Here is a 461,373-nt window from a genome sequence, read left to right on the forward strand (position 1 = left end):
CCTGAAGGCCGCAGGTTCAAATCCTGCCCCCGCAACCACACCAATACAGTTCCAAAACCCCCGCTCTCTCACCGAGACAGCGGGGGTTTTCGTGTTGCGCCCTACCGGATCACACCACAAATCACGCGAGACCCCGAGCCCCCAATCGGCTGACTCTCGTAATCATCAGAAAACTCATGAACGACTAGCATTCGTCTGTTAATGAACATAATATTTTGTTGACATCTGTAATAAAACCTATCAGAGAATTGTTATTCGAATAATAAAAATCCCTTCTCTTTTGAAGATTGTTGAGACTTCGAAGGATGTAATGTGTGTTGAAGACTATTTCCTTGATCGTTCCTTTTTATAACGAAGAAGGTGTGATCACAATTTTTGCAAACAAGATCATTCCTGTTTTAGAAAAAATTCCCGCAATAGAGTGGAAGATTGTCTGTATTGATGACGGAAGCAGTGATGCGACACTCGCTCAATTATTAGATCTCTCACAAAAAGATCCTAGGTTTCGAATTCTCGAACTATCTCGAAATTTTGGTAAAGAAGCAGCATTAACAGCCGGGTTGGATGCTGCAGATAGTGATGCTGTTGTTATCATTGATGCCGACCTGCAGGATCCTCCTGAGGTGATCTCTCAGATGGTAGAAGCTTGGCGCGAAGGGGCTGAGGTTGTATTGGGGCGACGTGTTGATCGTTCCACAGACAGCACTCTGAAGCGGAAGACAGCGGCTTGGTTCTACGAGCTTCACAGTAAAATCTCACACATTCAGATCCCTGAAAATGTTGGAGATTTTCGTTTGATGGACAGATGTGTCGTGGATGCGCTCAAGCGGCTTCCGGAGCGCCAGAGATTCATGAAAGGTCTATTTGCTTGGGTAGGCTTTCGCACCGTTACTGTTGATTATGCGCGGTTGCCTCGCTCAGCTGGAACGACAAAGTTCTCGGGTTTTTCACTTTGGAACTTTGCTTTAGAGGGCTTCACGAGCTTTTCAACTATTCCCATACGTCTTTGGACTTATCTTGGAACAATGGGAGCTTTGTGTGCTCTCGTGTATGGTTTCTTTATTATAGTTCGTACAATTTTCTGGGGTAATCCAGTCCCAGGATATGCGTCTCTTTTCGCCGCTATTACTCTTTTTAGTAGCGTTCAAATTATCAGCATTGGGATGTTGGGAGAATATATAGGGCGCATCTATATGGAGACAAAGCAGCGCCCTATTTATGTTTTAAGGAAAACTTATAACTGATATTATTTCTTCAGTTTGGAGTTACTATTTTTACGCTTGAAATCCCAATTCCTAAAAAACGTGGATCTGTCGGCAAATGCACTGGGTGATCAACATCCAGTTTCAGGTGAATATTTTCGGTAGAAAGTGTGGGAATTGTTACAGAATATTCTGATTTTTCTGGGGATACAGACCACTCAGCTAAAACCTGGTCATGTAAGGACACTTTTACTTTTTTCGTTTCTCCTGGTGCCGCCTGCAAATTCAGAATTACTGTAACTGTTTTGGTGTCTTTAGGTACGGGAAGAAACAGAAAGGCTTGGCGTCCTTCATTCCACGTTCCCCAGTCCTCCGACCCGGACCAACCGCTTTCCAGAAGCTCTGTGTGGAGCGGGTAATTTGATGACGTGAAAATTGTCTGATTGAGAGGTAGTGGTGTTGAGTACGGTACAGAGGGTAAATTTAGATTTTTTTTGGCGCAGAGGATGAGAGTGTTCACTGCTCCGCAACTGGCCTGTGTACGGTCAATCCAAGACGATGCATTTGCCAGGCGGTGCGGGCCATTAAGAACGATAAGGGTTTTATCGTCGAGATAATGGGGATTTTCTTGGGCGAGATGGCATGCGCCTTCCGGGAGTGAACGAGCCGTATACATCGTGTTGACGGATGCATTCTGATAAGCGGCTGCATAGATAAGCGGCATATCCTCTTCAAGGCTCGTGGCGTCACATTCAAGGCGAGGATAAATTTCAACATGCTCAAAGGCATGCATTATTTCAAACAAATGACTATCAGCCGCTAATGGAGGGCTTAGCAACTGAGCCTCAGCCATGCGGTCAGACTGACGTAAATCGCGTGTGTCGACCCATTGCAAAATAGCAGCCAGACTGAGGAGGACAGGCGCCCCCCGAGGCCATACCTTGCAGACGCCCCAGACTGCTCCAAGGAGAATGACATAAGCGACTGGCCAAAACATACGTCCTGATGAGCGCATTTGTTCAGCGCCAGGAACCATGATGTGCGTCTGGAAGAGCAAAGTATGAAAGAAGTATATTCTATTGGAGAGAGCAATGACTGTCAGAGCCAGACAGGCAAGCAAAAGACCAATATTTCGGGTCATGCTCTGACGGAAAAGGGTCCATCCTTTTTTGCGACAAAAAAGCATGGCCAGGAGAAAGAGAAGGCCGGCTCCGAGATACTGATATCCCTCGTATTGGCCCCCGGTGGCATCAGCTTCTGCTTGTGTAGCCTGCAAGAACAGGCTGGACCGGGCCGGCCAGAACGGTGATGCGAGGTTCATGGAGTAGATTCCATAGCCCCCTCCGCTGGCGCCACCCCAGTAGCCCAAAACTTTTCCTGCCAGCAGAATGCTTGCTCCAGCCGTCAAGGTTGCTGCTGCGCTGGACCTACATGCTTTCCAGCGTTTTTCTCTGAAGAAAATGGATAATGGAATTGCACCCAGAAGCGCTCCTACCATCACCATCAGATAAGGATGCACCAGAAGGGTCAAACTTGTTAGCGCTGCCAGAACCCACGTAGGCTTGGAGGAGCCCTGCGGCTGAACAGCTCTGAAATACAGCCCTATGGCGAGAAGAAGAATCCAGTGGGCGCAAAGGGCGGTGTGGCTAGTTCTGGCCAAGAACGTTGGGAAGCAAGCGCTGAGTAAACTGACGGCTATGGCAGGAAGCAGACGTTTCTCTCCCATCGACCGTAGTGCGAACACAGCGCAAATGGGCTGAAGGCACCAGCATAAGGCGAGAAATAACGTTATGCCCTGCTGCATTCCGGGAAAGAAAATATGCAGTGCTTTAAGAAACAGAGCCTCGAGCGGGATGCTGTCTGTCATGGCGATATTGGTGCCAGCAGGAGCCACCAGACGGTCTGCAACAAGGAGAGGCAAATGCCAGTCCTGCCTCAGGAAGTAGGCTTGTCCGATCATGTGCTGGATGACATCCCCTCGGGCTGCCTGAGCCACAGGAGGAAGCTTCCCGGATATTAAGGGAAGAGGAAACGTCCATAAAGCCAGAGTAATGCCAAGAAGAAGGGGAAATATATAAGCTTTTAACCGACTAAAGACTGAGCTCGGTAGAAAATTGAATTTGAACAAGAACTTTTACTCTGAGCTGGGGACGGTCAGAGTTTTGTACGGGTATTTTGTAGGGAATACAAAGTTCCGGTTTGTCTAAGGATTTGGAAAACACCTACCTGCACATGGAGCAATGTCTCTGAAACCCAAGGAAGGTGCCCTCAGTGACACCCTCCTGATTTTCCACTGCAAGCTTTGCAACTGCTGCACCCTTTTGATGGGGCCGGGACAGGTGTGTGTGCCTGAAAGCCGCATGCAGTTTTCAGGCGCCCCCAGCTCACTGGAAAGAGACGTGCATACCAGTAGAGTGCTGCAATACTGACTATTAGCATGGCAACGATTGTTTCAATCATCATGCGTCTCCTGCGACAGCCTTGGTGACATGATAGACGATAAAGGCTGCGACATATGCCAAACCAAAAAGATACGCCGTTGCTCCCAGAACGACTTTCATGGACCGGGTTTCCCGTCGCATGACGGCCAGAGTCGAGATGCATTGCGGGGCATAAACATACCACGCCAGCAGCGAGAGAGCGGTAGCAATGCTCCATTGGCTTGAAAGAAGTGGCAGAAGCTTTGCGGATGCAGCGTCTTCACTCACCCCGAGTGCATAGACTGTTGCAAGCGCGCTGACGGCGACTTCACGTGCAGCGAGGCCGGGAATCAGGGAAACGCAGATCTGCCAGTTGAAACCGATGGGAGCAAAAATCGGGAGCATCAGGTGGCCAATCCGGCCCGCAAGGCTGTAGTCAATAGCAGCACCGGTTGCGCCGGCGGGGGGAAGTGGGAAACTGGATAGCCCCCAGAGCAGGACATTCAGCGATACAATGATGGTACCAACCCGTGACAGGAACATCACGGCACGCTGCCACAGACCGAGCGCTAGGCTCTTGAGATTAGGGCGCCGGTACGGGGGGAGCTCCAGAAGGAGTGGATGTTCTTCTGATTTGACGCCACGCGTCATGATGCGGGCGGCGATGATGCCGCTGACGATCGCCAGAGCATAGAGCCCAAACAGAACCAGGCCCTGAATTCCAAAAATCCCGAGAACTGTTTTGTGCGGGATGAATGCGCCAATCAGCAGTGTGTAAACTGGCAGACGGGCGGAGCACGTCATGAGAGGAGCAATCAGGATCGTGACCAGTCGATCCCGGGGATTCTGAATGGTGCGTGCGGCCATAATGCCGGGAATGGCGCACGCAAAGCTGGAAAGAAGCGGGATGAAAGACCGGCCACTCAGACCGGCCAAAGCCATGACACGGTCCAGAAGGAATGCCGCACGGGGCAGATATCCAGATTCTTCCAGGGCCAAAATCCACAGGAAGAGAATCAGAATTTGTGGGAGGAAAACAATGACTGTTCCTGCGCCTGCGATAACGCCATCAGCCAGTAAGCTCCGCAAGACACCGTCAGGCAGCGGCCGGAGAATGAACTCCCCAAGCATGGTAATGCCACTTTCCAGAGCATCCATGAGGGGTTGGGCCCAGGCAAAGACTGTCTGGAACATTACAAACAGCACGACTAGCAGAATGACTGGGCCCCAGACAGGATGCAGGAACCAGCGATCCAGTCGATCAACTAATCGGGCATGGCCAGCAGAGCGATCCGTAACATATGCCTGAAGCAGACGTCGGACTTCGGCATGAAGGTCCGCGTCCGGGGAAAGCGCTTTTGGCGGGGGTGGAAGAGGGCGGTCCAAAGCTTCCAATAAAGGCTGAATACCCTGCCTGTTCAGGCTGATGACAGGCACAATCGGCATGCCAAGTTGTTGCTCAAGCCCGGCAATATCAATGGTCATGCCATTGCGCTTGGCTTCATCCATCATGTTGAGCGCAACGATTACGGGAACTTCAAGCTGACGAAGTTCGAGCAGAAAGCGCAGATGCAGCCGAAGATTGGTCGCAGAAATAACGCTGATCAGAAGTTCGGGGCGTTTTTCAGTACGGTGCTGTCCCAGGCAGACATCTCGCGTGACGTCCTCATCCGGGCTCGTAGAGGCCAGACTGTAAGCACCAGGAAGATCCAGAACGCGGATCGGGCGACCTTGCGGCGTGGAGAAAAAGCCTTCTTTTCGCTCGACAGTGACGCCAGCGTAGTTCGCAACTTTCTGGCGGCTTCCGGTCAGCTGGTTGAAAAGCGAAGTCTTGCCGCAGTTCGGGTTTCCAACGAGGGCAGTCTGTAACACATGAGTCGCAGGAGACGGCGAGGCGGGAGACGTCATTATGATGGTCAGACTGGGCGGCGCAGAACAATACGCGCTGCTTCTCCTTTGCGGAGCGCAAAACGGGACGTGCCAAGACTAACAGCAATAGGGTCTGCGCCGATTGGACCGGTCGCCACAATCTCCACTCTTTCGCCCGGAACAAAGCCAAGTTCACCGAGGCGGGCAGAAATGGGGTCTGCCAGTGTTAGCTCTTCGACCCGATCAATAATGGCATGATCTCCTTTGGAGAGTGTATTCAGATACCACATCAGTTTCTTATCCCAGTGCCTCCCAGCTCTCCCTTGGGCGTGCTGGCCGTTTCCCTAGATAGGCTCATCCGGCGGGAGCGAAAAGAGAGAGATGAGAATTATTTGCATCCACAGTTTACTTATTGACTGTGTGCCTCAGGATTTTTCTTGCGTGATATCATGTGGGCCGCCTCAAGAACGCCAGAAAGAGCCCGTCTGATAGGGCTGAATGGTCGGAATGAGCGTGGAGATGCTATGAACGCCTTCGCATGACCGCAGAGGAGCCGTGACCCATGAAGAGTATGACGAGTGAAGACGAGATTCCGGCAGACGGCTGTGTGCATTGTGCCACCAGTGAGACACCCGGTGAGAAGCGCGTTGAACAACCTCAGAAAAAGGCGCTGCTGAACCGCATTCGTCGGATCGAAGGTCAGGTTGGTGGTATCCTGAACATGGTTCAGGATGACCGTTACTGCGTTGATATTCTCACACAGATCTCTGCTATTAAATCCGCGCTGGATGGTGTTTCCATCCAGATCCTGTCCACGCACGCCAATGGTTGTGTCAGGAAAGCCGTGCAGACGGATGGCGGCGAAGAGGCGATTGACGAGCTTTTGCAGGTCGTGCGCCGGATGATGCGCTGACGCCTCTTCTTTTCACCGCCGGATTTAGCGGTCCTGTGTTGCGTCCGGGGCTGAATCAGAAGGAGCGTCCATGCTCATCGCCTGACAGGCCTTGAGTTGCTGCTGCATCTTCGGGGTTAAGGGTTTGCTCTGCGTCTTGAGAGTTTCAAGGCGCTCGCAGAGTTCCATCTGCTGATCCATGGTCAGGCCTGCCAGAGGATCTGCCTTTACGGCCACAGGCGCCTTTGGTTCGGGTGTCTGGCTGGGGGCAGCAGATGCCACTGTGGCGAACAGAAGGGCGGAAGCAGTGAGAAGAGCTTTTTTCATTATGAGAACTCCTGAAAAATGAAGATCAGAACCAGCTTCTGATGCCGAGGCTGAAGCGTACTGAGCCGGGCTTCTCGCCCTGATCCCGTACGATCCTACGGGCCTGTGTCAGGTGGCCGGAATATGTAACGCCCACATAAGGCGCGAATTTTCGCCATAGCTCGTAACGAAGCCTGAGCCCGGCATCGACGTCTGACAGGCCTGCGCCTGCCTGTCGGGCTGGATCAGACTTCGTATAGAGATTGAACTCCGCCTGAGGCTGGAGAATAAGGCGGTTGGTCAGCAGGAAATCGTATGATCCTTCGACGCGGGCACCGAAGCGCCCACGGTCACTGACATACCCTGTGGCCTGGAACTCGAACTGGTATAAGGCCAGCCCTTGAATGCCGAAGCCCCCCCACGTCCGGGTCGGGCCATCATCCAAGTCAACACGCACGCCGCCCTGAAGGTTCCAGTATGTGGAAATGGCCCGGCTGTAGAGAATATCCTGCTGGCCATCGCTCAGGCGCCCTTTCTCAAGGGTGCCTTCAGACTTGATCCAGAGTCGGTCATAATCCGTGCCGTACCAGACTTCACCGTCCCAGCGGAAATCAGTGCCGGCGGGGGCATAGCGCCCTTCTGCCTGCTCCAGAATGCCATGGAACCAGCTGCTCTGGTCCATCATCACGGGCATGATGTTGCCAAGATGCGTGACCGCGCCCGGAATCGGAGCATCCGCGGCGTGATACTGCGTGGTGTCTTCGGCATGAGCCATACCGGTTCCAGCCAGAAGCATGGTTGCTGCCCAGGCGGCTTTCATGGCACCACCACGGTGCGAAACATGCCCAGATCCATGTGATAGAGCAGATGACAGTGATAGGCCCACATGCCGGGAATATCAGCCGTCACGAGATAGCTCATGCGAGATCCCGGTTGTGAAATGATGGTGTGCTTGTAAGGGCGATAATCGCCTTGGCCGTTCTCCAGTTCACTCCACAGGCCATGCAGATGGATCGGGTGTTCCATCATGGTGTCATTGATCAGTGTGAAGCGGACACGCTCTCCTTTTTTCAGGCGGATTGGTCCGGACTCTGAGAATTTTCGGCCATTAAAGCCCCAGATATAACGGTCCATATTTCCCGTCAGATGCAGGATGATCTCCCGTGATGGAGGCCTGCGGTCTGCGCCCGGTCGTGTCGCGCGAAGCTGCCCATAATTCAGGACGCGTCGGCCGTTGTTTTCCAGTCCATCCCCTGGGCTGTTTGTCCGATCAATCGGCATCATCGCGACGTTCTGGTTTTCGACATTAATCGGCGGCGGCCCAGGATCGTCGATTTCCATTTTTGGCATGGACATATGCTCCATATGGCTCATGTCCATGTGAGACATATCCATTCCAGGCATGTTTTTCATGTCCGAGCCGTGGTCCATTCCGGGCATCGCCATGTGGTCCATGCTCTCTCCCGGCTTCATGTTGCCCATACCCATGTCGACCATGGTGCGGACGGGGCGTGGATCCATGGGCGGAATCAGTGCACTCATGCCCGAGCGAGGCGCCAGTGTGCCGCGGGCAAAGCCTGTTCGGTCTTCGCTTTGAGCAAAGATCGTATAGGCCCGGTCTTCCTTGGGCTGAACGATGACGTCATATGTCTCCGCCACGCCGATGCGGAATTCATCAACCGGAACTGGTTCCACATCGTTGCCGTCCGCCTGAACGACGAGCATTTCGAGCCCGGGAATCCGCACGTCAAACAGCGTCATGGTGGCGCCATTGATGAAGCGCAGACGCACACGCTCGCCTGGGCGGAACAGGCCGTTCCAGTTCATGTCTGGCGCGTTGCCGTTCAATGTATAGGTGTAGATAGCGCCTGAAACATCCGCGATATCGGTTGCGGCCATGTTCATCCGGGACCAGGCAAGCCGGTCCTTCAGAGCGGCCATGACGCTCCCTGCATCACGGGCTTCTTGGGGAAAGGACGCGGCCGTTCGTTGACGGAAGACGTAATAGTCATCCTGCATTTTGAGATTGCTGACGATGTCATGCGGCATGACATCCGTCCATTCTCCCAGAAAGATGACATAATCGCGGTCACAGGCATTCGGATCAGGACGAATGGGGTCAATGACGATAGCGCCATACAGTCCCATCGCTTCCTGCATGTTGGAATGGCTGTGATACCAGTATGTGCCGCTCTGATGCAGGCGAAAGCGATAGCTGAAAGTCTCGCCCGGTGGGATGCCCGCAAAGCTCAGGCCCGGCACGCCATCCATATTGGACGGGACGCGGATGCCGTGCCAATGGATCGACGTTGTTTCATCCAACGCGTTTGACACGTTCAGTGTAACGGTTTCGCCCTGTTTCCAGCGCAGGATGGGGCCAGGCACTGTTCCGCCAATATTGGGGGCGTGCATGGATTTTCCATCGAGAGAAATATGCGTTCGGCTGACCTTCAGATCCCAGACACTGGAAGGGGTGAGAGGCAGAAGGCCTGTAGACGTGCGAGTGCTCGCTTGTGCTTTGTGAGGCAGGGCGCTTAGGCAGGCTCCCGCACCGAGGCTCGTAACAAAACGCCGCCGCGTCAGGGGGCGTATGGGGTCGAATGAATTGGACATCAGCTGAAAACCGGGAAACGGTGAAGGAAAACCGGAGCGCACGGATGCACGCTCCAGCCGCAGCAAAGCTGCGGATCGGGTCGTTTCAGGAAATCAGCTGTTTGGGGGGAGGGGGCGTCGGAATCCAGTCTGTTCCAGACAGCGATGTGTGGCCTGTTTTGGCAAAGCGTCTGGCAATTGCAGGATGCGCCGACAATGAAGGTGTGTTCGCAAGCGTCAAGAGAGGCTCAGCCGACACGGAATGGATGTGGCAGCAGCCTTGTCCATGCCCCGCGCGGTGATGATCATGGAGAATGGGAGTTTCGAGGCCCGGCATACTGTGCTTGTCGCAGGCATCAGACGTCTTGTGAGGCATGGATGCGCAGTGCGGCATTGCCATGGTGTGTGCCCGTGATGCTGCATGCGCCGGAAAGGCACCAGCCATCAGTCCCACCTGCATCAGCAGGCAGGCAATGATGCCAAGCCATGTCCGGGTATGCGTTTTGAGCATCACAGATCCCTGTCTTCCACAGGCGTCTGGATATCCTTCCGCCTGCCTCCTGCAATGACCCTATACCCAGGCAGGGAATGAATGGAAGAGAGATTTCACTCACAGAGCATACACAAAAAGGAGGGAGACAGGATTTCTCGTGGATACCCCCCATCCGTACACATTATTTAATACGTTATATTAACGATTTTAATTTCAAAACTCCCCGGAAACCGCATAGGAGAAAAACATATACCCAACAGGGGTATAAAAGAATCGCAGTATTCCAAGGATACTGAGTAAGCCGGAAGGAAAATGACCATGACGCAGACCGCACATCTCAAAGTGGAAGGAATGTCCTGCGAAGGATGTGCCAAGCGTTTGCGCGAGGCGCTGGAACACGTGAGCGGCGTCTCAGCGGTTACAGTCGTACTGGCTGGGGGGCAGGTTACGGTGGCGTACGATCCCGACGTGGCAACTCCTGCGGGGCTGGCTGAAACTGTTGAAGAGACAGGGTTCGACCTGGTTTCCTAGCGCGCGTCGCCTTCTCTTTCAGAGAGGCGCACGGTACACAACACCCGGTTCAATCTGTGAAACCAGTCCGGGTGTCATGCTGCAGCGTTATATTGTCAAATCGAAACAAATTGTGCGGCAGAGTTATTTTTTCTGGGCAGGTTTTATGACACATCACGGCATTGACGCATCCAGACGTTTCCTGAAGTTCTCGGTATCCGGGTCTGCCCTTCTTTGCGGAACTATCCTGATGGGCTCCGCTCCTGATGCTCAGGCTGCTGAACGCGGAGAGAAAACACGCCAGAAAATGTCCCATTGCCGCATTCAGCACAAAGATGCGGGGGGACGGCAGGTCTGCGGGAAGCCGACGGTTTCCCCGGAAGCTACAGCCGCTATTGCTGAAGCTCCCGTGGCCCCAAACCCCGATCTGGCCTCGACCGTGGATGGCGGAACAGAGAACCTGCGTGTTTATGGAACGCCACGCTCCTATACCGCACCCGCCGTAGAGGCATGGGGTAAAACGCTCGTCGCCTTGAAGGACATTCCGCACTCTATTTCTGTCATCACACAGCAGCGCATGGAAGATTCCAACATGCTGACGATGACGGACGCCATGCGGCAGATTAACGGTATCCGCGTTCTTCCCGGTTCCACCGCCAACAGTAATTTCTATTCACGTGGCTATCAGCTTACGACGTCCATCGATAATACACCGAACGCTGCTGGAACGCTGAACAATGCGAGTTTTGACCTGTCCATGTTTGACAGGATCGAGGTTATGCGCGGATCGGCCGGGTTGTTGCAGGGCGCTGGCGGAGCTGGCGGCGTTGTCAATCAGGTGACAAAAAAGCCCGGCAAGGATTTTGCTGCAAGCGGAAGTGCCTCGGTTGGCAGCTTCAATAACTATCGCGCCGATGTTGATCTGACCATTCCGCTCAATCGCTCCAAAACGCTACGGTTCCGTACGGCCGACGTCTTTCAGGACAACGATTACTTCTACAAGTATGCCCACAATCGGATGTGGCAGGCCTATGGCGCTTTGGAATGGGACATCACACCGTCCACCACATTCCTTGTATCTCATGCGGCCCAGAAGCAGAATATTGATGCACCCTATTACGGGCTCCCCGTTACGACCACGCGGACGCTCTGGTATGGCGGGCGGGATGCGAACCCTACACCGCCCTGGGGTTACAGCAATTACACGACCCAGCAGACGATCGCCTCGCTGACGCAGAAGCTCTGGGGCGACTGGAGCGTCACAGCACGTGGGACATTCTACGACCAGAGTTACAACACATCGTATAATTCTCCGGACACCCCTCCGGATGTGCGTACCGGCCTTACAAGTTACGTAGACAGTGGGACTTTCCCTTATCGTGGGACCAATACATCCAGATCTGCGGACGTCTACGCAACAGGCAGTTTCCACCTTCTGCACCGAACACACCACTTGCTGCTGGGCTTTAATTATAACGCCTACAACACACACGTTGCCTACGGAGCTGTGAACTCAGACGCGCTCTACTCTGATGTCAGCATCAACAATACAGCAGTCGTAAAGAAGCCCGCAGCAGGCAGCGTTACCTATAACCCGGCGGATGGGGCTGAGGGCACAGACGACAATGCTTATCAATGGGGGTTCTATGGTCAGCTGCGTCTTGAGCTGATCCATCATCTTTCGCTGATTCTTGGCGGCCGCGTGTCACGCTTTTCCGAAAAGACGCGGGATGGCAGTCCTTCTCCGGAAAGCCCATGGAAAACCACGGCAAATATTCATGGCCAACTGACGCCTTATCTTGGCACGGTGTATCAGATCACGCCCAACCTCTCCTGGTATGCCAGTTATGCCAGCATCTTCACGCCTTCTGTGGGGCGGTTGACCTTCAATGGAGAAGGTTTGACGCCACAGCAGGGCAATCAGGTCGAAACGGGGTTTAAAGGCGAGTACTTCCACGGGCGCCTCAACATATCCACAGCCCTGTTTCGTATGGAGAGTGTGAACCAGCCTGTTCAGGACCCGGATCACACCAGCTTTTACATCACGACCGGCCCAATCCGTCGGCAAGGCTGGGAAGCGCAGGTTGACGGCCAGATCCTGCCGGGACTGGATGTCTCCATCGGATACACATATCTGGATACCAAGGTTTCCAACCCGAAAGTTTCAGACTTTGGGGGTGTTTTCTCACCGCATCACATGTTCAAATCCTGGGTGCATTACAATGTGCAGCAAGGTCGTCTGAAGGGGTTGAACTTTGGTGTCGGGCTGGACGCATACAGTAATCTTCGGGGTAGTTATGCCACGACAGTTCAGGGCGGTTACATGACGCTCGACAGCGTTATTGGATACCGGTTCAACAAGCATCTCAAACTTCAGTTGAACGCCTATAACCTGACAGACCGCTATTATTACGAACGTGCCAGCGGCGTCTGGCAGTTTAACTTCCCGGCCGCTCCCCGCAGTTTCATGGCAACGCTTCGTGGCACATACTGAACCCCCGACACCCCCGCATTCTCTTTCTGACTGGAAGGTTCTGCTCCCCTACTGGCGGTCGGAAGATCGCTGGAAGGCGCTGGGCCTTCTGGGGAGCATTATCGGCTTATCCTTCCTGGATGTTCAGGTCGCAGTGTGGTTTGGGAAATGGGACCAGACCTTTTTTGACACGATGTTCGCGTACCGTGTTGCGGCCTGCATTGCGTTGTTGCCCATTTATATTCTGATGACGTCGCTTAGCGCAGGAATGAGAGTCATCCAGCAATATATGACACAGGTGCTCTCCATGCGCTGGCGCCTGTGGAATACACGGGTTTATCTGCGCAAATACCTTTCTGATGACGCCTATTATCATCTGGAACATGGTCAGAACCGGGCTGATAACCCGGACCAGCGTATTGCCGATGATCTGGCCCAGATGACCGTCTGGACGCTCCGCCTCGGGCTGGAAGCCATTCAGGCTGTCACAACCTTTTTGTCCTTTGCGGTCGTGCTTTGGACGATCGGTGGAACGCTCTCATTTGTCTGGCATGGCTGGCACATCGTCATCCCCGGATACATGTTCTTTGGAACGACGATTTCCATTCTTCTGGTCTCGTTCATGCTCGAAAAAGCAGGTGGCCCCCTTGTAAGCGCTAATTATCGTCAGCAGCATTACGATGCTGATTTACGCGCGACCTTGCTGGATGTTCGCCGTAATGCTGAACAGATCGCGTTCTATAGTGGGGAGGCTGCGGAGCACTTCCGTCTGTCCGAATGCCTGAACCGTATTGCCAAAAACTGGCGCAGCGTCATGACCTACACTTGGCGCGCCAATACTGTGGTCGAACTCTATACGGGTGGCGTTAATATCGTTTTGTGGGCGCTGCTTGTGCCGAAGCTTCTGGCACATGCTCTGACGTTTGGTCTGTATTCGCGAATCAATTCAGCATTCATGAATGTCCGCCGAAGCCTGCAATGGTTCATCGAAAATTACACGGATCTGGCAACGCTTCGCTCCATCCTTCAGCGTCTGGGGGAGTTTGAGCGTGTTGTCGTGAGCCTTCCTGCTGGTGGCATCGTGCGGGAGCCGACAGATGCCGATGGGATTGAAATTAAAGCTCTCTCTCTGGATCGCTCTGATGGTTCTCGCATCGCGGATATAGGAAGCCTCCATATTCCTGCCGGAGAGCGATGGTTCATTAGCGGGCCATCCGGGGCAGGGAAGAGCACCATGCTTCGTGCCCTCGCCGGACTATGGACGCAGGGGACGGGGCATATTTCTTTCAACATGCGCGATGCCATGTTCCTGCCTCAGCGCAGTTATGTTCCGACTGGCTCTTTGCTTCAGGCCCTTGGCTATCCGGCAACCCCGGATCGCTATGCCCGTGAAGCCTGTGAAGAGGCGCTTCTGGCGGCAAATCTGGCGTTCCTTATGCCAGATCTAGAGAATGAATCGGCCTGGGGAGACGTGTTATCTCCGGGAGAGCAGCAACGACTGGCATTTGCTCGGGTTTTTCTTGCTCGACCGTCCACGTTGTTCCTCGATGAAGCAACGTCTGCTCTGGATGAGAAGAACGAGGCTGATCTTTATGCTCGCCTCCTTGAACGTTTGCCTCACATCACCCTCATCAGTGTTGCGCATCGCGCAGCCCTCAAAGCATTTCATGGCCAGGAAATGATTCTTCGCGAAAAAAGCGTAACTGTTCAGCGTCTTTTATAATACCATATGGGGGTATATTATTCCCCTTTGTTTTGGAGCCTGTGGCTTCGCGAATTCCGTCCGCTCAGGAGAGTCCCAGATGTCACAAACGGTCAGTTTTCCAGTTGGTGGAATGACCTGTGCGGCCTGCGCTGCGCGGATCGAGAAAGTTCTGAACCGCAAGGACGGTGTTCAGGCAGCCGTCAATTTTGCGTCTGAGCGTGCGCAGGTCGAATTGGAGGGCTCAGGCACCACAGTCGGGGACGTTATTGCCGCAGTGCGCAAAGCCGGTTTCTCGGTGGATGAGCAGAGTGTGGACTTCGCAATTACGGGCATGACCTGCGCTGCCTGCGCTGCGCGGATTGAAAAGGTCCTGAACCGGATGCCGTCCGTGCAGGGAAGCGTGAATTACGCTGCCGAGCGTGCGCATGTCACTTATGTTCCAGGCATTGTGACACCGGACGATCTTGCGACCAAAATCACCAAGGCTGGATTTGGGGCATCCCGTCTGGATGAAGGCAAGCGCGAAGATCCGAAGGCAAAGCGTGAAGCTGTGTGGCGTCGGGAGCGAAACCGCTTTCTGCTGACATTCGTACTTGCACTACCGCTTTTCATTGAAATGTTCGGCATGTTGCTGGGGCGTATGGAGACAGTCCCGCTTGCTGTTCAGTTTGTAAGTGCGACGCTGGTTCAGTTCGTCTGTGGCGCTCATCTTTATCGCCGGGCCTGGAATGCAGTTCGGGGCGGATCGGCGAACATGGATGTGCTGGTCGTTCTGGGAACGAGCATTGCGTATCTGTTCAGTGCCGTGGTCGCGATCCTGCACTTGCCCCAGCCAGTTTATTTTGAAGCCAGCGGTGCAATCATCACTCTGATTTCACTCGGCAAGCTGATGGAAACGCGCGCCAAAGTGCGTACTAGCGCGGGAATTGAAAGCCTGTTGCAGCTTCAGCCGCAAACCGCACATGTCGAGCGGGACGGTGTTCTGGTTGATCGTGCGGTAGCTGATATGCACACCGGAGACATCTTTATTGTCCGGCCGGGCGAGAGTGTCCCGGTGGATGGCGAAGTGCTGGATGGTGCTTCCGATGTGAACGAAGCCATGCTGACGGGCGAAAGCGTACCGGTTCTGAAGCAGGCTGGGAGTGAAGTTTTCGGCGGTACGATCAACGCGAACGGTATGCTTCGGGTGAAGGCAACAGGTGTTGGCTCGGATACAGCTTTGGCGCGGATTGTTCGCATGGTCGAGCAGGCGCAGGGATCGAAAGCAAATGTCCAGAGACTGGCAGACCGTATTTCCGGCATCTTCGTTCCCGCCGTTGTCGCATTTGCTGTCGTGACATTCCTGATCGGATGGCTGGTCACGGGTTCCATGACATGGAGCCTGATTTCGGCTGTTTCCGTTCTCGTCATTGCCTGTCCCTGCTCGCTTGGTCTGGCTACGCCGACGGCCATCATGGTCGGGACAGGGCGAGGGGCCCAGAATGGTATTCTGTTCCGGAATGCCGATGCGCTGGAACAAGCCGAGAAACTTACGACAATCATTCTCGATAAGACTGGAACCCTGACGCAAGGTCGCCCAACCATCACCAGTTTGCATCCTGCTGAGGGCGTTTCGGCCGACCGCCTGCTGGCCGTAGCCACCTCTCTGGAGCAGAATTCCGAGCATCCTCTGGCTCGGGCTATCGTGGACTATGCCTCAACTCACCACGCGACGATTTTGAGTGTGGATGGGTTCAAGGCCATCCCAGGCCTGGGCGTTGAGGCACAGATTGACGGAGAGGCAGCTTTGCTCGGATCTCCGCGCTATCTCACGCAGGCCGGCTACAGTTTGGAAGCTCTTCCTGTGGCGGCGCTCGAAAATGAAGGGCAGACCGTAATTGCGGTCGCCACGGGAGGACGCCTGCTTGGCATCGTCGCGTTGGGGGATGGTCTTCGCCCGGATGCTATTTCAACGGTCACCGCACTGAAGGCACGTGGAATCAAGGTTGTCATGCTGACGGGCGATAATGAGCGTGCCGCAGCTGTTGTTGCGCGGCAGGTTGGCGTGGATGATTACCTTGCTGGCGTGTTACCGCAGCACAAGGCTGAAAGCGTGACGAAATATCGTGCTGAAGGTGCTGTTGTGGGGATGGTCGGGGATGGCATCAATGATGCACCGGCCCTGGCCGCAGCGGACGTGGGCTTTGCTGTGGGGGCCGGTTCTGCCGTTGCGTTGGATACGGCAGATGTCGTGCTTATGAAGAGTGAATTGGCGGCCGTTCTGGATGCCATTTCCCTATCCAGGGCTACGCTTTCGAAGATCCGGCAGAATTTGTTCTTTGCCTTTATCTACAACGTTCTGGGCCTGCCACTGGCCGCACTGGGCATGCTGAACCCGATTGTCGCGGGTGCAGCCATGGCCATGAGCTCAGTCTCGGTCGTAAGTAATTCTCTGCTTCTGAACCGCTGGAAACCACACTCTCCCTGAGCTGGTGTCGTGAGGCGGCGTTGAACAAAGGAGATAAGGGTTCTGGCGCCATGGCTCCAGAGCCCCAGAAAATCATTACTCCCCACATGTCCTGTCAGACCGGCATCCGTAAATTCAGCCTGCCACCGTTGTGCCAGTAGTCGGGCACGATCGTTGGAAAGCCACTGATCGTTCCGGCTGGCCATCATGGCGACGGGAACCGGAGAGGGAGCCTCTGAAAGTGGAGCAAACGCGTTGATGCGGGATGCTTCCGGGTGCGTCGTATGTTCAATATCCGCTGGCGCAACGAGGAAAGCCCCCGCGACATTGGATGACTCATGCTGTGCGAGCCACCGCATAGTCAGGACAGCACCGAGGCTATGGGCGATCAGAAGGACAGGTTTTTCTGCCTGCTGAATGGCCTGCGTCAGTGCAGCGTCCCACTCTTCCGGGGTTGGGTTTTCCCAGTCTGCCTGATGCAGGCGAGGCAGGCCAAAAGCAGTTTCCCATCGGGTCTGCCAGTGGTGCTGTCCGGAGCCGAAAAGTCCTGGCACGAGCAAAGGCGTGAACTGTGTTTTGATGTGATGAAATTCGGCGGCAAGAACCGTCTCTTCAGACGAGTGCTGAAAGGAAAGCGCTCGAGCACTCGCTGCTAGGTCCAGAGCAGTTGCGCGGCCAGAGAAAAGGTTCATGCCCAAAGCCTCCAGAAACCTGACCGGGAGACAATTCCCGATCAGGATTTGTGATCTGGATTAATAACGAACATAAATCAGAGTTCAATAAAATAACTATATTATAAAGTTATTTTATTGAACGTTTTTAGGCCAATCCGTCGAAAAGCTGTGTGGAGAGATAACGCTCCGCAAAAGACGGAGCGATAACAACGATCGTCTTGCCCCGATTGGCGGTTTTCTTGGCCAAAGTCATACCCGCATAGAGTGCGGCACCGGAAGAAATTCCGATGGGAATGCCTTCGACAGCGGCACAAAGACGCGCTGTTGTCAGCGATTCCTGCTCTGAAACCTCAATCACGCTATCCAGCGCCCGCAGATCCAGCGTATCCGGCTGGAATCCGGGGCCAATACCCTGAATACCGTGGGGGCCAGGTTCATCACCATGTAGAACGGCGCTTTCCCGTGGTTCTACACCAAAGACCTTGATCGCCTTGTTGTGTTTCTTGAGGCCGTGCGCAATTCCGGAAGCCGTGCCGCCAGTGCCCAGCCCGGCTACAACCATATCCACTTGCCCGGCAGTGTCGTTCCAGATTTCCAACGCGGTTGTCTGCTCGTGAACTGCCGGATTGGCGTCGTTTTCAAACTGACTTGGCATCCAAGCGTCAGGCAGCGTTTCCATCAGTTCTTCTGCCCGGCGGATGGCACCGGCCATTCCGTCATTTGCAGGTGTCAGCTCGGTTGTCGCGCCCATGAGACGCAGCATCTTGCGCCGCTCAATGGAGGCACTTTCCGGCATGGTGACGATCAGGCGATAGCCTAGCGCAACAGCCGCAAATGCAAGCGAAATGCCTGTATTGCCGGATGTCGGCTCAATGAGGGCTGTCCGTCCCGGCGTGATCAGCCCGCGGGCCTCGGCATCGCGGAGCATGGCAACGCCAATACGGTCCTTGACGGAGCCTAGCGGGTTGAAGAACTCGAGCTTCAGCAGGAGGCGCCCCTGCAGCTTTTCCTGTTCCGTCAGGCGGGGCAGTGCAACGAGCGGCGTGCCCCCGACTGTCTCCAGGAATGAGTTGTAAACCTTACCGCGCGGAGCGGCATAACCTTCGAAGGGAGCGGGGGAAGACAAGGCCTTTTTGTTCATATCGTTTCTGTATCACAGGACGTGGAAAAGGGCAGGACGGAATTTGATCTTAAAAAACGAAATATAAAAGTAATATAATATATAATTTTACGAATCACTTATTGTTTATCGTAATATATTGACGGTGTGACGTTTCATCCGTTATGAGAGCATGAACTGATCCACCGGAAGGGCATCCTGATGATGTGTCGAATGTGCTGCTGGCAACCCCCGTGTTGCCGACTTTCCGCGAGCCGGAATTCTTTCTCTTTTCATTCGTAATTTCCCGACAGCACACAGATGTCGGGCGCATTTAAGGTTCGACGTCATGCTTGGTTCCACCGTTATCGAAATCAATGGTATTTTTCTCGGCGTTGCCATTCTGGTCAGCGCAACGGGCGCGCGCCGCTTCTATGCCGCCCATGACAGCGTTCGCGGGCTGCATAACCAGACCCTGACAGATTTATCCGCCCTGCGCCGCCTGGTCTCGCAGCATGCACGGTCCGTTCTGAGGCCGATCTGAAATAAACGATTTACGTTTCTTCCTTTACACCTCTTCTCTTCCCCTGTCGGTCCGCTAGAACGGTAGGCTGAACAGATCGGCAGATGGGAGTGTGTGTGGGAGGAAACGGTTTTCTGCGAATGATCCGCGCGCTTTCCGTCAAGAAAGGCGTTGCTCTTGCAGTCGCGGCATTGGGGCTCGTCATTCTGGCGAGCTTATGCGCTCCGCTCTACGCCCAAATGGCGGGAGTGGACCCGTTTTCTTCCAACATTGCTGGAACCACCACACGTCACGGCCAGTCACTGGACCTGATGCAGCCCAACGATAATCCTCTGCATCTGGGTTTGACGCCTCTGGGGCCTGACTGGTCACCGGGCGCCTATATGCTGGGTTCTGATTCCCAGGGACGGGATGTCGCGTCTCGTCTGTTGTATGGCGGTCGAAGCTCCCTGTTGATCGCGGCATCGGCCGCATTGCTGTGTCTGTGCCTCTCGGGAAGTATCGGTATTTGTGCCGGATATTTCGGGGGCTGGGTGGATGTCGTCCTGTCCCGCTTCCTCGATATCCTGTGGGCTATCCCTGTTTACCTGTTCGCCATTTCACTGTCGGTTGTAACGGTAGGGCATGGCCTTCATCTGGGGTTTATAACGCTTGCTGCCGATAGCTTTCTGATTCCCATAGGCATTATTGCGCTGGTTTATGTGCCGTATGCCGCCCGCCCATTGCGAGCCCGTGTTCTGAGTCTGTCACGAGCAGAATTCGTCTTGGCTGCCCGGGGGATGGGAGCCTCGGATTTTCGTATTCTCCGACGTGAAATCCTGCCCAGTCTTGCGCCTTCGATGGTCGTTCTCGGGCCTCTCGTCATGGCTCTGTGCCTTCTGGCGGAATCGGCGTTGTCCTTTCTGTCTCTTGGTGTGCAGGCCCCCGCAGCGTCATGGGGAACGCTCATTCAGGATGGAGAAGGCCTTCTTTATACAAGGCCAATTGTCGCCATAGCGCCGGGCATAGCGATTGTCGTGACAGTGCTGGCCCTGAATGTTCTGGGGAATGCCCTTCGGGATCATCTGGACCCGAAGGGAGCCGGTCGATGATACGCAGTTTCCTGTCGCGCACCGGACAGATGGCGCTGGTGATTTTCGGCATTTCCGTTCTGGTATTCTGCATTTTCTTCGCCACTCCCGGAGCAGACCCGACTGCGCGTATCGCAGGAAGAGGCGCCAGCCCGCAGGTCATGGCGCGGATCCGCGCCGAATATGGGTTCGACCGCCCGTTGCCTGTTCAGTACGTGCGGATGATGGAGAAACTGTTCGTCAGCAGAGATCTCACGTCTTTCGTCAATCACGGTCAGAAAGTCGTGCCCGAAGTGGTGTCTGCGGCGCCGGTAACGCTGTCTCTCGTTGTGTGGGCTGCCTTCTTCTGGGTTGTGGGATCTCTGGGAATTGGCGTTGCGTCCGCGGTGCTAAGGGATAGCTGGGTGGACCGGGTCCTGATGGTGCTGGGTCTGATCGGGCTGTCCATGCCGGTTTTCTGGCTCGGGGAGGTGATCAATCTGTTCACCCAGAGTCGCTGGCACGATACGTGGCTGTTTCGATGGGTGCCTCCGCTGGGATATGTGCCGCTCTCTCAAAGTCCGATCGGCTGGGCGAAATCGCTGCTTCTTCCATCGCTGACGCTCTCGGTCTCCTTCATGGGACTATATGCCCGCATCCTGCGATCAGAGCTTCTGAGTGCAATGGGGGAAGACTCCATCCGCACGGCAAGAGCGAAAGGCGCAGGGCCAGCTCGTGTCTGGCTCTGGCATGGATTGCGACTGTCATGGTTGAGCTATGTCTCGCTCTTCGGTCTGGATTTTGCCCAGTTGCTAGGCGGCGGAGCGTTGCTGACAGAAGTCGTGTTTGCTTTGCCGGGCGTGGGACGTCTGACCTATCAGGCTCTGGCCACCCTGGATCTGCCTCTGATCATGGCGACGGTCATGTATGCAGCCGTATTCGTTGTCATTGCGAATGCTCTGGTGGATGGACTGTATGTGCTCCTCGATCCGCGTATCAGGGATGGTCAGCATGGACGCTGAACAGTTGCTCGATATTCAGGGCCTGAAGCTAAACCTGCCCGGTGGTACGCGGCTCCTTGAAGGTGTTTCATTACGTCTGAATGCTGGCGAGGCTTTGGGGGTCGTGGGGGAATCCGGGTCGGGCAAGAGCCTCACGGCCATGAGCGTCATGGGGCTTCTTCCCGGTTTGAAAGCATCAGGGAGCATCCTCTTTTCTGGACAGGAACTGGTCAACCTCCCGGACAAGGTGATGCGTAAGCTTCGGGGCGCGCGGATTGCGATGATCTTTCAGGACCCGATGACGGCTTTTTTGCCAGTAAGGTCTATAGGGGCGCAGATTGACGAGCAGATCCGTTTGCATCATCGCGTCAGCAAAAGCGAGGCCCGTGCACGGACGGTGCAGCTTCTGGAGCGGATGGGTGTGCCCGATCCGGCCATGGCCGCAAAGCGGTACCCTCATCAACTGTCAGGCGGTCTGCGCCAGCGCGCCATGATTGCGATGGCACTCTCCTGCACACCGGCCCTGTTGATTGCCGATGAGCCCACGACAGCGCTTGACGTCACCGTGCAGGCTCAGATTCTGACACTGCTGCGCGAAATTCGGGAGGAAGGCGCCGGGGTCATGCTGATTACGCACGATATGGGTGTTGTCGCGCAGGCCTGCACACATGTGGCAGTCATGTACTCCGGACTGGTGGTTGAAAATGGCCCGGTTCGGGATGTGCTGGATCGTCCCTTGCATCCCTACACGCAGGCGTTGCTCGCGGCCATTCCACCCCTGGACGGTCCTAGACCCGAACGGCTTCCAACCATTCCAGGTCAGCCGCCGACACCTGATGATCGTCCAACTGGGTGTGTGTTTGCTCCCAGATGCAGCTTCGTTCGGTCAGAATGTGCCGTGCGTCCGCCGCTGACTGAAATCGAGGAGGGACGACGCGTGGCGTGTGTCCTGTATGCGGCATGAGTGTTCTGCTGGAAGCGCGCAATCTGGAGAAATCTTATCGTCTTGGCCGGGGACGTGTGCTGCATGCTGTCTCAGGTGTTTCCCTGCAGGTGCGGAAAGGAGAAGCTCTGGCGCTCGTCGGGGAATCCGGATGCGGAAAGTCGACCCTGGGACGTACTCTGATTGGTCTGACACAGCCGACATCTGGCAAGGTTATGTTCGACGGGCAGGAAATTTCCGGACTGTCCGATCGCGCAATGCGCCCTTGGCGCGCGCGAATGCAGATGGTCTTTCAGGATTCTTCTGCTGCCTTCAATCCACGCCGAACCGTGGGGGAGTCTCTGGCCGAGCCCCTCCGCATTCATCGTCGGCACGGGGTTAGGGAGCGTGTTGCGGAACTGCTTGATCAGGTGGGTCTTTCCCAGTCAGTCGCCGGGCGTTTCCCGCATGAGTTCTCCGGGGGGCAGAGACAGAGGTTGAACATTGCCCGCGCTTTGGCGCTAGGGCCGGAGCTTCTTGTCGCGGACGAGCCCGTTTCCGCACTGGACGTTTCTGTTCAGGCTCAGATCGTCAATCTGTTTGGGGATCTGCGGGCTTCTCTCGGCGTTGCATGCATCTTTATTTCTCATGATCTGTCCGTTGTCCGGCAAATGGCAGATCAGATTGCTGTCATGTATCTGGGTAGTATTGCTGAAGAGGGACACGGTCTCGACGTGCTGGACCGGCCCGCACACCCCTATACCAAAGCATTGCTGGATGCGGTTCCGCGCCCGGATCGGGCCTTGCCGCCGCCTTTGCAAGGCGACGTGCCTAGCCCGGTCAATCCGCCATCAGGGTGTCGTTTCCATACCCGATGCCCGATCGCCCAGCCGCGTTGTGCAACAGAACGTCCTGTACTTCAGCCCGTTGGTGAGGGACGGCAGGTCGCCTGCCATTACCCTCTGTGAAGTTGAAATTCAGCGAGAGGCCGTTTCGAAAGCCAGTGGGTAAAGGGACGCAACCAGTAACAGAGCCATCGCATAGTTGAAGCTCCGTAACAGAAGCGGCCGATGAAGCCACCGTCTCATGCCTGCGCCAAAGCCAGCCCAGAGCGCGACGGAAGGGCAATTCACCAAGCCACAGATGACGCCGGCGATGGCAAGGTTGAAGAAGAAACCTTCCTTCGGCACATAGGCCGCAACAATACCGACGGCCATGACCCAGGCTTTTGGGTTGACCCACTGGAAACCAGCAGCCTGCAGGAAGCTGATGGGTTTTCCTTTCCCATTGGCTTCAGGCGTTGCTGAGGATGTAGCAATTTTCCAAGCCAGCCAGAGCAGATATGCCGCGCTGGCATATTTCAGGCCAACGTAAAACCAGGGTGCATGCTCGAACAGGCTTCCCAAACCAAGGCCGAGAATGACCACCATCAGGACAAACCCCAGCGCAACCCCAAGCATGTGTGGGATCGTTCGGCGGAAACCGTGTGTCAGCCCGGAAGACGCCAGCATCATATTGTTGGGGCCGGGCGTAACGGATGCGACAAACGTGAAAAGAACGAGAGGCGCAAAAGCCTGCCAGTAAGTCGGCATGACGGAATTTCCTGTTGCAGACGGGATTATCCTGATCACTATGACAAGAATTACCGGAACAGTACCGGTACAGTTGAACAGGATTCTTTCAGACTGTTCCGGAGGTTTGACCATGACAGTAACGCCAGCTCAGCATGGAACATTTCCCCTCTGGAAGCCCGTCCGTGGTGGTGACACAACGCTCGTCGCGCAACTCGAAACTGAATTCGCCGAGCGTATAGAGACACATAGGCTCAGGCCCGGCAGCCGCCTGCCGTCAGTTCGCAAGATGGCCGAAAGTGCAGGGCTCAGTCGCTATACGGTGATGGAAGCGTATGAGCGTCTTCTGGCGCGCGGGCTGGTTTTGTCACGGCCGGGCGCGGGATATTTCGTGCGCTCGCCCGTCGAGCCGCCGGTCTTTGCGGAAGCCATAACGCAGGCGCCGTCGGAACAGTCAAAGCTCGATGTGACATGGCTTTTGCGCGAAATGTTCGGCACCGGGCAGTCTAATCGCCTGACTGCGGCATCTGGTGTTCTTCCACCTCACTGGCTGGATGCGGATCTGATCGCCAGCGCCATTCGGGCTGCCGCACGGGAAGATTCTGCTGGGTTGCTGCAGTACGGCCACCCCCAGGGGAGCCCGCAGTTACGCCGACATATTGCGGCCATGCTGGGCGGTCAGGGCATCGCTGCGCATCCGGATCATCATCTGCTGATGACGGCGGGTGTTACGCATGGAATTGATCTTGTGCTGAGATTAATGGTCCAGCGGGGAGATACCGTACTGGTCGAGGAACCGGGCTGGCCTTTGATTTTTGGTCGTTTGGCGGCTTACGAGGCAAGAATCATCAGTGTGCCGCGGGGACGGGAAGGGCCGGATCTGGAGGTTCTGGAGCGTCTGGCTGCGGAGCATAAACCGAAGCTTTTCCTGATTAACAGCGTCGTTCACAACCCCACGGGATACACTCTCGGAGCCGCAGCGGCGCATGATATCCTGCGTTTGGCCGAGAAATATGACTTCATGGTTCTGGAAGACGATACCTACGCGGATTTCCATGATGGAACTGCTATTCGTCTTGCATCCATGGACCGCCTGCAACGGGTTATTCTCGTCACAGGCTATGCCAAGACGATGGCGGCTGGTCTGAGAGTGGGTGTGCTGGCGGCCCGTCCGGATATTGTGGCGCGGCTGACGGACCTAAAACTTCTGGCTGGCTTATGTACGCCGCAGCTGGGAGAAAACGTCATGGCGCGTCTTCTGAAAGATGGACACTACGGTCGGCATCTTTCCCGGCTCCGGCAAAGGGTCAATCAGGCGCGCCAGAAATGTGCTGATGCGCTCATCGGATGTGGTCTCACGCTGCCATATCTTCCGCCTGCAGGTATTTTCGTCTGGGCGGATTGTGGACAGGATTCTGAGGCCGTTGCGCGGGCGGCATCTGCAAAAGGGATGCTTCTGGCGCCTGGAACATTATTTTCTCCAACGCAGGCACCGTCGAGCATGTTGAGGTTCACAGTCAGTGCTGTGGAGCAGCCCGAACTCTGGTCTGTTCTGAAAGGCCTCCTCTAAGGCTGCGCACTTAAAAGGCGTCGTTCAATCTGCTGCATAACGAAGCCAGAAGTGTGCTCGGTCGTATGCTCCAGCGGGCGTAATTTGTGCTCTCGAAAAAGCAACGCGTTATGCGTATCTTGGATATGGACGGCAACACCCTCTTCAGTGCAGGACTCTGCTAGTCTCCCATTTTCATATTCGGGGTTTCCCCATCTTTACCCAGGGTCGAACTTTGACAGTCCAGCCAGCCTTCTTCCGTTTTGCTTTGCGTGTGTTGCCTCATGGAGGGCAAGGATCATGAGACAGGCTGTACAATTCTATCTGGGCGATGAGCACTGCACTCTGAATGGCCTGAACCCGACCCTGACTCTTCTGGACTGGCTACGAGATCGTGGCAAAACCGGAACGAAAGAGGGCTGCAACGAAGGTGACTGTGGTGCGTGCACCGTGCTGGTCGTACGACTGGATCAGGATCGGCTCGTTTGGCGCGCTGTGAATGCATGTATTCAGTTTGTCAGCATGCTGGATGGTGCGCAGGTTTATACGATTGAAGACCTCGGTACGCCTGATGCACCGCATCCCGTGCAGGCTGCTATGGTGGAACAGCACGGTTCGCAGTGCGGTTTCTGTACGCCAGGTTTTGTCATGTCCATGGCCGCGTATCGCAAGACGCCTGGTGCAACTGTTGATGACGCCCAGATTGACGACGCTTTGGCTGGAAATCTTTGTCGCTGCACCGGGTACGCGCCGATCGTGCGCGCCATGAAACAGTCCATGTCGGCCGGCCCGGACCGTTTCGATGCGCAGATTGCGACGATTACGGAGCGGCTAACAGCGCTGAATGATGGTGAAACCGTTCAGGTGTCGGGCGCAGAAGGCACCCTAACAATTCCGGCGACTGTAGATGTTCTGGCCGACACATTGGTGCAGCATCCCGAGGCCACGATTGTCGCCGGGGCAACGGATGTGGGTCTGTGGGTGACCAAAGGCATGAAGCAACTGCGGCATGTCGTCTCGATCGGCCGTGTTCCTGAGTTGCGGAAGGTTGAGCTCACGGATGAAGGCCTGACGATCGGCGCTGCCGTGACTTATCAGGAAGCCAAGCCGTTTATCGCAGACCTCCTTCCCGATGCAGCAGAGATGATCCGTCGTCTGGGTTCAACGCAGGTGCGGAACAGCGCAACAGTCTGTGGAAATATCGCCAACGGTTCTCCAATTGGTGACGGGCCGCCGATGTTCATTGCTGCTGGTGCAACCCTGCATCTGCGACTGGGCAATGAACGTCGCTCCATGCCTCTGGAAGCCTATTTCATTGCTTATGGAAAGCAGGATCGGCGGCCCGGGGAGTTTGTGGAAGCCGTTACCCTTCCGGTTCCTGAAAAGGACGTTCAGTTCCGCGCTTACAAGATTTCCAAACGGTTCGATCAGGATATCTCAGCGGTTCTGGGGGCTTTTTTCATGCGTCGGAATGCAGACGGAATCATTACGTCTATCCGGCTGGCCTATGGTGGGATGGCAGCAACACCGAAGCGTGCAGCGAATGCTGAAGCCGCGCTGCTCGGCCGCCCGTGGGAAGAAGCAACGCTGGACGCCGCAAGAGCCGCGATTGCGCAGGACTTCACGCCTTTGACGGATATGCGCGCCACAGACTGGTATCGCCGGACAGTCGCCGCGAATCTGCTGACGCGCTTCTTTGAGGAAACAACGGGCGGTCCACAGGCGCGTCTGGCCCGTACGGGAGGGCTGGCCCATGTCTGAAGCTCGGAAGATGCCGATGGTTCAGGGTGCGGCCTCCACCAGCATGAAGCATGAAAGTGCGATCCTGCATGTGGCAGGGCGTGCGAACTACATCGACGATATGCCGGAGCCGAAAGGCATGCTGCATGTCGTCCCGGGGCTGAGCACCAAGGCTCATGCGCGGATCGTGTCCATGGATCTGAGCGCCGTGCGGTCTGCTCCGGGTGTGGTGCGGGTTCTGACGGCCGAGGATGTTCCGGGCGAGAACGAGATCAGCCCGGTGCATGCGCATGACGAGCCCCTGTTGGCCACGGATCATGTCTATTACTGGGGTCAGCCGATGTTTGCCGTAGTGGCGACGTCCCGGCAGGCTGCCCGTCAGGCCGTCCGGCTTGCAAAGATCGAGTATGAAGAGAAGCCTGCTATCCTGAACGTCGCTCAGGCGCGGGAAGCTGGCGGCGATCTGGTCTGGCGTCCGCTGGTCATGAAGCGTGGTGATGTGGATGCCGGACTGGCTGCCGCACCGCGTCGTCTGTCTGGCAGTATCACGATGGGCGGCCAGGAGCATTTCTACCTTGAAGGGCAGGCCGCTCTGGCTCAGCCAGGTGAGGCTGGGGAAATGCGCGTCTGGTCTTCCACGCAGCATCCGTCTGAAACGCAGCATCTGGTGGCGTGTGTTCTGGGGCGGCCCCATCATCTGGTCACGACTGAAGTGCGCCGGATGGGCGGTGGCTTTGGTGGCAAGGAAACGCAGGCCAATGCTGCGGCCTGTCTGGCGGCTATTGCGGCTGATCTGACCGGCCAGGCTGCCAAGATGCGTCTGGACCGTGACGACGACATGATGATGACCGGCAAGCGGCATGATTTTGTCGTGGATTATGATGTCGGCTTTACGGATGACGGGGACATTCTGGCAGTCGATATGGTTCTGGCCGCTCGCTGTGGCTGGTCCGCCGATCTGTCCGGCCCTGTTGTGGATCGTGCGCTGTTTCATGCGGACAACGCGTATTTCTATCCGGATGTGCGGTTCCGTTCCGAACCACTCCGAACCAATACGCAGTCCAACACGGCCTATCGAGGGTTTGGTGGCCCGCAGGGTATTGTCGCGGCGGAGCGTGTGATCGAGGAAGTCGCATTTGCGACGGGGCTTGATCCTGTGACCGTGCGACTACGCAATTTCTATGGAACGACGGATCGGAACATCACGCCGTATCATATGACGGTGGAAGACTCGATTAGCCGGGAAATTGTCACGGAGCTGGTACGGCGCTGCGATTATGCAAAGCGCAAGGAAGAGATCCGCGCTTTCAATAAAACCAGTCGATACATCAAGCGCGGGATTGCCCTGACGCCGGTGAAATTCGGCATTTCTTTCACGGCGACACATTACAATCAGGCTGGTGCGCTGGTTCATGTCTACACGGATGGTTCCGTGCAGGTGAACCATGGCGGGACCGAAATGGGGCAGGGTCTGCACACGAAAATGGTGCAGATTGCCATGCGTGAGTTTGGCCTGACGTCCGATCGCGTTCGCATCACAGCCACTACAACGGGCAAGGTTCCCAACACGTCTGCAACGGCTGCGTCTTCCGGGGCGGATTTGAACGGCATGGCTGTTCTGGACGCCATTACCAAGATCAAGCGCCGCATGATCGCGTTTGCTGCCGAAAAGTGGAATGTCGCGGAAGAAGACGTGCAGTTCCTGCCAGATGGCGTGCATGTCGGGTCAGACGTCATGACTTTCCAGCAACTGGCCTGGCAGGTCTATTTCGCCCGTATCTCCCTGTCTTCCAATGGGTTCTACAAGACACCCAAGATCTCCTGGGACCCTGCAACAGGGCGGGGTCGTCCGTTTTTTTACTTTGCCTATGGTGCGGCGTGTGCGGAAGTCTCCATTGATCTGCTGACAGGTGAGAACACCATGGACCGCGTGGATATTCTTCATGACGCCGGGCAGTCCCTGAATCCAGAAATTGATGTCGGGCAGATCGAAGGTGGCTTCGTGCAGGGTGCGGGCTGGCTGACGATGGAAGAGCTGGTCTGGGATCCTGCTGGTCGTCTGCGGACACATGCACCCAGCACCTACAAGATCCCGGCCTGTTCCGATCGGCCACGGATTTTCAATGTGGAACTGCTGGAAAATGCTCCGAACCAGGAGGAGACGATTTTCCGCTCCAAGGCCGTTGGGGAGCCTCCCTTTGTGCATGGTGTGGCCGTCCTTCAGGCCATTTCAGACGCTCTCGCCAGCCTGAATGACTACAAGACCTGTCCGCAGCTTGATGCGCCCGCGACGCCGGAACGGGTTCTGCGGACTGCCATGAGCCTGCGTGGCGAGATCGACTGACCATGTTGGAAGCCATCCGCCGCTGGCGTGATGCGGGGGAGGCGGTGGCCAGAATTACGGTTCTGGTCGCCAAAGGGTCCACCCCGCGTGAGGCCGGGGCCTATATGCTCCTCACACAACACGAGCAGGTTGGCACGATCGGTGGCGGGCGTCTGGAGTGGGACTGCATGGCGGATGCCCGGGCCCTCCTGACTGATGGTGCAGACCATCTGGAACGTCATATCCCGCTGGGGCCTGCCATCAACCAGTGCTGTGGCGGCGCTGTGACGGTGAGCATCGAGCGCATACGAAACCTGGATGACATTGAGCGTCAGGCCTGGAAAGAGCGGGAGACGCTGCCTCAGTTGATTCTGTTCGGGGCTGGGCACGTAGGGAGAGCGCTGGCGAAATCACTGGCGCTTCTGCCCCTCAGGCTTGTCTGGGTTGATGCGCGGCAAGATGAGTTCGGGCCTGTTCCGCCAACAGTCGAAGCACAGGTCACATCAGACTGGGAAAGCACATTGAATGCAGCGCCTGCTGGTTCGGGCGTTCTGGTGCTGACACAAAGTCACACTCTGGATGCCCTCATTACGGGGGCAGCGTTGGCGCGAAATGATCTGCGATACGTGGGGATGATCGGCTCTCGCACGAAACGCAAACGCTTTGAGAGTGCGTTCCGGGCAATCGACATCCCACAGCAGCAGATTGATAAACTGGTGTGCCCGATTGGAGATTTTGGCGTGCGGGACAAGCGTCCTGAGATGATTGCAGCCTTCGTAACGGCAGAAATTGCTGCTCGTCTTCTGGAGGTCTGACGACATCGGGGATGTGAGAATCGTCTATGTAACGAAAGCTTACAAAACCGTTCCGGAAGTTCGATTTTCAGAGTGGATAATTTTCGATATTTCTGGCAGTTTTCCAAGCCTCGCAGACATCACGCCGTTGTGATGTAACACCACGTTCAAGTGATGCATCTTCTGCGCTTATGGTGAGCCTATGAGCACTGACTTTCGGATGCAGCCTGCGCCAGGCAGCAGGTTTCTCTCGACAGCACGACGTGCAGGACAAAAGTTCTGTGCTTCATCCTCCCGTTTTCTCCGGACTGGAGTAGCGGCAGGGGTTGTGCACCTTGCCCTCTTTTCAGGATCTGCCATCGCAGCAGGTGCGGCGATACCGCAGGCCGACAAACCACCATCCCTCACGGCGGCCGATCAGACTTTTGTGGAAGATCTGGAACATCGGACGTTCCGCTGGTTCTGGGATACGGCCAACCCCAAGAATGGGCTGATCCCTGATCGCTCTCCGCTGCCGAATGGGGCTGCGAGCATTGCGGGTGTGGGCTTCGGTTTGACGGCTTATGGGATTGGAGCGGAGCGCGGATACATAACCCGCCAGCAGGCTGCCGACCGCACGCTGACGACCCTGAGATTTCTGATTGGTCTGCCGCAGAACGACAAGGTTTCAGGTGCGGCAGGGTACAAAGGCTTTTTCTACCATTTTCTGGACCCCAATACCGGCCTGCGCGTCGCGGACTGGTCTGAACTTTCCAGTGTAGATACAACGCTTCTCATGGGCGGCGTTCTATTTTCCCAGTCGTATTATGACCGGGATACTGCGCAGGAAAAAGAAATCCGCGACATTGCCGATCGCCTGTATCGCCGTATCGACTGGACGTGGATGAAAGCGCATGGCCCTTGGCTGAGTATGGGGTGGTCGCCGCCCAATACGTTCATCACGACGGACTGGAAGGGCTATAACGAAGGGCTGATCATTTATCTTCTGGCCATTGCATCACCGACGCATCCTCTTCCGGCCGACACATGGAAGACCTGGACGGCTACTTACGATGGGCAGTGGGGAGATTTCCAAGGCCATAAGCTGCTGAATTTCGCGCCACTCTTCGGCCACCAGTACAGCGAATCCTGGATTGATTTCCGTGGCATTCAGGACGATTTCAATCGCAAGCATGATGATGACTATTTCCAAAACGGGCGTGAAGCCGTGTACGCGCAGCGTGCTTACGCACAGGCTAATCCCGGAGACTGGAAGGACTACGGTGCCAATATCTGGGGTCTGACCGCCTGCGATGGCCCCGGGGACATTCAGCAGGATTATGACGGCAAGCATCGCCATTACCTCGCCTACAGCGCGCGCGGGGCGGGCCGGGATTACATTCTGGACGATGGCACCATTGCACCAACAGCCGCGGGCGGATCGATTGCCTTCGCGCCTGAAATTGCTCTTCCCGCACTGGAAGAGATGCGCAAGCGCTACGGAAGCCGGATTTACAATCAGTATGGCTTCCTGGACTCTTTCAACCCGTCGTTCAAAGACAAGAATGATTACTGGGTCGACGGGCAGCAGCTTGGCATTGATCAGGGACCTATTCTGCTGATGCTGGAAAACTGGCGCAGTGGCTTTGTGTGGAACACGATGAAAAAGAATCCTTATCTGCGTGATGGCTTAAAGCGCGCGGGATTCCAAGGCGGCTGGCTGAACGAAAAAACAGCGTCCAGCCAGGGCGACCGTCCGCTGTAGTTTTGTAAGTCGTCCCGCTTAAAAGGCGCGACCCAGTGCCGCAACGAGCGTTCCGGGCGGAAGTGTCTGGGATGCTCGTTTAAGGCTGGTTTCGTAAAAGATATTTTTTGGCTCGGGGACCGATACAGTGTCTGTCCCCAGGTTTACGGCGATGGTCAGCAGGCTGCCGTCCCCAAGAGTCCAGGAGGCAATGACAGCTTTCTCTCCCAGAATATCGGCTCCCGCGCTGTAAGCTCCTTTCAGGTGCGGCGTAATTTTGGAATGGCGTAAGGCCAAAAGTTCTTTTGTTCTGGAAAGCCACGCTTGACCTTCCGGTGTGTCCCGTTCGGTTCGGTCCGGGCGAGAAATTCGAAATGTTTTCGGGTCAGTGGGGCTAGGAAGTGTCGCAAGAATGTCCGGGTCCGTCAGGTTGCAGTATTCGGCAAACTGTTCTTCGCGCCCACGGCGGACCTTCTCGCCAATGGCACCGTGAAAATCCGAAAAGAAATAGAATGGCGTTTTTGAGCCCCACTCTTCCCCAAGGAACAGCATTGGCGTCATGGGGCAAAGAAGAAGCAGCGCATAGGCTGCTTTGAAGGCGTCCGGGTCTGAGAGGGTGATTAATCTTTCTCCCAGAGGGCGATTACCGATCTGATCATGGTTTTGTAAAAACGTTACGAATTTTGTTGGAGGTAAATCGCTGCTCGGACTGCCACGCGTTTTCTGGCGCGGCGGGAAATATTCGCCCTGCCACGCAAGCCCCTCTGTCAGAACACGTTTGAGAAGGCCGGTTGTTTCGTGATGAAACGGCAGGAAAAACCCCTTGTCCTCTCCGCTGAGCATGACAGTCAGGGTATGGTGCCAGTCTTCGCTCCATTGTCCGGAATAACCGTCGCGGAGAAGGCCTGCGTCATTGTTCTCATTTTCAAGAATTAAATGAACATGGCGGCCCTTTTCGACAGTCTTGTGAATGCGGCTCTGAAGTTTATAAAACCATTGTCGATCCGTAATGGCCCATGCCGCATCGATGCGGAGGCCGTCAAAGCGATATTCCATCAGCCAGTAAAGCGCATTGTCGATAAAGAAATCCGCTACGATTGGGTTATGGAAGTCGATACCGTCACCCCAGGGCGTGTCGTAGCGCGGGTCGAAGAAGCCTTTTGCATATTCCAGTAGGTAATTCCCGTCTGGCCCGAAATGATTGTACACCACATCCAAAAAGACCATCAGACCCAGTGAATGAGCATAGTCGATCAGGTCCTTCAGGGCTTCCGGCCGTCCATAAGCTGGCGTTGGGGCATAAACCAGAACGCCATCATATCCCCAGTTCCAGTGACCACTGAAACTGTTGACCGGCATGAACTGAACCGTTGTGATGCCCAGATCCGCCAGTTCCTGAAGGCGGGCTTTCATGCCTTCATAATTGCCTTCGAGACCCAGATGCGTCTCGTAAATGATCGTTTCTTCCCACGGGCGCCCCTTCCATTCGGGTGTTTTCCAATCATAAAAATCGGGGTCAAGAATTTCGCTTCGCCCATGTACGCCATCAGGCTGAAAGCGGCTGGCCGGGTCAGGAACCGTGACGTTGTCGCGGACGCGGTAAAGGTATCGTGCCCCGGCACCGCAAGGTACTTCGGCGACGAATGTTCCATCTGCGTGTCGCCTCATGGCGATGGGCGGAAGGTCCTCCACCTCCACAAAAACTCTCTCACAGGAGGGAGCCCAGAGCGTGAACCGTGTCCGATCGGGAGCGATGAGTTCTGCACCCAGGCGGTTTTTAAACCTGAAGGAAGACATGCGCTGCGTCCTTTGTCTCAGGGAGCTGGAGAAAGATAAAGCACGGCAAGGGGTGGGAGGATCAGTTCGACAGAGTGTGGCATGCCATGGGTGGGAATATCCTGGGCGTACACTCGCCCATGATTGCCGAGATTACTTCCGCCCAGATGGGCTGCGTCTGTATTTAGGAGCTCTCGCCATTCACCGCGCCATGGAACGCCGATGCGGTAGTTCATGCGGGGAACAGGCGTCATATTGCCCACAACAAGAACAGGGCGTGCATCTGGAGACTGTCTGAGCCATGCAAAAACGGTGTTTGCGGTATCGTCGGCGACGAGCCACTGAAACCCTTCATGCTCATCATCGGAAGCGTGAAGAGCAGGGTGAGAGCGATACAGCGTGTTGATGGAACGAACCGTCTCATGCATGCCACGGCCATACCCGTCCCACAGCCGATACCACGCCAACTCACCTTCATGATTCCACTCATGAGGTTGAGCCAGTTCTCCGCCCATGAAGAGAAGTTTTCGGCCCGGATAAGCCCACATCAGGGCATAAAGTACGCGCAGATTGGCATGTTTCTGCCACTCGTCTCCCGGCATTTTGGTCAGGAGAGACCCTTTTCCGTGAACAACCTCATCATGGGAAAGTGGCAGGATAAAACGTTCCGAATAAGCATAGATCATGCCGAAAGTGATGTCGTTTGCGTGGTAACTGCGCCAGAGCGGATCAAGCTCCATGTATCGCAGCGTGTCATGCATCCAGCCCATATTCCATTTGTAGGTAAAGCCCAGGCCGCCTGTTCTGGCGGGCGCTGTCACGCCTGGCCAGGACGTCGATTCTTCCGCGATCAGCATTGTGTCGGGGTGGAGGTCTTCCAGTGTTTCTGAAAGATGGCGCAGGAAATTGACCGCTTCCAGATTTTCGCGCCCTCCATGAATATTGGGGCGCCATTCGCCTTCTTTGCGGCTGTAATCCCGGTACAGCATGGACGCGACAGCATCGACGCGCAGGCCGTCGACATGGAACTGTTCAAGCCAATGGAGAGCGCTCCCCGCCAGAAAACCACAGACTTCATTGCGTCCGTAATTATAAATCAGGGTGTGCCAGTCCTGATGATAGCCTTCCTGCGGGTCTGCATGTTCATACAGGTGTGTGCCATCGAACTGGCTCAGCCCATGCTGGTCAGCAGGGAAATGGGCAGGGACCCAGTCGATAATGACGCCGAGGCCAGCCTGGTGGCAACGATTAACGAAGTTGGCAAATTGAGCACGTGAACCATGGCGCACTGTAGGCGCATACAGGCTGAGCGGCTGATAACCCCATGAGCCGGAATAGGGATATTCTGCGATCGGGAGGAGCTCCAAATGAGTGAATCCCAGATCCTGAAGATACGGAATGAGCGCATCACCAAGCTCCTCCCACGTCATGATGTCATTGCCATGCTGGGGATGACGCCATGAGGGGGCATGAATTTCGTAAATTGAAATGGGAGCCTGACTGGCATGTCTGGCTGCTCGCGTTCTCATCCAGTCTGCATCGTGCCAGACAAAGTCATCGGGAGCCGCAATAACAGAGGCATTGGCAGGCGGGAGTTCTGCGGCTTTGGCATAGGGGTCAGCCTTGGCGGGAAGGACGTGCCCATCCTGAGAGACTATTTCGTATTTGTAACGCTCTCCAGCGTGTACGCTGGGAATGAACAACTCCCACACGCCAGAGCCATGACGCAGGCGCATGCAATGCCGACGGCCATCCCAGATATTGAAATCTCCCACGACTGAGACACGCTTGGCATTTGGTGCCCACACTGCGAAGCGGACGCCGCTCACACCGTCAACGGTCATGGGGATGGCGCCCATCATCTGGTCGATCTGCTGATGCTTCCCTTCCGAAAAAAGATACAGATCCATGTCGCCCAGAAGAAGGCCGAAGCTGTATGGGTCATGGGTGTCCTGCCAGGCATCGGCCCAGCGGATGCGCAGGTGATAGCGGGCGGAGCGGGGGAGCGTGGCGGAATACAGGCCGCGATCATCGATCCGACGCATGGTCTTTTCCAAAACCTGCCCTGATGCCTGTTCCACCATAAGATGGACTTCCACAGCATCGGGGTAAAAGACTCTCACAATATCCTGCCGATGATCCCGGTGGCGGCCGAGCAGAGCAAACGGGTCACTGCACTGCCCGGCCATAAGTGCGTCTGTCATGGATTGAAGAACGGGATCGACCGGACGAGCCATTATGCGGAAAACCTTCAGGATCGGGTGCCCGTACGGGGCGTGAATGGAACAAGTGCGGACGTGGCTGTGTCGCCCGCGGTGCGCGGCATCCGGGCAACCTGCCGTGACAGCCGTGGACGTGCCGATGCCGGATCGGCCCGGCGTGGGGCGATATCACTGCCCGGCTCTGTCATAACTGTTTCATGGCCGGTCATATCCTGCAGCAGGCGGGCGTATTGCGCGGCTTTGCCATTCCAGGACACATCGTGCAGGGCCCCATTCCGCTGCATCCGTGCCCAGACGGCTTTTTGACGAAACAATGCCTGCGCGCGGCGGATTGCCAGATACAGCATGTCTTCCGTTGTGGGAGAAAACAGGATTCCGTTTGCAACGCCCTCTGACACAGCGGCCGAATTGGCATCAATAATGGTGTCGCTCAGCCCTCCCACACGGGCTGCAATTGGGATTGATCCGTATCGCAGCGCATGAAACTGCGTCAGGCCGCAGGGTTCAAAACGGGAAGGGATCAGGGATGCATCGACCGCAGAGTGCAGTCTGTGGCCAAGTGTCTCGCTGTACCGCAGATGGCAGACGAAATTTTGCGGATACCGGCTTCGTAGGGTCGCAAACTCCTGCATGATGCCTTCATCACCCACACCGACAACAGCGAGCTGGATATCCTCCTGAAAGAGGCGAGGGGCCAGCTTTGCGAGAAGGTCAGCCCCTTTTTGTGTTGTCAGACGACTGACCATCCCGAGAAGCAGAGCATCCGATTTCTGGGGAAGGCCAAACTCAGCCTGAAACACACGCTTGTTCGCACGGCGCGCGATGATGTCTCCGACCGCATAAGGAAAAAAGACGGAGGGATCGGTCATGGGGTTCCATTCCCGAAGGTCCACGCCATTCAGAATACCGGTCAAGGCGTTGGAACGTGCCCGCAGGACGGTATCCAGCCCCATTCCTTCCTCAGGGGTCTGAATTTCTTCTGCATAGGTTGGTGACACACTGATCAGCCGATCTGAAAGCTGGAGCGCAGCCTTCATGAAGCTGATCTGGCCGTAATATTCGAGTTGGTCGAAGGTAAAAGACCAGTCTGGCAAACCGAATGTATGCAGCATTTCGCGGGGAAAGAGCCCTTGAAACGCGAGATTATGCACGACATGGGCGACCGGCGGTGTCGGGCCCTCCATATAGCGCAGATAGGCGGCAACCAGCCCGGCGTGCCAGTCATGGCTCAGAACTGCGTCGGGCTTCCAGCTCGGGAGTGTTCCGGAGGCAATCAGGGCAGCCGCTCGGCAGAGGACTGCGTAACGGATGCCGTTGTCGCTCCAGGGCTGCCCGTCTGGAGCAAGATATGGATTGCCGGGACGGTTATAGAGTTCTGGGACGTCTACGACATAGAGCGTGTTTCCATCGGTCCGGCCTTCCCAGATCGTGACGGTATATCCAAGAACATTATCAATCCGGATCGTTTCTTTGCGATTGCAGAGTGCGTGCAGAACGGCTGGGTAGCCGGGAACGAGGGTACGCGTGCAGATTCTATGAGGTTCAAGTGCGGCCGGCAGTGAGCCAACAACATCTCCCAGCCCTCCGGTCTTGATCAGCGGATAGATCTCCGCAGCCACAGACAGGAGTTGCAGTTCTCTCAGGGCTGATACGGGCGTATTCGTTGTCATCACACACACCCTTCTCGCTATCATGCGGAGTTGGATATTTTTTGGCTTTGTCGAGGGCACAACGTCTGATGAATGGTGTTGGAAACGCCTTCACAAATAATTTACAGCCATGTCAGGCCCCGCTCCAGCGTTACCGCCTTGAAAGCCGCACGGCTCTGCCACGGGGCAGGAAAGCTGGCTTGCGTTTTTGCTGGAACAATCAAGATGAGCAGTTCGCGCCAGAAGGGATTACAGGAAGGAAACCCCAATAATCTCGGAGCTACGTATGACGATTCCGGGGTCAATTTCGCCGTTTTTTCTGCCCACGCCAAAGCTGTTGAAGTCTGCCTTTTTGATGAAGACGGAACACGTGAAACAGACCGGATCCGTCTGCCCGAATATACCGATCATGTTTTTCATGGATGGATCCCGGATCTGAAGCCGGGGCAGTTATATGGTTACCGTGTTCATGGGCCTTATGAGCCGGATGAAGGACATCGGTTCAATCCCAACAAATTGCTGATGGATCCGTACGCTAGGGCATTTCATGGCGATCTGACATGGGATCCTTCCCTGTTTGGATATGAGCTGGACCATCCTGACAAGGACCTGAGTTACAGTACGGCAGACAGTGCATCATTCGTACCAAAAGCGATCATCATAGATCCGACACCTCAGCATTTTGACCATCCTGACACACCCTGGACGGATACGGTCATCTACGAAATGCATGTGAAAGGATATACGCGGCTGAATGGTGCAGTGCCTGAGAAACTGCGTGGAACCTATGCCGGACTGTCAGACCCGAAACTTTTGAAAAGTATTCGGGATATGGGTGTGACGGCGGTGGAATTCCTGCCTGTTCAGAGCTTTGTCAGTAGCAAATTTCTGGCAGATAAAGGCCTCAGGAATTACTGGGGCTATAATACGATCGGCTTTTTTGCCCCCGAAAGCCATTACGCTGCAGAGCCTGATAATGCGGCTCAGGAATTCCGGGCTTTGGTGCGTGCCTGTCATGAGGCGGGCCTCGAAGTTATTCTCGACGTTGTTTATAATCATACAGCGGAGGGCAATGAACTTGGCCCGACGCTGTCATTCCGCGGGCTGGATAATGTTTCATATTACCGGCTCATGCCAGACAGTAAAAGACATTACATAAACGAAACGGGAACCGGAAACACATTCAGCCTGACGCATCTGAACTGCATCCGCTTTGTTGCGGACAGTTTGAGATATTGGGTCAAGGAAATGGGCGTTGATGGGTTTCGGTTTGACCTCGGAACAATTCTTGCCCGTGAAGAAGATGGTTTCCATAATGATGCAACGTTTCTGCGTGTCTGCCGGCAGGACCCGGTGCTGTCGCATGTGAAACTGATTGCCGAGCCTTGGGACGTTGGTCCGGGTGGTTATCAGGTTGGGAATTTTCCGCCGGGCTGGGCAGAGTGGAACGACACGTTTCGGGACACTGTTCGTGATTTCTGGCGCGGCGAGGCCAAGTCGGGCGCGCTGGCGCCCAGGCTTCTGGCCAGCCCGGACCGTTTCAACCACAGCGGACGGCAGACATGGGCCAGCGTGAATTTTGTCACGGCTCATGATGGTTTCACGCTCATGGACTGCGTTTCTTACAACGAGCGCCATAACGATGCGAACGGGGAAGAGGGCAAGGATGGCTCCCCCGATAACCGATCCTTCAATTATGGTGTGGAAGGACCGACAGAAGACCCGGATATTAACGCCATCCGCTGGCGCCAATGCAGGAACATGCTGTCCACGCTGCTGCTGTCACAGGGAACGCCCATGCTTCTGGCCGGTGACGAATTTGGCCGTACGCAGCAGGGGAACAACAATGCCTATTGTCAGGACAGTGAGATTTCGTGGCTGAATTGGGAGATCGGTAAAGAAGGTGCCCAACTTCAGAGTTTCGTTCACCGCTTAACGGGGTTGAGGCGCCGGTATCCCATTCTTCGGCGCGGGCGCTTTCTGACGGAGGCTTACAATAAAGAGCTGGATGTTCAGGAACTCACCTGGCTGACAGCTAATGGCAATCAGATGATGCCGGAAGACTGGGGGCACGATCAGTGTTTTGGTCTGATGATCGACGGTCGCAGCCAGCGGAGTGGCATCATGCGACGCGGGTCAGATGCGACTGTTCTGCTTGTATTTAATGGATGGAAAGACGCCGTTCCATTCATACTGCCAGAGACAGGAGAAGGCCGGTGGAAGCTTCTGCTGGACACAAACCAGCCAGACGCTGGTGGCGAGATTGAGAAAGAAGTCTTTGACCAGAAGCATGAATACACCGTCACCGGTCGGTCTCTGCTGCTGCTGGAACTGATTTGTCGTGAAACTGGTGAGTGTGCCTGACGGCGGACATGGCGGATGAAACATTGCATCCATGTCAGACCTGACGAAGAATGACAGACCCTGTTTTAGGAAAGGACTATCTTATGCGTCTCATTCTTGCCCTGCTTCTGCCGTGGCTTCAGTTCTTCACCATTGGTCGCCCGTTCGCAGGCATTATCTGCCTGTTCCTTCAGGTCACTGTTATTGGCTGGATTCCGGCTGCAATCTGGTCCGTGTATGCGTTGAGCCAGTATCGCACAGATCAGAAGCTGGCCGCTGCACGTCGCGGCTGAGCCTGTAACACCCCATAAAAAAGCCCCGACGTCGAAAGGCGCCGGGGCTTTTTTTATTCTCAACTCGGGTCTTTAGATCGTATCGACGGTTCCACCATCAACCCGCAAAGCTGCGCCCGTCGTGGCAGAGGCGAGGGGCGATGCTGTGTAAACAACGATATTCGCGACTTCGTCCACTGTTGCCATGCGCTGAAGGATGTTGCTTGGGCGGTGCTTCCGGACGAAATCCGCCGCAAGCTCTTCCACAGGCTGCGTGCTGTCAGGGTTCTGCGCCTTAAGCATGTCTTCTACGCCCCCGGAAAGTGTCGGTCCTGGCAGGATGGAATTTACCGTGACATTCGTCCCCGCCATATCCTTGGCCAGACCGCGGGCCAGACCCAGCATGGCCGTCTTGCTGACACCGTAGTCGATCATTTCCACCGGAATGTTGATTGCAGATTCCGATGCAATGAAAAGGACACGGCCCCAGTTACGCTCTTTCATGCCGGGCATGTAGGCGCGGGCCAGCCTGACACCGGAAAAGAGGTTGACTTCGAACAGCTTCTGCCAGCTTTCATCCGTGGTCTTGAAGAAGTCATTGGGGCCGAAAATTCCGGCATTGTTGATCAGGATATCAACAGCGCCTTCAGTGTTCACAAGCGTGTCACACCCTTCGGCAGTGCCAACATCCGCCACCACACTGCGGAAAGTGCCACCAGGAATACGTTCCCGCAGAACGTCCAGCGCTTTGTCTACGCTTTCCTGTTTACGGCCGTTGATGATGACGGTTGCGCCAGCTTCGGCCAGGCGCCGCGCTATGGCGAGCCCGATCCCGCCAGTGGACCCTGTGACAAGGGCTGTACGACCACTCAGATCAATTCCAAGCATGGCGGGTTTCCTTCTTCATCGGATGGCACATGGCGAAGGAAACGCAGCAAGGTCTTGATGGTCGCAAAGGTTTTATGGAAAAGGACACAGGCAGGAGGCTGCGTTCCTGTGCAGATCTGTTAGTGTGAGGTCGGCCCTCGTCCATCCGGGAAAAGCGGCGTGACCGGGAGAGACAGCATGACGGCCGGTTCAGAAGTAGCGCAAGCCAGTGGCAATGCTCTTCCTTCGATCGTGCATCAGATCAGAACAGCTCTTGAAGACTTCTCAGAGCATCTGCTGGCCCTGGCAGCCAGTCTGGGTGGTGGGGCTGCTGCGCTGGTCATGCGGGATCGTCGTGGGGAATGGGTGATAGCTTCTGGCGGAGACAGCAGTTTTCTCGCCGAGCTTGAAAGCGGAAATCCTAAGGGTGTTTGCTGCCTCCCGGTTTATGAAAACGCTCCCGAGGTCTGGTTGTGTGTCAGATGTAAAACGCCGGGGCTGGAGAATGTTCAGGCACTGTGTGCGCGCCATATTGCCCAATCATTTTCGATGGCAGATGGCTCCGGATTGGCCAGTCAGCTTCATCGGCTGGACCGCCGTATCAAGCGTATGGCTGAAGCCGCAGAAATGGGTTTTTTCCGTTGCAACCTGACGCGCCGTATTCTGTTCGGGGATGAACGTTTTGCGCAGATCTGGGGGCTTCCTCCGGAACGCTTGATGCAAGGGCTTCCGATGGAGGACGCATATGCTTGCCTCCATCCGGACGATCGCGCTGCTTACGAGAGCGTTGCAGAAGACGAACTCAGGGAAGAGGGCAGCTTCGAATACCGTGTCCGCCTTATGGTTTCGCATGCGCAGGGGCCGACAATGGTGCGGCATCTGCTCATTCGAGGTTGGCGGGATGATGATCAGCTCGACCGCGAGGATCTGTATTCCGTCGGTGTGATCATGGATGTTTCAAATGCTTCCATGGTTGCTGAAGCGCTCAGGTCCAGTGAGGCCTTTACCCATCTTCTTCTGTCCAGCTCTCCGGACTGCATTCATATCCTCGATCTGGACGGGTGCATCCGGTTCATCAACGCAGGTGGTATCGAGGCCATGGAGCTCGATAGCCCGATTATCTTGCACGGTGTGCCTTGGGTTGATCTGTGGCGAGGTCAGGCTCGTATCATGGCCATGCAAGCAGTTAAGACGGCCTTGAGTGGAGAGGCGGGGCGTTTTCAGGGCTATGCCAGTACCATGCGGGGAAACCGCCGCTTCTGGGATGTCGCCGTTACGCCGATCTTCGGAGAAGACGGGGACGTTCAGCGTCTTCTGGCGACCGGACGTGATCTGACGGAAGTCAATCAATCCAGTCTTCGGCTTCAGCTTGCACTGGACGCAGGCGCTATTGCCGGAACATGGATGTGGGATGACAATTCCTCTCTCGTGATCGGGGATGCCCGCCTGGCTGAAACGCTGGGCCTCGACGCAAAGGCACTGGAGCAGGGTGTTCCAGCTACCGCGTTCTATGCCGCCATTGAGCCTGAAGATCAGGGGCGTGTTGCAGCCGCTATTACGAATGCCCTGCATACGGGCGGACAATGTGATTTCGAATTCCGTGTCCGCACACCGATGGGGACGCGGTGGTTTGAAGGGAATGGTCGCTGCGATCTGACCGAAGACAGACGCCCGCTGCGTTTTCCTGGGATTGTGCTCGATATTGATCACAGCAAGAGACAGTCTCTGCGTCAGGCAGCTTTGGTGGAGCTTGGAGATCGGCTGCGCGCCCTAGAAAATGCTGATGAAATGGAAGGCGTTGCCGCCCAGATCCTGTGTCGCGAGCTCTCCGTAAACTGTGCTGCTTACGGGACAGTTGACGAAGCGGGAACAGGTATTCTGATCGGCGCCATGCGCACGGTCACGCTTGGATCAGGAAGCAAGATTCAGCATCAGACATCCATTCGTGGATTTCATGCCTTCCGCGATTATGGCGATTACGGACCGCTTCTGGCGCGTGGGCGGACTGTCGCGATTTCGGATGTGCGTCTGGATGCCTTGACGCTCAAGCATGTCGAACGCTTCGAAAATCTCAATATTTGCGCTCTTCTTCATGTCCCCCTGTTCAAGTTTGGCAGGCTGGTTGGCGTGATGTGTGTGTACTCCACGGTTCCGCATGTCTGGACGGAAGAAGAAATCGTTTTCACACGCGCTGTGGCGGACCGCACCCATGCTGCCATGCGCCAGGCCAAGACCCAGCAGGAACTGCGTGAGATGAACGTGATGCTGGAGGAGCGGATCCGCCAGCGAACGCGGGAGCGTGACCGCCTCTGGACCATCGCCAAAGATTTGTTCGTCATCATCAGTCGCAGTGGTCACTATATGGCCGTCAGCCCCTCCTGGCTGCGGGCGCTGGGCTATACGCAGGAAGGACTGATCGGGCTGAGGATTGAAGCTTTGTGTCATCCGGACGATCAGGCTGCGGTCTGTGAAGCGTTTGACCGGGTTCGGCTCAGTACGCCTGGGTCCGATGTCGCACTGGATGTGCGGATGAAGCACCGGAACGGCACATGGCGGCTGTATAACTGGAATTTCAATAATGAAGGTGACACCATTTACGGTGTTGGCCGCGACATTACTGAACGCAATGATCTGGAAGAGCAGTTGCGTCAGTCCCAGAAGATGGAAGCCGTGGGCCAGTTAACGGGGGGCCTTGCTCATGACTTCAACAACCTTCTCGCCGGAATAGGTGGAAGTCTCGAACTCCTTGAAACCCGACTGGTGCAGGGACGGACTGTTGGTCTTGACCGTTATATCACGGCGTCACAGGACGCGGTGCGGCGTGCAGCATCCCTGACACACCGTTTGCTGGCGTTCTCGCGTCGTCAGCCGCTGGATCCGGTTCCTACGGATGTGAATGGTCTGGTGTGTGGTCTGGAGACGCTCTTGCGCGGGAGTGTCGGCCCGTTGGTGTCGATCCAGTTTGATCTGCAACAGGGTATCTGGACGACACGGGTGGATGCCAACCAGCTTGAGAACGCAGTGCTCAATCTCTGTATCAACGCACGGGATGCCATGCAGGAGAGCGGCGGAACCATTCGGATTGTGAGCGCCAATACTTCTCTGGGCCCTGTGGCCAGTCACGAAGCGGGTGTGTCCGTTGGCGACTACGTGCTTTTGAAGGTTGAGGATAACGGCTGCGGCATGGCGGAAGAGACGCTTCAGCGCGCGTTTGATCCGTTTTTCACGACCAAGCCTCTGGGGAGGGGGACAGGTCTGGGGTTGAGCATGATCTATGGTTTCGCCCGTCAGTCTGGTGGGCAGGCGCAGATCAGGTCCCGGCCCGGAGAAGGAACATCAGTCAGTCTGTGGCTGCCCCGTTATGACGGCCCAGCCGACCTGTTGGTAGCAGATGTTTCGAAAGGTGATTTGCTGACAAAAACGGCGTCTGTTCGGCTGTCTGGGAAGCTGGTTCTGGTTGTGGATGACGAGGAAGCGGTCCGCCTTATTGTCAGTGATGTCGTTGGAGATCTGGGCGCGCGGGTTTTGACAGCAGAAGACGGTATTTCAGCTCTGGAACTGTCAGATCGTTTTTCAAATGGCATTCAGCCCAGCGTGATGATCACGGATATCGGCATGCCAGGGGGAATGAACGGGCGGCAGCTCGCTGCGCGGATGCGAGACAGATTTCCCGATCTGAAAATTCTGTTCATTACCGGCTATGCGGAGCAGAATATTCTGGATGAAGGCCTGCTTGAACCTGGATGTGCTTTGCTGGTGAAACCTTTCAGCACAGAAGCTCTGGCGCGCAAGCTTTCACAGCTCGTGGCGCCAGCCTGAACTCAGTCGGCCGATCAGGCGTTTGGTCTGTAAGAACAAGATTTGAAAAGGAATTTCTGATGAACGATGAGGTGCCATATCTGGATAACCAGACAAGAATTACGCTGAATGATGGCCGCGTTATTCCGCAGCTTGGGCTGGGTGTGTGGAAGACGCCTCCTGAAGAGACAGCAACGGTTGTCCGGGAGGCTGTAAAGCTCGGATATCACTCTGTCGATACGGCACGCCTCTATCGGAACGAAGATGGCGTCGGTGAAGGTCTGGCGGACTATCCCGATGTGTTCGTGACAACGAAAGTCTGGAATGACGAGCAGGGCTACGACAGTACGCTGCGTGCTTATGAGGAAAGTTGCCGTCTGCTGCGTCGCCCGGTTCTGGACATGTATCTTATTCACTGGCCAATGCCGGAACAGGGTCAGTATGTGGAAACATGGAAGGCCCTCGTGACGCTGCAAAAGGAAGGGCGCGTCAAGTCCATTGGCGTGTCCAATTTCGAGCCAGAACATTTGTCGCGCATCATGGATGCAACCGGCGTTGTGCCGGCTGTCAACCAGATCGAACTTCATCCATTTTTCCAGCAGAAGGCGCTGCGGGCCTTTAACGAGCAACACAATATCCGCACGGAATCATGGCGTCCGCTTGGGAAAGGGCAGGTGCTGGATAATGCCACGATCGGGGAAATTGCTCGAAGTGTAGGGCGGACGCCTGCTCAGGTCATTATTCGTTGGCATCTGCAGAGCGGTCTTATCGTGATACCGAAATCGGCGAACCTGAAGAGATTGGCGGAGAATCTGGATGTCTTCGATTTTACCCTGACAGAGAACGACATGGCGGCGATCGCAAAACTTGATCGTGAAGATGGCCGCATGGGCGCCCACCCCATGACTGCCCGCTTCTGAAAAAGAGATCGTCTTGCGAAAGGGCCGCTTCTGGTGACAGTCGTGGTTCTCCTGTAATGGTGCCGGAACCAAAAATTCCGACGATGGCAGGAGAGTTGTCATGACGACACTGAATGAGCAGGACTTTCGCCGGGCGATGTCCCATTTCGCAACGGGTGTCGCTGTTGTGACGGCCAAGGGAAGCGAAGGCGAGCAGGGCGCAACCATCAGCGCCCTGACATCTGTTTCCCTTGATCCGCTCCTGCTTCTGGTCTGCCTGCATCGTGGCAGCTCGACTTATAAAGCGATTGCTGAAGCCGGGCGTTTTGGTCTGAGCATCCTGAACAATAGCCACAAGGATGTGGCCATGCTGTTTGCCAGCCGCACAGCAGATAAATTCGGATCAGACGTCGTTGTACGAGCGGAAGACGGTACGGCGTTTATTGATGGCGCACTGGTGCAGATGCATTGCGAATTGGTGGAGACGTTTCAGGGCGGTACGCACGCACTGTTCATGGCAAAGCCGACGTCCATCACCGTTCGTGATGAAGCCCCGTTGCTTTACTTCCAGGGACAGTTGGGGATTGAGGCGTAAGAGCACGCTTGTTTGGTTACAGGCGTGCGACCGTAGGTAATGATTTGAAAAAGTGATGGAGATTTCGAAGGCTTTTCGGAATTTCCAGCTTTCAGTTGTTGAGAATAATTATCATTAGTGTTATCTCCCCGCTCGCTTTTCGGAGATTTGGCGATGCGGGTACGGTCGTGTCTTATTCCCTGTGCAACAGTGTTGCTGGGGCTGCCTTCGGGTCTGGTGTTCGCGCAGGAGCCGGAGAAGGAAGGTTCAAGGCATCATCAGCCTGAGCCTGTTCGGCAGGGACAATCGGCTGATCACGCCCGGGAAGAGCGCCTGAAAGTGAAGGGCAGCCATGTCGGGTTGCTTTCGGTTGGCGGAAATGCCGCAACCAAAACGTCCACGCCGCTTGAAGATGTTCCTCAGAACCTGACGGTTATTACCCAGGCGCGCATGGCGATGCTGAACTCACGCAGTGTGTCCGAGGCGGTTCGCTACGCTGCGGGTGTTTCTGACTATGGCTCCAAGGATGACCCACGCGGATATTTCGGGACAATCCGGGGTTTTTCCCCGGATATCTATCTTGATGGAACACGTACGCCCGATGCCGCGTCCTCGCAGTCCTTCAGCATAGAGCCGTGGGGACTTGAAGAAATGGACGTGCTGCGTGGGGCTTCATCGGCGTTGTATGGCTCCGGGCAGCTTGGCGGCATCATCAACGCGGTCAGTAAGCGGCCCCGTGAAAATCAACAGAACGAGGTTGCGTTTCAGACTGGATCCTACAGCCGCGTTCAGGGCGCTGCGGATGTCGGGGGAGCCATTGACTCCGGCAAAACGCTTTTGTGGCGTTTCAATGGTCTTCTGCGTAAGTCCGACACCTACGCGAAGAATATCAAGAATAACGAAGTCTATGTTGCGCCGTCCCTGCGCTGGCGCCCGGATAGCAAGACAGATTTCACAATCCTTGCGAGCTATGAACAGCTTGATGCAGGGTCAACAGCTCAGTTTCTCCCGTCTGTTGGAACGCTTTTTGCCAGTCCTTACGGGTACATCGCGCGTAATTTCCTGAGTAGCGATGCTGATTATGATGTGTATTCGAAGCGTCAGGTCGCCCTTGGTTACAGCTTCACGCGGCGCCTGACCCCGAACTGGACCATCAGCCAGAATATGCGATACGCGCATCTGGATCTGGACTATCGGTTCGTGACGGCTGTTGCCCTGTCTTCCGATCAACGCACACTGACGCGACGGGCGTTGCTACAGTCCGCTAATTACAACAACGTGACGCTGGATACGCGCTCCAACCTGAAGCTCAAGACGGGGCCGGTGCATCATGAGCTACTGGCTGGTGTGGATTTCCGAAGTGATTTTCTGGCCAGCCGCCGCGGACAGAGAACGGCTCCGTCCCTGGATCTGTACCACCCCGTCTATCGCACGATCAGTTGGCCAACCTATGGCACTACGACCAATACGAACGAGACCGAGACGCAGACTGGGATTTACGCGCAGGAACAGGCGGAGTGGCATCATCTCTATCTGACCCTCTCGGGACGAGAGGATTTTACGGAAAGTCTCACTGTCGATAATCGTACGGGGACACAGACCCCTCAACAGAACAATGCTTTTACTGGGCGTGTCGGGCTGCTCTACAAGTCCTCTATCGGCCTGGCGCCTTATGTTTCTTATGCGACATCTTTTCAGCCTCAGGTCGGAACGACGCGTGAGAATACGCCTTTCCTGCCAACGCGCGGAAAGCAGATCGAGGCTGGCCTGAAATACAAGCCGCCGCACGGAACGCCTTGGGGCGAAGACTTCATGCTGACGGCTGATTTCTTCAATCTGGTCGAAACCAATGTTCTGACAACTGACCCTGCTGATTCGACCTATGACATCCAGACGGGCGAACAGAGAACGCGTGGGTTTGAGGCGGAAGGCGTCGGACGTCTTCCATACAGGATCGATATGTTGGCTTCTTTCACCTATCAGGATCCCCGGATTACAAAGACAACCGTTGCGGCCCAGAAAAATCAGCGCCCGGTTGCGGTCCCGTCTCATATGGCATCCCTGTTCCTGAAGCGGGATTTTCGGCTGACGAAAAACTGGGTTACGGGACTAGGTGCAGGTGTACGCTATACGGGTAATACGGCAGGAGCATTGCCGGAAACATTCACGGTTCCAAGCCAGCTTGTCTGGGATTTGCAGGCTCATCTGGATTACCGGCGTTTTGGAATGCAGTTCAATGGGACCAACATCGCAAACCGCCATTACGTAGCAATGTGTACGCGTTCGGTTGCCTGTGCCTGGGCACCAGGACGAGCAGTATTCGTTACTTTGTCCTATCGTTGGTAAATGGCTCGTGGTGTTCGAACTCCTTTCTGTAGTCCTGACCATTCTCGCCGCAGGACTGTTTTACCTGTCGGCGCCGTCTCAGTGTTTGATACGTCGCTCTCTCTCATTGCGTGCAGGCGTAGTGCCGGGGCTGCTCAGTCTGTTGGCTGCGGTAGAGGTAATGGCCCTGAGGATACATCTCCTCACAGCGCTGCTGGTGGTTGGAACCGTGCTGATGCTGGCGTGTAGTCTGCTGCCTCTGACACTGGCGATTTTCAGGCCTCAGGGGCGCACATTGTGAGTGGTACGACGCAGCCCAAGCCATTGGATGGCACAGGATGGATCGGGAAGGTGTTGGCTGGACTGATACTCGGCGCGGCGCTCGCGATCGGTCTGATGGGCATCCTGGGGCTGGTGTTTCACGCCGATGCCCAGCTTAAAACCGCAGCATCCCAGATTTTGCGCTGGTTTCCCGGGCCTGTCTGGGGGCTTGTGGTGGCATTTTCTTTCCTGTTCCGCTCCCCCCGTCAGGCATGGCTGACGCTGGTTCTCGTCAATGCCGGGGTGTGGGTCCTGTTTTTCCTGCTGCATGGTGTCATGGCATGAAGATTCGCGGGGATGTCGTCCGGCTTTACCGGAATGTTCATAGCTGGGTGGGCATTATGGCAGGGCTGTTCCTGTTCATCGCCTTCTACGCAGGCGGCATGACAATGTTTGAATTGCCGCTGGGGAACTGGGCCTCTCGCACAGCCACGTTGCCAGCACCAGTTCCGGCAGATCGCCTGTCCGAACTGGTGCAGAAGGCCGAGACGGCAGATCCGTCCATGATTGCCAACCATACTGTGGTTTTGCATCCGGATGAGACCAGTCCATCGAGCCTCATGTGGGTTGTCTCATCAGACAGGGACCATGGGCCTGCACGGACAGTTTATGCAGGTCTGGCCGCAGATGGCACACTCGTTACCCAGACGAGAACACCCTCGCAGGTCGGGTATTTCCTCAACATCCTGCATCAAAGAATAGGCCTTCCCCTGAACCGGGAATATGGGCGCCTCATTATGGGGATTGTGGCGCTCTTGTATGCTGTGGCGCTTGTGTCGGGCACGATTGTTCTGCTGCCCTCTCTGGTTCGTAATCTCTTTGCCGTAAGACTGACCGAAAATCTGCGCCGCATGTGGCTCGATTTCCATACGTTGCTGGGTGTTTGCTCCCTGCCGTTTCACATCGTGATGGCTGCAACGGCTGCTGGGTTTGCATTTCATCAGCCCATCATGGCGGTGGAAAAAACCCTGTTTCTGCCAGCAGTGTCCGCACATCCGCCTCAGAAAAATCACTCGCACCAGGGTGACCGGCCTCAGGCACTTCTTGAGCCGCTGGCGATTGTCGATGCCTTCCGAAAGCAGGTTCCGGGGCTTGAGCTGGACACGCTGGCCTATTCCAGCCGGGGCGGGAAGCTGTCTTTGCACGTGACGGTACAGGATGCGGCGCAGATCAGCCGGCGACCGGATGGGGGGTATGGCGAGGTCAATCCTTACACAGGGCGCCTGATCTCAACTGATTTTCTGCCCAACCATCAGAAGCCAGCATTCCAGGCCCTCACGTTGATCTACGCTCTGCATTTCGGGACTTACGGAGGGTGGCTGATCCGGTGGGGCTATGCTGTTTTGGGGTTTGGTGGAGCATTCCTGTTTTACTCAGGCAATCAGCTCTGGATCTCATCGCGCAGGCGCCGTGACCGCTCCGCTGGTCTGACGGAAGACAGCTTTGGAACGCGCTGCCTTTCGGCTCTGACAACAGGCTGCATGATTGGCTGCATCAGCGGTGTATCCGCAGTTCTTGCTGCCGCGCCTTTCTTACCAGAAGGAGGCCACTACCAAGCAGCTGAGGCCCTGTTTTACGCGGTCTTTTTCATCTGCCTCACTGTCGCTGCGTGTTGGGGCGGAACGAGAAGTCTTCGCCCCCTTCTAACTGTGGCTGGCGTGCTGACCCTTCTGATCCCCCTGACGGACATGACACGATCTCTGACGTCGGGAACGGTCACGTCCTTGGCTGTGAGTGTGGATGGTGTGGCGCTTGTTTATGGAGCGGCTCTCATTGTGCTGGCTCTCAGAAAGAGCCCGCACAGGGGGACTGAAATACGCCTCCCGGTTACTACGTCATAAGGGACGGTAAGCTCCACATTTCCACGGCCGTATCGACGGCCTGAGCGACTGGGAACAGCCGCGAGGGGGCCGCTCCGACATGGCCATGTTGGAGCATAGCCTGCCCATCCAGTTTTGCCCCTACAGCCGGAAAGCGCTCCACATTCGTTTGCGGCATGCGGAACCGGACCCAACGACGTTCCTCATCCACCAGCAGAGCAGTTCCGTCTTCAAACGTGGGACCGTGCGGATCTGAGAGGCGTTCCGCCAGATGAAGCGCCGTACAGGTTTCCCAGCCTGTGCCGATCATCAGCACGTAAGCGCCGCACTGGTTCAGAGCCGCGAGAGGCGAAACAACGCCAAACGGGTCCTCGAGAGGATGGCTGGAGAGAATGTCTGCAGCCCGTGGCCCCCGGGCTGTAAAGGACACCTGCGGATGCAGGCTCCGGAGCGTCCCGGGCCACGTACGGAAGGTCTCGGCAACTGTGCCAACGCCCCGCGTGGAGGTTGTGCGGGGATCGAACGCAGGCATGCTGGCTCGGATCGTGTCCCACCAGGTCTGTGGAACGGGTGGATCACACCATCCGGCGGGATCGCTCAGATCCGAAGACTGCGCAGGCATGACGATCGTGCCTTCCGGCCCCACAACCTGAAGAAGAGCCTCAATAACACTTCTTGCCCCGCCACAGATCCAGCCAATACGGCTCATGGCCGTATGAACCAGAACCGTCATGCCGGGTTCAACGCCAATCCGTCTGAAATCAACCGCCAGCCGTGCCTGGGTGACAGGCCCGCGGGCACGGGCAATGGCAGCCGCTTCAGTCATGTCTCAGCCACGGCCCCGATAGCCGGGAACGTCCTGTGAAGGAATCCAGACGCCTGCTGGTGGCTCACCTGTCTGCCAGAAGACATCGATTGGAATGCCGCCGCGGGGGTACCAGTAGGCTCCGATGCGCAGCCATTCCGGATCGAGCAGTTCGACAAGGCGTTCGGCAATCGCAACGGAACAATCCTCGTGGAAAGCGCCATGGTTGCGAAAGCTGGTCAGGTACAGCTTGAGAGACTTGCTCTCCACGATCCATTTGCTCGGGATGTAATCGATGACGATGTGCGCGAAGTCCGGCTGGCCCGTCACGGGGCAAAGAGACGTGAACTCCGGTGCTGTGAAGCGCACGACGTATTTGCGACCCTGATGAGGGGAGGGCACACGCTCCAGAACAGCTTCTTCCGGGCTGTTTGCGGCGGCCGTGTTACGGCCAAGCTGGCTCAGGGCGTCAGTTCCCGGGGCGGAAGGCCCCGTTGGATGATGGTCGGACATGGTGGATTCTTCTCGCGGAAAGACTGTGTTTTCCGAAGATGTGGACCAGCTTTGCGCCTCACTCAACCCGGCCCCTTTACGAAAAGACTGCGACAGAGTTTGCATATTCGCGGGATTCGGTGCAGAAGACGGCGCAAATTCTTATCTTCGATGCACCGTCTGGAAGACCACATGGAAATCCGTAACATCGCCATCATCGCGCACGTCGATCATGGCAAAACCACGCTGGTTGACGCGCTCCTCAAGCAGTCCGGCTCTTTCCGCGAGAACCAGCACGTTGCTGATCGCGCGATGGACAGCAATGACCTCGAACGCGAGCGTGGTATCACCATTCTTGCCAAGTGTACGTCCGTTGTCTGGAAAGACTCGCGTATCAACATCATTGATACGCCGGGCCATGCTGACTTCGGTGGCGAAGTCGAGCGTATCCTGAGCATGGTGGATGGCGCGATCATCCTTGTTGACGCCGCTGAAGGCGCTCTGCCGCAGACGAAGTTCGTTCTGGGCAAGGCTCTGGCCCGTGGCATCCGCCCGATCGTGGTCGTGAACAAGATCGACCGTAGCGACGCGCGTCCGGACGAAGTGCACGAAGAAATCTTTGATCTGTTCGCATCCCTGGGCGCTGATGAGCACCAGCTCGACTTCCCGATGCTGTACGCTTCCGGCCGTCAGGGCTGGGCTGATCTTGAGCTGGACGGACCGAAGAAGGACCTGTCCCCGCTGTTCGATCTGGTTCTGCGCCACGTCCCGACGCCAAACGTCGACAAGGATGCGCCTTTCGGCATGGTTGCAACCATCCTTGAGAGCGACAACTTCCTTGGCCGTATCCTGACGGGTCGTATTGATCAGGGTCGTGCGAAGGTGAACATGCCGGTTCGCGTGCTGCGTCCGGACGGAACGGTTGTTGAAACCGGCCGTCTGACCAAGCTGCTGTCTTTCCGTGGTCTGGACCGCGTGCCGGTTGATGAAGCCGAAGCTGGTGACATCGTGGCCGTTGCTGGTCTGTCCGAAGCAACGATTCCGGACACGATTGCTGACCCGTCCATCAGCGAGCCGCTGCCGTCCCGCCCGGTTGATCCGCCGACCCTGTCCATGACCTTCCGCATCAACGATGGTCCGCTGGGTGGCCGTGAAGGCAAGAAGGTTACGTCCCGTCAGATCCGTGACCGTCTCTTCAAGGAAACCGAAGGCAACGTGGCCATTAAGGTTACGGAAAGCCCGGAAAGCGAAGCTTTTGAAGTTGCCGGTCGTGGTGAACTTCAGCTTGGTGTTCTGATCGAGCAGATGCGCCGTGAAGGCTTCGAGCTGACGATCGGTCGTCCGCGCGTTCTCTTCCGTGAAAACGAAGAGACCGGCGATCGTGAAGAGCCGTTCGAAGAAGTTCTGGTCGACGTTGACGAGCCGTATTCTGGCGTTGTCGTCGAGAAGATGTCCCTGCGTAAGGGTGTGATGCAGGACATGCGTCCGTCCGGTGGCGGCAAGGTTCGTCTGACGTTCCTGATCCCGTCCCGTGGCCTGATCGGTTATCACGGTGAGTTCCTGACCGACACGCGCGGTACGGGCCTCATGAACCGTCTCTTCCATGGTTATCTGCCATATGTCGGCACGATCGAAGGCCGTCGTAACGGCTCGCTGATCTCCGCTGAAGACGGTCAGACAACGCAGTACGCGCTGTTCGCCCTTCAGGATCGTGGCACGATGTTCGTGGACGCTGGCGAGAAGATCTACACAGGTATGATCCTGGGTGAGCACTCCCGCGAGAACGATCTGGACATCAATGCGGTCCGTGAAAAGAAGCTGACCAACATGCGTGCATCTGGCAAGGACGAAGCCCTGCTTCTGACGCCGCCGCGCCGTATGAGCCTTGAGCAGGCCATCGCCTACATTGAAGATGATGAGCTGGTTGAAGTGACGCCGTCCGCCATTCGTATCCGTAAGCGTTATCTGGATCCGAACGAGCGTAAGCGCGCTTCCAAGAGCCGCGAAAGCTGATCTTTCCCCTTAGGGAATAGATTTTGAAAAACGCGCACCGGGCTTCCGGTGCGCGTTTTTTTATGGCTAAGAGTCGAGGGGCAAGAAATCAGGAAGTCCTCGACGGGACTTTGGCGGAATTGAGGCGTATTTGCGAAGAGGAACCTCTATCCCCCTGAAATTTCATAAAGTTAATGCACGACGAAGACGCGCACTGGTGCTAATTTCAAAGCATGGCCACTTCGAATTTTCTGAAATGTGGTCCGTTTTTCAGTTTTCTGGAGCTTTGTTCTCAGATGCGCCTTTTCAATCGTTCCCTTATCGCCGCCGTTTCTGCTCTGGCTCTGACAGCTGCTCCGGCTTTCGCTGATCCAGTGTCTGCTCCGGTCGAAGCAACGCCTGCTCCGACGGCTCCTGCCGCGCCAGCAGAACCTGCTGCGCCTGCCGCCGCTCCGGAAGCTGCATCCACGGATGCTGCAACGTCCGACAAGACGAGCACCACGAAGAAGCATCATCACAAGAAGCACCATCACAAGAAGCATAAGAAGGCTGCCGCTGCTGCCTCCACGACGGATGAAGCAGCACCGTCCAACTAATGACGGCTTACCCGGTTTTACCGGGTAGTGAGTAGAGGAAAGCGGGATCGGCTCAGGCTGGTCCCGCTTTTTTTGTTTTTACTGTACGGTCCTCTCAAACCTTTGCTTGCAAGACATACAGTCGTTTCAATTTTCCGGGTGTGGATTTCATGGCTTCTTATCTTTTGTCTTGGCATGGGACGCTTGTTTCCAGCAGGGAAGCCTGTTTGTGCACAGCATCTTTTGCAGACGTATTGTTGAAAGTGGTCACACCCGTTCTGGTAGAAGGCGGATATGACATGATGCCCAGTTGGGCAGGTTTGTCGCTCTGTCCTTTGCCGGGTGCCGTACGACCGTTGTGTGTTTTGACGATGGGTACGGAGTTCCTGTCCAGTCGCAACGCCATAGACCTGGACTGGGCAGGTTATCATCTGGAATGGGAGAGTTTCTTACCAATCAAGGCCTCTCTGCTTCCTGTCCTGCATGCGCTGCTCTCGCGGAGGTGGTCCATTGGGAATGGACCTCTACAGCTGCCGTGTATTCAGGAATTTTCTCTCTTCATTGGAGATCAGAAATGGCCATTGGAGACACTTCTGGCGACAATCGAAGGGGATACTATTCTTCTGCAGACTGCAGGCGATGAAACCGTCTGGATTTTAGGAGCCTGCCCGTCCGCCCTCTTGTCCAAGCTTTTGCGTGGCGTGTCCGAAAGTTTCGTCGGGGCAGTTTCTACCCCTGAGACTGAAGAACTGCGCAGGCAGATTTTAAGGGTGTCCGCTGCACCGCATGAAATCATTCATCTCCTGTATTTGGCCCGGATGTGTGCAGAGCAGGAAAGAATGACTTTTGGACAAGAGTTTCTAAAATATGCCCGCCTTTATGATGCCCGTCCGGATCTAGGCTATTTCCAGGCCGTCTTGGCGGAGCGCATGGGAGATCATGCCGCCGCGACTAAGCATCTATCGGATGCGCTGGCGCAAAATTTTTTTGATTCGACCATGCTCAAGCAGCTTGATTACCTGCAGGCCAGAATGGCAGCAGGAGAGAACATGCTTTTTCTTCTGCCAGAACTGATGCAACAGGTTTCAGGAAGTGGCTTCGATCCTCTTTTTGATTCCCTGATGCTCTCTCAGAAGCTGGCCGCAACAAACAATCAGGATGTGGTGCAGGCCTATAGTCTGATGTTTGAGCAGTTCTGTTTCAGTAAAAGCCGAGACCGTGGTCGGGCGCTTTTGCGCCATGATCAGACTGGTAATGGCGTCCGTTACTGGAGCGAGATTTGTTTAGGGCATGACGCGTGGCTGTCCGGGGATCGAGCTGCCGCAGACAGGCATTATGGCGAGGCCAAGACCCAAGCCATCGAAAACGGGATCATGCCAATCCACTATAATTGCGGTGTGTTTTCCTGGTTGCCTGAAGCTGAGGTTACTGGCCTTGAAAACAAAGTCGTGGAAGACCGTCTTGGAACCTCGGGGTGGACTTGGAAGTCCAGTGTTCTTCCGGGGCAGGAGGACGTTCAGCCAGAGCTTTGTCTGGTTTTCGGCTGTGATACTGGATACTTCCAGTTCATTCCCAAGCTAGTCCTATCTTTGCTGAAAGTGTGCATGGCCCGACCGAAGGGTGGCCGCATCCGGCTCTGTCTGGGTATCGATAGCCCGACGAAGGAACAGTTGGACTGGTTGGAAGAGATAGTCAGTGCCTTGTCAGGGCATGATTATGGGCTTGATTTCACCTTTGCGCATGGCCCGCTGACCTACCGCGACGGTGCAACCTATACGGCCATTCGATATCTGATTTTTCCGGAAATTGCCGAGCGCTGGAGCTGTCCGGTCATTACCGCAGACTGTGATGGCTACTTTCCGTCAGATTTTTTGACACTCTGGGAAGAGATGAAAGCCACGGCAGATTATGGCTTTCGCCTTTATGCTTACGATAAGGCCGGGCATCAGTTTTTTGGAGAGCCGTGGGGTTTTGGGGCTGGCATCTCCTACTTTGGGAATGCGGAGAAAGTGCCCGACATCGCCCGTTTCCTGCATAATTATCTTCAAATTGCCTATAATCCGGATAATCCGACCAACTGGTGTATCGACCAATGCGCTTTAGTGCAGGCTTACAAGCAGTTTGTAGCACCGGATTGGGAGACGTTGCGTATTCGCTTCATGGATGACGGAACGCCTTTGATGGTGATGCCCCATCATGTGGGTGGCAAGCAGGAGTTGCTTGAGCACGAAGGCACTGTGTCTGCAGAGGATGTTCGGGCTTTTCTGTCCGCTTGAGCGGAAGAGTATGGCTGAAAGTTGGTTCTGGCAGATCACGTCAGATTGGTCTGCCAGAGAAAGAACGCTGCTATCAGCCTTTATAAAGCCGATAGCAGCATCGTTTTACAGGTAGCGATCGAGAGAGAGATCCAGTGACGGGATTGCCGTCTGCCGGCCGGAGATCTGGTCTGCAACGATCTGGCCGGAGCCCGCTGCCATGGTCCAGCCCAGCGTGCCGTGACCGGTGTTAAGCCATAGATTGCCGTAGCGCGGAGCTGGCCCGACGATGGGTGTGCCATCTGGCGTGCAGGGACGCAGGCCGGTCCAGTAACGGGCGGCGGAGAGGTCGCCGCCGCCGTACATCTCGTTGAACGACAGTTCCAGCGTTTCACGACGGTCCGGGCTCAGGCGTAGGCTGAAGCCAGTCAGTTCGGCTGTTCCGCCGATGCGGATGCGATCCCCGAGGCGGGTGATGGCAACCTTGTAGGTTTCATCATTCACCGTGGATACCGGCGCACGGCTCTCATCTGTGATTGGCATGGTCAGGGAGTATCCCTTGACCGGATAGATCGGCAGACGCAGCTCCAGCGGCTTCATCAAACGCGGGGAGTAGCTACCAAGAGCCAGCACATACGCATCTGCTGTCAGGCGGCCAGCGCTGGTACGAATGCTCACGATGGATTTGTCAGCCGCTTCGATCGCTTCAATCGTGGTGCCAAGGCGGAACTTCACACCCTTCTGCTCGGCCATGGCAGCGAGGCGACGTGTGAAGAGATGCGCATCACCCGTCTGGTCGCCTGGAAGACGCAAGCCACCACGCAGGCGATGGCGGGCATGGGCCAGACCCGGCTCATGAGCAATGATTTCATCGACGTTCAGAAGCTGATGATCCACACCGCTTTCCGCCAGAAGACGCATGTCTTCGGCTGCGTGTTCGACCTGGGCATCCGTCCGGAAAAGCTGGATTAGACCTTTTTGGTCTCCGTCATACGTGATGCCGGTTTCGTCGCGCAGGGCGTCGATTTTATCGCGGGCGTACTCCGCAATCCGAAGCATACGGCTCTTATTAATGTCGTATGCTTTTTCCGAACAGTTCGCGAGCAGCTCGCCCATGAAGCGGAACATGGCCGTATCGAAGCGCGGGCGGATGATCAGCGGGCTGTGTTTGCTGGTCATCCATTTGGCGACTTTGAACGGCAGACCCGGCATGGCCCATGGTGTCGAGTAACCAGGGGAGACCTGACCGGCGTTGGCGAAGGACGTTTCAAGCCCTACGCCAGGCTGCCGGTCAATAACCTCAACTTCATGACCTTCCTGAGCAAGATACCAGGCGGTTGTCACGCCGATGACGCCGGCGCCCATGACGATGATTTTCATGACAGTTCTGCTGCTTTCCGATTGGTAGAAAACCGTATTTTCGATTTGGTACCGATCAGATCAGCACCAGCGGAAACGGTTGTCTACCCCCGGCTTTTCAGCCCGGAACGCCCTTGCTGGTGGAATATTCGAAGTGCAGGGCTGTATCCGGATGAACTATGGCGTGAATGGCATGAACTGCCATCGCACCTTCAGAAAATCCCTGAAGAATTAATTTAAGCTTACCAGGATAAGTTGCCACATCGCCGATGGCGAAAATGCCCGGTGTGCTGCTTTCCAAGGTCGCCGGGGTGACCGGAACCGTGTTGCGATGCGTGTCCAGACCCCAAAGAGCGATCGGGCCGAGATCCGTGGAAAGACCATAGAACGGCAGCAGCGTATCAGCGTCCAGATGGCGGGATTCGCCAGCCAGAGTAGTGACTTCCACGGCAGAAAGCTGGCCGTCCGTACCGTGCAGGGCGTGGAGCTGGTAAGGGACAACCTTCTCAATACGGCCCGCTTTGATCTGATCGTCGATGCGGGACAGTGTCTCCGGGGCACCGCGGAAGCGGTCTCGGCGATGCAGCAGATAAATGTGCTCAGCAACATCTGAAAGCGACAGCGCCCAATCCAGAGCAGAATCGCCACCACCGGCAACGACAATTTTCTTGCCGGCGAAATCAGCGCGCTTCTTGACGTAATACTGAACTGCACCCGTGCGCTCGTATGCTTCCAATCCGTCGAGCGGTGGACGGTTCGGACCGAATGCGCCAGCACCAGCGGCTATGATGACAGCCTTGGCTTTCACGGTGTCGCCACGTGCTGTGGTGAGCGTGAAGTCTCCACGGTGACCCGTCAGGGTTTCCACGCGGGAGCCGAGCAGACGGGGAACGTCGAACGGCGCAATCTGCTGATCCAGCGCTTCAATGAGTGCGCCGCCCTCAATAGAAGGGTGTGCCGGGATGTCATAAATCGGCTTTTCCGGATAGAGCGCCGCACACTGACCGCCAATGCTGTCGAGCGCGTCAATCAGGACGCAGCTCAGTTTGAGCATTCCGCATTCAAAAGCTGCGAAGAGGGCGGTCGGACCGGCGCCAACAATTGCGACGTCGGTGGAGAGGGTTTGAGGTGAAATCGTCATATCTGTTTCTTAGGCGTTTTGAGTTGAATGGGGTAGACCATCCCGCATGCGGTGCGCCTTTGTCATCCAACATATTAATGCAACAGGCGGAACCGAACGCTCTGCCTGCGCGGTGATGAACGGGCTTGTTCAGCGGGATGTGACGGTTCATCTGCTGGAACTGGTGGGAAACGGCGCGCCCGTCTTTCCGCTGGACGACAGAATTCCCGTAAAATCCCTGTTTGAAAAGCCGGTAAAAATTTTCAATTCCTGGCCACGAATTGTTGGGAAATTGGTGCGCTATCTAAAGCGTCACCGCATCGACACACTTGTTGTTGTGGAGGCCACACATGCCCTGTATGGCGTGGCTGCGGCCCGTCTGGCCGGGTGTCGGTGCATCGTGTGGGAGCACTTCAATTTCAACATTACGTTCAATCGGCGCAAACGGGTCTGGGGACGGCAGATTGCGGCGCGATGGGCTGATGATGTGGTGGTCCTGACGGCGCGTGACAAAGCGCTCTGGCAGGCAGGGCTATCCCTCAAAGCGTCTCTGTCAGTCATTCCGAATATGGCCCCGCCGGTCTGGCAGACAGCTTATGCGCAGACTTCTCGTCTTGTTCTGACGGCAGGTCGGCTGACCGCTCAGAAAGGCTATGACCTGCTTCTGAAAGCCTGGGCGGCTGTAGAGGCTGATAAACGCGTAGCAGGCTGGTCTCTACTTATTCGTGGAGACGGACCGGAAAGGTTCATGCTTCTGCAACAGGCGGCGTGCCTGCTACGGGTGACGATTGCTCCCGCGACCTCTCATCTTGATGACGACTACCGGCAGGCCGCGCTCTACGTGTGTTCATCGCGCTACGAAGGGCTGCCGATGGTTCTGCTTGAGGCTGCCTCAGCGGGAGTGCCAGTGGTGGCTTTCCATTGCGAAACCGGCCCGGCGGAAGTGGTTGTGCCGGAGGAAACAGGAATCCTCGTGCCACCCGAGGATTATATCGGACTTGCTGAAGCTCTTCTGACTCTGATGGAGCAGAATGAAAAAAGGCGGGCCATGTCAGACATGGCCCGCCTTAAAGCACTGGAATTTCAGGAAGGCCCCATCATGGATCGATGGATGGCTCTCCTGGGTCAGTCCTGACTTTTTCTTCAGCCTGCTGCCTGAAACGTTACTTTCCGCTCAAGCGCCACACCCAGTGCCGTTGTCACAGCGTCTTCAGAGAATGTGACGCTGGTGTATGTCTGTCCGGCTTCAATGATGCCAGACAGAGTTTTGGCGGAGTGCAGCGCCACAATCTGTTGGGCCATGTCTTGGGTGGTGGACTGGACGAGGCCACGCAGACTGTCCGGAAGCGCCAGTCCTTCTGCGGCCACGGGCGTCATGATGCAGGGCACGCCCGCAGATAGGCTTTCCAGCACCTTACCCTTGATGCCTGCCCCGAACCGGAGAGGAGCGACACTGAGGCGCGCTTGGTTCAGCACGCTGTCCAAGTTCTGGACATGACCAAGAACCCGGATGCGATCGCTGGCCATAGCATGGATGCTGTCTGGCATCTCTGCCCCAACCAGAGTGCAGGTAATGGTCGGGTCCATGGCCCACACCGCCGGCATGATGTCATTCACCAGCCACTGCACGGCATCGCTGTTTGGGGCATGTGCGTAGTTACCAATGAACAGTACGCCGTTTCTGTCGTGGCTTGTGGACGAGGTGCTGGCCGCAGGTGTTGCCCATGGAACCACATGCACGATGGCTTGCGGCAGATCTTTCCGAAGCTGGGCCGCTTCCGCTTCAGAATGCGTCAGGACAGCATCCGCCTGAAGAACTGCCCGGTATTCCGCCACGCGAATCTGATTGGCCTTCGCCATCAGTTCCGGTCGGCCCTGCACTGCGGCCTGACGTGCCAGACGCAGGAAGTGAAGGTCTGCGACGCTGTAGAGGACGTAGGCTTTCTGCTGGTTACGGCGGACGAGTGCCATATAGCGCGTCGCGATATCTTCACGGTGCAGATACACGACGTCGAAGCTGTTCAACTGGCGGCGCAGAACGTCTTCGACGGACGCAAAGAACGGAAGTCCCTGCACCTTTACACTTGCCAGTGAGTCCAGAGGAGCGGTCATGTCCATTTGGTCAGCGGCTACGAAACAGACGTCATAACCCAGAGTTTCGAGGGCCATCATGTGAGACAGGATCGCCTGAGATCCCGCATCCCGATTGGCATCGGGGCGAAGGCTGTCAATGACGAGTGCCCGCTTGCGTTGCGTTGTGGCCTTTGTGGGCATTCCCCGGCGACGGCGCGTGGCATGAAGAGACTGTTCTGCCAGACCACTCACGGCCAGCGCACGGGACTGTCGGAGTTTTTCCACCTGTCCGAGGAGGAAGGACAGAACCTGATCGCCAGACTGTTCGTCAGCGGCAGCAGACACAGCGCGGGCTACAGTCTGCTCCATATCCGCGTCGAAGGCCGTTACGGGTTCCAGAACCTGTGGCGTGCCCAGAAGTGCACCGTCCTCTTCCCGACGCACTTCCAGAACATGGCGTGTGAGTGGGGAGAGGCCGCCGGGCAGGATCACATCGAAGCCGCAGAGCAGGGGCCGTCCGCTCTTGGCAACATCGGGGCGACGACCGTTTGCCACGATGGAAGCGAGAACCACACCGTTATCGACGATCTGCAGCGTCACGACATCTTCGGGGTTAGCAGGGTTCGTCGCCCAGCCGGAGATGCGATTGCGTGTAGCGATGTCTATGAAGCCATCAAGAGGGGCCACTGGCGACGGTGCCAGAACGGCCTGTGGAATTTTCTGCTCCATCTGGTCCATCATCCAGGGCGTGTTGCCCAAGGGAGCATGATCGGTGGCGCGACGCACTTCCAGAACGTGACGATCCAGCGGAGACAGACCGCCTGGAATATCAAATCGGAAGCCACAGGCTCCACCAACATCCGGCCTTGCCGTTCCCGTGGTGACTTCGCCGAGAACAACCCCATTATCAAGGATCTGAAGGCGAACGGCGTCAGTGCTGCCCGGAACGCGTGCCCACCCTTCAATATGAGTGTGGGTTACAACGTCCAGGAAGCCTTCCAGAGGGCCCGTTGCCACGCGTGTTTTAGTGGAAAGAGCGTTCAGGCGCGTCCGAATGGCGGCTAACTGAGCACCTTCTTCAACACGTGGCGCACAATAGCGGGCCTGAACCTGCTCTGCCGCAGGATAGAGCGCATCATACTCGGAAGCATTGTGGAACATGCCACGAGAGCTATCGTCCACAAAGGTTTCGGACTCTGCACCGTTCGCGAAGATGACGTCGTGGCTTTCCAGCTCAATGTGGAAATAAGCCACCTCATCCATGCGTTCTGCCTGAAGGATGCTTGTGCCGTTGACCAGAGCGACTGCGGGGATCAGAACCCCGTCCAGATACATGGCGTGGAGTGGCGAAACGGACAGATCCTGTTGTGGCAGATTATTGCCTAGAGAACCGCTACGGAAGATGACCGGAAGGATGTCACGGTTCCCATTAGCGAACGCGCCCGCATAGTTTCGGCGACCAATCCAGTGGATGGCTCGGAGACCGTTCGAACGGGTCTGAACAAGATCAGCGATTTCGAGCTGTTCGACCGGAATCTCTCCGCGGTTCGTCATGATGAGTGTGCCGCGGCAATAGCAGGGCGTCCCTTCGGCCAGGAGAAGTGTGCCGCCTGTACTGTCAGACTGAAGGGTGAAGAAATCAGCGGCATAGTCGCTATCGAGGGCTATCGTATAGGTGTCTATGCCGTTGGAAATTTCCAGCGTGGAAGGGTCGGTCAGGGTTGCTGTGGTGCTGCTGGACCAGGCGAGTTCTGGCAGGTCCACTTTTGCACCACTGGAAAGATGGATGTTTCGGGTCGTGCTGCCTGCATAAAGTGCAAGACGGCTTCCATCTCCAACGCTGACATTCGAGGCCGAACTGCCGCTATGGACGGCGGCGCTCTGGCTGCTTGTCAGAGTAATGTCAGACAGGGCTGTGCCGTTCGTAGCCCTGTAATCCGTCATTTCCAGAAGGGTCAGGGACGGATCGTGATCTGACTCTGCGTCGAGTTGTCCCGTATTAACGTGCAGGGTCTGGAACTGGCCCGCATTCGCAAACCCGTCCGTTCCGACCGTATGGTCGAGTGACTGCGCGTTGCCTTCATAGATGTAGGTGTAGCGATTGCTTGCGTCTTCTTTGGTCTCCATGTCCGTCAGGCCAGCATTGGCATAGACCTGGTTGGCGTCGCTCCACGCCACGTCATTGAAGTCACCGAGGATGCCGATCTTGGCGGTAGGATCGCTCGAAAGCTGGTTCTGGACGTAGTTCGTGATGTACTGGGCCTGCGCGATACGGTTGTTGACCGTCGCTGTCGTGCCGCCATGATTTACTGGTGGCTGGGTCGCACCATACAGCTCCGAACTTCCGGCCTGCGAGGACAGATGCACGTTAATGAGCGTGACATCCTTGCCATTGAACTCGAAGGTTCCAACCAGGGGCAGGCGGGTGTTCTTAAACGTGCCGCTCAGTTCCTCACTGCCGATGGTGGTTACGGGTTCTTTCAGTGTGACGCGGTCTGCGTTGTAGAGGAAGACGCTGCGGATATTGCCGCCGGAGACGCCACCCTGCGTGCCATTCGCCGGATCGACCTGAGCCCAGGAATAGGTGGGCCCCCCGGCATCAGCGATGGCTTTGACCAGAGCGGCAAGGTTCTGCTCAGCGCTGACAGTTCCATCGTTAGTGACGCCACTGTCATCCTGAATTTCCTGAACAGCCAGAACATCCGGACTGTCAAGATTTTTGACGATGATCTGCGCGACCTGCTTCAGACGGTCCGCATTTGCCGGGTCCAGGGCGTTGAAATTCTCGATGTTGTAGTCGCTGACGAGAAGGTTCTGCTCGTCCTTGTGGAAGGTCGTAACTGGCGCAGGCGTTTCATTGTGAATGACCGTGACCTGTGTGGTCGGGATCAGTTCATAAACGCCGTTGTAATACGTTAGAACACCCGTAATATCGCCGAGCTTGTCGCCTACTTCGGCACTGATGGCAGAGCCAGGCGTGACACCGCTATCATAGTATATCTCGACGCGCTGGGTGTTGATGCTGCTCTCGGTGCTCTGAAGAGCGCCGGTTGGCGTGAGCAGTCCATTGCCGTTATCCGGCACGACCCATGTGGCGTTAGAGGCTGTGGCGCCGGTGGCCACAACGTCATGCAGGGTAATGACCTGACCGATGAGGCTCCGGTAAAAGTCCAAAGCGTTGGTGTCTGGATTGAGGGAAGCCGTACTGGTGTTGAGGTCGATCGCCTGTTGCAGATCGCCGAGATAGGAGGCCGCCGGAACGGTGAGGCCACCTTGACCCACCACCGCTGGGGTAATGGCCGTGTAGGCTGCACCCGTGTCTGTGTAGGAGACGAGATTGAGTTCCGGTAAAGTGAGGGACTTGCTCCAGGATGTACCGGAGTAGTTCGTGACAGTGCCGGTTACGGAGACTGTTGTGCCAACAGTCGGGAGCGTTGCGTTTTTTCCGGCATAGACAAACAGGCCGGTACTTCCGACGCTGTTGGCGTCCTTGCTGGACTGCTGGATCCAGAACCCGATACTGCCATTCGTATCAATGGCTGTGACGACACCCGTGGTGGTGACGCTGCTGCCCGCTACCGTACTGTAATAACCATTCCCGTTAATCTGCTGGATCGTCAGAGGTGTTGGTGTTGTCGGTGTAGTGGTGCCGGAGTCATCACCGCTACCGCCTGATCCCGTGTCCGACCCGGAAGAGCCATCGTCAGACCCAGAGGAACCTCCGGCATCAGAGCCGTCGTTTGCAGCCTCGGGTGTTACGAGAACTGTTCCAGCGGCAGGCGTTGTGCCGTAACCCGCAATGCCAGAAAGAGCCGGATCATCCACAGTCCAGTCTGATGGGCTGTCAGTGTCCCTTCCGTCAGGAATGCGGGAGGCACCGGCAATTAATTTGCCTGTGAGAACGGGCGCGTTCGCGTAAGTTGGATCGCCCTTTCCGCCATCTGAGACCGCAATGGTGTCACCGATTTCAGACCAGGGCGTAGAGGTGAAAGTGCCTGTGTTGGCCGTGTCCAGATCGTCTCCCGCTTTGCCAGTAAAATTTTTGACCAAGAGGACAGTTTGCGTGCCGTTCTGCAAAGAATTTGTCTGGTATGGTGTGACCCAGTAACCGTTGCTGTTAGTGACGCCGAGCTGAAAAACATTATCAATTTTACCGGCAGCCGTTCCATCGCCGTCTACGACGATTAGCGACCATGCACTATAATCCGTATCTGCATCACCCTTGATTTCTATAAATTCGTTCGGATCGCCAGAAATACTTGAGTTAAACATGAATTCATTGATGAGCAGCGTGGATGTCATTGTTAAATACCCTTGCTGGAATAATTTTTCAGAATCGTTACTGAAAAGTTAAAAAACATTTCTGACTTTGCGTAATAAAGAGTCAATATGCGTTGTTTGTATTTTTTAAAAAATCACAAAACATTCACTTCATTTCGTTTTGTGTCCTATTCCATGCTTTTAGAGAGCAATGATGTGTTGTCAGAAACCAGAACACGAGGGCGCTTGCTGGATGGCCCATAGAACGTCACATTGAGGGGATGCAGATAAGCCTCCCTGATCAGACCTCGACCGAACATCTTGCTGCCCGAATCGCGACGCTTTGTGCCGCCGGAGACTGCATTGCCCTGTCGGGTGGACTGGGTGCTGGGAAGAGCACTTTTGCCCGGGCCTTTCTACGGTTTCTGGCAGGCGATGCTACGATGGAAGTCCCGAGCCCAAGTTTTGCGCTGGTTCAGCCTTATGACACCTCCGCCGGGCCAGTTTTCCACTATGATCTATGGCGGTTGGATGGGTCGGATGCGCTGTATGAACTGGCCTGGGATGAAGCCTGCGAAGGCATCATGCTGGTGGAATGGCCAGAGCGCGCCGAAGATCTCCTGCCCGCCAATGCCCTGCATCTGACGCTGACCTCTGGTGCGACAGAAGACGAACGTCTTGCAGACCTGACCGGCTGGCCGGACGAGCGCCTGAGCGGGATTGCGCTATGACCGTTGTGACGATTGCGGGCACCGAGCCGTTTCTGGATCGGGTCGCTCATGAATGGCTGAAGCAGGACCCTGCCGCTGGAACGGATGGTCCGGGCCTGCTGCTCGTGCCGAGCCGTCGTGCCGGCCGTGCATTGATGGAAGCGTTCCTGCGCGTGCTGGATGGCAAGGCATCCCTTCTGCCGCGCATCGTTGCGATCAATGACGTAGATGAAGAGGCGCTGGCGTCCATCGGGATTGATGTCTCGTTGCCCCCGGCTGTTGAGCCACAAAGACGGCTGGCTGTTCTGTCCATGCTGATTCTGCAAACGCCCATTGTCAGTGTCGGAGTGGACAAAACCAAAGGCATTGATCGGGCATGGCCTCTCGCCAAGGCCCTGGCTGACCTGATGGATGAGGCCGAGCGGAGTGGCGTGGATCTGGCAAAAAGTCTGCCGGACGCTGTAGAGGAACGCTTTTCGGAACACTGGCAGCAGACGCTGAAATTTCTGGAAATCGTAACCACGATCTGGCCGAAATGGTTAGAAGAAGAGGGTCTGTCGAACCCCGTTGCCCGTCAGGTCGCGCGTCTGAAAGCGCAGGCGGCGGCATGGCAGCATGTTCCGCCCCACACGCCAGTTTGGGCCGTCGGGTTCGCAGATGGGTCCGCAGCGGTTTCAGATGTGCTGGCGGCAGTAGCGACATTGCCGGCCGGACTGGTGATCCTTCCGGGGGTTGATCTGGACCTGCCTCAGGCAATGTGGGAGGCGCTTCCTGCGTCCCACCCACAAGCTGGTCTCAAGGAAATTCTTGCGGATCTGGGTCTGACACGCGACAATCTGACGGATTGGGACGGCGGCAGGGATCGGGCCAGAGAGCGTCTGATGCGTGGCGTCATGCTGCCGGAACAGGGGATTACGGCCTGGGGGCGGGATCTGAACCCGCGTGATATCTCTGGCCTGTCTCTGCTGCCTGCACAGGATCAGCAACAGGAAGCGCAGTCCATCGCGCTGATCCTTAGAAATGTGGTGTCCGTCTCCGGCCAGACCTGTGCGCTTGTGACGCCAGATCGTAGTCTTGCCCAGCGCGTCGGGACCGAGCTTTTGCGGTTCGGGATTTATGCTGATGACAGTGCCGGTGAGCCTCTGGCGCAGACGCCAGCCGCCGTGTTCCTGCGCCTGATCGCCACGGCAGCCGAGGCGCAACTGTCCCCGGTGGCTCTGCTTTCCGTTCTGAAACACCCTTTAGCGTCGCTTGGGCGAACACCGGGCAACTGTCACGCCTCGGCCCGTCGGCTGGAGCGTCTGTTGCTGCGTGGACCCGCTCCTGCACCGGGGATTGCAGGCCTTAAAGCGGCGCTTGAGACTTATATTCAGAACCAGCGTGATCCGGACAATGGGGCAAGCGCGGATGCTCCTGATGAGCCGGAAGGGCCAGCAGCGTTCATCGCCCGGATTGAAGCCGCTTTCGAGCCTTTGCTTGGCCTGTCTGGCGCGGTTCCACTCCCTGAATTGCTGGAAGCCTTGATTCATACCGCCGAAGCTCTGGCTGCGACCGAAACAGAACTGACTGCAGAGCCTGAAGAAGGACTGCATCCGGGTGGCCGTCTCTGGATGGGGGACGATGGTGAGGCGCTGTCTCGCCACTTGGCCGCTTTGATCCAGCATACCGGCATCCTGCCACCGCAAAGGTTGGCGCATCTGGATTCCTTCCTGAACACGTCCATGGCCGGGCAGATGCTGACGGGTTTGCGCGCGCATCGGGGTGGTGTGGAGTTGGCCCATCCGCGTGTCACCATTCTCGGTGTGCTCGAAGCGCGTCTATTGGCGTTCGATGTGGTTGTTCTGGGTGGATTGAACGAAACGGTCTGGCCGCCCGCGACTGATCCTGGGCCATGGTTGAGCCGCCCGATGCGGACGCGTGTGGGTCTGCCGTCTCCTGAGCGGCAGATCGGGATCAGTGCCCATGATTTCGTCTCAACAGCGCTGGCCGCTGGGGAGGTCGTGTTTTCCAGTTCCGCCCGACGGGATGGTGCACCGGGTGTGCCTGCCCGCTGGATGGTGCGAATGGAAGCATTCCTGGGTGGTCGCGGCCAGAAGCTGCCTGTGCATCCAGCGCTCGAATGGCAAAAGGCCATGGATCAGCCGCTGGATGGTGCAGAAACCGTGGCTCCCCCAGAGCCAAGGCCTCCTGTGGCACTCCGGCCGCGGCGTCTGAGCATCACGGAGATCGAAACGTGGATGCAGGACCCGTATGCCATTTACGCCAAGCATGTTCTGAAGCTGAAGGCACTCAAGCCGCTTGAAGAAGGGGCGGAACATGCTGATTTCGGCATGATCGTGCATGAGGCTATGGATCGCGTTCTCAAGGACTATCCGGATCGTTGGCCGCAGAATGTGGCTGCCTCCTTGAAGCGTACCTTCGCCGAAGAACTTGCCAAGGCCAATATGCGACCTGCGCTGGTCAGTTGGTGGGCCCCAAGGCTGGAGCGTATTGCGGACTGGGTTGCCGTACAGGAGCGCACCCGTCGAGAACAGGAACACGCCGTCGCGCGACATATGGAAGTGTCTGCGTCCTTCAGGATCGAAGCTGCACGCGCACCCTTTGAGCTACGCGGGAGGGCAGACCGCATTGACGTTGATGAAGACGGCAAGGCGACGATCTTCGATTACAAGACCGGCTCTCCGCCAACAGGCAAAGCGGTAGAGGGTGGATGGTCCGTTCAGCTTGTTCTGGAAGGGGCATTGCTGGCCAAAGGTGCTTTCGAAGGCGTTCCGGCTGCCGAAACGAAACAGCTTCTGTACTGGCACCTGACAGGCGGCGATGATCCGGGGAAAGAGAGCGAAGTTCCAAGCCGGAAATCCAGCCTTGATGCCGCTGCCCTGATTGGTGAGGCCATGGAAAAACTGCGTGGCCTCATTGATGAGTATGACCAGCCCGATCAACCCTATCGCTCCCAGCCCTGGGCCGGGCATGTGCCGCGCTATACGGATTACGCTCAGTTGGCACGGGTGGACGAATGGCGCGCGGCCTATGCGGAAGGAGACGATTCATGAGCGAGACGCGCAACCGCGCTGACGTCATTGCGGAAGCTGATCGCACCCAGCTTGCCGCGTCTGACCCGATGGCGTCCGTCTTCGTGTCTGCGTCTGCTGGATCAGGTAAGACGAAGCTGCTGATTGATCGTCTGCTTCGTCTGATGCTGCCCCTTGAAGTAGAAGCAGATGATGGGTCGATTGTGTTGGCCGAAGGGGCAAATCCGTCCCGCATCCTATGCTTGACCTACACCAAAGCCGCCGCCGCGGAGATGGCCAACCGTCTTCAGTCCCGGCTTGGCGAATGGGTATCGCTCCCGGATGAGCGTCTGGGCCGGGAACTTGAGAAACTGCGTGTCCCCAATACGGATGAGACACGTCGTGCGGCCCGGGCGCTGTTCCTGAAAGTTCTGGACCTGCCGGGCGGTCTGCGGATCGAAACGATCCATGCGTTCTGTCAGTCTCTTCTGCGTCGTTTCCCGCTGGAAGCCTCCGTTGATCCGCATTTCACTCTGATGGAAGATACGGATACGACGCTCGCTTTGCGGGAAGCCATGGAAGACGAACTCGCCAAGGCTCCGAAAATCGTGGCCGAAGTGGCGGGGACCATCGGGATCGACCGGTTCTTCCAGCGGATACGTGCTCTGAACATGGAAGAAAGCCGCGTTCGTCCCCTGCTGGACCGCTGGCAGATCCTGCCGGACGCTGTGCTGAGCGCTTATCGGGGCGCCCTGAAAGCCGGGCAGGAGGCGGCGTCTGATCTGGAAGGGTTGATCTGTAAGCCTCGCAAGGAAGCGGAATTGCGGGCCGGACTTCAGGCGGCGCTCGGCGTGGTCACGGCCGCTGCGAAACCAACTGTGGAGCAGATGCTCCTATGGCTTGGGACGCAGATAGAAGACCGTTCGGCACCTGTCTGGAGCAAATGTCTGCTGACGGACAAAGGCACCGTGCGGCAGATGAACCGCATCATCAGCAAGAAAGCACAGGACGCCGTTCCTGACATCGTGCCGCTGCTGGAAGAGGAAGGCCAGCGCCTTCTGGACCTGACCGAGAGCATCAAGCGCGCCGTGCTTCTTTCCCTGAATCGCGCGCTTCTGTCCCTTGCCGCACCAATGCTGTCTAACTTCCGAGAGGGCAAGGCCGCGCGTGGACTGGTGGACTACAACGACCTTATTCAGGAAACGCGGAATCTGCTGGAAGATCCAGGTGCGGCCTGGGTGCTCTACAAGCTGGATGGCGGTATCGACCACCTGTTGCTGGACGAGGTGCAGGATAATTCCGGGCTTCAGTGGGAAATCGCCGGAGCTCTGACATCCGAGTTCTTCTCCGGTGAGGGCGCATGGGAGCAGGGGCCGAGACCCCGCACCGTGTTCGCGGTCGGCGACTACAAACAGTCCATTTACGGATTTCAGGGCGCTGACCCCGAACAGTTTCATAGCTGGAGAGCCGAGTTTGCCCGTCGCGTTCAGAATGCGGGTCTGCCGTGGCGTGATCCGGATCTGAACGTCTCGTTCCGCTCCGTCACGCCCGTTCTGTCTTTTGTGGACGCGGTCTTTTCTCAGCCGAATGCCGCACATGGCCTGCTGGAGCAGGGGCAGGAGGCACTCCTTCCTCATGTGTCCGCGCGTCCGGGGCAGGGTGGGCGCGTTGAACTCTGGCCGCTCGTTCCGGTGCTGGAAGGCGAAGACGATGATGAAGGTCTGACGCCCTGGCAGGCTCCGAAAGCCAATACCGGCCAGCGCAGTGCACCACAGCGTCTGGCGGAGGCCCTTGCCGGGTGGATTGATCAACAAATTGGTCGTTCGCCGCAACCGGGTCAGGCGCCGTTGAAAGCTGGTGATGTCCTGATTCTCGTCCCGCGTCGTTCGTCATTCCTGCGCTCCCTGATCCGGGCGTTGAAGTCGCGGAATGTGCCGGTGGCAACACTGGTGCGCGTTGGTCTGACACAGCAGGTCGCTGTGCGCGACCTCATGACGCTCTGTGCGGCACTGCTTTTGCCACAAGACGATCTGACACTGGCGGCGGTTCTGACCTCACCCCTCGGTGGACTGAGCGATGATTCCCTGATGGCGCTGGCGACAAAAGATGGTCGCGCCCACGCCCTTGGCTCTAAAGGCCAGCCGCTCTGGACTGTCCTGCGGGAGCGTCATCGGGAGCGTGCGGAGTGGCAGTCCGCGTGGGTCATGCTGTCCGCGCTTTATGCACGGGTGGATTATGCCACGCCGTATCGTCTGCTGGCCGAAGCCCTTGGCCCGCATGGTGGGCGCACAAGATTGCTGCGTCGTCTTGGGCCGGAAGCGGCTGAACCTGTGGACGAACTGCTGACCGCTGCCCTGCGCTACGAAGGACTGCACCCCCCTTCGCTTCAGGGGTTTCTGCATTGGCTGGAAGCTAGCGAAATCACCAGTAAGCGTGAAGCCGAAAGCGAGACCGGGGCTGTCCGCGTCATGACTGTGCATGGATCGAAGGGATTGCAGGCCCGTTTGGTCGTGATGCCGGATACGTTGTCCCGTGCGCCAGCCAGTGGCGATTTCCTGTGGGAGGAGGCGGTCGGGCTGGACCTTCCGATCTGGGTGCCGAAGAAAGATGCTGGCACGGATGTCACGACGGCCTTGTCTGCTCGCGATGCGGAGAAGGCACGGGCGGAAAATAACCGTCTACTCTACGTGGCCCTGACGCGCGCCAGTGACTGGCTGGTGATCTGCGGAGCCTCCACGAAACGTCAGCCGGAAGACACGAGTTGGTATCGTCAATGTCAGGCCGGGTTTGAAACGCTCATCAATGCGCGATCCGAACCGCTGGGACTGGGGTGGGACGGAGACCGTCTGCTTCTGGAAGAAGAGCGAAGTGTGGCTCCCGCGCCGGATGCCGCGCCGCAGATCGTCGCGCCCATGCTGGATTTGCCGGTCTGGCTAGGCCGTGCGCCCGAGTGGCGCGCGGATGTTGCGCCAATGGAAGACGCCATGACCCGGCCTCTGGCGCCGAGCCGGCCGGATGGCGCGGAGTTTGGCGAAGCGCCCGCAGCCCGCTCCCCGCTGGAACTTTTGGCGGGGAGACCAAAGCCAGTTCGGGAACAGGCCATGCGGCGCGGCACGATGATCCATCGCCTGCTTCAGCTTCTGCCGGAAACGCCTTCCGAAGATCGGCTGGCGCTTGCAGCCCGCTGGCTCTCCAGACCTGCGCTCGGGCTGACAGAGATCGAGGTCGAGCGTCTTACGGATCAGGTCATGGGCGTCCTGCATCATCCGGATCTCGCACCTCTGTTTCAGGCAGGTAGCAGGGCAGAGCAGCCAATATCGGGCATCAGTGAGGGGCGCGTGGTTCTGGGGCAGGTGGATCGTCTGTGGATCGGGAACGGAGAAATCTGGATCTGCGATTACAAAACGAACCGTACTCCCCCGATTCGCGTTGAGCGCACACCCGTGGCCTATGTGCGGCAGATGGCGGCCTATAGGGCTGTTCTCCAGCAACTGCACCCCGATTTTGCCATTCACTGCTCGCTGGTCTGGACGGAGGGGCCCTCTGTGATGGTTCTTCCAGATGAGCTTCTGGATCGTGTACTGGAGGGGTCTTGATTTAATGGGCAGGCTCTTGCAGTCCTGACCAGAGAAGCCGATATCGGTTTACAGAAACACGTTTCATCACAAGGAACACGTCCATGAGCGCAAATACGGTTGCCGTTACGGATAGCAGCTTTGAAACAGACGTCCTGAAGTCTGACGGCCCGGTTCTGGTCGATTTCTGGGCAGAATGGTGCGGTCCGTGCAAGATGATTGCCCCGGCGCTCGAGGAAATCGGCGCTGAGTATCAGGGCCGCCTGAAGGTAGCCAAGGTCAACATCGACTCCAACCCGGAAGCCCCGACGCAGTACGGCGTCCGCAGCATCCCGACGCTGATTGTCTTCAAGGACGGCAAGCCGGTCGCCCAGCAGATGGGTGCGATGCCGAAGAGCCAGCTCAAGGCCTGGATCGAAAAGTCCATCTGATCTGACGGCTACTCGCTGTTCACTGTCCTTCATTAGAGGGCAGTGGGGGCGTGGTCAGAGGCGATTCCTTTGTGTAGGATCGGGCCATGCGTCCGAAAGCCTCTGATTTCCCGTCCCCCGTCATCGTAACCTCCAGTGAAGAGGTTGCACGGCTCTGCAACAAGCTGAAGCAGGAGCCGTTCGTTACCATCGATACGGAATTTGTTCGGGAAAAAACCTACTGGCCCGAGCTCTGCCTCGTGCAGCTTGCTGGCGCCGAAGACGTCGCCGTTATCGATACGCTGGCACCGGGCATTGATCTGGCTCCGCTGGGCGAACTTCTCGATGAGCCCGGATGCATCAAGGTGTTCCATGCCGCACGGCAGGACCTTGAAATCTTCCTTCATATTTTCGATCGGCTCCCGCAGTCCTTGTTCGATACGCAGGTCGCTGCGATGGTGGCCGGATTTGGCGATCAGGTCGGTTATGACAGCCTCGTAGGGGCTATCACTGGCAATGCGATCGACAAGGCCCATCGGTTCAGTGACTGGTCAGCCCGTCCGCTGACGAAGGCGCAGATTGCTTACGCAGCAGCGGATGTGACGCATCTTCGCACAGTCTATCTTGCGCTTCGCAAGCAGCTTGAAGATGAAGGTCGCCTACGCTGGGCTGATGCTGAACAGGCTGTTCTGACGTCCGAAGAGACATTCCGCCCTGATCCGCGCCGTCTTTGGGAAAAGCTGAAAGCCCGCACGAATAATCGCAGAATGCTTGGTATCCTGCGTGAGATAGCAGCATGGCGTGAAAAAGAGGCGCAGAACGCCGATATTCCCCGGCAGCGGGTTATTCGGGATGAAAGTCTGCTCGAAATTGCTGCGATCAAGCCGGAAAACGTTGAGACGTTAGCGCGTGTCCGTGGTGTAACGCGTGGCTTTGCCGAAGGGCGCATGGGGCAGGGGCTTCTGGAAGTCGTTCGTGTCGGTGAAAACCTTCCGGAGTCCGAACTGCCCAAGCCACCGTCCAAGTCTGATCGTGGACGGCCATCAGCAGCACTGGTTGCGCTTCTTCGGGTGCTTCAGACAGCCAAGTGTGAAATGCACAAAGTCGCGCCGCGTCTGGTGGCGTCTTCCGAAGATCTGGACCGGATTGCGCTTGGTGAGACAGATGTCGGTGCTCTCAAGGGCTGGCGTCGTGAAGTTTTTGGGCTGGATGCGCTGGCGCTCGTACGTGGCGAGATCGCACTGGCTGTCGTAAAGGGATGTGTTGAGCTTCAGCGGGTTGCACCAGACGGTGAACCTGCGGACGCGTGACAAGCACCTTCGACGCGGGCATGACTTTCTGGTAAGGAACGTCACCCAAAAGATTCCGGTCCTGTAAAAAGGGTCGGCGGGTAACAGGATAGTGGGCCAAGACAGGCCCGGATGCGCGACAGAGGAACGATATATGGACTGGACGGACGAGACGATCGCCAGACTTCGCGAGTTGTGGAGTCAGGGACTTTCGACCGCCGAAATCGGCCGCCAGCTTTCCATCACGAAGAATGCTGTTGTTGGCAAGGCGCATCGCCTTGGCCTGCCGCCTCGCCCGTCACCCATCCGGAACCGCAAGGTCAAGGATGGCGAAACGCCGTCAACGGAAGTGCCACGGCGCAAGCCCCCCACCCGGAAGGCTGCGGCACCTGCCGAAGCAACTACTGACCTTTTGGGGGATAAGGTAGATGCCAAGGTTACCCCAGCCAAGGTGGATGCGCCCAAGGCTGCTCCTGCAAAGGCAGCAGAGACTGTGGCGGCCCGCCCTGTGGTTGCCCCAGTTGCACGCGCAACTGCGGTTCCACCCCTGAAGGCTGAAGCGCCCGCCAAGCCGCCTGCTCCGGAACCCCGTGTGGCTCCGCCGGTCCGTCCGGCTCCGCCGCCGCGTTTTACGGCCAGCATTGATCGTCCGACGCGTCGTGGGCCGTCCTGCTGTTGGCCGATCGGTGATCCGGGCACCCCGGGGTTCCATTTCTGTGGCGCGACCCCTCTGCCGGGTAAGCCCTACTGTGCGGAACATGCGGCCATCGCCTACGTCAAAATCCGCGATCGTCGCGATTAAAAAAAAGCCGTCCAAATGGACGGCTTTTTTATTGGCTATTTCTGGCCATCCGTCTGTTCAGGGATGGTTCGCCAGATCTCCCATTGGCAGGGAGGGAAGTTGCCTGTCATGGCCGAGGCCGGGCGTCGAAGGTGCGGTGCCCGTGAGGTTCTCGAACTGCTCCGGATGCTGTGATGCCGTGACATCCCCAACAGCCTTCGGGTGGTGCAGATTGTCATACTGGAGCGGCGCGATAGACAGCGTCTGGTCCATGGTTGGGAGCGCCTTGATGGACCACCCGCCACCCAGGCTGCGGATCAGGTCCACGTCTGCCGTATAAAGGCGCGTGGCGACCTCCACCTGATGGATGCGGCTTTCCAGTGTGTTTTCCTGACTGAAAATCGCTTCCAGGTATGTGCCAACGCCACCTTGATAAAGGGTCATGGTCATATTCTGGGTGTCGAGATTGGCTTTGACGGCCTGCTCCAGGGCAGTGTTTTCTTTGGAGAGGCGTTCAGTCCGGGACAAGCCATCTTCGACTTCGCGGAAGGCATCAAGAATCTTCATGCGGTATTCGTCGCGCGTTTCCCGATATGCTGACCAGGTTCTCTGGAGTTCCGCCCGACGCAGGCCACCATCAAAGAGTGGCATGTCGAGGCTGGCGCCATACGTCCAGAGTGAATTGGCCAGGTTGGCCAGATCGAAGCCATTGGACGCAAAACCGCCGCCCAGCTTCAAAGCGATATGCGGGTAGAATGCCGCACGGGCAATGCCGATTTCCCGGTTGGCCTGCGCCATTTCGCGTTCGGCCGACGCAATGTCGGGCCGACGTTGCAGCAGTTCGGAAGGCACGGTGGTTGGGATGCTTGGCTGGATGAAGCTGAACGTTTGAACCTGCGGAATATGGAACGCCGATGGAGACGAGTTGGTCAGAACGGCAATGGCATGTTCGGTGACCTGACGGGCCGCCTGAATATCCAGCTGAGCGGCCTGCGTGGTGTAGAGCTGTGCCTGAGCACGGGCCAGATCCAGACGTGGGGCTGCCTGATTCTGAACCTGATTTTCCGTGATGGTGACAGCCCGCTTATAGAAAGCGATGGACTGTGAGTAGATCGCATCCTGTGCGTCATAACCGCGCAGTTCAATATAATCGCGCGCCAGTTCCGCCTGTGTGCTCAGGCGCGCCATGGCGAAGTCTGCCGCGCGTTGCTGGGCAAACTGCTTCTGGGACCGAACGCGGTTCCGGATGGACGACCAGAAATCCGGCTCCCAGGACACGAGCCCGCCGTAATCCTCTTCCGTTTGCGTGAGGGTGGCACCATTGCGGAACAAGCGGTCAGCAGACTGTTTGTTGTCTGACGCACCGGCTTCCAGGCTGGCATGGGGGAGTAGTTCGGACCGCGCCGCGGCTACGAGGGACCGCGCCTGAATGAAGCGCTCGGCCGCTGCCTGAATGTCCCCGTTGTCTGCGGTTGCGCGTTCCTCAAGCTCGTTCAGGAGTGGATCATGCAGCATGATCCACCAGTTTTCCGGAAGGAGCGTATCAGCAGGCGTGGCGACAGCGAACGGTGCCTGACCCTGCCAGCTCGCCGGGACAACGAAGCTGGGGGCCTTGTAGATCGGGGCGAGATCGCAGGCTGACAGCCCCAGAAGGGAGAGGGCTGAACCGCAGGCGAGTGAAAAACGGCGAAGGATGGGGCTGATCATTGGTCTTTCCCATAGCCTGACTGGTTATAGCCGCGCTGACCTTCCACAACATTGACCTTGTCGCCTTCTAGCACATCGGCTGGTGGGTTGGAGATGATGCGGTCTGTCGGGGAAATGCCATTCTGGATTTCGGTCGATGTGTCGGCCATGCGACCAACGGTGACGTTCCGGTAATGGACGCGGCTGTTTTCATCGACGATGGCGACCTGCATGCCCTTTTCCTCGAAGACGAGAGCACTGGTCGGGATTTCGTAGAGATGTGCGTCTTCGTTGTGGGATTTCAGCGCTGCAGAGGCGAAGGTGCCCGGCCACAGGACTTCATCCTTGTTCTCAAGCGTAAACTCGGCAACGGCCGTACGGGTGGTCGGATCGAAGCCGCGTGATGTCGTCAGGTAATGGGCTTCAAACGTGCGGCCACGATACTGGGGCACACTGATGGTTGCGGTCAGATCCGGCTGCAGAACATAGGAGAATGTTTCTGGCACCGACACGAACAGACGCAGCTTCTGTACATCTGCAACCGTGAAGAGTTCGGATGCGCCACCGGTTGAGTTCAGGCCGCCGCCGCCATTGTTGACGTAATCACCGACGTTGATGTTACGCGCCGTCACGACGCCATCAAACGGTGCAACGATGGTCTTGAACTTCTCAAGAGCTTCGAAGTGATCAACGTTACGTTGTGCTGCATCCACTTCTGCATGGGCAGACTGTTCGTTTGCGTTGGACACCGAGACGGACTGCCCTGAAACGGACTGAGACCGCCCCATGGCGCGCCAGCGCTCGGCCGTCACGGTGGCGAGGTGGTACTTCGCCATTACAGAGTCCAGATCTGCCTTGGCCTGCGCATACTGTGCATCAAGGGCAGGGGCATTGATTTCGGCCAGAGCGTCGCCAGCCTTCACGTGTGCACCGTAGTCCTTGTACCACATCTTCACGTAGCCAGAGACCTGCGGGTAAATTGGCGCCTGATACCAGGCATCAATCGTGCCGGGGAGCGTCAGGGCGACCTTTTCAGGTGACTGTTTGGGCGTGACGACCGCGACGTTCTGGATTGCGCCAGCTTCAGTGTCAGCCTTCAGTTCCGTTGCCGCATGGGTTTTTTCGACAACGATGAAGCCCACGTAAAGCGCGAGAACGCAGCTTCCCGCAATGGCGAAGATTTTCGGAGAGCTGGCCATTAGACAGTTTCCTTCTGACGCGAAGAACGATTGTGGAGGATGGCGTAAACGCAGGGGACAAAGAGCAGCGTAGAGATCGTTGCGACCAGTAGACCGCCGATGACAGCCTTACCCAGTGGCGCGTTCGTGGAATTCGAAATGGCCATCGGGATCATGCCGACAATCATGGCGAGTGCGGTCATGAGCACGGGGCGGATACGGCCAAAGCCGGCTTCCAGTGCTGCCTTGAGGGCGTCACCATGGATTTCGAGGCGTTCACGGGCGAACGAGACCACGAGGATGGAGTTGGCCGTGGCCGTTCCCATGCACATGATGGCGCCCGTGAGAGCCGGAACGGACAGACGCGTATTTGTCAGGAACAGAGCCCAGGCAATACCGCCCAGAGCACCCGGCAGAGCCGTGATGATGATGAACGGGTCCAGCCAGGACTGGAAGTTCACAACGATCAGCAGATAGATCAGCACCACGGAAACGCAGAGCCCGAAGACAAGCTGGGAATAGGCCCCATGCATGGTGGTGGCTTGTCCGTGGACGTCGATTTCAGCCGAGCGCGGGACGTTATGTGCGTCGGCCGCCAATACCTTTTTCACGCCGTCCAGAACGGAACCCATGTCCGTGCCCTCGACGTTTACGTAAATGTCCATTTCGGACATCGAGTTGTAGTGAGACACTTCGCCCGGTGTTCCGGCTGCAATCACGTTGGCAACGGCACCCAGAAGCTGCGGGTCGATGTTCTCCGTGTTGCCTTCACCCTTGTCCACCGGAATGGTCAGCAGATCGCTCAGATGCGTCATCTGATCCTGTGAGGTGTAAAGGTTCAGCGGGAAGGTAACGTTGTCTTCCGGGTCAAGCCAGAACTGCGGGTCCACAACGGCTGAGCCCGAAAGCGTGTACAGTTCGTTCTGGGCAATATCGGCTTCCGTCACACCTGTTGCCTGACCGAAGGTCCGATCCCCGTTAACCATTAGCGTCGGCGTGGACATGGTTTGCTGGATGGTGACGTCCGCAGCACCTGGAACCTGACGGATCTTGCCGATGATGTGACGGGCATAATCGTAGTTCAGCAGGGCATCCGGACCGGAGATCTGAACGTCAATCGGAGCAGAAGATCCAAAGTTCAGGATTTTCTGGGTCAGATCAGCAGGCTGGAATGTGAAGACCGTGCCGGGGAAACGCTGTGACAGATCCTTGCGGAGCAGCTTGCGATAGTCCCAGACAGGGGAGGCATCATTTTTCAGGGCAATCGTCAGGTCGCAGTCCTGCGTTCCGACGCTTGGTGTGGGCATGAATGCCTGATTGTGAGGGCCTTCTGGCAGGCCGCAATCAGAAATGATGCTTTCAACCTTGCCTGCCAGATCCTGATGAATGCGATCATCCACGAGGGCAGCGATACGGCCGGCAACCTCGATACGCGTTCCCAAAGGTGCACGCATATGCATCTGGAGAGTGCCGGATTTCACTTCAGGGAAGAAGTCTCGCCCTGCGAAGGCATAGAGTCCGGTTGAGGCAATGGAGATCAGCATGAAGATGCCGACGAAAGCGCCACGGCGGCTGATGCAGCGCTCCAGAAGGCTGCCATAGCCATCGCGGAACCGATTGAAGCGGGTTTCGAATCCGGCCTGGAACCGGCCAAAGAAGCCTTTGGGTTCAGGGTGGCCATGATCGGTTTCGCCATGCGCCCCATGATGAACCTGTCCTGCGAGAAGATACTTGGCCATGGTGGGCACGAGCGTACGGGACAGGATAAAGGACGCGATCATCGCGAAGATGATGGCTTCTGCCATTGGCATGAAGAGGTAGCCTGACACGCCATCCAGTTCGAAGAGTGGCAGCCAGACAATGCAGATGCAGGTTGTGGAAACGAAAGTCGGGATGACGATCTGGTTCGCCGCATCGATGATGGCGAGTTCCAGATCCTTGCCCATTTCAAGGTGGGTATCGATGTTCTCGATCATGACGGTGGCGTCATCGACGAGAATACCGACAGCCAGTGCAAGGCCGCCCAGTGTCATCACGTTGATGGACTGACCCGCCCAGCCCAGCCCGATGAGTGCGCAGAGAATGGCCAGCGGAATGGACGTGGCGATGATGACGGTGGATCGCCAGGAGCCAAGGAACAGCAGGACCACGATACCGGTCAGGAACGCGGCCGTGATCATTTCCTGAACGACGTCCTTGATCTGGTCTTTCACCATCACGGAGGCGTCTTCAAGGATTGAGACATGCACATCAGGTGGCAGAATTTGACGCAGACGCGGAAGAAGCGCCTTGGTCGCAGCCACAACATCCAGAGTGGAGGCGGTACCACCCTTCTGGGTAATGACTTCTACAGCCTGACGGCCCTTCACCAGCACCAGGTTCGTCTGAGGATGCCCACCGCGATAGACGTCCGCAACGTCCCTCACATAGATGACCGCATTACCAACCCGTTTGACGGGGATATTGGCGATGTCTTCCATGCTCTGCGGGGCTGCGTTGGTCTGCACCATCCAGTCGGTCGCATCGATCTTCTGGTCACCAGCCGGCAGAACGATGTTCTGCTTGCGCAGGGCAGCCTGTACGTCCGCCGCAGCAAGATGATGAGCCCGGAGTTCCGCCTGGTTCATGGAGACCATGACAAAGCTGTCCATGCCGCCATTCGGATGGGCGACAACGGCTCCGGGAACAGTTGCAAGAAGCGGACGAACTGTAATTACGCCGAGTTTGAACAGATCGGACGGTGTTTGTTTGTCAGATGTGATCTGCAAAGCAATGACGGGAACCTGAGACGGGTTCAGGGCCATGATCATTGGTGCAGGCACCATGGGCGGAAGGCCCAGGAGCACTGTCTGCGAAATTGCCGTCACTTCTGCTTCGGCTTCCCCGATGGGCGTGCCGGGCTGGAAGTAAATATCTACAATCGACCGGCCATAGTAGGAGTTGGACTCCATATGCTCGATGTTCTGAACTGTTGTCGTAACAGCCAGTTCGAAGTTGTAGGTAATACGGCCAGCAAATTCCTGTGGCAGAAGACCTGGATAGGTCCAGACCGCTGCGACGACCGGAATCTTGATATTGGGGAATACGTCCGTTGGCGTCCTGAGGATCGAGAGGATGCCAAGCATCACAATCAGAATCGACAGGACGACGAACGTTAAGGGTCGTCTTAGCGCGGTGACAACAATGGCATTCATTGGTTGGCGCGTCCTGATGCGGTTTAGGTAGATGCGCCGATATACACACTATGTTGTAAAGCTGGATTTAAACTCCCATTTAATACAGAGATTTAATTAAATGCAGATTTAATCTGTTGTTTGAAGTCGTGTATTCTATACGGCCTGTAATGAATTTATATTTATTAAAAGTAAATTTATTATAGAGAAAGTGGATTTGTATCAGAAGTGGGCTTTCCCGGGACATTGCGTATACGAAAAAGCCCGCTCCCCAGTCAGGGGAAGCGGGCTTTTCGATACCTTCAGAGAAAGATGGAGGCTGGATCAGCCTTCAGCTTTTTCCTCAGCGGCTTCCGGAGCAGCCTTCGCAGGTTCCACGATCGGGGAGCGTGGGGCGACGCCATCCGTGATCATTTCGAGCTGACCGGTGATCTGGCCACCATCTTCAACCTGCAGACGACGGCACTTTGCCTTGCCGATCAGACGACCGCTGCCGCGGATTGTAAGGCTGCCGTTGACAGTCAGTGTGCCGTCAATCGTGCCGGCAACTTCTGCATCTTCAACTTCGATCGCACCGCGGAAGACACCGCCCTGTGCAACAACGACTTCCGCCGCCTGAATCATGCTGGACTCGACAGTCCCTTCAACGACCAGACGCTCGGCATCCTGAACCGAACCCTGAACGCTGATACCACGGCCGACGACCAGCGTGCGACGCTCCGGACCCGTCTGGCGCGGTGCTCCCGGTACGCCTGCTGCACCCGGACGGGGCGCAGTTGCCGGCGTTGCGCCCGGCAGGTTGTTCGGGGATGGCGGCGCCGGGAAAGGGGTACGACCCATAGATGCGGGGTCCTTCTGCTGGTTGGGCTGCGGGCTGGCTGTTCCGGATCCGGACGCAGGAGTGGTCTGGCTGGAAGCATCCGGCCGGTTGGGAAAGATGGGCTGCCCGGCGAGCTTGCTTGTCTCGGCAGGCTTTGCGTCTTCTTCCGGTTTGCGTCTTCTGAACAAGGAAACCCCGCTACGGATCTGGAAAGAACAAGGACTATGTCTCGGCCGCTCGACACCGGACCTGCTGGTGCAGGGTTTGTCAGGAACGGCCTCTGACAAGGCTTACACGGTCACGCCCCGAACGGACAACCCGCGCTTGCGTGCAAATGTCATAATCTGACATGCGCAGAACAGGAGAGTGCATTCGTCCCGGGTGTTGGCGTGTTCCCAGAGGGCACCTATGATCGTGTTGATTTAATGGCGCAGATGGCGTCTTGAACGATTTTTTGCCTTTTTGTGAACTCTGGAGCCTTAATGTCAGCCCCCAAGCATGATCTCCTCTGCATCGGCAACGCGATTGTCGATGTTCTTGCCTCTGTTGACCCGGCTGTTATTGCCGATCTTGGTGCAACTCCAGGCAGCATGACACTGATTGATGCCGCAACCGCGCAGGACATTGAAAACCGTATAGCTGTAGAGCGTGTGGCCGGTGGCGGCTCCGGTGCCAACACAGCCGTGGTTGCGGCCCGTATGGGCGCAAAAGTCTCTTATCTTGGCAAGGTCGCTGAAGATCAGGCCGGGACGCATTTTGCGCAGGACATCCGCGATCAGGGCCTGACTTTTCCGTCCCAGCCGCTGGCTGCGTCTGAAGAAATCCCGACCGCGCGCTGCATCGTGCTCGTGACGCCCGATGGGCAGCGTACCATGTTCACTTATCTCGGGGCTTGCACGGAATTCACACCGGCAGACGTTCACGAAGAGACAGTCACGGATGCTGCCATCACGTACATGGAAGGCTATCTGTACGATAAGCCCCATGCTCAGGCGGCTTTCGAACATGCCGCCACGCTGGCCCGCAAGGCTGGCCGTCGGGTTGCTCTGACACTGTCAGATACGTTCTGCGTGGGCCGTCATCACGCGGCATTCCGTGGGCTCGTTGCCGGTCACGTCGATATTCTCTTTGCCAACGAAGCCGAGCTTCTGGCGCTGTACGAAACGACTGATTTCGAAGAAGCCCTGCGTCAGGTCGCTGCAGAAACCCAGCTGGCTATCATCACGCGGAGCGAAAAGGGCGCTGTCGTTATCAGCAAGGGCGAGCGTCACGATGTTCCAACTACGCCGGTCAAGGTTGTGGATACGACCGGCGCTGGTGATGCATTTGCGGCCGGATTCCTTGCTGGCCTGAGCAAGCAGCATGATCTTGTGACTTGCGCGAAGCTCGGCAATCAGGCTGCTGGTGCCATCATCACGCGCTTTGGTGCGCGGCCGCAGGAAGATTTTACTCTGCGCGCCTGAGGGCAATACGTGATCCGGGGAAGTTATTTCCCGGATCATCCCATAGTCCTACGCTTCAAAGATGTTTCTGGGCCAATCCTGACTGGCCGACTTCCTGAAGATAGGTCCAGAGTGCATCCAGATCGCTTTCCGAGATGGCGCTTTCCGGAAAAGACTCCATGTGTTCGCTTGGCCACTTCCTGACCTGCTTCGGGTTGCGGATGATGGCCCGGAATCCCTTGGGCGTTATGTACTCTGTTACCGGGATGGGGCGCCCGAGATCCGGTCCCATGCTTCCCTCGCCAACGCCCATGAGCTGATGGCAGGGCAGGCAGTTTTCTGCAAAAATGACCTGGCCTTTTGCGGCGGGTTCGCTCGTGCCAGACGGCAGCTCATTACTTGAGGATGGGGTAATGGCAGCGAGCTGGTCGACCCATTGTTCCTGCTTGATGATGCCAACTTCCTCGCCGGTCCACACAAGGGCAAATGGTCCCAGGTCATGGCCGTGAGGACGGCGTTTAGGCCATTCCTTGTCTTCAATGGCGATCCACGCAGTGACGTGATGTTTGCGTGCCTGTTCAAAGACACTCCTGGGAATTTCCGCCGTAAAAAGATCTGTGGCCTGAAAAGCCAGCGCATCATCCTGATGGATCAGCGCTGAAAGTGGGATCGCGGGAACGTCTGGTCCTAGAGGCTGCTTGATATGGGACAGATCGAGCCTCTGGGTTTCCGGGCGATGCAGAAGCTCTTCAACGCTGAATTTATGAACGGTATCGCCGTCTTTGACGCTCAGAACTGTGGATGGATTAGCCCAGGCTGGTGAGGCTACAAGCCCGACGAGAAAAAACAGTCGTTTGAAAACATGCCGTCCGTTCATTCTTGCCTTCACCCCTCTAAATCCTTGTTAATTCAAAAGTCTACAGTTCCCTGATATCATAATGATCTCGGAACGGAGTGAGTAAACAGCAAAAAAACGAGCGGTCCGACGCCTTAAAGATCCGACCAGCCAATCCGATCTATCTTTTCCTGTGTGAAAGCGTCGCGAACACCGGAATCGAGAAGAGCGGCCAGTTCTCCCTCCTGATCATAGGTCGGCATAAAGCGGTGCATCATGGCATTTTGGGCTGTGGCGGGATGGAAATAGATCTCGCTAACCCCATCCGGCAGTTTGGGGATCAGGGAACGGATACGATCAGGCGTCATATGGCCAGACCAGCGCAGCCCGAAACACCAGTCGTTCGTCTTGAGGCCCGCTTTGTGGATCTGATGGCGAAGGACTCCAATCCAGCGACGCAAGGCGCGATCACCGATGCTATCTTTTGCGTCCACAGGCTCAGGTGGCTCAAACGGAGAGCGCACAGCTTTCAGGCCATGCTCCAGCCCCGATTCAATCAGGAAGCGCCCTACAGTGGGGTGGAGATGCATATGCTTGTGGGCATTTGCGTGATCCAGCGGAAGGCCTGTACGGGCAAAGACGCGGTACTGCGCTTCAATTTCACGACGGATAGCGCTTCGGGCATGAGGGCTGAAGAAATATTCGACGCCTAGCCGAAGCTGGTTGCGACCAAACCAACCCTGTTCATCCGTGATGGCGGGAAGATCCAGGACGGATTTCCCTTCGATGGCGACAATATGTAGCCCCACCCGCAGATTGGGCATGGACTTGGCCCGACGGATTGCGTCCGCTGCGGCATCTCCGGCGACCATCAGGCTTGCCGTTGAAAGGACGCCCTTGCGATGGGCTGCCTCGATGGCTTCGTTGACTTCCAGGCTCATGCCGAAATCATCGGCGGAAACAATGGCGCGACGGGTCACGATGAAGCTCCGGAATAGGGGAAGAAGGTCATGAAAAAAGGGGCATGGCCGTCAAGCCATGCCCCTTTTTGAGAAAACGAGGCCGTCAGGGACGGTCTCAGGCCGCGTGACGGTCCTTGAGGAACTGGAAGAATTCCACACCTTCGCGCAGACGACGCTTCATCATCTGCGGGCTGCGGATCATCTCGTTCAGGATGGAAGCGATCTTGGAGCCGCGGAAATAGAACTTCCGATAGAATTCTTCGACGCTCTCGAAGATTTCCGTGTGCGACAGGTGTGGATAATGCAGGGGAGCAATCTGCACACCGTTCTCGTCAATCAGCTCGGCCGCATCCACGTTCAGCCAGCCATTCTCGGTTGCCTGCTTGTGGAGTGCCGTGCCCGGATAAGGAGCGGCCAGAGAAACCTGCAGCGTGTGCGGGTTGATTTCCTTGGCGAAAGCGATGGTCTCCTGAATGGTTTCCTTCGTTTCGCCCGGCAGGCCGACAATGAACGTGCCATGGATCTTGATGCCCAGCTTGTGGCAGTTCTTCGTGAATTCCTTGGCGACTTCGACGCGCATGCCCTTCTTGATGTTGTGAAGGATCTGCTGGTTGCCGCTCTCATAACCCACGAGGAGAAGACGCAGGCCGTTCTCCTTCATGATCTTCAGCGTGTCGTAAGGAACGTTCGCCTTGGCATTGCAGGACCACGTAACGCCCAGCTTGCCCATTTCACGGGCAATCGCTTCGGCGCGCGGCAGATCGTCCGTGAAGGTGTCATCATCGAACATGAATTCCTGTACTTCCGGGAAGTACTGCTTGGCGAGACGGATCTCGGCAGCAACATGCTCCGGGCTACGCGTGCGGTAGCGATGGCCGCCAACCGTCTGCGGCCACAGGCAGAACGTGCAGCGGGATTTGCAGCCACGACCCGTGTAGATGGAAATGTAAGGGTGCTTCAGGTAGCCGATGAAGTAGTCGTTGATGTTGAGATCACGCTTGTAGACTTCCGTTACGAACGGAAGGCTGTCCATGTCCTCAATCATCGCGCGTTCTTTGTTCGCGATGATCTCGCCGTCAGCATTACGCCAGGTGATGCCGTCCACTTCCGCCAGCGGCTTGCCCTCGGCGATTTCCTTGATTGTGAAATCGAACTCGTTGCGCGCCACGAAGTCGATCGGGCTACCCTGTCTCATGCTCTCGTCAGGCTGCACGGCAACCTTGGCGCCGACCATGCCGATCATGATCTTCGGGTTGGCGTCTTTGATCATCTGCGCCACGCGGACGTCTGATGCGAAGGACGGCGTGGAGGTGTGCATGACGACGAGGTCGCGATTCTTCACGTCCTCAAGGATCGGATCCATGCCCATCTTCGCCGGTGGGGCATCGATCAAGCGGGAGCCGGGCACCAGAGCTGCCGGCTGAGCCAGCCATGTTGGAAACCAGAAAGACTTGATTTCACGCTTGGCCTGATAACGGGAACCAGCACCACCATCGAAGCCGTCGAAGGAAGGAGGCTGGAGAAAAAGGGTTCTCATCATGATCGGACACTCCTGTGGGTGGTGGCGCCAGACTGGAACGCTGTGGCGCGCGCCGAAGATTTACGTTTTCTTCGGGCGATATGGACCGTTCTGCCGCGCCATGCAACGCGTGACCCTCTTGCACTGCCCACCATGATGGCTGCGGAGAGCCAGTCACGGATGACCAGAAGAGGGATTGCAGCGGGCAAAGGACACTCCGTTGCACGGTCTATAATGCGGCTTCCAAGGCCACGAATGGCCCATGTCAGCCCAAGCAGCAGCCAGGTCCACCATGTGTTGGGACGAAAAAGAACGGCTGTGACGGCCCAGAACAGCGGGAGCTGAATGGAAGACAGGCCATAGCCGACGGGTTCAACATTCTTGACGGTTCTGCCCCAGCGTAACTCGTGAGAGAGCAACTCGCTGAGGGTATGTTCGCCAACGGTGGTATGGGTGAGGGACGGCGCAATGGCGATGCCCTGACCACGCTGACGGACAAGCTGACCAAGTTCAGCATCGTCGGCCACGTGATCGACCAGAGCTTCCAGTCCGCCAATTTCAGTCAATGTCTGTCGAGTGAGAGCCATGGTGGCGCCCAGACAGTCCTGACGACCCAGCAGGCGTGACATCATCACGCCTGGCAGAAAATTGTGGTTGATCTGACAGGCGCCAAGTTGCTGGACCAGCGTTCCACCAGCTGTGCGCCCGGCATAAAGAGTCGTCACAAGTCCGACACCTGGAGTTTCGAGGCTGGAAACGACGTGCTTCAGGTAAGTCGGAGCGCAGTGAATGTCAGAGTCTGAAATGACCAGAACATCGTGCTGCCCCTCATCAAACATGTTGATGAGGTTGCTGACTTTCCGGTTCGGACCATGTTCCGCAGCATTGATGACAATGCTGACAGGGACATGCGGATGTTTCTGCCGAAGATCCTGAACGACGAACAGAGCCGTATCGGCTTCGTCGTGAACGCCAAAGACAATCTGGAAGTCCGGATAGTCCTGCGCGAAGACACTCTCAAGCGCTTCCCGGAGCAGAGGCTCATTGCCGTGAAGAGGCTTGAGTACTGTAACAGCTGGCCAACGCCTGCCCGACATGCGGACGGCCTCGTCCTCTCGACGTTCCCGCGTGCGGAAACGTGCAAGAAGGGTAGCCCCCGTAAGGGCCTGAATATTTCCAGCTACAGATACGAGTGTACAGAAGCCAGCTGCAATGGAGAGAGGTGAAGGCACGGCGGTCTTTTATCTCCCCTTCACATCAGGAAGGAAGAGCTTCGTAGCCGCGCGGGACTCAATCATGCAGGAATTTGGTCGTTTTCCGGTCCAGCAGATCTGCAAGACCGCTTGCACCGCCCTGAGACAGAGCGCCGCCGAAATCGGCACGTTGTGCGGCAACCTGGCTGATATGGGCATCCAGAAGAATGTCTGTGATGCGCCAGCCTGATGGGCCATTCGTCATGATGTAATCGATTGGCGTGCCACCATCAGAACCGCCGCCAATGGTCGTATCCACAATCTGTCCACCCGTTGGGTTAGGGCGGGTCTGTGGCAGGATCGTGAAGACAGCGTTGCTTCCCGGTTTGAAAGAAGATGCATATCGCGCGATTGTGAACTGACGGAACGATCCAAGCAGACGGGTGCGATCAGCTGCGCTCAGATTATTATAGCGCACCCCCACAGAGCGACGCAGAATGGCCTCAAGATCAAACGCATGGTCAACGGCCGGCGCAATCATCGCGGCGCGTTGCTGTGCAGTCTTGCCCGTCGTCTGCGCAGTTTTCAGAGCATCATACAAACCCTGAATTGGCGCGGCTGGCGCGGATGCAGAGCTTTCGCTGGCTGCTGGGGCGGTCTGGGCTTGCGCTGCTGCCACCGGGACGCCTGCGAAGAGGCTGGTCACAAGAAGGGACAGAGTCGCGTTCTGGGCAAATCGGGAATTCATGGTCATGCTTTCGTCCTCTGAGACGTTTTATGCAAGAGGTCATGCTCTTGCTGCACGGTATCAACCGCCGGATGCGGAAATCGTTCTGTGGTCGAATGGCCACATCACTACATAGAATTGCAACCAACGACATTGAGGCCCACATGGCAATGAGGCTATAGCCAGTCAATCAAGAGTCCGATGCGCCTTCTCGGTGCCGGTTAACACAAACCGACATTGCCTAGGCCATACGGGCCTCATTCAGATGTTTAGGGCCCCGGCGCGCTGTCACGGCGCACACTGTCGGTGGCTAGAACCAGAGGATTATAATGGCCGTTCCTTTGATGCAGGCTGTCCGAGTCGGACGGTACGTTGTCAAGCAGCACCTCACGGGCCGCAAGCGATATCCGCTGGTCCTGATGCTCGAACCGCTGTTCCGCTGCAATCTGGCGTGTGCCGGTTGTGGTAAAATCGACTACCCGGCACAGATCCTGAACCAGCGCATGAGCTTGCAGGAATGTCTGGATGCCGACACGGAAGCAGACGCCCCCGTCATTGCCGTTGCAGGTGGTGAACCCCTTCTGCACAAGGAAATGCCTCAGATCATCAAGGGTCTGATTGCGCGCAAGAAGTACGTTTACCTTTGCACAAACGGTCTTCTCCTTGAGAAGAAGCTCGACGATTACGAGCCATCCCACTTCTTCTCCTGGGACGTGCATCTGGACGGCGACAAGCTGATGCATGACTCGTCGGTCTGTCAGGACGGCGTGTTCGAGAAGGCGACAGCAGCAATTCGGGCCGCCAAGGCACGTGGCTTCCGCGTTTCCATCAACTGCACGGTCTTTGATGGTGCGGTTCCCGAGCGTCTGGCTGCGTTCTTCGATGAAGTCATGGCTCTGGGCGTTGATGGCATCATGACGGCTCCGGGCTATGCTTACGAGCGCGCTCCGGACCAGGCTCACTTCCTGAACCGCCAGAAGACCAAGCAGCTTTTCCGCGATGTCTTCCGTCTGGGTAAGGGCAAGAAGTGGCGCTTCACACAGTCGCCGCTGTTCCTGAACTTCCTTGCTGGTAACGAGAACTACCACTGCACACCTTGGGGCAAGCCCCTTCGTACGGTGTTTGGCTGGCAGCGTCCCTGCTATCTGCTGGGTGAAGGCTATGCCAAAACCTTCAAGGAGTTGATGGACGACACCGAGTGGGAGAAGTATGGCACAGGCGCATATGAGAAATGCGCTGACTGCATGGTTCACTCAGGCTACGAATCCACAGCTGTGATGGATGCCGTTCGTCGTCCCTGGCACATCGCCAAGGTCGCACTGTTCGGGCCGGAAACTGAAAAGCCGATGGTTCCGGAAATCTCGCTCGCCAACCAGCGTCCTGCCGAATACGGCTATGAAGCGCAGGTTGAGCAGCAGATGGAAAAGATCACGACAGGTGGCAAACCGGCTCGTGGTCCGCGTGTCCGTGTAAATGGCCGGCCGGCAGCCAATACTGTGACTGCGGCAGCTGACGCCGCTGACTGACACAGTCTTTTTTGGACTGGGTTATGCAGAAAGACCGGCCTTCAAGGCCGGTTTTTTTGTATTCTGTCATACAGAACTATGAGTGTGGCATGAATGTCATGGTGTCGAACGGCAGTCCTGACTATCATCAGGGTCTCATTACTCCGGCCGGACCATGTTGACCCCGATCTTTGTTATTTGCCTGCTTATTCTTCTGAACGCTGTTTTTGCCATGGGAGAGCTGGCACTTATTTCAGCCAAGCGCCCTCGGCTGGAAGTCCTTGCAAAGCAGGGTTTCCGCGGCGCGCCCGCAGCACTCCGCCTTGCGGAAGACCCGCATGCGTTTCTTCCTACCGTTCAGATCGGCATGACGCTGGTTTCGATTCTGGAAGGTACGTTTGGTGGTAGCCAGATTGAAGCCAACATCCGGGACTGGATAGCAACCGTTCCCGCTCTGCACCCCTTTGCGGGTGAGCTCTCGATTGTTCTGGTCGTGGCGATCATAACTTTTGCGATGCTGGTATTTGGTGAACTGGTTCCCAAGCAGATTGCGTTGCAGCAGCCTGAGATCATCGCGTCTCGCCTGTCCTGGCTCCTGGTCGTCGTCGCCCGTGTGGCTCAGCCTGTCGTGTGGCTTCTGAGCGGCACGTCGTCGCTTGTACTGCGCCTGCTTCGTGTCGGACCTCTAACCCGTGCCGCTGTGACGGAGGAGGAACTCCGAGCTGTTCTCGCTGAAGGCGCGCGCGCGGGCGTTCTGGAAACGGACGAACAGGCCATGATCGAACGCCTGCTCCGGCTGGCTGACCGTCCCGTCCGAGCCATCATGACACCTCGTAATGAGCTGTTCTGGGTGGATCGTCACGCTGACCAGGAAACGCTCGTGCGTAAGCTCAGGCAGTCATCCTATGCGCGTATCGTAGTGTGTGAGGGGGACGTCGATCATCCGGTCGGTGTCATTCTTGCCAAAGACATCATGGACCGTCTGTTGCTGGGAATGCCGGTGTCCATTGAGGCAGCATTGCGCGAGCCCCCTGTCATTCCTGATAGTCTGAGCGCGCAGGACATGATTGAACGCCTGCGTGGTGTAAATATCGGCATAACTTTCGTTCTGGACGAATACGGCTCTTTCGAAGGCATCGTGACACCGTCTGACGTTTTCGAAGCCATTGTTGGTGAAGAAAAGACCGAAGCCAATTCCTTCGAACTTCAGGCTGCCGAAGGCGGGGATGAATATCTGTTTGATGGATTCATGCCTGCCGATGAGCTCCGCTCTCGCCTGGACCTGCCGGAGCTGCCAGGGGGAGGCAGTTATCATACTCTGGGTGGGGTAATTCTGGCTTTGTTGCGGCGTGTTCCAGCTAGAGGCGATAAGGTCGCCTTTGAAGGCTGGCTGTTCGAAGTGCTGGAAATGGATCGCCGCCGCGTCTCGAAGGTTAAGGTTAGCAGGCAGGTTCTAGCTGAAGACTAATTCTGCTTCTGGTCAGGCACGGCTAATGAACAGTGCCTGCCGTTGTCCTTCCTCCTGGGCATACGTCCCTGTATGCCCATAGCCCTGAACCATTTCTGACGGTGGAAAAGTTGTCAGGAGTTCTATGACGCGTTTCTGCGAAGAAATTGCGTGCTGGAGTAACTCGCCGTTTCGCTTTCCTAGCGCGATCATCTCTTCCAGAAGACTACGATGCTCTGGAGACAATGGTGTACCTGCAAAAGCACACGCATCCTTTTCAGAGGCCGTTGCGATGGCTGTTTCCAGTTCTGCTGCTATGTCTTGTTTCTGTGGAATAAGCTTCAGGGCGTCAGAAAGTCGCGCTTCTGACAGGGCATCATTTTCAAGCGCCAGAATCGCAATAAGCTTTTTCATTGCTGAGATGATGGACGTGGTCATCATTTTTTTTCCTGCATGGCCAGCATCTGTCGATCAATGGCGTCTGTCATGCCCAGGCCGCCGTTGTTCTCCATCTGCTTCGCAATTTGCTCCACCAATATGGGACGGAATTGCTGCTCTCCCGCTCCTCCACTGAACATATTCTGACTATCCTCGCTGGACTGGAACATGGGTTGGAGCATCTGGTTGATGGTCATGGATTCAAAATCCCGCGCTGCTTTAAGGGTCTTTGCAGCATCCGGGGCATTGTCATGAAGGGCATAGCCCTGTGATAGTGGCTTTAGGTTTGAGGCAGTCATCAGCGCATCTCCAGTTCTGCCTGCAGGGCTCCATCCGCTTTGATGGCTTGCAGAATGCTGATCATGTCACGCGGGCCAACCCCGAGTGCGTTCAGGCCGGACACCAGTTCTCTTAAGGTCGTTCCACCTGGAAGAACGGCTAAATGGTTATTCTTGCCCGTATCAACTTTGACATTGGTACGAGGGACAACAGCGGTCTGACCGTTTGAAAACGGTCCAGGCTGAGAAACCTGTGGGGTTTCCGTGATCTGAACGGTCAGATTGCCCTGCGCAACCGCCACTGTGCTGATACGGACGTCAGCGCCCATGATGATTGTTCCGCTGGCTTCGTCCACGATAACCTTGGCGGGGTTGTCGGGCGTCACCAGCAGGTCTCCGATGCGAGACAGTGTGGGAACCGGGTCACGGGAACTGAGGTCCAGAACGACTGTTCGAGGGTCTTCGACAACAGCGATGGGACCTATTGTGCGGTTGATAACGGCTGCCATTCGGCTTGCTGTCGTCAGATCAGGGTTCCGGAGGCTGAGATGCAGGTTTTTGCGGTGACTGAGATCGAACGGAACCTCACGCTCCACAACCGCACCATTTGCGATATGGCCACTGGTTGGAACGTTGCGCGTCACGGAAGCAGCAGCACCGCGGGCACTGAATGCATTTGTCGCTAGGCTACCCTGCGCGACGGCGTAAACTTCGCCATCTGCTGCCATGAGAGGGGTAACGAGGAGTGTGCCCCCTGTCAGGGAGGAGGAATCTCCGGCTGCTGAAACCGTGACGTCGATTCTATTTCCACCATGGGCAAACGCCGGCAGGTCTGCCGTGACCATGACGGCTGCGACGTCATGAGTCTGTAACTGTGTCTCCTGATCCCGAATGTTGACACCGAGCCGGTTGAGCATGGAAATCAGAGTCTCTCGGGTAAAAATGGAATTTGTCAGCCGGTCCCCTGTGCCGTTGAGTCCCACCACGAGGCCATAGCCAATCAACTGGTTGGTTCTCACGCCTTCCATGTCCGTGATGTCCTTGATGCGGACGGTGGCAGCCAGCGTCAGAGACGGGATGGACAGGATAAAAGCGCAGAAAACAGCAGTTAGGCGCCGAAAAATTGGATGAGAGCTGAAGAGGACAGACATGAAAGTTCAGTGAAATCCTGACGGGTTAAACTGTAACAAAGACCCTTTGACACTCAGGATGACGCGGTATCGTAAAGAAACACCTAACACGGGCGCGGAATTCTGCGGTTGAAGGAGATATGGAATAAAGATCTACGGGGTTGGCGAAATGATCTGTGATGGCTATAAGCCGCGCGTTATCGCCCGCGGCTATCGATCGGACGTTGGCGGATTAGCTGGGATTGGATGCGCATGATTACGCTACCGCCGGATTATACCCCTTCCGACGAAGAAGAATTCATGAACCCCCTCCAGGTGGAGTACTTCAGGCAGAAGCTTCTGCGCTGGCGTGCGGACCTGCTGAAAGAGGCTGACGGCACACTTGCCAGTCTCTCAGAAGGCGGGATTCATGAATCTGACATTACAGACCGTGCAAGCGTCGAAACGGATCGTGCTTTCGAGCTAAGAACCCGTGACCGTGCGCGTAAGCTTATTGCCAAGATCAATATGGCTCTGCTTCGGATCGAAGACGGAAGCTACGGTTTCTGTGAGGAAACCGGCGAGCCTATCGGTCTGAAGCGCTTGGAAGCACGCCCGATTGCTACACTTTCCATCGACGCTCAGGAACGTCACGAGCGCATGGAAAAGGTACATCGCGACGATTAAGGGGGTTGCACTTGGCGCGCTGAAGAGATACGAAGCGCGCCAAGGCACCGGTACTGCTGCTGTAGCTCAGTGGTAGAGCACTCCCTTGGTAAGGGAGAGGTCGACAGTTCAATCCTGTCCAGCAGCACCAGTCTTTTCCCAGAAATTCGTTGAAGCTTTGCTTGGCCTTGGCTGCTACGGTAGGCCACATGCCACATCAAGGTTTAAGAGGCATTAACTGAGCGAGCCAGATAAGGCCGTCACTGCGTGCTTGAGTATGATGCCCATAAAGCATTTCAATCTCGCCGCACGCTCTTTCCTAAGAATTGCGCCATCATTTCGAACGGAACACCGCTTGTTCAGCGGTGTTCGTTGTCTACGCCGACTATATGGTGGGCTGGCGATATGAGAACAGGCCGCTGCGCTTCTGCGGCCATCCTTGTAGATTTTATCCAAAACACAGATACGCGCTTACGGCCTATAAAGCCTTAGAAATACGTCAGCAAAGTTTGGACCCCAGAATCAGGCAGTCCGTCTTCCAGTCATTCTCTGGATAATTACTTAGAGATACCGGCGAGCTGTAGATTGTTAGGCTAGCCATTTAGCAACATTCTGCAGGCTTTGAGTGAGTAATTCTTCAGCCCGTTCCTGAGTCTCAGCTTCCACATAGAGGCGTAATTCCGGAGCATTGCCTGACGGACGTAAATGAATAATGTCGCCCTGCTTGAACGTCATACGTATGCCGTCCGTCTCATCTACCTGCGTCACAGGACCACACATGGTCACGAATCCCAGCATGTTGGTCACACCAGGAATATCGTCACGGAGTATCTGAAGCTGTGCTCTGCTGCGTTCCGTAGCGATCTCTTTCAACCGGTCACTGACTGTAAAGCGGGGTGGAAGGGTGGGGAGAAGCCCTGCAAGACCGTCCTGACAGCCCTGTGCTGCAATGAGCGCACAAAGCATGGGAAGAACCGCATCCCGCGTTGGGAGGGACCGAAGTATTTTTCCATCTTGAACAATATTACTGGCTAACAGGAAGCCGCCATTGGCCTCATAGCCCATGGAAGGTACGAAGCCTTCTGCCGCTGCATCCATCATTGCGGAGACAACAAATGGCGAGCCAATTCGTGTCCGTCGGACAGAGGGGACAAATCTTGATGCTTCAAGCGCGGTGTTGCTGCTGATTGGAGTTGAGACTGCTGCAGCTCCCAGCTTCCGGGCAGCCAGAATACCCAGAACGTCTCCCCGGATCCAGCGGCCTTTCTGATCGGCCAGAAGAGGACGATCCGAGTCACCATCTGTGGTAAGGATGGCATCATACTGCCCCTCCTTAGCCCAGTCGTGCGCCAGATCCACGTCCTCCGGACGCACGGCTTCCGTATCCACGGAAACGAATACATCAGAGCGTGCTAGTGGAACCGCTTTTCCGCCCAGAGCTTCGACAATGGTGACCAGAACGTCACGACCGACCGCGGAGTGCTGGTAAATTCCCAGTGTCAGACCGGACAAGGAGGCGGCACCAAAGAAGTGACGATAGCGCTCTATGTAATCGGCAATAACGTCGGTGACGGCAGGAAGTGTGAAGTCTGTTCTCAGATGACCCTGTGCGTCAAACCAACCCTCAGGCAGAACAACGTCCTGTGTCCGCATGGCAGCTTCATCGTCTTTCAGGAATTCGCCATGGGCACGATTGAATTTGATCCCATTGCGGTCATCAGGAATGTGACTGCCGGTCACCATGAGAGACGGGATACCGCGAGAGAAGGCGTAGAGGCTTAGGGCAGGTGTCGGTACGAAACCACAGAAGACTGGCTCACCCTTCATCCAGGCAATTGCAGCGGCGCACGCCCTTAGAATGCTCGGTGTACTGGGGCGAAGGTCACCAGCAATAGCCACAGATGTTCCGGGAGAAAATTCCCCTAGTGTTTCAAGGTGCTTTAGGTACCCCACAGTGTAGGCAAAGCACACAGCATCTGTCATGGCCGTAACAAGGCCGCGGGCTCCGCTCGTTCCGAATGGGACGCCAGACTGCACCATCCACTCTGAAATCTTCATATCTCAATTCTATCCCGTCTGAGTGGTAGCTATTTAATAATTAGTATCAGAGATTTACTCGTAGGTTTTTCTGATAGCGCCTGGCTCGTTTGAAAGCCATTTCGCGGACTGTAGGTTTTAAGGCATTTCAACCAAATCTGGGCAAAATTCTAGCGTATTTGGAAGGAAGCAAAAACAGGCGTCTGTCGTTTGATACCCTCACGCGTGGAGCATGCCTTGGTCGACCAGCGCTCCTGGAAGGGACTGTGCATCCTCACCGTCGGGATCGAGCTGGCTATTATGAGATCGTCCTGCGTTTTCTTTAAATTCGTGCCGTGCTCAAAGAGAAACAATTCTCAAAATCGTCTCGATGTTAAAGCGAATGCGCTCTGCCTGAGCGGCCTCAGACATCAGTTCCCGTTCGAAGATGATTGAGCCTGTGTACTGGTTTGTGAAGTAGTAGTAGCTGACTGCTGCAATGGTGATATTGAGCTGGACGGGATCAACGCCCTCTCGAAAGAGGCCTTGTGCCAACCCACGCTTCAAAATCGTGTCGACAAGGCCGACGAAGCGTCGACTGACAATTTTGACGGCATCGGAAGACTTCAGATGCCGGGCCTGAGCCAGATTCTCGCTATTCACCAGTGAAATGAATTCAGGATTCTGAATGTAGTAGTTCCAGGTAAAACGGACGAGTCGTTCCAGAGCTTCTCTTGGGTCCAGACTATCCAGGTCCAGCTTCTTCTCGGATTCCCGAATATCAAAATACGCGTTTTCCAGAACAGTTTGGAAGAGCTTCTCTTTGCTTTCAAAATAGTGATAAATCATGCGCTTATTGGCATTGGCTTCTAGCGCGATTGTATCGACACGGGCTCCTTCAAGGCCATTTTTCGCAAATTCTTTCTTTGCTGCCTCGAGAATCCGGCTCTTCGTAGCCTCGGCGTCGCGGATGCGAGGGCGGGACGACTGTGTGTCTTGGGACTGTGCACTCAACGGGAAATCTCGCTTTTTGCTAGAGCCGGGCCTGAAGCTCCCGCTTTATGGCCGGAAACGCGCAGACGTCAAAACATCACATAAAAAATAACATATAAAAGAGATTTATCTATCACTATAACGTGATTTATGGGATTTTTCATTATGCGCTACCAAAGTAACCAGATGGTGCGAAGGGCGATTTGATCTCTCCATGGTGGAGGGGTGAAATCAGGAAGCGGGAGTGAGGAAAACATTTCGAACAGTAGTTTTTTCGGAAACATTTTCGGAGAAATAGTCTTCTTGTGGAGGGTCCTGTCCACAGCGCACATTTTGAAAATGAGGTAAAACTCCCTCCAGCGCACCGCCAGCCGTAGGCGGTTCAACAGTATCTTTACCGTTAAATAATCCTGGTGCGCTGACCGTCTGCTCACGGGACAATCTGAAACGACGATGCGTCATTGAGCGCTCGTCAAAAAAGACAGGGAGAAGCCGTCAATGAACAAGATGGCACAGAAACTGGCTCCATCCGGAGTGGCTCGTGACTTTGGGTTTTTCATCGATGGTGAGTGGCGCCACGGACGTGAGATGTTCGAGCGCAAGTCTCCCAGTCATGATGTTATTGTCACGCGAATTGCACGTTGCACGGAAGACGATCTGAATGATGCGGTAGCCGCCGCGCGTCGTGCGTTTGAGAACGGCACATGGGTTGGTCTGGCAAGCTCAGAGCGCAGTGCGATCCTGCTGAAAACGGCTGAGCTTCTGAAGCAGCGTCGCGATGACATCGCCTTTTGGGAAGTGTTGGAAAACGGCAAGCCGATCTCACAGGCCAAGGCCGAGATCGACAACTGTATTTCCTGTTTCGAGATGGCTGCCGGTGCCGCGCGCCTTCTGCACGGCGACAGCTTCAACAATCTGGGCGAAAGCCTGTTCGGAATGGTTCTGCGCGAGCCGGTGGGTGTCGTTGGCCTCATCACGCCTTGGAACTTCCCGTTCATGATCCTGTGTGAGCGAGTGCCGTTCATTCTGGCATCAGGCTGCACGGTCGTCGTGAAGCCAGCGGAAGTCACCAGCGCCACAACGTTGATGCTTGCCGATATTCTAACGGAAGCCGGCCTGCCAAAGGGCGTCTATAACGTCGTGACGGGCACCGGAAAGAGTGTTGGTCAGGCTCTGACGCAGCACCCGGATGTAGATATGCTGTCCTTCACTGGTTCCACGGGTGTTGGCCGATCCTGTATCCATGCATCCGCAGACAGCAACCTCAAGAAGCTTGGTCTGGAGCTTGGTGGCAAGAACCCGATTGTCGTCTTTGCGGACAGCGATCTGGAAGATGCGGCCGATGCGGTGGCCTTTGGGATCAGCTTCAACACCGGGCAATGCTGCGTATCGTCCAGCCGTTTGATCGTTGAAGAGTCTGTAGCCGACAAGTTCGAAAAGCTTGTTGTCGCTAAGATGGAAAAGATCCGCGTGGGCGACCCGTTTGACCCGGAAACGCAGATTGGCGCCATTACAACGGATGCGCAGAACAAGACCATTCTCGACTATATCGAGAAGGGTAAGGCCGAAGGCGCGCGCGTTCTGTGTGGCGGGAACAAGGTCGATCTGGGTCGTGGGCAGTACATTGCGCCAACGCTCTTCACAAATGTGAAGCCGGATATGTCCATTGCGACGGACGAGATCTTTGGTCCGGTGCTGTCCGTCTTCCGGTTTGGCACCTTGGAAGAAGCAATCTCGTTGGCCAATGACACGGTTTATGGTCTGGCCGCGTCTGTCTGGACGAAGGACATTAGTAAGGCCCTGAAGGTGACGCGTAAGGTTCAGGCCGGGCGCTTCTGGGTTAACACGATCATGGCTGGCGGCCCTGAAATGCCGCTGGGTGGTTTCAAGCAGTCTGGCTGGGGCCGTGAAGCGGGCATGTATGGGGTGGAAGAATACACCCAGATCAAATCCGTTCACGTAGATCTCGGCAAACGGACGCACTGGATCGCATAATGATGACTGGTTTCGATTACGTTATCGTTGGTGGCGGCTCGGCAGGATGTGTTCTTGCCGCCCGTCTCTCCCGAAACCCGGCGGTGCGCGTCTGCCTGATCGAAGCAGGCAAGCGTGACACCAATCCGCTCATTCACATGCCGGTTGGCTTTGCGAAAATGACGACAGGCCCCCTGACATGGGGGCTTGTCACCACACCGCAGAAGCACGCCAATAACCGCCAGATCCCGTATGTGCAGGCGCGTGTTCTCGGTGGTGGTTCATCCATCAATGCCGAAGTCTTCACGCGTGGCCATCCATCTGATTTCGACCGGTGGGAGCAGGAGGGAGCTGACGGCTGGGGCTTCAAGAACATTCAGAAGTATTTCATCCGCTCTGAGGGAAATTCCATTCTTGCGGGATCATGGCACGGAACGGATGGTCCACTCGGCGTGTCGAACCTGGATTGCCCCAATCCCGTCAGCCGCGCCTTCGTACAGAGCTGCCAGGAAATCGGAATTCCGTATAACCCTGACTTTAACGGTCCAGTTCAGCAGGGTGCTGGTATTTACCAGCTGACGGTGCGCAATAACCGGCGCTGCTCTACGGCCGTTGGATATCTGCGTCCCGCTCTGAAGCGTAAGAACCTGACGGTGATTACTGGCGCGATGGTTCTGAAGGTCGTCTTCGAGGGGAAGCGTGCAGTCGGCGTGCAGTACATTGCGGACAAGCAGATGCACACTGCGCGTGCTGAGCAGGAAGTGCTGGTCACGTCCGGTGCAATCGGAACGCCAAAGCTGATGATGCTGTCTGGTGTTGGTCCGGCTGCACATCTGAAAGAACACGGTATTCCCGTTGTTCATGATCTGCCGGGTGTGGGTCAGAATCTTCAGGATCACTTTGGTGTCGATATTGTTGCTGAGCTGAAAGGCCATGACAGTTTCGACAAGTACAACCAGTACAAGTGGATGATGTGGGCTGGCCTACAATATTCGCTGTTTAGAAGTGGTCCAGTGGCGTCGAACGTCGTGGAAGGCGGAGCCTTCTGGTACGGCGATCCGGCTGCAAGCTGCCCGGATCTTCAGTTCCACTTCCTGGCGGGCGCTGGCGCGGAAGCGGGTGTGGCGTCTGTTCCGAAAGGGACGTCCGGCATCACGCTCAACAGCTATACGCTTCGGCCAAAAGCGCGTGGGTCTGTCACGTTGCGTTCGTCTGACCCTCGGGAAGCACCGATTGTGGATCCGAATTTTCTGGGTCACCCAGACGATCTGCGGACAACGGCCGAGGGCGTTCGCCTGAGCTATGAAATGTTCGGCAGCCACTCGCTGCAACAATACATCAGCAAGGTCTGCCTGCCAGAAGGCGGTGGCCGTACGCTCAAGGCATATGAGGATTATGCCCGCCAGCAGGGACGCACATCCTATCATCCGACCTGCACGTGCAAAATGGGCAGGGACGAAATGGCGGTTGTTGATCCACGCCTGCATGTGCATGGTCTGGAGGGCATCCGGATTTGTGATAGCTCGGTCATGCCATCATTGCTTGGGTCTAACACCAATGCGGCAACGGTCATGATTGGTGAACGAGCGGCGGACTTTATTCTGGGGAATGCTTGAGAACGATAACCTTCTCAAGCGGCGCCTAATGCATCGCGATTTTTACAAGATCATAAGTAACTAACAAGATAGTTATAGTGGATCAAAGGCAATGACCAAGACCAGAACCGCAGCGGAAGCCGTCAGTCTTATCAAGGATGGTTCCACCATTGCGATCAACGCATCGTCCGGGCTTCTGTGCCCCGACGATGTTCTGAAGGCGCTCGGGGAGCGTTTTGAAAAGGAAGCGGCCCCGAAGAACCTGACGACGATCCATCCGATCGCGACGGGTGACATGTTTGGGACCAAGGGCGTGGATCATATCGCCCAGCCTGGCATGATCAAAAAGATCATCGGCGGGTCTTATCCGTCCGGTCCCAGCAATGCTGAGCCACCGCTTATCTGGCAACGCATTCTGGCCGAGGACGTCGCCGCTTATAACCTTCCATCTGGCGTTATCTTCGACATGCTGCGTGAAGGTGCGGCCCTGCGTCCCGGCGTCCTGACAAAAGTTGGTCTCGATACATTCGTAGACCCGAAGCGGGAAGGCGGGGCGATGAATGAGACCGCACGCTCCAATCCCATCGTGCGTCACATGGACTTCGAGGGCGAAGACTGGCTGTATTTCCCGGCGCTGAGGCCGGACGTTGCCATCATTCGTGCTTCGACAGCGGACGAGAATGGCAATCTGACATTCGAGCAGGAAGGTGCCACCCTTGGTGCCATGGAAATGGCTCTGGCGGCTCATAACAATGGTGGGCTGGTCATCGCGCAGGTTCGGCGCGTGGCAGAACAGGGCACGTTGAAGCCGCATGACGTCAAAGTGCCGGGTATTCTGGTGGACGTTGTTGTGGAAGCCCCGGATCAGTTGCAGACGACTGCTACGCCTTATGATCCTGCAATTTCTGGTGAGATTTTCCGGCCTCTGTCGTCCTTCGCTATTCCGGATTTCAATCCGGGCAAGGTGATTGCGCGACGTGTGGCGCAGGAGCTGAAGGATGGCTGGGCCGTCAATATCGGCTTCGGTATTTCCGCCAATGTGCCGCGCATCCTGCTGGAAGAAGGGCTGCATGGTAGCGTGACATGGGTTATCGAACAGGGACCGGTTGGCGGCGTTCCGCTGCTGGACTTCAAGTTCGGTTGCGCGAGTAACGCCGAGGCGTTTGTGGCCTCTCCTCATCAGTTCAGTTACTTCCAGGCGGGCGGCTTTGATTGCTCCCTGCTGTCCTTTCTTGAGATCGGGGCTGATGGGTCGGTCAATGTCAGCCGCCTTGCTGCCACGCCGCATCGGACGGCAGGGGCGGGCGGTTTCGTAGACATTACGGCACGGGCCAAGCGCATCATCTTCTCAGGCAATTTCAATGCCGGAGCCAAGATGCACATCGAGGACGGCCGTCTCGTGATTGATCGGGAAGGCAAGATTTCCAAGATCGTGCCAGAGGTGGATCAGGTCAGCTTCTCAGGGCGCAGAGCCACCGAAACAGGGCAGGACGTCACCTACGTGACGGAACGCTGTGTTCTCAAGCTTCTGAACGGTGAACTGACGGTCACGGAAATCGCGCCGGGCATCGAGTTACAGAAAGATGTGCTCGATCAGGCATCCACGCCTCTGAAGGTTTCGCCTGAACTGAAGGAAATGGGTGCCGTTCTGTTCAGGGATGCCGTGATGGGGCTCAAGCTCTGAACGCCCCAGGCCGTCTTTTCCGTGAGTGGAGTCTGAAAGAAGCCATGACAGTCGACGATCACAGTTTTCTGACAGGTCTGTTCAATGCCGCCATTACGGCCGCCGACGCAGACCTCGTGCTGGCTGCCAACCTGCCGGAGCGCCCGAAAGGCAAGACGGTCGTGGTTGGCGCCGGGAAGGGGGCAGCCCAGCTTGCCGCAGCTTTCGAGCGCGTGTGGGATGGTCCGTTGGAAGGCGTTGTCGTCACCCGTTATGGCTATGGCTACCCTACAGAACAGATCCGTGTTCTAGAGGCTTCCCATCCGGTTCCGGATCAAGCCGGTCTGGCTGCAACGGCGGCTTTATTTGAGGCGGTGCGTGGATTAGGTCCGGATGATCTGGTCGTTGCACTGATCTGCGGAGGTGGATCGGCCTTGCTGCCATGTCCGCCAGAAGGATTCACGTTGGAAGATGAAGCGGAGCTCAGCCGGGTTCTCCTGTCTTCTGGCGCGCCGATTTCTGTTATGAACAGCATCCGCAAGCAGTTTTCGGGGATTAAGGGCGGTCGTCTGGCCGCTGCGGCTTCCCCGGCGAGAGTCGTTTCACTCATAGTTTCGGATGTACCGTTTGATGATCCGGCACAGGTGGCCTCTGGACCAACAGTGCCTGATACAAAAACACGCGAAGACGCGCGGCATATGGCCAAGGCCTGGAAGCTCGCACTGCCGCCTAAAGTGCAGGCATGGCTTGACGGAGAGCTGGGGCAGGCGCCGCGTCCGGAAGATCCGGCATTCGCCGGGAACGAAGTTCGTATTGTGGCGTCGGCTCATCTGTCTCTTGAGGCAGCAGCAGCTGCGTCCAGAAATCTTGGAATTCCTGCTGTTATCCTGTCAGACGCGATTGAAGGGGAAGCCCGGGATGTCGGGAAGGTCCATGCAGCGATCGCGCGGGAAGTGATTATTCGTAATCAGCCATTCCAGAAGCCGGTTGTCATCCTCTCGGGGGGAGAAACAACGGTGACATTGCGTGGACGTGGACGGGGTGGTCGCAACACGGAGTTTCTCCTGTCGTTTGCGCTCGCGGCTGAAGGGCTCCCGGTTTCCGCACTCGCTGCGGATACAGATGGAATTGACGGGTCTGAGGACAATGCCGGTGCCTTTGCAGATGGCGAAAGTATGGGACGACTGCGCGCGCGCGGGATCAATCCGTCCGTCCTGCTGGCGGAAAACGACGCCTATACTGCCTTTGAGGCATTAGATGACCTGTTTGTGCCAGGTCCTACCGGGACAAACGTCAATGATTTTCGCGCTATTCTGCTGAGGTAGAAAAAGATGGCGAAGTAAAAAATGTTCCTTAACGAGAGCGAATTCATTCTGGGTATTATGAACATCAAGTTCTTTTGATTTCAAAACGCAGAATGGCCTTGAAAATAGATCAGTCACCATAATAACTAACTGGTTAGTTATTAAATAAGGGAATCGGGTTATGTTTCTCAATGAAATGCAGGAGCAGGTTCGCGAGACCACACGGTCCTTCGTGGATGAAGTCATCCGCCCTGCTGCTGAGGCCCTCGACCGTGAAGAACGCTTTCCGGCCGAAATTTACGAAGAAATGGGCCGTCTTGGCCTGTTCGGCATTGCAGTTCCGGAAGAGCTCGGAGGGCCTGGCTTCGATACCCTGACCTATGCCGTCGTGATGGAAGAACTGTCCCGCGGCTATGCCAGTATCGCTGATCAGTGTGGCCTGGTGGAACTGATTTCCACGCTCCTGGTGCGTCACGGCACGGATGAGCAGAAGAAGCTGCTGCCAGACATTCTCTCCATGAAGCGCAAGGTTGCTTACTGCATCACCGAACCGGAAGCCGGCACGGACGTGTCCGGCATTCGCACCACAGTTGAACGTGATGGCGATGGTTGGATTCTGAACGGCGGCAAGATCTGGATCCATAACGCCCCGGTGGCGGATCTCGGGTTCGTTCTGGCACGGACGGACAAGGAAGCCGGAAACCGCGGCATGTCCATTTTCATTGTGGACCTGCATGCCAAAGGCGTTGAGCGCGGCCCGAAAGAACACAAGATGGGTCAGCGGGCCAGCCAGGTTGGTGCGCTTGATTTCTCCGATGTGCGCCTCGGCCCGGATGCTCTTCTGGGCGAGATGAACCGGGGCTTCCACATGATGATGAGTGTGCTGGACAAGGGACGTGTTGGCATCGCAGCGCTCGCTGTTGGCATCGCACAGGCCGGTCTTGAAGCCGCTGTCGATTATGCTGGAACGCGCAAGCAGTTCGGCAAGCACATCTCCGAATTCCAGGGTGTTCAGTGGCTTCTGGCCGATATGGCCAAGGACATTGAAGCTGCCCGTCTGCTGGTTCATTCCGCTGCGGTGAAGATCGATAACGGTCAGGACGCCACGCGCTCCTGCTCCATGGCGAAATGCTTTGCCGGTGACATGGCGGTGGCCCGCACAGCCGATGCCGTGCAGGTTTTTGGCGGCTCCGGTTACATCCGTGGCTTCGAAGTTGAGCGTCTGTATCGCGATGCCAAGATCACACAGATCTATGAAGGTACGAACCAGATCCAGCGCATGATCATCGCGCGTGAACTGCTCAAGAAGGGCGCCCGTACATGAGACAGGTCGCTCTCGTCACCGGCTCTTCACGCGGGATCGGCCTGGCCGCCGCAGAAGCGCTCGCTAAGGAAGGTTTTTCTTTAGCGGTAAATGGACCGGTTGATGATGCAGAACTGCGTGCAGCCGTGGCCCGTCTGGAAGGGCTGGGCGCCAAGGTTGTAGCTGCCCCGTTCGATGTGTCCGACATCAGCGCCCATGCGGGTGTTCTGGCGCGGATCGAAGACGAACTCGGCCCGCTAACAACGTTGGTGAACAATGCGGGCGTCGGCGTCCTCCAGCGGGGTGACCTGCTGGACGTGTCCGAAGCAAGCTGGGACCGGTGCCTGATGATCAATGCGAAGGCGGTATTCTTCCTGTCACAGGCTTTCGCAAAGCGCCTTCTGAGCCGGGAACGGTCAGCCGATGCGTTCCATTCGATCGTCAACGTCACATCGTCAAATGCGACGGCTGTGGCAGTGCAGCGGTCTGAATACTGCGCGTCAAAGGCTGCGGCGGCCATGGTGTCCAAAGCTCTGGCCGTTCGTCTCGGGATCGAAAATATCGCGGTCTATGACGTTCAGCCCGGCCTGATCGCTACAGAAATGACGGCTGCCGTGATCCAGCACTACCGCCAGCGCGCGGAAGAGGGACTGACCCTGCTTCCCCGCGTTGGAGAGCCCTCGGACATGGGGCGCATCATTGCGGCTCTTGCCACCGGGAAACTGCCTTACACCACAGGCCAGGTTATTTCGGCGGATGCCGGAATGCTTGTGCCGCGCTTCTGAGAAACGGTTATGAAGATCATCCTGCCCGACGAAACCGGCCGGAAGATGGACTACCATCTGATCGGTACTCCTGTTCCTCGCAGTGTCCTTCCTGCCAATCCGGCCCGGATTGTTTATTCGGCGGCCCATGTCGTCGCAGATCCGTTTACGGATAACGCACCGTCCGGCCGCGCCACGATTGACTGGAAGAAGACGCTTGAGTTCCGGCGCTATCTCGTCGGCATGGGGCTCGGTATTGCTGAAGCCATGGATACGGCCCAGCGCGGCATGGGTCTGGACTGGCCCGGCGCGCTGGATCTGATCCGTCGCACCAAGGCCGAACTGCCCGATGCGATGGTCGTGAACGGAGCGGGGACAGACCATCTGGACCCGAAGGATGCACGCTCTGTCGATCATGTGCTCGCAGCATATCGGGAACAGGTCGAGGCGATCCAGAAAGTTGGCGCACGCGTCATCCTGATGGCCAGCCGAGCCCTCGTCCGCGTGGCATCCAGTGCGGAGGACTATAAGCGGGTCTACCGCGAGGTGCTCTCTGCCTGTGCTGAGCCTGTCGTTTTGCACTGGCTGGGCAAGGATTTCGATCCGGCTCTGGAGGGCTACTGGGGCACGGATGATTTCAATGAGGCACTGGAAACAGTCCTGAGCATCATTGAAGAAAACGTCTCGAAGGTGGACGGCATCAAGATTTCCCTTCTCGACAAGGAGAAGGAAATCATCATGCGCCGTCGCCTGCCCAAGGGCGTGCGGATGTATACGGGTGATGACTTCAATTATCCTGAACTGATCGCTGGTGACGAGCAGGGCTATAGCCACGCACTTCTCGGCATTTTCGATCCGATTGCACCGCTTGCTGCTCGTGGTGTGAAACTGCTCGGCGAGGGGGACGTGAAAGGTTTTCACGACGCACTCGACCCGACTGTTCCGCTGGCTCGTGTAATCTTTCAGGCCCCGACGCAGTACTACAAGACGGGTGTGGTGTTTCTGGCCTGGCTGAATGGCTTTCAGGATCACTTCGTCATGCTGAATGGTGCGCAGTCCATGCGGTCCCTCCAGCATTTCACGGAGATCTTCCGTCTCGCTGATGGCTGCGGCCTGTTGCGGAACCCGGATCTGGCTGTGCACCGCATGAAGTCGCTTCTGTCGGTGTACGGGGCCTGATCATGCGGGACTTTCGCCACGATCATTCGGCTCTCGCCCTCAATACCGCAACGCTTGGCCATAACGTGCCGGGTGTTGGGGCAGGGTGGTCACCGGAACAGACGATCGACGCCTGTGCTGAACGTGGCATCGGCGGGATCGTGTTCTGGCGGCGGGAGATCGAAGGCCGGGCTGCGGAAATTGGAGACCGGGCGCGTCAGGCCGGGGTGCAGGTTGTCGGCCTGTGCCGGACGCCCTTTCTGGTCGGTCCGCTGGGCCTTCAGAGCGAAGAGGCAATCCTGTCGGATTTCCGTCAGTCCATTGACCAGACAGCCGCACTCGAAACCGATGTTCTGACCATCGTTGTCGGTGGTGTGGAAACCGGCACGAAGGGCGTGGCTCACAGCCTAGACATCGTGGCGGACCGGATGGCGAAGGCCATTCCCTACGCTGAAGCCTCTGGCGTGAAACTCGCATTGGAGCCGTTGCATCCGGCCTATGCCGGAGACCGCTCCTGCCTCACGACCACCCGTGACGCCCTGGATCTATGCGACCTTCTGGCGTCGGATAGCGTGGGCGTTGCGATCGATATCTACCATGTGTGGTGGGACACGGACCTGCCACGCCAGCTCGCTCGTGCGGGAAACCGCATTCTGGGCTTTCACCTCTGTGACTGGCTTGTTCCTACAACTGACATCCTGCTTGACCGCGGGATGATGGGGGACGGCGTTGCGGACCTGCGGGGGATCCGCAGGGAGGTGGAAGCCGCCGGGTATTCCGGCTTCTGCGAGGTGGAAATCTTTTCCGCGAACAACTGGTGGAAGCGCCACCCGGCTGACGTGCTGGACACGATGGTCGAACGCTTCCGCACTGTCTGCTGACCCATCGGAGGGCATCATGAAGATCCTCGTCCCTGTCAAACGTGTCGTCGATTACAACGTCCGCATCCGCGTAAAGGGTGACGGATCTGGGGTCGAGCTTGCGAACGTCAAGATGTCGGTCAATCCGTTTGACGAAATCGCCATCGAAGAAGCCGTCCGTCTCAAGGAAAAAGGTATCGCCACGGAAGTGGTCGCTGTCTCTATCGGTGTGCCGCAGGCGAAGGAAACACTGCGCACCGTGCTCGCGATGGGCGCGGACCGTGCCATTCTCGTTGAAGCCACGACAGATGTGAATGTGGATATCGAGCCTCTCGCCGTCGCCAAACTGCTGGCGAAGGTGATTGAGGATGAGAAACCGAACCTCGTCATCGCGGGCAAGCAGGCCATCGATAACGACATGAACGCGACCGGCCAGATGCTCGCCGCTCTGCTGGGCTGGGGCCAGGCCACCTTCGCGTCGTCCGTCGAGATTGAGGGCGACAGTGCAACCGTCAGCCGTGAGGTTGATGGTGGCCTTCAGACCATCCGCGTGAAGCTGCCCGCCATCATCACGTCCGATCTGCGCCTGAACGAGCCGCGCTATGTCGCGCTGCCTAACATCATGAAGGCCAAGAAGAAGCCGCTCGAAGAACGCAAGGCGTCTGACCTCGGCGTGGACATTGCGCCGCGTCTGAAGGTCATCCGCACGGCTGAACCGCCTCAGCGTCAGGCTGGTGTGAAGGTCAGTTCCGTTGATGAGCTGGTTTCGAAACTCAAAAATGAAGCAGGAGTGATCTGATGTCTGTTCTGCTGCTCGCTGAAGTGGCCAATGGCCACCTCGTAACCGATACCGTTGCCAAGGCCCTGTCTGCCGTCAAAGCGCTGGGTGATGTGACGGTTCTCGTTGCCACCCAGAACGGCGTGGAAGCTGCCGCCGAAGCTGCAAAGCTTGAGGGTGTCTCCAAGGTCCTGCTGGCGGATGATGCGTCTCTGGCTCATGAACTGGCTGAACCTGTCTCTGCCTTCATCGTGTCTTTGGCTTCCGGCTATAGCCATATCGCTGCGGGCTCGACGGCGTTCTCCAAGAACGTTCTGCCACGCGTTGCCGCTCTTCTGGATGTCATGATCCTGTCAGACGTAACGGCTGTGAAGGATGCCGAGACGTTCGATCGTCCGGTCTATGCTGGCAATGCGATCCAGACAGTGCAGTCCTCCGATCCGGTGAAGGTTTTCACCATTCGTACGGCGGCTTTCTCGGCTGTTGGCGAAGGTGGCTCGGCCAGTGTGGAAAATGTCTCTGTTCCGGCGGATCCGGGTCTCTCGTCCTGGGTGGAAGACAAGGCAGTTGAGTCCGAACGTCCGGAACTGACGGCAGCCAAGAACATCGTCTCAGGCGGCCGTGGCGTCGGATCGAAAGAGAACTTCGACACCATCGCCAACCTTGCGGACAAGCTGAATGCCGCCATCGGCGCCAGCCGTGCGGCTGTGGATGCAGGCTACGCGCCGAATGACTGGCAGGTCGGGCAGACGGGCAAGATCGTGGCACCTGATCTGTACATCGCGGTCGGTATCTCCGGAGCGATCCAGCATCTGGCGGGCATGAAGGATTCCGGGGTGATCGTCGCCATCAACAAGGACGAAGACGCCCCGATTTTCCAGGTCGCGGATTATGGGCTGGTGGGAGACCTCTTCACCATCCTTCCCGAACTGACGGCAAAACTCTGACAGGCCCTGGCAGTCTGCAGGGAGGAGAAAGACCATGACTACGATCGAACGGGAAAGCATGGACTATGACGTTGTCATCGTCGGCGCTGGCCCTGCCGGTCTCTCCGCGGCGATCCGGCTCAAACAGAATGAGCCGGACCTTTCCGTGGTCGTACTGGATAAAGGGTCTGAAGTCGGGGCGCATATCCTGTCAGGCGCGGTCATTGATCCGTGCGCGCTGGACGTGCTGCTCCCTGACTGGCGGACAATGGATGCGCCCATCACCGTGCCGGTGAGGGAAGACAATTTCTTCCTGCTGACGGAAAAGAGCCAGATCCGCCTGCCTAATGTTCTGATGCCGAAGCTTATGGACAACCATGGGAATTACATTGTCTCGCTGGGGAATGTCTGCCGCTGGCTTGCACAGGTCGCAGAGGGTCTGGAAGTGGAAATCTTTCCCGGCATGGCGGCAAGCGAAGTCGTTTATGACGATCAGGGTCGCGTTGCAGGTGTGGTGGCTGGCGAGTTCGGTAAAAACCCGGATGGAACGCCAGGAGATGCCTATGAGCCTGGTATGGAACTGCGCGGGAAATACGTGTTCTTCGCCGAAGGTGCGCGGGGGGCACTGGCCCGGCAGCTGATGGATCGTTTCGCGCTTTCCGAGGGCAAGGACCCGCAGAAATTCGGGCTGGGCCTCAAGGAAATCTGGGAGATCGATCCCGCCAAACATCATGAAGGCACAGTCACACACACCATGGGCTGGCCGCTGAACAGCAAGGCGGGTGGCGGGTCCTTCATCTACCATCTCGACAACAATCAGGTCTGCGTCGGGTTTGTTGTCCATCTGGGCTATGAAAACCCGTATCTGGACCCCTACCGTGAGTTTCAGGAGTTCAAGCACCATCCGATGGTGGCCGAACTGCTGAAGGGCGGAAAACGCGTGGCCTATGGTGCGCGTGTGCTATCCGAAGGTGGCTGGCAGTCCATTCCGAAAGTGACTTTCCCTGGCGGCGTTCTGCTCGGGTGTTCCGCCGGACTTGTGAATGTTCCGCGCATCAAGGGCAGTCATAACGCCATTTTCTCCGGCATTGCCGCTGCCGATGCGGCCCGCGCTGCGCTGGCGTCTGGGCGCGCTCAGGACGAACTGACGGATTATGAGGAAGAACTGCGAAACGGCCCTGTCGGGACAGACTTAAAGGCCGTCCGTAACGTCAAACCTCTGTGGGAGCGGTTTGGCCTCCTGGGCGGTGTTGCGCTCGGTGGTCTGGATATGTGGATGACAACTCTGACCGGACACTCTCCCTTCAGAACGCTCGGACACGGAAAGTCCGATGCTGCGGCAACAGGGTTGGCTGCTAGTTTCAAGCCGATTGAATATCGCAAGCCGGACGGGCAACTCAGCTTTGATCGCACAACCAATGTGGCGTTTGCCTTCACCAACCACGAAGAACGCCAACCCTGCCATCTGACACTCCGTGATCCATCCATCCCAATCCAGGTGAACCTGCCGCTCTACGCTGAGCCTGCCCAGCGTTACTGCCCGGCGGGCGTGTATGAGGTTCTGCGTCCGGAGAATGAACAGCCACGGTTCCAGATTAACTTCCAGAACTGTGTGCATTGCAAAACCTGCGACATCAAAGATCCGAGCCAGAATATCGTTTGGATAACGCCGCAGGGAGGTGATGGACCGAACTATCCGAACATGTAAATTTGAATAAAAAGAAATATAACCTGTCTCTTTTATTTGATTTTACTTGAATAAACAACCTGAGAACATGCTGCGTTGAAAGACTATTCCCATAATGGGAATCTGAAGTAAGGAATAAGGCAATGAGTGGCATCGACCTTTCGGCACCACCGCCGCCAGTGTCTCTGAATGGTAAAAGTGTCCTGACGGCAATTCTGGCTGCTGTTGCGGGTCTGATGTTTGGTCTCGATCTGGGTGTGATTTCAGGGGCTCTGAAATTCATCGGTCTGGAATTCAACGTCACGGACTTCGGCAAGGAGTGCATCGTCTCATCGATGATGGTTGGTGCGGCGGTAGGTGCCGTCTGCGGCGGGCGCCTGTCCTATCTTTTTGGCCGGAAGCGTCTGCTGCTGTCTTCCGCTGTTCTGTTCGTTCTCGGGTCGCTGCTGTGCGCGCTGGCAACATCCGTCACGCTTTTGATTGTGGGACGTATGGTGCTTGGAGTGTCTGTTGGCATCGCAAGCTTTACCGCTCCACTTTACATCTCCGAGATTGCGCATCAGCACTACCGTGGGTCCCTGATCTCGGTTTACCAGCTCATGATTACGGTCGGGATTTTTGTAGCGTTCATCTCTGATGCGCTGCTGGCTTATTCCGGCTCATGGCGCTGGATGCTCGGCATCGTCGCTATTCCAGGCGTCGTGTTTCTGCTTGGCGTGCTGCTGCTGCCCGACAGCCCCCGTTGGCTCGTATTGCGGGGCCGTAAGGACGAAGCCTTTACGGTTCTGCATCAGTTGCGTGGCCATGAAGGCGACGCACGTGCCGAGATCTCGGACATTGAAGAGCAGCTTGCGCAGATTGAAGGCGGCTATGGCCTGTTCAAGGCCAACGCCAATTTCCGCCGCTCTGTTTTTCTGGGCATCCTGCTCCAGACCATGCAGCAGTTCACGGGCATCATCGTGGTGATGTACTACGCCCCCCGCATCTTCGAAGTCGCAGGCTTTGGCGATAACGCAGCCATGTGGGGCACAGCCATTGTCGGTCTGGTGAATGTGCTTTCGACGTTCATTGCCATCGGCTTCGTGGACAAATGGGGCCGTCGCCCGATGCTGGTTGCCGGCTTCATCATCATGACGATCGGCATGGCTTCAGTTGGCACGCTGCTCTACTTCGGAACCGGCAATAGCGAACTTGCGCGATATGGCGCCGTGATCATGCTGCTGGCCTTCATCGTCGGATTTGCGTTCTCTGCCGGTCCGCTGGTGTGGATCCTTTGCTCGGAAGTTCAGCCCATCAAAGGGCGCGATTTCGGCATCGGTTGCTCCACCTTCACGAACTGGGTCACGAACATGATCGTCGGCCTGACGTTCCTGATGCTCCTGAACACCATCGGGAATGCCCAGACCTTCTGGATGTACGCGGCGTTCAATGCGTTCTTCATCTACCTCACCCTGAAATTTGTGCCTGAAACCCGCGGTGTTTCCCTTGAGCAGATTGAGCGGAACCTGATGGCGGGCAAGTCACTCAACCGGATCGGTCTGTGATCCTGCCCCTCGGCACGACTGTCCCGGCGCTTTCACACCTGCCGGGACAAACCGCCTTTGCGGCGGTTTTCCCTGACGGAGACCAAAGACAATGACAGTAAAGATCGCCATTAACGGTTTTGGCCGTATTGGCAGACTGGCCCTTCGCAGCATTCTTGAAAGCGGCCGGGATGACGTTGTGCCCGTCGCCATCAATGGCCCGGGGTCAGTTGAAGACAAGATTCACATGCTGACATATGACAGCGTGCATGGCCGCCTGCCAGGGGAAGTCCACGTCGAAGGCGATATGCTGACCCTGACCCATAACGGGCGGTCTTACGGCCCCATTCGCATTTCATCCGAGCGTGACCCGTCGAAGGTGCCATTTGACGGTGTCGATGTGGCTCTTGAATGTTCCGGACTGTTCACCACCAAGGAAAAAGCTTCCACGCTTCTTCAGGCTGGTGCCCGGAAAGTCCTGATTTCAGCGCCTGGCACGGATGTGGACGCAACCATCGTCTACGGCGTGAACAATGACATGCTGAAGCCGGACATGACGGTCATTTCCAATGCCTCCTGCACAACGAATTGTCTGGCGCCGCTCGTGAAAGTGCTCGACGACAATTACGGTATCGAGTGCGGATACATGGTGACGATCCACTCTTTCACCGGAGATCAGCAGATCGTTGACCGGCGGCACAAAGACCTTCGCCGTGCCAGAGCCGCATCGCTCAACATGGTGCCTACGTCCACGGGAGCGGCCAAGGCAATTGGTCTGGTTCTGCCGCACTTGAAGGGTCGGCTGGATGGCACGTCCATTCGCGTGCCAACGCCTAATGTTTCTCTAGTATCGTTCGACTTCCTGTCCCGCCGTCCACCGGAAACGGCCAAAGACGTCAATCGCGTCATGCAGGAAGCTGCTTCGGGCCCCTTGAAAGGTGTGCTGGCCTATAGCAGCGCCCCGTTGGTTAGTAGCGACTTCAACCATTCGCCTGCATCCTCGAATTTTGACGCCACGCAGACGGCCATCATGGAATGTGGTCGAATGGTTCGCGTCTGCTCATGGTATGACAATGAATGGGGCTTCTCGAACCGCATGATCGATACAGCTGTTCTGTTCGGCTCCCTGTAAACGGGCGACAGCATTTGTTTCAGGATGTGTTTCGGCGCATAAAAGCACTTTCCTGACTGGAGAGTGCTTTTGATGATGTCCCGTCTGAGACTTCTGGCTGCGATGGCGTGTTTTGGTGCGCCACTCCCTGCTCTGGCACAGGCGATAGCGCCGATGCCGGCAAGCTGTGACAATGCAAAATTCCTGAGTGACCAGCAGACCTTCGAGCAACGTGGCGCCACCCGGACGGATCTTCCCGAGCATATTTGCGGGCGCGTCATCGCCATTGCACCCCATGCGAAGCGAACCCGCAGCGGATGGCATGGCTATTTCTACCTGGATGTAGGGCAGGGCGTGTCCATCCGGATTGTCTCGGGGCTTGATGAAATGACTGCCCCACAATGGCCCTGGGTGCAGAAGGGCGACACCGTCGAGGTTCAGGGGCGGTACTACTACGACAGCCTGCGCAAGCAGGGGGTCGACTGGACGCATCACGGCACCAGCCGCAAATGGCCGTGGCCCGGCTATGTGACCGTCAACGGACACCGCTACGAATAAAAAAAGCCCGTAGGAATGTCCTACGGGCTTTTTCGTGACGGGCGGCCTAGTTGGTCGCTTCGTCTTTCTTCTCGGCGCTACTGTCGCCTTTGACGCCAGTCCCTTCGATGATCTCGAAGTCCAGCACGTCGTTCTTGAGGCCGATCTTGACGGCCCCACCTTTGGCCAGTCGACCGAAGAGCAGTTCCTCGGCCAGTGGCTTCTTGATGTGCTCCTGAATAACGCGCCCCAGAGGACGTGCGCCATACAGGCGATCATAACCCTTCTCGGCCAGCCATTCCTTGGCAGCAGAGGAGATTTCGATCGTAACGTGACGGTCAGCCAACTGGGCTTCGAGCTGGAGAACGAACTTCTCCACCACGCGGCCCACGGTCTCCGGTGTCAGGTTAGCGAACGGAATGATCGCATCCAGACGATTGCGGAACTCAGGCGTGAAGGTGCGTTTGATCGCCTCTTCATCCTCGCCCGCACGGCTGGTCCGGCCAAAACCGATCGCTTCCTTGGACAGGTCAGCCGCGCCCGCATTCGTGGTCATGATCAGGATCACGTTGCGGAAATCGACTGTCTTGCCATTGTGGTCTGTCAGGCGGCCATGATCCATGACCTGAAGCAGGACGTTGTAAAGGTCCGGATGGGCCTTTTCGATTTCGTCCAGCAGCAGGACGGCATGGGGATGCTGGTCAATCGCATCCGTCAGCAGTCCACCCTGATCAAACCCGACATACCCTGGAGGCGCGCCGATCAGACGGGAGATCGAATGACGCTCCATGTACTCGGACATGTCAAAGCGGATCAACTCGATGCCCAGAGACGACGCCAACTGACGCGCAACTTCCGTCTTGCCGACGCCCGTAGGGCCGGAGAACAGGTAGTTGCCAATCGGCTTCTCCGCATCACGCAGGCCCGCACGGGACAGCTTGATCGCCGCAGCCAGTGCATCAATCGCCTTGTCCTGCCCGAACACCATGTTCCGCAGATCCCGCTCCAGATGGCGCAGGGTCTCCCGATCATCCGCCGTGACACTCTTGGGTGGGATGCGGGCAATCTTGGCGATTGCATCTTCCACATCCCGCAGCGTCACGGTCTTGCGGCGCTTGTTCTCAGGCACCAGCATCCGCGCCGCACCGACTTCGTCAATAACGTCGATGGCTTTATCGGGCAGTTTGCGGTCATGCACATACCGGGCTGCCAATTCGACGGCGCCACGCAGGGCTTCGTCGGTATAGCGAACCTTGTGATGCTTCTCGTAGCTGCCTTTAAGGCCGCGCAGGATCTTGATCGTGTCCTCGACTGACGGCTCAGGGACGTCAATCTTCTGGAAGCGCCGCACCAGTGCACGGTCTTTCTCGAAGTGCTGACGGAACTCCTTGTATGTCGTGGAGCCAATGCAGCGCAGCGTCCCTGCAGCCAGAGCTGGCTTGAGCAGGTTCGATGCATCCATCGCACCACCAGACGTCGCACCCGCGCCAATGACTGTGTGGATTTCGTCAATGAACAGGATCGCACCGGGCGTCTGGTCCATTTCCGTCACGACAGCCTTGAGGCGTTCTTCGAAATCACCGCGGTAACGTGTGCCAGCCAGCAGGGAACCCATGTCGAGAGAGTAGATTGTGCAGTCCTGCAGGACTTCAGGCACATCTTTCTCAACAATACGCTTTGCCAGGCCTTCCGCGATCGCAGTCTTGCCGACGCCCGGGTCACCCACATACAGCGGGTTGTTTTTGGTGCGGCGGCACAGGATCTGAATCGTGCGTTCGATCTCCTGATCGCGACCAATCAGTGGATCGATCCGCCCTTCACGGGCACGGTCGTTCAGATTGACGCAATAGGTCGCGAGGGCGCCGTCCTTGGCTGTTTCCTTGCGCTCTTCACGCTCGGAATTATCCTTGGATGCAGCGGCAGCCTTACGGCCAGCGCCACGGTCCGGCGCTTTGGCGATGCCATGCGAAATGAAGTTCACGGCGTCGAGTCGCGTCATGTCCTGCAATTGCAGGAAATATACGGCGTGGCTTTCACGTTCCGCAAAAAGCGCAACGAGAACGTTGGCACCCGTAACTTCATCGCGGCCTGTGCTTTGCACATGGATAGCCGCGCGTTGAATTACGCGCTGGAAAGCCGCTGTTGGTTTTGGTTCTGTCGGACGGTCGGACGCAAGACCGGCAAGGTCCTTGTCCAGAAAGTCCGTCAGATCCGAACGCAGCTTGTCGAGGTCAATTCCGCAGGCGCGGAAAACCGTCAGTGCATCGGCATCTTCTGTCAGAGCCAGCAGCAGATGTTCGAGGGTGGCATACTCATGACGCCGATCACCTGCGAATGTCAGGGCGCGGTGGAGCGTCTGTTCGAGCGTACGGGACAGCATAGGGTGGCGCTCCTCTCGACCTCTCGTGGAAGAGGTATCTTGTCGTGGTGCAACACGTAACGCCAGTCAGAAACGTAAGGCTGAACAAGAAATTGTCCGATGCCTGTATGACTGTGGCGGGAAATCAGTCTTTTTCGATCGTACACTGAAGCGGATGCTGGTTCTGGCGGGCCAGATCCATAACCTGAGCGACCTTGCTCTCCGCAACTTCGTAAGTGAAAACGCCGCAGACCCCTACGCCCCGCTGATGCACATGCAGCATGATGGTGGTTGCTTCTTCCCTGTTCTTGGAGAAAAACCGTTCCAGCACGTGCACGACAAACTCCATCGGTGTGTAGTCATCGTTGAGCATAAGAACCTTGTACATCGACGGCTTGCGCGTCCGTGTACGAGGGCGAACGACAACGCTGATCTCAAGATCTTCGTCATCGGGCAGGCGTGGATTTGTCGGGCCTTTGGGGTCCGATGATCCTGGTCCCATCCTGATCGGCCCGGAAATGGACTCGGCTACAGAATGGGAGGTGGCTGGTGAAGGGAGATCGTAAGAAGACATGACTGGTATGATATGGGACGCTTCCCCCGACTTGAGAAGGGGGTAAGGATGAGTACATTTCGTGAATATCGCCATCTTCCTGACATGTTCTGGTCGGGTTTGGGTCATGCTTACGAAAAATTAAGCAAACTGCCCCAAACCTTGTGGACGGGCGCTTTTTGTTGCGCCTAGAGTAACGGGATTAAGGACTGCGTTAAACAGTCCGATGTTTCCAGCGTTCAATGTTTTGTTCAGAGGCTGCCACATAATGCGTTTCCCTGTCCGCAAGGCCCTTCTGTTATGCGCTCTGACTGCAGTTGGTGCGGGCTCTGCCAAGGCACAATACGCAGGCCACACGTCCAGTTTCGTGATGGATGCACATTCAGGCGCTGTTCTGTCCCAGTCGGACGCCGATCTTCAGCGGTATCCTGCATCTCTGACAAAACTCATGACGTTGTATCTGACCTTCCGTGCGCTGGAAGCCCATCAGATTACGCTGGATCAGGAAGTCCCGGTTTCCATTCATGCTTCCATGCAGGCTCCATCCAAGCTTGGACTGGTCCCAGGCACTCGGCTGACCGTTGAGCAGGGCATTCTGGCGCTTGTCACCAAGTCCGCCAATGACGCTGCGTGCGCTCTGGGTGAGTTCCTGGGGGGGGGCGACGAAGTCCGTTTTGCTCAGCTCATGACGCAGCAGGCGCGTGCTCTGGGAATGGCCAACACAACGTTCCGCAACGCATCCGGCCTGCCTGACCCCGATCAGGTCACGACAGCGCATGATCTAGGGCTTCTCGCACAGCACCTGATCAACGATTTCCCGCAGTATTATCACTATTTCGGCGTGCCTTCCTTCTATTTCCATCGTCATCTGGTTCCCAACCATGATCCGATGCTGAAAATCTATTCGGGCGCTGACGGCATGAAGACGGGTTACACCGATGCTGCGGGGCGGAATCTTGTCACGTCTGCCATCCGTGGAAATGTTCGTCTGATTGGTGTGGTCCTTGGGTCGTCCTCAAATGCGCGTCGTTCGATGGAAATGGCGTCCATTCTGGATGATGGTTTCGCTTCAGAAGGCGTCGCGCCACAGCCTCTGCTTCATCCGGTCGCTCCGCGCACTGTCATGATCGCGTCTGCGCGTCGTGGTGGTCGTTTTGCTCATCATGGGACAATGGTTGCATCCAGCCGTCCTATTGAAGTGGCGGATGCGCCAACGTCACCGCGCCGTTATGGCCGTGTTGCGCATCATTCAGCCTCTGTTCGCATGGTCAGTGCTCACCATGTTGCTGCCCATCACAAGCCGGGCCGTCACCCGCGCGGGTGAAAAACTCGCATCACTGCCTTGCGATCCGGTCGGGACGGTCGCATTTTGTCCCGACCAGTTAAGAGATTTAGGATCGGGCGGTAGACATGGGTGATAATTCGCGTGGGATTGTTCTTTATGACAGTGAAGATTTCAAACATCTAAGAACGGTTGGGCATCTGGCAGCGGCAACGCTGGATATGATTACCGAGCATGTTCAACCCGGCGTCACGACGGAAGAACTCAATACCCTTATTCATGAGTTCACTCTGGCGCACGGCGCTACACCGGCTCCTCTGAATTATCATGGCTTCCCGAAATCCTGCTGCATTTCGATCAACCATGTTGTGTGTCACGGCATCCCCGGTGAGAAGAAACTGGCCAACGGCGATATCGTCAATATTGACGTCACGTCCATTCTGGATGGCTGGTACGGGGATAATTCCCGGATGTACATCGTAGGCAAGGCCCCCAAGAAAGCTGAAAAACTCGTTGAGGTGACCTATGAGTCCCTCATGCTCGGCATTGAGCAGGTCAAGCCAGGCAAGACGCTGGGCGATGTCGGTCATGCCATTCAGGTCCATGCGGAAAAGAACCGTTTCTCCATCGTGCGTGATTTTTGTGGTCACGGCATTGGCCGGGAATTCCATGCCGCTCCGAACGTTCTGCATTACGGCAAGCCAGGGCAGGGCGTGAAGCTCGTGCCGGGAATGGTTTTCACCATTGAGCCGATGCTGAATATCGGCAAACCTGAAGTGAAAATTCTTGATGATGGCTGGACAGCTGTCACGCGTGACCGGACGCTGTCTGCACAATTCGAGCATATGATTGGCGTGACGGACGACGGATGTGAAATCTTCACGCTGTCCCCGAAAGGTTACAACAAGCCCCCATACGGAGCTGGCGCATGAAAAAACTGTTTGCCCTGATTGTTGCGGGCCTGACGGGGGGCACGGCGCTGGCTGCTCCCACGGCAGCCCCTTTGAGCTCTGCCCATGATCCGCTGGCCTTTGGTCCGGATCATACGTCTCCGGGCGTTCTGGTCTCTGGCAAGCACGGCATGGTGGTTTCCGCCCAGCATCTCGCTTCTGATGCCGGCGCCAAAATCCTGGCGGAAGGTGGCAATGCCATCGATGCAGCGGTTGCGGTGGGTTATGCGCTGGCTGTCGTTTACCCCGCTGCGGGTAATATCGGCGGTGGCGGCTTCATGACGATCCGCCTGAAATCCGGGCAGACAGTGTTTGTGGACTTCCGGGAGCATGCCCCGGGTGCTGCGACAGCCACCATGTATCAGGATGCGTCTGGTAAAGTCATTCCGGGGCTTTCAACGGAAGGCTGGAAAGCGGTCGCCATTCCGGGGACTGTCGCAGGATTGGACACGATCCTTCAGAAGTGGGGGCGTTTGCCACGCGCAAAAGTCATGGCTCCAGCCATAGCGCTCGCCCGTGATGGGTTTGTGCTCAATGAAGGCGACGTACAGCTCCTCGACACGTCCACGAAGTATTTCCGTCAGGACCCATACGCACGTTCTATTTTTCTGCGTCCGGACGGATCGTCCTTTCAGCCTGGAGACCGGCTGGTTCAGAAAAATCTGGCCAATTCTCTTGAACTGGTCGCCAAGAATGGTCCGAAAGCGTTCTACGAAGGTCCGATTTCCGCTGAAATCGTGCGGGCCAGCGAAGAAGGCGGTGGCCTTCTGAAGCCATCAGATTTCACGAATTATCATATCCGGTTTCTTGAGCCGATCCGCTGCACCTATCGTGGGTACACGATCGACACGGCACCCCCTCCGAGCGGTGGTGGCATCGCGCTATGCGAAATTCTGAATATTCTCTCCGGCTACGATATGCACGCCCTTGGCTTGCACACGGCGGCGTCTGCGCAGCGTGAAATTGAAGCCATGCGACATGCGTACTCGGATCGACGCGATCTCGGGGATCCGGCATTCGTCAAGAATCCGATCGAGCACCTGAATGATCCGACATATGCCGCACAGGTCAGGGCAGGGATCCCGCTTGATCAGGCATTGCCGTCCAGCACCCTCCGCGCTGGTGAGGCGCTTCCGGTTAAAGCTGCCCAGGCTGCTCCTGACACGCAGGAAAAGCACGAGACGACCCAGTTCTCGGTATTGGACAAGAGCGGCATGGCCGTTTCCGCGACATATACCCTGAACGGGTGGTTCGGCTCAGGTGTCATGGGTGGCAACACCGGCATCTGGCTCAATGACGAGATGGATGATTTCTCGGCCAAGCCAGGTGCCCCCAATATGTTTGGGATTGTTGGCTCGGAAGCCAATGCCATTGCTCCGGGCAAAACGCCGCTATCGTCCATGTCTCCGTCGATTGTCTCCAAGGATGGAAAGGTGATTATGGTGATCGGCAGCCCTGGTGGTTCCCGTATTCCAACGATCACACTTTCGGCCATTCTGGGCGTGCTCGATTACGGGCTGGACATCCGTCAGGCTGTTGATCTGCCGCGAATCCACGAGCAGTGGGAGCCATCTGCTGTTGAGCTGGAACCAGGTGCCCTGGCGGATGACGTCATGGATAAGCTGAAATCTGAAGGATATGCGCTGTCTCTGCACCGCCCATGGGGTGTGGCAGAAGGTATTCTTGCGGATCGTCCAAGCCTCTCTGCACACAAAACCGGGCTCATTTATGGGGCTGCTGATCCGCGTCATGCCGGGGGTGAAGCCGCGGGTGAATGATAGGGGGTTGTCAGACACCCCTATCTCCGTGTTAGGAGAGCGCCGGGAGGTCGGCTTTGGACGGATACCTTGCCAACCCGGTCAGGTCCGGAAGGAAGCAGCCGCAGTGAGTTTTATCCGGGTTAAATGTCCGGCCTCCTACCTAGTGCAGCCTGTGGGCGCGGCAGTTTTACTGTCAGGCGCCCCGGTGCAAGACCGACAGAGTGCGGTCTCATTCCCCGCTCTGACGGCTTTCCAGTTTCATGACTGACGATATCGACGATCTTCCCCTGCCGCCCGAGAGCGGTGGTGGCTTCTTTGGTGAAGCCCCGGCCGAGCAGGTTCCAGTTCCTGTTCAGGCAGAAAAAAGCACGCCTTATCGTGTCCTTGCCCGAAAATATCGTCCCCAGACACTCGATGATCTGATTGGTCAGGACTCGCTGGTACGAATCCTGCGTCGTGCGTTCGAGCTGAAGCGTGTGGCGCATGCCTTCATGCTGACGGGTGTGCGCGGCGTGGGGAAAACTACGACCGCCCGGATTATCGCACGCGCCTTGAACTGCATTGGGCCAGACGGGAAGGGTGGACCGACCGCGGAGCCCTGTGGCGTCTGTGCAAACTGCACTGCCATCCTCGCGGACCGGCATCCGGACGTTCTGGAAATGGATGCAGCGTCTCGCACGGGCGTTGATGATGTGCGTGAAATCATTGAGGCGACCCGTTTCCGCCCGATGCAAGCGCGCATGAAAGTCTTCATCATTGATGAAGTGCACATGCTGTCTCGCAATGCGTTCAATGCTCTGCTGAAAACGCTGGAAGAGCCTCCGTCACAGGTCACGTTCATTTTTGCCACGACGGAATTGCGGAAAGTACCGGTGACGGTGCTGTCCCGCTGTCAGCGGTTTGACCTCCGGCGCGTGCCTCAGGCGCTGCTGACCGAACATTTTGGACGTATTGCCGAAAAGGAAGGAGCCACTCTTTCCGAAGACGCTTTGGCGCTCATTGCACGTGCAGCTGATGGCTCGGTCCGTGACGGACTATCTCTGCTGGATCAGGCGATTGCACAGGGTGCGAGCGACGCCGATGCCGTGTCAGACATGCTGGGTCTGGCAGATCGTGGACTGGTCTTTGATCTGCTTGATGCCCTTATGGCCGGCAAGGCAGCAGAGGCCTTGGATCTTACCGATCAGGCTTATGCGCGTGGTGCTGATCTTGGCGTTCTCCTGACGGATCTTCTGGATCTTCTGCATCTTGTTTCCCGTCTCAAGGCGATGCCGGGTCTTCGTGAAAGCCGGGACCTTCCAGAAGCCGAAAGACTGCGTGGTGGCGTGCTGGCAGACAGGCTCTCAACCAGCAGTTTGGGACGCGCCTGGCAGATTCTTCTGAAGGGTGTGAACGAGGTCGAATCTGCGCCGGATCGTCGTCAGGCGGCTGAGATGGTCCTGATTCGACTGTGCCACGCCAGCCTTCTACCGACGCCTGACCGTCTGATCCGTCAGTTGACTGAAGGCGGGGTCGATCTCTCCTTGCCATCAGGCCCTTCGGGTGGAGCAGCTCCGTCCGGAGAGGTGTCGTCTGGGTTGCAGACTGCGCCTGTGCTGTCGACGTCCGTATCGCCCACTGACACGGGTGGCCCTCGTGCGCATGTCCGTCTGGTGGCCAATGGCGGCGAAATTATTGAGCCGGGTTATGCGGAGGCCGCTCCTGAGCTGGCCCCGGAACCCGAACTTCCTCCGCCCCCGCCACGAACATGGCGCGAGATGGTCGCTCTGGTTTGGGACAAGCAGCCGCAGTTGCATGGGGTTCTGCGCTCGTCGGTGCATCTGGTACGTTTTTCGCCCCCCGATGTGCAGGTTCGCCTGGAAGACCAGCACACCAAGGCGGACCGTCTCCTTCAGAATTTTCTTGAAGAGATGTTTCCCGGCCAGTGGCGCATCAGTCTTTCCACAGCCGAAGGTGAGCCAACTCTGGACGAACAGGGTGCGGAGGTGGTGGCCATCAACCGTGCAATGGTTGAGGCACACCCGTTGGTCCAAGCCATTCTTGATGCTTTCCCCGGTGCGAAAATCGGCGATGTGCAAGACCACTCCCTTGATGAATACGGTCTTCCACCCGAAATAACCGCACCATTGACGGAGGACTCTCCTCCGGATCTGGAATTCGCGCCTTTGGACGCTGATTTCCTTGATGAAGATGATCTGAACTGAAAGACCAGGAGACGTTATGAAGAACCTTGCAGGACTGATGAAGCAGGCCAGCCAGATGCAGTCCAAAATGGAAGAGGCCCAGAAAAATCTGGCAAATCTGACGGTAGATGGTTCGGCTGGCGCTGGTCTCGTGACACTTCAACTTACGGGTAAAGGCGAAATGCGTGGTCTGAAAATCGATCCGAAGCTCGCCGATCCGAACGAGATGGAAATGCTTCAGGACCTGATCGTGGCAGCCTACACGGATGCCAAGAACAAGGCTGAAGCGGCCAGCTCTGAAGCCATGCGAGACGTTACGGGCGGTCTGGACCTGCCGCCAGGTCTGAAGCTTCCGTTCTGATCTGAATAGTCTTTCTGCGGGCGTCACATCATGATGATCAGCAATGACATCGAGCAGCTGATTTCCATGCTGTCTCGCCTGCCGGGGCTCGGCCCGAGGTCGGCCCGTCGCGCTGCGCTCAGTTTGCTGCGGCAGCCAGAGGCGCGGATGTTGCCTTTGGCGCATCTCATGGAACGGGCTGCCACAAGCGTCCGCACATGCTCCCTTTGCGGCAATCTCGACACCATCGATCCCTGCCACATCTGTACGGACTCAACCCGTGACGGCGGTCTGGTGTGCGTGGTCGAAACTGTGGGTGATCTGTGGGCCCTGGAACGTGCTGGCGTACATCGCGGGGTCTATCAGGTTCTGGGTGGAACGTTATCGGCGCTTGCCGGTCTTGGCCCTGAAGATCTGAATGTCTCTTCTCTGCTGGACCGTATTGCCGAAGGTGGCGTGAGAGAAGTCATCCTCGCTCTTGGTGCGACAGTCGAGGGGGCGACCACAGCGCACTGGCTTCAGGAAAAACTGGCATCAACGGGTGTGGTCGTCAGCCGTGTCGGACATGGCGTTCCCATGGGGGGCGCTCTGGACGTGCTGGATGATGGCACGCTGGCTGCTGCCCTGATTGCACGACGCGCATTATGATTTCCGCTCTAGTCCCCCGTACGGCGATTGTGACCGGTGGTGCGCGTCGGATTGGCCGGGCGCTGGTTGAAATGCTGGCCGGGCAGGGTTTTTCTGTTGCCATTCATTATCGCGATAGCAAAACAGAAGCGCTGGATCTGCTCGATCACATTGGCGGCCGAGGATGTGTGATTGGCGCAGATCTGTCGTGTGAAGCGGATGTGAACAGGCTGGCTGCTGAAGCAGTTCAGCAGCTTGGGCCGATCGGTGTGCTCATCAACAACGCTTCAGCATTCATTCGTGATGAAGTCGAGACTGTAACTCGTGAAAGCTGGGACCAGCATCTTGAGCCGAATTTGAGGGCTCCGTTCGTCCTGTCTCAGGCGGTGGCAGCAGCCCTGCCGGCAGAGGCTGAAGGGCTGATTTTGAATATGCTGGATCAGCGCGTGTGGAATCTGACGCCACATTTTATCAGCTACACCGTGTCCCGAGCTGGCTTGTGGACACTGACACAAACGCTTGCGCTGGCACTGGCGCCGCGTATTCGCGTTAATGCCATTGGTCCAGGGCCTGTTCTGCCAACGGTAGGCCGACAGTCTCAGGAGCATTTTGACAAGATGTGCGCACAAACGCCCCTGAAGCGTGGGTCGTCTCCCGAAGAAATCGCTGAAGCCACGCTCGCGCTGTTTTCTCTCCCGTCCGTCACGGGGCAAATGCTGGCCATGGATGGCGGGCAGCACCTGAACTGGTCGCCTGCGCGATAAATCAGGGCTGAGGTTTCAGCGCACCAGGCAGATAATCTTCCACAACCAGAGAAATTGGTGCGTTGTCTGAAGCACGTCTGAGGAGCGCACGGTTTTCGAGTACGATTCCTGTGGCGTTATTTGGAAAACGTGTTTCGAGTCGCTGGCGATAAAAATTCGTCTTCGAGACAGCTTTACCGAAAGGCGTATCTGTCGTTTCCAGCAGATGGTTCATGTCATCTGTCAGGCGTTCCGGCACATACCAGTTCCAGGCATCAGAGAGCGGGACATCCCCACACAGAAGCTGAACGTGACGTGTGCGAACCTGCCGAGGGTCTGAGACTTCCAGAAGACGCAGGGTTTCCTGTGAAGGCTGCTCTCCAACGGAGAGGCGCACGACGCGAATGGGAACGGAGCAGTGCTCCTGAAGAACTGCTGTTGCGCTGGGATGGCGCTCCAGGCGGTCCTTTAATGCACGAACGGCTGCGCCATCCGGGGACAAGGCGTCTCCCGGACCGGCACAGCCGCTCAATACTGCTGCAAAGGAAAGAGCACGGACGACCTTAGTGGTCGTCGCGGTCGTCCTTGTCAGTCGAAACTTCGATGTCGTTCGAGAGATCATCGTCATCATCCAGATCGTCGTCTGCTGCGATGACATCGTCATCTGCATCATCGTCCGTGTCCAGATCGACGTCTACATCATCCTCGTTCTCGTCCTTCGGAGCGTTCGGATCTTTCTCCTCAGGCAGCGGTCCTTCGCTACGCTTGAGACGGCCGATATCGTTCGGCTGGGTGGTGCCACATTTCGGGCACACCGTAGGGACGCGGTTCAGGTCATAGAAGCGGGCGCCGCACTCAACGCACGTCCGTTTTAGACCGAGTTCGGGTTTTGCCATGTTGCGCAAGCCTGCCAATGCCTCGGATAAGGAACGCGGCCATGCCAGCTTGTTTCCGCCATGTCAAACTCCAAGTGTCCCGAAATCTGCATGAGGGGACGTATTTCAGGGTGATTGACACACAGGAATGACCCTCGCATGAAAGTGCACATGCAAGCGCGACCTCTGACAGTTTCCGCGTCCCCGAAGGGACTTTCCGGCCGTACCCTCGTACCGGGTGACAAATCCATCAGCCATCGTTCGCTGATGCTGGCCTCCCTCGCACATGGCCGTACGAAGGTTTACGGCCTTCTGGAGGGTGAAGACGTTCTGCGCACCGCAGACGCCATGCGCGCGCTGGGTGCGACGATCACGCGTGACGGCGCCGTCTGGACCATTGATGGCCGTGGCGTCGGTGAGCTGACGGAGCCGGCAGATGTGCTGGATATGGGGAATTCCGGGACAGCAGCACGGCTCCTGTCCGGTATTCTTTCTTCCCACCAGATGAACAGCGTCATGACCGGGGATGCTTCCCTGCGCTCCCGTCCAATGCGTCGGGTGATGGACCCGCTTTCGAAGAACGGTTCCGAGTTTTTGTCCCGTGAGGGCGGCCGTTTGCCGATGGCCGTGCGTGGCAATGGTCAGGCGAAACCGCTTGAATACCGTCTGCCAGTTGCTTCTGCGCAGGTAAAATCAGCAGTTCTTTTGGCCGGGCTGAATGCCGTTGGCCGGACGGTTGTGGAAGAGCCGGTCGCCACCCGTGATCATACGGAAAATATGCTCCGTCATTTTGGCGTGGATGTTGATGTCTCCGTTCTGGATGCTGGTGGACGCCGAATCGAGCTGACCGGACCGGTGAAGCTGACCGCACGGGACGTGACAGTTCCGGGTGATCCGTCGTCTTCTGCATTCCCGCTTGTGGCTGCGCTGCTGGTTCCTGGTTCCGATCTGCTGATTGAGAATGTTGGTTTGAACCCGCTTCGGACGGGTCTGTTCACTACCCTGCTCGAAATGGGTGCTGATCTGACCATTGAAAACGAGCGCATTGAGGGCGGGGAGCCTGTGGGTGACCTTCGCGCACGATACAGCAAGCTGAAAGGTGTGGATGTGCCGCCAGAGCGCGCACCGTCCATGATTGACGAATACCCCGTTCTGGCCGTTGCCTGTGCTTTTGCGGAAGGGGCCTCCCGTCTGCGTGGTCTGGAAGAACTTCGGGTGAAGGAAAGTGACCGTCTGGCCGCAACCGTCTCCCTGCTGAATGTGAATGGTGCCGAAACCGAAGTGGTTGGCGATGACCTGATTGTTCGTGGTTTTCAGGGCCCACTGGGTGGCGGAAGCGTGACGACGCACATGGATCATCGTCTGGCCATGAGTGGGATTGTCTTTGGTCTGGCTGCGCCGAAGCCGGTTTATATTGATGATACTGCCTTCATTGAAACCAGCTTTCCCGGTTTCGTTGATCTCATGAATGGTCTGGGTGCGGATATCCGGGCATGAGCCGTCCGCTGGTCATTGCCGTTGATGGGCCGGCGGCTGCTGGAAAGGGGACGCTGGCCAAGGCGCTCGCCTCCCGGCTGTCCTTGCCCTATCTGGACACGGGCCTCCTGTATCGTGCGGTTGCAAGGCGCATGATTGATGCCGGTCTTGACCCTGCGGGCGATGCTTCTGCACAGGCGGAAGCACTTGAGCAGGGGGATCTGCGGAGAACGGATCTGCGCGTTCCGGAAATCGACCGCGGTGCCTCACTGGTAGCTAGCCAGTCTGCTGTGCGTGAGGCTCTTCTGGAGCGTCAACGTGTGTTCGCCGCCCAGACAGGGGCCGTTGTTGACGGGCGGGATATCGGCACAGTTGTTTTCCCGGATGCGGACGTAAAGTTTTTCATCACGGCCTCCCCTAGGGCGCGGGCCCTTCGTCGCCATCGCCAAGTGCACGGGGACGCAGCGATCACAGAGGCTGAGCTGGACGCTGCGATCGCTGAGATCATCGCGCGTGACTCGCGGGATTCTTCGCGGGATACTGCGCCTCTGGTGCAGGCCGCAGATGCGCTTCTGATTGAGACAGATGAGCTTTCTGCAGAGCAAGTGCTTGAAAAGGCGCACGAAGAAATCAGGCGGCGCATAACTCGGATCTGAGTTGCGGTATCTGCCCGTCTGACACCTGTTTTTTTATTGACAGAGCGCCTGTGGAAGGTGTTGTTGCGGGTTAGCACCTTGCCCGAAGGGGGAAAGTGTCGTCCGTCATGCGTTTTGCGTGCGGGCCATAATTTAACGGACCCGGTCTGACCTTTTGAGGCAGCGGGGAGTCGCCATGCCAGATTTCGATCCGCGTGGCGCAGACGTGGATGATCGGTTTCAGGCCGAAAATCCGGGAATATTGTATTTACATGGCTTCAGCCACACAGGCCCCTGCCGCTCACGGCATGGAAGATTTTGCAGCCCTCCTCGAAGAGACCCTGGGCCGCGACACCGGTTTTGACGGCTCCGTCGTCACGGGCCGCGTGATCCGTCTGACCGACGAATTCGCTATCGTTGATGTTGGTCTCAAGAGCGAAGGTCGCGTTTCCCTTAAGGAATTCGGCCCGCCAGGCGCTGCTCCGGACGTAAAGCCGGGCGACGTTGTCGAGCTGTATGTCGAGCGTTACGAAGACCGTGACGGTTCCATCGTTCTTTCCCGCGAGAAGGCTCGTCGTGAAGAAGCATGGACCGCTCTGGAGCGTGCATTCGGCAACAACCAGCGCGTCAACGGCACGATCTATGGTCGCGTCAAGGGTGGCTTCACGGTTGATCTGGGCGGCGCAATGGCGTTCCTTCCGGGCAGCCAGGTTGACATCCGTCCGGTTCGTGACGTCGGCCCGCTGATGGGTCAGCCGCAGCCGTTCCAGATCCTGAAGATGGATCGCGCACGTGGCAACATCGTTGTGTCCCGTCGTGCCGTTCTTGAAGAGACCCGTGCAGAGCAGCGCTCCGAGCTGATCCAGGGCCTGAAGGAAGGCATGATCCTTGACGGCGTCGTCAAGAACATCACCGACTACGGTGCGTTCGTTGACCTCGGCGGCGTTGACGGCCTCCTGCATGTCACCGACATCGCATGGAAGCGCATCAACCACCCGTCCGAAGCTCTGCAGATCGGTCAGCCGGTTCGCGTGCAGGTCATCCGCTTCAACCCGGACACGCAGCGTATCTCCCTCGGCATGAAGCAGCTTGAAGCTGATCCGTGGGAAAACGTCGCCATCAAGTACCCAGCTGGTGCCCGCTTCACGGGTCGCGTCACGAACATCACCGACTACGGTGCATTCGTCGAGCTGGAGCCGGGCGTCGAAGGTCTGGTGCACGTTTCCGAGATGTCCTGGACGAAGAAGAACGTCCATCCGGGCAAGATCGTCGCTACTTCCCAGGAAGTCGACGTCATGGTTCTGGACGTGGACAGCTCCAAGCGTCGTATTTCGCTTGGTCTCAAGCAGGTTCAGCGCAACCCTTGGGAGCAGTTCGAAGAAGAGCACAAGGTTGGCTCTGTCATCGAAGGCGAAATCCGCAACATCACCGAGTTCGGTCTGTTCATTGGCCTCTCCGCAGACATCGACGGCATGGTTCACATGTCCGACCTGTCCTGGGACGAAGCTGGCGAAGCAGCCATGGCGAACTACGAAAAGGGTCAGGTCGTTAAGGCCAAGGTCCTCGACGTGGATCCTGAGAAGGAGCGCATCTCCCTGGGCATCAAGCAGCTTCAGGAAGATCCGGCAGCCGACACCCTGTCCCGCATCCAGAAGGGTGCTGTTGTGACCTGCGTCGTAACGGCAGTTCAGGCAAACGGTATCGAAGTGAAGGTCGACGATCTGCTGACCGGCTTCATCCGTCGTGCAGAGCTGGCTCGTGACAAGGCTGAGCAGCGTCCGGAGCGTTTCGCCGTTGGCGAAAAGGTCGATGCGAAGATTGTTTCCGTTGACCGTGCTTCCCGTAAGCTCGCGCTGACGATCCGCGGCCGTGAGGTCGAGGAAGACAAGGCTGCGATCAACGAATACGGTTCTTCTGACTCGGGCGCTTCCCTGGGTGACATTCTGGGCGCGGCAATCCGTCGTCGTACTACAGACGTCTGAAGAGACTGAAAATCAGATAACTCTATGTTGTCATGATTTTAGAAAAGGGCCGCGCAAGCGGCCCTTTTTTGTATTTGAGATGTAATGATCTTCTTTCTTGTCAGGGGCTTTTGTTGCTGTAAACCTTCAGGTAAGAATTAAGAGTATCGTGACGGCAGCGGTCTTGTGGTCTCATGTCCAGAAGACTGATGAAGTCAGTTTGAGATGGGAGTGGGCGTTCTGCGCTCAGGAGATTGATGGCGGTTATTTACAACACAAATTATACCCACAATCCCAATTCCTACCTTACGCTGGCGGTCGAACGGGCTGCTCGATCTCTATTTGGTAATGACCAGATTGTTGTCGCTGACAATATGTCCCTGGGCAGTATTGCTGCCTCCGGTGAGCATGACGTTCTGATCTGTCTGGACGCACAACGGATCAATCTTCCACTGATTCGTCGCGTTCGCCCTGCATTCAAGACGTTAATTCTCTGGACCTTTGAAGACCCGTTCATGCGGGACTTCAATGTTGAGAATGCCGGCCTTTTTGACTTCGTCTTTACGAATGATCCGTCTTGCGCCGAATACTACCATGGCAAGGGGCACTATCTTCCTCTGGCGGCCAGTCGTTCCATTCATGAGCGCAAGGTTCTCTCTGCCGCAGAGCTGGAATATGATATTTTCTTTGCTGGCACGATGTGGCCGAACCGCGTTCAGACACTGCGGCGCGTGATTGCGGCCTTCCCGGATGCCAGACTGAAGCTTGTTTGCCCGGGTAACGAGTACCTGCCACCGCTGCCCGCAGACCTTGCCGCACTTGCGATCCAGCGGCCGATCAGCCACGAAGCCTTTATTGATTTTGCGAATGTCAGCGCCGTTACTCTGACGATGTTCCGCGATTATGCCAGCCATGGCGATGTCAGTCAGGCGACGGCGCCGGGACCACGCTTTTTCGAGTTGGCTTTGGGCGGTACGGCACAGGTGGTCGAAGCGCCTGAAAGCATGGGCAGCGAGCATTTCGATACTGTAGAGGGGATCAGCCTTGCGCGTGATCCTGATGGCGTCGTGGATGCTGTTGCTCGCATCCTTAACAACAAGAATACGCGTCGCAAAGCAGCTCAGGCGTCTCAGAAGTCGGTGCTGGCACATCATCTTTATGAGCACCGTCTCGAAAAGATGCGTGACATCACTGGTGCTGATTTTGGTCGCCGTAAGGCTGCTGATATCCTCCCGGTTGAGCGTCGTCGCCGTCTGCGGGTGCTGATGTGCACGCATTCCACAATTCACGAGCAGGCCTGGGGTGGTGTTGAAGTTTACCAGCAGGCTCTTTGCTCCCTGCTTGGACGTGACGTTGAGTTCTTTTACTGGCTGCGTCGTGGCACATTCTGCCGTCTGACGACGGCAAGTGGTCAGGAGCTCGAACGCTTCGATGTGCCGGAAGTGGGCTGGCAAGACGCAATGTGCGATGCGCCAGAGGAAATGGCGTTTTCAAGCGTCATCAGCCAGTACAACATGGACATTGTCCATTTCCAGCATCTCGGACATCATGCCCTTTCCTTGCCGATCATCGCCAAGGCCAATGGTGTCGGTGTGGTTTTCTCTGCGCATGACTTCTGGCTTGTCTCAGCGCGGTACAACCTGCTGAACCATGAACTGCGGTATGTGGAAGACGAGGTCCGCTCTGTCCTGTCAGCGGATATCACGCTAAAGGCTTCCGAAAATGTGGATCATGGTGGCGAGCAGACGCGTCGGGCCTTTGTCGCCAAGATGCTTCACTCTGTTGATGCCATCATGTTTGGGACACAGCATTCCCGTGATCTGACGCATGAGATCTATCCGATCCTTAATGAAAAAATCAGCCTGATCACGGGTATTCCGAGCCCTGAAAACACGGTGCCGGTGAAGCCGAAGAGCTATGCTCCGTTGGGTGATGCTCCTCTGCATGTTGCGATAGTTGGTAATTTCCTGCGCACCAAGGGGGCAGATACGATCCTGAGTCTGATCGAAATCGCTCATCCGGATCATTTTGTCTTTCATATCTTCGGTTATGTGCATCCAGAATACGAAGCTGTTCTGAATGCTGGCAGCCGGTCGAACGTGAAGCTGTACGGCCGATATGACATGGGCGATATCGAGGCCCTGAAAAAGGCAGATGTTGCACTCAACCTGTCAATTTGGCCGGAAACCTATTGTATTTCCCTCTCCGAAGCTTGGCAGAATGGCCTGATCCCCATTGTGACGGATGTCGGCGCTCTGGGGGATCGCGTCGAAGATGGTGTTAACGGTTTCAAGGTTCCGATCAATCGCCCCAGCATGGTTCTGGAGCGCCTTGAACTGCTGCGTTCTTCTGAGCCTGTGCGCAAGAAAATCATGGCAAACATTGGCCCGCATCTCTGGACGCATGCCCGTGAGTATGCGGACGGTTTGCTGAAGCTTTACCAGGATGTGGTGCCGCGTCGTCCGATGGGCGTTTCGGACCTGCGGTTGGATGCTGGGCAAGTCCACCTTCTTCCGCATCCATCATGGCGCCATCAGGCTCCGCCGCGTCATATTTTTGATCCGCCGACCACACGTGATCTCTCTGTTGAGCTGCCCATTCCTGTTTCGGACTGGTTCTCCATCCAGGGCGCTGAGTGCTATATTGATGACGTCTGTCATCACGTCTTTGCCACGAGCGAAGATGAAGATTTCGAAGGCGCCAACGAATTTCATATCCGGGGCTGGTTCCTTCTTCCTGGGATCAGTACAGCCGGCCGCATGTTGGCAGTTCTGATCGAAGAAGGTGCAGACAGTCCGCTGATTTTCCTTGAGTGTGAACGTGAAATTCGTGGGGACATTGTTGAGATGTTCAACGGGTCTCCACGTCGTTCTGGCTTCTCCGGCAAGACAGCTCTGCGTGGGAAGTGGTGTGAAGGTCGTTTCCGCGTTGGCCTGATCAATGTCATCAACGGGCAGGCAGCGTTCCAGCTCACTTCGGTCCAGATTGAGGTCGAGGGCGGTAAGATCGACAAAATTCATCGTTCGATGCCTTCCAACGATGTCATTTTGTCTGATTTTAATCGGATTTCTCATAGCGACGGTCTGTTGCGCGGCATCAAGCTGTCTGGCTTCCAGAAGAAAGACCTCCATCCGTATGGCAGCGGAATGCTGGAGAATTTCATCGACGAGTTCACAGGCGTCATTGGGTCTCCTGTGCAGGATGTCGATCCGTTCGGGGGCATCTATGTGCGCGGCTGGGCGTTCCTGAAAAATCTGTCCCGGGCAGGCCAGCTCTATGTTGGGCTTATCCATAAAGAACGTGATGAAGTCACTTTGTTCGGCATGGACCGTATTGCCCGCCAGGATGTAGCGGTTGTGCATCGTGATGCTCCGCTTTGTGCGGGTTTCTCCGGAATACTGAACCCAATGCAGGGTTATGCCCGCCCGATGGATGGGGTTTATCGGGTAGCTCTGATCAATGTGACGGGCGACGTTTTCGGCACATACATTACTGATCTGGTTGCAGCTTTCGATGGTGGACGCATTGTTTCCACAGGCCGTGAAGATCTGACGCCGGAGCAGGCCGAGCGGTCTGAACAGCTTTTGAATGAGAAAGCCATCGCCTGAACCTGGAGGTCAGTTTTTTTATGTCCGATCCGGTTCCTGAGTCCTCCTCGGCTGCGCGCGAGCCTCGCTGGCGCCAGTTTGATGCGCAGTGGTATCTGCTGCGTTATCCGGAGGTTGGGGACTGGATGCGTGATGAAGGTCATCAGGACCTTCACGCGTTCTATATTGAAACAGGGCAGCGATACGGTCATTCTCCGAACCGGTATTTTGATGAAATCTGGTATCGGGAAACCCACGCAGACGTTCGTCGGGACTTGATTCAGGAAAAATATCGGTCCGGTTTCGAGCATTATTGCGCCGAAGGATATCATGGCCTTTCGGCACACTGGCTTTTTGACGAAGTTGATTATCTTCGACGGTATCCTGAACTGACCCGTCGCTCGCTGGAAGAGCAGGGGTTTTTCAACGGCTACGACCATTATCTGGAAATTGGCGAGGCACGTTATTATAGCGGCCATCGTTTTTTCGATGATGAGCTCTGTCGGCGGCTTGCCCTCCGCTTTCCGGATTATTTTGACAGCCGTATCGGCCTGTTTGCATCCTGGCTCAGTCTGCCGTCCGAGATTGCGGATGCAGGGCGTGTCTCTTGGTATTTTGATCCTGTCTGGTATCTGGAACGCTATCCGGAAGTGCGGCGTGAAATTGCTGAGGGGCGGTACAGCAGCGCCCTTCATCATTACCTTACCAATGAAACACCTCGGCTGTTTAATCCGCAGGAAATGTTTTCCGAGAGTTTCTACGCAGACACACATCCGGATGTGGTTGCCTGTCTGGATATGGGGTCCTTTCGGAACGGCTATGAGCATTTTCTGCTGTTCGGCGCGCATGAAGGGCGCGCGCCTGAAGCGGGCGTGGATCTTGCCGCTCACCTGAGCCGCCCACAGGTCCGCAACGACGTTCGCAATCACCTGTATGACAGTCCCTTTGCTCATCTGGTTGCGGCCAGAATGGGAGAGGGGCAGCGCGCTTCGTTGGTTGAAGCCCCGGAGATTGAGGAAAGTCAGTCAAGGCAGGTTTTTGAACGGGAAGCTGAGGCGCTCCTTCCCGCATTGGCGCGGCACCCGCTGGATTTCACTGTTGCGGGTGTGCCGGAACTCAGTGTCATTGTCGTGGTCTATGACCGGATTGCGTTGACAATGCAGGCTCTGGCGTCCCTACGCGCAAACTATGCCGGAGCCATCCAGCTGATCGTTGTGGATTCTGGTTCACACGATCAGACACGTCGTCTCGACGAAATGGTTCACGGCGCCAAGATCCTGCGTTTCAGGTATAACATTGGATATCTGGAAGGCTGTAATGCAGGTCTTGCAGAAGTTGATGCGCCATTTGTTCTTTATCTGAACAACGATCTGCGTCTCTACCCGGACAGTATCGCACATGCCTTGCAGCGTCTGCGTTCGGACAGCGATATCGGGGCGGTGGGGGCGAAGCTGATCCGCACCAATATGCGCCTGCAGGAAGCAGGTTCCATTATCTGGCGTGATGGCGCGACGTATGGATATCGCCGCGAAGATAGTCCGAACCTCCCTGAAGCGAATTTCGTGAGAGATGTGGACTATTGTTCCGCAGCATTTCTCATGGTGCGGTCGTCCATTCTGATTCAGTTGGGCGGTTACGATTTACGGTACCGTCCGGCCTATTTTGAAGATGCGGATTTGTGCGTTCGTATTCTCAAGATGGGTGCGCGGATCGTTTATGATCCTAACGTGGTGGTTGAGCATCTTGAGTACGGCAGTTCTGGCTCTGCCGGATCTCAGACCCTGATGCATGCCAATCTGCGGATTTTTTCGCGCGTGCATCAGGATTTTCTGCGCCATCAGCAGCCGGCTCATATCCGAAATGCAGTGCAGGCTCGCGAGCGGCGTTCAGATCGGAAGCACATCCTGTTCATTGAAGACCGCCTGCCATTAAGGCGCTTGGGCTCAGGGTATGTCCGTTCCAATGATGTGGTTCGGGCTATGGCCGCACTGGGGTATCAGGTCACAGTGTTCCCCATGCTGCCCAGGGATCAGAGCGAGCTGGATCTGTTTGGAGATTTCCCGGAGACAGTAGAGCTGATTGCGGATCAGCATCTTTCCACCTTTCCAGATTTTATCCAAGCCCGGGCCGGATATTACGATCTTGTGTGGGTCGGACGTACGCATAACATGGCGCGGCTCCTGCCAATTATGAACGAGGCCAGCCGTTACCTGCCAACGGGTGGAGCTGTTCTGGATACGGAAGTGATTTCCACGCCCCGTACGCTGGAGCGCATCAAGGTGCTTGATTTGCCCAAGCCGGCATTGAGCTTTGACGAGATGCTGCGTCGGGAACTGGAATGCGCCCACTACTGCCAGCAGATCGTCGCGGTAACGCAGAAGGATGCCGGATTTGTGCGCCGTGCCGGGTATGAGAATGTTTCCGTGCTGGGACATGAAATGCGAACCCGTCCGACGCGCGCAGCATTCGAGGCCCGGAAAGATATTCTCTTCCTGGGGGCACTGCATGATGAGGGCGCGCCGAACCATGACAGTCTGGAGTGGTTTGTCGGAGAGGTTCTACCAGTCCTTGACGAACTTCTGCCTCCGGACGTTCGGTTTACGATCGCGGGCTTCATTCATCCTTCTGTGGATGTGAGTGCGTTTGCGCGGCATCCTCGCGTGGATATCGTTGGTCCTGTGCATGATCTTGCCCCGCTGTTCGACAGACATCGTGTCTTCGTGGCGCCAACAAGGTTTGCGGGCGGTCTGCCGTTCAAGGTCCAGGAAGCTGCGGCATTCGGGGTTCCAATGGTTGTGACGACCCTCCTGGCGGGTCAGGTCGGCTGGACAAATGATGTGGAATTGCTGTCTGCGCCTGCCGATGATGCCAAAGCATTTGCGTCAGATGTCGCCCGTCTTTATCAGGATAGCGAACTCTGGGCCCGGCTGAGAAGTGAAGCGCTGAAGGCGGTGGAGCGGGATTGTGCGCCAGCGCAGTTCCGACAGGATCTGTCCAAGATCCTGCAGGCGTGTATAGCTTGAAGACGCCACCCACCCGGGGCATGAAGTTTAAGGAAACAGGTGAGGCTATGTCGACAGAAGTGAAAGATCGTTCCTCTGAAACGGAGCGGAAAGTGTCTGGCCTGACCGGACGTGTTCTGGTGTGCAGTGGTGGGCGTTATGAAAGTCAGGCCAATGCCCAGATCCGTGAGTCGATCATGGATGGGTGGGCTGAGTGCTTTGGCGAAGAAAACGTTACAGCTGTTCATATTTCCGCAGCAGCTGCATCCATTAAGATCCTGAAGCCCACAATCGTTTTCGCCATTGGGTCGTACCTGCCGGAGAGCACCTATTTCGGCGAAGTCTGTCGCGAAGCCAAGAAGATTGGCGCTGTGACGGTTTTCTGGGCGACAGAAGATCCCTATGAGCAGGATGCGAACTATCGCATCGCCGATGACTTCGACGTCGTTTTCTCCTGTGACCGCTGGGGCCACAATTTCTATCAGCGCGATCTGGTGTTCCATCTTCCGCTGGCAGCAAGCCCGAGCCTGCATTACATGCCGATCGAAGAGAATGTCGAAAAAACGATCGATGTTCTGTTCTGTGGCGTGGCGTTCACGAGCCGGAAGGACATTGTCCGCAATCTGCTGCCGGTCCTGCGTAACCTGAATATCAAGATTATCGGTCCAGGTTGGGGCGAGCTGGGCATTGGTTTCTCCGATGCCCGGATCGAGAAGTCCCAGTTGGTAGAACTGTATCGCCGGTCCAAGCTGGTTCTGAATCTGGGGCGCTCACTCCACTTCGAAAACAAGCGTTTTGTGATCGCTCCTTCCACGCCTGGCCCCCGGACGTTTGAAGCTGCTCTGGCAGGCGCGTTCCAGGTGTTTCACGAAGATACGCATGAGCTTCGCCGGTACTACGATGCAGACGAAATTCCGGTTTTCTCAAACCGGATTGATTTCGAGCGGCTGGTTGAGAAATACGTAGGGGATGATGAAGCCCGTCTCGCGATGAGCCGTAAGGCACAGGCCAGAACGATGGAGCAGCATCTTTACAAGCATCGCATCCAGCAGGCGCTGTCAGTTCTTCAGGCTGAAGGGTTCCTAGGCTGAAAAGCTGCAGGATTTGTAATTTCATCAAAAGCCGGGCTGTCGTGCCCGGCTTTTTTTGTAAGGATATCTGGAAATGCAGACTGTCTGGCTCATGGCGCTTCTACTGATCGCCGCATTTCTGGAAGTCGGCGGTGACGCCTTGGTGCGAACCGGGCTGCATACGGCAGGTCTGGGGCGTGTAGGCTTTATCTCCGCAGGCGCGCTGGTACTTTTCATCTATGGAATAACCGTCAATCTTCCGGACTGGGACTTCGGGCGATTGATGGGCGTCTATGTTGCGCTGTTTTTTATTGCCGCTCAGGTGGTAGCGTATTTTGCGTTTGGTCAGAGCCTGACCTTACCTGTCTGCGTCGGGGGACTGTTGATCGTCTCAGGTGGTGTTCTGATGACGATCTGGCGTTAAGGGATCAGGCCGGAATATGAATATCCCGGCCTGAAGTAGAGTGTTTACTTCGGCTGTGGGCCAAGGACGATCTGCGCGAGATCATCTGGGCGAACCCACTTGCTGAACGCGGCCTGCACCTGCGCAGGTGTCATGTCGTAAATCGCCTGAGCTGCCTCTGCTGGCGCATTCAAAGGCAGCCCCAGATCAATCAGATCCAGATAGCTGCCAGCGAGAGCCCCGAAGCTGGCGCGTGCCATAGGCTGCCGACGCAGCAGAGACGCTTTGGCCAGATCCAGACTTTCCTGAGAGACAGGCTGGCTGCGCATATCCTGCACGTCCTTGATTGCCAGGGCGCGTGCCTTGTTCACTTTGTCCGGGTCCGCACCAAAGCTGATGCCGAAGGAGCCGCGGGTCCGGGAGTAACTGAAGGCACTTCCTGCCCCGTACACATAGCCTGTGCGAACGCGCAAATCCTGCATCAGGCGGGAAGAGAACCCATCGCCAAGGATTTCGTTTCCGACAGCTAGAGCATGACGATCCGGGTCCGTGACCTTCATGCCAATGGTCTCCACGAGTTTCACGTCATCCTGTGAACGTCCTGGATCTGCGACAACAGCCTGAGAGGCCTTGCTGAGAGGAATGGATGGCAGATCAACGACAGGGGCAGGGCCTTCAGCCTTCCAGCCGCCAAAAGCCTTTTCAACCTGTTCATGAGCATCTTCAGGGCTGATGTCCCCGACAACCACAATCGTCGTCAAGTCCGGGCGATATGTGGCCGTGTAATAGGCTTTGACGTCAGCGAGCGTAATTTTGCTCAACGTAGCTGGAGTGGCCTCGCGAAGGGTCGGGTCAGTTGCAGGGACAAGCGCCCGGCGGGTGGCACGGCCAAAGCGGTAGGTTGGAGACTGAAGCTCACCCGCGCGGGCCTGAATGGCTTCCATCTGCGTGACATGGAAGGCCTTTTCCGGGAAGGCAGGGTGCAGTTCGTGCTCTGCCAGCAGGGACAGGCCCTTACTGAAATTTTGGGTGAGTGTGCTGAGACTGAAACCAGGGCCAGCGCTTTCATCTGCCGAGATGTCATCAAGCGCGCTGGCAAGGGCCAGACGGTCATGAGAGGTGCTGCCATACAGGAACATGTCAGACGTCAGGCCAGCAACGCCTTCCTTGCCAGCAGGCTGCTGCAGGGATGCATTCTGCCGGATGGAGCCGATCAGCTCGACCGTATGGCTGACATGCTCGGGCTGGACCAGAAGGTGCAGACCATTCGAAAGTGTATAGGCCTTGGGAAGAGGTGCCGCGGCCGGAATGCTCAACCGTGCGAGGGCTTCTTCCGCCCATGCTGGGAGGCTGACTTTGCCTGATGGTGGTGTGTTGAAAGACTCTGCGCCACCAAATCCTTTACCGCCAATGGCTTTGCCCTTTTCACTCGGCGTCAGGGTGGCGCTGATGGCGTGTTGCGGATCAAGGAGCGTTTTGGCCAGCTCATCCACCTGTGCCTTCGTGACGTTCCGGAAGGCCGCGATCATATCATCCGGGCTTTCAAGATGCTGGATGGCGACAGCCTGGGACCAGTTCTCTGCGAGTTCCGAAATGCTGTTCGCATTGAACTCCAGAGATGCAATCTCTTTGCGACGGGCGGCTTCGATCAGGTCCGCAGGAATTCCGTTTTTGCGAAAGTTATCCATGAGAGACGCAAGCGTCCGGCGGAGCTCATCCGGGTTGGCTCCCTTGGGGAAGCCTGCGTAGGCGACAGCGAGGCCAGCCTGCGCATCCGGGTCATACATGAACCCTGCGTCCAGAGCCTTGCCATCCGGCACCAGACCGAAAAGCACACTGCGCTGGCTGGCAATGGCATCGGCCAGCAGGGTTACGGCAGCATAGTTCGGGTCACGTTGCCCCGGCATCCGCCAGGCCATGGTGACAAGGCCGATGGGTAGATCTGTATCCAACGACAGGGATTGTGCCTTGGCTGGCGTGGGGGTGACAGCGGCGCGGGCAGGAAGTGTGGTCGCGGCAATATTGCCAAAGGCTGCCTGAACTTTCTTCAGAGTGTCCTGCGGGTCCACATCGCCCGTAATAACGAGGATGGCGTTGTTGGGAGCATACCAGGAGTTGTAGAACTGCTTCAAAAGCGGGGCAGTCGTGGCATCGAAAGAGGGACGCGTCCCGAGTGCGTCGTGCTCGTAAGGTGTGCCTGCGTAAAGTGCGGCGCGCACCTGAGAGAGATAGCGGTAGATGGGGCTCGACAGGTCGCGTGAGACTTCCTGCTCAATGGCGCCTCGTTCATGGGCCCACTCTTTCTCTGTGATGTTCAGACCGCGCATACGACCGGCTTCGATCCGCAGAAGGACATCAAGGTCCGCAGCAGGGGCCTTGAAATAGTATTGGGTGACGTCAGACGTCGTGTCGGCGTTATCATTGTTGCCGAGCTGAGCGCTGATGGTGGAAAGCTGGTCCCGGGAGAGTGTTTCGGAGCCATTGAACATCATGTGCTCAAGGGCGTGTGCCGTTCCCGGAAAACCTTTGGGTGCGTTGACGGAGCCCACTTCATAATTGAGCATCGTCTGTACAACGGGTGCCAGAGTATCCCGCACAATCACGACACGCAGGCCATTGGGCAAGGTGGCACGGGTGACGGAGGCCGGTGCTGCCGTGGCAGCCTGAGGCACCGCAGGGGCAGCATGTGCGCCCGTCAGGAGAGGCGGGGCCAGCATGGAGGCTGCGAGCAGGGTCACACGGGTCAGGCGGGAAAAACCGGGCATAGGTTATGAACTTCCTACGGGTAAAATGTTCTGCCCGGCAGTAAATCGACTGTCAGGGATGCTGTCTACCGAAGGAGGATTGCCGAAGGATGAATAAAAAATCATGTGACGCGGTCAATCAGAGGCCGCTAAGAATAAAACTACTATGACCTCTTCCAATTTTATCGTCCGCTTTGATGACTGGCTGATTGACCGGCTTTTTCAGCCCGTCGCGAACAGACTGCCGTCAGTTCTTCCCGTTGTGCAGTTGGGCATGAGCTTTCAGCTCGGCTCATTGATGCTGAACGGCGCAGCGCTGCTTCTGCCGATCGTGCTGTTTGGCGCAACGATGGGCGGTGTGGTGGATACATCGCTGATCTGGTTCATGAACCTTGCCTTCTTTCTGGGCATGAAAAAAACGATCCCGATGATCCGGCCAAACATGCTGAATCCCCTTCGCCCCATGATGCTGAGCATGCGGATGATTGCCATGGCATTTCTCATCTATCAGCTTTTCCGCAGCGTGGACGGGGTCGGCATTGGCTGGATTCTATCTCAGCTCATGACACTGTCTCAGCTGACGTTTGTGATCGGTCTGTATTTTGTGGCCTGCCAGCCTCAGCCGCCCCGACAGCGGATGTCTTCGCGGACAGGCCCTATCATTGAAGGCGTCTGGGCCGGGAACGGTAGTATTCGCTAAGGAGGCGGGCAGTGAGGATTCTTCACTGTCTTCTAACGCGGGAATTCGCGGGCACGGAACGCCATGTCGCGGAACTCGCGAACCAGCAGGCTCAGACGCATGACGTAACGGTGCTTCTGGAGCGTCATACCGCTGATCTTCGAACAGGCGGAGATATTGCGCATCACTTTTCACCCTCAGTCCGTATCGTAAGGGCTTATCGCGCAGGATATCTGCCGACATTGACGGCGCTGGTATGGAACGAGACCTTCGATATCATCCATACTCATCTGGGTAAGGCGTCGATCCGGGCAGGAGTTTTGAAGATTCTGGGACTGATGGGTGAGACCCCCGTCATCGGTACGCTCCACAATGCTTATCGTGTCAGAACTTATGGAAAACATGACGGCCTGATCTGCATTGCCCGGTGGCAACAGGACAGCCTGCCGGCAGGCTGTCGGAACCAGAGCGCAGTGATTGCAAACTGGACCATTCCTTCCGTCCTCTGCCATCCGGAGCGTACTAGGCTTCGGGAAGGCTTCCGGCAGGAGCATCGCCTTCCATCGGAAGCTTTTGTGATCTGTGCCGTTGGAAGAATGGTGGAAGAGAAACGGTTTGATTGTCTCCTTCAGGCCTGGAGACAGGCTGTTCTGCCGACCGACACATATCTTGTTCTGATTGGGGACGGCCCAGAACGTGCGCGGCTTGAAAACGTCTGCGCAGAGTACAGGGATCGCATCATTTTCGCGGGCTACCGGTCAGATGTGCCGGACGTGTTCTGTGCCTTTGACGGATTTGTTCTGCCCTCCAGACGGGAGCCATTTGGGCTGGTGCTGCTGGAAGCGATGGCGGCAGGATTACCTGTCTGCGCGACAGCAGCGGGGGGCGTTCTGGATATTCTGGAAAATGTATCGGACTGTCTGGTTAAGCCGGACTGTATCGACGCACTTGCCGCTGGGCTTGTGCGCCTGAGGCAGCAGCCGGGCAGAACATGGGACCTGTCCTTCCATGTGCTGGAAGAGCAGGCCCTCAAGACAGAGCAGTTCTATCGCCGTTTCTGCTGAGTATCGCGATCAGAGATCGTAGTGTTTGGAGACGTAGCTGGAGAGGCCATTCGGGTTGTGCATGATGTGCCAGCTTTCTGAAAAAGAAGGCACGAACTGGAACAGGAAGACCAGCAGCGACAGGAAAAACAGCAGCATTCCTTTGCCGACAAACTGGATACGCCGCCAGAAATAGAGCGGCGGGATCAGGATCCAGAATGCAGAGCCGGGACGGAAGCCAGCAGCAATCAGGGCGCGGCGATCTGTCAGCATGGAGGTGAAGATGATCGCAAAGCTGAGAAGAACGGCAATGATGCTGGACTGGCGGTCAGGGATGTTGCCGAACCAGGCCAGAACGTTGACGATCATGCTGCTGACGAAGGGGCCAAGAATGCTCAGCCAAGCCCAGCGGTTCGAGACCCTGCTGGGGGGCAGGGCAGGCGGGACTCCTTCGGGCTGGGGCGGCCAGAACGCGCAACTGCCTGCCGGATGCCATTCCGCACCGAAGGCCTCGGTCCAGCACAGAGTTGAGTGCTCAATACTGCCGGTCGAGATGAGGGCACGCATACCATCTTCAGAAAGCGGGCCTTTGCGGCTTCCGTGTTCTTCGTAAAACCAGCTCACAGTCCGTCCTTGGTTTGGGCAGTTGTCATCATGCTGACAGAATGGCGGCTCAATCTGACTGAAAGAGATGTCTCAGGCAATACTGAAGGCTTCAATCTGCTGGGAAGGGTCAAGTGATGAGAAAATATTCGTTTGGTTTAATGGCTGTTCTTTGTCTGGGGATAAATCCGGCTTTTGCATCAAAGGTCACTAGTTTTCAGATCAAACTCGCTTCTCCCACAACAGTTGACCGCCAGACAGTGCTTTATACCTGTCAGGGAAACGGTGAGGCGGCCAAGGAGCTTCTCTCGCGCTTGCCGCAAAAACGCGTTGCCGTTCAATATATCAATGCAGATGCCATCAGTTTGGCTGTCCTGCCAATTGAAGGGCACATGCAGGTGTTTTCAAACGTAATTGCTGCGGATGGCGCCAAATATGCTGCGGCTCAGTATGTCTGGTGGAACAAAGGAAACGACGCGTTCTTTTCCAGTGAGATGGACGACAAAGCACTTGTAACGTGCCATGCCGTTTCAAAATAAAGATATCATGTCGATATCGTTTCAATTCTCCAGCAAACATGCATGATGCGGGCTTATCACGACTGATAAGGAAAGCAGGTCATGTCCGTTGTCTGCATGCAGAAATTTCTTGAAAAGCTCCCCAAAGCTGAACTTCATGTTCATCTGGAAGGAACGCTGGAAGCGGACTTGAAAATCAAGCTGGCTGAGCGGAATAATCATCCTCTCAGGTCCAGCTCTGCTGAAGAAATTCGACAGGGTTACGTCTATCATGACCTGCCATCTTTTCTGACGCTGTATTACGAAGGCGTCGAACTTCTGCAGACCGAGCAGGATTTTCATGATCTCTGCTATGACTATCTGAAAAAAGTCGCGCAGCAGAATGTGCTTTACACTGAGATGTTCTTCGACCCGCAGCTTCACACCCGTCGCGGAATATCATTCGGAACAGTCATCCGGGGCTTCAATGCAGCGCAGGAGGAAGCAGAGGAGGACTTCGGCATCCGCTCTCACCTCATCATGTGCTTCATACGTGAAATGAGTGCGGACTCTGCCGACGAGACCTTTACCCAGGCTCTCCCTTATCTTGAAAGACCGGGTCGGAGCCGCATCATTGGTGTAGGTCTGGATTCAGACGAAAAGGGTAATCCGCCAGCCAAATTTGCGAAAACATTCGCCCGTGCAAGAGCGCTGGGCCTTCACTTGACCATGCATTGTGATCTCGATCAGCAGAATACGCATGAGCATATCCGGCAGGCTCTTCAGGATCTGGGCAGCGAGCGCCTCGATCATGGATTGAATGTGCTGGAAAAGCCCGAACTAATTGCGATGGCTCGGGACAAGGGCGTGACATTCACGCTGTGTCCGTCTCCGAACGATGTCATCAGGCCGGGGCGGTCCCGTCAGGATATTCGGGACATGCTGGCAGCGGGACTGAAAATCACGATCAATTCCGACGATCCGGGTTACATGCAGAGCGTGTATATGACGGAGAGTTTCGCCAAGGCGCAAAGTGCAGCGGACCTGACACAGGACGAACTCATACAGATCAGCCGAAATGCGTTTCAGGCTGCCTGGATTTCGGAAGAGGAGCGGACGGTTTATCTCGATGCACTGGAAAAGTTTGCGCGAGAACACAGTGTGGCGATGCCAGTCTGAAGGTGTCGTGGGAACTTTTCTCCTGATGTTTCAGGCCTGTGTCTCAGTGAGGCACAGGCCCTAGACGTAAGAATTTAAAAATAAAATTCGAAATCATTATTTATTAAAAAACAAAATTATATCTGAATATTTCAAAAAAATTACAAATAAAGTATAAAATAAGAAACCAGTGTATTAATTGGATACAAAACAAGAATTGATTATCTTGTTTTTAACGCGACTATCGTCGCATGGCTCCAATCGCTCCGGTTCTGTCCCGTCTGTCTCATCATGTGCAATCAGCTGCGCTCGGGAGTGTCATTAACCTCCTGCGCAGTGTTGGTCCGCAATATGCCTCGACAGCTGGCGGCTGGCTAATGCGCAATGTGGGGATGAAGCTTCGTGCAACCCGCATTGCGGACCAGAATCTCCAGCTGGCTTTTCCTGACCTGTCGGCGACGGAACGGCAGCAGATTATTCGGGATGTGTGGACCAATCTGGGACGGAACGTGACAGAGTTGCCCCACCTTGCATCGTTTACCCGCACGGATAGCGGGCCGGGCTGGGAGGTTGAGGGCGAAGAGCATATCGATGCCCTGAAAGCGAACAGATCACAGGCTCTGTTCTTCTCAGGGCATCTGGGGAACTGGGAGCTCATTCTGCCCATCGCGACCAAGCTGGGTATGCCTGTTGCGGGCTTTTATCGCGCATCGTCCAATCCGGTCATTGATCTCCTGACGCAGAGAATGCGGCAGAAAGCTCTTGGTCCGACAGGAACCATGTTTCCCAAAGGCCCCAAGGGTGCCCGACAGGCCTTAACGCATCTGCAGAGCGGTGGCTCACTAGGTTTTCTGGTCGATCAGAAAATGAACGACGGGCTCGCCATTCCGTTTCTGGGACGGGATGCCATGACGGCGCCAGCCGTGGCGCAATTGGCCTTGCGCTTTAATCTGCCCATTATACCCGTCCATATCGTGCGACTGGGGAACGGGCGGTTCCGCATGGTGTGTGAAGCCCCGCTTCAGGCTGAACGAACGGGCGATCGTCATGCGGATATCCGGTCAATCTGCGTCGCCATGAACGAGACGCTGGAACGGTGGATCCGCGAAAGACCAGGAGCATGGCTCTGGCTTCATCGCCGCTGGCCCAAAGAGCAGGTCGCTCTTCCCGCCGTCTGAAAAAAGCCCCGCGGCCGGATGGCAACGGGGCTTTTGTGTTTCAGGGGAGAGGATGTCCGCTGACAGGAGCCTGTGGGTTGCCAACCAGATTAAGGATCTGCTTTTCAAGTTTCGGAACATTGATGCGCAGGACAACTTCGTTCTTGCGTTCGCCCAGACCTGGCTCATAGCCCGGCGTCCAGGACACAACGTCACCGTAGCCGGGGCCAAACTGGCTATTCACATCCACGAACAGATCCTGCTTCTCCGTGATGATGCTCGGGTCCAGCCAGACGGATGCTGCAATTTCATCCCAGAGTGGGAAGCCGCTCAGATGCCACTTCATGACATGCCCGACGGGCGTGCCTGTGGCTTCCAGCTTCTTCAGGAATTCTGGCGTCAGTTCGGTATCCGTTGAGGGATCGGCTGGAACCATCACGATATGCTTCCATGGTGCGCGAAGGGCCGCACTTGCGCTTTCCGGGTCCAGACGGAAGTTGAATTCACGACGGGGGCTGTTGAGGAATTCCCGCGCGAACTGGTGTGCCACAACGCCGGGCCGTGTCTGGCGCGGGTTCAGGCCACCGCCCATGTAAACAAGTTCTTTTGCAAGGCCCGCAAATTCCGGATCAAGCGTCTGGGCCAGTGCGATGTTGGTCATCGGACCCGTTGCAATGATGCTGACCTGTCCAGGATATTGGTGAACCATCCGAATGAGGAAGTCAGCTGCGCGCTCGGTTTCGGGCTTCTTGACCGGGTTGCCATATGGCAGGTCCGGAACAACATCCGGGCCATGATAGTAGGGAAGGGGCTGCTCGGTCTTTTCGACCCATTTTTTCATCCACACCCCTTTCCAGATCAGCTTTCCGTAAAGGGCTTCCCAGCGGTCCGTCAGCTTTTCCGAGTTCAGGAACGGGTAGGTGGCGCCCGGAACAACGGGAATGTCTGCCCGGCCTGCCACTTCCACGCCACGGAGTGCGTCATTCGTCGCTTCTTTCTGCCAGACGTCACCCGTGACAGTCGTGATGCCAAGCACGCGGACATTGGGGGCCTTGATGATCATCCACTGGGCAATGCTGAAGCCATCATCGTCAAAAATGACAAGGCGTGGGTCAGCTTTCGCCTGCGCGGAGGCTGCCAGCAGGCCGCCAGCGACCAGTCCAAGCGCCAGCGTGCGGCGCAGGGCCTTCCGCGTTTTTCTAAAACGTGCCGGCTTCGGGACGGTGGGGTGAAGGGGCATGGGCAGAGGGTTCCATAGCTGGTGGCAGGCAAGGACGTGACAATACCGCAAAGGAAATCATTGCACAGAGGCAACAGGACGTTCCATGCGAACGCAATTCTAGAACGCGAGTGGCCCGTTGTCCTTGACTTCCTTGATGACAAAAAACGTCCGTGCCTGTCGCACTCCCGGAAAGGCAATGAGCTTTTCTGCGTGAAGCCGATTGAAATCCGCCATGTCTTCCACACGGATCTTCAGCAGATAATCGAAATCGCCCGCGACCAGATGACAGTCCAGCACCATGGGCATGGTTTTCACAGCCTCTTCCAGTTCCGCAAAGCTTTCGGGAGTGGATCGGTCCAGCACGACGCCAACCAGAGCGATCGTTCCCAGTCCGACTTTGACGGGATCAATCTCGGCGCGAACGCCACGGATATAACCGTCCTGAAACAGTCTCTGGGTGCGTCGATGACATGTCGCGGCGCTCACGTTCACACGCTCGGCCAGCTCGGCATTGGACATGCGCCCGTTGCCTTGCAGAAGGCGAAGAATGTTCCGGTCGATTGCGTCCAGATCTGGTGTGATGGAATCTTTCATTATGTCCTCAAATGATAAGAGAAACATCCATTAAAATTCTATTTTAAGACTAAAATACAGAAATTATTGCCTGAATTAGAAAGCACCTTCGAAGAATATTTCACTACTGCTTTCGGGTGTGAACACCTTGGGAGTCTGTCTGTGAACCTTGAGAAGTTTGAGCGCTATCCGCTGACTTTTGGAAAAACGGCTATTGAGCATCTTCCACGTCTGAGCGAAGCCCTGGGTGGCAAAGTGCAGATCTATGCCAAGCGTGAAGATTGCAATTCGGGCATGGCGATGGGTGGCAACAAGCTTCGCAAGCTGGAATATATTGTTCCAGATATTCTGGCCTCTGGCGCAGATACGCTGGTCTCCATCGGCGGTGTGCAATCCAATCATACGCGCATGGTGGCAGCGACAGCGGCCAAGCTGGGTATGAAATGCGTCGTCGTGCAGGAGAAATGGGTCCCGCATTACGATGCTGTTTATGATCGTGTCGGCAATATCCTCATGACGCGTCTTATGGGTGCTGAGTCCCGCATTGTGGAAGACGGCTTTGACATCGGTATCCGCCAGAGCTGGGAAGATGCCATTCAGTCCGTGAAAGATGCTGGCGGAAAGCCCTATGCCATTCCGGCTGGTGCCTCCGTTCATCAATATGGTGGTGTCGGTTATGCTGCTTTTGCGGAAGAAGTCGCGGAGCAGGAAAAGGAACTCGGCTTCACGTTCGATTACATTATCGTCTGTGTCGTGACGGGCTCGACGCAGGCGGGAATGATTGTCGGATTTGCGGCGCAGGATCGTGCAGATCGGGTCATCGGTATTGATGCCTCCGGAACGCTGGAGCAGACGCGCGAGCAGGTGCGGGAGATCGTGGACCGCACAGCCGAGCTAGTAGAGCTTGGTCGGGCAGTGCGGGACGATGAGATCGTGATTCTTGAGGAGTACGCCTATCCCGCTTACGGGGTCCCATCCGAAGAAACGAACGAAGCCATTCGGCTGGCTGCGCGCACGGAAGCCATGATGACGGACCCTGTCTATGAAGGGAAATCCATGCAGGGCCTGATTGACCTGACCAAGAAGGGGTATTTCCCGGATGGGTCAAAGGTTCTGTATGTTCATCTGGGCGGCGCACCGGCCCTGAACGGCTATAGCTATTATTACCGCAACGGCTGATGCAGCCGTAAAAAAACGCCGCGTCCTAGTCCAGAGCGCGGCGCTTCTGTTTTCCACCGATAAAGCCGGATTTTAGCTGTTGTGACCGTTCAGTTCACGCAGCACATCTGCCGGACGCATTGGCAGATGGCGCAGACGCACACCAATGGCATTGAACACGGCATTGCCGATGGCAGGCGCCACGACCGTCACACCCGGTTCACCAAGGCCCGTAGGCTTTTCGGTGTTCTGGACGAACTCGATGTCCATGTCCGGCACGTCCGGAAGACGGACTGGCGTGTAAGTGTTGAGGTTGCTGTCCTTGATCGTACCGTTGACGATCTCGGTGCCTTCAAACAGCGCCATGCTCAGACCCCACAGAGCTGCACCCTCGGTCTGTGCCAGTGCGCCACCCGGATCAACGATCGTGCCAGCATCCAGAACCAGCCAGAGCTTCTGACAGGTGATAACGCCGGTCTTGCGATCAACGTGGACCTGTGCCGCTCCGGCCGTCCAGGTCGGCATGCCGCGTTCCTGTCCGAAGCTGGTCGCGATGCCAATGCTGGTATCCGCCGGAAGCTGCGTCTTGCCATAGTTGATCTTGTCGGCAAGGCGCTGAAGGGCTGCGGCCTGACGCTTGGCACCGCCTACAGCATTGGGAGCGGAGCCTTCGTTCCGTCCTGTCGCTGTGAACATGGACAGGCGGAATGCCAGTGGGTCCTGCTTCGTCTGGTGAGCCAGTTCGTCGAGGAAGGACTCAAGCGCCCAGGGCGTCCAGCCTGCGGACACGGAACGCAGCCAGCCCGGACGGAAAGTCTTGTTGGCCAGATCGTTCGTGATGGCACGGACGCGGGTTGGCCCGGTTTCGTACCAGTGATCAGCGCCCGCAATCGCAAACGGATCGTAGGACTTGCCGTCTTCGCCCTTGGCCAGAAACGCCGGTGCCATGACGAGTGTGGGCCAGCCTGCCGTTGCAGCGTAATCCATCGCCACAATCTTCTTTTGGTCTGCATCGAGGGCAACGCGAACCGTCTGAAGAGAGGGGGAACGAATGGAGTCAAACGCCATATCGTCCGAACGTGTCAGGATCAGCTTGACCGGTGCACCACCGATGGCCTTGGACGCCAGAGCTGCCGGGATGGAATAATCACCATTCAGGCGGCGACCAAACCCGCCGCCCAGCAGGTAAGTGCGCATGACAACCTGCTCTTCGGGCACCTGAAGCGCCTTGGAGAGCTGCGGTAGAACGAGGGACTGCCACTGGTTGCCGGTGTGGATTTCCCACATGCCATCAATATGACGGGCCACCGCATTGACCGGCTCAAGCTGGTAATGCGCGACAGAGGCACAGGTGTAGCTGCGTTCGAAGGAGTGTGCCGGATGGGCAAATGCCTCGTCCACACCCTTATCGTTGAAGACGCGAGCGCCAGTGCTCTGATCTGCAATCAGCTTGCGGCCATGCTCGATGATGTCTGCTTCCGAGACATTGATCGTCGGACCGGGGTTCCACTGAACCTTTAGAACGTCCGCAGCCTTGATGGCGGCTGGATAGGTCTTGGCCAGAGCCACGACCCAGCCCGGAACGATGCCCGAAGGGTCATCCAGAATAACGTAGCGGACGTAGCCCGGGATCTTCTTGGCTTCGCTGTCATCGACGGACTGCACCTTCGCAGCATAACGTGTCGGCGGCATCTTGGGGCGGCCATAGACCATCCCTTCGAGCTTCACGTCGATACCGTAGATGGCCTTGCCAGTCGTTTTGTCCGGAATATCCAGAGCGGGGACCGGCTTGCTGATCAGGCGGCGCTCACTGGCGGGCTTGAGCGGCAGCTTGGCCATTTCGTCAGCCGTAAAGCTGCGCGTCGGCTTGGCTTTGGAAACGATCTCACCATAGGAGACACTCTTGCTGCCTGCCGTGACCGTGCTGTTGCGTGCAATGCACTTGTCCGGCGTTGTACCGAGCAGCTTTGCGCCTTCCTCCAGCATGATCGTGCGGGCCGCAGCGCCAGCCTGACGAAACGTGTCCCATGTATCCCAGACGGACCAGGAGCCGCCGGTCACGAACTTGCCCGCCCATTTCGGGGCGGTGTCCACTTCCGTGATCTTGATGTGATCCCAGTCGGCTTCCATTTCGTCCGCAATAATGCGGGCGAGGGCGGTTCCGACGTGCTGACCCATCTCGGCACGGACAACATTGACGTTGATGGAACCGTCCGGCGCGATGGCGCACCACATGTTCGGCTCGAACGCGGCTTCCGGCGGCATAGCAGACGGGTAGGTCTGCGCAGCTTCGGCCTTGCGGGCGAAGCCGAACATCAGACCTGCGCCTGCTGCCGTCATCAGAAAACTGCGGCGAGACAGGCGGCCTGCGTCGGATCTCTTGGCGATCTGTTCGATCTTAGCCATTGGTGGCGCCTCCCTGCTGCGCGGCAGCTGCTTCCTTGATGGCCTTGCGGATGCGGACATACGTCATGCAACGGCAAAGACTGCCGCCCATGACGCCGTCAATCTCTTCATCCGTCGGCTTCGGATAATCTTTCAGAAGGCTTGCGGCCTGCATGATCTGGCCGGACTGGCAGTAGCCGCACTGCGGCACCTGCTGGTCACGCCAGGCAACCTGCACGACGTGATTGCCTTCCGGGTCCAGCCCCTCAATCGTGGTGATCGAGGCGCCTTCGATGGAAGACAGCGGCGTGATGCAGGAGCGTGTTGCGCGCCCACCCACATGAACGGTACAGGCACCGCATTCGCCGATGCCGCAGCCAAACTTGGTGCCGGTCAGGTTCAGTTCGTCCCGCAAGACCCACAGCAGAGGGGTATCATCCGGTGCATCGACCGAAACGGGCTGTCCGTTGAGTTCAAATTTCGTGGTCATATTTCGTTTTCCCTGTCCTGCCCGGATCAGTGCGAGGCGTTAACGGGCGGTGCGGACAGCGTGGCGCGGGCAGCCGCGGCCTTCTTTTCCAGATCCGTCCAGGGGGGCAGAGTGGTGCGGGTGCGGCGGAGATACGCGGCGATGCGGGCCATGTCATGGTCCGAAAGGGCCGTGTAGAAGCTTGGCATGGCGATATTGTCCTGACCTTCGGCAGCGCCGATGCCATGCAGCATGACCTGGAACAGATTGTTCGGCTCATCCAGCCAAAGCGCGTTGTTCAGAGCCAGTTCCGGGCGGCCAGAGACCGGCATCGGGCCGGAATTGTAATGGCAGGCGCCACAGGCCCCCTGATACAGGCGAGCATCCGCATCCAGTGTCTGCGGGCCAGTCAGATCCTTGCCGGACATCTGCATGGCGCGAGCAATGGCAGCCTGATCGCCCTGAGAACGCTGGGCAGCCTTCGCGACGTCTGCATAATAATGAGCAATGGCATGCACATCGTCTTCCGGAATCTTGGACAGGAAGCGATGCGGCACTGGAGACATCGGGCCAGCAGCGGAGCCATGCAGCGGAGCGACGCCGAAGCGCAGGTACTGGAAGAACTCGTCTTCCGTCCAGACAACCGGCGTTGGGTTGTGGTCGTTCAGCGGCGGCGCAATCCAGCCATCGATGACGGCACCGTCATAGGCGTGGCTTAGCTTCTCGGCGCCCAGAAGGTTGCGTGGCGTATGGCAGGCACCGCAATGGGCGTTACCTTCGGCCAGATAGGCCCCGCGGTTCCATTGTGCATCATGCTTCGGGTCATTCTGGTAGCGGCCCGGTGTAAAGAACAGGAGCTTCCAAAAACCCTGACCGATCAGGCGGATGTTGATCGGGAAGGGGACCGTGTTGTCACGCGGCTTCAGATGTACGGCTGGACGCGTCATCAGATACGCATACAGGTCCGAGACGTCCTGATCGTTGACCTTTGTGAAATGGTCGAACGGGAACGCCGGGTAAAGCTGTGAGCCATCACGGGCAATGCCCTTGTTCATGGCACGCTTGAAAGCTTCCAGAGACCAGTTACCGATGCCCCATTCAGGGTCAGGCGTGATGTTGGAAGAAAAGATGTCGCCGAATGGGGTGGCCATCTTGAAGTCACCGGCTAGTTCGGGGCCGGGGGTGCCATCCACGCGGGTGTGACATTCGGCACAGTATCCACCGGCGGCAACGATTTCGCCACGCTTGATGGCGTCTGCGGAAAAAGAGGCCGCAGTGGGAGGGGAGATGGGGGCGATTGCGGGGTACCACGCATAGGCGAGGAAACCGAGGCCGCCCACTGCACCGAGGCCCACAATACTGGCGGCTATCCGTTTGAGCATTCTTGTACTGTCCCGGCACTGTTTGAAAAACTGCCGTCCACAACGTGACGGATGATTGTTCCCCTCAATATGGCACGGGCGCCAGAAAGGGAAGATTGAGATAACTCAAAATTCGGCCTGCGCGTGGTCAAAGTGCAGTTTTCATCGGGGATGGGTTTCAATGTCACACAAATGGGGAGGGTGTTCACTCAAATTTACGAGATGATGCGCCAATATTCATATTTCAAAATAGGGATTTTATTGGTCCTATATCGGTGTGTCATTGTCTGTTCACTCTTGAAAAAACGATTCGGCCTGATTGAATATTTTGTCACCCAGTGCCAAAATGAATGGGTTCTTCCGGGACTGTTCGCAATCCTGTCGCATGGAAAGAAAACGTGCCCTGTTTCCGAGTGCGTCTGTGCCGGAGTAGAGTAGGGCAGATCCTGTGTGTGAAAGGGCGGCTCATTTTCAATCGTCCGGCATATGTCCGGAGCCTCGCGGGCGGGGCTCTTTTGCTGTCCATTGTGTTGGCCCTGTGCTGCGGCCGTTACCCGCTGTCTCCGCATCGTGTGGTGATGGTGCTTGGGCGGTTGCTTCACCTCTGGGGTGGGCTTGATCCTGTTGCCGATGCTGTGGTTCAGCAGGTTCGGTTGCCGCGGGTTGTGGCCGGAATTCTGGTGGGAAGTGCGCTATCCTGCGGTGGCGCAACCTATCAGGCTGTCCTTCGAAATCCCCTTGTTTCGCCTGACCTTCTGGGTGTTCTGAGTGGCTCCGCGTTTGGAGCAGCACTCATGATTGTGTGGGGTGCGTCCCCTGCATGGATTCAGATCGGTGCTTTTGCTGGTGGTGTCGTGGCCGTGGGGTCTGGAATTTCCATTTCCCGTCTGTTGCCACAGGGCGGCCTCCTGACATTGCTGATGGGTGGCCTTGTGGCCAATGCCGTTTTCACAGCGCTCCTGTCTCTTGTGAAATACACTGCCGATCCGATGGATCAGTTGCCTGCTGTTGTGAACTGGTTACTGGGGACATTGTCTCAGACGGGATGGAAAGAGCTTTCCTGGCTGACTGTTCCAGTGCTTGTTCTGGTTTCCGTATTGGTTTTACTTGCCCCGTTACTGGATGTACTTTCTCTCGGAGACGATGAAGCGCGGAGCCTTGGGGTTCCTATTCAGATTATGCGGCCTTTCGTCATTCTGCTTGCGACGCTGGCCTGTGCCATGACGATTTCCATGGCGGGTATTATTGGCTGGGTCGGACTTCTGGTGCCTCATATTTCCAGAATGCTGGCGGGTGCGGAGCATCGGCGGATGATGCCGGTTTGTGCCTTGTTGGGAGCCGCCGGCGTTCTGCTGGCAGATACCGTGTCGCGCAGCCTGACTTCCGGGGAAGTACCACTCGGGATCATGACGGAGCTTTTCGGTGCACTTGCCTTCATTCTCGTGCTCCGTCGTCTCCGCGGAGACGCGACATGAGTGGCGATTTTCTGTCCTGCAAGGGTATTACGCTGAAACGATCGTCTCGATCCGTGGTGCTGAATGATGTCAGCCTGACGTTCCAGCGTGGTGAACTGATTGGGCTTCTTGGCCTCAATGGCGCGGGTAAGAGCACCCTTTTGCGCATTCTGATGGGGGTGCTTAAACCGACGTCCGGTGCGGTTTATCTGGAAGGTACGCTGTTATCATCTTTGCGGCCTTTAGACGTGGCGCGGCGTCTGGCGTATGTGCCTCAGGCACACGCGATGACGTTTCCTTACACGGTCCGGCGGATGGTTGAACTGGGGCGTATTCCCCATCATGGCGTGGCAGGGCGCCTCGGAGCGGAAGACCGGCTCCGCGTTGATCAGGCCATGGATCGTCTGGGACTTCTGGCCTTGGCAGAGCGTCCGGTGACTGAACTATCCGGCGGCGAAAAGCAGCGTGTCGTACTGGCGCGGGCCCTTGCACAGGAAGCTGTCGGGCTTCTTCTTGATGAGCCAATGAGCGGTCTGGACTATGGTCATCAGCTTCGTTTGATGAGTCTGCTTGCAGAACTGGCCGCTGAAGGACATCTCATTCTTCTGACGTCCCACCGGCCTGAAGAATTTTTTTCCGCGGGCCATCGCGCCCTTATCTTAGAAGAAGCGCAAATTGTGGCGGACGGCCCACCCGAGCTTATTGTGACGGCTGAGCGGATGTCCCGTCTTTATGGTGTTCCTCTGGCGCAGATTGATCATGCCGGGAAACGTTTTTTCCATCGTGAGGAGAGTGAATGATGAGACTGTCTCGACTGGCTGGAGGGCTTCTGGGTCTTTCACTCATGGCCACCACAGCATTCGCTGCTCCTCCCACACGTCTGGTGGAGGGATGGTATGCCCATAACGCCACGCTCATTATGCTCGGCGCGCAGGACAAGATCATCGCAACAGTCGCCAAGCCATCAATCATGCCGTGGATGTTCCGTCTGGTGCCGTCGCTTTCCAAAGCACAGCCGCTGGATCCGGGGAATCTGAACGGAGAAGAGCTTTTACGTCTCGCGCCGGATCTGGTGTTTGTCACTGCGTCGAGCCATTCCGTCGCGGCGCTCTCCAAGGTTGGTCTGCATGTTGTGCCTGAGGGCTTTGATCGTTTTATAGGGCTTCTGGAATGTGTGGATAGCACGGCCACCCTTCTTCAGACGCCCCTGGCGACGCAGCGCGCGCAGGCTTATCGTGTGGCTTTCCTCAAGGAAATTTCGCAGGCTGCAACCAACCCGCAAGGGCCCAAAGTCCTTCACGTTGAATCTCTGAAACCTCTGCGCGTGGATGGAGATCAAAGCATTATCGATCAGTGGATCCGTTCTGCTGGTGGACGTAATGCGGCTGTGGGCGTGCATGGAAACAAGCAGCCTGTCGCTGTCGAGCAGGTGCTCTCCTGGAACCCGGACATTATTATTGTGGGCGCCAATGCAGGAGATCCTGCCCAGCTTGCCAACGATGGCGTCTGGTCTCAGCTCGCTGCTGTCAAAGCAGGCCGTGTTTACCGCAATCCGGCAGGAATTTTCCCGTGGGATCGGTACAGCCCTGAATTGCTTTTGCAGGTCGACTGGGCACGCCAGATTGTTCAGGCGGGTCATGTGGACGAGGTCGGAATGATTGCAAAGATGCAGCAGTTCTATCGTCAGTTTTACGGCATTACGCTCCGGACTGAGGATGCGCGTCGCATGCTTGCAGCTCTGCCGCCGGAGTGACACGATAAGGCAGAGTGATACGGTAAAAATCGTTTCAGATACTGATCCGTAACTGCAAGGAAGCCTTGAATGACCCGGACCACGTCTTTCCCTTATGGTTCTTTCTGGAAGAAAGTGTGTTTGGGGAGTGCTTTGCTGGCGGGCACGGTTTTTGGAGGCATGGCCCAGGCGGCACCTGCTCTGATGCCTGTGCCGCAATCCGTCTCGGCGTCCAATGGTGTTGCATCCCTTGCAGGAGGTGTCCGGATTGTCTGGGCCACCCCGCCGTCCCCCCTTTTGCAAAGAGCTGCAGCCCGTTTTTCTCAACGGCTTGGTGCTCTGACAGGCGCATCTTCTGCGCATGGTGGCCCATACGTTCTGCATATCAGCGCAGCCTATGATCCGGCCTATCTCACGGTTGGGGCCAAAGAGCATTATGCTCTCACGACATCAGCGGATGGCGCCCATCTGGAAGCTGATGGACCGGCAGGCGTTGTGCATGGGCTGGCTACATTCCTGCAGCTTGTTCAGAAAACATCAGATGGGGTTGTGGTAGAACGGCTGCATATTGATGATGCTCCACGCTTTGCATGGCGTGGCCTTCTGCTGGATGTGTCCCGGCATTTCGCTTCTGTAGAGACCGTCAAACGCCAGCTTGATGCCATGGAGCTTCTGAAGCTTAACGTGCTTCACTGGCATCTGAATGACGGGACCGGCTTCCGTGTGGAGAGCCGTGTTTTCCCGAAGCTGACGAGCGTTGGATCGCACGGGCAGTCTTATACGCAAGCTGAGGTTCGAGACATTGTGGCATATGCTGCGGATCGCGGTATCCGCGTTGTGCCTGAATTTGACGTGCCGGGTCATGCGCTTGCGGTGTTGCAGGCCTATCCGGAACTGGCGGCCCAGACACTGCCGGAGGTCAACGCCGTTGGTGAAAACCTGAACAACCCGGCGATGGACCCGACCAATCCCAAGACGCTGACATTCATTCGTGCGCTTTATGCGGAAATGGAAACACTCTTTCCGGATCATTATTTCCATTCGGGTGGTGACGAGGTTCTGGGCTCTCAGTGGACCAGTAATCCAAAAATTGCGGCCTATATGAAGGTGCATGGATACAAGGATGCACCAGCTCTTCAGGCAGCCTTCACGGCGCAGGTGGAAAAAATCCTGTCCAGCCAGGGCCGCGTCATGATCGGGTGGGACGAAGTCAGCGAAGCGCCAATTCCTAAAAACGTTGTTGTTGAGGGGTGGCGCGGCTCAAAGTGGACGGGTTCTGCCACACAGGCCGGGCATCCGGTTGTCGTGTCTTCGGGCTATTATCTGGATATGTTGACTCCGTCCCGGACGCATTACGCCATTGATCCGTATGACACCAAGGCGAATGGCATCACGCCGGAAGAACTGGCAGAGACACATCCGAAGATCACCCCGCTGCTTCAGGCTTTCATCCAGGACCCGAATGCAGCGCCTTTGACCGATGACCAGAAGAAAATGGTTCTGGGTGCAGAAGCCGCACTCTGGACGGAAGTTGTCTCCGAAAACATGTTGGATGCCCGTTTGTGGCCTCGTACTGCAGCTCTGGCCGAACGATTCTGGTCTTCTGAAAACGTGCGGGATGTGGATGATCTGGAGCGCCGGCTGCCTGTGATCATGGCAGAACTCCAATCAACAGGTTTGCAAGCCGCGCAGCATGAAAATGCGTTGAAGGAGGCTTTGGCACCTGCGCATACCGGCCCTCTCTCCACGCTTTTGAGCGTTACGGTTCCGGTGCGCAATTACGCCTTGAATCGTCTGGCCTCCAAAAGTGGCGATGCCATGCTGTCGGCTCCGATCGCGATTGCTAATCCGGATGCTTTTGCGGCTATCCGCTTCAACGACATGGTGAGACGGTATGTTGCGGGCGAAAAGAGTCTGAAGGCTCCCTTGAAGGCCATGCTGGCAAGCTGGGCTGGCAATGATGAAGCTTTCGTCACGATTGCCGCAGATGTGCCTGCCCTTGAGGAAGTCACACCCGTATCTCATACGGTTGCAGCCCTCTCCAATGCAGGATTGAATGTTTTGAATGGAGCATCAGGAACAGCTTGGCGTCTGGATGCGCAGCACCTGATCGCTGCACAGGAAGAACTGTTCCACAATTCATCCAACCATTTGTTGTCCCTGAGGCGCGAGCAGCCTCCAGGGGGACTGCTGATTGCCATTCTTCCAGGGATCAAAGCGCTGGTTGCAAGCCAGAACTAATGTTTCATGGCGTGCTTTGCCTTCCTGTTCTGAGGATAGGTCTGGCGTAGAATGCGCGCCTAGGGGGCAAGCTGTATCTGGTTTCAGGTCAGTGCGTGTGAGGTGGGGTGGATGACCACCCCATCTGTTGGCTCTTTTGCGGGCGCATGGAAGTAGGCTGTGGCAGCCCACGCTGTCCTGCGTTCCTGAACGCCGGAGCAGCATTTTCTGGCAGATCCAGAACAGACATGGTTGGTCAGTCTGGGCCTTTTTGTCTCAGACCCTTCCGAATCTGCTCGTAAACGGAAAGAAGAGCCGGTCCAGGCGATCAAATGTAGTCTTGGCGCATCTCAATACCAACTGCCTCGGTTTGCGTCTTGGTCATGTCACGTGTGGAACTAACCATAAAACCTATGACAAGTCTCATGAATGGTGGGTTTTCAGAAAGAGCCTAATGATCTTGCTCATATAAAGAACTCCTTATATGTAATCCCCATGGAGCAAGCGCTTACCATCTTTCAGGCCCTCGCAGATAAGACCCGTCTGCGGATTCTGGCTCTTCTGCATGAAATGGAACTGTCCATCGGTGAGGTGGCGCAGGTTCTGGGGCAGAGCCAGCCTCGCGTCTCACGGCACGTAAAAATTCTTGCCGATGCTGCTCTGATTGAACGTCGCAAGGAAGGAAGCTGGGTTTTTCTGACGTTGGGTGCCACGGACGTTCTGGAGCCTGTCTTCATGGCGCTTGATCGGTGGACAATGCGTGAGCCTGCGGAAATCCACGCGGATCGTATTCGTTTACAAGCGATCCGAAACGTTCGCGCTACTGCCGCAGAAGACTGGTTTGAGACCCATGCGGCGGAGTGGGATGCACTGCGCTCGTTGCATGTTTCTGAACGGGAAGTCGAAGCGGCCATCGTGAAGAGGCTGTCCGTGTCTCCGGTTGGCAGGCTTGTGGATATCGGCACCGGAACCGGGCGCATGATGGAGTTGCTTGGAGCAGGAGCAAGTACAGTCATCGGGTTTGATCGCAGTCCGGCCATGCTGCGTCTTGCCCGTACGAAACTTGCGGCAGCGGGGCTGGAGCAGGCTGATCTGCGACAGGCAGATTTTCAGGTGCTACCTTTACCGGATCGCTCAGCCGATGTTGTGGTCATGCATCAGGTTCTGCACTACGCGCAGCATCCTGCGGCTGTGATTGCAGAGGCTGCACGCATTCTGGACACCAAGGGTCGGTTGTTGGTTGTCGATTTTGCCTCCCATAACCGGGAGGAGCTTCGCACACGGGACGCGCATGTCCGGCTTGGATTTACAGATGCGCAGATTGCCGCGTGGTTTCAGGCTGCCGGCTTAATCTCCGCAGCACCTGTCGCTCTTGCAGGCGAACTGACCGTCAAGCTCTGGCTTGGCCAACGCCCCAACTGATTTGAATTATTGAACAAGGAGCTGGCATGATGCCTGCACAGACAGGGCCTCTGCCCGCAATTTCGTTCGAGTTTTTTCCAGCCAAGACAGAGAAATCTGCGGCCACTTTGCTTGCCAATGCAAAGACACTCGCAGGTTTCGGTCCGCAGTTTATGTCCGTCACGTATGGGGCAGGCGGTTCAACACGAGACCGCACCTTAGCCACCCTGAAGGAGATGGTTCGGGAAACCGGCGTGCCAATGGCAGGGCATCTGACCTGTGTAGGCGCATCCAAAAAAGACGTGAACGCAGTGGCGCATGCATATTGGGATGCGGGCGTGAAGCATATTGTAGCTCTGCGCGGCGATCCGCCACCCTCAGCGGGTGGGGTATATGAGCCTCACCCGGAAGGATATGCAGGTGCCGTAGATCTGGTTCGAGGGCTGAAAGATATTGCGCCTTTTGAAATCTCCGTTGCAGCCTATCCGGAGACGCATCCGGCAGCCCTGAGTCCTCAGGCAGACTTGGAGCATCTCCGCGCAAAGATTGATGCCGGTGCAGATCGGGCACTAACGCAGTTCTTCTTTGACGCGGAAACGTTTCTCAGGTTCCGGGACCGCGCTGCCGCGATTGGAATAGACCGGCCGGTCGTTCCTGGTATTCTGCCAGTGGGAAGTGCTGCGCAGGCTTGGAAATTTGCAGAGATGTGCGGCGCGAATGTTCCGCAGTGGATGCGCGATCTGTTCGATGGTCTGGATGAGACGCCGCAGACGCGTGCTCTTGTGGCAGCCACTGTTGCTGACCGTCTCTGCCAGACTCTCAAGGCTGAAGGGGTGGAGCAATTCCATTTCTATACGTTGAATCATGCGGATACAGTGTCAGCCCTTTGCCGCCTTCTTGGGCGCCGTCCCGAGTAGGGAGGGGAGGGCTGGATTTCCTTTGCGAACAGGGTGACAAAAGGGGATGACAAGATTCCCGATCGTTCTTCTCGACTACGATGGTACACTGGCGGAAACGCAGCCGGCCATTCTTCGCAGCCTGAAGGAAGCCTTCGAAGCCAGTGGCTACGAAGGTCCTTCATCAGACGTTCTGAAGCATCAGCTTTCAAAGGGAGGGACGCTTCAAACACTGTTTCAGGCGATCGTTCCTGACAGTGAGGCAGATGCTGCGCAGGCTTTTGTCCGTCATTATCGGACATATTATCCCAGGGCTGATCAGGAAGAGACCGTTCTGTTTGATGGGGTCAAGTCAGTACTTGATGACCTGAAGGCTGCAGGGGCGACGCTTGTCATTTTGAGCAACAAGCATGCTCCCACTGTCCATGCCAGCATTGAGCGCTTTGGTCTGGGTGGCTGGATCAGCAATGTGATGGGTTCCGAACCAGACTATCCTCATAAGCCAGATCCCCGCGTCATGACGGACCGTGTGCGCCCGTTATTCCCCGAAGTCCCCGCATCAGATTTCCTGATGGTCGGCGATACGGCTGCCGATCTCGGGTTTGCCCGCAATAGTGGGATTGCGTCCTGTTGGGCAAGTTACGGGCACGGGTCTGCTACCCAGTGCATCGACCTCAAACCGGATTTCCGGATCGACAGTATTGCCGAACTGCTGAACGTCGCTCGCTGATACGGTGTGGTTCAGCCCTTCGGGGCTGGACCAATACTGCCGCGGGTGACGAGTTCTGTTTCCAGAATGACGTTCTTGTTCTGCCCGCCGTCCTGCTGGGTCAGGAGACGGACTGCCTCCATGCCTTTGCGTTCGTGAGGCTGGCGGATCGTGCTGAGGTCCGCCAGGGCAGCGGCGGGGATGTCATCAAATCCAAAAATCGAAACGTCTTCAGGAATGCTGAGACCCGCGGCACGGATCGTCTGCATGGCGCCAATCGCGACGCGGTCACTCATCGCCAGAATGGCTGTTGGTGCATTCTGACGGTTCAGCAGGAAGCGCGCACCTTCCGCGCCGGACTCTTCAGAGTTGATCGGGATTTCCCAAGCAGGCACATTTTCAGGCGCGATGCCCGCTTCCTGCAGAGCTGTCAGATACCCTTCCAGGCGCATGGCAATCGTGCTGTGGGCAATATTGGCACGACGCTTGGCAGTCAGAATGCCGAAATAGTCGTCATGGGCTGTTTTGAGAGACAGGATACCAAAGCGACGGTGTCCCAGCTCAAGAAGCGTTTTTGCAGCGTTGTAGGCTGCTCCGCGATCATCGATACCAACATATGGCACGTTGTCCAAACGAGGCTGATCCACCACAACGAGTGGCACGTTTCGCTGTTGCGCCATCAGAACGCATCGACTGTCGGGGGCCACGGAATAGAGGATGTATCCGTCGACTGCAGCATTGCCGAGCGAAACAGGTGTGTTCATGTTGCGAAGGCTGCTGCCTGCTGAAATCAGGGCGAGATCGGTTTCCATTTCGTCACAGCTTTTCGCGACGCCATTCAGAACTGCCAGAACAGCCGGATCAGAGAATGCGTATGGAAGGTCTTCACTGAAAAGGAAGCCCAGAGCACCGGAATGCCCGGTTGCAAGCTGCTTCGCTGCTGGATCAGGGCCTGTATATCCCAGCTCCTGCGCAGCCGCGAAGATCTTTTCCCTCAGCGCAGCCGAGAGTTGACCCGGCCGGATATAAGCGTTCGAGACTGTCGTATGAGACACCCCGACCTGTGCCGCTACATCCTTGAGCGTAACCTTGCGACGACCGTACTGACGGGTTGTTTTCATATGTTATCCAATAATGAAAACGCTGCCTTCGTGCAATCCTGACTGAAGAACGCGAAGGCTCCTTCGTGTCGGTGTTTCAGGTAAATACTGGCTCGCTCACTCTCCGCCTATCTTCACAATTACGACAAGAGGGTAAACGTCTCAGTTTTTAGGTTTTGTCGTAGCGGTATTTTTCTGGGGAACAGGTTCAAACATTGCCCGGCATTTCGGGCTGAGCTGATCCATCTTCTTCCTCATGCAGGCCGTAATTTTGGCTTCGTTGGGGATGGCAAAAGTGCACAGGCGGATGGCATCGCCTTGGCACGCCTGTTTCTGCTCATCGCGTGTCGCGGCTGACGCAGTGCCAGACAGGGTGGCAAAACCGGTGAGGCAGGCCAGAAGCATCAGGTAACGGGTCATGAACCTTCTCCTTATTCCGTATAAAAGCGTCTGATAAGCGGGACAGTTTCCGGCTGTTTTTATGTTGAAAAAGAGCCCTATGCGGTCCGCATTCTGATCACCGGGGGAGTGGGCGGACGATGCGGGCAAATCTTGCTCCTTCAAGCGAAGAGCGCTGCGTATTGGATTTTCGTAGTGGAGTGGTTGCAGTTGGTGAGACTGCCAGTCCGTCAGGACGAAGCGTCATGATGAGCATTCTGGCGCGCGCAGCATCTGGCGTATCAGCCATGCAGTAGCTGATGGCGCGGGACTCTCGCTGGGACTCAATCAGTCCACTGCGGCGGAGTGTGCCAAGATGTTGGCTCAGGGTCGGTTGGCCTATGCCCGTCATGGTTTCGATCTCACTGACGGCATGGGAGCCATCTAGCAGGGCGGACAGAATCATGAGGCGCTGTGGCTGGGCGAGCAGGCGCAGCCACTCAGCGAGGTTTCGGCTTTCTTCAAGGGCAAGAAGAGTCATGGGCGCGGCTTTTTCGGCTGAAGGAACCAGTTCGGACCTGCTTTCTGAACTGCTTCCTGGGTCTGGAGAGGAGGCGCTATGGCAGCCTGACCTGGCTGCCAGCCTTCAGGTGTCAGGACGTTGGAGCGATCAACTTCCTGCAGGGCAGAAAGCATACGCTGCAATTCTGCCACTGACCGGCCAACGCTGGCCGGATAACTCAGAATGGCGCGAATGATGCCTGTTGGATCGATGAAGAAGACGGAACGCACCGTGGCGCTGTCCTGTGCTTCCAGATCCATCATGCCATAGGCGCGGGCGACTTCCATGGATGGGTCTTCCACAATCGGAAAGGGAATGCGGACATTGAAACGATCTTCAATGGCCGTAATCCATGCCAGATGAGCGGGAAGACTGTCTGCGGATAGCCCGAGGAGAACGCAGTTTCGCTCTCGGAAAAAGGTTTCTACCTTAGCAAAAGCAATAAACTCACTGGTGCATACGGGGGTAAAATCCGCTGGGTGTGCAAACAGCATGACCCACCGGCCTCTGAGTGAACTGAGAACGAATTCACCGTGGGTCGTGCGGGCCGTAAAGTCTGGGGCTTCGTCGCCAATGCGAAGGGGAAAAAAGGCGGAGTCTTCAGTGAGGGGGCCTGTCATGATGCTGTATCCAGCCTGTCTGGGTCTTGACTGTTGATAGTTTATGACTTTATTAAACATATAATTGTTTTCTTGGAAACTGTAACTCCAAAGGTGAAAACGTCATGCCTGATGCTGCCATTGAAGCTGCAACTGCCCAGATCGGACGTGTGCAGAGTGGTGAGGTTCCATCTCCTGTAGTTTGCACGTTCTTCGATGAAGCGACAAATACCGCCAGTCACGTTGTTCACTGCCCGGGCACCAGGCGTGCTGCGATCCTGGATAGCGTACTGGACTACGATGCCGCTGCGGGTCGGACGTCCAATGGCTCTGCGCAGGCGATTGTGGATTATGTGCGTCGGGAAGGGCTGTCTGTTGACTGGCAGCTGGAGACCCATGCGCACGCCGATCATTTGTCTGCAGCCCCGTGGTTACAGGAACAGTTGGGCGGCAAGCTGGGAATTGGCGCGAACATCGTGCGGGTCCAGAATGTGTTTGGAAAGATCTTCAACGCAGGCACCCGGTTTGCGCGGGATGGATCCCAGTTTGACCACCTTTTTCATGATGGCGAGACTTTTTCTATTGGTGACCTGCCGGTCACGGTGTTGCATGTACCAGGCCATACACCTGCGGACATGGCGTTCGTAATTGGAAACTGTGCCTTCGTGGGCGACACGATTTTCATGCCGGATTTCGGGACAGCCCGCGCGGATTTCCCCGGTGGGGACGCGCGCCAGCTTTACCATTCCATTCGCCGTCTGCTGTCTCTTCCTCCGGAAACACGTCTGTTTCTGTGCCATGACTATAAGGCGCCAGAGCGCGACGAGTACGCTTGGCTAACCACGGTGGCTCTGGAGCGTGAGCACAACATTCACGTTCATGATGGAGTTAGTGAGGAAGATTTCGTGGCGATGCGCACAACGCGGGACGCTACTCTTGCCATGCCGAAACTCCTGATGCCCTCAGTGCAGGTCAATATGCGCGGCGGTCACATGCCGGAGCCGGAAGCTGACGGCATCAGCTACATCAAGATACCCGTTAATCGCCTCTGAGCAGGTTGATCTACCAAGATATTTTTGTCGGAGAGCACGTCATGCCAACCACTTCTCTTACGGATCGCTACGCTGTTTCCCCTCAGGTCACGCCGCAGGATGTTGCGGACCTCAAAGCGGAAGGATTTCGGAGTATTGTTTCGTTTCGCCCGGATGGTGAGGCGCCAGACCAGCCCGATGCCGCTGCTGTCGAGGCCGCAGCAAAGGCAGAAGGGTTGGCGTTTCTGGCCATTCCGGTGAAGGCCGGAACGGTGCCGAGTGATGCTCAGGTCTTGCAGGCTAGAGAAGCACTTGCGTCACTTCCCGCTCCAGTCGTTGGCTATTGTCGCTCGGGAACGCGCGCAGCACAGATCTGGGCGCTTGCTGAAGCGGGTACTCGTCCTGCTGCGGAGATTCTGGCGGAAGCCGCACGGGCCGGTATTGATCTGGGTGGACTGAAATCGCGTCTTGAGGCTGTGCCTGCTCCGACTATGGCTGCTCGTGAAGGCGCTCGGCATTTCCAGGTTCTGGTTATTGGTGGCGGTGCGGGCGGCCTTTCCGTTTCTGCCAGTCTGCTAAAACGTAACTCCACCCTCGCTCTTGGTATTGTCGAGCCTTCCGAAGAGCATTTTTATCAGCCGGGCTGGACGCTTGTAGGTGGCGGTGTTTTCAAGGCATCGCAGACACGACGTCGGGAACAGGACCTGATTCCCAAAGGCGCCGTTTGGCTGAAAACGTCTGTTGAGCTTTTTCGACCCGAGGCGCGTGAGGTCGTGCTGAAGGACGGCACGGTTCTGTCCTATGATGCTCTGATTGTAGCGACAGGCATTTCCCTGAACTGGGATGCTATCCCTGGTCTCAGCGAAACGCTTGGCAAGAATGGAGTGACGTCCAACTATCGCTTTGATCTGGCGCCTTACACGTGGCAGCTGGTTGAACAGCTCAAAGGCGGTAAGGCGATTTTCACGCAGCCGCCTATGCCGATCAAATGTGCTGGCGCTCCACAAAAGGCCATGTATCTGGCCAGTGACGCCTGGCGTCGTCGGGGGGTATTGAAGAATATCTCCGTCGAATTCAATACGGCAACGCCGGGTCTGTTCGGGGTGAAAGAGTTTGTGCCGTCTTTGATGGATTATGTGCGGGATTACGGTATCGCACTTCATCTGGGCTCAAGGCTTGTTGAAGTGAATGGTCCTGCACGGACGGCTGTTTTTGAGCGGAAGACGGATGCTGGCGTGGAGCGCGTGGAGTGCACGTTTGACATGCTGCATGTCGTGCCGCCGCAGGTTTCTCCCAAGGTTGTGCGAGAGAGCGCCATTGCCGGGTCGGACGGTTTTGTTGAGGTGAATCCGGAGACGCTCCAGCATGTCCGGTATCCGCAGGTCTTCGCTCTTGGTGACGTGATTGGAGCATCCTGCGCCAAGACGGCGGCAGCTGTGCGTGTGCAGGCTCCCGTTGTTGCTACAAACGTTCTGGCATTCCTGGAGCGTAAGAGCCCGGTGTCTGGATATGACGGATATGGTGCATGCCCATTGACCGTTGAGAACGGCAAGATTGTTCTTGCTGAGTTCGCCTATGGTGGGAAGTTGGCGCCGGCGCTGCCGAAGTGGCTGCTCAATGGCCAGAAAGCGACCCGTCTCGCTTGGTGGCTTAAAAAATACATCATGCCGGCTCTTTACTGGAAAGGCATGCTCAAGGGGCATGAGCTCTTTGTGGCTCCGAAGGCTCTGAAGTCCGGCAAAAAGTAAGTATTGGCTGCTTTGATGCAAATCGCGCTTGAACTGTTCTGTGGCGTCATTATCGGCTTTACGCTGGGATTGATCGGCGGCGGTGGCTCTATTTTGGCTGTTCCACTGATGGTCTATGTCGTGGGGGTGAAAAACCCCCATGTCGCGATCGGGACGAGTGCGATGGCAGTCGCCGTCAATGCGCTGGCAGGGCTTGTCAGTCATGCCCGGCAGAAAACCGTTAAATGGCGTTGCGCAGCAGTTTTCGCGCCATTTGGTGTGGTGGGAGCCTTGGTTGGTGCTGCGCTGGGCAAGGCTGTTGACGGGCAAAAACTACTGCTTTGCTTTGCGGTGCTGATGATTGTCGTGGGTATTCTAATGCTGCGGGGACGGCGGAATCCGGGCATCGCTGGGGCAGCCTGTAATCGCGACAATATGCCCAAGGTCATGGCAAGCGGAACGGTAACGGGGCTTCTGTCGGGCTTTTTTGGCATCGGCGGCGGGTTTCTCATTGTCCCCTCGCTGGTTGCCTGCACGAGAATGCCAATTTTGAATGCAATCGGAACATCGTTGGTTGCAGTGGCCGCTTTTGGGGCGAGTACCGCCCTAAGTTATATGTTGTCGGGGTATGTTGACTGGACGATGGGCGCGCTTTTCGTTCTGGGAGGTGTACTTGGTAGTACGCTTGGAACCTCTGCGGCCCGACGTCTGGCTGGAGCAGGGGGCGCGCTTACGACGTTTTTTGCTGGTGTGATCTTCGTAGTGGCCACGTATATGATCTGGCGAAGTCTTACCGCTCTTTGATCTATGAACCGGCTTGTTTCGTGAAACGTTTGTCTGCGAGACTTTCGAAAGAATTTCGCATCTAAATTCATTATAATTCCGTCTGCGGAAAATATTACATCCTGGGTAGGTAGACGGGGGCTGTTTGAAAAAGAACCCTCGCTCAACACGCATACTTCATTGTGTTGGCTCCGGGGGCATCAATGAAAAATGGGAGTGCGGAAAAAGCAGTTTGCCAGCATCTCGTTGGTGAAACAGTATTTTTCCGTGTTCCATTCCTAAATCGTTATGACATACTGAGATGGAATGTCAGGTGAGTGGGAGAATGAATGGTGACGGATGTTGGTCAGCGGTTGCGACTTGTTCGTGTTGCAAAAAATCTTTCCCAGCGCGAATTGGCCAAGCGCACCGGTGTCACCAATTCCACAATTTCACTGATTGAGTCGGGGGACATGAATCCTTCGATTGGGACGCTGAAACGCGTTCTGGACGGCATTCCTGTCACACTCGGAGATTTCTTCAGCTTCGAGACGGAAGGGCAGGAAAAATACTTTTATTCCGCCGAAGACCTGACTGAGATCGGGCAGAGCGGCATCTCCCTGCGACAGGTTGGAGGAAACCTGTTTGGTCGCTCGCTTCAGGTCTTGCACGAGCGTTATGAGCCTGGGGCCGATACAGGTGTTGCCTATGCACACGACGGCGAGGAAGCTGGTGTTGTTATTCGTGGTCAGGTCGAGGTGACGGTAGAAAACCAGTCACATATTCTCGGTCCGGGAGACGCGTACTATTTTGATAGCCGCAAACCCCATCGCTTCCGCTGTATTAGCGAGGAAGCCTGTGAAGTGATCAGTTCGTGTACGCCGCCAACCTTCTAATTGATCGGCCCAGTCCGCTCAGCGTCGTGTGTGTCATGCTGTGAGAGGGCGTTTTTCCCTGAAGCCATCGCGAAGATAATGCTGGAGCGCGCCGATCGTATAGTGCTGCTTTACGTCGGGATGGGCTGCCAGATAAGCGTCGGTGTTCCACACCGTCGTCTTCACCTCTGGACCTTCAACAAAAGTAATCGGTGTTGAGCCAACGCCTACGAAGACACGCACGCTGTCATCATACAGATGCATATACTCTTCAGGCGTCACCAGAAGTGCCTCAACAGCATGAGCGCCTTCGGCGTGAGGTTGGGTCAGGTAGGCGCGTAGGGCAGCGTCATCATTCACATCGACAAGCCCGGAAACCTTGTTTTTCAGGCGTTCTCTCCAGTCGGTGTAGGGAAGATGATGGTTATGCAAATAGGTGAAGGCGGTGCTTTTGAACTCATCCCGAACCGCTGATCGTGGTTCATGTTGCCCATCATCACAGATGGAAATTGTCTTGGCCGCTACAAATCCCTTGTGAAAGTGCCTGATAGGAGCATACCAGCCGGGCCGGCCTGGGACATTGAAAAGGGATGTATCAATTCTGAGCGCGCAATCCGTACCCTTTAGCGCGTCAAAAGCTTCATGAATGGCAGTCTTGTCCAAAGAGAGGCCATCTTCGGTAAAGACAGCAAGCAGTTCATCGCAATCCACCGGCAAAGCGAAATCATAATTGTAAAGCCCGTCCCATCCCTGGATGATCCGGGTTAGATGGCCACCTTTCCGATGAAAATCATGCGACTGGTTCAGATCCCGTCGGACTGTGACGCCTTGCTTTTCAACGGCGTCGAGAATGGAAAGTGTCTGCGGATCGACTGAGCCGTTATCAAGGATGGTGAGGTTTTCGAAACCAAAGAGCCATGCGTAATGCGTGATCCATCGCGCCAGGGCTGTACCTTCGTCCCGCTGCATCATCACAACCCGCACGATAGCCATGTTTCACTCTTCCCAATGTTTCCAGAATTGCAATGCAGACGGGTCGGGCGCCTGATCGCAAAGTCCGGCTCGCGTTGGCAGAAATCTATAAAGAGGTTGGACACACTTCGCTATACTGTCCCAACCAGACAGAAATGAGGTGGTCTTAACTTTCCCGGTCACTGCTCACAATTTCATGAGGGGTGTTTTTTAGGAGAAACGCACCAATCTTAAGGCTTGTGGAAAGCCTCTCGGTTTCGTTAAGGCTAGAGACAAGACCTTATTCAATCAGGGAGGCAGGGCATGTCCCAGTCATCATCTTTAGCGGTAAAGGAAGCTTTTCCGCCGCATCTGGCAGATATGAGGGTCAGTCGCTCACCGGGCAGGCCAATCAATCTTCTGCTGAAGGATACGATTCTTTCAGCGATTGCCGCGGTCCTGACAGAAGAAGGGTATCAGGGCCTCACGATCGGAAAAGTGGCCAAAGAGGCCGGTGTTTCTACTGCCACGGTCTATCGTCGCTGGCCTACCAAGCAGGCCATGTTCTTTGATGCCATCCGTCAATGGAAGTTCAGCCTCACGCCTGAAATCGATACAGGCAGTTTTCTGGGAGATGTCGATCAGCTGATCGAAGCGCGTATCCGCTTTCTGGCAACGCCGCTGGGCCGCACATACGGTACGCTCCTAGGTGAAGCCGTGCATAACCCGGAGTTCGGGACTGTGCTGCGCGAAGTCAGTATTGAGCCGGCCCGACAGCAAATGCATCGCTTTCTTGAGCGCGCAAAAAAGCGCGATGAAGAAGCTTTCTGTTATCCGGCGGATACGGTTCTGGATGTGATTCTCAGCACCATCCACTTTCGTGCCATGGATACGTTGTGGAGCCAGAGCATTGAAACCGAAGTCAATATCCGGGATCTCAAGGCTCTGGTCCGTTGCCTGATTGGAACGCGCCAATAGGCGGGTTCCAAGCGGAGCGTTTCAGAAGCCACAGGAGACGCGGCCGCCGATGAAGCGTGGTGTGCCGGGAATGTAGAAATACGTTGTTGTCGCCATTCCTCCGCTTTCGAAATACTGGCGGTTCAGAATGTTCGAGGCGTAAATCGTTGCTTCCCAGTGCCCGGATGAGGGGCGAAGGGTCGCATGGGCGCCGAGTAGGAAGTAGGGAGGCAGGCGATAGAAGCCGGTTCCTCCTACGGCAATGGCCTGACTGCCGCGATAAGACCAATCCGGGCCAATATCCAACCCCAGGTGGTCAGTCAGTGCCTGCCGCCACTCTGCCTGTCCGTTCAGGGTGAGTTTTGGCTGACCGTTATCAACCCCAGCGAAATTGTTGTTGATGGCCTTCCAGACGCCTGTTCTGGCATAATAAGCGTTCGTGGCAGCCCGATTGACGTTCGGGAAATCCTGATAATTTCCACGCTGCCAGCCAATGTTCTGTGTGACAAAAACATGCCGAACCGGGTGCATTTCCAGGGTGCCTTCAAAGCCCCAACTCTCTGACTTGGGAACATTGGTAATCTCGCTGAGTGGCCCGTAATTCGGAATCATCACGGTTCCGACAACCTGCTGCCCGTGGAAATCATTATAGAATGCCGCACCATTCAGGCGGAGCTTTCCCGGGATTGGATCGCTTTTGAAGCCGACCTCGTGGGTCAGGACTGTCTCCGGGCCGAACGGATCAAGCTGGGCCTGAATTTGAGTATTGTTGGCGCTGAAGCCGCCGGGTTTAAAGCCCTTACTCAGCTTGTAGTACACCATCGTACTCTGCAGCATCTGCCACGACACTCCAACCTGACCTGCGAACTGGGCAGAGGCAGTGCTCTCAGGCTGGAAGATATGTGTCGAGCCAGCGAAAATTTCTGATTTCAGACCTGTGAGTGCGCGGTCGTCGATTTCATGCAGAAGGCCACCAAAAAGCGTGACGTTATGCGGCAGGCGATAGCTGATGTGACCAAATTCGGATGTACTTTCCTGATTCATGCCGAAATTGGTGGACATCATATAGCCGCGGGCCGAGTAGTCTGTGTAATCGAACAGGAAGCGCTGTTTCATCCGGCTGCGCTGATAAAATGCTCCGACAACCCATTGCAAACGGCTGTTCGGATCGTTTGAAGACAGGCGCAACTCCTGCGTAAAAGCGTTCGCGCTGATCGTTCGATATGTATCGGCCTGTGACGCAGATGTGCCGTCCTGATCCGTATATTCCCCTTGGCGTTCCGTCTCGAAGGCACTGACGGACGTAATTTTTGCAAAGCCGAGATCACGGTCAATATGCAGATCCCAGCCCCAGAACTGATTGTGTTCACTTGGTTTGAGGCTACGGGGGCGCCCGATCAGATCGGCAAACTGAGGTCGTAGAAACCACTCTGCCTGCTGGTGTTCCAGTGAGGGTAGTCCCTGAGAGCCAATCAGGCGGTGCACCGGAACGCCAGCGACGACTTCGCTGTTGTCCTGCACAAAGTGACCTGACAGCATGATTGTGGTCCGGCTGTCAGGGCGCCAGCGCAGCTTTCCACGTAAAGCCCAGGAATCTGCATCGCCCAGATGAGCCCCCGTCAGGGGGTTGGTCTGCCAGCCACCGCCCTGTCGTGTCTGACCCGCAAGTCGGAAATCGAGTCCTTTCGCCAGCGGGCCTGACACATAGGCCTCGCTTCGGCTACGGGCATAGGAGGCGATATCTTCGCTGGCTCCGTAATGCCAGCTGCTGGTCGGGTCCGCCGTACGGAAGCGCACTTCACCGCCAGTGTCCGACTGTCCATGTGTCGTGCCGACCGGGCCTGGTGTGACGGCCGCGTCTGCCAGATCGAACATCAGGCCGCTGGCCATGGTTGAGAACGCGAAAGGCACGTCATCGAAATAGGTCAGAACGGTTGGGATATTATTCTGGGTAAAGTCGTTAAAGCCCACGCCGCGAAGGTAGAAATTCGTGGAAGCCGTTCCGTTGATGGACTGAATGGTCAGGTTGGGTGCCACGCGCTCGACGTCGCGCAACGTCACGACACCACGCTCGATCAGGCGTTCCGCAGTCAGGCGGGTATCGGCATCCGGCTGTTTCTGGGCAGATTGAAATGCAAAATCCGTTCTCTTGATGCTGACTTTAATGGTTTCGTCCGTATGAGCTTCAAGAGATTTTGGAGCAGCGTGACGCTGTTTCTTATTGTGTTGAACAGGAGGCGCTGCCGCGAGAACTGAAGACGCTCCCAGGAGACTGACGCCAAGAAAAAGAACCCTGCGAAACGCCATGGAAAAAGATGCTCTTCTGAAAGGAAAATGCCGGGCAGCGGCAGAATTGTGGCTTTTATATCTCACCGGGATGCCAGAGCAAACAATCAGGAGGAAAAAGGTCCGCTTCTGCTTGATCTGTTATGATATAACATAATAGAGAGTTGGCGCTGAAAATACCTTTCGTCTGTTGAGGACCTCATGCTGCCTTTTGTGTCTGCCCGATCTTTCCTTGTGCTTCTTGGATGCACGACGGCTCTGTGTGGCGCTGCTCATGCTCAGGAAACAACGGCTGGAACGACAGGTACCGATACGGAAACCTCTCGTTCCAGTTTCGGTCATTCTGACAACCAGCACGGAACGACCGTGACGGAAACGAGCCGCACAGGTGAAGACGATCTTGTCGTCAATGCTCATCTGGAACGGGCCCGGGACGCTCTTCAGTCTTCCACAGGGGCCACGACCTATCGTTTCAGCCGTCAGGACATCGAGACTAATCCGGGTGGCGATAACGCGCCCCTGACGTCTGTTCTTCTTCAGGCACCAGGCGTCGCGCAGGACAGCTACGGTCAGATTCATATCCGTGGCGACCATAACGAAGTCCAGTTCCGTTTGGATGGTGTGGCGCTGCCAGAAGGCATGAGTGTTTTCGGTCAGGCGCTCATGACCCGCTTTGCACATTCCATGTCCCTCACGACGGGCGCGCTTCCCAGCGAGTACGGATTTCTTCAGGCCGGTGTGATCGATATCAACACCAAGAATGGCTATTCCGATGCGGGCGGTAGTGTCTCCATTTATGGCGGCGCCCGGGACTATTTCTTTCCGTCACTGCAATATGGTGGCCACAAGGGGAAGTGGGACTGGTTTGCTACCGCTGACTATATTCACAACCGTGTTGGCATTGAAAACACGACCCCCAGCTTCAATGCGATCCACGATCTGACGAACCAGTACCACTTCCTGGGGCATGCTCGGTACACGGTTGATGAAAATACCCGGATCAGTCTAACCGCCGGTGTTTCGAATGCTGAGTATCAGCTCCCGAACAATCCGGGTCAGCAGCGCCAGTTCGCCAATCCGTCCTATCTCGGAAGCACCCTGTCCCAGAGCCAGTATGGCACAGGGGACAGCAGCAGCCTGAGCGAGCACCAGAAGGAAATCACGGATTTCGGCATACTTTCCTTGCAGAAGGATATGGGGCGTCTCAGTTTCCAGACGTCCGCCGTGCTGAGATACAGCTCTCTGCGATACTCACCTGATCCGCTAGGCGATCTGGTATATAACGGCATTGCACAGCGTGCTGCGCGATCCGTCTTCTCAACCGGAACACAGACGGATGCAACCTGGCAGGCTGCAAGAAATCATACCGTTCGTTTCGGCTATCAGATCTATGTTGAGCGTAATACGTCCAAGTCTGACTCAACAGTTTATACGCAGTCCGGTGAGGACGAGGACGGCAACGCTGTTTACTCCGGCGATACGGCGAACATCCATGATGGCTCCGGCCGTACGGGTTGGATGTACGGGCTGTACGCTCAGGATGAATGGCGTCCGATCAAGAACCTGACCATCAATTATGGTCTGCGGTTTGATGGTGTGGATGAATACACACATTCAAAGCAGGTCAGCCCGCGTATCAATATCGTTTACAAGCCTTGGCACGGTGGAACCTTCCATGCGGGCTATTCCCGTTACTTCACGCCGCCGCCGTTTGAACTCGTGACCGGAACGGCTTTGTATAAATACACGGGAACCTCTGCTGAGCCTGCCAATTACAAGAACAGCACGGTCAAGTCTGAGCGCGATCACTACTTTGACGCCGGTTTCTCTCAAACGATCCTGCCAGGCTGGCACGCTTCGTTTGATGCCTACGTCAAACTGGCGAAGAACATGATTGATGAGGGGCAGTTTGGCTCGCCTGTTATTCTGTCAGTGTTCAACTACCGTCGTGGACAGGTGCACGGATACGAGTTCTCCACGGATTACACGCGTGGCGCCTTCAGTGTTTATGGCAATTTCTCCTGGTCACGTGCCATTGGCAAGGACGTGGTGTCGGGTGAGTGGAACTTCGATCCTGAAGATCTGTCTTACATCAAGAACCGCTGGGTGCATCTTGATCATGACCAACGTTGGACGGCGTCTGCGGGGACAAGCTACACGGCTTTCTACAGAACCGGCCACCCGCTGCGCCTGTCTGCGACAATGGTTTATGGAAGTGGTCTGAGAGCTGATGGCGCGACGCCGAATGGTGCTTCTGTGCCGCAGTATGCGACATTCAATCTGTCTCTGGTTCAGTCCTTCAAGGATCTGTTCCACGTTCCATTCCTGAAGCAGACGCAGCTTCGTCTGGATGTCACCAATCTGTTCGACAGGACGTACCTGCTGCGTGACGGCAGCGGCATTGGCGTGGGGGCGCCACAGTATGGCCTGCGTCGTACCATCCTGACCGGCATTGATCAGCGGTTCTAATTTTAGGGACTGTCTGAAGTTGAAGGCGGGGCGGTTGCGAAAGCAGCTTGCCCCCGTTTTTTATATCGAGAGGTGGGACGACCTATTCTGCAACGTCCATTTCAGGGACGATCGACTCACTTTTGATCCAGGGCGGTCCATCCATGTTGAGAACATGTGGAATCTGGGACAGTGGAACCGCTTTTGAAAAATGCCATCCTTGTAAAAAGTCACATCCCATCAGGCGCAGTTCTTCGGCTTGCTCGGCCGTTTCCACGCCTTCAGCCACAACAACACGGTTCATGCTGTGAACAATATCGATAACGCCGCGGATAATAGCAGTATCAATGCCGCGCTCCGTAACGCCTGACGTAAAGACCCGGTCAATCTTGATATGATCGAACGTCACGGTGCGTAGATGGGTCAGAGACGCAAAGCCGGTACCAAAGTCATCTAATGAGATCTGAACACCAGCACGATGGAGTTTCTTGAGTTCATCCAGAATATGCTGATTGTGCTGACCAAAGAGAATTTTCTCTGTGATCTCAATGGTCAGTTTTTCAGCCGGAACACCATGTTTTTTCATTTCACGGAAAAGCCGTTCCGTGAAATTGTGATCCCGAAAATCATCTGACGTTACGTTGATGGAAATGCGGTCAAACGGGATTTTGTGCTGCAGAAGATACCGGATATCCGTGAGTGCCTGCCGCAAGACGAAATTTCCGATTGCGATGCTCAGTTCTGCATCGTCAAAAGCATCATAAAAATACTGTGGGCTCAGCAGTCCGCGCTCTGGATGATCCCAGCGCAGGAGAGCTTCGAAAGAGGGCGGGCTGTCCTGATTTAAGGGGAGAACAAGCTGATAGAAAAGTTTGAATTGCTTTTTCTTGAGAGCGGCCTGCATGGCTGTTCTCAGTCGAGAGCGGCGCTCGGTTTTTTCTTTCATGAAGGGCGCGTATTTTTTGATTCTGTTGCGACCGTCTGCTTTGGCTTCATAAAGTGCAAGGTCTGCACAGCGCAGAATTTCGCGTTTTCGACTGTCGTTCAGCTTCGAGACCGCATAGCCCAGACTGGCACTACAAAGATGCGTCAGACTTCCGCTACGAAACCGGAAGCGCATAGCCTCAAGAATTTTCTGGAGCTTGAGTTCAAATGTCTGCGGGTCGTTTGACACCATGATGATGGCAAATTCGTCTCCACCAATACGGGCAATGAAACAGTCGGGAGATTGGAAAGTCTTCAGGCGCCCTGCAATTTTCTTTAGCAGGCGATCACCGGATTCATGGCCAGATGTATCATTGATGATTTTGAACGTATCGATATCGAGCAGGCACAGACAGAAATGCCGGTTGTCTGGATGTTCCTGTGCGAAAAGCACTTTCAGGTACTGTGAGAATGATGTGCGGTTGGAAATATTCGTGAGGAAGTCAGTATTGACGGCTTCCTGCAATTTCAGCCGGTTGGCTGTCAGGCGTTGTTCGGCACGTTTGCGGGCAGTGATGTCAAAGCGGATCGCCACATAATTAATGACCTTCCCTTTTTCATTGCATCGGGGAACAATTGTTGTATCGACCCAGTATAGTTTTCCGTTTTTCTTTCTATTGCAGATTTCACCATGCCAGACGCCCCCCTGTGCAATGGTTCTGTACATTTTCTGAAAGAAATTGGAATCATGAACGCCCGAGTGAAGCATTCGATGGTCCTGTCCGATCAGTTCAGCCCTGGAATAGCCACTGATCTCGACAAATTTTTCATTAACTGAGAGAATTTTTCCTTTAGTATTCGTTACGGCGACAATAGCCGAGCAATCAAGAGCATGGAGAACAAAGGAATCATGAGAACTTTCGGACCATGCCTGAAGTGATTCAAGATAAGTTCCGAAATTCTGTTCCTGATAGGTGTTCACTAAGTCTGTCCCGCTTGGCCATAGGTCCGAGTGTCGCGAGAAAACACTAAAAAAATACTAACAAGGTGCTTTTGAGAGGGTATATCTGAAAGATAATATCACAAAAAGACCTTTTTTAAGCCAAAAGCGTCAAGGCAAAATCTTTTTGTTCGGTAGAAAAGGCCGTCAGGAAAATACAAAAAATCCTAAGGGCGCAGTATTTCATGGATTTGCTGAATTTATCCTCAGCCGGGGATGCACCGTGAAGGGTGTCAGATCTGTCGTCCGGCTGCGACGTCTCTCGCCGAACGACAGAATGAAGGGTTGGGAAATACCCAGTACGCTTAAAGAGAGCCTTCCCAGCCGCCCCCTAGGGCGCGGTAAAGATGCGTCATTGAAACGGAGACGCCTGCACGGGCTTCTGACAGGGCACTTCGCGTCGAGAGAAGCGCACTCTGTGCTGTCAGGACATTCAGGAAGTCCCCGGCACCCTGACTATACTGAAGTTGGGCAATGTGAACGGCCGTTTCGTTCTCGGTGACGCTTTCTTCCAGCCGCTTCTGACGCTCCTGAGCTGTGCTCAGATCCGTCATGGCATCATCGATTTCTTCCCATGCATGCAGGATTGTCTTTTGAAGCGCGATGGCGGCTTCTTTCTGCTGCGCTTTCCGAAGATGAAGCTGTCCTGTAAGGCGGCCGCCTTCAAAGAGCGGTAGCGTCATGGTTGGGCCGAAGCCATACTGACGCGATGCCCAGGACCCAAGTCCGCTGAACTGGAGTGCCTGAATATCCAAACTGCCGGATAGCGTTACACGGGGGTAGAAGTCTGCAATAGCCACGCCAATACTTGCCGTTGCAGCATGCAGACGTTCCCTTGCCGCGCGGATATCTGGTCTCCGGTCCGCGAGTTGAGACGGCAGGCCCGTCGGAATGTTGGTTGGCACGGGTGGAATAATGCCGGGCTTATTCAATGTGCTGGCCAGCGCTCCCGGTTCGCGTGCGACAAGGAAGCTGAGGGCATTGATGAGATGCACGCTCTGGCTTTTTAAGGGCGGCAACCGCGCTTCGAAGCTGTGCATCTGTCCGCGGGAATAGGCGACGTCCAGTTTGGTAGCGGTTCCCTGTGTAAAGCGCAGTGTTGTCAGGTCCACGCTGTGACGGGCAATTTCGATGCTCTGCTGGGTAATGGCAATCTGTGCCTGCACATTGCGGAGCGCAATATAGTCCTGTGCTGTCTCGGCCATCAGGGAGACCAGGACATTGCGCTGCATGTCTTCTGTTGCATGCATGGCAGCTGTGGCTGCTTCAACCTGCCTTCTGACATGTCCCCAGAAATCGACTTCCCAAGAGGCACTTAAGCCATACTGAGGCAGGTTAAAGGCTGGATTTCCTTTGGCGCCGTCGGCAGCGGCAGGGCCAAACCCCTGTGCACCACTGGCAATATCGCCAGGGCTAGCCTGTTCAGTTGTTCCTAGTAGCCCCAGAATACCGTTGGTGCTGGCGCGTTCCCGTGCGTAGGAGGCTGCGCCATCCAGGCGCGGCATTTGCGCGGCACTCGCAATCCGGCGCTCTGCTTGGCTTTCAGCCAGGTTCAGCGCGGCTGTCCGCAGGTCCAGATTGCTGCGAACAACGTCTGCTTCAAGTTGCGTGAGCACCGGGTCGTTGTAGAGGTGCCACCATTGCGGGTCGAGAGTGGCTTCTGTCGGGCGGTCTGTCGCTGGGGCAACACTCTCATGGTAGTGCGCGGGCGCGTTGTCAGTGGGCTTATGATAGTCCGGTCCGACCGTACAGGCGCTCAACGCTGTAACAGACAGAAGGATAGTTATTCGCGGCGATAGGGAAAAGCGCATGGACTGTCTCACTGCCAGGCGTAGCGGTTGTCACGGGCATGTGGGCCTTCCGGCTGCGAGGCCGTATCCACTTCCGCTTCAACAGACATGCCGACGCGAACCTTGGCTGCCAGTGGTTGTCCTGCATCGATTGTCAGTTTGACGGGAACGCGCTGGACGACCTTCGTGAAGTTGCCTGTCGCATTATCTGGCTGAATCGCAGCGAAGGCTACGCCCGTTGCTGGGGCCAGACTGTCCACATGTGCGTGGAGCGGATGACCGGGGAAGGTATCAACCCAGATGGTGGCCCGTTGGCCTGTCTGCATCTTGGTCAGCTGGGTTTCCTGGAAATTGGCCAGCACATAGGCTTTCTGAACCGGAACCACAGCGAGTAGACCTGTACCCGGATGCACATAAGCACCAACGCGCACGCCACGCTCACCGACAATGCCGTCTACCGGTGCTGGAATGGTGCAGTAGGACAGGTTCAGCTCTGCCTGATGTTCGGTACTTTGTGCTTTGAGAAGGGCGCCCTGTGCACGCTGGATCTGTGCCTGAAGAACCGGGATCTGCTGTCGGGCACTGTCAACGCCAGCCTTGTCGCGGGCGAGGGCTGCCATGGCTTCCCGAAGATGAGCATCGGCACCTTGCTGTTGCTCGAGCGTGCTGGCCCCACCTGCAGAAAGATTGTGATAGCGGGTGGCGTTCTGCTGCGCGAAGGCCAGACTCGCTTCGTCAGCTTTAACCGTATCCGAAGCGGCGGCAATCAGGCTGTCCTGACGGGCCAGCATGGCCTGAAGGTTGCTTACATCACCTTCTGCGGCTGCCATGTCACCCTTGGCGGCGGCAAGGGCTGCGCGATAGTCATCGTCTTCGATATGGGCGAGTTCTTCGCCAGCGTGAACGTTTTCATTATCTTCCGCCAGCACGCGGTCGATCCGGCCCGAAACCTTGGGAGCAACGGTCGTGAAGTCTGCCGTTACATAGGCATCATTGGTTTTCTGGTGAACGCCATCACCCACGAAGAAACGATCGGCGCTCCAGGCCAGTCCGGTCAGAACCACGACTGCACAACCGGCGAGAAGAAGAGGCTTTCCATAAATCATGTCTGAGAGATCCGGATCTTAATGTGCGGGGGCGGTCACGGGAGCCGCCGGAACAGGAGTGGGAGTTGCTGCAGGTTTTGGTGCCGGGCCTTTGCCGGGTGGATAGACGCGTTTCGGAAGAATGAAATTCAAAACAACGTAGACGGCGCACACCACCGCAACGACGAGGTAGATATCCGCCAGAGCAAGCACGACAGACTGCTCGTGCAGGTAGTCATGGAAGATTTCCAACGCATTGCGGGAGACATGCGCTGTATCTGGCGAGGTGTTCTGGATCGCGTTTTCGATCGGGTTTCCCATGCCGGACAGGGACGTCGCGTTATTGCCGGAGCGGTCCAGCAGCATGTTTGAATGATATTGCTCACGACGTCTGAGCAGCACCTCGAATAGAGCCGCAGCTACGGCGCTGGCCATTCCCTTGAGCATGTTCACCATGCCGGAAATGAATGGCCCATCCGCCGGCCCGAGGGACATGGTTGCAAGCACCAGAACGGGAATGACCACCATGGGCTGCCCCACTACCTGTAGGCCCTGCAGAAGATAGAAATTATCCCGTACCCAGTCCGGTGTGAGCCAGGTTCCGAGGAACGCCGCCAGCCCGAGGCAGCTCATGCCGATGCCGAGCAGATAGCGGCAGTCCACCGAGCGCATGTTGCAGAGGGCTGCAGTCAACGGAAGCATGATGAGCTGTGGCAGAGCGACCATCAGCGCAATAGGGGCTGTCTGGGACGGACGGTATCCGCGAACTTCCGCCAGATAGGTGGACGGAATCTGTATCATCAGACTGCAGATGACCAGAACGCCTACAAGAGTAAGCATGGCCATCGCGATGTTACGGTTCTTCCAGTACTGAAGTCGGAAAAACGGGCTGTGATGGTGCCATTCGTGGAACAGGAAGCCCACAAACAGCGCTCCGCCCCAGAACGTCAGATGGGAAATAATCGGAGAGCGGAACCAGTCCAGTCGATCACCCTGATAAAGGACTGTGACGACGCATAAAATGGACGGCACACCGATGAAGAAGCCGCGCCAGTTGAACTTCACGAAGCGTTCGAGATGCACCGGGTCTTTGGGAAGTCCATAAGCCATCATGGCAATGGCAATGGCGCTGAGTGGAATGACCTCCCAGTACAGCCAGTGCCAGCCGAAATGCTCAAACCACAGGGCTTCCAGTGGGCCACCCAGATTAGGGCCGAATGTCGCGCTCATGGCGTATCCACCCACACCGAACACCTTGATAGGCGGCGGCAGGTATTTGAGCATCACGGTCATGAGGACGGGCGGCAGACACCCTGCACTGAGACCCTGTGCAGCGCGCAGGAAACACAAGGAAATCATGTCAGGCATGAACGGCAGCGGAATGGACAGCAGGGCAAGCACTGCCGTCATGAAGATCGAAAACCGGTAGATCGAGAATGTCATGTAGAACCATGGCGTGAAGGCCATGGCGGCAATGTTGAAGGCCTCGTAGGTCGAGATGAACCACGTGCCTTCGTCATGACCGATATGCATGGCGCCGCGAATGTCTGACAGGCCGATTTCGGTAATGTGCTCGTTGAATCCGGCAACATGCACAGCCAGCAACATGCCAAGGCACCCTATAATGGTCCGCATTCCGAACGGCGGTATGTAGGAGGGTTGTTCGGGTGCTGCTGCGGTGGGTGAAGGTAAAGCCATAAGGTGCTCTCGTGATGCCAGAGAGCTTCTATCGGCGATGCGCAGGTGGAGAAAAACCCACACTTCAGGCAGATGAGGATTCCACTTTCTGGAAGTGTTTCTCTTAAGCCTTTCATTTCTGTATGTTGGACTGCGTTATTCCTGTTTGATGCGGCTGGAACAGGGCGCTCACGATTAGGGGAGATAAGTGTATGGCAAACCGGAAGTCAGGAGGCCGCCGCTACGACCTGGATCTGTTGCGTTATCTCCAGGTGCTGGTGGAAGAGCAGAGCGTCTCGCTCGCCGCGCGTAGATTACAGGTCAGTGAGCCTGCCATGAGCCGACATCTGGCGCGTCTGCGAAGTGTTTTTAACGACCCCATCCTTGTCATGTCCGGTCGGCGCATGGTTGCAACGGCTTTCGCCAACCGTATCCGGGACCGTGTTCAGGGACTGGTGAGGGATGCGGATGATCTGCTCAATGAAGGGGCGGAGCTGAATCTGAAGGCGATGTCTCCAAAGTTCACCATTCGCGCCAATGATATTGTTGTGGGTGCTTTCGGGCCTGCAATTCTTCTGGCCCTTCGGAAGGATTGCCCGGAATGTCGCATTGTTTTCTCCCCGGAGTCTGAAGAGACCGCCAGTGAAGCCCTGCGTGGAAGCCACATAGATCTCTATATTGGGGCGACTGACGATCTGCGTCCGGAAATCATGCGCAAGGCCCTGTTCGACACGTCTTTCAGTGCCTTCGTCCGGGCAGGGCATCCGATCCTTAAGGGAAAAATCACCCCTCATGCACTTGTGGCTTACGATCATGTCAGTGTGTCGCGGAAAGGGCGTGCGTTTGGCCCGATCGATGTCATCCTGAAGGAGCGATATGCTCTCTCACGTCGCATCGCGATGGTGGTTCCGACGTATTATTCGCTTATCGAATCACTGCGTGGAACAGACATGATCCTTCCTTTACCGCGGATCGTTATTGACTGTCTGCCATTGGCGGAGATGGGTCTTGAAACGTTTGATTTTCCTTTTGTGCTTCCACCAGTCCACGCGTTTCAGGCCTGGCATCCACGGCTGGACATGGATCAGCTTCATCGATGGATGCGGGATACGGTTTCACAGGCCATTCGTGGGGAAATGGGACGCCTGGGAGTCAGGTGAAATGTTATGTCATGGCCTAGTTAATGAGAATCAGTTGCATTAACAACTCTTCTGAGGAAGATAGCGCCAGTTTCAGTGTGCTGAACCTGGGCTTTGCCTGACCATGAGAGACCTCTGAATTCCTGGAGACGATGTACCCATCGTGACGGAAGGGAGTGCCATCCCCGGGCCAGCTGCCTGTTTCTGTTTCGGCACATTGTCAGGTCCATGAGTTCAGGTGATTCCATGCCGTCGAAAAACGAACATTTTAGCCCGCACGCTCTGACAGAGGGCCAGGTTTTCACTGAGGCAGCTCATTCTTCCTCTGGGAAGTGGCAGAAACTGGTGCTTCTGGCTTTAGGCGCGGGTCTCGGTGTGACGGAAACCGGAGAAGCAGACGCGCAGGATGCCGGAGTTACGAATGATACGGCGTCTGTCAGTCTGCCTGCCGTCAAGGTTCACGGACAGACCGAAACGGCCACACCCGAACCCACGAATACGAACAACACGACACTGGATATCGGGCGTATGCCGGATACCGTGCGGGAGACGCCCCAGATCATCAGCGTTGTGCCCAAGGCTCTGATCGAACAGCAGCGTCTGTTCACTCTGGATCAGGCGTTGGCCAATGTTCCCGGTATTACGATGTCTACGGGGGAGGGCAATGGCGGCATGAATGGCAACCAGTTCCGCATTCGTGGTCAGCAGGCGCGTGGCGATATTTACGAAGACGGTCTGCGTGATTTTGGAACGTATGTTCGTGACACGTTCAATACGGAAAGTGTTGAAGTGGTTAAAGGACCGAGTGGTGAATATTTCGGTGCCGGTAACGTTGGTGGTGTGATCAACCAGACGCTGAAAAAGGCGCATCTGGGAAACCATTATGCTTTTGATCAGTCGATTGGCAGCGGCATGCAGTATCGCGGTGCGGCAGACGTCAATTACCAGCTTGGCAAGCATACAGCCCTTCGTGTGAACGGCATGTATAACAAGCAGGATGTGGCAGACCGGAACAATGTGCGGTCAGATCGTTATGGTGTGGCGGCTGATCTTGGTTTTGGTTTGGGAACGAAAGCCACCTATCACCTGAACTATCAGTGGCTCGGCAGCCGCGGAATGCCGGATTATGGCGTGCCAATGATCCTGACGGGCAATACGTATTCGCCCATTACAGAACACGGGCTGAATCGCGATACGACATATACGCGCAGCTTTGATCGCGACAATTCTAATATTCACATGGTCACCTCAAAGTTTGCGACCGAAATTGCCCGGTGGCTGACGCTGAGCAACGACACGCGCTTCAGCCATTATCATCGTGAATATGCCGCGACGACCCCGAGTGCGTGTTCCGGCGCATGTGCTTCGAGTTTTCTATCTGGTGGAAATCCTACTCTGCCCTATGGCGCAGGTGGCGGCGTTGCCTACCAGCAGGACGGTTGGGGCATTCAGAATGTCATGATGGGGCGTTCGAAATTCAATACAGGCTTCCTGAAGCACGACATCCGGGCTGGTGTGGATATCAATTACACCAAGGATGACCGTAGCATGGGAACCTACGTCAACAGATCAAACAATCAGGCAATCCGTAGCCCTTACTATTCCTCTCCCTCAACATACATCACGTGGCCATCAACCGGCCGGCGCATGACGGATTTTCGGGATCTGGGCCTGTTCTTTGCAGACAAGATCCATCTAACCGACAAGTTGTCCGTATTCGGAACGTTCCGGTGGGATAGCTATCAGAGCAAGTTCTGGAGTGCGACGACGTCTGCTGCGGGAACGCAATCCCAGTCTTCGAACAAGTTCAGCCCATCTGCGAGCGTGATGTATGACATCACCAAGGATGCCACCGTTTATTTCACGTTCGCGCGCTCGTATAAGCCGGTTGGGACGGATGCTTCGTCTATTGTGACGAATAATGCCGGGAGCGCGGATGTCGCGAATAACGGGCGTGACCTCAAGCCACAGCGTAGTGATCTGTTTGAAGTTGGAAGTAAGCTCGACTTCTTTAACAAGCGCCTTGGCGTAACGGGCGCCCTGTTCCAGATCAATCAGAACAATTCCTACACCTATGATGACGATGGCAACATCATCACAGGCTTCCAGGATGCGGGAACCGGCCGTCGCATTCGTGGTGCCGAACTGAGCGCAACTGGAAAGATTACCCAGAACTGGGATCTTTATGCGACGTACGCTTACATGGGCGGCAAGGTGACGCATAGCGCTACGCTGCACGGCAATCAGGCGCCCCAGCTTCCGCACAATTCGTTCTCGGTGTGGAGCACCTATAACCTGTCCCATCTGGTGTTGAGAGCGGGGCAGGGCACTCTGAAGGCTGGTGGCGGTGCCCAGTACAGTTCAGGCTACTGGGCTAACGAAGCCAATACAGCGCGGATGCCTTACAACTTCTCGCTGAATGGCATCGTGTCCTACGACTACGGTCGTTACCATGCGCAGTTTAATGCCAACAATCTGACCAACCATCTGAACTATGGTTCGGCTTTCAACACAGGGCGTGCCGTTCCCATGTCGGGGCGGACATTCATGGGAAGCTTTGGCCTAAATTTCTGAGGTTAGTCACGACAAAAGTAGTTTCAGCCCTTCCGGCTTCTGGCCGGGAGGGCTTTCTGCTGAATTAACGGTAGATAAATATGGCTTCGTGCGAGCAGTCAGTCGGATTTTGTGCTGAACGGGAAATACCGGCCATCACCTGTCCTCCTCAGGTGCAGGCTCAGCTTCTTCTTGGCCAGATGCATGTGGATACAGGACGGTTTGCAGACGCTTTCCCATACTTTGAAGCGGCTGCGCGAAGTGGTCATCCTACGGCATTGAACATGCTGGGACGCGCCTATGAGCGCGGTTGGGGCGTCGTCCGGAATACAGGGCAGGCGGCTCTATATTTTGAAGAAGCGGCACAGCTCGGGGATGCATGGGCCATGTTTAACCTGGCCGATCTTCTGTTACTCGGCGATGGTGCTCCCAAAGACCGTGCTCGAGCATATCGGCTGTATGTATTTTCTGCTGAAAAAGGAAATGCAAAAGCGCTCAATATGCTTGGTTTGCTTCATGAGGAAGGGATTGCCGGAACGCCCGACCTGGAAGGTGCAAAAATCTTTTTTCAAGCAGCGGCTGAGGGGGGAGATTGCTGGGCCGAGATTAATCTTGCACGTCTTGCGCTTGCTCATCAGGACATCGCAGCGGCAGCCTCCTGTCTTCAACGGGCTTTGAAGACAGGGTTGCCAGATGTTTGTCGAGCAATCATTGCTGCTGTCCAACCTTATGCTGATCCTGCTTTGAAAAGCATTGGTGCACAGGCTGTTCGTCAGTTGGGTCTCGTGAAACGGCTCAGCGCTGTTCCGGCATGAATCTCACCCGGCGAAAGATCATACCGGGTGCTGGTTCATTCGTTTTAAGGGAGGGCTGACGACTTCAGAGCTCCGCCCATTGCCGCAGAAGATTATGATAGGTTGAGGTCAGGCCCAAAACCGCTGGGTGATCATCGGGTAGCGCCTTGCGTGTTTCGATGATGGAGCGGTCAAAATCGTACATAAGAGCGCGTTTTGTATCGTCGCGGATCATGGATTGCGACCAGAAGAACGATGCCCAGCGGCTACCGCGCGTAATGCGGTTAACGCTGTGCAGGCTGGTAGACGGGTAGACCACCATGTCGCCCGCAGGGAGTTTGACGTTCTGGTTGCCGTACGTGTCCTGAATGACGAGTTCTCCACCGTCGTAATCTTCTGGGGAAGACAGAAATAGTGTGGAGGAAACGTCCGTCCGGATGCGGAAACCAGCGCCTGGAATAGGGCGGATGGCATTATCAACATGTGCGTTGAAATGCATTCCGGTATCGTATCGGTTGAAAAGTGGTGGATAAACTCGCAAGGGCAGGGCAGCACTATTAAAAGTTGGATTGCGCCCTAAAGCCCTCAGAACAATTTCGCCCAGTTCACGGCACACATCTGAATCCTGCGGAATCTGAAGGTTCAGTTTTGCCTTTGCAGACTGTTCTCCCGCTGTGACACGTCCGTCTGTCCACTGCGCCGTCTCAAGCTGGTCGCGGCAATAGCGTACCTCTTCAGGAGACAGGACGTTCGGGATGTGGATCAACATGGGTGTGTTCTTCCTTGGACGGCTCTCGGGGCTTTTTTCAAAGCGGTTAAGAATCTTGCTTGTAATTAAGAATGACTCTCATTATCGTCCCTTAAAGGTCTTTGCGGGTTTCTGCAATCCATGTGGTGCGTGTCGCCCGGACTGCGCGAGACAGATGTCGGTTTTCTGCAAGGATATGGTGTTCCAACCTCGAGACAGGAGGGCGCATAGAGTCGCCCCGACAGGCCTATTTGATGTCTCTTACGTTCTCTCCCTGGCAGATGTTTCTGGGCGCCGGGCCGGTTGTCCGATGTGTCATGACACTTCTGGCAGCGGCATCCGTCGTCACATGGACGATTTTCATTGCCAAGACTGTGGAGCTGGTTCGCCTGCGTGCGCAGCTCAAAAAATCAGAAACGGCTCTGGAAGACGCAGACACACTGCATCTGGGAGAAGAATGGACGCGCGATGGTGCGGGTATCGCTCATGCTATGGTTCTGGCCGCAGAAGCGGAGCGCCGTCGCTCGGAAGATATTCCTGCCGATCGCGAAGGCATCAAAGAGCGGATTGTCCTGCATCTTGAGCGTCTGGAAGCTGCCGAAGGCCGCCGCCTGATGAGAGGGACCGGCGTGCTCGCCACAATTGGTGCGACGTCTCCCTTCATTGGCCTGTTCGGAACGGTGTGGGGCATCATGTCCTCCTTCACGGGCATTGCCGCTGCTCATGCGACCAGTCTGGCCGTTGTTGCTCCAGGCATTGCTGAGGCCCTGCTGGCCACGGCGCTTGGTCTGGTCGCTGCCATTCCTGCCGTTGTGATTTACAACCATCTTGCTCGTCAGACGGCGGCTTGTCGTGCCTGCGTCGCGGATCTGACGTCGCTTGTGATGCGTCTGGTCTCCCGTGATCTGGCCCGCGCGGCGCTTGCAGCAAGTGGCAATGTCGTCCGCTTCATGGCTGCTGCGGAGTAATCGCAGGCATGGCCATTCATATTCGTCATGCCGATGAGGCGGTGCTGGAAGCGCACGAAATCAACGTGACGCCGTTTATCGACGTCATGCTGGTTCTGCTCGTGATCTTCATGGTTGCTGCACCTCTGACGACGGTCAACGTCCCGGTTGATCTGCCATCTTCACCCGAAACACCTGCTCCCCGCCCGGATGAACCGGTTTTTCTGACCGTCAAGGCTGACCATACGCTGGCTCTGGGCGAGGATGCCGTCAGCTCGGATCAGCTTATTGATGCACTCGGCAAAGCTAGTAAGGGAAACAAGGAAGAGCGGATTTTCCTGCGGGCAGACAAGACCGTCGATTATGGAACGCTGATGGGCGTGATGGGGCAGCTTCGGAAGGCTGGTTTCCTTAAGGTCGCGCTTGTCACGCTTCAGGGGCAGGAGGCTGGGGAAGGGCCGTGAGTTCTTCACACGCGTCTCTCCCCACGACCTTCCGGGACTGGTATCAATGGTATCAGCAGACCGAAGACCAGCGGAGTGTGCGTGTCTGGGGGCTGTCTGGTGTAGCTATGACTGTTCTGACAGGCGCAGCACTCTGGTGGGCCGTGACACATGCGCCGCCACAGGTTGCGGCCCCAAGTGCTGCCCCCCCGCCTGCCATTGCAATTGACATGTCCCCCATGCCGACACCTGCGCCTGCTCCTCCACAGGATGTCGATCCCGGGCCGCAGCAGATGGTCACGCCGCCGGAACCGCAGCCGGATACGCCTCAACAGGTGGACGCCCCGCCGTCTCCGGCACCGCATCCGCCCGTGCCTGTTCCAAAGGTGGAGAAGGTCAAGGTTCACAAGAAAACAGCAAAGAGCCTGCCTCAGCCGGTGAAACCGATCCCGATGCAGGCTCCTGTTGCTGACAAGATGACCGCTCCGCCTGCTGCCGATAGTACGCCCTCTCAGAGCAGTAGCGCGGCGTCTGCATCACACGCGAGTCACTCCAGCAACGCGCCCGTGACCTGGCAGGGCGATATTCTGGCGCGTCTCGAACGTTTCAAGCGTTACCCCTCAGATGCTCTGGCCCAGCATCAGGAAGGCACTCCTGTCCTGTTTTTCGTCATGGATCGGCGTGGGCATGTTCTGTCCGCCAAGATCCGGAAGAGTGGTGGTTTTTCATTGCTGGACGAAGAAACACTGGCGGTTGTCCGGCGTGCAGAACCGTTCCCGCCGCCGCCGGAAGAGATTGCAGGGGCGACAGTTTCTCTCACTGTTCCAATCGAATTTTCAGTCGAGGATCAGTAAGAGGGGACAGTTGAAGGAATGCTCCAGTCAGATCGTGGCTGGAGATGACATCGAGGCTGGACGTCTCCAGTTTCCGTAAGCGTTAACGTCAATCAACGCACAGAACCGAACAGCCCCTGCGCTGTGCCGGGCCTGTGCGTCTGTCGTCATGCAGTCCTCAGACCCGTTACTCAGGGGTAATTCAAGGATGAGAAGATGACCGTTACTGACACCACAGCCATTGCTCCCCCGGAAATCCGTCGCGTCATGCATGAGCTGAAACGCCGTGATCTGACCGTAGTAGACGTCGAGCGTGTGACGCCACACATGATCCGCATCACGCTTCAGGACGAGAGCCTTCGGGATTTTTCCAGCCTGTCACCGGATGATCATATCAAGATATTTGTCCCGCAGAATGACGGCGAAATGGCCCGTCGGGATTACACGCCGCGCGTATTTGACCGCGCTGCTGGAACGCTGGTTCTGGATTTTGTGGACCATGATGGCGGACCGGCCGCGGACTGGGCTCGTAGTGCCAAGCCCGGCGATCATCTGGCCATTGGTGGCCCCAAAGGATCGCGCGTCATTACGGGAGATATTCGCACCTGGCTTCTGATTGGGGATGAAACCGCACTTCCCGCTATTGGCAGGCGCGTCGAGGAACTGGATGCCGGAACGCCTGTCACCACACTGGCTGCGGTGACAGATGCCTCTGAGGAACAGTCCTTCGAAACGAAGGCGTCCCACACATCTGTCTGGGTTCATCGTCCAAGCGAACAGGCGCATCAGGCCGAGCCGTTCTTACGCGCCCTGAAGACCATTCAGATCGTGCCGCAGACATTCATTTGGGTTGCGACGGAAGCATCCGTTGCACGCTCCATTCGGAGTGTTCTGGAAAACGAGCGTGGAATTTCGCCGCAGTGGATCAAGGCGTCTGGCTACTGGACGAAAGGCTGAAAATGGCAAAAGCCGCGTGTGTTAAGCATGCGGCTTTTTGGGCAGGCGCGTTTTACTGGAAGGGTAAATAGCGGAAATCGAAAAAGATCTGGCTCATGCTGGTATGCGGATCGCCCCCGATGCCTTTCCAGATGTCCCTCCGTGCATAAGCGAGCTGAGTGCCACCTTCAACTGTGCCAAAGCGGCCTTTGAAGAACCTCCACCAGGCACCGATCGTCGCCTCTGAAACGCCGCGTGTATTGGCGGAACAGGTGAGGGACGAAAGTTCCTGTAGGCAGCCAGTATTCGAATACAGTGGGTTGCCGTAGCCGTAAGACGACCCTTCACTGTTGAAATAAGCATGTCCCACGCGCTGTGTGCCAAAATATCCATACACATCAATATGCGGGTTGGGATGTGCAATCAGGCCTGCCTGCGCCTGAAGACCGAAGAGGGGCACCGGGTCCCCCTTGGCATTCAGTGTTGCATCCGGAAGCAGCACGGAACCGTAGCGGTTGATGCCCCATCCCGCGAGGCCGGCCGCGCGGAATTCCAGCTTTCCTGAAATGATTGGCAGGATCAGCGATCCCCCTGCGCCACCCGCAATGGCGGTGTTGTTGTGGCCTGTATGATTGATGGTCACGCGATCATGCGGGAAATGCAGGATGCCTTCGACTTCGTAATGGCCCCAACTGGGATCGTAAGCCAGTTTGCCAATCAGATCTGGCGCGATTTCGTTTGAGAAGTTTGCCGTGTCATTCGTCAGGCCAACGCCATTTTCGCCAATCGTGGCCGTGTTGCCGTTTGGAAGGGACACCGTGCCGTTGGTGTTCGCGAAGCCGGTGGTGTCATACAGGGTCGCCGGGTTTTCGATGGAAAAACCTGCCCAGAGGCGGTGGTCCATAAAATCCTTGACGACGCGCACTTGCCATTGGCGAGCCCATGTCTGACCCGCTAGCATGGAGGCCTCAATGGTTTCCGGAAGGCTTTCCTGACGGGCCACGATACCGATACGTCCGGGCGTCAGAAGGCTCCAGGCCTGTCCGCCAAGGAAATGCCAGCCAGCTTTATTATCATCATAGGCCAGATAGGCCTGACGCATCCGGAACGCATAGCTGTTGCTTTCATACGGATCTGTCGTCACCGCACCAGCACCAAAATCGGATTCAAAGAAGCCTGAAATGGTGGCTTCGGAATTGATGTTGCCGCGTGCCAGAAGGGAGAGGCGGCTATAGCGGGCGCTCCCTTCGAAATTATTGGTGTGATATCGCGGTTCATTCGGATACGGCATGTCCTGCCAGTAATTGAATGTGCCAGATGCGACATGGCGGTTCTCAAGAACGGCTGCCATGTCCACAAAGCCACCGAGCATGAGCGTGACAGGGCCAAGGTGAAACACGCCATGGTCGCCCACGGCGCCTGCGGACTGCGCGCCGATTGTTTCACGCGGATGTGGGCCGACACCATTTTCAGCAAAGCGCACCATGACATCTTCCGTCCGCTTCCCGACCACGGCCAGTTCAGATCCGGCGCCAGACTCAGTCACCCCGTGGTCGCGACGATCTCGTGCAACGCGGTCTCTTGAGTCTGATGAGGGGAGAGCGCGGGAGACGTGTCCTTCAGGCGAGTTGGCGTTGGATGCGAATGTTGCTTCTGAAGCAAGTTCAGTTGGGTGCGGGGACGAATGGAGTTGTGGCGCGTGAGGTGCAACTCCATGAATGGCAGACCTCGAAGACGTGCCGCGAGCGACGATTGTCGTGTTCGTCGTTGTCTTGTCTGCTGGCTGAACCGTGTGATGATGCTTGGCCATCTCTGAGCGGAGCATGACAAGATCGCGATTAATCTCTTCCTGTTCCTGCTGAACATGCGCCTGCGCTTCCTGAAGGCGGTGCATCTCCTTTTCCATGCGAGACATCACATCGTCATCTGCGTGCGCCTGTGAATGTACTGCGAGCAGACCGAACGCTGTGCTCATCATCAGGAGCCCACGGATAGAAAAAACAGTGCTGCAGGCCATGCGCAGAGGGAAACGGGACAACTACGTTCTCCATGTCAAAAGATGTCTGGTCTATGACACGGAATCGTGATCGCAGGAGTTAAAAAAGGTTTCAGACTTCAGGAGAAATTCAGAGCCGGACGACGATTTTTAGGGAGGGGTAGTCTTGAGATGCCTGAACGATAAGCGCGGTCTCATGCAGAGGGCACAAACAGAAAATTCCAGCTCTGAGACCGTACAGAGTACGATCAAAGCTGGATATCTGCGTCATTTCATTTTGAGAAATGTGCCTGTAAGCTTTTGAAAAGCTTGGTGTCCCGTACGGGATTCGAACCCGTGTTGCCGCCGTGAAAGGGCAGTGTCCTAGGCCTCTAGACGAACGGGACTGGAGGCGTGAGCGGGTGTATAAGGGGGTTCATTTGTGCCGTCAAGCACTTGAAACGTCAGAAATGAAAAAAGTTAGATTTTGTCGTTCCTGCCAGGTTTCCACCCTCAAATGCCCTGCCAGATGCAACAGCGGCATCGTCCGATCTTCAAGCAAGGGGACAAATGGTTTGTCCCCCGCACGGAAGACAAGTGCCTTCAGGCGTGTCCCGCCGTCTTCACCCTGGAACATCACGCGCAGGGTGTTTCCGTCCTTGCCAATGCGATCAGTCTTGACGCATCGCACATTGCTGATTGCCAGAACGGGCTCTTCATTGCCGGGTCCGAAGGGAGCCAACCGCGCAAGCTGAGCAGCGACTTCAAGCGAAGCGCCTCTGAGTGTGGTGAGGCCATCGATCCGTAATGCGTCCTGAACCGGAAGAGCGCGGGCTTCGGAAAGCGTGTTGTCCAGCAATTCATGGAAAGTGGCCGCATTGCCTGCTTCCAGCGAGAAGCCGGCAGCCATGGCATGGCCACCACCCGTCAGAAGAAGCCCGGACTGTCTGGCCGCGATGATTGCGGCACCGATATCCAGTCCAGGAACAGAGCGGGCAGATCCTTTGATAATCCCGTCCGCGAGAGCGCCGACCAAAGCCGGACGATTGAATCGCTCCTTCAGCCGTCCCGCGACAATTCCCACAACACCCGGATGCCAGGTTTCACCATGCAGGAAGATCACCGCATGATTGGCTTCGATCTGCTGTTCAGCCTGTTCCATAGCCTGGGCAAGAATGCCAGCCTCGACGCTCTGACGTTGCCGGTTCACGTTATCCAGCTCATCCGCAAGAGCACGAGCTTCCACGACGTCTTCGGAGAGTAGAAGTCGCAAGCCAAGATTGGCCTTGGCAATACGGCCTCCCGCGTTGATGCGTGGCCCCAAAGCGAAGCCACAAGCCATCGCGCTGGCTTCTTCCTTCACGCCTGCCACAGAAGAAAGGGTGGCTAGTCCCAAGCGCTCTCCTCGCGCCATGACGCGCAAACCCTGCATGACGAGTGCACGGTTCAGCCCGGTGAGAGGCATGACGTCACAGATCGTGGCAAGGGCCGCGAGATCAAGGCGCTTAAGAAGGTCAGGGGCAACGCGTCCATCCGTAAACCAGCCATCTCGTCGAAGAAGACGTACTGTGGCGACCATGGTCAGGAAAGCGACGGCCGTTGCGCAGATTGCGCCAAGACCAGAGGTGCAGTCGAGGCGGTTCGGGTTGACGACAATGCCCTTCGGCAGGATCGAACCATCCGGCTTGTGATGATCAAGCACAATGACGTCCGTTTGGCCGTGAAAGCCGTTCAGAATGTCGATCGCAGCAGTGCCGCAATCGATGCAGACGAGCAGGGTTGCGCCTTCGGAAACCAGTTTTTCGAGGGCTGGTGTGTTGGGGCCGTAGCCCTCGGTCATGCGGTCTGGGATATGGGTGCTGACGGTGCAGCCAAGTTCCCGGAGAGTATCACAAACCAGTGCAGTGCCGCAGGCGCCATCCACGTCGTAGTCGCCGAAGAGGCCGATATGTTCATGGTTGCGGACAGCCCGAGCAAGCCGGTCGGCAGCTTTGTCCATATCCTGCAGACAGGAAGGGTCAGGCATGAGATCCCGCAGGCGCGGGTCCAGAAAGGAGGCTGCTTCCGTGGCTGTAACACCACGGGCAGTCAGGATACGGGCCAGAAGTTCCGGAATGGCTGCTCTTTGAGCCATTCCAAGGGCAAGGCGGTTATCCGCCTCTGCCAAACGTGGATCACGCCAGATCCACCGACGGTTGCCTGCGCTGCGGGATACGCCGAGGACCAGGCCCGTATCGTCTTCTAACATGCTACTCCATTCAGGATGGTCGATTTGTCTTCAGACTGAAGTCGTGATGGCTTTCAATATAGCGAACTGTGCCTGATTTTGAACGCATGACAATCGAATGCGTCTTGGCGCGGGTTGGGCTGATCCGTTCCACCCCCTTCAGCAGAGAGCCGGTGGTGACGCCTGTAGCGCTAAACAAAACGTGACCGGCGGCCATGTCGTGCAGACCAAGAAGGCGCGTGGGGTCTTTGCCGTCAGCCATTTCGCGGGCGCGTTCACGCTGTGCATCGTCTTCGAACAGCAGACGGCCCTGCATCTGACCATTCATGCAACGGATTGCGGCTGCTGCGAGAACACCTTCAGGAGCACCGCCGGAACCTGCGTAAAGATCTACGCCGCCGCCATCGATGCAGGTTGCGATAGCCGCAGCAACGTCACCATCGCTGAGAAGCTGAACGCGGGCACCAGCCTGACGGGCACGGGCAATCAGTTCTTCATGGCGTTCGCGGTCCAGCGTACAGAGCACGAGGTCAGAAACATCACGTTTCTTGGCCTTTGCCAGGTTGCGCAGGTTTTCTTCGATGGAAGAGTCCAGATTGACGACATCGTCCGGCAGGTCCGGGCCGACGACAATCTTTTCCATGTAGATGTCCGGGGCGTGCAGGAACTTGCCGCGCTCGGCGAGGGCGACCACCGTAATGGCATTCGGCAGGCTCTTGGCGCACAGGTTCGTGCCCTCAAGCGGATCGACCGCGATGTCCATGGCTGGGCCGCCGGAGCCGACCTTCTCACCGATGTAAAGCATCGGCGCTTCGTCCATTTCGCCTTCACCAATGGTGACGACGCCATCAATGGCGACCGTATCAAAGGCGGCGCGCATGGCCTGAACAGCCGCACCATCGGCGTCGTTCTTCAGGCCGCGGCCTGTCCAGCGGTCAGAGGCAATGGCGGCCGCTTCCGTGACGCGGACAAGCTCCAGCGCCAGGTTGCGGTCAGTTACGCGGTAGGGAAGAACATTTGTAGGATCGATCACTGGAGAGAATCCTCGATCTTGAGCACCAGGGGAGCTCCCTTAACAACAGGGAGCGCGGAAAGTGCTGTGATAGCTGCAGAAATAGCCTTTTCTGGGGCCTGATGAGTCACCAGGGCCAGATATGCACGTCCCGCTGCAGCATCATGTTGCGAGACAAAGTGCACGGAAACATCATGGTCCCGGAGAACCGATGTCAGATCAGCCATGACACCCGAGCGATCTTCCACATCCAGACGAATATAGAAGGCGCTCTTCAGTTCCCCGAGGCTGGTGCAGGCAACGGGGGCTGGTGTATTTCGAACGCCCCAGACCGGAAGGTCTGCACCACGGGCCAGATCGATCAGGTCTGCTACCACGGCACTGGCTGTCGGGCCTTCGCCCGCTCCACGACCGGAAATGGTGATAGGACCACTGAACGGGCCTTGTGTGGTGACGGCATTGAATACCCCTTCCACGGCGGCGATGGCTGCCTTGGCGGGGACCAGACATGGGCGAACCCACGCCTCGATCCCGCTGTCTTTGCTGGCACGAGCCATGCCGAGCAGTTTGATACGGTATCCCAGTTCGTTGGCGAACGTCAGATCCGCAGCTGTCACATCTCGGATACCATGGACAGGAAGGGTGTCGAATTCGATGGGTTGAAACGCGATGCCTGTGAGGATGGCCAGTTTGTGAGCCGTGTCCCAGCCGTCCACATCCGTGGAAGGCTCAGCCTCCGCATAGCCCTTGGCCTGAGCTTCGGTCAGAACATCTCCGAAATCCCGGCCAGTCGTGCGCATTTCCGTGAGGATATAGTTGCAGGTGCCATTCAGGATGCCGCCCACGCTGTGGAGACGATCTGCAGCCAGACCTTCACGCACAAGTTTGATGGCGGGGATGCCGCCAGCAACAGCGGCTTCAAACAGCAGAGGCGCATTATTTTCGGCTGAAAGGCGTGTCAGTGTGGAGCAATGCAGGGCCACGAGCGCCTTGTTGGCGGTCACGACAGGCAGACCACGCGTCAGGGCTGTTTCCACCATATCGCGCGCCGGACCTTCAGAGCCGCCGATCAGTTCGACAACAACGTCAATCTCCGGGTCCTGAGCAACGGATACGGCGTTGTCATGCCAGCGGGTGGCAGACAGGTCGACGCCGCGATCCTTGCTTTTGCTGCGTGCTGTAACCGCCACAACCTCGATCGGGCGGCCAGCGCGGGCGGTAATCGTTTCAGCGTTCTCCCGCAGGAGACGAATGACGCCGACACCGACAGTCCCTAGTCCGGCCAGTCCGATCCGCAGTGGTTTCACGATTGTGCAGCTCCAAGAAGGTCAGCGGTCGATGCGCCGGCACCGTGCCGGCTCATGAAGCTCTTGATGGCCCGCGTCGCCTGACGCAGCCGCTGAGTATTTTCGACAAGTCCGATCCGGACGAACCCTTCGCCATATTCGCCAAAGCCCAGACCGGGTGCGACGGCCACGCCAGCTTCTTTCAGCAGGAGCTTGGAAAATTCCACGCTCCCCATGTCAGCGAAAGCGGGGGGAATAGGGGCCCATGCGAACATGGATCCGGCGGGGGCAGGAACGTCCCAGCCAGCAGCGCTCAGGCCACGCAGCAGAACATCCCGGCGATCCTTATACATGGCGCGGATGTCCGACACGTAATCCTGCGGGCCATTCAGAGCCGCAACCGAGGCCACCTGAATTGGCGTGAAAGCACCGTAGTCCAGATAGGATTTAATGCGTGTCAGGGCCTGAATCAGCTTTGGGTTGCCAACGGCAAAGCCCATGCGCCAGCCCGCCATGGAATATGTCTTGGACATGGAGGTGAACTCCACGGCCACGTCCTTTGCGCCCGGCACGGCCAGCAGGGATGGCGGTGGCTCATCTGCGTTGAAATAGATCTCGCTGTAAGCGAGGTCCGACAGGATCCAGATGTTTTCCCGCCGCGCGAAGGCTACGATTTCCTTGTAGAAATCGAGATTGGCGACGAATGCCGTCGGGTTGGACGGGAAGTTGACGATCAGCGCAGTCGGCTTCGGAACGGAGTGGCGCACGGCGCGGTCCAGCGCACGCAGCATGTCCTCATCTGGTGTGGCCGGAATGGAGCGCACGGACGCGCCTGCGATGATGAACCCGAACTGATGGATAGGGTAGGAGGGGTTCGGCACGAGGATCGTGTCACCGGGGCTGGTGATGGCGGCGGCCAGATTGGCCAGACCTTCCTTGGATCCCAGCGTTGCGATGACTTCCGTCTCCGGGTCGACGGAGACGTTGAAGCGGCGCTCATAATAGTTCGCCATGGCGCGGCGCAGACCGGGAATACCGCGGCTCACAGAATAGCCGTGCGCGCGCGGATCACCCACGGTTTCGACCAGCTTCTGCACGACGTGAGCCGGCGGAGCACTGTCCGGATTGCCCATGCCGAGGTCGATAATGTCCTCACCGGCCGCTCGCGCGGCAGCCTTGGCCTTGTTCACTTCAGCGAACACGTAGGGCGGCAGGCGGCGGATGCGGTGGAACTCTTCGGTCATGACCAGCTCAAGGTGAGAAGATTAAGGGAGGAGGCACGATAGACAGGTTTTTCCGTAAGAGGAACAGTCCTTTACGGTCCCGCAGCACAGGGAGGGGCTCAGCCCCCAATCCGTACGCGCACACCGTCCCCAATGGCTTCCGCATGAATGCTGATGTCAGATGCCGGAACACCTCTTTTGACAAGAGCATCAGCTACGGTCCGGGCACGCAGAAGGCCCAGAGAGATTTCTCTTGCCTGATCTGCGGCGGAAAGCCCTGCATCCGCACTCATGGCTGCCCCAAAGCCAAGAATCGTTACTTTCTGTTTGCCACGATGGGACAGCAGACGCTGGTAATCTCCAGACGGGTCGCCCACTACATGATCTGTGGAAGGCTGAAAGCGGATCAGCGTTCCTTCGGGCGTGGAGCTGTCAATATCCGGGCGAAGCGGGCCGCTCAGATTGGCGTCCATCGGAATGTCAAAGCCAGGGAACTGAGGCGGCGGTGGCGGTAATGCGCCAATCTGCGGATATTCTCCCGGAGGTGTTGGCGGGATCGATTTGGCGATGACGGGAGGAAGCTCTGCTTCTGGCTGCTCAGACTTTACAGTCTTCACCGGTGCGGGCGCCTTGGCGGGCATTACGGGCGCGCTCGTCGCCGTATCTGTTGCGGCAGCATCCTGAGCGGGCTGGCCGGCAGAGGTCATGGTCAGGCTGTTTTGTTCGTCTGAGTCCGTGCCCGTTGGATTAACGGCTGAAGGGGCTGTCCGGGGAGGCGGCGGCGGCGCTACCGGCAATGTGCCACGTGCTGCGGTTTCACGCTGGGCAAGATTGCGCTGGGCTTCCAGCTGCATCGTGAGGTTGATGCGCGCTTCCGGGGACGGCATCTCCGGCAGTTTCGTGGGGGTGCGCCCTACATGCGGGTAGGGCTCGTTCTGGCCCGGCGGAGGCGGACGCAGCTTGGCAATTTCTCCACCTTCGAAGCTATGCCACCACCCCGCTGGTACGTCGACGGGGTCCTGATGCTGGCAGCCGGCAAAGAGGGGAGTGGCCAGCAGCAGCATGAACGGGATCTTTCCCGTATTTCTGCGCGTTACCGCTCTCCCGGGATGCGTCATGTTCCCTGAACCCACTGTGCCGTTCCTGCCTTCGCCAAATCTCTGAACAGGGCGGAGACTAGCCGTTCGTGATCGGGATGGCGAGACTTCGTCTTTCCCGGACTTGGCATGAAGGCAAACGAAGAGCAGGATAGGGGGATGAAGACGCACGATGGATCTGGAAACGACATGGACATCACCAGAATGACCCTTACCCGTCTGGACGACGAGCCCGATGCCCCAGAGGCCCCGGAAGACGACAACAAGACGCTGAACAGCCCGATCAGCGAACTCGAAAGCCGCCTGTTCGACCAGCGCAAGGTTCTGATCTTTGGTGGGATCAACGACAAGATCGCCCGTGACGTGACGGGGCGCCTTCTGGCGCTGGCCGGTTCGTCCGACAAGCCGATCGACGTCTATGTGAATTCCCCGGGTGGACATGTGGAGAGTGGCGACACCATCCATGACATGATCCGCTTCGTGGATTCGATTGCGCCCATCAATATGATTGGTACTGGCTGGGTCGCCTCCGCAGGTGCGCTGATTTATGCAGCGGGCCGCCCGGAGCGTCGCGTTTGCCTGCCAAATACGCGGTTCCTGCTTCATCAGCCGATGGGCGGTGTGCGCGGTCCGGCAACGGATATCGACATTGAAGCCCGTGAGATCATCAAGATGCGTGAGCGTCTGAACCGGATTTTCGCCAAGGAAACGGGACAGACATACGAGAAGGTCGCCAAGGATACGGACCGCAACTACTGGATGTCCGCGAAGGAAGCGATCGACTACGGGCTTGTTCACCGTATCATCCACTCCGCGACCGACCTGAAGTAAAACTACAAGCTCCAAGGGGCACGGCGTGCCGCAGGGCACGCCGCGAAGACTATCATGAAAAGCCTGGCCGAAATCTATTCCCACCTTCCCGACGCACCGTCGGAGAAGACGCTTGAGCGCGTCGATTATGAAGCGCGCCACTGGAGCAGCCCAATCAAGGGGCCTCTCAAGCCGGGAACGGAAGAGCACAAGAAGGCTGTCGCGCAGATGTTCCGCGACACGTTCAATCCATACAAGCCTTCGGTCATTGACTGGCCGGAACTTGATCCGGAAACGCTGCACCGCATTACGTCCCTGCCAATCTGGGATATCGCTGTTCAGACTGAAGGCAAGGCACGCCTCCGTATGGCCGCCTATGCGGCGATGATTGATGACCCGGACATGAAGGACGCTCTGTCCCGCAATGCCTGGGAAGAAAATCGCCATAAGGAAGTTTTGACCAAGCTGGTTGAAGCCTACAAAATTCCGATGGCGCCTGAGCCTCCCTATGTGGAGCCGAAAGACACGGAATGGGCCTATCTGGTGACGGGCTTCTCTGAATGTGTGGACAGTTTCTTCGCCTTTGGCCTTTTTGCCTTGGCTGAGCGTGCAGGACTCTTCCCGCCGGAACTGATCGAGACATTTGAGCCTGTGATGCAGGAAGAATGCCGCCATATTCTGCTGTTTGCGAACTGGCTGGCCTGGCATCGGGCAACAATGCCGTTTTGGAAGCGTCCATGGTTTGAAGCGCGTGTTATCGGCGTCTGGATCTTCCTGGCGTATGAGCGCATGGGCTTGGCGCGCAGCATCGACGAAAGCGGTGAAGAGCACACGCAGGACAATAATTTCACGGTCACTGGGGCCAAGGACATGACGAATATGGACGTCAATGTTCCTGACCTGATGCAGCTCTGCCTTGATGAGAATGACCGCCGCTTTGCGGGCTATGATCCGCGGTTGCTTCGGCCGACAACCACTCCGGCCATTGCGAGAGCGATTATCAAGGGAGCAAAAACATGGGCATGTCTGCGCAGCAAGCTATGCCCCGTGAAGTCTGCTGCCTGAAATAATTTCTGGAAATTCGGCACGGTAAAAGGATCAGGTTCGCCTGATCCTTTTTTTATACCCTGATTAAGCTTGGTCGTTCGTGGTTGGGGAAGGGGCAATGAGGTGCGGGCTTCTGCGCCTCGACGAAAAGTCAAAAAAAGAGGCCCCTTGTTGGAGCCTCTTTTTGCGGAAATTAGTCTGCAGTTGATGCGTCGTCGTCACTCTCTGGGCCTGTCATCATGGCTTCTGCCACGACCCCGGCTTCAGCACGGACACGCCGTTCGATTTCCTGCGCCATTTCAGGATGGTCTCGCAGGAACTGCTTGGCGTTTTCACGTCCCTGACCAATGCGCTGGCTATCGAAAGAGAACCATGCGCCTGATTTCTCGACGATGTTCGCTTTCACGCCCAGATCAAGAAGCTCACCGACCTTGCTGATGCCTTCACCGTACATGATGTCGAACTCAACCTGACGGAACGGCGGGGCCATCTTGTTCTTGACCACTTTGACGCGCGTCTGGTTTCCAACGACCTCATCCTTGTCCTTGATGGAGCCGATGCGTCGGATATCCAGACGAACGGAAGCGTAGAACTTCAGTGCGTTACCGCCGGTTGTGGTCTCCGGATTACCAAACATCACGCCGATTTTCATGCGGATCTGGTTCAGGAAGATGACCAGTGTGTTCGATCGTGAGACGGTTCCGGTCAGCTTGCGCAGGGCCTGGCTCATGAGGCGGGCATGAAGGCCGACGTGGCTGTCGCCCATATCGCCTTCGAGTTCTGCTCGCGGAACCAGCGCGGCCACTGAGTCCACAACCAGAACATCAATGGCGCCGGAACGAACCAGCGTATCGACGATTTCCAGCGCCTGCTCACCGGCATCCGGTTGGCTCAGCAGAAGGTCATCGACGTTAACGCCGAGCTTCTTGGCATATCCAGGGTCAAGCGCATGTTCCGCATCGATAAAGGCGACCGTACCGCCCTTTTTCTGTGCTTCAGCCAGAACATGCAGTGCCAGCGTGGTTTTGCCCGAGCTTTCCGGCCCATAAATCTCGACAACGCGGCCGCGGGGCATGCCGCCAATTCCGAGGGCGATATCAAGCCCTAGGGAACCGGTTGAAATGACGTCAGCCTGCTCTTTCGGGCGCTGGCCCATCCGCATGATCGACCCTTTGCCGAACGCACGCTCGATCTGGCTGAGAGCGCCTTCAAGCGCCTTGGTCTTGTCCATTCAATCCTCGTAATCGTTCATGGCTGGTGGGTAGGAACACGATAGACCTTGCCACGCCCTCCGCATAGGAGGGCACCTCTCACCGGAGAGAATTTCATCGTGTTCTGAGGTGTCGTGTTCACAAATGTTCTGGTCACCATATCATGAGAACAAGAGGCTTCGCCAAGGGGGTAGCATTAGAAAAAAGAAGATTCTTTTTATCTGATCGGAGAATGGTTGCCCGCTGGCCTTCTGAGTTTCCACACATAAGCAATGACTGCGGCCACGACCTTGAAGTGCTCTGCCGGAATTTCACTTTCGAGAGGCAAGGGATAAAGAGCGCGGGCCAAAGGAGGATTCGCTACGATGGGTACGCGATGGTCCTGTGCTAGCTCTCGAATGCGCGCGGCTACGTCGTCAACACCTTTGGCAACGATCTTAGGGGCACTTGATGCGCCCTTTTCATAAACAAGTGCGACGGCATAGTGCGTTGGATTAGTCACAATGACCGTGGCGGTTTTTACGGCGTCCATCATGCGCTGCCTGGCCACCTTGGCGCGCATGGCTTTCAGTTTTCCTTTAACGTGCGGGTCGCCTTCAGTATTTCGGTATTCTTCCTTGAGCTCTTCCCGGCTCATTTTGAGTTTGGCTGTATGCCGAAATCGCATCCAGAAGATGTCGCCTCCAGCAATCACAAGTTGAGCCAAAATCATGCCTGTGGCGCCACTGAGCCCCAGACGAATAACAGTCGTCAGAATGGCGCTTGCGTTGAGGCCTGTCATACTCCGGGCGTCAGGGATAATGCCTTTCGCCAAGTGCCAGAGTACAGTTACGAAAATCAGCAGTTTGACGAGCGCTTTGCACGTATCCGGCAAGGTGTCGCCGCCCAGAATCCTCTTTAGACCTCCCATAGGAGAAACGCGGGACATTTTGGGCAGCAATGATCCGGGATGAATCAGAAAGCCGGTTTGCAGGAAGCCCACACCGAGCGTGAGTGCCGTGATGAGCCCTGCTACGGGAAGGGCGAGTGCAAGCCCTGCGGTGATGGTGTGTTGTGTTGTGGAAAGAAGGTCGCCCTGTACCATCGAAATGGTTCCGGCATTGGCCATGAGACTTTTCATGCTGTGCACAAAGTTGGGCACCAAAAACGGAAGAAGCGCGAAAATACCCAGGAGGCCACCGAGCAGGACAGTAAAGCTCATGGCTTCTCGAGAAAGAACGATTTGTCCGTCGTCTCGGGCTTTCTGGAGCCTTTGTTGCGAAGGGGCTTCTGTTCTGTCTTCTGCGTCTGCCACGCGTTAAAGCCCCGGCAGTGCGCGGAGCACATCAAAAGCCTGTCCTTGCCAGACTGTCAGCATGGCCTGAAGTGTTAACCCCAGGAGCGCAATGCCCCCCAACATTTGTAAAGGGTTGGCGGCATTATAAATTTGTAGATTGGGGAGCAGCCTCGTCATGATGCCGAGCATCATTTCCCAGATAAGCGACAGGATCAGAAATGGAGCACTGAGTTCCAGGCCAAGAGTGAAAGCCTTGCCCGTCATCTGAATAATACTGCGAGCGGCATCTCCCAGAATGGGCCAGTGCGGAACTGCCGCATGATTCATGAGGGGCCCTCCCGGTGGAATGAGGCCGTAGCTGCCAATCACTGCGTGTATTGGCAAAAGGTAGGCACCGGTGATCAACAGGATCAGAGGGGCGAGCAGATTCATGAAGCGAGCGGGCGCTGAGCTACTGGAGCCAAGGTCGGGGTCTGGCTGGAGCACGCTGGAAATACCGATGAACATGGCGATCATCTGACCGGCAATAGGGAGCGCCATCGTAATCAGGCGTGCAATCCATCCGATCAGCAGGCCAGCGAAAAGCTCCACAGAGATCATTCCTGCGAGAGCTATCGGGCCAAGTGTGTCGAGCTGAGAGGTGTTCAGCAAAGGGAGGACCAACGGCACGATCAGAAAGGTAAGTGTCAGGGCAATTCCTGCTCTGATCATCATGGGGAGTGACTGTTCCCCTAGTCCTGGCATCACCATGACTGTTGCACCTGTTCGGCAAAGAACCAGCACAAACGCCAAGGCCCATTCTGTCAGAACCTGTCCGGACAGAACCGTTGGAAAAGGAAACGATGTCACGTTGTTCCGACGAGAATGAGCTGATCAAACAGATGTCGGGTGAACGTCAGCAGGGTTGCCGTCATGAAGGAGCCTGCCATCATCATGACAACACCGATGGCGATCACTTTGGGGACAAAGGACAATGTGCTCTCATTCAGCTGCGTGACGGCTTGAAAGAGTGACACCAACAGACCAACGGCCAGCGCAGTGAGGAGAGCCGGAGCGCTCAGTTTGAGGGCGACAATGAAGGTCTGCTCCAGAATCGCGCCCAGATCGATTGCCTGCATTGGTCAGATCGTCATTTTCATAACGTCCTGGTACGCCTGCACCATTCGGTCTCGAAGGACCGTGGACGTCTGAAGCGCGAGCTGGGCGTTGGATACGGCTGTGACGATCTGGGTCATGTCCCCGCCGCCATGCAGTCCGGCAGCAGACTGTGCTTCTGCGTCATGGCCAGTGTTGAGGACGCTGCTGACCGCCTGCGACATGACAGAGCCAAAATCGCCTGAGGCAGCCGTGCCATCAGGAACGTCGTCCGTCACTCCTGTCTGAAAGCGGCTCTGAAGGCTTTGGGCATATGCGCTATGCGCTTGGGAGAGGGACGTGATCATGAGTTATTTCAACAGGTCCAGTGTGCGGGACAGCATGGTACGGGTGCTTTGCATGGTGTTGAGGTTGGCTTCGTACGAGCGTTCGGCTTCGCGCATGTCCATCATCTCCACCATTGAATCCACGTTGGAAATTTTTACGTAACCCTGTGCATTGGCCGCAGGATGAGACGGGTCATACTTTGTCTGGAAGTCAGACATGTCCCGGCCGATTTCCTGCACATCGACGGTGGAACGATCAGTGTCGTTGTCCACGTGTTCTGCGAAGGTGATGGTTTTTCGTCGATAGGGATCCGCGCCGGGTGTGGAGCCTGTCGTGTCTTGGTTGGCAAGGTTTTCGGCCACAATCCGCAGGCGCTGGGCCTGAGCATCCATCCCGCTGGCAGAAATGCCGATGGTGTTGGAGAGGTTCATGGGTCAGCTCCCCTTATTTGCCGAGAACTGTCTGAAACATGCTCATGTATTTTCCGTAGATATTGACTGCGAGATGCTGCTGGTCGCTCACGTCTGCCACCTGTTCCATCTGCTGATCGAGGGAAACCTGGTTGCCATCCAGAGACTGCTCGGTTTCAACGTCTTGCACATGCGTGACGGAGGCTGATGAGCCTATATGTTGAGGCTGCGTCGCCGTGGGCGTGATCTCGAACTGGCTTAATGCCGCTTCAAAAGGGGAGACATCCTTGGGCGTGTAATCAGGGGTATCTGCATTGGCGATGTTACCTGCAAGAACCTGCTGACGCGCCTGAAGCCAGTTCAGACGGTCCTGACCAAGGGCAAACAGGTTTGTGCCACTGGTCGCTGTGGTGTCCGTGTTGCGCATTGCTGCAGTTTCCCTCCATGCAGAACCCTGTTTCGGCCCGATAGAGTTGATCATGGCGGAAAGTGCTTAATGAATGGTTGATACCATCCATGATTCTCCGGCCTCCGATAATAATCCGGGTCCTGATGAGGAGAATTTCGGCAGTTATTAGGCGTCTATTAATCTTTATCCGGCACTCTTTTCCAAAGTGAAGGAAATACGGTGCCATGACCTTACATGACGGTTTGACTGCCTGTTCGGCGTTGATGTTCATAATTGTGCTTCTTGTCTGTCTGAAGCCTTTGCTGAAGCTCGTCAGTTCGCGCCGGGGAGGGCATGGAAAGTCCGGTGCGGGGCTGTCTCTTGTGGGACAGATGGCCTTGGATCGCACCCGGCGACTTTCAGTCATACGGTACGGTAGCCGTGAGGTTCTGGTACTGACTGGTGGCAGTCAGGATGTGCTGCTGGAATGGCATGGTGACAGAACCGGTTTTGCTGCAGCACTGGAGGAGGCTTCGTGAAGTCCTGCCTTCTCCTGTTTGCGCTCCTGCTCTGTCTGTTGTGCCCGCATTTGGCATATGGTCAGGCCGTCAGTATTGATCTGGGGCAGTCCGGCGGGGCTGGAACGACCAGCAGGCTGGTGCAGCTTAGTGCTCTCATCACCGTTTTGTCGCTTGCCCCCAGTCTTCTGGTGATGGTGACAGCCTTTACGCGGATCGTGATTGTGTTGTCGCTGCTGAGAAGCGCACTCGGCGCGCAGGGCACGCCGCCGAACACCGTTCTGATCGGGTTGGCGCTTTTTCTGACGTTATTTGTGATGCAGCCTACGCTTCAGAAATCCTGGGATACAGGCGTTGCTCCCATGATGGCGGGGCAGGTTGGTGAGATGGAAGGGCTAAGCCGGTCTGCGCAGCCTTTTCATGATTTCATGGCCGCTACGGCACGGCCTGCAGACATTTCAACCTTTCTGGACATTGCCCATGAAAAGCCGCCTCAAAAAATTGAGGACACACCGTGGCGTGTTCTTGTGCCGGCTTTCATGATTGGAGAGCTGCGGCGCGGTTTTGAAATGGGATTTCTGCTGTATCTGCCATTCCTCGTCATCGATCTCGTTGTTTCGAGTGTCTTGATGAGCCTTGGCATGATGATGCTCCCCCCCAGCACAGTGTCTTTGCCATTCAAGCTGATCTTTTTTGTGATCGTTGATGGCTGGTCGCTGGTGGCGGGGAGCTTGGTAAGAAGTTTTACCGGGTGATCAGTTCGTCGTTCCAGCGGCAAGGCCTGCGCCGCGTGGATCAGTGTTTCCGTGGCAGTTATTGCCGCCTGTGCATGTCACGGCATTGACGCGACCTGAGCCAGAATGGGCAATTTCTGCCCCCTGAGTTGCGGCCCGTGCCGCATCGCCCACAGCATCCGCAGCGTCATTCTGGCCAGATGCCGCAATCGCAGCCTTCAATCCGCGACGGTCTCTCAGAATTGCCGCTGCGAGGAGGGGGCGAGGTGTCGCGGCGGGAGATGCACCAAGCACGATGCCTGTGCTGCCAGCGATACGGCCTGTTCCAAACAGATTATTCTCGCTCAGGCTGCAAGCAACGGCCATGCCATTACGGTCCGTGACGACAAAGGATGTGGAGGCGGGAAGTGCAGGAAGAGCGCTACCTCCTGTCTTGCCGTTATCCAGAGCTGCCTGTGCGGTAGCGATATCCGTTGCGCCCGAAGCGCGCCAGGCGCTGACAGCGCCTTGGGCTGATGAACCGGTTGTATAGCGAATGGCTGCGCCAAGGCCACCATCAGCGGGTGGTGCAAGGAACGAAGCGCTGATGCCGTTGGACTGTGTGGTGAGAGCGACCGTCTCGACCGGGAGCGTTTTCCGCAGGTCACTGGTGTTGAGACCCCCACCAGCTTTTTGAGCAGCCGTACTGTAAACGTCTGCAAGGGCACCATTATACAGATCGCCAATGCCGGCCGAACGGATACGCTCCAGGAAGCCAGCCAGGCGAGGCTGGATCAGATTATCACCAGACGCCAAGGTTCCTGCTTCGCCACGTCCGAAAATAGCGCGGGCATTCTCGTCAGCCAGAAGGGCCGTCCGCACAACTGCCAGATCGGAGGCGAGGGCGCGACTGACGGTAATGCCGTTGCTGGCAAGGTTCATCGAGGGGGCGATCAGGTCGTTGAATTCAACCGAGCCATAATGGTGATGGATCAGGAACAGGCCGCGAAGCGTAGCGGGAGTAGATGCCGGGCGATTGCCGCCCACACTGCTGCCAGCGGCGGGCAGGAAACTGATGCTCTGCGCGGGGGCGCCGGGCTGGGATATGAGGCATGCGCCTCCACCGCCCAGAGACGCGCGGGAGGGAAGGGTCACACCAAGGGCAATGGCTGTGGCCACGGCGGCGTCTGCAGCATTGCCTTTGCGTGCCAGAACATCGTGGCCAACAAGTGCTGCCTGTGGTTCGTCAGCGACCACTGTGCCGATGCTGCCTGTGAGAGCCGGGGCGGGAGCTGTGCCCACGAGGGACGTGAAGCCAGGAATACTTGAGCAGGCGGTCAGCAGGAGCCCTGAGGCTACCGAAGCCAGAAGGTGGAACGACACGCGGCCTGCCTTACGGGAGCCGCGGAGGGAAATCTGGTTTCGACGGTGCGCCACCTGGCGTTTCTCCACTATCTGGTCTCGGGTCCGGCAAGTGAGATGCACCCCATTCGGAAGAGACCTCACATTCAGTTTGCTCAGTCATAACGGTAATCCCTCTGTTGTGGGAGAGGTCTTGGTCGCTTCTCTTTGTGACAGTCTTTCATTAATGGCCGCGGACAGTTACGGTGCCGCGTCTTCTGCAATCCGGAGCCTTCTGTGAAACATCGCCTGTCCGCAACGGTTTTTGCCGTTTTTGCTGCGCTTTCTTCCTACGGGAATGCTGCGATGGCCGCTTCGGGAAGCCCCTCAGAAAACTTTACGCCTGCACAGCGTGCCGAAGTGGTTCAGATCCTTCGGCAGGCTCTGAAAGAAGATCCTTCCATTCTGACGGATGCCATCCGCTCCCTGCGAGAGAAGGCGGAGCAGCAGAAGCAGGATTCGGCTCTTGAGGCTGTCAAAACGCATTTGCATGATCTACAGACGGCTCCCGACTATGCTGTTCGGGGTAATCCGCACGGAAAAATTACCGTGGTGGAATTCTTTGATCCGCGCTGCTCGTATTGCCGGGCCATGATGCCGGAAGTTGATCGTTTTCTGGCCCGTCATCCAGATGTCCGTCTGGTTGAAAAGGTTATTCCAGTGCTGGGGAGCGGCAGCGTGCTCGATAGCCGTGCCATCTTCGCTGCCAGCGCGCAGGGGAAATATGACGTGATGCGTCAGGCTCTGATGGCAGATACCACCAAGCCGACCATGGAACGGATCACGGAGCTTGCGAAGGCAAACGGTCTGGATGCCGATCGCCTGAAAGCAGATATGAGCTCGCCGGCAACTGTCGCTCTGATTACGACCAATCTGGATCAGGGCCGTGCCATCAATCTTGACGGGACGCCGACGTTTATTTTCGGTTCGGCTGCCGTTGCTCCAGGTGCTCTTAATGAAGAGCAGATGGAAGCCTTCCTGGAGCAGGCTAGAAAATCCTGAATTCTTAAGAGAAGTTCTTAGGTGCCGGAAGGGCCATCGCCGGGAATGTGAAAAGCGTAAATTTCGGATCCCAATTAGTGCCGTAATTGAGTGCCATATGAGCATGGAGGCGTTCTTGTGAAGATCGTCTTCCATGTAGAAAGGCGAAAATTTCGCCACTGTCCGTTCACATGCGGGCGGACTACGATGCAGGTCTCTTACAGTTGAAGAAGCTGGGATTCTCCGGCTCTTCTTGCACTAAGGTATATCGAAACTGTTCTCTCTGTTTCCGTCTGAAAATAGCGCTTCACGTCTTTCTGGCTCCCCTTCAGGAAGACAGCCCTTATTGATGGGTATCCTGAATGTTACGCCGGATTCGTTCTCTGATGGCGGTCATTTTCAGGCCCCGGAAACAGCGCTGGCACACGCCCGGTCCATGCTCACTGATGGTGCCGACATTCTGGATATCGGGGCGGAGTCAACGCGACCTGGTTTTCGCTCAGTGCCGGCCGATGAAGAATGGGCACGGCTTGAGCCGATTATTAACCGTCTTGCGCCTGAGGGCGTTCCGATCTCGGTCGATACAACGAAAGCCGTGGTAGCTCGGAAATCTCTTCAGGCGGGTGCACGAGTTATCAATGATGTTTGGGGCTTTCAGGCCGATCCAGATATGGCGTTCGTGGTGGCAGACAGGGGAGCCTCGGCGGTTCTCATGCACAATCGGCACGATTGCGATGATCAACTGGACCTACTGGCGGACTGGCACCGGTTTTTTGATCATTCACTCAATCTGGCTGAGAAGGCCGGGGTAAAGAAAGACTTTCTGATTCTGGACCCGGGAGTTGGTTTTGGAAAAACACAGGATCAGAACGTTCAGGCTGTGGCCTCCGTTGGTATTCTGAAACAGGAGTATGGTCTGCCTGTCCTTCTGGGGCTCTCCCGGAAGTCTATGTTTGGATATCTTCTAGGGCGCCCTGTAGACGAACGGCTGGCGGGAACCCTGGCTGCCAATCTTTTCGGTGCAGATGCTGGCGCTGATATTCTGCGTGTTCATGACGTTCGGGAGCATGCAGATGCGCTGGCAATGCGCCAGATCCTGAAGGACTGTAAATGATTACCGCCCCGCTGACTGCCGTCTTTGTTCGGGATCTTTGTCTGTTCGGTTATCATGGCGTGTTGCCGGAAGAGAACCGGATCGGGCAACGCTTCATCATTGATATCGAGATTCGTGCAGATCTCTCAGGGGCTATCGAAACAGACGACTACCTTCAGGCCGTCTGCTACGGCACTTTGTGCGATATCGCTTCTGACATCGTGACCGGAAAGCCCATGGGCCTGATAGAGGCCCTGGCGGGACGGATTGCTGATGAGGTTTTGAGGCGTCTGGGGCGTGTTGAGCAGGTTCTTGTGACCGTGCGCAAGCCGTCTGCACCCGTGCCCTATCCCGTATCGGAAACCGCGACGACAGTTGAGCGCCAGCGGGTTCATGAGGTTGCGTTCTCGCTGGGCGCCAATCTGGGGGACCGTGAGGCAATCCTGGCAGCTGCAATAGATTGTTTGTCTCTGGAGAGCGGCTTGCAGCTTCTGAACGTCTCGTCCCTGTACGATAGTGCACCGTGGGGTGGGATCGATCAGCCGGGATTCGTCAATCTGTGTGTAACGGGTCAGACAACGCTGCGTCCTCATGCAGTGCTGACGATTTGTAAGCGGATTGAGCGGGAGTTGGGTCGGCAGCCGGGTGTCCGCTGGGGGGCACGGGCTATCGATATTGATCTTCTTCATTATGATGAATGCAGTATTTCTGACCGTGTTTTGACGCTGCCGCACCCCCATCTGTTTGAACGGGCGTTTGTTCTCGAACCTCTGGCGGAAATAGCGGCAGGGCGTGTGATTGGTGGACGTCGGGTGGCGGACGCGCTAGCAGTCCTGCCTCGAACCAGCGGAGATGTGACCCGGCGTGACCCGGATCGTGCCGCTTCGGGGAACGAAGGAGCCTGAAACCCGACATGACTGACCGGAACGCCACGGCTGCAAAAGCCAGCAATGAAGACCTGCGCCCGCTCGAAGGCTTGTCTCGGCCTGCCGATGCGCAGGAGCGGATTGCGGGCGCAGTTCGTACAATTCTGGAAGCGCTCGGAGAAAATCCGGAGCGCGAGGGCTTACATGACACGCCTCAGCGCGTGGCAAAGATGTATCTGGAAGTGTTCGAAGGTCTGTATGAAGACCCGCGCGATCATCTGAAGACGCAGTTCTCAGCAGACCAGCACCATGGTGCGGTTATCGTCAAGGATATCCATTTCCATTCCATGTGTGAGCATCACCTTCTCCCGGTGCACGGTAAGGCGCATGTGGCCTATCTGCCGGCAGGCGGGCGTTTGACGGGCCTTAGTAAGCTGGCGCGCGTTGTGGAAGGTTTTGCTCGACGTCCCCAGTTGCAGGAGCGCCTGACCGATCAGGTCGCGCAGGCCATGGAGGATGTGCTGGCGCCGGAAGCTGTGCTCGTTGTGATTGAAGCCGAGCATATGTGCATGAGTATGCGCGGTGTACGCTCGCCGGGTTCCACTACGGTTACAATGATTGCCCGTGGAACCTGGAAGCATGACCATGCAGCCCGCATGGAGATCCTGTCTCTTCTGCGAAGCTGAAAGGCTTTAAAGATCCGATATGCTCATGTCTGCCCGGTTCCACCAGCAGGCTTGGGCAGCGCGCTCGACTTGCGGAAGATAGAATGAGGGATCGCCGCTGAGCTTGACCGTGTTGGTCGGGGTTTCTTCAAGCTCAATTTCATGAACGCGAAGCTTTCCGCCCTGATCGGCGAGAATGGCTGTCAGCTTGGCAAGCAGAAGCGCGGTCATGACTTCGGTCGTGGGGTCGCCTGGCGTGACGACGATCCTGCGTGCGCGTTCAGGCTCGTGATCCCGGAACCATGCCAGCAGCGGGTCTCGCTCCGATAACTGCAAAGCATGGTCGAGACTGTTGTCTACGAAATCATGCCAGCGGGTTTTGGCCTCTGCGAATGGCAGGATCATGTTCTGGTGACCATCCAGCCGTTTCTCGTCAACGGGCCGGAGTGTCACCTTCACATATTCATTATGCCCATGCGGAACCGCACACTTCTCACTGGTGCCAGTAATAAGCCTGTGGCCCATGCAGAAACGGCGCGTAAAGACGAGTTCTGCGGTCATGCTTTGCTCTCGCAATAACGGCGCCAGCCTTCAGCACGGAGCTGACAGGCCGGGCATGTGCCACAGCCATAGCCCCAGGCGTACTGATGTGTGCGATCTCCCATATAGCAGGAGTGGCTCTCCTGATTGATAAGATCTACGAGCGCTTTTCCGCCGAGTTCTTCCGTCAGATCCCAAGTTTGAGCTTTGTCGATCCACATCAGGGGCGTGTGCAGCACGAAGCGCTGGTCCATGCCCAGGTTCAGGGCAACCTGCAGTGCTTTGATCGTATCGTCGCGGCAGTCCGGGTAGCCCGAATAATCGGTTTCACAGACGCCCGTAACGATATGCTTGACGTTGCGACGATAAGCCAATGCGGCTGCGAACGTCAGGAAGATCAGGTTACGACCTGGCACAAAGGTATTGGGCAGACCACTTTCGTTGAAGCCAATTTCGGCTTCTCGGGTCAGAGCGGTCTCGGACAGGGCGCCAAGGGATGCCAAATCAATGGTATGATCTTCACCCAGCCTTGCTTTCCATTCTGCAGAATGGGCTGCCATCTGCGCGCGCAGGGTGGCACGGCACTCAAGCTCGACAAGATGTCGTTGTCCGTAAGCGTAACCTACGGTCTCAACACGATCGAAACGGGAGAGAGCCCAGGCGAGGCAGGTTGCTGAATCCTGGCCGCCAGAAAACAGGACGAGGGCGGCGTTGCTCATGGAATTCCGATCATCTTGTGAGTTTGCAGGGAAAGGCGCCAGCGCGGATGTGCCAGACAATACGCAACAGCAGCCTGCGTGTTCTCCAGGCGGTTCGGTCCATCCATTGGCTGCAACCAGAAGTGCTGAAAGGACAGCGTGTCGAACAGTTCGGGTGGGAGCTCGATCTGTGGATATACGAGCTTCAGCTCCGAGCCATTTTTCTGGACCAGGGCGCCACCCGGTTTGGGGCTGACACAGATCCAGTCGATCCCGTCCGGTGCGGCGATTGTTCCGTTGGTTTCAACGGCAATCTCAAACCCCCGGGCCTTCACGGCAGCAATCAGTTCCGCATCCAGTTGGAGAAGTGGCTCTCCTCCTGTGAACACAACATAACGGCGGCCCGAAGCATCAGCGACGCTTTGCCAGCAGTGTTCGATCGTATCCGCCAGAGTGGCTGCGTCCTGAAAGCGGCCGCCTCCTTCACCGTCGGTTCCAATAAAATCCGTGTCGCAGAAGCGGCATGCTGCCGTTTCACGGTCCTGCTCTCGGCCTGACCACAGGTTGCACCCGGCAAACCGGCAGAATACCGAGGCGCGACCCGTCTGCGCACCCTCTCCCTGGAGGGTGACGAACATTTCCTTCACAGCATAAGACATGACCGCAGCATTTCGGCGAGGACGCGGCCAGATGCAAGGGAAAACATTCTTTTATCTGCGGACAGATGTTTCGACGGCCCGCAGGGGTGGGCAGAAACGTCTTTCATGGTAGGGAGAAGCCCATGGAAGACAGCAACTCCCGTACTCCCATACTCGATCTGGCTCCGCAGAAGGGATTCGGCCGTATCCGGGCCGCATTGGATGACCTGAAGGCCGGCTTTCGGCTGCTGCCACTGGCTGTTGCTCTTGGCTGGCTGGACATCAAGCTCCGATATCGCGGGTCAGTGCTGGGGCCATTCTGGCTGACAATTTCGACCGCGATCATGACGGCAGCCATGGGGGTGGTCTACGGCTATCTTTTCCATATGGATCTGCCGCATTACCTGCCGTTTCTATCGCTTTCAATTGTATTGTGGGGATATATCAGCGGCGTCATAAACGATGCTGCGACGGCCTTTACGCAGAGTACATCGCTGTTTCATGCCAGACGGATTCCCGCCACACTGCCGGTCATTCGACTGATTGTCCGTAACGTGCTGATGTTGCTCCACAACGTTGTGGTCATTGTCGTTGTGTTCGGCATCTATCACGTTTGGCCGAAGCACAGCTGGAGCCTGCTGCTGAGTGTGCCGCTCTGGCTGCTGGACAGCTTTTCGATCATTCTGCTGATCGGGATGCTTGGGGCGCGTTTTCGAGATATCGCACCCATCATGGCGTCACTTCTGCAGATCTTCTTTTTCGTCACACCCGTGATCTGGAAACCGGATCTGATCTATGTGGGACGTCAGTACCTTCTTTTGGATCCGTTCTACCCCATTTTGGAAATCATGCGTGGCCCATTGATGGGATACGAAGTTCGGCCCGTCCTCTGGTATGCTGCAATCGGGCAGGGCATTCTTCTTTGGGGGGGCGCCGCTGCGCTGTTCTGTCGTATGCGCGCCCGTATTCCGTACTGGATCTGATAGAATGCCAAGTATTGTCGTTGATCAGCTTCGGATCGATTTTCCCCTGTATCATGGGCAAAGCCGCTCGTTGAAGCGGCATGTCGGGGACAAGCTTTCCAGTTTTCGTCCCGGCTCTCCGGCGGCACATCTGGTGCAGGATGGCCGGGAGCGGACCATTGTCAGTGTTTTGCAGGATATCAGCTTCAGTCTTGCCCCCGGCGAGCGACTGGGTCTGATTGGACGCAATGGCGCGGGCAAAACCACGCTTCTCCGTGCGCTTGCAGGCATTTACGAACCCGTACAGGGGCGTGTTCGGCTGGAAGGTTCGATTGGGACGCTGCTGGATAGCAGTCTTGGCATGAACACAGAATTGACTGGGCGTGAGAATATCCGTCTGTTCGGCCTGCACGGCGGTCTTTCCAAGCAGCAGACGGCTCAGTTGGATCGGGATGTTGAGGCATTTGCAGATCTGGGCAGCTATATGGATATGCCTGTCAAAGCCTACAGTTCAGGAATGACGGTTCGCCTGGCTTTTGGTTTGGCAACGGCCATGACGCCACAAATTCTTCTGATGGATGAATGGTTTTTGGCTGGCGATGGTGCTTTTATGAACAAGGCAAGAGAACGGCTGGAAGGCATGGTCCAGCATGCAGATATTCTTGTGATTTCGACCCATCAGCCAGACATCATGCGGAAATGGTGCACACGGGTTATCTGGCTGGAAAATGGGAAGATCCGGATGGATGGTCCTCCAGATGAGGTGTTGGAAGTTTATCTGACGGCCTGATTGCCTTGGGATCAGGCCGTAATATGCAGGTCCCTGTGGTTGTCTGTAGCGTCAGACGGGCTGTTCGTCGTTGTTTCAGAAATGATATTGCCCGAAGAATCCGTAATCGTGGTGGTGACAGAGCCATCGGCGTTTGTCGTCGTGGTTGTCTCTTCGGCCGAAGAGGAGGGCGTCGTGTTCGAGCTCTGATTCGCGGCTGTGCCATAGAGCGTCGATAGATTGGAAACTGCGTCAAGAGAGGAGATGGAAGACATAAATTGCATCCTGCAAAGATGAGGGATGCTTAGAGTGTCTGCCTCGCCGGTTAAGGATTTCTTACGAAACCGATGGCTCTTTGTAGCCAAGCGTAACACTTCTTTCCGTATACGAGAAAAACGGAAAAGCTCTATGCTTGATAAAGATAGAATTTTTAGGGGGAGTTAATCAGCGCCACTCTTTGAAGAGTGGCGCGAGTGACGGGGCTCGAACCCGCGACCTCCGGCGTGACAGGCCGGCGCTCTAACCAACTGAGCTACACCCGCAAATCGCTTTAGGCGATTTTTGGACCGTCCGTTCGGGGCCGTGTTGGCTTCCTCTCGGTCGGTGGCGGTGATTTAGCAGTGTGCTCTGGGGGTGGCAAGAGCGTTTTTAAAAAAAATGCTTTTTTCGAGCAAAAAAAATGACTTGCAGGAAAAACGTGAGGTGCGAACAGTGTAACTGTTTGAAACGTTTGGTGGATGTGTGCCGGAATGTGGGTGTTGAAGCGACTGGGAGCCGTTGGGCTGCTTGCTGTGGCTCTGTCGGCTTGTGCGCCGACGGGGCCGCATCAATGTAAGCTGTATATCAGCGGCGTCATGCCAATCATTAATAGCTCGGGATCTCCGATTGTCAGGGCTGGTATCAACGGTCACCCAGCCGCACTCATCATCGACACAGGGGCTGCTACGTCGGTTATTGGAAGCTCCTACATTTTGCCCCTTGGACTGGAAGTTATGGGCCCAGTGGGCACTATGACGGGTGTGGGGGGAAGCGAGCTTGTTCAGGCTGTTATGATCAAAAGCTTGGAAATGGGGCCTTCCAGCGCCAGAAATATTGTCACCATTGCAGGTGGAAAATTCGGGGAGAAAGCTGACGGCCTTCCGGTGGTGGGTCTTTTCGGGCAGGAGTTTCTTGCCAATTACGACACAATCGTCGACATGCCTGATCATGTTGTCCAGTTGGTTCGCACCGAAGACTGCGCGGTTGCAACGCCAGGATGGGAAGGCACAATCCACAAAATTCCTGTCACCCATTCAGCTAATGATGGGTTGAAAACAAGGCTGCAGATCAAGATCAATGGCAAATCAGCCGATGCTGTTCTGGATACCGGGGCCTCTTCCAGCCTTGTGACAATGAGCGTTGCACGGAGGGCAGGGGTCACTCGAGCGATGCTGAGTAACGATCCTGTCTTTCCTGGCTATGGTGTTACCCGCGAACCGATAAAAATTTATCGACATCTCTTCTCTACGTTGGAGGTAGGAGATATCGCATTCAAGAATATCAGGCTGGATGTCGTTGAAAGCCTTCCGGGCAGTGAGGCTCTTCTTGGGAGTGATTTCCTGAAACACTATCGGCTCTGGATTTCTCGGGATGATTATCTTTACGCTCAGCACGATAAAGACATCCCTGCTGGAGAGGCTGATCAGAGTGCGGCTCGACAGCCGTAACTCTGAAATATCCGGGAAGTGCTGTTAACGGAGTATCAATCAGTCACGGGTAAGACAGTCCTTCATGTCCTTTGTGCTGTGCACGGTGGGGGCAGGTTCTGTTTTGACTGGGTGATCTGGAATGTCTTTCTCACGCGAGCCCGTAAGCACTAAAAGCAGCGGCGTAACTCCAGCGCTGCTGTGGATAGGTCTGCTGTTCCCCATGCTGCTTCTTTGTTGTGCGGCATATTGGCGTGTGCGAGGAATGGCAGGAAGCGTGACAGGCAACAGGCTCTTCGAGTTCCTTGCGCCTGACGCCTTAATTTTCCTTGGCATAAGCCTCTCTGGTATCCTGATTTTCTTTTCAGTCTTTCGTCCAGCTCAACAGCTTGCACAGGCTGCGCATCAACTTGCAGATCAAAGCATTCCTACCTCTATAACGGTTCCAGCTCTTGATGGCGTGCGCGAGCGTCTTCAACGTCTTCAAACTGATCTGGAGAGAAGTCAGAGGCAGGTTGCTGAAGCGCAGACTTCCGCCCGTCATGCTCAGGAAGAAGCCAGTCGGTCACAAAGCGAGGCGATGACTGAAGCCCGCTCGCGCGATGAAATGATCGAGGTGCTCGGGAGTGCCTTGAAAAACCTCAAAGCAGGGCGTCTTGACCAGAAACTGGAAGAGGCTTTCCCGGAAAAATACGAACGGTTGCGGCGAGATTTCAATGAGACACTTGCGGACCTTCAGAAGATCCTAGTGTCTCTAAACGATAGTGTAGGAACGATTTCTTCTGGATCTGCCGAGATTGCTTCTGCCGCCGATGACCTCGCCCGTAGAACGGAACAGCAAGTCAGTCGTCTTGAAGAGACAACACACTCCGTTGGAAGTGTGACCGAGACAGTCAAGAAGACCGCAGATGCGGCGATGCACGCAAGTATTGTCGTTACCCAGACGCGGGAGCGAGCTGAGAGCTCTCGTGAAATCATGGCTGCTGCAACGGCTGCGATGCTGGATATTCAACAATCGTCCAAGCAAATTGGTCAAATTTTAGGACTGATTGACGACATTACGTTTCAGACAAATCTCTTGGCGTTAAATGCAGGTGTCGAGGCGGCACGGGCGGGAGAAGCAGGGAAGGGATTTGCTGTTGTCGCCACAGAGGTCCGGGCCCTTGCACAGAGATCAGCCAATGCGGCGAAAGATATCAAAAATCTGATTACATCCAGCACTCAGCAAGTCGGCAAAGGGACAGCACTCGTTCAGGAAACTGGTGCTGCAATGAAGACGATCGTTGAGAATGTCGGCGAAATCAGTGTCCTGATTGGCGAAATTGCGACTGCAGCGCAAAGCCAGGCAAATGACCTCTCTGAGATAAGTCTGGCCGTAAATCAGATGGACCAGAATACTCAGCAGAATGCTGCGATGGTCGAGCAAGCGACCGCAGCAAGTCATAACCTTAGTGAAGAAGCCAAGGAGTTGGTGCAGATTGTCCATCATTTTCATGTTGGGGAGCGTGACTTGATCGGAACCGGACGCCATCAGACCGACTATAATTTGGTGCCATCGTCACCACTATTCTCGACGGATGATTTTCAAACATCTGATGAAGGCTGGGAGGAATTTCGGTAATGGCGGTGCTTTGTCTCCCAGAAGATATGGGGACTGTATTTGCGGTAACGCTTTTGCAGGAGCTTAGAGAGCAATCGACAGACATTACGTTGAATGCTGGAAGCGTTAAACGCCTGGGAGGACGATGTTTTGAAGTTCTACTTTCAGCTCAGAAGACAGCTCATGCCCGGCAGTCTCGTTTTCTAATCCAAAACCCATCAGCCGAATTCACGCAAGCATTGGAAACGATGGGTGGGACCTTCTTACTAGAAGAAGGCGATACGCCATGAATATCATGATCGTTGATGATTCCAGAACAATCCGGGATCTTTTGCGGAATGTACTGCAGTCGGCAGGGCATATCGTTTGTCTGGCAGAAGATGGTGTGGATGCTCTGGCACAATTAGTAGAGTTTGATCCGGATATTATTATTACAGACCTGAATATGCCACGGATGAATGGACTGGAGCTTGTCAGAAAGCTGCGTCTTGAAAAGAAAACACAATATTTACCAATACTTTTTTTAACGACCGAAGGAAGTCCAGAGGCTCGGAAGGAAGGTCGTGCAGCTGGCGCGACAGGATGGATAGTGAAACCATTCACTGCGGACCGTCTGCTTGAGACTATTGAGCGTGTGTCACCATGAGTGAGAATGGCTCTATGGATGAACTGGAAAGCATTCGTCAGGTTTTTTTCGAAGAGTGCGAAGAGCATTTATCTGCGCTAGAAAATGAACTTGAGACGTTTAACTCGTCTTCTGAAAAAATTAATACGATTTTTCGGGCTGTTCATTCCATCAAAGGAGGAGCAGGTGCTTTTGGCATGGAAAATCTGGTGCGCGCTGCTCACCTGTTTGAAACAGTCCTTGAGAAAATCCGTTCAGGGCAATGCAGCATCGATCAGGATAAAATCGCAATATTTTTGAAAGCAACGGATGCTTTAGCCGATATTGTCGCTTTTTATCGCTTCGGGACGCCATTACAAAACCAAGATGATGTCTGGAGGGACCTTAGCCTGTGCTTGGAAGATAATTCTGCGTTATGTGCACAGCCAGAACTGAACCCGACCATCCTGGAAGACATAGATGGAATTCATTTTCAGCCTGTTAAGATAGATATCGACGTTCCAAAGGAAAACACCTTCTATATTGAGGTGCAGCCTTTATTTTCGTTGTATTCTCATGGCGACGATGTAAGAAATCTCTTCGAATTTTTACAAAAAAAGGGTTTTCTTTCTGTTGAAGTAAAGCCCCACAAAATTCCACTTTTGGACGCATTCGAGCCGGATGTGACATATTTACAGTGGAATATTACCTTAAAGACTTCTGAGGGCAGGAAAAATATTGAAGAAATATTTGAATGGTCAGGAGAAGATCTTAAAGTAGGATTTGTCGATTTTTTTCATAAGGAAAATACTCAAGAAAAAGCGGCTAATCCGTTTGTGGGAGACGAAAATCTCGAGGGTAGTTCAGTTGTATCGCCTGTAATTTCCCCGATTTCGAAAGCTGAATATAAAGAAAACCCTACAGTTCGTGTTGATACGCGCAGAGTGGATAAACTCGTAGATTTAGTAAGTGAATTGGTTATTAATCAAGGAGCTATTCGCACCCAGATGCAATCATACGGTATCCAGCCAGGTTCTTCGCTCGATGCAGTAATCGCGGAGTTAAATCAACTCACCCACGAATTGCAAGAAAATGTAATGGCGATGCGCGCACATCCTATTAGGACTGTTTTTCAGCGCATGGGAAGAATTGTGAGAGAGACAGCCCGTCTTTCTGGAAAGCAGGTCCTATTGCATATAGAAGGTGAAGAAACAGAAATTGATAGATCAATACTTGAAAAGCTTTTTGATCCATTGATGCATATGGTTCGCAATGCAATAGACCACGGCCTAGAAAATGCAGATGTCAGAAGTATGGAAGGTAAAACATATGAAGGAAATCTCTATTTGAGAGCTTTTCATCATTCTGGCCGCGTTATTATTGAAGTGGAAGATGATGGTTCAGGGTTGGATTGTAAGAAAATTTATAATAAAGCCATTGAAAATAAAGTTATTTTTCCTGGAATTCCTATGGAAAAAAAAGAGATTCAAAATTTAATTTTTTCACCAGGATTTTCTACAGTCGAAATTGTTTCGGACTTATCTGGGCGCGGTGTAGGGATGGATGTTGTAAAAAATTCAATATCAGATATCGGCGGAAAAATTATCATTTCCTCTAAAGAAAGAGAAGGGACTAAATTCTCTATTTCTCTTCCTTTAACACTTTCTGTTTTGGAGGGATTGATTTTTAAAATAAATAATCAAAAATTTATTATACCTGTCCCGAATGTTGTGGAAGCTTTTGTATTTAATAGAAAAAGAACTTTTAAAATTTCAGAAAAAAAATGGGGATATTCATATCGTGATGAAATAATCCCGATAGATTTCAATGAAGAAAATGAAATTTCAGATAAAACAAGAAAAGAAAAAATATGCATTGTAGTGGAGAATGAAAAAAAATCAAAACTAGCTATAATGGCGGATGAAATAATAGATCAATCTAGATTTGTTATTAAATCTATAGAAAAAAACTATAAAAAAATATCAGGATTTTCATTGTCTAGTATTTTGGGAGATGGGAGCGTGGCGTTAATTGTCGACGTAGATTCTCTTGCGAATTATTAATTGAAATAAGCAATATTATTGACGAGGTGTAGGAGGAAGTATGTCGCAAATTTTGATTTTTTCATCGAACAATCAAGAGTACTCCATTGATATACGTTGCGTAAAAGAAATAAGAAATTGGATTAATTCGACACCTGTCCCAGATTCGTCAGAGTTTCTTGAAGGCATCATTAATATCCGTGGATCTGTCATTCCTTTGATTGATTTCTCGAAAAAAATTAATGCTTCAGGTATGAAACATGAAAAAAAAGCAATTATCGTTGTGGAGGGAAATAATAAAATAATTTCATTCTCTGTGGAGGATGTTTTAGAAATATTAGATTTTGAACAGGAGAATTTGAAAGATTTTTCTAACTTGAATTTAAATGAAAATTGTTCTTTTTTCGAGGGAATTATTAATTTAGAGAATAGAAATATTTTCAAAATAGATGAATCGTTGTTTATAAAAGATTGTATCCATGGAGACTAAAAATAAATTCTTAATAAGAGAAGAAGAATTTTTTCTTATTTCGAAAATGGTTAAGGAATTAACCGGCATTTCTTTAGGAAAAAGAAAAAACAATCTTATTATTTCAAAAATATCAAGTAGAATAATGGATAATAATATTAATGGTATTGAGGATTATTATAAATTTATTAATTCCAGGAGAGGAAATGATGAAAGGATAAAAATAATTTCTGACATTACAACAAATGTGACTGAATTTTTTAGAGAAAAGAAACATTTTAATTATTTAGACAGACTTTTGCGGCATGATTTTTATAGGGACGCTTATTCAGGAGAAGAAATTCGTATTTGGTCTTCTGCATGTTCTAGTGGAGAGGAGGCGTATTCTGCCGCAATGACGGCAGTTGAGTCGTTGAGTGGCTTGCCTTCAAAAACAATTAAAATTCTTGGTACTGATATCGATCCAGAAATGATCGGGAAGGCGAGGAGCGGAATTTATTGTAAAAATCACGCTTCAAAAATTCCTTCAGAAAAATTTAACAAATTTTGCGTAAACAATATAGATACGTTTTCTATGTCGGAGAATATCAAAGGCTTAATAATTTTTAAAATATTAAATATTACAAGGGATTGGCCATTTCAATCAAAATTTCATGCGATTTTTTGTAGGAATGTTTCAATTTATTTTGACAAACAAACAACAGATCTTCTCTGGAAGAGGTTATCTAGCCGAATTCATCTTAATGGTGAGATTTATATTGGACATTCAGAGCGAATACCAAATTCTCAAGAGTTAGGCCTTCGGCCCATCGGAACGAATGCGTACAAAAAGGTCTTATGATACGGTTAGATTACAAAATTTCAGACTGTATGTCGTCCCGACAACCAATTTCAGTTTTGGTTGTAGATGATTCTTTGACAAGTCGAGCGCTCATAACGCTGTCGCTGAAGCAAGACAAACGGGTTCAAGTGGTAGGAACTGCAAGTACACCACTGGAGGCACGAGATCTGATTGTCAGGTTAAAGCCAGATGTATTGACCCTGGATGTTGAGATGCCGGGGATGAACGGTTTGCAGTTTCTCGAAAAGATCATGCGCCTACGTCCGATGCCAGTCGTCATGGTCTCCAGTCTTTTGTCGCCTTATGGAGAAATCACAGAGCGGGCCCGGCAGATGGGTGCTGTACGGTGCTTCTCCAAAATACCTGTATTGCATGGAGAAGACGCTTTCTCTGGGTTGGCAGACGTTGTGGTTCAGGCGGCATTCTGTAGACCGGGAGGACATGCAAAGGCTCCTTTAATTGAAGAGGAGGCTCAAAACGTCATTGTGGCAATTGGCGCGTCTACAGGAGGGGTTGAAGCGCTTTCTGAAGTGCTGGAAAGTTTCCCGGTTGACTGCCCGCCTACGGTAATTGTGCAGCATATGCCACAGCAGTTTTCGGAGAACTTTTCTCGACGCCTGAATTCAATTTCACGCCCACAAGTTGGTCTAGTTAAGGATTTTTGCCGACTGGAACGTGGGAAAGTTTTGATTGCACCGGGCGGACCGGCGCATACAGAAATTTCTCAGGCTGAAAAAACTGGTTCTTATGTTTGCCGTCTGGTGTCCCAACCCCCGATGAATGGTCATCGACCTTCGGTTGACGCTCTTTTTTTCTCTGTGGCCCAAGCCGCTGGTCCCCAAGCCGTTGGCGTGATTTTGACAGGGATGGAAGCTGACGGCGCTAAAGGATTATTGGCTATGCGAGAGGCGGGCGCTCGAACGATTGGCCAAGATCAACAGACGTCAGTCATTTACGGTATGCCGAGAGCCGCATTCGAGTGCGGTGCTGTGGAAACGCAACTTCCCTTAAGCGAAATCGGACCTGCTATTTTGCGGTTAGCTGAGCGGCATGCAATGGAGAATTATCAATGATTTCTGCCTCATCCATGTCTGTTCTTCTTGTGGATGATCAGACATCTATTCGCTCGTTGTTGAGGAATAGTCTTGTTCAATTAGGCTTTGTCAAAGTTTCTGGGGTCCGTAACGGACTGGAGGCTCTTGACCATCTGAAGGCTAATGCAACGCATCTGATTATATCAGACTTCAATATGCCAGATATGGATGGTCTGGAGTTGTTGAAGGCGGTTCGCTCTTCGCCTGCGTTTGGGAAAACGGGGTTCATCATGTTGACGGGCCAAGCGAATAAAGAGTTGGTGCAGCAGGCTATTTCGGCTGGAGTAAATAATTTTCTGGCTAAGCCTTTTACAACGAGTTCGTTAAAATCTCGGATCGAGGCAGTGTTTGGCCCAATCTGTGGAGCTTGACCCCATGGCTCAGGTCGAGCTGGCTGTTTTGCTGGAAGGAATGGCAATGCAGTATGCCAAAGCATTCTCAGAATGCAGACGCCTTGAGGCAATTCTGCTTGATGCTTGCTGCCAAAAAGAGGGTACTTCCCTGCAGGGACTGGATGTTCTGATGCAGGAATTGGAGCAAATGAGCGTGTTGTGTCATCGCCTTTCAATGCAGTCAGATGTGCAGGGTGTGCAAATTTCTGACCGCGCGATTGAACATTTGACGCTGTCTCACCTTCGCGGAGTGCTCAGAGGGCGTCCTATTGCCTCATATGCTGCTGGCGCTGATGTAGAATTATTTTAGTGTCCATTTAGCTTGGTTTACTAGCGTCTCCCGGCTGAGAATGAACCATTGTCCGATGCTTCTGGAGGCCACGGAGAAGTTGTTCCGCGTCTGAGGGGGTAAAGACGAAACCGACGGGACCGTATGCAGGATGTTGAAAGGCCAGTAAGGACCCTTCAGTCAAGGCATCAATCTGTAAGGCCCAGTTCGTTTTATAAACAGGAGCGAAGCGCGCTCCTTCAATCGGCGCTGGCGGACGCTTTTCCAGTAGCGCTGTGCGTGCCATCCCCAAGCTGGTAATCAACTGGTTCAACTGGGCTTCATCCAGAGAAATGTCACCGGTCAGACCGCTTCCATCCAAAAAGGAGAGAATGATCTTTTGCCCGTCTTCTGAGCGGGTTACCTGCATGCGCGGGTTGCTAGTCATCTCGAGCGCCTCTTTTCAGGGGGTTCCAACGGGAGAATTCTGATGGAATGGACCACTCCATGTCCACCAACCCAAGCGTGTAGCCGTTTGGGTAAGAGCTTCTTCTGCTTCGCGGGCTTTTTGTGGGGTAGGGAAGAGGCCAAAGCAGGTAGCGCCTGATCCGCTCATACGCGACAGAAGGCAATCCGACTGACTTTGAATCGCAGTGAGAACGTCAGAAATAACCGGGGCATGAGCAATCGCGGGTGCCTGAAGGTCATTCGCCGTTTGCCGTAATAGATCCACAAGGTCCCGCATTGACGACCATTGGCTGGGGAGCACCGGTTTTGTACGCTGGACGATACCCCCCATTGCGGCAAAGCTGCGGAAGATATCGGGCGTTGACACACCAACGCCTGGATTAATCAGCAGAATTCCGCCGTTCGGTATTTCTGGTGCTGGGGTCAGAATTTCCCCAATCCCTTCCATGCGTGTCGCTTGCTGGCGAACGCAGACGGGAACGTCGGCACCAAGGGGCTCTGCAAGTGTGCAAAGATCGGACTCTGTTGCGTTCCAGACGCGTGAAAGGAGGCGCAGTGTACACGCGGCATCAGCGGAGCCGCCGCCAATACCTGATGCGACAGGTAGATCCTTTTTCAGTGTCAGCCGGTATGCGTCATGAGAGCCGCTTTTTGCCTGAAGCGCACGGGCGGCCTTAAGAACGAGATTGCTGTCGTCGGCTTCAAGGCCTTTGCCAAATCGTCCTTCAATGGACAGAGAAAACCGATCGCACTTTTCTCCCACACTGATCGTGTCGGCTGCCCCGGCGAAGACTGCGAGACTGTCGAGCAGATGATACCCGTCAGGCCGCCGCCCAGTGACATGCAGATAGAGATTGATTTTGGCGTGGGCGGTATCTTGAAGACGGGTCATTTGTTCTGTTCGAATGATTTGAGATGTGGGCCGCCCTGCTGGAGGGCATTCAGAATGAGAGTGCGATCCTGAGGCTGCGGATTGTCATCCAGAGACTGGTTCCATTGATCCTGAGCCTCCGTGTGGCGACCGAGATACCAATATGCAACGCCCAGATGATAGCCGATTTCGGCATCACTCGAGGCATGCTCCGCAGCTTGAATAAGAATGGGTAGTGCAGTTTTCAGGTCGCCTTTGGCCTTGAGAAGGGCCCAGGCGTAGCTGTCCTGAATAGATGGATCGTTAGGCTGAAGTTCCACCGCGCGCTTAAGCAACTGTAAGGCGTGGTCTTGGTCAATATCGTGTTCGATACTGGCATAACCGACGAAGTTAAGAACTTCTGGCTGGTCAGGGGCGAGTTCCAGCGCATGGTGCATATCTTCCTGCATCATGGCCCAGTCTCCGTTTTCCTGGGCAGCCATGGCGCGACCGAGAAGTATCGGCCAGGCAATCTCCTTTCGAGGAGGGGAGGCCTTGAGAGCTTTCGTATAAAGATCGATCGCCTCGGCATGATGGCCCATCTGATCCTGAACTTCAGCCAGTTGAACCAGAAATTGCGGGTTACCCGGAAGCAGGGTCAGCGCGCGATGAAGCGCATCGGCTTGAAGTGGAAGATCGTGGGAGCGGCTGGCCAGATTGACTCGCTCTTGGGCCGCCAGCGCTGCCAGAGAGTCCGTGCTGGAAACCGAATTGAGTGTCTCGAGGCCCTTCGAGATCTGATTGCCGTCACGGAAGGTGTCGGCAAGGAAAATGCGTGCAACCGTGAGGGTGGGATCAAGATAGAGGGCCTGTTGCAATGCGATGATGGCCGGATCGTGAGGAATGCCTTCCTGCTGAATAACGTCCGTGATCATCAGGGCAAGTTGCAGGTTCAAAATTGCCGCACCCTGAGAGGGAGAAAGGGGAGGTCGTTTTTTCAGGTTATGCTGAAGTGGCCCAATGATCATGGAGGCGAGAGGGGAACTCACGCCCAGCGCAGCAACGGCATCAAGTGCTGCCTTATGCTGGCCCTGACTTTCCAGCCAGCCACCATAAATCTGGGCGTAAAGAATCTGGAGCGTCAGCGGATCATCGGGGCTGTTGCCAGTCTTCTGATAGAGAAGTTCAGCCTGATGCTGAGAAGGCAGTCGCTCTGCAATCAGCGCAGCATGGAACAGGTAGAGGCGGCGTGTCGGGGCAAAGGTCGCAGCGGCGTTGAGAGTGGAAAGTGCCTGCTCGACATGGCCTTCGTCTGTCTGCGCCCATGCGAGAAGAACTGGCGTTGCAACAGAGACCAGAGGGCCTCGATGGTTATTGCGGCTCAGGGTCTGGCGCATTTCCGTCCAGGATTTCCGAGTAACCGCGTTCTGGGCAAGGACGAGGGTGGCAATATCGCTGGCGGGAAGCGTTTTGGCGAACGTCACAGCCTCATCTTCATGTCCTGTCATGGCGGCGTAGCGCAGAGCATCTTCGCGCAGCTTCAGATCGCGGGAAGATAACGTCAGGACATGTGAAAGCGCGTTATAGGCAGCGTCGATTTCACCGCGCTGCATCATGACGCTCGACGCCAGCAGCCATCCGGTCAGGGATTTCCCGGGATCAATAGCGGGCATTGTTTCCGGAGGAGGGGCAGCAAATGCTGAGGGCAGGAGGGTTCCCGCCAGCAGAAGTGCCGAGAGACCCGCGCGAAGCGAGTGCGAAAAAACCGGAATTGATCTGGGCCAGCCGCGCGTGATCTGCATAATGGGTCAATTCTAGACCGCATGTGGTCATACGCCAACCTGAACGGATTTTTCATGACACCCCAGCCTGTTCCGAGCCGGGCAGAACTGCTTGCCGCGCTACAGCTGCAATATGACTGGGGTGTGGACGAAGTTCTTTCGGAAGAGACGATTGACCGCCTTTCGGATGTGCCTCGGAGTCTGCCTGCCCGAGTGGACACCTTACACGCCCGACCAGCGTTACCCAGGGAAGTACCGTCGCCTGCGCCGGTATCGCCGGGGCTGGAACAGGCACGTGATCTGCCTGCCCTGATTCGGGCGAGCGAAACGCTTGATGATCTGTTTCTGGCGCGGACGGCAACGCATCGGCTCAAGCCCGTTTTTGTCGATGCTGCTCGTTTCATGCTGATCGGAGAGACGCCGGACGCGGATGAAGATCGCTCTGGAGAACTTTTTGCGGGGCGTGCCGGTGAGCTTCTGGATCGAATGCTGGCCACTGCAGGGCTGGAACGCTCGGTGCTCTCAATGGCACCAGCGGTTCCATGGCGGCCGCCGGGAGGGCGCGGTGTAACGGATCAGGAGATGCGGTCCTGTCGTCCGTTGCTGTTGAAAACGATCGCCCTGTGCCGACCACCGTTTCTGGTGACGATGGGAGTAACGCCTCTGCGGCTGCTTCTGGGGGATCAGGCCATGCTGAATCGGCTGCGTGGCAAATGGACGGAAATTCGGATTCCCGAGCTGGATGCACCGGTTGCTCTGCTGCCTATGCGACACCCGTTACAACTCGCTGCCAGCCCTGCTGCACGCCGGAATGCGTGGCAGGATCTTCTGGTTTTGATGGAGCGATTGAGTGCGGAAAATACAGAACTAAATAAGTCCTGATTTAAGCCTGTAAAAAACTTCGCGAAAACGCAAAAAACTACTCGAAAACAGGTGTTTGCCACTGGATTGTTCCAGTGTGTGACGATATCATCGCTTAGTCCGAGGCTCTGTTCTGGTTAACCAAAACTTGCCAGCGTGCCAGAAACCGGGTAGCACCCGGCGGCTATGCGAAGGATTACCCCTTTCATCTCAGGTGGCACGGCGCGAGCGTTGCTTGTGAGTGTGCTGATTCTGACCGGTGGAACTTTTTCCCCGGTGCGTGCTGACGGTGTGCAGACTCTGCCGCCTCAGCCAGACCATGCTGGCGATGAAACAGCGTTTGCAGAAGCCCGTCCCAGCCTCGGTGGGGACGGCATTGTATCGCTGCCACACCCTCTGACGGCCACTATGGCCAGTCGATATCGTCTGATCCTGCAGGCGCAGCGTCGTGGTGACCTGCAAGAAGCCATGGAGCAGACGCGTTTGCTTACGGATCGCGTCCTGCTGGGCGATGTTCTGGCAGATCGCTATCTTGCGCCTGGTGCTCATCCAGGGGCGGACCAGCTCCGTGACTGGTTGAAGAACTATTCAACCCAACCGGACGCACCTGCAATTCAGGGGCTTCTGGTAAGGACTGCTCCGGCAGGCTCAGTTCAGGTCCAGAATTTTGTGAGGTCTCTGGCGCCTGAAGATCGTCCTGAAACTGTCCACCTGCCCAATAGTTCCCCCGCGGACCCATTGGCGCATGCCTTCACGCGTAATCCTCTTCTGGATCGTACGGTTCAGGAGCGGGTGATGCAGGGTGTGAAGGGCGCAGCCAGTGCACTGCACCTTGTGGATATTACGCCCGGCATGACCCCTGCCTATGCAGGGCAGCTTTACGGAGAAATTTCTCTGGGGCTGCTCTCGCAGGGAGATGCTCAGAGCGCGCTGCGTCATGGTTGCGCCGGCTTCGAGCGAGGAGGCCATCAGGTTGGTCTTCCCGCTTATGTCGCTGGTCTGGCTGCCTGGCGTCAGGGTCATCTTGATGCGGCATATGAGCTGTTTGAATCGGCGGCGAATGCTCCAGTAACATCGCCCGAGCTTCATGCAGCCGCAGCGTTCTGGGCTGCACGTGCAGAAATTCGCCGTCACGCAATGGCGGCATACGTGTCTTGGCTCCATCGTGCAGCGAACCATCACGAAACATTTTATGGGATGCTCGCCGCTCAGACACTGGAGCTTGGACGTAAGGGTCATGCCCGCCTGCCAGACAGCGTAACGGAAATCACGCTTCATGATCCTGTTCCGGTTCTTGGGGAAATTGACGTCGAGGCCATCAGTGCGCTCCCACAGGGCCGACAGTTGTTTGCCCTGCTTCAGATTGGCGAGCGTGCACGCGCCGAGGCGCTGATGCGGCGGATGTGGACGGACGTGGCGCCTGATAGTGCGCGGTCTCGGTCCTTGCAGCTCGTTGCTCAGACTGCCGGATTTGAAGATCTCTCCGAACAGCTCGCGTCGCTCATCATGAATGGGGTGAGCCGGCCACAAGCGGCTGGTGCGGATTTGCCGATGCCCCGGCTTAAACCGAACCATGGCTTCCGGATGAACCCGGCTCTGGTTTATGCCCTCACGCGCGTTGAATCGAATTTCGATGCTGCCGCTACATCCGGGGCGGGTGCGCATGGGCTGATGCAGATCCGGCCGATCACGGCGAGCTTCATCACGCTGCATCACCAGACATATGATGCCCACGGAATGGCTGTCATTCCCGTGCCGCCTGACATGGTAAACCGCCTCCATAACCCGTCATCCAATCTGGAGATTGGTCAGCTTTACGTGCTGTATCTGGCTTCTCAGTCGAGCCATACATCTTTGTCGGCGCGGCCTGAGGGCGGGGATCTTGTACGGGTTCTGGCGTCTTACAACGCAGGGCCTGGCGCTATTGCCCGCTGGGAAAGCGCGCAGACGGCAGATCTTCATGATCCGCTGTTCTTTATGGAAACGCTGCCCAACACGGAAACGCGTGACTATGTGCATCGCGCCCTGACGTATACGTGGCTGTATGCACATAAGATGGGGCTCTCTTCGCCGTCTCTGAAAGCGCTGACGCATTCTGAGTGGCCATCATTTGGCGCGGAGCAGGCTCTGGCTCATGAGCAGATGGCGCTGAACTAAGAATAAAAAAACCTCGCATCAGCGTTTTGATGCGAGGTCTTTTCAGAAAATCGCCCGGCCTGAGTGCCGGGCTTTTTTATGTTTGAAGCTCAGCTTTTCTGAGTCTGGATGCCCAGATCTTCCATTTCTTCATGAACTGCGGACGCTTTGGCGGAAGAGTAAACCTCCATGGCGGAAGCTCCCTTGGGCTGTTGCAAGCGGATGAAGCAGGTGATGACTGCGGCAAGCAAATACAGTGCTGCGTAGATGTAAACGACGCCCTGCGTGCCGTAGCCAGTAACAAACAGTGTTGCCAGTGCCGGGCCCAGGAAGTTGCTCAGGCCACCGCCAAGGTTCTGCACGGAAACCGCGGCACCCTTGTGATCGGGCGCAATAGCGGGGAAGATTGCTCCCATGGGCACAAATGCGTTGAGCGTTAAAGCCAGAAACAAGGCACCGATAATCGCAGTGAACATGTTGCCCGGCATCAGGTGCGGGATGAAATAGAAGGCAAGGCTTGCCATTGCGCAGCCGACAAAGCCGAACCAACGCATCTGACGCAGCCAGCCGATCCGGTCTCCAATAAGGCCCCAGACCACGTTGGTCACAGGCTGAACCAGGAAGAACGCACCATAGATCCGCAGCCATTGCGGCATGGTAAAGCCAACTTCCGGAGACGTGTAGAACAGCGGCATGATGACCGGAAAGCCGAAGAGAGACAGATTGCAGATGACGCGCGTGATGAGTGCCAATGCAATATCGCGGTTCTCAACAATCAGCGTCAGGCTGCGGCTGATCTCGATCAGCTGTTCCTTGACTGATACCTTGGCTGCCAGTGGCTTGGCTTCAGAGGGATCTTCGCGGATGGTCAGGCAAGCCAGTGCGCCGCCAGCCAGAACCCAGGCCAAAGACATCCACAGGGTCGGCATGAATCCGAAAGCGGGGATGGTCCAGCTTGGTAGGAAGGACGCGATGATGCCGTAACCCAGCGTGAACATCGACCAGACCCAGCCGATGGCAGAGGCCAGACGATGATCGGGGGTTTTCTGGACGATCCAGAAGAAGAACGCATAGAAGAACAGCGGGTATGCGAAGCCGCGCAGACCATAGAACAGCATCATCATCGGGAAGGAGTGCTGTCCGAGGCCGAGTCCGAGGAACGCGACGTGGCACAGTGCCCACCAGATGGTGCCGATCGCCATAATGCGGCGTGCGCCATAAACTTCTGCCAGCACGCCAGACAGCCAGCTCGAAATGGCGGCTGTTGCACCGTAAATGGTGAAGAGCATTCCTGCCTGTTTGGGCGTAAAGCCGATCTGCGTGACGTATTTGGCAAGGAACGCAACTTCGATGCCGTCGCCCGTCATGTACAGGGCAACAGCGATATAACCCCACAGCAGCATCACCGGCATGCCCCAGAGGATGCGGGATTTGGTGATGACTGCTTGATGGGGTGGAGAAAGCTCTGTGGCACTCATGAATGTCATGCCTTCCTGAGGGAAAGGGAGGATGGAGTGTCTTCACACGGCAACGGTGGCAGGTCGGTGCTTTCCAGTGGGGCTCGCAATGTGACAAGCCCGGGAGAAGCCAGTCCAAGAAATTGCGCTTCGATACCACTGAACACACCTGCCGAGCGTGATGCGGGCGGCAGGATGTTAAAACGTTTAGCGATAAAGATAGGCTCTTTTCTGAACATGGCGAACTCCTTTGACAGCGGGAATGTGTGTTCGGGTTGTCGTTCGGAGGCCGGCAATCCTTTTCTCTTCATGTCATTCTCGTCGGAGACGTTCTGGCATGAGGAGAACGGGGCAGGCATGCCTGCAGGAAAGCCGTTACCGATAACCGTGTGAGTACGATCGCAGAAACGATAACATGAATCTGTTATATTCAAATAGTATTTGTGTTATTTTTTATGCCAACAAAGCATGATCTGGTGTGACTATCTCGTTAGAAGAGCTCAACAAGCGCAACGCCTGCAACGATCACCACAAGAAGAATCAGCAAAATCACTGTCAGGCGTTTTTCGATGAACTCACGCACAGGTTCCCCAAAGGCTTTGAGAAGGGCGGCTTCCAGGAAAAAACGTGCCCCGCGCGTTGTGATGCTGGCAGCGATGAACGGCAGCAGCGGGAAGTGTGCCGCGCCTGCAGCCAGTGTGACGAATTTGTAGGGGAGAGGTGTGAGGCCCTTCCCTAAAATGATCCATATGCCATATCGGCGGAACAGGTCTTCCAACGCCAGAATGCGCCCATCTGCGTGATAAAAATGGGCGATGGGCATACCGATATGCTTCATCAGGAAAGCGCCGAGCAGCCATCCGATCACGCCACCTATTACGCTAGAAACAGTACAGACTGTTGCAAGAAACCAGGCCCTGTCCTGTCGCGTCAGGATCATGGGAACGAGCATCAGGTCAACGGGGATTGGGAAGACCGACGCTTCTGCCATGGCGATAATGATAAGCCACCATACGGCTTTGGGTGAGGCAGCAAGGTCGGTGATGCGACGATAGAGGGAATGGATCACGGTCTGGTCCTGTGGAGGAATATCCGGTCTTCCTATCCTTCTCTGTCACTGAATGAAAATTCATTGCTTCGGAAAACAGGGTAAAGGAAGCACAAAGCTCTTCCTTTTCTGAAAATGGATCCCCTGTGCCCCAACGTTACTCTCTTCTGGCCCGCCTGTTTCACTGGGGCATGGCTGCTATCATTATCCCGGTCTGGATGATTGGATTCTATGCGGGGCGCCTGTTGCCGCGTGGGGCTTCTCCTTTGAAGGGAGAACTGCTTTCCATTCACAAGGAGATCGCATCGACAGTTGTAATCCTTGTTGTTCTCAGAATGGCCTGGCGCGCAACACATCGGCCGCCAGCATTACCTGACACTATTCCGGAAGAGCAGCGCATTGCGGCGCGCGTGCTTCAGGGATGCCTTTATCTACTGATGCTGACTACGCCTCTTACGGGGTGGCTGATGGCCTCTGCTCACGGTGCGCCAGTCCAGATGCTGTGGACGGTGCACCTGCCGGCGCTCATTCAGAAAACTGCGCTGTTCGCGCCGATCCTGGGTGTCATGCACCAGTTTTCTGCCTGGATTCTTGGTGTTCTGATTGCCGGGCATTGTGTGGCGGCGCTGATGCACCGTTTTTCCCGGCGGGATCAGGTCATGGATATGATGCTCTGAATAAAAAGGCCTCTGCAGATGTGTGCAGAGGCCATGGACTTTTTGCCTTATTGCGGTGAAGCAGGCTGCTGAACCGGGAAAGGCTCAGCCTTGAGAGCAGGGCGCGGATGATCCGCCATCTGCTTCTTCAGATACGAAACTGCTGCATCAAGCTGTTGATCCTGCCCCTTGAAGGTGGCGACCGGCATGTTCTCGATCTCGATATCCGGTGAGACACCCTTGTTCTCGACCAGCCAGTGGCCGTTCATGTCGAAATAGGGGTTTTCGGCTGTCCGGGCATTGCCGTTGTCAATCAGACGGTCACCGTCCGAAAGCCAGACACCGGCGCCTGCTGTGCGTTCCCCAAGGAGCGGAGCAATATGGAGAGACTTGATGCCTTGAGAGAAGGTTTCACCGTCCGAGTAGGTCATTTCATCTGAAATCACGATGAGATGGCCCTGAAACGCCTGTTGCATGTCGATGGCCGGAGCGTTGCCATAGCGGCTCCAGAACATCCAGGACCGGCGCATGAGCTGCGTCAGAACCCAACTGTCAATGTTGCCGCCATTATTGCCGCGGACGTCAACAATGAGTCCATCCTTGTCGATATTGGCATAGAACTCGCGGGCGAATGCCTCCATGTCATCGCCGACCATGGCTTGCAGATGCAGATAGCCAATGCGTCCATGGCTGGCACGATCTACAAGATCAGCACGGCTGACTTCCCAGTCCCGTGCGCGCAAGGACTTCTGCTTGCGCCAGCTTACGGCTGTCACGACTGTTTTGTGTTCTTTGCCATTGCGCAGAAGGGTCAGGAGAACCTGTTTCCCAGCCTGATTGGCCAGAAGCGTAGAAAGGTCGGGCTCGTCGGCTGCGGATTGTCCGTTCACGGCAACAATCAGATCTCCGTCCTGCGCATCAACGCCCGAAGCAGCCAATGGAGACTGCTGATCCGGTAGATCGCAGTCTCCTCTATAAATATGTGTGATGCGGAAGCCTTTTGCTTCGCGGGTAATCTGTGCACCCAGTCCGGCAATCAGGTTCGCAGCCGGGTCTTCGAGGCTTTGTGCCGGCCGGAGCTGGGAGTGCATGGCGCCAATTTCAGCAACCATCTGGCCAAGCAGATCATCCAGATCCGCACGGTCTCCAAGTCGATCCACAAATGGTGCGAAGTGGGCTCGAACGGCTTTCCAGTCTACGCCATGCAGATCGCGGTCATAATAATGATCACGGTGAAGGCGCCAGGCATCGACAAATTCGTCTGACCATTCCTGAGCAGGGTCGATGCGCAGTCGTAGTCCCTCAAAGCTGACCGCTTTTCCTGCGACATCATCAGGCTTCTTGGCCCCGACCGGCAGCAGAAGAACTTCGGGCGCCAGCTTCGCGCGAGGGGCCACGGTCATGATCGTTTTGCCGTCTGCGGAGAGGCTGAAATCTTCAACCTTGGGAGAGAAGGTTTCGATCTTGTGCTCGTTGTTATCGATATGGATGGACTTCAGAGGGTTGGCGTCATCGTCCGCACCATCCACGGTGAACAGATAATCGCTGGCGGCTGCCAGCCCGTGATAATCCGCGGCAGGGACGGGAACCTGATAGAGACGATCTGCCAATCCGCTCCATTCAAACGCGGGAAGAGGCTTCTTGGGAGCGTCCTTCTTCTCATCTTTCTTGTCGCTCTTTTCCTTGCTGTCATCATGATCCAGCTCGGTTGGCGCCTGGAAAGGAAAGCGTTCTCCGGCCTGGAGTGCGAGGGCATAGATGCCTGTACGATGTGGAAACGCCGGTCCCAGATTGCGGTCTCCCCAGGGAGAACCGTTAGCCAGCGAGAATGTGCGATCAGACAGGAACCACAGCCATTTCCCATCTGGGGAGAAGGTTGGGCTATAGGATTCGTAACGATCGCTCGTCACCCACTCCGTCCGTCCTGTTTCCGGAGAATACAGGGCAATCTGACGTCGCAGATTGGAGCCGCGCGTGCGTACGAAGGCGAGGGCCTTTCCGTCTGCCGCCCATGAAAGGGAATCGAAAACGTTCGTACCGTCCTGAGTGGCATCATCAACCAGCTTCTCAGCTTTGCTGGAAAGGTTGAGCAACCACAGGCGCCCCAGCAGATCCGTATGCGCGGCGTATTTTCCGTCTGGTGAGATTTCGAGAGCGACAGGTTCGGTTGAGGATGGCTGGCTGAGTGCTTCTCCCTTGCCACTGCCATCTGCCGCAAAACGCCATAGTGCAGATTCTCCGCCAGCATCGCTGAACGCAATGACGGACCTGCCATCCGGCGTCACGCGGGCGAGGCGCAGGCGGACATTGTCTGGGGTGGGCAGGACGATCAGACGCCTCGGGGAAGCTGCTGCCACGACCGTGTGGCCGCGCATCGTGAAGATAGCGGCATCGCCTTTGGGAGAAATCGTCTCCGACGTGGTGAAGCGGGTTGGTCGATCCAGCCAGTACGGTGCACGAGGTGCATTGTCCGAGACCAAATTGACGGGGATCTGGTGGCTCTCGCCTGAGGTCAGATCCAGCGAAAAGAGGTCTGCCCCTTTGCGGAACACAACATGGTCGCCTGAGAGTGATGCTTCCAGAATGCTGTAATCCGTAAAATGGGTCAGCTGTCGGGCATCTGTCCCGTCTGTGGCGGTACTCCAGAGGTTGTAACGCCCGTTTTCGTCGGAAATTACGATCAGACGATCTCGCCACGGCATGGGGCGAATGAGGTTCGCTGTGCGTGTGCCAATACGTTCGGCCTCGGTTCCGGACTGAAGATCAAACCGCCAGAGTTGCGAGAGTGCTCCTCCACGATAGGCCCGCATATGATCGCCTGTTACCGCGAGCCCGAACCGCACGGCATACAGCCATTTACCGTCCGGGCTAATGGAAGCGTCATTGACGTTGGCAAGCGGATAGACGTGCTTTACACCTGTTTTCGGATCCAGAGCTGCGACATTATAGCTGTAGTAAGGGCCAGTTGCGTCCGGCATGGAGTATAGGATGCCTGCATGAGCGTCCCACCCTGCGATATGAAGTTTCGGCGCGTTTTCAAACGTCATACGTCGGGGCGTGCCGCCAGAACTTGGCATGATGTAGAGCTCTGTCGGCCCATCAAAATTCGCCAGAAATGCGATTTCTTTGCCATCGGGGGAGAGGACAGGCTGTGGGTCAACAGCATTGGCGCCATGGGGCGCGCTGGTCAGGCGCTGGGCTGTGCCTCCCGTCAGGGGCACACTCCAGACTGACTGTTCCGCGCTGAAAAGAACGGTCTGCCCAGTGACTGACGGCTCCCTGAAATAACCGGGCTCAGCCTGGGCGGTCAGCCCGTAAGTGCACCCCAGAAGAGCCGCGCATGAGAGAAGGGAACGTCGGAGGGAAAACCGCATGATGTGAAGGACTTCTTATATGAAAATATCCTTCGATGATGCTGCGGTTTCATATCGCCGTCGAGATGGCAGGTGCGTTTTGAAGGTGGGAAAACAAAAAACGCCAGCCCGGGACGGGCTGGCGCTTCGTGATCTGCCGTGAAGAAGCGGATCAGGCTGTCAGGGCCGTCACCTTATCTTCTGTCGCCAGCACGTAGGAACTGTTGGACAGGATCTGCACACCCAGCATGGCAATGCTATGGGAAGCGCGGTTCGGGATCTGGATCTCAGCGTTCCCTGTGGTCCAGCGAGACGCCTTGCCTTCCTGTACGCTCCAGCCAGCAAGCTCGCTTTCCGTCAGGTGAGCAGAAAGCGCAGAGGTGCTGCCAGCATCATAAAGAGCAATATGGCCAACGAGCACGCCAAGCTGACGGCGGTCATCAACGAACGGACCGACAATGTCGGACGGACGGCTGGTGCGGGACATCAGACGTACGGAGTGGACATTCTGCGGAAGCATGAACATGGCGTAGCCATTGGTTTCACGCATCTTGCGAATGACGGTTCCGTCTTCCGTCATGAGGTGCAGGTCTGCATCCTCTGTCAGGACCGTGTCGGCGACAACGGATTCAAGGCCGGCCATGTCTGCGCGCGCTGCGATGTCGCGGAACAGAGGCTCTACCGCTGCACGATCCGTCGTCAGAGGTGCGGCGGCATTGTCGGCCCAGTTCTTGACGTTGCTACCAATGCTGAAGACGTTTCCGTCCTGCTGGAAGCTGCCACGGTTTCCGGTGTCCAGGAAGCTCTCGGTGAGCAGGCCATTTGCCATGATGACCGAGTGATCTGCCGTCTCGATGTGGAAGTAATCGTATGACGTGATGCTCAGGTCGTAATGGATGGAACGACCGTTCACCAGCATGCGAGCCGGAATAAACTTCCCATTAAGGAACAGGCAATGCTCCGGGGTTACCAGCAGGTCCGTGTGGGGTACGCCGGATGCGATGGCATCTTTCATGATGCGAACCGGGTATCCCGCTTCGTCAGCAGGAGCGCCAGCATGAACCGTCATGTGACGATGGCCGGCCCATGTGACAGGACGAATTTCCTCACGGCCATTAACATATACGGCCACATTGTCGCCAAACCGCAGCGCCTCGACAGCAACTTCACCTTCCTGGGTGCGGATCAGGGAGCCCGTCAAAAAGCACGTTAGGGTTGAATCGTTGCCGGTGCTTGAAGAGCTGAAATCTGCAGCCTTGTAGTAGTTCCCTTGTGGGTTCTTGGCAGTGTTAAGAGTGCTGAGAGTCTGACCGTTGCTATTTGTGACCTTAACAACGCCGTTTCCTGCATCAACAAGTTTCACAGCGCCATATGAATTCACGAAGGTGATCTTGTCGCCGGGCGCAACATTGCTGAAGCTCACGTTCGTAGCATATGCGTTGACTGTTACGGCACTCCCTGCCTCCGGGGCCCCGAACTCAAACGTCAGCGGGCCGGAAGCACTGTAAGCGTTGGTGTTCGTGAAGGAGCCACCATCTACCTTGATAGTACCAGCAGGTAGGGTGCTGTTATTCATCTTGAAGTTGGTACCAGTGGCGATAACCAGCTTCGCGGCACTGCCGATTGTGAGGCCCTGAACCTCCACATTTTGGTTATTGTCTAGCGTAACGGTACCATGGATGGTGAGACTGTTCACGGCCGTGGTGGGGTGACCAGTAACGATGGTTTCCTGACCATCTGTTCCAATATCACCGCCGCTTTGGGGAATGTTTGACCAGTCTATTGTATTAGACACGATATTTTTTTTCCAATCAAAAAAGGATGCTTGTTTTGCCGTATCAGCGACTTGATGCGCTGAGAGGTCATGACTTATTTGCATCAATAAGTTGGAACAAAACTAACAGTCAATAATGATTTGAAAAATTCTAACAGTATGTAATGGACCGGAGGCGGCACTATGGATCGCCCGTTGAGACTCTTGCGACGCCTCAAGCGAAAAAAACTCAATTAAATAAGGAAATTAACGTATTAAAAATCAGCCAACCGCAGATTTGAGGCCATAGCCTGCTGCGAGTGGGCAAAGTGGCAGCATTGCAAACAGGCATGCTCCCAGAAGGTCGAATCCGGCGCTTGATGATGCACCAAGCTGCCCGGCATAGGACGAAGCCGCACCGAAAATCAGTACTGGCGTTGCGAGAGGCAGAACAAGAAGTGGCAAAAGAACGCCACCACGACGCGCCCCCAACACGATTGAGGCGGCCATGCCACCCATCAGGGACAGGCACATCGTTCCAAGCATCAGCCCGAACAAAAGAAGCGGGAGTTCGCTCCCTTTTACGCCCAGCATGATGCCAAGCGGGATAGCTGCAACAAGAAGAGGCAGGCCAGTTGTCAGCCAGTGAGCAATCATTTTAGCAAATGCAACGGCATACGCTGGAAGGCCCGTGAGCATCAGCAGATCCAGTGAGCCATCTTCCAGTTCGGAGCCGAAAAGTCTGTCCAGCGGGAGCAGCGATGCGAGCAGTGCACAGACCCAGATGATGCCCGGCCCCATATGACGCAACAGATCTGGTGAGGGACCAAGGGCCAGAGGGAAAAGGCTGCCACACAATATAAAGAAGAGCAGGGACGCGAGCGTATCCGCCCCAAACCGATAGGCAAGTCGCAGGTCACGGTCGATCAGGGCAAAGAAAGCGGTCATGACAGCCAAAGCGGTTCAGCGTGAGCAAGGGAAGGGAGTTCGTGCGAACGCGTGTTGTCCAGAGGGAGCGGAACATGCGTCGTAACAATCATGGCGCCCCCGTTGTCACGGTGTTTGGCCATGATCGCTCCAAGCCGTTCGATGCTCGCCACATCCAGACCAACGGTCGGTTCGTCCAGAAGCCAGAGCGGCGCTCCTGACAGCATGACGCGTGCAAAAGCCGCCCGGCGTTTCTGCCCCGAGGACAGGAGGCGTGCTGGAAGGTCAGTCAGGAATGCCAGATCAAGGGCTTCCAACACGTCTTCCATGCTTCCGCTGCCCAGGCGATCGGCCAAGGCAAGATTTTGCGCCAGCGTCAGGCCAGGCTTGAGAGCATCCTGATGGCCCAGCCAGGCCAGTGCTCCATAGCGCTCAATCGTGCCACCATCAGGCTTGCGAAGGCCTGCGATTGTTCTGAGAAGAGTGGATTTTCCCGCACCATTCGGGCCGGTGAGTATCATGGCATCGCCATGCGCAAGCGAAAGGCTCACATCATCCAGAACCAGCCGGTCTCCACGGAAAACCGTAATATCCCTGACATCCAGAAGCACGGAAGGTGTTGTCGGGTCGGGCGGCTGGGTCGTCATGGGAAGCGTTCTGTCCGGTTCACGGTCTCATCAGCTTAGACCCTCTGAGCGCGGGAACTGCAAGGGGGCGTCTGAAAAGCTGCAATCTGGTGAATTCTCATTCCCGCATGCAGGAAAGGTCTCGATAGCCAGTGCGAGGTCCGTTAAGAGGGCTGAACGGTATTATGATCACACGTCTTATTAAGGGATGTCTGGAACTGACTGATCTGGTGTTACAGGCGAGCGGGATCGCCAAGTCTTTTGACGGCAACGAAATTCTTCGTGGTCTGTCACTTGATGTTGAACGTGGCGAGCTGATCTCGATTATCGGGCCTTCAGGCTGTGGCAAGTCCACGTTCCTGCGGTGCCTTAATTTTCTGGAGCATCCTGACGCCGGAACTGTCCGTATTGAAGATGTTACACTCGCCTGCACTGGCAAAAGCTGGACACGTGCCAATGAGGCACAGGCCCATCGCTTGCGGGCGCATGTCGGCATGGTCTTTCAGGCCTTCAATCTTTTCCCTCATAGAACCGTCATTGATAACGTTATGATGGCGCCGATGCGCGTGAAAGGTGTCTCACGGGATGAGGCGCAGGCGACCGCCTGTACGCTTTTGGAAAAAGTGGGGCTGGCGGGTGTTAAAAACCGCTACCCGGACAGTCTTTCGGGCGGCCAGAAGCAGCGCGCGGCAATTGCCCGTGCGCTCGCCATGAAGCCATCTGTCATGTTGTACGACGAGCCGACATCCGCACTTGACCCGGAACTTTCAGAAGAAGTTCTGTCGGTGATGCGGGATCTGGATGATGATGGGATGACGCAGCTTGTCGTAACGCATGACATGCGCTTTGCCCGTGCCGCCTCGGATCGCGTGCTGTACGTGGAGGCTGGTGAAATCGTTGAAAGCGGTGACCCGGACCTGATGTTCGCCAACCCGAAAGAGGGGCGCACACGGCGCTTCCTGCGGACGCTCCTGTGATGAACAAGTTTTTTGCGTGTCTACTGGCGCTGGCTTTCATGCTGGCACCCTCCGTTCATGCCGTAGCAGCTGACGAGACTGTCGCATCCGCGCCAGACGCTCTGGTCGTGCCGGGGGCTCGGGATAACACCGATCTGCCCTGGGCCTCGGATGGTGAGGCCAATGTGCCTTACGTGTTCCATGATCCCGAGCATGAATCCCGGATGACGGGCTTCGAATACGATCTGGTCAATGCCATCGCGGAGAAAATGCACCGCAAGGCGCGTTTCATTCAGAATGACTGGGATGGCCTGATTCCTGGCCTGTCGCGTGACCTTTACAGCATGGTTGCAGACGGCATCGAAATGACGCCGGAGCACAAGGCGGCGGTCCTGTTCTCCCGTCCTTACTATGTGACAAGCGAGCGGATCATTCTTCGCAAGGAAGAAACGGGTCTCGACACGCTGGAGGCTCTCAAAGGGCATAAGATTGGCACGATCAAGGACACCACAGCCGAGCGAATGTTGCGCCGGCAGGGTGGCTCTACGATCCGGTCTTATGAAGAAGAGACAAATGCCTTTTCGGATCTGCGGAACGGACGTTTGGACGCGATCCTGCTGGATGCGCCCATCGCCCTGTATTACGGCAGCATTTCCGATGACATGAAGCTGGTGGGCGAACCGATCGGCAGCATGGAATATGGCATTGCGTTTGCGCCTGGTAGCCGCGCGTTGCGGGATCAGGTGGATGCCGCCCTCGGAGATCTTATCAAGGACGGGACGCTTCACCAGATTTTGGCACGCTGGAACCTGTGGACTCCGTTGATGGAGAACTACACGGGGGACCATACCCATCCGGATATTGCCCCGGTGGAATGGGACCGGTATCGGGCCGCCATGGCCAGCACGACCGGTGGGAACTGGAAGGTTCTGGTTCACCGGTATGTCGGGTTCCTGCCTCTGATCGGCCAGGCAGCCTTGATGACGTTGGCTGTTTCAGCGCTCGCTATGGTGATTGCGGTCGCTCTGGGCCTGCTTCTTGCGTTGGCGCGGCATTATGGTGGGACGGTCCCTCGGCTTGTGGCGGGGTTATATGTCGAAATTGTTCGCGGTACACCGCTGCTGATTCAGGTTCTTTTCATTTTCTATGGGCTGCCAGCCTTTGGCATCCGGCTGTCTCCCTTCATGGCAGGCGTGTTGTCACTGGGTCTCAATTACGCCGCCTATGAAGCCGAGAATTACCGTGCGGGTTTGTTGTCTGTCCCCCGGGGCCAGATGGAAGCCGCTATCGCCCTGAACATGACGCACTGGCAGGCGCTTCGCCTAGTCGTGGTCCCGCAGGCCTTCCGCACGGTTGTGCCGGTCATGACCAATGACTTTATTTCGTTGCTCAAAGACAGTTCGTTGGTGTCCGTCATCACCTTGACGGAACTCAGTCAGACCTATGTGCGTCTGTCATCCACCTATTACGATTATTTCGGAACGGGGCTGATGGTCGGTGCGGCTTATCTTCTGCTTGGGCTACCGTTCGTGAGATTGGCCCGTATGGCAGAACGGCGCATGGGCCGCGGTATGGGCGGCAATATTGGTCATCACTGATTGGGAAGCATGAAAGACGCCTCGTTTAATGAATTAAAAAAGGCTGCCTCTCTGTTGGGAGGCAGCCTTTTTTGTCAGGACGCTTTGGGCGCTGACGGATCACTCGTGATGGATGGTGTGAGCGTATTCGGGTCAAGCGTCCCGTCAAACCCTTGTCGCAGAACGTCCGCCCATTTCAGCATCCACCGATCCAGATCCGTGATGAAGCGCGAGGAGTCCGGATTGGAATGAACTGTGCCCTTGCCCCAGATGTTAATGGGCGCCAGCAACTGCCGGGACCCATGCTCAATCGGAGCAATAAGCGTCTCTACAGTCTCGACCTGAACGCCTTGCGTGCCCTGAAGGGCTGCGTGATACCACCCAACATTGATCATGAGGGGCGGAATTGGAAAGCCGAGTGTTGCCATGCGGTTGAAGGCCGCTGTGATGAATGGGTCCGGGCTGACTGTATTGTTCGCCAGAACTGCGTTCCCCATATAGGTGCACTCTTCCGATGCGCCCGGCTTTCCGCTGATACGTGATGCATAGTTACGATCATCATGGCACGGCGTTTCCAGCCCATCCGTCACTTCCTGCGGAAGGGTCTGCTGGCTGGCGCGGACAACAATCACGGCCGAGACAACACCACTATCCGTACGCGCCAGCACCTGCTGGGAAATTTCTCCGTGAGGGCCGCTTCGGGCCGTCAGGATAGTGTGCCAGTCTCCGGTCGGGAGCGGAACAGTGCGCCCGGCAATCTTCAGGCTGTGCCGGAGGGTGATGCCTGGATCGGGAACACCGACCTGATCTACGCCACCGTTTGGGGCATTGCCGCTGGCGGCGTTTTGCGCGCCGCTCGCGCCTGCTGCAGACGCTGGACTTGCACCAGGAGCATGTCCCGGGAGCCAGGGCATGGCCTTCTTCAAGGCCGGGGTCGGGAAAAACGACGCCATCCCGATCCCGCCGACCATCATGATAAGGCTTGTGCGCCAAAGAGGCGCACGGCGCCAGAGTCGTCCAAATGCTGTCATGGATCAGTGGCTCAGGCGGCCGAGTTGCGCTTCGGTATCCTTGGAAATTTCCGCGATAACGCCCTCATCTCCTGCCGTCAGGCGAACCGTCTTGGCGCCCTGCTGACGGGCGATAATCAGGCTTTCGCTCACCATATCTTCAATGGACCGCACCAGATCACGAGCGCTGGCGCCGGTGCCCAGGTTCTTCTGCTTGACCATGACCTGAAAGAGCAGGGCCGGATCAATACCGCCTGTTTCAACGTGCAGGCCATAGCTTTCGATCATGGCTTCAATTTCCAGAGCGGCCACACGGGCCAGATCCAGACCGCGAAGGGCGCGGAATACGAAGATCCTGTCGAGGCGGTTCAGAACTTCAGGAGCGAAGCCTGCCCGCTTGAGCGCTTCCACCGACTCCGCACGCATTTTGTCAGGTTCATTTTCCAAGCGGTCCGCAATCTCTGTCAGTGCGTCCGTTGCGATGTTGGACGTCAGCATGAAGATGGCGCGGGTGGTGGAGACCTGTTCGCCTGTAGACGCTTCCGTAACGTGACCATCGTTCCACGCAGTGAGGAACTTCTTGAACACGTCCGGATGGGCCTTTTCGATTTCATCCAGTAGGACGACGGCATCTGGCTGATCTTTGAGCCCGCCGGTCAGCTTGCCGAAAGTGTCTGAGCCGACATAGCCCTTCGGGGAGCCGAAGAGCTGTGTGGCTGCATGGGGGCTGGACATCTGCGTCATATCGAAATGGAGCAGAGGACGTTCCATCTGTCGGGCGATCTGCTTGGCCAGATAGGTTTTGCCAGTTCCTGGAGGCCCTGCCAGCAGAAAAATGCCGACGGGCTTGCCACGAACCTGAAGAGCGAGGCGGCGGCGGAGCTGCTGGGCAATGTCTTCGCAGACACGGTCCTGCCCGATGACGCGGGCCCGAAGAGATGCGGCAAGCTCCTCCGCATCAATGACGGTTTCGCGCTGTTCGCGGGCCATGAGTTCTTCAAGCGCACCACGATTGGTCAGCCGGCTGAGAACATCCATGATCAGACCTTTCCTCCGGCGCAGTCCACGACGCGCCAGTTTTTCTGCAGAAGTTTCGTATCCCAGACCCATGACGGTCAGGAGGGCGCCGATCCCCGCAAGGGGGAGATAGGCAGGGCGTGCCCAGTTCAGAGCTCTCCAGAAACCATCCAGAGACAGGTGTAGCATGACGGCCACCTGAATGACCGCCAGAATCAGGAAGGCCGCCATCATAACTGGCATGGCCCGGTTGAGCATGGGAACGAGGGACTTGAACACCGGGGTGGCCTTTACTGAACAATCACGCCAAGCACGATACGCTGACTCAGCGCAGTCAGGCTTGGCAGGGCTTCGGGGCCGAGGGCGGTCATGGCACCAATGGTAAGAGCGGGTGCGTGCGGCATTGTGACAGGATCAATCGTAACCTGTGCGGCTTCGGCAATCGGCAGAATGAGCCGCTGGAATTTTCCTGTCAAAACAACGCGCTGGGTCAATCCGGATACTGTGACATCAACGGTCTGTCCTGTCACGCCTGCCGCATCCAGAACCGGCATTTCTACAAGGCGCATATCGCCACGCTGCACAGCCGCTAAAATCTGGCTTCGCTGTTGGGCATTGAAGCTGGTGGCAGCAAGCGCTTTAGGGGCATTCTGTGCGGAGAGCATGGAAAGCTGGACCGCCGCCTGAAGCGCCGGTGCCGTGCCAACGGCAGCATTGTCTGGCGGAGAAGCGGGAACTGCGGCCTTGGGCGTCGTGGCATGAGTGTAGAAAAATGCCCCGGCCCCAATGGTGACCACGGCCAGAAGACTACCTCCCGCCCAGAGAGGTCGGCTCCGGGGAGCATCCTGCTGCGGAAGGAGATGCGGTTTAGGCTCGGGTTCGGCTGTCATCAGGGCCTCATCTCACCCTGACTACCCGTTCAAGGCAAGCATTCTCCGCACTGATAAATGTAAACAAATCTTTCGATATGCTTATGGGGCTGTATCCCTGTCGTTCTACTTGCATTGCGAGGGTGGAGGGCCTAGATAGAGGTCATTCCATTCATCTTCCGCTTCTTTTCGGGGGGTGGCCCTGACGGGCCGCCTTTTTTGTCTTGTCTCAACAGAACACATCTTCCGGTCTCGAACTGCCTCATCTGACGGGCCTTGAAGCCCGCATTGCGGAGCGGATCGTGCCGACGCTGGCGGACCTGGGCTACGAGCTCGTCCGTCTTTCCGTTCTCGGGCGCGACACCCCGACCATTCAGATCATGGCGGACCGTGCAAACGGCTCCCTGATCTCCGTGGAGGACTGCGAGCAGATCAGTCACGCCGTCGGTGCCATCCTTGACGTGGATGACCCGATTCCAGGCGCATGGATGCTCGAAGTATCATCAGCTGGAATCGACCGCCCTTTGACCCGTGCAAAGGACTGGGAGCGATTCGCCGGACATCTGGCCAAGGCTGAGCTTGATGTTCCGCTCAATGGCCGTCGTCGTTTCTCTGGAACGGTGATGGGCACGCGGGATGGCAAGGGCGTGATTCGTCTGGACGACGGGACTGAAGCGGAGCTGCCATTGGCAGAAGTTCGCAAGGCCCGTTTGATCCTGACGGATGCCCTGATTGAGGCAAGTGCTGCCCTTTCGGGTATCACACCTGAAGCGGAGAGTGACGGCGAGACGCCTCGCGTTCCGAAACTGAATCCGAAGAAGCCGGGGAAGAAGAAACAATGACCCGTCTCATGCTGGCTGGAGGTCCGATCTGATGGACACATCTGTTATCCGCCCTGAACTGCTGCTGGTCGCAGACGCAGTCTCGCGCGAGAAGAACATCGACCGCGAAGAAGTGCTGGAAGCGATGGAGCAGGCCATTCAGAAGGCTGGCCGCGCCAAGTATGGTCACGAGAAGGACATTCGCGCGACCATCGACCGCAAGACGGGCGAAGTTCGTCTCAGCCGCTGGACGGAAGCTGTCGAGCAGGTGGAGAATGAGGACACGCAGATCCCCATTCACATTGCTCGTAAGTTCCAGCCGGAAATTCAGATTGGCGAACATCTCGTTGATCCACTGCCGCCGATCGACTTTGGTCGTATTGCAGCGCAGACGGCCAAGCAGGTTATTGTGCAGCGTGTGCGTGAATATGAACGCAAGCGCCAGTTCAATGAATTCAAGGATCGCGTAGGCGAGATCGTCAACGGTACCGTCAAGCGGACCGAGTACGGCAACATGATGGTTGAAATCGGCAATGCCGAAGGCCTTCTGCGCCGTGACGAGCTGATCCCCCGCGAGTCTTTCCGGAATTCGGACCGTATTCGCGCGTATATCTATGATGTACGTGACGAGCCGCGCGGCCCGCAGATCTTCCTGTCACGGACGCATCCGGCATTTCTTGCCAAGCTGTTCGCCCAGGAAGTGCCGGAAATTTACGACGGCATCATCGAGATCAAGGCTGTTGCCCGTGATCCAGGGTCCCGTGCCAAGATGGCTGTCATTTCCCGTGATGCCGCAATTGATCCGGTCGGTGCCTGCGTTGGTATGCGCGGCTCGCGCGTTCAGGCTGTTGTGGCTGAGTTGCAGGGCGAGAAGATCGACATCATTCCCTGGAGCCCGCAGGCTGCAACATTCGTTGTGAATGCGCTGGCCCCTGCTGAAGTCACCAAGGTGGTGATGGATGAAGAAGCAGGGCGTGTTGAAGTCGTGGTGCCGGATGAGCAGCTTTCGCTCGCGATCGGTCGCCGCGGACAGAATGTGCGTCTGGCCAGCCAGCTGACCCGTTGGGACATCGATATTCTGACGGAGGCCGAGGAATCGGAGCGTCGTCAGGAAGAGTTCCGCAAGCGGACTGGCCTGTTCGTTGACTCGCTGGATGTGGACGATGTGATTGCCAGCCTTCTGGTTACAGAGGGCTTCCACTCCATCGAAGAACTGGCTTATACGGAGCCTGGCGAACTGCATGACATCGAAGGCTTCGATGAGAGTGTTGCCGAAGAGCTGATGCTGCGTGCAAACGAGTATCTGGCTGGCAAGGAACACGAGCTGGACGACAAGCGCAAAGAGCTTGGCGTGACGGACGATGTTGTCGATCTCGGAGTCTTCACGAACCAGATGCTGGTGACGCTTGGTGAGAAGGGTGTGAAAACGCTCGACGATCTGGCGGATCTGGCAGGTGATGAACTCGTGGACATTCTTGGCGCAGACGCCATGGATGAAGATGCCGCGAATGAAGTCATCATGGCAGCCCGTGCCCACTGGTTTGAGGGTGACGAATCGGCTGAAGCCGAAAAGAAGGACGGGGAGTCGACCGACGTCTGATATTTCTGATACTGATAATGGTCCCATTCGCGGTGCTTTAGGGCGCCGCGGTTCAGAGCGTCGCTGCCTCGTGACCCGAGAGCAGAGGCCGCCTGAAAGCATGATCCGTTTCGTGGTCAGCCCGGATAATCGGGTTGTGCCAGATCTGGCTGCAAAGCTGCCAGGTCGGGGAATGTGGTTGAGTGCCAGCCGGGATGTGTTAGATAGCCCCCGCACCCGACAGGCTTTTGCACGTGCTGCGAAGGCCCAGGTGTCTGTACCGGACTGTCTGGCGGATCTCGTCGAGGCGGCACTGGGACAGAGGATGTTGGACGCTGTCAGTCTGGCCCGAAGAGCGGGGCAGGTTGTATGCGGGTTTCAGAAATGCCGGGAGTGGCTCATTTCCGGTAGGGCAGGGGTGGTGATCCGTTCCGAAGGTGCAAGCCTGGACGAGTTCTCCAGACTGGTGTCGGGCCGGCGATCTCTGCCGGTGGTGACAGTTCCCGATCGCGTCCTGGCTTCGGCGTTCGGCCGGGACCGGGCGGTCTATGCGGTGATGGCGCCGGGTGCGCTGGCACAGCGCCTGATCGCCGAACATGAGAGATTTTCGGGAGTGGCAGGACGTTCACTCCCAGACCCCAAAGGGGTCAGTAAGGAACAGGCGGAACTATGAGCGACGGCAACGAGCGCAACCAGGACGGAACACAGACCCCATCACAGGGCGGCGAACAGAACAAGACTGGCCGCCTGTCCCTACGCCCCGCAGGACGTCAGGAGGTCGGTCGTACAGTCGACGCTGGCTCCGTGCGTCAAAGCTTCAGCCACGGCCGCTCAAAGGTCGTGCAGGTTGAAGTTCGCAAGCCCAAGCGCGCAGCTTCCGGCCCGGGTGGCTCGGCTGCTGGCGGTGCACGTGGTGGTCGTGGTGCTGGTGCTGGCGGTCGCGCCCTGACGGCTGCGGAGCTTGCAACGCGTCAGCGCGTTCTGGAAGCACAGCGTAAAGCTGCGGTTGAAGAGGCTGCACGCCGCGAAGCCGAAAAGATCCAGATCATGTCGGCTGCAGAAGCAGCCCGCCGTGCCGAGGAAGAACAACGTCTTGCCGCAGAGGCGAGAGAGGCTGAAGAAGCTGCACGCATCGAGCGTGATCGTCAGGCGATCAAAACCGCAGAAGACGCGCGCATCTTCGCTGAAGAAGAAGCCCAGCGCGCTGCGCGTCAGGCAGAACGTGAAGCTGAAGAAGCCCAGCGTGCTGCTCCGCTTGACCCGCGTACGCATTCAACGGGTGGCGTGCAGCTAGCAGCCCCCGTGCAGCGTCTGCGTCCTCTTGCAGAGCGCGCAATTATGCCGGAGCGTCCGGTTCAGACCGCACGTCCTGCGGCTGCAACTCCTGCACAGCCCCGTGGTGGTGAGACGCTTCATCTGCGTTCTCCCGCAGCCGCGGCGGGTGGCGAAGAAGAGCGTCGTGCTCCTGCTCGCCGCAGTGGTGGTGCACCCAGTGGTCCGGCTCAGCGTCGTTCCACCCAGCCTTCTCCTCGCAAGAGCCCGGGCGGCAATGACCGTCGTAGCGGTCGCATTGATGTGCGTGCAGCGATTGAAGGCGATGACGGCAAAACCCGTTCGCTGGCTTCAGTTCGCCGTCAGCGCGATCGTGAACGTCGCCAGGCTGAGCTTGAACGTCTTCGTTCTGATCAGGTGCGCGTTGTGCGTGACGTAATTGTTCCGGAAACCATCACGGTCGCTGAGCTGGCCAACCGTATGGCGTCCCGTCAGGGTGATGTCATCAAGTCGCTCATGAAAATGGGCGTTATGGCGACGGCAACCCAGAGCATCGACGGCGATACTGCTGAGCTGATCGTCGAAGAGTTCGGCCATCGTGTGAAGCGCGTTGCTGAAAGCGATGTGGAAATCGGCATCAAGGGCGTTGAAGATCGCCCAGAAGATCTGGCGCCGCGTGCTCCGGTCGTGACCGTTATGGGTCATGTCGATCACGGTAAGACGTCTCTTCTCGATGCACTCCGCTCTGCTGATGTGGCTGGCGCAGAAGCCGGCGGTATCACGCAGCACATCGGTGCGTATCAGGTCACGGCACCTTCCGGGAAGAAGATCACCTTCATCGATACACCGGGCCATGAGGCATTTACGTCCATGCGTGCTCGTGGTGCATCCGTGACGGACGTGGTCGTTCTGGTGGTTGCGGCCGATGACGGTGTCATGCCGCAGACGATCGAAGCCATTAAGCATGCCAAGGCTTCGAATGCCCCGATCATTGTCGCCATCAACAAGATGGACAAGCCAGGCGCCAACCCAACCCGTGTCCGTCAGGAACTTCTGAGTCATGAAATCGTGGTCGAAGATATGGGCGGTGATACGCAGGATGTCGAAGTCTCGGCACTGAAGCGTACGGGTCTGGACAAGCTGGAAGAGGCTATTCTGCTTCAGGCTGAAATGCTTGATCTGAGAGCTAACCCGGATCGTATGGCCGAAGGTACGGTGATCGAAAGCCGCCTTGATCGCGGGCGTGGCCCAGTGGCTTCCGTTCTTGTTCAGAAGGGCACACTGCGTCGCGGCGATATTGTTGTCGCTGGTGCGGAGTGGGGACGTGTTCGTGCGGTTCTCGATGATCGTGGCCGTCAGCTCAAGGACGCTGGCCCATCCATGCCTGTCGAGATTCTCGGCATCGCGGGTGTTCCGGGTGCAGGTGAGCCGTTCGTTGTTGTTGAAAACGACGTCCGCGCTCGTGAGATCAGCGAATTCCGTCAGCGTACCATCAAGGAAAAGCAGGCTGCGACGCAGGTTGCTGCCCGTGGCACACTCGACCAGATGCTGGCTCGTATTCAGGCCGGTGATCAGAAGGAAGTTGCCCTTCTTATCAAGGCGGACGTTCAGGGCTCTGCGGAAGCAATCTCCACGACAGTCCAGAAACTGGCTCATGAGGAAGTTGCAATCCGCGTCCTGAACGCCAGTGTCGGTCAGATCACGGAAAGCGATATCCAGTTCGCCAAGGCTTCTGATGCCATCATCGTGGCGTTCAACGTTCGTGCGACGACGCAGGCTCGTGAACTGGCGCAGCGTGAAGGTGTGGATATCCGCTACTACTCCATCATCTACCAGGTGGCGGACGACGTAGAGCAGCTCGTGAAGGGCAAGGTTGCGCCCAAGCATCGCGAGAAATTCCTCGGCTATGCGGAGATCCGTCAGGTCTTCAACATCACGAAGACTGGCAAGGTCGCTGGTTGCTACGTCACCGAAGGCCTCGTCAAGCGTGGCTGTGGTGTGCGTCTGCTGCGTGAGAACGTGGTCATCCATCAGGGTGAACTCAGCCAGCTCAAGCGCTTCAAGGACGATGTCAAGGAAGTGGCTCGTGGGTATGAGTGCGGTCTTTCCTTCGCAGGTTACAATGATTTGCGCGAAGGCGATGTCGTCGAGTGCTACGAGATGGAAGTGATCCCGGCTTGAGCTCACGTTCCAGAAATGACCTGAAAGGCCCGGCAGGCGTTGTTGCCCAAGGGCCAAGCACGCGCCAGCTTCGGGTGGCAGAAGAGGTTCGCCGGACTCTGGCGGACATCTTCGCCCGCACGGAGTTTCGTGATCCTGACCTGCTGGATGTTCGCATTACGGTTACGGAAGTGCGGGTTTCCCCAGACTTTGGTCACGCGACAGTGTTCGTGACCCGACTGGGCCGAAGCGATGTGGAAGAAGTTCTTCCCGCTTTAAAGCGGGTTTCTCCTTTCCTTCGCTCCGGGTTGGCCAAAGTGCTTCGACTGCGAAGTGTTCCGGAAATTCATTTCCAGCCAGATACGGCGCTGGATAATGCGATGGAACTGGATCAGCTCTTTCGTTCACCGGAAGTTAGCCGAGATCTGGAAGACTGATTTTGCACAACACCTCTGGCCTTCGGGTCAGGGGTGTTTTTGCATTTACAGGTCAGACTGGTCTATCAGCGCCCGATCATGAGTGAGGGATGCTGGACCAGTGGCAAGAAAACGCGGACGCGAGATTGACGGATGGCTGATTCTCGACAAGCCGCTTGGCCCAACGTCTACGGACATGGTCAATAAACTGCGTTGGGAATTTGACGCGAAAAAAGCGGGCCATGGCGGCACGCTCGACCCCTTGGCCTCGGGCGTCCTGCCGATCGCATTTGGCAAGGCCACGCGAACAATCCCCTATATTATGGATGCGACAAAGCGTTACCGCTTTACCCTTTCTTTGGGGGAAAGCCGCACAACCGATGATCGCGAGGGGGAAGTTCTTGCGACGTCGGTTCATCGTCCAACAGATGACGATCTACGCGCCTGTCTCCCTGCTTTGACGGGCGATGTGATGCAGATTCCCCCCGTGTTCTCTGCATTGAGAGTTGGTGGAAAACGAGCTTACGATCTCGCACGTGCCGGCCGTCCACCGGAGCTTCCGCCACGCCCGGCCCGGATAGATTCGATAACGCTGGTAGAGCGTCCGGATGCGGATACTGCGGTTTTTGAAGTGCAGTCTGGCAAGGGCGTTTATATGCGGTCTCTGGCGCGAGACATCGCTCTTGCGTGTGGAACGGTGGGGCATATTTCTGTCCTGCGTCGAACGAAATGCGGGCCGTTTGATCTGTCCCATGCCATGACGATTGACGAGATAGCACTGGACAAATCGACTCAAACTGTGGACAACGCCGATGCTCTTCCGGCTCCTCTGCTGGATGTAGCGACCGCGCTGGTCGACATCCCGGCGCTGGCCGTTACCGAAGCGGAGGGAAGAATATTGATCTGGGGCCAGTCTCTTGACCCCTCGGATCTCACATATTCTCTGCCGGCCGTGTCACAGGAGGGAGACCATCTGTGGCGTGCGATGATCGGAGAGCACGTGATTGGCTTGTGTCAGATCCGCGATGGACGGCTCAGGGCAGCACGGATGCTGGAAAACCACGAGTTTTTTGGAGAACACGATGTCGATTACTGCAGAACGCCGCACGGCTCTGATCGCTGAATACCGCCAGAACGAGACCGACACGGGCTCGCCGGAAGTTCAGGTTGCGATCCTGACCGAGCGCATTGTTAACCTGACCGAGCACCTGAAGACCCATAAGAAGGACTTCCACTCCCGTCGTGGTCTTCTGATGATGGTCGGTCAGCGTCGTAGCATGCTGGACTATCTGAAGCGCAAGGATCAGGCTCGTTACCAGAGCGTGATCGAGCGTCTCGGCCTGCGTCGCTGATACGTCGTCCGGGGGCTTGCTCCCGGACACCCCTGCCATCGGTCTTTCCGGGGGTGGGGTGCGCGACCGGCGTTTCAGGCCACATGGTGTCGTTGCGGGAATTGTCCCGCTACCACCGCCATGCCGTCCGAAACGCTGCTCCGTCACCTGCCGGATGTCCAGATGATGGCTCGTTCCTAATCTAGGAGAACGATATGTTCGATTATTTCCGTAAGGAAATCGAGTGGGCCGGACGCCCGCTTATTCTTGAGACCGGCAAGATTGCCCGTCAGGCTGACGGCGCTGTCATGATCACCTATGGTGACACGGTCGTTCTGTGTACGGCTGTTGGTGCCAAGAGCGTCAAGCCGGGACAGGATTTCTTCCCGCTTACGGTCAACTATCAGGAAAAAGCTTACGCTGCTGGCAAGATCCCAGGCGGGTTCTTCAAGCGCGAAGGTCGTCCGTCTGAAGCAGAAGTGCTGAATGCACGTCTGATTGACCGTCCGCTCCGTCCGCTGTTCCCGGACAACTTCCGCAATGAAGTTCAGGTTACAGCTACGGTTCTGAGCCATGACATGGAAAACGATCCGGCGATCGTGTCCCTGATCGGTTGCTCCGCTGCCCTGACGCTGTCCGGTATTCCGTTCTTCGGTCCGGTTGCTGCTGCCCGCGTTGGTCGCATCGATGGCAAGCTCGTCGTGAACCCGACGCTGTCCGAAGTTAAGGACAGCACGCTGGATCTCGTCGTGGCTGGTACGTCTGAAGGCGTGCTGATGGTTGAGTCTGAAGCCAGCGAGCTTTCGGAAGAGACCATGCTGGAAGCCGTGACCCTGGGTCACACGTCCTTCCAGCCTGTGATCGAAGCCATTATCGCTCTGGCCGAACACGCAGCTAAGGCTCCGTGGGATCTGCCGTCGCTGACGAAGGAAGAAATTGCCCTTCGCAAGCGCGTCGAGAAGGTCGGCAACAAGCTGATGGCCGATGCCTACAAGGAGCGCGTCAAGCAGGCACGCTACAAGAAGGTTGCTGAAGCCAAGGACCGTATCAACGAGATCCTTGCTGAAGAAGGTCTTGACGTTGAGCTGGCCAAGCCGATGCTCAAGGAGCTGGAAGCCCAGGTTGTTCGTGGCTCCATCCTCAAGACCGGCATCCGTATTGATGGCCGCGACCTGAAGACGGTTCGTCCGATCCTTGCAGAAGTTGGCATCCTGCCGCGTGCGCACGGTTCCTCGCTCTTCACCCGTGGTGAAACGCAGGCTCTGGTCGTTGCAACGCTTGGCACGGGCCAGGACGAGCAGATCATTGATGCGCTCGAAGGCGAATACCGCTCGAACTTCCTGTTGCACTACAACTTCCCTCCGTATTCGGTCGGTGAGTGTGGTCGTATGGGTTCCCCAGGTCGTCGTGAGATTGGTCATGGCAAGTTGGCATGGCGTGCTCTGCATCCGCTGCTGCCGTCCAAGGAGCAGTTCCCGTACACGATGCGTGTCGTCTCCGAGATCACGGAGAGCAACGGCTCCTCATCCATGGCAACCGTCTGCGGTACGTCCCTGGCGCTGATGGATGCCGGTGTTCCGCTGCCGCGTCCGGTTGCTGGCATTGCAATGGGTCTGATCAAGGAAGATCGTGGCTTTGCAGTGCTGTCTGACATTCTGGGTGATGAAGATCATCTGGGTGACATGGACTTCAAGGTTGCCGGTACGGATCAGGGCATCACGGCCCTTCAGATGGACATCAAGATCACGTCCATCACGCCGGAAATCATGGAGATTGCCCTGGAGCAGGCTCGTGGCGGTCGTATCCACATCCTCGGCGAAATGGCCAAGGCTCTGACGGAAGGCCGTACGGATGTCTCCGGCAATGCGCCGAAGATCACGACGATGTCCGTGCCGAAGGAAAAGATCCGCGATGTGATCGGTTCCGGTGGCAAGGTCATTCGTGAGATCGTCGAGTATTCCGGTGCCAAGGTTGACATCGGGGATGACGGCACGATCACGATCGCTGCTTCCAATGACGAGCAGGCCCAGAAGGCTATCGCCCGCATTGAAGGCATCGTGGCTGAGCCGGAAATCGGCCGCATCTACGATGGTAAGGTTGTGAAGACGGCCGACTTCGGTGCGTTCGTGAACTTCCTTGGGCCGCGTGATGGTCTGGTGCACATCTCCGAGCTGACTCAGGGTCGCGTTGCCAAGACGTCCGACGTTGTCCAGCAGGGCGATGCCGTGAAGGTCAAGGTCATCGGTTTTGATGACCGCGGCAAGGTGAAGCTGTCCATGCGGGTTGTCGATCAGGAAACTGGTGCCGATATCACGGAGAGCGTGGGGGCCAAGGCCGGCCGTCCGCCCCGTCGCGACGCCGAGTGAGTCCTCGGGCGGGGCTCGCAAGGCCCCGCCTTTTTTGTGTGAGTATCGGAGACATCGAGTCCCCATGAAGTTGATCGACACCCTTCGTTTTGGTGGTCAGGATGTTCTGCCTCTCGTCGAGGGGGGCAAAGGTGTTTCTGTCTCCACCGGTACTTCGGCAGGTCATTGGGCCGCTGCCGGCGGAATTGGAACCATTTCCGCCGTCAACGCTGACAGCTACGACGAACAGGGGCGTCCTGTTCCCCAGATTTACCACGGACGGACCCGCCGTGAACGGCAGCGCGAACTGATCCGCTACGCCATCGATGGCGGTATTGCCCAAGCGAAGATTGCCCGTGAGATCTCAGGTGGCAAAGGACGCCTTCACGCCAATATCCTGTGGGAAATGGGCGGCGCTGAAGAAATTATCGAGGGTATCCTCGAAGGCGCTCCAGGCATCATCAACGGCCTGACCTGTGGCGCTGGCATGCCATATCGTTTGTCTGACATCGCGATCAAACACGGTATTCCCTACTACCCGATCGTGTCATCCGGACGTGCCTTCAATGCACTCTGGCGCCGTGCGTACAGCAAGGCACCGGAACTGCTGGGTGGCGTGGTGTATGAAGATCCGTGGCGCGCAGGTGGCCATAATGGTCTTTCCAACACGGAAAATCCGTTACAGCCGGAAGATCCGTTCCCGCGTGTGCTCGAGCTTCGTCGGGTTCTGCGTCAGTATGGCCTAGATGAAACGCCCATTATCATGGCGGGTGGTGTCTGGGCTCTTGGAGAATGGCAGGACTGGATTGGTAACCCGGATCTCGGGCCAATCGCTTTTCAGTTCGGAACGCGTCCGCTGCTGACAAAGGAAAGCCCGATTCCCGAGGCTTGGAAGCGCCGTCTTCTGACGCTGAAGAAGGGGGATGTTTATCTGAACCGCTTCTCTCCGACCGGCTTTTATTCCTCTGCTGTCAACAATAGCTTCATGCATGACCTGCGAGGCCGCTCGGAGCGTCAGGTTGCGTACAGCCCGGAGGCTACGGCAGAGCTTGATGCAGCTTACGGCGTCGGTGCACGTAAGCGCGAAGTGTTCGTGTCCTCAACCGACCGTCAGCATATTGCAGGTTGGGAGGCCGCGGGCTTCACCGAGGCGCTCCGTACGCCTGATGACACGCTGGTTTTTGTCACCCCTGACAGTGCCCGTGAAATCCTGGCTGACCAGACGAACTGCATGGGCTGCCTGTCTGCCTGTAAGTTCTCCAACTGGATGCAGCGTGAGCCATACACCAACGGTCAAAAGGCTGATCCTCGGTCTTTCTGCATTCAGAAGACGCTTCAGACGATTGCGCATGCTCCGAATGACGAGCATGCGGACGATGTGGTTGACCACAACCTGATGTTTGGTGGCACGAATGCCTGGCGCTTCGGAACTGATCCTTTCTATGCGAATGGATTTGTTCCTACAGTTGGTCAGCTCGTGGAGCGTATTCTGACAGGACGATAATATGACGGTGCGTGATCCACTGGCGCGACAGGCTTCATTGAACCGCACCCGTCATCTGACTTTCCTGTCACAGTTTCTGGCCCGTCATTCCGTTCCCCTCAGCCCGGAGCAACTTGCTCCTGCTGAGGGTGTCCGGGCGGCCCTTGCAACGGTTGTTGCCCTTCTTCCTGCTCTTTATTTTCATCAGGCTGTTTTTGCCTGGGCTGCTTTTGCAGCGTTCTGGTGCTGTCTGATCGAACCCGGTGGCACACCGCGTGAGCAGTTGCGCATCATCGGCATCTTTACGGTTGCGGGTGCGGTACTGGGCGGTGTGACGTCCCTGATTGCGACATTCCCGTACTGGGGGGTCATTCCCTGGTTGATCGTGACGGGCCTGTTCGCGGGGCTGGCGCGTGCCTTAGTCCCCAGCATGGCACTCCTGTGCGCGTTGCTGGGCTGCGTCATGCTCGCCGGGATCGGGTTTCCGGCGCATTCATTCAACGATGCCCTGACGATTGCGCTTGCCTTCGGTGGCGGTGGAACGTGGGCGATCGTGCTGTGCCTGATTCTGTGGCCGCAGCATCCCTATGCGCCTGCACGACGGGCGGTTGGCGGCTGCTATCAGCTTCTTGCCGTTATGGCTGGAGAATTGGCCGCAGGTCGTCTTCAGGAGACGGTTCATCGTCAGACGATCCGCACAGCCATTGAGCGGGCGAGAGGCGTTGCCCTTCAGATTGATGCAGGCCATGCCAGTTACAGCATGCGTGGTCGCCTGATTGCCTCTCTTGCTGGCGCAGAACGTCTTTTCACGGCGATGCTTGCTGTTGAGCATCTTGTTGAAACGCGTGGGCTAGATTTTGAAGCACGGGGAACACTCGCAGCATTTTCGGCACTTTGCCAGCATGCCAGTGAGGCCGCTCTGTCTCCCAGCCCGGATCTGAAACGCCTTTCCAGAGAGGCTTTGGGTCTGGCGGATAGTATTCGTGTGCGCTCCGGCACGATCGGAGAACTGGTAGCAACAAGCGCACGGACGCTTGGCACGCTTGCGGATGGTCTGGCTGAGAAAGCGAGGCTCCCTTTTGATGCTGATGCGCCCAAGCACGTTGCCCGGCTGACGCCTGTTATCTGGCGTCATGCCCTCCGCATGGTTGTTGGCCTCCTGGGGACTTATCTGGCGACGCAGTGGTTGGGCCTGAGTTACGGCTTCTGGGCTCTCGTGGCCGTACTGCTTGTTATCCAGCCCTCGGGCCAGACAACCCTGGTGCGGGCTCTAGAGCGCGTTCTGGGAACAATCGGCGGGGGTGTTCTGGCACTTCTGGCAACGCCGTTCCTGCCGGGGCCGACCGAAATGATGGTCGCGCTTGCGCTGTTCGTGATTGGCGCGATTGCAATGCGCGCAGTGAATTATACGCTTCTGGTTCTGTTCCTGAGCGCACATTTCATTATCGTCACGGAAATGACGATGCCGTCTGATGGTGTCGCATGGCTCCGTATTCTGGATAACACGCTTGGCAGCCTGATTGGCCTTGGCTGCGCTTTTGCACTCTTTCCACAACGGCAGACGCAGGACATGGATGGTCTGTTGCGGGCCGCGATTGTTGGGAATATCCGCTATCTGTCGGCCGTGCTGAATGGCGATGATACGGTTTCCACGGATCGGACGCAGCGTCAGGCGGGGATTGATACCACGCGGGCTGAATTCGCCCGTGGCTCGCTTCCGCTTCTTGGTGGGCTTTCTGGTGTGGGACCGGGTGCGGAGCGCATGCATGCCTTGTTACGCGCGCTAAGAAGCCTGAGCGGAGAAGTCACGCTGCTTCGGTTTGATATGGCTGCCGGGTTATGTGCGCCTGATCCTCAGACCGGTCAGTTCTGGAAGGAAAAGGCCGAAGCTCTTGAAGCACGAGAGCCCCTCGCGGAAATTGCGGGGCAGCTTGAGAGTGGTGAAATCATGTCGAGCATTGCGGCGCTGAAGCGTTCTGATCGACCCGTTGCAAGTGAAGAAGCTCAGGGACCGGTTCTCTCCGGCCCCTGAGCAGGGTGTCAGTGGCGTCCACCACCACCGGGGCCACCGTGACCGCCACCACCATGTCCGCCCCCTCCAGGACCTCCTCCGCCGCCCGGACCTCCGCCATGGAAGCCACCGCCGCCGGGACGGCCACCACCAGAGAAGCCTCCGCCTGGACGACCGCCTCCTCCGGGTCTGCCTGGGGGTGGGCCACCCCCAGGTCGGCCGCCACCGCGGTATCCACCTCTCCAGCGGCCGCCTCCGGCCGGTCCGACAGCATAGCCCGGTCCCCAGCCGCCCCAGCCACCGCCGCCCCAGCCAGTGTTGTAGTAGCTGCCGCCGTAGCCACCCCCGCCGGAATATCCGTCGTAGCCGTCATAACCGACGCAGCCTGACAAAAGCGGGACGAGGGAGAAGGCGCCCATGAGGGCCAGTGTGCGAGATAAACGTCTGATCATTTTGCGTCCCCCGATGCGTTGGGGTCATGCCACTCCATCAGCCCGAAGGCCGCGCCTGCAGGGTCGGCGACAATGGCAATGGTGGTGTTCTGCCGATCTGGATGGGGCTGTACGAGAATTGTCCCGCCAAGCGTCACGGCTTTCTTGGCCGCAGCATCCACACTGTCCACCTGCACGAAGTTCATCCAGCGTGCGTGTGCCCCTTCCGGGAGGCGAGCGGGGAGCGGATTGATTGTAGCACGCGCAAAGGACTGGGATTCCAGCAAATAAGCCGTGCCACGCGTGGCGTCCTGAACTGCTTCGACCGTATATCCAAACAGCTTCTGGTAAAATCCGGCCGCTGCGTAGGGATTGTTCGTCAGCAGGGCGCTCCAGATCCAGGTTCCCTGAGCGGGTGGCGTCTCAACATCCGGCTCGTCACCTGCACTGGAATGCAGTGCGGCGAACAGACCCCCTTGCGGATCTGCCAGAACAGTCTCGTGGCCCCGTCCTTCAACCATTTGAGGTTTGAAGAGAATATGGCCCCCCCAGATTTTCGTTGCTTCTGCGGCCGCTTTTACGTCTGACACGGAAATGAACGGGAGCCAAAGCGGGTCCCCATGATGTGCCATGCGCGGAAGCTCGACCAGTCCTGCGACTGGCGCTCCGTTCACCAACGCCTGTGCATATTGCCCTTTTGAGACGGGAACGTCCTGAAAGGTCCACCCCAGAAGCGAACCGTAAAAAGCCTTGGCGCTTTTGAGGTCTGGCGTTGTGAGTTGGGCATAGACAATTTTGCCCGGCAGGAGTTGCGCCTTTGACGGTGCACTGGCGGTCGCAGGTGCATCAGCGGCCTGAAGGGCAGGAGCCGCACCCAGGCACAGACTGCCGGCCAGGAACAGGGACGCGTGACGCAGTCTTTTGCGAGAAATTGAATGGAACGGAGGCAAGGAAAATCTCCTTCAGGGCAGGAGAGAGCCTGCAATGCAGTCTCGGCGTTCAGGGTGAACGTTTGAATGACTGTATTGTTCCATATCGGCCCTTTTGAGGGAGCGTTTTCAGATTAAAGCGAGTTCTGCCAGCTCTCTGCGAAGTTGAGGCGGAAGATCAGCCACCCCATCACTGCCCGCTGACTGGCCGAGATCAGGGGGCGCATCTTTTGGGTCCAGATATCGCCATCCCTGAAAGGGACGCATGGTGCGGGGCTGAACGGGGATGATGTCGTCTGAGACTACAATCAGTGTTCCTTCCGTCCCATCCGGGCGACGGCAGGCTTCAAGCCCTATGATGGGCTGACGGCACAGAATCATGCCGTCCATCACGCGATAAAGAGAGCCGCCGTCTAGGACTTCGGCTGCACGCTTGGGCATTGTCCGCGTGGGGACGGCGCCATGACCGTTCACACGCGGGTGCTGCATGCGCTCACGCAGCACTTCGATGGTCGGGCAACCGACGGCCAGCTTGATGATGTTCAGCATGTCGGGTGCCCTTCTGGAAAGTCTGGTGTCAGTGCGTTCCCATGGCATTCTGAGCCTGGGCGACGAACTCGTTGATAAAGCGCTTCGTATCCACGGACTGGACGATTTTCACCTTGCGAAGGCCCATGCCCTTGGGTGCAGTCGCATCCGGCCAGACATGCGCATGTCCGTAATCCATGCCGGGTGCCGTGTTGATGTCCATATAGGCATCGACAGACTTCGTAACCAGATCTGGCTCTACAGCAATTGCAGAGGTCAGTTCATCCCACAGCGGAAGGGGGCCGTAGAACTTCTGAAGATACTCAGTGACCGGCGTTTTCTTCTCCGCGATGCGGTTCATCAGCTCATGCGTCATCATGATGTCGTTGGAGACATTGCCGACGCATGTGATGGCAGCCCACGGCGCGGTCAGTGTGATGTGGGCTGCTTCCGGATCGCCGATCATGTTGAAGTCTGAGGCAAAGTCCGCATTGCCTGTGATGGACATCATGCTGGAGTCCAGCAGACCACCCATGAATACAAGCTGCTTGGCCGTAGCGGCAAAGGTGGGGTCCAGCCGGATGGCAAGAGCAAGGTTGGTCAAAGGACCTGCCGCGATGATCGTGACCTGATGTGGGTGATTATGGACGGCCTTGATCAGCACCATCGCCGCGGGGAGCGGATCGACGGCCATGTGTGGTGTGCCTTCGGCCATCTTTCCGAGTGCGGGCTGTGTCTCTGGAGTGTGGTCAATGGAGCCCAGACCACCCCATGCGCCCTTCCAGGGAATAGTGCCGTACTGCTTCTCACGAAGCTTCGTTGCCGCCACGGTGTTGACGAGTGGCATGGTAGCGCCATCCGCTACGGGGATCTGAGTCTGCTTTGCAATTTCCAGGAAGCGACGGAGATGTGCGGATTCAGCGTTCTCCCAGTCGTCTCCGATCGTCACGGTCAGAGCCAGAAGATTGACGTTTTCGCGGTTAAGCAGCGGGATGACGGACTGGATGTCTGAGCCGCCTGGGCCGAGATAGTCGTTATCCTGAATGTAATATCCCGGAGCCACAGGGGCAGCGGACGCAATGCCGGTCAGAGCGCAGGCAGCAAGGAGGGCAGAGAGAATGGATCGGCGCATGGTCTCGTCCTGTTAATTAACGCCCGATCATGCCTTCATGTGACCAATCTTGCCAGTAATGCTTCAAGACGAAGTCTTCCTTCACCCGTCGCCTTCAGAATTCCGCCGTCACGGGTGAGGTAGTTTTCTTCCAGACAAGCCTCAAGCATGAACGGATCGACGCACTCTTCCATCGGTCTACCCGTGCGTTCGGTAAATCTGGCTTCATTGATGCCTTCAGACAAACGCAGCCCCATCAGAAGCGCTTCCCGGCCACGTTCTTCCGCAGACAGAAGGGTTTCGTCCGTACTGCCAGAACCCGTTTTTTCAACGCGGTCCGCCCAGGGTTCAGGGGCGCGGTGACGACGGGTTGCGTAAAGCTCTCCATCCAAAGTCAGGCGACCATGCGCGCCGGGGCCGATGCCGATATAATCGGCGTAGCGCCAGTAGGTCAGGTTGTGGCGGCTTTCCGCGCCGGGCCGGGCATAGTTGGACACTTCATAGGGGAGGAGACCGTGCTTTGCGGCCGTATCGCCGGTGAGGTCATAAAGGCGCGCAGCGTCTTCGGCATCCGGGAGCGTCAGCTCTCCACGCCGGTGCAGGGCTTCGAACTTCGTGCCGGGTTCAATCGTGAGCTGATAGAGCGACAGATGGTCCGCCACCAGATCCAACGCGGTGGACAGTTCATTTTGCCAATCAGCATCGCTCTGGCCGGGACGGGCGTAGATCAGATCAAACGAAATGCGCGGAAACAGCGTGCGTGCAATTTCGAGTGCCCGAATAGCCTGTCCTGAAGAGTGTTCCCGACCGAGCATTTTCAGGGCGTCGTCACGAAGGCTTTGCACGCCGAGCGAGACGCGGTTTACGCCTGCCTGACGGAAAGCCGCAAATTTTCCGGCTTCGACGCTGGTCGGATTAGCTTCGAGCGTAATTTCCAGATCCGGCTCGGCATCAAAAAGCTGATGCGCATCTTCGATAAGAGCTGTGACCGTTTCCGGAGCCATCAGGGACGGTGTGCCGCCGCCGAAGAAAATGGAGCGGAGTGGACGGCGGCCCAGACGGGCCGCGTCATGCGCCAGTTCACGACGCAAGGCTGCGGCGAAGCGCTTCTGCGGAATTTCATCCCGGACGTGGGAATTGAAGTCGCAGTAAGGGCACTTCGCCAGACAGAATGGCCAGTGAATGTAGAGAGAAAGAGGTTCGGTCAAATTGCAATCCGGACGCCAAACTCCACCACGCGATCAGGCGGGATACGGAAGAATTCCGTGGTCGAGGCAGCATTACGCAGGAGAAGCAGGAACAGCCACATCCGCCAGAGCTGCATCTTGGGAACGCGGGAGCGAACCACAAGCTCGTGGGATGTGAAATACGAAGCCTGAATGGCATCAAACGCCACACCAAGTGCCTTCAGCTCCATGAGCGCACGCGGCAGGTTTGGCATTTCCATGAAGCCGTAGCGGACGATCACGCGATTGATGTTCGGAGCCAGTTCCTGAACGATCGTGCGGTGGCCACGCTCAGCCTCCGGCTGATCAAGGTTCTGCACGGTCACGAACATGACATGTTCATGCAGCACCTTGTTGTGCTTCAGATTATGCAGCAGCGAGTTCGGGACCACGTCCGGATTGGCTGTTAGGAAGACCGCAAGACCCGGAACGCGGATGGTGCGGGACTGCGGCAGGCGGGCCAGGAACGAGGCCATAGGCATGGAGTCAGCCTGCTGCTTGGCGGCAATCAGGCCACGTCCGCGCTTCCAGGTGGTCATGACGATGGTGCTGATAATACCGATGGCGAGTGGGACCCAGCCGCCATCCGGGATCTTCAGGACGTTGGCGGAGAAGAACACTGCATCCACGACAAAGAACAGTCCGAACACGGCGCCGACGGCAGCAGCACTCCACTTGAAGGTGCGGCGGAACACGACCATTGCCAGAACGCAGGTGCACAGGAACGTACCGGTCACGGCGATGCCGTATGCAGCGGCCAGTGCAGCGGAGGACCGGAAGGACAGAACCAGTACCAGTGCGCCGAAACCGAGGATCCAGTTCAGGGACGGCAGGTAAATCTGTGCTTCTTCTGAGGCATTGGTGTGCACAATGCGGGTACGGGGCAGGTAGCCAAGCTGAATGAGCTGGCGGCAGAGCGAGAAGCTTCCCGAAATACCGGCCTGAGATGCAATGACGGTTGCGAAAGTGGCAAGGATCAGAAGTGGGATCTGCGCCCAGTGTGGCCCGAGATGATAGAACGGGTTGGCCAGTGTTGCCGGATCATGGATCAGCAGAGCCGCCTGACCAAAATAGTTCAGGGTAAGGGATGGCAGCACGAAAAACAGCCATGCCTTGCGGATCGGGGCCCGGCCAAAATGGCCCATGTCAGCATAAAGTGCTTCTGCACCCGTCACGGACAGCACGACAGATCCCAGCGCGATAAACGACAGGTATCCGTGCAGGACAATGAATTCGAGGGCAAAGGTGGGAGACAGCGCCAGCAGGATGTGCGGGTAAAGCAGAATCCCGCGGACACCGAGAATGGCAAGAACGGTGAACCAGAGCACCATAATCGGCCCGAACGCCTTGCCGATCTTGCCCGTTCCGAGGGCCTGCGCCGCAAAGAGTGCGACCAGAACCACCATCGCGATCGGGATGATGACATGGCTGGCAGAGGGGACGGCGATTTCGATGCCTTCAACGGCAGAAAGCACCGACACGGCCGGCGTAATGATGCTGTCACCGAAGAAAAGACAGGTGCCTGCAATGCCGACGAGACCGAATAGCCATCGGAATTTCTGGGATTTGCAGACGCGCTGGGCGAGGGACATCAGGGCGATGATGCCGCCTTCACCGTCATGGTCTGCCCGCATGATGAGGATGACGTATTTGAACGTCACGATCAGCATGAGTGCCCAGAACGTCAGGCTGGCCAGTCCCATGACTTCCCAAGCGGCTGCCGGATGCTTGGCAGATCCTACAATGCCGACGGAAGACTGAAGGGCGTAGAGCGGGCTCGTTCCGATATCGCCATACACGACACCCAGAACAGCCAGAAGCGCGCCAAAGCCGCCGGGCTTCTTGTGGCCGCCAGCGCCCTCTGTGTCACCGAGTTCAGAAGTATTTCCGTCTTTGTGCGCCTGTTCGATGGTCTGAAGGACTTCGCCGCTGTCCACCGGAACCCCGGCGCCGGGGTAAGGAGGGGAAGCGTGATCGCCGTCGTGTTCTGGCATCGGTGGTTCCATTTACGGGCATCGCAGGAAACCATCGCCTCACAGGGATGTGTCGAAGCGTGGTCTATTCCCCCTCATGACAAGATTTCTTACAGGGATGCAAGGTGCGCGTTAGGATCCGGTCATGGGGCGGGAGCCAAAAATGGCACTTCCAACCCTTACAAGGGTGGCGCCTTCGGCTATGGCTGTCTCGAAATCAGCCGACATGCCCATGGATACCACGGGGAGTCCGTGGCGCTGTGCAAGCTGTGTCAAGAAGTGGAAATGTGGAGCGGGATCTTCATCTTCTGGCGGGATACACATCAACCCACGCACCTTCGCTCCAAAGCGCAGCATTGAGGCCTTGATGAACGCGTCCGCTTCATCGCGGGGGATGCCAGATTTCTGCGGCTCGTTCCCTGTGTTGACCTGAATGAGCAACTCCGGAAGGCGGCCTGTCTTCTCTGCAGCCTTTTCCAGCGCATCAGAAAGGGCTGGGCGATCCAGAGTCTCGATCACATCTGCGATGCGACAGGCATCTACGGCCTTGTTGGTCTGGAGGCCACCGATGATGTGCAGGCGCAGGTCTGGCCAGGTCTCACGAAGCGCTGGAAATTTGGAGGCAGCTTCCTGAACGCGGTTCTCACCAAAGACGCGCTGACCGGCCTTCAAGGCCGCTTCCACGGCATCCTGCGGATGAAATTTGCTAACGGCAACGAGGCCCACATCCGTGGCAGGGCGGCCTGATGTTTCGCAGGCCTGAATGATGCGACTACGGATGGCGGAGAGATTTTCTGCAATCTGATCGGACATTGCGGCAGAAGACTCCATTGCGTCCGGCGCCGCAAGATGCGATTTCGGCAGCATGCGAGAGATCAACGCCCGATAATGACACAGAATACGCCCCCTCGCGGCTCCGGCCGTCCGAAGAACCCGTCCGCGTCCCGCCAGGGAGGACGCCGTCCGAAGCCGGGACAGGAGCGCCGCCCCAGTCCGGATCCGACACGTGATCTTGCCTTCGACATTGTCTGCGGTGTGGTCGAACATCGCCGTATGCTCGAAACGACGCTGGACCGTGCCGGGCCGATGGACCCGCGGGATCGTGCTTCTGCGCATCGTCTGGCGGCAACAACGCTACGGTACATGGGGAGCATGACTGAAATTCTTCAGCCGATGCTGCGCCGTGAACCGCCCGAGCCTGTTCGGTGTGCGTTGCTTCTGGGTGTGGCGCAGCTGTTGCATCTGGAAACGCCACCACATGCAGCGGTAGGCACGATTGTTGACCTGCTGCGTCGTCGCGGTCTGGCGCCTTTCGCCGGGCTGGCGAATGCTGTGCTTCGGCGTGTGGCGCGTGAAGGGCGCGATCTTCTGGAAGGGCTCGATGACGCCAGACTGGATGTTCCGGCGTGGTTGTGGAGCGCCTGGGGTCATCGCGCACGGTCCATTTCCCGCGGACTGCATCGTGAGGCGCCGCTGGATCTGAGCCTGCGCCCGGGGGCAACAGCGCCTGAAGGTGGCGATGTCCTGCCGACGGGGACTGTGCGTTATCCGGCTGGGACACGGATTGCGACAATGGAAGGCTTCGAAGAGGGGCAGTTCTGGGCGCAGGATGTGGCTGCTGCCATGCCTGTGAAGCTTATGGGGGATGTCGCTGGGAAGACGGTGATTGACCTCTGTGCAGCCCCAGGAGGCAAGACGGCTCAGCTTTCTGCTGCCGGCGCAAATGTCACGGCCATCGAAAAGGAAGAGTCCCGCGCGGTTCGCCTGCGTGAGAACATCACCCGGATGCGCGCAACCGCTGAGACGATTGTTGCAGATGGCTTGAAATGGCGCCCGAAAGCACCGGTTGATGCGGTTCTGCTGGATGCGCCGTGTTCAGCAACGGGGACGTTCCGCCGTCATCCGGATGTGCTGTGGATCAAACGCCCGCGTGACGTCACGGCATTGGCGGAAGGTCAGGACGCGTTCATTGACGCAGCGCGTGACATGCTGAAGCCGGGTGGCATGCTGATGTATGCCGTCTGCTCTCTTCAGGATGAAGAGGGTCCGGATCGCATTGCAGCCGCGCTTGCACGCGGGGGCTGGAAGCATGTGCCGTTCACGGATGAAGAACTGGCGGACATGGCGATTGCCCGGACGCCGGAAGGATTTTTCCGAACACATCCCGGTCTCTGGTGGGATCGGGGCGGAATGGATGGCTTCTTTGCCGCCAGATTAATCCGCGCCTAAGAATTAAAGCCTGCCTGTTTTTCAGGCGGGCTTTTTTTTGCATTCGCTCCGAAAATACCAATATTTTAGAAATAATATGCAAAATGCTTTCGTGCGAAGGTTGCCCGCTCAACCTGCGAATATTTACTGCGAAATCGTACCTCAATGCGTAGATGGAGAGCCTTTTGGGTCTTATAAAAGTGCGCTTGTTTCCTCTAAGGATATGAAAACAAACAGAATAATTTTAATGCACATGCGCTTTTGTAGTGTCAAATTCTTTTATAATTTTTTTTATAAATAGGTTTTCATGATCCAAAATATCTAATTCTAATATTTTTTTTAAGGAGTATGGTCCGAAAAAAACAAGGCAGTAAAACCAGTATTTGCTCTGGCATTTATTCCATTGTTTCTGGTGATGTCTGCATGTTCTGGTAGCGGATTCTCCGATTCTTCCAAGAATAATGAAAAATTTTCTCAGACAATTGAGAACATTTCACCTTATGGAAATACAATTCCAGATCGCGCCATGTTCTAATCTGCTGCATGGCTGGATCTGAGGTTTTTTAGAGCGTCATCTCTTGGGAGATGGCGCTTTATTTTTGTCCAGACCTGAAAGGACCTGACCTGCGGTTGGAAACGTCGCGGGCAGGCCGGTGCGGAAATCTCCTTGCTTCCGATTTGGTGATATAGTTATGTAAATCACCAGAACGGAAATGAGGCGTACGAAATGAAGTCCCGGGCAGAGAGATTTGAGGAGGTGTGTTGTGGATGGTGCGTGGAATGAGAGCCAGCCGATCTATCAGCAACTCCGGGACAGGGTGGTCGGCATGATGCTGGATGGTGCTGTCGCTGAGGGTGACGCAATCCCGTCGGTTCGACAGGTTGCAGCCGAATGCCAGGTGAATCCTTTGACCGTGATGAAGGCGTATCAGCAGCTTTCTGATGAAGGGCTGGTCGAGAAGCGTCGTGGTCTTGGACTGTTCGTGGCGCAGGGTGCGCTGGCGCGGCTCGGTGAGAGCGAACGTCAGAAATTCCTGACGGAACAATGGCCGGAAACGCTACGGACAATCCGTCGTCTTGGTCTCAGCCTGAATGATCTTCTCAAAAAGGGAGATGTCGCATGATCTGTATTGAAGCACAGGGTCTGCGAAAAGTGCATCGCGGGGGCAAAGGTGTTCTGGGCATTGACCTCAGTATTCCATCGGGCCGAATTGTTGGGCTGATCGGACCGAATGGCGCAGGCAAGACGACAGCTCTGAATGCCATTCTGGGTCTTGTCCCCTATGAAGGTTCCCTCAAGATTCTGGGGCGTGATCCCTGGCGTGAGCGCGAAGCAATGATGCAGGATGTCTGCTTTATTGCCGATGTGGCTTTGCTGCCGCGCTGGATGAAGGTCTGGCAGGTTCTGGACTATGTCGAAGGCGTTCATCCACGGTTTGACCGGAGCCGGGCGGAGCACTTTCTCTCCCGGACAGACATTCAGAAGCGTTCTCGCGTGCGGGATTTGTCCAAGGGTATGGTCGCGCAGCTTCATCTGGCGCTGGTCATGGCTATTGATGCCAAGCTGCTGGTGCTTGATGAGCCGACGCTGGGGCTGGACCTGCTGTATCGTCGCGAATTCTACATCACGCTTCTTAATGATTATTTCGACCATGACCGCACCATTCTGGTGACGACCCATCAGGTCGAGGAAATCGAGGATATCCTCACGGATGTGATCCTGATCGGGGATGGTCGCATCACCCTACAGGACAGCATGGAAAATCTGGCGCAGCGTTTCGTGGAACTGAAACCCAGAGCGGAGACTTCGGACACTGCCCGACATCTGGGGCCGATCAGTGAAAGGCTTATCATGGGGCAGCCGATCATGCTTTTCGATGGGGTGCCGCACAGTGAACTGGCGGCCCTTGGCGAAACACGCCAGCCGCGACTGGCCGATCTGTTTCTGGTGCTGATGGGACAGAACCGTGGGAACAGGAAAGGGGCAGGGGCATGAGCGAATATGGAAAAATGACGTGGCCGCTGAAGCAATACGTCTGGACTGTCAGGCGAGAGCTTTGGGGAAACCGGTTTTTGATACTCGGCCCCTTGGTAATGGTTTGTCTGCCATTGGTTCTTCTCTGCTTGAAGCTGCACACGAGCCACCTCAAGGTCATAAAAGGGACGGCAGAAATTGTTCCACCAACCCTGTTGTTCAGGATCACGGCGGAAATGCTGTTTGGGATCGCCAATGTCGCAGCCCTGACGGTGGGGTGCATCTATGCGCTCGGTACGTTCTATAATGAACGTAAGGACCTGTCGGTGCTTTTCTGGAAGTCTCTGCCTGTCTCGGACCGATTGAGCGTCGCGGCCAAGGCGAGTGTTGTGCTTGCGATCGGCCCTCTTTTGTCGCTGTTTTTAAGCTGGGTGGCGACGATCGTTCTTATTGTCGCGACTGCACAGGCATACGGAATTTCTCCGGTGGGTCTGGCAGAACAAGCCAGTGTAGGTCATCTGATGATCTATGATATTGCCTATATCGTGCTGAATACTCTGTGGTGGTTACCGATTTATGCCGTTCTGTTCTTGGTCTCAGCCAGTGTCAGAACCGTGCCTGCCGTGTGGGTATTAGGGGGACTGGCGGGTCTCTATATTGTGGAAGCCATTGGTCTGCGTACGAACCATATTACGGGCATCATATGGGACCGCTTTTTGCATTTTCCCGGGACCGGTTTCCACGATGCCCAGATGAAGATCATCGCCACCCAGTCTGATGGGTTTGATGTACAGCATACGCCAACAGATAAGATCGTAACCGGACACCTGGACTTTCTAGCCCTGTTTTCGATGCCTTCACTTTGGTGGGGTGTGTTGCTGGCGGCGGTCTGTCTCGTTCTGACAGTCTGGCTGCGTCGCCGGGCAGAGCCTATCTAGGCAAAATCTAAAACCCTCCGTCTGTGTGCCAGACGGAGGGGGCTCGGAGTTCAGTCTCCGGATGATTCAAAAATTTCTTCCAGTGTCTGGGCCATCACGTCTCCATCGAGCGTTTTGCCCAGCCAGATCTCAACACCAATCAGGCCTTGGTTGACCAGCATTCCCAAGCCATCGAGGGTCGTGCAGCCTTGCGAGTGAGCTTCCTGAAGGAAGCGTGTTTGCGGTGGGTTGGGAATGACGTCCGCAACAATCTGCCCTTTGGTCAGGCTTTTAATGTCCACAGGCGGTATCGCCTCCGGATCACCAAGGCCAATGGATGTGGCATTGATGACGATATCTGTGCCTTCGGGAACGGAAACATCGCCCTGCCAGGGCTTCGCTTCGGCATCTGCGCTTGAGTTGTCACGCACGAGCGCAGCAATGGTCTCGGCTTTCTTGACGTCACGATTGACGATGGTGAGATGGGCGGCGCCCGCCAGTGCCAGTTCAACGGCAATCGCACGTGCGGCTCCCCCTGCGCCAAGAAGAAGAACGCGTTTTCCGGCTGGATCTGTGATCTCTTTCAAGGACGCCAGAAACCCCTTGCCGTCCGTGTTATGGCCCGTCAGGCGTCCGTCCTTGATGGCGACGCAGTTGACCGCTCCGATCAGTTTTGCTGACTCATCCAAAGCATCGAGATGTTCCAGAACCGCGACCTTATGGGGCAGGGAGCAATTGAACCCGACCCATTCCATGGCTTTGGCACCTTTGACGGCGTCAGCCAGATTGTCTGCCTTGACGTCACAGTTGATGTAACGCGCGTTCAGTCCCTCATGGATGTATGCGGCTTCGATCATGGCGACGGTTGGATTGTCTGCGCATGGTGTCGAAAATGATCCTGTCAGAATGCTGCGGAAGTTCTGGTCACTCATGTCTGGCTCTCCTGTGTTGAGGCGTCCCTGACATAAAAAGACATGCTGAACAGATTGGAACCGCCTTTGAGCGGTTCAGGCTATGGATGGCAGAGAAGTGATGAGGAGAGGGGGCTACGCCGCCAGCGTGATGATCGTCCGCAGGCCGCCTTCGCCGCGGTTCTGAAGGCGTACGTCACCCCCCTGTGCCCGCAGGATTGTCCGGGCGATGGAAAGCCCCAGGCCGGTGCCCCCAGTCTCACGGTTCCGGCTGGTCTCGATCCGCACGAACGGCTCAAAAACCCGCTCTAGCTCACCTTCAGGCAGGCCGGGGCCGTTGTCCTCGATAATGATGCGGGCGATGCGGTCTTTTTCTTTCTTCTGGGAGGGCGGAATGAGCGTGACATGCGCACTGCCACCATACTTCAGAGAATTGAGAATAAGATTGTTCAGTGCGCGTTTCAGCGCTACGGACCGGGCCTGAATCCGGACTGGTTGTACGGGCAACTCATAGACCAGCGCATCTGCCTGCTGCGGGTGGCTTTCTGCCGCTTCGTCCATGATGGTTTGCAGCAGGGTGCGCAGATCAAGGGAGACAACCTGTTCATTCGAGGCGCTGTCACGACCGAAAGCCAGTGTGGCGGCCACCATGGCTTCCATTTCATCAAGATCCGCCAGAATCTTGTTGCGCAGTTCGTCATCGTCAATGAATTCGGCACGTAGCTTCAGCCGTGTAATTGGTGTGCGCAGGTCATGCCCGATTGCGGTCAGCATAAGCGTCCGGTCCGAGACAAACCGGCGGATCCGCATGGACATCGTGTTAAAAGCAATCGCCGCCCGGCGGATCTCCGAGGGGCCGTTTTCAGGTAGAACCGTTGAGCTGTTGACGTCCCGACCAAGCGCTTCCGCGGCAGTGGCCAATGTCGTGACCGGGGCGATCAGGCGGCGTGTGGCCCAGACGATCAGCGCCCCTCCGAAGAGGGACATCATCAGGAATGCGATGATGAATGTCGGAGCTTCGAGCGGGTTGGGCAGCGGCATGACGTAACGGACGACAAGCCAGCAATGACCATCCGGCAACAGCATGGATGTGGAATGTGTCCGAAGTTCCTGGCCGGCCCAGATCTCCAGTGGGTAAAGAGAGGAAGGGAGGAACGATCCCCGCATGAAGGGGGGGATCTCTCGGTATCCTTCACGCCCGCTGCTTCCCGGCCCGTACCAGCCTTCATGAGGACGATCAAAACCGTGTTCATTAGGGAAGGGCGGGTGTTCAGGGGAGCCGAAAGGGTGTTCCCTGCTCTCTTCCCCGGGCGGTAGCGCCCCAGGGCCTCCTGGTTCCATCAACCCACCGGGGCCAAACGGAGCCGGGCCGGGACCGAAACCGGGAGGCGGGGCATGAAAGCGCCCGGGAGCGAGCCCGCCCGGCGCGAAAAAGGGAAGCGGAATTTTGTGGCTATGGATGTCCTGATCCGGCGTCCCAAGCAGAAGAACTGTTGTATTCGACGGGATGTGCAGGTCGTCTATGGCGTTCTTCCGGTCTTCCTCCTTTGTTTCTGCAATTGTGCGATAAATGGAAAAGACCTGGATCTGGTAGTCATGCATCTGGCTGCGTTCAGCCAGATCAAGACGGTCGAGCGCGTGGATTCCCAGTCCTGCAAGTTCAATGACGGCCAGCCCGACAATCAGAAGCAGGCTGGTGCGAGCGACAAGGGAACTGGGAAAAAAGCGCACTTTCAGACGCGTTCGACTTCTGCTGCAAGAACATAGCCGCCACCGCGCACGGTCTTGATGACCTGTGCATTCCTGCCGTCATCTTCCAGCTTGCGACGCAGGCGGCTGATGGCGACGTCAATGGCACGGTCGAACGGTCCAGCCTGACGGCCGCGAAGCAGCTCAAGCAGCATGTCTCGGGTCAGGACGCGGTTGGCGCGTTCCAGCAGCGCGATCAGAAGATCGTATTCGCCACCCGTCAGGGAGATTTCTGCTCCATCAGGGTTGAGCAGACGGCGGCGGACAGGATCGAGGCACCAGCCGGCAAACATGATCTTGCGGGTATCTGTGGCCTGACGTTTTTCAGACGCATCAACTGTCCGGCGCAGAACAGCGCGAATGCGGGCGAGGAGTTCGCGGGGATTGAACGGCTTGGCAACGTAATCGTCCGCGCCAAATTCCAGACCGATGATCCGATCGGTTTCATCGCTCATGGCCGTCAGCATGATGATGGGAACATTATCCTGGGTACGCAGCCACCGTGCGACCTCAAGGCCGCTTTCGCCCGGAAGCATCAGGTCCAGAACCACAAGCTGGTAATGACCGTTGGCCCAGGCTTTTCGGGCTTCACGACCATCGCGCGCAGCCGTGACGCGGAAATGGTTCCGTTCAAGGAACTTGCTCAGAAGCTCCCGGATTTCACGGTCATCATCGACGACCAGAAGATGGGGAAGGGTTTCTGTACCCATGATGATGTTACCTTCCATCGGCTTGTGGCGCGGTTCAGGTCCGCCGCGCCACTTTCGTGCTTACGCCAGCCAGGAGGGAACCGGGAGGTTTTTCGCACGAAGGAACTCAGGGTTGAACAGCTTGGACTGATACCTTGCCCCTCCATCGCACAGGATTGTAACAATCGTATGTCCAGGACCAAGCTTCCTTGCAGTTCGGATAGCTGCTGCAACATTGATGCCTGACGAACCACCCACGGACAGGCCTTCTTCTGCGGTCAGGGCAAAGATCTGCTCCAGCGCTTCCGGGTCCGCAATTCGCTCTGCATCATCAGGTGCGCAGCCCTCAAGATTGGCTGTGACACGTCCTTGGCCAATACCTTCCGTGATGGAGCCGCCGCTGATGGTCAGATCGTTGGATTTCACCCAGCCATAGAGTGCGGAACCTTCCGGGTCCGCCAGAACGATCTTTGGGGCCGTTTTGCCTGCTGCCGCAGCCTGTTCCCGCAGGCCCATTCCGATGCCTGCCAGAGTGCCGCCGGTGCCGCAGGCGCAGGTGAAGGCATCAATCTTTCCGCCCGTCTGGTTCCAGATTTCGACGGCTGTCGTGGTGCGATGGCCTTCGCGGTTGGCAGTATTGTCGAACTGGTTAGCCCAGAAAGCACCGGTTTCCTCAGCCAGACGACGTGACACATGGACGTAGTTGCCCGGGTCACGGAAGGGCTTGGCGGGGACCAGTCGCAGGTCTGCGCCGATCATGCGCAGAAAGTCGAGCTTTTCGCGGCTCTGGGTTTCCGGCACGACGATGATCGCCTTGCAGCCCATGGCCTGAGCTACCAGTGTCAGTCCGATGCCAGTATTGCCCGCCGTTCCTTCGACAACAGTTCCGCCGGGCTTGAGAGCGCCAGTGCGGAAAGCATCTTCGATGATGGCAAGTGCCGCACGGTCTTTGACCGATCCGCCGGGGTTCATGAACTCCGCCTTGCCGTAGATGTCACAACCGGTTTCTTCGGAGGCGCGCTTCAGACGGATGAGCGGCGTTCCGCCAATGGCGGCCGTCATGCTGGAGGAGGTGCTCTGCCACCCTGCCGAAACGGACTGGTGTGGGCTGGTGATGTCAGTCATACGTTCACTCCTGTGCTAACGGAATTATAGACCGCGTTTTGTAAGGATGAGGAAGGCCATGAAGGTACTGACAGCAAAGCAGGCATGGGACGTGCTTGCAAATGAAGCCGACAGCATCCTCGTCGATGTGCGGACGCCACTGGAATGGGCGGAAATTGGCCTGCCCGATTCTTCTGCCCTGCCAAGGCCCGTTGTGTGTCTGACGTGGCAGCCGGGTTTGGAACAGATGTTTCTGGAAGGACTGCTGAATGCTGTGCCTGATCAGAACAGTCGCGTCCTGTTTCTGTGCCGGTCAGGGATGCGCTCCCATAATGCAGCGCTTCTGGCTGAACATGCCGGATATGCGGATGTAAGCAATATCGTCGACGGCTTCGAAGACAAGCATGGCCCCGGCACGGGCTGGCGCGCCGGGGGACTGCCATACGTTCACATGCCGCTGTCAGGTTCCTGATCGGCGTCATAACGGACTTCAAGGACGACGCACCACGGATAGCGGCTGTCGTAGCTGTGACCTGAGCCATCAGCGACCCGCCCGTTCGCATCTGTGGGAACATGTGTCAGAGACACGGCGTCGTCCACATTGCCGCCAACGATGCTCAGCTCATGACCGAAAGGCTGGTCATTCTGATTGACGGCGGTGACGATGCCGCAATGAGCCGGGAACCCGTAAGACGTCGGAAGCATCGAGAACGTCACGGTCTTGCTACGGCCACGGCCTACGCAGATCAGATCGCCGATTTTTGGGGTGTAGCTTCCCGGATCATGTGCGCTGACACCGCTGGACTGCCCACTGGCGGCCGCGTTGATATAGGTCGCGTGGTTGGGTGAATACGGGAAGCGGTCATTCGCTCCTGCGACACGCATGACGTAGGAAATGAACGCTGCCGACCAGGCGTAGTGCCCGTCATGCGCGGCGTCGAAGCGTGTGCCGTTCGCATCGGTCTTACCCGTCCAGCCAGCTTCCGTTTCATACGGGTCCTGGCCGATCCACCAGTATTCACCCACGCGCTGCCACAAGCCGGGAATACGTTCCGGCTTCAGGGCAGGATCCGTGGGTTCTGGTCGGTCTTCCGGATCGTCATCAGCTACAGGTCCGCCGAACATGCGCCATTCCCGCAGGGCAATAGCTGCGACGTCCTGACGGTTGAAAGGCTCAAAATTACGGCTGGCAAAGTCCGGAACGTGGCTGTTGTAGCCCACCGGGCCTGTTGTGCCGTTCGCATACTGTGCGTTGGGAGTCTGGGCCGGATACGGACGGACACTGTTCTGACTGGCGCAGCCGGTCAGTGCGAACAGGGCGGCCGTAGCAGCTGTTCGCCAGAAAATATGCGAGTCTGACACAATCATCCTCATGCTGGCTCGATGAACCTGCATCTTGAACGGCAAGTGCGATGGAGCGTCAAGGGCAGGGCCTCGCATGTGAGAAAGAGAGGCTGTTTATTTAGAGAACGGAAGGAAAGAACCGTACGGCTCCTTCAATCAGAATGGCGGGTGCAAAAGGTATAAGAAGAAAAAATATATGTTTTAGGCATCTTCTGGCCTTATCCGGACCGGCTCGAAAGGACAGGAGAAGGAAAACCAGAGCAACAACCGAAATGACTGGAGCAAGACAGATATAGGTCATGAGACCCAACGCCCAGGAAATCATGCCGAGACTTTGATGCTCTTCTGGGTCCCAGCCCATCATGAAACCAGCGAGGAATAAAGGTATCAATTTGACGAGCCATGAACTCAAACCTGCATAGACGATAAGTAACGTCCGAAAGACTTGGGAGTGGGGACGCAAGGGGGCAGGCGGGAGGACACGCTCTGGTGGAATGTGGGGCAGGGCGTGCATGTAACCATTCGTTTCAAACGATTCGAATGGTTACAATGTGCCTGTATCAGTTGTCCGGGAAAAGGGTCTTTAGCCCCTCTCCGGAAGCATCACACCGGCCACGTTCGGTGATCAGTCCGGTCACCAGACGGGCTGGTGTTACGTCAAAAGCCGGATTGGCCGCCGAGCTGTTTTCTGGTGCAATACGGACGCGCCCCGGAGCACCGTTATCCGTCAGACCTGTCATGAATAGGACTTCGTTCTGGCTACGCTCTTCAATCGGGATTTCCTTCACGCCGTCCCGAACACGCCAGTCGATCGTGGAAGACGGGAGTGCCACCCAGAACGGGACGTTGTTGTCTTTGGCTGCGAGCGCCTTGAGGTAGGTGCCAATCTTGTTGGCCACATCGCCCTGTGCCGTTACGCGGTCCGTGCCAACGATGACCATGTCCACATCGCCAGCCTGCATGTAGTGGCCGCCGGCATTATCCGCGATGACGGTATGCGCGACACCATGGCTGCCGAGTTCCCAGGCCGTGAGTAGGCTGCCCTGATTGCGGGGGCGTGTCTCATCCACCCAGACATGCACCGGGATGCCTTCGTCGTGCGCCATGTAGATGGGGGCTAGTGCTGTTCCCCAGTCTACTGTGGCAATCCAGCCGGCATTGCAGTGCGTGAGAAGATTGACGCGGCCTGTCTTACCCTTGCGCTCCCAGATTTCGCGGATCAGGTCCAGTCCATGGCGGCCGATGGCTTCATTGACCTGCACGTCTTCATCACAGATCGCATCGGCTTCCACATATCCGGCTTCAACGCGCTCTGCTGGCGTGAGCGCGCGCAGACGCGTCACCATGCGTTCAATGGCCCAGCGCAGGTTGATGGCAGTCGGGCGTGTTTCGATCAGATCAGCCGCTGCTTTTCCCAGCGCAGCATCGGATGCGTCGTTCTGAAGGGCAAAAACCAGACCATAGGCTGCGACGGCACCAATCAGCGGAGCACCCCGAACCTGCATGCTGCGGATTGCATGCGCGACAGCGCCTACGTCGCGGAGTTCAAGCACCTCCACTTCCCATGGGAAGCGGGTCTGGTCGAAAATGCGGATGCTTTTGGCGTCGTCAGACGGGCGCCAGATGCTGCGATAGGCAATGCCATTGATCTTCATTGAGTGCTCCTGGGAGGCGCTCCGACATTCAGGGCGCGGAACAGAAAAAACGTCTTATAGCGCATGTGCGCGATACATTCGGTGAACTCAAGAGCAGAAACCCCCCGGTCGTATTGCGCGTTAGGCGGATATTGCCTTGCGAGGGTCCAGAAACCAGTAGTATGAATTGTATTACGTTTCATGTCTGGATTCTCTTTCTAGCTGTAGGGAAAGATAATGGCCTCTCTCGTGAACCCCGGAAATACCGCCGTGCGCGCGTCTGACGCTCAATCACGTCTTTCCACAAAAAGCAGGTCCGACAACATGACGGCTCTGGAAAAATACCGGCAGCTGCGAGAGAATCGTAAGGTGGTGCGCCGCCGGAAACTTGAGCAGGAAAAGCGTCAGCTTTCTTCCTGAGCACGCCCTCTTTCACTCTTCTGCCTCAGGCTGTTAAGCCTCTTCCGCTGCTCGGGTCCTGTTTTGCCGGGTCGGATCTGGAAAGGGCATGAGTAGTGTCTCTGCGTGTACTGACGGTTCTGCCGCCGCGTGAACTCTACGCTGAAGGCCACGCTGGCGCGATTTCCCTGCTCGTCAGCCGCATGGCCCTCTGTGATGATCGGATTATCGGTAGAGCTGTATTGGGCGTTCCGTTGCCGGGCGGCAAATTTGTTCCGCTAAAGCGTGTCATATGGCCGCTTCCTCAACGCCTGAAATATGCATTGTCCTGCGTTCGCGCAGCCCGACGCTTTCGGCCTGATCTGATCGAGGTTCATAACAGGCCGGATCTGGCCATGGCTCTGTCCCGTGTCGCTCCCGTTCGGTTGATCCTGCACAATGATCCGCGCTCCATGAGGGGCGCCAAAACTGCGACAGAAAGGTCTCGGCTCGCTACGAAAGTGCTGGTTTGCGCTGTTTCGCAATGGGTTGCGACGTGTTTTGCAGAAGGCAGCGATACGCCGCCACGCGTCGAAATTCAGCCAAACTGTGTGGATCTGTCCGTATTGCCAGCTGAGCGCCCGCGGAAAAAACAGGTTCTGTTCGCGGGAAGGGTGGTCGCAGACAAGGGGGTAGATGCTTTTGTCTCAGCCTGGGCAAGTTTGCGGCATCAGTATCCGGACTGGACAGCTGTCATTATGGGCGCAGACAGATTTGGCCCGGATTCACCGGAAACCCCGTTTTTGACTCGGTTGCGCCCTCAGGCGGCACAGGCGGATGTTCTGATGACTGGCTATCGGTCCCATCCGGATGTTCTGGAAGCCATGACGGAAGCGGCTATTGTTGTTGTGCCAAGTCGCTGGCCGGAGCCCTTTGGCATGACGGCGCTGGAAGCCATGGCGTGCGGGGCGGCTGTGATCGTCTCGCCATTTGGCGCGCTACCGGATGTAGTCGGGGATGCGGCCCTGCTAGCGGCCCCGGATGCTTCCGGAGCGCTAGAGGCCGCGCTGGGTCAACTCATGGATAACCCCGCACTCAGAGCGGAACTCGGGCGTAAAGGCCGCGAACGGGCTGCTCTGTTCAGTCTGGAGGCTGCCCGCGTGCGCCTTGTCGCGCTGCGTCAGGCAGCCATTGCTTTCAGTCGCGGTTCGGTGGCCCCATGAAGGTCGGGTCAATTGCATCCGGGACGTGACGTGCCAGAATTTCGTCCACGGCCTTCTTTTCCTCGTCGGTCAGAGACCAGCCGAAGACATCCTTCACACCGGAGACCTGTTCAGGCTTGCGTGCACCCCAAAGAGCGATGACTGGCCCCTGATCCAGAACCCAGCGTACGGCGAAGGCGAGAACGGACTTGTCGCGCTTGGCGGCCAGCTCCTTGAAGTCTTCGACAGCGGCGAGATAGCTCTCGAACTTCGGCTTCTGGAACTTCGGATCACCTGAACGCAGGTCGTCCTTCGGGAAGGTCGTATCCTTGTTCATCTTGCCGGAGAGAAGCCCGCGGCACAGTGCGCCATAAGCGAGCACCACGGCGTTATTCTTCTTGGCGTATGGGAGAATATCTTTTTCGCAGGTGCGTTCGAAAAGGTTTAGCGGGGGCTGAATTGTTGCGAGTGGAGCAACTTCGCGGAAAATATCCATCTGCTCTGGGGAGAAATTGCTGACGCCGAGCGCCCGGATCTTACCTTCTTGATGAAGTTTCTGCAGTTCGCGTGCGCTTTCATCAATGGGCGTCTTGTCATCGGGCCAATGGATCTGTTCGAGATCGATCGTCTCGACCCGCAGGCGGCGAAGGGAATCTTCCACTTCCTTGCGGATGCGGGCAGGGCGGGAATCACGGAAAACCTTGCGGTCTTCGGGTTTATCATCCGTCCAGTTCAGGCCCAGCTTTGTCGCGACGAAAGCCTTGTTTGGCTTTTCGGCCAGTGCCCGGCCAACAACTTCTTCTGAGTGCCCGAAGCCATAGACGGGTGCCGTGTCGATGAAATTGATGCCGTCATCGAGAGCTGCATGGATGGTGCGAACGCCGTTTTCATCGTCCGGGCCGCCCCACATCCAGCCGCCAATGGCCCAGGTGCCAAGAGCCACGCGGGAAACCGGAGTGTCGATGCCGGGAATGAGAATGGTGTCTGAGGACATGCCTGTCTCCATAAGAAAGGGACTGTTTCAAAAAAGCGCATTCGGATGGAGGTGGTTGCATGGAAAGTCGAAACCCGCCATCCACAATGTCCATGCGCCTGTCTTCTTTTTCCCTGACCCGCCTCGGCCAGTGGCTTGCTGTTCTGCTGCCGCTGACACTCACGCATCTCAGAGGGCTGGCGGAAGCAGACCTCGATATTCTTGCCGTTCTGCTGTTGGTGCAGTCGGCACGAACGCGGCAATGGGACTGGGCAAGAGAGCCCTGGGTCATCGCGACCTTCTGTTGGTGGGGCTGGCAGGTTTTGTGCACAGTCTGGGTCTCGCCCGGTCATGGGGCACTGGGCCAGTCTCTGGCGGCCATCCGCTTTCCGCTGGCTGCCGCAGCGCTGGGCTGCTGGCTGTTGCGCGATGACGTCTGGCGCAAAAGAGCGCTCTGGGTCACGTGTGGATGCGGGCTTTACATTGCATTCCAGATTATGGTTCAGGCGGCGTTCGGGCGAAATCTGTTCGGCGTGCCGCGCTTCCATGATGGCACTCTCACAGGCCCTTACACGCACCCCCGTGCCGCTGCCCCGCTGTCACGTCTTATTCTGCCGATGCTGATGCTTGGTTGTACTTTGATCGAGGGGTGGAAAAGTCGTTGGTCCCGCACTCTGGGGCTCTGTGCTGCGACGGTTCTTGCTGTGGCCGTCATGGTCCTCGCGGGGCAGAGAATGCCGTTCGCGCTTTCGTTGTTCGGAATTGGCATCTGCGCGCTTCTGTATCGGCCGATGCGTCCAGCCGCGCTTGTTGCGGCGGCGATGATGCCGCTTTTGATCTTTGCAGCAAGTGCGCTGTCGCCCGGCAGCTTCTCACATCTCGTTGTGCTTGCCCGGCAGCAGTTGACGCATTTCAGCCAGTCTCCTTACGGCGAGATTTACACCCATGCTGTGGTGATGGCGCAGGAACATCCTTTGCTGGGGCAGGGCTATGACGCCTATCGCCATCACTGTGATGACCCGGCGACGTTCCATGGTCTGTCGTGGCTTTCCATGGCAACGCCAGAAAAAGGCTGGCGCGATCTCTGTGTTCAGCATCCGCACAATCATTATCTTCAGGCTCTGGTAAATGCTGGTATTCCGGGCCTGATCCTGTTTGTGCTGATGGTGGCCTGCTGGCTCAAGGCGCTCTGGCCAGGGCGGCAGGGTTCAGCCATTGCAATCGGTCTTTTTGCCGCGGTCTTCATTCAGGAATGGCCCATCGCGTCCTCTTCGGATTTCATGAATCTGCCGTTGGGTGGATGGGGATTTCTGATGCTCGGTCTGGGGTTGGCCTATCGCAACGGCTTTCAAGACACGGCGCGCGGGCCTATATCGTAAGCAGATTACGGAGGCACCCCCCATGTCCAGCACCAGTGATCCGGCACGCGCCGGAACCGTTCCCGTTACTGTTCTGACCGGCTTTCTTGGCGCCGGTAAAACCACCCTGCTGAACCATATCCTGACTGCTGAGCACGGCCGCAAATATGCCGTGGTCGTCAATGAGTTTGGTGAGCTTGGCGTGGATAACGACCTCGTGGTGGATGCCGACGAGGAAGTGTTCGAAATGAACAACGGCTGCATCTGCTGCACCGTGCGTGGCGATCTGATCCGCATTCTCGGCGGGCTGCTGCGCCGTCGTGGTCGTTTTGACGGGATCATCGTCGAGACGACCGGCCTTGCCGATCCGGCCCCCGTCGCACAGACATTCTTTGTGGATGAAAACATCCGCGAGAAGGCCCGTCTTGATGCTGTTGTGACAGTTGTTGATGCCTTCAACATCATGCAAACGCTGGACGAAAGCCCGGAAGCGATCAGTCAGCTCGCATTTGCGGATGTGATCGTTCTGAACAAGACCGACCTTGCCGATGAAGAGCGCCGCAAGGAAATCGTTGCCCGCATTCGCCAGATCAATGCCGTGGCTGAAATTCACGAAGCCCAGCATGGCGGTGTGAAGCTGACGGACATTCTGGATCGTGGCGGCTTCGACCTTCAGCGTGCCCTGTCCACGATGCCGGATTTTCTGGAAAACGATCATCACTCCCATGAAGAGGGCATCGTCAGCATTTCCCTCTCTGTGAAGGAGCTGATTGACCAGCGCCGCTTTCAGGCGTGGATTGGCGCAATTCTGCAGGAGCAGGGTGGCGATATCCTGCGCTCCAAAGGCATTCTGCACTTCAAGGGTGAAGATCAGCGCTTTGCCTTTCAGGCCGTGCACATGATGGCAGATGGTGATTTCATCGGACCCTACCGTGAGGGAGAAAGCCGGGATTCCCGTTTGGTTTTCATCGGCCGTAACCTGAACCGTCCGCAGCTCCGTCGCGGCTTTGAAAGCTGCATCGCGGAATGACACGGGACATCATTGAAGATCGCGGCGCAGAACGCCGCTTCGAAAGCCCGATCATCGGTGTCGTGTCATCGCGTGATGGCAAGACGCTGGCTGCGGCCACCGCAGACGGTGAGATCATTCTTATTCCGCGCGACCAGATGAATACGCTTGGCGCCTGGACAGTTCTGCCGGTTCATGACGGGGCGCTGTGCCTGTCACAGGACAGCCTGCCGGATGCATTTCTGACGGGCGGCGAGGACGGAAAGCTTGTTCGCACCTATGCCGACGGCCGGACAGAGCTTCTGAGCGAAGGGCGCCGTTGGGTGGATTGCATTGCGTCATCCACCACACATTTCGCGTTTTCGGCTGGCCGGGAGCTTGAAGTCCGGGCGGCTGAAGGCACGACAACGCTCAAGAAGCTGGATCATCCGTCATCTGTGACGGGCATTGTTTTTGATGCCAAGGGCAAGCGCGTTGCGGCCTCGCACTACAACGGTGCGTCTGTCTGGTTCGTGCAGGCCAAGGTCGATACGGTGCGCCCGTTCGAATGGAAGGGCAGCCATATTGGCATTGCCATTCATCCGGGTGGGGAAGCTCTCGTGACGTCCATGCAGGAGAATGACCTGCATGGCTGGCGTCTGGCCGATGGGCACAATATGCGCATGAGCGGTTATCCGAAGCAGGTGCGCTCCATGGCATTCACACGCAATGGTCGCTGGCTAGCAACGTCTGGCGCAGATGCTATCGTCCTGTGGCCGTTCTTCGGTGGCGGCCCAATGGGCAAGGCTCCTTCCGAGCTGGCCCGTCTTCCGGGGCTGTTTGTCAGTGCTGTTTGCCCGAACCCGAAGGAAGACATCATTGCGGCCGGCTACGAAGACGGGACTGTTCTTCTGGCTGAGATCGGGGGTGGGGACCAGCGTGTGCTGCCTCTCTGCTCAGGCCAGAAAGCTGCCCGTGGCAAGGTGACGTCCATGTCCTTTACCCCGCAGGGCGGGGCTATCATCTTCGGAACGGAAGATGGAACAGTTGGTGTTGTGGACTTGTCCGCTGCAAGTTGAGCGTCGGTTCAGACCGTCATGAAAAGGAGGCCTTCGGGCCTCCTTTTTTGCGTTCAGGCCGTGAAAAACTGGCTCAGCCCCATCCCACGTAGGCCCCGGCGATAGGCGATGGAACTGCGATCTGCCATCACATGCGCCTCAAGGTTGGGGTCAAGAGGCAGGTTTTCCGGCTTCTGCGCCTCAACAATCTGACGGTCTTCTTCAAAGACGCGGCGATTGAATTCGTAAACATCCTCAACCGACCCGGTCGTATCGAAATTCCTGCAGATTGGCGCAAACATGCGTGTCACACGAGCCGAAACCGGTGAGGCTGCATTCATGATGACGAGCCTGCCATCGTTCGGGAAGTGGATTTCCAGCGTTGCCGTGAAGGGTAGGAAAACCCGGAAATGCCGGAGCCATTCGAAGTCCGCAAACTCTTCAACGCCCAGAAGCCCGTGCGGAAAGTTGGAGACGTTGCTACGGTATTCAGCCTCGAAACCCGTTTCCGTCAGCTTGGGTGAATAGGATGGAACGATCGGGTTCTCAGGGTCTGCAAAAGTCTCGGTATGGACGAAAGCAAAATGTGCCACGTCAATAAAGCCTTCGACCTGACGTCCTGCGAAGCCCTTGATGTCGATGGACGGGCAAGTGATCTGCTGGAAGGCTGGATTGTCCCAATGCGGCATCGGTGGGAGATTGATTTCTCCTTCGGGGCGCAGGCATGTCCAGATGAGGCCGAACCGCTCTACAACTGGGTAGGTCTTCAGGTGAAGTTTCGGCGGGATCTTGCTGTCCGGATGGGCAGGCACACGCACGCAACGGCCATCCTGACCAAACCGGAAACCATGATAGGCACAGGCAATCGTCTCGCCGTTTCCATTGCCCATGCTTAGCGGCACACCACGATGAGGGCACAGATCATCGGCAACGACGATATCATCTCCAGAGCGGTAAATGACGAGAGGTGCATCCAGCAGCACTGCCCCGAGCGGGCGCTCCCCGAGTTCACGGGAGAGGGCGACCGGGTGCCAGGACTTGGCAAGGATCTGCCAGTCTGCGGGTTCGAACGTACAGTTCCGTGGCAGGTCAACGGATGCGGCAGAGAGGCTGGCGCAGGCTGCGGTCATGGTTAGGGTCCCCGCGGGCTGAAGAACGGACTCGCAGAGCATTCCATGGATCATGCGTTCTCTGATATATTATAAATATGATTGAAGCGTTCTAATAATGAGGCATGATGAGCGGAGCGAATTGCCTCAAATGCCCCAATACGGCATGTATGAAACGAAATCGAAATGAGGTGCCTGTATGTCCAGACTGTCTCTTCCGCCTCATTTAAAGACGCTTTTTCTGTTTCTGGAATACCGCGCCTGGGCTGACAGGCTGGCATACGAAACGCTGTTACAGTTGCCCCGGTTGGAGATTGTGAAGCCGCGGCAGACGACGTTCAGCACCATTCTGGGTACGCTGAACCATGTGTATGTCGTTGACGACATTTTTCGTCATCATCTTCAGGGGAAGGATCACGGTTATCGGTCACGTCAGACCGACCAGATACCTGATCTCAAGACGCTCTGGCAGGCAACACAGTCCATGAACGAGTGGTATCTGGCTGCCGTGAAACAATGGAGCGTGGACGATCTGAACTGTCCGGTTTCATTTACATTTGTTGATGGACAGCCTGGGCGGATGACCCGTGAGCAGATCATTCTTCATGTCGTCAATCATGCCACTTACCACCGGGGATTTGTAGGCGACATGCTTAAGCAGATCCCGGAGAACTGGCCATCCAATGACCTGACGGTGTTTCTCCGGGATGAGGATCAGCGGTCTGTGTGACCAAGGTCCTGCTCAGGCGCGATGACGTCCCGGACACGCTGTTTGAGCTCTTTTGGGCCAGGAAATCCACCATCGCGCTTGCGTTCCCAGACGAGTACGTCATCAACGTGAATTTCAAAGCGGCCGCCAGTATCAGGGATCAGGGCGACTTCCCCGAGAGCCTGCCCAAACGTGGAGAGCAGTTCCTGAGCCATCCAACCAGACCGCAGAAGCCAGTTGCATTGCGTGCAATATCGGATTGAGACGCGCGGTGCAGTGGAGGACATGTCTTTTCTCCCGGGGTGAAACGTTGAGGATCATCATTGCACAGCACGGCAACTCTGCCATCTGTCAGATGTGTCTTCAGGGATGACGTGCAACGGTCATAAAGAAACACTTTCCCCCGACGGGAAGAGAACATTATGAAAGTGGATCATCTTTTCCATTTTGCGAGACCCTGCACCGCATGATTTCTTCTGTTCGCCTGCCTGTTGCGCTTCTGATGTGCGCTACTCTGCTCTCAGCTTGTGAAGCACCCTCTCGGCAGCCTTTGCCGGAAACTGCAGCACCGGATGTTCGGCTTGTGCTGCCGCCTCCGCCAGGGGTGGGAAGTGCTGCACAGGCGGATGATGACAGGGTTTTTCATGAGACGCGCGCCTTGAAAGATACGCCGCGCTGGGTGCTGGCGCAGAAAGATGCAGATCTGGAAGTACCGCATCTGGTGCGCGATTTTTCCTGCGCCGTTGGTTACACGCTGGATCTGGCCAAAGCGCCGCATCTGGCCATCGTCCTGAAGCGGATGGAAAATCCCATCATCCACCGGACCTCTGAAGCCAAGCATTACTGGCACCGGACGCGTCCGTTTGTTGGTACGAACCTCCCGATCTGCACCTCGCCGGAGGGGTTGGGCCTTCATTCCTCATATCCGTCCGGCCACACGACGGCAGGATATGGCATGGCGCTTGTGCTGGCCCACCTGATGCCTGAACATGCCACCATGCTTCTGCAGCGTGGGCGTGTTTTTGGCGAGAGTCGGATTGTCTGTGGAGCGCACTGGAAATCAGACGTGCAGGCTGGCTTTTTGAATGCATCGTCTGAAATGGATGCGCTTCTTGCTGCTCCAGAATTGCAGGATGATCTTGCTGCCGCCCGGGAAGAGCTGCGCGCCATGAAGGCTACGGCCCCTGCACCAGACGCTGCTGATTGTGCTGCAGAAGCAGACGCTGCTGCACATTCCATTCTGTCTGAATAATAAAAATCCGGCCAGGGGCATGAAGTCCTGTGGCCGGATTGTTTTTGAATCTCTGTCATGCGGCCACCCTGTTTATGGTGGCCGCTTTCAGTTTTATGCCTGAAGAACAGAGACTTCAGTGGTCTGCTGGTCGATGTATGGGCCGCCAGCAACGATTTCTACGGCAAGAAGAGACATGCCGTGCGGTACAGGGCTGGAACCAAGATCGAGTTCGGCATCGCCGAGTGTCCAGCGAATGGCGGAGTTGTCTTTGTCAGCCCAGCCTGGAAGCTCGGATGCTTCCAGATGAGATGTGATCCTGCGTGTGCTTTCCGAGGCATACAGGGTGATGTCCCCAACCAGCACGCCTAGGTCACGACGGTCATCCACATACGGCCCGATGGCATCAGATGGTTTTGCCGTTCTCGAAACAAGGCGCACACTGCCCACGTTTGACGGCAGCATGAAGATCGCACGGCCATTGCTCTCACGGGACTGACGGATCATTTTGCCTGCCGGTGTGATCAGATGCAGGTCCGGGTCTGTTACGATCATTCTGACGTCACGAACGTCTGCAAGACCGAGGTCCATCGCGCGTTGGGCAAGAGCGTGATGGATGGGCTCAACCTTGTCACGGCTGACGGTCAGCGGGGCAGCGGCATCTGCTTCCCATGTTCGTACAGGGCTGCTCAGGCTGACGACGGCATTGTCCTGCGTGAAGCCATCACGATTGCCTGTATTGAGATAGCTCTCGGTCAGCATTCCGTCAGACGTAAGGACAGAATGCACATCCGTCTCGATATGGAAGTAATCGTAGGATGTGATGGAGGTATCGTAAATAATGCTGCGGCCATTCACGAGCATACGGGCCGGGATCAGGCCGCCATCAATGAACAGGCTATGCTCTGGCGTAACCAGAAGGTCCTTGGACGGAACGCCATCCGCAATCGCATTCTTGCAGATGCGGACAGGATAACCCGCTACATCCGGAGCCAGTCCCTGACGGACGATGGCGTGCTTCCGACCCACCCACACAACTGGGCGAGCCTGTTCTCCCTCAGGTGTCCACGCGAGAACCTTGGCGCCAATTTGGATGTCCTGAACGGGCATGTCACCGGTCGTGGTGCGGATCATCGTATCCGCGAGGAAGCAGACTTCCGCTCCCTTATCCAGAGAGATGACTGTCTTTCCATTCCGGTCTGGAGAGAAATGGGCGTGGTACTTGGAGTAATCGCCTACGAGCTTGATGGTGTAGGATGCTTTACCCTGAGTTACGGTCAGGACATTGCCGACGATCTTTGCGGCCGTGTTGCCCTGATAGTCCAGCGTGCTGACGTCAATCTGACCGCCGGGTACAAGCATCGTGCCGGTTATGCTGCCGCCCTGAATGACAAGAGAGCCACCCGAAGAGACGATCGTCCCGCTCGCTGTGCCTTTATTGCCGACAACAATGTTGCCTCCGGCATTGACGATCGTGTTGACGGCACTGCCACCACTCGAAACGTTCAGACGCGCAGCAGCGCCAGATACAGTCGCACCGGAAGCAACAGCATTCTGGCTGATGTTCTCAACACCGCCTGCCAGAATACGATCGCGAACTGTCGTGCCGCCAGTCGCGACCACTGTGCCGCCAGAGGTAACGGTGTTGGCCGTCGCTGTTCCCGAGGTCAGGGTCTGCTTGCCGCCGCTTTGAATGGACGCATTGAAGCTCGAACCACCGAAGATGAACTGATTGCCATTGCTTGCAACGGTGCTGCTGGCAACGCCCCCCTTGTTGACGGTCTGACCCGCTCCTCTGGTGGCAATTGTGCCGGTCGCGGTTCCGCCGGAATAGATGACCTCTTCCGTATCGGGGACTGTGAGAATGGAACTGATGGTCTTGCCACCAGAGTAAACCTGCAGGTGACCACCTGCTGTGACTGTTGTGTCGATGGCTGTGCCACCGGATTGCACGACGAGGTAGTCATTCTTTCCTGAAATATAGAGTCCACTGACGGTCGTATTATGCTGTCTACGTGTCAGTCCATTATGGCAAGGATCAGGATATCGGGAAGGAGTTCTATGGTTCACTATGATGTCTTTTCTTGGGGAAAGACGCGGTTGCGCGCCATAATGAATGCCACTGGGTCAATCAAAGATATTTTTGATTATGGGCATGTGGAGTTGTTATTGCCTTGAGGCTCCTGAATCCGTGTTCTTTTCAGGCACGGCGGTTCAATGGCATGTTCAGATTTTAAAAACAATAAGAAGTTTTGTTTTTTGTATCTTTATGTGAAATTTTTTTTCTAAGATCGGCATCTGTGGAGATGAAGAAATGGCGGAAAACTCAGGGTAATCTAGCCGTTATCACGCAGTAAAATGAATTGATCTCTCGATAGAGATATCGAGGCATATTGGAAGAGTTTGAATTTGGATTAATTACTTATTAACGAAAAGAATCTCAGGCGACGTTTCTTAATAAAAAAGCGCTCCTTAGAGCGCTTTTTTATTGTCGGTGCTTTCTGTGTTCGATTCTGGCGCCCCAGGTCTGGGCGGTCGCAGGGCATGTTCGTTGGCTTCCATGAATCTGTCAGCCAGCGCGGTGTACAGTGGACGAGGGCACACCATGCGAGAAACGCCAAACGCCAGAAAGGATGTGGCCAGTAGCGCAAGCGTGACCTGCTGATTGTCACACATCTCCATGACGATGATGGTCGCTGTGAGGGGCGACTGCGCGACGCCGCAGAAATAGGCGACTGTGCCCAGCAGTACGACTGCGCCGGGTGTAGTGTGGGGCAGAAACTGCTCAACCCAGCCTCCAATGGCAGCACCAATCGCCAGTGATGGCGCAAACATGCCGCCCGGAATGCCTGAGCAATAGGACACCAGCATCGCTAGATATTTCAGGACAAAGAAAGAGGCTGGATAGTGCTCTGTTCCTGAAAAGATGGCGCGAGCCTGTGCATAGCCCGTTCCATAGGTTGTACCTTTGGAGATCAGGCCAATGATAGCCAGTACAAGACCACAGGCCGCAGCAAACGCGATGGGGCGTTTCCCGGCGAAACGTCCGACGGGGCCAGGAAGGCCCCGCGATGCCTTGATAACCAGTGCTGCAAACGTTCCGCCTGCCAGTCCGCCGAGGATGCCGCAGGTCAGCACCGCGATCCACGCTGTGCCAACCGGGATATCAACGTCTGCATGGCCGAAATAGGTGTAGTTTCCCAACAGCGCGATTGCCGTCACACCGGAAACGACAACGACGGTCAGTGTCCGTCCGGATGTACGCTGTTCGAAGGAATGTGAGAGTTCCTCGATCGCAAAGACGATGCCGGCCAGGGGCGTATTGAATGCTGCGGCCATACCAGCGGCGCCACCGGCAAGGATCATGCTGCGCTTTGCAGCGATGTTGGATTGTCCCAGCAGGCGCGAAAAGGCATGCATGATGGATGCCCCGACCTGAACGCTCGGGCCTTCGCGCCCGATCGAAGCACCGCACAGCAGGCCCAGACAGGTTAGAAGAATCTTTCCAACAGAAATCTTGAGCGCCAGAACCCTGTCCACCATCGTGTAATTCTCGATGTGCAGGGTGGCGATTGTTTGCGGAATGCCTGACCCCTGTGCGCCTTTGAAAAGGGTTCGGGTCATCCATGTGATGAAGGCAAGCCCTGCTGGAGCGACGAACAGCATCGCCCAGGGGTGCCATTCCAGAATTCGCGTTCTCAGATCAGCCGCTGCATCGCCCATGCGTGCGAAAAGCACGGCAACAACACCAATCAGAACGGCACCGATCCAATAGATGACAGTGCGCCGCCACTGGGTTGTCGTGGCGCGGGCTGAACGTCTCAGATGATGAATACGGTCTTTACGGCGCAGGGCGTGCTGCGAGGACAGATGCCCCGGTGGGAGAGGCTTGGGAGCGGAGCCTGAAGAAGGGGGCAAAGTATCGGCCAATGGAGGACGTCCAGGAAGGAGTGTCGGGCAAGGGAAGATACGCCCGGACCAAACTCCGCGCGTTACATGTCCGGTCCTGCCAGCCTTCTTCGCGCCGGGTCAAGAAGTCTGAACCGATCAAGTAGAAAAATCAGAGGCCTGTACAACCCGAAACCGGAAAGACTGTCGCAGCAAAAGCATGTTCGGAGGGCCGCCCCTTTTACAGTCAAAGCCTTATAGTTTGGTTTCCACTGTAAGGCGTGGTCTGAGATTGGAGACTTCTGGTCAAAGAGACTGATAATGGTAGTAAAATTTGCCGTTCAGGAGAGAACCAGAATGCCAGAATGCTTGGCCTTGTCAGCAGGTTCGACATGAATATGAATTGAAGCTCGGCCCAGTTCTTCCCTCAGGCCTGCCTCGATCCGGTCACAGATTTCATGAGCGTCATGCACACTCATTTCGCTCGGGACCACAAGGTGGAATTCTACGAAATGCAATACCCCGACCTTTCGCAGGCGCAGATCATGCGCTTCGAGAGCACCCGTTCCGCTTGAGGAAATGACAGCCTTTACGGTTTCCACGGCTTCTGTGCCCGGAATTTCATCCATAAGACCTGACATGGACAGGCTCATCATCGAGAAGCCGGCTCGCAGAACGTTCAGGGCGACCAGCGCGGACAGAACTGCATCCAGACGGTCCCATTTGATGACCGGGATCAGGGAAACGCCAATGACCAAGGCGACAGTCGCCCAGACGTCAGACTGAACATGCTCGCCCGCAGCCAGCAGAGCCTGTGATGAATTCTTCCGGCCAAACCCGATGAGAACCCGTGCCCAAACCAGATTGACGACACCGGCCAGCGCATTCAGTGCAACGCCCTGGAACGGGGCATGGACCGGCGTGGGGTGCATCCAGTCATGCACAGCAACAACGAGAATGCCGAGTGCCGTCAGAACAACCAGAACGCCTTCAATGACGGCGGACAGGTATTCTGCCTTGCCATGGCCATAAGGGTGGTTGTCGTCGGCTGGGAGAGCCGCAATGGAAAGTGCCCACAAAGTGCCAAATGCCGCAATGACATTCAGAATGGTCTCAATGGCATCGGACAGCAGGGCATCTGAGCCGGACGCCCAGAATGCTGCGTACTTGATGGCCAGAACCACTACGCTCACCCCGATGGAAGCGTAGGCAATCTTGATACGCGTTGAAATCATTGAAGTTCTCAGCAGCAGACCTGTTGAAGATCGCAGGATGCTGGTGAACTTTCGATCTGGAAGGTGGGGTGAGAAATTTTGAACTTGTCTCGCAGAAGGATTGTGGCCTGCGTGATGATCTGCTCAGGGCTCTGCAATGTGGTCTCATCCCGGATGAGGTGCACAGTCAGAGCAGTTTCCGTCGTGCTCATGGGCCAGATGTGCAGGTGATGCAGCCCACTTACGCCGGGAACGGCCAATAGGGCGGCCTGAACGTCAGCAGGTACAATTCCGGCAGGAACGCCATCAAGGGATAGGGACACCGACCCTTTAAGCAGGGACCATGTTGCGACAATGATGGACACAGAGACAATCAGGCTGACGATCGGGTCAATGATCTGAAAGCCGGTCCATGTGATCAGGAGCCCTGCAATCACAACGGCAAAGGCCATCATGGCATCAGATGCCATATGCATGAACGCGCCGCGAATATTGAGGTCGTTCGAGGCCCCCTTCATGAAAAGGAGGGCAGTAAATGCGTTGACCGCAATTCCGACGAGCGCCACCCAACTGACGACCGTTCCCTCAACAGGCGCGTTGGCGAAAAGCCGAACGATGGATTCCCAGATGATCCCGCCTGTCACCAGTAGCAGGACTGTCGCATTCACGAAGGCCGCAAGAATGGTGGAACGGCGCAGGCCATAGGTGAAGCGTGTGGTAGGGGCACGACGGGCCAGACTTTCGGCCAGCCATGCTGCGCCAAGGCCCAGAATGTCCGACAGGTTGTGTCCTGCGTCTGCCAGAAGGGACAGGGAGTGTGCCCAGACGCCCCAAAGGGCTTCGGCAACGACATAAACCGTGTTCAGGATGATCCCGATAGCGAAGGCACGGCCGAAATTCGCCGGTGCATGCGTATGTGGACGCCCGAAACCAAACCCATGATCGTGCCCGTCACAGCCTTCATGGTCATGATCCTGGTGATCACGAGAGGCATGGTCGTGCCCATCTGCATGAGAATGGTCATGATCGGTGTGGTCATGGCCGTGTGCGCACGTGTGGCTGTGATCTGATGTCATGTCCGGGCAAATCTGTGGCTGGAGTGTCGCATCATATAGCATCTCGTTCCATCAACCCAAGCGATGATCTGGCTCTTGCAGAATTGTCGGGGTTGATGCCGGCAGGAGGGTAGTTTTCCCATGCCGTGGCTGGACGCGCCGGTTATATTCCGTAACAAAGAGGAGGCCTAACCCTGTAATGTCAGCAGAGGGGCACTTGCAGGGAGAGTGTCCATGAAAGGCACCGTTCTCGGATTTGATGTTCAGACGAGCGAAGGCGTGATCCTGAATGATCAGGACGTTCGGTATGCATTTTCGAAAATGAACTGGCGGGACACTCTGGCGCCCATGAAGGGGCAGCGGGTGGATTTCGAGCCCTGGGGCACAATGGCCAACAATGTGTTTCTGGATATTCAGTTCGGGCAGTTTACGTCTTTGCCTGCTGCGGACATGTCTTTTACGGATGCTGTCAGGGCCTGTCTGCGCCGGGCAACGGATTTTCAAGGCCGCTCCCGCCGGAAGGAATACTGGTATTTCAGGATTTTCGGGATCCTGTGTTCCATCGTCATTTCCATGATTTCCAGTGACCTCAGGCATGGAGGCGGCGGCATTGTCGCGTTACTGGGTATCGCAGCTTTTTTTGCGTGGCTCTATCTGTTCGTGGTGGATCTCAGCGTGTCAGTCCGACGGTTGCACGACACCGGACGCTCAGGCTGGTGGGTGCTATTATACTTTACAGTGATCGGAACTATTCCGTTGCTGATCATGATGTGCTTCGACACGGACTACCGGATCAACAAATGGGGCTATCCGGCCAAATAGCCTTAGCTTCCGCTTGAAACATATCCGGCTACACCTCTCTGCCAGCACAGAACCATCAGGCCAAGGAACGTAAAGCCCATTCCCGGCGAGAGCAGGCCGAACCAGATGGGCATGCCCAAAGGGTCAGGATGGTTCAGCATGGCGAGAGCAGGGTAGTAGCAGACGGCTGATAGCGGGAGCGCCCATGTCAGGAAGCGACGGAGCCAGCGCGCGAACATGGTGAGCGGGTATTGTCCTGCTTCCACGCCGCCATAGGTCAGGACGTTTACAACCTCCAGCCCTTCGACCGTTACGAAACACAGGGCGGCCTGTCCGATCAGAACGCCCAGAAACATGGCGGCCCCACCCGTCACTGCCCAAGGCAAAAGCCAGACTGTCGCCCATGAGACATGTGGCGAGAGCCAGAAACCTGCTCCCATAACAAATGCCCCCTGAAGGAAGCGGCCGATCGGGCGAAGTCTCAGTTCGTGGCCAAGAAGCAGGACGAGTGTCGAGCGTGGGCGAAGAAGAAGCCGGTCAAATGAACCTGTCTTGACGTATTCGCCGCCAAAAACTTCAAAGCCGCGGCCAAGGGTTTCGGCAATCGCGAAGGACACGTTTACCAGTCCGTATAGAACGGCCACGGCGCCAATATCCCAGCCAGCGATGCTGCCAAACCGCTGGAACAGGCTCCAGATTCCGAAGAAGCTCAGCAGAGTGGTGACGAAATTTCCAATTAACTGAAGCGCGAATGTTCCGGGATATCGCAGTTGTGCCTTGATCGAGGCCGCTGCCATCCGTCGATAGAGTGAAAACGCATTCATGCGCCCTGAACCTCCATCCGGGAGATGGTGCGATGCATCCAGAAGCGCCCCACAAGTGTGAGTGCGGCCAGCCAGAAACATTGAATGCCCAACGCGGTCAGAACGCCGCCCGGGATGGCCATGCCCATGTAGAGCCGAATGGGAATGTCAGAAATTCCGGCAAAAGGCTGGAACAGGAGCAACTCACGCGCCCAATCGGGATAAAGCGGCAGCGGCAGGAGCATTCCTGAGAGCAGAACAGCCAAGGGTGTGCCGACAGCATACGTTCCGAGAGGCGATAATGTTCGGGCCGTTACGATATTCCACCACATCACGATGCTTGCAGAGATGAAAGCACCGAGGATGAAGGAGCACAGAGCCAGCATTGCGGCCCACAATGAGGCTGGCGGGGCAAGGCTCCAGCCATTCAGCCCAACGAGGGCAGCAAGTGGCCCTGCGACAGCAGCAAGAAGGACTGCGCGCGGGATGGCGTTGCCAAGAAGACGGGCAAGCGAAGCCGAGAGCCACCAGTTCCACAGATCGACGGGGCGCAACAGGTCATAGACAATTGCTCCGCTCTTGGCCGCTTCACCAATAGCGGGGAGGCAGCCAAGAGGAAGCAGGGTGAAGAGGGATTGCTGGATCCAGGTGTAAGTCATGGCCTGACGCAGCGTCATGGGGGCATCTACGCCGGGGGCATGATGGTAAACCGCGGCATAGGCCATGAGGGAAATCGCGCCGAACCACATCTGCGCCACAAGCCCCGCCAGTACTGCAAGACGATATCGCAGACCAATTTTCCATTGCAGGACGAAAGACGTCACATAGGGTTTGATGGTCACGATGCGTGGTCCGCGTAGAAGCGTGTAATAATTTCTTCAATCGCCGGGCGCCCGATCCGCAGATCACCCAAGCCCGGCAGTGTCGAAAGATGCGCCACAAGCACAGGCGCGGGCAGGCGTTGCGGATCAAACGTGATCGTCACGCTGCGAGAGCCACGCGCTGTTTCTGTTGCGCCATCTGGCAGAAGCAGGTCTGGCAGCGGCCCGGTAAAATCTGCTTCCAGAATACGTTCCGAGAGGGTGGTCGCCTGAAGGGCTTCAAACGGGCTATCCGCAAGAATGCGACCGTGACCGATGACGATGACCCGGTCTGCCAGGGCTTCGATATCATGCATGTCATGCGTGGTCAGAAGCACCGTTGTGCCGCGCTCGCGTCGCAGATCCCGCACAAAAGCGCGTACCGCCAGCTTGGATGGGGCATCCAGCCCAATCGTAGGTTCATCCAGAATAATCACATCCGGATCATGGATCAGGGCTGCTGCGATTTCTGCCCGCATGCGTTGGCCGAGAGACAACTGCCGGACGGACTGATCCATGATGCCGTGCAGATCCAGCGCATCCGCCAGATGCTCCCGGTTGCGGAGGAACCTCGCTGGCTCCACGCTGTAAATATCCCGGAGAAGCGCCAGTCCCTCCCCAACAGAGAGATCCCACCAGAGCTGCGTGCGCTGGCCAAACACCACGCCAATCCGCGCGACATGTGCGATCCGGTTTTCCCAAGGGATCAGGTTGCCAACGCGGACGGTCCCGGAGGTCGGGCGCAGGATACCCGCCAGAATTTTGATGGCAGTGGATTTTCCAGCGCCATTCGGCCCGATGAAACCGGCAATCTCGCCTGCAGGGACTGTGAAAGAAATGCCGTCCAGAGCCGTGATTTCGCGCGTTTTACCACGCCAGCTGCCGCCATCACGGACCTGATATGTCTTGCGGAGGTCATGCACCTCAATCGCGGCAGCATTCTTCATGACGGAACAGGGCCTTCTGACGGCACCAGGGTGCCATGACTGAACGGAATAATAGTTCTGCGTGAGCTCTCATCTTCAGGCAAGTGGGAGGCAATGGTGACAGAGCGGAATGTCATCACCACCTATTACCCACGCGCTTCCCGGATACAGTAAGAAGGGAGCAGTGTTGTGAACTTGATCGTCAGGATGATCCAATGGCCAGTAAACGTATTCTCATGCTCGCAGGTGATTTCGTTGAAGATTACGAAATCATGGTGCCATTCCAGACGCTGCTGATGGTGGGACACAAGGTTGATGTGGTGTCACCGGGCAAGAAGGCTGGAGAACAGATAGCAACGGCCATCCACGATTTCGAAGGCCATCAGACGTACACTGAAAAGCGCGGTCATAACTTCACGCTGAACGCCACTTATGCAGGCGCAAAAGCGGAAGACTATGACGCACTGGTCATTCCAGGTGGTCGTGCTCCGGAGCAGCTCAGCACCGATGAGAGCGTGCTGGACCTGATCCGCGCTTTCGTCACGGCTGACAAACCGATTGCCGCTGTCTGCCATGGCCCGCAGCTTCTCGCCGCAGCAAATGTCATCTCAGGCCGCAAGGTCTCCGCTTATCCGGCCTGTCGTGCTGAAATGATCCTTGCAGGGGCTGACTATCAGGCCATCGCAATTGATGGTGCAGTGACAGACGGCAAGCTCGTAACAGCGCCGGCGTGGCCAGCACATCCGGCATGGATTGGTCAGTTCCTGAAGGTTCTGGGAACCAAAATCGAAGCCTGAGCCTTTGTTCCGTCGGGAGAGCCCATATGTGTGAACTCTATGTCCGTGCCGATCCGATCTTTTATGAAAGCCGTACGCGGTCACTGCGGATTCATGGGGTCGTAACGACGATCCGGCTGGAAAACATGTTCTGGGACATCCTGACGGAAATCGCGGCGGCAGATGGCATGACCGTCAATCAACTTATCACCAAGCTTTCGGACGAAATTCTCGAACTGCGTGGTGAACTGCCGAATATGGCGTCGTTCCTAAGGGTCAGTTGCCTTCGCTATCTGGACCGGGAACGTCGCGTGCAGTCAGGTTCCAGTTCCGCCGTTGGTCAGACTGTTGCGTTGCGTCGGGTTGGATAATCGATACGGCGCAGCAAAGAGGCATTGGCGGAAAGGCTCGCAAAATCGTACAGAAGGACCATGACGACTCCTTCTTCCCCACAGGGCCAGAAACCCGGCAGCAATCCCTTGTCCTCGCGACGCGCAGAACACGTCATGGAACGTGCCTTCTTCGCAACCCGCTGGATTGCCGCACCGCTTTATTTCGGCCTGACCATCGGGCTGCTGCTGGTGGCCTTCAAGTTCTTCCAGCAGCTTCTGGGTCTTGTTCTCAAGGCAACCGGCCTGGATTTCGATGACGTTTTTGTTGGTGTGCTGGATCTGATCGATCTGGTCCTGCTGGCGAACCTGCTGCTGATCGTCATGTTCTCGGGTTACGAGAACTTTGTTTCCCGTCTCGATATCCGCCAGCACGAAGATTATCCGTCCTGGATTGGTCACGTGACGTTCGGGGATATCAAGATCAAGCTCATGGCGTCCATCGTCGCCATGTCTGCCATCCATGTTCTGGCTGATTTCATTCGTGTGGATGACACCTCCACGCGCGCTCTGGAATGGAGCGTCGGGATTCATCTGGCCTTCGTTGTGTCCGGTGTTCTGATGGCCGTCATGGATCGCATCATGGAAGGTTCGCCGGATACGCATCACGCCGATCCGCAGCCTGACGCCGCCCAGCACAAAGAAAAGCACGACGCATGATTCGCCTGACAGAACTGCGCCTACCGCTGGAGCACTCGGAAGAGGCGCTCCGGGAGGCGGTGCTGACGCGCCTCAATATCCCGTCCGAGGCCCTGAAAAGTTTCAAGATCGCCCGACGCGGATACGATGCCCGCAAGCGCGGTCACATCGTTCTGGTATACAGCATCGACTGTGACGTGACGGACGAGGCGTCTGTGCTTGCGGCCCACGAAGCGGACCAGCATGTTCGCTCCACGCCTGACACAACCTATCATCTTCCCCAAGCCACGTTGCCCGAGGGGATGCCGCGCCCTGTGGTTATCGGGGCAGGTCCTTGCGGGATCATGGCGGCGCTGACGCTCGCGCAGACCGGTCTCAAGCCTATCATCATCGAACGTGGAAAAGAGGTTCGCGCCCGAACGGTTGATACGTTTGCCTTGTGGCGGAAATCCGTTCTGACGCCCGAGAGCAATGTGCAGTTTGGCGAAGGCGGAGCCGGGACGTTCTCTGACGGCAAGCTCTACTCTGGCGTGTCCGATCCCCGCAATCTGGGCCGACGTGTCATTGAAGAGTTTGTTCGGGCCGGTGCGCCGGAAGAGATCCTGTACGTCTCCAAGCCTCATATCGGGACGTTCCGACTGGTCTCGATGGTGATGTTCATCCGTGAGGAAATCGAACGTCTCGGCGGTGAATACCGGTTTGAGACGCGCGTCGATGGTTTTGACATGGAAGGTGAGGGAACAGAACGCCGTCTGCGAGGCCTACGCCTATCAACGGGAGAGACCCTGCCTGCCGAGCGCGTTATCCTGGCCGTTGGGCATTCCGCACGCGACACCTTCGAAATGCTCCGCGATGCGAACGTTGCCATGGATGCCAAGCCGTTCTCTATCGGTGTACGGATCGAACATCCCCAGTCTGTCATTGATACAGCCCGTTTCGGCTCATACGCCGGGAACGATCTGCTGGGTGCCGCTGATTACAAGCTGGTTCATCACGCGTCGAACGGCCGGGCTGTGTATTCGTTCTGCATGTGCCCGGGCGGACAGGTCGTGGCGGCCACGTCTGAAATCGGACAGGTCGTGACCAATGGCATGAGCCAGTATTCCCGTGCCGAACGGAATGCGAATAGTGGAATTGTCGTTGAAGTGACGCCGGAAAAGGACTTTCCGAACGATGTTCTGGCGGGTGTCGAACTTCAGCGGAAATGGGAAAAGGCAGCGTTTGTGGCCGGTGGCGGCGATTACCGTGCTCCTGCCCAGCGCGTCGGGGATTTTCTGGCCGGTCGCCCTTCCACAACGCTGGGTGACGTCGTGCCGTCCTACCAGCCGGGTGTGACACCGACTGATCTGACGCTCTGTCTGCCGGATTTTGTTTCGGACGCCATTCGTGAGGCCTTGCCGCGTTTTGAACGCAAGCTGAAGGGCTTCTCGATGGATGATGCTGTTATGACCGGAGTGGAAACGCGTACGTCTTCCCCGATCCGGCTTCAGCGAGACCGTGATGGCCAGAGCCCAACATTGCGTGGGCTTTTCCCTGCGGGAGAAGGGGCAGGATATGCCGGCGGTATTCTGTCCGCCGGCATAGATGGAATCCGTACCGCCGAGTGGCTGGCAGCCTCTCTTTAAGAGGCTGCTTCTTCGTCGCCTTCCATGGTTTCACCCGGAAGGTGCTTCGGCTGAAGCAGGGCGATACCGGCCGTGACGGCACTGGACCCGACTACGAAGGCTTCCGCAGTGAGCGGGAGTGTGATCGGGGTCCGGCCAATTCCCGGGATCAGCCATCCGGCAATACCCTGCCCGATAGACCCTAGAGCATAACCCAGCCCCATTCCGAAGCTACGTGTCTCGGAAGGGAAGCATTTCGCCAGATAATGCGGCACAAGGGCAAAGATACCGGATGCAGCAGCGCCCATGACGAAGGCTGCCGTCAGCAGCATGCTCCAGGACGGAGCGCTCAGGAACGGCCAGATTGTCAGAACGACAATCGCAATCGCCCCAAGCATGACCTTCAGGTCACCCCATCGTTCTGCCAGCCAGCCACACAGGATTTTTCCAGCGAACGATCCGATGCAGTAGAGGGTAATGGGAATGAAGATGTCCTGTGGTGTCAGGTGATGGCTCCCACGCAGGATCGTCGGGTAAAATGTGTAAATGGCCGCTTTTTGAAATTCCAGAAACGCCATGAAGGCAATTGCCTGTAGGGCCGCTCCGTTCAGGCGGAATTTTACCTTGGGAAGAGGCTGTGTCGGCGTTTTGGCCTGACCGGCCGCCCGGTCTGCCCGGTTCCGCAGCCAGACCGGGCTTTCCTTGACCCCGAGGCGAATGAAAATCGCAAGAAGAGCAGGCGCCAGTCCGATGAAGAACAGCATGCGCCAGCCATAATGCGGCAGGATCAGAGCCTGCGCTCCGGCTGCTGCAAAATATCCGACTTCATAACCTGACATCATGAGCGCAGACGCCATCGGACGTGTCCAGGCGGGAACACTTTCCATCAGGAGGGCTGCAGAGGCGGTCCATTCACCACCAAAACCGATGCCGAACAGGAACTGGACAATACCCAGCATCAGAAGACTGTGGGACAGGCCCGTCATGGCAGAAAAAACACCGAACCAGACAACGCCGAGCATAAAGGCCAAACGACGGCCATAACGGTCAGCGAGCCAGCCCCAGCTTGTATTACCTATGGCTCGTCCAAGGGATTGGGCTGTCAGAACCATCCCCAGTGTGCCGATGGTGCAGCTGAAATCATGAGCGATGTCCGGCAGTGTGAACATCAGGGATGTCTGGTCAAAAGCGTCCAGAAACCATCCCAGGAAAGACGCAAACGTCACCTGCCAGAAAGGTAGCAAAGCCTTGAGAGAGTTGCGGGAAGACGTGTTCGGGGCGGAGCGAGAGAGAGCATCCGTCATCAACAATGTCCTGACAGGCAGATTGAACCTGCGCGCTTGAAGGAAGTGGCACGGAAAATCCGCTGGAGCAAAATCGGTAGCAGAATTGTCCTGATTGAGCGAACGAAGAATTTGACTCTTGGTTCCTCGGCGATTTTGTCGAAACCCCACGGGAAAGTGAGCGAAAAACGGCTGTTGTTAAGGGAAAATTAGCCTTCTCCCGTCATTCTGTCGCGCAGATGGAACAGGAGATGTTCGAAATTGGATGATGCAGGACAGGATGTCAGTTTTGCGGATGCAGCCTCTTTTGGCCCCGAAGTGACTGGCGCTGTGACCAGAGACCGAAGAGATGATCCTGTGAGGTCCGACACGAACATTTCTCCGACAAACGCCACGATGTTTGCCACGACCCTGCGCAGCCGTCGAGCGCGCCAGAAAAGTGCTCTGCCGCCTTTGCGATGGCTGCCTCGCATGGCGGCTGGCCGGGGGGGAATGGAAAAGCTGATTGGCGCGCAGGTGGACATGAGCCAGCTCTGGCTGGCTATCCCACGCCGCACCGTCCGGCGAAGTCGCCGCAAGCCGCTTGAGCAGCAGCAGAGAGAATTTGATCTGGAGCTTCTGCAGGTTGCCTGTACGCAGGCGGCAGGCTGGCCGGATGGTATGCGTCTGATGGTCTCGCTCGAAGACGATCAGGCACCGGATGCAGCGTTCAACAGTCGTTTAAACGGTGTTCTGGATCAGAGCGGGTTTCCCATTTCGCGTCTGGATCTGGTTTTTCAGGAAAGCGGGATCGCTCAAGAGGAGCGCGAAGTCTGTTACACGCTGGCGTCTCTTCGTGATCGGGGTGTTCAGATCTTCACGAACGGCTTTGGGTCTTCGGTCTCCAGCCTGACTTTACTGAGAGAACGCGCCATTAGCGGTCTATTGGACGGTGTTCAGTTTGATCTGGCAGTTCTGTCAGCGTCCAGCTTAACCTGGAATCCGCAGGGCGACGTTCCAGAGCTCGACGAAGGTGCAGTTGTATTCTACCGGGCCGCTCTTGAGGCTGTCAAAGCGCTTGGTTTGTGCATTCGTGCTACAGGAGTAGATACGACCAAGCAGCTGGAATTTGTGCAGAAAACCGGTTGCTCCGAGGCGTCCGGGCTCATTTTGGCTGGAGCTGAAACGACCGCTCAGATCAATGAGCGCTTTGCAAGTGTGGAGGGTCGCTCAAAGAGGCGGCGCATGACCCGTACGGCTGAAGGCCTCTAATGAGAAAACGGCAGCTACCTTCGATAGGTGATAATAGCTGCCGTTCAGGTTCTCATATCTTACACTGGTACTGGAACAGGCGTTCTGGATCTACGCGAAGCAAGTTGGCAAGCATGGGCAGAACGCCTGTCAGAGCATCCTCGATAGCCTCAAGGGACTGCCCCGTTTGATCCGCAATATATTTGAGGTGTTTCTCACCCATGAGGGTTTCGACTTCCCTGGGTGTGAGAGGATTGCTTTCCGTATTGTGAATTTCGCTCACACGGGTCGCAAGATGACAGTCGTCACGCATCAGTCGGATGGTCACTTCTGTCAGCCCTGATCTGTCCATGCTGGCATTGCTAAGCCAGTCACCAAAACGGACGAATAGGGAGGTAGATTTTTGGCCTTTGGTCTCGGTCGTGGTTGTCATGACCCGTACTCCTCATCAAGAGAGAGACTGGCCGCATCCGGGGGGACTTGGCCCTACAGTAACAACGTTTGAAGCGAGCGTGTGTAGCATGAGGTGGAAACACCTTTGCGTGATGTTCCCGCCTTGGCCTGTCAGTCGAGGGGGCCGCTTTCTACCAGAACGATTTCTGCATCTTCCAGCGCAGTCATGACGATACTGTCCACATCGGTCAGAGCTGCACCGTCCCGCGTTGCAACGGTTCGCCCATCGATTTCCAGGCTTCCTGTCGCCGGCACGAGATAGGAGAAGTTTTCCCGGCTGGTTTCGAAGGTCAGGGTTTCGCCAGCTTTCAGGGTTGCTCCCAGAACGCGGCCCTTGGCCCGGATCGGCAGGGCATCATCTTCCGGAAAGCCGGAGGCAAGGGTTACGAACCGTCCATTGCGGGCATCTTTTGGGAATGGACGTGTGCCCCAGCTGGGCGTGCCGCCTGGTTCATTGGGGATGATCCAGATCTGGAACAGGGTTGTGTCTTCCGTCTCCTTGTTGAACTCGGCATGGACAATGCCGCTGCCCGCAGACATGACCTGAACGTCGCCAGCTTCGGTGCGTCCTTTGTTGCCAAGGCTGTCCTCGTGAGAGATGGCTCCTGTGCGAACATAGGTGATGATTTCCATGTCCTTGTGCGGATGAGCGCCAAAGCCTGTTCCGCCTTCGATTTTATCATCGTTCCAGACACGCAGACGGCCCCAGTGCATGCGGTGCCGGTCCATGTAGCCAGCGAAAGAAAAGTGATGCCGGGCGTCCAGCCATCCGTGGTTGGCGTGGCCAAGCGAGGAGAAGGGTCTGATATCGAGCATTGGTCGCTCCTCAGTAAAGGTTATGGCCTTCAAGATGGGCGCAATGTGGCGTAAAGAAAATGGAATTGATGGAAATATAAAGTTTCCATAAAGCGCATCTTAGAGAGGCTGTATGCTCCCGGATCTTGAAGGGTGGGCTGTTTTTGCCCGTGTCGCTGAAAGCGGCTCGTTCGCCTCTGCAGCGCGCACTCTAGGGCTGTCTCCGCCTACAGTGTCCAAGGTGATTGCGCGTCTGGAGCATCGCCTAAAGACGACCCTTTTCCAGCGAAGTGCCCGTCACCTCTCCCTGACATCCGCCGGAGTGGCGTGCCTGGAACGTGCCCGGCGGATGTTGGCTGATGGTGAAGGATTGGAAGCAGAACTGCGGGAAGGCTCGGTCAGCCCAAGAGGAACGCTCCGTCTGGCGGCTCCGATGGGGTTCGGACTGGATATTCTTGGGCCCGTTCTTCCAGAATTTATGGACCGGTATCCGGAGATTTCCATGGAAATTGATCTGGATGACCGGACCGTCGATCTGCTGAGTGGCCGGTTTGAAGCTGCCGTACGCATTACACCGGGAGACCTCGCTCCCGTAACCAACGGAGGGGCTCATCTTCTTTGCCGTTCCGTAATGCGGCTGGTCTGTTCGCCACAGATGAAGGAGAGACTCGGGACGATCGAAAAACCGGAAGATCTTTCAGGCAATGCAGGGTTGCTCTACGCGAATTCCGATCTGCCAGACCTTCTTCGCCTTACACATGAGAACGGCCAGCAGGCATCTGTACGACTTCGCAACCGGATGATGGTCAATAGTGGAGACATGCTTCTGCCGGCGCTCAGAAATGGCTCAGGCCTAGCGCTTCTGCCAGATTTCATGCTGCGGAGGGATCTGGATGCAGGGCGAGTGGTCGAGGTTCTGCCGAAGTGGCGGGGGAGTGTTTTGTCGGTCTGGTTCATGGTGGTGGGGTGTGGTGCCACCCGGATGCAGATGCCTGCGCGGCTGCGTGTTCTGCTGGCCTATCTGGAGCAGGCACTTGGCGGAAAGATTTCACAGGATTACAGTGCCGCGCAGGAGAAAACGCGATGAATTATGATGCGATGTTCCAGTCCGCCCTGGACGGTCTGCGCGCCGATGGCAGCTACCGTTACTTTGCGGAACTCGAGCGCCGGTCCGGCAATTTCCCGAAAGCCTATCATCATGGGCTCGGTCGTGACGTCACAGTGTGGTGTTCCAACGATTATCTCGGCATGGGGCAGCACCCGGAAGTTCTCAAGGCGATGCACGACGCCCTTGATGAGACGGGTGCTGGTGCAGGCGGAACACGCAACATTTCCGGCACAAACCACTATCATGTGGAACTGGAAAAAGAGCTGGCGTCCCTGCACGGCAAAGAAAGTGCACTGCTCTTCAACTCAGGTTACCTGTCTAACTGGGTGACGCTGGGAACGATTGCAGGCCGTCTGCGCAACTGCGTGGTTCTGTCTGATGAACTCAATCATGCGTCCATGATTGAAGGTATCCGTCATTCCCGCGCTGAGAAGCAGATTTTCCGTCACAATGATGTGGAAGATCTGGAGCGTCGCCTGAAAGAACTTCCAGTAGACGTTCCCAAGATCATTGCGTTTGAGTCCGTCTATTCCATGGATGGTGACATCGCACCGATCGAAGCCTTCTGTGATCTGGCCGACAAATACGGTGCGATGACTTACCTTGATGAAGTTCATGCTGTTGGCATGTACGGCGATCACGGTGCGGGCGTGGCTGAAAAGCTGGGCCTGTCCCATCGTCTGACGGTGATTGAAGGGACGTTGGGCAAAGGCTACGGCGTTGTGGGTGGCTACATTGCTGCCTCCGCGCCGCTTTGTGACTTCGTGCGCTCCTTTGGTTCTGGCTTTATTTTCTCCACGGCTCTGCCGCCGATGATTGCTGCGGGTGCTCTGGCCAGCGTCCGTTATCTCAAGCGCAGCAGCGTCGAGCGTGAAGGTCAGCAGCGTGCGGTTGCCTATCTGCGTGCCGCTCTGGACAAGGCAGGCATTCCGCATGTCGGCAATCCGAGCCACATCGTCCCCGTCATGGTGGGTGAGGCAGAACTTTGCCGGGATCTCTCCGATGAGTTGCTGAACCGCTTCGGGCATTATATCCAGCCGATTAACTTCCCGACCGTCCCGCGCGGAACGGAGCGTCTGCGTCTGACGCCGACGCCGCTTCATACAAACGAAGCAATTGATGAACTGGTTGAAGCACTCTCCACGCTTTGGCGTGAACGTCAGCTCAAGCGCTCTGAGGCTGCCTGAAGTCAGGTAGGACAGCGTTCTGAATTCTGGAAAAGGCAGCCGGGTCACTGGCTGCCTTTTTTGATTCCGAGCTGGTTAGGCGAGCACGTAGACCCATGCGTTCTTGCCTGAGCGCAGTGTAACTTGCACCCTCTTGTAGCTGGACACTTCATAAGCATCCGCAGCAAGAAGCTCAGCTTCAGTGATGCAGAAGACTTGCCCTGTGATTTCGTCCTGTGGGTTGTTACTCGGGTGAACAACAGGATGAAAGCGTTTGCCGCTGGCCTTGATAACAGCAGCGTCCGTGATTTCCATCATCGACGCCCGATAGCCCGTCATTGCATCCTCTTCGCCATGCAGCAGGCGACCGAATGAGGAAAGCTGAACCTCGGGTTGCTGGAGCGTTCCGTAAGAAAACAGGTAAACCGACATTGGGTGTGGCATGAGTGGCTCCCTTGCCGTGAGATAAAGCGCAGGGACGTCAGATCTTTCGGTAGCCCTGCCATAGCGCTGTCACAGGTTGCCCGTCTTTCTGTGGGGTCAGATGGATGTAAAGCCCATCAATCTGTTCCAGAGGCAGGCAGTCATCTACTTCCATGAAGTTATCGCGGTGGCGGTGGTCATAGCCCGGTAATAAGGTCTTTTTGGCTGTTGCCTTGGCCTCTTCTGGCGATGCAGCAACAAGAAACGTGAAGGCGTGCTCTTCCTTGAGTTCGCCAGGCGCATACCCACCCATATTGATGAAATAGAGCGTTTTGCCGCCTACAGGCTTTTCAGGACTGAGTGTGACAGCATGTCCGTCAGCCCATGCAATGACACCATAGGCATCAACGTGCAGGGAGTTTCGTACTCCAAACCAGCGCTCCGCAAGAGAGGGATAGGCATCTTCCGGCTTGTTCGCGATCGCAAACTGAACATCATGAACTTCGATATTGGCGCCGGGTGCTGCCCCGCCGAGATAGAAAACATAGAGGTTCAAGGGCGTGCCCTCCTGAGTAAAATAAAGCGGGTCATAGCTGTTTATCGGCCTCACTTCACGGTGAAACGCATTGACAGGACGAAGCGGATGCGATGAGTGTGGCCCCTACCAGGGGGAGCTTCGCCCGAAGAAGCTGAGAGGTCACTGAAAGACTGCAAGGTCTGCGGTGTGACGACCCTGCCGGGTGCATTCTGCATCCGGGAAACCTGATCCGGTTAGAACCGGCGGAGGGAATGGTGTTGAGACACAACGAAACTGGCATAGCCGGTGTTCCGTGTTGTTACTCCCTCTGCCTCAGAGGGGGCGAACATGGGTGATATTCCACAAAACCTGAACCAGAAACCAGCGGTAGATCATGTGACGACAGGCCCGATCCAAGGGTCCTGCAAGAAATGGTCCGAAGCACCGGGGCGTCCGGATATTCTGGTTCCCTATCGCGAAATTGCGCTGCATCCGTCAGCTAATGAAGCGCCTGTCAGAGTTTATGACACGTCTGGTCCATACACAGACACGTCTGTCACGATTGACGTGAAGAAGGGTCTGTCTGCTCCGCGGGCGGAATGGCTTGCAAAGCGGGGCTTCCAGCAGGTTCCCGCTCGTGCGGTCAAACCGGAAGACAATGGATTTGCCAGCGAAGCTCAGGCTGTTCCGGCCTGTCCTGCGGCGCATGAGGTCTATTCCGGCGAGGGCGCGAAATTCGTCACCCAGTATGAATTTGCGCGGGCAGGGATCATCACGGAAGAGATGATCTATATTGCTCATCGCGAAAATGTCTGCCGTGCTGAGATGGCTGAAGGGGCAGAAGAACGCCTTGCCGATGGCGAGGATTTTGGTGCCTCTATTCCAGCTTTCATTACGCCTGAATTCGTGCGGGAAGAAGTTGCGCGGGGCCGGGCTGTTATCCCCGCCAATATCAACCATCCGGAACTTGAGCCGGTTATTATTGGCCGAAACTTCCTTGTGAAGGTGAACGCCAATATCGGCAATTCGGCGGTGACGTCGTCTGCCGCAGAAGAAGTCGAGAAGCTGGTCTGGTCCATCCGCTGGGGTGCGGACACGGTGATGGATCTTTCCACCGGTCGGAATATCCACAACATCCGTGACTGGATTATGCGGAACTCTCCAGTGCCGATCGGCACGGTGCCGCTGTATCAGGCGCTGGAAAAAGTGAATGGTGTTCCTGAGAAGCTGACGTGGGAAATTTTCCGTGACACGCTGATCGAGCAGGCCGAGCAGGGCGTGGATTATTTCACGATTCATGCCGGTGTCCGCCTTCAGCACATCCCGCTGACTGCAAAGCGCACGACGGGAATTGTCTCCCGTGGTGGCTCCATCATGGCGTCTTGGTGTCTGGCGCATCATCGCGAGAGTTTTCTCTACGAGCACTTCGAAGAGATCTGCGACATCATGCGCCGGTATGACATCACCTTTTCACTGGGGGATGGCCTGCGTCCGGGGTCGATTGCCGATGCGAATGATGCGGCACAGTTTGCTGAACTGACGACGTTGGGTGAACTGACGAAGGTGGCCTGGGCAAAGGGCTGTCAGGTCATGATTGAAGGGCCGGGTCATGTGCCGATGCACAAGATCAAGGTCAACATGACCAAGCAGCTCAAGGAATGTGGGGAAGCGCCGTTCTACACGCTTGGTCCGCTAACGACCGACATTGCGCCGGGTTATGACCACATCACGTCCGGTATCGGGGCGGCCATGATTGGCTGGTTCGGGACGGCGATGCTCTGCTACGTGACGCCGAAGGAACATCTGGGTCTTCCGGACCGCTCAGACGTGAAAACGGGCGTTATAACCTACCGGATTGCTGCCCATGCGGCAGATCTGGCGAAGGGACATCCTGCGGCTCAGCTACGAGACGATGCGCTGTCCCGTGCACGGTTCGAGTTCCGGTGGGAAGATCAGTTCAATCTGGCGCTGGACCCGGATACGGCACGCAGCTTCCACGATGAAACGCTTCCGAAAGAGGCGCACAAGACGGCTCATTTCTGCTCAATGTGTGGTCCAAAGTTCTGCTCCATGAAAATCAGTCATGACATTCGCCGTGAGGCGGAACGTCAGGATGGTATGGCGCAGATGAGTGAGGTCTTTCAGGAACATGGGGCAAAACTCTACGTTCCAGAAAACGAAGTAGAAACGATCGCGGAATAACGCCCTTCGCGGAATGATTGAGGGTGATGGCCTTGCGTCCATAGGTTATCACCCTCATCATAGAGTGATGCCGCTTAAGGAAGACCTTCGCCCATTCCGAAAAACCCGCAAAGTCACGAAACTGGCGACCCGACTGGGCAATTCGGCTTCAAGCTGCGTGCTGCATGTCATGGTCAATGATCGTGCGGGCCTGGTTCGGGAAAGTGCGGCTTTTGTCGGCCTTCTTGAGAAGGTGTGGAAGGCGCGGGGTGTTGATGCTGACCAGGTCTGGGCAGAACTGAACGAAAGAATCCGCCTGGCGGAAGAACTTCGTGCTAATGGCATCCGTCCCCGTAAAGGCGGTCATTACCGTTCCACCAAACTGCCCTGAGCCATGCCCTCTCTTCCAGATCTGTCTCATATTTCGCCGGATGATCTGAGCCGGCTGGATATCGGTGTGCTGATCGTTATTGGTCTGTCTGCTCTGTGGGGACTCACGCGCGGTTTTACGACCGAGCTATCTGGGCTTGTTGCCTGGGCGTCTGCCGTCATTCTCACCTATCGGTTTCACGCTGCCCTTGTTCCGTGGATTTCTCCGTATCTGCATGAAAGCTGGTTGGCGGAGAGCGTAAGCGCGGCAGTCCTGTTCATCGTCATTCTGCTAACTCTGACGACGATCGCCGGGCGTGTAGGAGCAGCGGTGAGGGGCACTCTTTTTGGGGGCGTAGACCGCATACTGGGCGCTATTTTCGGCATTCTGCGCGGATATGTGATGCTGATCGCACTTTATCTGCTGGCAGGGTCTTTTTTCGGGTCCTGGACCTCCTACCTGATGCAGGGAAGCTTCACCGGGCCATATATTGAGGCCGGAGCATCCCGACTTGCCGGTTATCTGCCACATTCATTGCAACCACATCTTGCATCGCCGCCCACAAGCGGTCATGACGCGTCGTTGTGAACCCAGTCCGGAAAGGCCGAACTGCATGACTGCCTCCGATACTCTCAACCGTCCTTACGAGGAATGTGGCGTTTTCGGCGTCTGGGGCGTGCCTGATGCGTCTGCCCTGACCGCTCTTGGACTCCATGCGCTTCAGCATCGTGGTCAGGAAGCTGCTGGAATCGTCAGTTTCGATAACGAACGGTTCCATCAGCACAAAGGTCTGGGGCTGGTCGGTGATGTCTTCGGAGACAGCCGTGTCATGGCGACGCTGCCGGGAAGCGTTGCAATCGGTCATAACCGATACGCCACCACAGGCGGAACGCATGTCCGGAATGTGCAGCCGCTGTATGCGGATTATGAGTTCGGTGGGTTGGCAGTCGCCCATAACGGGAACCTCACCAACTCCGCGACCCTGAAGCAGGCGTTGGTAAAGCGCGGATGTATCTTCCATTCCTCCACGGATACGGAAGTCTTCATTCACCTCATTGCCATCTCTCTGTACACCACAGTGCTCGATCGGTTCATTGATGCTGTCAAGCAGGTGAAGGGGGCTTATTCCCTCATTACCCTGACGCCCGATGACGGCCTGATCGGCATGCGTGATCCATTGGGCGTTCGTCCGCTGGTTCTGGGTCGGATGCCGGGTTACGAAGATTCGAATGGTGGCTGGGTTCTTTCCAGTGAGACCTGTGCGCTCGACATCATTGGAGCGGAATATGTTCGGGATATCGAGCCCGGCGAAATCGTGGTGATAAACTCTGAGGGGCTGCGATCCCTTCGTCCGTTTGGCGATCAGGGTGGGCGCTTCTGCGTTTTTGAATACATCTACTTTGCACGGCCTGATTCAGTGCTTGAAGGCCAGCCTGTCTATGAAGCCCGCAAGCGCATCGGGGCGGAGCTGGCACGCGAGACGGCAGTCGAAGCAGACGTTGTCGTGCCAGTGCCGGACTCCGGCGTTCCGTCTGCTATCGGATATGCGGCTGAGAGCGGTATCCCGTTTGAGCTGGGTATCATCCGCAATCATTACGTCGGCCGGACATTCATTGAGCCAACGGATCAGATCCGAAATCTTGGCGTGAAGATGAAGCACTCCGCCAATCGTCCGGTTCTGGCCGGGCGTCGGGTCGTTCTGGTTGATGACTCGATTGTACGTGGAACGACGTCTCGCAAGATTGTGGATATGGTGCGCGCGGCCGGTGCGACGGAAGTGCATATGCGCATTACGTCTCCCCCAACACGCCACCCCTGCTTCTATGGCATTGATACGCCTGAAGAGAGCAAGCTGATGGCAGCGACGCACACAATGGAAGAAATGGCTTCCGTTATTGGGGTCGATAGTCTGGCGTTCATCAGCTTCGACGGCCTGTATCGGGCGCTCGGCCATGAAAGCCGTGCAGATGGGGCCGGTCGCTATTGTGATGCCTGCTTCACGGGCGATTATCCGATTGCACTCGTGGATAAAGAAGGAAATCTGGTTTCCTGAGTGATATTCGCTCTATTGCGACCATATAAAAAAGCGCCTGCTCTCATGAGGGAGCAGGCGCTTTTTTTGTGCTCAGACAGATGCTTTCAGGAATACAGACCGTCAGGAATGTCTTCATGCGCTGAGGCAGGTCCGTTGATGTCGAGCGGCACGGCCATAACAGCCTCAAGGCCCGGGGAAAGCGGCGTATAAGTGAGGGTGCCACCAAGGCTGCCGACGACGGCTTTCATCATGCGTGTCCCGAAACCGCTTCCGTTCAGATTGATGTCATGACGGCCCTGATCGGAAACAGTCAGCGTCAGACGGTCGCCAGTGACGGAAAGTGAGAGGTAAAGCGGACCGGCCTGGCCGCCGTAGGCATATTTGCTGGCATTGATGACCAGCTCCGTCAGCACCAGCCCGACATTGATGGCGCGGTCTGCCGAAATGGAGACGGGTGACAGAACCATGCGAAGTTGCGCCTGCCATTCCTCGCCGAGTGAAGAGCAGAGCTCTTCCATCAACTCTTCAAGGTAGCGGCTCAGATCAACCATGCCCATCTGATCGCCACGATACAGGCGCCGATGAACCAGCCCGATGGCCGCAATCCGGTGCTGGGCTTCAGAAAGGGCTTCGGTGGTTTCTTCGTTCGTGGACGTCCGGGCCTGAAGCTTCAGGAAAGATGCCACCATTTGCAGTGAATTCTGCACACGATGGTTTACCTCACGGATCAGGAAGTCTTTCTGTTGAATCAGGCTCTCACGCTCCTGAACTGTCGCCGTCAGGGTCGCATTCAGTTCGCGGAGTTGCTGGGTCTGATAATCGGCAATCAGGCTGCGGCGGAGACGACGGGCGGCCTGCTTCTGTTCTGTTGTCCATCGATGGGAATGACCCAGAACGGTCTGCTCCCAGGATTCAAAAGATTTGCGAGGATGCAGAATGCCGTCATGGTCTGGCGCTCCTTTGTGAGGATTGCCTGCCCATTCAATGACCTGAACGATCTCGACCCTGCTCCAGACAAGCGTCAGGGAGGTTCGGAAAGGCAGTGTGATGGCCAGAATTCCGGCAGAAGCCTCGGGCCACATCTCTGCGGGGGGGTAGTCCTTGCCCAGACTGGAGCTACAGAAAATCCCCCCGTTGCTGCCCAGACGGAGCCAGTCACGGATGGCGAGGAGATCCGAATGTTCGGGGACCTTGCCAGACGTTTTGATTTCTTTCTGATCAATGACTGCAAAGCCATCGCAGGGAAACAGGCTGCGTAACTCCGTAACGGATCGCTGCAGGTTGTCCTTTACGGACGCGGCAGGGTCGAAATGGGATGTCGCGAACTCAATGGCATTCCTCAGGCGCAAACGCTCCTGGTACGTGATGAGTTCTTCCTTGTTTCGAAGCTGACGGGACATGACGCCAGCGAGCGTCCGGCATGCGGCTCTGATGTCCTCAGAGAGGATGCGCGGTGTCGCGTTGTGGCAGGTGATCATGCCCCACAAAATGCCGTCCACGACCAGGGAGATCGAGGCTGAGGCCGCCACCCCCATGTTCGACATATACTGCAAATGGACGGGTGAGATGCTGCGAAGCTGCACATCGCTCAGGTCGATACCTGTGGTGCCAGCCTCAACAGGGCGAATAGGGGCAGCTTCATAATGAATGTCTGGAATGACACGGATACGGTTGCGCAGATAAAGCGCACGCGCCTGCCGGGGAATATCGCTGGCTGGAAAGTGGTGATTCATGAGGGATGGGAAAGCCTCATTGCGCTTTTCCCCCATCACGCAGCCAGAACCGTCCTCCTGAAAGCGATAGACAAGAACGCGGTCAAATTCGGTCAGCTTGGCGAAGATCTGCGCGCCGTGATGGCACACGGCAGCAATGTCCGGGCAACGCTCGAAACGATCAGCTGTGGCATCAATCTGGCTGAAGATTTCCCACGTCAGGAAATTACGACTGTCCAGAGGCTCCAGCTCTACCAGAAGGTGCTCGCCAGAGACGTGGAACTGGGCATTGAATGTCTCGTCCTGCAGGCCGGAGACCCGGGTATTGTTCAGGGCCTTGCCGCCTGACTGTTTCAGCCCATCTGCTGGAATGTTCAGAAGATCAGGTAGGCTCTGGCCGAGCCAGTTCGGATTGAGGCGCGCTTCCAGATCGCCTGCGCCGGCAATAATCTGAAGAGTATCGGCCTTGGCAATCAGGAGAAGCCCATAGGGCTGGATCGCATCCGGGCGATGGATCTGCTCACGATCGCAGGATGTGAGCAGGGCATCTGAAAGGGGCTGCCCCGACTGGAGAGAGATCTTCGACGATAAGGTCAAGGTCTGAAAATCCCTCTTGGCGGAAATGCAGAAAGTATCTGGTCTTGTCATCTAGGCAGGGGCTGCCCGAAAAGCAAACCCCTGTGAAAATACGACAATTCAACAGGAATATATCGTGAACCTTAAGGTTTTCTGCCCCCTGTTGTCAATTTGGCTTACTGCTGGATTGCGTCCTGCTGCATCCAGGATGCGACGTCCAGAGACAGGGCATGACGGCTGGCCGGGCGCGTATAGAGCATGTGGCCACCCTGATAGAGATGCAGGGAAACGCGGTCCGCTCCGACGGTCAGATGGTCCTTCATCCAGCGGGCTGTGCCGAATGGACAGGCAAGATCGTAGTACCCGTTTGCAACGAACACACGCAGACCGGGATCAAGCGCCAGCAGACGGTTCAACACTGGAATCTGATGGACAGGAGCAGGACCGCCTTCGCTCCATTTCCAGCTTGAATTGACCTTGAAGGAGAGCAGGTCATAGGTCAGTGGAGTCTGGAAACCGAGGTCGTTGGCAGCATAACCGGAAAACGCGTTGCCATAGGCCCGGCCAAAGCCGAACAGCGTTGGGTCAGGGCTCTCGTCCAGACCGTCTGCCGCAGGGTCGGCAATCGTCTGCGTAAAGTCATACAGGCCGTGAAGGCGACCGTTCTGGGACATGACGTCATGCGACCCGATAGCCGGGACACCATGCTGGCGCGTTACGACATCTTCCGGAAGGCCCGTACGGTTCGCGACTTCGGCATAGAACGCCTTGGCGTCTTCTCCACTGGGGATTTTGCCGGCAACCTTGGGCAGATATGTGCCCATCGCCCATTCATAAGCTGCATCAGCTGACTGCTGGGTGACGTTCGGGCTTTCATGAGCCGAAATTAGGCTGGGGATCATGAGGGCAGCAGACAGAGGGTTCTCGTCCGTGTCCAGAAGCGGCATCTCGATGGCAGGAGACAGCATCACGACGCCGTTCAACAGAATTCCCTGTTCCATCTGAAGCGCATTGGCGACCTGAATGGAGCGAATGCCACCATAGCTTTCACCCACCAGATAATGCGGTGAGGACTGGCGACTGTTCTTGGCTGTCCAGAGCTGGATGGCCTTGGCAAACGTGCTGGCATCCTGCTTGACGCCGTAGAACTGGTCTCCAGCCTTGGCGGTGTCGAGCGGACGGGAATAGCCCGTGCCCACGGCATCGAAGAACACCATGTCCGTGAACGGAAGCCAGCTATCCGGATTGTCACCGAGCTTCGCGTGAGTGCCGTCGGTTGCATCCTTGGGAGGCATGGTCAGGGCGACCGGACCTGCGGCACCAAGGTTCAGATAGGCTGTTGCGGCACCCGGGCCACCGTTGAAGAAATACGAGACAGGACGCTTGGCGTCCGCTGCGCCGTCCTTGGTGTAGGACACGTAAAACATGCGCGCCGTCGGCTTCCCATCGGGGCCACGGAGGGTCAGGGTGCCGGCATGCGCGGTGTAGGCGATGCCATTCAGATGATGCTTCGTAACGGAGTCAGTGGGTAGCAGAGCGGCTTCACCGGTAAAGCTGTCTGAGGCCTTGGCTGCGTCAGCTTTGGGCGTGTCCTTCGGGGCATCTGCCGCCAGGGCAGGAAAGGCAGAAACGGGGGAAAGAAGGGACAGGGCAAGCAGCAGCGCGCGGCGGGACATCATCTGTCTGTCATCTCCGATGAGAATTGCAGGGTTGTTTCTGCCCTACCAGCACGGATGCTCGTCTGCCACCGGCCCCGCATGAAGTTTTCGTCATGCGGGGCCGGTATTGTCTTGTTACTGGCCCTGAGGCGCCTGGATGTTGGGAGACAGCATCAGCCGCGGATCTGCAACGCGATCATAGTCATCGGCTGTCATGAAGCCCAGTTCCAGAGCGGCTTCCTTCGGGCTCAGGTTCTTTTCCATCGCATAATGGGCGACCTGTGCGGCCTTGTCGTATCCAATGGCGGGAGAAAGCGCTGTAACAAGCACAAGGGAGCGGTCCAGATCCTGCTTCAGTTTGTTTTCGTTAGCGCGAATGCCTTCGACAAGATGCTGACGGAAGTTCTCTGACCCGTCATGGAGGAGCGTGATGCCCTGCATGATGTTGTGGATCATGAGTGGCTTGTACACGTTCATGTCGATCATGCCGGACGCGCCACCCAAGCCAACCGCCACATCATTGCTCATGACCTGCAGGGCCAGCATGGACAGGGCTTCAGCCTGTGTCGGGTTGATCTTGCCGGGCATGATGGAAGAGCCCGGCTCGTTTTCTGGCAGGAGCAGTTCGCCGAAACCAGCACGAGGGCCGCAGGCCAGCAGGCGGATGTCATTGGCGATTTTGAACAGGCTTCCCGCCGCAGTCCGCAGGCAACCCGACAGGTGGACCAGTGCATCGTGTGCGCCCTGAAGGGCGAATTTGTTTTCGCCAGCCGTGAAGCCCAGTTGCGTTAGATGCGCAATTTCTCCGCAGGCGCGGGTGTCAAATCCGGGATCTGTATTAACGCCAGTGCCGAGCGCCGTTCCGCCGAGAGCCAATGGAAGGAGACCATCCCGGGCCGCTTCAAGGCGTGCAATATTGTCTGTCAGCATCCCGGCGTAGCCATGCCATTCCTGACCAAGCGTAATGGGGACAGCATCCTGAAGATGCGTGCGGCCAACCTTGACCAAATCTTTCCATTCTTCAGCTTTGGCAGCGATGGCATCCCGCAGTCTGGTGAGGGCAGGAATAAGGCGGCGATGTACACCCAGAACAGCCGCAATGTGCATGGCGGTTGGGAAGTTGCAGTTGGTGGACTGCGCCATGTTGACGTGATCGTTCGGGTGCAACGGTGTTTTGCTACCCAGGGGCTGACCCGTGAGTTGGCTGGCCCGGTTTGCGATGACTTCATTGACGTTCATGTTGAACTGCGTGCCAGAGCCCGTCATCCAGACATGGAGCGGGAACATCCGGTTATGCTGCCCGGTCATGATCTCATCGCAGACGGTATGGATCAGATCGGCGCGATCCTGGGACAGTCGACCACTGGCTGCATTGGCCGAGGCGCAGGCACGCTTCATGATCGCATAAGCCTCGATCATTTCCTGCGGCATCAGTTCCCGGCCAATGCTGAAATATTTCAGGGAGCGCTGTGTCTGAGCGCCCCACAGAACATCATCAGCAACTTCGATCTGGCCCATGCCATCGGTTTCAATACGGCTCATGCGGTCTGGAGCTTTCCTGCAGGACGGAGTTCATGCCTGCGCGGAAACTATCCCAGAAGGATCAGGGGGAAAACAGGGGAAGGGAGGCAGATGAGGCTGGGAGCGTGAAAAACGTTCCCCAGCATTGTCGGACGCAGACAATCAGCAGATGGCGCTTCCGCTTGAAGCACAGACAACTGCTGACTGAGATGTCGGCTTTAACGGCCGAGCCAGCGATCTCCACCGAAGCGATTGTGGGAGAACAGAAAACCCGCGCAAAGACCTGCGGCTGCAAAGACGATCGTCCACAGGGAGATCGGGAGGAGCATGGTCGAAACGGCTGAAAGCAGAACCATTCCTGCGAAGGCACAGATGGCGGATTCGATCATCCGGGGCCCGAAATGACGTTCAGCACCGCAGTTCGGACAGTGCTCTGCGGTCGACCGGATTTTTTGCCGGCAGACCGGACAGATTGTGACGGCTGTGGAAAGGGGTTCCATCATTGGCCGTGATTCTCCTCATGTTCACCGACGGCGATCCGCGCTTCCACAGCCAGGCGCCATTGCGCGTCAGCCGGGGCGGCCGCCAGGGCACGACGATACAGATCAAGACTGCTCGCGGAAATGTGCCCGTCCTTCTGGGTCTGGAGTTCTGCGAGCTGGATTGCAAGCTCTGGAGTGAAATGAATGTCCAGAGCGGACTTCCAATCAGCGATGGCTTCAGAGGTCAGGCCAGCGCGCGCCTCGATCTGACCCAGCAGGACATGACCTGTCTCGTAAGTTGGATTGTCCTTCGGAATCGTGGCGACCTGCGCCTGAAGCTTCTGGATCATGACCATGGCTTTGGCGTCGGGTTTGACTTGACGGGCGCTTAGAGGTTGTGGTGGCAGGGACGGGTGCCCGTTCACGATATACAGCGCAAATGCTGCAACCGGGATGCCAAGACCAACAGCAAGAACGGGAAGAAAACGCTTCGAACGGGCCGTTGCATCTTTCAGGTCTGGTGTGGCGGAAGATTCGTCGGCAGCCAGAAGCCTCCGCTGGACCTCGATGCGGGCTGCCCCGTATTCATCTCCGTTGACGAGACCCAGATCCCGGTCCCGGTCGAGTTCGGCGAGCTGGCCGCGATAGAGCGTCAAAGCAGAGTCCCGCGCGTCCACGCGGCGGCGGAGGCGGCGGAGGCCATAAAGGGCCGGTAGCAGCGTGATAGCCGCAACACTCAGGATTCCCAACCAGAACAAGACTTTACTCCCGGCCCGACAGGGCATCCAGGCGTGCACGCTCATCATCCGAGAGCGGCACAGGTGTAACGATGCGACGTCTCGTCGCACGCCACGCAATAACAAGACCGGCCACCAGAGCCAGAGCAGGCATCAGCCAGAGCAGGGCTGTGGACCATGAAAACTGGGGAGCCAGACGGATGAATTCGCCATAGCGATCTCCCATCCAGTCCATGATTTGCTGGTCAGACTTCCCCGCCGCGACCTGCTCGCGAACAACTTTGCGCAAATCGCGGGCCAGCGGTGCACTGCTGTCTTCGATGCTCTCATTCTGACAGACGAGGCAACGGAGGTGAGCACCGATGGCTTCCGCACGCTTTTCCTGTGCTGGGTTGGGGAGCATCTCGGCAGGATCATCAACAGCGAGAGCGATGCCGCCTCCCGCCAGTGTCACAGTGAACAGCAGGCCAAACAGACGTTTCATCATAGTCCTGCAAGCCTCGGCCGGATTTCCGCGTCATAGATTTGCGGATCGAGAGCGGCACTGCCATGCCAGAGAATCCGGCCGCCGGGGGCGACAAGAAAGCTCTCCGGAACGCCTGTTACACCCCAGTCGATCGCGACGCGGCCATGTCTGTCAGAAGCCACGCGAGCATAAGGTGTGCCATCACGCTGAACAAAGGCGCTCGCGTTTTCCGGCTTGTCTTCATACGCGATGCCCCAGATGGGCATATTGCGGGAAATGGATCGTAGGCCAGGCATTTCCTGAACGCAGGGAATGCACCAGGACGCAAAGAAATTTACCAGAACCGGGCGTGTTTCAGCCTTCAGTTCCTTATCCGTAAATCCGTCACCCAGCCCGGGCAGACCTGGCATGGCGAATTCAGGAATAGGGCGGCCGACATTCGGGTTTTTGATGGCCCGCGGGTCAAAGCCGCCGCTTTCCATTCCTTGCAGCATTTTCCAGAACCCGACGCCCAGAACGCCAGCGCCAACAATCGGAAGGGCCGTCAGGAGGCCGCGTCGTGTTGCATTCATGCGTGTCTCTCCTCAGGCTTTGGCCATGGTCCGTGCGGCAGACCGCTTCGGTGCGCCAACGCGCAGACGACGATCCGAGAGCGAGAACGCTCCGCCGATGGCCATAACAAGCCCGCCAAGCCACATCCATGGAGCAAGCGGGTTCTTGTGCAGACGTAGCACATAGGTCGCATCGGCGCCCGTTCCGTGCCGGTCTCCCACGACGCCATAAAGATCCGTGATGAAGTTCGTATGGATCGCGACTTCCGTTGTGGTCTGGTTCTGGGTGGTGAAGTCCCGTTTTTCCGGATGCAGCATCGTGATCAGTTTGCCGTTGTGGCGTACGGCAATATCTGCCTGCATCGCGCGGTAATTCGGTCCGGCATAGTCATGAACGTTGACGAGCGTCCAGTCGTCACCGGCGAGGCTGCGGGTCTCGCCAACGTGGATCTCTACGATCGCATGCTGGGCACCAGACATTCCACACAGACCCAGCACGGTAATGCCCGCACCGATATGTGCCAGCGCTGCTCCCCAGCTTGAGCGTGGAAGGCTCTTGGCGCGCGCCAGCATTTCACTGCGGCTGGAGTGACCAAGACCAATGCGGCGCAGAACATCCGTAACGGAGGCCGCCATGACCCAGATCGCCAGTGCGCCACAGGCGATAGGCAATGCTCCGGAAAATTTCCAGAAACACAGGACCAGGCCGATGGCCGCGAAAATGGCTGCAACAAACAGGTGGGAGAATGTCCGTGCCAGTTGCGCCCGTTTCCATGGCAGCGCTGTTCCGACGCCCATGGCCAGAAGGAGGGGAATTGTGAGCGGGATGGTTGCGGCATCGAAAAATGGCTTGCCCACCGAAATGGTGCGCCCCGCCAGAAGCTGCATAAATGGAGGGTACATCGTGCCTGTCACGACAACCGCACAGATCGAGCACAGCAGGATATTGTTCAGAACGAGCGAGCCTTCTCGCGAAACGGGCGAGAACAGGCCGCCAGATGTCAAAGACGGCGCGCGCCATGCAAAGAGAGCGAGCGAACCGCCAATGACCAAAGCCAGAAGTGCCAGAATGAACACGCCACGGGCCGGATCATTCGCGAAGGCATGGACTGAATTCAGAATACCTGAGCGGACAAGGAATGTGCCGGACAAGGAGAATGAGAATGTCGCAATAGCCAGCAGAACCGTCCAGATTTTCAGGCCCTCGCGCTTTTCTACGACAATAGCGGAGTGGACGAGTGCGGTTCCGGTCAGCCACGGAATGAGCGAAGCGTTCTCAACCGGGTCCCAGAACCAGTACCCCCCCCAACCCAGCACATAATAAGACCACCAGGACCCGAGTGCGATGCCGCAGGTCAGGAAGCACCAGGCCGCTACAGCCCAAGGGCGAACCCAGCGGCCCCAGGCGGCATCCACCCGGCCTTCAAGCAAAGCGGCAACTGCAAACGCAAATGGGACGGCAAAGCCAACATAGCCCGTGTAGAGAATAGGCGGATGGAAGGCGAGGCCCGGGTCCTGAAGCAGGGGGTTCATGCCCTGACCATCCATGGGAGCCGGAAAAACACGGTCGAATGGGTCGGAGGTCAGGAGGCAGAACAGCTGGAACCCGGCTGAAACACCGCCAAGAATGGCCAGAACGCGGCCACGGAGAATGTCCGGAAGATTGCGCCCAAATGTCGATACGGCTGCACCACATACGCCGAGGATCAGGGTCCAGAGCAGGACGGACCCTTCATGGTTCCCCCAGACACCCGTGATTTTATAAAGCAGCGGTTTGGAGGCAGCGGAGTTTGCCGCGACGTTCTGGACGGAGAAATCATCCCGAACGGCGCACATGATCAGGCTGAAGAAAGAGATGGCCAGAGCGAAAAGCTGTGAAACCGCGAGAAATGGCGCCATGGCGACAAGGCGGGCATTGCGCTTGTGAGCGCCCCAGAGGGGAACGACAAACTGAATGAGTGCGAGAACGCAGGCGAGGGCCAGGGCAAAATGGCCCTGTTCTGGTCCAAACATTATGGCGTTCAGCCTCCGGTTTTCTTGGCTGTCATGGTGTCCCAGCTTGCCGCGTCAGGGGCTTTACCAAAACGAGGGTCCCACTTGCCGGTACGCTTCAGTTCTTCGGCCACTTCTTTGGGCATGTAAGTCTCGTCATGCTTGGCAAGCACTTCACTGGCCGTGAAACCACCATCCTTCTGCACCGTGCCGAGTGCCACTACGCTCTGGCCTTCGCGGAAAAGGTCAGGAAGGATGCCGGTGTAGTGAACTTCGACTGAAGCCTGACCATCCGTCACGTTGAAGGAGTTTACCGGGGCATCGTGTTCCGTGATGCGGTGCAGTGAGCCTGCAACAACCATTCCGCCCAAGCGGATCGTGCGATCAGGCGCCGGGGGGTGCGCCTTGACCTGAGACGGGGCCATGAAGAATACGATGTTGGAAGAGAAGGCCCTCAGCGTCAGGGCTGCCGCGGAACTGATGCAGGCGAGGCAGGCGATGACAATCCACAGGCGACGTGTCTTGCGGGTCATGATGCAGAGCTTTCACGATGGCGGAGCTGGCTTTCGACAGCCGCCAGCCGGGCTTTGGCACGGCGCAGACGCAAAGCCGCGCCGATACCGAGAACCAGCGAGCAGCCGATGGTGAGACCATAAGCTGCGGCGATATAGGGCCAGTGATTGGGAAGGTGCATCATGCTGCGGACCTGTCCGGACGGTTGAGCCTGGAGCGTGCCATCAGCTGACGCGCGCGGCTCTCGTGGATTGCGGCACTCAGCCGGGCGAAAATGACAGCGGCGACACCAAGTGTGAAGCCGATGGTTGTGATGAGGAGCGGCCAGAGCATCGTCATGGACATGGTCGGTGCACCGGTCAGCGTGATGCTGTCCGGCTGATGCAGCGTATTCCACCATTGGACGCTGAACTTTATGATCGGCAGATCAATGGCTCCGGCCAGTGCCAGAATGGCAGCGGCGCGCTGTCCACGGGCAGGTTCATCAAAGGCCCGGATCAGGGCGATGTGCCCCAGGTACAGGAAGAACAGCACGAGCACGGATGTCAGGCGCGCGTCCCAGACCCACCAGGTTCCCCACATCGGCTGGCCCCAAAGCGAACCTGTGATGAGGCAAAGAGCTGCGGCGCAGGCCCCGACCGGCCCGATTTCAATGGCGGCGAGATCCGCCAGCGGATGTCGCCACACGAGCGACAGAAGCCCGCAGACTGCAAGGCCAAGGTAGCAGGAGGACGCAAGCCAAGCCATCGGCACATGCACATACATGATCCGGACCGTCTCGCCCTGTTGCCAGTCAGCGGGGGCGAAAAAGAGACCCCAGACAATGCCGACGGTCAGGAAGATGATCGCACCTGTGGATAGCCACGGCTGAAGCGCACGGGCCAGACGCAGGAATTGCCCCGGATTGGCATAACGATGGAGCAGATTGGGCGTAGGGCGCACGGGAACTCTCAACTCGGAGAAATATTTCTACTTGAAATAGTCCGAACCCCACGCATTCGGAAGGGGCGCATTGTCCCATTGTTCCTATGACTGTTATCACGTTTCACGGAAATGAGCGCGAAATGGGAACTTTCCGCAGGAGAAAGACGTGGCGTACTGGCTGATAAAATCCGAACCCGAAGCCTTTTCGTGGAATGAACAGGTTCGTAATGACATCGAACCATGGACCGGCGTTCGCAACTATCAGGCGCGGAACAATCTTGCGGCCATGAAAACGGGGGACCTGGCGTTTTTCTATCATTCGGTGAGCGAAAAGCAGATCGTTGGTGTCGTCAGGGTCGTGAAAGAAGCTTATCCGGACCCGACTGCGGACGATCCGCGTTGGGTTTGCGTGGATGTGAAGGCGAATGGTGCTTTCACGACTCCAGTGAGCCTGGCTCAGATCAAGGCCGATCCGGCTTTGGAAGAGATGGCTCTTCTCAGACAATCCCGCCTTTCTGTCGCCCCGGTGACGGAGCAGGAGTTCCAGCATCTGACGAAAATCGGCGGGTGGGTCCGCGCCTGACGGACCCGTTACCGGTCAGTGAATGTCTGACGCATCTCCGTTGACGAGAACATTGGTCTGCCCGTTGGACGGGTGCCCAGCGTAGGTCAGGGGAAGATCTTCGCTGTGATAGGGCGCCGTAACGGGGGCGTTAAACTTCACTGGCATACCGAAAATGCTGAAGTGGGATGGCAGGTTGTTTGTGCCATTGGTTTTCTGCTCAGCATTGGTGCCCGGCATTCCGACAGGAAGATGCGTTCGCACTTCGCCGCTGAAATTTGCGAGTCTTTCCTCGGAGTCTTCCACGGCAACATAGCCGTGCGGCGGCGGAGGAGCTCCACCGTCTGGCAGTGCAACCTGCTGGGCGGGCGTCAGGTTTTTCTCTGGCGGGTTGTTCAACTGATGCGCCGTTGAGGGCGGGATCTGTGGCAGATCGGCCGTACTATGGCTACGATGGGCATGATGTGGAGCGGACAGGGCCGGTGCGGCTGCTGTCACAAGGAGGCTGGCTACCAGCGGGGCAGACAGGATCCAGCGGGAAAATGTTTTCATAATATGTCCTTCTCCACACCCGGCCGGGGCACCCGTCAAGCAGGGGGCTTTCGTGATGCGATATGAAACCTGCTATCGGGTAAACGGTTTCAGGTCTTACGAACAGGAGTTTTGATCGTCATGACCGTAGAGAATGGCTCGCAGCTTCCGAGTAGCGAATTTGCATCACTGGCGCTGGACGGGGACTCGTTGGCCCAGCTTCAGTCCGTTCTGGAACGCGTCGAACAGGGGCGTGGTGTCCTTGTCCGTCTGGCGGACCTGATGGGAGGAGCCGTCGGGCAGGCTGCGCGACTCGGGATGAAAGGTCTCGGCCTTGCGCCCACAGTACAGCAGAAAATTCAGAAGACGGCTGAAATCGCGATTGAACGTGCTTTCAATATTGCGATTGTCGGCATCAAGAATGACGTCCCGCTCGTTCGTGAACCGTGGCGTGAGAATGCCGGACAGGCTGCTGTTGCCGTGTCGGGCGCCGTCGGTGGTTTTGGTGGAATTTTTGGGCTGGCCCCTGACGTCGGGTTCACAACCCTGACCATCATGCGGGAAATCGCGCGGATTGCCCGTGAAGAGGGTGAAGACCTGCGTGATGAGGGAACACGCCGCGCGTGCCTTGAAGTGTTTGCACTCAAAACTTTTCCTGCCCGTCAGGAAGAGGACGATGGGGAGCTCGGGTTCTTCTCCGCGCGTGCTTTGCTGCGTGGACGTCCGGTTGTGATGCTGATTTCCGAAGTGGCCTCTCATTATGGAATTGGCCTGTCGCGGAAGTTCGCGTTGCAGATGGTTCCTGTTGCAGGTGCGCTCTGTGGTGCTTCGCTTAACGCTGCCTTCCTCGCCCATTATCGCGCACTTGCGCGGGCACATTTCACGATCCGTCGTCTGGAGCGCACTCACGGTCGCGCTGTTCACGAAGCTGCCGTGGACATCCGCTCAGGTGCTGCGTCAGAAACCTTTTCCTGATTTTTCAGGACGCTGAACGAAAGCTGGAAATATGATGCCGAGCAGTCTTGTCTGGCTGAGTTTCACATTGGTTCTGGCTGTCGTGCAGCTGTTTCTGACGTCAGCAGCCTGCCGCAGGCAGGATGGTGTGCAGTGGGCCACGAGTAACCGGGATGGCGAAGCCCCGCGATACACAGGCGTTGCCGCCAGAATGCGGCGGGCACAGGCAAATTTTCAGGAGACGCTCCCGATCTTTATCGGGGCAGTCCTTGTGGCCCATGTGGCCGGTCGGGACGGAAGTCTGGTGACGTGGGGAGCAGGCCTCTACTTCCTGGGGCGACTGGCTTATATTCCAGCCTATGCCCTGGGTCTGGGAAGCATCCGCAGTTTGATCTGGGGGGTGTCGATGATCGGGCTGTTTCTGGTTCTGGGCGGACTGATCTGACGATCAGCTTCGCTTGGGGCGAAGGCGCCAGAAGTCCAGCAGGCCCCAGAACACAATTCCTGCAAAACAGATTTTGACGAGTGCCATCAGCAGGCCGTCAGCTTCAGGGAGCAGGAAGCGTGCGAGCCCGAGCGGAATCAGACAGATCAGATAAACAAACGCTATAGGCAATGCAGTACTCCATCGAGATTGGAGTACCATGTACCACATCCGGGTACAGAAAGGTGAATAATCCCCCATGTACGATGCGAAGCAGAAACCGGATGTCTGACATTACGCCTGAAATCCTGCTGGATGCTTACGCCTCGGGAATTTTTCCGATGGCCCCTGATCGGGACAGTGATGAGCTCAGTTGGTATTTTCCGGAAGAGCGTGGAGTACTTCCGCTCGACGCAATGATTGTTCCCCGAAAACTGATGCGCACGATCCGGTCTGGCAAGGTTCAGGTTACGTCAGATCGGGCTTTTGGGGACGTCATGCTTGCGTGTGCAGACCCTGCACCGGGCCGGGAGGAAACATGGATCAGCCCGAAAATTTGTGACCTCTATGGCGCTCTGCATCAGCGTGGTTTTGCACATTCGATCGAAGTCTGGGACGACGGTGCCTTGGTAGGGGGGCTGTATGGCGTTGCCCTCGGCGGAGCATTTTTCGGGGAGAGCATGTTTTCCCGCCAGCGCGATGTTTCCAAGATTGCACTCGTCCATCTCGTTGCAGGATTACGCAAGGGAGGGTATCGCCTTCTGGATACACAATATACCACTCCCCATCTGATAACACTTGGGGGCATCGGTATCCCGGCGGCAGATTATCTGGCGCTGCTGAACCAGGCTTTGACTGTCCGTACCATCTGGCCGGATGATTTCAGTCTGCACGCTCTGCGCGATGACATCGCGTCTCTGCGCCCACATCCAGGAGAATCCTGATGATTTCATTCCTCCGGCGGCATCAGTCTGCTCTTCTCATTGGCCTGCTTCTCGCAGGCAGTGGCGGATCGGCTCTCGCTGATGACCATCCGAGACTGGCGCCCGCGCGTGATGCGACCGTGACCTATCATCTGTCTGCTCCGGCCTCTCAGGGCGGCGATGTGAAGGTCTATTTCTCAGGGTCGGGTGATCTGCTGCGGATCGACTCAGCAGATGGGCAAGGCATCACGATTCTGGACCGGCCGGGGCAGGTCGTGACGCTCGTGATGGTGCCGCGCAAACTGTACGCACATATCCGTCCCCAGCACGGACTGCATAATCCGTTCATGCTGGATCTGGGCATGAAGTACACCAAGGGCGGTAAAGAGACGATTGCCGGGGCCGTCTGTGATCATTGGGATATCCAGACAGCCCATGGTAAAGCTTCGGCCTGCGTGACGGATGATGGTGTCATTCTCGCCGAGGATGGTGTGGATGCCGATGGTGCCTCGGGCTCTATCCGCGCTGTAAGCCTGTCCTATGGGGATCTCCCTACCGCGACGTTCCAGCCCCCGGCTGGTTTCCAGGAAATCACGCCCCGCACAGCGTCTCGCCGTCAGGGGGGGGGCAGCAATCAGGCGAACACACTAACGCCGTCTCCTGTGCCGGAAGGTGGCGCTGCGGGCGATTCCAGTGTGCAGACGCCGGGTCATATTGCAGCAGAAGGCACTCCTGCAGAAACGTCAGGTCCCGCGGCTCCAACGCTTTTGCCAGGGCAGGTTGCGCCGTCACAGGATACAACCCAGCCATCTGTTCCTAATGATTCGGCTGGCGACGGAACGGTCTCCTCACCTGATCAGCCGCCAAGCGGACCAGCAAACGGTGGCATGAAAGAATGAAGCGTATTTCTCTGGTCGCCGCCTTTACCTTGGCTGTTCTCGTAGTCGGCGCAGCGAACGCTGCTGACACCATGACAGCCCCCTTTGTCACACCGATGCACGATGCGGATATCGATTACGTCATGGTGGGGCCGGGAGGGCAGCATCTGCACCAGCGGATGCGTTGGAACTCGCAGATGTGGCGTCAGCGCGTTGATCCGGAAGGGGCCTCAACGGTCATGCTGACGGATTACCGGCTTCATCGTCTGATGGTTCTGGATACGGCTCTGAAAACTGCCACGGTCACCGAGGCCCCGGGCGAATCGTTTTCTGCTCCGGGAACACCTGCGCCAGGGGCATGGAAACAGGTCGGTCCGGCCACAATTGCTGGGGAGCCGTGCGTCATCTGGGAAGCCGCGGACACCGACAACAAGCCCACAGACTTCTGTTACACGGCAGATGGTCTGCTACTTGGCGCAACCCAGAGCGGACGGCTTGTGGTGCAGGCTGCCTCGGTAAATCGAGCGTCTCAGCCAGCAGAACTCTTTGATCCACCAGCCGGTTATCACCGGATTGACCCGAAGCACTGAGAGGGGTGGGCAATAGTCATAATTTGAGAAAATCTTGCCATGATTGTTGCCTTTTCCTGCCATTTTCGTGTGGCAGATTTCTTCTCACAGGACGGACAGGATCTCTTCTGATCCCCCGTCTGACGTAATGAGGAGATTTGCCATGCGTCGCATCACCCGTGCAGTCCTTCTGGCTGCGCCCCTGCTGATCGGCACGGCAGTAGTTGCCCCTAATGCCGTAGTTCCCGCCGCTGAAGCTCATTGGCATGGCGGATATGGCGGCCCCGGATACGGTGGCCCAGGGCGTGGATATTATGGCCCGGGTCCGGGCTGGCATCGTGGCGGTCATCGTGGAAATACCGGTGCCGTCGTTGGTGGCATTCTGGGCGGTCTAGCAATCGGCGCTGTTGGTGGCGCTATGCTGAGCAACTCTTATGGTCCGCCACCACCGCCGGTCGTGTACGCCCCGCCGCCACGTGTGGTTTATGCGCCACCGCCGCCGGTCGTTTATGCTCCGCCGCCGCCAGTTGTGGTTTATCCGCAATACTGAGCCCTTTTTACCCTTCGTCCGCCTTGATCGGGCGAAGGGTGTCAGGCAATCATGGTGCCTATGACAGATCATGCTCTTCAGGTGGGCGACCAGGCCCCTGCGTTTTCGCTTCCCGTCTCGGGAGGCGGTACCGTCAGCAGCGATGCGCTGAAGGGTAAGCCATATCTGCTTTATTTCTATCCGAAAGCTGACACGCCCGGCTGTACGACGCAGGCCTGCTCCATTCAGGAAAATCTGCCGTCTTTTGACAGTGAAGGCCTCACCATTATCGGTGTTAGCCCGGATGCCGTCTCAAAAATTGAGCGCTTCGCTGCAAAGTACTCACTGACGTTCCCGTTGGCGTCGGATGAAGACCATGTGGTGGCTGAGGCTTATGGTACCTGGGTTGAGAAATCCATGTATGGCCGCACCTACATGGGTATGGAACGCAGTTCCTTTCTGGTGGATGGGAGCGGCGTCATCCGTCACATCTGGCGCAAAGTTAAGCCTGCTGAGCACTCTGCCCTCGTGGCAGAAGCGTTCCGGAGCCTGACCTCAGGGGCCTGAGAGCCTCTCCAGCCATCTCTTTCACAGACAGGGAGAACGCCGGAGGCTTCCCGGCAAACCAGTCATGGCCCTGCCTGATCCTTACACACCCGGCCCGTTTCATTTGCCCCGTCATCTGCATGTTGCACGGTGGGCCTGCATTGCCTTTGTCGCTCCTGTCGCCGTGGCAGGGGCGATGTCGGCTGTCCTGTTGTGGAAGCTGGCGCATGGGCCGGTCGATATCACCGCGGTTTCACGTCTCATTGAACCGGTCTCTGTTGTTGCAGGCAAAAAGCCGGGGCATCCCGCCGGGCGCCTGTCGTGGTCCCGGCTGCGTGTTCAGTGGCAACCAAGCTCCGGCGGTATTTCTGCGGGGCTGATGCTTGAAGCGCGTGGGCTGACGGTTGCCCGGCTGGATAGCACGCCTGCCGAACAGGCTGGTGAGGCCGATACGGTTCTGGCACTTGCCCCACTTCTGCACGGCATCATCGCCCCACGCAGATTGCGCCTGCAGGATGTCACGCTGGTTCTGCGTCGTCAGCCGAATGGTGATGTCGATCTGGATCTGCCCTCCCAGAAACACGGCGGCCGCGGTGTTCCGACACAGATGGACCGATTGGCGGCCTTGGACCTCAAGAACGTCAGCATTACGCTGCTGGGGCTTCCCAATGGACAACGACTTTTATTAGGGCCGATTGAAGCACACGGGCAGCGGCTGAAAGTCGCTGCTGCGTCTCATGATTACCTGTGGAATGGTTGGTGGCGCAGTTCCGTGCGTGTTGGATCATTCCAGACGCTTCTGACGGCAAAAGGCGGACAGACCTCCCCGACCACTGGCCAGTGGCATTTGACGTCCACGACGTTCCGACCGTCCGGGTTAAGTATGTTCGCCCCGGCTCTAGCGGCATGGGACGTCCCGCTGACCGTTGGCGCGGACATTCATGTCGTGCCTCATGGCATGGGAGAGCTTCCAGCCAGCATTGAGATGCAGGTTGCCCTTGGAGCCGGGCATGTTGCGCAGAAAGAAGCGCTGCCCGTTGATCTGCGTGACGGCAAGGCGTCCCTTCATCTGGTTATGGCAAAACCTGGGACAGAGGGGGCCGCGAGACTTTCCGTTCCTGACTGTTCGCTGACGCTTGCTGATACCAATAATGCCCTGACGCACCTTCATGCGACCGCTGATCTGACCGTCAATAATCTCCAGCATATTCACGTGCTGGATGGAGATGCGACGGCCAGTCTTGATGGGTTTGATTTTGCGACGCTCGGGAGCGTTTGGCCTTCCGGTATCATCAAGGGGGGGCGGAAATGGATCGCTGCTAACATCACCAGCGGGCAGGGCCGGGACCTGATGGTTCGAACCCATCTTCATACGAGCGATGGGCTGTCGCACATCCTCCCCACCAGCATGGATGGCCAGTTGCTGGGCCATGACCTGACCGTGCACTGGCTGCGGCCTGTGCCGCCCGCGACGGGTATCGATGCACGTCTCGGGTTTGATGGATTTGATACGCTGGTTCTTGATCTGGAGCATGGTCAGCAGGCCACGCCAGATGGAATCATCAGCATCCCTGACGGTCAGGTGCGCATTGGTAATCTGTATGAGAAAGGCCCGACGACAGGGGATATCAAGACCCATCTTCAGGGATCGGTCGCGGCTTTTCGGGATATTCTCTCTCATCCCAGGCTGCATCTTCTGTCACGGCATCCGCTTCCGTTCACGGAGCCTTCCGGGACTATTGATGCTCAGGCTCGGCTAACGCTGCCGCTGACGGCGCGTCTCAAAAACAGTGACATTCATGTTCAGGCCAAAGCCTCGTTTGCCAACGTGCATCTTGGCAATGTCTTGATGGGGCGGCCTGTTGATGGAGCGTCCGGCACACTCGGAGCGACGGAAAACGGCCTGAACCTGACAGGGGATGGGCGGTTGTCGGGCATTCCTGTCCATGTCGCGCTGGATGAAAATTTCCAGCAGGGAGCGCCGGGACGTGTGTTGCAGGATATTCGTGCAACGGCGCTTCTGGATCCCCTGTCTGCAGTGAAGTCGCATCTTGTGCCAGCGGGTTTGTTTACCGGCCATGCCACGCTTTCAGCGCATTACATAGAGCATGCCGATACGCTTGCGGATCTTGCTCTTTCCCTGAACATGGAGAAGGCCGGAATTACTGTTCCGGTCTGGACCAAGCCTGAAGGTGAGGCAGCTGTCGCGTCGGCCCATATTGGCTTCCGGGGCCATGACATGGTGGCGCTGGATGGGTTGCAGGCGCATGGCCAGACACTTTCTGTCGCTGGCCGTGGTGTGACGCAGGGAGGGCGGCTCAACGATATTATCATTGAAGGCTTTCGTCTGGGCCGGAGTGAGGGTGATGCGCAGATCACCTTGCCCAAGGAACCATCTTCTCCCATTCAGATCATTCTGAATGCTGATCCGCTGGATCTTGCGCCGCTTTTTGACCCGGAATCCCGCAAGGCATCTCGCGATGCGGCTGCGATTGCTACGCGTGAAGCTGGAAGCTCGTCTGACAAGACCGCTAGTGCCGGAGATGCCTGGTCAATCGATCTGCACGCCCCGCGGGTTTATTTTGGTCCTAAAGGGCTGGTTGGGGGCGTCGTGTCGCATATCGAACTACGAAACGGCAGCCTGACATCCGGGCGATTTGCACTGGATGCCCCGTCGCGTGTGAGAGCCGTTCTGGCGGATACAGGCCGGAGGCAGCCCTTCGTTCTGGATGTGGACAATCTGGGAGCACTGCTGAAGGGGCTGGGCTTATATGATCGGATCGGCGGCGGCGCAGCACATCTGGATGGGAATTTCCTGCGAGAGAAAGCTGGCACGTCAGGCCTTGGGCTGGGACTTCCGCCTTTCCGGGGGCAGCTGGAAATCGGGCCGTTCCAGTTCCTTCAGCCGCCCTTTACCCTCACGGCCGTTTCCGATCTTTCCCCGCTACACTGGTCGCAAAGCCGCACGGATCGTTTCAGTGTAAGCCACGTGTCCACGAAGATTGCTCTGGAAGGGCGAAAGCTCGTCCTGCGCGATGGAACAATCGGTAATCAGGCTCTTGGCGCTACTGTAGAAGGGCCGGTGGATCTGGATACGTCAGCGCTGGCTCTGCATGGCACTATTGTGCCGCTTTTTGGCCTGAACGCGCTGCCGGGGAAACTACCGGGGATCGGGCATATTCTGGCGCCAGAGAAGGGCGGCGGTGTATTGGCCGCGACATTTGATGTGACGGGTGTTGTTGGTCAGCCTGAGTTGACCGTCAATCCGCTTTCCATGCTTCTTCCTGGAGCTTTACGGAAAATTCTCCAGTAGGCGCTCTTCCTTAAAGGCACAGCTGTTCCGAAATATGTACGGGAGTTCTATGATCGTTCCCGTATCAGGAGGCAGCCATGGCGGACATGACAGATCTGTTCGGGACAAACCCCGGACCTGCGGAACGCGAGCCGCCGTCCCGTGGGAACACGCAATCTGCTCGGCAGCCTTCACCGCCCCGCCCTATTGAGGCGCCCAAAATACCCGCTCGTCCGCCTTCACGGACGCAGCCCCTCGCAGATCGTCTACGCCCGAAAACTCTGGAAGAGGTGCGCGGCCAGGATCATCTGCTGGGGCCAGAAGGTACTCTGACGCGAATGCTTGCGCGGGGCACATTGTCCAGCCTCATCCTGTGGGGTGGGCCCGGCTGCGGCAAAACGACCATTGCGCGCCTGCTGGCAGGTAAAGCCAATCTTCATTATGCACAGATTTCGGCTGTTTTTTCTGGTGTGGCTGAACTGCGCAAAGCCTTTGAAGAGGCAGATCGGCGTCAGGACGTAACAGGCCGTGGCACGTTGCTTTTCGTGGATGAAATCCATCGGTTCAACCGGGCACAGCAGGATGGATTCCTGCCGTATGTCGAGCGCGGGACGGTCGTTCTGGTGGGGGCGACGACAGAGAATCCATCTTTTGCACTGAACGCCGCGCTTTTATCCCGATGTCAGGTTCTGGTGCTGAACCGGCTGGACGATGCCAGTCTGGAAGCGTTGCTGACGCATGCGGAAAAAGACGTGGGCCATCGCCTGCCGCTGGATCGGGAAGCGCGTGCCAGCCTTCGGGCAATGGCGGATGGCGATGGACGCTACCTGTTGAACATGGTGGAGCAGCTGGTTGTTCTGGACTCTGACAGGGAACTGACCCCGAAAGATCTTGCGGCTATCCTGTCCCGACGGGCCATTTTGTATGACCGTGACCGGGAAGAGCATTACAATCTCATTTCTGCACTGCACAAATCCCTGCGGGGAAGCGATCCGGATGCAGGGCTGTACTGGTTCGCCCGGATGCTCGAAGGTGGCGAAGATCCGCGGTATATCGCCCGTCGCCTGACCCGGTTTGCAGCAGAAGACGTCGGTCAGGCGGACCCGAACGCTCTGCCGATGGCCGTAGCTGCCTGGCAGACTTACGAGCGGCTGGGGTCTCCGGAAGGTGAGCTGGCTCTGGCGCAGGTCGTGGTTCATCTGGCGACGGCGCCCAAGTCGAATGCCGTGTATATGGCTTACAAGGCCGCACGGAAGCTGGCCCGTGAGACCGGAACCCGCATGCCGCCGTCTCATATTCTCAATGCCCCGACGACGTTGATGAAAGACATTGGCTACGGGAAGGGCTACGAGTACGACCATGATTCCGAAGACGCATTTTCGGGACAGAATTATTTCCCGGAGGGCATGGAGCGGGTCTCGCTCTATCAGCCGACAGACCGGGGTTACGAGGGCCGTATCAGAAAACTTCTGGACATACGGGCCGCCAAAAGGGCATCCCGCGATCCATGAAAGTTTCCAACCGCATTGTAACCGAAGACGAAGCCGATCTGCGCCTCGACCGCTGGTTCAGACGTCACTACCCCAATCTCACTCAGGGCGCGCTCCAGAAGCTGTGCCGTAAAGGCCAGATCCGCGTTGATGGTAGCCGGGTCCAGAGCAACGCACGTCTTGCTCCTGGGCAGAGCGTGCGTATTCCGCCGCTGCCGGACATGACCCGTCAGGCCCCGCTGCCGCCGCCAGATCCGATGCTGGTGCGCGAAATCGAGAAGATGGTGATCTATCAGGATGATCATCTTCTGGTGCTGGACAAGCCATCTGGTCTGGCTACGCAAGGTGGCCCGGGTATCACCAAGCATGTGGACATGATGCTGGACGGCTTGCGCAAGGAAGACGAAGACCGTCCGCGCCTTGTGCACCGGATTGACCGGGACACGTCTGGTATTCTCCTGATTGCGCGTACGCCTGGTGTCGCTGCCAAACTGGCAGCAGCGTTCCGTGGGCGTGATGTTGGCAAGACCTACTGGGCGATTGTCGTCGGCCGTCCGGCGCAGGCGTCTGGGATTATTGACCAGCCTCTGGCCAAGATCGGTGCAGGCGGTGCTGCGCTTGTCGTGGCGGCATCCCGCGGTGAAGAAGATGCGGTTTCTGCCAAGAGCGAATACGAGACGATCGACGCTGCGGGAAAGAAGTTCTCCTGGCTCGGCCTGTCTCCACTGACAGGACGGACGCATCAGCTTCGTGTGCACTGTGAGTCTCTGGGCACGCCGATTGTGGGTGATCCGCGCTACGGTGGGAAAACCGCTCATCCGGAAGGCTTTATCGACAAGCTGCATCTGCATGCCCGTCAGCTGGATATTCCGCATCCGGCCGGTGGTCGTCTGATCGTGACGGCACCACTGCCGCCGCATATGCGTGAAACGTTCCGTTCACTTGGGTTCGTGCCGGGCGATACACCTGCGCCGAAGCGCATCAAGGGAAGCAGAGGGCCTGCAAAATGAGGAAACTCACTGGCGCGCTCATCGGGGTCATCGTTGCCTTCGTGGGCGTCAGCATTGCTGCACATGAGCTGATTGATCAGGATGTGCTGCGCCAGCGTGTGGCCGAGGCTCTGAAAAAAGAGACGGGTCTTTCGATGGTGGTGAAAAGCTCCACCATCCAGATCCTGCCATGGCCGTCTTTCGAGGCGCGCAATCTGGTGTTGCAGCGCCCGGGCCAGGCGCCGGTGTTTCAGGCCAGGACCGTGCATGCGGGTCTTTCCGTTCTGGCGCTTCTTCACCGCGAGGTCCGATTTCAGGATTTCGTAGTGGATGGCGCCACGCTCTCCCTGGAGCGCGATGCGGACGGGAATGCCAACTGGACGTTCAGTCAGCCATCGCGTTCAGACGCAGGGGGCGCAGAGGCCCCGTTGCCGGTTCGACAGCATGTTGGTGAGCGCGTGCAGGCTCACTGGGATCTTTCTCTGGATGCGCTACATCTAACGAACAGCGCAGTGAGCTGGCGCGATCAGGCTCAGAAAATGAGCGGTAGCTTCCAGATTGGCACGATGGATCTGGCTGGTCTGCGAAGCCAAAGCCCGTGGATCAATTTGCAGGGGAGCCACGGCGGAACCCCCTTCACGGTGCAGGGGCATGTGGGTGATCTGGCGCTTCTGCGCTCTGGCGCAAAGCCATGGACTTTCAGCCTGGGTTCGACGCTTGGAACGGATGCCAACCGCGACTGGCTGAATGTGGACGGTCAGATTCATGATGCATCGAATCTGCGCGGCCTCGTTCTGACTGCGCAGGGAGAATGGCCTAACCTGCAGGATGCTCATCGCCTGTTTCCTCATGCCAGCCTGCCTGACATGCGTGGACTTGGTGGAGACATCACGGTGCAGGGTGATGCCGGGCAGGTGGCGAATGCGACCTGGACCGAAAAGGCGCGGGCCTTACTGGCGAGTCTGGCACCCAGCCGCATCCATCTGCATGTTGCGGGTCTGACAGTTCATGAAACAGCGGTCAGTAATCTGCACCTTGATGCCGATGCAGCGTCTGCGCCTCTTTCCGTGGCGGCAGATGTGCTGTGGCGCGATACGGGCTGGAGAATTCTTGGTAAAGCCGGGACCCTCGAGCAGGTGGATCTCGCAAGACGTGATCATTTCCATACGGAAGTGCCTGTCGAGGCTGAACTGCGGTCCATGCCGCTGTCTCTGTCCACCGCGTTGAATGTTGAAGGCGCGACGCCGCCCATTAATGCTCAGGATGATGCCAAAGTCACGGTCTCCGGCACTGTAGGAACTGAGAAGAGTCATCTTGTAGTGCAGGGCGGCGCTAAGGCGCTTCATCTGCCGCGCGTTCTTTTGCATGACGTTTCGCTTCAGGGCACGGTCAGCAGCAAAGGGCTGAGTGAAGCCACGCTGGATGATATGGCTTTCAAGAGCCGCGAGGCAGACTTTGATGGCGCCCTTCATCTTCTGACTGATGAAAACTCTACGCCGCTACTCAATGGGCATCTGCACGCAACCCAGCTTGATCTCGATGCGCTGAGAGATGTCTGGCTGAAGGATGCGAAAGCTGCTCAGCAGCCTGCGAAAGCTCCGCCTGCACCTATTCCGGGAGCGACGGGGACCGTAGAAAAAGCAGCGACACAGCCTGTTCAGATGCAGGACCAGTCTTCTGTTCCCGCCGTGTCTGACGCAGGTGTTGTGGAGAGTGCGGCTGTGCCTTCATGGGTCAAGCGTCTGCGAGCCCAGGACCTTGACCTTCATCTGACGCTCGACCGGGTTGTGTTCTATGGACATGACTACACCAACCTTGCCACGCACCTGACCCTGTCAGACGGTCATCTGCGCCTTGAGCCAATTTCCGGACAAGGCCAAGGGCTGACCCTGTCGGGACAGGCGGATCTGGATGCATCCCATCTGCCAGTCACAACTCATTTGACGTTCCAGCCTTTGGTACTCCCGATCGGTCTTCTGGAAGAGGGCCTGGGGCTGCCATTGCTGCTTCAGGGGCCAGTCCAGCTTGTGGGGGAAGTGTCCGGTCAGGGTCAGACGGCTGAGGATCTGCGGCAATCTTTGAGCGGGCATCTGGGCGTCTCCATGGTAGACGGGAAAGTGGACAGCCAGATCCTGGGCCGCATTGCTGGCCCCGGCGCGGATTCCCTTCTGGGAAGCGGAGTGCGGCCACTGCGTTGTATCGGTCTGCACATGGCGCTTGCCAACGATACGGCCACGCTGGACACGATTGGGCTCCAGTCTGGCCGGTTCTCTACGGCTGGGCATGGTGAGGTCCGTCTGGGATCACAGGAAATCCAGTTGCATCTCGTGCCCAGTATCGACTTCGAAGGCGCCGGTGCTTCCACCCCTGTTATCGTAACGGGCACCTTGTCTGCGCCACAGGCGAAGCAGGACAGGGATGCCGGTGGCCGATTCCAGCTTTCGATTGGTGGGGAAGCCCCGGCTGATCCCTGCACAGCCGCGCTTGCGGCTGCCCGTGAAGGACAGGCTGGACCGCCGCCGTCCGAGCAGTCTCATCATCACAACAAAGCGGGTGACATTCTGCGCGCGCTGGGAGTTCTCCATTGAGCAGCCGCAAACGATTCTGGCAGAGCGTTTCAGTCGGGGAGCGCGACGGGTTATTCTCTCCTGAGTTGGACGGGCGGCCTATCCGGCTTCCTCAGGGAACTGTACTGGCCGTTGCCTCGCAGTCCCTGGCGCAAGCGATTGCGGCAGAATGGGAGGCTATTCCAAAGGATGCCTCCTTTACGCCTGAACAACTCTCCATGACCCGTATTGCCGGAACCATGATCGAGCGGATTCGCCCGGATCTGATTGAGGCGCGGGAAGCCCTTCTACGATTGGGCCTGGATGACGGGCTCTGCTATCGCAAAGGACCAGCCGATTCGACAGTTGAGCGTGTCTTTGCCTGGCTGGCGACGCAGGGCATTCGTCCGGAAGTAACAGACGGACTTATGCCTGTAACGCAGTCTGGCGATTACGTGACGGGGCTGGAGCGTCTGCTGTCTCAGCAAGGGGAAGCGGAACTTGCGGCATTGGGTGTGCTGACACAGTGCTTTGGAAGTCTTCTGCTGTCTCTGGCGCTGGTTTACGATGCGATCAGTCTGGAGGAGGCGGTTTTTGTCGCAAATGCTGATGAATGGCAGCAGCTTCTGGTCTGGGGACAGGACGATGAGCTGATTCGCATCATCGCAATTCGGGAAAAAGATGCTGCGGAAACCGTTCAGTTTCTAAAGTTGGCCCGAAACACCTGATTTCCCGGTTTAGGGCATGATCTTGCCATAATCGGGGCGCATCTGGCGCTGTGACAGAACGAGATGATTAGTGACTGGCTTCCACGGGGAGTTATGGCGCAGTTTCCGCTCTGTCCTGCAATGTCAGAGTCGAGGAAGATATGTCGGTATCCGTCAGTCGTCCCATGCGTCACATGGGTACACGTCTTGTAGCAAAGTGCTCCATGGGGGCATGGCTTCTGCTAGCTGCAACGCCGATTATTGTCGTGGTCTGCGCTATTCACGGTTGAGACGCGGCTGATTGGGCCTGAGAACCTGTCAGGCTTATCTTTTTTACTGTGACATAAAAAAGCCCACTCTCCACGATGAAGAATGGGCTCTGGAATTTTTCCCGAAAGTAAACTCGGACGTTCAGGCGTCTCCGTTATCCGGCACCATAATGCTGACGGCAGCAGTCGCTGCAATCCCTTCTTCGCGGCCTGTGAAGCCGAGACGCTCGGACGTGGTGGCCTTCACGGAGATACGGCTGACATTCACTTGCAGCAGCTCTGCCAGACGGTCCTGCATCGCCTTGGCATGAGGGCCGATTTTCGGGCGTTCGCAGATCAGAGTGATGTCCGCGTTGACGAGGAAGCCGCCACGGGCACGGATACGTTCGCCCGCATGAACCAGGAAGCGGGCGGAATCCATGTCTTTCCACTCGTTGTCCGTTGGTGGGAAATGACGCCCAATGTCGCCCTCAGCCAGCGCACCATAAATGGCGTCACATAGCGTATGGATGCCGACATCGGCGTCTGAATGACCGGCCAGACCCTTCGTATGGGGAACTTCAATACCGCAGAGGATCAGCTTGCGGCCTTCCTCGAATGCGTGGACGTCATAGCCAAGCCCAACGCGGGGCAGCAGGTTGCCGTCGATTACACCTTCAAGACGCATCAGATCCTCCGCAACTGTCAGTTTGATATTGTTGTCCGAGCCCTGAACGATTGCGACCGGATGGCCTGCATGTTCCAGTAATGCGGCATCATCGGTGCGGGCATCACGTTGGGTTCGGTGAAGTTCGAGCAGGGTCGGGAAGTGAAAGCCCTGCGGGGTCTGTGCGCGCCACAGGCCTTCACGGGAGACGGTATCGACAATGATCCCGTTTTCTACTTTCTTGATCGTATCGCTGACCGCAACGGCTGGGATAACACCGGCATGGGCCTTCAGTGCTTCAATGACGTTTTGAACCACCTCGGGAGGGACGCAGGGGCGTGCTCCGTCATGGACAAGCACGAGATCCGGGGGCTCTGCCAGATTAGCGAGCGTTTCCAGTCCGTTGCGTACACTGTCATGACGCTCTGCGCCGCCTGATACAGGCGGCAGAACATTCAGCCCGGCCAGACTGTCAGCCAGCAGTGGGTCATCTCCTACGGGAAGCAGGATGTCCACGTGTGGAAGCAGAGCTTCAGCGGCACGGCGGATGACGGGTTTTCCCCGCAGCATCCGGAATTGCTTGCTGGAGCCCTCACCTTCGGGCGAGCCAGCTGCAAAGCGCCGGCCACGACCGGCGGCGAGAAGAAGGGCAGCAATACGCATGCGCGCAGGAATGGGCTGCCGGGCGCGCAACGTCAAGGGTGGTGTCAGGAGTTAGTGCAGCAGCCCGGCTTCGTGGGGGCTGTCGAGGCTGAACGTGGGGATATGCACGTCAAAGCGCTGGCCTGAAACAGGCTCGAGCATGTGGTACGTGCCGCGCATGAAACCGCTTGGCGTGGTGAGCATGGCGCCAGACGTATAATCATACTGGTCTTTCGAACCGATGATGGGCTGTTCGCCGACAACGCCATCTCCGTGAACATGCTCGGTCCGCCCGAGGCCATCCACGATTTCCCAACTGCGGGAAATCAGCTGGAAGGTGTCCTCCCGGCCATTTTCGATGCAGATATGATAAGCCCACGCAAACCGGTGGTCTTCCGGCTGGGACTGGTCGTCCAGCCAGAACGTGCGGACGGTTACGGTCACGTCGTCCGTGATCTGGCTGAAACGGGGGGCGTTTTCCATGGCTTCGGCCATTGCCGCTTCCGGATCAGCCAGGAGATGGGGTTGGGATGACTTGTCAGGCATAACGCCATTCTAATGTCATCCCGCGCCTTTGTCAGGAAAACTTATTTTGCAGCGTGAGCAGCAGCGGCACCGGCGGTGACGTCTGCAATCAGATCGGCTGCATCTTCCAGACCAACGGAAAGACGAATCACGCCGTCAGTGATGCCCAGACGTGCGCGTTCATCTTCGCCAACACGCATATGCGTCGTGGTTGCCGGATGCGTGGCCAGGCTGCGGGCGTCACCCAAATTGTTGGAAATTGCGATGAGGCCGAAGGCGTTGAGGCATGCGAAAGCGCCGGCCTTACCGTTTTCGACTTCGAAAGCGACGAGAGATCCACCGTTGCTCATTTGCTTCTGAGCAAGTTCATGCTGCGGATGATCGCTACGGCCGGGATAGCGGACATTCACGACGCCCGGCAGGCCAGCAAGTGCATCTGCGACATCTGCAGCATTGCGCGCCATGGCTTCGGTCCGAAGCTTGAGAGTTTCCAGCCCCTTCAGCAGCACCCATGCATTGAACGGAGACAGCGCGTTGCCCGTGTTGCGGGTGAAGGGCTGCAGGGTCTCCTTGATCCATTTGTCGCTGCCCAGAACAGCGCCACCCAGAACACGGCCCTGACCATCAATGTGCTTCGTGCAGGAATACAGCACGACGTCAGCACCAAGCTTGAGGGGAGACTGTCCGATGGGGGAAGCAAACACGTTGTCCACCATCAGCAGCGCGCCTGCCTTGTGAGCAAGGTCTGCAATGCGCTGGATATCGAGAACGTCCAGCATTGGGTTGGACGGGCTTTCAATCAGAACAGCGGCTGTCGGGCGGGACAGCGCGCGCTCCCATGCCTCATAGTCATCACCATCGACTAGTTCCGTCTCAATGCCGTAGCGCGGCAGCAGGCTGGTGACGATCCAGTAACAGGACCCAAAGATGGCGCGAGATGCGACAACGCGCTCCCCAGTTTTCACATGGGCCAGAAGAGCCGAAGAAACGGCACCCATGCCTGTAGAAGTCGCGATGCAGGCTTCCGCACCTTCGAGCAGAGCTAGGCGCTCCTGAAGCGTGTCAACAGTGGGGTTGCCGAAGCGGGAGTACTGGAAGTGCTCAACGTCACCCGTAAACGTCGCCGCAGCCTGTTCAGCGCTATCGTAGACAAAGCCGGATGTCAGGAAAATGGCTTCGGACGTTTCACCGAATTCAGTGCGGTTCGGTGCGTCGTGCAGGAGACGGGTGGCAGTACGCCAGTTTTCTGAAGACATAAATCAGTCCCTCCATAAGGTTTCCACCCAGACAGGCGGAAAGCATGTGGCGGGCCGTGGAAGTCCTGGGAAATCTTGGATGGAAAACCGCAGGGCCTCTTTAGCGCAATTATTTATCCTCGCCGCAAGCCGGCCGCTCAAATCACGAGGATGAAACGGTCTTTATGGCCATTTCACGAGCGGACTATGGGCCGAGGAGTGGTTTTGCGTCAACACCCCTTCGGCATGGATTGCAGAGGCGCGAAGGGGGGGGTATAAGTAGCGACGTCGCGGGTGTAGTTCAATGGTAGAACGGCAGCTTCCCAAGCTGCATACGAGGGTTCGATTCCCTTCACCCGCTCCAGACTTTCCTGAAAATTGTCAGTTTGGCCCGTTCATTTTGGGCATGGGTGGCGCGCTGAGCGTGTCCTGATACTCATTGCCGTCCCAGATCCACTTGTCGTTCTTGCCAACGAGAAGGTCATGCATGCCTTTGTGGCGTGTGGGGAGAACGGAAATATCGCCGTTCACGGAATCCAGAACCGTCTTCCAGCTGTCGTTATGGCGCAGATACACGGATGTGGTGCAGCCAGCAGACCCACAGAGGCGGGCCGACTGAAGCTGAACGAACAGGGCTTCATCATTCTTGCCTGCGGATAGCGGGGCAGAGCCGACGAGCACGACCGGATGATCGTGATGCTTGGCGGCATCTTCCAGATCGTCCGTGTTCAGTTTGCGCGCATCAATATCAAGCTGCGTGCCGGGATGGGCAGACAGGATAACCGGTGCGGCCCCTGTCCCCACGGCGTTAGCCCGACGCGTATGATGCGTCCGGTGATGTGTTGTCGCAGCGCTCACCGTTGCGGCGACCGAGAGGGCTGAGACTGTAAGCAGCGCCAGATGGCGAAGCCGGATACGGGAAAGAATCTGCTGGATCGTCATGATGTTATTCTTAACACGGAATTAAGCCTGTCGATCCATTGGAGATTTCAGGTTTATTCGTGGCGAAGGGTAATAACCAGCACATCGCGATAGGCAGGCTTGTCTGCATCCTGTGGTGTGACGGCTGTCACGCCATGATAAACGCGATGATCGTCCACAATTGCAGCATCAAATGGCTGGGTCAGGGTGAATGATCCCAGAAGGTCTTTCTGATCATCGTGAATTGTCGTCACACCCTGCTCGACGTTGTGACGGCCGATCATCAGGACGAGCACCCAGTCTACGCCATCGCGATGCATGCCTTCCGGGGTAGGGCGCCCCTCACTGTTGGGGTTCGCTTCAATGCGGAACTGGTGAACCTCTGCGTGCCACGTTTCAGGGCGTGATTCGGATGGCGTCAGGGCGTCTGCGAATCGACCAATTGTCCGAATGGCTGCCAGCATGGCCGGATGAGTGGCGATCGTGTCTTCAATGGGCCCGAACCAGCGTTCGATGCCACCATTAAGCAGGTTGTGATCGCGACTTTGATAATGGGGCTGATTCGGTTTGCGCGTGATGTTTGAGGAACTGACCGCAAACGTCGCATAGCGACGACGCCGATAGCGGCCTCCATCGGCCATATAGAGATCAAGACCGAGGTTGTTCCAACTGGCGGCAAAAGTGTCCCAGTCTGTCAGGCCTTCATGCTCCAGAAGCGGACGCATGGTGTCCGCCTGGAGGAACTTGAAGCCCTTGTCAGACAGGATCGTTTCGACCCGTTGCATGGTCTGATCGAACGTGGAAGGCAGAAGTGCGTCGGTCATGTCTGCTCACTTGGTGATGACAAGGCCCGACGGTCACATCTGTCGGGCAGTTTCAGGCGCCGAGGTCTGGCTTCACGGGAGAAAGATGCTCTTTCGCCGTCGTGCAAGCCGTCTTTACCAGACCCACGATACCAGCCTGATGCTGGCGGTACAGCCCTTCGTGAATGAGGCGTGCAAACAGGCCAGACAGCAGACCCCCACCAAAGCTGCGGTTGGCATCCAGCATACCCCAGCCGTTATAATCACCCAATGCCACGACAGCGCCGCGATCATTGTAAACGAATGCGGCAGGTGTCTGGCCGGCAATGATCTGCGGCAGGACACGCCCAACATACTGCCCTTGCTGGCGGGCAGCCTGAGCCGTTGGGGCCACTGGCGCAGCGTCAATGCGGGCGCAGTCGCCAATCGCGAAGATCTTGGCGTCTTCAGTTGTCTGAAGCGTCTGCGTCACGCCAAGCTGGCCTGCGCGGCCACGTTCCAGGCCATCGAACAGGCTGGTGGCATCAGAGGCACGGACACCAGCAGCCCAGATTCGGAGCGTCGCAGGAATCTGTTCGCCGGACTTGAGATTGAAGCCATGCTCGTCCGCGCCGACAACCATAGCGCCGGTGCGAACAGAGATGCCGAGCTTTTCGAGCTGACTGGCTGCCGCTGTGGAAACGGCTTCCGGGAATGCGGGCAGAATGCGCGGCCCGGTTTCGATCAGAACAGCATCAAGGCCTGTCTTGCGGACTGATGGGCCAAGGCCGGGCGCTTCATCAATGGCTTTGCAAAGCTCGGCGGCGAGCTGAACACCTGTGGCACCACCACCAACAATGCCTAGGCTCAGCTTCTGACCAGCTGCGCGAGCTGCCTGAAGGGCCTTGCGAAATTCGGAGTACAGCGTGTCGGCATCATTAAGGTTATCAATGAAGCGACAGTGATCGACGATACCCGGAATGCCGAAGTCATTGGCGCGGGAACCCAGAGCGACAACCAGATAATCGTAGGGGAGGGTGCTGCCGTTTTCGAGCGTGACCGTCTGGGCGGTACGGTCAACAGCGGTAGGTAGGCTCTGGACAAAGCTGAAACCGAATTTTCCAGCCGTTTCCGCGAAAGGAATACAGTTGCCGTCGTGCTGCATCGTGCCTGCTGCAAATTCATGCAGGGAAGGCTTCCAGTAATGGACCGGACTGCGGTCAACGAGTGTCACGGCTATGTTGTTTCGGCGACCAAGGGCCGTAGCAGCCTCAAGACCTCCGACACCGCCACCGAGAACAACGACACGAGTTGCAGCAGACATGGACAGTTTCCTCATACCAAGCGCCCGCCAATTGGAGCGATACCTGTGCTAACGGGAGGCGGAGGGCTGCACAACCCCCGCTCCCGCTCTCGTGTTGATCGCTCTAGCTGCGGTAAGAACCATTGATGTCGATGTAGCCATGCGTCAGGTCACACGTCCACACGCGGGCCTGTCCATCATCAAGCCCCATATCGACTGTAATTTCGATGTCCTGGCCCTTCATGTGTGCGACGACAGGGGCTTCATCGTAGTTCTCGACAACGCCGCCATCGCGCGCGATCCAGGTTCCGCCGATGGCGACGGACAGAAGGTCACGGTCTGCGGGTTCACCACTCTTGCCTACAGCCATCACGACACGGCCCCAGTTTGCGTCCTCACCAGCGATGGCCGTTTTGACCAGTGGCGAGTTGGCAATCGAGAGCGCAATGCGGTGTGCGGAAAGATTGGAGTCCGCACCGGTGACTTCAACGCGGATCTGCTTCGTCGCACCTTCACCGTCCCGGACAACCAGCAGGGCAAGCTCCAGAAGCAGGTCATTCAGGGCGAGGGTAAATTCGGCGAGAGCGGGATCGTTGACGTCATCAACGGCCGGATTATCGGCCAGGCCGGTTGCGAACAGCATCAGGGTGTCTGACGTGGAGGTGTCCGAATCGACTGTGATCGAATTGAAGCTCTGCGCGCAGCCGGAGGCCAGAAGGGACTGGAGAACATTCTGAGGAAGCTTCGCATCCGTCGCGACATAGGCCAGCATCGTGGCCATGTCGGGGGCGACCATTCCAGAACCCTTGGCAATACCCTGAAGGCGAACCGGCTTGCCACCAATCGTCACGTCACGACGTGCGGCCTTGGGGAAGGTATCCGTCGTCATGATGGCGCGGGCAGCCTGTGCCCAGTTATCTTCCGAGAGGCCAGCCTGTGCGGCGGGCAGGGCCGCAATAATTCTATCCTGTGGAAGTTTTTCCCCAATGACGCCTGTCGATGAGAGGAAAACGTCCTGCGGGGGGCAGTCGAGCAGCTTGCTCACCGCGTCTGCACAGTCTTCGCAGGCCTGAATTCCGGCCCGTCCTGTGAAGACGTTGGCGTTTCCAGCATTGACCAGAAGAGCGCGCGCATAGGGAGTTGTCTGAGCCTGGCGGCACCACAGGATGGGTGCGCCAGGGCAGGCGTTCTTGGTGTAAACGCCTGCAACAATCGTGCCGGGGACAAATTCCGCGAGCATCAGGTCTGTTCGTCCCTGATAGCGGACGCCCGCGGCGACGGCGGAAAGCCGAACACCAGCAACCGTTGAAAGGTCCGGGAGAGGACGGGCCAGCGGAGAGACGGGGATCGGCTTTGCCATGGTCTTAGTCTTACTTCTTGACTGGAGCCGGTGCCGGAGCGGCCGTGACCGGCTTGCCCTGTGCGTCGAAGTGAACAACCTTCACCTGGGATTCAGCCTGCTGAACGATCTGGCGAACCTTCTCGCGGATCAGTTCCTGACGGACCTGGTCGTGGATCTGGTCAAAGCTCGGGATCGGAGCCGTGCGGGAGCCCAGAACCTGGATCACGTGGTAACCGTACTGCGTGTGAACCGGCGTCTGGGAGATTGTGTTCGGCTTCATGGAAAAAGCGGCTTCAGAGAAGGCCGGCAGCATGTCGCCCTTCTTGAACCAGCCCAGATCGCCACCATTGGCACCAGCGGAGCCCTTGTCCTTGGACAGTTGGCCAGCAAGCTTGGCGAAATCAGCGCCCTTGTTGAGCTGGGCGATGATGTCCTTGGCCTGTGCTTCCGTCTCCACGAGGATGTGGCGAGCGTGGACTTCCTGCTCTGGCTTCTGGTTGGCGTAATGCGTCTGGTAGTAGTCGTGCAGGGCAGCATCCGTGATCTGCGGGCCAACCTTGGTTTCAAGATAAGCATTCTGCAGCGCGCTGTTGGCGGCGTTCTGCATGGCTTCCTTGACTTCAGGCTTGTTGGTCAGGCCTTCCTTGCCAGCGGCAATCTGGATTGCCTTCTGATCGACGAGCTGGTTGACCAGCAGCGGGATCAGCATGGACGGCTGAAGCTGACGAGCCTGCGGCGGCAGGTTGCCAGCAGCCTGCTGAACGTCACCCAAGGTAATTTTTTCGCCGTTAACGGTTGCAATCACCATGTCCGGGTTCGGAGCAGGTGCAGCAGCCGGGGCCGGAGCGGTTGCAGCAGGTGCGGCCGGAGCAGCAAATGCGAGGGGAGCCGAAACCGACGTGCCAGCCAGAAGAGCTGCACAGGCGAGAGTGGAGCGGGAAAGCCGCATGAAAATACCTCGGACCATAAAGAATAAGAAAAACCGAATGGACTGCACCATGACAAAGGCCGCTCAACCCTGCAAGTGCGCGCACCCTTACCATTCCGTCACGTAGCGGAAATGGGTATTTTGAGGGCCTTCTCTGGTCCCTCTCCATTGACCCATGGGCACACGGGTCCTATCTCCACCTGACGTGAAAATCGTCATTGCCCGGTTTGGGAGGTCTTTCCGATGGTGGAAAGAGCTTTTCCGGCCGGGTGCTCGGCATCTCAAGGTTCAGCATGTTCGCACGCCTCGCACGCGCCCTTTTCGGCTCCGCCAATGATCGTTCGCTCAAGGCGTATCAGCGCCGTGTGCCGGAGATCAACGCTCTGGAGCCCACGGTTCAGGGGCTCAGTGACGAGCAGCTTCAGCACAAGACTGTAGAGTTCAAGGAGCGGGTCGCCCAAGGCGAAACCCTTGATAAACTGCTGCCTGAAGCTTTTGCCGTTTGCCGTGAGGCTTCTCGCCGTGTTCTGGGCAAGCGTCATTTTGACGTGCAGCTGATCGGTGCGATGGTTCTGCATGACGGTCGCATTGCGGAAATGCGGACCGGTGAGGGCAAGACCCTTGTTGCGACGCTGGCTGTTTACCTGAACGCGCTGTCCGGCAAGGGCGTGCATGTTGTGACGGTGAACGATTATCTGGCCCGTCGTGATGCCGAGGAAATGTCTGTTCTTTACAGCTTCCTTGGTCTGACAACCGGCGTGATCATCCCGAATCTGGGGGATGAGGAACGTCGTGAAGCTTACGCAGCAGATATTACTTACGGAACGAATAACGAGTTCGGGTTCGATTATCTGCGCGACAATATGAAATATTCGCTCGGCGATATGGTGCAGCGTCCGTTCAACCACGCAATCGTGGATGAGGTGGATAGCATCCTGATCGACGAAGCCAGGACGCCCCTGATCATTTCTGGCCCGGCAGATGACAGCTCCGACCTTTATCGGACTGTTGATGCGGTTGTGGCCAAGCTGGTGCTGGAGCCGGAAGCTTACGATAAGGATGAAAAGCTGCGCAGTGTTACGCTGACGGAAGCTGGCTCACACCGTATCGAAGAGCTCCTGAACCAGGACGGTGTTCTGCAGGAAGGTGGCCTGTACGATATTCATAACGTGGCTGTCGTTCACCACGTCCAGCAGTCGCTTCGCGCTTATACGCTCTTCACGCGGGACGTTGATTACATCGTCCGTGACGGCAAGGTGATCATCATTGATGAATTCACCGGACGTATGATGGATGGCCGTCGTTATTCCGATGGCCTGCATCAGGCGCTGGAAGCGAAAGAGCACGTCGAGATCCAGCAGGAAAACCAGACGCTCGCATCCATCACATTCCAGAACTACTTCCGCCTGTATCCGAAGCTCTCTGGTATGACGGGTACGGCCATGACGGAAGCGGATGAGTTTGCGGAAATCTATAACCTGACGGTTGTTGAAATTCCGACGAACCGTGCCGTCAAGCGGATTGATACGGACGATGAAGTCTATCTGACTGCGGGCGAAAAATATAACGCCGTTGCGGATCTGATCCAGGAAGTGAGCGCCAAAGGGCAGCCAATCCTGGTGGGGACAACGTCCATCGAAAGAAGTGAGTACCTCTCCAGCATTCTGGATCAGCGCGGCATCAAGCATAGCGTGCTCAATGCGCGTCATCATGAAAAAGAAGCCAGTATCATTGCGCAGGCTGGTGCGCCGGGTGCGATTACGATTGCCACGAACATGGCGGGTCGTGGAACGGACATCAAACTGGGCGGCAACATCGAGATGCTGACCCATGCTTATACGGATGGGATCGAGGATGACGCAGAGCGTGCGCGCATCACCGAAGAAATCCGTGCAGCCGTCGAAGCCAATCATGGCGCGGTTCATGAATCCGGCGGCCTGTATGTCATCGGTACAGAGCGTCATGAGAGCCGTCGTGTTGATAACCAGTTGCGTGGCCGTTCGGGACGTCAGGGTGATCCGGGTAATTCCCGCTTCTTCCTGTCCCTTGAAGACGATCTGATCCGCATTTTCTCTGGCGACCGTATGGGCGCGATGATGCAGAAGATGGGCCTGAAGGAAGGAGAGGCGATTGTTCACCCATGGCTGAACAAGGCCGTCGAGAAGGCTCAGAAGCGCGTTGAAGCCCGTAACTTTGACATGCGCAAGAACACGCTGAAATACGACGACGTCATGAATGACCAGCGCAAGGAAGTTTATTCCCAGCGCAAGGAATATATGTCGTCCGAAGATCTGTCGGGTGTGATTGCGGAACTGCGCCTGCACACCATCGAAGATCTGGTTCACGCCCACATTCCTGAGAAATCCTTTGCCGAGGCTTGGGATACGGCTGGGCTCACGGCTGAAATTTCCCGCGTCCTGAATCTTGAGCTTCCGATCGCTGACTGGGCGAAGGAAGACGGCATGGACGCTGACAGCGTGATCGAGCGCGTGGAAGCTGAAGCCCAGAAGGCTCAGGCTGCCCGGACGGCCAACATGGGGCCGGACCTCATGCGCATGATCGAGAAGCAGGTTGTTCTCACCACGTTCGATGCCGTCTGGAAAGAGCATCTACATGGGCTGGATCAGCTTCGCCAGGGTATCGGCCTGCGTGCGTATGGTCAGCGGGATCCGCTGAACGAATACAAGCAGGAAGCCTTCCAGATGTTCACGGCGATGCTGGATGATATGCGCCTGCGTGTGACGCAGACGATGTGCCGGATCCAGGCTGTGAGTGAGCCGCCGCCATATCCGGTGGTCGATAGCTCAGCACACCATGAAAGCTTCGAAGCGCCGCCAGCAGCGCCCGCATTAACGCAACCAGAGCCTATTGTGAGCTTTGCCGCGCCGCAGGCACAGTTTGCGGCCGCGGGCTCAGTTAACGAGCCGGATGCAGCGACGCTTCAGCAGTGGTATGAAGAAACGCCGCGCAATGCGCTTTGCCCGTGTGGCTCGGGCCAGAAGTTCAAACACTGTCATGGCAGGCTCGTCTGAGCCTCTGACACCCGTAGAGGAAGGAGCGACCGATGGCCGGTCATTCACAGTTTAAGAACATCATGCACCGTAAAGGTGCGCAGGATGCCAAGCGCGCCAAGCAGTTTGCCAAGATCCTGCGTGAAATTACGGTTGCAGCGCGGTCCGGTCTGCCTGACCCGGCATCCAACCCTCGTCTGCGTGCTGCTGTTACCGCAGCGCGTGAAGCGAACATGCCCAAAGACAACGTCGAGCGTGCCATCAAGAAGGCATCTGGTGCTGCTGGCGGCGAAGACTATGTGGAAGTGCGCTACGAAGGCTACGGTCCGGCTGGCGTGGCGATTATCGTCGAAGGCCTGACCGATAACCGGAACCGGACGGCCGGTGAAGTTCGTGCGGCGTTCTCCAAGCATGGCGGTTCGCTGGGTGAATCGAACTCCGTGTCCTTCATGTTCCAGCGGCTGGGTGTTGTGACGTATCCGGTCAATGCCGCCTCTGAAGACGAGATGCTGGAAGCCGCCATTGAGGCTGGTGCGGATAATGCCGTGCTGACCGAGGAAGGGCACGAGATCACCTGCGAGATGGAAAACTTCTTCGCAGTGCGTGACGCTCTTGAGGGTCGTTTCGGCGAGCCACAGTCCGCCAAGCTCGACTGGCGTCCGGAAAACAGCATTTCTCTGGATGAAGAGAAGGCCCGGACGGTTTTGAAGCTGATCGACGTTCTGGAAGATAACGACGATATTCAGGCTGTTTACGCCAACTTTGATCTTCCAGACGATGTGGCGCAGGCGCTCGCCGCTTGATCCGTCTGATGGGCATAGACCCCGGCCTGCGTTTCATGGGCTGGGGAATTATTGATGTGGATGGCAACCGCCTGAAGCATGTGGCCTCTGGTGTGATTGCGACAGATGGTCATGAATCGGTTCCCCTGCGGCTCTGTGAGCTGCACGGGAAACTCCAGAATCTGATTCGTGAGTATGCTCCCGCCGAAGCAGCGGTTGAGGAAACTTACGTAAACCGCAATGGCTCTTCCACGCTCAAGCTCGGTTATGCACGTGGCGTGGCGCTTCTGACGCCCGCTTACGAAGGCCTTCCGGTAGCGGAATATGGCGCTATGACAGTCAAGAAATCTGTTGTGGGAACCGGATCTGCCACGAAGGAACAGGTCACGATGATGGTGAAGCGGCTTTTGCCCGGCGTCGCCATCTACAAGGCTGATGCTTCGGACGCGCTGGCTGTAGCGATCTGCCATGCCCATTATCGTGCAAGCGCGGCCTATGTAACGGCTGGAAGGCGGATGGCGTGATTGGACAGCTTACAGGGCTCGTCGGGCAGATCGAAGGAGAGCGCTGCATTGTTGACGTCAATGGCGTTGGTTATGTGGTGTCAGCGTCAACACGCACACTCTCATCCGTTCCGCAGCCTCCGGAAGTCGTGCGTCTTCTGATCGAAACCGTTGTTCGGGAAGACGCGATCCTTCTGTATGGGTTCGTGACAACGCACGAACGCGAGTGGTTCCGCCTGTTGACGACCGTGCAAGGTGTGGGTGCCAAAGTCGCGCTGGCGATCCTTTCGACCAACTCTCCCGGTGAGCTTCTCCTGGCAATCAATGCGGGCGATCGTGGTTCGCTGACGCGGGCGGCTGGTGTCGGCCCTCGTCTTGCTGATCGAATTCTGAGCGAACTTCGCAACAAGGTTGCCAAAATGCCCGGTGGTGGCGCGTCCGCCCCGATGCCAGGCGTGGTGACAGGGCCAAGCGTCGAGAATGATGCGCTCCTGGCTTTGGCTGGTCTCGGCTTTCGGCGGGCAGAGGCCTGGCCTGTTCTCAGTCGTGTTCTGGCCGAAAACGAAAATGCCTCGCTTGATCTGGCAATCCGCCTTTGCCTTAAGGATCTCGCCCGATGAGCGAATTTCGTGAAACGGACGCCGCACGCCTGCCGGATGATATTGCCGAAGGTGGCTTGCGGCCTGAAACGCTCGCGGATTTTACAGGGCAAAAAGCAAGCCGTGAAAATCTGGCCATCTTCATCGAGGCAACCAAGGCCCGTGGAGATGCCCTGGATCACGTGTTGCTGCATGGACCGCCAGGTCTGGGTAAGACGACACTGGCGCAGATTGTGGCGCGTGAACTGGGTGTTGGATTTCGGGCGACGTCCGGGCCGGTGATTCAGCGTGCTGGAGACCTTGCGGCAATCCTGACAAATCTCCAGCCTCGTGATGTGCTGTTTATCGATGAAATTCATCGTCTTCAGCCGGCGATTGAGGAAATTCTCTATCCGGCGATGGAAGATTTCCAGCTCGACCTGATTATCGGGGAAGGGCCGGCGGCGCGTTCGGTGCGGATTGATCTGGCGCCGTTCACGCTTGTAGCCGCAACAACCCGTGCAGGTCTGTTGGCAACACCTCTTCGGGATCGTTTTGGTATCCCTTTGCGGTTGGTGTTCTACACGCCGGAAGAGCTACGGGCGATCGTATCACGCGGCGCCACGAAGCTCGGAGTTCATCTGAATGATGACGGAGCCGAGGAAATTGCCCGTCGTTCCCGCGGCACTCCCCGTATTGCGGGCCGTCTTCTGCGTCGTGTTCGGGATTTTGCGCTTGTCGCGAAGAAGCCGATCATTGATCGCGCGACGGCTGATGCCGCACTTTCCCGTCTTGAAGTTGATGAGCGCGGTCTGGATGCGATGGACCGCCGCTATCTGCAGCGTATCGCAGAGCACCACCATGGTGGCCCTGTGGGTGTTGAGACGCTGGCTGCCGGTCTGGCAGAGGCGCGTGACACACTGGAAGACGTCATCGAGCCTTATCTGATTCAGGAAGGGCTCATCCTGCGGACAGCGCGGGGGCGCATGTTGGGTGAGGCTGGGTGGAGACATCTGGGCCTGAACCCGCCAGCGAGCCAGGTTGATCTTCTGTCCGGGCTCGACGACGACACGGCAGGCTGAAGAGCCACTGCCAATGAGCGGAGAAACTGATGGCAACGCATAAGATCCGTTTCCGGGTTTATTACGAAGACACGGATGCAGGTGGCATCGTCTATCATGCCCGCTATCTCGGCTTTGCAGAACGTGCGCGCAGTGAAGCCATGCGCGATGCAGGGGCTTCGGTGACGGAGCTTCTGCGCGATTTTGGTCTGGCGTTTGTCGTGCGGCAGGTTGGGGTGCGTTATCGCGCGCCGTTGCGACTCGATGATGAAATGGAAATCGAGACAGCGCTGGTTGCAATGACGCCAACGCGGTTGAAACTTGAACAAACTGTTCGAAACAGCACGAATGGCAACGAAACCGCCGTCGTCATTGACGTAGAGCTGGCGTGTCTTTCTGCCGAAGCCATGAAACCTGCCAAAATTCCGCCTCGGTGGTGTGATGCTGTTCGAAAACTCGAGGCTGGAGAGGTCTGACCCACTTTCCTGTTTCCTCACGAAGTGCAATGGAGAGTCCTGACCCGTAAGGGACAGGATCTGGACAGGAGAGAACAGTGGATCATGAGGTAAGTTCGAGTGCGCTTGGGGCGGTCGGTGCGGCCGGTCTGTCGCCTCTGGACCTGTTCCTGCACGCGTCCATCGTCGTTAAGCTGGTCATGGTCGGGCTCGTCCTGTGCAGTGCAGGCGTGTGGGCGATCATTGCGGAAAAAATCCTTCTGATGCGTCGCGTCAATCGCGAAGCAACGGAATTTGAAGACCGTTTCTGGTCCGGCGGTTCGCTGGACGACCTTTACGAATCTGATGGCGCACGCCCGACTCATCCGATGGCCGCCGTGTTCGGCGCTGCCATGGGCGAATGGCGTCGCTCGGCACGAATTGTCGGAATTGATCTGGCGCGCGGTGGCGTGCGGGACCGTATCGACCGTGCCATCAACATCACCGTTTCGCGCGAAAACGACCGTCTGGGTCGCCGCGTGATTTTCCTTGCCACGATTGGCCCGGTTGCGCCGTTCGTCGGACTGTTCGGAACGGTCTGGGGTATCATGCATGCGTTCGGCTCGATCGCTGCCATGCACAACACCAACCTCTCCGTTGTGGCTCCGGGTATTTCCGAAGCTCTGTTCGCAACGGCGATCGGTCTTGTGACCGCTATCCCGGCCTATGTGGCCTATAACGTCATCAGCAACTCGCTGGACAAGTTCGCGGACCGCATGGATGCGTTCGGGACCGAATTTGCCGCCATTCTTTCCCGTCAGTCGGAAGAACGTGCGGACGAGACGTCCAGCGGGAAGGCCTGATCCATGGGGATGTCCGCTGGAGGAGGTGGGCGTATGGGTGGCCGTCGTCGGCGCCCCGCGTCTGAGATCAACGTTACGCCGCTTGTGGACGTCATGCTGGTGCTGCTCATCATTTTCATGGTGACGGCGCCGATGATGACCAGTGGCGTCAATGTCGATCTGCCCAAGACGGATGCCAGCCCGGTCAATGCTGACACCAAGCCGATCACGGTTTCCCTGCGCAACGATGGTTCGTTGTACCTGGGGGAAGACCCGATCACACCCGAGCAGCTTGTGGACCAGCTCAAGGTCCAGTCCCAGAACGATCCGAACCATCGGATCTTTGTCCGGGCTGATGCACATATCGACTATGGTCGCGTGATGCAGGTCATGGGACAGATTACGTCTGGCGGCTTTACGCATGTGGCACTGCTGGCTCAGCAGCCTCAGAGCGGCCAGTAAGAGGACACCACAGTGGTGCGTCCACGTCGTTCGGACAGGCGTCGCTTTCGCAACGCGCTTCTGGGTTCAGTCGGTGTCCATGCGGCACTGATCCTGTACCTGGTTGTGCGGATCCCGTTCGAGAAACCACCTGAACCGCCGGAGCCTCCGGCGGTTCAGATGGAATTTGAGGAGGCAGGGCCTCCTACCCATCCCATCAAGGCTGACCATCCGGCTCCGAAGCCGGCTCCTGCGCCTGCGCCCGTGAAGAACGAGGCTCCTCCGTCTCCGACGCCTCCTCTGAAGGCGCCGACGGAAGAACCGCCACCGCCGCCACCGCCGCCGCAGCCGGTCCCGCCGACGCCTGAGACAAAGCCTCAGCCTCTGCCGCCGACGAAGCTTCCGCCAAAAATTACGGAGCCGTCGCCTGAGCCTGTTCCTGCGTCTCCGCCGAAGCCGTCTCCGCCTTCAAAGTCTGCAATGGTGGCTCCCCCGAGCCCGCAGACACAGAAGGCTGACAAGCTGCCGGATACGCCGAAGTTCTCGCATCTGACCCAGCCGAATGCGTCCAAGAATACGCAGGCGGACAGTCATTCTCTTTTGGCGACGCTGGATAGTTTCCGGTCTGACCAGAAGCAGACGCATGCACCCAAGGCGAAGGCCAATCCACCACAGGGTGGAGCCCCGGATGGCGGCGGTGTGCCGAATGGCGATATCACCAAGTCTCTGTCCATGGCGGATCAGAAGGCGATCGGTGGTTCCGTGCGGCGTTGCTACACGGAAGACACGGAAGCGCGGAACTATGCGAGCTTTGTCGCGCATCTGATTGTGACGGTGGATGCAACGGGTGAGGCACGTCTTGTGAAGTATGCTCCGGATACGGCAGCGAAGATGGCGGCAGATCCGTCCTATCGTGTGCTGGCGGAGCGTGCGCGGGATGCGGTTCTGAGCCCGACCTGTGCCCATCTCCCCATTCCTTCCAACCTGCTAGGCCAGACGCATCAGCTGCGTTTTGTCTTCAGGCCGTAAACCCTAGAGGAATCATCATGACCTTCATTTCCGATTCCGAAGCTGATGCTCTGAGCGCGCTGCTGTCGCGCCGTTCCATCCTCGGTGCCACAGCCGCGGCTGGTGGTCTTCTTGCAACCCCGCTTTCCGCGTTTGCACAAGGAACTGCGGCCGGTGGGGCGGGAGAAGCTGAAATTACCGTAGATCAGGCCCGTCAGGCGCCTATCCCCATTGTCATTCCGAGCTTCGGTGCCGGAATGGGTGAACAGATATCCAGTGTCATTTCTTCCGATCTGGCTGGAACCGGTCTGTTCAAGGTTATGACAGGCGATGTGTCACCTACGGGCACTCCGGACTTCAGCGGGCTCAAGGCTCAGGGCGCACGCGCTGCTGTTGCGGGGCGCGCAATCGGCTCCGGCAGTGTTCGTGTGGAAATGCGTCTGTGGAACGTTGTAGCCGGCGAGCAGCTTCAGGGCACGGCCTACACGGCCTCGCAATCCAACTGGCGTCGGATTGCTCATATTATTGCTGATGTGATCTATGAGCGGATGTTGGGCGAGAAGGGGTACTTCGATACCCGTATCGCTTATATTGCCCGTACGGGGCCGCGCCGTCATCAGATCACCCGTTTGGCGCTGATGGATCAGGACGGGTTCAATTCCCGGATGCTGACAGGCGGCCAGTGGCTGACCCTGACGCCGCGCTTCAACCCGGCGCGCGATCAGGTTGCGTTCATGTCTTATGCGAACAACCGTCCGCGCGTGTATCTGTTTGATCTGGGCTCTGGCCGTCAGCAGATGCTGGGTGAGTTTGACGGCATCTCCTTCGCGCCGCGCTTTTCTCCAGATGGAAGCCGCGTTGTTCTGTCTGCAACGCGTGGTGGTGGATCTGACATTTTTGTTGTGGATCTGGCTTCTCGCAGCAAGCATCAGATTACCAGCTCTGGTGGTGCGATTGATACCAGCCCGTGCTTCAGCCCGGATGGCAGCCAGATCGTATTCAACTCCGATCGTGGCGGTAGCCCGCAGCTTTACATCATGGGCGCATCGGGCGGTGGTGCACGCCGGATTTCCTATGGCTCTGGCCAGTATGGATCTCCGGTCTGGTCACCTCGTGGCGATCTGATTGCCTTTACCCGCATTGGGCATGGCGGCTTCTCTCTTGGCGTTATGAACCCGGATGGTACGGGTGAACGTATTCTGACGCAGGGATTCACAGTTGAATCTCCGACGTTCTGCCCGAATGGCCGGGTCCTTGCGTTCTGCCGTCAGAGCGCTTCGGGCGCCGGTGGTGCCGGGTTCGCGTCCGGAATCGGTACAATTGATATTACAGGCTTTAATGAGCGCCCGATCCGCACGGCAACGGGTGCGTCTGACCCCGCCTGGTCTCCGCTGAACGGCTGAACAGGTTTCTACCTCCCTGCTGGCGATGGTCAGCGGGGAGTATTCCCCCAAAGAAGGTCTGGAGCGACCGCTCGGCCGTAAGGGCATTAAAGACCAATTCTGCTTTTAGAATGGGCATGCAAGAGCTTCGTGTGGAGTCGATTTGAGGTGTTTTCCTCCGACGCCAGAGTCCAGCTTTCCATCGCATCTTCTATAAACTGACTTTAGCGCCCCAGTTGTCGGGCACAATGTGCCACGCAAGCTACGCTTGGCTGATGCGCAAGCCTTGCATGATGATAAAGGGATTAAAGAATATTCAGCAAAGTAATTGGCAGAATTCCGCCACATTCCTGTCTAAGTGCTGTGACATTTATGTTGCATCTTCTAGTTTCGAAACAGAATCGTTCTCTGGCTTGGGGGGAGCACCTCACAGGATGCTTGACCCCGGATTTAAGTCATGGGTATGGGCGCTAGTGGCCAGTGCTTTTCCAGTGGTTCGCAGAGAGTTCGTTAAGGATTCTTGAGCGTTCCTGAGTGGAAAGGTGTGTGGTCCGGAACAACGCGGCAATATGCCGCATTTCGGTTTCTGATACGGAACCGTTCTCAGGGTTGAGACACATGAAGTTCAAGGTGTTTGGTGCGCTTGGTCTGGCGCTTGTTCTCGCAGCCTGCTCCAACGGTAAAACCGATACGGGCAACAGCACCGGCGCTGGCGCAGCCACGCAGGAAGCCGGCCCGACGCCGGGCAGCGAAGCTGACCTGGTTGCCAATGTTGGCGACCGTATCTTCTACGAGCTGAATGTATCCCAGCTTTCTGAAGAAGCTCGTGCAACGCTGGACAAGCAGGTTGCATGGCTCGCGAAGTATCCGCAGGTCAGCGTTCAGATCGCTGGTAACTGCGATGATCGCGGCACCGAAGAATACAACATTGCTCTCGGCCAGCGTCGTGCGAATGCTGCTCGTGACTATCTTGTTGCCAAGGGCGTGAGCGCTTCCCGCATCACGACGATCTCCTACGGCAAGGATCGTCCGACCGCTGACGGTGACGATGAAGCCTCATGGGCTCAGAACCGTAACGCGATCACCTCGGTTCGCTGAACCCAGGTCATCCGTCTGACGGACTGACAGTTTGAACGGCCGGGGGAGTTTATCCTCCGGCCGTTTCTGTTTTAAGACTGTTCATCAACCGAACTCGCCGGTCATTGCGAGAGGGCGCCCAGGCCGGGCGCTGAGAATGTTTCAGGAGATCTTGCATGGCCCTGTCCCGTCCCCTCCGTGCCGTCATGCTCGGAACGGCGCTTTCTGTGCTTTGTCCTGTCCTGCCAGCCCTGGCTCAGGACGCGTCGGATGGAGGGGGTATTTCCTCCCGAGAGGCGATTGCTCTTCAGGACGAAATTGCGTCGCTCCGTCAGCAGCTTTCCCAGATTCAGAACAGTGGGCCTCTGCCTGCTCCAAGCTCTTCGTCGTCGCGCGGTTCTTCCACCTCGGGAGCCGACGGCAACATGACGGCACAGCTTCTGGAGCGTGTTTCTGCCCTTGAAGAGCAGAACCGTCAGATGCGCGGGGAGCTGGATCAGCTAAGCAATGCGCAGAAGGAAACGCAGGCTAATCTGTCGAAGCAGATTTCAGACATGCAGTTTGCGTCGCAGAATGGTGGAAATGGCGCCGCCGCGTCTGCCCCGGCTGCTGCCAGCAGTTCGACAACACCTCCGAAAGCAGCAGAAACGGCGTCTCCGTCTTCTGACGATGCTCCCAAGACAGCTATTGATGCATTAAAGCTGGGGAACGCGGCCTTAAAAGCGGGCAAGTATGAAGATGCTGAGACGAATGCGCGCTTTGCAATAAAGACTGCCAAGAGCGCTTCCGGCAAGATGGATTCCCAATTCCTTCTGGCTCAGTCTCTGGCCGGTCAGAAGCAGTATCGCGAGTCTGCTGTTGCCTATTACGACGCCTACAACAAAGCGCCGAAAACGCCGAAGGCACAGGACTCCCTGTTAGGCGTTGCAGCTTCTCTCCTGGCTATGGGAGATAAGAATTCAGCCTGTCAGGCGCTTGATAAGCTGAAGACTGAGTTCCCAACGCCGACGCCTCGCGTGAAATCCGCAGCAGCAACGTTCCGTGGACGTGCAGCCTGTCATTGATCTGAACAATCCCATTCAGGCGGCAGAGTTTTCTGCCTGGGTGGAGTCTTTGGGGCCTTGGTTGCCTGATGCGCCAACTGCGCCGGTTGGACTTGCCGTTTCCGGAGGCGCAGATTCTCTGGCGCTGGCATGGCTTGCACGGCGTTGGCGTCAGCATGTTCTCGCCTTCATTGTTGACCATGCCTTGCGTCCCGAGTCTGCGGCGGAAGCGAGACTAACGGCTCAAAGGCTGTCCGAGATGGGCGTGGAAGCCCGGGTATTAACTCTGGCGCCATTTCCAAAGGGGCGGCTTCAGGAGCGAGCCCGGGATGCGAGATTTGATGCTCTGGAACGGGCATGTGCTGACGCAGGGTGCCTGGACCTTCTGGTGGCGCACCATCTCCATGACCAGGATGAAACCGTCTCGATGCGGTATGGTGCAGGAAGCGGACAAGCTGGTTTGGCCGGGATTGCTGCATCTACCATTCGGGGGCGGATCAGGATTGTTCGGCCACTATTGGCCTGTCATCCGGAACGCCTAAGAGGGACGCTGCGGGCTGCCGGCCTGAGTTGGGTCGAAGATCCTTCCAATCAGAACCGTCGATTTGAACGGGTGCGATGGCGCCAGGACCTGACGCAGAGCGAGCGGACTCAAGCTCGCGAGTGGCAAGCGAGCGCTGTGCTGAACCGCGCGCTAAAAGATGCTGGTCTAGCTGACTTACTGGCGAATGAGGCCGTATGGCATCCTGCGGGCTGGGTTTTCTTAAGAAAAAACGGCGTTTGCGAGGGCAGCGTGTCTGCTCTGGTGCGGTTGGTTTCTGGCGGTCGTTATCGTCCATCGCGTGAGAAAGTCCTGTCACTCATAAAGCAGGGACAAGGCTCACTCGGGGGCGTGATTATGCGGGCAGCAGGGCGGTTTGGGAACGGCGTTATCTTTGTCAGAGAAATGCGGTCTGTAGAGGCCTCTGTCTGTGCTGCCGGGCAGCCTCTCTGGGATGGGCGCTGGCGATGCCTGCAAGAGGATGTGCCTGAAGGAACTCTTATTGGAGCTCTTGGAAGTGGGGCGCAGGGTCTTGATGCCAGACGATTGGGAATTCCTGTCGAAGCGTTACAGGCACTCCCCGCTCTCTGGCGCGACGGCTGTGTCATAGGGTTGCCAGATCTTCTGGAAAGGGCCGGAACGGTTCCATTCGCCTGGGCTGGAGGGGTTCCAGTTACCGGCGAAAACGGCGTAAACGGGTGAAAAGCGTACCAAAATGCGTGGAAATGCGTTTTCCTGCCCTTGATGGGGTAGGATCATGGGCAGGACCGCCTATGTTATGAAGTCAACGCAGACTATGACGTCGGCCTGTTGAGATGATGAAGCCCTGCTGCATCTGACGGACAGTCTGAAGGACGACAGAGAACGAGATGAACAATTTAGGCCGTAACGTTGCGATCTGGGTGGTCATCATCATGGTCGGAATGGCAGTGCTGACCGCCTTCCAGCCCGGTGGAAGCCAGCATGCTGCCCAGCAGATCGCCTATTCCGATTTTGTCCATGATGTGGACGAGCACCAGGTGCGCTCGGTGGTTATCCAGGAACAGAATATTTCTGGAACACTGACGAACGGTACCTCCTTCGAAACCTATGCACCGATGGATCCGGGCCTTCCGGCTCGTCTGACCGGCGCGGGTGTTGAAGTGACAGCCAAGCCAATGGATAGCGGTGAGAACTCCATCCTGCGGTATGTGGGAAATTATCTTCCCGTTCTTCTGCTTGTTGGCCTGTGCTTCATGGTGTTTCGCCAGATGCAGGCCGGTGGTGGCCGTGCGATGGGTTTTGGCAAGTCCAAGGCTCGTCTGCTGACGGAAAAGACGGGCCGCGTCACATTTGACGATGTGGCAGGTATCGATGAAGCCAAGGCTGAACTAGAGGAAATCGTCGAATTCCTGAAAGACCCGCAGAAGTTTACGCGTCTGGGTGGCAAGATCCCCAAGGGCGCCCTGCTGGTCGGCCCTCCGGGTACGGGTAAGACGCTTCTGGCCCGTGCAATTGCTGGTGAAGCCAATGTGCCGTTCTTTACGATTTCCGGTTCGGACTTCGTGGAGATGTTCGTTGGTGTCGGTGCATCCCGTGTGCGTGACATGTTCGAGCAGGGCAAGAAGGCTGCTCCGTGCATTATCTTCATCGATGAAATTGACGCCGTTGGCCGCCATCGTGGTGCCGGTCTTGGTGGCGGCAATGATGAGCGCGAGCAGACCCTTAACCAGATGCTCGTCGAGATGGATGGTTTTGAGAGCAATGAGGGCGTTATCCTGATTGCAGCAACCAACCGTCCGGATGTTCTGGATCCGGCTCTGCTGCGTCCGGGGCGTTTTGATCGTCAGGTCGTTGTGCCGAACCCTGATGTTGCTGGTCGCGAAAAGATCCTGCGCGTTCACATGAAGAAAGTACCACTGTCTTCAGATGTGGACCCAAAAGTGATTGCTCGTGGTACGCCAGGCTTCTCCGGTGCTGATCTTGCCAACCTTGTGAATGAAGCTGCTCTGATGGCTGCCCGTCAGGGACGCCGTACGGTCGGAATGGCTCAGTTTGAAGAGGCCAAGGACAAGGTCATGATGGGCGCAGAGCGTCGGTCCATGGTCATGACCGAAGACGAAAAGCGCTCGACGGCTTATCATGAAGCCGGACACGCCATCTGCGCGATCTTCACGCCGGGTAGTGACCCCATTCATAAGGCCACGATTGTGCCGCGTGGGCGCGCTCTGGGTCTGGTGATGACGCTGCCTGAGAAAGACAACATTTCCTACAGCCGGAAATGGTGCCTGGCGCGTCTGGTAATTGCCATGGGTGGCCGTGTTGCTGAAGAAATCATCTTTGGCCCGGAAGAAGTCAGTGCCGGTGCGTCGGGTGATATCAAGAGCGCTACCGATCTGGCTCGCCGAATGGTCACGGAATGGGGCATGAGCGACAAGCTCGGCATGATTTCCTATGGCGATAACGGACAGGAAGTCTTCCTGGGTCACTCTGTCACGCAGAACAAGAATCTGTCTGAGCAGACGGCGCGCGATATCGACGTAGAGATCAAGGCTCTGATTGATACGGCTTACCAGCAGGCGCATCATCTGCTTCTGACGCGGATTGATGATCTGCACCGTCTGACAGCGGCTCTGCTCGAGTACGAGACGCTGACTGGGGATGATGTTGGTCGGATCATGCGGGGAGAGGCGATCGAGCGTCCATCCGATGACGAGCAATTGCCCGATAATCGCCGCGCCTCTGTGCCGACGACGCGTCCGGGTGCGTTTGATCCGGCTCCTCAGGCAGGCTAATCAAACCGTTAACCGCACCGCAAGGCGCGTCATTGGAGGGGAATTTCCTCTCCGGTGCCGCGCCTTTTTCTTATCTATCGAGACAGGCAGGATTTCATAACCATGGCCAGCAAGAGGGCTCTGTTCGGGACGGACGGCATCAGGGGAACTGCAAACACCGCTCCGATGACGGTGGAAGTTTCCCAGAAGCTTGGACAGGCCGCGGGCCTGTATTTCATGCGCAGTCAGAGCCGTCGACATACTGTTGTGCTGGGCAAGGACACACGCCTGTCCGGGTATATGATTGAATGTGCGCTTGTGGCTGGCTTTCTGTCTGCTGGCATGGATGTGATTCTTGTTGGGCCGCTTCCGACGCCGGCAATTGCCATGTTGACGCGGTCTTTGCGGGCAGACCTCGGTGTCATGATCTCGGCCTCTCACAATCCCTTCACCGACAATGGCATCAAGCTGTTTGGCCCAGACGGTTTCAAGCTCTCCGATGAAGTTGAAGGGGAGATTGAAGCCATGATGGGACAGGACCTGTCTCAGCGTTTGGCTTCACCGGCAGAAATCGGGCGTGCCTCTCGTTTGAACGATGCTGCTGGCCGCTACATTGAGAATGCCAAAGCTTCCTTCCCGCGGGGGCTGCGTCTGGATGGTTTGAAGATTGTTCTCGATTGCGCGAATGGATCTGCATATCGCGTTGCACCAACTGCTCTCTGGGAGCTGGGTGCGGAAGTCATCAAGATTGGTTGTTCACCGGATGGCCTGAACATCAATGACGGTGTTGGCTCTACCCATCCAGAGACGCTTTGTGCTGCCGTGAAAGAACATGGCGCGGACTTCGGCATTGCGCTGGACGGAGACGCCGACCGTGTTCTGATCGCCGATGAGAACGGCAATCTGGTTGATGGCGACCAGATTCTTGGGTTGATCGCCCGATTCTGGAAGCAGCATGGACGTCTGCGGACCAACACGGTTGTGGCCACGGTCATGTCCAATATGGGGCTGGAGAAGGCTCTTGCGGAAGATGGTCTGGAGCTTCAGCGGACGGCCGTCGGGGATCGCTACGTCGTCGAGCGCATGCGTGAGAATGGTGGGAACCTAGGCGGGGAGCAATCCGGGCACATGGTGCTGTCCGATTACGCTACGACCGGAGATGGGCTGATTGCCGCTCTACAGGTTCTGGCTGTTTCAGTGGAGACCAAGAAGCCCGCTAGTGAGATCTGTCAGGTCTTCCAGCCTTTCCCGCAACTTCTCAAAAACGTTCGCTACTCTGGGGCTAATCCGTTGAGCAGTCCCGAACTGGCGGCTGCCAAAGCTTGGGCGGAAGAACGTCTCGCCGGGCGCGGTCGTCTGGTTCTGAGAGCTAGTGGGACCGAGCCTCTGATTCGCGTAATGGCGGAAGCAGAAGACGATGCGCTGGTTCTTCAGGTCGTGGATCATGTCTGTGAGGCGATCAGAGCAATTACGGAGGCCTGACGTATGCGTGGCCGGGTTCTGACAGTTGCGGGAAGTGACTCGGGTGGCGGGGCCGGGATTCAAGCCGACCTGAAGACCATTACCGCTCTGGGGGGCTTTGGAATGAGCGCCGTTACAGCCCTGACGGCACAAAATACACTCGGCGTCTTTGGGGTGGAGGCTGTTTCTCCAGCATTTGTTCGACAGCAGATGCAGGTCGTTATCGATGATCTGGGTGCAGATTGCTGCAAAACCGGAATGCTGGCGACGGCAGACATTGTTCATGCCGTTGCTGACGAACTGGAAAGTCATACGCATCTCCCACTGGTGCTTGACCCGGTCATGGTGTCCACCAGCGGGTCAGCTCTTCTGGCTGATGACGCTGTAGAAGCTGTGATGACCCGTCTTTTGCCGCGGGCCTTGGTCGTGACTCCCAATATTCCCGAAGCAGAAGTCATGACGGGTGAGGCCATTCATGATCTGGCAGGAATGCGTCGGGCAGCCCACACCCTGCAAGAGCGGGGAGCTACGGCCGTTCTGCTTAAGGGGGGGCATATGACGGGAGAGGATCTCGAGGATCTCCTTGTCTTCCCCAATGGTGATGAATACGTACACCGCGCAACGCGGATTCATACGCGTCATACTCATGGAACGGGTTGTACGCTTGCCAGTGCCATTGCGACGGGCATTGCACAGGGCATGGATCTTGAAGCGGCGGTACGTCGGGCTAATGCCTATCTACGGCGCGCGCTCTCAGATGCGCCGGGATATGGAGCTGGTCACGGGCCGGTCAATCATGGTGTGACGATCCGGCCAGACTGGTACCAATCCTGAAGATCACGTTTTAGGCGACGGTCAGTTCAGATGTGGCTCTGGTCATTGGGCTGACAGAGGCGGGCAGGGGCTCGGCCGCTGTTTCTTCACGCAGAATGTAGCCACGTCCCCAGACTGTAGAGATGAGATTGCTGGCTCCTGCTTTCTGAAGCTTACGGCGCAGTTTGCAGATGAAGACATCAATGATCTTCATTTCAGGCTCATCAATGCCGCCATAAAGATGATTCAGGAAAGCATCCTTGGTCAGGACAGAGCCTTTCCGAATGACCAGAAGCTCCAGAATGGCGTATTCCTTACCCGTCAGGTGCAGGGGATTCCCCTCAACAGTGACGTTTTTCCCGTTCAGATCCAGTTCCAGATTGCCAATGCGCAGGCAAGGTTCGGCAAATCCGCGAGAGCGACGCATGACGGCCTGAAGACGGGCAACAAGTTCGCCTGAGTCATAAGGCTTTGTCATGTAATCATCGGCCCCCATCGAGAAGGCACGGATTTTGGCCTGGGGGCGGAGCAGGGCAGAGAGAACGAGAACGGGCGTCGTAATCCGGGCTGCGCGGACACGGCGGATGACATCGTAACCTTCGATATCGTTCAGCATCAGTTCCAGTACCATCAGATCATAATCGTAATGCCGGAGCATTTCGATTGCTTCCTCGCCAGAGGACGTATGATCGACGGTGAAGGCAGCCGTACGAAGGGTCTGAGACAGATGGGCTGCGGCCTGAAGATCGCTATCGACAAGAAGGATACGCATGTTTCTCAACTCCCGGATTGGTGAAGCAATGGTTACTACCCAAGGTTGTGTTTGTCGATAGATACAAATCAAAAAGCGTAAAAATTTCATTATTACGTCATTAAGGAGCGCTTGTTCAGGGTTTGTTAAGGTCGCGCTCCTTATGGTTGTTTGATGACGTCACATCGCGAAAACTCTCAGGAAATTGCCGAAAAAAGTCGATTAAAGAGTCTTCTCGAAAAGCTCTCATCCGTGCGCGTTGATAGTGCAATCGGAGTTGTTCGGGATGTGACAGGGTTGTGCATGACCATTCACGGCCTGGAGGGACTCGTTTCCATTGGTGACAGAATTAACGTGAAGGCGCGTTCTGGGTCATCAATACAGTCTGAGGTTGTGGGATTTCATAATGCACACGCGAGGGTCATGGCGTTCGGTAGCCTTGAAGGGATTGGGCCTGGGTGTGAAGCGCGTATTTCTTTGAGTGGGCGTCAGTCAGCCAGTCTGGGTGTGAATGAAAGCTGGCTTGGAAGAGTCGTGGACCCCCTCGGGATACCGATTGACGGGAAGGGGCCGTTAGCGCCGGCATTTCAGCAACAGTCTGTCAGTGCGGCACCTCCAAACGCTGCAACGCGGGCACGGCTTGGAGAGCGCATAGACTTGGGAGTGCGGGCGCTGGATGCGTTTACAACCTGTCGGCGTGGTCAAAGGCTGGGATTGTTTGCCGGGTCTGGTGTCGGAAAATCCACTTTGCTGTCCATGCTGGCGCGCGGTGCGAACTGCGATGTGGCGGTCATTGCACTGGTCGGTGAGCGCGGCCGTGAAGTTCGTGAATTCATTGAAGACGATCTGGGGGCTGAGGGGCTGGCGCGGAGTGTGGTGGTCATTGCCACATCAGATGCCCCTCCGTTGATGCGTCGGGATGCTGCCGTTGCGGGTATGGCGATTGCAGAGCACTTCCGTGATCAGGGTAAATCCGTGCTTTTGCTGATGGATAGTGTGACCCGCTATTGCATGGCCTTGCGTGAGATCGGTCTGTCAGCTGGGGAACCTCCTGCTACGCGTGGCTATCCTCCATCTGTTTTTGCTGAACTGCCGCGATTGCTCGAACGCGCGGGGCCTGGTTATCCGGGAGAAGGCATGATTACCGCCCTGTTCACGGTTCTCGTGGAAGGTGACGATCATAACGAGCCGGTTGCAGACGCCGTTCGTGGAATTCTCGACGGACATATTGTGCTGGATCGGCGGATTGGTGAGCAGGGGCGTTACCCCGCGATTGACGTTCTTCGGTCTCTGTCACGTGCCGTACCGGGATGTAATTCAGCTGAGGAAAACAGGCTCACGAAGCAGGCGCGGGCAACCATGGCAACCTATGAGCGGATGGCCGATATGATTCGTCTGGGGGCATACAAGGCTGGAACAGAGCCGGACGTCGATGAGGCTGTACGGCTTATGCCCAGGCTTGAAGAGTTTCTTTCTCAAGGCAAGAGCGAACGGTCTAACTGTGCGGAAGCGTTTGAACAGCTCTCCAGCATTATGAATACCGAGGCCTGAACACGATGGGAGCAGGTAAAATGAAGCAGATGCCCTTGGATACGCTCAAGCGCCTGCGGCGCCATGAACTGGAGGCTGTTGAGAAGGCGTTTGGCGAAGCAGTAGCGCGCGAGACTGCTGCTGAAGCAGTGTTGAGCAAGGCTCATCTGCTACTGATTCAGGAGCAGGGGCTGGCGTCAGATCCGCAGGCTGATGACGATGCAGTAGAAGCATTCAGCCGCTGGTTGCCCGTTGGCCAGCGTGCGATCGCTGACGCACAGGAGCTTTGCCGGGAGGCAGCACTTGATCGGGATTGTCTTCGTTCGGCTCTACTGATGGCTCAGGCAGCTCTAAAAGCTGTTGAGAAACTGCAGGATAAGCAGCGGCTTGAGATGAATTATCTCGCTCTTCGTAAGGAGCAAGCCGCTCTGGACGAACTGGCTCTGCGTCAGAGGGCCCTATACTGACGTTGCTGAGCGTAGAACGCCTGCGAGTTGGTGTGCCGTTCCGATAAGTGTGCAGGCAACAGGGTGCGTTTCATCACGGACGAAGGCGAGAATCAAAGTCTCGTCGCTCGGGAAAAGATCGCTTTCAAGGCTGACGACGGGAGCAGTCCCGCCTTCTTCCGACGCTGCCTGAGCGGCATGGGCCAAGAGTCGCGTTACGGCTTTTTCGAGGGCCGGAAGGACGATGGTGTGCGGCTTATCATGTTCTGCGGCGTGTGCAGCAACAAGCTCGTCCCATCCTTCTTTTGTGATGAACGCAGGAACACCGTCGGGCGGTGTGTCCCGTTCAGCACGGAGAATAGCTCCAGACTGGGCAAGCCCCAGAATGTTGACGGCAGGGAGTGTGGAAGGATCAAGCGCGACAGACATGTCGGCTTTTTATCAGTGAGAGAGTGGGAAAAGAAGGCGCGCCCTGCATAAAGTCAGAGCACGCCCGTAAAATTAGTGGGGAGGGTTGCCCATAGCCTGCATCAGGGCGTTGACCTGATCCGGATGGGCTTTGAACAGCGCAACGTTGTTCGGGTTGGGAGACGGCATGCCTGCTGGAACCTGTCCGTTGCTTACGGCAAGTGTCATGCCAAAGGTCGTCATGCCCGTGATGAAGCTTTCCGGCGTAAAGCCATGGGATGAGAGCACAGCGGCAAAACCGGGAACCTGACCTGCCTGGCTAATCATCGCCTGCAAGCCGAGCCCCTGAGAGTTGGGTGGCTGGATATTGCGGGCCTGAAGCTCCCCAATCGCGCTCGTGGCACGTGGCATGAAGTCTGCGGGCAGGGCGTAGCGCATGGCGCGCTCTGTGTCGGCCTTGAACTGCGGGGGAACCTGCGCAGGCTGCTGGGCTTGCTGCCCATCAACCTGGGTCTGGCTTGGGTAGCCCTGTGCGTGCGCAGAAAAAGGAAGAGCCGCGCTGGCGAAGAGAGCGAGCGCTGTGAGCGTTTTGATGTTCAAAGTCATGCGTTTACCCATTCGCCGGAACGCATCAGAGGCGTGCGGCTGCCGTTTTTGATCCCATCGAGATCGATTTTATCCGAGCCAATCATCCAGTCGATATGGATCAGGGAGTCATTAACGCCACGCTCCAGAAGCTGTTCCGGCGTCAGACCTTCAATGTCGACCATGCACTTGGTGTAGGCTTGGCCCAGCGCAATGTGGCTGGATGCGTTTTCATCGAACAAGGTGTTCCGATAGAGGATTTCGCTTGCGGAAATTGGCGACGAGTGGGGCACAAGGGCCACCTCGCCAATCCGGCATGCGCCTTCATCGGTGTCTAGAATACGATGGAGAACGTTTTCACCCTTGCTCGCGTGTGCTTCGACAATGCGGCCATCTTCAAAACGGACGGAAATGTCGTCGATCAGTGTACCCTGATGGAATAGCGGCTTGGTACTGCAGACGGTGCCGTTCACACGGGAGCGGTGCGGTGTTGTGAAGATTTCTTCGGTCGGGATGTTTGGATTGCAGACAATGCCGTTCAGTGCCTCTTCTGATCCGCCAGCCCAGGCATGGCCATCTGCAAGGCCAACCGTAAGATCAGTGCCCGGACCGGTGAAGTGCAGGGCGTCAAAGCGTGTGTCGTTCATGAATTTTGCACGGGCATGCAGGCGGGCGTTGTGGGCCTTCCAGTCTGCTACCGGGTCTGGGACATCCACGCGCGAAGCTTTGAAGATGCCGTTCCATAGCGCCGTCAGTGCGTCTTCCGGAGCCAGATCGGGGAAGACCTGTGCGGCCCATGCCGGGGTGGCGCAGGCGATGATGTTCCAGTTCACTGCGAACTGGGTAATGATTTCCATCGCCGGGCGGTTGGCTGCTGAGTTTGCGCGGTTTGCGCGTGAAATCCGCTCTGGATCCTGGCCTGCAAGAAGAGTTGGGTTGGCACCAGTAATGGCCATGCGCGCTGCCCCTTCACGGAAGGCGCGGGCAATACCGTCAGCCAGCCAGGTCGGGGCTGTATCGAAGGCGGCATCAGAGGCATGGACGTAACGGGCGAGTGTCGTCTCATCGTCGGCGTACAGCGTTGTGACGAGTGATGCTCCAGCCTTATAGGCGTGTTCGGTAACGCGCCGGACCAGCGGAACGGCATCCAGCGGTGCCGTAATGAGGAGCTGCTGCCCCGGCTTGATGTTCAGTCCGACGCGAACTGCGACTTCGCCGAGGCGGTCAAGAAGCTGCTCGTGCGAAAATTGGGAAGTAGCGGACACATCTTGCTCTTTCGCAGTGGAATTCTGTTTTCATCGTGGGGGCTGCACGACCGAAGCGCAAGAGCATGCCTGGTGGCGCCTGAAGTGGGTGGACCTTCGCTCTAGTGCGGTTGGCATGGCTCTTTGTGCAGGGACGAGATTAAGTGCCGGGTTGACCAGCATGGACGGAGAGTGCTGCACGCCGTAGTCTTGCAGAATGCGTCCTGGACTTCATATTTTTGCTGACGATGGTCAGCCGGACCAGCAGCCTTTTGATGTCGCTGTTGTCATGCCCAGCTTGCTGAGGCCCTCATTATTTCATGCTTTGCGGTCGATCTTCGCCCAGAGTGGTGACCTGCGCGTGCAGGTCATGATTGGTGCGGATACCACGCCACCAGATGGTGCGCGGGAGATGCTGGAGAGTGCCTGTCTGGCGCGTCCGGAGGGCTGGTCAGTGGAGGTGCTGTGGCCGGGATATTCCACGTCTGTGCGCCATGGAGGGTTTGGCCGCGCACGTGACGGAGGCGTGCTGCGGAGTGTCCTGAGTCAGCTCTCCAATGCGCGTCGGGTGGCTTATCTGGATGATGACAACTGGTGGGCACCGGAGCATCTGTCATCGCTTCTTGAAGCGATTGAGGGAAAGGACTGGGCCTGGTCAGGTCGATGGTTTGTACATTCCAAAACGTTAAAGCCGGTCTGCGAAGATCAGTGGGAATCTGTGGGCCCGGGCGGGGGGCTCTTCCGCGAGGCCTTCGGAGGGTTTGTGGACCCGAATTGTCTGATGATTGATCGGACGAGAGTTCCGGAGGTTCTGGATCTCTGGAATCATCCTCTTCCGCAGGATCAGGGGGGAATGACGGCAGATCGAAGTGTTTTCAACTGGCTGAAAAATCGGCCCGGCAAACCTACCGGAAAGTACTCAGCATTTTATGTTCTGACGGAAACGGACGGCATGCATCCGGTCCGTCTGCAGTGCATGGGCGAGGCATGGAGCCGGGCAGGCCTGTAAGGCTGCCCGGTTCGCAATTTTACATGGAGCGAATGGTGTTCCGGCGCGGCGCGCGGCGCTGACGCTGCTGGTCCTGCGGTTGGGCGCTCGGGTTGGCGGCGCGGGTAGCCTTTTCACGGGCTGCGGCACGGAGTTCAGTTTCCAGCTCCTTGATACGGCGCTGGACGCTCTCTTTCAGAGCAGGGGATGTGTGAGACTTCATGGAAGCAAGTGTTTCCTTGAGGTCCCGAAGCTGCTTTTCCTTCTCTGCCTGGTTACGGCGGATAGGCTGATTGTCGGACATCTGTCCGTGGAATGCGCGCATGGTCTTGGTCTTTCAGCACGAAACGCCAGAGGCCTCCGCATCATCACTGAATGCGGAACGGTGCGCGAATGCACACCGGGCAGCCTCTGAAAGGTCATGATCGTGAGGGCGGATCAGTCCGCCCAACTGTGGTTCAGGATCGGTTTGTGAGAATGATGGCCCGCAGGGCGTCAATCAGGCGTGTGCAGGCCTCGTCCGTTCCGATCGTGACGCGTAGCCAGTTCTGGATACGCGGGGTTGAAAGATGCCGCACCAGGATCGAACGCTCGCGCAGGGCGCTCGCAACCGATCCGGCCGGATGCGCCGGGTGGCGCATGAGAATGAAGTTGGCACAGGATGGAAGGACTTGGAAGCCGAGATTTTCCAGTTCAGGGACAAGTGTTTTCCGGCTGGCAATCACTCGGGCCGTAATCTCTTCCAGCCAGTCCGTATCCTTGATGGCGGCAATGGCCCCTGCCTGTGCCGGGCGTGAAAGCGGATAGGAGTTGAAACTGTCCTTCACCCGGATCAGGCCCTCAATCAGTTCCGGTGAACCAATTGCGAAACCGACACGCAGGCCTGCCAACGCGTAGGATTTGGAAAGTGTCTGCACGACCAGAAGGTTGTCATAACGCTTCGTCAGTTCGATAGTCGAGTCGGCACCGAAATCCACGTATGCTTCGTCGATGATGACCGTCCGATCCGGGTGGCGAAGAGCGAGCGTTTCGATCTGCTCAAGCGAGAGGGCCAGACCCGTATTGGCGTTGGGGTTGGCAACGACAACGCCACCGCAGGGGCCATCATAAGCGTTGATGTCGATCTCGTAGTCGTCGTTGAGCGGGAACTGCTTGAAGGGCTGTTCAAACAGGCTGCAATAGACCGGATAGAAGCCGTAAGTGACGTCCGAGAAGTAGAGCGGTGCGTCATCGTGAAAGAGGGCACGGAAGGCGTGAGCCAAGACTTCATCGGAGCCATTTCCAACGAAAACCCGGTCTGTTGTGACACCGAAGCGCTTCGCGATGGTTTCACACAGGATTGTTGCAGTTGGGTCCGGGTAAAGGCGAAGGTCGTCCGTTGCAGTCTCTCGGATAGCCTCTAGTACCCGCGGGCTCGGACCATACGGAGACTCGTTCGTATTGAGCTTCAGCAGGTTGGTTAGTTTAGGTTGTTCGCCAGGGACGTAAGGGTCCAGAGCGTGGACGCGTTTGTTCCAGAAGCGGCTCATGCGCCTGTTTCCTGATCGAAAAAGCCAGTCACACCCTGTCGCTCTGCGAGGTCACGGGCAGAAACGCCGTCGCCGTCCCGATGATCCGGATTGGCGCCCGCAGACAGAAGAAGCCGTGCCATGTCCGTACGGCCAAACATGATGGCGAACATCAGAGGCGTCCGGCCCGAGAAATTTGCGTGATCCACCTGAGCCCCATTGTCGATCAGGACCTGTGCAATGTCCGTCATGCCTTTGAAGGCGACGCCGGACAGGGCCGTGGCCCCCTTCAGATCAACGGATTCCGTATTGGCTCCGCGTGCGAGGAGTAGCCGCGCGGCATCCAGATGTCCGTTGTAGGTCGAGACAATGAGGGCCGTGTAGCCGCGACTGTCAGGTGTATCGATGACCATTCCTGCATCCAGGAACTGGGTCAGGAGGTCCGTGTCACCCTCACGGGCGGCGTCAATGAACAGGGCAGTGATCTGTTCAGGCGTGAAGTTGACGGTCTGTGCGTTCATGACGGTTTCCACAAGGGGGACATAGTGCCGGTAGGTTAGCGGCTTGCGGGAGGGGGCGAAAGAGCCAGGGTTTCCCCGTTTTCCAGAGCTTTAAAGGGACGGGCACGGTCCTGAAAGGCCAGATGGAGGCGTGCCGCAGGCTCCAGAATAGCTTCATCAGTCAACTGGAATGTCCCGAAGTGAATGGCCATCGCCTGGGTGGGCTTGAGCGTATCAAAGGCCATAACCGCCTCTTCCGGGTTCATGTGAACGCGACGCATGAAATTGCGTGGCTCGTAGGCACCGATTGGGAGGATTGCGAGGTCAATCGTGTTCCAGCGATTATGGATCGCGTCAAAGTGACGGCCCCACGCTGTGTCTCCGGCGAAGAACACGGTTTTGTCCTGGGCTTCGATCACGAAGCCACCCCAGAGTGCCTTGTTCTGGTCGAATGGAGTGCGTGCGCTGCCATGCAGGGCTGGAGTTGCAGAAATACGCGCACCTTCCGCCTTTGTGCTTTCCCACCAGTCAAGTTCGACAATGCGGGGTAGGCCAGCTTTTTCCAGATGTTTGCGGTTCCCAGGGAGCGTAATGCACAGCGGATCCCCCTTGCGCGCCAGAATGCGCAGGGTCGGGAGGTCCATATGGTCGTAATGGCAATGTGAAACCAGAATGAGATCGATCGGCGGCAGGTCTTTAAAACAGATGCCGGGTGGCTGAACGCGTCTGGGGCCGAAACTCCGGAACGGGGAGCAGCGTTCTGAAAACACCGGGTCCGTGATGATGCGTAATGGTTCACCTCCCTGCCGGCCGAACTGAAGCAGAACGGTGGCATGGCCGATGAACGTTGCGAGACATTCACCGGGCGCGGGAGCAGTCAGGGTGTGGGGTTTCTGAGGGGGCAGGGCATCAGGCCAGCGGGGACGCAGGCTGAGCTGCCACTTCAGGATATTGCGGAAGCGCTGGGCAGGGGTTCGTCCTGAAACAGCGTTATCCGGGCGCCACGAAGGTGGGTTGAAATAACGTGTTCCATCGAAGTGAGGCGGGTTGTCGTCAAGCACAAGACCGTGTTTCACAATATGGTTTACCCATCAAGCATTGCGTCAGACGTGATATCGCGTCATGCCGTGGCTGCAGAAGGTGCGGGGGCATCATTGACCTTTCCCCCGCTCGTCACAAGCCGGAGACCCCATACCGATGAGTACGCTTCCTGAACTCGGTATCAATACCATCCGCACCCTTTCCATGGACGCCGTCGAGCGTGCGAATTCCGGGCATCCCGGAACCGCAATGGCTCTCGCCCCGGCCATGTATGCGCTTTGGCAGCATGATCTGAACTACGATCCTGCCGATCCGCTATGGCCAGCCCGTGACCGGTTCGTCCTGTCCGTCGGACACGCCTCCATGCTCCTGTACTCGACGCTGTTCCTGACAGGCGTTCGGGACATCCAGGATGGAAAGGTCGTGGACCAGCCAGCTCTCACTGTCGAGGATCTGAAGCAGTTCCGCCAGCTGAGCTCCCGGACGCCGGGCCACCCGGAATATCGTTTCACCTCAGGCGTTGAAACAACGACAGGCCCGCTGGGTCAGGGCTGTGGCAACTCCGTGGGTATGGCCATTGCTGAAAAGTGGCTGGCTGAAACGTACAACCGCCCGGGCTTCAAGCTGTTCGACTATCACGTCACGGTTTTCTGTGGTGATGGCGACATGATGGAAGGTGTGGCTTCGGAAGCGGCTTCAACGGCCGGTCATCTGGGCCTCGGCAACCTGACCTGGGTTTACGATTCCAATCAGATCTCTATTGAAGGCTCGACCGACCTTGCCCTGACCGAAGACGTTGGCAAGCGTTTCGAGGCCTATAAGTGGCATGTTCAGACGCTGACGGACGGTAACGACGTTCAGGCAATCCTGAAGGCCCTTCAGGAAGCAAAGAAGGTCACGGACCGCCCGAGCATGATCGTTCTGAAGACGGTCATTGGTTACGGTGCGCCGAAGAAGGCCGGCACAGCTTCTGCTCATGGTGAACCGCTGGGCAAAGATGAAATCAAGGGCGCGAAGGCAGCTTATGGCTGGCCGGAAAATGCCGGTGATTTCTATGTTCCGGATGGTGTCCAGGAACATTTCGCTGAAGGTCTCGGCAAGCGCGGTGCAGCAGCCAGTGCCCAGTGGCGCGAACTGTTCTCGGCTTACAAGGAAGCGCATCCGAAGGAAGCCGCCGAGCTTGAAGCAATCTTCGAGCACCGTCTGCCAGAAGGCTGGGACAAGGACATTCCGGTTTATGAGGCTGATGCCAAGGGCGTTGCATCCCGCGCAAGTTCTGGCCAAGTGCTGAATGCCGTTGCCAAGAACCTGCCCTGGATGATCGGTGGGTCTGCTGACCTGACGCCGTCCACGAAGACGGACATCAAGGGTGGTGGATCGTTCCAGCCGCCGCAGTGGGGTGGCACCTATGGTGGCCGCAACCTGCACTTCGGTGTGCGTGAACACGCGATGGGCTCGATCTGTAATGGTATCGCGCTGTCCGGCATCCGCGCCTATGGCTCCGGCTTCCTGATCTTCTCCGATTACATGAAGGCTCCGATCCGTCTGTCGGCCATCATGGAACTGCCGGTCACGTATATCTTTACGCATGACTCCATCGGCGTCGGTGAAGATGGCCCGACCCATCAGCCGATCGAGCAACTTGCTCAACTTCGCGCGACCCCAGGCATCATGACGATCCGCCCATCCGACGCCAACGAAGTGGCAGAGGCATGGCGCACGCTGATCCCGATGACGCACAAGCCTGCTGTTCTGGCTCTAAGCCGCCAGAATCTGCCAACCATTGACCGCACGAAGTATGCAGCGGCTTCCGGTCTGGCCAAGGGCGCGTACGTTCTGGCCTCCTGTGAAGGTAAGCCGGATGTGATTCTGATGGCTTCGGGTTCTGAAGTATCGCTGGTTGTCGAAGCTTATGAAAAGCTTACGGCAGAAGGTGTGAAGGCCCGCGTGGTGTCGATCCCGAGTTTCGATCTGTTTGAAGAGCAGAGCCAGGAATACCGCGATTCCGTTCTGCCGCCTGACGTGATCGGCCGCGTAGCTGTCGAGCAGGCTGCGGCCTTCGGTTGGGACCGTTATGTCGGTCTTGGCGGCTCGATCATTGCCATGAATTCGTTTGGTGCATCGGCTCCTGCCTCTGCACTTCTGACCAAGTTCGGTTTTACGCCGGAAGCAGTTTATGGCGCCGCGAAGCGTCAGGCTGCCCGTAGCAAGTAAGGAGAGAACCTGTGGCGGACACAATCTCTAACACCGGCCTAGACAAAGTGGGCAGTGTCCTGCGGGATCTGGAAAAGCATGGCCAGTCCCCCTGGCTGGACTTTATCCAGCGCAGTTTTACGGAAGATGGCAGCCTCAAGAAGCTTGTCGAGGAAGACGGGCTTCGCGGGGTCACCTCCAACCCGGCCATTTTCGAGAAGGCCATCGGTAAGGGGACGGAATACGATCCTCAGATCCGCAAGCTTCTCGAAGGGGAAGGTCTCTCTGCTGGAGACCTTTACGAGCACCTCGCGATTGATGACATCCGCGCTGCCTGCGGTGTCCTTTATCCGGTGTTCGAAAAGACAAAGGGTCTGGACGGGTACGTCAGCCTCGAAGTCTCTCCGTATCTGGCCTTTGACGCGCACGGCACCATCACGGAAGCCCGTCGCCTGTGGAAGGCTGTCGGTCGTAAGAACCTGATGGTCAAGATTCCGGGTACGGAAGAAGGCACGGGTGCGATCCGCGAAGCGATTGCAGACGGCATCAACATCAACGTGACGCTGCTGTTCTCTCTGGATGCGTACAAGGCCGTTCTGGAAGCTTACATTTCCGGTCTTGAAGCCCGCGCAGCCCGTGGGGAAGACATTTCCCACATCTCCAGCGTTGCTTCCTTCTTCGTCAGTCGTATTGACGCAAAGATCGATGGCGAAATCGACCGCCGCGTCGCTGCGGGTGACAAGGATGCCGAAGCGCTCAAGGCTCTGCGTGGCAAGGTTGCCATCGCAAACGCCAAGGCCGCCTATCAGTATTACCTTGACGTCAAGAAGAGCCCGCGCTGGCAGGCACTTGCTGCCAAGGGTGCAAACCCGCAGCGTCTGCTCTGGGCCAGCACCGGCACGAAGGACAAGGCTTACTCTGACGTCCTGTACGTCGAAGAGCTGATTGGTCCGGAGACGGTCAACACCATTCCGCCAGCAACGTTCGATGCGTTCCGTGATCACGGTAAGCTCCGTGAGAGCCTGACGGAAAACGTTGAAGAAGCCCGTCACGTTCTGGCTGAGGCCGAGCGCCTTGGTCTGGATCTGGCCGGTGTCACGGCGAAGCTGGTGAAGGATGGCTGTGCGTCCTTCTCTGAGTCCTTCGACACTCTTCTCGGTGCGGTCGCTGAAAAGCGGGAGTCTGTGCTGGGAAAACGGTTGCTCCACGTCACAGCTGACCTTCCCTCGGATATCCGCGACGATGTTGCTGAATCCGAGACGGCGTGGAGCAAGGAAGGTCTGGTCCGTCGCATTTGGGCGAAGGACGCCTCTGTCTGGACGAATGGTGCTGAAGCCGGTTGGCTGAACTGGCTGACCATCGTTCAGGATCGTTTGTGGCACATCGAAGAGCTGGAACTTCTGGCTCGTGATGTCCGCAGTCGTGGTTTCTCTGACATCCTGCTTCTGGGTATGGGCGGTTCGAGCCTTGGCCCAGAGGTCCTGGCCGAAACCTTCGGTCAGCAGGAAGGTTGGCCGAAGCTGCATGTTCTCGACAGCACCGACCCGCAGCAGGTTCGGGCTTATGAGAAGGCCGTTGATCTCAAGAAGACCCTGTTCATCGTGGCCAGCAAGTCTGGCGGTACGCTGGAGCCGAACATTCTGTTCGCGCATTTCTGGACGGTTGCCGGTCAGGCTCTGGGCAAGGCTCCGGGCGATAACTTCATCGCCATCACGGACCCTGATTCCCACATGCAGAAGGTCGCTGAAGAGAACGGCTTCTGGCGCATTTTTTACGGCGATCCAAAAATCGGCGGACGGTTCTCTGTCCTGTCAAACTTTGGACTGGTGCCAGCCGCCGTCAGCGGTCTGGATGTTCGCAAGTTCTTGACCATTACCAATCTGATGGTCGAGAGCTGTGGTCCAAGCGCACCGGCACACGTTAACCCCGGTGTGACGCTGGGTCTGATCCTTGGTCATTCCGCCAAGTGCTTCGGCCGTGACAAGGTGACAATCCTTGCTTCCAAGGGCATTGCGTCCTTCGGGGCCTGGCTTGAGCAGCTTATTGCGGAAAGCACCGGTAAGAAGGGCACAGGTCTGATCCCGATTGACGAGGAAGTGCTCGGCACGCCTGACGTCTACGGCAAGGACCGCGTTTTCGTGGACATCCTGCTGGGCGACGACGTTCCGGATAGTCGTCTTGGAGCACTGCGTGAAGCTGGAGCTCCGGTGATTACGGTGCGTCTGGCAGACAAAAACGAGATCGGGCAGGCCTTCTTTGTCTTTGAATTTGCAACTGCTGTTGCAGGTGCGGTTCTGGGCATTGACCCGTTTGATCAGCCGGATGTCGAGTTCAGCAAGGTTGAAACCCGCAAGCTGACGAACGCCTATGCTGAAACTGGTTCACTGCCAGCAGAAGAGCCGTTCGCAATCGACGGAAAGCTGTCTTTCTACGCAGATGAAAAGAATGCGGGTGTTCTTGGGGGAGGAGACGCTGTTTCCGTTCTCAAGAAGCACTTCAGCCGTGTTGGTGCGGGCGATTATGTTGGCCTTCTGGCCTATATCGAGCGCAACCGTGAAACACGGGACTGGGCGCAGGACGTTCGGATGGAATTGCGGGATGCGCTGAAGGTTGCCACAGCAGCCGAGTTCGGCCCGCGCTTCCTTCACTCGACAGGCCAGGCCTACAAGGGCGGCCCCGACAGTGGTGTTTTCCTTCAGGTAACTGCGGCTGATGCTGCCGACGTTCCGGTTCCGGGGCATGGTTTCAGCTTCGGTGTCGTCAAGGCGGCACAGGCACGCGGTGACTTTGAAGTTCTCTCGGCCCGTGGGCGTCGTGCCCTCCGGGTGCATATCGATGGACCGTTGGAAGAGGGCCTGAAGACCCTTGCCACGGCAATCCATAAAGCGGTGGCAGGAGCATAAATATGCGGATCGGTATCATTGGTCTGGGTCGTATGGGCGGCAATATTGCCGTCCGTCTGACCCGGCATGGACATGATGTTGTTGTGCATGACCGCACGGCTGCCGTGACGGCAGCGACTGTGGAGCGATCCGAAAAGGGTCGCGCCACAGGCGTGGACAGCGTCGAGGCGCTTGTAAAGGGTCTTGAAGGTGACACGCATCGTGTCGTCTGGGTCATGCTTCCGGCTGGTGCGATTACCGAAGCCTGCGTGAAGCAGCTCGGCACGCTTCTCGGCAAGGGAGATGTCATCATTGATGGTGGCAACAGCTACTACAAGGATGACGTCCGTCGTGCGGAAGAGCTGGCAGCGAAGGGGATTTCCTACGTTGACGTTGGCACGTCCGGCGGTGTGTGGGGCCTCGAACGTGGCTACTGCATGATGTATGGCGGGCCGAAAGAGGCTGCGGATTATATCGATCCAATTCTGGCGGCTCTGGCCCCTGGAAAGGGTGATGTTCCCGTCACGCCGAACCGGGACGCGACCAATCTCGATCCGCGTGCCGAGCAGGGTTATCTGCACTGTGGCCCATCCGGTTCCGGGCATTTTGTGAAGATGATCCACAACGGGATCGAATACGGCATGATGCAGGCCTTCGCTGAAGGCTTTGACATCATGAAGAGCAAGAACTCGCCCGTTCTGGCCGAAGGTGAACGCTTCGACTTGAACATGGCGGATATTGCAGAAGTCTGGCGTCGCGGCAGTGTCGTGTCGTCCTGGCTGCTGGATCTAACGGCGGAAGCGCTCGCGAAGTCGGGCGAACTGTCCGAGTTCTCTGGTGAAGTTGCTGACTCTGGTGAAGGTCGCTGGACGATCGAAGCCGCCATTGAAGAAAATGTGCCGGCGCCAGTGATGACGGCGGCCCTGTTTACCCGTTTCCGTTCGCGGTCGGGCAACAACTTCGCCGAGAAGATTCTTTCGGCGCAGCGTTTCGGCTTTGGCGGTCACGTCGAGCAGAAATAAGCCCCTCTGACGGATGGGCAAGGGGGAGTGGGCACAGTATGCTCACTCCCCCATTCAATATGGCCGACCGACAGGGGCTTGTATGTCCATTGACCTAGATACCATTCACGCGGAACTTCCAGCGCTTCCGGAGACGATCCGGATGGTTGTGTCCGACATGGATGGAACGCTCCTGACACCGGAAAAGACAATCGCTCCCTCTACGATGGCGATGGCAAAGGAGCTCCAGAAGCGCGGTATTCCGCTCTGTCTGGCAAGCGCGCGGCCTCCCGCTGCGATGACAAAATACATCTCACAACTCGGTTTGAGCGGTCAGAACGCTGGGTTTAACGGCGGTATCATCTTTTCGCCGGACGGAACACCGACAGTGAGCCGTGTCCTGTCGCGTGATGTGCTCTCCGTGGTGCATGACATGCTACATGTCCATGGGATCGAGACCTGGCTGCTGCGTCAGTCCTACTGGATGGTGCGCGACGCCGCGACGCCGTTTGTGGAGCATGAGCGCCGTATTACCGGGCTGACGCCTCATACCGTGCCGGATCTGCGTCAGGAATTTGACGGGATCGGTAAGGTCATGGGTGTGAGCAACAATTACGATCTGCTTCAGCGTGTCGAGACGGAACTGGCTGTTATGCTTCGTGGTGAAGCAAGTGTACGCCGTTCTTCCGAGATGCTGCTCGATATTACTCCGGCGCTCGCCAACAAGGGCGAAGCTGTGCGTGAGCTGGCCCTCGCTCACGGTGTGGCGCCGCATGAAGTGGCCTGTCTGGGTGATGCCCATAACGACCTGCCGATGTTTGCCGTCGCGGGGTTGGGCATTGCCATGGGACAGGCTGAAGACGACGTGAGAGCCGCTGCCCAGGTTCTCACTGACACCAATGAGCGTGATGGCTGGGCCAAAGCCGTCGAGCGCTACATTCTGCCAAGGGTCAAAAACACATGACGACCGATATCCGTACCGCCACATTGGAAACACTGCCGAGTTCTGAAGCAGTAGCCCTTCGAATGGCGGATCTTCTGGTAGATGGTGTTTTGGCCAAGACGGACGGCAAGTTCCGTGTGGCTCTGTCTGGCGGTTCGACGCCAAAGCGATTGTTCGAACTGTTGGCTGAGCCAGAGCTGGCCAAGCGTATCCCGTGGGATCGTATTGAGATTTTCTACGGGGATGAGCGCCATGTTCCCGAAGGTCATGCGGATAGCAACCATACAGTTGGTCAATCTGTTCTGATTAGTCGCGTTCCGCTTCCTGCCGAGAACGTTCACCCGATCCCGACGGGTGGGACGGTCGAAGCGGATGCGCGCGCCTATCAGAAAACTCTTGAGACTGCATACGGCGCGACCGAGCTGGACCCGGCTCGCCCGCTGTTTGATCTCGTGATGCTTGGCCTGGGAACGGATGGACATACGGCCTCCCTGTTTCCGGGAGAGCCTGTGCTTCAGGAAAAGACGGCATGGGTGGGAACGGCAGCTCCGAAGACCGCACCTTACGAGCGTATTACGCTGACATATCCTGCCATCCATTCCAGCGCACTGGTCGTCTTTCTTGTCACCGGAGCCTCCAAGGTTGAAATGCTCCAGCGTCTTCGTGAGGGCGACAAAACTCTGCCGTCTGCAAATGTGACCAGTGAAGGCCGGATCGTCATTCTGGCAGATCGTGCCGCAACGGGAGACGCCGCATGAGCTCGGAGATGGAGGTGCACAAGCGTACTGCGGCCCGTCGTGCAGCCGATATGGTCAAAAGTGGCATGGTGGTTGGACTCGGCACGGGAAGCACCGCCACCTACATGATCGAGCGGCTCGGTGAGCGCGTGGCAGAAGGCCTTCACATTGTCGGGATTCCGACATCCGAAGACAGTGCCCGCAAGGCTAAAAAAGCGGGTATTCCGCTGACGAATTTTTCCGCTCATCGTCAGCTCGATATTGCCATTGATGGCGCGGATGAGGTTCAGCGGGGGCCGTTGCACCTCATCAAGGGCCTTGGCGGAGCGCTTCTGCGCGAAAAGATCGTCGCTCAGGCTTCGAAGACATTTGTGGTGATTGTGGATGGCAGCAAGCCAGTTGATCACCTTGGGGAGCGCGCTCCTGTTCCCGTGGAAGTGATTCCTTTTGGTTGGGAATGCACGGCAGAACGGTTGTCAGCCTGCGGTGCCAAGGGCGTTAAGCCCCGGACCGACCGTGATGGGAACCTGTTCGTCAGTGACAATGGCAACATGATCCTGGACTGCACGTTCGGCCCGATCGAGGACCCGGAAGATCTGGCGCGCCAAATAGACGCGATCGTGGGCGTGGTGGAACACGGCATGTTCCTGAACATGGCGTCTGAAGTTCTGGTTGCGACAGAACAGGGAGTGGAGCGATGGGAACCATAGAGACTGCGCACGTCAGTAAGGCCATAGGCGTCCGGCCGCGTTTTCTGGTCGTGATGGGTGTTTCCGGGACAGGCAAGACAACGATCGCCACCGGCCTTGCCACCCGGCTGGGGTGGCATTTTCAGGAAGGGGATGCGCTCCATCCCCAAAGTAACGTTGACAAGATGAGCTCAGGTCAGCCGCTGACGGACGAAGACCGCAAGCCCTGGCTGGAACTCTGCCATGACTGGCTGAGCAGGGAAGTAAAAGCGGGTCACGGTGCTGTCCTGACCTGCTCCGCCTTGAAGCGCATTTATCGCGAACAGCTACGCCGCGATCTCCCCGTTGAATTTATTCATATCCGTGTTGCTCGTGACACTCTGGCTGATCGTATGACCCATCGAAAAGGTCATTTCATGCCGCCAAGTCTGCTGCCAAGCCAGCTTTCCACATTTGAAGAGCCGGGTGACGACGAGCCGGTTATTCATGTTTGTGGTGAAGATCACCCCGATGTTGTGCTGGAGAAGCTGATCCAGCAGTTTCGTGATGAAGAAAACCAGAAGGAACTCCATGCGGCTGTTGGTTGATGCAGATGCCTGCCCTGTAAAGGACGAGATTTACCGTGTGGCAGGCCGTTATGGCCTCCAGACGCTGGTTGTTGCCAATCGGTGGATCAATATCCCCCAGTCGCCACTGATTGAACGTGTGGTCGTGCCGGAAGGGCCAGACGTTGCGGATGACTGGATTGCAGAGCAGGCTGTCACAGCAGACATCGTGGTCACGAACGACGTGCCATTGGCCGTGCGGTGTCTGGAAAAGGGGGCGGCCGTTCTGCGTCCCAACGGTGAAGAAATCGATGATCGGTCCGTAGGAATGGTCTCGGCCATGCGGGATCTGATGCATGACCTGCGCGAAACCGGCGTGGTGAATACGTACAATCCATCCTTTGGAAAAGCGGATCGAAGCCGGTTTCTTTCCGCTCTCGATACGCTCATCGTGCGACTCCGCAGGAAAGCTGCCCTTTCCAGAGTGATCCCCATTTCTTCATAAAACATCCACAGGGACGTCCCCGGAGATGTTCCATGAATCTGGGGATAAGAGTCCGCTGTTGAGGAAAAATCGCCCATGAATCCGTTGCGTCTTGCACAGCTGGAAATGTTCTGTGCTGTGGTCGAGACAGGAACTGTGGTGGCAGCGTCACGGAAACTGAACTGTGTGGCGTCCAACGTGACGGCGCGCTTGCGGGAACTGGAGCAGCTTCTGGGGCGGGAGCTGTTTACCCGGGAAAAGAACCGTCTCTTTCTGACGCCGGAAGGACGATTGTTTCACCAACAGGCCAAACGCGTCGTGGAAGAGGCACGACACCTGACAGATCTCTTTTCTGAAGGTGTGCCTCGCGGGATACTGACTGTCGGGGCCTTGGACGTCGCATTGAAGGAATATTTACCCAGTCGAGTGCCGCAGTTTCTGGCGGCGGCACCGGGCGTCGAGATCAGGATTTTGATCCGGCCGACAGATACGCTTGAGCGCATGCTGGTTGATGGTGAGATTGATCTTGCTCTGACGGATGGGCCAATCGAGCATCCCATGATGGGCAGTGCATTTGCCTTTCGCGAGCGTCTGGCACTTATTTTGCCCGAAGGACAGAAGACACTTCAATCAGGCCAGACAGTCTTTCTGTTCAATACAGACTGTTTGTATCGCCGGTATTTTGAGGCTTGGCTGGAACAGAAGGGCTTTGGCGGCGGCCTTATCCATACCGTTGAGTCTTATGACGTCATTATGGCCTGCGTAGAGGCGGGACTGGGCATTTCGTGTATTCCTCAGAGTGTTCTCTCAACTCTGGGGGTTGTCCGTAAGAGAGGTATTGCTGTGCAGTACCCCACAGATCTTCAGGGCAGTGATATCTATTCGGTCTGGCGGGAGCCGCGCGTGAGCGTGTTGGCCCGGCTGTTTATGGATAGTCTGGGTTCAATCTCTGAAGACTCATAAATAGTGAACGAAGCACTGATTTATCATCACTTTTAATAAACTGTATCTCTTGCCAGTGTCGGGTCATCGATTGAACTGGCAGCGGTCTCATGCGTCTGGAATAAAGCGGCGCAGGATGCGCTTCCTGCAAAACAGGAGCACTCAATGGCTCAGAAATATGATCTCTTCATTAACGGTGAATGGGTTTCCCCGCAGACGGGAGAATGGATTCCTGTTGAAAACCCTGCCACGAAAGAAACGGTCGGCCAGGCGGCTCGGGGTGGTGAAGCCGATCTGGATAAGGCGGTAGCAGCAGCCAAAGCGGCCTTTCCCGCCTGGAGCCGAAAGACAGCGACGGAGCGCGCGGATTATGTCCATGCGTTGAAAGATCTGGTGAAGCGGGACAAGAAGGTTCTGGCCCAGATCATTACGTCCGAAATGGGTAAGCCCCTGAAAGAAGCTGAAGTCGAAATTGATTTCGCAATCGGGCTGCTGCGGTTTTCGGCTGAAAACACGCTGCGTCTTCAGGGGGAAATCATTCCCGGGAGTACCCCGGATGAGAAAATTCTGATCGATCGTGTGCCTCTTGGCGTGATTGGAGCCATTACGGCCTGGAATTTCCCCCTGGCTCTTTGCGCTCGCAAGATTGGGCCGGCCATTGCGGCGGGCAATACGATCGTTGTGAAGCCTCACGAACTGACGCCGCTTGCGTCGCTTCATCTGGCAAAGCTGGTTGAGGAAGCGGGCATTCCCAAAGGTGTCGTTAATATCGTTACGGGTGATGGGCCGGAAGTCGGAGTTCCGCTGGTCGCGCATCCAGATGTGAAGCTCATCACCATGACTGGCTCAACGCCAGCCGGGAAAAAGATTATGGCGGCCGCAGCGGAGACGCTGAAGGAAGTTCGGCTGGAACTTGGCGGCAAGGCGCCTTTCCTGGTGATGGAAGATGCTGATCTGGAGAAGGCTGCGGAAGCGGCTGTGCAGTCCCGCTTCATGAACACGGGGCAGGTCTGCACGTGCAATGAACGCACTTACATCCATGAAGCGGTTTACGACGACTTTGTGCAGAAGGTTCGCCAGAAGATCGGCGCTCTGAAGGTTGGTCTGCCGACTGATCCTTCAACGGACATGGGGCCCAAGGTCAGCGAAGACGAACTCAACAAAGTTCATGAGATTGTCGAAAAGGCTGTTCGACAGGGCGCTACGCTGGAGACCGGCGGAAAACGCCTGACGGGTGGTGTTTATGACAAGGGCTATTTTTACGCCCCTACACTGCTGACGGACGTCTCCCAGGACATGGACATTGTTCATAACGAGGTGTTTGGCCCCGTCATGTCGCTTATCAAGGTGGCGGATTTTGATCAGGCGCTCGCCTGGGCCAATGACTGCCGGTATGGGCTATCAGCCTATCTCTTTACGAAGGATCTCGGTCGTATTCTGCGTATGACGCGCGAACTGGAGTTTGGAGAAGTCTATGTGAACCGTCCGGGCGGTGAAGCGCCGCAAGGCTTCCATCATGGTTACAAGGAAAGTGGCCTCGGTGGAGAAGACGGTCAGCATGGTTTGGAAGCCTATGTGCAGACCAAGACGATTTACCTCAACGCCTGATGTTCAAAAGGGCAGTCCGCAATCGGGCTGCCTTTTTTCATGAAAGGACCAGAAACATGGTTAAAGTTGCAGCACTCGCCACGGATGGCCTGGAAGAAATCGAACTGACGTCGCCACAGGAAGCGCTGGAAAAAGCTGGCGCGACCGTTACGGTGATCTCGTTGAAAGCTGGCGAGTTTCAGGCGGTCAACAAGGACATTTATCCGTCTCGTAAGATCAAGGCTGATCTGGGTATTGCGGATGCCAAAGCTTCGGACTTTGACGCTCTTCTGCTGCCGGGCGGGCTCGCATCCCCTGATAGCCTCCGCATGAACCGGGATGTCGTGGCGTTCGTGAAGGAGTTTGTGAAGGCCAACAAGCCGATCGCTGCGATCTGTCACGGTGCGCAGGTCCTGATCGAAGTCAACGAACTGCGAGGCCGCACCATCACATCGTGGCCTGCGATCAAGACCGATCTTGAGAATGCCGGCGCAAGTTGGGTGGACGTGGACGTTGTGACAGATGGTCCCTACGTTTTCTCACGATGCCCCGACGATCTCCCTGCCTTCAACAAGGCGATTATCAAGCATTTCAAGCTGGGATGATTGATAGCGTTACCAAGGTTGAACGAAAGAGTCATGGATCGGATGGTCGTCCGCTCCGCGCATCAATGTGATCCGCCAATGATCCTTGACGAAGCGGTATCTGAGCCGGCTCCCTTTCAGGGACTTCGTCAAGGCTTGCCGTGCTGTCAGCTTGCCCGAAAGGGCGGGTACTTTCAGATCCTGGAGGAGTGACGGGTCAACCTCCATGAAGCATCCGGTTTTATGCGCAAGATCCTGAAGCCGCTCGTCCATTCTCTGGATGGGTAAAGCGATAGGGAGTGCATCGTTGGTACAGGCCGCAGAAGCCATGGCCGGGTATGCAAAGACCAGAACAAGGAGGGGAAGGGAGCGAATGGACATGTCGTCTCCTGTCTTCATCATGTTGATCTGTCTGAAACGCCTTTGAGCCGTTCTGGTCGCAGAAAAGAGACAGGGCAGGGCTACTCGGGGCTTGGCTCATGAAAAAACGGTGCTTTGTGCTCGAGAAATCATCTGGAGGCAAAGCACCGTTTTGACAGACTGGTCAGGGCTGGAACCTTAGAAGGTCGTATCGACAAGGTGTCGACCAAGCGCAGGGTCATCCGTAAAGAACCCGTCGATCCCCATATCCAGATAGCGGCGAACCTCTGCGATCATGCCTTCTGGGTTCCGGGCTGCGGGGCCTGCGTCATTTCGAAGCCGGGCGGGAAGAAAGTAGTTTTCCGGGCGCGCTGTATAGGAATGAACGAGAAGGCCTGCGCGGTGAGCGTCATCCACGAGCGAGGTGGGCTCAAGCCATGCGCCCTTTGAATCGCGCGGAATGAGATCCGCGTTAGAAGGACCGATGACGTCTGCGTAACGGCGGACGTCTTTGAGTCCATCCAGCGTCATCAGATCGCCGAAAGTGGTTGTTTTTCCTGCTGCAGCGAGATCGGGTGGGGTTTGTTTGCGTTCACCCATCAGAAGCATCAGCCGTGTCTGCGGGTTGATGGCTAGTGCCTGCTCCCGGATGCGGGCGAGGTTAGACGTCTCGAAAGACTGGATTTCGAGCGGGGCCTGACGCGTATATTCGTGCGCCGCGATGGTCTTGAGGAAGATCGCTTCCGGATCATGACCAAGACTGTGAAAATGCGTGGAATGCTTGAGTTCCGGGATCAGACCGAAGGTCTTACCGGTGGCAGCCGCCTGAGCAGCCACAACTTCAATGACTTCCTCAAACGTCGGGATTTCGAAGCGATCGTTGTAACGAGTGTTATGGACACGCAGAGTGGCCAGACGCTCACGCGCACGGAGTGTCTTGAGTTCCGCGAGGGTGAAATCTGTTGTGAACCAGCCGGTCTGCTTCTGGCCGTCAATGGTAACGGTCTTTTTGCGGTCGGCGAATTCCGGGTGATCTGAAACATCTGTTGTATCGGCGATGTTGCTTTCATGACGGACGACTAGATGGCCGTCTTTCGTCATGACGAGATCGGGCTCGATGAAATCAGCACCGTCCAGCATGGCTTTGGCATAGGCGGCGAGTGTGTGTTCAGGACGGAGAGCCGACGCGCCACGGTGGGCAAACACCAGTGGCTTTGGAGCCAGGGAAGGAGCCGCCTTTGCGGAGCGGCTCAGGTGAAGGGCAGGGAGAGCGGCGGAAAGCAGCCCCAGAGTGCGACGGCGCGTCAGCATGGATCAGTCCTTACAGCGTGGCGTTCAGTGTCAGGAAGAAGCTGCGCGGGGCAACCGGAAAGGCACTGAACTGACCAGACGTTTGGGTCGCGTTGATGGTGGACCAGGCGCGGGTGTTGGTCAGGTTTGTGATGTTACCCTGAACACGCAGGGCTGCAATGTGCGGAATGCCATGGAATGTGTAGCCCGCGTTCATGTCGAACTGCGCGAACGGCGCGGCGTACATGTCGTTCGTGTAGGTGGCGTAGCGCTTGCCGGTGACGACACCGATGAACTGACCATAAGCGTTGCCCCAGTTGGTGCTGAAGACGAACTTCTCAGACCAGGCAGGCATTCCCACAACGTTCTTTCCGGCAGTCCGCACGGTTGTCGTGCCGGTGCTGTAGTTATCGTTGTAGGTGGACTTGTTATAGGACAGCCCGTTGTAGAGCGAGAAATGCTCGCCGAAATGGGACGTGAAGGAGAAGTCCATACCATCGGTTGTGACGGAACCGACGTTTGCAAGCGTTGTGGCAGACCCGATGATGGAAGAGAGCGTCTGCGTGGTGGCAACAGCCAGAAGGCGGTTCGAGAAGTGCACGTGATAGTACGACAGCTGCCCTTCGATAGACGTCAGCGGGCCAAGGTGGATCTGGCGATGCTCACGCAGACCGGTCTCGTACGTCCATGATGTTTCCGGCTTGCCGTTCTTCTTGAAGTCTTCGAACGCAGCCTGACTCGTTGCGCCCCAAGGTGTGGCGTTGCCGTAGCCTGCGTCCTGGAAGGAGCGCATATTTTCCTGAATGGTGGCGAACCACTGTTCATTCGGCGTGATGTTCCAGACGGCACCGAAGGACGGCAGGAACGGACGTTCTGCAGCAATGGTGCCACCCGGAGCCGTGACAGCGTAGGATGGGGACAGCGAACCTGCTTTCGCAGCAACAGGGAGTGTGCCGTTCGTGTAAACCAGCTCAGACTTGAAGCCGGCTGCCAGCGAGAAACTCTTGGAAATCTGCCAGTTGTCCTGCAGATGGGTTACGAACGTGTTGGTGTAGAAGTTGTTCGTATACTGGTCGATCAGCGCGTTCTGCTGGCGTTCGTATGGTGTGGTCGGGTTGTTGGCATCGAGTGGATACCAGCGACGAGCTTGTGTATTGTTGTTGCGCTCATACCAGCCACCGACTTCGATCGAATGCTTGCCGAGGTGATACCGCAACGTGGAGATCAGGCCGCCGCGGTTGTCCCAGTATTCGGTTGTACGGGTCGCATAGCCGGAGCCACCGAAAACGGTGTTAAGGTCTTGGCCCGGAAAATACGCTGCGAACAATGTCGGCAGGCCCGCGGCAGAAATGGGGCCGGCGACGACACCTTCCCCCAGATCGTGATGATAATAAATCGAGTTATCCCAGTGCAGGTTCGCATTGAAATCATGCGTCCACTTTGCATAGGCCAGGAAATCTTCCCGCTGGGCGGCAGAATAATAGTTGCGGTAATTCAGGCCCGCATTCCTGTACTCGGCTGAGTTGATATAGGATTTCGCGTAATTGAAGTTGGGATACGTGAAGGGACGGACATATGTGCCGTAGCCCTGCGGCAGGGTTACGCTGTCTTCGTTCGGTTCAACCTTTTGGGACCAGTCAAAGAAGACCGAGAAGCGGTCATGGGCGCTGTGGTGAACGAACTTGGCATTGACCTGATAGCCGCCCTGATGGCCAGCGAAATCCCACGCGCGTGCATCCTGACGAGCGAATGAGACATAGGCCGAGTTGCCATTTCCGAATTCACCCGTGTCGAGACGCGCGAAGGTGCGGAATGTGGACCAGCTCCCGAAGACCTGCTCGATCTGGGCGCCGCGCTTGCGCAGTGGATCCTGCGTCGTAAATTCGAGTGTACCGCCGAGATTGGACGTGGATGCCGTGCCCAGACCGCCTGCACCGGTGGCAATGGACGCAGACCCGATGTTTTCGCTGATGGATGCGCGCTGAGGGGAGAGGCCGTTGTAGTTACCGTAGGCCTGGTCGCCGAGGGGAATTCCATCAAGCGTATAACCGAGCTGCTCCTTGGCAAAACCATGCACATACAGTGATGAATTCTGCTCGTTGTTGCCCCAGGGGTCAGCATTGTTGAACACGACGCCCGGCAGGATCTGTAGCGCTTTGATGGGGTTGATACCCGGCATGATGCGCTGGATCTGAACGCGGCCAAGTGTTTGTTCGGAACGGGTCCGCTTTGCGGTGATGACCAGTTGTTCCGATCCGCCGGAAACGGCTGCGGCCTTGTGTGCTGCGGTGTGTTTCTTGCTGTTTGTCGACGCGGTGGCCGCTTTGGCTGAAGGCAGTGCCATGCTCACTGCCAGCGGAGAACAGAAAAGAAAGAGCAGCGCGCGGTTGCGCTGGGATTTGGATGACATGGATAGCTTTCCCGTAACGAAGCGGAATCGGAACGGGCGGAAACTAGTCTCAATATCGTGAGGGGTGTGTGAACCTAGTGTGAAGCTGGGGTGACAGATTTATGACGCCGTTTGCCAGCCTAAGCCGACGATCGCAACGCGGCGGCCGAACGGTGTTTCCTGCAACACTATGACTTCTCTTTCTTCGAGATATGTCAGTTGGCGGCGGGCGCGTCCCAGGGAATGGGTGCCATAGGCGCGAGCCAGAGCACTGTCATCCGGGCAGGTTTCCGAATCGAGCGCGGTGCGTGCCAGCAACAAAAAGACGCCCTGAACGTCTTCCGGCAGGGATGCTGCAACAGCTTCGGCTTTCTGCCAGTCCTCGCTCTCCGCACGCTCCCGGTCCAGACCTGCACGGATCGTAGCGAGGATGCGCTGGAAGCGGCCCAGATCGAGGATGTTCCGTGACAGACCCTGAATACGGGCTCGAAGTTGGAAGTCCTGATAAAGGGTGGCGAGTGGCTTGTAATCGGCGCCATCTTCAGAGGCGACACCAGCAACCATGTCCCAGATCTGGGCTGGATCAATTTCAGTAATGTCGGCCGTTGCAGCAGGTTCTTCAGCGGCTTCCCGCGTTGCGCCATAGGCATCAAGCTGCGCGAGAAGATCCGGCGGCGGCGGACGTGTTTCGCGGCGGGGGCGAGGCGAAAATTCGTGGACGGGCTCGAGAATGATGTCTCGCAGGTCCTCGGCATCCATGGGCTGCAAAGGAACGAGCACTGGTCCCGTGTTGTGGCTGGCTGTTTCAACCGGCCCGATTGTCAGCAGCTTCGGACGACGGGAGAGAGCGGGTCCGAGCGCCATGAACTGCCCCCGGGCAAGATCACGGAAAGATTCTGCGGCCCGACGCTCCATGCCCAGAAGATCGGCGGCGCGGGCCATGTCGATGTCGAGGAAGGTCCGGCCCATCAGGAAGTTCGAGGCTTCTGCCGCGACGTTCTTGGCCAGTTTGGCCAGACGCTGTGTTGCGATGACACCGGCCAGACCACGTTTACGCCCACGACACATGAGGTTTGTCATGGCACCGAGTGAGAGGCGGCGGGCTTCATCGGATGTGTCCCCGCCCGCAACCGGTGCGAAGAGCTGGGCTTCATCCACCACAACCAGAGCCGGATACCAGTTGGCGCGTGGTGCTTCGAACATACCGTTCAGGAATGCGCCGGCTGCACGCAGCTGCATTTCGGCTTCCACCTGTTCAAGGTTCAGCACAACAGATGCACGATGCGCCCTGACACGTTCACCGGCTGCACGCAGGCTGGCTTCGGACTGGTCTTCCACGTCAATGACCAGATGGCCATAGCGGTCTGCCAGGGTGACGAAGTCGCCTTCCGGGTCGATCATGACCTGTTGAACGAGGGTTGCGGTCTGTTCCAGCAGTCGGCGCAGAAGGTGGGATTTGCCTGAGCCGGAGTTACCCTGAACCAGCAGGCGCGTGGCCAGCAGTTCCGGCAAATCAATGCAGGTGTCTGAGCCGTCGCGGCCCTGTCCGAGAACGATGGATGTCATGGGGTCAGCGGATACCCGAAACTGACGATTCTAGCCACCCAAGGACGCCCTTTGCGGCGGCAAGACCGGTGGAAAAACATCCCTGCAGAAGATAACCGCCCGTCGGGGCTTCCCAATCCAGCATTTCGCCGGCTGCAAAAACACCGGGATGAGTCTTTAGCATGAAATTTTCGTCCAGCGCGTCCTGGCGTAATCCTCCTGCTGTCGAGATGGCGCGGTCGAGCGTGTCGGTCCCGGTCAGGGCGATGGGGAGGGCTTTCATGGCTTGAGCAAGCTGGAGAGGTGTCGCCTGTTTTGGTGTTGTCTGTCGCAGGAGTTCTCTGGAGGCGCTGTCGAGAGAAAGAGCTTTGCGGAGCCGGTTGGACTGGCTCTCTCTGGGACGCTGGGCCTGAAGGCGTTTGAGAATGGCGTCTTCGGAGAGAGTGGGACGGAGATCCAGTGACAGGGTGGCGGTGCCTGTAGAGGTAATGGCATCACGGAGAGAGGCCGAGAGGGCATAAAGGGCAGAGCCTTCCAGTCCGCGCGGCGTAATGGTGACGTCCCCACGGGTTTCCGTCCCCTGAAACGACAGTCCGACGGAATGGAGTATCTGTCCGTCATGGCGTTGCAGGACCTCATCGGGCCAGTTGGGGATAAAGCCGCAGTTTGACGGTTTGAAAGGGGATGTTTCCGCGGGGAACAGACTGGCCCAGCGCCCGTCTGACCCGAGGCGGGACCAGCTTGCACCGCCTGTGGCCATGAGTGTGGCATCCGCAGAAAACGTGATGGGGCCTTCAGGGGCCTCAAAGCCTAGGAACGGACCCTCCCATCCTGTGAAGCGATGGCGTGTCCTGATCTGAACGCCTTGCGCCGTCAGTCGGCCTAGCCATGCGCGAAGGAGCGGAGAGGCTTTCATATTTTTGGGGAAAACACGCCCCGAGCTTCCACTAAAGCACTCCTGTCCGAGGCTTTCCGCCCAGTGACGCAGGGCGTCTGGCGGGAAGTTCAGCAAGGCTGGGGTCAGCCAGTCCTGGGCTGGTCCATAGCGTGTTATGAAAAGGTCGAGTGGCTCAGAGTGGGTCAGGTTGAGGCCACTTCGGCCTGCCATGAGCAGTTTCCGTCCCACGCTGGGCATCTGCTCAAAGACTTCGACGTGACATCCGTGGGCAGAAAGATACTCAGCGGCGAAAAGTCCGGCGGGACCTGCGCCAATGATGGCAACGACTGGCGGCGTGGGGAAAGGGCTCATGGCTGTCTGATTGCCATGAGCCGGGTCGTTTGTCAGGTTCTACGTGCGCCTGAGGCCGGGGTTATCAGCCTCAGAATGCACTGTTTTAGAAACCAGCGCTGATGGAGCCGGTTGCTGCGAAGGGTGCTGCAATGGCGTAGGTTGGGGCGGTCCCCTTCACCGTGTTGCCGAAGATACCCTTCATTGCTGTTGCGTTCGTCTGCACGCCCAGTGGGAAGCCCAGATAGTGCTTGTTGGCGATGTTGGAGATGTTGAGCTTGATGTTCGGGCTCTGCAGGAAGCCGACATTGTGGAAGCGATATCCAACCGTCAGATTCATGCGGACATAGGACGGAACAGCCTCGTCGTTCATGAATGTGGAATACTGCTTGGCAACGTATTTCACGTTGTAAGCACCGAACAGGCTGCCGTCATCGTAATCCAGGTTGAAGCCGACCTGATACTTGGGTGTTTCAGGCGCGAACTTCCCCTTGGTTGGGAGATAATCGACAGAGCTGCTGCTGCCGCCCTTCAGGTTGCTGGTCGTGCGGGCATCGACATACTCGAACGAAACATAAGGACGCAGGTGGTAGAAGATCGGACGTGTGCCGATTTCTGCATCCACACCATTTGAAGTCTGTCCACCAGCATTGATGTTGTTGCTGAAATAGTTGGAGCAGGCATCATCCATGCACTGGCTCTGGGAGAAGAAGCGGTTTGTGAAGTCGTAGTGGAAGTAGGTGATCGAGGCCATGACGGTCGATCCGGTGTAGCGCCAGCCTGCTTCTTCCGAAATCGAGATTTCCGGGTTCAGGTTGGTGATGCCATGCGTCGCGTAGCCGCTGCCTTTGTAATAGGCGCCTGCGTCGAACAGGGAGAAGTTCGTAGGCATCCGGAAGTTGGTCGCGCCTGAGATGAAGATCTGGTTCTCAGGGTTGATCTGATACCGGATCGACGCCGTTGGCAGTGGCTCGTAATAGGTTTTCTTGATGTAAGGGCCCGTGGATGTGTTGGGCAGCATGTTGTGTGCGTCACGGGTAACGATGGCGTATTTCAGGCCGCCTTCGATCGTGAGCTTGTTGTTCAGCAGGGACAGGCTGTCACCGATGAACATCGTGTGCACGCGGGTCTGTGTGAGGTTTGAGCGATACTGATACGTTGCGCCATTATCAAAGACGTAATTCGCAGCCTGTCCCCAGACGCTCCAGGGCGTACCGTCGGTACCAATGCCTGTGGCGGGGCCGCTCTGGATCTGCTTGGAATATTCGAACCAGTAACCAACCATCAGACGGTTCACGCCTGTCGTCAGCGTCAGCTTGGTGACAGCACCAGGACGATACGTCGTTGTGATGGACGGTTCATAGAGCAGTGTACCCTTGGCGACGGTTTTGCCTTCAAGGCTCCCGCCCATGGACGTGGCACCATAGCTGGTGGGGACGGCATATGCGCCACCGCCGCTACCGCTGCCGTACCAGAAGTAAGGCGTTTCCGTTAGCGTCAGGTGATCCGTCAGCTTGAAGGTGGATGGCGCGCTGACATAGATGTTGGTGAAAGGGTTCTGGTGGAACTTGTAGTAGTCCGCGTCACTCTTCGTGCTCTTGCCCGTCGGGTCCTTGTACACGCCGTTGTAGACGGTGTTTGAGATTGTCGCGCCAGACGTGTTCTTGAATGTCGTGCCGTTCGGTCGGGTACAGGTCGCACCAGCCGAGCAGGACGATACGTACTTGTCCTTCACGCCCAGTCCGTATTCGTCCCACGATGCCATGTTCACGGAGCGGTTCAGGTAGTTGTAGAGGCGGTTACCAACGATCGCGAGAGAGACGCGGTTTCCGTCGCCCCAGTCGTTCACGATCTTGCCTTCCGCGTGCAGCTTGCGGTTCGTTGCTTCACTGTGGATAGCGTCTTCGGTTGCATAGGAACCGGAGAAATACGCACGTAGGTTCGTGTGGCCAATCTTGCCTGTGTCGAGGCGTAGGAAGCCGCGGGTGTAATCATAAGAGCCGTAAGAAACGTCAAACGCTCCGCCCGCCTTCATCTTCGGGTCAATCATGTACATGTCGACCACGCCGCCTGCGGCGCTGAGGTGGGGGCTGTCCAGATCGGCAGAACCCTGCGCCAGATTCACCTTCTGGAGGTTTTCGGAATCCACGATTTCCTGGGAGTACGTCTGGAAGGAGCCGACGTCGTTGATCGGGAAGCCTTCAAGCGTAAAGCCCATCTGCGTCTGGTCGAGGCCACGGGAGCTCATGTGGCTTCCGGTCAGTCCGGCAGGATCTGAAGAAGAGACGTTGGCGCCGGGCAGCAGCGCAATGAGCTGCATCGGATCCTGACCTGGTGCCTGCTTTTCGATGAAGTCGCGGGAGATACTTGAGACGGATTTCGCCGCGTCCTGCTTCTGCATCAGACCGCCACCGACGTCACGGCGTGTTACACCATCAAAGTACTTGCGACGCCCGCTGACGGAGACGTGCTCTTCATGCACTTCATCTGTCGGTGCCGTATTGCCCATCATGGATGGAGCCGCAGCCTGATGACGGGCTGGCTTATGATCCGGACTGGAAGAAGATGGTGCCGCCAGTGCAGGAGCGGCCCCCAGGGCCATGAGGGCGGACGTTGATAGAAGGCGTGCAAGGCGCATCAGAAAGATGGTCTTTCTCGGATAGTGAAATAAGCGAGGAGGGAAAAACCACGCTTTGTCACACTCTTCAACAGTTTGGGATGTGAAACATTAAGACATAAATAATCGTGATATTTCCGCAACAAAAAGTGGCGTGAAAGCTTCTTTTGAGTGCGGGGGCCTCTGCGCGCTATAAGTGGTCATTGCTGACATTCGGAGGTTTCAGGCATGCAGAACGCAATCCAGCGCCGGGTGGCTCAGGGGCAGGGGCGGGAACCAGCGGATCTGGTAGTTCGCAACGTCCGTCTTCTGGACCTCGTCACCGGCGAAATGGTCCCGACGGATATTGCGATCTGCGGGGACCGGATCGTGGGGACTTACGGCACCTACGAAGGCAAGCAGGAGATTGATGGACGTGGGCGGATTGCTGTCCCAGGTTTCATCGACACGCACCTTCACGTTGAGTCCTCTTTGGTCACGCCTTTTGAGTTCGATCGCTGCGTGCTGCCGCATGGCGTGACGACCGCCATTTGTGACCCTCATGAGATGGCCAATGTCCTTGGGCGATCAGCCTTCGACTATTTCCTGGCGGCCGCTGAGCGGACGGTCATGGATCTGCGGGTCAATCTGTCGAGCTGCGTTCCTGCAACACCTATGGAAACATCCGGGGCCACACTGGATGCGGCTGATCTTGTGGCCTACCGGGACCATCCCAAGGTGATCGGGCTGGCAGAATTCATGAATATCCCGGGTGTTCTGAACGGCGATCCGGGTTGTCTGGACAAGCTGGCCGCCTTTGCTGGCGGTCATATTGATGGTCATGCGCCGCTGATGCGTGGCAAGGCTCTGAATGGGTATCTGGCCGCGGGCATTTCGACGGACCATGAAGCAACCGCAGCGGAAGAAGCACTGGAAAAAGTCCGCAAGGGCATGACCGTGCTGATCCGGGAAGGTTCCGTCTGCAAGGATCTGGAAGCACTGGTTCCGCTGCTGAATGTTGCAACGTCGCCATTCTTTGCTTTCTGCACAGACGACCGTAATCCGCTTGAAATTGCTCATGAAGGACATCTGGACTTCCTGATCCGCCGTGCGATCGAACTGGGGGTTGAGCCGCTGGCAGCGTATCGTGCAGCCTCACTTTCGGCTGCCAATGCCTTTGGTCTGCGGGACCGCGGGCAGATTGCTCCCGGCAAGCGTGCGGATGTTGTGCTTCTGGATAATCTAGAGGCCTGTCTGGTGTCGGACGTCATTTCTGCCGGGCGTCTGGTCACAGAGGCCCTGTTTGCTGAAAGGGAGATTATTCCCCCCGTAGGGCTAGGCAGCGTGAAGCTCCCGGCTGCGGTTAGCGCGTCAGATATGGAGATCCAAGGCAGCGGAACAGATCGCCCGGTGATGGGGCTCATTCCGGGGCAGATCATTACAGAATACCTGCGGCTCACATTGCCGGAAAAGAACGGGCAGGTTGTGCCAGATATTCCGAATGATGTGGCCAAGGTCTGTGTCGTGGCGCGACATGGCCATAACGACAATATCGGCAGGGGTTTTGTGAAAGGGTTCGGCCTGAAGCACGGAGCGCTGGCGTCTTCAGTCGGGCATGACAGCCATAATATCTGCGTTGTGGGTACCAACGATGCGGATATGGCGACTGCTGTGAACCGACTGGAAGCGACGGGCGGTGGGTTTGTGGCCGTTCAGGACGGCAAGGTGCTGGCAGAATTGAAGCTACCTGTGGCTGGTCTGATGAGTGATGCCCCGTTCGAGCAGGTTCGTGACGAACTGATCGTGTTGCGGAAGGCCGCGAAGGACATGGGTGTTTCTCTGGAAGAGCCGTTTCTGCAACTGGCTTTCCTGCCTCTTCCTGTTATCCCGCATCTCAAGATCACAGATCTTGGAATGATTGATGTTCGGACAATGGAACTGGTCTGAAACGAAAAAGACCCGCTCCTGTGAGGGAGCGGGTCTTTCTTATCGAGCCTGAAGAAAAGGCTGATCAGTGGGTGGAAGCACCCGTCGCATTGGCAATGCCCTGCTGTGCGCTGGTTGCAGCGTGGGACGTTGCATGACCCACGGCACTGACATCCTGGCCTGCGCCACGCGTCGTGTTGCAGGCGGACAGGGACACTGCCGTCCCTGTGAGCAGGGCAGAGACCAGCATCAGGCGAGCGAATGTGGATTTACGGGTCTTGGTCATGCGGGCATGTCCTTCTGTTCTTGTGTGTCAGTTCAGGGCTAAAAGCCTGTCATGTCAAAAAGTTGCGTTTTTAAGTGCTGACCTGCGCGGGCAGGAACGGAAAAAGGCCTGAGAAGTGTTAGAGAAATTCCGTTGGGCCAAAGCGATCTCCAGAGTGTTTCGCCGTAGCTTGGGGCATTCGTCAGAAAGATCAGTCCTGATTGTGGACTGCAATTTTCCAAGGCCTCTCCATGATTCTGGCTCGATGGATCTGGATGCGATGATCCACTCTCTGCTTCGGCTGGGATGCAGGGTCAGCTTTCTGGCGCTGGGAGAATATTTTCTGTCTTCAGAGCAGCGGGATGCAAGTGCTGCTGCGGTCTATCGATCCCTGGGGGTTAGGTGCCTGACACCTGGACATGACGCAGTGTCCCCCGGGTGGGACGGAATTGACGACGCCCTGCGGCAGATCGGACCGGATATTGATACCTGCATCCCATGTCGGGTTTGCTGTGGAGGCGCGGCATATGATCGGCTCCGCGCCGCGTTCCCCGCTGCCCGCATGATTTTCTACACGTGTGATCTGCATTTCTTGCGGGAGGAGCGGGCAGCCCGCCTGTCAGGCGATGCTGCTGCGCTCAAAGCTGCTGGAGTCACGCGGGATAATGAACTCGGGGTTATCCGCCGGGCTGATGGGACACTTGTGGTGTCCAGCTATGAGAAGGATCTTTTGAGGCAGGAACTTCCAGAGGCGCATGTGGTGCATCTGGCCTTTCCCAGACCATCCGCCGAAGGAGTACGCTGGGAGGACCGCAAGAATATCGGCTTTATCGGCAATTTTGGTCATCGGCCGAATGAAGATGCGGTGTGCTATTTCTTGGATCACGTCTGGCCGGATCTGTCTGCCAAAGTACCTGAGTGCAAGTTCCTGATTGTGGGAGCAGGTTCACCGGATTGGCTGATAGAACGGGCGCAAGACGATGCACGTCTGGTTGTGCTTGGGCATGTGCCGGATCTGACAGACGTGTTGAAAACACTTAGGGTGACGGTAGCCCCGCTTCGGTATGGAGCAGGGACGAAAGGAAAAGTGCTGACCAGCCTGTCTCATGGCGTGCCGTGTGTCATGACATCCGTTGCGGCTGAAGGTTTTGACTTTGGGTCGCAGTTGAGAGAGCTGGCTGTTGCGGATCTTCCGCAGGATATGGCGAATGCCATTGTGGCGCTTTACACACAGGCCTCTCGATGGGAGACGGTCGTTGGTCACGGGCGTGATCTGATATTGCAGAATCATACACCCGAGAAGCTTGATGCGGCGTTGGCTCAGTTACTGCGTCTTGATGCTGCTGGCCGCTGACCGAAGGATAAACTTACAAAGGCGTCCGTTACCAGGAGTCCTTCGCGCCGCCTCCGCCAGAATCGCCTCCGCCGGATTTGTAGGAGTTTCTCTTCTTGTCGCCGCCGGACGAGTTGGCGTTATTACGTGAGGCGGCTGATAGAATATTGATCAGCAGGCTCAGGATCACGTCCCAGGGAATGCTGATCAGAAACCTGTCAAAAATTGAAAGAGGCAGGCCCTGAGCTTCGCGGCGTTGAGCGCGGACGGTAAAGCCCGAGCCAAGGGCAAACAGCACCATTCCTCCGACACCGAGTGCGAGATCAAATCCGTTGATGTTGAAGTCCGTATCGGATGTGGCCTGCTCCTCGTGAACCTGCGTCTCGCTTTTGCGCAAGATGTCGGCGATGGAATCCAGCATCCCGTTCAGCGCGGCGCCATAGTGGCCGGCTTTCAGGTCCGGTTGGGCAGCATGAAGGATATTGAATGTCTGAAGGTCCGTTAGGTCGCCTTCAAATCCGTATCCGACTTCGATGCGGGCCTGATTATCCGGAATATCCAGAACGATCAGGAGACCATTGTCCTGACCTTTTTGACCAATGCCGGAGGCATGGAACGTTTCATTCGCATACTGGTCGATATCGTCCACATGGCCCGGAAGAACGATCAGAATGTGCGGGTGACTTGGAAGCGTTTTCCGAAGATCCGTCAGTTTCTGGACGAGCTGATCCTGTTCCTGCTCGGACAGGCTCTGATGCGGATCTGTGACGAGTTCGGTCAAGGGTGTGGTCGCGCCTGCCGCCCCCGTCAGGGACAGGCACAGCAGGGCAGTCACGGCAAGGACCAGATGCAGGGTGCGCGTTAGAAGCAGGCGGGAAACAGTCGGCACGTTCATCCGGTCCTTCGGTCAGATCAATGCTTGGAGAAGTCTACGACTGGCGGCGTCTGTGCGGCTGGGGAAGCCTCGTAGTAGACGCGCTGATGGTAGCCCATGATCCCGGCGGCGAGGTTGCCCGGGAAGTGCATGACCGTCTGGTTGTAAGCCAAAATGGCCTGCTGCAGACGCTGGCGCGCCACAGTGATGCGGTTCTGCGTGCCTTCAAGCTGAACCATCAGGCTTGTGAAGTTCTGATTGGCCTGTAGCTGCGGGGACTGCTCAGCCACAACGTTGATGGCCTTGATTTCCTGTGCGTTACGGGTCTGTGCATCCAGGATCTTCTTCTGAAGGTCTTCATCGCTGACCGAGCGGGGATCAATGCGGTTCAGGGGCGTTTCACCCGAACGTGCCGCAGCGTAATCCGTCAGGGTGTCATGCTCGTGGGTGGCATAGCCTTTGACTGTGTTGACCAGATTGGGAATCAGGTCGGTCTGGCGCTGCACTTCGTTCTGAAGCTGACCCATCTGTTCCTTGACGTTCTGGTCCGCTCCCATGAAACGGTTATAGCTTGATCCCAGCAGGGCAATAATGCCGATTACCAGAATGGCAGGAATGAGAAGTTTTCTCATCAGGGGTCCTCTTAAATCAAAAAACGGATCATCACTCCGATCGCAGAAAAAATCGTCAGTCGTGAGTGTCTGTTCTTCGCCTTTATACAACAGGATGGACTGAAGGAAAAAACGTTTCTTTTTAGTCCATGTTTGTGGGGCAAGTATTCCGGTTTCCCGTTATGTTATATCGGTAGAATGGCCATGTTTTATTTGCCCGCTGGAGCGTCGAGAAACTGGAGAGTGTCGGGTGTTCTGAACACGATGCTTCATGCATCTGGCATGACGCGCAATCATGCGGCATTAAGGCGGCATGAAACTGCGCTTTGCCCCATCGCCAACCGGCTATCTCCATGTTGGTAACGCCCGTCAGGCCGTCGCCAACTTCCTGTTCGCCCGCCGCCATGGCGGCAAGTTCCTCCTGCGTATCGACGATACGGACGTCGGGCGCAGCAAGCCTGAATATGAGGACGCGATCCGTAAGGATCTGGCGTGGCTCGGTCTGGACTGGGACGAAGAGGCCCGTCAGTCCTCGCGGATGGAGCGTTATGCGGCGGCCATCGACAAGCTGAAAGCCTCTGGTCGGCTCTATCCGTGTTTTGAGACCGAATACGAACTGAACGCCAAGCGCGAGATGCGCATCCGGGCTGGCAAGGCACCGATCTATGATCGCGCCATGCTGAAGCTGACGCCGGACCAGCGGGCTCGTGCGGAAGCCAATGGCAAGACGCCGCACTGGCGCTTCAAGCTGACGGATGGCAGCCGCAAGTGGCAGGATCTCGTCATGGACGATTGCTCCGTCAAGCTGACGGCAATCTCCGATCCGGTTCTGATCCGCGCGGATGGTACGATCCTCTACACGCTGGCGTCAGTTGTTGATGATCTGGAAATGGGCATCACGCATATCGTCCGCGGTGAAGATCACGTCACAAATACTGGCGTTCAGATAGACATCGCCGAAGCTCTGGGTGCAAAGCCGGATCGCTTTACGTTCGCGCATCTGCCGCTGCTGCTGGATTCTGATGGCGGAAAGCTGTCCAAGCGTTTCGATGCGCTGGGCCTGAAGTCGCTTCGTCAGGATGGGATCGAGCCGATGTCCATCGTGTCTTATCTGGCACGGGTTGGGACGTCCGATGATCCGGAAGTCATGACGATGGGAGAGGCGATTGCGGCATACGAGATCTCCCACGTCTCCAAGTCTGCGGCGCGGTTCGATATGCGCCAGCTTCTGGCTTTGAACCGCAAGGCTCTGCACAATCTGCCGTTCTCGGTGGCGAAGGAACATCTTCCGGCCGAGGCGACGGAAGAATTCTGGAATGCAGTGCGTGGCAATGTCGATCTGACGGCAGAAATCCCGCATTGGTGGGATGTGACGCAGGGCACGATTGTTCCGCCGTCACAGCCGGAAGACCGTGAATTTCTTCAGCAGGCGCTTGAAACCCTTCCTGCCGAGCCATGGGGCGAAACCACATGGCAGGACTGGACCACGGCTTTGAAGGAAAAGTCAGGTCGTAAGGGGAAGGCCCTGTTCATGCCGCTCCGTCTGGCGCTGACGGGTGAGGATAACGGGCCGGAACTGCATGTGCTGCTGGGCCTGATGGGCCATGCGCGGACGGTGTCCCGCCTTCAGGACGCAATCGGCGCCTGAATTATGATTGGGAATGCCGGTAATCCGGGCATTCCCAATTTGGAGCGTCAGACGGGTTCGACGCTCCAGAAAGCTTCCCAGCTTTCGCCGGGCTGCAAATGCAGCAGGCCTGGTTTCTCCGAAAAATCGCCAGAGAAGCCAACGGGTGTGGCATAGCCATACCAAGGTTCGATGCACAGGAAACCCGCGCCTGGCTTGGTCCAGATCCCGAGATCTCTGAAGCCGTTCCAGCGGATGCGCAGGCCGTTTCCGTCCGGGTCTGTAAAATCGACTGCCTTGCTGTGTACATCCAGCATGATGATGGCATCAGCTTCAAACAGGCTGTCTTCCAGCGGAAGAACGCGATCTTTAATCGGGGAGGGGGCACCATCTGGCAGTAGCCCGTCTGGGCTGATGCGCCGGATCTGATCGGTTTCAACCCTCTCAAATGTCAGGCGATGACCTGCGCGCTCCGCTTCTGGCTTGAGAGGCCACATAAATGCGGGATGTGCGCCCAGAGAGGCATGAAGCGGGGCATCTTCGGACGGGTTGGTTAGAACATAACCGACATGCAGGCCGGTTTCTTCCATCCGGTAGATGAGATGCAGGCGGAAGGCAGCGGGAAAGAGTGCGCGGGTCTCGGGCGTGTCTTCCAGTTCCAGAACGCAGCCGGTTTCTGTCCGCTCAACCCAGTGGAAGGTCATGTCACGTGCGAAGCCATGTTGCTTTAGCGTGACTGGTTTGCCGTTGAGTGTCATGTTTTCCGGCGGTTTCCCGACGATGGGAAACAGAATGGGCGAGTGACGCTTCCAGGCGGGGCCAGCGGTCCAGAGAAGGTCCTGTCCTGAAGCCGTCCGTAAAGAGGTTAGCTCTGCGCCGTGAGCGGAAACCGTTGCCGTCAGGCCGTTTTTGCCGAAGCTGTGTTGAGTATCAGACATGGTGGGGGTGCCTTTCATGCGCTGTGGACGGATCAATTGGCTCGTGGTCGCCATGTTCAGTTGTATGGAACTGGGTGAAGTCGACCTCGACCCTGCCATCCGGGCGGTGATGGATCATGTCCGAGAAACGGTAGCCGTGTTTCACATGGCCGATCTCGTAGGCATGTCGTGCGAAGAGTGTCTGGGAGGAGATTTCGTCTGTCCCATCCATCGTGATGATGATTTCCGCATTCTGGTCAATCAGCGTGTCTGCTGACAGGCCATAAAGCGGGCTGGTCTCATCAATCATGTGTGTGGCGTTCAGGCTGATCCGAAAAATCGGCATATGTGACTGGATCAGAGCCAATCGGTCAAAGCGGCGGACAAGCCGACTATGATCGTCTGGCATCAGGCGCGTCAGGGTCATCTCGATGTTGGCCGACAGGATCAGCGTGCGCCGGCGGTTGGCGATGCGAATGGTTAATGTCGGGATCAGGTCATCATAGGACACGACGGCGACATGGCTGAACAGGATGCGGGCCCTGGGACGGGAGAAGCGTGCGAAGACAAGTCCGGTTGCCAGCGCATTGAGCATCATCCCTGCGAGAACTTCAAAGGAAACAATGGTGTTGGTTAAGCGTCCTACGGGAGCCATCGTCCCGTATCCGACTGTTGAGATTGTCTGGACGCTGAAGAACACGTCATCGAGAAAATCCCCGTGTGGAACACCACTGACGCTGCCGGGGATCATGTAATAGAGCGCTGCAAAGGCAACGTTGATCACCAGATATAAAAGGAGGGACGCCCAGAAGAATGTCCCCCATGTCATGGTCATCAGGTGATGGTAGAGGTCTCCGAAGGAGCCATCTTTCAGACCGGTACGGATAATGTCGCCCCGGCCGTTTTCTTCCAGGACGTGAGCGCGGATGCGGTTGGCCGTTTCCGCCACCAGCGCCTCAGGCCGTGGATGCATCCGGTGCCTGTGTCGCCAGTGGATCATGGTCTTACCGTCTTGCCTTTCTGGCGCTGACCAGTTCGCTGACCACGCCATGGAGCGTGCGAAGTTCCTGTTCGGTGACTTCGCCTCGTGTGAAGAAATGCCGCAGATTGCGGATCATGCCCGGTTTCTTCTGCTCGTTGCGCAGGAAGCCACAGTCATCAAGTTCCCGCAGCAGATGGGACATGAAGTTTTCCAGCTCGCCCTTGGTGGCCACATGCGTCTCATTGGTCATGAGGTCACGCGGGGGCGTCATGTCTTCGGTCAGATACCACTCATAGGCCATGACGAGCACGGCCTGTGCGAGGTTGAGAGACATGAACTTCGGATTGAGCGGGTAACGCACCAGCGTATCGGCGCGGGCCATGTCTTCGACGTCGAGGCCAGCGCGCTCCGGCCCGAACAGGATGCCGGTGCGCAGGCCGCGCGTAGAGGCCACACGGAGTTCTGCTGCCGCGCCGCGTGCGGTCATGACTGGCTTCACAACATGGCGGGGGCGGGGGCACGTGGCGAAGACGCGGTGCAGGTCAGCCACGGCCTCATCCACCGTCTCGAAAACCTGTGCGTTGTCGAGGATGCGATGGGCGCCGGAAGATGCGGGCCATGCGCGTTCCTGTGGCCAGCCGTCCCGCGGAGCCACAATGCGCAAATGGAACAGCCCGCCATTCGCCATGGCCCGAGCTGTTGTACCGATATTTTCGGCGAGCTGTGGCCGCACAAGAATGACAACGGGATCAAATTCGCCGATCGGTTCCAGATCGGCGCCACCATCACGTCCGGTCATGGGATTATGCCTTCCGCCATGTGGTGCCACCGGGGCCGTCTTCCAGCGTGATGCCGTCTGCGGCAAGCTGGTTCCGGATTTCATCCGCGCGGGCAAAGTTACGGGCTTTGCGGGCTGCCAGACGTTCCTCGATCAGCTCTTCGATGGCGGATGCATCAACGCCTGAGCGGAACCATTCAGCCGGGGAAACCTGGAACAGACCAAGCTGTTTGCCAGCGGCCAGAAGACCAGAGGCAGCTTGCTGATCGCCTTGCATGGCAGCGTCTGCCAGCGGGTGAAGGGCTGCGATGGCGAGTGGTGTGTTCAGGTCGTCGCACAGCGCGTCCAGCACGGTTGCTGGAACGTCTGCGCCCTGTTGGGCATCACCGCGCTCAAGGGCGCGATAGAGACGATCCAGAACGCGACGTGCTTCTTCCAGCTTCTCCCAGGTGAAATCCAGCGTCGAACGATAATGGGCGCCTAGATAGAGCAGGCGCAGTGGTTCAGCCGGGGATTTTTCCAGAACTTCACGGATGGTGAAGAAATTGCCCAAAGACTTGGACATCTTCTCTCCATTGGAGAGCAGCATGCCGTTATGGAGCCAGTGCGTGGCGAATTTGCTGCCCGGATAGCAGCACAGAGACTGCGCACGTTCGTTTTCATGGTGTGGGAAAAGCAGATCGTCGCCGCCGCCATGAATGTCGAAGCTGTCTCCCAGATACCGGTGAGACATGGCGGAGCATTCGATGTGCCAGCCGGGGCGACCACGGCCATAGGGGCTGTCCCAGCCGGGCTGATCCGGGGTGGACGGCTTCCAGAGCACGAAATCGCCGGGGTCACGTTTGTAGGGCGCTACTTCGACGCGGGCACCAGCGATCATGTCATCCAGCGAGCGGCCGGAAAGTTCGCCATAAGACGGGAAGTTCCGGACCGCGAACAGAACGTGCCCTTCGGCTTCATACGCATGCCCGTTTTCGACCAAGCGCCCGATCATTGCCAGCATCTCACCAATATGGTGGGTCGCGCGGGGTTCGATATCCGGCGGCAGAATCCCGAGTGACGCCAAATCTTCATGAAAGGCTTCAGTCGTACGGGCGGTCAGGGCAGAGATGTCCTCACCGTTCTCCTTCGCGCGTGCTGTGATCTTGTCGTCCACGTCCGTAACGTTGCGGACGTAAGTGACGCGTGGATACAGCACACGGAGCAGTCGGATCAGGATATCGGCGCCCATCATAGCGCGCAGATTGCCCAGATGCGCCCGGTCATAGACTGTGGGTCCACAGAAATAGACCCGCACATTCTGCGGATCGAGTGGTGTGAACAGTCGCTTTTCGCGCGCGTGGGTGTCGTGCAGACGGAGCACGTGAGGAACGGGATCGGCCATAGATGGGATCAATGCGCCAGCCACCGTTTTGGTGCAACAGGCTTTGTTACTCTTGTCTGTATGATCTTCACTGCGATAGTGAGGCTTATGTGTAGAACCTTCAAAGATCCGACTTCCTCACGCGGGCATGCTCTTGCCCTGCTGCGCGTGGCTCTTCCGCTTGCACTTTCCCAGCTTTCCGAAATGTCCATGGGCGTGACGGACACCATTCTTTTGGGTGGTCTGGGGGTAGCTGAAGTGGCCGTCGGTGGTCTGGCCAATACTTTTTTCTTCACCACCATGGTGACCTGCCAGACCATTCTGGGCGGAGCGGGCGTTCTTCTCTCTCATGGTCGTGGGGCGGAAGATCACGGCCGGGATTCTCATGACGGTCGCAGTGTCATGAGCGCCGCGTTCGTTCTGGCGCTCCTGATCTTCATCCCCTGTGCATTGCTATTGTGGTTTGTGCAGCCATTGTTTGCGTGGCTGGCGGAACCTGGGGATGTGGTAACGCAGGGCAGCCACTTCATTCACATTCTTCTGCTGTCCCTGCTGCCGGATCTTGCCGTAATCGGCGTGCTGCGTGTGGCGCTCCCATCGCTTGGTGCGGAGACGCTTCTGCTGTGGATCATGCCTGCCATGGCGATCTGCAATGGCATCACCAATGCGGCGCTTATTCATGGATGGTTCGGGCTGCCTGCGATGGGGATGTATGGCTCCGCCACAGCCACAACTCTGACAGGCTGGGCGATCAGTTTTGCCCTGACCGGATTGTGTCTGATGCATCCGCGAGTGCGGGCCGTTATGAAGCCAGCCCCTGTGCGCTGGCCTATCATGAAGGAGCTGTTGAAGCTCGGTTTGCCCATGATGATGGGAGCAGCGGCCGAAATTCTCATGTTTCAGATCACAAGCCTTCGGGCGGGGCAGCTTGGAACCCAAAGCCTTGCGGCCCATCAGGTTGCAGTGAACGTCAGTGCACTGCTGTTCATGGTGTGTCTGGCGATTGGTCAGGCCACCAATGTCCGCGTGGCGTACTGGCGTGGGTCTGGCCGGATGGATCAGAGCCGCAGGGCTGCCTGGACCGGGATCTGGGTAGTACTGGTCTGGTCCGTGCTGTCGTCAGCCTTGTTGCTGATCTGGCCGGAGAAGATCGTGAGCCTTTATTTCACGGGTCATGCCCCGGATCCGGCTACGGCTGCGCTGGTGATCACGCTGATGAAGATTGCCGGGATCTACCAGATTGTGGACGGACTTCAGGTTGTGTTTAGTGGCGCCCTGCGAGGCTGCGGTGATGCCGTGTGGCCGATGGTAATTGCTGTCACGAACTATGGCCTGATCGGCCTTGTCTTTGGCGGGTGGTTGGCCTTCCAGCAGCACTGGGGTGCGGAAGGCCTTTGGGTTGGTATGGCGGCAGCGCTCACGGTGAGCTCTGTTGCTTTGGGAGTTCGGCTTTTCAGCGTGATGCGGAAAGCCGAGCCTGTGCCATCGTAATCAGATAGGCCACGAACCCAGCTGCGGAGAGAAGCGCGGCGCCCCAGCCGATCGATCCCAGACCGTGCCCTGAACTGACCAGATAGGCCCCGAGCCATGTGCCCGCGGCGTTGGCAATGTTGAAGGCCGAATTGTTCAGCGACGCCGCAAGGGTCTGTGCATCGCCCGCGACTTCCATCAGATGCGTCTGAATGGCGGGAGAAATGCCGATCAGTGTTGCCGGGATCAGGAACGTGATCAGCAGCATGGCGACAGCAGACGGCAAGAGCAGCCAGAACCCGATCATGAACACGCAGCTGGCTGCGAGGGAGAACAAGATCGTTCGGTTGATATTCCGGTCCGCCATGGCGCCACCGAATGAATTGCCAGCAACCATGCCGAGCCCCCAGACGATCTGATAAAGCGCAACGGCCCAGTCCGGGAGATGCGTTACGTCTGACAGGGCAGTCGTGAGGAACGTGTAAACTGCGAAGAGGCCGCCAAAGCCGATAGCGCTTGTCAGAAGTGTCAGGAGCACCTGAGGCCGTTTGAAAGCGCTAAGTTCAGCCAGCGCATTTGCGTCTGGATGGGGTTTGTCGCGTGGGGCGAAGTACCAGAGTGCCAGGAAGCAGAGCAGTCCGAGCACCGATATGACGCCATAGGCCACGCGCCAGCCAAGATGATTGGCGGCGTAAGTGGATAAAGGTGATCCCACGACTGTGGAGATCATGATGCCTGAGAGAACACGCCCTACGGCCCGACCGCGCCTTGCGCGCTCAACCATGGACGCACCAACAAGAGCCGAAACACCAAAGAAGGCACCATGAGGAAGCCCGGTGATGAAGCGCATGACTTCAATGTCGAGCAGGTTCGGCATCAGGATCGTGCCGATATTCCCCACAAGGAACAGCACAAGCATGGCCAGCAGGAGTGTGCGACGGGGGAGTTTTGCACCAGCAACCGCAATAAGGGGGGCTCCGACCACGACGCCCAGCGCATAGGCTGAAATGACGGAACTGGCGCGGGAAATGGAAATACCAAGAGAATGGGAGAATTCGGGCAGAAGGCCCATCATGGCGAATTCGCCAGTCCCAATCGTAAATGTCGCCAGCATGAGAGCAAACATGGCTGGCTCGACACCGTGGGGTGGGCGCACCCGCTCGACATCGACTGGTTCGATTAATTCCATAAGGAAAAGGTCCGGAATAGGGGGAAACCCACCTACCATCCGGACCCTGAAAAGCTAGCCGGACACACTCACATGGAAGCGTCCGGGCCGGTCAGCTCAATTCTCCGTTGGCAGGCGAATTGTCTGGCCCGGATAGATGTCATCCTTGCTCGTGACAAGCGGTTGATTTGCATCAAGCAGCTCATCGCCAGAAATATCTTCCGGTAGCTTCTCAGCCACTTCATCAAGGTTCTGACTTGTCTTGATTTCGAGGAACTTCGGATCAGGCGTACCGGGGGGCACCTGGATTTCCGCTTCGACAGCAGCCACGCCTGCGACGTTGCCCGCCGTGAGGATCATCTGGTCACGGGCTTTGGCGGAATCGGCCTTGCCACGCAGATAGATCGTGCGGTCATCAATCACGAGATGCGACATGTGCATCTGTGCGAGGCCGAATCTCTTGAAGGCGCGCTTGATGGCGCTCTCGCCTGGCTTGGGCGGGGGCGGTGAATCCAGAGACTGGATCAGCCCTTCGAGGGAACCCTCGGCAATGCGGCCAGCCTTGGGATTGAAGCGATAGATTTTCATGGGCAAACTCAAAAAGACATGGCTCCCGGATTCAGGGGGAGTACCAGACCGTTAGCGCAAATCCCCAGGGAAGGGTTGCGCGCTTTATAGGCCTCCGATGTGAGAAAATAACAAGGGTCAGAATCGTCCTTTCATTGACATGACAGAGTGAAACCTGTTAGGCGCGGGTCCACTGCCGGAAACGTGGACGTACCGGCCGGACCAATAAAGCGGGTTTCTGTACCCCGCGGGCTCCGGTTTTTGGGTGCGCGCCCGTCTTTCCCAATTCGGGGAGAGGCCTACCGGTGCAACAAAACGGCTCGCCATGCAGCATGGGGCGAGCCTGATGTATGAACAGGGGTTAACCCATGTCAAAGCGTCTTGAGAGCAAGTACAAGATCAATCGCCGTCTCGGCGTAAACCTTTGGGGCCGTGCAAAGTCCCCTGTGAACCGTCGTGAATACGGTCCGGGTCAGCATGGTCAGCGTCGTAAGCAGAAGCCTTCTGACTTCTCCATCCAGCTGATGGCCAAGCAGAAGCTCAAGGGCTACTACGGCAACATCAGCGAGAAGCAGTTCCGCAAGTACTACGACGAAGCCGTCCGTCGTAAGGGTGATACCTCCGAGAACCTGATCGGTCTGCTGGAGCGTCGTCTGGACGCCGTTGTGTACCGTCTGAAGTTCGCGATCACGCCGTTCGCAGCACGTCAGTTCATCAGCCATGGCCACGTTACGGTCAACGGCAAGAAGGTGAACATTCCGTCCTACCTCGTGAAGGAAGGCGACGTCATCGAAGTGCGCGAGAAGTCCAAGCACCTCGCCATCGTTCTCGACTCCGTGCAGACGGGCGAGCGCGACACGCCGGAATACGTTGAAGTCGATCACCGCCAGATGAAGGGTACGTTCCTGCGTACGCCGGTTCTCTCTGACGTGCCGTATCCGGTGCAGATGGAACCGAACCTGGTTGTCGAGTTCTACTCCCGCTAATTCCGATCACGGGCTTTCGGGCCTCGATCAGAACGCGACCGGAAAACGCCGGATGGGTCTCCCATCCGGCGTTTTTTGTTTTGTGTTTCGAGAAGATTAAAGAGACTGCGCAGGATTGCGCTGTCCTGCCTTGAAAATGTATCAATACATTTCTGAGTGATGCCTCGTGTATCGCGTGAAGCGGAGGCAATGGAAGATGCGTGTTGGGCTCGGTGTGGTTCTGATCTGTACTGTAGTCTGCTGCCCGGCTGACGCGCGTGGGATCAACACCTTTGTGCCTCCGTCTTTTGCCATGCTCCAGTTTCAAGGCGCTATGATGTAACATCACGGCAAGTCATGCCGGGTGCGTATATAGAAGCGCCTCAACCTCGAATTATTGTGCCACCCGCTCTGACCTGGACGGCCAGTGGTAAGGTGTTCCAGTTTCTGAGGCGTCAGTTTTCCGGAAATGGTTCAGATCGTGCGGGCGTGGGCAGGGTTCCTGCGGTGCATGATCCCGTTTCTGGGAGTGCGATCGGACAGTTTGGGGAAGCCTATGCCCAATCCAGCCCGATGGGGACAACGGGGATTGCGCCACATGGGAATACTGTGAACTGATTTCCGCTTCGTAGAAGCAAAAATTCGCGGAAAAGACCCGTTAGATGAGGGAATGCTTGACGGCAAAAGCGGTCTTCTGCACATTGCGCCTCCCGATGGGTAAGGCTTCCATGAGGGCTGTCCTCTGTATTTGCTAACAGGCCATGTGTCTGTCTGGACGTCGCGAAAGCTCCAGTCCCGGATTTTTTCTACGTTGCCGGAGGCATCATGTCAGAGGCGCTGAGCGCTGAAATTACCCGCGAGATCGCTCGTCGGCGTACGTTTGCCATTATTTCCCATCCAGATGCCGGTAAGACGACCCTGACGGAACGTATCCTTCGTGCGGGTGGCGCTATCCAGCTTGCAGGTAACGTGCGTGCCAAGGGTGAGCGGCGGCGTACCAAGTCTGACTGGATGGGCATTGAACGGGACCGTGGCATTTCCGTCGTGACGTCGGTCATGACGTTTGAATACGGTGACTGCGTTTTCAACCTGCTTGATACGCCGGGTCATGAAGACTTCTCTGAAGACACCTATCGTACACTGACGGCTGTGGACTGTGCGGTCATGGTGATCGATGCCGCGAAGGGCATTGAAGACCGGACACGCAAGCTGTTCGAGATCTGCCGCCTTCGCGATATTCCGATTATCACGTTCATCAACAAGATGGACCGTGAGGCGCAGGACTGCTTTGCGCTTCTGGACGAGATTTCCAACTCTCTTGCTTTGGACGTTTCGCCTGCTACGTGGCCAATTGGCCGTGCTGCGACGTTTATCGGCACGTTTGATATCCGCACGCGTGAAGTTCACACCAAGGATGCGGTTGATGAGACGGATCCGCGGATGGTGCAGCTCCGGGAAGATCTGGAACTGGTAGAAGCCGCTCTACCTGAATTCGATCGTGAGTCCTTTGATGCCGGGCATTTGTCTCCGGTGTTCTTTGGTTCGGCCATGAAAGAAATCGGTGTGACCGATCTTCTGGATGCGCTTGTTGCTTATGGCCCGGCTCCGCGTGCCCAACCGACAGAAACCCGTGAAGTTCAGGCCAGTGAACAGCAGGTGACGGCGCTGATTTTCAAGATTCAGGCCAACATGGATCCAAACCATCGCGATCGTATGGCTTTCGCGCGTGTGTGTTCGGGACGTCTGACGCGCGGGATGCGCCTGAAGCATGTGCGGACTGGCAAACAGTTTGCCCTTCATACGCCGCAGTTCTTCTTTGCGCGTGATCGCCAGTTGGCTGAAGAAGCCTTTGGCGGAGACGTGGTTGGGATTCCGAACCATGGTACATTGCGTATTGGCGATACGCTGAGCGAGAGCGAAGAACTGCGTTTCACGGGGGTACCACACTTCGCGCCTGAAATTCTGCGTCGTGTTCGTCTTGATGATGCCATGAAAGCCAAGAAGCTGCGTCAGGCTCTGGTGGAACTGGCTGAGGAAGGCGTCGTACAGCTTTTCCGTCCGCAGGATGGTCTGCCGCCGATCGTCGGTGTTGTGGGCACGCTACAGCTGGATGTGCTTCAGTCTCGGCTGAAAGGAGAGTACAGCGTGTCCATCGGGTTTGAGAGCACACCGTTCACATTGGCGCGCTGGATCACGGGTAGCCGCGAGAAAATCGAGGCGTTCATGATGGTGAATCGCTCATCCATGGCGGACGATCTGGATGGGGACCCGGTTTTTCTCGCCAGTTCCTCTTTCATGATGCGTCGCACCATCGAAATGAACCCTGATCTGGCATTTCATGACATCAAACAGATCGGTCTGGCACCGGTCTGATTTTCAAACCTCGCTCCTGCACAGGGAGCGAGGTTTTTTTATCGTGATTGTCGCGCGTGGTTTCTGTGCCTACTCTCCTTGCTTAAGCAAAATGAAAAGAGTGAGGCTGCGGCCATGTTGCATGAAAATCTGTCGGATTGTTCGGGAAAATTCTCTTTTCGACAGGTTGATGTTTTTTCGTCTCGCCCCCTCAAAGGTAATCCGTTGGCTGTTGTTCTGGAGGCCGATGGCTTTCCGGAACAGAAGATGGGAGCTTTTGCCAACTGGATGAATCTGAGCGAAACGAGCTTTCTGCTTCGGCCCATAAATCCGCAGGCTGACTATCGTGTCCGGATATTTACGCCATCTGGCGAATTGCCATTTGCAGGGCATCCAACGTTGGGGAGCTGTCATGCCTGGCTGACTTCCACCGCCCCGTCAGAAGGGCGAGATATTGTTCAGGAGTGCGGTGCGGGGCTGGTCAGGATTCGGCGAGAGAGCGGTAGACTTGCTTTCGCGGGGCCGCCCCTTATTCGAACGGGTGCCGTTGAAGAGGATGTACTGGCGCGCATCAAGTTGGGTCTTGGAGTGTCGGATGCCGATGTTGTTGCCGCGCAGTGGGTGGATAACGGCCCCGGATGGCTTGCTCTTCTTCTGAAAAGCCACACGACAGCACTGGCGCTGAAACCGGATTTTGCAATGATTGCGGGTATTCGTGTGGGTATCGTTGCGCCTGTACAGGCCGGAGATACCGACTTCGAAGTTCGAGCGTTTTCTGCCGCCGGCTTTGAAGACCCGGTCACGGGAAGCCTGAATGCTGGTATCGCGCAGTGGCTTATCAAGAGTGGAATTGCGCCGTCTTCTTATACGGCGCGGCAGGGAACGGTTTTAGGGCGGGAGGGGACGGTGTACGTCACCCAGGATGGCAATGATATCTGGATTGGCGGACATGTTGTGACCTGCATCGAAGGTCAGTTGTCTCTGGAGGAATGACCCTTATGTAAGTTTCAGAAGGGCCAGAAGACCCTCTGGCGATGTTACGCTTGGTGCTTCACAGATGAGGCGCCGACCGGCCTGAAGAGCTTTACGACGCGCCTCCGTACGACTTTCTGGCGTGGAGCAAAGCGTATAATCCGCGACTTGAGCGAACCCGATAGTCCGGCGGATCATTTCGAGACCACAGAAACCGACTGTGTCCCGTAGAATGTTCGTCAGGAAATCTTCAAGCATCTCTTCGCGCTGAGTATCGTCTGATAACCCCCAGACGTCTCCACCGCCCGTTTTCAGCAGAGCGCGGAGTTCATTTTTAAAGCTGCCCCAGAACGCGATGATCTCGGTTCTAATGAAATCCTGCTTGTGTGGTGCGGCGCAGGCGTGAAGGGCCAGATTGCCCAGATAAAGCCCGCAATCGAAGCCGACTGGGCCCATCGTGGCGAACTCGCCGTCAATCACGCGGACATCATCGCGATGTAACATGATGGAGCCTGTATGGAGGTCTCCATGCAAAAGGGCTTGTCTTGCCGTCAGGAAGCGATCCTGAAGTGTGCCGACTGCACGGTGAAGGAGCTTATCAGCCTGCAGGGCTTGCACATCTGGCAGAAGAGCTGCTTCGGGCTCCTGGTTGCGGGAGCAAGGGCAGAATGGGTCGGTGAGGATCAGATCGACAGTGATGCGGGTTAGGGCCGTGTTGCCCGAAAACTCCTCCAGGAGTTTTGAGCCGACTTCAAAGGGGCGACTGATCCAACTCGTTGCATGTACGCCCCGGGCGACATACTGGCCGATGCTGGCAGAAAAACCTGGTTGCGCGTCATCGCGGATCAGGGCCGAGCGTAGGACCTCATGTGGCGTCAGGCATTCCATGACGAGCAGGAACATTTCATCATCGTAGAAATACAGCTCTGGCGCGGCTGGGCGAACCGCGTCTGCCGTCGCGCGCATATAACGGGCTTCATACAGCGCACGTTCCAGAGGCATAGGCCATTCTGGTGCCACGCGAACATGAGGCAGAGCCTGCTTGCAGCAAAGCTGCCCATCCGGACCGGCCACAATAAAAACCGTGTTCAGATTACCGTCGCTGACTTCGCGGATCGTCCAGTCTGCCGGGTTTCCACCAAGGCGGGATGCAAGATCGGCATGCTCTGTCAGCCAGTGTCGAAGGCTGGAAGTATCGAGAGTGAAATAAGGCATCAGGACAGTTCCAGCAGAGCGGCCAGGGTCGGGACCATTGGGCCTTCAGGTGTGTGGTCTGGGCGGATCAGGTGCAGTGCGCCGTATTCGGCGTTGCCCTGTTCGCAGCATCGCTTCTGAAGGTCCTCAAAAGTCAGGGAGACGTCAATGCGCATCCCGATATCCACGATATGCGATGAGGGATGCTCGCAGGCCAAAAGGGACGGTCCAACCCTGCATTCCGCTGGGACGAGCCCAAGTTCTTCTTCACATTCCGCCAGAAGCTGCATTGAGAGATCTATGGTGCTCTCCTGCGCTCGGCTTTCAACATTTCCTGCTGGAGCGCCCTGCCAGTATCCGGGAAGGTAGATCGAGGTCTCAGCGCGTCTGCCAATGACAATGCCGTCTGGCGTAAACATCAGCCCCACAACGGCTAGTGGTCGCAGGGTGTGCGGTCCATAAATGTCTGGCTCTTTCATCTGTGCAAGAACGCGACGGTATTCGGACCAGTGGCCGTGAATGCGGGCTGGGGTGATTTCATCGGCACAGAAGACGCGGCCATTGTAGAGGTTGGGATACGCCGCAAGTGCCTTGGCCCAGACGCGCGAGACAGCCTCTTCCTGCTCCGTTGTCAGGGCAGGGAGAGGGCGGTCAGCCAACACCCGTACATCTGGCTGAAGTGGTGTGATGGGCCAGGATAGGGACTGCGACATGTTGGAACCTTGAACGATGGGCGGGAAGCACATGCCTTCATGGGGCATAATTCCGTTCTGGAAAACACTTTCCCCGATGTCGCCTCGGTCAAGGCAGATGCAGGCGCACCGAAACGGGGCAGTGGTCAGACAATCCTTCCGGCGCACTATCGTTTTGATAGGTCATAACCCGTAGACTCTCCGGGACGAGCCAACTGCGGGCTTCGTTACCAAGGAGGATGTGGTCGATGAAGTACTCTCCATTCCAGCAGGGGCTGGCTTTGCCTGCTGTGGTGAGAAGAACGGGCGCATCATGCTTGATCTGCTGCATGAGTGGGTCGTGCATGGTCAGGCGGCGGTTGAAGTCACCGAGAACAGCATAGGGTTCTCCTTCGTCCTGACGCTCTGCAATCCAGTCTTCCAGGACTTGGAACTGTTGATACAGGGTCGGGCAGGAATGTTTGCGCTGAGTGAGAGGCTGATCCCAGCAGCCGGTTTTTAGATGCACAACCAGAATACGGAGATGGCTTTTCCCGTCTGATACCGTGACATCAAGTCCGGTTCTCAGATGGTGGGGCGCATCGGGAGCGGTAACATCCAGGGCTGAGAGTTCTTCATTCACCGTCACGTTCAGCGGGCGTCTGACGGCTAGGCCGACACGCTGGATAACGGGCGCGTTGGACAGAATGATCTGGTAGGTTTGGGGATCAAAAACCTGCGCGGCAGGTTCGGGGCCGTCCACTTCCTGAAAGGCAATAAGATCTGCGTTCAGATGGGTCGCGTATTGGTGCAGCCGAATGAAGTCGCGGGGTTTACGACCGTGAACATCGTCGGGGAGTGCTGGATCTCCCGTCTGGCGAAGGGAGAGCCAGTCCAGATTCCAGGTTGAGAGCTTGATGTCTCTGGCTTGGGCTGGAAAAGCCTCGCCGCATAGAAAACATGCGGCGAGGGTCAGTGCGGAAAGAAACCTCAGACGGCTTCTTTCTGTGTTGCGCCCATTTCCGAAAGAACGCTTTCGATGGAGCGGGTCGTGCGGGTTTTCTCATCCAGAATGAGAATTTCACCCTTCGGAATGTCGTAGAACCAGCCCTGCAGGGTCAGTGTGCCCTGAGAAAGGGCGCGAACGACCGCCGGGTGTGTTCTCAGGTGAGCAAGCTGAAGCAGGACGTTGTATTCTGCCAGCTGGCGGATGTCCGCCGGGCCGGCATCGTCTGCCTTCAGATCACCCATGGCCGCGCGTGCTGCTTCTGCGTTGCGCAGCCAGCTGCGAACGGTTGGAAGAGCGTCCAGCTTCGGCGCGTTCAGATCCAGCAGGGCGTTCATGGCGCCGCAGTTGGAGTGGCCGCAGATGACGACGTTCTTTACCTTGAGTGCCGCAACTGCATACTCGATGGCAGAAGAAACGCCACCCAGCATTTCACCGTAAGCCGGCACGATGTTGCCAACATTCCGGACAATGAACAGTTCACCCGGTTCAGTCTGGGTGATGAGGCTCGGGCTGATCCGACTGTCGGCGCAGGTGATGAACAGCGTGGAAGGAGACTGGCTGGAGGCCAGGCTCTCAAAAAGCTCCGCACTGTCAGGATAGACGTCCGTCTCAAATGTACGGACACCGCTCAGCAGTTTTGCCAGAGTATCACGACCACAGGCCATGGTGTTCTCCTTTTTATAAACTAGTGAGCAGTTAGGAGGCTTTGTCAGGGCAGGTAAAGCAGTAAAACGGTAGTCTCATGATTTGTTACTGCCCTGACATCTGTTGTCGTTACGGTTTATGACGCAGCAAGGTGCTCGCGGAGTTTTGCAAAGACTTCATCTGCATTTGCATTGGGGCCACCAGCCTGCGCCATATCTGGCCGTCCGCCGCCACCTTTTCCTCCCATGACTTCAGATGCCGCACGGACAAGCGTGACAGCATTCAGTCGGTCTTTGAGATCTGGCGTGACGGAAACCACGATGCTGCCCCGGCCATCCGCTTCCGAAATAAGAGCAACAACGCCAGATTCGATCTGCTTGGAGATGCTGTCCGCCAGGCTTTTGAGTTCCTTGGGGCTGACGTCTCCCAGATTGCGGGCTGAAAGTGTGATGCCGTTGATGGTTTCGGTTGCAGCCGTACCTTCGCCTGTGGCCAGTTTCCGCTGTAATTCTGAAATCTGGCTGTTGAGCGATTTACGCTCTTCCAGCAGAGCCGAGACCCGTGTGACGGCCTCAGAAACAGGAACCTTCAGAAGGTCGGCGATCTGCTTCAGGCGGCTTTCAGTTTCAAGTGCCAGATTTTCTGCGGCAATTCCGCAGACCGCTTCAATACGACGAACGCCCGCAGACACACCGCTTTCTGATACGATCCGGAACGGGCCGATTTCTCCCACGCGACCAACATGCGTGCCACCACAAAGTTCGATGGAGTAGGCGGGACGGCCTTCCTCTCCGACGCCCATGGAAACAACGCGCACTTCGTCGCCGTATTTTTCACCGAAGAGCGCCATTGCACCCTCGGCAACAGCCTGCTCCTGCGTCATGAGACGCGTTTCGACAGGCGCATTTTCGCGGATACGGGCGTTTACTTCGGCTTCAACAGCCTGAAGTTCTGCGTCCGTCAGCGGGCGAGGCTGGCTGATGTCGAAGCGTAGGCGTTCAGGGGCGTTCAGGCTGCCCTTTTGAGTAACGTGCGTGCCGATCTGGCGACGCAAAGCCTCATGCAGAAGATGCGTTGCTGAGTGATGGCCACGGACGGCCGTACGGCGACCATGGTCGATCTCTGCATGAACGGCCATGCCAGGCTTCAGTGTGCCTTCGACAACCTTGCCATAGTGGACGATCAGATCACCATTGCGCTTCTGGGTATCTGTGATTTGCACCCGCAGACCGTTCGCTGTGAGTGTGCCGTGATCGCCAACCTGACCGCCGCTTTCGCCATAGAATGGTGTCTGGTTCAGCAGGATGGCAATGATGTCGTCACCAGCCGGCGCTTCGGCCAGTTCGTCGTTTCCACGGAAAATGCCCTGCACTTCAGCGTCGGATTTTTCTGACACATAGCCCAGGAATTCGCTGGGGCCATGCTTGTCGCGTGCGTCAAACCATACGGTTTCGGCCGCCGTATCGCCGGAGCCGACCCACGCAGCGCGAGCACGCTTGCGCTGTTCAGCCATGGCTGTTTCGAAGCCGGATTCATCGACAGTGCGACCCTGCTCCCGGAGGGCATCCTGCGTCAGATCGAGCGGGAAGCCAAAAGTGTCATACAGCTTGAAGGCAACGTCTCCCGGAAGAGCCTGCTTGTCTCCAAGATTGCTGACCTCATCGGACAGAAGGGTCAGGCCGCGTTCCAGAAGGGCTGTGAAGCGCTCTTCTTCACCCTTCATCGTTTCAGTGATGAGGGCCTGGTGCTGCACGAGTTCCGGATAGGCTGCGCCCATTTGCTGGATCAGGGCAGGAAGCAGACGGTAGAAAACTGGTTCCTTGGCGCCCATGATGTGCAGATGGCGCATGGCGCGGCGCATGATACGACGCAGCACATAGCCCCGGCCTTCCTTGGACGGGAGAACGCCGTCAGCGATCAGGAAGGCCGTGGAGCGGAGATGATCCGCTACGACGCGATGGCTGGACTTGAACGGTCCGTCTGCATCCTGATGCATGACGTCAGCAGAGGACTCAATGAGCGCACGCATTGTGTCTGTGTCGTAGTTGTCGCGCTTGCCCTGCATGATTGCAGCGAAACGCTCCAGGCCCATGCCGGTATCAATCGAAGGACGCGGCAGATTGTCGCGGGAACCGTCGGCCTGATCCAGAAACTGCATGAACACGAGGTTCCAGATCTCGACGAAGCGGTCACCGTCTTCGTCCGGGGTGCCTGGAGGGCCACCAAAAACACTGTCGCCGTGATCGTAGAAGATTTCGGAGCAGGGGCCGCACGGGCCGGTGTCGCCCATCCGCCAGAAGTTGTCGGACGTACCAATGCGGATGATGCGATCATCGCTCAGGCCGGCGACTTTTTTCCAGAGATCTGCGGCTTCTTCATCTTCAGCGTAAACCGTGGCGAGAAGCTTTTCCTTGGGGAGGCCAAAGTCTCTCGTGAGCAGGTTCCAGGCGAACTCGATGGCTTCGGCCTTGAAATAATCACCGAAGCTGAAGTTGCCCATCATCTCGAAGAATGTGTGATGGCGCGCGGTGTAACCGACGTTGTCGAGATCGTTATGCTTGCCGCCTGCGCGGACAACCTTCTGAGCGGTTGTGGCGCGGGAGTAAGGGCGCGTTTCCTGGCCGGTAAAAACGTTCTTGAAGGGAACCATGCCAGCGTTCGTAAACAGCAGGGTGGGGTCGTTCTGCGGTACGAGGGGCGCTGAAGGAACAATGCGATGGCCGTTCGACCCGAAATATTCGAGGAAGGCTGAGCGGATGTCGTTTGTGCTGGTCATGGGATGAAGCGTCAGATTCCGGAGAAAACGGGAAAAACCAGCGTTACTCCTAGACCATTGTGAGCAGCTTGGAAATGTGCGCCTCAGGGGGCCTTGTGCTCAAAGGGTTCCATGGTTGGTTGTGGAATAGGCATTTGAGGTTCCGGGTCAGGAGAGGTCAGCCCCGCTGCCGGGATCTCCACAGCCATCTGCATAAGTTCCATTGGTGTTTCGGGAATTTTGGCTCTGAAAACCAGACGCCTAGACAGATTGAAATTGGCCATCATGCCGCAACCCGCACCAATCGCGAGCGCCGTAACAGGATGTCGGACGGTAAAGGGTACGAAGGCGTAGAGTAGGAAGACTGCTCCGCGGTTCAGAAGGAACCCGAAGGCATTCGCGATCAGGAACCGAAGCCACTGAAGGATCAGGTGCTGGTTATCGGCCGCCGAGGTTCGAAACGTCCAGGCGCGGTTCAGAATCCAGTTGACGGTGGCGGCAACAAAATAGGCGGCAATGGTTGCAGCGATGAGGCCAATTTCTGGCCGAAAAGCCTCCACGCTTCCCCAGTCTACGAAGAAGCCGAATGCCCCAACGACGCCAAATCGAAGGAACTGATCAATCACCTGCGGGCGTGAACGTGGATAGAAAATTCGGGTGCGTCGCAAGTGAGCGTCTCCGGGTAAGCTATAGGTATTGCTCTAGCGTGCGCAGATTTACGCTGCAAAGGCCTTAAAACAGAAAAAGGCGCCCCGAAGGACGCCTTTTCCAGAAACCCGGAGCCCGAAGGCTCCGGCGTCTTTTTCAAACTGAATTACTTCAGGATGATTTCGACGCGACGGTTCTGCGGCTCGCGGGTGTTCGGGCCGGTCGGAACCAGTGGCTTCTGCTCACCGTAACCATGGATGTCCACAGCAGCTGCCGGAACGCCATCACGGATCAGCTCAGCCTTAACGCTCTGTGCGCGGCGGAGGGACAGACCCATGTTGTAACGCTCACCGCGCGGGCCCGGGTGGGCTGCGGAGTTATCGGTGTAACCGTTAACTTCGATGCGTGTCGTCTGGACGTGCGTGGAAGCCTGAGCTGCCTGAGCAACGATCTCACGAGCGCGGCCCGTCAGGTCAGACTTGTCCCAGTCGAAGAACACGAGGTACGTGCGAGCTGGCGTCGGAGCCGGCGGAACGATGACCGGAGCCGGCGGCGGCGGCGGCGGAGCCGTGTCGAACGCATAACGCAGACCCAGGATGAACTGGTGCGAGAAGCGCGGGTCGAAGTTCACGTTGCCCTTGTGAACGCCAGAGCCGTTGTAGGCTGTGGAGCGGTACGGGCCATCAGCAAACTGCTGACCGATGAAGCGGTATTCGGTCGTGACAGCAAGACCCGGAACGCCCGGAATGTCGTAAGCTGCACCGACGATACCCTGGTACGCGAAGCTGCCCTGCGTGCCACCGATACGGTTGACGGAGCCATTGGCATAGTTCGTCGTGATCGGGTTGTAGTGCTGCCACAGGTAGCCAGCGCCAACACCAACGAACGGCGTGACAGGAACGTTCAGGCCGAAGTGGGCCAGATCGATGTCATACAGGACGTTGACGAAACCGCCATAAGCCTGGTCAGAACCGTTCGTGGAACCGTGAACGGCCGTCGGCGTGCGGTGGTTGATCTGGGAGTAGTTGTACACACCCTCCACTTCAACGCGCAGACCGTTGCCGAAGCCCCAGCCGAACGAACCGAAGCCCGTGAAGCCGTCCTTGTGGCGGAGGCGTGAGCTGCTAGCGTTGTTGCTAGACGTGCCGTCAGCCTGCGTGGTTGGTGAGAAGCGGCCGTGCTGCTGCTGAACCAGGTTGTAACCACCGCCGATGTTGACGTACGGGCCGGTGATCGTGCTGGCCATGGCAAGCGACGGTGCGGCGACCATCGACGTCATGGCAAGGAGTGCCGTGCGGAGACGCATGTTTTCGTCCTCTTAGTGACTAACGTTTCGAGCCGTTGGAAAAACTGCTTCAACCAACGGACCCAGCGCGATGCATAAGCGCATATAGATCGGGGAGTTCCCTAGGACAAAGCCAGACAGAGCCTTCCAGACCTACTCGGGTGGAAGGAGTGACAAAAAAGTCACATTTCATTCCGCCCGCTTCACGATCTACGCCTCGCGTCCCTGCTGCCATAGCTGAACACTTGCAGGGACGCCAGCGTCTTCCGGGAATTTGTGCTGCTCAAATGCAGTTAAAAAACAAAAAGTTAGGCTAAACCATAAAGGACTGTAACGGTCCTTATGCTGTGCAGCCTTCATTTATCAGTAAGTTACGGACGGTATCCATTGGAACGTCACGACTTGTGAATGCTTTGCCAATACCGTGCAGAAGAACAAAGGAAATTTTCCCGTCTTGCATCTTCTTGTCCCGAGTCATGTGATCGAGAAGTACCTGCGCTGAGAACGGAATATCAAACCAGTCAAAGCTGACTGGCATGCCGAGGGTGCGTAAATGTTCGTCCAGGCGAGAAAGGTCTTCCTCTGGCGCATATCCGAGCTGAACGGAAAGAGCCATTGCGAGGTGCAAACCTATTGAAACTCCTTCGCCATGCAGAAGGCGCCCGTCATAACCGAGCTCTGCCTCAAGGGCGTGACCAAAGGTGTGACCAAGGTTTAGCAGGGCGCGACCATTCAGTTTCGCCTGCTCACGTTCATCAGCGGCGACAATAGCGGCCTTGAAAGTACAGGCACGTTGAACCGCTTCCGCAAGAGCTGCCGGGTCTCCGTCAAGAACAGATCGTCCATTGGTTTCACACCATGCGAAAAGATCCGGGTCTGCGATCAGGCCTGACTTCACAATTTCGGCATAACCCGCAACTCGCTGTCTGCGCGGTAGAGTCGCGAGTGCGGAGTTGTCTGCGAGAACGATGACGGGCTGATGGAATGCGCCGATCAGATTCTTGCCGGAGGGTGAATTGATACCGGTTTTTCCGCCGACGGAACTATCCACTTGCGCGAGAAGAGTCGTGGGAATCTGGATGAAGGGAATCCCGCGTAAAGCTGTTGCGGCTACGAAACCGGCCAGATCACCGACAACGCCGCCACCAAGGGCGACGATTGTCGTGCCACGTTCGATTCCCAGCGACAGGAGGCGCGTCATGACCTCGCCGTAGCAGTGCAGGGATTTGCTCTCCTCGCCTCCGGCCACAGAGATGACGTCTGCCTGGATGCCTGTCTCCTGGAAGGACAGAAGCAGGCGGGAGAGGTGGAGAGTGGCAACGGTGTCGTCCGTGATGACGACAACCCTCTTCTGGCGCAGATATGGGGCAACCCAAGCTCCTGCCCGCGAAATCAGATCCGGCCCGACCAGAACATCGTAGCTGTGCTGTGCAAGAGCCACAGGCACTTTTTGAGGATGTTGGTATTCTGCGAGGGTTTCACGGACGCGCTGCACGCCTTGCTCCACGGTTTCGTCTCCGCAATCAATAATGATGTCTGCTTCCGCATAGACAGGGTAACGAACGCCCACCAGTCGGGTCATGACCTCTTCCGGGCTGCCTTGAGCGAGGAGGGGTCTGCCGCCGCGGCCCTGAACGCGTCTGAGCAGAACGTGCACAGGCGCGCGAAGCCAGATCGACACGGCATGCTTACGAACGAGATGGCGCGTCTGGGCGTCCATCCATGCTCCGCCACCCGTGGCGAGAATGCAGGGAGGGCCTTTGATCAGGCGTTCGATGACCCGGCGTTCGCCAGCACGGAAATAGGCTTCTCCATGACGGGAGAAAATTTCCGGAATCGTGCAGCCTGCGGCGCGTTCGATTTCTGCATCCGCATCGACGAAGGGCAGGCGGTAGAGCTGCGCCAGACGGCGGCCTACGGTGGTTTTTCCAGCTCCCATCATGCCAACCAGAACAACAGTGCAGGTCGGGACGGGAAGAGATACCGCCGGATCGGCGGAAAGTGAGGGTGGCAGAGGTGACATGCTCTGCTACCTATCATAGGAGAGGGCATCACGTCCTGCCCGCACTTTGAGACCTGAACATAATGGCACAATCTGATCGTTCATCTTCCCGTTTGCCCATGATTGCTGGAGCTGGTGCTCTGGTTCTGGTGGTGGTTCTGGGCGGACTTTTCCTGCGTCTGGGGATGGGGGTTGTCCCGCCTGAGCAGACACAGGTTCACAAAGAGCTGCCAGCGGCGATGTTCGCTACGTCCGGTTCTGCTGCTGCGGCTCTCCCGGCGATGCCCCCGGTTCCGACCACTCCTGCCGCGGGGGCTGCTCAGCCTGCGCCTGTTCCGGCTCCGGTTGCTGCGGCACCCGTGGCTCCAGCCGCTCCCGCTCTGACGCCATCCACGCCGCTGCCCACAATGCCTGCACCCAAGCCTGCTCCTCTGCAGGGGGCTGCTGTTCCGGCACCTGCTGGCGTTCCCGCGCACTGATCAGGTTGGCCTGACGCATGTCAGAGGTGGCTGATCGGCATGTCGAGGCATTTCTTGAAATGCTTGCGGCAGAACGGGGCGCAGCTCTGAAAACGCGTCAGGCCTATGCCTCTGACCTCGCGGATTTTTCCCGTCATTGTGCTCCCACGTCTTTGGCGCAGGCGACGGGAGAGCAGGTCAGAAGTTACCTGACATCTCTGTCACAGGCTGGGATGGCTGCCCGTACAGCAGCGCGCAGACTGTCCTGTCTCAAGCAATTTTATCGATTCCTGATGTTGGAATCGATTCGGTCCGATGATCCAACGGATCGTCAGCAGGCTCCGAAAGTCAGTTCCTCTCTTCCTCGTCCTCTGGATGAGAAAGAAATTCGACTACTTCTGGAAGAAGGCACCAGAGGGCATGACAGTGAACGGCGTGATCTGCTGTCCCGTGCAGCTCTGGAACTTCTTTACACAACGGGCCTCCGAATTTCAGAACTCCTGTCTTTGCCTGCGACATGTGTGAAGGCAAAGGGGGCGATGCTTCTCGTGAGAGGCAAAGGCGGCCGTGAGCGGTTGGTTCCTCTGTCTCGCAGTGCGCGGCAGGCTGCTGAAGCTCTGGTTCACTATGACCGGGACTTGGGTAGCCCGTATCTTTTCCCAGGCAGGAATCCTGACAAGCCACTGACCCGGCAGGGGTTCGACAAAATTCTGCTGGCCTGCGCACTAAAGGCGGGAATTGACCCTGAACGTATGAGCCCGCATGTGCTCAGACACTCCTTTGCCAGCCACCTTCTGGCCCATGGCGCGGATCTAAGGGCGCTTCAGATGCTGCTGGGGCATGCGGATATCGCGACGACCCAGATTTACACACAGGTCATGGCGGAACGTCTGAGGCAGCTCGTGACGGCGCATCATCCACTGGCGAAAACCCGGCCTGAAGACTGATCTGCCCCGTAAAGATCCGGGGGGCTGTTTCCGGATGCGTTGCCGTGCTATCCGGCAGCCATGCGCCAATTCCTAGATTTCGAGAAGTCGGTCGCCGAACTCGAGACCAAAATCGACGAACTCCGCCAGATGGGCAGCCAGGAGAAGGACTCCGGCACCAGCGGCATCAACATCGATGACGAGGTTGCCCGTCTTTCTGACAAGGCGGACAAACAGCTTCGTGCAACCTATGCAAAGCTTACGCCATTGCAGAAGGTGCAGGTTGCCCGTCACGCCCAGCGCCCTAAGGCTCTGGACTATGTTCGTCTCCTGACAACAGACTTTACGCCGCTGGCCGGAGATCGTGCTTTCGGAGACGACAAGGCCATGATTGGTGGTCTTGCCCGATTCCGTGGTGAGCCGGTTGTCGTGGTTGGGACGGAGCGTGGTCACGACACGGAAACGCGTCTGCTTCATAATTTTGGCATGGCCCGCCCGGAAGGATATCGGAAGGCACAGCGCCTTGTGGAAATGGCCGGCCGTTTCGGGCTGCCGATTCTGAGCTTCATCGATACAGCTGGAGCGTGGCCGGGTATCGACGCCGAAGCGCGCGGCCAGGCCGAGGCTATCGCGCGCTCAATCGATATCTGCCTCAAGGCTCCTGTCCCTCTGATCGCAACCGTGATTGGTGAGGGTGGTTCCGGTGGTGCGATTGCTATCGGCGCGGGTGATCGTGTGCTGATGCTTGAGAACTCGATCTATTCCGTTATTTCGCCTGAGGCCGCAGCGTCCATTCTTTGGCGTGATCCGAAGCTGGCTCCGGCCGCTGCTGAAGCCCTGAAGCTGACAGCGCAGGATCTTCTGGGGCTTGGTCTGATTGACCGGATCATTCCTGAGCCCATCGGTGGGGCGCAGCGCCTTCCGGATGACGCCGTGCACGCGGTGGGTAATGTGATTGCCGAAGAGCTGCTGGAACTCCAGAAGCTGACAGGTCCGGCTCTCGTTCAGAAGCGGCGGGACAAGTTCCTGGCTATGACCCGAGGGTCTCTGAACTGATACGAAAAAACCGCTGCCCTTCGGAGCAGCGGTTTTTTTTGGTCTTTACGCCTTGTGAGGCGGATCTCCGCTGATCGGATCGCGCCCATGCGCCATGATCAGATCATGCAGGAGAGAGCCCGCATTCTTAACTGCTGACGCATCGTATCCTTTGGCGACCAGAGCTGTCCCCGTCGTGCCGTTCGTCAGGCCATACGGATATGACCCAAGATCAATTTTCGGGAACTGTTCCTGCAAATGGCGCAGATCGTCCGCGAAGTCCCCCTCCTTCAATCCCGCCGCATGCCAGCTTACGGACGTCAGGGGTGGGCCTTTTTCCATCTTGGGAACTAACGTTTCCACCATGGAGGCGAAAATGGACGGGACTCCGGCCATGACGTGCACGTTGCCAATGCTGAAGCCGGGCGCCGCCGATATAGCGTTTTCGATGGGGGTTGCGCCTTCCGGGAGCATGGCCATGCGCTGGCGGGCAGCGTTGAACTTTTCTTTCCCCATAATGGCTTCAAGCTTCTGGAATGTCGGCTCGTGACGCAGCAGCGGAACGTCCATGGCTTTGGCGATACATTCAGCCGTGATGTCGTCATGGGTAGGGCCGATGCCGCCGCATGTGAAAATTACGTCGAATCGCTCCCGACATTCTGTGACGGTTCGGATGATGTGGTCTTCGATGTCTGGAATGACACGGACTTCGAGAAGCCGGATACCCTGGGCATTCAGCGCACGCGCCAGAACCTGTGTGTTGGCGTCCTGAGTGCGACCGGAAAGAATTTCGTTGCCTATGACGAGCAGGCAGGCGTTTTTTTGAAGCATGAGTCTCGTCCTGATAGTCTGGTGGACCAAACGTAGCGCGTTGTGCTGCGTTGTCGAGCAGGGTCGGACGTCTGGCCATGCCCATTTCAAACAGGACACCCATGAGCACTCTGAAGCACCATCTCCCTGAATGTATTCTCGATCTGCGTGCAACGCTGGGTGAGGGACCCGTCTGGAGTGAGGCTGAAAAGTCGCTTTATTTCGTCGATATCATTGCCGCCAAGGTTCATCGCTTTACGCCGGAAACAGGCGATCACAAGACATGGGATGCTCCGGACCGTCTGGGTTTCCTGCTTCCTGTTGCCAACGGCACTTTTCTTGCAGGCCTTCGTGATGGGCTGCATGGTTTTGATCCAGAAAGCGGTGACTTTGAAGCAGGTCCGGAAATTGAGCCCGAGCGGCCGGACAATCGTCTGAATGACGGTTGTGTGGATCCGTTAGGTCGTGTGTGGTTTGGTACAATGGATGATGGCGAAGAGGAACCGACGGGCTCCATCTATCGTGTGGTTCATACGGAAGACGGTCTTGAAATCACGCACCATAACGAGGGGTATATTGTCTCGAATGGTCCGGCTGTCTCGCCATGCGGGCGTGTCCTGTATGTTTGCCATAGCCCGAAACAGACGATCTATGCCTTCGATGTTGATGAGAACGGAGATCTCTCGAACGAGCGCGTTTTTGCCACGCTGACGAAGGGCTATCCGGATGGAATCGTGACGGATAGTGAAGGCAATCTGTGGTGTGGCACCTGGGGAGGCGGCCGCGTCGCGCGTTTTCGTCCCGACGGCACAGAACTCCCGTCCATTGATATGCCGGTGACGAACGTGACGAAGGTCGCGTTTGGTGGGGATGATCTCAAGACGGTCTTTGTGACAACGGCGCGCAAAGGTCTGGATGACGATGTTCTTGCCAAGGAGCCGCAGGCCGGATCGCTGTTTGCGTTTCGCACCGATATTGCCGGTGTGCCGCAGAATCAGTTTCAGCTGAACGATTAATCCCCAACGGGCAGCCGGAATGATTAAAGCGGTTCCGGCTGTTTATCCCAGAAGTTCCTGAAGGAGTGGGATGAGTGGTAGATCCGGATCTGGCATTGGATATTTTGCCAGATCGGCTGCCTCCACCCACGCCAGTGCCTGCCCTTCCCGTGGGGCAGGAACGCCGCGCCACCGCCGCACAACATACAGTGGCATCAGAAGATGAAACGGGCCTGCATTTTCACTGACGAAAGTGAAAGGGGCGAGGCAGGCTCCTGTCAGGTCGACATCCAGCTCCTCTTTCATTTCCCGGATGAGGGCCTGTTCCGGTGTCTCGTCCCGCTCGACCTTTCCGCCAGGAAATTCCCAAAGTCCAGCCAGACGTTTCCCTTCGGGGCGGCGGGCGAGAAGAATACGCCCCTGCGCATCCAGCAGAGCTGCTGCGACGACCAGAAGAGTCCGTGGTTTGCGTGTTGGTGCGGGAGTAGACGGTTGATCTTCCAGTGCAGCCGGAGAAGCCGTTTCAACGGGGTCCGGTATGTCGAGTTGAAGGAAGGTTGACCGCGCCAATTCGTGCACAATGATGGGACATTCGGCCCCACGTGACACAAAGCGACGGCTTGAACGACCAGTTTCTCGAAAGCCAAGTTTGCGGAGGACGGCGGAGGATGCGGGGTTATCAACCGCGACGTCTGCCGTGAGCTTCTCAAGCTTGAGCACCTGAATGGCCCATTCCGTGACACGCCGGGCCGCAGATGTTGTCATGCCCTGTCCCCATGTGGCGGGGGACGCCCAGTAACCTAGAGAAGCAGAACGCTTGTCGTCCGACAGGACCAGCCCGACAGCTCCCAGAAGGATGCCGTCGCGCGTGATGGCAAAATGGTGAGCGATTCCCCGGGAACTGTCCTCCAGCGTGGAGGCAATCCATTTCTCAGCAAGGTCACGCGGGTAAGGGAAGGGAAGACGACTGAGCATGCGGACCACGCTCCAGTCGTTCACGAGGCGATGGACGGCTGGCGCGTCTTCCGGGCGAAGGGGACGTAAAAGAAAATCCCCCGCTTTCAGTTCAGGTGTCATGTCGGCCTTGTTGTATCCTGCTCCTCAGGAACACCGCAACGTGCCAACAGTCGGCGCAGCGTATTGATGACAGGGAAAACTTCCTGATTGTGGTCTCCGCCCAGTTCGTTCCAGGCAGCCTGCTCGAGTTCCACGATATCACGGTCTTCCTTAAAGATCCGTTCCGTAAAGGCGACAAGGAAAGGCCATGCCATATCCAGCACAACGCCGACTTTCGGTTTGCGCACTGAGAGGAGGCCGAAAACGCGACAGGTTTTCTCTTCTGCATCCTGCGGCACGTAGACGATCCACAGATCCATGACGGGCGGTTCGTCACCCGTGGCGATCCTCAGGGTTTGATAAGGATACTCTGTCCGGATCGTCATGACGTCGCGGTGAGCGTAGCGCTCGCTGGCGTCCCGACGTTCACCGAAGATCAGCGCTTCGCCCCAGGGTTGCTTGCCGCTTGTCCGTGCGAAGCTGTAGCGGGCCTCTACGAGGGTGGGCTCATCCTTGCCACCAAGGAAGCGGGGCTTCATCTGGCCCATCTGCTTCATGTGCATGAACTGATGGTTCATATCCATCAGGTTCTCATGCATGAAACTGTAATGGCAGGCGACTTTTTTGCCGAAACGGCGCGTCTTGTACGCTGGATCACGAACTGAGCCGAGCGCAGGGAAGGGCGTGGTTTCTGCTTTTCCCGGATCACCTGGGAAAATGAAGATCAGGCCGCCTTCTTCCCGACAGGGATAGGTTCGCACACCGTTCGGAAGCTTGTTCTTCCCAAGATAGGGGACGTCAATGCACCGACCGGAGCGGCCATAGGCCCAGCCATGATAGCAGCACTGTACCGCTTCACCACTCACACGGCCAAGGCTGAGAGGAACCTGACGGTGTGCGCAACGGTCTTCCAGAGCAAACACACTGCCGTCCAGAGGGCGAACGAGCGCAATTGGCTGGCCAGCGTAGCGCGTGCCTATGGTTTTCCCACTTTTTAGCTCATGAGACCACGCGACAGGATACCAGTAGTCCGGGTTGGAACGGATACGACGCAGGTCCGCATTGTGTCCTTGGGGTTCTGGAGAGACGCTGCTGACAATATCAGCTTCTTCTAAGGTACTCTGCGACATGGATATCCCGATCCTGAGTAAAGACGGGCCTTCAAAAGGCATGTTTTCTAAACGAGCCTAACAGGCAAAGGGTTCTCGCAGGAAGGGGGCAGGATGTATCAAGGGAAGTCGCGTCATTTGAGCAACATGAGGCGGGAAAAGCACAGACTAGATGTCATGGAAACATCATCCCGGGGATCAGAGGCTTTGCCTATGAGTATTGCTTGGCTAGGACACCGCTTCCTTTCTTCTTACCCTTAGTTCCCGGAGTATTGGCCTCAGTGCGCACCAAACCCCTGCTTCTGTCTTCCATTGCACTGTTGGCTATTCAATCGCAGGCACACGCTGCTGAGACGACAAAGCAGGTTGCGCCGGGTCATCGGCATGCGCCATCCCGTCATGGCGTGACGACACCGGTAGCACCCTCGAAGGTGCCTGCTCAGAAAACAGCTGTTCCAGCGAAGCACCCACAGCGGACAAATCTGGAATCCCGGTCGACAGAAAGCGTTTCGGTCACGGCGCGCCAGTTGACCGGTCGCGATGCGGAACAGGCTGTTTCGAAAGCCGTCATGCGACAGTTTGTGCCGGGAACCAGTCCTTACCGCATGCTGGACCGGATGCCGGGGGTCAGCTTCACGTCCACGGATCCATTCGGAATCGACAGCTTTGGCGCCAATCTTTACGTCCGCGGGTTCTTCATGAATCAGATGGGTGTGACGGTTGATGGCGTGCCTCTGAATGATCAGACCTATCAGTCTGTGAGTGGCATGAGCCTCGCCTCGGCCATTATCCCGGATGATATCCAGTCCATGCGGATGTCTCAGGGTGCGGGGTCCGTCGAGCTACCATCCACAAACACGCTAGGTGGAACAATCCAGATTGGCTCGTCTGATCCGAACGACAAGCGTGGTGGCAAGATCAGTCAGTCTTTCGGCAGCTATAATTCTTATCGCACCTATGTTCGGCTGGATTCCGGCAAGCTGAACAGCTCTGGCACGAAGTTCTACACGTCCTATGCCCGTACCGACGAGGGCATGTGGATGGGCAGTGGTGACCAGTTCATGCAGCAGGTTGATGCCAAGCTCGTACAGCCCATCGGGCAGCGCAGCCGCATGTCTGCCTTCTTTAACTGGTCCAGCCTTGCTCAGTGGAACTACCCGGATACGTCCGTTGGGATTTTGAAGAATCTTGGATGGCGGACGCCGCATCTCTATCCGAATTATGGTCTGGCCTACGGCATTGCAAAAGGCACGGCAGCGCTTCCGGCTGGGTATGGTGGCGTGCCGGGTATCGATGGCTCCGAAATCGCTATGTATGATGGTGGTCAGGCTGAAACCAACTACATGGGTGGCCTGCACTTCGATCTGGCTCTCACGGATAACCTGACCTGGAACACAACGGTCTACGGTCACAGCCAGACCGGCTATTACAGCTACACGGACTCCGAAGACCCATCCCCAAATGGTGCGCCGTTTTCAGAAGAAGTCTGGCAGAACCGTCAGGAGCGCTACGGTCTTGATACGAGCCTTCGCTACAAGTGGGGACGCCACACGATCGAGGGCGGTGTCTGGTACGAGAACAACAACCAGCAGGCGGGCCTGTTCAATTACCAGCAGCCGTTGCTGGGGGAGGGCGCGCCGCTCAAGGCTGTTGGTCCGTATGATGTTTACGGTCGTGCTTTTCTGCAGGGTTACAATTTCGACTGGACGACGAATGTCATGCAGTTTCACCTTCAGGACAGCATCCGCCTGACCGAAGGTTTGACGCTGCATGCCGGATTTAAATCCATGGTGGCAACGACAGCGGGCGGCGCAAACTACAACAACGCTGACTGGACCGGCTCGGATGAACTGCCGAATGGCTCGCTAACGGCGTCTCAGGCCTTCCTGCCGCATCTGAATTTGGACTGGCACATCAACAACCACCATGAGCTGTATGTGGATGTGGCCGAGAATATGCGCGCCTATGAGGTCTCGGCCTATGGCGTGGCGAACTCGGTTTATTCGGTTGAAGATCAGGCGACCTTTCAGGCGCAGAAAAAGTCCCTCGAGCCTTCCAAAGCCTGGGTCTATCTAGGCGGATACCGCTACACGTCCAAGTATCTCCAGGCGAATGCGACCGTTTATCATGCCAGCCTGATCCATCCGATCCTTGCGGCGGCTGTTGGGTCCCTGACCAATCCGGTGTCTCAGGTAATCGACTTCGGTCATATTTCCATGACGGGTGCCAATGGCGATATCACGTTGACGCCGATTGAAGGTCTGAGCATCAGCAACAACCTGAGCTACAACAAGGGGACCTACGACCGGGACGTCGATACGGCGGGTGGTTTCTACGCGCTGGCGGGCAAGAATATCGTCAATTACCCGGCGTGGATGTACAAAACGTCCGTCTCATACACCTGGAAGGGTGCGACGGCGCATTTCGACGCCAACTACTATAGCCGCCGCTACTACAGCTTCATGAATGATACGTCTGTGGGCGGCTACTGGCTGGCGAATGCCGGGATGCAGTACCGCTTCGGCAAGCTGAGTGTGCTGAAAGACGTCACGGCGAGCTTCAACGTCTATAATCTGTTCAACACGAAATACATCGCCATGATGGGCCAGAACGATAATCCTGCGACGGGCGATTATCAGTCCATGGAACGCGGAGCCGTTCGTGAGTTCTTTGGAACGGTCAGCGCATCGTTCTAAGTATGTTCAGAGGCTGGGAGACACAGATCTCCCAGCTTTTTTAATGCCGCCGTAGCCAGTTGGGGTCTGTTGCACGATGAGCGATATCGGCAAACCAGCCCTCTTTCTCTGATTGAGGAATGGAATATCCTGCTGCATAGGCGGCTACGAGAACGGGCTTGCCTGTAGGAGGAAGCAGGATCGCCACATCGCCGGACGCTGCCCGTTCCACAGCTGGATTGTAGCCGGGCTTAACCGTCCATGTTCCGGTCTTGTGACCGATGCGCCATCCTTCTCTCAATCCGGCAGGCATACGTTTTGGACCGGTTGTGGTGGCCAGGAGCCATTTGAGAAGCTGAGCCTGAGAGGCCGAACTCAAATTATTGCCATAGAGCGTGTTCTGAAGGTTCGAGACCATGGCGCGTGGCGTGGTGGTGTCTCGCAGATCCCCCATCGGAACACGGTTCAGCGCCGTTTCATAACGATCCACTCTTGTCACTGGGTCATGATGATCGCGCAGCCAGTGTGTGAGGGCCGCCGGGCCGCCAAGCCTCTTCAGAAGGAGGTTTGCGGCGGTGCTGTCGCTCAGTGAAACCGTTGCAGCGCAAAGCTCTCCAACAGACAGACTGGCGTGCGCTGTTTTTGAAGCCGCGAGAGCGTCTTTGACCGCCGGGGACGCGGCAATGAGATCCTTGCGGCTGAAGGCAATTTCTCGACCCAGGTGTTCACGGCCATAGTCCGTTCGTGACAAGGTGGCGGCAGTCAGCAGCCATTTGAATGTCGAGCACATGGGCAGGTGCATGTCTGGGTTTTCACCGAGTGTTCTGTTCGTTTCCAGATCCAGTGCCCACCATCCGGATTGCTCCTGCTCGCGGGGTTCTGCTGACGCAATGTGTGGGAACGTAGTGAAGGCGCAGGTGGCCCCTGCGAGAAAAGAACGGCGTTTCATGAGTTTGGAATGCCGAGGTCTGCGCTCAGGTCATCAATGAACTGCGCCGCGACACGTCCAGAACGACTGCCACGCGTGAGAGCCCACTGAAGCGCTTTGCGGCGAAGGTCTTCTGGCGAAACGGGAAGCTTGCGGGCTGCGGCATAGGTCTGAACGATATCCAGATATTCGTCCTGGCTGGCACCATACAGGCCGATCCAGAGACCAAAACGGTCTGACAGGGAGACTTTTTCTTCAATAGCCTCCGATGGATTAATGGCGCTTCCGGTTTCGTTCTCGATCATGTCACGCGGCATAAGATGGCGGCGGTTCGAGGTTGCATAGACCAGAACATTGTCCGGACGTCCGCCGATACCGCCATCCAGAACGGATTTGAGAGACTTGTAGTCGGCGTCCTGGCTTTCGAACGACAGATCATCGCAGAAGAGGATGCAGCGGCGATCGGTTGTGCGAAGAACGGCCAGAAGTTTCGGCAGGGTGGAAAGCTCGTCACGCTGGATTTCGATGAGCGCGAGCGTCGGCTGTCCCTTGGCGCGCTGCTCGGCGTTCACTGTGGCAATCGCAGCCTTCACCAGCGAGGATTTGCCCATGCCGCGAGCGCCCCAGAGCATCACGTTATTGGCCGTGAAGCCTTCTGCGAAATGACGTGTGTTCGTCATGACCTGTGAAATCTGTCGCTCAATCCCCCGAAGCAGTGAAAGGGTAACGCCGGAAACCTTCTCAACTGGAGCAAGCGTTCCCATCGCGGCCTGCCAGATAAAGGCATCATGGTGCTTCAGAATATCAGCACTTGGCGGTTTGGGGCTCATGCGTTCGAGGCTGTCTGCAATACGTTCAAGGACGTTGAGCAGGGCGTGATCGGTCATGGAATTCGCTTTGTGCCAGTGATGAAGGAAGCGCCCGTCCTTGACGGGGAAACTCCGGACGATATGGTCCCCGCACGTTTCACTCAAGACTGGACCAATATTCCATGAGCAGTCTGTTCATTTCTTCCGCACAGGCCGCCGATGGCGGCGGGCTCCTCGCGAACCCGACGGTGCTTCAGTTCGCCCCGATGATTTTCATCTTCGTTGTTTTCTACTTCCTGCTGATCCGTCCGCAGCAGCAGCGTCAGCGCAAGCTCCGTGAAGAGCAGGGTGGTCTGCGCCGTGGTGACAAGGTTGTGACGGCCGGAGGTATCGTTGGCATCGTGCAGGCAACCCGTGACGGTAGCGACGAAGTTGATGTCGAAATCGCTCAGGGCGTCCGTGTGAAGATCGTTCGCACCACGATCACGAACATCGTGTCTCGCGACAAGGCTGCAAACGACTCCTGATCGGGTCGTAGCGCGCCAAGAAAAACGCCCCGCCGGGAGACCGGTCGGGGCGTTTTCCGTCTTCAGACTGTCTGAAAGATTCAGGCAGACTTCAGTTCAGCTTCTGCGAACTCATAATTCGCCAACTTGTCCAGATAGTTGGTGATGTAATCCGGACGGCGGTTGCGGAAGTCGAGGTAGTAGGCGTGCTCCCAGACGTCGAGGCCGAGAAGGGCCTTGCCCCGGCCTTCGGCGAGCGGGTTGGAGCCATTGGCCGTCTTCGTCACGGCCAGCTTGCCGGACTTGTCGAGCACGAGCCAGGCCCAGCCAGAGCCGAACTGCGTTGTGGCAGCCTGCTTGAATGCGGTCTTGAAAGCATCCACGGAGCCGAAGTCTTCCGTGATCTTCTTTTCAAGCGATGTCGGCAGCTTGCCACCCGTCGGGGACAGGTTCTTCCAGAACAGGATATGGTTCCAGTGCTGGCCGGCATTGTTGAAAACCGGGGCAATGTCAGACTTGCCATGAGAGAACGCGATGATCTCTTCAAGGGACTTGCCAGCCAGTTCCGGCTTGCTTTCGACGAAGCCGTTCAGGGCTGTGACATAGGCCTGATGATGCTTGCCGTGGTGAAGTTCCAGGGTCTCCTGGCACATGCCAGCGCCTGCGAGCGCGTTGGCGGCGTAGGGCAGTGAGGGCAGTTCGAAGGCCATGATGTTACTCCTTGGCAAAATGAAGAAGTCACTCCCTCAGGGATGAGGGGTGACCACTGTCATAATCGATCTCATTTATGAGGCGTGTTGGCAACGCTGTGTTCCATCGCGCCGATGAGAGCTGAGTAGTCCTCGTCAGCGTGCTGGCGGTTGGAAAGGCCCAGAGCCTGATCGGCTATGGCCATGGCAGGCATGAAGGCACCCACTTTACGTCCCGCATCAATCAGAAGGCCCATGTCCTTGGACATCAGACGCGTCGGGAACTGGGATGGGAAGGACTTGTCCTGACCCATTTTCAGTTTGCGCTTGTGATGGGGGCTGACAACGGCGACCTGCTGGAGTGTATCGAACAGGACATCGCGGTCGATCCCCGCTTTCAGGCCGTAGCTTACACCTTCGGCAATGACGTTGAGCGTGGCACCCATGACGCCATTCACGACGAGTTTAAGCCGCGCGGCAGAGCCAGCAGGCCCGGCGTGGATTGTCAGCTTTCCAACGACGTCCAGAATCGGCTTGGCGCGTTCGACAGTCTCGGCATCCCCACCGACCAGCATGACCAGATCGCCGGTTTCTGCTTCGGGTGTACTGCCGGACATCGGGGCGTCCAGAACGACAAACCCGTTTTCGGCAGCGAGTTTGGCGAGAGCCAGAGCCTGTTCCGGAGACACGGTTGATGTGTCAAGCACCAGTTTTCCAGCAGATATGCCCGCGAGCATTCCGTTTTCCCCCTGAAGGGACTGATTCTCAGCGGCATCATTGGGAACGCAAAGGATGATGACGTCGGCAGCCTCGGCAATGGCACGCGGGGAGGGAAGCATCTCCGTCTCGTCTTTGCCGCCGGAGGGCGCAAAGGCCACAACGGAATATCCGGCACGGCGGAGATTGGCGCCCATCCGCTGGGCCATGGCGCCGTAGCCGATAAAACCGATTTTCATATCGGGCATGCAAACCGGCTCCTTACGATGCGTTGCTTCAGTTCACGCACTATGGCTGCCAGAGTTTCATTCAGATCGGAAATTGATCATGGCGATTTTTCGCTATCCATGTCCTGCACCATCGGAGATCACCCCAAAAAAGGTTTATCTTTCTCGCCGGGGAATGTTGGGGGGGAGTGCCATGAGTCTCATGGCTGCTCTCGCCGGGACGGCTGAAGCGGACGCTCTAAAAGCACATCCTGGCCCTTATTCGGGCGGCCTCACGCCCACGCCGGAAGAATTCGTAACCGGGTACAATAATTTTTATGAATTCGGGATGGAGAAGGATGATCCTGTTTCTCATGCAGGTGATTTCCACCCACTGCCGTGGACACTCGAAATCTCAGGGATGGTAAAAAAGCCTCAACACATTGATGTTGGAGCACTGTTGAAATCTTCCGACATTGAAGAGCGCATTTACCGCATGCGCTGTGTCGAAGCGTGGTCCATGGTTATCCCGTGGGATGGCATTCCGCTGGCGAAGCTTCTGGCATTGGCTGAGCCGGATAGCGCTGCTCGCTATGTTGCTTTTGAAAGTGTTGTCAGGCCCTCTGAAATGCCGGGGCAGAGCAGTACATTTTCAGGAATTTCGTGGCCCTATGTTGAGGGCTTGAGGCTGGATGAGGCCATGAACCCGCTCACATTGCTGGCCGTCGGTATTTATGGCGAAAGCCTTCCCAACCAGAACGGTGCTCCCATCCGGCTTGTTGTGCCGTGGAAATATGGTTTCAAGGGAATTAAATCCATCCAGCGTATCCGTCTGTTGGACCGGCAGCCTCCGACGACATGGAACCGGCTGGCGCCAAACGAGTATGGCTTTTACGCCAACGTCAATCCGCAGGTTGACCACCCGCGGTGGAGCCAGGCGAGTGAGCGTGTCATCGGCTCCAAGACGCTCTTTGGCACGAAGCGTCAGCCAACACTGATGTTCAACGGCTATGCCGAGCAGGTCGCCAGTCTCTATAAAGGCATGAACCTGCATGAAAGCTTCTAGAGTATCAGGGAAAAGCACTGCTTTTTTACGGAGATACTGGCACGTCGTGCTTTATCCCCTGGGTCTCATTCCGGCTGCCTGGCTGGTCTGGCAGGGACAAAACGGAGAGCTTGGTGCTGATCCAGTCAATGTCTTTGAGCGCAGCTTAGGTCTTTGGGCTTTCCGGTTCCTGCTGATCTGCCTTGCGCTCGCTCCGATCCAGAAAATTATCGGGATCAATCTGCTAAGGTTCAGGCGATTGACCGGATTGTTAGCGTTTTTCTACGCTGTAATGCATCTGGCCTCTTATCTCGCGCTGGATCTTCAGTTTGATATTTCGATTTTCTGGCGAGATGTAACGCGGCGGCCATTCATTATTTTGGGAATGGTGGCGCTGGTGTTGCTTTTGCCGCTCGCCGTGACATCAAACCGCATTTCGATGCGATGGCTCAAGCGAAACTGGAAGCGGTTGCATCGACTGGTCTATGTCGCTGCCGTTCTGGCAGGCATACATTTCTTTCTCTCGTTCAAAACGCTGAACAGCACGACTGCCTTTTATCTGACGGTAATGGGGCTAGTGCTGATGACAAGAGTGCCAGCGCTTGTGAGCGCTGGCAGGCGCGTGTTCATGCACTCGGGCGCAAGGCGCTCCTGATCTGCGGGATAAGCTTTATCAAAGCATTTTTACGCTGAGTTAGAAGATCGGGGTCGGCCTTTTCAGAGAGGGGGTGACATGCATCGGCAAGCAGGAGCCCGTCTGGCAAACGTGTAATTTCGCCGGGCCGGAAATCGAGCCGTGTCAGGGGAATGCCACAGGCTCCAAGAACGGCGATATGAGCGCTGATGCCCAGAACCAATACGAGGCGTAGTCCACTCATGTCCTGCAATTCCTCGCATAGCGCGGCACTACAGAACTCCATGTCGGTGGGGAGGGGAACCTGCTCAGGCGGAAGGTGGCGGGTAACGGGTGTGATCCGCGCCTGAATGAGAAGCGGATCACGATTGTCGTCAGTGAAACAAATTCCCTGTGCTTCCAGAAACGGTATAAGGGTCTTGGTGGCTTTTTCCGGATCGAGACAGACAATCAACAGCTCAGCGGTAAGAGGCCCAAGTCCTTCCTTTGGGGACAAGGATGGCTGGACCACTGAACGAACAGGTGAGTGACCGTCTGATGGTGTTGAACCGGAAGAAGCCTGGGGCGTCATGTATCGCTGCTCTCGTCACTATTGATGTCTGCTGGATGACGAACCGGAGGAGCCTGACGCGGTCTCGTTTCTGACTGGCGCCGTGTGAATGACGGAGCAATGTCAGCCAACTCCACGAAACGGTCAGCCTGTCTGCGCAGGTCATCGCCGATCATGGGCGGGGTCGAGCGCATGGAAGAAATGACAGTCACGCGTACGCCACGGCTCTGTGCGGCCTCAACAGCACGACGCAGATCCGAGTCGCCGCTAATGATGACGGCGTGATCCAGTCTGGAGGACTGCTCAAGCAGATCTACGGTGAGTTCGACATCCATATTTCCCTTGATACGGCGTCTTCCTGAATGATCCGTAAACTCTCGGGCATTTTTCAACACAAGGTGGTAGCCGTTGTAGGCCAGCCAGTCTGTCAGTGGGCGAAGTGGAGAATAGTCGTCCGTCTCAGGCATGGCGGCATAGTAGAAGGCGCGCTGAAACTGGCTCTGGCTTTCAAACAGACTGCGAAGGCTACGAAAATCTACTTCAAATCCAAGGTTGCGTGCGGCGTGATGAAGGCTCGCGCCATCGATGAAGAGAGCGGTGCGTTCGTTTTGACGCAAAATCATATGATATTCCTGGTTGTAAAATGTGTTGTCTCGCCTGACAGAGACAGGCCCCAACGATAGAACATGAAACGATTCAGCCAGCGTTTAAGTTTGGTCAGGATTATGGCAGAAAAGCGGGGCTGCGTTGCATTGGCATGAACAGCATGCTAATGCCAGCCTCTTCTGTATTCATTTTCTATAGTTTTACCCGAAGGGGGCCAGTCGCATGGCGCGTGTAACCGTCGAAGATTGCATCGAGAAGGTTCCAAACCGTTTCGAGCTGGTTCTGCTGGCTGCCCAGCGTGCCCGCGCACTCTCCCGTGGCGAAGAGATGCTGCTCGATCGTGACAACGACAAGAACCCGGTCGTTGCACTTCGTGAGATCGCTGAAGACAAGCTGAACCTTGGTAGCCTGCGTGACGGCATCATCCGTTCGCTCGCCCGTGCTCCGGAGCCGGAGCCTGTAGACGAAGAAGTCATGGACATTATCCCGACGGACCAGAACATTTTTGGTCTGCAGGATGTTTCGGCTGAAGAAGAGCATGCTCATATGGCAGACAACATGTCCGCTGATGAAGCTGCTGCCATTGAGGCAGAGCTGGGTGGCCGGGGCCGCCGCTGATTTTCTCTGCTTTATCCTGACTGAGGGGGGTATGCTTCATGCCTGACGCATCTCCTCCTGTTGAGCGTACCGCTGTCGCGACGGGAGACTTCAAGCCGTCCATCAGCGGGCTGCTCCGTCGGATCGAAAGTTACGATCCGACTGCTGATCTGTCCCGCGTTGAGGCTGCCTATGATCTGGCAGCCGATGCTCATAACGAGCAGCGGCGGGATAACGGCGACGCCTACATCACTCACCCAATTGCTGTTGCCAATATTCTGGCAGGTTTCCGGATGGACACGACGTCCATCATTGTGGGGCTGCTGCATGATACGGTTGAAGATACAGGCGTTTCCTGTGCCTCTCTGAAAAACCGATTTGGCGAAGACGTTGCATCCCTCGTCGATGGTGTGACGAAGCTGACGCGGCTTGAGCTGCAGTCTGACCGGACGAAGCAGGCGGAAAACTTCCGTAAGCTTGTCCTGGCCATGTCACGCGATATCCGCGTGTTGATCGTTAAGCTCGCCGATCGTCTGCACAACATGCGGACGCTGCATTATGTGCAGCGCCTGGACCGGCGGCAGCGTATTGCCCGTGAGACCATGGATATCTATGCGCCGCTCGCTGAGCGCATTGGTATGGACCGGGTCAAGACGGAGCTTCAGAATCTTTCCTTCGCCCAGCTTGAGCCGGAAGCAGACGCCACGATCCGTGCGCGTCTGAACTTCCTTCGCGGGCAGGGCGCAGACATTATTGAACATATTCGCAAGGAGCTGATTGCTCTTTGTGCGGAAGCGGGTCTCGACAAGGTCGAAGTAACCGGGCGCGAAAAATCTCCCTTTTCAATCTGGGAGAAGATGCAGCGACGGAATGTGGCGTTCGAACAGCTTTCAGACATCATGGCATTCCGTCTGCTCGTTCCAACTCGTGATGCCTGTTACATGGCGTTGGGTGCCATTCATGGCGCCTATCCGATGATTGCGGGCCGCTTCAAAGATTATATTTCCACCCCAAAGGCCAACGGTTACCAGAGCCTGCATACGGGGGTGACACTCCGTCACCCGCGTAATCAGAAGATTGAAGTGCAGATCCGCACGGCGGAAATGCACGATCTCGCTGAAAACGGCGTGGCCTCGCATTGGGCCTATAAAGAAGATGCGACGCCAAGCGAGCGTGAAGCCGCAGCGCTCTCTTCGGCTTTTGGCGCCGGTAGCCGAAAGCTGCGTTGGGTACAGGATCTTCTGGACATTCTGGAAGACAGCCAAGCCCCGGATGAGTTCCTGGAAAATACCAAGCTTGAACTCTATCAGGATCAGGTTTTCTGCTTTACGCCCAAAGGGCAGTTGATCTCGCTTCCCCGGGGCGCGACACCTGTCGACTTTGCCTATGCCGTGCATAGTCAGGTGGGCGATACCTGTGTCGGAGCTAAGGTAAACGGGCGGCTTCTGCCGTTGCGTCATGAGCTCCAGAACGGTGATCAGGTCGAGATCATGACGGCTCGTGGCGGTACACCGTCGCCGTCATGGGAGCGGTTTGTTGTTACGGGCAAGGCCCGTGCGCGCGTGCGCCGTTTTGTGGCCGCGCAGCAGCGCCAGGTACATCTGGACAATGGGCGTGCAGCCATTGCCAAGGCCTTCCGTCAGGAAGGTGTCGATGGCTCCGAAAAGGTTCTTGACGGAATCCTCAAGGAGCTTCGACAGAGTTCCATCGAAGATCTCTATGTGGCTGTCGGGAACGGGCAGTTGGGTCCGAAGGATGTGGTCAATACCGCATATCCGGATCTGCGGCAGAATGGTCGTGCGCCTCGTATGGTGCCGGGTCTGTCGCCGCGCTTTGGTCAGTCACTTCTTCTGGGGGCGGGGAGCGCGTCTGCGCGTCCGGCGCCTGTTGTTCAGTCCACCAATATTCTCAAGGGTATCGGCACAGGGATTGCGACGAGTTTTGCCGGATGCTGCCGTCCGCTGCCGGGTGATCCGATTGTTGGCATCATAGCGCAGAGTAAGGGCGTGACGATCCATCGTCGTGGATGCCAGAACCTGTCGAGTTTTGCAGATACGCCAGAGCGCTTCATTGAGGTGGACTGGGATTATGAGGCGCTCGGAAGACGTAAGGATGCAGTTCCTTACACGGCGCGCCTGTCGGTTATTGCGGCAAATGAGCCCGAAGTTCTGGCGACCCTGACCAATACGGCCGCCAAATATAATGGCAGCGTCATCAATTTGAAGATCGTGAACCGTCAGCTCGATTTCATGGAAATCTTGGTTGATCTTGAAGTTCGCGACCTAAGGCATCTTTCGTCACTTATTGCCGCGTTCCGGACTGCCGTGGGCGTGATGCAGGTAGAGCGCGCGAAGGGATGACAGCGTGATTCTTGGCATGGGAACTGACCTGTGCATGATTTCCCGCATCGAACGCAGCATTGAACGGTTTGGAGATCGCTTTCTTGACCGGGTATTTACCGAAGCTGAGCGTAGTCACGCTGAGCGTCTGTCTGGTCCGGCGCGAACGGGAAGTTATGCCAAGCGTTGGGCGGCCAAAGAAGCGTGCGTCAAAGCCTTGGGGACGGGAGTTGCTGACGGTGTGCAACTTCAGGACATTGGGGTTCTGAATGATAAAAAGGGCGCTCCAAGGCTCATTCTTTCCGGCGGAGCTCAGCTCGCCCTGGAGCGTCTGACGCCATCAGGATGTCGGGCAGACGTCCTTGTGAGCCTGACGGATGACCCTCCCTTTGCATTGGCGCAGGTCATCATTCAGTCTGTTAGGGTTTGAAGCGCTCGCCATTGCGGGCAAGCTGCGTTAAGAGCGTCCCATGACTCAGGAGAAAAGCCCCGTGAAGGGTTCAGAGAAGGCTGGTGCAAAGCCGGCGGCCCGTGAAGAATCTCTGGGAGAGAGCGTGCGCTGGCTTGCCCTTATGGTGCTGGCTGTCGTCGCCGTGCGTTCTCTGGTGTTTGAGCCGTTCAATATCCCCTCAGGCTCGATGATCCCGACGTTGCAGATCGGTGATTTCGTTCTGGTATCGAAATCCAGCTACGGCTATTCACGGTTTTCGTTTCCGTTTTCGCCCAATCTCTTTAACGGACGGATCATGGGCTCTGAGCCGCATCGTGGCGATGTGGCTGTTTTCCGGTTCACCCAGAACACCTCCGTTGATTACATCAAGCGGATTGTTGGGCTGCCGGGTGACCACATCCAGATGACGGGCGGAAAGCTCTTCCTTAACGGAATTGAGGTGCCGCGGACGTCCCTGGGGCATTACGAAGTTGTTGACGAAAATAACCGTCTGCTGAGTGGTGACCGATATCGGGAAGCGCTGCCTGGGAGTGCCGGGCGCCCACCTGTCGAGCATGATATTCTCAAGCTGACGGACGAAGGCTTTGCCAACGACACGCCAGAATATGTCGTGCCACAGGGTTATTTCTTCGCGATGGGTGACGACCGGGACGATAGCGCTGACAGTCGTTTTCAGGGCGATGGTCCGGATGATCTCGGCTATGTCCCGATGCAGAACCTTGTAGGGCGGGCGCCGCTTGTTCTGTTCTCCATGGATTTGCGGCACCCTGCCTGGCAGTTCTGGTACTGGCCGGTCGAAATTCGCTGGAACCGTTTTCTGCACCCTGTCACATGAAACTTTCACAGGAAGAGGCCATGGAAGCCATGGAGCAGGCGCTCGGTCATCGCTTTGCGAACCGGGATTTGCTCGTGGAAGCTCTGACGCATCGTTCTGCGGTCAGTGGGCGTGATCCTCGTCGTGGCAAACGCATGCAGGGCCCTAGAGGAACCGGCTCGAACGAGCGACTGGAATTCATTGGAGATCGGGTGCTTGGCCTTCTGATGGCGGAGTGGCTGTTCGAACACTATCCGCTGGAGCAGGAAGGGGCGCTGGGTCCGAGGCATGCCCATCTTGTTTCCAGACCTGTTCTCGCTGAAATCGCGGATAATATCCACTTATCCTCTGCTCTGACGATTTCACCGCATGAAGAGGCCGCCGGTATTCGCCGCCTGTCCAGTATCCGGGCAGATGCCATGGAAGCTCTGCTGGGTGCGCTTTATCTGGATGCCGGGCTGGAGCCTGCACGGCGTGTTGTCCGTCAACAGTGGGAAGGGCGGATCGACAGTCATGCCCGGCCTCACAAGGAGCCTAAGACCCTGTTGCAGGAATATCTCCTGTCTAAAGGGCTGCCGCTCCCGAAATATGAACTCCTCGCCGCAGAGGGGCCGTCTCATGCGCCTGTGTTTCGTGTGGCCGTTCAGGCATTTGGCCTGACGGGGCATGGAGAAGCCGGCAGTAAGAGAGTGGCCGAAAGTGCGGCGGCAATAGATCTTCTGAAACGTCTTGGTCAGAACGTAGCGTCGTGAGGCGCATGTGGAAAAGGATTGGTACATGACCACACGCTGCGGTTTCGTGGCCCTTGTCGGGTCCCCGAATGCTGGAAAATCAACACTTCTGAACCGGATTGCCGGTGCCAAACTGTCGATTGTGAGCCCTAAAGCTCAGACGACACGCTTTCGCACGCTGGGAATTGTGGTTCGCAACAATGCTCAGATCATCCTTGTGGATCTGCCTGGCATTTTCAAGCCGCGCCGTCGGCTTGACCGGGCCATGGTCAACGCGGCTTGGACGGGATCCCAGGATGCGGATCTGACGCTTCTCCTGATCGACGCCAAGGCTGGTTTACGGGATGATGTTCGTGAGATCATTGGCAAGCTTGCGGGTAGCGGCAAGAGGGTCTGGCTTGTTCTAAACAAGACGGATCTTGTTGGCGCTGAAGAATTGCTGCCGCTGACGAAGGATGTCAGCAGCCTGATCAGCGTTGAATATGTGTTTATGCTGAGCGCCCGTTCCGGAGACGGCGTTGATGACCTGATGGATCATCTAGCACGTGAACTGCCGGAAGGTCCGTATCTCTATCCGGAAGACGATTTGACGGATCTTCCGGATCGTCTTCTCGCGGCTGAGCTGGTGCGCGAACAGATCTTCATGCAGACGCATGAAGAGATTCCCTATCAGGCGACAGTCGAGACAGAGAGCTTCAAGGAGCGTCCAGATGGATCAGTGCGCGTGGAAGTTACAATCTACGTGTCACGCCCTGGTCATAAGGCGATCCTGATTGGCGAAGGCGGCCATAAAATCAAATCCATTGGTGCACGAGCGCGAATGGAGCTTCAGGGCCTGCTTGAGCGAACCTGCCATCTTTTCCTGAACGTCAAGGAGCGAGCAGGCTGGGATGAAGAGAAGGCACGCCTGAGGGCGATTGGCCTCGAAGAGTAACAGGGTGGAAACGCTGTCAACGGGGCTTTTCATAAGAAGCCTCGTGTCTGACATCGCTTGTTCCCAGCCCTCTGCGTCTGTATGACAGGCGCAAAGTCACCACAAATCCAGCAAGAGACGGGCACGATGACCGAACAACGAGACAAAAGCCCCTCCTACAAACGTGTTCTGCTCAAGGTGTCAGGCGAAGCCCTGATGGGTAAGGGTTCGGGTGGAGTGGACCCAGAAATGGTAGACATGGTTGCTGCCGATATCGCCGCAGTTGTGGCGTCTGGTGTGCAGGTCTGCCTCGTTGTCGGTGGTGGCAACATTTTCCGTGGCCTGTCCGCGGCGGCACGTGGCATGGATCGTGCGCAGGGTGACTATGCCGGTATGCTGGCAACGGTCATCAACGCACTGATGCTCCAGAACGGTCTTGAACGTCAGGGGCTTGAGACACGCGTTATGACGGCTATCCAGATGGCCGCTATTGCTGAGCCCTATATCCGCCGTCGGGCAGTTCGTCACATGGAGAAGGGACGCGTTGTCATTTTCGCCGCAGGAACGGGTAACCCGTACTTCACGACGGATACAGCTGCTGCCCTGCGTGCTAACGAAATGGAATGCGACGCCGTGTTCAAGGGAACGCAGGTCGACGGCATTTATTCCGATGACCCACGTCGTAATCCAGATGCCGTGCGTTACGATCAGCTGACGTACATGGATGTTCTGGCACGTCAGTTGAATGTCATGGATGCTGCGGCAATCAGTCTTGCTCGTGAAAATAAATTGCCCATCGTGGTCTTCAACATGCATGCTCCGGGCGCGTTTGCAGCCGTTGTGCGTGGCGAAGGTCGCTTTACACGGGTTATCGAAGCAGGCTGATCGCCTCATTTTTAACGAACCTTTCAGGATATTCTCCTGAACTTACGTTGATTCAGAAAGGAACAGCTTAATGTCTGCTGACCTGAAAGACCTGATGGCTGACCTCACGCGCCGTATGGATGGTGCGATTGAGAGTCTGCGTCGTGACCTCTCTGGCCTGCGGTCTGGTCGTGCCAGCCCGAACCTGCTGGAGCCGATCCGGGTTGAAGCCTATGGCTCCGAAGTGCCGCTTTCTCAGGTGGGATCTATCGCTGTACCGGAAGCCCGGATGCTGACGGTTTCCGTCTGGGATCGTACGCTGGTTGGTGCAGTGGAACGTGCCATCCGTGATGGTGGCCTGGGTCTTAACCCTGCTGCTGACGGTCAGACGATCCGCGTTCCCATTCCGGTGCTGACGGAAGAGCGTCGTAACGAACTGGCGCGTGCAGCCAATCGTTACGCCGAAAACGGTAAGATCGCTGTACGTGGTGTTCGTCGTGACGGCATGGAACAGACGAAGTCGCTCGAAAAGAAGGGTGACATCAGTCAGGACGACATGAAGTCCTGGACGGATTCCGTGCAGAAGCTGACAGATCAGTACGTCAAGAAAGTTGACGATATTCTCGCGGAGAAAGAACGCGAGATCAAACAGGTCTGATACCTTCGTTGACAATGGGATCTCTTCCTCAGGCCAGCACACCTTCTCTTTCATCAAGAGAGGGGGAAGGCGCCACTGTTCCCGTCCATGTCGCCATGATCATGGATGGGAATGGGCGTTGGGCCCGTTCGCGCAATCTGCCAGTTGCAGCCGGGCACCGGAAAGGTGCCGAGGCTGTGCAGGATTGCGTTCGTTCGGCCATTCGCCAGGGCGTACGCTATCTGACGCTTTACGCTTTCTCTTCGGAAAACTGGCGGCGGTCTGCTGAGGAAGTCGGTGACCTGACATCGCTCCTGCGTTTCTATCTGCGCCACAAGCTCAATGAATTGCATGAGCAAGGGGTGCGTTTGCGCGTTATTGGAGAGCCTGAGCGGTTCGAAGGAGCATTGCGCGAGGAATTGCGCCGTGCGGAAGCAAAGACTGCTTCCAACACGACGCTGACTCTGACGCTCGCCCTGTCCTATGGCGGGCGAGCCGATATTGTTCAGGCGGCACGACGTCTTGCGGATCAGGTTGCCAGTGGAACATTGGCATCGTCCGATATTACTGAGGAACGTCTGGATCAGGCGCTTCAGACGTCCGATATGCCAGATCCGGATCTCGTTATTCGGACAAGTGGAGAATGCCGTCTCTCCAACTTTCTGCTCTGGCAGAGTGCTTACGCGGAACTGGTGTTCATGGACGTCCTGTGGCCGGATTTCGGGGAAGCCGAGTTCGTTCAGGCTCTCTCGCATTTTGCCGGGCGTCAGCGCCGTTTTGGCGGTCGACCAGCATGAGCGGATCTTCCCGGTGGTCTGATCTGAAGCTGCGTCTGACGTCAGCTGTCATTCTCGTTGTCGTTGCCGGGGGATGCCTCTGGCAAGGCGGCATGATCTATAACGCTCTCATCCTGCTGGCCATGTTCGGGCTGGTTTGGGAAGGGCTTACCCTCATCAAGCAGCCATTACACACCTGGCGCGGCGTCCTCCTTCTTCTCTGGCCGATGGTGTCAGGGGTTGCGGCCCTTCGCGGTGAATGGAGCGGCGCATTCTGGATGGTTTGGCCAAGCCTCATTTTTGGTATTCCAGCCTGTATTCCTGTTGTCGTCTCCATTCTGGGCGGTCTCTCGCTCCTCTGGCTTCGACATTTGCCCTATGGTTTAGAGAGCGTTCTGTTCGTGCTGTGCGTTGTGATCGCTAGCGACAGTTTTGCTTATCTGACAGGCCGCATCTTTGGTGGCCCTAAACTGGCCCCTTCAATCTCTCCCGGAAAAACCCGCTCGGGCGCAATTGGCGGCCTGATCGGTGCGTCTTTTGCCGGGGGAATGGTGGCCTGGCTGTCTGGAGCGGGCTTTGTGGGTGGTGGTCTCCTGTGGGGAGCGGTTCTGGGTGTTTTCTCCCAGAGTGGTGATCTGCTTGAAAGTGCGGCCAAGCGTAGACTGAACGTCAAGGATTCTGGCCGTCTGATTCCAGGTCATGGCGGTCTGCTGGATCGTTTTGATGGCCTACTGGCTGCGGCACCGCTTGCCGCGCTTTTGTCACTGGCAGTTGCGGGGCAGGTGTTCTGGTCTGCCACTCCTGCGGATCTGATAGGCGGGTCTGCGCATCGTATCATTCCTCAGGGGGAATCTTCTCATGATTGACGGTTCTGTGGCCACGCCTCGGCGGATCAGCGTTCTGGGCAGTACAGGTAGCATCGGGACTTCGACGGTCGATCTACTCAAGCAGATGGGCGGCGATATTGAAGTGCGGGCACTGGTCGGGGGGCGTAATGTTGCCCTTCTTGCGGAGCAGGCTCGTGAACTTCGCGCTGAAATTGCGGTCATTCACGATGAGAGCCTGCATGACGATCTGAAAGCACGGTTGGCAGGGAGCGGTATCCGCACCGCAGCCGGGCGTCAGGCCGTTATCGAGGCCGGTGCGATGGAAGCGGACTGGACCATGGCTGCCATCACAGGCGCAGCCGGTCTGGAGCCGACACTTGCTGCCGCGCGTAATGGTCATGCAATCGCGCTCGCCAACAAGGAAGCTCTCGTCTGTGCGGGCGATGTGATGCTTCGAGTTGTTGGCGAAGCTGGTGCGACGCTGCTTCCTGTTGACTCAGAGCATAATGCGATTGCCCAGGCCTTGGGTGGTTGTGACATGAGCACGGTCGAAAAGATCGTGCTGACAGCTTCAGGTGGCCCCTTCCGTCAGTCCACTCTGGAAGAGATGCGTGATGCGACGCTTGAAAAGGCGCTGAAGCATCCTACCTGGACGATGGGTGCGAAAATCACGATTGATTCGGCTTCCATGGCCAATAAGGGTCTTGAGGTTATTGAGGCGGCGCGTCTGTTTGGTCTGACAGAAGACCGCATTGATGTTTTGGTGCACCCTCAGTCTGTGGTGCATGGGCTCGTTCAGTTCCGGGATGGCAGTCTGGTCGCGCAGATGGGGTCAGCAGACATGCGTATCCCTATTGCTCACACACTTGCGTGGCCTGACCGCATGGAAACACCATGCCAGCGTCTGGATCTGACAGCTTTCGGGCGCCTCGATTTCGAGGCCCCAGATGAGACGCGTTTTATTCCCCTGCGACTTGCCCGTCAGGTTCTCAGGGCAGGAGGGGCTGCTCCCGCAGTTTTCTCAGCAGCCAACGAAGTTGCCGTGGACGCTTTTCTGAACCGTCGGATAGGATTCCTTGGTATTGGTGAAACCATCGATAGCGCTCTTCAGGCCATGACGGAAAATCCTGAACTGACGACGCTGGATGAAGTCCTGGAATGGGATGCGCGCGGCCGGGCATTGGCAGAAGAGCATATTCTTCGCGAAAGCGGCCGACTGCGGAACACAGTAAGCGAGACTGCCCTGCATGCATGATTTTCTGCGTACCATTCTTGCCTATGTTCTGATTCTTGGCGTTCTCGTGTTTATCCACGAGCTGGGCCATTACCTTGCTGCCCGGTGGCGCGGGGTAAAGGTTGAGACATTCTCCATCGGTTTTGGGCCGGCTCTTCGCCGGTGGCATGACAAATCCGGTACTGAATGGCGGCTGAGTGCAATTCCACTTGGTGGGTATGTCAAACCGCACGGGTTTGAAGGCCCTGACGATGCCACGGATGAGCAGAAAGCGGCCTGGATTCCCGGGCGTACCTTTCATGACAAGCCTGTCGGTTCCCGCGCGCTGGTGATCGTGATGGGACCTGTTTTCAATTTTCTGTTTGCGATTGTGGCGTTTACCCTGTTGTTCGCAACGGTGGGCAAGCCGCAGCTTCGCGGGGATATTTCCCAGGTTGTGGCAGGGAGTGCCGCAGAGAAGGCGGGCGTAAAAACGGGTGATGTCATTACCCGGATTGGCTCGCTTTCCATTTCCGGTCCTGAAGATGTCATGGGGACGGTATCGGCACGACCAGGCGCTGAGACCACACTTGAAGTGCGCCGGAATGGCCAGGATCTGACGTTGCCCGTGACAATTGGCAGCGTAAAGGCTGGCGCCCATCCGACTGGTGTTCTGGGCGTTGGTTTTGCGGCCTCTCCGGGGAAACCGGTTTCGCCGATCAAGGCGGCGATAATGGGTGTTCAGGAAACCTGGACCATGTCAGTGCGGACGTTGCAGGGCGTCTGGCAGATCATTTCTGGGCAGCGCAGTGCACGGGAGCTGGGCGGAACAATCCGAATCGCACAGATCTCTGGACAGGTCGCCAGCTATGGTATGGCCAGCATTGTGTCTTTCATGGCGCTTCTGTCTATCAATCTGGGGCTGATCAACCTCTTCCCGATCCCTGTTCTCGATGGTGGACGACTGATCTTTTATGCCGTCGAAGCCATTAAGGGGCGCCCGGTTTCACGCCGTGTGCAGGAAGTCAGCATGCAGGTCGGAATGGCGCTTATCGGCGCGCTTTTCCTCTTTTCAACAGTGAATGACCTCACGAATCTGGGTCTGTTTCACTGGATGTTTCACGCAGGAAGCTAATGTGAGATACGCCCGGTAACTCTTCGTGAGTGAAGGGAGATCTTGCATGGTGGGGGGATTTTCGGATACCTCCGCCAATGGCGTAGCGTGTCAGGCGCCTGCAAAAAATCTGTTACAAGGAAAACCGGTTTGTCAGGATCACGGTCAAGAGGTTCCCGGTCCCCGAACATGCGCTTGATGCTGCTGGCATCTGCATGTCTTCTCCCGACCGCTCTCGGTGTGGCGGAGGCCCGTTCTGCTCGTCAGCACCAGACATCAGGTGCAACCTCAGGCAACAACGTGATCCAGGCCATTTCGGTCACTGGTAACACGCGTATCGAGACCAGCACGGTCCTGTCGTACATGGTTGCCCAGCCAGGTGACTCGTTCAACCAGGACGATCTGGATCGCTCCCTGAAGACGCTCTATGCAACGGGCCTTTTCAAGGACGTTACCCTTCACCGTGAGGGCAATACTCTCCTGGTGAATCTGGTTGAGAACCCGATCGTCAATCGCATTGTCTTTGAAGGGAATCACGCCCTGAAGGATGAAGATCTCCGCAAGGAAATCAGTCTTCGTCCCCGTGCAGTGTTTTCCTCACAGACCACGGCTGCTGATCGTCAGAAGATCCTGAACCAGTATGCGGGCAAGGCGCGTTTCGGGGCGACTGTAACGCCGCAGATCATCAAGCTTTCTCATAATCGCGTGGATGTTGTCTTCAAGATCAACGAGGCTCAGCAGACGCTGATCCATAAGATCGTCTTTGTTGGCAATCATGCGTTCAGTGAAGCCCGTCTGGCTCAGGTGATTTCGTCCAAAGAGAACACCTGGTATCGCTTCTTCTCATCTTCTGATGAGTATAATCCTGAGCGTATCAAGTATGACGCAGAGTTGCTGCGCCGCTTCTACCTTCACAACGGATTTGTCGATTTCCACATGATCGACGCGACGGGCGAGCTTTCTCCCGATCACAAGTCTTTCTACGTGACGTTCACCATCCATGAAGGTGAGCAGTATCGCATCGGCAAGATGGACGTTCGTTCCACGGTGCGTCGCGTCACGCCGGAAATGATGCGCAAGCACATCGAGCTGTTCAAGCATCAGATCTATGATGGAACTGCCATCCAGCATAACACCACGAACATGCAGGAGTGGTTGCAGGCTCAGGGGCATCCGTTTGCGATGGTGCGCTCTGAAATTGCCCGTAATCCGGAAAAGCGGATTGTTGACCTTCTGTTCGATGTGACTGAAGGGCCGCATGTTTATGTCGAGCGTATCGACATCAACGGCAACACGATCACCCGGGATAATGTGATCCGACGCAATCTGCCCATGGCAGAGGGCGACCCGTATACCCCGTTTGACAAGAAGTATTCCAAGCTGGCCCTTCAGGACCTCGGATATTTCAGCACGGTGTCTGTTGATCAGACGCAGGGCTCCGCTCCTGACCGTGTGAACGTGTCTGCCAACGTGGTCGAGAAGCCGACTGGTGAGTTCTCACTGGGTGGTGGTTACTCCACAGACGTTGGTGTGCTGGGTAATGCGTCCATCAAGCAGCACAACATGCTTGGCACGGGTATCGACGCCGGTATCTCGGGTACGGTTGCGTACTATGAGAAGCAGGCTGACATCTCCATTACGGATCCGTACTTCCTGAACCGTAACCTGGTTGCTGGCGCTGATTTCTACTTCATCCAGAATAACTACCAGACGTATCAGAGCTATAAAGAATCCCAGTACGGTATGAGCCTGCGTCTGGGGTATGCGTATAACCGCTATCTGTCGCAGTCCTTTAGCTACACGCTGGTCGATCGTCAGGTTGGCAACTTCTATGATGCGAAGACCGTGGCTGAGAACCCGGATTACATTGAATGGGTTCCATCCAAGTATGTTCGTGACTCAGCCGGCTGGTCCGTCCTCTCGCAGCTCAGCACCTCTCTGACGTATGATCGCCGTGATCGACGCATGAACCCTCATGACGGGTACATGATGAAAGTCGGTGGTGATTTTGCTGGTCTGGGCGGCGATGCGAAGTACTATCGCGTCAAGGCTGACGGTGCATATTATCTGCCGCTCGACCAGCTTACAGGTAGCCACGACTGGACCCTTCAGTTCAAGGGTGGCGTCGGTTACATGGGCGACTGGAGTGACTCCGGGCGCCGTAACATCATCGATAACTTCTACCTGGGTGGTGAAAACCTGCGAGGCTTCTTGCAGGGTGGTGTTGGCCCGCGTTCGGGGCATATCTGCACCACCGCACAGCGGACTTCGAGCGGATCTTGCCCGACACTCGCCTATCTCCCACGGGCAGGTCAGGAAGATCTGTTGGGTGGCCGTTTCATGTATACGGCTTCTGCACAGCTTAACTTTCCGATGCCAATGGGTGACGATCTTGGAATTTCCGGTCGTTACTTTGTGGACGCGGGTAGTCTTTCCAGTGTTCGCGTAAAGCAGAAATATACGGATTACTCACGCCGCGACCAGTCGGGCTACGAATACACCCCGATCACGGGTGACACCATGATCCCGCGTGTTTCCACGGGCCTCGGTATCTCCTGGAAGAGCCCATTCGGCCTTGTGAATATTGATGGTGCCATACCGCTGCGTAAGGAGAAGGGCGATCGTCTTTACCCGCTGCGCTTTGGCTTTGGGCAGCAGTTCTAAGAACTGCGTGTCTGACTTCGAGCTCCAAGCACTTCCATCCCCTTTCCCAGAGGTGGTTATGACCTTTATTTCCCTGATGCGCCCGGCCTCGGTCGGTGCGCTTCTGGCTGCGACGGTTCTTGCTGTTGCACCCGCTGCTCACGCCCAGGCCGCCAACAACGGTGGATGGTTTGTTCCCAAGGCCGCACATCCGGATGCACCGGCTGCTGCACGTCCGGCACCTCGCCGCAGTGTGCCCATGGCTGAGGCGCCTGTTGAAGACGAGCAGGCTGCTCCGAATGCACAGCAGGCTCCCCCGGTTCTGCCGTTGCCGCCGATCCCTAATCCGCCAACTGTTGCGAAGGGCGCTGCGCCACCAGCTGCAGTCATTGGTGTGATCAATGTTCAGGCTGTCATGCAGATGTCGTCTGCTGCGCAGGAGATCCAGCAGGTTCTTGGCGCACGTCGTGACAAGCTGGCACAGGCTGTGCAGCGTGAAGAGGGTGCGTGGCGTGGTGAGCAGCAGAAGCTGCAATCCGAAGCCCGCAGTCTTACAGCTGACCAGATCCAGCTTCGTGAGCGCCATCTTCAGGAGCGTCGCGCCAAGGATCAGCGAGATTTTGGTAATCAGGCTCGTATTGTTCAGGAAGCTGCGCAGGTTGCCTTCCACCAGATCGAGCGTGAGCTTGAACAGGGTAACGGCATCATTGCCGCGGTTGCCGGTGCGCATAACATGAACCTGGTTCTGCATGCCGAGCAGGTTGTGCTGCATGTGGGCGAGCAGGACATCACGGAAGAAGTGGCAAACCAGCTGAACAAGACGCTGCCGCACGTGTTTATTCCTGACGAAGGCGTGGATCCTGAGCAACTCGCCAAGTCTGGCAAGATGCCAACGACGGCAGACGAACAGCGTGCGCCGCAGGGTCCTGAACAGGCAGCGCCAGCTTCGGCTCCCGCGCAGCCTGAGTCCGTTCTCCGGCAGCATCGCTGAGGCCTGATCCCGTGGCTGATAAGGTACTCACCGAAAACCGACCTGGTGATGAGCGCTTCTTCCTGAGAGCTGGACCTTTTGGTCTGGCTCATCTTGCGGAAGTATCGGGAAGCGAGGTTCGTCCTGCTGCTGAAGGGCAGGAGGATCCAGTCAGTTTCCGCGGGGTTGCCCCATTGCACGTTGCGGGACCGGAAGACGTGAGTTTTCTGGATAATCGCCGCTACCTGCCTCTTCTGGAAAAAACGCGTGCAGGGGTGGTCATTCTTGCGCCGGCTTTTGCCGACAAGCTGCCAGCACATACGGCGGGCCTTGTCTGCAAAACGCCCTACCTTGCATGGGCACGCATTGCAGCGCTCTTTCATCCTGCACCGTCATCGACGGGTGTTCGTCATCCTTCGGCTTATGTCAGTGAGACAGCTGAGATCGGTGAGAATGTCGAGATTGGGGCTTTCGCTGTTGTCGAAGACGGCGCGAAAATTGGCTCGGGCACACTGATTGGTGCGCATGCCGTGATTGGTCGGAGTGTCGAGATCGGTGAGCGTTGCCGCATTGGCAGCCATGTCAGTCTGACGCACGCCCGTGTCGGGAACCGGGTAACATTGTATCCCGGCGCGCGCATTGGTCAGGACGGATTTGGTTTTGCTGTCGGTCCTGCTGGTTTCGAGACCGTGCCGCAGCTTGGTCTGGTTGTCATTGAGGACGACGTTGAGATCGGTGCTAACTCAACGATTGATCGTGGCTCCATGCGCGATACGATCATTGGGGCAGGCACGCGGATCGATAATCTGGTTCAGATCGGACACAATGCCCAGCTCGGAAAATGCTGCATTGTTGTTTCGCAGGCTGGTATTTCCGGCTCGACCGAGCTTGGCGATTTCGTCACGATCGCTGCTCAGGCCGGCCTGATCGGTCACATCAAGATTGGTGACAAGGCCCGTGTTGGGGCTCAGTGCGGTGTCATGTCTGACGTGGATGCGGGAGCGGATGTTATCGGTAGCCCCGCCATGCCCTTCCGGGAATTCTTCCGGAACGTAGCCACTTTGCGGAAGCTCTCCCGCAAAAGCGGCGACTGACCTTTCCGGTGACGGATGGTATCCCGTAGCCAGTTTTGCTAAGGGAGGCCATCCGCACTGCTCGGAGAGCAGAAAACTGACAAAATTTTCCCTTAGAAGGGCATGGTGAACAAAATGGATCGAGTGGACGCTCCGGCTGAAAAGACGACCCCGGCAGAAGGGGCTTCGGGAACGCATCAGGTTCCTGAGAGCATCGACATTCTGCAGATCATGCAGGCGATCCCTCATCGCTATCCGTTCCTGCTGATCGACAAGATGCAGGAAATCAAGGCTGGTGAGTCCGCTGTTGGCATCAAGAACGTCACAGTGAACGAGCCCTTCTTTCAGGGGCATTTTCCTTCCCATCCGGTGATGCCTGGCGTTCTGATCATCGAAGCCATGGCTCAGACAGCTGCGACGCTTGTTGTCCTGACGCTTGGCAAGGCCTTCGAAGGGAAGCTGGTATATTTCATGACCATTGAAGGCGCCAAGTTCCGCCGTCCGGTTGGGCCGGGTGATCAGCTTCGTATTGAAGTGGTCAAAGAGCGGTCGCGGGCGAATGTCTGGAAATTCAAGGGCATTGCACGTGTTGACGGCGTTGCCGTTGCAGAGGCAACCTTCAGTGCCATGATCATGGGCTGAACTGATGCAGATTGCAGGAAAACGATCCGATAGCGCTGAGATTCACGCGACTGCTCTTGTCGATGAACGTGCCCGAATTGGGGAAAATGTTCGCATTGGCCCGTGGTGCATCGTCGGGCCTCACGTGACACTTGGCGACGGTGTGCACCTGCATGCTTCGGTGATTGTCGATGGGCACACGACCCTTCGTGAGGAAGTAGAAGTCTATCCCTTCGTCACGATCGGCATGGCACCGCAGGATCTCAAATACGCTGGAGAGCCGACGCTCTGCGAGATCGGTGCGAGAACGATCATCCGTGAAAACGTTACCATTCATCGTGGAACGGCGCAGGGACATGCACTGACGAAAATTGGCGCGTCCTGCCTGATCATGGCAAATGCTCATGTGGCGCATGACTGTGTTCTCGGTGATCGTGTGATCATCGTGAACAATGTTGTCATGGGCGGCCATGTCGAGATTGCTGACGATGCAAAGGTGATGGGATCAGCAGCGCTCCATCAGTTCGTGCGCATTGGTCGCGGCGCTGTCGTAGGTGGCGTCTGTGGCGTCGAAATGGATGTCATCCCCTACGGAAGTGTTCTCGGGAATCGTGCCCGTCTGGTCGGACTGAACTGGATCGGGCTGAAGCGCTCTGGCGTCGGCCCGGAAGAAATGCAGGCCATGCGTCGCGCCTTTCGGACACTCTACCCTCGGCATGGCAGCACGGAGGTTGTGCTGGAAGCCCGCATTGCAGATGTACGGCGGGAGTATGGTCATTTGCCGCGTATTGCTGAGATGCTGGACTTTATGGAAGCGCCAAGCCGCCGCGGGCTGACACGTGTGGCCCGTAATGAGGGGCTTTCCGAAACCGAAGGGGCCTGAGCGTGATGGGGGCAGGTTGCGTCGGTATTCTGGCCGGGGCGGGCCCCTTGCCTGCAAAGGTCGCTGCGGCTGCCCTGGAAAAGGGAAAGTCGGTTTTTGTGGTCGGCTTTCGTGATTTTGCGGACATGGCCCGTCTGGCACCTTATCCACATGAAATCATCCGCCTTGCTGCTGTAGGAGAAATCTTGGCAGCCCTTAAAAAGCATGGATGCCGGGAACTGGTTCTGATCGGACCGGTTCGACGCCCTGCGTGGCGTGACCTTCGCCCTGATGCGGAAGGGGCGCGTGTTCTTGCACGTTTGGGACGTGCGATCTTCCTTGGCGATGACGGGCTTCTCGGAGCAGTTGTGCGCGTGCTCGGGGAAGAAGGGTTCATTGTTCGCGGCGCCCACGAATTCCTTGATCATGCGACCGGTAAGAGCGGGACGCTTGGTCGCGTTGTGCCAGACGAACAGGCGCGTCAGGACATAGCACGTGGTGTTCAGGTGCTGCGGGCCATGGCTGCGCTGGATATTGGGCAGGGGTGTGTCGTTCAGAGCGGTCTGGTTCTGGCTGTCGAAGCTCTTGAGGGCACGGATGCCATGCTGGGACGCTGCGGCAAACTGATGCAGGCTGGCAGTGGCGGCGTTCTTATCAAAATGCCCAAAAGCGGACAGGACCTGAGGGCAGATATGCCGACAATAGGTCCTGAGACGCTGGAAAATGCGGCCCGGAACGGATTGAGGGGCGTTGCGTTTCAGCCTGGTGTCACGTTGTTGACAGACCCTGACCGCTGCGTCGCCTTGGCTGACCGATACGGGCTATTCCTTTACGGGCTGACAAGCGAAGATCTGAAAGAAGAAAAATGAGCACATTTCTGCACACGATGGTTCGTATTCGAGACATTGATCGCAGTCTGGCGTTCTACAGCCTTCTTGGCATGAAAGAACTGCGCCGCAAGGAAGTTCGTGAAGGCCGTTACACACTCGTTTTCATTGGATTCGCTGATAATGAGAACGGACAGGCTGAAATTGAGCTGACCTATAACTGGGATCAGGAAACGGATTACGACGTCGGCACGGGATTCGGCCATTTTGCGATTGGCGTCTCGGATGTGGCCGCGCTTGTAGAGGCTGTCCGGATTGGTGGCGGCAAAGTGACCCGTGAAGCCGGGCCACTGAAGTTCGGCACGATCATCATTGCCTTCGTGGAAGATCCAGACGGCTACAAGATTGAGCTTATTGAGAAGAAGTAGGTTTCTTCAGGAGGCGCAGTGCTTTTTCCAGCGCCTCGACAATTGTTCCTGCATGTTTTCTGACGGATTCGTCTGAATGGGATGTCAAGATGTCCGCACACAGCATCGCCGGGGACAGGGCATTTCGCAGATCATGTCGAAATGCCTTGGAGTCGTCAGTTGATGACGGTGGCGGAGCGGGATTTTGGCTCATATCCTTAAGTTCCTGAGAGTGTAGCATTGACAGGGAAGGGTCGGGTGAGTACAAGCCCGGGTCTCATTCACCGGGCGTTTCGTGCGCCCGATCGACGCGGATGTCCAGAGAGGCGTCTGCATGGTTTTAAAGGATCGATGTCATGAAGCGCACGTATCAACCCTCCAAGCTGGTTCGTAAGCGTCGTCACGGTTTCCGTGCACGCACTGCTACAGTCGGTGGCCGCCGCGTGCTGGCAAACCGTCGCACCAAGGGCCGCTCGAAGCTCTCCGCCTGAGCCAGAACCACACAGCTGGCCGCCTGAAAAAGCGGCCGCAGTTTCTGCGTGTTGCCGGGAAGGGACATAAGGTCGCTACCCCGGGAATGGTTGTGCAGATGCTGCAGGATGATAGCCAGCCTGATAGCCGTGTCGGCTTTACCGTCACGAAAAAGGTTGGAAACTCTGTCATCCGCAACCGCACAAAACGCCGCCTCCGAGAGGCGTTGCGTCTTGTAGCGCGTGAGGACGGTCTTCCTTCGGGAGACTTTGTCCTGATCGGCCGTGATGGTACGCGCCGACGAGAATTTTCCCTTCTTCAGGATGATCTTCGTAAAGCGCTCCGCAAGGGCTTGGAAAAATGACACGCCTTTTCAATAAGGCTGTCACTGTCTTCCTGCTTGCGTTGATCGACGCTTACAAGCTGTTCATCAGTCCCTATCTGGGTCGAAACTGTCGTTTCGAACCGGGGTGCAGCACCTATGCCATCATGGCAATCAAAGGGCATGGGCCTGTTCGGGGCGGCTGGCTGGCATTGAAGAGAATCCTCCGCTGTCACCCCTGGTCAAAAGGGGGATGTGACCTCCCGCCCGAGGCTCATCGGCATTAAAAACGCGTGCGCCTATTGTTTTGGTAACGGTTTTCGGCCACTTGAGGCTCAGCATTCCTCCGTTAGAGACGAAAGACCGGCATCAGCCCGATGGAAATCAAGCGCATCATTGCGGCCATTATCCTCTCGGCCCTCATCCTGATCGGTTTCGACTATTTCATGCCGAAACCCCGTCCGGACAGTCATCCGGCTGTGACGCAAACCACTGCGACACAGTCTCCGTCCACTCCGGCTGTTGCTGGTCCGGCTCCGGCCTCGCCTGAACCGGAAGTGGTCGCTCGTCGCATTGCGATTACCAGCGACGACGTGCAGGGCTCCCTGAACCTCAAGGGTGCGCTTCTGGATGATGCGGTGCTGACGAAGTACCGTGCCACTCTTGCAAAGGACAGTCCGCTTGTCCGTCTGCTGGACAAGCCCGGCAGCGAGCATCCGAACTTCTTCGTAATTGGCTGGAGCAACGCTCCGGGGTCCAATGCGAAGGTTCCGGATCTGAACACGGTCTGGACCAGTGCGGACGAGGCACTCTCTCCTGGTCATCCGGTCACGCTGACATGGGATAACGGCGAAGGTCTGATTTTCTCGATCTACCTTTCAGTTGATGAGCATTATATGTTCTCGGCTGTGCAGTCGGTGGAGAATCATTCCTCCCAGCCTGTTGCGCTGCTTCCGTTCCAGCGTGTGCAGCGTGACTATCAGGCTCCGGAAGGTTTCTGGACGGCACATGAAGGCCCTATTGCTGTCATGGACGGTCGCCTGAACGACGAGACCTACAAAAATGTTCGTAAGGGCGCTGAGCATCCTGACCACACGTTCTGGGCCAAGGGTGGTACAGGTGGCTGGGGCGGTATCAGCGACAAGTACTGGTTGACGGCCGTTGCACCTGACGCCACGTCTTCTGTGACGGCGAGCTTTGCTTACGTTCCGGAACATGCAGGGTCCTATCGTATCAGCTTCGTGTCTCAGGCTCCGCAGCAGATCATGCCGAATGGCACTGTTACGCAGACGAGCCATCTTTTTGCTGGTGCAAAGGTGCCAAGCCTTCTGCAGGCTTACAGCAGCAACCTGCACATTACGGACCTCGACAAAGCCATCGACTTTGGGTGGTTCAGCTTTCTGACGCGTCCGATCCTGTATCTGCTGCACTGGCTGTATCTGCATCTGGGCAATTTCGGTCTGGCGCTGATGGCGCTGACGCTGATCGTCAAGATTGTGCTCTTCCCGCTTGCGTCCAAGGCGGCAGGATCTTCAGCGCGCATGCGTCTGCTAGCTCCGAAGATCAAGGAGATCCGTGAGAAGAACAAGGACGACCCGATGGTGATGAACCAGAAGGTCATGGCGCTCTACCGCGAAGAGGGTGTTAGCCCTGCCAGTGGGTGCCTTCCTGTTCTGATCCAGGCTCCGATCTTCTTCTGCCTCTACAAGATGCTGAACATCAGCATTGACGAGCGTCATGCACCGTTCTTCGGCTGGATTCATGATCTGTCTGTCCCAGATCCGACGAACATTTTTAACCTGTTTGGTCTGATCCCCTTTGACCCGACCGTGTATTTTTCCTTCCTGCATGTCAGCATCTGGGGTGCTGCGCTAGGCGTGACCTTCTGGTTGCTTCAGCGGCAGACGATGGTCAGCATGGACCCGGCTCAGGCCCGCATCATGCAGTTCATGCCGCTGGTCTACGTGTTCGTGATGTCCAACTTCCCGGCCAGCCTTCTGGTTTACTATACGTGGAACAACCTGCTGACGTTCGCCCAGCAGTCCTTCATTCAGAGCCGTGCCAAGCTGCCGGTTCCTGTCACTAAAAGTGGACGCTGAGACACCATGAAAGAAGCCGCTGGCCCTCCTACCCCTGAGCAGATTGAAGACGGTCGCCTGCTGTTCGCAGGGGAGTGCGAGTTCTTCTTCGGCTCGCAGAAGATCGATCAGCTTCCGCCGGTTGGTCGACCGGAAGTTGCTTTTGCCGGGCGTTCCAATGTTGGCAAGTCCAGCATCATCAACGCTTTGACCGGGCGTCGTGCGCTGGCGAGAGCATCTTCAGAACCGGGGCGCACCAAGCAACTCAACTTTTTCAATCTCGCTGACCGTATTTCTCTTGTGGATATGCCTGGTTACGGGTTCGCTAAAGCTGCGAAATCCGTCAAGGAAGACTGGCAGAACATGATGTTCGCCTATCTTCGTGGGCGAACCACGCTGGCCCGCGTCATTCTGCTTCTGGATGCGCGGATTGAGATCAAGCAGTCCGACAGGGACGTTATGGATCTGTTGGGGCGTGCGGCTGTGGTGTTCCAGATTGTTCTGACCAAATGCGATCAGGTTCGGCCGACGGCACTGAAAGCCAAAATTGCGGAAGTTGAAGCGCTCGCGCTCAAACAGGCTGCGGCCTACCCGCGGATTGTCTGCACCAGCAGTCAGACCGGGGAAGGCA

The 461,373-nt window shown here is 56.8% G+C and carries 415 protein-coding genes, 4 tRNA genes, 1 other RNA gene, 1 pseudogene and 2 riboswitches (1 of these 423 only partly in view); of the genes and pseudogenes, 241 read left to right on the plus strand and 180 right to left on the minus strand.

Annotated elements, in window-relative coordinates; genetic code table 11:
• Positions 1-101: 101 nt before the first annotated feature.
• Positions 102-209: a superoxide dismutase family protein gene (locus JN414_RS17220; protein ID WP_202206193.1), complete on the minus strand. Its 108-nt coding sequence runs from the start codon at positions 207-209 to the stop codon at positions 102-104.
• Positions 210-314: 105 nt separating this feature from the next.
• Between JN414_RS17220 and JN414_RS00010 the strand changes: the two genes are divergently transcribed.
• Entirely contained in the window at positions 315-1,244 is a 930-nt protein-coding gene (locus JN414_RS00010) for a glycosyltransferase family 2 protein (RefSeq protein WP_202206194.1), read from the plus strand.
• A gap of 10 nt (positions 1,245-1,254) precedes the next feature.
• Here the strand turns inward: JN414_RS00010 and JN414_RS00015 are convergent, their stop codons facing one another.
• The 3 genes from JN414_RS00015 to JN414_RS00025 all read right to left on the minus strand — a co-directional run bounded on the left by JN414_RS00015 (position 1,255) and on the right by JN414_RS00025 (position 5,781).
• A complete protein-coding gene (locus JN414_RS00015; protein ID WP_202206195.1) occupies positions 1,255-3,123 on the minus strand; it encodes a DUF6311 domain-containing protein in 1,869 nt (622 codons plus the stop codon).
• A 538-nt stretch (positions 3,124-3,661) separates the two neighbouring features.
• Complete coding sequence (locus JN414_RS00020) at positions 3,662-5,530, minus strand: ferrous iron transporter B (RefSeq protein ID WP_202206196.1); 1,869 nt, start codon at positions 5,528-5,530, stop codon at positions 3,662-3,664.
• 8 nt (positions 5,531-5,538) lie between these two features.
• Positions 5,539-5,781, minus strand: a complete 243-nt coding sequence (locus JN414_RS00025; protein WP_046900211.1) for a FeoA family protein — start codon at positions 5,779-5,781, stop codon at positions 5,539-5,541.
• 272 nt (positions 5,782-6,053) lie between these two features.
• On the opposite strand from JN414_RS00025, the gene JN414_RS00030 reads away from it, so the two are divergent.
• The gene (locus JN414_RS00030) at positions 6,054-6,404 is read left to right on the plus strand and encodes a metal-sensitive transcriptional regulator (RefSeq protein ID WP_237389799.1); all 351 of its coding nucleotides are present in this window, start codon (positions 6,054-6,056) and stop codon (positions 6,402-6,404) included.
• Positions 6,405-6,428: 24 nt separating this feature from the next.
• Here the strand turns inward: JN414_RS00030 and JN414_RS00035 are convergent, their stop codons facing one another.
• From JN414_RS00035 to JN414_RS00050, 4 genes are all read right to left on the minus strand, one after another.
• Positions 6,429-6,710, minus strand: coding sequence for a hypothetical protein (locus JN414_RS00035; protein ID WP_202206197.1), 282 nt, complete (start codon positions 6,708-6,710; stop codon positions 6,429-6,431).
• Positions 6,711-6,735: 25 nt separating this feature from the next.
• The gene (locus JN414_RS00040) at positions 6,736-7,485 is read right to left on the minus strand and encodes a copper resistance protein B (protein WP_237389853.1); all 750 of its coding nucleotides are present in this window, start codon (positions 7,483-7,485) and stop codon (positions 6,736-6,738) included.
• Between the two features lie 20 nt (positions 7,486-7,505).
• On the minus strand, positions 7,506-9,302 hold the full coding sequence (locus JN414_RS00045; protein WP_202206199.1) for a copper resistance system multicopper oxidase: 1,797 nt from the start codon (positions 9,300-9,302) through the stop codon (positions 7,506-7,508).
• An 85-nt stretch (positions 9,303-9,387) separates the two neighbouring features.
• Entirely contained in the window at positions 9,388-9,792 is a 405-nt protein-coding gene (locus JN414_RS00050; protein WP_202206200.1) for a hypothetical protein, read from the minus strand.
• A gap of 300 nt (positions 9,793-10,092) precedes the next feature.
• On the opposite strand from JN414_RS00050, the gene JN414_RS00055 reads away from it, so the two are divergent.
• From JN414_RS00055 to JN414_RS00070, 4 genes are all read left to right on the plus strand, one after another.
• Entirely contained in the window at positions 10,093-10,305 is a 213-nt protein-coding gene (locus JN414_RS00055) for a heavy-metal-associated domain-containing protein (protein ID WP_202206201.1), read from the plus strand.
• A 76-nt stretch (positions 10,306-10,381) separates the two neighbouring features.
• The gene (locus tag JN414_RS00060) at positions 10,382-12,778 is read left to right on the plus strand and encodes a TonB-dependent siderophore receptor (protein ID WP_202206202.1); all 2,397 of its coding nucleotides are present in this window, start codon (positions 10,382-10,384) and stop codon (positions 12,776-12,778) included.
• Complete coding sequence (locus tag JN414_RS00065; RefSeq protein ID WP_202206203.1) at positions 12,765-14,480, plus strand: ABC transporter ATP-binding protein/permease; 1,716 nt, start codon at positions 12,765-12,767, stop codon at positions 14,478-14,480. Before JN414_RS00060 ends, JN414_RS00065 begins: the two co-directional genes overlap by 14 nt.
• A 79-nt stretch (positions 14,481-14,559) precedes the next feature.
• Positions 14,560-16,929: a heavy metal translocating P-type ATPase gene (locus tag JN414_RS00070; protein ID WP_202206204.1), complete on the plus strand. Its 2,370-nt coding sequence runs from the start codon at positions 14,560-14,562 to the stop codon at positions 16,927-16,929.
• A gap of 47 nt (positions 16,930-16,976) precedes the next feature.
• Here the strand turns inward: JN414_RS00070 and JN414_RS00075 are convergent.
• Together JN414_RS00075 and cysK are read right to left on the minus strand one after the other, a co-directional pair.
• A pseudogene (locus tag JN414_RS00075) lies at positions 16,977-17,600 on the minus strand (RBBP9/YdeN family alpha/beta hydrolase); the annotation flags it as partial.
• A 127-nt stretch (positions 17,601-17,727) separates the two neighbouring features.
• A complete protein-coding gene (cysK, locus tag JN414_RS00080; RefSeq protein WP_046900204.1) occupies positions 17,728-18,723 on the minus strand; it encodes a cysteine synthase A in 996 nt (331 codons plus the stop codon).
• A gap of 307 nt (positions 18,724-19,030) precedes the next feature.
• On the opposite strand from cysK, the gene JN414_RS00085 reads away from it, so the two are divergent.
• From JN414_RS00085 to JN414_RS00105, 5 genes are all read left to right on the plus strand, one after another.
• Positions 19,031-19,225, plus strand: coding sequence for a hypothetical protein (locus JN414_RS00085; RefSeq protein ID WP_046900203.1), 195 nt, complete (start codon positions 19,031-19,033; stop codon positions 19,223-19,225).
• Positions 19,226-19,344: 119 nt separating this feature from the next.
• A complete protein-coding gene (locus JN414_RS00090) occupies positions 19,345-20,295 on the plus strand; it encodes an ABC transporter permease (RefSeq protein ID WP_202206205.1) in 951 nt (316 codons plus the stop codon).
• Positions 20,292-21,275: an ABC transporter permease gene (locus JN414_RS00095; protein WP_202206206.1), complete on the plus strand. Its 984-nt coding sequence runs from the start codon at positions 20,292-20,294 to the stop codon at positions 21,273-21,275. The genes JN414_RS00090 and JN414_RS00095 overlap by 4 nt, the downstream gene beginning before the upstream one ends.
• The gene (locus JN414_RS00100) at positions 21,265-22,218 is read left to right on the plus strand and encodes an ABC transporter ATP-binding protein (protein ID WP_202206207.1); all 954 of its coding nucleotides are present in this window, start codon (positions 21,265-21,267) and stop codon (positions 22,216-22,218) included. Before JN414_RS00095 ends, JN414_RS00100 begins: the two co-directional genes overlap by 11 nt.
• On the plus strand, positions 22,215-23,144 hold the full coding sequence (locus JN414_RS00105) for an ABC transporter ATP-binding protein (protein WP_202206208.1): 930 nt from the start codon (positions 22,215-22,217) through the stop codon (positions 23,142-23,144). The genes JN414_RS00100 and JN414_RS00105 overlap by 4 nt, the downstream gene beginning before the upstream one ends.
• A 9-nt stretch (positions 23,145-23,153) precedes the next feature.
• Here the strand turns inward: JN414_RS00105 and JN414_RS00110 are convergent, their stop codons facing one another.
• Positions 23,154-23,768 carry a LysE family translocator gene (locus JN414_RS00110; RefSeq protein WP_086634204.1) on the minus strand — a complete coding sequence of 205 codons (615 nt, stop codon included), beginning with the start codon at positions 23,766-23,768 and terminating at the stop codon, positions 23,154-23,156.
• Positions 23,769-23,880: 112 nt separating this feature from the next.
• Between JN414_RS00110 and JN414_RS00115 the strand changes: the two genes are divergently transcribed.
• The 5 genes from JN414_RS00115 (at position 23,881) to JN414_RS00135 (ending at position 31,897) form a co-directional block, all read left to right on the plus strand.
• Positions 23,881-25,317, plus strand: coding sequence for a PLP-dependent aminotransferase family protein (locus tag JN414_RS00115; protein ID WP_237389802.1), 1,437 nt, complete (start codon positions 23,881-23,883; stop codon positions 25,315-25,317).
• A gap of 279 nt (positions 25,318-25,596) precedes the next feature.
• Positions 25,597-27,057 (plus strand): xanthine dehydrogenase small subunit, encoded by a 1,461-nt coding sequence (gene xdhA / locus JN414_RS00120; protein WP_202206210.1) that lies wholly within the window; start codon positions 25,597-25,599, stop codon positions 27,055-27,057.
• Positions 27,050-29,380 carry a xanthine dehydrogenase molybdopterin binding subunit gene (gene xdhB / locus JN414_RS00125; RefSeq protein ID WP_202206211.1) on the plus strand — a complete coding sequence of 777 codons (2,331 nt, stop codon included), beginning with the start codon at positions 27,050-27,052 and terminating at the stop codon, positions 29,378-29,380. The genes xdhA and xdhB overlap by 8 nt, the downstream gene beginning before the upstream one ends.
• 2 nt (positions 29,381-29,382) lie before the next feature.
• On the plus strand, positions 29,383-30,174 hold the full coding sequence (xdhC, locus tag JN414_RS00130; RefSeq protein ID WP_202206212.1) for a xanthine dehydrogenase accessory protein XdhC: 792 nt from the start codon (positions 29,383-29,385) through the stop codon (positions 30,172-30,174).
• A gap of 181 nt (positions 30,175-30,355) precedes the next feature.
• Positions 30,356-31,897 (plus strand): glucoamylase family protein, encoded by a 1,542-nt coding sequence (locus tag JN414_RS00135; RefSeq protein ID WP_237389803.1) that lies wholly within the window; start codon positions 30,356-30,358, stop codon positions 31,895-31,897.
• A gap of 18 nt (positions 31,898-31,915) precedes the next feature.
• Here the strand turns inward: JN414_RS00135 and treZ are convergent, their stop codons facing one another.
• The 3 genes from treZ to glgA are packed head-to-tail and all read right to left on the minus strand — an operon-like array spanning position 31,916 to position 37,544.
• The gene (treZ, locus tag JN414_RS00140; RefSeq protein WP_202206213.1) at positions 31,916-33,673 is read right to left on the minus strand and encodes a malto-oligosyltrehalose trehalohydrolase; all 1,758 of its coding nucleotides are present in this window, start codon (positions 33,671-33,673) and stop codon (positions 31,916-31,918) included.
• 17 nt (positions 33,674-33,690) lie between these two features.
• Positions 33,691-35,889 carry a 1,4-alpha-glucan branching protein GlgB gene (glgB, locus tag JN414_RS00145; RefSeq protein WP_202206214.1) on the minus strand — a complete coding sequence of 733 codons (2,199 nt, stop codon included), beginning with the start codon at positions 35,887-35,889 and terminating at the stop codon, positions 33,691-33,693.
• 14 nt (positions 35,890-35,903) lie between these two features.
• Positions 35,904-37,544, minus strand: coding sequence for a glycogen synthase GlgA (gene glgA / locus JN414_RS00150; RefSeq protein ID WP_202206215.1), 1,641 nt, complete (start codon positions 37,542-37,544; stop codon positions 35,904-35,906).
• A gap of 204 nt (positions 37,545-37,748) precedes the next feature.
• Between glgA and glgX the strand changes: the two genes are divergently transcribed.
• Both glgX and JN414_RS00160 read left to right on the plus strand, forming a co-directional pair.
• Positions 37,749-39,887: a glycogen debranching protein GlgX gene (glgX, locus tag JN414_RS00155; RefSeq protein WP_202206216.1), complete on the plus strand. Its 2,139-nt coding sequence runs from the start codon at positions 37,749-37,751 to the stop codon at positions 39,885-39,887.
• Between the two features lie 83 nt (positions 39,888-39,970).
• Positions 39,971-40,159 (plus strand): YqaE/Pmp3 family membrane protein, encoded by a 189-nt coding sequence (locus JN414_RS00160; RefSeq protein WP_086634214.1) that lies wholly within the window; start codon positions 39,971-39,973, stop codon positions 40,157-40,159.
• 72 nt (positions 40,160-40,231) lie between these two features.
• Here the strand turns inward: JN414_RS00160 and JN414_RS00165 are convergent, their stop codons facing one another.
• Positions 40,232-41,026 carry an SDR family NAD(P)-dependent oxidoreductase gene (locus JN414_RS00165; RefSeq protein ID WP_202206217.1) on the minus strand — a complete coding sequence of 265 codons (795 nt, stop codon included), beginning with the start codon at positions 41,024-41,026 and terminating at the stop codon, positions 40,232-40,234.
• A 177-nt stretch (positions 41,027-41,203) separates the two neighbouring features.
• On the opposite strand from JN414_RS00165, the gene JN414_RS00170 reads away from it, so the two are divergent.
• From JN414_RS00170 to JN414_RS00200, 7 genes are all read left to right on the plus strand, one after another.
• Positions 41,204-44,824 (plus strand): PAS domain-containing protein, encoded by a 3,621-nt coding sequence (locus JN414_RS00170; RefSeq protein ID WP_202206218.1) that lies wholly within the window; start codon positions 41,204-41,206, stop codon positions 44,822-44,824.
• 59 nt (positions 44,825-44,883) lie between these two features.
• Positions 44,884-45,723 carry an aldo/keto reductase gene (locus JN414_RS00175; protein WP_202206219.1) on the plus strand — a complete coding sequence of 280 codons (840 nt, stop codon included), beginning with the start codon at positions 44,884-44,886 and terminating at the stop codon, positions 45,721-45,723.
• Positions 45,724-45,823: 100 nt separating this feature from the next.
• Positions 45,824-46,297, plus strand: coding sequence for a flavin reductase family protein (locus JN414_RS00180; protein ID WP_202206220.1), 474 nt, complete (start codon positions 45,824-45,826; stop codon positions 46,295-46,297).
• Positions 46,298-46,450: 153 nt separating this feature from the next.
• Entirely contained in the window at positions 46,451-48,622 is a 2,172-nt protein-coding gene (locus JN414_RS00185; RefSeq protein ID WP_202206221.1) for a TonB-dependent siderophore receptor, read from the plus strand.
• Between the two features lie 7 nt (positions 48,623-48,629).
• Positions 48,630-48,902, plus strand: coding sequence for a hypothetical protein (locus JN414_RS00190; RefSeq protein ID WP_237389804.1), 273 nt, complete (start codon positions 48,630-48,632; stop codon positions 48,900-48,902).
• Positions 48,899-49,207: a hypothetical protein gene (locus tag JN414_RS00195; RefSeq protein ID WP_237389805.1), complete on the plus strand. Its 309-nt coding sequence runs from the start codon at positions 48,899-48,901 to the stop codon at positions 49,205-49,207. Before JN414_RS00190 ends, JN414_RS00195 begins: the two co-directional genes overlap by 4 nt.
• Positions 49,204-50,763: a PepSY domain-containing protein gene (locus tag JN414_RS00200; RefSeq protein WP_202206222.1), complete on the plus strand. Its 1,560-nt coding sequence runs from the start codon at positions 49,204-49,206 to the stop codon at positions 50,761-50,763. Before JN414_RS00195 ends, JN414_RS00200 begins: the two co-directional genes overlap by 4 nt.
• Here JN414_RS00200 and JN414_RS00205 read toward each other — a convergent pair.
• Positions 50,753-51,568 carry an aminoglycoside N(3)-acetyltransferase gene (locus JN414_RS00205; protein ID WP_202206223.1) on the minus strand — a complete coding sequence of 272 codons (816 nt, stop codon included), beginning with the start codon at positions 51,566-51,568 and terminating at the stop codon, positions 50,753-50,755. The two genes, JN414_RS00200 and JN414_RS00205, sit on opposite strands and share 11 nt — an antisense overlap.
• 3 nt (positions 51,569-51,571) lie before the next feature.
• Positions 51,572-52,060, minus strand: a complete 489-nt coding sequence (gene queF / locus JN414_RS00210) for a preQ(1) synthase (RefSeq protein WP_202206224.1) — start codon at positions 52,058-52,060, stop codon at positions 51,572-51,574.
• Positions 52,061-52,231: 171 nt separating this feature from the next.
• Between queF and typA the strand changes: the two genes are divergently transcribed.
• The 3 genes from typA to JN414_RS00225 all read left to right on the plus strand — a co-directional run bounded on the left by typA (position 52,232) and on the right by JN414_RS00225 (position 56,882).
• Complete coding sequence (gene typA, locus JN414_RS00215) at positions 52,232-54,052, plus strand: translational GTPase TypA (RefSeq protein ID WP_086634249.1); 1,821 nt, start codon at positions 52,232-52,234, stop codon at positions 54,050-54,052.
• A gap of 275 nt (positions 54,053-54,327) precedes the next feature.
• A complete protein-coding gene (locus JN414_RS00220; protein ID WP_046900907.1) occupies positions 54,328-54,627 on the plus strand; it encodes a hypothetical protein in 300 nt (99 codons plus the stop codon).
• 149 nt (positions 54,628-54,776) lie between these two features.
• Positions 54,777-56,882 carry a hypothetical protein gene (locus JN414_RS00225; protein WP_202206226.1) on the plus strand — a complete coding sequence of 702 codons (2,106 nt, stop codon included), beginning with the start codon at positions 54,777-54,779 and terminating at the stop codon, positions 56,880-56,882.
• Positions 56,883-56,987: 105 nt separating this feature from the next.
• Here JN414_RS00225 and JN414_RS00230 read toward each other — a convergent pair whose 3' ends face one another.
• Both JN414_RS00230 and JN414_RS00235 read right to left on the minus strand, forming a co-directional pair.
• The gene (locus JN414_RS00230) at positions 56,988-58,241 is read right to left on the minus strand and encodes a D-amino acid dehydrogenase (RefSeq protein WP_046900180.1); all 1,254 of its coding nucleotides are present in this window, start codon (positions 58,239-58,241) and stop codon (positions 56,988-56,990) included.
• A 97-nt stretch (positions 58,242-58,338) separates the two neighbouring features.
• Complete coding sequence (locus tag JN414_RS00235; RefSeq protein WP_202206227.1) at positions 58,339-59,361, minus strand: NAD(P)/FAD-dependent oxidoreductase; 1,023 nt, start codon at positions 59,359-59,361, stop codon at positions 58,339-58,341.
• Positions 59,362-59,407: 46 nt separating this feature from the next.
• Between JN414_RS00235 and JN414_RS00240 the strand changes: the two genes are divergently transcribed.
• Complete coding sequence (locus JN414_RS00240) at positions 59,408-60,475, plus strand: glycosyltransferase family 4 protein (protein WP_202206228.1); 1,068 nt, start codon at positions 59,408-59,410, stop codon at positions 60,473-60,475.
• An 8-nt stretch (positions 60,476-60,483) separates the two neighbouring features.
• On the opposite strand, the gene JN414_RS00245 is transcribed toward JN414_RS00240, so the two are convergent.
• Positions 60,484-65,715: a Hint domain-containing protein gene (locus tag JN414_RS00245; protein WP_202206229.1), complete on the minus strand. Its 5,232-nt coding sequence runs from the start codon at positions 65,713-65,715 to the stop codon at positions 60,484-60,486.
• Between the two features lie 239 nt (positions 65,716-65,954).
• On the opposite strand from JN414_RS00245, the gene tsaE reads away from it, so the two are divergent.
• From tsaE to JN414_RS00275, 6 genes are all read left to right on the plus strand, one after another.
• Positions 65,955-66,404 (plus strand): tRNA (adenosine(37)-N6)-threonylcarbamoyltransferase complex ATPase subunit type 1 TsaE, encoded by a 450-nt coding sequence (gene tsaE, locus JN414_RS00250; RefSeq protein WP_202206230.1) that lies wholly within the window; start codon positions 65,955-65,957, stop codon positions 66,402-66,404.
• Positions 66,401-69,436, plus strand: a complete 3,036-nt coding sequence (addB, locus tag JN414_RS00255) for a double-strand break repair protein AddB (RefSeq protein WP_202206231.1) — start codon at positions 66,401-66,403, stop codon at positions 69,434-69,436. The genes tsaE and addB overlap by 4 nt, the downstream gene beginning before the upstream one ends.
• Positions 69,433-72,990, plus strand: coding sequence for a double-strand break repair helicase AddA (addA, locus tag JN414_RS00260; protein WP_202206232.1), 3,558 nt, complete (start codon positions 69,433-69,435; stop codon positions 72,988-72,990). Before addB ends, addA begins: the two co-directional genes overlap by 4 nt.
• 83 nt (positions 72,991-73,073) lie before the next feature.
• Positions 73,074-73,400 carry a thioredoxin TrxA gene (trxA, locus tag JN414_RS00265; RefSeq protein WP_007283421.1) on the plus strand — a complete coding sequence of 109 codons (327 nt, stop codon included), beginning with the start codon at positions 73,074-73,076 and terminating at the stop codon, positions 73,398-73,400.
• Between the two features lie 86 nt (positions 73,401-73,486).
• Complete coding sequence (rnd, locus tag JN414_RS00270; protein WP_202206233.1) at positions 73,487-74,689, plus strand: ribonuclease D; 1,203 nt, start codon at positions 73,487-73,489, stop codon at positions 74,687-74,689.
• Positions 74,690-74,822: 133 nt separating this feature from the next.
• On the plus strand, positions 74,823-75,470 hold the full coding sequence (locus JN414_RS00275) for a GcrA family cell cycle regulator (RefSeq protein ID WP_202206234.1): 648 nt from the start codon (positions 74,823-74,825) through the stop codon (positions 75,468-75,470).
• 57 nt (positions 75,471-75,527) lie between these two features.
• On the opposite strand, the gene JN414_RS00280 is transcribed toward JN414_RS00275, so the two are convergent.
• The 4 genes from JN414_RS00280 to JN414_RS00295 all read right to left on the minus strand — a co-directional run bounded on the left by JN414_RS00280 (position 75,528) and on the right by JN414_RS00295 (position 82,494).
• Entirely contained in the window at positions 75,528-77,156 is a 1,629-nt protein-coding gene (locus JN414_RS00280) for an efflux transporter outer membrane subunit (RefSeq protein WP_202206235.1), read from the minus strand.
• Complete coding sequence (locus JN414_RS00285) at positions 77,153-78,334, minus strand: efflux RND transporter periplasmic adaptor subunit (protein WP_202206236.1); 1,182 nt, start codon at positions 78,332-78,334, stop codon at positions 77,153-77,155. The genes JN414_RS00280 and JN414_RS00285 overlap by 4 nt, the downstream gene beginning before the upstream one ends.
• Positions 78,334-81,507 (minus strand): efflux RND transporter permease subunit, encoded by a 3,174-nt coding sequence (locus JN414_RS00290; protein WP_202206237.1) that lies wholly within the window; start codon positions 81,505-81,507, stop codon positions 78,334-78,336. Before JN414_RS00290 ends, JN414_RS00285 begins: the two co-directional genes overlap by 1 nt.
• A 303-nt stretch (positions 81,508-81,810) precedes the next feature.
• The gene (locus tag JN414_RS00295) at positions 81,811-82,494 is read right to left on the minus strand and encodes a polymer-forming cytoskeletal protein (protein WP_249211332.1); all 684 of its coding nucleotides are present in this window, start codon (positions 82,492-82,494) and stop codon (positions 81,811-81,813) included.
• Between JN414_RS00295 and JN414_RS00300 the strand changes: the two genes are divergently transcribed.
• Both JN414_RS00300 and JN414_RS00305 read left to right on the plus strand, forming a co-directional pair.
• Entirely contained in the window at positions 82,388-82,654 is a 267-nt protein-coding gene (locus JN414_RS00300) for a hypothetical protein (protein ID WP_202206806.1), read from the plus strand. The two genes, JN414_RS00295 and JN414_RS00300, sit on opposite strands and share 107 nt — an antisense overlap.
• Positions 82,655-82,788: 134 nt before the next feature.
• Complete coding sequence (locus tag JN414_RS00305; RefSeq protein ID WP_202206238.1) at positions 82,789-83,769, plus strand: adenosine kinase; 981 nt, start codon at positions 82,789-82,791, stop codon at positions 83,767-83,769.
• Between the two features lie 55 nt (positions 83,770-83,824).
• Here the strand turns inward: JN414_RS00305 and JN414_RS00310 are convergent, their stop codons facing one another.
• The 5 genes from JN414_RS00310 to JN414_RS00330 all read right to left on the minus strand — a co-directional run bounded on the left by JN414_RS00310 (position 83,825) and on the right by JN414_RS00330 (position 89,011).
• Positions 83,825-84,625 (minus strand): cytochrome c, encoded by an 801-nt coding sequence (locus JN414_RS00310; RefSeq protein WP_237389806.1) that lies wholly within the window; start codon positions 84,623-84,625, stop codon positions 83,825-83,827.
• 113 nt (positions 84,626-84,738) lie between these two features.
• Positions 84,739-85,563, minus strand: coding sequence for a hopanoid biosynthesis-associated protein HpnK (hpnK, locus tag JN414_RS00315; protein ID WP_202206240.1), 825 nt, complete (start codon positions 85,561-85,563; stop codon positions 84,739-84,741).
• A 97-nt stretch (positions 85,564-85,660) separates the two neighbouring features.
• On the minus strand, positions 85,661-87,085 hold the full coding sequence (gene hpnJ / locus JN414_RS00320; protein ID WP_202206241.1) for a hopanoid biosynthesis associated radical SAM protein HpnJ: 1,425 nt from the start codon (positions 87,083-87,085) through the stop codon (positions 85,661-85,663).
• Positions 87,082-88,296 (minus strand): bacteriohopanetetrol glucosamine biosynthesis glycosyltransferase HpnI, encoded by a 1,215-nt coding sequence (gene hpnI, locus JN414_RS00325; protein ID WP_202206242.1) that lies wholly within the window; start codon positions 88,294-88,296, stop codon positions 87,082-87,084. Before hpnI ends, hpnJ begins: the two co-directional genes overlap by 4 nt.
• A 58-nt stretch (positions 88,297-88,354) precedes the next feature.
• A complete protein-coding gene (locus JN414_RS00330) occupies positions 88,355-89,011 on the minus strand; it encodes an ABC transporter substrate-binding protein (protein WP_202206243.1) in 657 nt (218 codons plus the stop codon).
• A gap of 302 nt (positions 89,012-89,313) precedes the next feature.
• On the opposite strand from JN414_RS00330, the gene hpnH reads away from it, so the two are divergent.
• Complete coding sequence (gene hpnH / locus JN414_RS00335; RefSeq protein WP_099210969.1) at positions 89,314-90,510, plus strand: adenosyl-hopene transferase HpnH; 1,197 nt, start codon at positions 89,314-89,316, stop codon at positions 90,508-90,510.
• Positions 90,511-90,664: 154 nt separating this feature from the next.
• Positions 90,665-91,957: a hemolysin family protein gene (locus tag JN414_RS00340; RefSeq protein ID WP_202206244.1), complete on the plus strand. Its 1,293-nt coding sequence runs from the start codon at positions 90,665-90,667 to the stop codon at positions 91,955-91,957.
• 12 nt (positions 91,958-91,969) lie between these two features.
• On the opposite strand, the gene JN414_RS00345 is transcribed toward JN414_RS00340, so the two are convergent.
• From JN414_RS00345 to JN414_RS00355, 3 genes are read right to left on the minus strand one after another with little or no spacing between them, the layout of a single operon-like run.
• The gene (locus JN414_RS00345) at positions 91,970-92,377 is read right to left on the minus strand and encodes a flagellar protein FlgN (RefSeq protein ID WP_237389807.1); all 408 of its coding nucleotides are present in this window, start codon (positions 92,375-92,377) and stop codon (positions 91,970-91,972) included.
• Entirely contained in the window at positions 92,374-92,673 is a 300-nt protein-coding gene (locus JN414_RS00350) for a rod-binding protein (protein WP_202206245.1), read from the minus strand. Before JN414_RS00350 ends, JN414_RS00345 begins: the two co-directional genes overlap by 4 nt.
• The gene (locus JN414_RS00355) at positions 92,673-93,803 is read right to left on the minus strand and encodes a flagellar basal body P-ring protein FlgI (protein WP_202206246.1); all 1,131 of its coding nucleotides are present in this window, start codon (positions 93,801-93,803) and stop codon (positions 92,673-92,675) included. Before JN414_RS00355 ends, JN414_RS00350 begins: the two co-directional genes overlap by 1 nt.
• A 231-nt stretch (positions 93,804-94,034) precedes the next feature.
• Here JN414_RS00355 and dksA point away from each other — a divergent pair, with 231 nt between their 5' ends.
• Positions 94,035-94,448 carry an RNA polymerase-binding protein DksA gene (dksA, locus tag JN414_RS00360; protein ID WP_046900902.1) on the plus strand — a complete coding sequence of 138 codons (414 nt, stop codon included), beginning with the start codon at positions 94,035-94,037 and terminating at the stop codon, positions 94,446-94,448.
• Between the two features lie 55 nt (positions 94,449-94,503).
• Positions 94,504-94,578 (plus strand) — tRNA-Thr (locus tag JN414_RS00365).
• Positions 94,579-95,015: 437 nt separating this feature from the next.
• On the opposite strand, the gene JN414_RS00370 is transcribed toward JN414_RS00365, so the two are convergent.
• From JN414_RS00370 to JN414_RS00380, 3 genes are all read right to left on the minus strand, one after another.
• Positions 95,016-96,467, minus strand: a complete 1,452-nt coding sequence (locus tag JN414_RS00370; RefSeq protein ID WP_202206759.1) for a phosphomannomutase — start codon at positions 96,465-96,467, stop codon at positions 95,016-95,018.
• A 336-nt stretch (positions 96,468-96,803) separates the two neighbouring features.
• Entirely contained in the window at positions 96,804-97,457 is a 654-nt protein-coding gene (locus JN414_RS00375; protein WP_202206247.1) for a TetR/AcrR family transcriptional regulator, read from the minus strand.
• A 210-nt stretch (positions 97,458-97,667) separates the two neighbouring features.
• Positions 97,668-97,898 (minus strand): hypothetical protein, encoded by a 231-nt coding sequence (locus JN414_RS00380; protein ID WP_202206248.1) that lies wholly within the window; start codon positions 97,896-97,898, stop codon positions 97,668-97,670.
• Positions 97,899-97,934: 36 nt separating this feature from the next.
• Here JN414_RS00380 and JN414_RS00385 point away from each other — a divergent pair, with 36 nt between their 5' ends.
• From JN414_RS00385 to JN414_RS00450, 14 genes are all read left to right on the plus strand, one after another.
• Positions 97,935-99,431: an aldehyde dehydrogenase family protein gene (locus JN414_RS00385; protein WP_202206249.1), complete on the plus strand. Its 1,497-nt coding sequence runs from the start codon at positions 97,935-97,937 to the stop codon at positions 99,429-99,431.
• 2 nt (positions 99,432-99,433) lie between these two features.
• Positions 99,434-101,026, plus strand: coding sequence for a GMC family oxidoreductase (locus JN414_RS00390; protein ID WP_202206760.1), 1,593 nt, complete (start codon positions 99,434-99,436; stop codon positions 101,024-101,026).
• 91 nt (positions 101,027-101,117) lie between these two features.
• On the plus strand, positions 101,118-102,689 hold the full coding sequence (locus tag JN414_RS00395) for an acyl CoA:acetate/3-ketoacid CoA transferase (protein ID WP_202206250.1): 1,572 nt from the start codon (positions 101,118-101,120) through the stop codon (positions 102,687-102,689).
• Between the two features lie 44 nt (positions 102,690-102,733).
• On the plus strand, positions 102,734-103,993 hold the full coding sequence (locus tag JN414_RS00400; protein ID WP_046900155.1) for a glycerate kinase: 1,260 nt from the start codon (positions 102,734-102,736) through the stop codon (positions 103,991-103,993).
• A gap of 160 nt (positions 103,994-104,153) precedes the next feature.
• Positions 104,154-105,296 carry an acyl-CoA dehydrogenase family protein gene (locus JN414_RS00405; protein ID WP_202206251.1) on the plus strand — a complete coding sequence of 381 codons (1,143 nt, stop codon included), beginning with the start codon at positions 104,154-104,156 and terminating at the stop codon, positions 105,294-105,296.
• The gene (locus JN414_RS00410) at positions 105,293-106,060 is read left to right on the plus strand and encodes a 3-ketoacyl-ACP reductase (protein ID WP_202206252.1); all 768 of its coding nucleotides are present in this window, start codon (positions 105,293-105,295) and stop codon (positions 106,058-106,060) included. The genes JN414_RS00405 and JN414_RS00410 overlap by 4 nt, the downstream gene beginning before the upstream one ends.
• Positions 106,061-106,069: 9 nt before the next feature.
• Positions 106,070-107,218, plus strand: a complete 1,149-nt coding sequence (locus tag JN414_RS00415; RefSeq protein WP_202206253.1) for a dihydrodipicolinate synthase family protein — start codon at positions 106,070-106,072, stop codon at positions 107,216-107,218.
• 2 nt (positions 107,219-107,220) lie between these two features.
• Positions 107,221-108,078 (plus strand): sugar phosphate isomerase/epimerase, encoded by an 858-nt coding sequence (locus tag JN414_RS00420; RefSeq protein ID WP_202206254.1) that lies wholly within the window; start codon positions 107,221-107,223, stop codon positions 108,076-108,078.
• Positions 108,079-108,094: 16 nt separating this feature from the next.
• Positions 108,095-108,856, plus strand: coding sequence for an electron transfer flavoprotein subunit beta/FixA family protein (locus JN414_RS00425; protein ID WP_202206255.1), 762 nt, complete (start codon positions 108,095-108,097; stop codon positions 108,854-108,856).
• The gene (locus JN414_RS00430) at positions 108,856-109,782 is read left to right on the plus strand and encodes an electron transfer flavoprotein subunit alpha/FixB family protein (RefSeq protein ID WP_202206256.1); all 927 of its coding nucleotides are present in this window, start codon (positions 108,856-108,858) and stop codon (positions 109,780-109,782) included. The genes JN414_RS00425 and JN414_RS00430 overlap by 1 nt, the downstream gene beginning before the upstream one ends.
• 34 nt (positions 109,783-109,816) lie before the next feature.
• Positions 109,817-111,469: an electron transfer flavoprotein-ubiquinone oxidoreductase gene (locus JN414_RS00435; protein WP_202206257.1), complete on the plus strand. Its 1,653-nt coding sequence runs from the start codon at positions 109,817-109,819 to the stop codon at positions 111,467-111,469.
• Between the two features lie 122 nt (positions 111,470-111,591).
• Positions 111,592-112,992, plus strand: coding sequence for a sugar porter family MFS transporter (locus tag JN414_RS00440; protein WP_237389809.1), 1,401 nt, complete (start codon positions 111,592-111,594; stop codon positions 112,990-112,992).
• A gap of 91 nt (positions 112,993-113,083) precedes the next feature.
• Positions 113,084-114,103 carry a type I glyceraldehyde-3-phosphate dehydrogenase gene (gene gap, locus JN414_RS00445; RefSeq protein WP_202206258.1) on the plus strand — a complete coding sequence of 340 codons (1,020 nt, stop codon included), beginning with the start codon at positions 113,084-113,086 and terminating at the stop codon, positions 114,101-114,103.
• A gap of 72 nt (positions 114,104-114,175) precedes the next feature.
• A complete protein-coding gene (locus tag JN414_RS00450) occupies positions 114,176-114,640 on the plus strand; it encodes a DUF3465 domain-containing protein (RefSeq protein WP_202206259.1) in 465 nt (154 codons plus the stop codon).
• A 46-nt stretch (positions 114,641-114,686) separates the two neighbouring features.
• On the opposite strand, the gene clpA is transcribed toward JN414_RS00450, so the two are convergent.
• Positions 114,687-116,999: an ATP-dependent Clp protease ATP-binding subunit ClpA gene (gene clpA, locus JN414_RS00455; RefSeq protein ID WP_099210941.1), complete on the minus strand. Its 2,313-nt coding sequence runs from the start codon at positions 116,997-116,999 to the stop codon at positions 114,687-114,689.
• Between the two features lie 124 nt (positions 117,000-117,123).
• Complete coding sequence (clpS, locus tag JN414_RS00460; protein WP_237389810.1) at positions 117,124-117,552, minus strand: ATP-dependent Clp protease adapter ClpS; 429 nt, start codon at positions 117,550-117,552, stop codon at positions 117,124-117,126.
• A gap of 247 nt (positions 117,553-117,799) precedes the next feature.
• On the opposite strand from clpS, the gene JN414_RS00465 reads away from it, so the two are divergent.
• The 8 genes from JN414_RS00465 to JN414_RS00500 all read left to right on the plus strand — a co-directional run bounded on the left by JN414_RS00465 (position 117,800) and on the right by JN414_RS00500 (position 125,437).
• A complete protein-coding gene (locus JN414_RS00465) occupies positions 117,800-118,855 on the plus strand; it encodes a D-alanyl-D-alanine carboxypeptidase family protein (RefSeq protein WP_202206260.1) in 1,056 nt (351 codons plus the stop codon).
• A gap of 86 nt (positions 118,856-118,941) precedes the next feature.
• Positions 118,942-119,745 carry a type I methionyl aminopeptidase gene (map, locus tag JN414_RS00470; protein ID WP_202206261.1) on the plus strand — a complete coding sequence of 268 codons (804 nt, stop codon included), beginning with the start codon at positions 118,942-118,944 and terminating at the stop codon, positions 119,743-119,745.
• Positions 119,742-121,541 (plus strand): gamma-glutamyltransferase, encoded by a 1,800-nt coding sequence (gene ggt, locus JN414_RS00475; protein ID WP_202206262.1) that lies wholly within the window; start codon positions 119,742-119,744, stop codon positions 121,539-121,541. The genes map and ggt overlap by 4 nt, the downstream gene beginning before the upstream one ends.
• Before the next feature lie 46 nt (positions 121,542-121,587).
• Positions 121,588-121,682: signal recognition particle sRNA small type (ffs, locus tag JN414_RS00480), an RNA gene on the plus strand.
• A 101-nt stretch (positions 121,683-121,783) separates the two neighbouring features.
• Complete coding sequence (locus tag JN414_RS00485) at positions 121,784-123,727, plus strand: DNA polymerase III subunit gamma/tau (protein ID WP_202206263.1); 1,944 nt, start codon at positions 121,784-121,786, stop codon at positions 123,725-123,727.
• 16 nt (positions 123,728-123,743) lie between these two features.
• On the plus strand, positions 123,744-124,067 hold the full coding sequence (locus tag JN414_RS00490) for a YbaB/EbfC family nucleoid-associated protein (protein ID WP_046900138.1): 324 nt from the start codon (positions 123,744-123,746) through the stop codon (positions 124,065-124,067).
• Between the two features lie 33 nt (positions 124,068-124,100).
• Entirely contained in the window at positions 124,101-124,694 is a 594-nt protein-coding gene (gene recR, locus JN414_RS00495; RefSeq protein ID WP_167386111.1) for a recombination mediator RecR, read from the plus strand.
• Positions 124,691-125,437, plus strand: a complete 747-nt coding sequence (locus JN414_RS00500) for an SDR family oxidoreductase (protein ID WP_202206264.1) — start codon at positions 124,691-124,693, stop codon at positions 125,435-125,437. The genes recR and JN414_RS00500 overlap by 4 nt, the downstream gene beginning before the upstream one ends.
• A 1-nt stretch (position 125,438) precedes the next feature.
• Here the strand turns inward: JN414_RS00500 and JN414_RS00505 are convergent, their stop codons facing one another.
• Both JN414_RS00505 and JN414_RS00510 read right to left on the minus strand, forming a co-directional pair.
• A complete protein-coding gene (locus JN414_RS00505) occupies positions 125,439-126,038 on the minus strand; it encodes a hypothetical protein (RefSeq protein WP_237389811.1) in 600 nt (199 codons plus the stop codon).
• Complete coding sequence (locus JN414_RS00510) at positions 125,980-126,312, minus strand: TIGR02300 family protein (RefSeq protein ID WP_046900134.1); 333 nt, start codon at positions 126,310-126,312, stop codon at positions 125,980-125,982. The genes JN414_RS00505 and JN414_RS00510 overlap by 59 nt, the downstream gene beginning before the upstream one ends.
• Before the next feature lie 150 nt (positions 126,313-126,462).
• On the opposite strand from JN414_RS00510, the gene aroA reads away from it, so the two are divergent.
• The 7 genes from aroA (at position 126,463) to JN414_RS00545 (ending at position 138,446) form a co-directional block, all read left to right on the plus strand.
• On the plus strand, positions 126,463-127,788 hold the full coding sequence (aroA, locus tag JN414_RS00515; RefSeq protein ID WP_202206763.1) for a 3-phosphoshikimate 1-carboxyvinyltransferase: 1,326 nt from the start codon (positions 126,463-126,465) through the stop codon (positions 127,786-127,788).
• Complete coding sequence (cmk, locus tag JN414_RS00520; RefSeq protein ID WP_202206265.1) at positions 127,785-128,423, plus strand: (d)CMP kinase; 639 nt, start codon at positions 127,785-127,787, stop codon at positions 128,421-128,423. The genes aroA and cmk overlap by 4 nt, the downstream gene beginning before the upstream one ends.
• 251 nt (positions 128,424-128,674) lie before the next feature.
• Positions 128,675-130,384 (plus strand): 30S ribosomal protein S1, encoded by a 1,710-nt coding sequence (gene rpsA / locus JN414_RS00525; RefSeq protein ID WP_202206266.1) that lies wholly within the window; start codon positions 128,675-128,677, stop codon positions 130,382-130,384.
• Between the two features lie 236 nt (positions 130,385-130,620).
• On the plus strand, positions 130,621-133,971 hold the full coding sequence (locus JN414_RS00530) for a glycosyltransferase (protein WP_202206267.1): 3,351 nt from the start codon (positions 130,621-130,623) through the stop codon (positions 133,969-133,971).
• Between the two features lie 20 nt (positions 133,972-133,991).
• Positions 133,992-136,973 carry a glycosyltransferase gene (locus JN414_RS00535; protein ID WP_202206268.1) on the plus strand — a complete coding sequence of 994 codons (2,982 nt, stop codon included), beginning with the start codon at positions 133,992-133,994 and terminating at the stop codon, positions 136,971-136,973.
• Positions 136,974-137,020: 47 nt separating this feature from the next.
• A complete protein-coding gene (locus tag JN414_RS00540; RefSeq protein ID WP_202206269.1) occupies positions 137,021-138,043 on the plus strand; it encodes a glycosyltransferase in 1,023 nt (340 codons plus the stop codon).
• A gap of 73 nt (positions 138,044-138,116) precedes the next feature.
• A complete protein-coding gene (locus JN414_RS00545; protein ID WP_202206270.1) occupies positions 138,117-138,446 on the plus strand; it encodes a hypothetical protein in 330 nt (109 codons plus the stop codon).
• Positions 138,447-138,490: 44 nt separating this feature from the next.
• Here the strand turns inward: JN414_RS00545 and JN414_RS00550 are convergent, their stop codons facing one another.
• Positions 138,491-141,190, minus strand: a complete 2,700-nt coding sequence (locus JN414_RS00550) for a pitrilysin family protein (protein WP_202206271.1) — start codon at positions 141,188-141,190, stop codon at positions 138,491-138,493.
• Positions 141,191-141,335: 145 nt separating this feature from the next.
• On the opposite strand from JN414_RS00550, the gene JN414_RS00555 reads away from it, so the two are divergent.
• Positions 141,336-141,869 carry a hypothetical protein gene (locus JN414_RS00555; protein WP_202206272.1) on the plus strand — a complete coding sequence of 178 codons (534 nt, stop codon included), beginning with the start codon at positions 141,336-141,338 and terminating at the stop codon, positions 141,867-141,869.
• 11 nt (positions 141,870-141,880) lie between these two features.
• Positions 141,881-142,912, plus strand: a complete 1,032-nt coding sequence (locus JN414_RS00560) for a glycosyltransferase (RefSeq protein WP_202206273.1) — start codon at positions 141,881-141,883, stop codon at positions 142,910-142,912.
• 9 nt (positions 142,913-142,921) lie between these two features.
• Here JN414_RS00560 and JN414_RS00565 read toward each other — a convergent pair whose 3' ends face one another.
• Positions 142,922-143,515, minus strand: a complete 594-nt coding sequence (locus JN414_RS00565) for a DUF4339 domain-containing protein (protein WP_064273616.1) — start codon at positions 143,513-143,515, stop codon at positions 142,922-142,924.
• Between the two features lie 116 nt (positions 143,516-143,631).
• Between JN414_RS00565 and JN414_RS00570 the strand changes: the two genes are divergently transcribed.
• From JN414_RS00570 to JN414_RS00580, 3 genes are all read left to right on the plus strand, one after another.
• Positions 143,632-144,033, plus strand: a complete 402-nt coding sequence (locus JN414_RS00570) for an MliC family protein (protein WP_237389812.1) — start codon at positions 143,632-143,634, stop codon at positions 144,031-144,033.
• 81 nt (positions 144,034-144,114) lie between these two features.
• Complete coding sequence (gene add, locus JN414_RS00575) at positions 144,115-145,170, plus strand: adenosine deaminase (RefSeq protein ID WP_202206275.1); 1,056 nt, start codon at positions 144,115-144,117, stop codon at positions 145,168-145,170.
• A gap of 230 nt (positions 145,171-145,400) precedes the next feature.
• A complete protein-coding gene (locus JN414_RS00580; RefSeq protein WP_202206276.1) occupies positions 145,401-146,327 on the plus strand; it encodes a lysophospholipid acyltransferase family protein in 927 nt (308 codons plus the stop codon).
• Between the two features lie 40 nt (positions 146,328-146,367).
• Here the strand turns inward: JN414_RS00580 and JN414_RS00585 are convergent, their stop codons facing one another.
• Both JN414_RS00585 and JN414_RS00590 read right to left on the minus strand, forming a co-directional pair.
• Positions 146,368-147,546, minus strand: coding sequence for a nucleoside hydrolase (locus tag JN414_RS00585; RefSeq protein WP_202206277.1), 1,179 nt, complete (start codon positions 147,544-147,546; stop codon positions 146,368-146,370).
• Between the two features lie 99 nt (positions 147,547-147,645).
• The gene (locus JN414_RS00590) at positions 147,646-148,122 is read right to left on the minus strand and encodes an Lrp/AsnC family transcriptional regulator (protein WP_046900119.1); all 477 of its coding nucleotides are present in this window, start codon (positions 148,120-148,122) and stop codon (positions 147,646-147,648) included.
• Between the two features lie 141 nt (positions 148,123-148,263).
• Here JN414_RS00590 and JN414_RS00595 point away from each other — a divergent pair, with 141 nt between their 5' ends.
• Positions 148,264-149,280: a 1-aminocyclopropane-1-carboxylate deaminase gene (locus JN414_RS00595; RefSeq protein ID WP_202206278.1), complete on the plus strand. Its 1,017-nt coding sequence runs from the start codon at positions 148,264-148,266 to the stop codon at positions 149,278-149,280.
• A 72-nt stretch (positions 149,281-149,352) separates the two neighbouring features.
• Here JN414_RS00595 and JN414_RS00600 read toward each other — a convergent pair whose 3' ends face one another.
• From JN414_RS00600 to JN414_RS00610, 3 genes are read right to left on the minus strand one after another with little or no spacing between them, the layout of a single operon-like run.
• On the minus strand, positions 149,353-151,665 hold the full coding sequence (locus JN414_RS00600; protein WP_202206279.1) for a molybdopterin cofactor-binding domain-containing protein: 2,313 nt from the start codon (positions 151,663-151,665) through the stop codon (positions 149,353-149,355).
• Positions 151,658-152,134, minus strand: a complete 477-nt coding sequence (locus JN414_RS00605) for a (2Fe-2S)-binding protein (protein WP_046900117.1) — start codon at positions 152,132-152,134, stop codon at positions 151,658-151,660. Before JN414_RS00605 ends, JN414_RS00600 begins: the two co-directional genes overlap by 8 nt.
• A 26-nt stretch (positions 152,135-152,160) precedes the next feature.
• Entirely contained in the window at positions 152,161-153,495 is a 1,335-nt protein-coding gene (locus tag JN414_RS00610) for a c-type cytochrome (RefSeq protein WP_202206280.1), read from the minus strand.
• Positions 153,496-153,872: 377 nt separating this feature from the next.
• Between JN414_RS00610 and JN414_RS00615 the strand changes: the two genes are divergently transcribed.
• The 7 genes from JN414_RS00615 to JN414_RS00645 all read left to right on the plus strand — a co-directional run bounded on the left by JN414_RS00615 (position 153,873) and on the right by JN414_RS00645 (position 161,907).
• Entirely contained in the window at positions 153,873-154,949 is a 1,077-nt protein-coding gene (locus tag JN414_RS00615; RefSeq protein WP_237389813.1) for an iron ABC transporter permease, read from the plus strand.
• Entirely contained in the window at positions 154,946-155,728 is a 783-nt protein-coding gene (locus JN414_RS00620) for an ABC transporter ATP-binding protein (RefSeq protein ID WP_202206281.1), read from the plus strand. The genes JN414_RS00615 and JN414_RS00620 overlap by 4 nt, the downstream gene beginning before the upstream one ends.
• Positions 155,725-156,681 carry an ABC transporter substrate-binding protein gene (locus JN414_RS00625; RefSeq protein ID WP_202206282.1) on the plus strand — a complete coding sequence of 319 codons (957 nt, stop codon included), beginning with the start codon at positions 155,725-155,727 and terminating at the stop codon, positions 156,679-156,681. The genes JN414_RS00620 and JN414_RS00625 overlap by 4 nt, the downstream gene beginning before the upstream one ends.
• 69 nt (positions 156,682-156,750) lie before the next feature.
• Positions 156,751-158,901, plus strand: coding sequence for a beta-N-acetylhexosaminidase (locus tag JN414_RS00630; protein ID WP_202206283.1), 2,151 nt, complete (start codon positions 156,751-156,753; stop codon positions 158,899-158,901).
• A gap of 474 nt (positions 158,902-159,375) precedes the next feature.
• The gene (locus JN414_RS00635; protein WP_202206284.1) at positions 159,376-160,302 is read left to right on the plus strand and encodes a metalloregulator ArsR/SmtB family transcription factor; all 927 of its coding nucleotides are present in this window, start codon (positions 159,376-159,378) and stop codon (positions 160,300-160,302) included.
• A gap of 29 nt (positions 160,303-160,331) precedes the next feature.
• Positions 160,332-161,198: a methylenetetrahydrofolate reductase [NAD(P)H] gene (gene metF / locus JN414_RS00640; RefSeq protein ID WP_202206765.1), complete on the plus strand. Its 867-nt coding sequence runs from the start codon at positions 160,332-160,334 to the stop codon at positions 161,196-161,198.
• A gap of 46 nt (positions 161,199-161,244) precedes the next feature.
• Complete coding sequence (locus tag JN414_RS00645; protein ID WP_202206285.1) at positions 161,245-161,907, plus strand: HAD family hydrolase; 663 nt, start codon at positions 161,245-161,247, stop codon at positions 161,905-161,907.
• A gap of 11 nt (positions 161,908-161,918) precedes the next feature.
• Here the strand turns inward: JN414_RS00645 and JN414_RS00650 are convergent, their stop codons facing one another.
• The 4 genes from JN414_RS00650 to JN414_RS00665 form a co-directional block, all read right to left on the minus strand.
• A complete protein-coding gene (locus tag JN414_RS00650; RefSeq protein WP_202206286.1) occupies positions 161,919-163,007 on the minus strand; it encodes a LacI family DNA-binding transcriptional regulator in 1,089 nt (362 codons plus the stop codon).
• Positions 163,008-163,148: 141 nt separating this feature from the next.
• Positions 163,149-163,406: a hypothetical protein gene (locus JN414_RS00655; RefSeq protein WP_202206287.1), complete on the minus strand. Its 258-nt coding sequence runs from the start codon at positions 163,404-163,406 to the stop codon at positions 163,149-163,151.
• Positions 163,407-163,503: 97 nt separating this feature from the next.
• A complete protein-coding gene (locus tag JN414_RS00660; RefSeq protein WP_202206288.1) occupies positions 163,504-163,905 on the minus strand; it encodes a helix-turn-helix transcriptional regulator in 402 nt (133 codons plus the stop codon).
• The gene (locus JN414_RS00665; protein WP_202206289.1) at positions 163,902-164,546 is read right to left on the minus strand and encodes a peroxiredoxin; all 645 of its coding nucleotides are present in this window, start codon (positions 164,544-164,546) and stop codon (positions 163,902-163,904) included. Before JN414_RS00665 ends, JN414_RS00660 begins: the two co-directional genes overlap by 4 nt.
• A 104-nt stretch (positions 164,547-164,650) precedes the next feature.
• Here JN414_RS00665 and JN414_RS00670 point away from each other — a divergent pair, with 104 nt between their 5' ends.
• From JN414_RS00670 to JN414_RS00685, 4 genes are all read left to right on the plus strand, one after another.
• The gene (locus JN414_RS00670) at positions 164,651-165,577 is read left to right on the plus strand and encodes an MBL fold metallo-hydrolase (RefSeq protein WP_202206290.1); all 927 of its coding nucleotides are present in this window, start codon (positions 164,651-164,653) and stop codon (positions 165,575-165,577) included.
• Between the two features lie 41 nt (positions 165,578-165,618).
• A complete protein-coding gene (locus JN414_RS00675; RefSeq protein ID WP_202206291.1) occupies positions 165,619-167,304 on the plus strand; it encodes a bifunctional protein tyrosine phosphatase family protein/NAD(P)/FAD-dependent oxidoreductase in 1,686 nt (561 codons plus the stop codon).
• 15 nt (positions 167,305-167,319) lie between these two features.
• Positions 167,320-168,087, plus strand: a complete 768-nt coding sequence (locus JN414_RS00680; RefSeq protein ID WP_202206292.1) for a sulfite exporter TauE/SafE family protein — start codon at positions 167,320-167,322, stop codon at positions 168,085-168,087.
• 308 nt (positions 168,088-168,395) lie between these two features.
• Positions 168,396-168,941 carry a cupin domain-containing protein gene (locus tag JN414_RS00685; protein WP_202206293.1) on the plus strand — a complete coding sequence of 182 codons (546 nt, stop codon included), beginning with the start codon at positions 168,396-168,398 and terminating at the stop codon, positions 168,939-168,941.
• Positions 168,942-168,974: 33 nt separating this feature from the next.
• On the opposite strand, the gene JN414_RS00690 is transcribed toward JN414_RS00685, so the two are convergent.
• Positions 168,975-169,913 (minus strand): glycosyltransferase family 2 protein, encoded by a 939-nt coding sequence (locus tag JN414_RS00690; RefSeq protein ID WP_202206294.1) that lies wholly within the window; start codon positions 169,911-169,913, stop codon positions 168,975-168,977.
• A gap of 282 nt (positions 169,914-170,195) precedes the next feature.
• Here JN414_RS00690 and JN414_RS00695 point away from each other — a divergent pair, with 282 nt between their 5' ends.
• Positions 170,196-170,849 carry a TetR/AcrR family transcriptional regulator gene (locus JN414_RS00695; RefSeq protein WP_202206295.1) on the plus strand — a complete coding sequence of 218 codons (654 nt, stop codon included), beginning with the start codon at positions 170,196-170,198 and terminating at the stop codon, positions 170,847-170,849.
• A gap of 21 nt (positions 170,850-170,870) precedes the next feature.
• Here the strand turns inward: JN414_RS00695 and JN414_RS00700 are convergent, their stop codons facing one another.
• Positions 170,871-173,135 carry a TonB-dependent receptor gene (locus JN414_RS00700; protein ID WP_202206296.1) on the minus strand — a complete coding sequence of 755 codons (2,265 nt, stop codon included), beginning with the start codon at positions 173,133-173,135 and terminating at the stop codon, positions 170,871-170,873.
• A 180-nt stretch (positions 173,136-173,315) separates the two neighbouring features.
• Between JN414_RS00700 and JN414_RS00705 the strand changes: the two genes are divergently transcribed.
• Complete coding sequence (locus JN414_RS00705; RefSeq protein WP_202206297.1) at positions 173,316-175,583, plus strand: TonB-dependent receptor; 2,268 nt, start codon at positions 173,316-173,318, stop codon at positions 175,581-175,583.
• An 82-nt stretch (positions 175,584-175,665) separates the two neighbouring features.
• Here the strand turns inward: JN414_RS00705 and JN414_RS00710 are convergent, their stop codons facing one another.
• The 4 genes from JN414_RS00710 to JN414_RS00725 all read right to left on the minus strand — a co-directional run bounded on the left by JN414_RS00710 (position 175,666) and on the right by JN414_RS00725 (position 182,059).
• Positions 175,666-177,468: a GGDEF domain-containing phosphodiesterase gene (locus tag JN414_RS00710; protein WP_202206298.1), complete on the minus strand. Its 1,803-nt coding sequence runs from the start codon at positions 177,466-177,468 to the stop codon at positions 175,666-175,668.
• A 323-nt stretch (positions 177,469-177,791) separates the two neighbouring features.
• A complete protein-coding gene (locus JN414_RS00715; protein WP_202206299.1) occupies positions 177,792-179,297 on the minus strand; it encodes an efflux transporter outer membrane subunit in 1,506 nt (501 codons plus the stop codon).
• A gap of 8 nt (positions 179,298-179,305) precedes the next feature.
• Positions 179,306-180,382, minus strand: coding sequence for an HlyD family secretion protein (locus JN414_RS00720; protein ID WP_202206300.1), 1,077 nt, complete (start codon positions 180,380-180,382; stop codon positions 179,306-179,308).
• 18 nt (positions 180,383-180,400) lie between these two features.
• The gene (locus tag JN414_RS00725) at positions 180,401-182,059 is read right to left on the minus strand and encodes an MFS transporter (RefSeq protein WP_202206301.1); all 1,659 of its coding nucleotides are present in this window, start codon (positions 182,057-182,059) and stop codon (positions 180,401-180,403) included.
• Between the two features lie 191 nt (positions 182,060-182,250).
• Here JN414_RS00725 and JN414_RS00730 point away from each other — a divergent pair, with 191 nt between their 5' ends.
• The 3 genes from JN414_RS00730 (at position 182,251) to JN414_RS00740 (ending at position 186,545) form a co-directional block, all read left to right on the plus strand.
• Positions 182,251-183,198, plus strand: coding sequence for a LysR family transcriptional regulator (locus JN414_RS00730; protein WP_202206302.1), 948 nt, complete (start codon positions 182,251-182,253; stop codon positions 183,196-183,198).
• Between the two features lie 225 nt (positions 183,199-183,423).
• Positions 183,424-185,751, plus strand: a complete 2,328-nt coding sequence (locus tag JN414_RS00735; protein ID WP_202206303.1) for a TonB-dependent siderophore receptor — start codon at positions 183,424-183,426, stop codon at positions 185,749-185,751.
• A gap of 80 nt (positions 185,752-185,831) precedes the next feature.
• Complete coding sequence (locus JN414_RS00740; RefSeq protein ID WP_202206304.1) at positions 185,832-186,545, plus strand: tetratricopeptide repeat protein; 714 nt, start codon at positions 185,832-185,834, stop codon at positions 186,543-186,545.
• Between the two features lie 64 nt (positions 186,546-186,609).
• Here JN414_RS00740 and JN414_RS00745 read toward each other — a convergent pair whose 3' ends face one another.
• Complete coding sequence (locus tag JN414_RS00745; RefSeq protein WP_202206305.1) at positions 186,610-187,293, minus strand: Fe2+-dependent dioxygenase; 684 nt, start codon at positions 187,291-187,293, stop codon at positions 186,610-186,612.
• 233 nt (positions 187,294-187,526) lie between these two features.
• On the opposite strand from JN414_RS00745, the gene exbB reads away from it, so the two are divergent.
• The 3 genes from exbB to JN414_RS00760 are packed head-to-tail and all read left to right on the plus strand — an operon-like array spanning position 187,527 to position 189,516.
• Positions 187,527-188,240, plus strand: a complete 714-nt coding sequence (gene exbB, locus JN414_RS00750) for a tonB-system energizer ExbB (protein WP_063904441.1) — start codon at positions 187,527-187,529, stop codon at positions 188,238-188,240.
• An 8-nt stretch (positions 188,241-188,248) separates the two neighbouring features.
• Positions 188,249-188,683 (plus strand): TonB system transport protein ExbD, encoded by a 435-nt coding sequence (gene exbD / locus JN414_RS00755; RefSeq protein WP_202206306.1) that lies wholly within the window; start codon positions 188,249-188,251, stop codon positions 188,681-188,683.
• Positions 188,680-189,516, plus strand: a complete 837-nt coding sequence (locus JN414_RS00760; RefSeq protein ID WP_202206307.1) for an energy transducer TonB — start codon at positions 188,680-188,682, stop codon at positions 189,514-189,516. Before exbD ends, JN414_RS00760 begins: the two co-directional genes overlap by 4 nt.
• 27 nt (positions 189,517-189,543) lie before the next feature.
• On the opposite strand, the gene JN414_RS17110 is transcribed toward JN414_RS00760, so the two are convergent.
• Complete coding sequence (locus JN414_RS17110; protein ID WP_255494173.1) at positions 189,544-189,666, minus strand: hypothetical protein; 123 nt, start codon at positions 189,664-189,666, stop codon at positions 189,544-189,546.
• A gap of 45 nt (positions 189,667-189,711) precedes the next feature.
• Here JN414_RS17110 and JN414_RS00765 point away from each other — a divergent pair, with 45 nt between their 5' ends.
• Positions 189,712-190,452, plus strand: coding sequence for a siderophore-interacting protein (locus JN414_RS00765; protein WP_202206308.1), 741 nt, complete (start codon positions 189,712-189,714; stop codon positions 190,450-190,452).
• A gap of 52 nt (positions 190,453-190,504) precedes the next feature.
• Here the strand turns inward: JN414_RS00765 and JN414_RS00770 are convergent, their stop codons facing one another.
• The 7 genes from JN414_RS00770 to JN414_RS00800 form a co-directional block, all read right to left on the minus strand.
• Positions 190,505-192,409, minus strand: a complete 1,905-nt coding sequence (locus JN414_RS00770) for a hypothetical protein (RefSeq protein WP_237389856.1) — start codon at positions 192,407-192,409, stop codon at positions 190,505-190,507.
• 328 nt (positions 192,410-192,737) lie between these two features.
• Positions 192,738-192,813, minus strand: a tRNA-Glu gene (locus JN414_RS00775).
• Positions 192,814-192,854: 41 nt separating this feature from the next.
• Positions 192,855-194,654, minus strand: coding sequence for a single-stranded-DNA-specific exonuclease RecJ (gene recJ, locus JN414_RS00780; protein WP_202206309.1), 1,800 nt, complete (start codon positions 194,652-194,654; stop codon positions 192,855-192,857).
• A gap of 10 nt (positions 194,655-194,664) precedes the next feature.
• Positions 194,665-195,666, minus strand: coding sequence for a class II fructose-bisphosphatase (glpX, locus tag JN414_RS00785; protein WP_202206310.1), 1,002 nt, complete (start codon positions 195,664-195,666; stop codon positions 194,665-194,667).
• Positions 195,663-196,952, minus strand: a complete 1,290-nt coding sequence (locus tag JN414_RS00790; RefSeq protein WP_202206311.1) for a homoserine dehydrogenase — start codon at positions 196,950-196,952, stop codon at positions 195,663-195,665. The genes glpX and JN414_RS00790 overlap by 4 nt, the downstream gene beginning before the upstream one ends.
• Positions 196,949-198,175: an LL-diaminopimelate aminotransferase gene (locus JN414_RS00795; RefSeq protein ID WP_063904432.1), complete on the minus strand. Its 1,227-nt coding sequence runs from the start codon at positions 198,173-198,175 to the stop codon at positions 196,949-196,951. The genes JN414_RS00790 and JN414_RS00795 overlap by 4 nt, the downstream gene beginning before the upstream one ends.
• Positions 198,176-198,273: 98 nt before the next feature.
• Positions 198,274-199,272, minus strand: coding sequence for a hypothetical protein (locus JN414_RS00800; RefSeq protein ID WP_202206312.1), 999 nt, complete (start codon positions 199,270-199,272; stop codon positions 198,274-198,276).
• Between the two features lie 168 nt (positions 199,273-199,440).
• On the opposite strand from JN414_RS00800, the gene JN414_RS00805 reads away from it, so the two are divergent.
• A complete protein-coding gene (locus tag JN414_RS00805; protein ID WP_046900896.1) occupies positions 199,441-200,082 on the plus strand; it encodes an ATP-dependent Clp protease proteolytic subunit in 642 nt (213 codons plus the stop codon).
• Positions 200,083-200,136: 54 nt separating this feature from the next.
• Positions 200,137-201,126 (plus strand): ferritin-like domain-containing protein, encoded by a 990-nt coding sequence (locus JN414_RS00810; protein WP_202206313.1) that lies wholly within the window; start codon positions 200,137-200,139, stop codon positions 201,124-201,126.
• A 175-nt stretch (positions 201,127-201,301) separates the two neighbouring features.
• Here the strand turns inward: JN414_RS00810 and recA are convergent, their stop codons facing one another.
• The 7 genes from recA to flgB form a co-directional block, all read right to left on the minus strand.
• Positions 201,302-202,339 (minus strand): recombinase RecA, encoded by a 1,038-nt coding sequence (recA, locus tag JN414_RS00815; protein WP_202206314.1) that lies wholly within the window; start codon positions 202,337-202,339, stop codon positions 201,302-201,304.
• Between the two features lie 197 nt (positions 202,340-202,536).
• A complete protein-coding gene (locus JN414_RS00820) occupies positions 202,537-203,613 on the minus strand; it encodes a flagellar biosynthesis protein FlhB (protein WP_202206315.1) in 1,077 nt (358 codons plus the stop codon).
• A gap of 3 nt (positions 203,614-203,616) precedes the next feature.
• Entirely contained in the window at positions 203,617-204,444 is an 828-nt protein-coding gene (locus JN414_RS00825) for a flagellar biosynthetic protein FliR (protein ID WP_202206316.1), read from the minus strand.
• A complete protein-coding gene (locus JN414_RS00830; RefSeq protein WP_046900071.1) occupies positions 204,441-204,713 on the minus strand; it encodes a flagellar biosynthetic protein FliQ in 273 nt (90 codons plus the stop codon). The genes JN414_RS00825 and JN414_RS00830 overlap by 4 nt, the downstream gene beginning before the upstream one ends.
• Positions 204,714-204,716: 3 nt before the next feature.
• Positions 204,717-205,037 carry a flagellar hook-basal body complex protein FliE gene (locus JN414_RS00835; RefSeq protein WP_202206317.1) on the minus strand — a complete coding sequence of 107 codons (321 nt, stop codon included), beginning with the start codon at positions 205,035-205,037 and terminating at the stop codon, positions 204,717-204,719.
• A 3-nt stretch (positions 205,038-205,040) separates the two neighbouring features.
• The gene (flgC, locus tag JN414_RS00840) at positions 205,041-205,448 is read right to left on the minus strand and encodes a flagellar basal body rod protein FlgC (RefSeq protein WP_046900069.1); all 408 of its coding nucleotides are present in this window, start codon (positions 205,446-205,448) and stop codon (positions 205,041-205,043) included.
• 13 nt (positions 205,449-205,461) lie between these two features.
• A complete protein-coding gene (gene flgB / locus JN414_RS00845; protein WP_046900068.1) occupies positions 205,462-205,854 on the minus strand; it encodes a flagellar basal body rod protein FlgB in 393 nt (130 codons plus the stop codon).
• A 206-nt stretch (positions 205,855-206,060) separates the two neighbouring features.
• Here flgB and JN414_RS00850 point away from each other — a divergent pair, with 206 nt between their 5' ends.
• Both JN414_RS00850 and fliP read left to right on the plus strand, forming a co-directional pair.
• A complete protein-coding gene (locus JN414_RS00850) occupies positions 206,061-206,354 on the plus strand; it encodes a flagellar biosynthetic protein FliO (RefSeq protein WP_202206318.1) in 294 nt (97 codons plus the stop codon).
• The gene (gene fliP / locus JN414_RS00855; RefSeq protein WP_202206319.1) at positions 206,351-207,088 is read left to right on the plus strand and encodes a flagellar type III secretion system pore protein FliP; all 738 of its coding nucleotides are present in this window, start codon (positions 206,351-206,353) and stop codon (positions 207,086-207,088) included. The genes JN414_RS00850 and fliP overlap by 4 nt, the downstream gene beginning before the upstream one ends.
• Here fliP and JN414_RS00860 read toward each other — a convergent pair whose 3' ends face one another.
• Positions 207,089-208,483, minus strand: coding sequence for a gamma-glutamyltransferase (locus JN414_RS00860; RefSeq protein ID WP_202206320.1), 1,395 nt, complete (start codon positions 208,481-208,483; stop codon positions 207,089-207,091).
• A gap of 201 nt (positions 208,484-208,684) precedes the next feature.
• Here JN414_RS00860 and JN414_RS00865 point away from each other — a divergent pair, with 201 nt between their 5' ends.
• The 4 genes from JN414_RS00865 (at position 208,685) to folE (ending at position 212,073) form a co-directional block, all read left to right on the plus strand.
• The gene (locus tag JN414_RS00865) at positions 208,685-209,449 is read left to right on the plus strand and encodes a DsbA family protein (protein ID WP_167386101.1); all 765 of its coding nucleotides are present in this window, start codon (positions 208,685-208,687) and stop codon (positions 209,447-209,449) included.
• 328 nt (positions 209,450-209,777) lie between these two features.
• Complete coding sequence (gene folP / locus JN414_RS00870; RefSeq protein WP_202206321.1) at positions 209,778-210,542, plus strand: dihydropteroate synthase; 765 nt, start codon at positions 209,778-209,780, stop codon at positions 210,540-210,542.
• A complete protein-coding gene (gene folK, locus JN414_RS00875) occupies positions 210,539-211,426 on the plus strand; it encodes a 2-amino-4-hydroxy-6-hydroxymethyldihydropteridine diphosphokinase (RefSeq protein ID WP_202206322.1) in 888 nt (295 codons plus the stop codon). The genes folP and folK overlap by 4 nt, the downstream gene beginning before the upstream one ends.
• An 8-nt stretch (positions 211,427-211,434) precedes the next feature.
• A complete protein-coding gene (gene folE / locus JN414_RS00880) occupies positions 211,435-212,073 on the plus strand; it encodes a GTP cyclohydrolase I FolE (RefSeq protein WP_202206323.1) in 639 nt (212 codons plus the stop codon).
• A 6-nt stretch (positions 212,074-212,079) separates the two neighbouring features.
• On the opposite strand, the gene JN414_RS00885 is transcribed toward folE, so the two are convergent.
• Genes JN414_RS00885 through queE form a run of 3 tightly spaced genes read right to left on the minus strand, consistent with a single transcriptional unit; the run spans position 212,080 to position 213,949 of the window.
• Positions 212,080-212,613 carry a 6-carboxytetrahydropterin synthase gene (locus JN414_RS00885; protein WP_202206324.1) on the minus strand — a complete coding sequence of 178 codons (534 nt, stop codon included), beginning with the start codon at positions 212,611-212,613 and terminating at the stop codon, positions 212,080-212,082.
• Positions 212,610-213,311, minus strand: a complete 702-nt coding sequence (queC, locus tag JN414_RS00890) for a 7-cyano-7-deazaguanine synthase QueC (protein WP_202206325.1) — start codon at positions 213,309-213,311, stop codon at positions 212,610-212,612. Before queC ends, JN414_RS00885 begins: the two co-directional genes overlap by 4 nt.
• Positions 213,308-213,949 (minus strand): 7-carboxy-7-deazaguanine synthase, encoded by a 642-nt coding sequence (queE, locus tag JN414_RS00895; protein ID WP_202206326.1) that lies wholly within the window; start codon positions 213,947-213,949, stop codon positions 213,308-213,310. The genes queC and queE overlap by 4 nt, the downstream gene beginning before the upstream one ends.
• 122 nt (positions 213,950-214,071) lie before the next feature.
• Here queE and JN414_RS00900 point away from each other — a divergent pair, with 122 nt between their 5' ends.
• The gene (locus JN414_RS00900; RefSeq protein WP_202206327.1) at positions 214,072-214,911 is read left to right on the plus strand and encodes an ABC transporter permease; all 840 of its coding nucleotides are present in this window, start codon (positions 214,072-214,074) and stop codon (positions 214,909-214,911) included.
• Between the two features lie 4 nt (positions 214,912-214,915).
• A complete protein-coding gene (locus JN414_RS00905) occupies positions 214,916-215,680 on the plus strand; it encodes an ABC transporter ATP-binding protein (RefSeq protein ID WP_202206328.1) in 765 nt (254 codons plus the stop codon).
• Between the two features lie 11 nt (positions 215,681-215,691).
• On the opposite strand, the gene JN414_RS00910 is transcribed toward JN414_RS00905, so the two are convergent.
• Together JN414_RS00910 and JN414_RS00915 are read right to left on the minus strand one after the other, a co-directional pair.
• Positions 215,692-215,934: a hypothetical protein gene (locus JN414_RS00910; RefSeq protein ID WP_202206329.1), complete on the minus strand. Its 243-nt coding sequence runs from the start codon at positions 215,932-215,934 to the stop codon at positions 215,692-215,694.
• Between the two features lie 190 nt (positions 215,935-216,124).
• Positions 216,125-216,201 (minus strand) — tRNA-Asp (locus JN414_RS00915).
• A 207-nt stretch (positions 216,202-216,408) separates the two neighbouring features.
• On the opposite strand from JN414_RS00915, the gene JN414_RS00920 reads away from it, so the two are divergent.
• The 10 genes from JN414_RS00920 (at position 216,409) to JN414_RS00965 (ending at position 224,696) form a co-directional block, all read left to right on the plus strand.
• Positions 216,409-217,365 (plus strand): retroviral-like aspartic protease family protein, encoded by a 957-nt coding sequence (locus tag JN414_RS00920; RefSeq protein ID WP_202206330.1) that lies wholly within the window; start codon positions 216,409-216,411, stop codon positions 217,363-217,365.
• A 256-nt stretch (positions 217,366-217,621) separates the two neighbouring features.
• On the plus strand, positions 217,622-218,965 hold the full coding sequence (locus tag JN414_RS00925; protein WP_237389815.1) for a methyl-accepting chemotaxis protein: 1,344 nt from the start codon (positions 217,622-217,624) through the stop codon (positions 218,963-218,965).
• The gene (locus JN414_RS00930; protein WP_202206331.1) at positions 218,965-219,234 is read left to right on the plus strand and encodes an STAS domain-containing protein; all 270 of its coding nucleotides are present in this window, start codon (positions 218,965-218,967) and stop codon (positions 219,232-219,234) included. The genes JN414_RS00925 and JN414_RS00930 overlap by 1 nt, the downstream gene beginning before the upstream one ends.
• Entirely contained in the window at positions 219,231-219,590 is a 360-nt protein-coding gene (locus JN414_RS00935; RefSeq protein ID WP_202206332.1) for a response regulator, read from the plus strand. Before JN414_RS00930 ends, JN414_RS00935 begins: the two co-directional genes overlap by 4 nt.
• Positions 219,587-221,611 carry a chemotaxis protein CheA gene (locus tag JN414_RS00940; protein ID WP_202206333.1) on the plus strand — a complete coding sequence of 675 codons (2,025 nt, stop codon included), beginning with the start codon at positions 219,587-219,589 and terminating at the stop codon, positions 221,609-221,611. The genes JN414_RS00935 and JN414_RS00940 overlap by 4 nt, the downstream gene beginning before the upstream one ends.
• Before the next feature lie 40 nt (positions 221,612-221,651).
• Entirely contained in the window at positions 221,652-222,080 is a 429-nt protein-coding gene (locus JN414_RS00945; RefSeq protein WP_202206334.1) for a chemotaxis protein CheW, read from the plus strand.
• The gene (locus JN414_RS00950) at positions 222,070-222,900 is read left to right on the plus strand and encodes a protein-glutamate O-methyltransferase CheR (protein ID WP_202206335.1); all 831 of its coding nucleotides are present in this window, start codon (positions 222,070-222,072) and stop codon (positions 222,898-222,900) included. Before JN414_RS00945 ends, JN414_RS00950 begins: the two co-directional genes overlap by 11 nt.
• The gene (locus JN414_RS00955; protein WP_304599222.1) at positions 222,897-223,973 is read left to right on the plus strand and encodes a chemotaxis response regulator protein-glutamate methylesterase; all 1,077 of its coding nucleotides are present in this window, start codon (positions 222,897-222,899) and stop codon (positions 223,971-223,973) included. Before JN414_RS00950 ends, JN414_RS00955 begins: the two co-directional genes overlap by 4 nt.
• Positions 223,970-224,365, plus strand: coding sequence for a response regulator (locus JN414_RS00960; protein ID WP_202206336.1), 396 nt, complete (start codon positions 223,970-223,972; stop codon positions 224,363-224,365). Before JN414_RS00955 ends, JN414_RS00960 begins: the two co-directional genes overlap by 4 nt.
• Before the next feature lie 4 nt (positions 224,366-224,369).
• A complete protein-coding gene (locus JN414_RS00965) occupies positions 224,370-224,696 on the plus strand; it encodes a hypothetical protein (RefSeq protein WP_202206337.1) in 327 nt (108 codons plus the stop codon).
• A 7-nt stretch (positions 224,697-224,703) separates the two neighbouring features.
• Here the strand turns inward: JN414_RS00965 and JN414_RS00970 are convergent, their stop codons facing one another.
• From JN414_RS00970 to JN414_RS00980, 3 genes are read right to left on the minus strand one after another with little or no spacing between them, the layout of a single operon-like run.
• Entirely contained in the window at positions 224,704-225,084 is a 381-nt protein-coding gene (locus JN414_RS00970) for a hypothetical protein (RefSeq protein ID WP_202206769.1), read from the minus strand.
• Positions 225,085-225,117: 33 nt separating this feature from the next.
• Entirely contained in the window at positions 225,118-226,014 is an 897-nt protein-coding gene (locus JN414_RS00975) for a 4-(cytidine 5'-diphospho)-2-C-methyl-D-erythritol kinase (protein WP_202206338.1), read from the minus strand.
• Positions 226,011-227,774 (minus strand): tetratricopeptide repeat protein, encoded by a 1,764-nt coding sequence (locus JN414_RS00980; protein ID WP_202206339.1) that lies wholly within the window; start codon positions 227,772-227,774, stop codon positions 226,011-226,013. Before JN414_RS00980 ends, JN414_RS00975 begins: the two co-directional genes overlap by 4 nt.
• A 54-nt stretch (positions 227,775-227,828) precedes the next feature.
• Between JN414_RS00980 and JN414_RS00985 the strand changes: the two genes are divergently transcribed.
• Both JN414_RS00985 and JN414_RS00990 read left to right on the plus strand, forming a co-directional pair.
• A complete protein-coding gene (locus tag JN414_RS00985) occupies positions 227,829-228,635 on the plus strand; it encodes a uracil-DNA glycosylase family protein (RefSeq protein ID WP_202206340.1) in 807 nt (268 codons plus the stop codon).
• 210 nt (positions 228,636-228,845) lie between these two features.
• Entirely contained in the window at positions 228,846-230,771 is a 1,926-nt protein-coding gene (locus JN414_RS00990; protein WP_202206770.1) for a transglycosylase SLT domain-containing protein, read from the plus strand.
• An 89-nt stretch (positions 230,772-230,860) separates the two neighbouring features.
• Here JN414_RS00990 and JN414_RS00995 read toward each other — a convergent pair whose 3' ends face one another.
• The 3 genes from JN414_RS00995 to JN414_RS01005 form a co-directional block, all read right to left on the minus strand.
• Positions 230,861-232,228, minus strand: coding sequence for an MFS transporter (locus JN414_RS00995; RefSeq protein WP_215768387.1), 1,368 nt, complete (start codon positions 232,226-232,228; stop codon positions 230,861-230,863).
• Positions 232,229-232,233: 5 nt separating this feature from the next.
• A complete protein-coding gene (locus JN414_RS01000; RefSeq protein WP_215768388.1) occupies positions 232,234-232,518 on the minus strand; it encodes a hypothetical protein in 285 nt (94 codons plus the stop codon).
• Between the two features lie 179 nt (positions 232,519-232,697).
• Positions 232,698-233,276: a YqaA family protein gene (locus JN414_RS01005; protein WP_046900041.1), complete on the minus strand. Its 579-nt coding sequence runs from the start codon at positions 233,274-233,276 to the stop codon at positions 232,698-232,700.
• A gap of 125 nt (positions 233,277-233,401) precedes the next feature.
• On the opposite strand from JN414_RS01005, the gene JN414_RS01010 reads away from it, so the two are divergent.
• Positions 233,402-233,932: a cytochrome b gene (locus JN414_RS01010; protein ID WP_202206342.1), complete on the plus strand. Its 531-nt coding sequence runs from the start codon at positions 233,402-233,404 to the stop codon at positions 233,930-233,932.
• A gap of 47 nt (positions 233,933-233,979) precedes the next feature.
• Here JN414_RS01010 and JN414_RS01015 read toward each other — a convergent pair whose 3' ends face one another.
• The 4 genes from JN414_RS01015 to ccmA all read right to left on the minus strand — a co-directional run bounded on the left by JN414_RS01015 (position 233,980) and on the right by ccmA (position 240,591).
• Positions 233,980-237,285, minus strand: a complete 3,306-nt coding sequence (locus JN414_RS01015; RefSeq protein ID WP_202206343.1) for a S41 family peptidase — start codon at positions 237,283-237,285, stop codon at positions 233,980-233,982.
• Positions 237,286-237,436: 151 nt separating this feature from the next.
• The gene (locus tag JN414_RS01020) at positions 237,437-239,059 is read right to left on the minus strand and encodes a Hint domain-containing protein (RefSeq protein WP_202206344.1); all 1,623 of its coding nucleotides are present in this window, start codon (positions 239,057-239,059) and stop codon (positions 237,437-237,439) included.
• Positions 239,060-239,299: 240 nt separating this feature from the next.
• A complete protein-coding gene (gene ccmB / locus JN414_RS01025) occupies positions 239,300-239,965 on the minus strand; it encodes a heme exporter protein CcmB (protein WP_086634019.1) in 666 nt (221 codons plus the stop codon).
• Positions 239,962-240,591, minus strand: a complete 630-nt coding sequence (gene ccmA / locus JN414_RS01030; RefSeq protein WP_064273745.1) for a heme ABC exporter ATP-binding protein CcmA — start codon at positions 240,589-240,591, stop codon at positions 239,962-239,964. Before ccmA ends, ccmB begins: the two co-directional genes overlap by 4 nt.
• A gap of 164 nt (positions 240,592-240,755) precedes the next feature.
• Here ccmA and JN414_RS01035 point away from each other — a divergent pair, with 164 nt between their 5' ends.
• The gene (locus tag JN414_RS01035; RefSeq protein ID WP_304599223.1) at positions 240,756-241,547 is read left to right on the plus strand and encodes an amino acid ABC transporter ATP-binding protein; all 792 of its coding nucleotides are present in this window, start codon (positions 240,756-240,758) and stop codon (positions 241,545-241,547) included.
• The gene (locus JN414_RS01040) at positions 241,547-243,124 is read left to right on the plus strand and encodes an ABC transporter substrate-binding protein/permease (protein ID WP_046900034.1); all 1,578 of its coding nucleotides are present in this window, start codon (positions 241,547-241,549) and stop codon (positions 243,122-243,124) included. Before JN414_RS01035 ends, JN414_RS01040 begins: the two co-directional genes overlap by 1 nt.
• A gap of 74 nt (positions 243,125-243,198) precedes the next feature.
• Here the strand turns inward: JN414_RS01040 and JN414_RS01045 are convergent, their stop codons facing one another.
• Genes JN414_RS01045 through JN414_RS01055 form a run of 3 tightly spaced genes read right to left on the minus strand, consistent with a single transcriptional unit; the run spans position 243,199 to position 246,020 of the window.
• On the minus strand, positions 243,199-244,134 hold the full coding sequence (locus JN414_RS01045; protein WP_202206345.1) for a hypothetical protein: 936 nt from the start codon (positions 244,132-244,134) through the stop codon (positions 243,199-243,201).
• A 3-nt stretch (positions 244,135-244,137) separates the two neighbouring features.
• Positions 244,138-245,388 carry an AAA family ATPase gene (locus JN414_RS01050; RefSeq protein ID WP_202206771.1) on the minus strand — a complete coding sequence of 417 codons (1,251 nt, stop codon included), beginning with the start codon at positions 245,386-245,388 and terminating at the stop codon, positions 244,138-244,140.
• Between the two features lie 32 nt (positions 245,389-245,420).
• Positions 245,421-246,020, minus strand: coding sequence for a hypothetical protein (locus JN414_RS01055; protein WP_202206346.1), 600 nt, complete (start codon positions 246,018-246,020; stop codon positions 245,421-245,423).
• 203 nt (positions 246,021-246,223) lie between these two features.
• Here JN414_RS01055 and rimP point away from each other — a divergent pair, with 203 nt between their 5' ends.
• The 10 genes from rimP (at position 246,224) to JN414_RS01105 (ending at position 259,438) form a co-directional block, all read left to right on the plus strand.
• Positions 246,224-246,841, plus strand: a complete 618-nt coding sequence (rimP, locus tag JN414_RS01060; RefSeq protein ID WP_046900031.1) for a ribosome maturation factor RimP — start codon at positions 246,224-246,226, stop codon at positions 246,839-246,841.
• A gap of 31 nt (positions 246,842-246,872) precedes the next feature.
• On the plus strand, positions 246,873-248,420 hold the full coding sequence (gene nusA, locus JN414_RS01065) for a transcription termination factor NusA (protein ID WP_046900030.1): 1,548 nt from the start codon (positions 246,873-246,875) through the stop codon (positions 248,418-248,420).
• Positions 248,368-249,072, plus strand: coding sequence for an RNA-binding protein (locus JN414_RS01070; protein WP_371823798.1), 705 nt, complete (start codon positions 248,368-248,370; stop codon positions 249,070-249,072). The genes nusA and JN414_RS01070 overlap by 53 nt, the downstream gene beginning before the upstream one ends.
• A complete protein-coding gene (gene infB, locus JN414_RS01075) occupies positions 249,069-251,852 on the plus strand; it encodes a translation initiation factor IF-2 (RefSeq protein WP_202206347.1) in 2,784 nt (927 codons plus the stop codon). Before JN414_RS01070 ends, infB begins: the two co-directional genes overlap by 4 nt.
• Positions 251,849-252,268: a 30S ribosome-binding factor RbfA gene (gene rbfA / locus JN414_RS01080; protein ID WP_046900027.1), complete on the plus strand. Its 420-nt coding sequence runs from the start codon at positions 251,849-251,851 to the stop codon at positions 252,266-252,268. The genes infB and rbfA overlap by 4 nt, the downstream gene beginning before the upstream one ends.
• A 100-nt stretch (positions 252,269-252,368) precedes the next feature.
• On the plus strand, positions 252,369-253,370 hold the full coding sequence (truB, locus tag JN414_RS01085) for a tRNA pseudouridine(55) synthase TruB (RefSeq protein WP_202206348.1): 1,002 nt from the start codon (positions 252,369-252,371) through the stop codon (positions 253,368-253,370).
• Positions 253,330-253,599 (plus strand): 30S ribosomal protein S15, encoded by a 270-nt coding sequence (rpsO, locus tag JN414_RS01090; RefSeq protein ID WP_007283842.1) that lies wholly within the window; start codon positions 253,330-253,332, stop codon positions 253,597-253,599. Before truB ends, rpsO begins: the two co-directional genes overlap by 41 nt.
• Before the next feature lie 194 nt (positions 253,600-253,793).
• On the plus strand, positions 253,794-255,944 hold the full coding sequence (gene pnp / locus JN414_RS01095; RefSeq protein WP_202206349.1) for a polyribonucleotide nucleotidyltransferase: 2,151 nt from the start codon (positions 253,794-253,796) through the stop codon (positions 255,942-255,944).
• Positions 255,945-256,008: 64 nt separating this feature from the next.
• Positions 256,009-257,427, plus strand: a complete 1,419-nt coding sequence (locus JN414_RS01100) for a nitronate monooxygenase family protein (RefSeq protein ID WP_202206350.1) — start codon at positions 256,009-256,011, stop codon at positions 257,425-257,427.
• A gap of 1 nt (position 257,428) precedes the next feature.
• Positions 257,429-259,438, plus strand: coding sequence for an FUSC family protein (locus JN414_RS01105; RefSeq protein ID WP_202206351.1), 2,010 nt, complete (start codon positions 257,429-257,431; stop codon positions 259,436-259,438).
• Positions 259,439-259,446: 8 nt separating this feature from the next.
• On the opposite strand, the gene JN414_RS01110 is transcribed toward JN414_RS01105, so the two are convergent.
• The 7 genes from JN414_RS01110 to JN414_RS01140 form a co-directional block, all read right to left on the minus strand.
• The gene (locus JN414_RS01110; RefSeq protein WP_202206352.1) at positions 259,447-259,869 is read right to left on the minus strand and encodes a hypothetical protein; all 423 of its coding nucleotides are present in this window, start codon (positions 259,867-259,869) and stop codon (positions 259,447-259,449) included.
• Entirely contained in the window at positions 259,866-260,798 is a 933-nt protein-coding gene (locus JN414_RS01115; RefSeq protein ID WP_202206353.1) for a VOC family protein, read from the minus strand. Before JN414_RS01115 ends, JN414_RS01110 begins: the two co-directional genes overlap by 4 nt.
• A gap of 108 nt (positions 260,799-260,906) precedes the next feature.
• Complete coding sequence (locus JN414_RS01120; protein ID WP_046900021.1) at positions 260,907-261,326, minus strand: DUF1489 family protein; 420 nt, start codon at positions 261,324-261,326, stop codon at positions 260,907-260,909.
• Between the two features lie 28 nt (positions 261,327-261,354).
• Positions 261,355-262,437: a nucleoside hydrolase gene (locus JN414_RS01125; protein WP_202206354.1), complete on the minus strand. Its 1,083-nt coding sequence runs from the start codon at positions 262,435-262,437 to the stop codon at positions 261,355-261,357.
• A 35-nt stretch (positions 262,438-262,472) separates the two neighbouring features.
• On the minus strand, positions 262,473-263,624 hold the full coding sequence (hemW, locus tag JN414_RS01130; RefSeq protein WP_202206355.1) for a radical SAM family heme chaperone HemW: 1,152 nt from the start codon (positions 263,622-263,624) through the stop codon (positions 262,473-262,475).
• Entirely contained in the window at positions 263,621-265,648 is a 2,028-nt protein-coding gene (locus tag JN414_RS01135) for a potassium transporter Kup (protein ID WP_064273768.1), read from the minus strand. The genes hemW and JN414_RS01135 overlap by 4 nt, the downstream gene beginning before the upstream one ends.
• 99 nt (positions 265,649-265,747) lie before the next feature.
• Positions 265,748-266,482 carry a YggS family pyridoxal phosphate-dependent enzyme gene (locus tag JN414_RS01140; protein WP_099210766.1) on the minus strand — a complete coding sequence of 245 codons (735 nt, stop codon included), beginning with the start codon at positions 266,480-266,482 and terminating at the stop codon, positions 265,748-265,750.
• A 21-nt stretch (positions 266,483-266,503) separates the two neighbouring features.
• On the opposite strand from JN414_RS01140, the gene JN414_RS01145 reads away from it, so the two are divergent.
• The 4 genes from JN414_RS01145 to JN414_RS01160 all read left to right on the plus strand — a co-directional run bounded on the left by JN414_RS01145 (position 266,504) and on the right by JN414_RS01160 (position 270,736).
• The gene (locus tag JN414_RS01145) at positions 266,504-267,844 is read left to right on the plus strand and encodes an RsmB/NOP family class I SAM-dependent RNA methyltransferase (protein WP_202206356.1); all 1,341 of its coding nucleotides are present in this window, start codon (positions 266,504-266,506) and stop codon (positions 267,842-267,844) included.
• Positions 267,845-268,587: 743 nt separating this feature from the next.
• Positions 268,588-268,947 carry a GntR family transcriptional regulator gene (locus JN414_RS01150; protein ID WP_202206357.1) on the plus strand — a complete coding sequence of 120 codons (360 nt, stop codon included), beginning with the start codon at positions 268,588-268,590 and terminating at the stop codon, positions 268,945-268,947.
• Positions 268,944-269,819 (plus strand): ABC transporter ATP-binding protein, encoded by an 876-nt coding sequence (locus JN414_RS01155; RefSeq protein ID WP_202206358.1) that lies wholly within the window; start codon positions 268,944-268,946, stop codon positions 269,817-269,819. The genes JN414_RS01150 and JN414_RS01155 overlap by 4 nt, the downstream gene beginning before the upstream one ends.
• Positions 269,816-270,736 (plus strand): ABC transporter permease, encoded by a 921-nt coding sequence (locus tag JN414_RS01160; protein ID WP_202206359.1) that lies wholly within the window; start codon positions 269,816-269,818, stop codon positions 270,734-270,736. Before JN414_RS01155 ends, JN414_RS01160 begins: the two co-directional genes overlap by 4 nt.
• Before the next feature lie 50 nt (positions 270,737-270,786).
• Here the strand turns inward: JN414_RS01160 and aroE are convergent, their stop codons facing one another.
• The 4 genes from aroE to JN414_RS01180 form a co-directional block, all read right to left on the minus strand.
• Entirely contained in the window at positions 270,787-271,647 is an 861-nt protein-coding gene (gene aroE, locus JN414_RS01165; RefSeq protein WP_202206360.1) for a shikimate dehydrogenase, read from the minus strand.
• 114 nt (positions 271,648-271,761) lie between these two features.
• Positions 271,762-273,357, minus strand: a complete 1,596-nt coding sequence (locus tag JN414_RS01170) for an ATP-binding protein (protein ID WP_202206361.1) — start codon at positions 273,355-273,357, stop codon at positions 271,762-271,764.
• Positions 273,358-273,359: 2 nt separating this feature from the next.
• Positions 273,360-274,085 (minus strand): response regulator, encoded by a 726-nt coding sequence (locus JN414_RS01175; protein ID WP_046900890.1) that lies wholly within the window; start codon positions 274,083-274,085, stop codon positions 273,360-273,362.
• 60 nt (positions 274,086-274,145) lie between these two features.
• Positions 274,146-275,189 carry a cysteine synthase A gene (locus JN414_RS01180; RefSeq protein ID WP_086634001.1) on the minus strand — a complete coding sequence of 348 codons (1,044 nt, stop codon included), beginning with the start codon at positions 275,187-275,189 and terminating at the stop codon, positions 274,146-274,148.
• A 58-nt stretch (positions 275,190-275,247) separates the two neighbouring features.
• Between JN414_RS01180 and JN414_RS01185 the strand changes: the two genes are divergently transcribed.
• The gene (locus JN414_RS01185) at positions 275,248-275,640 is read left to right on the plus strand and encodes a rhodanese-like domain-containing protein (protein WP_202206362.1); all 393 of its coding nucleotides are present in this window, start codon (positions 275,248-275,250) and stop codon (positions 275,638-275,640) included.
• Here the strand turns inward: JN414_RS01185 and JN414_RS01190 are convergent.
• On the minus strand, positions 275,616-276,536 hold the full coding sequence (locus JN414_RS01190; RefSeq protein WP_202206773.1) for a DUF2272 domain-containing protein: 921 nt from the start codon (positions 276,534-276,536) through the stop codon (positions 275,616-275,618). The genes JN414_RS01185 and JN414_RS01190 overlap by 25 nt on opposite strands.
• A gap of 536 nt (positions 276,537-277,072) precedes the next feature.
• Positions 277,073-278,167 (minus strand): S-methyl-5-thioribose-1-phosphate isomerase, encoded by a 1,095-nt coding sequence (mtnA, locus tag JN414_RS01195; protein WP_202206363.1) that lies wholly within the window; start codon positions 278,165-278,167, stop codon positions 277,073-277,075.
• Positions 278,168-278,383: 216 nt separating this feature from the next.
• Between mtnA and JN414_RS01200 the strand changes: the two genes are divergently transcribed.
• Positions 278,384-278,566, plus strand: coding sequence for a hypothetical protein (locus JN414_RS01200; protein WP_202206364.1), 183 nt, complete (start codon positions 278,384-278,386; stop codon positions 278,564-278,566).
• A gap of 101 nt (positions 278,567-278,667) precedes the next feature.
• Positions 278,668-279,747, plus strand: a complete 1,080-nt coding sequence (locus JN414_RS01205; protein WP_237389857.1) for a glycosyltransferase family 4 protein — start codon at positions 278,668-278,670, stop codon at positions 279,745-279,747.
• Here the strand turns inward: JN414_RS01205 and JN414_RS01210 are convergent.
• Positions 279,722-280,720, minus strand: coding sequence for an aldo/keto reductase (locus tag JN414_RS01210; RefSeq protein WP_202206365.1), 999 nt, complete (start codon positions 280,718-280,720; stop codon positions 279,722-279,724). The genes JN414_RS01205 and JN414_RS01210 overlap by 26 nt on opposite strands.
• Before the next feature lie 59 nt (positions 280,721-280,779).
• On the opposite strand from JN414_RS01210, the gene JN414_RS01215 reads away from it, so the two are divergent.
• From JN414_RS01215 to JN414_RS01225, 3 genes are read left to right on the plus strand one after another with little or no spacing between them, the layout of a single operon-like run.
• Positions 280,780-282,078: an O-antigen ligase gene (locus JN414_RS01215; RefSeq protein WP_237389817.1), complete on the plus strand. Its 1,299-nt coding sequence runs from the start codon at positions 280,780-280,782 to the stop codon at positions 282,076-282,078.
• 22 nt (positions 282,079-282,100) lie between these two features.
• Complete coding sequence (locus JN414_RS01220; RefSeq protein WP_202206366.1) at positions 282,101-283,087, plus strand: GTP-binding protein; 987 nt, start codon at positions 282,101-282,103, stop codon at positions 283,085-283,087.
• On the plus strand, positions 283,084-284,124 hold the full coding sequence (locus tag JN414_RS01225; RefSeq protein WP_202206367.1) for a WD40 repeat domain-containing protein: 1,041 nt from the start codon (positions 283,084-283,086) through the stop codon (positions 284,122-284,124). The genes JN414_RS01220 and JN414_RS01225 overlap by 4 nt, the downstream gene beginning before the upstream one ends.
• 53 nt (positions 284,125-284,177) lie before the next feature.
• Here JN414_RS01225 and JN414_RS01230 read toward each other — a convergent pair whose 3' ends face one another.
• Positions 284,178-285,233, minus strand: coding sequence for an aromatic ring-hydroxylating dioxygenase subunit alpha (locus tag JN414_RS01230; RefSeq protein ID WP_202206368.1), 1,056 nt, complete (start codon positions 285,231-285,233; stop codon positions 284,178-284,180).
• 178 nt (positions 285,234-285,411) lie between these two features.
• Here JN414_RS01230 and JN414_RS01235 point away from each other — a divergent pair, with 178 nt between their 5' ends.
• Positions 285,412-285,942 (plus strand): DinB family protein, encoded by a 531-nt coding sequence (locus tag JN414_RS01235; RefSeq protein WP_202206369.1) that lies wholly within the window; start codon positions 285,412-285,414, stop codon positions 285,940-285,942.
• On the opposite strand, the gene JN414_RS01240 is transcribed toward JN414_RS01235, so the two are convergent.
• Entirely contained in the window at positions 285,927-286,208 is a 282-nt protein-coding gene (locus tag JN414_RS01240; RefSeq protein WP_063904605.1) for a SelT/SelW/SelH family protein, read from the minus strand. The genes JN414_RS01235 and JN414_RS01240 overlap by 16 nt on opposite strands.
• 179 nt (positions 286,209-286,387) lie before the next feature.
• Here JN414_RS01240 and JN414_RS01245 point away from each other — a divergent pair, with 179 nt between their 5' ends.
• Positions 286,388-287,173, plus strand: a complete 786-nt coding sequence (locus tag JN414_RS01245) for a phosphatase PAP2 family protein (protein ID WP_202206370.1) — start codon at positions 286,388-286,390, stop codon at positions 287,171-287,173.
• Positions 287,174-287,266: 93 nt separating this feature from the next.
• On the opposite strand, the gene JN414_RS01250 is transcribed toward JN414_RS01245, so the two are convergent.
• The 4 genes from JN414_RS01250 to JN414_RS01265 all read right to left on the minus strand — a co-directional run bounded on the left by JN414_RS01250 (position 287,267) and on the right by JN414_RS01265 (position 293,330).
• The gene (locus tag JN414_RS01250; RefSeq protein WP_237389818.1) at positions 287,267-289,222 is read right to left on the minus strand and encodes a Hint domain-containing protein; all 1,956 of its coding nucleotides are present in this window, start codon (positions 289,220-289,222) and stop codon (positions 287,267-287,269) included.
• 402 nt (positions 289,223-289,624) lie between these two features.
• The gene (locus tag JN414_RS01255; protein ID WP_202206372.1) at positions 289,625-291,082 is read right to left on the minus strand and encodes a chloride channel protein; all 1,458 of its coding nucleotides are present in this window, start codon (positions 291,080-291,082) and stop codon (positions 289,625-289,627) included.
• Between the two features lie 299 nt (positions 291,083-291,381).
• On the minus strand, positions 291,382-292,275 hold the full coding sequence (locus JN414_RS01260; protein WP_202206373.1) for a cation diffusion facilitator family transporter: 894 nt from the start codon (positions 292,273-292,275) through the stop codon (positions 291,382-291,384).
• Between the two features lie 8 nt (positions 292,276-292,283).
• A complete protein-coding gene (locus JN414_RS01265) occupies positions 292,284-293,330 on the minus strand; it encodes a cation diffusion facilitator family transporter (RefSeq protein ID WP_202206374.1) in 1,047 nt (348 codons plus the stop codon).
• Between the two features lie 213 nt (positions 293,331-293,543).
• Here JN414_RS01265 and JN414_RS01270 point away from each other — a divergent pair, with 213 nt between their 5' ends.
• Complete coding sequence (locus tag JN414_RS01270; protein ID WP_202206375.1) at positions 293,544-294,131, plus strand: DUF805 domain-containing protein; 588 nt, start codon at positions 293,544-293,546, stop codon at positions 294,129-294,131.
• A gap of 2 nt (positions 294,132-294,133) precedes the next feature.
• On the opposite strand, the gene JN414_RS01275 is transcribed toward JN414_RS01270, so the two are convergent.
• From JN414_RS01275 to JN414_RS01285, 3 genes are read right to left on the minus strand one after another with little or no spacing between them, the layout of a single operon-like run.
• Positions 294,134-294,934: an ABC transporter permease gene (locus JN414_RS01275; protein ID WP_202206376.1), complete on the minus strand. Its 801-nt coding sequence runs from the start codon at positions 294,932-294,934 to the stop codon at positions 294,134-294,136.
• Entirely contained in the window at positions 294,931-295,755 is an 825-nt protein-coding gene (locus JN414_RS01280; protein WP_086634362.1) for an ABC-2 family transporter protein, read from the minus strand. The genes JN414_RS01275 and JN414_RS01280 overlap by 4 nt, the downstream gene beginning before the upstream one ends.
• A complete protein-coding gene (locus JN414_RS01285; RefSeq protein WP_202206377.1) occupies positions 295,752-296,720 on the minus strand; it encodes an ATP-binding cassette domain-containing protein in 969 nt (322 codons plus the stop codon). Before JN414_RS01285 ends, JN414_RS01280 begins: the two co-directional genes overlap by 4 nt.
• Positions 296,721-296,914: 194 nt before the next feature.
• On the opposite strand from JN414_RS01285, the gene JN414_RS01290 reads away from it, so the two are divergent.
• From JN414_RS01290 to JN414_RS01305, 4 genes are read left to right on the plus strand one after another with little or no spacing between them, the layout of a single operon-like run.
• Positions 296,915-297,496: a DJ-1/PfpI family protein gene (locus JN414_RS01290; protein ID WP_202206378.1), complete on the plus strand. Its 582-nt coding sequence runs from the start codon at positions 296,915-296,917 to the stop codon at positions 297,494-297,496.
• A gap of 26 nt (positions 297,497-297,522) precedes the next feature.
• Positions 297,523-297,846, plus strand: a complete 324-nt coding sequence (locus tag JN414_RS01295) for a ribbon-helix-helix domain-containing protein (RefSeq protein WP_046899987.1) — start codon at positions 297,523-297,525, stop codon at positions 297,844-297,846.
• 60 nt (positions 297,847-297,906) lie between these two features.
• Positions 297,907-298,524 (plus strand): TIGR00645 family protein, encoded by a 618-nt coding sequence (locus JN414_RS01300; protein WP_064273814.1) that lies wholly within the window; start codon positions 297,907-297,909, stop codon positions 298,522-298,524.
• Positions 298,521-300,128 (plus strand): NAD(P)/FAD-dependent oxidoreductase, encoded by a 1,608-nt coding sequence (locus JN414_RS01305; RefSeq protein WP_202206379.1) that lies wholly within the window; start codon positions 298,521-298,523, stop codon positions 300,126-300,128. Before JN414_RS01300 ends, JN414_RS01305 begins: the two co-directional genes overlap by 4 nt.
• Here the strand turns inward: JN414_RS01305 and JN414_RS01310 are convergent.
• Positions 300,125-301,411 (minus strand): MFS transporter, encoded by a 1,287-nt coding sequence (locus JN414_RS01310; RefSeq protein ID WP_202206380.1) that lies wholly within the window; start codon positions 301,409-301,411, stop codon positions 300,125-300,127. The genes JN414_RS01305 and JN414_RS01310 overlap by 4 nt on opposite strands.
• 240 nt (positions 301,412-301,651) lie before the next feature.
• Between JN414_RS01310 and JN414_RS01315 the strand changes: the two genes are divergently transcribed.
• Positions 301,652-302,641 carry an EAL domain-containing protein gene (locus JN414_RS01315; RefSeq protein WP_237389819.1) on the plus strand — a complete coding sequence of 330 codons (990 nt, stop codon included), beginning with the start codon at positions 301,652-301,654 and terminating at the stop codon, positions 302,639-302,641.
• A gap of 52 nt (positions 302,642-302,693) precedes the next feature.
• On the opposite strand, the gene JN414_RS01320 is transcribed toward JN414_RS01315, so the two are convergent.
• Positions 302,694-303,053: a YidB family protein gene (locus JN414_RS01320; RefSeq protein ID WP_202206381.1), complete on the minus strand. Its 360-nt coding sequence runs from the start codon at positions 303,051-303,053 to the stop codon at positions 302,694-302,696.
• Between the two features lie 131 nt (positions 303,054-303,184).
• Positions 303,185-303,889, minus strand: a complete 705-nt coding sequence (locus tag JN414_RS01325; protein WP_202206382.1) for a pirin family protein — start codon at positions 303,887-303,889, stop codon at positions 303,185-303,187.
• Positions 303,890-304,001: 112 nt separating this feature from the next.
• Here JN414_RS01325 and JN414_RS01330 point away from each other — a divergent pair, with 112 nt between their 5' ends.
• Together JN414_RS01330 and hemA are read left to right on the plus strand one after the other, a co-directional pair.
• A complete protein-coding gene (locus JN414_RS01330) occupies positions 304,002-304,955 on the plus strand; it encodes a LysR family transcriptional regulator (RefSeq protein ID WP_202206383.1) in 954 nt (317 codons plus the stop codon).
• Entirely contained in the window at positions 304,952-306,163 is a 1,212-nt protein-coding gene (gene hemA, locus JN414_RS01335) for a 5-aminolevulinate synthase (protein ID WP_202206384.1), read from the plus strand. Before JN414_RS01330 ends, hemA begins: the two co-directional genes overlap by 4 nt.
• A gap of 75 nt (positions 306,164-306,238) precedes the next feature.
• Here the strand turns inward: hemA and JN414_RS01340 are convergent, their stop codons facing one another.
• Both JN414_RS01340 and JN414_RS01345 read right to left on the minus strand, forming a co-directional pair.
• Complete coding sequence (locus JN414_RS01340) at positions 306,239-306,586, minus strand: gamma-glutamylcyclotransferase family protein (RefSeq protein WP_202206385.1); 348 nt, start codon at positions 306,584-306,586, stop codon at positions 306,239-306,241.
• A gap of 37 nt (positions 306,587-306,623) precedes the next feature.
• Positions 306,624-307,121, minus strand: a complete 498-nt coding sequence (locus JN414_RS01345) for a DUF1543 domain-containing protein (protein WP_202206386.1) — start codon at positions 307,119-307,121, stop codon at positions 306,624-306,626.
• Positions 307,122-307,222: 101 nt separating this feature from the next.
• Positions 307,223-307,372, plus strand: a riboswitch (TPP riboswitch).
• A 58-nt stretch (positions 307,373-307,430) separates the two neighbouring features.
• Between JN414_RS01345 and thiC the strand changes: the two genes are divergently transcribed.
• From thiC to purF, 4 genes are all read left to right on the plus strand, one after another.
• Entirely contained in the window at positions 307,431-309,284 is a 1,854-nt protein-coding gene (thiC, locus tag JN414_RS01350) for a phosphomethylpyrimidine synthase ThiC (protein WP_237389820.1), read from the plus strand.
• Positions 309,285-309,351: 67 nt separating this feature from the next.
• Entirely contained in the window at positions 309,352-309,654 is a 303-nt protein-coding gene (locus JN414_RS01355; protein ID WP_237389821.1) for a hypothetical protein, read from the plus strand.
• Positions 309,655-309,657: 3 nt separating this feature from the next.
• Positions 309,658-310,221, plus strand: coding sequence for a CvpA family protein (locus JN414_RS01360; protein WP_202206388.1), 564 nt, complete (start codon positions 309,658-309,660; stop codon positions 310,219-310,221).
• Positions 310,222-310,246: 25 nt separating this feature from the next.
• A complete protein-coding gene (gene purF / locus JN414_RS01365) occupies positions 310,247-311,686 on the plus strand; it encodes an amidophosphoribosyltransferase (protein WP_202206389.1) in 1,440 nt (479 codons plus the stop codon).
• 86 nt (positions 311,687-311,772) lie between these two features.
• Here the strand turns inward: purF and JN414_RS01370 are convergent, their stop codons facing one another.
• The 11 genes from JN414_RS01370 to ccmC all read right to left on the minus strand — a co-directional run bounded on the left by JN414_RS01370 (position 311,773) and on the right by ccmC (position 322,818).
• Entirely contained in the window at positions 311,773-313,977 is a 2,205-nt protein-coding gene (locus JN414_RS01370; protein ID WP_202206390.1) for a histidine kinase dimerization/phosphoacceptor domain -containing protein, read from the minus strand.
• Between the two features lie 155 nt (positions 313,978-314,132).
• Positions 314,133-315,635 (minus strand): S10 family peptidase, encoded by a 1,503-nt coding sequence (locus JN414_RS01375; protein ID WP_202206391.1) that lies wholly within the window; start codon positions 315,633-315,635, stop codon positions 314,133-314,135.
• A 114-nt stretch (positions 315,636-315,749) separates the two neighbouring features.
• Positions 315,750-317,156, minus strand: coding sequence for a lyase family protein (locus JN414_RS01380; RefSeq protein ID WP_202206392.1), 1,407 nt, complete (start codon positions 317,154-317,156; stop codon positions 315,750-315,752).
• Positions 317,157-317,353: 197 nt separating this feature from the next.
• Complete coding sequence (locus tag JN414_RS01385; protein WP_046899971.1) at positions 317,354-317,638, minus strand: hypothetical protein; 285 nt, start codon at positions 317,636-317,638, stop codon at positions 317,354-317,356.
• Positions 317,635-318,375 (minus strand): c-type cytochrome biogenesis protein CcmI, encoded by a 741-nt coding sequence (ccmI, locus tag JN414_RS01390; RefSeq protein WP_202206393.1) that lies wholly within the window; start codon positions 318,373-318,375, stop codon positions 317,635-317,637. The genes JN414_RS01385 and ccmI overlap by 4 nt, the downstream gene beginning before the upstream one ends.
• 4 nt (positions 318,376-318,379) lie before the next feature.
• Entirely contained in the window at positions 318,380-318,838 is a 459-nt protein-coding gene (locus JN414_RS01395; RefSeq protein WP_202206778.1) for a cytochrome c-type biogenesis protein, read from the minus strand.
• Positions 318,838-319,392 carry a DsbE family thiol:disulfide interchange protein gene (locus JN414_RS01400; protein ID WP_046899968.1) on the minus strand — a complete coding sequence of 185 codons (555 nt, stop codon included), beginning with the start codon at positions 319,390-319,392 and terminating at the stop codon, positions 318,838-318,840. Before JN414_RS01400 ends, JN414_RS01395 begins: the two co-directional genes overlap by 1 nt.
• Before the next feature lie 12 nt (positions 319,393-319,404).
• Complete coding sequence (locus JN414_RS01405; protein ID WP_202206394.1) at positions 319,405-321,384, minus strand: heme lyase CcmF/NrfE family subunit; 1,980 nt, start codon at positions 321,382-321,384, stop codon at positions 319,405-319,407.
• Between the two features lie 8 nt (positions 321,385-321,392).
• The gene (gene ccmE, locus JN414_RS01410; RefSeq protein WP_064273832.1) at positions 321,393-321,896 is read right to left on the minus strand and encodes a cytochrome c maturation protein CcmE; all 504 of its coding nucleotides are present in this window, start codon (positions 321,894-321,896) and stop codon (positions 321,393-321,395) included.
• On the minus strand, positions 321,893-322,060 hold the full coding sequence (locus tag JN414_RS01415; protein WP_143412318.1) for a heme exporter protein CcmD: 168 nt from the start codon (positions 322,058-322,060) through the stop codon (positions 321,893-321,895). The genes ccmE and JN414_RS01415 overlap by 4 nt, the downstream gene beginning before the upstream one ends.
• Positions 322,057-322,818, minus strand: coding sequence for a heme ABC transporter permease CcmC (gene ccmC, locus JN414_RS01420; protein WP_086634380.1), 762 nt, complete (start codon positions 322,816-322,818; stop codon positions 322,057-322,059). Before ccmC ends, JN414_RS01415 begins: the two co-directional genes overlap by 4 nt.
• A gap of 148 nt (positions 322,819-322,966) precedes the next feature.
• Here ccmC and JN414_RS01425 point away from each other — a divergent pair, with 148 nt between their 5' ends.
• Positions 322,967-323,383 (plus strand): EVE domain-containing protein, encoded by a 417-nt coding sequence (locus JN414_RS01425; protein WP_202206395.1) that lies wholly within the window; start codon positions 322,967-322,969, stop codon positions 323,381-323,383.
• 15 nt (positions 323,384-323,398) lie between these two features.
• Here the strand turns inward: JN414_RS01425 and JN414_RS01430 are convergent, their stop codons facing one another.
• Complete coding sequence (locus JN414_RS01430; protein WP_202206396.1) at positions 323,399-323,914, minus strand: hypothetical protein; 516 nt, start codon at positions 323,912-323,914, stop codon at positions 323,399-323,401.
• Positions 323,915-324,034: 120 nt separating this feature from the next.
• Between JN414_RS01430 and JN414_RS01435 the strand changes: the two genes are divergently transcribed.
• Both JN414_RS01435 and JN414_RS01440 read left to right on the plus strand, forming a co-directional pair.
• Positions 324,035-324,868, plus strand: coding sequence for an EcsC family protein (locus JN414_RS01435; protein WP_086634383.1), 834 nt, complete (start codon positions 324,035-324,037; stop codon positions 324,866-324,868).
• A 31-nt stretch (positions 324,869-324,899) separates the two neighbouring features.
• Positions 324,900-325,292 carry an MAPEG family protein gene (locus JN414_RS01440; protein ID WP_232309097.1) on the plus strand — a complete coding sequence of 131 codons (393 nt, stop codon included), beginning with the start codon at positions 324,900-324,902 and terminating at the stop codon, positions 325,290-325,292.
• Between the two features lie 3 nt (positions 325,293-325,295).
• Here the strand turns inward: JN414_RS01440 and JN414_RS01445 are convergent, their stop codons facing one another.
• On the minus strand, positions 325,296-325,493 hold the full coding sequence (locus JN414_RS01445) for a hypothetical protein (RefSeq protein ID WP_202206807.1): 198 nt from the start codon (positions 325,491-325,493) through the stop codon (positions 325,296-325,298).
• A 62-nt stretch (positions 325,494-325,555) separates the two neighbouring features.
• Here JN414_RS01445 and aat point away from each other — a divergent pair, with 62 nt between their 5' ends.
• From aat to JN414_RS17115, 11 genes are all read left to right on the plus strand, one after another.
• Positions 325,556-326,215, plus strand: a complete 660-nt coding sequence (gene aat, locus JN414_RS01450) for a leucyl/phenylalanyl-tRNA--protein transferase (RefSeq protein ID WP_202206397.1) — start codon at positions 325,556-325,558, stop codon at positions 326,213-326,215.
• Positions 326,215-327,093: a hypothetical protein gene (locus JN414_RS01455; protein ID WP_202206398.1), complete on the plus strand. Its 879-nt coding sequence runs from the start codon at positions 326,215-326,217 to the stop codon at positions 327,091-327,093. Before aat ends, JN414_RS01455 begins: the two co-directional genes overlap by 1 nt.
• Positions 327,090-327,662 carry a hypothetical protein gene (locus tag JN414_RS01460; protein WP_202206399.1) on the plus strand — a complete coding sequence of 191 codons (573 nt, stop codon included), beginning with the start codon at positions 327,090-327,092 and terminating at the stop codon, positions 327,660-327,662. The genes JN414_RS01455 and JN414_RS01460 overlap by 4 nt, the downstream gene beginning before the upstream one ends.
• Positions 327,663-327,804: 142 nt before the next feature.
• Positions 327,805-328,191, plus strand: a complete 387-nt coding sequence (locus JN414_RS01465) for a hypothetical protein (protein ID WP_046899957.1) — start codon at positions 327,805-327,807, stop codon at positions 328,189-328,191.
• 60 nt (positions 328,192-328,251) lie between these two features.
• Positions 328,252-328,737: a thioredoxin-dependent thiol peroxidase gene (bcp, locus tag JN414_RS01470; RefSeq protein WP_086634387.1), complete on the plus strand. Its 486-nt coding sequence runs from the start codon at positions 328,252-328,254 to the stop codon at positions 328,735-328,737.
• Positions 328,738-328,801: 64 nt separating this feature from the next.
• Positions 328,802-332,029, plus strand: a complete 3,228-nt coding sequence (locus tag JN414_RS01475; RefSeq protein ID WP_202206400.1) for a DUF3971 domain-containing protein — start codon at positions 328,802-328,804, stop codon at positions 332,027-332,029.
• A gap of 77 nt (positions 332,030-332,106) precedes the next feature.
• Positions 332,107-333,519, plus strand: a complete 1,413-nt coding sequence (locus JN414_RS01480; protein WP_202206401.1) for a replication-associated recombination protein A — start codon at positions 332,107-332,109, stop codon at positions 333,517-333,519.
• Entirely contained in the window at positions 333,516-334,508 is a 993-nt protein-coding gene (locus JN414_RS01485; protein WP_202206402.1) for an RluA family pseudouridine synthase, read from the plus strand. Before JN414_RS01480 ends, JN414_RS01485 begins: the two co-directional genes overlap by 4 nt.
• On the plus strand, positions 334,505-337,075 hold the full coding sequence (locus JN414_RS01490) for an AsmA family protein (protein WP_202206403.1): 2,571 nt from the start codon (positions 334,505-334,507) through the stop codon (positions 337,073-337,075). The genes JN414_RS01485 and JN414_RS01490 overlap by 4 nt, the downstream gene beginning before the upstream one ends.
• Entirely contained in the window at positions 337,072-337,761 is a 690-nt protein-coding gene (locus JN414_RS01495; RefSeq protein WP_202206404.1) for an ATP12 family protein, read from the plus strand. Before JN414_RS01490 ends, JN414_RS01495 begins: the two co-directional genes overlap by 4 nt.
• 140 nt (positions 337,762-337,901) lie before the next feature.
• Complete coding sequence (locus JN414_RS17115; protein ID WP_015072348.1) at positions 337,902-338,030, plus strand: hypothetical protein; 129 nt, start codon at positions 337,902-337,904, stop codon at positions 338,028-338,030.
• Positions 338,031-338,151: 121 nt separating this feature from the next.
• On the opposite strand, the gene JN414_RS01500 is transcribed toward JN414_RS17115, so the two are convergent.
• Genes JN414_RS01500 through metZ form a run of 3 tightly spaced genes read right to left on the minus strand, consistent with a single transcriptional unit; the run spans position 338,152 to position 341,078 of the window.
• Positions 338,152-339,318: a bifunctional 2-C-methyl-D-erythritol 4-phosphate cytidylyltransferase/2-C-methyl-D-erythritol 2,4-cyclodiphosphate synthase gene (locus tag JN414_RS01500; protein ID WP_202206779.1), complete on the minus strand. Its 1,167-nt coding sequence runs from the start codon at positions 339,316-339,318 to the stop codon at positions 338,152-338,154.
• Between the two features lie 51 nt (positions 339,319-339,369).
• Entirely contained in the window at positions 339,370-339,843 is a 474-nt protein-coding gene (apaG, locus tag JN414_RS01505; RefSeq protein WP_202206405.1) for a Co2+/Mg2+ efflux protein ApaG, read from the minus strand.
• A 41-nt stretch (positions 339,844-339,884) separates the two neighbouring features.
• Positions 339,885-341,078 carry an O-succinylhomoserine sulfhydrylase gene (gene metZ / locus JN414_RS01510; protein ID WP_064273847.1) on the minus strand — a complete coding sequence of 398 codons (1,194 nt, stop codon included), beginning with the start codon at positions 341,076-341,078 and terminating at the stop codon, positions 339,885-339,887.
• 79 nt (positions 341,079-341,157) lie between these two features.
• Positions 341,158-341,237: riboswitch (SAM riboswitch) on the minus strand.
• Positions 341,238-341,347: 110 nt separating this feature from the next.
• On the opposite strand from metZ, the gene JN414_RS01515 reads away from it, so the two are divergent.
• Positions 341,348-341,421, plus strand: a tRNA-Gly gene (locus JN414_RS01515).
• Between the two features lie 17 nt (positions 341,422-341,438).
• Here JN414_RS01515 and JN414_RS01520 read toward each other — a convergent pair.
• The 5 genes from JN414_RS01520 to JN414_RS01540 all read right to left on the minus strand — a co-directional run bounded on the left by JN414_RS01520 (position 341,439) and on the right by JN414_RS01540 (position 346,354).
• The gene (locus tag JN414_RS01520; protein WP_202206406.1) at positions 341,439-341,999 is read right to left on the minus strand and encodes a hypothetical protein; all 561 of its coding nucleotides are present in this window, start codon (positions 341,997-341,999) and stop codon (positions 341,439-341,441) included.
• Between the two features lie 53 nt (positions 342,000-342,052).
• A complete protein-coding gene (locus JN414_RS01525; protein WP_202206407.1) occupies positions 342,053-342,802 on the minus strand; it encodes a 2OG-Fe dioxygenase family protein in 750 nt (249 codons plus the stop codon).
• A gap of 52 nt (positions 342,803-342,854) precedes the next feature.
• Positions 342,855-344,084, minus strand: a complete 1,230-nt coding sequence (locus JN414_RS01530; RefSeq protein ID WP_202206408.1) for an NAD(P)/FAD-dependent oxidoreductase — start codon at positions 344,082-344,084, stop codon at positions 342,855-342,857.
• Between the two features lie 103 nt (positions 344,085-344,187).
• Positions 344,188-345,423 (minus strand): bifunctional glutamate N-acetyltransferase/amino-acid acetyltransferase ArgJ, encoded by a 1,236-nt coding sequence (gene argJ, locus JN414_RS01535; protein WP_046899945.1) that lies wholly within the window; start codon positions 345,421-345,423, stop codon positions 344,188-344,190.
• Between the two features lie 10 nt (positions 345,424-345,433).
• Positions 345,434-346,354, minus strand: a complete 921-nt coding sequence (locus tag JN414_RS01540; protein WP_099211107.1) for a peptidylprolyl isomerase — start codon at positions 346,352-346,354, stop codon at positions 345,434-345,436.
• A 272-nt stretch (positions 346,355-346,626) separates the two neighbouring features.
• Between JN414_RS01540 and secA the strand changes: the two genes are divergently transcribed.
• The 16 genes from secA to thiD all read left to right on the plus strand — a co-directional run bounded on the left by secA (position 346,627) and on the right by thiD (position 364,084).
• A complete protein-coding gene (secA, locus tag JN414_RS01545) occupies positions 346,627-349,365 on the plus strand; it encodes a preprotein translocase subunit SecA (RefSeq protein ID WP_202206409.1) in 2,739 nt (912 codons plus the stop codon).
• 32 nt (positions 349,366-349,397) lie between these two features.
• The gene (locus JN414_RS01550) at positions 349,398-350,147 is read left to right on the plus strand and encodes a YebC/PmpR family DNA-binding transcriptional regulator (RefSeq protein ID WP_202206410.1); all 750 of its coding nucleotides are present in this window, start codon (positions 349,398-349,400) and stop codon (positions 350,145-350,147) included.
• Positions 350,144-350,650 (plus strand): crossover junction endodeoxyribonuclease RuvC, encoded by a 507-nt coding sequence (gene ruvC / locus JN414_RS01555; protein ID WP_046899942.1) that lies wholly within the window; start codon positions 350,144-350,146, stop codon positions 350,648-350,650. The genes JN414_RS01550 and ruvC overlap by 4 nt, the downstream gene beginning before the upstream one ends.
• Positions 350,647-351,249, plus strand: a complete 603-nt coding sequence (gene ruvA / locus JN414_RS01560; RefSeq protein ID WP_202206411.1) for a Holliday junction branch migration protein RuvA — start codon at positions 350,647-350,649, stop codon at positions 351,247-351,249. Before ruvC ends, ruvA begins: the two co-directional genes overlap by 4 nt.
• Positions 351,246-352,289: a Holliday junction branch migration DNA helicase RuvB gene (gene ruvB / locus JN414_RS01565; RefSeq protein WP_046899940.1), complete on the plus strand. Its 1,044-nt coding sequence runs from the start codon at positions 351,246-351,248 to the stop codon at positions 352,287-352,289. Before ruvA ends, ruvB begins: the two co-directional genes overlap by 4 nt.
• A 29-nt stretch (positions 352,290-352,318) precedes the next feature.
• Positions 352,319-352,744 (plus strand): tol-pal system-associated acyl-CoA thioesterase, encoded by a 426-nt coding sequence (gene ybgC / locus JN414_RS01570; RefSeq protein WP_046899939.1) that lies wholly within the window; start codon positions 352,319-352,321, stop codon positions 352,742-352,744.
• 77 nt (positions 352,745-352,821) lie between these two features.
• The gene (gene tolQ / locus JN414_RS01575) at positions 352,822-353,565 is read left to right on the plus strand and encodes a protein TolQ (protein WP_046899938.1); all 744 of its coding nucleotides are present in this window, start codon (positions 352,822-352,824) and stop codon (positions 353,563-353,565) included.
• Positions 353,566-353,568: 3 nt separating this feature from the next.
• On the plus strand, positions 353,569-354,006 hold the full coding sequence (tolR, locus tag JN414_RS01580) for a protein TolR (protein ID WP_046899937.1): 438 nt from the start codon (positions 353,569-353,571) through the stop codon (positions 354,004-354,006).
• Positions 354,007-354,018: 12 nt separating this feature from the next.
• Positions 354,019-355,014, plus strand: a complete 996-nt coding sequence (locus JN414_RS01585; RefSeq protein ID WP_086634400.1) for an energy transducer TonB — start codon at positions 354,019-354,021, stop codon at positions 355,012-355,014.
• A gap of 17 nt (positions 355,015-355,031) precedes the next feature.
• Positions 355,032-356,396: a Tol-Pal system beta propeller repeat protein TolB gene (tolB, locus tag JN414_RS01590; RefSeq protein WP_202206412.1), complete on the plus strand. Its 1,365-nt coding sequence runs from the start codon at positions 355,032-355,034 to the stop codon at positions 356,394-356,396.
• Positions 356,397-356,993: 597 nt separating this feature from the next.
• A complete protein-coding gene (pal, locus tag JN414_RS01595) occupies positions 356,994-357,473 on the plus strand; it encodes a peptidoglycan-associated lipoprotein Pal (protein ID WP_202206413.1) in 480 nt (159 codons plus the stop codon).
• Between the two features lie 155 nt (positions 357,474-357,628).
• The gene (locus JN414_RS01600) at positions 357,629-358,516 is read left to right on the plus strand and encodes a tol-pal system YbgF family protein (RefSeq protein ID WP_202206414.1); all 888 of its coding nucleotides are present in this window, start codon (positions 357,629-357,631) and stop codon (positions 358,514-358,516) included.
• Positions 358,494-359,738, plus strand: a complete 1,245-nt coding sequence (gene tilS, locus JN414_RS01605; RefSeq protein ID WP_237389822.1) for a tRNA lysidine(34) synthetase TilS — start codon at positions 358,494-358,496, stop codon at positions 359,736-359,738. Before JN414_RS01600 ends, tilS begins: the two co-directional genes overlap by 23 nt.
• 167 nt (positions 359,739-359,905) lie before the next feature.
• Positions 359,906-361,810, plus strand: a complete 1,905-nt coding sequence (ftsH, locus tag JN414_RS01610; RefSeq protein WP_064273855.1) for an ATP-dependent zinc metalloprotease FtsH — start codon at positions 359,906-359,908, stop codon at positions 361,808-361,810.
• Between the two features lie 102 nt (positions 361,811-361,912).
• Positions 361,913-363,271 carry a phosphoglucosamine mutase gene (glmM, locus tag JN414_RS01615; protein WP_086634403.1) on the plus strand — a complete coding sequence of 453 codons (1,359 nt, stop codon included), beginning with the start codon at positions 361,913-361,915 and terminating at the stop codon, positions 363,269-363,271.
• 3 nt (positions 363,272-363,274) lie between these two features.
• Complete coding sequence (gene thiD / locus JN414_RS01620; protein ID WP_202206415.1) at positions 363,275-364,084, plus strand: bifunctional hydroxymethylpyrimidine kinase/phosphomethylpyrimidine kinase; 810 nt, start codon at positions 363,275-363,277, stop codon at positions 364,082-364,084.
• Positions 364,085-364,094: 10 nt separating this feature from the next.
• Here the strand turns inward: thiD and JN414_RS01625 are convergent, their stop codons facing one another.
• The gene (locus JN414_RS01625; RefSeq protein ID WP_202206416.1) at positions 364,095-364,835 is read right to left on the minus strand and encodes a response regulator transcription factor; all 741 of its coding nucleotides are present in this window, start codon (positions 364,833-364,835) and stop codon (positions 364,095-364,097) included.
• Between the two features lie 153 nt (positions 364,836-364,988).
• On the opposite strand from JN414_RS01625, the gene fliI reads away from it, so the two are divergent.
• Both fliI and JN414_RS01635 read left to right on the plus strand, forming a co-directional pair.
• Positions 364,989-366,365: a flagellar protein export ATPase FliI gene (gene fliI / locus JN414_RS01630; protein WP_202206417.1), complete on the plus strand. Its 1,377-nt coding sequence runs from the start codon at positions 364,989-364,991 to the stop codon at positions 366,363-366,365.
• Between the two features lie 20 nt (positions 366,366-366,385).
• Positions 366,386-366,811 carry a flagellar export protein FliJ gene (locus JN414_RS01635; protein ID WP_086634489.1) on the plus strand — a complete coding sequence of 142 codons (426 nt, stop codon included), beginning with the start codon at positions 366,386-366,388 and terminating at the stop codon, positions 366,809-366,811.
• Here the strand turns inward: JN414_RS01635 and JN414_RS01640 are convergent.
• The 3 genes from JN414_RS01640 to JN414_RS01650 all read right to left on the minus strand — a co-directional run bounded on the left by JN414_RS01640 (position 366,803) and on the right by JN414_RS01650 (position 369,048).
• Positions 366,803-367,219: a hypothetical protein gene (locus JN414_RS01640; RefSeq protein WP_202206418.1), complete on the minus strand. Its 417-nt coding sequence runs from the start codon at positions 367,217-367,219 to the stop codon at positions 366,803-366,805. The genes JN414_RS01635 and JN414_RS01640 overlap by 9 nt on opposite strands.
• A gap of 72 nt (positions 367,220-367,291) precedes the next feature.
• Positions 367,292-367,804: a hypothetical protein gene (locus JN414_RS01645; protein WP_052750021.1), complete on the minus strand. Its 513-nt coding sequence runs from the start codon at positions 367,802-367,804 to the stop codon at positions 367,292-367,294.
• The gene (locus JN414_RS01650; RefSeq protein ID WP_202206419.1) at positions 367,801-369,048 is read right to left on the minus strand and encodes an aminopeptidase; all 1,248 of its coding nucleotides are present in this window, start codon (positions 369,046-369,048) and stop codon (positions 367,801-367,803) included. The genes JN414_RS01645 and JN414_RS01650 overlap by 4 nt, the downstream gene beginning before the upstream one ends.
• A 196-nt stretch (positions 369,049-369,244) precedes the next feature.
• On the opposite strand from JN414_RS01650, the gene JN414_RS01655 reads away from it, so the two are divergent.
• Positions 369,245-370,036, plus strand: a complete 792-nt coding sequence (locus JN414_RS01655) for a glycosyltransferase family 2 protein (RefSeq protein ID WP_202206420.1) — start codon at positions 369,245-369,247, stop codon at positions 370,034-370,036.
• A gap of 19 nt (positions 370,037-370,055) precedes the next feature.
• Here JN414_RS01655 and JN414_RS01660 read toward each other — a convergent pair whose 3' ends face one another.
• From JN414_RS01660 to JN414_RS01675, 4 genes are all read right to left on the minus strand, one after another.
• Positions 370,056-370,340, minus strand: coding sequence for a hypothetical protein (locus JN414_RS01660; RefSeq protein WP_202206421.1), 285 nt, complete (start codon positions 370,338-370,340; stop codon positions 370,056-370,058).
• 133 nt (positions 370,341-370,473) lie between these two features.
• Positions 370,474-371,544: a histidinol-phosphate transaminase gene (gene hisC / locus JN414_RS01665; protein WP_202206422.1), complete on the minus strand. Its 1,071-nt coding sequence runs from the start codon at positions 371,542-371,544 to the stop codon at positions 370,474-370,476.
• The gene (locus JN414_RS01670; protein ID WP_046899923.1) at positions 371,541-372,044 is read right to left on the minus strand and encodes an ankyrin repeat domain-containing protein; all 504 of its coding nucleotides are present in this window, start codon (positions 372,042-372,044) and stop codon (positions 371,541-371,543) included. The genes hisC and JN414_RS01670 overlap by 4 nt, the downstream gene beginning before the upstream one ends.
• Before the next feature lie 35 nt (positions 372,045-372,079).
• The gene (locus tag JN414_RS01675; protein WP_237389823.1) at positions 372,080-373,099 is read right to left on the minus strand and encodes an MBL fold metallo-hydrolase; all 1,020 of its coding nucleotides are present in this window, start codon (positions 373,097-373,099) and stop codon (positions 372,080-372,082) included.
• 121 nt (positions 373,100-373,220) lie between these two features.
• Between JN414_RS01675 and tkt the strand changes: the two genes are divergently transcribed.
• From tkt to JN414_RS01730, 11 genes are all read left to right on the plus strand, one after another.
• Positions 373,221-375,278 (plus strand): transketolase, encoded by a 2,058-nt coding sequence (gene tkt, locus JN414_RS01680; RefSeq protein ID WP_086634411.1) that lies wholly within the window; start codon positions 373,221-373,223, stop codon positions 375,276-375,278.
• Positions 375,279-375,289: 11 nt separating this feature from the next.
• Positions 375,290-378,160 (plus strand): bifunctional transaldolase/phosoglucose isomerase, encoded by a 2,871-nt coding sequence (locus JN414_RS01685; protein ID WP_202206423.1) that lies wholly within the window; start codon positions 375,290-375,292, stop codon positions 378,158-378,160.
• Between the two features lie 2 nt (positions 378,161-378,162).
• Positions 378,163-379,161, plus strand: a complete 999-nt coding sequence (gene gnd, locus JN414_RS01690; RefSeq protein WP_046899919.1) for a phosphogluconate dehydrogenase (NAD(+)-dependent, decarboxylating) — start codon at positions 378,163-378,165, stop codon at positions 379,159-379,161.
• 82 nt (positions 379,162-379,243) lie between these two features.
• Positions 379,244-380,104: a Cof-type HAD-IIB family hydrolase gene (locus tag JN414_RS01695; RefSeq protein ID WP_237389824.1), complete on the plus strand. Its 861-nt coding sequence runs from the start codon at positions 379,244-379,246 to the stop codon at positions 380,102-380,104.
• Positions 380,101-380,841 carry a 6-phosphogluconolactonase gene (pgl, locus tag JN414_RS01700; protein WP_202206425.1) on the plus strand — a complete coding sequence of 247 codons (741 nt, stop codon included), beginning with the start codon at positions 380,101-380,103 and terminating at the stop codon, positions 380,839-380,841. Before JN414_RS01695 ends, pgl begins: the two co-directional genes overlap by 4 nt.
• Positions 380,838-381,530, plus strand: a complete 693-nt coding sequence (rpiA, locus tag JN414_RS01705) for a ribose-5-phosphate isomerase RpiA (RefSeq protein ID WP_202206426.1) — start codon at positions 380,838-380,840, stop codon at positions 381,528-381,530. The genes pgl and rpiA overlap by 4 nt, the downstream gene beginning before the upstream one ends.
• Positions 381,518-382,096 (plus strand): gluconokinase, encoded by a 579-nt coding sequence (locus JN414_RS01710; RefSeq protein ID WP_046899915.1) that lies wholly within the window; start codon positions 381,518-381,520, stop codon positions 382,094-382,096. Before rpiA ends, JN414_RS01710 begins: the two co-directional genes overlap by 13 nt.
• Positions 382,080-382,559, plus strand: a complete 480-nt coding sequence (locus JN414_RS01715; RefSeq protein WP_202206427.1) for a YaiI/YqxD family protein — start codon at positions 382,080-382,082, stop codon at positions 382,557-382,559. Before JN414_RS01710 ends, JN414_RS01715 begins: the two co-directional genes overlap by 17 nt.
• A gap of 75 nt (positions 382,560-382,634) precedes the next feature.
• The gene (locus JN414_RS01720; protein WP_202206428.1) at positions 382,635-383,501 is read left to right on the plus strand and encodes a LysR family transcriptional regulator; all 867 of its coding nucleotides are present in this window, start codon (positions 382,635-382,637) and stop codon (positions 383,499-383,501) included.
• A gap of 144 nt (positions 383,502-383,645) precedes the next feature.
• Positions 383,646-385,088 carry an aldehyde dehydrogenase gene (gene aldA, locus JN414_RS01725; protein ID WP_202206429.1) on the plus strand — a complete coding sequence of 481 codons (1,443 nt, stop codon included), beginning with the start codon at positions 383,646-383,648 and terminating at the stop codon, positions 385,086-385,088.
• Positions 385,089-385,144: 56 nt separating this feature from the next.
• Complete coding sequence (locus tag JN414_RS01730) at positions 385,145-385,672, plus strand: type 1 glutamine amidotransferase domain-containing protein (RefSeq protein ID WP_202206430.1); 528 nt, start codon at positions 385,145-385,147, stop codon at positions 385,670-385,672.
• 9 nt (positions 385,673-385,681) lie between these two features.
• Here JN414_RS01730 and JN414_RS01735 read toward each other — a convergent pair whose 3' ends face one another.
• The 6 genes from JN414_RS01735 to JN414_RS01760 all read right to left on the minus strand — a co-directional run bounded on the left by JN414_RS01735 (position 385,682) and on the right by JN414_RS01760 (position 395,101).
• Positions 385,682-386,032: an STN domain-containing protein gene (locus tag JN414_RS01735; RefSeq protein WP_237389825.1), complete on the minus strand. Its 351-nt coding sequence runs from the start codon at positions 386,030-386,032 to the stop codon at positions 385,682-385,684.
• 177 nt (positions 386,033-386,209) lie between these two features.
• Positions 386,210-387,322 (minus strand): glycerophosphodiester phosphodiesterase, encoded by a 1,113-nt coding sequence (locus JN414_RS01740; protein WP_202206431.1) that lies wholly within the window; start codon positions 387,320-387,322, stop codon positions 386,210-386,212.
• 10 nt (positions 387,323-387,332) lie between these two features.
• On the minus strand, positions 387,333-389,711 hold the full coding sequence (locus tag JN414_RS01745) for a TonB-dependent receptor (protein WP_202206432.1): 2,379 nt from the start codon (positions 389,709-389,711) through the stop codon (positions 387,333-387,335).
• Positions 389,712-389,810: 99 nt separating this feature from the next.
• On the minus strand, positions 389,811-391,256 hold the full coding sequence (locus JN414_RS01750) for an ATP-binding protein (RefSeq protein ID WP_202206433.1): 1,446 nt from the start codon (positions 391,254-391,256) through the stop codon (positions 389,811-389,813).
• Positions 391,257-391,260: 4 nt separating this feature from the next.
• The gene (locus JN414_RS01755) at positions 391,261-392,484 is read right to left on the minus strand and encodes a TIGR03862 family flavoprotein (protein ID WP_202206434.1); all 1,224 of its coding nucleotides are present in this window, start codon (positions 392,482-392,484) and stop codon (positions 391,261-391,263) included.
• 85 nt (positions 392,485-392,569) lie between these two features.
• On the minus strand, positions 392,570-395,101 hold the full coding sequence (locus JN414_RS01760; RefSeq protein ID WP_202206435.1) for a TonB-dependent receptor: 2,532 nt from the start codon (positions 395,099-395,101) through the stop codon (positions 392,570-392,572).
• A gap of 207 nt (positions 395,102-395,308) precedes the next feature.
• Between JN414_RS01760 and ade the strand changes: the two genes are divergently transcribed.
• Positions 395,309-397,006: an adenine deaminase gene (gene ade, locus JN414_RS01765; protein WP_202206436.1), complete on the plus strand. Its 1,698-nt coding sequence runs from the start codon at positions 395,309-395,311 to the stop codon at positions 397,004-397,006.
• Between the two features lie 64 nt (positions 397,007-397,070).
• Here ade and JN414_RS01770 read toward each other — a convergent pair whose 3' ends face one another.
• On the minus strand, positions 397,071-397,271 hold the full coding sequence (locus JN414_RS01770) for an entericidin A/B family lipoprotein (protein ID WP_046899903.1): 201 nt from the start codon (positions 397,269-397,271) through the stop codon (positions 397,071-397,073).
• A 259-nt stretch (positions 397,272-397,530) separates the two neighbouring features.
• Between JN414_RS01770 and JN414_RS01775 the strand changes: the two genes are divergently transcribed.
• Positions 397,531-398,604 carry a glycosyltransferase family 4 protein gene (locus JN414_RS01775; protein WP_202206437.1) on the plus strand — a complete coding sequence of 358 codons (1,074 nt, stop codon included), beginning with the start codon at positions 397,531-397,533 and terminating at the stop codon, positions 398,602-398,604.
• A gap of 28 nt (positions 398,605-398,632) precedes the next feature.
• On the opposite strand, the gene JN414_RS01780 is transcribed toward JN414_RS01775, so the two are convergent.
• Positions 398,633-399,472 carry a YgcG family protein gene (locus tag JN414_RS01780; RefSeq protein ID WP_237389826.1) on the minus strand — a complete coding sequence of 280 codons (840 nt, stop codon included), beginning with the start codon at positions 399,470-399,472 and terminating at the stop codon, positions 398,633-398,635.
• Between the two features lie 23 nt (positions 399,473-399,495).
• The gene (locus JN414_RS01785; protein ID WP_046900877.1) at positions 399,496-400,089 is read right to left on the minus strand and encodes a LemA family protein; all 594 of its coding nucleotides are present in this window, start codon (positions 400,087-400,089) and stop codon (positions 399,496-399,498) included.
• Between the two features lie 292 nt (positions 400,090-400,381).
• Between JN414_RS01785 and gltX the strand changes: the two genes are divergently transcribed.
• Positions 400,382-401,716 carry a glutamate--tRNA ligase gene (gene gltX / locus JN414_RS01790; protein ID WP_202206439.1) on the plus strand — a complete coding sequence of 445 codons (1,335 nt, stop codon included), beginning with the start codon at positions 400,382-400,384 and terminating at the stop codon, positions 401,714-401,716.
• Between the two features lie 47 nt (positions 401,717-401,763).
• On the opposite strand, the gene JN414_RS01795 is transcribed toward gltX, so the two are convergent.
• From JN414_RS01795 to cysS, 4 genes are read right to left on the minus strand one after another with little or no spacing between them, the layout of a single operon-like run.
• Positions 401,764-402,633 (minus strand): aldose 1-epimerase family protein, encoded by an 870-nt coding sequence (locus tag JN414_RS01795; protein WP_237389827.1) that lies wholly within the window; start codon positions 402,631-402,633, stop codon positions 401,764-401,766.
• Positions 402,626-403,585, minus strand: coding sequence for an ion channel (locus tag JN414_RS01800; RefSeq protein WP_202206783.1), 960 nt, complete (start codon positions 403,583-403,585; stop codon positions 402,626-402,628). Before JN414_RS01800 ends, JN414_RS01795 begins: the two co-directional genes overlap by 8 nt.
• A 31-nt stretch (positions 403,586-403,616) precedes the next feature.
• The gene (locus JN414_RS01805; protein ID WP_010501168.1) at positions 403,617-404,393 is read right to left on the minus strand and encodes an RNA methyltransferase; all 777 of its coding nucleotides are present in this window, start codon (positions 404,391-404,393) and stop codon (positions 403,617-403,619) included.
• Between the two features lie 4 nt (positions 404,394-404,397).
• Complete coding sequence (cysS, locus tag JN414_RS01810; RefSeq protein ID WP_202206441.1) at positions 404,398-405,756, minus strand: cysteine--tRNA ligase; 1,359 nt, start codon at positions 405,754-405,756, stop codon at positions 404,398-404,400.
• An 87-nt stretch (positions 405,757-405,843) separates the two neighbouring features.
• On the opposite strand from cysS, the gene JN414_RS01815 reads away from it, so the two are divergent.
• On the plus strand, positions 405,844-407,226 hold the full coding sequence (locus JN414_RS01815) for an MATE family efflux transporter (RefSeq protein ID WP_202206442.1): 1,383 nt from the start codon (positions 405,844-405,846) through the stop codon (positions 407,224-407,226).
• On the opposite strand, the gene JN414_RS01820 is transcribed toward JN414_RS01815, so the two are convergent.
• Together JN414_RS01820 and JN414_RS01825 are read right to left on the minus strand one after the other, a co-directional pair.
• Positions 407,189-408,433, minus strand: coding sequence for an MFS transporter (locus JN414_RS01820; protein ID WP_202206443.1), 1,245 nt, complete (start codon positions 408,431-408,433; stop codon positions 407,189-407,191). The genes JN414_RS01815 and JN414_RS01820 overlap by 38 nt on opposite strands.
• Positions 408,434-408,490: 57 nt before the next feature.
• A complete protein-coding gene (locus tag JN414_RS01825) occupies positions 408,491-408,961 on the minus strand; it encodes a BON domain-containing protein (RefSeq protein WP_202206444.1) in 471 nt (156 codons plus the stop codon).
• 347 nt (positions 408,962-409,308) lie between these two features.
• On the opposite strand from JN414_RS01825, the gene rpsD reads away from it, so the two are divergent.
• From rpsD to JN414_RS01845, 5 genes are all read left to right on the plus strand, one after another.
• Positions 409,309-409,926: a 30S ribosomal protein S4 gene (rpsD, locus tag JN414_RS01830; protein ID WP_007282513.1), complete on the plus strand. Its 618-nt coding sequence runs from the start codon at positions 409,309-409,311 to the stop codon at positions 409,924-409,926.
• 196 nt (positions 409,927-410,122) lie between these two features.
• A complete protein-coding gene (locus tag JN414_RS17120) occupies positions 410,123-410,248 on the plus strand; it encodes a hypothetical protein (protein WP_255494174.1) in 126 nt (41 codons plus the stop codon).
• A gap of 14 nt (positions 410,249-410,262) precedes the next feature.
• Positions 410,263-410,523 (plus strand): hypothetical protein, encoded by a 261-nt coding sequence (locus JN414_RS01835; protein ID WP_237389830.1) that lies wholly within the window; start codon positions 410,263-410,265, stop codon positions 410,521-410,523.
• 207 nt (positions 410,524-410,730) lie between these two features.
• A complete protein-coding gene (locus JN414_RS01840; protein ID WP_202206445.1) occupies positions 410,731-412,278 on the plus strand; it encodes a peptide chain release factor 3 in 1,548 nt (515 codons plus the stop codon).
• Positions 412,279-412,392: 114 nt separating this feature from the next.
• On the plus strand, positions 412,393-413,250 hold the full coding sequence (locus JN414_RS01845; RefSeq protein ID WP_202206446.1) for a PhzF family phenazine biosynthesis protein: 858 nt from the start codon (positions 412,393-412,395) through the stop codon (positions 413,248-413,250).
• Positions 413,251-413,253: 3 nt separating this feature from the next.
• Here the strand turns inward: JN414_RS01845 and mtnK are convergent, their stop codons facing one another.
• The 8 genes from mtnK to aroB form a co-directional block, all read right to left on the minus strand.
• Complete coding sequence (gene mtnK, locus JN414_RS01850) at positions 413,254-414,444, minus strand: S-methyl-5-thioribose kinase (protein ID WP_202206447.1); 1,191 nt, start codon at positions 414,442-414,444, stop codon at positions 413,254-413,256.
• Positions 414,444-415,136, minus strand: a complete 693-nt coding sequence (locus tag JN414_RS01855; protein ID WP_202206448.1) for a hypothetical protein — start codon at positions 415,134-415,136, stop codon at positions 414,444-414,446. The genes mtnK and JN414_RS01855 overlap by 1 nt, the downstream gene beginning before the upstream one ends.
• Positions 415,137-415,224: 88 nt before the next feature.
• Entirely contained in the window at positions 415,225-416,070 is an 846-nt protein-coding gene (locus JN414_RS01860; protein ID WP_202206784.1) for an endonuclease/exonuclease/phosphatase family protein, read from the minus strand.
• Positions 416,071-416,084: 14 nt separating this feature from the next.
• Complete coding sequence (locus JN414_RS01865; protein ID WP_086634437.1) at positions 416,085-416,768, minus strand: carbonic anhydrase; 684 nt, start codon at positions 416,766-416,768, stop codon at positions 416,085-416,087.
• 116 nt (positions 416,769-416,884) lie between these two features.
• Complete coding sequence (gene alaS / locus JN414_RS01870) at positions 416,885-419,524, minus strand: alanine--tRNA ligase (protein WP_202206449.1); 2,640 nt, start codon at positions 419,522-419,524, stop codon at positions 416,885-416,887.
• Between the two features lie 83 nt (positions 419,525-419,607).
• The gene (locus JN414_RS01875; protein WP_202206450.1) at positions 419,608-420,171 is read right to left on the minus strand and encodes a GtrA family protein; all 564 of its coding nucleotides are present in this window, start codon (positions 420,169-420,171) and stop codon (positions 419,608-419,610) included.
• A gap of 146 nt (positions 420,172-420,317) precedes the next feature.
• On the minus strand, positions 420,318-421,457 hold the full coding sequence (locus tag JN414_RS01880; protein ID WP_202206451.1) for an OmpA family protein: 1,140 nt from the start codon (positions 421,455-421,457) through the stop codon (positions 420,318-420,320).
• 319 nt (positions 421,458-421,776) lie between these two features.
• Positions 421,777-423,459, minus strand: a complete 1,683-nt coding sequence (gene aroB / locus JN414_RS01885; protein ID WP_202206452.1) for a 3-dehydroquinate synthase — start codon at positions 423,457-423,459, stop codon at positions 421,777-421,779.
• Between the two features lie 62 nt (positions 423,460-423,521).
• Between aroB and JN414_RS01890 the strand changes: the two genes are divergently transcribed.
• Genes JN414_RS01890 through JN414_RS01900 form a run of 3 tightly spaced genes read left to right on the plus strand, consistent with a single transcriptional unit; the run spans position 423,522 to position 425,878 of the window.
• Complete coding sequence (locus tag JN414_RS01890; protein WP_046899806.1) at positions 423,522-423,917, plus strand: hypothetical protein; 396 nt, start codon at positions 423,522-423,524, stop codon at positions 423,915-423,917.
• A 17-nt stretch (positions 423,918-423,934) separates the two neighbouring features.
• Positions 423,935-424,843, plus strand: a complete 909-nt coding sequence (locus JN414_RS01895) for a tyrosine recombinase (protein WP_202206453.1) — start codon at positions 423,935-423,937, stop codon at positions 424,841-424,843.
• 60 nt (positions 424,844-424,903) lie between these two features.
• The gene (locus JN414_RS01900; RefSeq protein WP_202206454.1) at positions 424,904-425,878 is read left to right on the plus strand and encodes an acetyl-CoA carboxylase carboxyltransferase subunit alpha; all 975 of its coding nucleotides are present in this window, start codon (positions 424,904-424,906) and stop codon (positions 425,876-425,878) included.
• Positions 425,879-425,923: 45 nt separating this feature from the next.
• Here JN414_RS01900 and JN414_RS01905 read toward each other — a convergent pair whose 3' ends face one another.
• On the minus strand, positions 425,924-426,688 hold the full coding sequence (locus JN414_RS01905) for a molybdopterin-binding protein (protein WP_202206455.1): 765 nt from the start codon (positions 426,686-426,688) through the stop codon (positions 425,924-425,926).
• A gap of 101 nt (positions 426,689-426,789) precedes the next feature.
• Between JN414_RS01905 and JN414_RS01910 the strand changes: the two genes are divergently transcribed.
• Positions 426,790-427,683 (plus strand): SMP-30/gluconolactonase/LRE family protein, encoded by an 894-nt coding sequence (locus JN414_RS01910; RefSeq protein WP_202206456.1) that lies wholly within the window; start codon positions 426,790-426,792, stop codon positions 427,681-427,683.
• A 42-nt stretch (positions 427,684-427,725) separates the two neighbouring features.
• On the opposite strand, the gene JN414_RS01915 is transcribed toward JN414_RS01910, so the two are convergent.
• Positions 427,726-428,739 carry a bifunctional GNAT family N-acetyltransferase/(deoxy)nucleoside triphosphate pyrophosphohydrolase gene (locus JN414_RS01915; protein WP_202206457.1) on the minus strand — a complete coding sequence of 338 codons (1,014 nt, stop codon included), beginning with the start codon at positions 428,737-428,739 and terminating at the stop codon, positions 427,726-427,728.
• Complete coding sequence (locus JN414_RS01920; RefSeq protein ID WP_202206458.1) at positions 428,736-429,848, minus strand: Rieske 2Fe-2S domain-containing protein; 1,113 nt, start codon at positions 429,846-429,848, stop codon at positions 428,736-428,738. Before JN414_RS01920 ends, JN414_RS01915 begins: the two co-directional genes overlap by 4 nt.
• Positions 429,849-430,108: 260 nt before the next feature.
• On the opposite strand from JN414_RS01920, the gene JN414_RS01925 reads away from it, so the two are divergent.
• Positions 430,109-432,523, plus strand: a complete 2,415-nt coding sequence (locus JN414_RS01925) for a TonB-dependent receptor (RefSeq protein WP_202206459.1) — start codon at positions 430,109-430,111, stop codon at positions 432,521-432,523.
• A 40-nt stretch (positions 432,524-432,563) separates the two neighbouring features.
• Here the strand turns inward: JN414_RS01925 and bla are convergent, their stop codons facing one another.
• Positions 432,564-433,451 (minus strand): class A beta-lactamase, encoded by an 888-nt coding sequence (gene bla, locus JN414_RS01930; protein ID WP_202206460.1) that lies wholly within the window; start codon positions 433,449-433,451, stop codon positions 432,564-432,566.
• Positions 433,448-434,404, minus strand: a complete 957-nt coding sequence (locus tag JN414_RS01935; RefSeq protein WP_202206461.1) for an ATP-binding protein — start codon at positions 434,402-434,404, stop codon at positions 433,448-433,450. Before JN414_RS01935 ends, bla begins: the two co-directional genes overlap by 4 nt.
• Before the next feature lie 17 nt (positions 434,405-434,421).
• Between JN414_RS01935 and yajC the strand changes: the two genes are divergently transcribed.
• Positions 434,422-434,766, plus strand: a complete 345-nt coding sequence (gene yajC, locus JN414_RS01940; RefSeq protein ID WP_086634449.1) for a preprotein translocase subunit YajC — start codon at positions 434,422-434,424, stop codon at positions 434,764-434,766.
• Positions 434,767-434,846: 80 nt separating this feature from the next.
• On the opposite strand, the gene JN414_RS01945 is transcribed toward yajC, so the two are convergent.
• The gene (locus tag JN414_RS01945) at positions 434,847-435,455 is read right to left on the minus strand and encodes a superoxide dismutase (RefSeq protein WP_202206462.1); all 609 of its coding nucleotides are present in this window, start codon (positions 435,453-435,455) and stop codon (positions 434,847-434,849) included.
• 71 nt (positions 435,456-435,526) lie between these two features.
• Positions 435,527-436,399 carry an NAD(P)-dependent oxidoreductase gene (locus JN414_RS01950; RefSeq protein WP_202206463.1) on the minus strand — a complete coding sequence of 291 codons (873 nt, stop codon included), beginning with the start codon at positions 436,397-436,399 and terminating at the stop codon, positions 435,527-435,529.
• 79 nt (positions 436,400-436,478) lie between these two features.
• On the opposite strand from JN414_RS01950, the gene msrP reads away from it, so the two are divergent.
• On the plus strand, positions 436,479-437,423 hold the full coding sequence (gene msrP / locus JN414_RS01955) for a protein-methionine-sulfoxide reductase catalytic subunit MsrP (RefSeq protein ID WP_202206464.1): 945 nt from the start codon (positions 436,479-436,481) through the stop codon (positions 437,421-437,423).
• Positions 437,410-438,057 (plus strand): protein-methionine-sulfoxide reductase heme-binding subunit MsrQ, encoded by a 648-nt coding sequence (gene msrQ, locus JN414_RS01960; RefSeq protein WP_202206465.1) that lies wholly within the window; start codon positions 437,410-437,412, stop codon positions 438,055-438,057. The genes msrP and msrQ overlap by 14 nt, the downstream gene beginning before the upstream one ends.
• Here msrQ and JN414_RS01965 read toward each other — a convergent pair.
• The gene (locus JN414_RS01965; protein ID WP_202206466.1) at positions 438,029-438,607 is read right to left on the minus strand and encodes a hypothetical protein; all 579 of its coding nucleotides are present in this window, start codon (positions 438,605-438,607) and stop codon (positions 438,029-438,031) included. The two genes, msrQ and JN414_RS01965, sit on opposite strands and share 29 nt — an antisense overlap.
• The gene (locus tag JN414_RS01970; protein ID WP_046899794.1) at positions 438,604-439,209 is read right to left on the minus strand and encodes an NYN domain-containing protein; all 606 of its coding nucleotides are present in this window, start codon (positions 439,207-439,209) and stop codon (positions 438,604-438,606) included. The genes JN414_RS01965 and JN414_RS01970 overlap by 4 nt, the downstream gene beginning before the upstream one ends.
• A 205-nt stretch (positions 439,210-439,414) precedes the next feature.
• Here JN414_RS01970 and rpoZ point away from each other — a divergent pair, with 205 nt between their 5' ends.
• The 24 genes from rpoZ to yihA form a co-directional block, all read left to right on the plus strand.
• The gene (gene rpoZ / locus JN414_RS01975; protein ID WP_202206467.1) at positions 439,415-439,810 is read left to right on the plus strand and encodes a DNA-directed RNA polymerase subunit omega; all 396 of its coding nucleotides are present in this window, start codon (positions 439,415-439,417) and stop codon (positions 439,808-439,810) included.
• 38 nt (positions 439,811-439,848) lie between these two features.
• Complete coding sequence (locus JN414_RS01980; protein ID WP_202206468.1) at positions 439,849-442,149, plus strand: bifunctional (p)ppGpp synthetase/guanosine-3',5'-bis(diphosphate) 3'-pyrophosphohydrolase; 2,301 nt, start codon at positions 439,849-439,851, stop codon at positions 442,147-442,149.
• A gap of 4 nt (positions 442,150-442,153) precedes the next feature.
• Positions 442,154-442,558: a holo-ACP synthase gene (gene acpS / locus JN414_RS01985; protein WP_202206469.1), complete on the plus strand. Its 405-nt coding sequence runs from the start codon at positions 442,154-442,156 to the stop codon at positions 442,556-442,558.
• 61 nt (positions 442,559-442,619) lie between these two features.
• Positions 442,620-443,414: a signal peptidase I gene (lepB, locus tag JN414_RS01990; RefSeq protein WP_083956265.1), complete on the plus strand. Its 795-nt coding sequence runs from the start codon at positions 442,620-442,622 to the stop codon at positions 443,412-443,414.
• Entirely contained in the window at positions 443,411-444,145 is a 735-nt protein-coding gene (gene rnc, locus JN414_RS01995) for a ribonuclease III (protein ID WP_202206470.1), read from the plus strand. The genes lepB and rnc overlap by 4 nt, the downstream gene beginning before the upstream one ends.
• Positions 444,146-444,170: 25 nt before the next feature.
• Complete coding sequence (gene era, locus JN414_RS02000; RefSeq protein WP_046899788.1) at positions 444,171-445,058, plus strand: GTPase Era; 888 nt, start codon at positions 444,171-444,173, stop codon at positions 445,056-445,058.
• Between the two features lie 126 nt (positions 445,059-445,184).
• A complete protein-coding gene (gene pyrH, locus JN414_RS02005; RefSeq protein WP_046899787.1) occupies positions 445,185-445,922 on the plus strand; it encodes a UMP kinase in 738 nt (245 codons plus the stop codon).
• A 70-nt stretch (positions 445,923-445,992) separates the two neighbouring features.
• Complete coding sequence (gene frr, locus JN414_RS02010; RefSeq protein ID WP_046899786.1) at positions 445,993-446,559, plus strand: ribosome recycling factor; 567 nt, start codon at positions 445,993-445,995, stop codon at positions 446,557-446,559.
• Positions 446,560-446,654: 95 nt separating this feature from the next.
• Entirely contained in the window at positions 446,655-447,335 is a 681-nt protein-coding gene (uppS, locus tag JN414_RS02015) for a polyprenyl diphosphate synthase (RefSeq protein WP_237389858.1), read from the plus strand.
• Positions 447,332-448,180 carry a phosphatidate cytidylyltransferase gene (locus JN414_RS02020; protein WP_086634457.1) on the plus strand — a complete coding sequence of 283 codons (849 nt, stop codon included), beginning with the start codon at positions 447,332-447,334 and terminating at the stop codon, positions 448,178-448,180. The genes uppS and JN414_RS02020 overlap by 4 nt, the downstream gene beginning before the upstream one ends.
• Complete coding sequence (gene dxr, locus JN414_RS02025; RefSeq protein WP_202206471.1) at positions 448,173-449,396, plus strand: 1-deoxy-D-xylulose-5-phosphate reductoisomerase; 1,224 nt, start codon at positions 448,173-448,175, stop codon at positions 449,394-449,396. Before JN414_RS02020 ends, dxr begins: the two co-directional genes overlap by 8 nt.
• Positions 449,389-450,489 carry an RIP metalloprotease RseP gene (gene rseP / locus JN414_RS02030; RefSeq protein WP_202206472.1) on the plus strand — a complete coding sequence of 367 codons (1,101 nt, stop codon included), beginning with the start codon at positions 449,389-449,391 and terminating at the stop codon, positions 450,487-450,489. Before dxr ends, rseP begins: the two co-directional genes overlap by 8 nt.
• Before the next feature lie 168 nt (positions 450,490-450,657).
• Positions 450,658-453,132, plus strand: a complete 2,475-nt coding sequence (gene bamA, locus JN414_RS02035; RefSeq protein ID WP_202206473.1) for an outer membrane protein assembly factor BamA — start codon at positions 450,658-450,660, stop codon at positions 453,130-453,132.
• Positions 453,133-453,190: 58 nt separating this feature from the next.
• Positions 453,191-454,102, plus strand: coding sequence for an OmpH family outer membrane protein (locus tag JN414_RS02040; RefSeq protein WP_202206474.1), 912 nt, complete (start codon positions 453,191-453,193; stop codon positions 454,100-454,102).
• An 11-nt stretch (positions 454,103-454,113) separates the two neighbouring features.
• Positions 454,114-455,175, plus strand: coding sequence for a UDP-3-O-(3-hydroxymyristoyl)glucosamine N-acyltransferase (lpxD, locus tag JN414_RS02045; RefSeq protein ID WP_202206475.1), 1,062 nt, complete (start codon positions 454,114-454,116; stop codon positions 455,173-455,175).
• Positions 455,176-455,277: 102 nt separating this feature from the next.
• Positions 455,278-455,796 (plus strand): 3-hydroxyacyl-ACP dehydratase FabZ, encoded by a 519-nt coding sequence (fabZ, locus tag JN414_RS02050; protein ID WP_202206476.1) that lies wholly within the window; start codon positions 455,278-455,280, stop codon positions 455,794-455,796.
• 4 nt (positions 455,797-455,800) lie between these two features.
• The gene (gene lpxA / locus JN414_RS02055) at positions 455,801-456,658 is read left to right on the plus strand and encodes an acyl-ACP--UDP-N-acetylglucosamine O-acyltransferase (RefSeq protein ID WP_202206477.1); all 858 of its coding nucleotides are present in this window, start codon (positions 455,801-455,803) and stop codon (positions 456,656-456,658) included.
• A 2-nt stretch (positions 456,659-456,660) separates the two neighbouring features.
• On the plus strand, positions 456,661-457,506 hold the full coding sequence (locus tag JN414_RS02060) for an LpxI family protein (RefSeq protein WP_211497801.1): 846 nt from the start codon (positions 456,661-456,663) through the stop codon (positions 457,504-457,506).
• Positions 457,503-457,892 (plus strand): lactoylglutathione lyase, encoded by a 390-nt coding sequence (gene gloA, locus JN414_RS02065; protein WP_202206478.1) that lies wholly within the window; start codon positions 457,503-457,505, stop codon positions 457,890-457,892. Before JN414_RS02060 ends, gloA begins: the two co-directional genes overlap by 4 nt.
• Positions 457,893-458,227: 335 nt before the next feature.
• Positions 458,228-458,362 (plus strand): 50S ribosomal protein L34, encoded by a 135-nt coding sequence (rpmH, locus tag JN414_RS02070; protein ID WP_202206479.1) that lies wholly within the window; start codon positions 458,228-458,230, stop codon positions 458,360-458,362.
• Positions 458,359-458,706, plus strand: coding sequence for a ribonuclease P protein component (rnpA, locus tag JN414_RS02075; protein WP_202206787.1), 348 nt, complete (start codon positions 458,359-458,361; stop codon positions 458,704-458,706). Before rpmH ends, rnpA begins: the two co-directional genes overlap by 4 nt.
• Positions 458,703-458,951, plus strand: coding sequence for a membrane protein insertion efficiency factor YidD (gene yidD, locus JN414_RS02080; protein ID WP_086634463.1), 249 nt, complete (start codon positions 458,703-458,705; stop codon positions 458,949-458,951). Before rnpA ends, yidD begins: the two co-directional genes overlap by 4 nt.
• A gap of 90 nt (positions 458,952-459,041) precedes the next feature.
• The gene (gene yidC, locus JN414_RS02085) at positions 459,042-460,763 is read left to right on the plus strand and encodes a membrane protein insertase YidC (RefSeq protein ID WP_202206480.1); all 1,722 of its coding nucleotides are present in this window, start codon (positions 459,042-459,044) and stop codon (positions 460,761-460,763) included.
• A gap of 6 nt (positions 460,764-460,769) precedes the next feature.
• On the plus strand, positions 460,770-461,373 hold the 5' portion of the coding sequence (gene yihA, locus JN414_RS02090) for a ribosome biogenesis GTP-binding protein YihA/YsxC (RefSeq protein ID WP_064273916.1). The gene runs 77 nt beyond the window's last position; only the first 604 of its 681 coding nucleotides appear in the window; its start codon is at positions 460,770-460,772; the stop codon falls past the right edge of the window.

The sequence above is a fragment of the Gluconobacter sp. Gdi genome, from assembly GCF_014132155.1.
Lineage (GTDB): Bacteria > Pseudomonadota > Alphaproteobacteria > Acetobacterales > Acetobacteraceae > Gluconobacter.

Coding starts and splice junctions, on each gene's coding strand:
- JN414_RS17220 (WP_202206193.1), bottom strand. CDS start 209: ATGTTCATTAACAGACGAATGCTAGTCGTTCATGAGTTTTCTGATGAT.
- JN414_RS00020 (WP_202206196.1), bottom strand. CDS start 5,530: ATGACGTCTCCCGCCTCGCCGTCTCCTGCGACTCATGTGTTACAGACT.
- JN414_RS00025 (WP_046900211.1), bottom strand. CDS start 5,781: ATGTGGTATCTGAATACACTCTCCAAAGGAGATCATGCCATTATTGAT.
- JN414_RS00030 (WP_237389799.1), top strand. CDS start 6,054: ATGAAGAGTATGACGAGTGAAGACGAGATTCCGGCAGACGGCTGTGTG.
- JN414_RS00035 (WP_202206197.1), bottom strand. CDS start 6,710: ATGAAAAAAGCTCTTCTCACTGCTTCCGCCCTTCTGTTCGCCACAGTG.
- JN414_RS00040 (WP_237389853.1), bottom strand. CDS start 7,485: ATGCTTCTGGCTGGAACCGGTATGGCTCATGCCGAAGACACCACGCAG.
- JN414_RS00045 (WP_202206199.1), bottom strand. CDS start 9,302: ATGTCCAATTCATTCGACCCCATACGCCCCCTGACGCGGCGGCGTTTT.
- JN414_RS00050 (WP_202206200.1), bottom strand. CDS start 9,792: ATGCTCAAAACGCATACCCGGACATGGCTTGGCATCATTGCCTGCCTG.
- JN414_RS00055 (WP_202206201.1), top strand. CDS start 10,093: ATGACGCAGACCGCACATCTCAAAGTGGAAGGAATGTCCTGCGAAGGA.
- JN414_RS00060 (WP_202206202.1), top strand. CDS start 10,382: ATGCTGCAGCGTTATATTGTCAAATCGAAACAAATTGTGCGGCAGAGT.
- JN414_RS00070 (WP_202206204.1), top strand. CDS start 14,560: ATGTCACAAACGGTCAGTTTTCCAGTTGGTGGAATGACCTGTGCGGCC.
- cysK (WP_046900204.1), bottom strand. CDS start 18,723: ATGAACAAAAAGGCCTTGTCTTCCCCCGCTCCCTTCGAAGGTTATGCC.
- JN414_RS00085 (WP_046900203.1), top strand. CDS start 19,031: ATGCTTGGTTCCACCGTTATCGAAATCAATGGTATTTTTCTCGGCGTT.
- JN414_RS00090 (WP_202206205.1), top strand. CDS start 19,345: ATGATCCGCGCGCTTTCCGTCAAGAAAGGCGTTGCTCTTGCAGTCGCG.
- JN414_RS00095 (WP_202206206.1), top strand. CDS start 20,292: ATGATACGCAGTTTCCTGTCGCGCACCGGACAGATGGCGCTGGTGATT.
- JN414_RS00100 (WP_202206207.1), top strand. CDS start 21,265: ATGGACGCTGAACAGTTGCTCGATATTCAGGGCCTGAAGCTAAACCTG.
- JN414_RS00105 (WP_202206208.1), top strand. CDS start 22,215: ATGAGTGTTCTGCTGGAAGCGCGCAATCTGGAGAAATCTTATCGTCTT.
- JN414_RS00110 (WP_086634204.1), bottom strand. CDS start 23,768: ATGCCGACTTACTGGCAGGCTTTTGCGCCTCTCGTTCTTTTCACGTTT.
- JN414_RS00115 (WP_237389802.1), top strand. CDS start 23,881: ATGACAGTAACGCCAGCTCAGCATGGAACATTTCCCCTCTGGAAGCCC.
- xdhA (WP_202206210.1), top strand. CDS start 25,597: ATGAGACAGGCTGTACAATTCTATCTGGGCGATGAGCACTGCACTCTG.
- xdhB (WP_202206211.1), top strand. CDS start 27,050: ATGTCTGAAGCTCGGAAGATGCCGATGGTTCAGGGTGCGGCCTCCACC.
- xdhC (WP_202206212.1), top strand. CDS start 29,383: ATGTTGGAAGCCATCCGCCGCTGGCGTGATGCGGGGGAGGCGGTGGCC.
- JN414_RS00135 (WP_237389803.1), top strand. CDS start 30,356: ATGAGCACTGACTTTCGGATGCAGCCTGCGCCAGGCAGCAGGTTTCTC.
- treZ (WP_202206213.1), bottom strand. CDS start 33,673: ATGTCTTCCTTCAGGTTTAAAAACCGCCTGGGTGCAGAACTCATCGCT.
- glgB (WP_202206214.1), bottom strand. CDS start 35,889: ATGGCTCGTCCGGTCGATCCCGTTCTTCAATCCATGACAGACGCACTT.
- glgA (WP_202206215.1), bottom strand. CDS start 37,544: ATGACAACGAATACGCCCGTATCAGCCCTGAGAGAACTGCAACTCCTG.
- glgX (WP_202206216.1), top strand. CDS start 37,749: ATGAGCAGTTCGCGCCAGAAGGGATTACAGGAAGGAAACCCCAATAAT.
- JN414_RS00160 (WP_086634214.1), top strand. CDS start 39,971: ATGCGTCTCATTCTTGCCCTGCTTCTGCCGTGGCTTCAGTTCTTCACC.
- JN414_RS00165 (WP_202206217.1), bottom strand. CDS start 41,026: ATGCTTGGAATTGATCTGAGTGGTCGTACAGCCCTTGTCACAGGGTCC.
- JN414_RS00170 (WP_202206218.1), top strand. CDS start 41,204: ATGACGGCCGGTTCAGAAGTAGCGCAAGCCAGTGGCAATGCTCTTCCT.
- JN414_RS00175 (WP_202206219.1), top strand. CDS start 44,884: ATGAACGATGAGGTGCCATATCTGGATAACCAGACAAGAATTACGCTG.
- JN414_RS00180 (WP_202206220.1), top strand. CDS start 45,824: ATGACGACACTGAATGAGCAGGACTTTCGCCGGGCGATGTCCCATTTC.
- JN414_RS00185 (WP_202206221.1), top strand. CDS start 46,451: ATGCGGGTACGGTCGTGTCTTATTCCCTGTGCAACAGTGTTGCTGGGG.
- JN414_RS00200 (WP_202206222.1), top strand. CDS start 49,204: ATGAAGATTCGCGGGGATGTCGTCCGGCTTTACCGGAATGTTCATAGC.
- JN414_RS00205 (WP_202206223.1), bottom strand. CDS start 51,568: ATGACTGAAGCGGCTGCCATTGCCCGTGCCCGCGGGCCTGTCACCCAG.
- queF (WP_202206224.1), bottom strand. CDS start 52,060: ATGTCCGACCATCATCCAACGGGGCCTTCCGCCCCGGGAACTGACGCC.
- typA (WP_086634249.1), top strand. CDS start 52,232: ATGGAAATCCGTAACATCGCCATCATCGCGCACGTCGATCATGGCAAA.
- JN414_RS00220 (WP_046900907.1), top strand. CDS start 54,328: ATGCGCCTTTTCAATCGTTCCCTTATCGCCGCCGTTTCTGCTCTGGCT.
- JN414_RS00225 (WP_202206226.1), top strand. CDS start 54,777: ATGGCTTCTTATCTTTTGTCTTGGCATGGGACGCTTGTTTCCAGCAGG.
- JN414_RS00230 (WP_046900180.1), bottom strand. CDS start 58,241: ATGAAAATCATCGTCATGGGCGCCGGCGTCATCGGCGTGACAACCGCC.
- JN414_RS00235 (WP_202206227.1), bottom strand. CDS start 59,361: ATGACGATTTCACCTCAAACCCTCTCCACCGACGTCGCAATTGTTGGC.
- JN414_RS00240 (WP_202206228.1), top strand. CDS start 59,408: ATGCGGTGCGCCTTTGTCATCCAACATATTAATGCAACAGGCGGAACC.
- JN414_RS00245 (WP_202206229.1), bottom strand. CDS start 65,715: ATGACATCCACGCTGCTCATCAATGAATTCATGTTTAACTCAAGTATT.
- tsaE (WP_202206230.1), top strand. CDS start 65,955: ATGCAGATAAGCCTCCCTGATCAGACCTCGACCGAACATCTTGCTGCC.
- addB (WP_202206231.1), top strand. CDS start 66,401: ATGACCGTTGTGACGATTGCGGGCACCGAGCCGTTTCTGGATCGGGTC.
- addA (WP_202206232.1), top strand. CDS start 69,433: ATGAGCGAGACGCGCAACCGCGCTGACGTCATTGCGGAAGCTGATCGC.
- trxA (WP_007283421.1), top strand. CDS start 73,074: ATGAGCGCAAATACGGTTGCCGTTACGGATAGCAGCTTTGAAACAGAC.
- rnd (WP_202206233.1), top strand. CDS start 73,487: ATGCGTCCGAAAGCCTCTGATTTCCCGTCCCCCGTCATCGTAACCTCC.
- JN414_RS00275 (WP_202206234.1), top strand. CDS start 74,823: ATGGACTGGACGGACGAGACGATCGCCAGACTTCGCGAGTTGTGGAGT.
- JN414_RS00280 (WP_202206235.1), bottom strand. CDS start 77,156: ATGATCAGCCCCATCCTTCGCCGTTTTTCACTCGCCTGCGGTTCAGCC.
- JN414_RS00285 (WP_202206236.1), bottom strand. CDS start 78,334: ATGGCCAGCTCTCCGAAAATCTTCGCCATTGCGGGAAGCTGCGTTCTC.
- JN414_RS00290 (WP_202206237.1), bottom strand. CDS start 81,507: ATGAATGCCATTGTTGTCACCGCGCTAAGACGACCCTTAACGTTCGTC.
- JN414_RS00305 (WP_202206238.1), top strand. CDS start 82,789: ATGTCAGCCCCCAAGCATGATCTCCTCTGCATCGGCAACGCGATTGTC.
- JN414_RS00310 (WP_237389806.1), bottom strand. CDS start 84,625: ATGAACGGACGGCATGTTTTCAAACGACTGTTTTTTCTCGTCGGGCTT.
- hpnJ (WP_202206241.1), bottom strand. CDS start 87,085: ATGATGAGAACCCTTTTTCTCCAGCCTCCTTCCTTCGACGGCTTCGAT.
- JN414_RS00330 (WP_202206243.1), bottom strand. CDS start 89,011: ATGACCATGAATTCCCGATTTGCCCAGAACGCGACTCTGTCCCTTCTT.
- hpnH (WP_099210969.1), top strand. CDS start 89,314: ATGGCCGTTCCTTTGATGCAGGCTGTCCGAGTCGGACGGTACGTTGTC.
- JN414_RS00340 (WP_202206244.1), top strand. CDS start 90,665: ATGTTGACCCCGATCTTTGTTATTTGCCTGCTTATTCTTCTGAACGCT.
- JN414_RS00345 (WP_237389807.1), bottom strand. CDS start 92,377: ATGATGACCACGTCCATCATCTCAGCAATGAAAAAGCTTATTGCGATT.
- JN414_RS00350 (WP_202206245.1), bottom strand. CDS start 92,673: ATGACTGCCTCAAACCTAAAGCCACTATCACAGGGCTATGCCCTTCAT.
- JN414_RS00355 (WP_202206246.1), bottom strand. CDS start 93,803: ATGTCTGTCCTCTTCAGCTCTCATCCAATTTTTCGGCGCCTAACTGCT.
- dksA (WP_046900902.1), top strand. CDS start 94,035: ATGATTACGCTACCGCCGGATTATACCCCTTCCGACGAAGAAGAATTC.
- JN414_RS00370 (WP_202206759.1), bottom strand. CDS start 96,467: ATGGTGCAGTCTGGCGTCCCATTCGGAACGAGCGGAGCCCGCGGCCTT.
- JN414_RS00380 (WP_202206248.1), bottom strand. CDS start 97,898: ATGACGCATCGTCGTTTCAGATTGTCCCGTGAGCAGACGGTCAGCGCA.
- JN414_RS00385 (WP_202206249.1), top strand. CDS start 97,935: ATGAACAAGATGGCACAGAAACTGGCTCCATCCGGAGTGGCTCGTGAC.
- JN414_RS00390 (WP_202206760.1), top strand. CDS start 99,434: ATGACTGGTTTCGATTACGTTATCGTTGGTGGCGGCTCGGCAGGATGT.
- JN414_RS00395 (WP_202206250.1), top strand. CDS start 101,118: ATGACCAAGACCAGAACCGCAGCGGAAGCCGTCAGTCTTATCAAGGAT.
- JN414_RS00400 (WP_046900155.1), top strand. CDS start 102,734: ATGACAGTCGACGATCACAGTTTTCTGACAGGTCTGTTCAATGCCGCC.
- JN414_RS00405 (WP_202206251.1), top strand. CDS start 104,154: ATGTTTCTCAATGAAATGCAGGAGCAGGTTCGCGAGACCACACGGTCC.
- JN414_RS00410 (WP_202206252.1), top strand. CDS start 105,293: ATGAGACAGGTCGCTCTCGTCACCGGCTCTTCACGCGGGATCGGCCTG.
- JN414_RS00415 (WP_202206253.1), top strand. CDS start 106,070: ATGAAGATCATCCTGCCCGACGAAACCGGCCGGAAGATGGACTACCAT.
- JN414_RS00420 (WP_202206254.1), top strand. CDS start 107,221: ATGCGGGACTTTCGCCACGATCATTCGGCTCTCGCCCTCAATACCGCA.
- JN414_RS00425 (WP_202206255.1), top strand. CDS start 108,095: ATGAAGATCCTCGTCCCTGTCAAACGTGTCGTCGATTACAACGTCCGC.
- JN414_RS00430 (WP_202206256.1), top strand. CDS start 108,856: ATGTCTGTTCTGCTGCTCGCTGAAGTGGCCAATGGCCACCTCGTAACC.
- JN414_RS00435 (WP_202206257.1), top strand. CDS start 109,817: ATGACTACGATCGAACGGGAAAGCATGGACTATGACGTTGTCATCGTC.
- JN414_RS00440 (WP_237389809.1), top strand. CDS start 111,592: ATGAGTGGCATCGACCTTTCGGCACCACCGCCGCCAGTGTCTCTGAAT.
- gap (WP_202206258.1), top strand. CDS start 113,084: ATGACAGTAAAGATCGCCATTAACGGTTTTGGCCGTATTGGCAGACTG.
- JN414_RS00450 (WP_202206259.1), top strand. CDS start 114,176: ATGATGTCCCGTCTGAGACTTCTGGCTGCGATGGCGTGTTTTGGTGCG.
- clpA (WP_099210941.1), bottom strand. CDS start 116,999: ATGCTGTCCCGTACGCTCGAACAGACGCTCCACCGCGCCCTGACATTC.
- clpS (WP_237389810.1), bottom strand. CDS start 117,552: ATGTCTTCTTACGATCTCCCTTCACCAGCCACCTCCCATTCTGTAGCC.
- JN414_RS00465 (WP_202206260.1), top strand. CDS start 117,800: ATGCGTTTCCCTGTCCGCAAGGCCCTTCTGTTATGCGCTCTGACTGCA.
- map (WP_202206261.1), top strand. CDS start 118,942: ATGGGTGATAATTCGCGTGGGATTGTTCTTTATGACAGTGAAGATTTC.
- ggt (WP_202206262.1), top strand. CDS start 119,742: ATGAAAAAACTGTTTGCCCTGATTGTTGCGGGCCTGACGGGGGGCACG.
- JN414_RS00485 (WP_202206263.1), top strand. CDS start 121,784: ATGACTGACGATATCGACGATCTTCCCCTGCCGCCCGAGAGCGGTGGT.
- JN414_RS00490 (WP_046900138.1), top strand. CDS start 123,744: ATGAAGAACCTTGCAGGACTGATGAAGCAGGCCAGCCAGATGCAGTCC.
- recR (WP_167386111.1), top strand. CDS start 124,101: ATGATCAGCAATGACATCGAGCAGCTGATTTCCATGCTGTCTCGCCTG.
- JN414_RS00500 (WP_202206264.1), top strand. CDS start 124,691: ATGATTTCCGCTCTAGTCCCCCGTACGGCGATTGTGACCGGTGGTGCG.
- JN414_RS00505 (WP_237389811.1), bottom strand. CDS start 126,038: ATGATCTCTCGAACGACATCGAAGTTTCGACTGACAAGGACGACCGCG.
- JN414_RS00510 (WP_046900134.1), bottom strand. CDS start 126,312: ATGGCAAAACCCGAACTCGGTCTAAAACGGACGTGCGTTGAGTGCGGC.
- aroA (WP_202206763.1), top strand. CDS start 126,463: ATGCAAGCGCGACCTCTGACAGTTTCCGCGTCCCCGAAGGGACTTTCC.
- cmk (WP_202206265.1), top strand. CDS start 127,785: ATGAGCCGTCCGCTGGTCATTGCCGTTGATGGGCCGGCGGCTGCTGGA.
- rpsA (WP_202206266.1), top strand. CDS start 128,675: ATGGCTTCAGCCACACAGGCCCCTGCCGCTCACGGCATGGAAGATTTT.
- JN414_RS00530 (WP_202206267.1), top strand. CDS start 130,621: ATGGCGGTTATTTACAACACAAATTATACCCACAATCCCAATTCCTAC.
- JN414_RS00535 (WP_202206268.1), top strand. CDS start 133,992: ATGTCCGATCCGGTTCCTGAGTCCTCCTCGGCTGCGCGCGAGCCTCGC.
- JN414_RS00540 (WP_202206269.1), top strand. CDS start 137,021: ATGTCGACAGAAGTGAAAGATCGTTCCTCTGAAACGGAGCGGAAAGTG.
- JN414_RS00545 (WP_202206270.1), top strand. CDS start 138,117: ATGCAGACTGTCTGGCTCATGGCGCTTCTACTGATCGCCGCATTTCTG.
- JN414_RS00550 (WP_202206271.1), bottom strand. CDS start 141,190: ATGCCCGGTTTTTCCCGCCTGACCCGTGTGACCCTGCTCGCAGCCTCC.
- JN414_RS00555 (WP_202206272.1), top strand. CDS start 141,336: ATGACCTCTTCCAATTTTATCGTCCGCTTTGATGACTGGCTGATTGAC.
- JN414_RS00570 (WP_237389812.1), top strand. CDS start 143,632: ATGAGAAAATATTCGTTTGGTTTAATGGCTGTTCTTTGTCTGGGGATA.
- add (WP_202206275.1), top strand. CDS start 144,115: ATGTCCGTTGTCTGCATGCAGAAATTTCTTGAAAAGCTCCCCAAAGCT.
- JN414_RS00580 (WP_202206276.1), top strand. CDS start 145,401: ATGGCTCCAATCGCTCCGGTTCTGTCCCGTCTGTCTCATCATGTGCAA.
- JN414_RS00585 (WP_202206277.1), bottom strand. CDS start 147,546: ATGCCCCTTCACCCCACCGTCCCGAAGCCGGCACGTTTTAGAAAAACG.
- JN414_RS00590 (WP_046900119.1), bottom strand. CDS start 148,122: ATGAAAGATTCCATCACACCAGATCTGGACGCAATCGACCGGAACATT.
- JN414_RS00600 (WP_202206279.1), bottom strand. CDS start 151,665: ATGGCTAAGATCGAACAGATCGCCAAGAGATCCGACGCAGGCCGCCTG.
- JN414_RS00605 (WP_046900117.1), bottom strand. CDS start 152,134: ATGACCACGAAATTTGAACTCAACGGACAGCCCGTTTCGGTCGATGCA.
- JN414_RS00610 (WP_202206280.1), bottom strand. CDS start 153,495: ATGCTCAAACGGATAGCCGCCAGTATTGTGGGCCTCGGTGCAGTGGGC.
- JN414_RS00620 (WP_202206281.1), top strand. CDS start 154,946: ATGAGTGGCGATTTTCTGTCCTGCAAGGGTATTACGCTGAAACGATCG.
- JN414_RS00625 (WP_202206282.1), top strand. CDS start 155,725: ATGATGAGACTGTCTCGACTGGCTGGAGGGCTTCTGGGTCTTTCACTC.
- JN414_RS00630 (WP_202206283.1), top strand. CDS start 156,751: ATGACCCGGACCACGTCTTTCCCTTATGGTTCTTTCTGGAAGAAAGTG.
- JN414_RS00635 (WP_202206284.1), top strand. CDS start 159,376: ATGGAGCAAGCGCTTACCATCTTTCAGGCCCTCGCAGATAAGACCCGT.
- metF (WP_202206765.1), top strand. CDS start 160,332: ATGCCTGCACAGACAGGGCCTCTGCCCGCAATTTCGTTCGAGTTTTTT.
- JN414_RS00645 (WP_202206285.1), top strand. CDS start 161,245: ATGACAAGATTCCCGATCGTTCTTCTCGACTACGATGGTACACTGGCG.
- JN414_RS00650 (WP_202206286.1), bottom strand. CDS start 163,007: ATGAAAACAACCCGTCAGTACGGTCGTCGCAAGGTTACGCTCAAGGAT.
- JN414_RS00655 (WP_202206287.1), bottom strand. CDS start 163,406: ATGACCCGTTACCTGATGCTTCTGGCCTGCCTCACCGGTTTTGCCACC.
- JN414_RS00660 (WP_202206288.1), bottom strand. CDS start 163,905: ATGACTCTTCTTGCCCTTGAAGAAAGCCGAAACCTCGCTGAGTGGCTG.
- JN414_RS00665 (WP_202206289.1), bottom strand. CDS start 164,546: ATGACAGGCCCCCTCACTGAAGACTCCGCCTTTTTTCCCCTTCGCATT.
- JN414_RS00670 (WP_202206290.1), top strand. CDS start 164,651: ATGCCTGATGCTGCCATTGAAGCTGCAACTGCCCAGATCGGACGTGTG.
- JN414_RS00675 (WP_202206291.1), top strand. CDS start 165,619: ATGCCAACCACTTCTCTTACGGATCGCTACGCTGTTTCCCCTCAGGTC.
- JN414_RS00680 (WP_202206292.1), top strand. CDS start 167,320: ATGCAAATCGCGCTTGAACTGTTCTGTGGCGTCATTATCGGCTTTACG.
- JN414_RS00685 (WP_202206293.1), top strand. CDS start 168,396: ATGGTGACGGATGTTGGTCAGCGGTTGCGACTTGTTCGTGTTGCAAAA.
- JN414_RS00690 (WP_202206294.1), bottom strand. CDS start 169,913: ATGGCTATCGTGCGGGTTGTGATGATGCAGCGGGACGAAGGTACAGCC.
- JN414_RS00695 (WP_202206295.1), top strand. CDS start 170,196: ATGTCCCAGTCATCATCTTTAGCGGTAAAGGAAGCTTTTCCGCCGCAT.
- JN414_RS00700 (WP_202206296.1), bottom strand. CDS start 173,135: ATGGCGTTTCGCAGGGTTCTTTTTCTTGGCGTCAGTCTCCTGGGAGCG.
- JN414_RS00705 (WP_202206297.1), top strand. CDS start 173,316: ATGCTGCCTTTTGTGTCTGCCCGATCTTTCCTTGTGCTTCTTGGATGC.
- JN414_RS00715 (WP_202206299.1), bottom strand. CDS start 179,297: ATGCGCTTTTCCCTATCGCCGCGAATAACTATCCTTCTGTCTGTTACA.
- JN414_RS00720 (WP_202206300.1), bottom strand. CDS start 180,382: ATGATTTATGGAAAGCCTCTTCTTCTCGCCGGTTGTGCAGTCGTGGTT.
- JN414_RS00725 (WP_202206301.1), bottom strand. CDS start 182,059: ATGGCTTTACCTTCACCCACCGCAGCAGCACCCGAACAACCCTCCTAC.
- JN414_RS00730 (WP_202206302.1), top strand. CDS start 182,251: ATGGCAAACCGGAAGTCAGGAGGCCGCCGCTACGACCTGGATCTGTTG.
- JN414_RS00735 (WP_202206303.1), top strand. CDS start 183,424: ATGCCGTCGAAAAACGAACATTTTAGCCCGCACGCTCTGACAGAGGGC.
- JN414_RS00740 (WP_202206304.1), top strand. CDS start 185,832: ATGGCTTCGTGCGAGCAGTCAGTCGGATTTTGTGCTGAACGGGAAATA.
- JN414_RS00745 (WP_202206305.1), bottom strand. CDS start 187,293: ATGTTGATCCACATCCCGAACGTCCTGTCTCCTGAAGAGGTACGCTAT.
- exbB (WP_063904441.1), top strand. CDS start 187,527: ATGTCTCTTACGTTCTCTCCCTGGCAGATGTTTCTGGGCGCCGGGCCG.
- exbD (WP_202206306.1), top strand. CDS start 188,249: ATGGCCATTCATATTCGTCATGCCGATGAGGCGGTGCTGGAAGCGCAC.
- JN414_RS17110 (WP_255494173.1), bottom strand. CDS start 189,666: ATGACGACAGACGCACAGGCCCGGCACAGCGCAGGGGCTGTTCGGTTC.
- JN414_RS00765 (WP_202206308.1), top strand. CDS start 189,712: ATGACCGTTACTGACACCACAGCCATTGCTCCCCCGGAAATCCGTCGC.
- JN414_RS00770 (WP_237389856.1), bottom strand. CDS start 192,409: ATGATGAGCACAGCGTTCGGTCTGCTCGCAGTACATTCACAGGCGCAC.
- recJ (WP_202206309.1), bottom strand. CDS start 194,654: ATGTTAGAAGACGATACGGGCCTGGTCCTCGGCGTATCCCGCAGCGCA.
- JN414_RS00795 (WP_063904432.1), bottom strand. CDS start 198,175: ATGACCGAAGAGTTCCACCGCATCCGCCGCCTGCCGCCCTACGTGTTC.
- JN414_RS00800 (WP_202206312.1), bottom strand. CDS start 199,272: ATGACGCATCCCGGGAGAGCGGTAACGCGCAGAAATACGGGAAAGATC.
- JN414_RS00805 (WP_046900896.1), top strand. CDS start 199,441: ATGGACATCACCAGAATGACCCTTACCCGTCTGGACGACGAGCCCGAT.
- JN414_RS00810 (WP_202206313.1), top strand. CDS start 200,137: ATGAAAAGCCTGGCCGAAATCTATTCCCACCTTCCCGACGCACCGTCG.
- recA (WP_202206314.1), bottom strand. CDS start 202,339: ATGGACAAGACCAAGGCGCTTGAAGGCGCTCTCAGCCAGATCGAGCGT.
- JN414_RS00830 (WP_046900071.1), bottom strand. CDS start 204,713: ATGCAGGCAATCGATCTGGGCGCGATTCTGGAGCAGACCTTCATTGTC.
- JN414_RS00835 (WP_202206317.1), bottom strand. CDS start 205,037: ATGATCACGTCCCTCTCCCAAGCGCATAGCGCATATGCCCAAAGCCTT.
- flgC (WP_046900069.1), bottom strand. CDS start 205,448: ATGAACCTCTCCAACACCATCGGCATTTCTGCCAGCGGGATGGATGCT.
- flgB (WP_046900068.1), bottom strand. CDS start 205,854: ATGCGCAACACGGACACCACAGCGACCAGTGGCACAAACCTGTTTGCC.
- JN414_RS00850 (WP_202206318.1), top strand. CDS start 206,061: ATGACCTTACATGACGGTTTGACTGCCTGTTCGGCGTTGATGTTCATA.
- folP (WP_202206321.1), top strand. CDS start 209,778: ATGGGTATCCTGAATGTTACGCCGGATTCGTTCTCTGATGGCGGTCAT.
- folK (WP_202206322.1), top strand. CDS start 210,539: ATGATTACCGCCCCGCTGACTGCCGTCTTTGTTCGGGATCTTTGTCTG.
- folE (WP_202206323.1), top strand. CDS start 211,435: ATGACTGACCGGAACGCCACGGCTGCAAAAGCCAGCAATGAAGACCTG.
- JN414_RS00885 (WP_202206324.1), bottom strand. CDS start 212,613: ATGACCGCAGAACTCGTCTTTACGCGCCGTTTCTGCATGGGCCACAGG.
- queC (WP_202206325.1), bottom strand. CDS start 213,311: ATGAGCAACGCCGCCCTCGTCCTGTTTTCTGGCGGCCAGGATTCAGCA.
- queE (WP_202206326.1), bottom strand. CDS start 213,949: ATGTCTTATGCTGTGAAGGAAATGTTCGTCACCCTCCAGGGAGAGGGT.
- JN414_RS00900 (WP_202206327.1), top strand. CDS start 214,072: ATGGAAGACAGCAACTCCCGTACTCCCATACTCGATCTGGCTCCGCAG.
- JN414_RS00905 (WP_202206328.1), top strand. CDS start 214,916: ATGCCAAGTATTGTCGTTGATCAGCTTCGGATCGATTTTCCCCTGTAT.
- JN414_RS00910 (WP_202206329.1), bottom strand. CDS start 215,934: ATGTCTTCCATCTCCTCTCTTGACGCAGTTTCCAATCTATCGACGCTC.
- JN414_RS00920 (WP_202206330.1), top strand. CDS start 216,409: ATGTGGGTGTTGAAGCGACTGGGAGCCGTTGGGCTGCTTGCTGTGGCT.
- JN414_RS00930 (WP_202206331.1), top strand. CDS start 218,965: ATGGCGGTGCTTTGTCTCCCAGAAGATATGGGGACTGTATTTGCGGTA.
- JN414_RS00935 (WP_202206332.1), top strand. CDS start 219,231: ATGAATATCATGATCGTTGATGATTCCAGAACAATCCGGGATCTTTTG.
- JN414_RS00940 (WP_202206333.1), top strand. CDS start 219,587: ATGAGTGAGAATGGCTCTATGGATGAACTGGAAAGCATTCGTCAGGTT.
- JN414_RS00945 (WP_202206334.1), top strand. CDS start 221,652: ATGTCGCAAATTTTGATTTTTTCATCGAACAATCAAGAGTACTCCATT.
- JN414_RS00950 (WP_202206335.1), top strand. CDS start 222,070: ATGGAGACTAAAAATAAATTCTTAATAAGAGAAGAAGAATTTTTTCTT.
- JN414_RS00955 (WP_304599222.1), top strand. CDS start 222,897: ATGATACGGTTAGATTACAAAATTTCAGACTGTATGTCGTCCCGACAA.
- JN414_RS00960 (WP_202206336.1), top strand. CDS start 223,970: ATGATTTCTGCCTCATCCATGTCTGTTCTTCTTGTGGATGATCAGACA.
- JN414_RS00965 (WP_202206337.1), top strand. CDS start 224,370: ATGGCTCAGGTCGAGCTGGCTGTTTTGCTGGAAGGAATGGCAATGCAG.
- JN414_RS00970 (WP_202206769.1), bottom strand. CDS start 225,084: ATGCAGGTAACCCGCTCAGAAGACGGGCAAAAGATCATTCTCTCCTTT.
- JN414_RS00975 (WP_202206338.1), bottom strand. CDS start 226,014: ATGACCCGTCTTCAAGATACCGCCCACGCCAAAATCAATCTCTATCTG.
- JN414_RS00980 (WP_202206339.1), bottom strand. CDS start 227,774: ATGCAGATCACGCGCGGCTGGCCCAGATCAATTCCGGTTTTTTCGCAC.
- JN414_RS00985 (WP_202206340.1), top strand. CDS start 227,829: ATGACACCCCAGCCTGTTCCGAGCCGGGCAGAACTGCTTGCCGCGCTA.
- JN414_RS00995 (WP_215768387.1), bottom strand. CDS start 232,228: ATGAGTGCCACAGAGCTTTCTCCACCCCATCAAGCAGTCATCACCAAA.
- JN414_RS01000 (WP_215768388.1), bottom strand. CDS start 232,518: ATGAAGAGAAAAGGATTGCCGGCCTCCGAACGACAACCCGAACACACA.
- JN414_RS01015 (WP_202206343.1), bottom strand. CDS start 237,285: ATGCGGTTTTCCCTCCGACGTTCCCTTCTCTCATGCGCGGCTCTTCTG.
- ccmB (WP_086634019.1), bottom strand. CDS start 239,965: ATGACCGCTTTCTTTGCCCTGATCGACCGTGACCTGCGACTTGCCTAT.
- ccmA (WP_064273745.1), bottom strand. CDS start 240,591: ATGACGACCCAGCCGCCCGACCCGACAACACCTTCCGTGCTTCTGGAT.
- JN414_RS01035 (WP_304599223.1), top strand. CDS start 240,756: ATGATCACACGTCTTATTAAGGGATGTCTGGAACTGACTGATCTGGTG.
- JN414_RS01040 (WP_046900034.1), top strand. CDS start 241,547: ATGAACAAGTTTTTTGCGTGTCTACTGGCGCTGGCTTTCATGCTGGCA.
- JN414_RS01045 (WP_202206345.1), bottom strand. CDS start 244,134: ATGACAGCATTTGGACGACTCTGGCGCCGTGCGCCTCTTTGGCGCACA.
- JN414_RS01050 (WP_202206771.1), bottom strand. CDS start 245,388: ATGCTCAACCGGGCCATGCCAGTTATGATGGCGGCCTTCCTGATTCTG.
- JN414_RS01055 (WP_202206346.1), bottom strand. CDS start 246,020: ATGACAGCCGAACCCGAGCCTAAACCGCATCTCCTTCCGCAGCAGGAT.
- nusA (WP_046900030.1), top strand. CDS start 246,873: ATGGACACATCTGTTATCCGCCCTGAACTGCTGCTGGTCGCAGACGCA.
- infB (WP_202206347.1), top strand. CDS start 249,069: ATGAGCGACGGCAACGAGCGCAACCAGGACGGAACACAGACCCCATCA.
- rpsO (WP_007283842.1), top strand. CDS start 253,330: ATGTCGATTACTGCAGAACGCCGCACGGCTCTGATCGCTGAATACCGC.
- pnp (WP_202206349.1), top strand. CDS start 253,794: ATGTTCGATTATTTCCGTAAGGAAATCGAGTGGGCCGGACGCCCGCTT.
- JN414_RS01100 (WP_202206350.1), top strand. CDS start 256,009: ATGAAGTTGATCGACACCCTTCGTTTTGGTGGTCAGGATGTTCTGCCT.
- JN414_RS01105 (WP_202206351.1), top strand. CDS start 257,429: ATGACGGTGCGTGATCCACTGGCGCGACAGGCTTCATTGAACCGCACC.
- JN414_RS01110 (WP_202206352.1), bottom strand. CDS start 259,869: ATGATCAGACGTTTATCTCGCACACTGGCCCTCATGGGCGCCTTCTCC.
- JN414_RS01120 (WP_046900021.1), bottom strand. CDS start 261,326: ATGCTGAACATCATCAAGCTGGCCGTCGGTTGCCCGACCATCGAAGTG.
- JN414_RS01125 (WP_202206354.1), bottom strand. CDS start 262,437: ATGCGCCGATCCATTCTCTCTGCCCTCCTTGCTGCCTGCGCTCTGACC.
- JN414_RS01135 (WP_064273768.1), bottom strand. CDS start 265,648: ATGGAACCACCGATGCCAGAACACGACGGCGATCACGCTTCCCCTCCT.
- JN414_RS01140 (WP_099210766.1), bottom strand. CDS start 266,482: ATGCTGCCGAAATCGCATCTTGCGGCGCCGGACGCAATGGAGTCTTCT.
- JN414_RS01145 (WP_202206356.1), top strand. CDS start 266,504: ATGACACAGAATACGCCCCCTCGCGGCTCCGGCCGTCCGAAGAACCCG.
- JN414_RS01155 (WP_202206358.1), top strand. CDS start 268,944: ATGATCTGTATTGAAGCACAGGGTCTGCGAAAAGTGCATCGCGGGGGC.
- JN414_RS01160 (WP_202206359.1), top strand. CDS start 269,816: ATGAGCGAATATGGAAAAATGACGTGGCCGCTGAAGCAATACGTCTGG.
- aroE (WP_202206360.1), bottom strand. CDS start 271,647: ATGAGTGACCAGAACTTCCGCAGCATTCTGACAGGATCATTTTCGACA.
- JN414_RS01175 (WP_046900890.1), bottom strand. CDS start 274,085: ATGGGTACAGAAACCCTTCCCCATCTTCTGGTCGTCGATGATGACCGT.
- JN414_RS01180 (WP_086634001.1), bottom strand. CDS start 275,189: ATGACTGACATCACCAGCCCACACCAGTCCGTTTCGGCAGGGTGGCAG.
- JN414_RS01185 (WP_202206362.1), top strand. CDS start 275,248: ATGAAGGTACTGACAGCAAAGCAGGCATGGGACGTGCTTGCAAATGAA.
- JN414_RS01190 (WP_202206773.1), bottom strand. CDS start 276,536: ATGATTGTGTCAGACTCGCATATTTTCTGGCGAACAGCTGCTACGGCC.
- mtnA (WP_202206363.1), bottom strand. CDS start 278,167: ATGAAGATCAATGGCATTGCCTATCGCAGCATCTGGCGCCCGTCTGAC.
- JN414_RS01200 (WP_202206364.1), top strand. CDS start 278,384: ATGGCCTCTCTCGTGAACCCCGGAAATACCGCCGTGCGCGCGTCTGAC.
- JN414_RS01210 (WP_202206365.1), bottom strand. CDS start 280,720: ATGTCCTCAGACACCATTCTCATTCCCGGCATCGACACTCCGGTTTCC.
- JN414_RS01215 (WP_237389817.1), top strand. CDS start 280,780: ATGGAAAGTCGAAACCCGCCATCCACAATGTCCATGCGCCTGTCTTCT.
- JN414_RS01220 (WP_202206366.1), top strand. CDS start 282,101: ATGTCCAGCACCAGTGATCCGGCACGCGCCGGAACCGTTCCCGTTACT.
- JN414_RS01225 (WP_202206367.1), top strand. CDS start 283,084: ATGACACGGGACATCATTGAAGATCGCGGCGCAGAACGCCGCTTCGAA.
- JN414_RS01230 (WP_202206368.1), bottom strand. CDS start 285,233: ATGACCGCAGCCTGCGCCAGCCTCTCTGCCGCATCCGTTGACCTGCCA.
- JN414_RS01235 (WP_202206369.1), top strand. CDS start 285,412: ATGTCCAGACTGTCTCTTCCGCCTCATTTAAAGACGCTTTTTCTGTTT.
- JN414_RS01240 (WP_063904605.1), bottom strand. CDS start 286,208: ATGTCCTCCACTGCACCGCGCGTCTCAATCCGATATTGCACGCAATGC.
- JN414_RS01245 (WP_202206370.1), top strand. CDS start 286,388: ATGATTTCTTCTGTTCGCCTGCCTGTTGCGCTTCTGATGTGCGCTACT.
- JN414_RS01260 (WP_202206373.1), bottom strand. CDS start 292,275: ATGATTTCAACGCGTATCAAGATTGCCTACGCTTCCATCGGGGTGAGC.
- JN414_RS01265 (WP_202206374.1), bottom strand. CDS start 293,330: ATGACATCAGATCACAGCCACACGTGCGCACACGGCCATGACCACACC.
- JN414_RS01270 (WP_202206375.1), top strand. CDS start 293,544: ATGAAAGGCACCGTTCTCGGATTTGATGTTCAGACGAGCGAAGGCGTG.
- JN414_RS01275 (WP_202206376.1), bottom strand. CDS start 294,934: ATGAATGCGTTTTCACTCTATCGACGGATGGCAGCGGCCTCGATCAAG.
- JN414_RS01285 (WP_202206377.1), bottom strand. CDS start 296,720: ATGAAGAATGCTGCCGCGATTGAGGTGCATGACCTCCGCAAGACATAT.
- JN414_RS01290 (WP_202206378.1), top strand. CDS start 296,915: ATGGCCAGTAAACGTATTCTCATGCTCGCAGGTGATTTCGTTGAAGAT.
- JN414_RS01295 (WP_046899987.1), top strand. CDS start 297,523: ATGTGTGAACTCTATGTCCGTGCCGATCCGATCTTTTATGAAAGCCGT.
- JN414_RS01300 (WP_064273814.1), top strand. CDS start 297,907: ATGACGACTCCTTCTTCCCCACAGGGCCAGAAACCCGGCAGCAATCCC.
- JN414_RS01305 (WP_202206379.1), top strand. CDS start 298,521: ATGATTCGCCTGACAGAACTGCGCCTACCGCTGGAGCACTCGGAAGAG.
- JN414_RS01310 (WP_202206380.1), bottom strand. CDS start 301,411: ATGACGGATGCTCTCTCTCGCTCCGCCCCGAACACGTCTTCCCGCAAC.
- JN414_RS01320 (WP_202206381.1), bottom strand. CDS start 303,053: ATGACAACCACGACCGAGACCAAAGGCCAAAAATCTACCTCCCTATTC.
- JN414_RS01325 (WP_202206382.1), bottom strand. CDS start 303,889: ATGCTCGATATCAGACCCTTCTCCTCGCTTGGCCACGCCAACCACGGA.
- JN414_RS01330 (WP_202206383.1), top strand. CDS start 304,002: ATGCTCCCGGATCTTGAAGGGTGGGCTGTTTTTGCCCGTGTCGCTGAA.
- hemA (WP_202206384.1), top strand. CDS start 304,952: ATGAATTATGATGCGATGTTCCAGTCCGCCCTGGACGGTCTGCGCGCC.
- JN414_RS01340 (WP_202206385.1), bottom strand. CDS start 306,586: ATGCCACACCCAATGTCGGTTTACCTGTTTTCTTACGGAACGCTCCAG.
- thiC (WP_237389820.1), top strand. CDS start 307,431: ATGGGTGATATTCCACAAAACCTGAACCAGAAACCAGCGGTAGATCAT.
- JN414_RS01355 (WP_237389821.1), top strand. CDS start 309,352: ATGCCGCTTAAGGAAGACCTTCGCCCATTCCGAAAAACCCGCAAAGTC.
- JN414_RS01360 (WP_202206388.1), top strand. CDS start 309,658: ATGCCCTCTCTTCCAGATCTGTCTCATATTTCGCCGGATGATCTGAGC.
- purF (WP_202206389.1), top strand. CDS start 310,247: ATGACTGCCTCCGATACTCTCAACCGTCCTTACGAGGAATGTGGCGTT.
- JN414_RS01375 (WP_202206391.1), bottom strand. CDS start 315,635: ATGATGTCCCGCCGCGCGCTGCTGCTTGCCCTGTCCCTTCTTTCCCCC.
- JN414_RS01380 (WP_202206392.1), bottom strand. CDS start 317,156: ATGAGCCGTATTGAAACCGATGGCATGGGCCAGATCGAAGTTGCTGAT.
- JN414_RS01385 (WP_046899971.1), bottom strand. CDS start 317,638: ATGATGGAACCCCTTTCCACAGCCGTCACAATCTGTCCGGTCTGCCGG.
- JN414_RS01395 (WP_202206778.1), bottom strand. CDS start 318,838: ATGAAACGTCTGTTTGGCCTGCTGTTCACTGTGACACTGGCGGGAGGC.
- JN414_RS01400 (WP_046899968.1), bottom strand. CDS start 319,392: ATGAATGCAACACGACGCGGCCTCCTGACGGCCCTTCCGATTGTTGGC.
- JN414_RS01405 (WP_202206394.1), bottom strand. CDS start 321,384: ATGTTTGGACCAGAACAGGGCCATTTTGCCCTGGCCCTCGCCTGCGTT.
- ccmE (WP_064273832.1), bottom strand. CDS start 321,896: ATGACCCGCAAGACACGTCGCCTGTGGATTGTCATCGCCTGCCTCGCC.
- JN414_RS01415 (WP_143412318.1), bottom strand. CDS start 322,060: ATGATGCACCTTCCCAATCACTGGCCCTATATCGCCGCAGCTTATGGT.
- JN414_RS01430 (WP_202206396.1), bottom strand. CDS start 323,914: ATGAAAACATTTTCCCGCTGGATCCTGTCTGCCCCGCTGGTAGCCAGC.
- JN414_RS01435 (WP_086634383.1), top strand. CDS start 324,035: ATGACCGTAGAGAATGGCTCGCAGCTTCCGAGTAGCGAATTTGCATCA.
- JN414_RS01440 (WP_232309097.1), top strand. CDS start 324,900: ATGATGCCGAGCAGTCTTGTCTGGCTGAGTTTCACATTGGTTCTGGCT.
- JN414_RS01445 (WP_202206807.1), bottom strand. CDS start 325,493: ATGGTACTCCAATCTCGATGGAGTACTGCATTGCCTATAGCGTTTGTT.
- aat (WP_202206397.1), top strand. CDS start 325,556: ATGTCTGACATTACGCCTGAAATCCTGCTGGATGCTTACGCCTCGGGA.
- JN414_RS01455 (WP_202206398.1), top strand. CDS start 326,215: ATGATTTCATTCCTCCGGCGGCATCAGTCTGCTCTTCTCATTGGCCTG.
- JN414_RS01460 (WP_202206399.1), top strand. CDS start 327,090: ATGAAGCGTATTTCTCTGGTCGCCGCCTTTACCTTGGCTGTTCTCGTA.
- JN414_RS01465 (WP_046899957.1), top strand. CDS start 327,805: ATGCGTCGCATCACCCGTGCAGTCCTTCTGGCTGCGCCCCTGCTGATC.
- bcp (WP_086634387.1), top strand. CDS start 328,252: ATGACAGATCATGCTCTTCAGGTGGGCGACCAGGCCCCTGCGTTTTCG.
- JN414_RS01475 (WP_202206400.1), top strand. CDS start 328,802: ATGGCCCTGCCTGATCCTTACACACCCGGCCCGTTTCATTTGCCCCGT.
- JN414_RS01480 (WP_202206401.1), top strand. CDS start 332,107: ATGGCGGACATGACAGATCTGTTCGGGACAAACCCCGGACCTGCGGAA.
- JN414_RS01485 (WP_202206402.1), top strand. CDS start 333,516: ATGAAAGTTTCCAACCGCATTGTAACCGAAGACGAAGCCGATCTGCGC.
- JN414_RS01490 (WP_202206403.1), top strand. CDS start 334,505: ATGAGGAAACTCACTGGCGCGCTCATCGGGGTCATCGTTGCCTTCGTG.
- JN414_RS17115 (WP_015072348.1), top strand. CDS start 337,902: ATGTCGGTATCCGTCAGTCGTCCCATGCGTCACATGGGTACACGTCTT.
- JN414_RS01500 (WP_202206779.1), bottom strand. CDS start 339,318: ATGCGTATTGCTGCCCTTCTTCTCGCCGCCGGTCGTGGCCGGCGCTTT.
- apaG (WP_202206405.1), bottom strand. CDS start 339,843: ATGCCTGACAAGTCATCCCAACCCCATCTCCTGGCTGATCCGGAAGCG.
- metZ (WP_064273847.1), bottom strand. CDS start 341,078: ATGTCTTCAGAAAACTGGCGTACTGCCACCCGTCTCCTGCACGACGCA.
- JN414_RS01520 (WP_202206406.1), bottom strand. CDS start 341,999: ATGACGATCCAGCAGATTCTTTCCCGTATCCGGCTTCGCCATCTGGCG.
- JN414_RS01525 (WP_202206407.1), bottom strand. CDS start 342,802: ATGACCGACGCACTTCTGCCTTCCACGTTCGATCAGACCATGCAACGG.
- JN414_RS01530 (WP_202206408.1), bottom strand. CDS start 344,084: ATGTCTGCTGCAACTCGTGTCGTTGTTCTCGGTGGCGGTGTCGGAGGT.
- argJ (WP_046899945.1), bottom strand. CDS start 345,423: ATGGCAAAGCCGATCCCCGTCTCTCCGCTGGCCCGTCCTCTCCCGGAC.
- JN414_RS01540 (WP_099211107.1), bottom strand. CDS start 346,354: ATGCGGCTTTCCCGCTCCACTCTCGCCTGTGCAGCTCTTCTGGCTGGC.
- secA (WP_202206409.1), top strand. CDS start 346,627: ATGTTCGCACGCCTCGCACGCGCCCTTTTCGGCTCCGCCAATGATCGT.
- JN414_RS01550 (WP_202206410.1), top strand. CDS start 349,398: ATGGCCGGTCATTCACAGTTTAAGAACATCATGCACCGTAAAGGTGCG.
- ruvB (WP_046899940.1), top strand. CDS start 351,246: ATGAGCGAATTTCGTGAAACGGACGCCGCACGCCTGCCGGATGATATT.
- ybgC (WP_046899939.1), top strand. CDS start 352,319: ATGGCAACGCATAAGATCCGTTTCCGGGTTTATTACGAAGACACGGAT.
- tolR (WP_046899937.1), top strand. CDS start 353,569: ATGGGGATGTCCGCTGGAGGAGGTGGGCGTATGGGTGGCCGTCGTCGG.
- tolB (WP_202206412.1), top strand. CDS start 355,032: ATGACCTTCATTTCCGATTCCGAAGCTGATGCTCTGAGCGCGCTGCTG.
- pal (WP_202206413.1), top strand. CDS start 356,994: ATGAAGTTCAAGGTGTTTGGTGCGCTTGGTCTGGCGCTTGTTCTCGCA.
- JN414_RS01600 (WP_202206414.1), top strand. CDS start 357,629: ATGGCCCTGTCCCGTCCCCTCCGTGCCGTCATGCTCGGAACGGCGCTT.
- ftsH (WP_064273855.1), top strand. CDS start 359,906: ATGAACAATTTAGGCCGTAACGTTGCGATCTGGGTGGTCATCATCATG.
- glmM (WP_086634403.1), top strand. CDS start 361,913: ATGGCCAGCAAGAGGGCTCTGTTCGGGACGGACGGCATCAGGGGAACT.
- thiD (WP_202206415.1), top strand. CDS start 363,275: ATGCGTGGCCGGGTTCTGACAGTTGCGGGAAGTGACTCGGGTGGCGGG.
- JN414_RS01625 (WP_202206416.1), bottom strand. CDS start 364,835: ATGCGTATCCTTCTTGTCGATAGCGATCTTCAGGCCGCAGCCCATCTG.
- fliI (WP_202206417.1), top strand. CDS start 364,989: ATGACGTCACATCGCGAAAACTCTCAGGAAATTGCCGAAAAAAGTCGA.
- JN414_RS01635 (WP_086634489.1), top strand. CDS start 366,386: ATGAAGCAGATGCCCTTGGATACGCTCAAGCGCCTGCGGCGCCATGAA.
- JN414_RS01640 (WP_202206418.1), bottom strand. CDS start 367,219: ATGTCTGTCGCGCTTGATCCTTCCACACTCCCTGCCGTCAACATTCTG.
- JN414_RS01645 (WP_052750021.1), bottom strand. CDS start 367,804: ATGACTTTGAACATCAAAACGCTCACAGCGCTCGCTCTCTTCGCCAGC.
- JN414_RS01655 (WP_202206420.1), top strand. CDS start 369,245: ATGCGTCCTGGACTTCATATTTTTGCTGACGATGGTCAGCCGGACCAG.
- JN414_RS01660 (WP_202206421.1), bottom strand. CDS start 370,340: ATGCGCGCATTCCACGGACAGATGTCCGACAATCAGCCTATCCGCCGT.
- hisC (WP_202206422.1), bottom strand. CDS start 371,544: ATGAGCCGCTTCTGGAACAAACGCGTCCACGCTCTGGACCCTTACGTC.
- JN414_RS01670 (WP_046899923.1), bottom strand. CDS start 372,044: ATGAACGCACAGACCGTCAACTTCACGCCTGAACAGATCACTGCCCTG.
- tkt (WP_086634411.1), top strand. CDS start 373,221: ATGAGTACGCTTCCTGAACTCGGTATCAATACCATCCGCACCCTTTCC.
- gnd (WP_046899919.1), top strand. CDS start 378,163: ATGCGGATCGGTATCATTGGTCTGGGTCGTATGGGCGGCAATATTGCC.
- JN414_RS01695 (WP_237389824.1), top strand. CDS start 379,244: ATGTCCATTGACCTAGATACCATTCACGCGGAACTTCCAGCGCTTCCG.
- pgl (WP_202206425.1), top strand. CDS start 380,101: ATGACGACCGATATCCGTACCGCCACATTGGAAACACTGCCGAGTTCT.
- rpiA (WP_202206426.1), top strand. CDS start 380,838: ATGAGCTCGGAGATGGAGGTGCACAAGCGTACTGCGGCCCGTCGTGCA.
- JN414_RS01710 (WP_046899915.1), top strand. CDS start 381,518: ATGGGAACCATAGAGACTGCGCACGTCAGTAAGGCCATAGGCGTCCGG.
- JN414_RS01715 (WP_202206427.1), top strand. CDS start 382,080: ATGCGGCTGTTGGTTGATGCAGATGCCTGCCCTGTAAAGGACGAGATT.
- JN414_RS01720 (WP_202206428.1), top strand. CDS start 382,635: ATGAATCCGTTGCGTCTTGCACAGCTGGAAATGTTCTGTGCTGTGGTC.
- aldA (WP_202206429.1), top strand. CDS start 383,646: ATGGCTCAGAAATATGATCTCTTCATTAACGGTGAATGGGTTTCCCCG.
- JN414_RS01730 (WP_202206430.1), top strand. CDS start 385,145: ATGGTTAAAGTTGCAGCACTCGCCACGGATGGCCTGGAAGAAATCGAA.
- JN414_RS01735 (WP_237389825.1), bottom strand. CDS start 386,032: ATGTCCATTCGCTCCCTTCCCCTCCTTGTTCTGGTCTTTGCATACCCG.
- JN414_RS01740 (WP_202206431.1), bottom strand. CDS start 387,322: ATGCTGACGCGCCGTCGCACTCTGGGGCTGCTTTCCGCCGCTCTCCCT.
- JN414_RS01745 (WP_202206432.1), bottom strand. CDS start 389,711: ATGTCATCCAAATCCCAGCGCAACCGCGCGCTGCTCTTTCTTTTCTGT.
- JN414_RS01750 (WP_202206433.1), bottom strand. CDS start 391,256: ATGACATCCATCGTTCTCGGACAGGGCCGCGACGGCTCAGACACCTGC.
- JN414_RS01755 (WP_202206434.1), bottom strand. CDS start 392,484: ATGAGCCCTTTCCCCACGCCGCCAGTCGTTGCCATCATTGGCGCAGGT.
- JN414_RS01760 (WP_202206435.1), bottom strand. CDS start 395,101: ATGCGCCTTGCACGCCTTCTATCAACGTCCGCCCTCATGGCCCTGGGG.
- ade (WP_202206436.1), top strand. CDS start 395,309: ATGCAGAACGCAATCCAGCGCCGGGTGGCTCAGGGGCAGGGGCGGGAA.
- JN414_RS01770 (WP_046899903.1), bottom strand. CDS start 397,271: ATGACCAAGACCCGTAAATCCACATTCGCTCGCCTGATGCTGGTCTCT.
- JN414_RS01775 (WP_202206437.1), top strand. CDS start 397,531: ATGATCCACTCTCTGCTTCGGCTGGGATGCAGGGTCAGCTTTCTGGCG.
- JN414_RS01785 (WP_046900877.1), bottom strand. CDS start 400,089: ATGAGAAAACTTCTCATTCCTGCCATTCTGGTAATCGGCATTATTGCC.
- gltX (WP_202206439.1), top strand. CDS start 400,382: ATGAAACTGCGCTTTGCCCCATCGCCAACCGGCTATCTCCATGTTGGT.
- JN414_RS01795 (WP_237389827.1), bottom strand. CDS start 402,633: ATGTCTGATACTCAACACAGCTTCGGCAAAAACGGCCTGACGGCAACG.
- JN414_RS01800 (WP_202206783.1), bottom strand. CDS start 403,585: ATGCATCCACGGCCTGAGGCGCTGGTGGCGGAAACGGCCAACCGCATC.
- JN414_RS01805 (WP_010501168.1), bottom strand. CDS start 404,393: ATGACCGGACGTGATGGTGGCGCCGATCTGGAACCGATCGGCGAATTT.
- cysS (WP_202206441.1), bottom strand. CDS start 405,756: ATGGCCGATCCCGTTCCTCACGTGCTCCGTCTGCACGACACCCACGCG.
- JN414_RS01815 (WP_202206442.1), top strand. CDS start 405,844: ATGTGTAGAACCTTCAAAGATCCGACTTCCTCACGCGGGCATGCTCTT.
- JN414_RS01820 (WP_202206443.1), bottom strand. CDS start 408,433: ATGGTAGGTGGGTTTCCCCCTATTCCGGACCTTTTCCTTATGGAATTA.
- JN414_RS01825 (WP_202206444.1), bottom strand. CDS start 408,961: ATGAAAATCTATCGCTTCAATCCCAAGGCTGGCCGCATTGCCGAGGGT.
- rpsD (WP_007282513.1), top strand. CDS start 409,309: ATGTCAAAGCGTCTTGAGAGCAAGTACAAGATCAATCGCCGTCTCGGC.
- JN414_RS17120 (WP_255494174.1), top strand. CDS start 410,123: ATGCGTGTTGGGCTCGGTGTGGTTCTGATCTGTACTGTAGTCTGCTGC.
- JN414_RS01835 (WP_237389830.1), top strand. CDS start 410,263: ATGCCGGGTGCGTATATAGAAGCGCCTCAACCTCGAATTATTGTGCCA.
- JN414_RS01840 (WP_202206445.1), top strand. CDS start 410,731: ATGTCAGAGGCGCTGAGCGCTGAAATTACCCGCGAGATCGCTCGTCGG.
- JN414_RS01845 (WP_202206446.1), top strand. CDS start 412,393: ATGTTGCATGAAAATCTGTCGGATTGTTCGGGAAAATTCTCTTTTCGA.
- mtnK (WP_202206447.1), bottom strand. CDS start 414,444: ATGCCTTATTTCACTCTCGATACTTCCAGCCTTCGACACTGGCTGACA.
- JN414_RS01855 (WP_202206448.1), bottom strand. CDS start 415,136: ATGTCGCAGTCCCTATCCTGGCCCATCACACCACTTCAGCCAGATGTA.
- JN414_RS01865 (WP_086634437.1), bottom strand. CDS start 416,768: ATGGCCTGTGGTCGTGATACTCTGGCAAAACTGCTGAGCGGTGTCCGT.
- alaS (WP_202206449.1), bottom strand. CDS start 419,524: ATGACCAGCACAAACGACATCCGCTCAGCCTTCCTCGAATATTTCGGG.
- JN414_RS01880 (WP_202206451.1), bottom strand. CDS start 421,457: ATGCGTCTCCGCACGGCACTCCTTGCCATGACGTCGATGGTCGCCGCA.
- aroB (WP_202206452.1), bottom strand. CDS start 423,459: ATGTCACCTCTGCCACCCTCACTTTCCGCCGATCCGGCGGTATCTCTT.
- JN414_RS01890 (WP_046899806.1), top strand. CDS start 423,522: ATGGCACAATCTGATCGTTCATCTTCCCGTTTGCCCATGATTGCTGGA.
- JN414_RS01895 (WP_202206453.1), top strand. CDS start 423,935: ATGTCAGAGGTGGCTGATCGGCATGTCGAGGCATTTCTTGAAATGCTT.
- JN414_RS01900 (WP_202206454.1), top strand. CDS start 424,904: ATGCGCCAATTCCTAGATTTCGAGAAGTCGGTCGCCGAACTCGAGACC.
- JN414_RS01905 (WP_202206455.1), bottom strand. CDS start 426,688: ATGCTTCAAAAAAACGCCTGCCTGCTCGTCATAGGCAACGAAATTCTT.
- JN414_RS01910 (WP_202206456.1), top strand. CDS start 426,790: ATGAGCACTCTGAAGCACCATCTCCCTGAATGTATTCTCGATCTGCGT.
- JN414_RS01915 (WP_202206457.1), bottom strand. CDS start 428,739: ATGACACCTGAACTGAAAGCGGGGGATTTTCTTTTACGTCCCCTTCGC.
- JN414_RS01920 (WP_202206458.1), bottom strand. CDS start 429,848: ATGTCGCAGAGTACCTTAGAAGAAGCTGATATTGTCAGCAGCGTCTCT.
- bla (WP_202206460.1), bottom strand. CDS start 433,451: ATGAAACGCCGTTCTTTTCTCGCAGGGGCCACCTGCGCCTTCACTACG.
- yajC (WP_086634449.1), top strand. CDS start 434,422: ATGAGCAGTCTGTTCATTTCTTCCGCACAGGCCGCCGATGGCGGCGGG.
- JN414_RS01945 (WP_202206462.1), bottom strand. CDS start 435,455: ATGGCCTTCGAACTGCCCTCACTGCCCTACGCCGCCAACGCGCTCGCA.
- JN414_RS01950 (WP_202206463.1), bottom strand. CDS start 436,399: ATGCCCGATATGAAAATCGGTTTTATCGGCTACGGCGCCATGGCCCAG.
- msrP (WP_202206464.1), top strand. CDS start 436,479: ATGGCGATTTTTCGCTATCCATGTCCTGCACCATCGGAGATCACCCCA.
- msrQ (WP_202206465.1), top strand. CDS start 437,410: ATGAAAGCTTCTAGAGTATCAGGGAAAAGCACTGCTTTTTTACGGAGA.
- JN414_RS01965 (WP_202206466.1), bottom strand. CDS start 438,607: ATGACGCCCCAGGCTTCTTCCGGTTCAACACCATCAGACGGTCACTCA.
- JN414_RS01970 (WP_046899794.1), bottom strand. CDS start 439,209: ATGATTTTGCGTCAAAACGAACGCACCGCTCTCTTCATCGATGGCGCG.
- rpoZ (WP_202206467.1), top strand. CDS start 439,415: ATGGCGCGTGTAACCGTCGAAGATTGCATCGAGAAGGTTCCAAACCGT.
- JN414_RS01980 (WP_202206468.1), top strand. CDS start 439,849: ATGCCTGACGCATCTCCTCCTGTTGAGCGTACCGCTGTCGCGACGGGA.
- rnc (WP_202206470.1), top strand. CDS start 443,411: ATGAAACTTTCACAGGAAGAGGCCATGGAAGCCATGGAGCAGGCGCTC.
- era (WP_046899788.1), top strand. CDS start 444,171: ATGACCACACGCTGCGGTTTCGTGGCCCTTGTCGGGTCCCCGAATGCT.
- pyrH (WP_046899787.1), top strand. CDS start 445,185: ATGACCGAACAACGAGACAAAAGCCCCTCCTACAAACGTGTTCTGCTC.
- frr (WP_046899786.1), top strand. CDS start 445,993: ATGTCTGCTGACCTGAAAGACCTGATGGCTGACCTCACGCGCCGTATG.
- uppS (WP_237389858.1), top strand. CDS start 446,655: ATGATCATGGATGGGAATGGGCGTTGGGCCCGTTCGCGCAATCTGCCA.
- JN414_RS02020 (WP_086634457.1), top strand. CDS start 447,332: ATGAGCGGATCTTCCCGGTGGTCTGATCTGAAGCTGCGTCTGACGTCA.
- dxr (WP_202206471.1), top strand. CDS start 448,173: ATGATTGACGGTTCTGTGGCCACGCCTCGGCGGATCAGCGTTCTGGGC.
- rseP (WP_202206472.1), top strand. CDS start 449,389: ATGCATGATTTTCTGCGTACCATTCTTGCCTATGTTCTGATTCTTGGC.
- bamA (WP_202206473.1), top strand. CDS start 450,658: ATGCGCTTGATGCTGCTGGCATCTGCATGTCTTCTCCCGACCGCTCTC.
- JN414_RS02040 (WP_202206474.1), top strand. CDS start 453,191: ATGACCTTTATTTCCCTGATGCGCCCGGCCTCGGTCGGTGCGCTTCTG.
- fabZ (WP_202206476.1), top strand. CDS start 455,278: ATGGTGAACAAAATGGATCGAGTGGACGCTCCGGCTGAAAAGACGACC.
- lpxA (WP_202206477.1), top strand. CDS start 455,801: ATGCAGATTGCAGGAAAACGATCCGATAGCGCTGAGATTCACGCGACT.
- gloA (WP_202206478.1), top strand. CDS start 457,503: ATGAGCACATTTCTGCACACGATGGTTCGTATTCGAGACATTGATCGC.
- rpmH (WP_202206479.1), top strand. CDS start 458,228: ATGAAGCGCACGTATCAACCCTCCAAGCTGGTTCGTAAGCGTCGTCAC.
- yidD (WP_086634463.1), top strand. CDS start 458,703: ATGACACGCCTTTTCAATAAGGCTGTCACTGTCTTCCTGCTTGCGTTG.
- yidC (WP_202206480.1), top strand. CDS start 459,042: ATGGAAATCAAGCGCATCATTGCGGCCATTATCCTCTCGGCCCTCATC.